This window comes from Paracoccus tegillarcae (genome assembly GCF_002847305.1).
GTDB lineage: Bacteria > Pseudomonadota > Alphaproteobacteria > Rhodobacterales > Rhodobacteraceae > Paracoccus > Paracoccus tegillarcae.
Window position 1 is genome coordinate 1782562 of record NZ_CP025408.1, and the last position, 456697, is coordinate 2239258.

The 456697-nt window shown below is 62.7% G+C and carries 437 protein-coding genes, 6 tRNA genes, 2 pseudogenes and 1 riboswitch (2 of these 446 running past the window's edge); of the genes and pseudogenes, 278 read left to right on the top strand and 167 right to left on the bottom strand.

The window, feature by feature from the left end:
• Both CUV01_RS08760 and CUV01_RS08765 read right to left on the bottom strand, forming a co-directional pair.
• Positions 1-1276: the 5' portion of an amidase gene (locus CUV01_RS08760; protein WP_101460138.1), read on the bottom strand. It extends 50 nt beyond the left edge of the window; only the first 1276 of its 1326 coding nucleotides appear in the window; its start codon is at positions 1274-1276; its stop codon lies off the left edge, out of view.
• Positions 1276-1452, bottom strand: coding sequence for a DUF1674 domain-containing protein (locus tag CUV01_RS08765; protein ID WP_101460139.1), 177 nt, complete (start codon positions 1450-1452; stop codon positions 1276-1278). Before CUV01_RS08765 ends, CUV01_RS08760 begins: the two co-directional genes overlap by 1 nt.
• Positions 1453-1550: 98 nt before the next feature.
• Here CUV01_RS08765 and CUV01_RS08770 point away from each other — a divergent pair, with 98 nt between their 5' ends.
• The 4 genes from CUV01_RS08770 to CUV01_RS08785 are packed head-to-tail and all read left to right on the top strand — an operon-like array spanning position 1551 to position 5583.
• Entirely contained in the window at positions 1551-2759 is a 1209-nt protein-coding gene (locus CUV01_RS08770; RefSeq protein ID WP_101461971.1) for an RsmB/NOP family class I SAM-dependent RNA methyltransferase, read from the top strand.
• Positions 2760-2819: 60 nt separating this feature from the next.
• Positions 2820-4409: a bifunctional phosphoribosylaminoimidazolecarboxamide formyltransferase/IMP cyclohydrolase gene (purH, locus tag CUV01_RS08775; protein WP_101460140.1), complete on the top strand. Its 1590-nt coding sequence runs from the start codon at positions 2820-2822 to the stop codon at positions 4407-4409.
• Between the two features lie 3 nt (positions 4410-4412).
• Entirely contained in the window at positions 4413-5030 is a 618-nt protein-coding gene (gene lspA, locus CUV01_RS08780) for a signal peptidase II (RefSeq protein ID WP_338418344.1), read from the top strand.
• A gap of 31 nt (positions 5031-5061) precedes the next feature.
• Positions 5062-5583 carry a DUF3035 domain-containing protein gene (locus CUV01_RS08785; RefSeq protein ID WP_101460141.1) on the top strand — a complete coding sequence of 174 codons (522 nt, stop codon included), beginning with the start codon at positions 5062-5064 and terminating at the stop codon, positions 5581-5583.
• 21 nt (positions 5584-5604) lie between these two features.
• Here the strand turns inward: CUV01_RS08785 and CUV01_RS08790 are convergent, their stop codons facing one another.
• Entirely contained in the window at positions 5605-6576 is a 972-nt protein-coding gene (locus CUV01_RS08790; RefSeq protein WP_101460142.1) for a YVTN family beta-propeller repeat protein, read from the bottom strand.
• Positions 6577-6592: 16 nt separating this feature from the next.
• Positions 6593-7795, bottom strand: coding sequence for an ABC transporter substrate-binding protein (locus CUV01_RS08795; RefSeq protein ID WP_338418345.1), 1203 nt, complete (start codon positions 7793-7795; stop codon positions 6593-6595).
• Between the two features lie 168 nt (positions 7796-7963).
• On the opposite strand from CUV01_RS08795, the gene pedF reads away from it, so the two are divergent.
• Together pedF and CUV01_RS08805 are read left to right on the top strand one after the other, a co-directional pair.
• Positions 7964-8677 (top strand): cytochrome c-550 PedF, encoded by a 714-nt coding sequence (pedF, locus tag CUV01_RS08800; RefSeq protein ID WP_101460143.1) that lies wholly within the window; start codon positions 7964-7966, stop codon positions 8675-8677.
• On the top strand, positions 8677-9705 hold the full coding sequence (locus CUV01_RS08805) for a substrate-binding periplasmic protein (protein WP_101460144.1): 1029 nt from the start codon (positions 8677-8679) through the stop codon (positions 9703-9705). The genes pedF and CUV01_RS08805 overlap by 1 nt, the downstream gene beginning before the upstream one ends.
• 5 nt (positions 9706-9710) lie before the next feature.
• Here the strand turns inward: CUV01_RS08805 and CUV01_RS08810 are convergent, their stop codons facing one another.
• The 5 genes from CUV01_RS08810 to CUV01_RS08830 are packed head-to-tail and all read right to left on the bottom strand — an operon-like array spanning position 9711 to position 16831.
• On the bottom strand, positions 9711-11927 hold the full coding sequence (locus CUV01_RS08810) for a hybrid sensor histidine kinase/response regulator (RefSeq protein WP_101460145.1): 2217 nt from the start codon (positions 11925-11927) through the stop codon (positions 9711-9713).
• Complete coding sequence (locus tag CUV01_RS08815) at positions 11924-13069, bottom strand: FIST N-terminal domain-containing protein (protein WP_232962652.1); 1146 nt, start codon at positions 13067-13069, stop codon at positions 11924-11926. The genes CUV01_RS08810 and CUV01_RS08815 overlap by 4 nt, the downstream gene beginning before the upstream one ends.
• Complete coding sequence (locus tag CUV01_RS08820) at positions 13066-13842, bottom strand: response regulator transcription factor (protein ID WP_338418346.1); 777 nt, start codon at positions 13840-13842, stop codon at positions 13066-13068. Before CUV01_RS08820 ends, CUV01_RS08815 begins: the two co-directional genes overlap by 4 nt.
• Positions 13839-14735, bottom strand: a complete 897-nt coding sequence (locus CUV01_RS08825) for an FAD:protein FMN transferase (protein ID WP_101460146.1) — start codon at positions 14733-14735, stop codon at positions 13839-13841. Before CUV01_RS08825 ends, CUV01_RS08820 begins: the two co-directional genes overlap by 4 nt.
• Positions 14732-16831 carry a 4Fe-4S binding protein gene (locus CUV01_RS08830; RefSeq protein WP_101460147.1) on the bottom strand — a complete coding sequence of 700 codons (2100 nt, stop codon included), beginning with the start codon at positions 16829-16831 and terminating at the stop codon, positions 14732-14734. The genes CUV01_RS08825 and CUV01_RS08830 overlap by 4 nt, the downstream gene beginning before the upstream one ends.
• A 126-nt stretch (positions 16832-16957) precedes the next feature.
• Here CUV01_RS08830 and CUV01_RS08835 point away from each other — a divergent pair, with 126 nt between their 5' ends.
• From CUV01_RS08835 to dnaJ, 6 genes are all read left to right on the top strand, one after another.
• Positions 16958-17512, top strand: coding sequence for a tetratricopeptide repeat protein (locus CUV01_RS08835; protein ID WP_232962654.1), 555 nt, complete (start codon positions 16958-16960; stop codon positions 17510-17512).
• 210 nt (positions 17513-17722) lie between these two features.
• The gene (locus tag CUV01_RS08840; protein ID WP_101460148.1) at positions 17723-19534 is read left to right on the top strand and encodes a PQQ-dependent methanol/ethanol family dehydrogenase; all 1812 of its coding nucleotides are present in this window, start codon (positions 17723-17725) and stop codon (positions 19532-19534) included.
• A gap of 596 nt (positions 19535-20130) precedes the next feature.
• Positions 20131-22479: a calcium-binding protein gene (locus CUV01_RS08850; RefSeq protein ID WP_157994823.1), complete on the top strand. Its 2349-nt coding sequence runs from the start codon at positions 20131-20133 to the stop codon at positions 22477-22479.
• 63 nt (positions 22480-22542) lie between these two features.
• Positions 22543-23130, top strand: a complete 588-nt coding sequence (locus CUV01_RS08855; protein ID WP_101460150.1) for a histidine phosphatase family protein — start codon at positions 22543-22545, stop codon at positions 23128-23130.
• A gap of 454 nt (positions 23131-23584) precedes the next feature.
• On the top strand, positions 23585-25504 hold the full coding sequence (dnaK, locus tag CUV01_RS08860) for a molecular chaperone DnaK (protein WP_101460151.1): 1920 nt from the start codon (positions 23585-23587) through the stop codon (positions 25502-25504).
• Positions 25505-25580: 76 nt separating this feature from the next.
• Positions 25581-26738 carry a molecular chaperone DnaJ gene (gene dnaJ / locus CUV01_RS08865; protein ID WP_101460152.1) on the top strand — a complete coding sequence of 386 codons (1158 nt, stop codon included), beginning with the start codon at positions 25581-25583 and terminating at the stop codon, positions 26736-26738.
• Positions 26739-26756: 18 nt separating this feature from the next.
• Here dnaJ and yiaK read toward each other — a convergent pair whose 3' ends face one another.
• Complete coding sequence (gene yiaK / locus CUV01_RS08870) at positions 26757-27788, bottom strand: 3-dehydro-L-gulonate 2-dehydrogenase (protein WP_101460153.1); 1032 nt, start codon at positions 27786-27788, stop codon at positions 26757-26759.
• A 99-nt stretch (positions 27789-27887) separates the two neighbouring features.
• Here yiaK and radC point away from each other — a divergent pair, with 99 nt between their 5' ends.
• The 6 genes and pseudogenes from radC (at position 27888) to CUV01_RS08900 (ending at position 33997) form a co-directional block, all read left to right on the top strand.
• Positions 27888-28685 (top strand): RadC family protein, encoded by a 798-nt coding sequence (gene radC, locus CUV01_RS08875; RefSeq protein WP_101460154.1) that lies wholly within the window; start codon positions 27888-27890, stop codon positions 28683-28685.
• 294 nt (positions 28686-28979) lie between these two features.
• On the top strand, positions 28980-29540 hold the full coding sequence (petA, locus tag CUV01_RS08880; protein ID WP_101461977.1) for a ubiquinol-cytochrome c reductase iron-sulfur subunit: 561 nt from the start codon (positions 28980-28982) through the stop codon (positions 29538-29540).
• Between the two features lie 12 nt (positions 29541-29552).
• Positions 29553-30875, top strand: a complete 1323-nt coding sequence (petB, locus tag CUV01_RS08885; RefSeq protein WP_101460155.1) for a cytochrome b — start codon at positions 29553-29555, stop codon at positions 30873-30875.
• A 750-nt stretch (positions 30876-31625) separates the two neighbouring features.
• Positions 31626-32342, top strand: a pseudogene (locus CUV01_RS20310) (cytochrome c1); the annotation flags it as partial.
• A 129-nt stretch (positions 32343-32471) separates the two neighbouring features.
• Entirely contained in the window at positions 32472-33347 is an 876-nt protein-coding gene (locus tag CUV01_RS08895) for a ribokinase (protein ID WP_101460157.1), read from the top strand.
• Positions 33344-33997, top strand: coding sequence for a fumarylacetoacetate hydrolase family protein (locus CUV01_RS08900; RefSeq protein WP_101460158.1), 654 nt, complete (start codon positions 33344-33346; stop codon positions 33995-33997). Before CUV01_RS08895 ends, CUV01_RS08900 begins: the two co-directional genes overlap by 4 nt.
• On the opposite strand, the gene aroC is transcribed toward CUV01_RS08900, so the two are convergent.
• Together aroC and mutS are read right to left on the bottom strand one after the other, a co-directional pair.
• Positions 33994-35094 (bottom strand): chorismate synthase, encoded by a 1101-nt coding sequence (gene aroC, locus CUV01_RS08905; RefSeq protein ID WP_101460159.1) that lies wholly within the window; start codon positions 35092-35094, stop codon positions 33994-33996. The two genes, CUV01_RS08900 and aroC, sit on opposite strands and share 4 nt — an antisense overlap.
• Positions 35091-37727: a DNA mismatch repair protein MutS gene (gene mutS / locus CUV01_RS08910; protein WP_101460160.1), complete on the bottom strand. Its 2637-nt coding sequence runs from the start codon at positions 37725-37727 to the stop codon at positions 35091-35093. Before mutS ends, aroC begins: the two co-directional genes overlap by 4 nt.
• A gap of 67 nt (positions 37728-37794) precedes the next feature.
• A riboswitch (TPP riboswitch) is annotated at positions 37795-37896 on the top strand.
• Positions 37897-37928: 32 nt separating this feature from the next.
• Here mutS and CUV01_RS08915 point away from each other — a divergent pair.
• The 8 genes from CUV01_RS08915 to CUV01_RS08950 all read left to right on the top strand — a co-directional run bounded on the left by CUV01_RS08915 (position 37929) and on the right by CUV01_RS08950 (position 47295).
• Positions 37929-38912, top strand: a complete 984-nt coding sequence (locus CUV01_RS08915; protein WP_101460161.1) for a thiamine ABC transporter substrate-binding protein — start codon at positions 37929-37931, stop codon at positions 38910-38912.
• Complete coding sequence (locus CUV01_RS08920) at positions 38888-40432, top strand: thiamine/thiamine pyrophosphate ABC transporter permease ThiP (protein ID WP_101460162.1); 1545 nt, start codon at positions 38888-38890, stop codon at positions 40430-40432. Before CUV01_RS08915 ends, CUV01_RS08920 begins: the two co-directional genes overlap by 25 nt.
• Positions 40425-41120: a thiamine ABC transporter ATP-binding protein gene (locus CUV01_RS08925; protein ID WP_101460163.1), complete on the top strand. Its 696-nt coding sequence runs from the start codon at positions 40425-40427 to the stop codon at positions 41118-41120. Before CUV01_RS08920 ends, CUV01_RS08925 begins: the two co-directional genes overlap by 8 nt.
• Positions 41121-41391: 271 nt before the next feature.
• Complete coding sequence (locus tag CUV01_RS08930) at positions 41392-42402, top strand: TRAP transporter substrate-binding protein (RefSeq protein WP_101460164.1); 1011 nt, start codon at positions 41392-41394, stop codon at positions 42400-42402.
• 68 nt (positions 42403-42470) lie between these two features.
• Positions 42471-43271, top strand: coding sequence for a TRAP transporter small permease subunit (locus CUV01_RS08935; RefSeq protein WP_101460165.1), 801 nt, complete (start codon positions 42471-42473; stop codon positions 43269-43271).
• Between the two features lie 3 nt (positions 43272-43274).
• Complete coding sequence (locus CUV01_RS08940) at positions 43275-44867, top strand: TRAP transporter large permease (RefSeq protein ID WP_101460166.1); 1593 nt, start codon at positions 43275-43277, stop codon at positions 44865-44867.
• A 10-nt stretch (positions 44868-44877) separates the two neighbouring features.
• Entirely contained in the window at positions 44878-46371 is a 1494-nt protein-coding gene (locus CUV01_RS08945; protein ID WP_101460167.1) for a UxaA family hydrolase, read from the top strand.
• Positions 46372-46374: 3 nt separating this feature from the next.
• Positions 46375-47295, top strand: a complete 921-nt coding sequence (locus CUV01_RS08950) for a DMT family transporter (protein WP_101460168.1) — start codon at positions 46375-46377, stop codon at positions 47293-47295.
• Between the two features lie 8 nt (positions 47296-47303).
• On the opposite strand, the gene CUV01_RS08955 is transcribed toward CUV01_RS08950, so the two are convergent.
• The 3 genes from CUV01_RS08955 to CUV01_RS08965 all read right to left on the bottom strand — a co-directional run bounded on the left by CUV01_RS08955 (position 47304) and on the right by CUV01_RS08965 (position 50839).
• Positions 47304-48524 (bottom strand): PQQ-dependent sugar dehydrogenase, encoded by a 1221-nt coding sequence (locus CUV01_RS08955; RefSeq protein ID WP_101460169.1) that lies wholly within the window; start codon positions 48522-48524, stop codon positions 47304-47306.
• 97 nt (positions 48525-48621) lie between these two features.
• Positions 48622-49782, bottom strand: coding sequence for a saccharopine dehydrogenase family protein (locus tag CUV01_RS08960; protein ID WP_101460170.1), 1161 nt, complete (start codon positions 49780-49782; stop codon positions 48622-48624).
• 1 nt (position 49783) lies between these two features.
• On the bottom strand, positions 49784-50839 hold the full coding sequence (locus CUV01_RS08965) for a saccharopine dehydrogenase (protein ID WP_101460171.1): 1056 nt from the start codon (positions 50837-50839) through the stop codon (positions 49784-49786).
• Between the two features lie 132 nt (positions 50840-50971).
• On the opposite strand from CUV01_RS08965, the gene CUV01_RS08970 reads away from it, so the two are divergent.
• The 3 genes from CUV01_RS08970 (at position 50972) to CUV01_RS08980 (ending at position 52912) form a co-directional block, all read left to right on the top strand.
• On the top strand, positions 50972-51739 hold the full coding sequence (locus tag CUV01_RS08970) for an MBL fold metallo-hydrolase (RefSeq protein WP_101460172.1): 768 nt from the start codon (positions 50972-50974) through the stop codon (positions 51737-51739).
• Between the two features lie 109 nt (positions 51740-51848).
• Positions 51849-52292, top strand: coding sequence for a MarR family winged helix-turn-helix transcriptional regulator (locus CUV01_RS08975; protein WP_232962656.1), 444 nt, complete (start codon positions 51849-51851; stop codon positions 52290-52292).
• Positions 52289-52912, top strand: a complete 624-nt coding sequence (locus CUV01_RS08980; RefSeq protein WP_101460174.1) for a cysteine hydrolase family protein — start codon at positions 52289-52291, stop codon at positions 52910-52912. The genes CUV01_RS08975 and CUV01_RS08980 overlap by 4 nt, the downstream gene beginning before the upstream one ends.
• A gap of 239 nt (positions 52913-53151) precedes the next feature.
• On the opposite strand, the gene CUV01_RS08985 is transcribed toward CUV01_RS08980, so the two are convergent.
• The 7 genes from CUV01_RS08985 to CUV01_RS09015 are packed head-to-tail and all read right to left on the bottom strand — an operon-like array spanning position 53152 to position 58244.
• A complete protein-coding gene (locus tag CUV01_RS08985) occupies positions 53152-53799 on the bottom strand; it encodes an RluA family pseudouridine synthase (protein WP_101460175.1) in 648 nt (215 codons plus the stop codon).
• Positions 53796-54422, bottom strand: a complete 627-nt coding sequence (locus CUV01_RS08990; RefSeq protein WP_101460176.1) for a LysE family translocator — start codon at positions 54420-54422, stop codon at positions 53796-53798. Before CUV01_RS08990 ends, CUV01_RS08985 begins: the two co-directional genes overlap by 4 nt.
• Positions 54423-54468: 46 nt before the next feature.
• Complete coding sequence (locus tag CUV01_RS08995) at positions 54469-54858, bottom strand: GFA family protein (protein WP_232962658.1); 390 nt, start codon at positions 54856-54858, stop codon at positions 54469-54471.
• Positions 54836-55288 (bottom strand): GAF domain-containing protein, encoded by a 453-nt coding sequence (locus tag CUV01_RS09000; RefSeq protein WP_101460178.1) that lies wholly within the window; start codon positions 55286-55288, stop codon positions 54836-54838. Before CUV01_RS09000 ends, CUV01_RS08995 begins: the two co-directional genes overlap by 23 nt.
• Before the next feature lie 39 nt (positions 55289-55327).
• Positions 55328-56074, bottom strand: coding sequence for a GntR family transcriptional regulator (locus tag CUV01_RS09005; protein WP_198731900.1), 747 nt, complete (start codon positions 56072-56074; stop codon positions 55328-55330).
• Positions 56061-57038: a D-erythronate dehydrogenase gene (gene denD / locus CUV01_RS09010; protein WP_101460179.1), complete on the bottom strand. Its 978-nt coding sequence runs from the start codon at positions 57036-57038 to the stop codon at positions 56061-56063. The genes CUV01_RS09005 and denD overlap by 14 nt, the downstream gene beginning before the upstream one ends.
• A 57-nt stretch (positions 57039-57095) precedes the next feature.
• The gene (locus tag CUV01_RS09015) at positions 57096-58244 is read right to left on the bottom strand and encodes a fumarylacetoacetate hydrolase family protein (RefSeq protein WP_101460180.1); all 1149 of its coding nucleotides are present in this window, start codon (positions 58242-58244) and stop codon (positions 57096-57098) included.
• Between the two features lie 70 nt (positions 58245-58314).
• Between CUV01_RS09015 and CUV01_RS09020 the strand changes: the two genes are divergently transcribed.
• Positions 58315-59238, top strand: coding sequence for an NAD(P)-dependent oxidoreductase (locus tag CUV01_RS09020; RefSeq protein ID WP_101461979.1), 924 nt, complete (start codon positions 58315-58317; stop codon positions 59236-59238).
• A 24-nt stretch (positions 59239-59262) separates the two neighbouring features.
• Here CUV01_RS09020 and CUV01_RS09025 read toward each other — a convergent pair whose 3' ends face one another.
• A complete protein-coding gene (locus tag CUV01_RS09025) occupies positions 59263-60477 on the bottom strand; it encodes an SMP-30/gluconolactonase/LRE family protein (RefSeq protein WP_101460181.1) in 1215 nt (404 codons plus the stop codon).
• 120 nt (positions 60478-60597) lie between these two features.
• Between CUV01_RS09025 and CUV01_RS09030 the strand changes: the two genes are divergently transcribed.
• From CUV01_RS09030 to CUV01_RS09050, 5 genes are read left to right on the top strand one after another with little or no spacing between them, the layout of a single operon-like run.
• Positions 60598-62379: an IlvD/Edd family dehydratase gene (locus CUV01_RS09030; RefSeq protein ID WP_101461980.1), complete on the top strand. Its 1782-nt coding sequence runs from the start codon at positions 60598-60600 to the stop codon at positions 62377-62379.
• 15 nt (positions 62380-62394) lie between these two features.
• Complete coding sequence (locus CUV01_RS09035) at positions 62395-63138, top strand: SDR family oxidoreductase (protein ID WP_101460182.1); 744 nt, start codon at positions 62395-62397, stop codon at positions 63136-63138.
• Between the two features lies 1 nt (position 63139).
• Positions 63140-63907, top strand: a complete 768-nt coding sequence (locus CUV01_RS09040; protein ID WP_101460183.1) for an SDR family oxidoreductase — start codon at positions 63140-63142, stop codon at positions 63905-63907.
• Positions 63908-63917: 10 nt separating this feature from the next.
• Positions 63918-64856, top strand: a complete 939-nt coding sequence (locus CUV01_RS09045) for a 2-hydroxyacid dehydrogenase (protein WP_101460184.1) — start codon at positions 63918-63920, stop codon at positions 64854-64856.
• 22 nt (positions 64857-64878) lie between these two features.
• Entirely contained in the window at positions 64879-65571 is a 693-nt protein-coding gene (locus tag CUV01_RS09050; protein ID WP_101460185.1) for a GntR family transcriptional regulator, read from the top strand.
• 13 nt (positions 65572-65584) lie between these two features.
• On the opposite strand, the gene CUV01_RS09055 is transcribed toward CUV01_RS09050, so the two are convergent.
• The 4 genes from CUV01_RS09055 to CUV01_RS09070 all read right to left on the bottom strand — a co-directional run bounded on the left by CUV01_RS09055 (position 65585) and on the right by CUV01_RS09070 (position 70940).
• Complete coding sequence (locus CUV01_RS09055; protein WP_101460186.1) at positions 65585-65956, bottom strand: DUF3775 domain-containing protein; 372 nt, start codon at positions 65954-65956, stop codon at positions 65585-65587.
• 32 nt (positions 65957-65988) lie between these two features.
• Positions 65989-67818: a DNA mismatch repair endonuclease MutL gene (gene mutL, locus CUV01_RS09060; protein ID WP_101461981.1), complete on the bottom strand. Its 1830-nt coding sequence runs from the start codon at positions 67816-67818 to the stop codon at positions 65989-65991.
• Positions 67819-68238: 420 nt separating this feature from the next.
• Complete coding sequence (locus tag CUV01_RS09065) at positions 68239-69582, bottom strand: M16 family metallopeptidase (protein WP_198731901.1); 1344 nt, start codon at positions 69580-69582, stop codon at positions 68239-68241.
• Positions 69579-70940, bottom strand: coding sequence for a M16 family metallopeptidase (locus CUV01_RS09070; RefSeq protein WP_101461983.1), 1362 nt, complete (start codon positions 70938-70940; stop codon positions 69579-69581). The genes CUV01_RS09065 and CUV01_RS09070 overlap by 4 nt, the downstream gene beginning before the upstream one ends.
• A gap of 276 nt (positions 70941-71216) precedes the next feature.
• Between CUV01_RS09070 and CUV01_RS09075 the strand changes: the two genes are divergently transcribed.
• From CUV01_RS09075 to otnC, 13 genes are all read left to right on the top strand, one after another.
• The gene (locus tag CUV01_RS09075; protein ID WP_101460187.1) at positions 71217-78089 is read left to right on the top strand and encodes a hypothetical protein; all 6873 of its coding nucleotides are present in this window, start codon (positions 71217-71219) and stop codon (positions 78087-78089) included.
• A gap of 87 nt (positions 78090-78176) precedes the next feature.
• Positions 78177-79511: a type VI secretion system baseplate subunit TssK gene (gene tssK, locus CUV01_RS09080; protein ID WP_101460188.1), complete on the top strand. Its 1335-nt coding sequence runs from the start codon at positions 78177-78179 to the stop codon at positions 79509-79511.
• Entirely contained in the window at positions 79511-81325 is a 1815-nt protein-coding gene (icmH, locus tag CUV01_RS09085; RefSeq protein ID WP_101460189.1) for a type IVB secretion system protein IcmH/DotU, read from the top strand. The genes tssK and icmH overlap by 1 nt, the downstream gene beginning before the upstream one ends.
• A gap of 17 nt (positions 81326-81342) precedes the next feature.
• On the top strand, positions 81343-84942 hold the full coding sequence (gene tssM, locus CUV01_RS09090; protein WP_101460190.1) for a type VI secretion system membrane subunit TssM: 3600 nt from the start codon (positions 81343-81345) through the stop codon (positions 84940-84942).
• Positions 84943-84963: 21 nt separating this feature from the next.
• A complete protein-coding gene (gene tagF, locus CUV01_RS09095) occupies positions 84964-85689 on the top strand; it encodes a type VI secretion system-associated protein TagF (protein ID WP_101460191.1) in 726 nt (241 codons plus the stop codon).
• Complete coding sequence (locus tag CUV01_RS09100) at positions 85676-86440, top strand: PP2C family protein-serine/threonine phosphatase (protein WP_101460192.1); 765 nt, start codon at positions 85676-85678, stop codon at positions 86438-86440. The genes tagF and CUV01_RS09100 overlap by 14 nt, the downstream gene beginning before the upstream one ends.
• Positions 86437-88461: a serine/threonine-protein kinase gene (locus CUV01_RS09105; RefSeq protein ID WP_101460193.1), complete on the top strand. Its 2025-nt coding sequence runs from the start codon at positions 86437-86439 to the stop codon at positions 88459-88461. Before CUV01_RS09100 ends, CUV01_RS09105 begins: the two co-directional genes overlap by 4 nt.
• A 68-nt stretch (positions 88462-88529) precedes the next feature.
• Positions 88530-89474: a TAXI family TRAP transporter solute-binding subunit gene (locus CUV01_RS09110; RefSeq protein ID WP_101460194.1), complete on the top strand. Its 945-nt coding sequence runs from the start codon at positions 88530-88532 to the stop codon at positions 89472-89474.
• Between the two features lie 135 nt (positions 89475-89609).
• Positions 89610-91400 carry a TRAP transporter permease gene (locus CUV01_RS09115; protein ID WP_101460195.1) on the top strand — a complete coding sequence of 597 codons (1791 nt, stop codon included), beginning with the start codon at positions 89610-89612 and terminating at the stop codon, positions 91398-91400.
• A gap of 172 nt (positions 91401-91572) precedes the next feature.
• On the top strand, positions 91573-92310 hold the full coding sequence (locus CUV01_RS09120; protein WP_101461984.1) for an OB-fold-containig protein: 738 nt from the start codon (positions 91573-91575) through the stop codon (positions 92308-92310).
• A 25-nt stretch (positions 92311-92335) separates the two neighbouring features.
• On the top strand, positions 92336-94009 hold the full coding sequence (locus CUV01_RS09125) for a flotillin domain-containing protein (protein ID WP_101460196.1): 1674 nt from the start codon (positions 92336-92338) through the stop codon (positions 94007-94009).
• A gap of 52 nt (positions 94010-94061) precedes the next feature.
• Positions 94062-95444: a 3-oxo-tetronate kinase gene (gene otnK / locus CUV01_RS09130; protein ID WP_338418348.1), complete on the top strand. Its 1383-nt coding sequence runs from the start codon at positions 94062-94064 to the stop codon at positions 95442-95444.
• Positions 95441-96082 (top strand): 3-oxo-tetronate 4-phosphate decarboxylase, encoded by a 642-nt coding sequence (otnC, locus tag CUV01_RS09135; protein ID WP_101460197.1) that lies wholly within the window; start codon positions 95441-95443, stop codon positions 96080-96082. The genes otnK and otnC overlap by 4 nt, the downstream gene beginning before the upstream one ends.
• Before the next feature lie 9 nt (positions 96083-96091).
• Here the strand turns inward: otnC and CUV01_RS09140 are convergent, their stop codons facing one another.
• Positions 96092-97120, bottom strand: a complete 1029-nt coding sequence (locus CUV01_RS09140; protein ID WP_101460198.1) for a LacI family DNA-binding transcriptional regulator — start codon at positions 97118-97120, stop codon at positions 96092-96094.
• Between the two features lie 63 nt (positions 97121-97183).
• Here CUV01_RS09140 and bglB point away from each other — a divergent pair, with 63 nt between their 5' ends.
• The 7 genes from bglB to CUV01_RS09175 are packed head-to-tail and all read left to right on the top strand — an operon-like array spanning position 97184 to position 105861.
• Positions 97184-98266: a beta-galactosidase BglB gene (gene bglB, locus CUV01_RS09145; protein WP_101460199.1), complete on the top strand. Its 1083-nt coding sequence runs from the start codon at positions 97184-97186 to the stop codon at positions 98264-98266.
• Positions 98263-99096: a 5-dehydro-4-deoxy-D-glucuronate isomerase gene (gene kduI, locus CUV01_RS09150; protein WP_198731795.1), complete on the top strand. Its 834-nt coding sequence runs from the start codon at positions 98263-98265 to the stop codon at positions 99094-99096. The genes bglB and kduI overlap by 4 nt, the downstream gene beginning before the upstream one ends.
• The gene (locus CUV01_RS09155) at positions 99093-101528 is read left to right on the top strand and encodes a hypothetical protein (protein ID WP_101460200.1); all 2436 of its coding nucleotides are present in this window, start codon (positions 99093-99095) and stop codon (positions 101526-101528) included. The genes kduI and CUV01_RS09155 overlap by 4 nt, the downstream gene beginning before the upstream one ends.
• Before the next feature lie 40 nt (positions 101529-101568).
• On the top strand, positions 101569-102843 hold the full coding sequence (locus tag CUV01_RS09160) for an ABC transporter substrate-binding protein (RefSeq protein ID WP_101460201.1): 1275 nt from the start codon (positions 101569-101571) through the stop codon (positions 102841-102843).
• Positions 102843-103835: a carbohydrate ABC transporter permease gene (locus tag CUV01_RS09165; RefSeq protein WP_101460202.1), complete on the top strand. Its 993-nt coding sequence runs from the start codon at positions 102843-102845 to the stop codon at positions 103833-103835. The genes CUV01_RS09160 and CUV01_RS09165 overlap by 1 nt, the downstream gene beginning before the upstream one ends.
• Positions 103805-104884, top strand: a complete 1080-nt coding sequence (locus CUV01_RS09170; RefSeq protein WP_232962175.1) for a carbohydrate ABC transporter permease — start codon at positions 103805-103807, stop codon at positions 104882-104884. The genes CUV01_RS09165 and CUV01_RS09170 overlap by 31 nt, the downstream gene beginning before the upstream one ends.
• Positions 104884-105861 (top strand): ABC transporter ATP-binding protein, encoded by a 978-nt coding sequence (locus CUV01_RS09175; protein WP_101460203.1) that lies wholly within the window; start codon positions 104884-104886, stop codon positions 105859-105861. The genes CUV01_RS09170 and CUV01_RS09175 overlap by 1 nt, the downstream gene beginning before the upstream one ends.
• A 3-nt stretch (positions 105862-105864) precedes the next feature.
• Here CUV01_RS09175 and CUV01_RS09180 read toward each other — a convergent pair whose 3' ends face one another.
• On the bottom strand, positions 105865-106758 hold the full coding sequence (locus CUV01_RS09180; RefSeq protein ID WP_101460204.1) for an aldo/keto reductase: 894 nt from the start codon (positions 106756-106758) through the stop codon (positions 105865-105867).
• A complete protein-coding gene (locus CUV01_RS09185) occupies positions 106758-107915 on the bottom strand; it encodes an LLM class flavin-dependent oxidoreductase (RefSeq protein WP_101460205.1) in 1158 nt (385 codons plus the stop codon). Before CUV01_RS09185 ends, CUV01_RS09180 begins: the two co-directional genes overlap by 1 nt.
• A 75-nt stretch (positions 107916-107990) precedes the next feature.
• On the opposite strand from CUV01_RS09185, the gene CUV01_RS09190 reads away from it, so the two are divergent.
• Complete coding sequence (locus CUV01_RS09190; RefSeq protein WP_101460206.1) at positions 107991-108692, top strand: GntR family transcriptional regulator; 702 nt, start codon at positions 107991-107993, stop codon at positions 108690-108692.
• A complete protein-coding gene (locus tag CUV01_RS09195) occupies positions 108689-109816 on the top strand; it encodes a Gfo/Idh/MocA family protein (RefSeq protein WP_101460207.1) in 1128 nt (375 codons plus the stop codon). Before CUV01_RS09190 ends, CUV01_RS09195 begins: the two co-directional genes overlap by 4 nt.
• Positions 109817-109823: 7 nt before the next feature.
• Here the strand turns inward: CUV01_RS09195 and copM are convergent, their stop codons facing one another.
• Both copM and rsmD read right to left on the bottom strand, forming a co-directional pair.
• Positions 109824-110201 (bottom strand): CopM family metallochaperone, encoded by a 378-nt coding sequence (copM, locus tag CUV01_RS09200; RefSeq protein ID WP_101460208.1) that lies wholly within the window; start codon positions 110199-110201, stop codon positions 109824-109826.
• 90 nt (positions 110202-110291) lie between these two features.
• Complete coding sequence (rsmD, locus tag CUV01_RS09205; RefSeq protein WP_101461988.1) at positions 110292-110858, bottom strand: 16S rRNA (guanine(966)-N(2))-methyltransferase RsmD; 567 nt, start codon at positions 110856-110858, stop codon at positions 110292-110294.
• 224 nt (positions 110859-111082) lie between these two features.
• Here rsmD and CUV01_RS09210 point away from each other — a divergent pair, with 224 nt between their 5' ends.
• The 3 genes from CUV01_RS09210 to CUV01_RS09220 are packed head-to-tail and all read left to right on the top strand — an operon-like array spanning position 111083 to position 112716.
• The gene (locus CUV01_RS09210; protein ID WP_101460209.1) at positions 111083-111568 is read left to right on the top strand and encodes a peroxiredoxin; all 486 of its coding nucleotides are present in this window, start codon (positions 111083-111085) and stop codon (positions 111566-111568) included.
• 9 nt (positions 111569-111577) lie between these two features.
• Positions 111578-112174: a class I SAM-dependent methyltransferase gene (locus tag CUV01_RS09215; RefSeq protein ID WP_101460210.1), complete on the top strand. Its 597-nt coding sequence runs from the start codon at positions 111578-111580 to the stop codon at positions 112172-112174.
• On the top strand, positions 112171-112716 hold the full coding sequence (locus CUV01_RS09220) for a gamma-glutamylcyclotransferase family protein (RefSeq protein ID WP_101460211.1): 546 nt from the start codon (positions 112171-112173) through the stop codon (positions 112714-112716). The genes CUV01_RS09215 and CUV01_RS09220 overlap by 4 nt, the downstream gene beginning before the upstream one ends.
• On the opposite strand, the gene CUV01_RS09225 is transcribed toward CUV01_RS09220, so the two are convergent.
• The gene (locus tag CUV01_RS09225) at positions 112704-113639 is read right to left on the bottom strand and encodes a LysR family transcriptional regulator (RefSeq protein WP_101460212.1); all 936 of its coding nucleotides are present in this window, start codon (positions 113637-113639) and stop codon (positions 112704-112706) included. The genes CUV01_RS09220 and CUV01_RS09225 overlap by 13 nt on opposite strands.
• Positions 113640-113745: 106 nt before the next feature.
• Here CUV01_RS09225 and CUV01_RS09230 point away from each other — a divergent pair, with 106 nt between their 5' ends.
• Complete coding sequence (locus CUV01_RS09230; RefSeq protein ID WP_101460213.1) at positions 113746-114102, top strand: hypothetical protein; 357 nt, start codon at positions 113746-113748, stop codon at positions 114100-114102.
• Positions 114103-114176: 74 nt separating this feature from the next.
• On the opposite strand, the gene CUV01_RS09235 is transcribed toward CUV01_RS09230, so the two are convergent.
• Positions 114177-115142, bottom strand: coding sequence for an NAD(P)H-dependent flavin oxidoreductase (locus tag CUV01_RS09235; protein ID WP_101460214.1), 966 nt, complete (start codon positions 115140-115142; stop codon positions 114177-114179).
• Between the two features lie 611 nt (positions 115143-115753).
• Between CUV01_RS09235 and CUV01_RS09240 the strand changes: the two genes are divergently transcribed.
• Complete coding sequence (locus CUV01_RS09240) at positions 115754-116917, top strand: ATP-binding protein (protein WP_101460215.1); 1164 nt, start codon at positions 115754-115756, stop codon at positions 116915-116917.
• A 181-nt stretch (positions 116918-117098) separates the two neighbouring features.
• Here the strand turns inward: CUV01_RS09240 and clpB are convergent, their stop codons facing one another.
• Positions 117099-119738, bottom strand: coding sequence for an ATP-dependent chaperone ClpB (clpB, locus tag CUV01_RS09245; protein WP_101460216.1), 2640 nt, complete (start codon positions 119736-119738; stop codon positions 117099-117101).
• A 158-nt stretch (positions 119739-119896) separates the two neighbouring features.
• Between clpB and pyrF the strand changes: the two genes are divergently transcribed.
• The gene (gene pyrF, locus CUV01_RS09250; protein WP_101460217.1) at positions 119897-120604 is read left to right on the top strand and encodes an orotidine-5'-phosphate decarboxylase; all 708 of its coding nucleotides are present in this window, start codon (positions 119897-119899) and stop codon (positions 120602-120604) included.
• 87 nt (positions 120605-120691) lie between these two features.
• Positions 120692-121441 carry a hypothetical protein gene (locus CUV01_RS09255; RefSeq protein ID WP_101460218.1) on the top strand — a complete coding sequence of 250 codons (750 nt, stop codon included), beginning with the start codon at positions 120692-120694 and terminating at the stop codon, positions 121439-121441.
• A 21-nt stretch (positions 121442-121462) separates the two neighbouring features.
• Here CUV01_RS09255 and CUV01_RS09260 read toward each other — a convergent pair whose 3' ends face one another.
• From CUV01_RS09260 to CUV01_RS09280, 5 genes are read right to left on the bottom strand one after another with little or no spacing between them, the layout of a single operon-like run.
• Positions 121463-121933: a YciE/YciF ferroxidase family protein gene (locus CUV01_RS09260; RefSeq protein WP_101460219.1), complete on the bottom strand. Its 471-nt coding sequence runs from the start codon at positions 121931-121933 to the stop codon at positions 121463-121465.
• A gap of 59 nt (positions 121934-121992) precedes the next feature.
• A complete protein-coding gene (locus CUV01_RS09265) occupies positions 121993-122445 on the bottom strand; it encodes an NUDIX hydrolase (protein WP_101460220.1) in 453 nt (150 codons plus the stop codon).
• Positions 122438-122713: a hypothetical protein gene (locus tag CUV01_RS09270; protein WP_101460221.1), complete on the bottom strand. Its 276-nt coding sequence runs from the start codon at positions 122711-122713 to the stop codon at positions 122438-122440. Before CUV01_RS09270 ends, CUV01_RS09265 begins: the two co-directional genes overlap by 8 nt.
• Positions 122710-123600 (bottom strand): SPFH domain-containing protein, encoded by an 891-nt coding sequence (locus CUV01_RS09275; RefSeq protein WP_101460222.1) that lies wholly within the window; start codon positions 123598-123600, stop codon positions 122710-122712. Before CUV01_RS09275 ends, CUV01_RS09270 begins: the two co-directional genes overlap by 4 nt.
• A 38-nt stretch (positions 123601-123638) precedes the next feature.
• Entirely contained in the window at positions 123639-124505 is an 867-nt protein-coding gene (locus CUV01_RS09280; RefSeq protein WP_101460223.1) for an N-formylglutamate amidohydrolase, read from the bottom strand.
• Positions 124506-124668: 163 nt separating this feature from the next.
• Here CUV01_RS09280 and CUV01_RS09285 point away from each other — a divergent pair.
• The 6 genes from CUV01_RS09285 to rpsO all read left to right on the top strand — a co-directional run bounded on the left by CUV01_RS09285 (position 124669) and on the right by rpsO (position 127977).
• Positions 124669-124743, top strand: a tRNA-Val gene (locus CUV01_RS09285).
• A gap of 75 nt (positions 124744-124818) precedes the next feature.
• The gene (gene ykgO / locus CUV01_RS09290; RefSeq protein WP_101460224.1) at positions 124819-124944 is read left to right on the top strand and encodes a type B 50S ribosomal protein L36; all 126 of its coding nucleotides are present in this window, start codon (positions 124819-124821) and stop codon (positions 124942-124944) included.
• 69 nt (positions 124945-125013) lie between these two features.
• Positions 125014-125535, top strand: a complete 522-nt coding sequence (locus CUV01_RS09295; RefSeq protein WP_101460225.1) for a DUF1643 domain-containing protein — start codon at positions 125014-125016, stop codon at positions 125533-125535.
• An 88-nt stretch (positions 125536-125623) separates the two neighbouring features.
• Positions 125624-126691: a calcium-binding protein gene (locus CUV01_RS20230; protein WP_101460226.1), complete on the top strand. Its 1068-nt coding sequence runs from the start codon at positions 125624-125626 to the stop codon at positions 126689-126691.
• 72 nt (positions 126692-126763) lie between these two features.
• Positions 126764-127564 (top strand): hypothetical protein, encoded by an 801-nt coding sequence (locus CUV01_RS09305; protein ID WP_101460227.1) that lies wholly within the window; start codon positions 126764-126766, stop codon positions 127562-127564.
• A gap of 143 nt (positions 127565-127707) precedes the next feature.
• On the top strand, positions 127708-127977 hold the full coding sequence (gene rpsO / locus CUV01_RS09310; protein ID WP_101460228.1) for a 30S ribosomal protein S15: 270 nt from the start codon (positions 127708-127710) through the stop codon (positions 127975-127977).
• Between the two features lie 60 nt (positions 127978-128037).
• On the opposite strand, the gene CUV01_RS09315 is transcribed toward rpsO, so the two are convergent.
• Positions 128038-129315: a DUF2254 domain-containing protein gene (locus CUV01_RS09315; protein WP_198731796.1), complete on the bottom strand. Its 1278-nt coding sequence runs from the start codon at positions 129313-129315 to the stop codon at positions 128038-128040.
• 312 nt (positions 129316-129627) lie between these two features.
• Here CUV01_RS09315 and pnp point away from each other — a divergent pair, with 312 nt between their 5' ends.
• Positions 129628-131772 carry a polyribonucleotide nucleotidyltransferase gene (gene pnp, locus CUV01_RS09320; RefSeq protein ID WP_101460230.1) on the top strand — a complete coding sequence of 715 codons (2145 nt, stop codon included), beginning with the start codon at positions 129628-129630 and terminating at the stop codon, positions 131770-131772.
• Positions 131773-132176: 404 nt separating this feature from the next.
• Complete coding sequence (locus CUV01_RS09330) at positions 132177-134033, top strand: glucose/sorbosone family PQQ-dependent dehydrogenase (protein WP_101460232.1); 1857 nt, start codon at positions 132177-132179, stop codon at positions 134031-134033.
• Positions 134034-134088: 55 nt separating this feature from the next.
• On the opposite strand, the gene CUV01_RS09335 is transcribed toward CUV01_RS09330, so the two are convergent.
• From CUV01_RS09335 to CUV01_RS09350, 4 genes are all read right to left on the bottom strand, one after another.
• Complete coding sequence (locus tag CUV01_RS09335) at positions 134089-134745, bottom strand: peroxiredoxin (protein ID WP_101460233.1); 657 nt, start codon at positions 134743-134745, stop codon at positions 134089-134091.
• 91 nt (positions 134746-134836) lie between these two features.
• Positions 134837-136150 (bottom strand): short-chain fatty acid transporter, encoded by a 1314-nt coding sequence (locus CUV01_RS09340; RefSeq protein WP_101460234.1) that lies wholly within the window; start codon positions 136148-136150, stop codon positions 134837-134839.
• A 72-nt stretch (positions 136151-136222) separates the two neighbouring features.
• A complete protein-coding gene (locus tag CUV01_RS09345; protein ID WP_101460235.1) occupies positions 136223-137665 on the bottom strand; it encodes an HlyD family type I secretion periplasmic adaptor subunit in 1443 nt (480 codons plus the stop codon).
• The gene (locus tag CUV01_RS09350) at positions 137662-139410 is read right to left on the bottom strand and encodes a type I secretion system permease/ATPase (protein ID WP_101460236.1); all 1749 of its coding nucleotides are present in this window, start codon (positions 139408-139410) and stop codon (positions 137662-137664) included. The genes CUV01_RS09345 and CUV01_RS09350 overlap by 4 nt, the downstream gene beginning before the upstream one ends.
• 197 nt (positions 139411-139607) lie before the next feature.
• On the opposite strand from CUV01_RS09350, the gene CUV01_RS09355 reads away from it, so the two are divergent.
• Together CUV01_RS09355 and CUV01_RS09360 are read left to right on the top strand one after the other, a co-directional pair.
• Entirely contained in the window at positions 139608-140405 is a 798-nt protein-coding gene (locus CUV01_RS09355) for an MlaA family lipoprotein (RefSeq protein WP_232962176.1), read from the top strand.
• Complete coding sequence (locus CUV01_RS09360; protein WP_101460237.1) at positions 140395-140997, top strand: ABC transporter substrate-binding protein; 603 nt, start codon at positions 140395-140397, stop codon at positions 140995-140997. The genes CUV01_RS09355 and CUV01_RS09360 overlap by 11 nt, the downstream gene beginning before the upstream one ends.
• A 93-nt stretch (positions 140998-141090) precedes the next feature.
• Here the strand turns inward: CUV01_RS09360 and CUV01_RS09365 are convergent, their stop codons facing one another.
• Positions 141091-143364 carry a transglycosylase domain-containing protein gene (locus CUV01_RS09365; protein WP_101460238.1) on the bottom strand — a complete coding sequence of 758 codons (2274 nt, stop codon included), beginning with the start codon at positions 143362-143364 and terminating at the stop codon, positions 141091-141093.
• 268 nt (positions 143365-143632) lie between these two features.
• On the opposite strand from CUV01_RS09365, the gene CUV01_RS09370 reads away from it, so the two are divergent.
• The gene (locus CUV01_RS09370; RefSeq protein WP_101460239.1) at positions 143633-144967 is read left to right on the top strand and encodes an ammonium transporter; all 1335 of its coding nucleotides are present in this window, start codon (positions 143633-143635) and stop codon (positions 144965-144967) included.
• Between the two features lie 77 nt (positions 144968-145044).
• Here the strand turns inward: CUV01_RS09370 and CUV01_RS09375 are convergent, their stop codons facing one another.
• On the bottom strand, positions 145045-146046 hold the full coding sequence (locus CUV01_RS09375) for a polyprenyl synthetase family protein (RefSeq protein ID WP_101461990.1): 1002 nt from the start codon (positions 146044-146046) through the stop codon (positions 145045-145047).
• Between CUV01_RS09375 and CUV01_RS09380 the strand changes: the two genes are divergently transcribed.
• The 3 genes from CUV01_RS09380 to CUV01_RS09390 all read left to right on the top strand — a co-directional run bounded on the left by CUV01_RS09380 (position 146039) and on the right by CUV01_RS09390 (position 147305).
• Positions 146039-146332: a putative signal transducing protein gene (locus tag CUV01_RS09380; protein ID WP_338418313.1), complete on the top strand. Its 294-nt coding sequence runs from the start codon at positions 146039-146041 to the stop codon at positions 146330-146332. The two genes, CUV01_RS09375 and CUV01_RS09380, sit on opposite strands and share 8 nt — an antisense overlap.
• Positions 146325-147068 carry a tRNA1(Val) (adenine(37)-N6)-methyltransferase gene (locus tag CUV01_RS09385; RefSeq protein ID WP_101460241.1) on the top strand — a complete coding sequence of 248 codons (744 nt, stop codon included), beginning with the start codon at positions 146325-146327 and terminating at the stop codon, positions 147066-147068. The genes CUV01_RS09380 and CUV01_RS09385 overlap by 8 nt, the downstream gene beginning before the upstream one ends.
• A 75-nt stretch (positions 147069-147143) precedes the next feature.
• On the top strand, positions 147144-147305 hold the full coding sequence (locus CUV01_RS09390) for a YdcH family protein (protein ID WP_101461991.1): 162 nt from the start codon (positions 147144-147146) through the stop codon (positions 147303-147305).
• 96 nt (positions 147306-147401) lie between these two features.
• Here the strand turns inward: CUV01_RS09390 and phbB are convergent, their stop codons facing one another.
• The 3 genes from phbB to CUV01_RS09405 all read right to left on the bottom strand — a co-directional run bounded on the left by phbB (position 147402) and on the right by CUV01_RS09405 (position 150508).
• Positions 147402-148127: an acetoacetyl-CoA reductase gene (phbB, locus tag CUV01_RS09395; RefSeq protein ID WP_101460242.1), complete on the bottom strand. Its 726-nt coding sequence runs from the start codon at positions 148125-148127 to the stop codon at positions 147402-147404.
• A gap of 95 nt (positions 148128-148222) precedes the next feature.
• The gene (locus CUV01_RS09400) at positions 148223-149398 is read right to left on the bottom strand and encodes an acetyl-CoA C-acetyltransferase (RefSeq protein WP_101460243.1); all 1176 of its coding nucleotides are present in this window, start codon (positions 149396-149398) and stop codon (positions 148223-148225) included.
• Positions 149399-149689: 291 nt separating this feature from the next.
• Positions 149690-150508 carry an EAL domain-containing protein gene (locus CUV01_RS09405; protein WP_101460244.1) on the bottom strand — a complete coding sequence of 273 codons (819 nt, stop codon included), beginning with the start codon at positions 150506-150508 and terminating at the stop codon, positions 149690-149692.
• Positions 150509-150604: 96 nt separating this feature from the next.
• Between CUV01_RS09405 and CUV01_RS09410 the strand changes: the two genes are divergently transcribed.
• A complete protein-coding gene (locus CUV01_RS09410; RefSeq protein WP_101460245.1) occupies positions 150605-151171 on the top strand; it encodes a DNA-3-methyladenine glycosylase I in 567 nt (188 codons plus the stop codon).
• Here CUV01_RS09410 and CUV01_RS09415 read toward each other — a convergent pair.
• Positions 151158-151703 carry a TlpA disulfide reductase family protein gene (locus CUV01_RS09415; RefSeq protein WP_101460246.1) on the bottom strand — a complete coding sequence of 182 codons (546 nt, stop codon included), beginning with the start codon at positions 151701-151703 and terminating at the stop codon, positions 151158-151160. The genes CUV01_RS09410 and CUV01_RS09415 overlap by 14 nt on opposite strands.
• A gap of 21 nt (positions 151704-151724) precedes the next feature.
• Here CUV01_RS09415 and argH point away from each other — a divergent pair, with 21 nt between their 5' ends.
• The 4 genes from argH to CUV01_RS09430 are packed head-to-tail and all read left to right on the top strand — an operon-like array spanning position 151725 to position 157074.
• Positions 151725-153137: an argininosuccinate lyase gene (gene argH / locus CUV01_RS09420; RefSeq protein WP_101460247.1), complete on the top strand. Its 1413-nt coding sequence runs from the start codon at positions 151725-151727 to the stop codon at positions 153135-153137.
• Positions 153134-153280: a hypothetical protein gene (locus CUV01_RS19905; protein ID WP_198731797.1), complete on the top strand. Its 147-nt coding sequence runs from the start codon at positions 153134-153136 to the stop codon at positions 153278-153280. The genes argH and CUV01_RS19905 overlap by 4 nt, the downstream gene beginning before the upstream one ends.
• Positions 153281-154546, top strand: coding sequence for a diaminopimelate decarboxylase (gene lysA / locus CUV01_RS09425; RefSeq protein WP_101460248.1), 1266 nt, complete (start codon positions 153281-153283; stop codon positions 154544-154546). It abuts the gene before it with no gap.
• Positions 154537-157074 carry a DUF4175 domain-containing protein gene (locus CUV01_RS09430; RefSeq protein WP_232962177.1) on the top strand — a complete coding sequence of 846 codons (2538 nt, stop codon included), beginning with the start codon at positions 154537-154539 and terminating at the stop codon, positions 157072-157074. Before lysA ends, CUV01_RS09430 begins: the two co-directional genes overlap by 10 nt.
• A gap of 2 nt (positions 157075-157076) precedes the next feature.
• Here the strand turns inward: CUV01_RS09430 and CUV01_RS09435 are convergent, their stop codons facing one another.
• Positions 157077-157883, bottom strand: a complete 807-nt coding sequence (locus CUV01_RS09435; protein ID WP_157994824.1) for a zinc-ribbon domain-containing protein — start codon at positions 157881-157883, stop codon at positions 157077-157079.
• 84 nt (positions 157884-157967) lie between these two features.
• Between CUV01_RS09435 and CUV01_RS09440 the strand changes: the two genes are divergently transcribed.
• From CUV01_RS09440 to CUV01_RS20345, 11 genes are all read left to right on the top strand, one after another.
• Positions 157968-158642, top strand: a complete 675-nt coding sequence (locus CUV01_RS09440) for a cell division ATP-binding protein FtsE (protein WP_101460250.1) — start codon at positions 157968-157970, stop codon at positions 158640-158642.
• A 41-nt stretch (positions 158643-158683) separates the two neighbouring features.
• Positions 158684-159589 (top strand): cell division protein FtsX, encoded by a 906-nt coding sequence (locus CUV01_RS09445; protein WP_101461993.1) that lies wholly within the window; start codon positions 158684-158686, stop codon positions 159587-159589.
• Positions 159586-160353 carry a lysophospholipid acyltransferase family protein gene (locus CUV01_RS09450; RefSeq protein ID WP_101460251.1) on the top strand — a complete coding sequence of 256 codons (768 nt, stop codon included), beginning with the start codon at positions 159586-159588 and terminating at the stop codon, positions 160351-160353. Before CUV01_RS09445 ends, CUV01_RS09450 begins: the two co-directional genes overlap by 4 nt.
• Positions 160350-160952 (top strand): pyridoxamine 5'-phosphate oxidase family protein, encoded by a 603-nt coding sequence (locus tag CUV01_RS09455; RefSeq protein ID WP_101460252.1) that lies wholly within the window; start codon positions 160350-160352, stop codon positions 160950-160952. Before CUV01_RS09450 ends, CUV01_RS09455 begins: the two co-directional genes overlap by 4 nt.
• 356 nt (positions 160953-161308) lie before the next feature.
• Complete coding sequence (locus CUV01_RS09460) at positions 161309-162607, top strand: tyrosine-type recombinase/integrase (RefSeq protein ID WP_101460253.1); 1299 nt, start codon at positions 161309-161311, stop codon at positions 162605-162607.
• Positions 162604-163521, top strand: coding sequence for a hypothetical protein (locus CUV01_RS09465; RefSeq protein ID WP_101460254.1), 918 nt, complete (start codon positions 162604-162606; stop codon positions 163519-163521). Before CUV01_RS09460 ends, CUV01_RS09465 begins: the two co-directional genes overlap by 4 nt.
• 77 nt (positions 163522-163598) lie before the next feature.
• Positions 163599-163784, top strand: a complete 186-nt coding sequence (locus CUV01_RS09470) for a helix-turn-helix transcriptional regulator (RefSeq protein ID WP_101460255.1) — start codon at positions 163599-163601, stop codon at positions 163782-163784.
• A 180-nt stretch (positions 163785-163964) separates the two neighbouring features.
• Complete coding sequence (locus tag CUV01_RS09475) at positions 163965-164411, top strand: helix-turn-helix domain-containing protein (RefSeq protein WP_157994825.1); 447 nt, start codon at positions 163965-163967, stop codon at positions 164409-164411.
• The gene (locus CUV01_RS09480) at positions 164404-165885 is read left to right on the top strand and encodes a DEAD/DEAH box helicase (RefSeq protein ID WP_101460257.1); all 1482 of its coding nucleotides are present in this window, start codon (positions 164404-164406) and stop codon (positions 165883-165885) included. Before CUV01_RS09475 ends, CUV01_RS09480 begins: the two co-directional genes overlap by 8 nt.
• Before the next feature lie 2 nt (positions 165886-165887).
• On the top strand, positions 165888-166871 hold the full coding sequence (locus CUV01_RS09485; RefSeq protein ID WP_101460258.1) for a DUF7146 domain-containing protein: 984 nt from the start codon (positions 165888-165890) through the stop codon (positions 166869-166871).
• On the top strand, positions 166868-167365 hold the full coding sequence (locus CUV01_RS20345; protein WP_198731798.1) for an HGGxSTG domain-containing protein: 498 nt from the start codon (positions 166868-166870) through the stop codon (positions 167363-167365). The genes CUV01_RS09485 and CUV01_RS20345 overlap by 4 nt, the downstream gene beginning before the upstream one ends.
• A gap of 233 nt (positions 167366-167598) precedes the next feature.
• Here CUV01_RS20345 and CUV01_RS19640 read toward each other — a convergent pair whose 3' ends face one another.
• Positions 167599-167964: a hypothetical protein gene (locus tag CUV01_RS19640; protein ID WP_157994826.1), complete on the bottom strand. Its 366-nt coding sequence runs from the start codon at positions 167962-167964 to the stop codon at positions 167599-167601.
• 258 nt (positions 167965-168222) lie between these two features.
• Here CUV01_RS19640 and tnpA point away from each other — a divergent pair, with 258 nt between their 5' ends.
• From tnpA to CUV01_RS09555, 11 genes and pseudogenes are all read left to right on the top strand, one after another.
• Positions 168223-168630, top strand: a complete 408-nt coding sequence (gene tnpA / locus CUV01_RS09505) for an IS66-like element accessory protein TnpA (RefSeq protein ID WP_232962178.1) — start codon at positions 168223-168225, stop codon at positions 168628-168630.
• Entirely contained in the window at positions 168627-168974 is a 348-nt protein-coding gene (gene tnpB / locus CUV01_RS09510; protein WP_101460260.1) for an IS66 family insertion sequence element accessory protein TnpB, read from the top strand. Before tnpA ends, tnpB begins: the two co-directional genes overlap by 4 nt.
• Positions 168975-169045: 71 nt before the next feature.
• A pseudogene (tnpC, locus tag CUV01_RS09515) lies at positions 169046-170572 on the top strand (IS66 family transposase).
• 52 nt (positions 170573-170624) lie between these two features.
• Positions 170625-170993 carry a BglII/BstYI family type II restriction endonuclease gene (locus CUV01_RS09520; RefSeq protein ID WP_157994827.1) on the top strand — a complete coding sequence of 123 codons (369 nt, stop codon included), beginning with the start codon at positions 170625-170627 and terminating at the stop codon, positions 170991-170993.
• Positions 170994-171142: 149 nt separating this feature from the next.
• Entirely contained in the window at positions 171143-173539 is a 2397-nt protein-coding gene (locus CUV01_RS09525; protein WP_101460262.1) for a type VI secretion system Vgr family protein, read from the top strand.
• Positions 173540-173542: 3 nt separating this feature from the next.
• Positions 173543-174562, top strand: coding sequence for a DUF4123 domain-containing protein (locus CUV01_RS09530; RefSeq protein WP_101460263.1), 1020 nt, complete (start codon positions 173543-173545; stop codon positions 174560-174562).
• A 2-nt stretch (positions 174563-174564) separates the two neighbouring features.
• Positions 174565-175320, top strand: coding sequence for a hypothetical protein (locus CUV01_RS09535; RefSeq protein WP_157994828.1), 756 nt, complete (start codon positions 174565-174567; stop codon positions 175318-175320).
• A gap of 3 nt (positions 175321-175323) precedes the next feature.
• On the top strand, positions 175324-176370 hold the full coding sequence (locus tag CUV01_RS09540; RefSeq protein ID WP_101460265.1) for a type VI immunity family protein: 1047 nt from the start codon (positions 175324-175326) through the stop codon (positions 176368-176370).
• Entirely contained in the window at positions 176370-177179 is an 810-nt protein-coding gene (locus tag CUV01_RS09545) for a hypothetical protein (RefSeq protein ID WP_101460266.1), read from the top strand. The genes CUV01_RS09540 and CUV01_RS09545 overlap by 1 nt, the downstream gene beginning before the upstream one ends.
• Position 177180: 1 nt before the next feature.
• Positions 177181-177462: a PAAR domain-containing protein gene (locus CUV01_RS09550; RefSeq protein ID WP_101460267.1), complete on the top strand. Its 282-nt coding sequence runs from the start codon at positions 177181-177183 to the stop codon at positions 177460-177462.
• Positions 177463-177958: 496 nt separating this feature from the next.
• Positions 177959-179088 (top strand): IS3 family transposase gene (locus tag CUV01_RS09555; RefSeq protein WP_101460268.1). Its coding sequence is split into 2 segments (ribosomal slippage): positions 177959-178193 and positions 178193-179088, totalling 1131 coding nucleotides; the frame shifts between segments, so codons are not numbered across the junction.
• Between the two features lie 391 nt (positions 179089-179479).
• Here CUV01_RS09555 and CUV01_RS09560 read toward each other — a convergent pair.
• From CUV01_RS09560 to ubiA, 4 genes are all read right to left on the bottom strand, one after another.
• Positions 179480-179556: transfer RNA gene (locus tag CUV01_RS09560), tRNA-Met, on the bottom strand.
• A gap of 80 nt (positions 179557-179636) precedes the next feature.
• A complete protein-coding gene (locus CUV01_RS09565) occupies positions 179637-179984 on the bottom strand; it encodes a cation:proton antiporter (RefSeq protein ID WP_101460269.1) in 348 nt (115 codons plus the stop codon).
• Between the two features lie 9 nt (positions 179985-179993).
• Positions 179994-182231, bottom strand: a complete 2238-nt coding sequence (locus CUV01_RS09570; RefSeq protein WP_101460270.1) for an OmpA family protein — start codon at positions 182229-182231, stop codon at positions 179994-179996.
• Positions 182232-182293: 62 nt separating this feature from the next.
• Positions 182294-183232 carry a 4-hydroxybenzoate octaprenyltransferase gene (gene ubiA / locus CUV01_RS09575; RefSeq protein WP_101460271.1) on the bottom strand — a complete coding sequence of 313 codons (939 nt, stop codon included), beginning with the start codon at positions 183230-183232 and terminating at the stop codon, positions 182294-182296.
• Positions 183233-183246: 14 nt separating this feature from the next.
• Here ubiA and CUV01_RS09580 point away from each other — a divergent pair, with 14 nt between their 5' ends.
• The 7 genes from CUV01_RS09580 (at position 183247) to rfbA (ending at position 189580) form a co-directional block, all read left to right on the top strand.
• Complete coding sequence (locus tag CUV01_RS09580) at positions 183247-183969, top strand: 16S rRNA (uracil(1498)-N(3))-methyltransferase (RefSeq protein WP_101460272.1); 723 nt, start codon at positions 183247-183249, stop codon at positions 183967-183969.
• 204 nt (positions 183970-184173) lie between these two features.
• The gene (locus tag CUV01_RS09585) at positions 184174-184359 is read left to right on the top strand and encodes a DUF1127 domain-containing protein (protein ID WP_101460273.1); all 186 of its coding nucleotides are present in this window, start codon (positions 184174-184176) and stop codon (positions 184357-184359) included.
• Between the two features lie 301 nt (positions 184360-184660).
• Positions 184661-186166 carry an inorganic phosphate transporter gene (locus CUV01_RS09590; RefSeq protein ID WP_101461996.1) on the top strand — a complete coding sequence of 502 codons (1506 nt, stop codon included), beginning with the start codon at positions 184661-184663 and terminating at the stop codon, positions 186164-186166.
• Positions 186167-186235: 69 nt separating this feature from the next.
• Positions 186236-186793, top strand: a complete 558-nt coding sequence (gene rfbC / locus CUV01_RS09595) for a dTDP-4-dehydrorhamnose 3,5-epimerase (protein ID WP_101460274.1) — start codon at positions 186236-186238, stop codon at positions 186791-186793.
• On the top strand, positions 186793-187830 hold the full coding sequence (gene rfbB / locus CUV01_RS09600) for a dTDP-glucose 4,6-dehydratase (RefSeq protein WP_101460275.1): 1038 nt from the start codon (positions 186793-186795) through the stop codon (positions 187828-187830). Before rfbC ends, rfbB begins: the two co-directional genes overlap by 1 nt.
• Positions 187830-188687 (top strand): dTDP-4-dehydrorhamnose reductase, encoded by an 858-nt coding sequence (gene rfbD, locus CUV01_RS09605; protein ID WP_101460276.1) that lies wholly within the window; start codon positions 187830-187832, stop codon positions 188685-188687. Before rfbB ends, rfbD begins: the two co-directional genes overlap by 1 nt.
• The gene (gene rfbA / locus CUV01_RS09610; protein WP_101460277.1) at positions 188684-189580 is read left to right on the top strand and encodes a glucose-1-phosphate thymidylyltransferase RfbA; all 897 of its coding nucleotides are present in this window, start codon (positions 188684-188686) and stop codon (positions 189578-189580) included. Before rfbD ends, rfbA begins: the two co-directional genes overlap by 4 nt.
• A 4-nt stretch (positions 189581-189584) precedes the next feature.
• On the opposite strand, the gene CUV01_RS09615 is transcribed toward rfbA, so the two are convergent.
• The 10 genes from CUV01_RS09615 to CUV01_RS09660 form a co-directional block, all read right to left on the bottom strand.
• Positions 189585-190532 (bottom strand): glycosyltransferase, encoded by a 948-nt coding sequence (locus tag CUV01_RS09615; protein ID WP_101460278.1) that lies wholly within the window; start codon positions 190530-190532, stop codon positions 189585-189587.
• A gap of 190 nt (positions 190533-190722) precedes the next feature.
• Positions 190723-191250: a flagellar basal body-associated FliL family protein gene (locus CUV01_RS09620; protein ID WP_157994829.1), complete on the bottom strand. Its 528-nt coding sequence runs from the start codon at positions 191248-191250 to the stop codon at positions 190723-190725.
• A gap of 12 nt (positions 191251-191262) precedes the next feature.
• Complete coding sequence (gene flgH / locus CUV01_RS09625; protein ID WP_101460280.1) at positions 191263-191988, bottom strand: flagellar basal body L-ring protein FlgH; 726 nt, start codon at positions 191986-191988, stop codon at positions 191263-191265.
• 13 nt (positions 191989-192001) lie between these two features.
• Positions 192002-192418: a flagellar basal body P-ring formation chaperone FlgA gene (gene flgA, locus CUV01_RS09630; RefSeq protein WP_101460281.1), complete on the bottom strand. Its 417-nt coding sequence runs from the start codon at positions 192416-192418 to the stop codon at positions 192002-192004.
• On the bottom strand, positions 192418-193203 hold the full coding sequence (gene flgG / locus CUV01_RS09635) for a flagellar basal-body rod protein FlgG (protein WP_101460282.1): 786 nt from the start codon (positions 193201-193203) through the stop codon (positions 192418-192420). The genes flgA and flgG overlap by 1 nt, the downstream gene beginning before the upstream one ends.
• A gap of 11 nt (positions 193204-193214) precedes the next feature.
• The gene (locus tag CUV01_RS09640) at positions 193215-193931 is read right to left on the bottom strand and encodes a flagellar hook-basal body complex protein (RefSeq protein ID WP_101460283.1); all 717 of its coding nucleotides are present in this window, start codon (positions 193929-193931) and stop codon (positions 193215-193217) included.
• A 4-nt stretch (positions 193932-193935) separates the two neighbouring features.
• A complete protein-coding gene (locus tag CUV01_RS09645) occupies positions 193936-194202 on the bottom strand; it encodes a flagellar biosynthetic protein FliQ (RefSeq protein ID WP_101460284.1) in 267 nt (88 codons plus the stop codon).
• A gap of 9 nt (positions 194203-194211) precedes the next feature.
• Positions 194212-194508 (bottom strand): flagellar hook-basal body complex protein FliE, encoded by a 297-nt coding sequence (gene fliE, locus CUV01_RS09650; RefSeq protein ID WP_101460285.1) that lies wholly within the window; start codon positions 194506-194508, stop codon positions 194212-194214.
• Positions 194509-194519: 11 nt separating this feature from the next.
• Complete coding sequence (gene flgC, locus CUV01_RS09655) at positions 194520-194912, bottom strand: flagellar basal body rod protein FlgC (RefSeq protein ID WP_101460286.1); 393 nt, start codon at positions 194910-194912, stop codon at positions 194520-194522.
• A 9-nt stretch (positions 194913-194921) separates the two neighbouring features.
• Positions 194922-195314, bottom strand: coding sequence for a FlgB family protein (locus CUV01_RS09660; RefSeq protein WP_101460287.1), 393 nt, complete (start codon positions 195312-195314; stop codon positions 194922-194924).
• A 128-nt stretch (positions 195315-195442) separates the two neighbouring features.
• Here CUV01_RS09660 and CUV01_RS09665 point away from each other — a divergent pair, with 128 nt between their 5' ends.
• Positions 195443-196744, top strand: a complete 1302-nt coding sequence (locus tag CUV01_RS09665) for a FliI/YscN family ATPase (protein WP_232962719.1) — start codon at positions 195443-195445, stop codon at positions 196742-196744.
• Between the two features lie 118 nt (positions 196745-196862).
• Positions 196863-197594, top strand: a complete 732-nt coding sequence (locus CUV01_RS09670; protein ID WP_101460288.1) for a Crp/Fnr family transcriptional regulator — start codon at positions 196863-196865, stop codon at positions 197592-197594.
• A gap of 15 nt (positions 197595-197609) precedes the next feature.
• Here the strand turns inward: CUV01_RS09670 and CUV01_RS09675 are convergent, their stop codons facing one another.
• The 3 genes from CUV01_RS09675 to CUV01_RS09685 all read right to left on the bottom strand — a co-directional run bounded on the left by CUV01_RS09675 (position 197610) and on the right by CUV01_RS09685 (position 200850).
• The gene (locus CUV01_RS09675; protein WP_232962181.1) at positions 197610-198515 is read right to left on the bottom strand and encodes an extensin-like domain-containing protein; all 906 of its coding nucleotides are present in this window, start codon (positions 198513-198515) and stop codon (positions 197610-197612) included.
• Positions 198512-199924 (bottom strand): L,D-transpeptidase family protein, encoded by a 1413-nt coding sequence (locus tag CUV01_RS09680; RefSeq protein WP_101460289.1) that lies wholly within the window; start codon positions 199922-199924, stop codon positions 198512-198514. The genes CUV01_RS09675 and CUV01_RS09680 overlap by 4 nt, the downstream gene beginning before the upstream one ends.
• A gap of 143 nt (positions 199925-200067) precedes the next feature.
• Entirely contained in the window at positions 200068-200850 is a 783-nt protein-coding gene (locus tag CUV01_RS09685) for a GntR family transcriptional regulator (RefSeq protein ID WP_101460290.1), read from the bottom strand.
• A 190-nt stretch (positions 200851-201040) separates the two neighbouring features.
• On the opposite strand from CUV01_RS09685, the gene CUV01_RS09690 reads away from it, so the two are divergent.
• From CUV01_RS09690 to CUV01_RS09720, 7 genes are all read left to right on the top strand, one after another.
• Positions 201041-202246 carry an MFS transporter gene (locus tag CUV01_RS09690; RefSeq protein ID WP_101460291.1) on the top strand — a complete coding sequence of 402 codons (1206 nt, stop codon included), beginning with the start codon at positions 201041-201043 and terminating at the stop codon, positions 202244-202246.
• Positions 202243-203985, top strand: a complete 1743-nt coding sequence (locus tag CUV01_RS09695; protein ID WP_101460292.1) for a glycosyl transferase family 90 — start codon at positions 202243-202245, stop codon at positions 203983-203985. Before CUV01_RS09690 ends, CUV01_RS09695 begins: the two co-directional genes overlap by 4 nt.
• 1 nt (position 203986) lies before the next feature.
• Positions 203987-204466 carry an ureidoglycolate lyase gene (locus tag CUV01_RS09700; protein WP_101460293.1) on the top strand — a complete coding sequence of 160 codons (480 nt, stop codon included), beginning with the start codon at positions 203987-203989 and terminating at the stop codon, positions 204464-204466.
• On the top strand, positions 204463-205095 hold the full coding sequence (locus tag CUV01_RS09705) for a ribonuclease HII (protein ID WP_101460294.1): 633 nt from the start codon (positions 204463-204465) through the stop codon (positions 205093-205095). Before CUV01_RS09700 ends, CUV01_RS09705 begins: the two co-directional genes overlap by 4 nt.
• Positions 205096-205184: 89 nt before the next feature.
• The gene (locus CUV01_RS09710) at positions 205185-206312 is read left to right on the top strand and encodes a site-specific DNA-methyltransferase (protein WP_101460295.1); all 1128 of its coding nucleotides are present in this window, start codon (positions 205185-205187) and stop codon (positions 206310-206312) included.
• 122 nt (positions 206313-206434) lie between these two features.
• Entirely contained in the window at positions 206435-207472 is a 1038-nt protein-coding gene (locus tag CUV01_RS09715; RefSeq protein WP_101460296.1) for a GSCFA domain-containing protein, read from the top strand.
• On the top strand, positions 207469-208263 hold the full coding sequence (locus tag CUV01_RS09720; RefSeq protein ID WP_101460297.1) for a hypothetical protein: 795 nt from the start codon (positions 207469-207471) through the stop codon (positions 208261-208263). The genes CUV01_RS09715 and CUV01_RS09720 overlap by 4 nt, the downstream gene beginning before the upstream one ends.
• Before the next feature lie 3 nt (positions 208264-208266).
• Here the strand turns inward: CUV01_RS09720 and CUV01_RS09725 are convergent, their stop codons facing one another.
• Together CUV01_RS09725 and mutY are read right to left on the bottom strand one after the other, a co-directional pair.
• Complete coding sequence (locus tag CUV01_RS09725) at positions 208267-209406, bottom strand: alkane 1-monooxygenase (RefSeq protein ID WP_101460298.1); 1140 nt, start codon at positions 209404-209406, stop codon at positions 208267-208269.
• Between the two features lie 10 nt (positions 209407-209416).
• Entirely contained in the window at positions 209417-210442 is a 1026-nt protein-coding gene (gene mutY / locus CUV01_RS09730) for an A/G-specific adenine glycosylase (protein WP_101460299.1), read from the bottom strand.
• Positions 210443-210527: 85 nt separating this feature from the next.
• Here mutY and CUV01_RS09735 point away from each other — a divergent pair, with 85 nt between their 5' ends.
• From CUV01_RS09735 to CUV01_RS20240, 6 genes are all read left to right on the top strand, one after another.
• Positions 210528-211058: a DUF721 domain-containing protein gene (locus CUV01_RS09735; RefSeq protein ID WP_101461999.1), complete on the top strand. Its 531-nt coding sequence runs from the start codon at positions 210528-210530 to the stop codon at positions 211056-211058.
• An 11-nt stretch (positions 211059-211069) separates the two neighbouring features.
• Complete coding sequence (locus tag CUV01_RS09740) at positions 211070-211726, top strand: DsbA family protein (RefSeq protein ID WP_101460300.1); 657 nt, start codon at positions 211070-211072, stop codon at positions 211724-211726.
• Complete coding sequence (locus CUV01_RS09745) at positions 211723-212832, top strand: CaiB/BaiF CoA transferase family protein (protein WP_101460301.1); 1110 nt, start codon at positions 211723-211725, stop codon at positions 212830-212832. Before CUV01_RS09740 ends, CUV01_RS09745 begins: the two co-directional genes overlap by 4 nt.
• A 184-nt stretch (positions 212833-213016) precedes the next feature.
• Positions 213017-213451 (top strand): large conductance mechanosensitive channel protein MscL, encoded by a 435-nt coding sequence (gene mscL / locus CUV01_RS09750; RefSeq protein WP_101460302.1) that lies wholly within the window; start codon positions 213017-213019, stop codon positions 213449-213451.
• Positions 213452-213697: 246 nt separating this feature from the next.
• The gene (locus tag CUV01_RS09755; RefSeq protein ID WP_101460303.1) at positions 213698-214204 is read left to right on the top strand and encodes a hypothetical protein; all 507 of its coding nucleotides are present in this window, start codon (positions 213698-213700) and stop codon (positions 214202-214204) included.
• Positions 214205-214213: 9 nt separating this feature from the next.
• Positions 214214-214816, top strand: coding sequence for an OmpA family protein (locus CUV01_RS20240; protein ID WP_101460304.1), 603 nt, complete (start codon positions 214214-214216; stop codon positions 214814-214816).
• 94 nt (positions 214817-214910) lie between these two features.
• On the opposite strand, the gene ald is transcribed toward CUV01_RS20240, so the two are convergent.
• On the bottom strand, positions 214911-216029 hold the full coding sequence (gene ald, locus CUV01_RS09765) for an alanine dehydrogenase (RefSeq protein WP_101460305.1): 1119 nt from the start codon (positions 216027-216029) through the stop codon (positions 214911-214913).
• A gap of 137 nt (positions 216030-216166) precedes the next feature.
• Here ald and CUV01_RS09770 point away from each other — a divergent pair, with 137 nt between their 5' ends.
• Positions 216167-216628 carry an Lrp/AsnC family transcriptional regulator gene (locus CUV01_RS09770; RefSeq protein WP_101460306.1) on the top strand — a complete coding sequence of 154 codons (462 nt, stop codon included), beginning with the start codon at positions 216167-216169 and terminating at the stop codon, positions 216626-216628.
• Positions 216629-216781: 153 nt separating this feature from the next.
• A complete protein-coding gene (locus CUV01_RS09775; RefSeq protein WP_338418314.1) occupies positions 216782-217234 on the top strand; it encodes a DUF2267 domain-containing protein in 453 nt (150 codons plus the stop codon).
• 110 nt (positions 217235-217344) lie between these two features.
• Here the strand turns inward: CUV01_RS09775 and CUV01_RS09780 are convergent, their stop codons facing one another.
• Positions 217345-218394 (bottom strand): 3-carboxy-cis,cis-muconate cycloisomerase, encoded by a 1050-nt coding sequence (locus CUV01_RS09780; RefSeq protein ID WP_232962182.1) that lies wholly within the window; start codon positions 218392-218394, stop codon positions 217345-217347.
• Between the two features lie 119 nt (positions 218395-218513).
• On the opposite strand from CUV01_RS09780, the gene pobA reads away from it, so the two are divergent.
• On the top strand, positions 218514-219683 hold the full coding sequence (pobA, locus tag CUV01_RS09785) for a 4-hydroxybenzoate 3-monooxygenase (protein WP_101460308.1): 1170 nt from the start codon (positions 218514-218516) through the stop codon (positions 219681-219683).
• A complete protein-coding gene (gene pcaD / locus CUV01_RS09790) occupies positions 219683-220471 on the top strand; it encodes a 3-oxoadipate enol-lactonase (RefSeq protein WP_101460309.1) in 789 nt (262 codons plus the stop codon). Before pobA ends, pcaD begins: the two co-directional genes overlap by 1 nt.
• Positions 220472-220594: 123 nt before the next feature.
• Here the strand turns inward: pcaD and secA are convergent, their stop codons facing one another.
• Positions 220595-223306 (bottom strand): preprotein translocase subunit SecA, encoded by a 2712-nt coding sequence (gene secA, locus CUV01_RS09795; RefSeq protein WP_101460310.1) that lies wholly within the window; start codon positions 223304-223306, stop codon positions 220595-220597.
• 200 nt (positions 223307-223506) lie between these two features.
• Between secA and CUV01_RS09800 the strand changes: the two genes are divergently transcribed.
• The 4 genes from CUV01_RS09800 to CUV01_RS19915 all read left to right on the top strand — a co-directional run bounded on the left by CUV01_RS09800 (position 223507) and on the right by CUV01_RS19915 (position 226446).
• Entirely contained in the window at positions 223507-224346 is an 840-nt protein-coding gene (locus CUV01_RS09800) for a peptidylprolyl isomerase (protein WP_101460311.1), read from the top strand.
• Positions 224347-224457: 111 nt separating this feature from the next.
• Entirely contained in the window at positions 224458-225750 is a 1293-nt protein-coding gene (argJ, locus tag CUV01_RS09805) for a bifunctional glutamate N-acetyltransferase/amino-acid acetyltransferase ArgJ (protein ID WP_422385876.1), read from the top strand.
• A gap of 22 nt (positions 225751-225772) precedes the next feature.
• Complete coding sequence (gene mutT / locus CUV01_RS09810; RefSeq protein ID WP_101460313.1) at positions 225773-226171, top strand: 8-oxo-dGTP diphosphatase MutT; 399 nt, start codon at positions 225773-225775, stop codon at positions 226169-226171.
• Positions 226172-226296: 125 nt separating this feature from the next.
• Positions 226297-226446, top strand: a complete 150-nt coding sequence (locus tag CUV01_RS19915) for a hypothetical protein (RefSeq protein WP_198731799.1) — start codon at positions 226297-226299, stop codon at positions 226444-226446.
• 86 nt (positions 226447-226532) lie between these two features.
• Here the strand turns inward: CUV01_RS19915 and infB are convergent, their stop codons facing one another.
• From infB to pip, 6 genes are all read right to left on the bottom strand, one after another.
• Positions 226533-229076, bottom strand: a complete 2544-nt coding sequence (infB, locus tag CUV01_RS09815; RefSeq protein WP_101460314.1) for a translation initiation factor IF-2 — start codon at positions 229074-229076, stop codon at positions 226533-226535.
• Entirely contained in the window at positions 229073-229705 is a 633-nt protein-coding gene (locus tag CUV01_RS09820; RefSeq protein ID WP_101460315.1) for an RNA-binding protein, read from the bottom strand. The genes infB and CUV01_RS09820 overlap by 4 nt, the downstream gene beginning before the upstream one ends.
• A gap of 18 nt (positions 229706-229723) precedes the next feature.
• Positions 229724-231409 (bottom strand): transcription termination factor NusA, encoded by a 1686-nt coding sequence (gene nusA, locus CUV01_RS09825; RefSeq protein ID WP_101460316.1) that lies wholly within the window; start codon positions 231407-231409, stop codon positions 229724-229726.
• A gap of 3 nt (positions 231410-231412) precedes the next feature.
• Positions 231413-232018, bottom strand: a complete 606-nt coding sequence (gene rimP / locus CUV01_RS09830) for a ribosome maturation factor RimP (RefSeq protein ID WP_101460317.1) — start codon at positions 232016-232018, stop codon at positions 231413-231415.
• 93 nt (positions 232019-232111) lie between these two features.
• The gene (gene tspO / locus CUV01_RS09835) at positions 232112-232597 is read right to left on the bottom strand and encodes a tryptophan-rich sensory protein TspO (RefSeq protein WP_101460318.1); all 486 of its coding nucleotides are present in this window, start codon (positions 232595-232597) and stop codon (positions 232112-232114) included.
• Positions 232594-233586: a prolyl aminopeptidase gene (pip, locus tag CUV01_RS09840; protein ID WP_101460319.1), complete on the bottom strand. Its 993-nt coding sequence runs from the start codon at positions 233584-233586 to the stop codon at positions 232594-232596. The genes tspO and pip overlap by 4 nt, the downstream gene beginning before the upstream one ends.
• A gap of 50 nt (positions 233587-233636) precedes the next feature.
• On the opposite strand from pip, the gene ubiG reads away from it, so the two are divergent.
• Complete coding sequence (gene ubiG, locus CUV01_RS09845) at positions 233637-234413, top strand: bifunctional 2-polyprenyl-6-hydroxyphenol methylase/3-demethylubiquinol 3-O-methyltransferase UbiG (protein WP_101460320.1); 777 nt, start codon at positions 233637-233639, stop codon at positions 234411-234413.
• Here ubiG and CUV01_RS09850 read toward each other — a convergent pair whose 3' ends face one another.
• The 4 genes from CUV01_RS09850 to CUV01_RS09865 are packed head-to-tail and all read right to left on the bottom strand — an operon-like array spanning position 234414 to position 236902.
• Positions 234414-234908 carry a MarR family winged helix-turn-helix transcriptional regulator gene (locus tag CUV01_RS09850; RefSeq protein WP_101460321.1) on the bottom strand — a complete coding sequence of 165 codons (495 nt, stop codon included), beginning with the start codon at positions 234906-234908 and terminating at the stop codon, positions 234414-234416. It abuts the gene before it with no gap.
• Entirely contained in the window at positions 234905-235747 is an 843-nt protein-coding gene (locus CUV01_RS09855; protein ID WP_101462001.1) for a carbon-nitrogen hydrolase family protein, read from the bottom strand. Before CUV01_RS09855 ends, CUV01_RS09850 begins: the two co-directional genes overlap by 4 nt.
• Positions 235748-235795: 48 nt before the next feature.
• Positions 235796-236083 carry a glutaredoxin 3 gene (grxC, locus tag CUV01_RS09860; protein WP_101460322.1) on the bottom strand — a complete coding sequence of 96 codons (288 nt, stop codon included), beginning with the start codon at positions 236081-236083 and terminating at the stop codon, positions 235796-235798.
• Between the two features lie 48 nt (positions 236084-236131).
• On the bottom strand, positions 236132-236902 hold the full coding sequence (locus CUV01_RS09865) for a ComF family protein (RefSeq protein ID WP_232962183.1): 771 nt from the start codon (positions 236900-236902) through the stop codon (positions 236132-236134).
• On the opposite strand from CUV01_RS09865, the gene CUV01_RS09870 reads away from it, so the two are divergent.
• The 3 genes from CUV01_RS09870 to CUV01_RS09880 all read left to right on the top strand — a co-directional run bounded on the left by CUV01_RS09870 (position 236901) and on the right by CUV01_RS09880 (position 239317).
• Positions 236901-237749, top strand: a complete 849-nt coding sequence (locus tag CUV01_RS09870; RefSeq protein ID WP_101460323.1) for a class I SAM-dependent methyltransferase — start codon at positions 236901-236903, stop codon at positions 237747-237749. The genes CUV01_RS09865 and CUV01_RS09870 overlap by 2 nt on opposite strands.
• On the top strand, positions 237750-238787 hold the full coding sequence (hemH, locus tag CUV01_RS09875; protein WP_101460324.1) for a ferrochelatase: 1038 nt from the start codon (positions 237750-237752) through the stop codon (positions 238785-238787). It begins immediately after the preceding gene.
• 134 nt (positions 238788-238921) lie between these two features.
• Positions 238922-239317: a PepSY domain-containing protein gene (locus tag CUV01_RS09880; RefSeq protein ID WP_101460325.1), complete on the top strand. Its 396-nt coding sequence runs from the start codon at positions 238922-238924 to the stop codon at positions 239315-239317.
• A gap of 180 nt (positions 239318-239497) precedes the next feature.
• On the opposite strand, the gene CUV01_RS09885 is transcribed toward CUV01_RS09880, so the two are convergent.
• From CUV01_RS09885 to rsgA, 3 genes are all read right to left on the bottom strand, one after another.
• On the bottom strand, positions 239498-240388 hold the full coding sequence (locus CUV01_RS09885; protein ID WP_232962184.1) for an extracellular catalytic domain type 1 short-chain-length polyhydroxyalkanoate depolymerase: 891 nt from the start codon (positions 240386-240388) through the stop codon (positions 239498-239500).
• Positions 240389-240517: 129 nt separating this feature from the next.
• Positions 240518-240934, bottom strand: coding sequence for a CopG family transcriptional regulator (locus tag CUV01_RS09890; RefSeq protein ID WP_101460326.1), 417 nt, complete (start codon positions 240932-240934; stop codon positions 240518-240520).
• Positions 240935-241523: 589 nt separating this feature from the next.
• Positions 241524-242456, bottom strand: coding sequence for a ribosome small subunit-dependent GTPase A (gene rsgA / locus CUV01_RS09900; RefSeq protein ID WP_101462004.1), 933 nt, complete (start codon positions 242454-242456; stop codon positions 241524-241526).
• Between the two features lie 654 nt (positions 242457-243110).
• Here rsgA and CUV01_RS09905 point away from each other — a divergent pair.
• Positions 243111-243941, top strand: a complete 831-nt coding sequence (locus tag CUV01_RS09905; RefSeq protein WP_101460328.1) for an alpha/beta fold hydrolase — start codon at positions 243111-243113, stop codon at positions 243939-243941.
• Positions 243942-243999: 58 nt separating this feature from the next.
• Here the strand turns inward: CUV01_RS09905 and CUV01_RS09910 are convergent, their stop codons facing one another.
• Together CUV01_RS09910 and CUV01_RS09915 are read right to left on the bottom strand one after the other, a co-directional pair.
• Positions 244000-245022, bottom strand: a complete 1023-nt coding sequence (locus CUV01_RS09910; RefSeq protein ID WP_101460329.1) for an NAD(P)H-quinone oxidoreductase — start codon at positions 245020-245022, stop codon at positions 244000-244002.
• Positions 245023-245055: 33 nt separating this feature from the next.
• Complete coding sequence (locus tag CUV01_RS09915) at positions 245056-245754, bottom strand: TetR/AcrR family transcriptional regulator (protein ID WP_232962185.1); 699 nt, start codon at positions 245752-245754, stop codon at positions 245056-245058.
• 163 nt (positions 245755-245917) lie between these two features.
• On the opposite strand from CUV01_RS09915, the gene CUV01_RS09920 reads away from it, so the two are divergent.
• From CUV01_RS09920 to CUV01_RS09950, 7 genes are read left to right on the top strand one after another with little or no spacing between them, the layout of a single operon-like run.
• Positions 245918-246691 (top strand): SDR family NAD(P)-dependent oxidoreductase, encoded by a 774-nt coding sequence (locus CUV01_RS09920; RefSeq protein WP_101462006.1) that lies wholly within the window; start codon positions 245918-245920, stop codon positions 246689-246691.
• Positions 246692-246703: 12 nt separating this feature from the next.
• Positions 246704-247912, top strand: coding sequence for an acyl-CoA dehydrogenase family protein (locus CUV01_RS09925; protein WP_101460330.1), 1209 nt, complete (start codon positions 246704-246706; stop codon positions 247910-247912).
• Between the two features lie 39 nt (positions 247913-247951).
• Positions 247952-249529 carry an AMP-binding protein gene (locus tag CUV01_RS09930; protein WP_101460331.1) on the top strand — a complete coding sequence of 526 codons (1578 nt, stop codon included), beginning with the start codon at positions 247952-247954 and terminating at the stop codon, positions 249527-249529.
• Positions 249519-250547, top strand: a complete 1029-nt coding sequence (locus CUV01_RS09935) for a phosphotransferase family protein (RefSeq protein ID WP_101460332.1) — start codon at positions 249519-249521, stop codon at positions 250545-250547. Before CUV01_RS09930 ends, CUV01_RS09935 begins: the two co-directional genes overlap by 11 nt.
• Positions 250544-251074 carry a TRAP transporter small permease subunit gene (locus CUV01_RS09940; protein ID WP_101460333.1) on the top strand — a complete coding sequence of 177 codons (531 nt, stop codon included), beginning with the start codon at positions 250544-250546 and terminating at the stop codon, positions 251072-251074. The genes CUV01_RS09935 and CUV01_RS09940 overlap by 4 nt, the downstream gene beginning before the upstream one ends.
• On the top strand, positions 251064-252359 hold the full coding sequence (locus CUV01_RS09945) for a TRAP transporter large permease (RefSeq protein WP_101460334.1): 1296 nt from the start codon (positions 251064-251066) through the stop codon (positions 252357-252359). The genes CUV01_RS09940 and CUV01_RS09945 overlap by 11 nt, the downstream gene beginning before the upstream one ends.
• 30 nt (positions 252360-252389) lie before the next feature.
• Complete coding sequence (locus tag CUV01_RS09950) at positions 252390-253442, top strand: TRAP transporter substrate-binding protein (protein WP_101462007.1); 1053 nt, start codon at positions 252390-252392, stop codon at positions 253440-253442.
• Between the two features lie 58 nt (positions 253443-253500).
• Here CUV01_RS09950 and msrA read toward each other — a convergent pair whose 3' ends face one another.
• From msrA to CUV01_RS09965, 3 genes are all read right to left on the bottom strand, one after another.
• Positions 253501-254004, bottom strand: a complete 504-nt coding sequence (gene msrA / locus CUV01_RS09955; RefSeq protein ID WP_101460335.1) for a peptide-methionine (S)-S-oxide reductase MsrA — start codon at positions 254002-254004, stop codon at positions 253501-253503.
• A 3-nt stretch (positions 254005-254007) separates the two neighbouring features.
• On the bottom strand, positions 254008-254448 hold the full coding sequence (msrB, locus tag CUV01_RS09960; RefSeq protein WP_101460336.1) for a peptide-methionine (R)-S-oxide reductase MsrB: 441 nt from the start codon (positions 254446-254448) through the stop codon (positions 254008-254010).
• Between the two features lie 105 nt (positions 254449-254553).
• Positions 254554-254928: a MerR family transcriptional regulator gene (locus tag CUV01_RS09965; RefSeq protein WP_101460337.1), complete on the bottom strand. Its 375-nt coding sequence runs from the start codon at positions 254926-254928 to the stop codon at positions 254554-254556.
• 73 nt (positions 254929-255001) lie between these two features.
• On the opposite strand from CUV01_RS09965, the gene CUV01_RS09970 reads away from it, so the two are divergent.
• From CUV01_RS09970 to CUV01_RS09980, 3 genes are read left to right on the top strand one after another with little or no spacing between them, the layout of a single operon-like run.
• Positions 255002-256279 carry an NADH:flavin oxidoreductase/NADH oxidase family protein gene (locus CUV01_RS09970; RefSeq protein WP_101460338.1) on the top strand — a complete coding sequence of 426 codons (1278 nt, stop codon included), beginning with the start codon at positions 255002-255004 and terminating at the stop codon, positions 256277-256279.
• Positions 256280-256290: 11 nt separating this feature from the next.
• A complete protein-coding gene (locus CUV01_RS09975; RefSeq protein ID WP_101460339.1) occupies positions 256291-256980 on the top strand; it encodes a type 1 glutamine amidotransferase domain-containing protein in 690 nt (229 codons plus the stop codon).
• A gap of 21 nt (positions 256981-257001) precedes the next feature.
• On the top strand, positions 257002-257919 hold the full coding sequence (locus tag CUV01_RS09980) for an acetoacetate decarboxylase family protein (RefSeq protein ID WP_101460340.1): 918 nt from the start codon (positions 257002-257004) through the stop codon (positions 257917-257919).
• 50 nt (positions 257920-257969) lie between these two features.
• On the opposite strand, the gene CUV01_RS09985 is transcribed toward CUV01_RS09980, so the two are convergent.
• The 6 genes from CUV01_RS09985 to CUV01_RS10010 form a co-directional block, all read right to left on the bottom strand.
• The gene (locus CUV01_RS09985) at positions 257970-258908 is read right to left on the bottom strand and encodes an NAD-dependent epimerase/dehydratase family protein (protein WP_101460341.1); all 939 of its coding nucleotides are present in this window, start codon (positions 258906-258908) and stop codon (positions 257970-257972) included.
• A gap of 469 nt (positions 258909-259377) precedes the next feature.
• Positions 259378-259659: an SH3 domain-containing protein gene (locus CUV01_RS20445; RefSeq protein WP_101460342.1), complete on the bottom strand. Its 282-nt coding sequence runs from the start codon at positions 259657-259659 to the stop codon at positions 259378-259380.
• Positions 259660-259902: 243 nt separating this feature from the next.
• Positions 259903-259978: transfer RNA gene (locus CUV01_RS09995), tRNA-Thr, on the bottom strand.
• Between the two features lie 82 nt (positions 259979-260060).
• On the bottom strand, positions 260061-261896 hold the full coding sequence (locus CUV01_RS10000) for a heme biosynthesis protein HemY (protein WP_101460343.1): 1836 nt from the start codon (positions 261894-261896) through the stop codon (positions 260061-260063).
• A gap of 10 nt (positions 261897-261906) precedes the next feature.
• Positions 261907-263421 (bottom strand): hypothetical protein, encoded by a 1515-nt coding sequence (locus CUV01_RS10005; protein WP_101460344.1) that lies wholly within the window; start codon positions 263419-263421, stop codon positions 261907-261909.
• Positions 263422-263524: 103 nt separating this feature from the next.
• Positions 263525-264193 (bottom strand): uroporphyrinogen-III synthase, encoded by a 669-nt coding sequence (locus CUV01_RS10010; protein WP_101460345.1) that lies wholly within the window; start codon positions 264191-264193, stop codon positions 263525-263527.
• 65 nt (positions 264194-264258) lie between these two features.
• Here CUV01_RS10010 and tsaD point away from each other — a divergent pair, with 65 nt between their 5' ends.
• From tsaD to CUV01_RS10030, 4 genes are read left to right on the top strand one after another with little or no spacing between them, the layout of a single operon-like run.
• Complete coding sequence (tsaD, locus tag CUV01_RS10015; protein ID WP_101460346.1) at positions 264259-265326, top strand: tRNA (adenosine(37)-N6)-threonylcarbamoyltransferase complex transferase subunit TsaD; 1068 nt, start codon at positions 264259-264261, stop codon at positions 265324-265326.
• The gene (locus CUV01_RS10020; protein ID WP_101460347.1) at positions 265323-266264 is read left to right on the top strand and encodes an NAD(P)H-dependent glycerol-3-phosphate dehydrogenase; all 942 of its coding nucleotides are present in this window, start codon (positions 265323-265325) and stop codon (positions 266262-266264) included. Before tsaD ends, CUV01_RS10020 begins: the two co-directional genes overlap by 4 nt.
• Positions 266264-266536 carry a YciI family protein gene (locus CUV01_RS10025; RefSeq protein ID WP_101460348.1) on the top strand — a complete coding sequence of 91 codons (273 nt, stop codon included), beginning with the start codon at positions 266264-266266 and terminating at the stop codon, positions 266534-266536. Before CUV01_RS10020 ends, CUV01_RS10025 begins: the two co-directional genes overlap by 1 nt.
• Positions 266536-266952 carry an EVE domain-containing protein gene (locus tag CUV01_RS10030; protein WP_101460349.1) on the top strand — a complete coding sequence of 139 codons (417 nt, stop codon included), beginning with the start codon at positions 266536-266538 and terminating at the stop codon, positions 266950-266952. The genes CUV01_RS10025 and CUV01_RS10030 overlap by 1 nt, the downstream gene beginning before the upstream one ends.
• Positions 266953-267027: 75 nt before the next feature.
• Here the strand turns inward: CUV01_RS10030 and CUV01_RS10035 are convergent, their stop codons facing one another.
• Both CUV01_RS10035 and phhA read right to left on the bottom strand, forming a co-directional pair.
• Positions 267028-267381 (bottom strand): 4a-hydroxytetrahydrobiopterin dehydratase, encoded by a 354-nt coding sequence (locus CUV01_RS10035; RefSeq protein ID WP_232962186.1) that lies wholly within the window; start codon positions 267379-267381, stop codon positions 267028-267030.
• Complete coding sequence (gene phhA, locus CUV01_RS10040) at positions 267378-268169, bottom strand: phenylalanine 4-monooxygenase (protein ID WP_101460350.1); 792 nt, start codon at positions 268167-268169, stop codon at positions 267378-267380. Before phhA ends, CUV01_RS10035 begins: the two co-directional genes overlap by 4 nt.
• Positions 268170-268286: 117 nt before the next feature.
• Here phhA and CUV01_RS10045 point away from each other — a divergent pair, with 117 nt between their 5' ends.
• Entirely contained in the window at positions 268287-268748 is a 462-nt protein-coding gene (locus CUV01_RS10045; RefSeq protein ID WP_101460351.1) for an Lrp/AsnC family transcriptional regulator, read from the top strand.
• A 4-nt stretch (positions 268749-268752) separates the two neighbouring features.
• Here CUV01_RS10045 and CUV01_RS10050 read toward each other — a convergent pair whose 3' ends face one another.
• Positions 268753-269106: a DCC1-like thiol-disulfide oxidoreductase family protein gene (locus CUV01_RS10050; protein WP_198731801.1), complete on the bottom strand. Its 354-nt coding sequence runs from the start codon at positions 269104-269106 to the stop codon at positions 268753-268755.
• A 99-nt stretch (positions 269107-269205) separates the two neighbouring features.
• Between CUV01_RS10050 and CUV01_RS10055 the strand changes: the two genes are divergently transcribed.
• The 22 genes from CUV01_RS10055 to tuf all read left to right on the top strand — a co-directional run bounded on the left by CUV01_RS10055 (position 269206) and on the right by tuf (position 294832).
• A complete protein-coding gene (locus CUV01_RS10055; RefSeq protein ID WP_101460353.1) occupies positions 269206-270594 on the top strand; it encodes an HTTM domain-containing protein in 1389 nt (462 codons plus the stop codon).
• A 90-nt stretch (positions 270595-270684) separates the two neighbouring features.
• Entirely contained in the window at positions 270685-271077 is a 393-nt protein-coding gene (locus CUV01_RS10060; protein WP_101460354.1) for a VOC family protein, read from the top strand.
• On the top strand, positions 271074-271487 hold the full coding sequence (locus CUV01_RS10065; RefSeq protein WP_198731802.1) for a GFA family protein: 414 nt from the start codon (positions 271074-271076) through the stop codon (positions 271485-271487). Before CUV01_RS10060 ends, CUV01_RS10065 begins: the two co-directional genes overlap by 4 nt.
• 113 nt (positions 271488-271600) lie before the next feature.
• On the top strand, positions 271601-272257 hold the full coding sequence (locus CUV01_RS10070) for a CatB-related O-acetyltransferase (protein ID WP_101460356.1): 657 nt from the start codon (positions 271601-271603) through the stop codon (positions 272255-272257).
• 92 nt (positions 272258-272349) lie between these two features.
• Positions 272350-274215 carry an ABC transporter ATP-binding protein gene (locus CUV01_RS10075; protein ID WP_101460357.1) on the top strand — a complete coding sequence of 622 codons (1866 nt, stop codon included), beginning with the start codon at positions 272350-272352 and terminating at the stop codon, positions 274213-274215.
• A 131-nt stretch (positions 274216-274346) separates the two neighbouring features.
• Positions 274347-274422: transfer RNA gene (locus tag CUV01_RS10080), tRNA-Trp, on the top strand.
• A gap of 297 nt (positions 274423-274719) precedes the next feature.
• Positions 274720-275604 (top strand): hypothetical protein, encoded by an 885-nt coding sequence (locus CUV01_RS10085; RefSeq protein ID WP_101460358.1) that lies wholly within the window; start codon positions 274720-274722, stop codon positions 275602-275604.
• A gap of 52 nt (positions 275605-275656) precedes the next feature.
• On the top strand, positions 275657-275851 hold the full coding sequence (secE, locus tag CUV01_RS10090; protein ID WP_101460359.1) for a preprotein translocase subunit SecE: 195 nt from the start codon (positions 275657-275659) through the stop codon (positions 275849-275851).
• Positions 275852-276023: 172 nt separating this feature from the next.
• Positions 276024-276560, top strand: coding sequence for a transcription termination/antitermination protein NusG (nusG, locus tag CUV01_RS10095; RefSeq protein ID WP_101460360.1), 537 nt, complete (start codon positions 276024-276026; stop codon positions 276558-276560).
• Positions 276561-276643: 83 nt separating this feature from the next.
• The gene (rplK, locus tag CUV01_RS10100) at positions 276644-277096 is read left to right on the top strand and encodes a 50S ribosomal protein L11 (RefSeq protein WP_101460361.1); all 453 of its coding nucleotides are present in this window, start codon (positions 276644-276646) and stop codon (positions 277094-277096) included.
• 3 nt (positions 277097-277099) lie between these two features.
• Positions 277100-277798: a 50S ribosomal protein L1 gene (gene rplA / locus CUV01_RS10105; RefSeq protein ID WP_101460362.1), complete on the top strand. Its 699-nt coding sequence runs from the start codon at positions 277100-277102 to the stop codon at positions 277796-277798.
• A gap of 249 nt (positions 277799-278047) precedes the next feature.
• A complete protein-coding gene (rplJ, locus tag CUV01_RS10110; RefSeq protein WP_101462009.1) occupies positions 278048-278563 on the top strand; it encodes a 50S ribosomal protein L10 in 516 nt (171 codons plus the stop codon).
• A 65-nt stretch (positions 278564-278628) separates the two neighbouring features.
• Positions 278629-279000 (top strand): 50S ribosomal protein L7/L12, encoded by a 372-nt coding sequence (gene rplL, locus CUV01_RS10115; RefSeq protein WP_101460363.1) that lies wholly within the window; start codon positions 278629-278631, stop codon positions 278998-279000.
• A gap of 239 nt (positions 279001-279239) precedes the next feature.
• A complete protein-coding gene (gene rpoB / locus CUV01_RS10120; RefSeq protein WP_101460364.1) occupies positions 279240-283376 on the top strand; it encodes a DNA-directed RNA polymerase subunit beta in 4137 nt (1378 codons plus the stop codon).
• A gap of 70 nt (positions 283377-283446) precedes the next feature.
• A complete protein-coding gene (gene rpoC / locus CUV01_RS10125) occupies positions 283447-287673 on the top strand; it encodes a DNA-directed RNA polymerase subunit beta' (protein ID WP_101460365.1) in 4227 nt (1408 codons plus the stop codon).
• A 200-nt stretch (positions 287674-287873) separates the two neighbouring features.
• Entirely contained in the window at positions 287874-288479 is a 606-nt protein-coding gene (locus CUV01_RS10130; RefSeq protein WP_101460366.1) for a methyltransferase family protein, read from the top strand.
• Positions 288480-288561: 82 nt separating this feature from the next.
• On the top strand, positions 288562-289506 hold the full coding sequence (locus tag CUV01_RS10135) for a DMT family transporter (RefSeq protein WP_101460367.1): 945 nt from the start codon (positions 288562-288564) through the stop codon (positions 289504-289506).
• Positions 289503-290318 (top strand): glycosyltransferase, encoded by an 816-nt coding sequence (locus CUV01_RS10140; RefSeq protein ID WP_101460368.1) that lies wholly within the window; start codon positions 289503-289505, stop codon positions 290316-290318. Before CUV01_RS10135 ends, CUV01_RS10140 begins: the two co-directional genes overlap by 4 nt.
• Before the next feature lie 288 nt (positions 290319-290606).
• Entirely contained in the window at positions 290607-290978 is a 372-nt protein-coding gene (gene rpsL / locus CUV01_RS10145; protein WP_022705687.1) for a 30S ribosomal protein S12, read from the top strand.
• Between the two features lie 12 nt (positions 290979-290990).
• Entirely contained in the window at positions 290991-291461 is a 471-nt protein-coding gene (gene rpsG / locus CUV01_RS10150) for a 30S ribosomal protein S7 (RefSeq protein WP_101460369.1), read from the top strand.
• Positions 291462-291479: 18 nt separating this feature from the next.
• Positions 291480-293597 carry an elongation factor G gene (fusA, locus tag CUV01_RS10155; protein WP_101460370.1) on the top strand — a complete coding sequence of 706 codons (2118 nt, stop codon included), beginning with the start codon at positions 291480-291482 and terminating at the stop codon, positions 293595-293597.
• A 59-nt stretch (positions 293598-293656) separates the two neighbouring features.
• A complete protein-coding gene (gene tuf / locus CUV01_RS10160; RefSeq protein ID WP_101459508.1) occupies positions 293657-294832 on the top strand; it encodes an elongation factor Tu in 1176 nt (391 codons plus the stop codon).
• Between the two features lie 99 nt (positions 294833-294931).
• On the opposite strand, the gene CUV01_RS10165 is transcribed toward tuf, so the two are convergent.
• From CUV01_RS10165 to CUV01_RS10190, 6 genes are all read right to left on the bottom strand, one after another.
• A complete protein-coding gene (locus tag CUV01_RS10165) occupies positions 294932-295717 on the bottom strand; it encodes a hypothetical protein (protein ID WP_101460371.1) in 786 nt (261 codons plus the stop codon).
• Positions 295714-300297 carry an RHS repeat-associated core domain-containing protein gene (locus CUV01_RS10170; RefSeq protein WP_101460372.1) on the bottom strand — a complete coding sequence of 1528 codons (4584 nt, stop codon included), beginning with the start codon at positions 300295-300297 and terminating at the stop codon, positions 295714-295716. Before CUV01_RS10170 ends, CUV01_RS10165 begins: the two co-directional genes overlap by 4 nt.
• Positions 300298-300323: 26 nt before the next feature.
• Positions 300324-300743 carry a DcrB-related protein gene (locus CUV01_RS10175; RefSeq protein ID WP_101460373.1) on the bottom strand — a complete coding sequence of 140 codons (420 nt, stop codon included), beginning with the start codon at positions 300741-300743 and terminating at the stop codon, positions 300324-300326.
• The gene (locus CUV01_RS10180) at positions 300743-302740 is read right to left on the bottom strand and encodes a type VI secretion system Vgr family protein (protein ID WP_101460374.1); all 1998 of its coding nucleotides are present in this window, start codon (positions 302738-302740) and stop codon (positions 300743-300745) included. The genes CUV01_RS10175 and CUV01_RS10180 overlap by 1 nt, the downstream gene beginning before the upstream one ends.
• Before the next feature lie 225 nt (positions 302741-302965).
• Positions 302966-303685 carry an LrgB family protein gene (locus tag CUV01_RS10185; RefSeq protein ID WP_101460375.1) on the bottom strand — a complete coding sequence of 240 codons (720 nt, stop codon included), beginning with the start codon at positions 303683-303685 and terminating at the stop codon, positions 302966-302968.
• Positions 303678-304052 carry a CidA/LrgA family protein gene (locus CUV01_RS10190; protein ID WP_101462010.1) on the bottom strand — a complete coding sequence of 125 codons (375 nt, stop codon included), beginning with the start codon at positions 304050-304052 and terminating at the stop codon, positions 303678-303680. Before CUV01_RS10190 ends, CUV01_RS10185 begins: the two co-directional genes overlap by 8 nt.
• Positions 304053-304204: 152 nt before the next feature.
• Here CUV01_RS10190 and CUV01_RS10195 point away from each other — a divergent pair, with 152 nt between their 5' ends.
• From CUV01_RS10195 to CUV01_RS10215, 5 genes are all read left to right on the top strand, one after another.
• Positions 304205-307657: an AAA family ATPase gene (locus tag CUV01_RS10195; RefSeq protein WP_101460376.1), complete on the top strand. Its 3453-nt coding sequence runs from the start codon at positions 304205-304207 to the stop codon at positions 307655-307657.
• A 72-nt stretch (positions 307658-307729) separates the two neighbouring features.
• Positions 307730-308290 carry an NADPH-dependent FMN reductase gene (locus CUV01_RS10200; RefSeq protein WP_101460377.1) on the top strand — a complete coding sequence of 187 codons (561 nt, stop codon included), beginning with the start codon at positions 307730-307732 and terminating at the stop codon, positions 308288-308290.
• 76 nt (positions 308291-308366) lie between these two features.
• Entirely contained in the window at positions 308367-308822 is a 456-nt protein-coding gene (locus CUV01_RS10205; RefSeq protein WP_101460378.1) for a RidA family protein, read from the top strand.
• A 9-nt stretch (positions 308823-308831) separates the two neighbouring features.
• The gene (locus CUV01_RS10210; RefSeq protein WP_101460379.1) at positions 308832-309590 is read left to right on the top strand and encodes a glycerophosphodiester phosphodiesterase family protein; all 759 of its coding nucleotides are present in this window, start codon (positions 308832-308834) and stop codon (positions 309588-309590) included.
• Positions 309587-310339 carry an SDR family oxidoreductase gene (locus CUV01_RS10215; RefSeq protein WP_101460380.1) on the top strand — a complete coding sequence of 251 codons (753 nt, stop codon included), beginning with the start codon at positions 309587-309589 and terminating at the stop codon, positions 310337-310339. The genes CUV01_RS10210 and CUV01_RS10215 overlap by 4 nt, the downstream gene beginning before the upstream one ends.
• 20 nt (positions 310340-310359) lie before the next feature.
• Here CUV01_RS10215 and CUV01_RS10220 read toward each other — a convergent pair whose 3' ends face one another.
• The 3 genes from CUV01_RS10220 to ccmI form a co-directional block, all read right to left on the bottom strand.
• Positions 310360-311616, bottom strand: a complete 1257-nt coding sequence (locus CUV01_RS10220; protein WP_422385877.1) for a DEAD/DEAH box helicase — start codon at positions 311614-311616, stop codon at positions 310360-310362.
• A gap of 390 nt (positions 311617-312006) precedes the next feature.
• Complete coding sequence (gene ruvX, locus CUV01_RS10230; RefSeq protein WP_101460383.1) at positions 312007-312474, bottom strand: Holliday junction resolvase RuvX; 468 nt, start codon at positions 312472-312474, stop codon at positions 312007-312009.
• Positions 312471-313718, bottom strand: coding sequence for a c-type cytochrome biogenesis protein CcmI (gene ccmI, locus CUV01_RS10235; protein WP_198731803.1), 1248 nt, complete (start codon positions 313716-313718; stop codon positions 312471-312473). Before ccmI ends, ruvX begins: the two co-directional genes overlap by 4 nt.
• Before the next feature lie 176 nt (positions 313719-313894).
• On the opposite strand from ccmI, the gene CUV01_RS10240 reads away from it, so the two are divergent.
• The 13 genes from CUV01_RS10240 to der all read left to right on the top strand — a co-directional run bounded on the left by CUV01_RS10240 (position 313895) and on the right by der (position 327388).
• Positions 313895-315160, top strand: a complete 1266-nt coding sequence (locus tag CUV01_RS10240; protein WP_101460384.1) for a sarcosine oxidase subunit beta family protein — start codon at positions 313895-313897, stop codon at positions 315158-315160.
• 95 nt (positions 315161-315255) lie between these two features.
• Complete coding sequence (locus tag CUV01_RS10245) at positions 315256-315546, top strand: flagellar basal body-associated FliL family protein (RefSeq protein WP_101460385.1); 291 nt, start codon at positions 315256-315258, stop codon at positions 315544-315546.
• A 105-nt stretch (positions 315547-315651) separates the two neighbouring features.
• Positions 315652-315987 carry a TfoX/Sxy family protein gene (locus CUV01_RS10250; RefSeq protein WP_101462012.1) on the top strand — a complete coding sequence of 112 codons (336 nt, stop codon included), beginning with the start codon at positions 315652-315654 and terminating at the stop codon, positions 315985-315987.
• A 3-nt stretch (positions 315988-315990) separates the two neighbouring features.
• Positions 315991-316314, top strand: coding sequence for a sarcosine oxidase subunit delta (locus CUV01_RS10255; protein WP_101460386.1), 324 nt, complete (start codon positions 315991-315993; stop codon positions 316312-316314).
• Positions 316311-319241 (top strand): sarcosine oxidase subunit alpha family protein, encoded by a 2931-nt coding sequence (locus tag CUV01_RS10260; protein WP_101460387.1) that lies wholly within the window; start codon positions 316311-316313, stop codon positions 319239-319241. Before CUV01_RS10255 ends, CUV01_RS10260 begins: the two co-directional genes overlap by 4 nt.
• Entirely contained in the window at positions 319234-319752 is a 519-nt protein-coding gene (locus CUV01_RS10265) for a sarcosine oxidase subunit gamma (RefSeq protein ID WP_101460388.1), read from the top strand. Before CUV01_RS10260 ends, CUV01_RS10265 begins: the two co-directional genes overlap by 8 nt.
• Positions 319753-319906: 154 nt before the next feature.
• Complete coding sequence (locus CUV01_RS10270; RefSeq protein WP_101460389.1) at positions 319907-321061, top strand: WD40/YVTN/BNR-like repeat-containing protein; 1155 nt, start codon at positions 319907-319909, stop codon at positions 321059-321061.
• Positions 321062-321234: 173 nt separating this feature from the next.
• Complete coding sequence (locus tag CUV01_RS10275) at positions 321235-321834, top strand: superoxide dismutase (protein ID WP_101460390.1); 600 nt, start codon at positions 321235-321237, stop codon at positions 321832-321834.
• Positions 321835-322722, top strand: a complete 888-nt coding sequence (locus CUV01_RS10280; protein WP_101460391.1) for a metallophosphoesterase — start codon at positions 321835-321837, stop codon at positions 322720-322722.
• Complete coding sequence (locus CUV01_RS10285) at positions 322719-323714, top strand: metallophosphoesterase (RefSeq protein ID WP_101460392.1); 996 nt, start codon at positions 322719-322721, stop codon at positions 323712-323714. Before CUV01_RS10280 ends, CUV01_RS10285 begins: the two co-directional genes overlap by 4 nt.
• Before the next feature lie 87 nt (positions 323715-323801).
• Positions 323802-324476 carry a tetratricopeptide repeat protein gene (locus CUV01_RS10290; RefSeq protein ID WP_101460393.1) on the top strand — a complete coding sequence of 225 codons (675 nt, stop codon included), beginning with the start codon at positions 323802-323804 and terminating at the stop codon, positions 324474-324476.
• Between the two features lie 87 nt (positions 324477-324563).
• Entirely contained in the window at positions 324564-325907 is a 1344-nt protein-coding gene (locus tag CUV01_RS10295; protein WP_101460394.1) for an outer membrane protein assembly factor BamB family protein, read from the top strand.
• On the top strand, positions 325904-327388 hold the full coding sequence (der, locus tag CUV01_RS10300) for a ribosome biogenesis GTPase Der (RefSeq protein WP_101460395.1): 1485 nt from the start codon (positions 325904-325906) through the stop codon (positions 327386-327388). The genes CUV01_RS10295 and der overlap by 4 nt, the downstream gene beginning before the upstream one ends.
• Here der and CUV01_RS10305 read toward each other — a convergent pair.
• The 4 genes from CUV01_RS10305 to CUV01_RS10320 form a co-directional block, all read right to left on the bottom strand.
• Positions 327385-328275: a hypothetical protein gene (locus CUV01_RS10305; protein WP_157994830.1), complete on the bottom strand. Its 891-nt coding sequence runs from the start codon at positions 328273-328275 to the stop codon at positions 327385-327387. The two genes, der and CUV01_RS10305, sit on opposite strands and share 4 nt — an antisense overlap.
• Before the next feature lie 72 nt (positions 328276-328347).
• Positions 328348-329640 carry a serine--tRNA ligase gene (serS, locus tag CUV01_RS10310; protein WP_101460397.1) on the bottom strand — a complete coding sequence of 431 codons (1293 nt, stop codon included), beginning with the start codon at positions 329638-329640 and terminating at the stop codon, positions 328348-328350.
• 135 nt (positions 329641-329775) lie between these two features.
• Positions 329776-330126, bottom strand: coding sequence for an ArsR/SmtB family transcription factor (locus tag CUV01_RS10315; RefSeq protein ID WP_101460398.1), 351 nt, complete (start codon positions 330124-330126; stop codon positions 329776-329778).
• Entirely contained in the window at positions 330123-330521 is a 399-nt protein-coding gene (locus tag CUV01_RS10320) for a thioredoxin domain-containing protein (protein ID WP_232962187.1), read from the bottom strand. The genes CUV01_RS10315 and CUV01_RS10320 overlap by 4 nt, the downstream gene beginning before the upstream one ends.
• A gap of 350 nt (positions 330522-330871) precedes the next feature.
• Here CUV01_RS10320 and meaB point away from each other — a divergent pair, with 350 nt between their 5' ends.
• The 6 genes from meaB to CUV01_RS10350 all read left to right on the top strand — a co-directional run bounded on the left by meaB (position 330872) and on the right by CUV01_RS10350 (position 335247).
• Positions 330872-331834: a methylmalonyl Co-A mutase-associated GTPase MeaB gene (gene meaB, locus CUV01_RS10325; protein WP_101460399.1), complete on the top strand. Its 963-nt coding sequence runs from the start codon at positions 330872-330874 to the stop codon at positions 331832-331834.
• 147 nt (positions 331835-331981) lie between these two features.
• A complete protein-coding gene (locus CUV01_RS10330; protein ID WP_232962188.1) occupies positions 331982-333055 on the top strand; it encodes a bifunctional transcriptional activator/DNA repair enzyme AdaA in 1074 nt (357 codons plus the stop codon).
• A complete protein-coding gene (locus tag CUV01_RS10335; protein WP_101460400.1) occupies positions 333052-333786 on the top strand; it encodes an isocitrate lyase/PEP mutase family protein in 735 nt (244 codons plus the stop codon). Before CUV01_RS10330 ends, CUV01_RS10335 begins: the two co-directional genes overlap by 4 nt.
• A gap of 123 nt (positions 333787-333909) precedes the next feature.
• Positions 333910-334209 (top strand): 50S ribosomal protein L28, encoded by a 300-nt coding sequence (gene rpmB, locus CUV01_RS10340; RefSeq protein ID WP_101460401.1) that lies wholly within the window; start codon positions 333910-333912, stop codon positions 334207-334209.
• Positions 334210-334334: 125 nt separating this feature from the next.
• Positions 334335-334673: a hypothetical protein gene (locus CUV01_RS10345; protein ID WP_157994831.1), complete on the top strand. Its 339-nt coding sequence runs from the start codon at positions 334335-334337 to the stop codon at positions 334671-334673.
• 34 nt (positions 334674-334707) lie between these two features.
• A complete protein-coding gene (locus tag CUV01_RS10350; RefSeq protein WP_101460403.1) occupies positions 334708-335247 on the top strand; it encodes a copper chaperone PCu(A)C in 540 nt (179 codons plus the stop codon).
• Positions 335248-335259: 12 nt separating this feature from the next.
• On the opposite strand, the gene CUV01_RS10355 is transcribed toward CUV01_RS10350, so the two are convergent.
• Positions 335260-335907, bottom strand: coding sequence for an arylesterase (locus CUV01_RS10355; RefSeq protein ID WP_101460404.1), 648 nt, complete (start codon positions 335905-335907; stop codon positions 335260-335262).
• Positions 335904-338360, bottom strand: coding sequence for a heavy metal translocating P-type ATPase (locus CUV01_RS10360; RefSeq protein WP_101460405.1), 2457 nt, complete (start codon positions 338358-338360; stop codon positions 335904-335906). Before CUV01_RS10360 ends, CUV01_RS10355 begins: the two co-directional genes overlap by 4 nt.
• A 410-nt stretch (positions 338361-338770) precedes the next feature.
• Here CUV01_RS10360 and CUV01_RS10365 point away from each other — a divergent pair, with 410 nt between their 5' ends.
• The 7 genes from CUV01_RS10365 (at position 338771) to CUV01_RS10390 (ending at position 345127) form a co-directional block, all read left to right on the top strand.
• On the top strand, positions 338771-339349 hold the full coding sequence (locus CUV01_RS10365) for a L,D-transpeptidase (protein ID WP_101460406.1): 579 nt from the start codon (positions 338771-338773) through the stop codon (positions 339347-339349).
• Positions 339309-340403, top strand: coding sequence for a tRNA 2-selenouridine(34) synthase MnmH (gene mnmH / locus CUV01_RS10370; RefSeq protein WP_101460407.1), 1095 nt, complete (start codon positions 339309-339311; stop codon positions 340401-340403). Before CUV01_RS10365 ends, mnmH begins: the two co-directional genes overlap by 41 nt.
• Positions 340404-340535: 132 nt before the next feature.
• Positions 340536-341423 carry a YghX family hydrolase gene (gene yghX, locus CUV01_RS10375; protein WP_101460408.1) on the top strand — a complete coding sequence of 296 codons (888 nt, stop codon included), beginning with the start codon at positions 340536-340538 and terminating at the stop codon, positions 341421-341423.
• Positions 341424-341688: 265 nt separating this feature from the next.
• Positions 341689-342036: a contractile injection system protein, VgrG/Pvc8 family gene (locus tag CUV01_RS20245; RefSeq protein ID WP_277869366.1), complete on the top strand. Its 348-nt coding sequence runs from the start codon at positions 341689-341691 to the stop codon at positions 342034-342036.
• A 7-nt stretch (positions 342037-342043) separates the two neighbouring features.
• On the top strand, positions 342044-343747 hold the full coding sequence (locus tag CUV01_RS10380; protein ID WP_277869367.1) for a type VI secretion system Vgr family protein: 1704 nt from the start codon (positions 342044-342046) through the stop codon (positions 343745-343747).
• Positions 343747-344052, top strand: coding sequence for a PAAR domain-containing protein (locus CUV01_RS20350; protein ID WP_101460409.1), 306 nt, complete (start codon positions 343747-343749; stop codon positions 344050-344052). Before CUV01_RS10380 ends, CUV01_RS20350 begins: the two co-directional genes overlap by 1 nt.
• Positions 343998-345127, top strand: a protein-coding gene (locus CUV01_RS10390) for an IS3 family transposase (RefSeq protein ID WP_101458713.1) whose coding sequence is annotated in 2 segments (ribosomal slippage) — positions 343998-344232 and positions 344232-345127 — 1131 coding nt in all. Because the reading frame shifts where the segments join, the coding sequence is not laid out codon by codon here. The genes CUV01_RS20350 and CUV01_RS10390 overlap by 55 nt, the downstream gene beginning before the upstream one ends.
• Positions 345128-345254: 127 nt before the next feature.
• On the opposite strand, the gene CUV01_RS20355 is transcribed toward CUV01_RS10390, so the two are convergent.
• The 6 genes from CUV01_RS20355 to CUV01_RS10420 all read right to left on the bottom strand — a co-directional run bounded on the left by CUV01_RS20355 (position 345255) and on the right by CUV01_RS10420 (position 348563).
• Complete coding sequence (locus CUV01_RS20355) at positions 345255-345653, bottom strand: GFA family protein (RefSeq protein WP_101460410.1); 399 nt, start codon at positions 345651-345653, stop codon at positions 345255-345257.
• 307 nt (positions 345654-345960) lie between these two features.
• Positions 345961-346794, bottom strand: a complete 834-nt coding sequence (locus tag CUV01_RS10400) for an EamA family transporter (protein ID WP_198731804.1) — start codon at positions 346792-346794, stop codon at positions 345961-345963.
• Between the two features lie 55 nt (positions 346795-346849).
• Positions 346850-347083, bottom strand: a complete 234-nt coding sequence (locus CUV01_RS10405; RefSeq protein WP_101460412.1) for a cyclase — start codon at positions 347081-347083, stop codon at positions 346850-346852.
• Positions 347080-347652, bottom strand: coding sequence for a CGNR zinc finger domain-containing protein (locus tag CUV01_RS19920; RefSeq protein ID WP_198731805.1), 573 nt, complete (start codon positions 347650-347652; stop codon positions 347080-347082). Before CUV01_RS19920 ends, CUV01_RS10405 begins: the two co-directional genes overlap by 4 nt.
• 353 nt (positions 347653-348005) lie before the next feature.
• Entirely contained in the window at positions 348006-348236 is a 231-nt protein-coding gene (locus tag CUV01_RS10415; RefSeq protein ID WP_101462016.1) for a type II toxin-antitoxin system VapB family antitoxin, read from the bottom strand.
• A 251-nt stretch (positions 348237-348487) separates the two neighbouring features.
• Positions 348488-348563: transfer RNA gene (locus CUV01_RS10420), tRNA-Lys, on the bottom strand.
• Positions 348564-348659: 96 nt separating this feature from the next.
• Here CUV01_RS10420 and dapF point away from each other — a divergent pair.
• From dapF to CUV01_RS10460, 8 genes are read left to right on the top strand one after another with little or no spacing between them, the layout of a single operon-like run.
• Complete coding sequence (gene dapF, locus CUV01_RS10425; protein ID WP_422385830.1) at positions 348660-349490, top strand: diaminopimelate epimerase; 831 nt, start codon at positions 348660-348662, stop codon at positions 349488-349490.
• A complete protein-coding gene (gene mtaB / locus CUV01_RS10430) occupies positions 349487-350749 on the top strand; it encodes a tRNA (N(6)-L-threonylcarbamoyladenosine(37)-C(2))-methylthiotransferase MtaB (protein WP_101460414.1) in 1263 nt (420 codons plus the stop codon). Before dapF ends, mtaB begins: the two co-directional genes overlap by 4 nt.
• A 25-nt stretch (positions 350750-350774) precedes the next feature.
• Entirely contained in the window at positions 350775-351608 is an 834-nt protein-coding gene (gene panB / locus CUV01_RS10435; RefSeq protein ID WP_101460415.1) for a 3-methyl-2-oxobutanoate hydroxymethyltransferase, read from the top strand.
• Between the two features lie 60 nt (positions 351609-351668).
• The gene (locus CUV01_RS10440) at positions 351669-352589 is read left to right on the top strand and encodes a histone deacetylase family protein (protein ID WP_101460416.1); all 921 of its coding nucleotides are present in this window, start codon (positions 351669-351671) and stop codon (positions 352587-352589) included.
• Positions 352586-352825: an exodeoxyribonuclease VII small subunit gene (locus tag CUV01_RS10445; protein ID WP_101460417.1), complete on the top strand. Its 240-nt coding sequence runs from the start codon at positions 352586-352588 to the stop codon at positions 352823-352825. The genes CUV01_RS10440 and CUV01_RS10445 overlap by 4 nt, the downstream gene beginning before the upstream one ends.
• Positions 352825-353688 (top strand): polyprenyl synthetase family protein, encoded by an 864-nt coding sequence (locus tag CUV01_RS10450; RefSeq protein WP_101460418.1) that lies wholly within the window; start codon positions 352825-352827, stop codon positions 353686-353688. Before CUV01_RS10445 ends, CUV01_RS10450 begins: the two co-directional genes overlap by 1 nt.
• A gap of 25 nt (positions 353689-353713) precedes the next feature.
• The gene (gene dxs / locus CUV01_RS10455; protein WP_101460419.1) at positions 353714-355645 is read left to right on the top strand and encodes a 1-deoxy-D-xylulose-5-phosphate synthase; all 1932 of its coding nucleotides are present in this window, start codon (positions 353714-353716) and stop codon (positions 355643-355645) included.
• On the top strand, positions 355642-356358 hold the full coding sequence (locus tag CUV01_RS10460; protein WP_101460420.1) for a VIT1/CCC1 transporter family protein: 717 nt from the start codon (positions 355642-355644) through the stop codon (positions 356356-356358). Before dxs ends, CUV01_RS10460 begins: the two co-directional genes overlap by 4 nt.
• Before the next feature lie 65 nt (positions 356359-356423).
• Here the strand turns inward: CUV01_RS10460 and fliP are convergent, their stop codons facing one another.
• The 4 genes from fliP to fliF are packed head-to-tail and all read right to left on the bottom strand — an operon-like array spanning position 356424 to position 359597.
• Positions 356424-357140, bottom strand: a complete 717-nt coding sequence (gene fliP / locus CUV01_RS10465; protein WP_422385831.1) for a flagellar type III secretion system pore protein FliP — start codon at positions 357138-357140, stop codon at positions 356424-356426.
• A complete protein-coding gene (locus tag CUV01_RS10470; protein WP_101460421.1) occupies positions 357137-357394 on the bottom strand; it encodes a FliM/FliN family flagellar motor switch protein in 258 nt (85 codons plus the stop codon). The genes fliP and CUV01_RS10470 overlap by 4 nt, the downstream gene beginning before the upstream one ends.
• Entirely contained in the window at positions 357394-357954 is a 561-nt protein-coding gene (locus CUV01_RS10475) for a hypothetical protein (RefSeq protein ID WP_101460422.1), read from the bottom strand. Before CUV01_RS10475 ends, CUV01_RS10470 begins: the two co-directional genes overlap by 1 nt.
• Positions 357951-359597 carry a flagellar basal-body MS-ring/collar protein FliF gene (gene fliF, locus CUV01_RS10480; protein WP_101460423.1) on the bottom strand — a complete coding sequence of 549 codons (1647 nt, stop codon included), beginning with the start codon at positions 359595-359597 and terminating at the stop codon, positions 357951-357953. The genes CUV01_RS10475 and fliF overlap by 4 nt, the downstream gene beginning before the upstream one ends.
• A gap of 70 nt (positions 359598-359667) precedes the next feature.
• Between fliF and CUV01_RS10485 the strand changes: the two genes are divergently transcribed.
• From CUV01_RS10485 to CUV01_RS10545, 13 genes are all read left to right on the top strand, one after another.
• On the top strand, positions 359668-360144 hold the full coding sequence (locus tag CUV01_RS10485) for a flagellar basal body-associated FliL family protein (protein WP_101460424.1): 477 nt from the start codon (positions 359668-359670) through the stop codon (positions 360142-360144).
• Positions 360145-360152: 8 nt separating this feature from the next.
• The gene (locus CUV01_RS10490) at positions 360153-360491 is read left to right on the top strand and encodes a hypothetical protein (protein ID WP_157994832.1); all 339 of its coding nucleotides are present in this window, start codon (positions 360153-360155) and stop codon (positions 360489-360491) included.
• The gene (locus CUV01_RS10495; RefSeq protein ID WP_101460426.1) at positions 360484-361026 is read left to right on the top strand and encodes a MotE family protein; all 543 of its coding nucleotides are present in this window, start codon (positions 360484-360486) and stop codon (positions 361024-361026) included. The genes CUV01_RS10490 and CUV01_RS10495 overlap by 8 nt, the downstream gene beginning before the upstream one ends.
• Before the next feature lie 10 nt (positions 361027-361036).
• Positions 361037-361903: a flagellar motor stator protein MotA gene (motA, locus tag CUV01_RS10500; protein WP_101460427.1), complete on the top strand. Its 867-nt coding sequence runs from the start codon at positions 361037-361039 to the stop codon at positions 361901-361903.
• Complete coding sequence (locus CUV01_RS10505) at positions 361903-362169, top strand: hypothetical protein (protein WP_101460428.1); 267 nt, start codon at positions 361903-361905, stop codon at positions 362167-362169. The genes motA and CUV01_RS10505 overlap by 1 nt, the downstream gene beginning before the upstream one ends.
• Positions 362166-364265 (top strand): flagellar biosynthesis protein FlhA, encoded by a 2100-nt coding sequence (locus tag CUV01_RS10510; RefSeq protein ID WP_101460429.1) that lies wholly within the window; start codon positions 362166-362168, stop codon positions 364263-364265. Before CUV01_RS10505 ends, CUV01_RS10510 begins: the two co-directional genes overlap by 4 nt.
• Positions 364265-365032: a flagellar biosynthetic protein FliR gene (locus CUV01_RS10515; protein WP_101460430.1), complete on the top strand. Its 768-nt coding sequence runs from the start codon at positions 364265-364267 to the stop codon at positions 365030-365032. The genes CUV01_RS10510 and CUV01_RS10515 overlap by 1 nt, the downstream gene beginning before the upstream one ends.
• Positions 365029-366099, top strand: a complete 1071-nt coding sequence (gene flhB, locus CUV01_RS10520; protein ID WP_101460431.1) for a flagellar type III secretion system protein FlhB — start codon at positions 365029-365031, stop codon at positions 366097-366099. The genes CUV01_RS10515 and flhB overlap by 4 nt, the downstream gene beginning before the upstream one ends.
• Positions 366093-366443 carry a hypothetical protein gene (locus tag CUV01_RS10525; RefSeq protein ID WP_101460432.1) on the top strand — a complete coding sequence of 117 codons (351 nt, stop codon included), beginning with the start codon at positions 366093-366095 and terminating at the stop codon, positions 366441-366443. Before flhB ends, CUV01_RS10525 begins: the two co-directional genes overlap by 7 nt.
• 50 nt (positions 366444-366493) lie before the next feature.
• Positions 366494-367594, top strand: a complete 1101-nt coding sequence (gene bioB, locus CUV01_RS10530) for a biotin synthase BioB (RefSeq protein WP_422385832.1) — start codon at positions 366494-366496, stop codon at positions 367592-367594.
• Positions 367595-367659: 65 nt separating this feature from the next.
• Positions 367660-368805 carry an 8-amino-7-oxononanoate synthase gene (locus CUV01_RS10535; protein ID WP_101460433.1) on the top strand — a complete coding sequence of 382 codons (1146 nt, stop codon included), beginning with the start codon at positions 367660-367662 and terminating at the stop codon, positions 368803-368805.
• Entirely contained in the window at positions 368790-369479 is a 690-nt protein-coding gene (gene bioD / locus CUV01_RS10540) for a dethiobiotin synthase (protein ID WP_101460434.1), read from the top strand. Before CUV01_RS10535 ends, bioD begins: the two co-directional genes overlap by 16 nt.
• A gap of 12 nt (positions 369480-369491) precedes the next feature.
• Positions 369492-370736 (top strand): adenosylmethionine--8-amino-7-oxononanoate transaminase, encoded by a 1245-nt coding sequence (locus tag CUV01_RS10545; RefSeq protein WP_101460435.1) that lies wholly within the window; start codon positions 369492-369494, stop codon positions 370734-370736.
• 84 nt (positions 370737-370820) lie between these two features.
• On the opposite strand, the gene CUV01_RS10550 is transcribed toward CUV01_RS10545, so the two are convergent.
• Positions 370821-372254 (bottom strand): Glu/Leu/Phe/Val family dehydrogenase, encoded by a 1434-nt coding sequence (locus tag CUV01_RS10550; RefSeq protein ID WP_101460436.1) that lies wholly within the window; start codon positions 372252-372254, stop codon positions 370821-370823.
• A 341-nt stretch (positions 372255-372595) separates the two neighbouring features.
• On the opposite strand from CUV01_RS10550, the gene CUV01_RS10555 reads away from it, so the two are divergent.
• From CUV01_RS10555 to CUV01_RS10570, 4 genes are all read left to right on the top strand, one after another.
• On the top strand, positions 372596-373297 hold the full coding sequence (locus CUV01_RS10555) for a TetR/AcrR family transcriptional regulator (protein ID WP_101460437.1): 702 nt from the start codon (positions 372596-372598) through the stop codon (positions 373295-373297).
• Between the two features lie 143 nt (positions 373298-373440).
• Positions 373441-373788: a hypothetical protein gene (locus CUV01_RS10560; protein WP_101460438.1), complete on the top strand. Its 348-nt coding sequence runs from the start codon at positions 373441-373443 to the stop codon at positions 373786-373788.
• On the top strand, positions 373788-374090 hold the full coding sequence (locus CUV01_RS10565; protein WP_232962189.1) for an I78 family peptidase inhibitor: 303 nt from the start codon (positions 373788-373790) through the stop codon (positions 374088-374090). Before CUV01_RS10560 ends, CUV01_RS10565 begins: the two co-directional genes overlap by 1 nt.
• 92 nt (positions 374091-374182) lie before the next feature.
• The gene (locus CUV01_RS10570) at positions 374183-374515 is read left to right on the top strand and encodes a DUF2794 domain-containing protein (RefSeq protein WP_101462020.1); all 333 of its coding nucleotides are present in this window, start codon (positions 374183-374185) and stop codon (positions 374513-374515) included.
• 23 nt (positions 374516-374538) lie between these two features.
• Here CUV01_RS10570 and CUV01_RS10575 read toward each other — a convergent pair whose 3' ends face one another.
• A complete protein-coding gene (locus CUV01_RS10575; protein ID WP_101460439.1) occupies positions 374539-375582 on the bottom strand; it encodes an endonuclease/exonuclease/phosphatase family protein in 1044 nt (347 codons plus the stop codon).
• On the bottom strand, positions 375573-376178 hold the full coding sequence (gene leuD, locus CUV01_RS10580; RefSeq protein ID WP_101460440.1) for a 3-isopropylmalate dehydratase small subunit: 606 nt from the start codon (positions 376176-376178) through the stop codon (positions 375573-375575). The genes CUV01_RS10575 and leuD overlap by 10 nt, the downstream gene beginning before the upstream one ends.
• 119 nt (positions 376179-376297) lie before the next feature.
• Here leuD and CUV01_RS10585 point away from each other — a divergent pair, with 119 nt between their 5' ends.
• On the top strand, positions 376298-377038 hold the full coding sequence (locus CUV01_RS10585) for a hypothetical protein (RefSeq protein WP_101460441.1): 741 nt from the start codon (positions 376298-376300) through the stop codon (positions 377036-377038).
• Between the two features lie 76 nt (positions 377039-377114).
• Here CUV01_RS10585 and leuC read toward each other — a convergent pair whose 3' ends face one another.
• Complete coding sequence (gene leuC, locus CUV01_RS10590) at positions 377115-378551, bottom strand: 3-isopropylmalate dehydratase large subunit (RefSeq protein WP_101462021.1); 1437 nt, start codon at positions 378549-378551, stop codon at positions 377115-377117.
• A 279-nt stretch (positions 378552-378830) separates the two neighbouring features.
• Between leuC and CUV01_RS10595 the strand changes: the two genes are divergently transcribed.
• The 3 genes from CUV01_RS10595 to rlmH all read left to right on the top strand — a co-directional run bounded on the left by CUV01_RS10595 (position 378831) and on the right by rlmH (position 381166).
• On the top strand, positions 378831-380186 hold the full coding sequence (locus CUV01_RS10595; RefSeq protein WP_101460442.1) for a mechanosensitive ion channel family protein: 1356 nt from the start codon (positions 378831-378833) through the stop codon (positions 380184-380186).
• A 149-nt stretch (positions 380187-380335) separates the two neighbouring features.
• Positions 380336-380689 (top strand): ribosome silencing factor, encoded by a 354-nt coding sequence (rsfS, locus tag CUV01_RS10600; RefSeq protein ID WP_422385833.1) that lies wholly within the window; start codon positions 380336-380338, stop codon positions 380687-380689.
• A gap of 9 nt (positions 380690-380698) precedes the next feature.
• Complete coding sequence (rlmH, locus tag CUV01_RS10605; RefSeq protein WP_101460444.1) at positions 380699-381166, top strand: 23S rRNA (pseudouridine(1915)-N(3))-methyltransferase RlmH; 468 nt, start codon at positions 380699-380701, stop codon at positions 381164-381166.
• Positions 381167-381231: 65 nt separating this feature from the next.
• On the opposite strand, the gene CUV01_RS10610 is transcribed toward rlmH, so the two are convergent.
• Positions 381232-382494, bottom strand: a complete 1263-nt coding sequence (locus CUV01_RS10610) for a lytic murein transglycosylase (RefSeq protein WP_101460445.1) — start codon at positions 382492-382494, stop codon at positions 381232-381234.
• Positions 382495-382586: 92 nt separating this feature from the next.
• Positions 382587-382937, bottom strand: coding sequence for a hypothetical protein (locus CUV01_RS10615; RefSeq protein WP_101460446.1), 351 nt, complete (start codon positions 382935-382937; stop codon positions 382587-382589).
• Between the two features lie 45 nt (positions 382938-382982).
• Here CUV01_RS10615 and CUV01_RS10620 point away from each other — a divergent pair, with 45 nt between their 5' ends.
• A complete protein-coding gene (locus tag CUV01_RS10620) occupies positions 382983-383453 on the top strand; it encodes a YbaK/EbsC family protein (protein WP_101460447.1) in 471 nt (156 codons plus the stop codon).
• A 116-nt stretch (positions 383454-383569) separates the two neighbouring features.
• Complete coding sequence (locus CUV01_RS10625) at positions 383570-384355, top strand: aldo/keto reductase (RefSeq protein ID WP_232962190.1); 786 nt, start codon at positions 383570-383572, stop codon at positions 384353-384355.
• Positions 384356-384361: 6 nt separating this feature from the next.
• Here the strand turns inward: CUV01_RS10625 and CUV01_RS10630 are convergent, their stop codons facing one another.
• Positions 384362-385150: an alpha/beta hydrolase gene (locus CUV01_RS10630; protein WP_101460449.1), complete on the bottom strand. Its 789-nt coding sequence runs from the start codon at positions 385148-385150 to the stop codon at positions 384362-384364.
• Positions 385151-385213: 63 nt separating this feature from the next.
• On the opposite strand from CUV01_RS10630, the gene kynU reads away from it, so the two are divergent.
• The 4 genes from kynU to CUV01_RS10650 all read left to right on the top strand — a co-directional run bounded on the left by kynU (position 385214) and on the right by CUV01_RS10650 (position 391738).
• A complete protein-coding gene (gene kynU / locus CUV01_RS10635) occupies positions 385214-386401 on the top strand; it encodes a kynureninase (RefSeq protein WP_101460450.1) in 1188 nt (395 codons plus the stop codon).
• Positions 386402-386481: 80 nt separating this feature from the next.
• On the top strand, positions 386482-387552 hold the full coding sequence (locus tag CUV01_RS10640) for an efflux RND transporter periplasmic adaptor subunit (RefSeq protein WP_232962191.1): 1071 nt from the start codon (positions 386482-386484) through the stop codon (positions 387550-387552).
• Entirely contained in the window at positions 387549-388661 is a 1113-nt protein-coding gene (locus tag CUV01_RS10645) for an efflux RND transporter periplasmic adaptor subunit (RefSeq protein ID WP_101460452.1), read from the top strand. The genes CUV01_RS10640 and CUV01_RS10645 overlap by 4 nt, the downstream gene beginning before the upstream one ends.
• The gene (locus tag CUV01_RS10650) at positions 388658-391738 is read left to right on the top strand and encodes an efflux RND transporter permease subunit (protein ID WP_101460453.1); all 3081 of its coding nucleotides are present in this window, start codon (positions 388658-388660) and stop codon (positions 391736-391738) included. Before CUV01_RS10645 ends, CUV01_RS10650 begins: the two co-directional genes overlap by 4 nt.
• Before the next feature lie 54 nt (positions 391739-391792).
• Here the strand turns inward: CUV01_RS10650 and CUV01_RS10655 are convergent, their stop codons facing one another.
• Together CUV01_RS10655 and map are read right to left on the bottom strand one after the other, a co-directional pair.
• A complete protein-coding gene (locus tag CUV01_RS10655) occupies positions 391793-392833 on the bottom strand; it encodes a TRAP transporter substrate-binding protein (RefSeq protein ID WP_232962192.1) in 1041 nt (346 codons plus the stop codon).
• 259 nt (positions 392834-393092) lie between these two features.
• A complete protein-coding gene (gene map / locus CUV01_RS10665) occupies positions 393093-393896 on the bottom strand; it encodes a type I methionyl aminopeptidase (RefSeq protein ID WP_101460455.1) in 804 nt (267 codons plus the stop codon).
• Between the two features lie 104 nt (positions 393897-394000).
• On the opposite strand from map, the gene CUV01_RS10670 reads away from it, so the two are divergent.
• Genes CUV01_RS10670 through CUV01_RS10680 form a run of 3 tightly spaced genes read left to right on the top strand, consistent with a single transcriptional unit; the run spans position 394001 to position 396298 of the window.
• Positions 394001-394741, top strand: a complete 741-nt coding sequence (locus CUV01_RS10670) for a competence/damage-inducible protein A (protein WP_101460456.1) — start codon at positions 394001-394003, stop codon at positions 394739-394741.
• Positions 394741-395448 (top strand): GNAT family N-acetyltransferase, encoded by a 708-nt coding sequence (locus CUV01_RS10675; RefSeq protein WP_101460457.1) that lies wholly within the window; start codon positions 394741-394743, stop codon positions 395446-395448. The genes CUV01_RS10670 and CUV01_RS10675 overlap by 1 nt, the downstream gene beginning before the upstream one ends.
• Positions 395429-396298 (top strand): glucosamine kinase nucleotide-binding domain-containing protein, encoded by an 870-nt coding sequence (locus CUV01_RS10680; RefSeq protein ID WP_101460458.1) that lies wholly within the window; start codon positions 395429-395431, stop codon positions 396296-396298. Before CUV01_RS10675 ends, CUV01_RS10680 begins: the two co-directional genes overlap by 20 nt.
• On the opposite strand, the gene CUV01_RS10685 is transcribed toward CUV01_RS10680, so the two are convergent.
• From CUV01_RS10685 to CUV01_RS10730, 10 genes are all read right to left on the bottom strand, one after another.
• Positions 396299-397789: a flavin-containing monooxygenase gene (locus CUV01_RS10685; RefSeq protein ID WP_101460459.1), complete on the bottom strand. Its 1491-nt coding sequence runs from the start codon at positions 397787-397789 to the stop codon at positions 396299-396301.
• Between the two features lie 3 nt (positions 397790-397792).
• On the bottom strand, positions 397793-398242 hold the full coding sequence (locus CUV01_RS10690; RefSeq protein WP_101460460.1) for a cupin domain-containing protein: 450 nt from the start codon (positions 398240-398242) through the stop codon (positions 397793-397795).
• Between the two features lie 24 nt (positions 398243-398266).
• Positions 398267-399106, bottom strand: coding sequence for a tryptophan 2,3-dioxygenase (gene kynA, locus CUV01_RS10695; RefSeq protein ID WP_101460461.1), 840 nt, complete (start codon positions 399104-399106; stop codon positions 398267-398269).
• Complete coding sequence (locus tag CUV01_RS10700; RefSeq protein ID WP_101460462.1) at positions 399103-399558, bottom strand: hypothetical protein; 456 nt, start codon at positions 399556-399558, stop codon at positions 399103-399105. The genes kynA and CUV01_RS10700 overlap by 4 nt, the downstream gene beginning before the upstream one ends.
• On the bottom strand, positions 399555-401180 hold the full coding sequence (locus tag CUV01_RS10705) for an AMP-binding protein (RefSeq protein WP_101460463.1): 1626 nt from the start codon (positions 401178-401180) through the stop codon (positions 399555-399557). Before CUV01_RS10705 ends, CUV01_RS10700 begins: the two co-directional genes overlap by 4 nt.
• Before the next feature lie 9 nt (positions 401181-401189).
• On the bottom strand, positions 401190-401609 hold the full coding sequence (locus CUV01_RS10710) for an acyl-CoA thioesterase (RefSeq protein WP_101460464.1): 420 nt from the start codon (positions 401607-401609) through the stop codon (positions 401190-401192).
• On the bottom strand, positions 401606-402040 hold the full coding sequence (locus CUV01_RS10715) for a MarR family winged helix-turn-helix transcriptional regulator (protein ID WP_101460465.1): 435 nt from the start codon (positions 402038-402040) through the stop codon (positions 401606-401608). Before CUV01_RS10715 ends, CUV01_RS10710 begins: the two co-directional genes overlap by 4 nt.
• 40 nt (positions 402041-402080) lie before the next feature.
• Positions 402081-402773 carry a sirohydrochlorin chelatase gene (locus CUV01_RS10720; protein ID WP_101460466.1) on the bottom strand — a complete coding sequence of 231 codons (693 nt, stop codon included), beginning with the start codon at positions 402771-402773 and terminating at the stop codon, positions 402081-402083.
• Entirely contained in the window at positions 402770-403330 is a 561-nt protein-coding gene (locus CUV01_RS10725) for a DUF4202 domain-containing protein (protein WP_101462023.1), read from the bottom strand. The genes CUV01_RS10720 and CUV01_RS10725 overlap by 4 nt, the downstream gene beginning before the upstream one ends.
• A gap of 139 nt (positions 403331-403469) precedes the next feature.
• A complete protein-coding gene (locus CUV01_RS10730) occupies positions 403470-404507 on the bottom strand; it encodes an NAD(P)/FAD-dependent oxidoreductase (RefSeq protein WP_422385834.1) in 1038 nt (345 codons plus the stop codon).
• On the opposite strand from CUV01_RS10730, the gene mnmC2 reads away from it, so the two are divergent.
• Both mnmC2 and CUV01_RS10740 read left to right on the top strand, forming a co-directional pair.
• Complete coding sequence (mnmC2, locus tag CUV01_RS10735; RefSeq protein WP_198731808.1) at positions 404506-405180, top strand: tRNA (5-methylaminomethyl-2-thiouridine)(34)-methyltransferase MnmC2; 675 nt, start codon at positions 404506-404508, stop codon at positions 405178-405180. The two genes, CUV01_RS10730 and mnmC2, sit on opposite strands and share 2 nt — an antisense overlap.
• A gap of 3 nt (positions 405181-405183) precedes the next feature.
• Positions 405184-406161: an alpha/beta fold hydrolase gene (locus tag CUV01_RS10740; RefSeq protein ID WP_101460469.1), complete on the top strand. Its 978-nt coding sequence runs from the start codon at positions 405184-405186 to the stop codon at positions 406159-406161.
• On the opposite strand, the gene CUV01_RS10745 is transcribed toward CUV01_RS10740, so the two are convergent.
• Positions 406158-406883 carry a rhomboid family intramembrane serine protease gene (locus CUV01_RS10745; RefSeq protein ID WP_101462024.1) on the bottom strand — a complete coding sequence of 242 codons (726 nt, stop codon included), beginning with the start codon at positions 406881-406883 and terminating at the stop codon, positions 406158-406160. The genes CUV01_RS10740 and CUV01_RS10745 overlap by 4 nt on opposite strands.
• Before the next feature lie 277 nt (positions 406884-407160).
• Here CUV01_RS10745 and CUV01_RS10750 point away from each other — a divergent pair, with 277 nt between their 5' ends.
• The 5 genes from CUV01_RS10750 to CUV01_RS10770 all read left to right on the top strand — a co-directional run bounded on the left by CUV01_RS10750 (position 407161) and on the right by CUV01_RS10770 (position 412112).
• On the top strand, positions 407161-408429 hold the full coding sequence (locus CUV01_RS10750; protein ID WP_101460470.1) for a 4-aminobutyrate--2-oxoglutarate transaminase: 1269 nt from the start codon (positions 407161-407163) through the stop codon (positions 408427-408429).
• Positions 408430-408543: 114 nt separating this feature from the next.
• The gene (locus CUV01_RS10755; protein WP_101460471.1) at positions 408544-409800 is read left to right on the top strand and encodes an MFS transporter; all 1257 of its coding nucleotides are present in this window, start codon (positions 408544-408546) and stop codon (positions 409798-409800) included.
• A gap of 30 nt (positions 409801-409830) precedes the next feature.
• Positions 409831-410760, top strand: coding sequence for an ABC transporter ATP-binding protein (locus tag CUV01_RS10760; protein ID WP_101460472.1), 930 nt, complete (start codon positions 409831-409833; stop codon positions 410758-410760).
• Positions 410757-411518 (top strand): ABC transporter permease, encoded by a 762-nt coding sequence (locus tag CUV01_RS10765; protein WP_101460473.1) that lies wholly within the window; start codon positions 410757-410759, stop codon positions 411516-411518. The genes CUV01_RS10760 and CUV01_RS10765 overlap by 4 nt, the downstream gene beginning before the upstream one ends.
• A gap of 84 nt (positions 411519-411602) precedes the next feature.
• Positions 411603-412112 (top strand): HdeD family acid-resistance protein, encoded by a 510-nt coding sequence (locus CUV01_RS10770; protein ID WP_101460474.1) that lies wholly within the window; start codon positions 411603-411605, stop codon positions 412110-412112.
• Between the two features lie 13 nt (positions 412113-412125).
• Here CUV01_RS10770 and CUV01_RS10775 read toward each other — a convergent pair whose 3' ends face one another.
• Positions 412126-412575 (bottom strand): hypothetical protein, encoded by a 450-nt coding sequence (locus tag CUV01_RS10775; protein ID WP_101460475.1) that lies wholly within the window; start codon positions 412573-412575, stop codon positions 412126-412128.
• Positions 412576-412737: 162 nt separating this feature from the next.
• On the opposite strand from CUV01_RS10775, the gene rimO reads away from it, so the two are divergent.
• Positions 412738-414102, top strand: coding sequence for a 30S ribosomal protein S12 methylthiotransferase RimO (gene rimO, locus CUV01_RS10780; RefSeq protein WP_101460476.1), 1365 nt, complete (start codon positions 412738-412740; stop codon positions 414100-414102).
• Positions 414103-414361: 259 nt separating this feature from the next.
• Here rimO and CUV01_RS10785 read toward each other — a convergent pair whose 3' ends face one another.
• The gene (locus CUV01_RS10785) at positions 414362-415438 is read right to left on the bottom strand and encodes a hypothetical protein (protein ID WP_101460477.1); all 1077 of its coding nucleotides are present in this window, start codon (positions 415436-415438) and stop codon (positions 414362-414364) included.
• The gene (locus CUV01_RS10790) at positions 415425-415985 is read right to left on the bottom strand and encodes an ImmA/IrrE family metallo-endopeptidase (protein ID WP_101460478.1); all 561 of its coding nucleotides are present in this window, start codon (positions 415983-415985) and stop codon (positions 415425-415427) included. Before CUV01_RS10790 ends, CUV01_RS10785 begins: the two co-directional genes overlap by 14 nt.
• 532 nt (positions 415986-416517) lie before the next feature.
• Between CUV01_RS10790 and CUV01_RS10795 the strand changes: the two genes are divergently transcribed.
• The 14 genes from CUV01_RS10795 to CUV01_RS10860 all read left to right on the top strand — a co-directional run bounded on the left by CUV01_RS10795 (position 416518) and on the right by CUV01_RS10860 (position 430485).
• Positions 416518-417399, top strand: a complete 882-nt coding sequence (locus CUV01_RS10795) for a formate dehydrogenase accessory sulfurtransferase FdhD (protein WP_101462026.1) — start codon at positions 416518-416520, stop codon at positions 417397-417399.
• Complete coding sequence (mobA, locus tag CUV01_RS10800) at positions 417392-418000, top strand: molybdenum cofactor guanylyltransferase MobA (RefSeq protein WP_101462025.1); 609 nt, start codon at positions 417392-417394, stop codon at positions 417998-418000. Before CUV01_RS10795 ends, mobA begins: the two co-directional genes overlap by 8 nt.
• Positions 417997-418491, top strand: coding sequence for a molybdopterin-guanine dinucleotide biosynthesis protein B (gene mobB, locus CUV01_RS10805; protein ID WP_101460479.1), 495 nt, complete (start codon positions 417997-417999; stop codon positions 418489-418491). The genes mobA and mobB overlap by 4 nt, the downstream gene beginning before the upstream one ends.
• Positions 418488-419720 carry a molybdopterin-binding protein gene (locus CUV01_RS10810; protein ID WP_101460480.1) on the top strand — a complete coding sequence of 411 codons (1233 nt, stop codon included), beginning with the start codon at positions 418488-418490 and terminating at the stop codon, positions 419718-419720. The genes mobB and CUV01_RS10810 overlap by 4 nt, the downstream gene beginning before the upstream one ends.
• 25 nt (positions 419721-419745) lie before the next feature.
• Positions 419746-420312: an invasion associated locus B family protein gene (locus CUV01_RS10815; protein ID WP_101460481.1), complete on the top strand. Its 567-nt coding sequence runs from the start codon at positions 419746-419748 to the stop codon at positions 420310-420312.
• Between the two features lie 99 nt (positions 420313-420411).
• The gene (locus CUV01_RS10820; RefSeq protein ID WP_101460482.1) at positions 420412-422010 is read left to right on the top strand and encodes an ABC transporter substrate-binding protein; all 1599 of its coding nucleotides are present in this window, start codon (positions 420412-420414) and stop codon (positions 422008-422010) included.
• Between the two features lie 111 nt (positions 422011-422121).
• Entirely contained in the window at positions 422122-423114 is a 993-nt protein-coding gene (locus CUV01_RS10825; RefSeq protein WP_101462027.1) for an ABC transporter permease, read from the top strand.
• Positions 423111-424031 (top strand): nickel transporter permease, encoded by a 921-nt coding sequence (nikC, locus tag CUV01_RS10830; protein WP_101460483.1) that lies wholly within the window; start codon positions 423111-423113, stop codon positions 424029-424031. Before CUV01_RS10825 ends, nikC begins: the two co-directional genes overlap by 4 nt.
• A complete protein-coding gene (locus tag CUV01_RS10835) occupies positions 424028-424912 on the top strand; it encodes an ABC transporter ATP-binding protein (protein ID WP_101460484.1) in 885 nt (294 codons plus the stop codon). Before nikC ends, CUV01_RS10835 begins: the two co-directional genes overlap by 4 nt.
• Before the next feature lie 80 nt (positions 424913-424992).
• On the top strand, positions 424993-425745 hold the full coding sequence (locus tag CUV01_RS10840; protein WP_101460485.1) for an ABC transporter ATP-binding protein: 753 nt from the start codon (positions 424993-424995) through the stop codon (positions 425743-425745).
• Positions 425746-425770: 25 nt separating this feature from the next.
• Entirely contained in the window at positions 425771-426829 is a 1059-nt protein-coding gene (locus CUV01_RS10845; protein ID WP_101460486.1) for an aldo/keto reductase, read from the top strand.
• A gap of 102 nt (positions 426830-426931) precedes the next feature.
• Entirely contained in the window at positions 426932-427873 is a 942-nt protein-coding gene (locus CUV01_RS10850; protein WP_101460487.1) for a DnaJ C-terminal domain-containing protein, read from the top strand.
• Position 427874: 1 nt separating this feature from the next.
• Positions 427875-428213 (top strand): MerR family transcriptional regulator, encoded by a 339-nt coding sequence (locus CUV01_RS10855; RefSeq protein ID WP_101460488.1) that lies wholly within the window; start codon positions 427875-427877, stop codon positions 428211-428213.
• A gap of 130 nt (positions 428214-428343) precedes the next feature.
• A complete protein-coding gene (locus CUV01_RS10860) occupies positions 428344-430485 on the top strand; it encodes an esterase-like activity of phytase family protein (RefSeq protein ID WP_101460489.1) in 2142 nt (713 codons plus the stop codon).
• Positions 430486-430495: 10 nt separating this feature from the next.
• Here CUV01_RS10860 and CUV01_RS10865 read toward each other — a convergent pair whose 3' ends face one another.
• Together CUV01_RS10865 and CUV01_RS10870 are read right to left on the bottom strand one after the other, a co-directional pair.
• Positions 430496-430729 carry a DUF1289 domain-containing protein gene (locus CUV01_RS10865; RefSeq protein ID WP_101462028.1) on the bottom strand — a complete coding sequence of 78 codons (234 nt, stop codon included), beginning with the start codon at positions 430727-430729 and terminating at the stop codon, positions 430496-430498.
• A 214-nt stretch (positions 430730-430943) separates the two neighbouring features.
• Complete coding sequence (locus tag CUV01_RS10870; protein WP_101460490.1) at positions 430944-431900, bottom strand: L-malyl-CoA/beta-methylmalyl-CoA lyase; 957 nt, start codon at positions 431898-431900, stop codon at positions 430944-430946.
• A 105-nt stretch (positions 431901-432005) separates the two neighbouring features.
• Here CUV01_RS10870 and dgcA point away from each other — a divergent pair, with 105 nt between their 5' ends.
• The 4 genes from dgcA to ettA all read left to right on the top strand — a co-directional run bounded on the left by dgcA (position 432006) and on the right by ettA (position 436584).
• Positions 432006-432989, top strand: coding sequence for an N-acetyl-D-Glu racemase DgcA (dgcA, locus tag CUV01_RS10875; protein WP_101460491.1), 984 nt, complete (start codon positions 432006-432008; stop codon positions 432987-432989).
• A 62-nt stretch (positions 432990-433051) separates the two neighbouring features.
• Positions 433052-433912: a D-amino-acid transaminase gene (locus CUV01_RS10880; protein ID WP_101460492.1), complete on the top strand. Its 861-nt coding sequence runs from the start codon at positions 433052-433054 to the stop codon at positions 433910-433912.
• Between the two features lie 11 nt (positions 433913-433923).
• Positions 433924-434799, top strand: coding sequence for a sulfotransferase family protein (locus tag CUV01_RS10885; protein WP_101460493.1), 876 nt, complete (start codon positions 433924-433926; stop codon positions 434797-434799).
• A 129-nt stretch (positions 434800-434928) separates the two neighbouring features.
• Positions 434929-436584 carry an energy-dependent translational throttle protein EttA gene (ettA, locus tag CUV01_RS10890; RefSeq protein ID WP_101460494.1) on the top strand — a complete coding sequence of 552 codons (1656 nt, stop codon included), beginning with the start codon at positions 434929-434931 and terminating at the stop codon, positions 436582-436584.
• Between the two features lie 76 nt (positions 436585-436660).
• Here ettA and CUV01_RS10895 read toward each other — a convergent pair whose 3' ends face one another.
• From CUV01_RS10895 to CUV01_RS10905, 3 genes are all read right to left on the bottom strand, one after another.
• Positions 436661-437212: a hypothetical protein gene (locus CUV01_RS10895; protein ID WP_101460495.1), complete on the bottom strand. Its 552-nt coding sequence runs from the start codon at positions 437210-437212 to the stop codon at positions 436661-436663.
• A gap of 394 nt (positions 437213-437606) precedes the next feature.
• Entirely contained in the window at positions 437607-438203 is a 597-nt protein-coding gene (locus CUV01_RS10900) for an outer membrane protein (protein ID WP_101460496.1), read from the bottom strand.
• Between the two features lie 226 nt (positions 438204-438429).
• Entirely contained in the window at positions 438430-438633 is a 204-nt protein-coding gene (locus tag CUV01_RS10905) for a hypothetical protein (RefSeq protein WP_101460497.1), read from the bottom strand.
• Between the two features lie 173 nt (positions 438634-438806).
• Here CUV01_RS10905 and CUV01_RS10910 point away from each other — a divergent pair, with 173 nt between their 5' ends.
• Positions 438807-439433 carry a DsbA family protein gene (locus tag CUV01_RS10910; protein ID WP_101460498.1) on the top strand — a complete coding sequence of 209 codons (627 nt, stop codon included), beginning with the start codon at positions 438807-438809 and terminating at the stop codon, positions 439431-439433.
• Positions 439434-439609: 176 nt separating this feature from the next.
• Here CUV01_RS10910 and CUV01_RS10915 read toward each other — a convergent pair whose 3' ends face one another.
• A complete protein-coding gene (locus CUV01_RS10915) occupies positions 439610-441496 on the bottom strand; it encodes an acyl-CoA synthetase (protein ID WP_101460499.1) in 1887 nt (628 codons plus the stop codon).
• Between the two features lie 152 nt (positions 441497-441648).
• Positions 441649-442164, bottom strand: coding sequence for a peptidoglycan-binding protein LysM (gene lysM / locus CUV01_RS10920; RefSeq protein WP_101462029.1), 516 nt, complete (start codon positions 442162-442164; stop codon positions 441649-441651).
• 158 nt (positions 442165-442322) lie between these two features.
• On the opposite strand from lysM, the gene CUV01_RS10925 reads away from it, so the two are divergent.
• Entirely contained in the window at positions 442323-442865 is a 543-nt protein-coding gene (locus tag CUV01_RS10925; RefSeq protein WP_232962193.1) for a CAP domain-containing protein, read from the top strand.
• On the opposite strand, the gene CUV01_RS10930 is transcribed toward CUV01_RS10925, so the two are convergent.
• From CUV01_RS10930 to metG, 6 genes are all read right to left on the bottom strand, one after another.
• Positions 442841-444649, bottom strand: a complete 1809-nt coding sequence (locus tag CUV01_RS10930) for an ABC transporter transmembrane domain-containing protein (protein ID WP_101460500.1) — start codon at positions 444647-444649, stop codon at positions 442841-442843. The genes CUV01_RS10925 and CUV01_RS10930 overlap by 25 nt on opposite strands.
• 61 nt (positions 444650-444710) lie before the next feature.
• Positions 444711-445343: a 5'-methylthioadenosine/S-adenosylhomocysteine nucleosidase gene (locus CUV01_RS10935; protein ID WP_101462031.1), complete on the bottom strand. Its 633-nt coding sequence runs from the start codon at positions 445341-445343 to the stop codon at positions 444711-444713.
• Positions 445331-446518, bottom strand: coding sequence for a winged helix-turn-helix domain-containing protein (locus CUV01_RS10940; protein ID WP_232962194.1), 1188 nt, complete (start codon positions 446516-446518; stop codon positions 445331-445333). The genes CUV01_RS10935 and CUV01_RS10940 overlap by 13 nt, the downstream gene beginning before the upstream one ends.
• Positions 446519-446528: 10 nt before the next feature.
• Positions 446529-446614: transfer RNA gene (locus CUV01_RS10945), tRNA-Leu, on the bottom strand.
• A 120-nt stretch (positions 446615-446734) separates the two neighbouring features.
• Entirely contained in the window at positions 446735-447655 is a 921-nt protein-coding gene (gene rocF, locus CUV01_RS10950; protein WP_101460502.1) for an arginase, read from the bottom strand.
• 10 nt (positions 447656-447665) lie between these two features.
• Positions 447666-449372 (bottom strand): methionine--tRNA ligase, encoded by a 1707-nt coding sequence (metG, locus tag CUV01_RS10955; protein WP_101460503.1) that lies wholly within the window; start codon positions 449370-449372, stop codon positions 447666-447668.
• Between the two features lie 212 nt (positions 449373-449584).
• Between metG and CUV01_RS10960 the strand changes: the two genes are divergently transcribed.
• Entirely contained in the window at positions 449585-450514 is a 930-nt protein-coding gene (locus tag CUV01_RS10960) for a cation diffusion facilitator family transporter (RefSeq protein WP_101460504.1), read from the top strand.
• Between the two features lie 27 nt (positions 450515-450541).
• Here CUV01_RS10960 and CUV01_RS10965 read toward each other — a convergent pair whose 3' ends face one another.
• Positions 450542-451249, bottom strand: a complete 708-nt coding sequence (locus tag CUV01_RS10965) for a class I SAM-dependent methyltransferase (RefSeq protein WP_101460505.1) — start codon at positions 451247-451249, stop codon at positions 450542-450544.
• A gap of 183 nt (positions 451250-451432) precedes the next feature.
• Between CUV01_RS10965 and CUV01_RS10970 the strand changes: the two genes are divergently transcribed.
• From CUV01_RS10970 to nudC, 3 genes are read left to right on the top strand one after another with little or no spacing between them, the layout of a single operon-like run.
• Positions 451433-452479, top strand: coding sequence for a YjgN family protein (locus CUV01_RS10970; RefSeq protein WP_101460506.1), 1047 nt, complete (start codon positions 451433-451435; stop codon positions 452477-452479).
• Complete coding sequence (locus CUV01_RS10975) at positions 452463-453497, top strand: M48 family metallopeptidase (RefSeq protein WP_101460507.1); 1035 nt, start codon at positions 452463-452465, stop codon at positions 453495-453497. The genes CUV01_RS10970 and CUV01_RS10975 overlap by 17 nt, the downstream gene beginning before the upstream one ends.
• 54 nt (positions 453498-453551) lie before the next feature.
• The gene (nudC, locus tag CUV01_RS10980) at positions 453552-454517 is read left to right on the top strand and encodes an NAD(+) diphosphatase (protein WP_101460508.1); all 966 of its coding nucleotides are present in this window, start codon (positions 453552-453554) and stop codon (positions 454515-454517) included.
• Between the two features lie 13 nt (positions 454518-454530).
• Here nudC and CUV01_RS10985 read toward each other — a convergent pair whose 3' ends face one another.
• From CUV01_RS10985 to aroQ, 3 genes are all read right to left on the bottom strand, one after another.
• Positions 454531-455292: an HpcH/HpaI aldolase family protein gene (locus CUV01_RS10985; protein WP_101460509.1), complete on the bottom strand. Its 762-nt coding sequence runs from the start codon at positions 455290-455292 to the stop codon at positions 454531-454533.
• Positions 455293-455392: 100 nt separating this feature from the next.
• Positions 455393-456436: a Gfo/Idh/MocA family protein gene (locus CUV01_RS10990; protein WP_232962195.1), complete on the bottom strand. Its 1044-nt coding sequence runs from the start codon at positions 456434-456436 to the stop codon at positions 455393-455395.
• A gap of 4 nt (positions 456437-456440) precedes the next feature.
• A protein-coding gene (gene aroQ, locus CUV01_RS10995; RefSeq protein WP_101460510.1) for a type II 3-dehydroquinate dehydratase crosses the window boundary here: on the bottom strand, positions 456441-456697 show its 3' portion. It continues 178 nt past the right edge of the window; 257 of the gene's 435 nt are visible here — the last part of the coding sequence; its start codon lies beyond the right edge, outside the window; the stop codon is at positions 456441-456443.

Here is a 456697-nt window from a genome sequence, read left to right on the forward strand (position 1 = left end):
CATCGCCTGTCGCGCCCATCGCCATAAAGCCGCAGCCCGGTTGTCCGGTCGGAATGGTCGCCGAAGGCAGGTCCAGCAGATTGCCGATGCGGGTATTGCGCAGGGTCAGCAGGTTCGAGGTCACGAAGTAGTCGTGATCGCTGTTCAGCCGTTCCACATCCGGCGGCAGGATCGCGACCGTTGGCAGGATCACGGCGTCATAGCCCGCGACAAGCGCGTGCCATTCCTGACGCAACCGCACCAGGGCCTCCCAAGCCGAAACATAATCGGGGGCGCTGACCTCGGCCCCGCCGCGGAACCGCTCCAGGATCGGCGGGTGCATGACCTCTGGCGCAGCTTCGATCTGATCGCGCCAGATGCCGTAAGCCTCGGGCGCAAAGAGCAGGGGCGACAGCGCCATGGCGCGCGCCACGCAATCAGGCGATGCCCGCGAAATGACCGCGCCTGCGGCAGCCAAACGGGTCACGGCATCTTCAAACGCGCTGACCGGGCCTTCTTGTGCGTCGTCGAAGGGTACGCCCTCCAGCACCATCAGCCGCAGACCGTTTGCGGACACCTCGGTCAGATCGACGGGCCGGTCGCCACGCAGGGCAGCGAACAGCAGCGCGCAATCCTCGACCGTGCGGGCAAGCGGTCCAACGACGTCGAACTTGCGGCACAGCGGCACAACCCCGGTGCCGCTGGTCGCGCCATGGCTTGGCTTGAAGCCCACCAGCCCGTTCCAGGCCGAAGGCACGCGGATCGAGCCGCCGGTATCCGACCCGATCGTCGCCGCTGCCAGACCCAATGCAACCGACACCGCACTGCCGCTGCTGGACCCGCCGGGGGCAAGTCCTGCATCCAGCGCATTGGGTGGGGTCGCGGTCATGGGGTTCAGGCCCAGCCCGGAAAATGCCAGTTCGGTCAGATGTGTCTTGCCCAGACAGACAGTGCCGGTCGCGGTGGCATTGGCCAGCGTCACTGCGTCATGCGCAGGCTTGCGGCCCTTGAGCAGGCGCGATCCGCCCTCGGTCGCGATGCGGGCGCTGTCGATATTGTCCTTCCAGCTGATCGCCACGCCGTCCAGCAGACTGCGCCGCATCTCGGCCTTGGCGCGGTCATGGGCGGCAATTGCCTCGGCCTTGGCGCGGTCGGGTGTGACCCGGGCAAAGATCCGTTTGGCGTAGGGATTGGCCTCGATGGCCGCCAGATAGGCCTGCGTCTGATCGACCGGGTCAAGCAGGCCTGCCATGATCGCGCGACCCTGCTCTGCCGCTGACGCGGTCAGCCAATCCATCAGAAGTCCACCGCGAGGCCGTTCTTTTCGTAATCGCCATAGCGCACCGCCTCGGCCCCGTCGCGGCCGCCATATTCCTTGGGCAGCGGCGGCTGGCTTGCCGATTTGCGGCGGCGTTCGTCTGCTTCGGCCAGCGCGCGTTGCGCGGCATCGGGGATGTCTTGCTTTTCGGTCATGGTCTTGGACCTTCATTGCGCCTATGTGTCTGACTTTGGTTTAGGCGAAGGAAGTCGATTTGGCAAAGGTTCAGGATGGCGCGCGCAAGGGGGCGCTGATGCTGCTGGCAGAGATGCGCGAAGGGCGGTCGCTTTCGGATCAGGCCGCGCGGCTGGGACATCTGGCGCAGGCAGATCGCGCAAGGGCCGGTCGACTGGCTCTGGTGACGCTGCGCCATCGCAACCGGGCCGATGCGGTCCTGCGCCGGTTCATGCAGCGCCGTCCGCGTCCTGATATCGAGGATCTGCTGCGTCTATCGACCGTCGAACTGCTGGAACTGGGCGAGGCGCCGCATGGCGTCGTCAATGCCGCCGTCGATCTGGTGCGTGGGATGGGCAAGAAGGCGCAGGCCTCGGCCGGGCTGGTGAACGCGGTGCTGCGCAAGGTCTCAACGGTTACGGATTGGTCCGAACTGCCCGTGCAGCGCCTGCCGAAATGGCTGCGCTCGCCGCTGGTCTCGACCTATGGCGCCGACACCGTCGCGGCCATCGAGGCCGCGCATCAGGCGGGCGCGCCGCTGGATCTGACGTTGAAATCCGGCGCAGCGGTCGAGGGTGAACTGCTGCCGACCGGATCGGTGCGACTGGCGGGGACGCCGCAGCTGTCGGCGCTGCCGGGCTATGAGGCCGGCGCTTGGTGGGTGCAGGATGCCGCCGCCGCGCTGGCGGCGCGTCTGCTGGACGCGCAGCCGGGTGAGCGGGTTGTGGATCTGTGTGCCGCGCCCGGTGGCAAGACGCTGCAACTTGCGGCGGCTGGCGCGCAGGTCACGGCGGTGGATATCAGCGAGCAGCGGATGGCGCGGGTGGCCGAGAACCTTGCGCGCTGCGGGCTGAGCGCGGATCTGGTGGTGGCCGATGTACTGGAGTGGCAACCCGCCACGCCGCCCGATGCGGTGCTGCTGGATGCGCCCTGCACGGCCACCGGCACCATTCGCCGCCATCCCGACCTGCCGCTGGTTCGTGACGGGCGCGGGGTGGGCGAATTGACGTCATTGCAGGCCGAGATGATCGACCGCACCGTCCAGATGCTGCCGGTTGGCGGGCGGCTGGTCTATGCGACTTGTTCGCTGTTGCCCTCTGAGGGTGAGGATCAACTGACCGCTGCCCTGACGCGGCACCCGGGCATGACGGTGATCCGGCCCGATTTTCCGGGGATCGAACCCGATTGGATCACCCCGCAGGGCGGCTTGCGGTTGCGGCCTGATTACTGGGCGGATCGCGGCGGCATGGACGGGTTCTTCATCGCGGCATTGCGGAAAACGGCCTAGGCGCTGGACCTTGGCCTGCAGGGGCGGTAACTGACCGCCAAACCACGTCCGAGGACCCACATGACCGACCTGATCCCGATGCGACGCGCGCTGATTTCCGTTTCTGACAAGACCGGGTTGATTGATTTCGCCCGCAAGCTGGAAAGCCGGGGGATCGAGATCCTGTCCACCGGTGGATCGGCCCGCGCCATGCGCGAGGCAGGGCTGACGGTTGTGGATGTCGCCGACGTGACCGGTTTTCCCGAAATGATGGACGGTCGCGTGAAAACCCTGCACCCGGCGGTGCATGGCGGCCTGCTGGCGCTGCGCGACAATGAAGAGCATCTGGCCGCGATGGAGGCCCATGGCATTGGCCCGATCGACCTGCTGGTGGTGAACCTTTATCCCTTTGAGGAAACGGTGGCCAAGGGCGGCGACTATGCCGAATGCATCGAGAATATCGACATCGGCGGGCCTGCGATGATCCGGGCGGCGGCCAAGAACCACGGCTTTGTCAATGTGATCGTCGATGTGCAGGATTACGACGCGCTGCTGGCCGAGTTGAATGAGCATGACGACCGCACCGGCCTGCCGTTCCGGCAACGGCTGGCGCAGACCGCCTATGCCCGCACGGCGGCTTATGATGCGGCGGTGTCGAACTGGATGGCAGGCGCCATTGGCGAGGAAACCCCGCGTCGCCGCGCCTTTGCCGGCACGCTGGCGCAAGGGCTGCGCTATGGCGAAAACCCGCATCAGGCCGCGGCCTTCTATACCACGGGCGAGGCGCGTCCGGGTGTGTCCACCGCGCGCCAGTGGCAGGGCAAGGAGCTGTCTTACAACAACATCAACGATACCGATGCTGCGTTTGAACTGGTCGCCGAATTCGACCCGGCAAGCGGCCCTGCCTGCGCGATCATCAAACATGCCAACCCCTGCGGCGTGGCGCGCGGCGAGACGGCCATCGAGGCCTATCGACGCGCTTTCGACTGTGACCGCACATCGGCCTTTGGCGGCATTGTGGCGCTGAACCAGCCGCTGGATGGCGCGACGGCCGAGGAAATCGTCAAGATCTTTACCGAGGTGGTCATCGCGCCCGATGCGGATGAGGATGCCAAACGCGTCTTTGCCACCAAGAAGAACCTGCGCCTGCTGACCACCGGCGGCTTGCCCGATCCGTTGTCCATCGGCATGACCTTCCGGCAAGTGGCGGGCGGCTTTCTGGCGCAGGGTCGCGATAATGGCCATGTCGGCGCGGATGCGCTGAAGGTGGTCAGCCAGCGTCAGCCCTCGGACGGTGAAATGGCCGATCTGATGTTTGCCTGGACGGTCGCCAAACATGTGAAATCCAACGCCATCGTTTATGCCAAGGATCTGGCCACGGTGGGTATTGGCGCGGGTCAGATGAGCCGCGTGGACAGCACCCGGATCGGGCGTCGCAAATCCGAGGACATGGCTGAGGCGCTGCAACTGCCACTGCCGCTGACCGTCGGCTCGGCGGTCGCGTCGGATGCGTTCTTTCCCTTTGCTGACGGGATCGAGGCCTTGGCCGATGCCGGCGCCAAGGCGGTGATCCAGCCCGGCGGCTCGATGCGCGACGCCGAGGTGATCGAGGCCGCCGACCGTCTGGGTCTGGCCATGGTCTTTACCGGCCAACGTCATTTCCGGCACTGAACCATGGCAGATCGCAAAGCCCCCCCTCCGGTGCGCAAAGAGGCCAAACCCAAGCCGCAGCCCAAGCCCCGTGTGTCCAAGGTCGAGCCGCGCAGCACGACGGGCCGCGAACCATCGGCGATGCGGCTGACGGCCTGGGTCGCGCTGGCCATCATCCTTGTCGATCAGGTGCTGAAATACTGGGTCGTGCATGTCCTGGAGCTGGACCGCGTGCGCGCCATCGACGTGCTGCCGCCCTGGCTGAACCTGCGCATGGCGTGGAATCAAGGCGTGAACTTCGGCCTGATGTCCAGCGAGCAGGACTTCATGCGCTGGCTGCTGATCGGTGTGGCCGTCGCCGTCTGTCTGTGGGTCTGGATCTGGCTGGCCCGTTCGGGTGCAGGTCGGATGGCGCGGATCTCGGGCGGGCTGCTGATCGGCGGCGCCATCGGCAATGTGATCGACCGGATCTATTATGGCGCGGTGGCGGATTTTCTGAACATGTCGCTGCCGAACTGGCAGAATCCCTACAGCTTCAACGTGGCCGATATCGCGATCTTTGCAGCAGCGATCGGGCTGATCTTTGCGCCTGCGGACAACAAGGTCGACAAGACCCGTGACGAGCCTCGGAATTCACGCTAGAACGGGCCGAACGAAAAGGGGGCAGGCCGGAATGCGGGCATTTGCGCTGACAACAATGATCGCGGTCGGGCTGGCAGTTGCTGGCTGCAGCAACAATCCGCAATTGATGAATATCCAGTCCGGGCAGGATGGCCCTGACGAATTCGCGATTCTGCCGACCAAGCCATTGTCGATGCCGGCTGATCTGAACGTGCTGCCGGCGCCGTCGCCGGGTGGTGCCAACATCACCGACCCGACGCCCTTTGGCGATGCGGTTGGTGCTTTGGGCGGCAATCCGCAGCGGCTGGCCGATAATGGCATTGCGGCTGCAGATGGCGGTTTGGTCAACTATTCGTCGCGCTACGGCGTGCAGCCGGGGATCCGCAGCGAACTGGCCGTGGCTGACCGGGCCTGGCGCTCTGCCAATTCGCGCAGGTTGCTAGAGACGCTTGCACAGACCAGCGTTTACATGCGGGCCTATCGTCCGATGATGCTTGACCCGACGGCAGAACTGCTGCGCTGGCGTCGTGCCGGGGCGCAAACGCCAAGCGCACCGCCGCGTATCGAAGAGTGAACCAGGCAGAGGCGGCCGTTATCAGGGCCGCATTGCCGCGCCCCAGGGAAAGCGGCCGACCTTGATCGTCTTGATCGGGTTGCGCGCGGCCACGTCGATTACCGTCACGTCGCCCGATACGCCATTGGTCGTGAACAGCTGCGAATTGTCGGGCGAAAAGGCCATGTGCCAGACGCGGCGGCCAACCAGAATGTAATCCTCGACCTCCAACGTGGCCATATTCACCACAGCGACATGATTCGCCGGACCAAGCGCGACCCATGCGAATTCGTTGGCTTCGTCGAACTTGAAGCCGACGGGCTGGATCTTGTCGGGGTGGATATTGGGCATATCAAAACGCACCTTGCCCAGTTCGGCCTGCGTTTCGGTGTCAAATATCGTGATCGTGCCACCGATTTCCGAACTGACCCAAAGCTGGCTGCCATCGCTGGTGAACTCGGCATGGCGCGGGCGGCTGTCGACCAGTGTATTGGCGAACAGCTGCTGCGTTTCCGTGTCGATCCAATGCGCCATATTCGTGGTTTCACTGGTCGTGATCGCGATCTTGCCATCGGGGCTGACAGCCATGCCTTCGGGCTCGATCCCGACATTGATCTGGGCCACGACTTCGTGGGTTTCGGTGTCGACGACAGTTGTGATCGCGTCGTCCTCGTTGGCGATATAGAGGTGCCGGTTATCGGGATGCAGCACGAATTGTTCGGGATCCTCGCCCGAGGGCAGGTCGTGCAGAATCTCACCTGTGTCGGGGTCCATCACCTGCACGGTGTCGCTGTCGGAGGCGCAGATATAGACGACGCTGTGATCGTGACTGAAAATGATGCCGCGAGGGCGCTCGCCGGTGGGGATGGTGCGGGTGACCTCCATGCTGTCGACGTCGATCACGCTGATGGTGTTGTCCTTTTCATTCGTCACCCAGATTTCGGCGGCCATCGGGGCGGTGGCCGCCAGAAGGGTCAGGCAGGTCGAGGCAAGGGTAAGGCGATAAAGCGACATCGGATTTCCTGTCAGATCAATTGGCAAAGGCAGTGCAGGTCGTTTCGGGGCGATCGGCGCCCATCGTGTCCAGTTCGGTCTGCTGATGCATGAAGCCCTCTAACGGGGCTTGTGCGACGACCGCGCGATCATGAACCAGGGGGATGGGCTGGCGCATTTGTCCGTCCCAGTCCCGAAAGCTTTGCTGCCGGCCTTTGAAGCCTGCCAGTTCGAAATCGTCCGATAGCAGGAAATCGCGCAGGGCGGACGGATCGGCCACGCCGCTACGGGTCACGGCCTCGCCAATGCTGCGCACGGCGGCCCATGCCGCGTAATCCTGCGCCTGCATGTCGCGACCGGCCAATTCGTCGAAGCGGCCTTGCAACTGTGCCGCGCCCCATTGCTCGACCACCGGGGACCATGCGGTCGCCACGATGCCCTCGGTTCCGGCGGTCGGGCGGGGCAGCCATGTATTATAGGGGATATAGCGGTCGAAATCGTCCAGCGTATCAGCCAGCAGCAACAGGTCATACTCACCCAGATCCTGCGTGAACAGCGGCACCTCGGCGCTGGCATTTCGGCGCATGTCGGCGTCGAATTCCCAGGTTTTTCGCGCCTCGATCTTTTGCCCGAACTTCGTGGCCGAGGCGTCCAGCGCCGCCGCGAATTCCGCGTCGCCGGGATGACCGCCCTGTATCAATGCCAGTCGCGACCAGCGCCGCGCCGAGATGAACTGCATCAGCGCATCGCTGAGCATCGCGTCCGATGGCGCGGTATGCAGCAGGTTGGCGCGGCAATCCTGCTGGCGCAAGCGATCCTCACCCCGCGCTGTGTTGAACAGAACCGCGCTCCGGGCTTCGGGCAGATCCGCGATCTGCACGATGATATCGGCGGGGGCATCGATCAGCAGCAGGGGTGTATCGGCCAAGGCGGCCCGCGCGGCGGCCAGGGGATCTTCGCCCTCGGGGACCAGCGTTTCGGTCAGCTTATAGTCATGGCCCATGAAACTGCCGGTGGTGGCGTTGTCGGCAAGCCCCAAGCGCGCGCCGGCCACGCCCAGATCGTCGGCCTTTGTCGCCAGATTGGACAGCACCGGCGGGGCGGGTTGTTCCACCTTCAGCCAGCCGATCGGAACGGGCAGCGTCTCCGCCCAAAGCGGCCCCGTCATTGCCGAACCGATCACCGCGGCAGCCGAAAGACGACGCAGTGATGTTTGTACCTTGGATTGCAATGCCTGCATCGAACTCTCCCTTATGGCCCAGCTTAGAACCGCCAAGGGTGCGCCCCAATTCGACCATGGTCCAATGCCGCAGGGCCGCCTTGCCGGTCGTCGCGACCAATGTCGAATAGCCGTGTTCGCCCACGGATCGTTAGATCAGGGCAACGACATCCTGAGGAGGAGTGTGTCATGTCCGGATTTGTGAAGACGAGCGACCGCGTGGCGCTGGCTGCGGCTGTTTGTGCCGCGCTGATGGTGCCGACGGTTGCGCTGGCCCATGGTGATGTGGCTCCGCAGGCAGTGGATGTTTCGGGCCTGCCCGAACTGGCCGAAGGCGAGGTGCTGACAGAAAACCCCTACCGGGCCGAGACTGCGGGCGAAGAGGCCTGGGCCAAGGCCGTAGAGATCGGCGCATCGGGCTATGTCCAGAACTGCGCGCGCTGTCATGGGCTGGAGGCGATTTCAGGCGGGCTCGCGCCTGACCTGCGCTTTCTCGAGGCCGAGGAATACGGCGATGAATGGTATATCGAGCGTTTTATTCAGGGTTACACGCAGGGCGGCGTGACCAAGATGCCCGCCTTTGGCGAGGTTCTGGGCCAAGAGGCAGGCTGGGCGATTCGCACCTATGTCGAGACCCGGCCTGACGGCGACCAGCTGGGTGAGGTCTCGTCCGAACTGGGTGAGATCCGCGACACCTTGCAGGCGGCGGCCGATGGCGGATCGGCCGATAGTGCCGCGATTGCCAGCCGGCTGACCGAGATCGGCGGCCAGATCGAGACCATGTCGGGCGCCCCGGTTTCCGACAATATCGCCACCCATGCGGGCCGGGTGCTTGCGGCAAAGCCCGAGGCCTACGATCAGGCCGCCGAGATCCTGACCGTCGGGCTGTCGGTCGCCCACTGATGCGATCAACAGCCGGAATCTGGGCAAAAGGGGGGGCGCTTTGCGCCCTTCTGGCCGTTCTGGGGGCCGGTGCCGCTGACCCTGTAAAGGCACAGCAGCCGGCGGATGCTGCAAGTGATGGCGGGCTGTCGCCCTTTGCCGTGACCAACGCCCCGGCGGGCGCGCCGAGCACCGCCAAACAAGACCCTTGCGCCGATTATATTCCGCAGCCCAAGCCGCAGAATGCCAGCCGCGATATCGTCGGACAGGATCTTGATACGATTGTCGAGCGCGGCTTTATGACCTTTGCCGTCTACGACGATTTTCCGCCCTATTCCTGGCAAGACGGCGACACGCCGACGGGTGTCGATGTCGAGATCGCCCGCCTGATCGCCGACAGCATCGGCGTCGATGCGCGTTTTACCTTTGTGATGGCCGGCGAGAATCTGGAAACGGACCTGCGGCTGAACATCTGGCAAGGCTCGGCGCTGAACGCGCCCGTCGTCAATGTGATGATGCGCGTCCCCTATGACAGCCATTTTGCCTGCCGGGTCGAGCAGGTGGTCTTTAACGGCCAGTATGCCGAAGAAAGCATCGCCATCGCTTATGCCGATAGCGACTATCCCGATGGCGGTCCGGTGCCCGCCTATTTCCGTTTCGACACGGTCGCGGTCGAGAACGATTCGATCTCTGATTTCTACCTCAGCGGCTTTGCGGGCGGCCAGACGGCTGCCGGGGTGCGGCGCTATCCAACCATGGCCGAGGCGATGCAGGCGCTGGCGGATGGCGAGGTAATGGCGGCGATGGGGCCGCGCGCGCAACTGGAATACGGCATCGCTCAGGCGGGCCCGGATGCCGGTATTTCGCTGCACCAGCCGCCCTTGCCCGGTCTGGCAAAGTCGCGCTGGACCTTGGGAACGGGCGAGCATTTCGCCTATCGTCCGCTGGCCTATACGGTGGATGATGCCATCGCCGCCGGGCTGCAAGACGGACGCATCGCCGCGATTTTTGAAAGCTATGGCCTGACCCATCAACCGCCTGACAGATAGCGGGCCTAACCGCCTGACGGGACGACGGCGGCCAGAAATCCGCGCAGTTGCGCCATATCCAACGGTTTTTGCAGCAATGCCAGCCCCTCGGCCAGACAGGCCTCGACCAGAGCGGGTGAGCGGTCGGCCGAAATGATGCGACCGGGACGGCGGCCATAGCGGGCCTCGATCTCGCGCGCGAGGTCCAGACCGGTTTCACCCTCGCCAAGCTGATAATCCAGCAGCAACGCATCGGGCACGATCCCGGCCTCGTCCAGCAGGGTCAGCGCCTCTGCGTAAGACCCGGCCTGCAGCACGCTGACGCCCCAGCCATCCAGCAGCGCAACCAATGCTTCGCGCAACTGGTCGTCATCATCGACCAGCAACACGATCAGCCCGTCATCAGGCAGGATCAGCTCTTCGCCATCCGCAATGGGGTGGGGGGTGGTACTGGCATAACCCGCCGGCTGTGAGCCGGCCAGAGGGACGGTCACCTTGAAGACACTGCCGCGCCCCTGAACAGATTGCAGTTCCAGCGGATGGTCCAGCCGCGCGCAGGCGCGCTCTACGATGGCCAGTCCCAGCCCCATGCCTTCGCTGGCGCTGGCACGGCGGTTCAGACGGCGGAATTCCTCGAAGATCACGCGCTGGTCTGCCTCTCGGATGCCGGGGCCGGTATCCCAGACTTCCAGCCGGACGGTGCTGCCACGCCGGCGCGTGCCGATCAGCACCCGGCCGGTTTCGGTATAGCGGATCGCATTCGAGATCAGGTTCTGCAGGATCCGCCGCAGGAAGGCCGCATCGCTGACGACGTGGACATTGCTGGGCAGGATGCGCAGATCCAGCCCCTTGGCCTCGGCCAGGGGGGCCAAGGCGCTGGCAACCGGGCGCAGGATGTCGATAAGCGGGAAAGGATAGCGATCCAGCGGCTCTTCCTCGCTGTCCAGACGAGAGATATCCAGCAGCGCCTCGATGATGTCCTCGACATTCTGCAGGGCCTGTTCGGCCTTGGCGATTGTGTCGCCATGCGGCCCCTCCTTGGCGCCGGTCAGATAAAGCTTGGCGGCGGACAGGGGCTGCAGCAGGTCATGGCTGGCGGCGGCGACAAACCTGTTCTTGGCGGCATTCGCACGCTCGGCCCCGCGCAGTGCCTGCTGCAGTTCCGCCGTGCGAATGCGCACGCGCTGTTCCAGCGACTGATTGACCCGTTCCAGATCGGCAAGGCTTTCGCGCTCGCGGGTGATGTCGGTCATACTGATGATAAAACCGTCATCGGGCAGGTTCTGCATAAAGGTTTCCAGCGTGCCACCCTGCCTGCCCGGCAGTTCCAGAAACACCGGCGCGGTCCGCAGGCGCTGGTCGCGAACCCAATCGCTGATGCGGTTGCGTGTTGCTGTATCCGGCATCACGAACAACTGCTGCAACTGCTCCACCACGCGTTCGAAATCCGAGCCGATGCGAAACGCCGAGGGCGGCAGGCGGGTCAGGATGCGAAACTGCGAGTTCCACAGAACCAACCGCGCGTCGCGGTCAAAGACGGCCACCCCCTGCGCCAGATGATCCAGCGCGGCGCTGATCACCTGTGACTGGTTGTCCAGCAGGTTTTCGCGCGCCGCACGCTCGGCCCGGATCAGATCGGTCACGTCGGTCTGGATGATCGCGGTGCCGCCATTGGCGGTGCGGTGCTCGCTGATCTGCAACCAGTGATCGCCGGTCAGGCCAATGGTCAGGTTGGCATGGGGCTGGCCGTGGCTGCCCATCCGCGCCCTGCGCCAATCGTCGCGCGAGGTGCCCTCGGACAGCCGCAGATGGGCGCTTTCGCTGGCCAGCCTGATGTAATCGGCAAAGCCCATGCCCAGTTGCAACCGCTCGCGAATGTCGCGCAGACCCCAGCAGAACCGCGTATTGAACAGCTTGAGCTGGTCGTCCTGATCAAAAAGGGCAAAGCCTTCTTGCACCGTTTCCAGCGCGCTTTCCACATCGCGGCGCTCGCGCTCGATCTGGGTGTTGGCATCCGACAGCCGCTCGTTGCTTTCGTTCAGCAGGCGCAGGGCGGTTTCCAGTTCCGAGGTCCGCCGGCGGACCTCTTCTTCCAGCACCACGGCTCGTTCGAACTGCGCATAGGCGGCACCATCGGCATCTGTCTGTGCCTCGACCCGGTTCATCAGCGCCTTGCAGATCGCGCCCAGCTTGGTCAGTTGCCGTTCAGGCGGGTCGGCGGGGTCCAGCAGGTGATTGGTCATCGCGCGCCGGATCGATGCGGGTGATAAAAAGCGACGCCGGTCATGGTCATGTTCACATGCATCGCGCCATATTGTTCACCATAGGTCGAGAAGCCGACGACATCATGGCGGCGCAGGCTGTCGGACATCTGGCGGGTCAACTGGGTCTGTTCGGCCTCTTGCCGGCGCAAGATGCAATCGCACATCAGGATGCGGTCCAGATCGCCTGCACCCGCAATCGCCTGCAGATCCTGTTCCAGCGTCTGGGCAATGTCGCGGTTCTGGGCCACCGTCAGCACCACGCCTTCGTCGATGGCCGAATAAAAGACCAGATCGCCATCCTCGGTGATCCGCTGGATCGAACGCACATAGAATGCCCCGCCGACGCGCACGACCAGCGGATGCGCCGAGAAACTGAGCGTCGTCAGCTGATCGGGGTCCTTGCCCAGAATGCGGGCATATTCGCGCGCGGCAGGTTCATCATTGATGCGCTGGACGATCCGGCGGTCGCGGTCTGCGCGCGTCACGACCATGCGGCGGTCGCCTGCCTCAAGGTGATCAAAGCTAAACACCTTGATCGGGCAGTCGGTGCGCACAAAGGCGATGACGGCGGCATTGGTCATCACATGCCCGCCGCGCCCGATCAGGCAGCGCTCGAACCGCAAGCCGTCCGCAGCGGAACCGCCGAACAGCGGCACCGGCCCAAGGCCCTGCGCCACCATGCGCATCAGGGCGTCTTCGCGCATGGTCAACCCGTCAACCATGAGAAAGGCGAACTCGTGCCGGAAATCGGGTCCGTCCTCGGCGGTCATCTGGCGCGCCAGGATCATTTCGCGGACCTGCAGGCTGGGGTCCATCGCGCCCAGATCGGGAATGGTCACGACAGAGGTGCGGAAATGCGTATAGGGCAGACCGATCGCAACGATCTGATCCTCGACATAGCCGCCGGCGATCTCGCCCGCGGTGGTACATGCGATGACCTCGGCATCCGGAACCGCCTGACTGGCCGCGGCGCAAACCGCCGCAAAATCGGCACGTGGCGTGACGAACAGCGCCAGCAGGGCCAGATCGTCGCCCATTGCCTGGCGCAACGCCCCGCCGATATCAGCGCAATGCGCGTCCAGTCTTGCGACGCGCGTCAACCGCTCGGGGCGGTCGGTCACGGCTCGAACGAACCAAGGCTGCCGATGCGCGCCTCTTGCGCGACCAGCACGGCCTGAGTGCGGCTGTGAACGCCCAGCTTGCGCATGATCGAGGTGACATGCGCCTTGACCGTGGTTTCCGCAATCGACAGCTCATGCGCGATCTGCTTGTTGAACTTGCCTTCGCAGATCAGCGCCAGAATGCGGGCCTGCTGCGCGGTCAGGCTGTTCACCCGGTCGCTTGCGGAATTGCCCGGCGTGCTGTCCGTGGCGCGCGGCAGAATTGTGCCCTCGGGCAGAAAGGTCTGACCCCGCGAGATGGCGTCAAAGGCCGACTGATAGACATGGCGCTGGCTGTGCTTGGGGACAAACCCCGCCGCACCTGCATTGATCGCCGCCGCAATGATGCGCGGATCGGTGACCGAGGACACGATCAGCACCAAAGCGGTGGGCGCTGCCCGGCGCACGCGGATCAACCCATCAAGACCGTCTACATCGGGCAGGTTCAGATCCAGCAGGATGATGTCGGGCGGCGATCCGTTTTCCAGCCGCTCGACGGCCTCGTTCAGCGTTTCGGTGGCGGTGACATCGGTAATGCCCTGCACCATCCGCAAGGTGATCGAGATGGCGTCGCTGAACAGAGGGTGATCCTCGACGATCAGGGCGGTTTCGATCCGGCGTCGCTCGCCGTCACTTTTCGAATCGGGGTATGTGGCTTTTGGCTGCATGAAGCCAGCATAGCGCGATTGCGAGGCGCCGCGCCACGGTTGCGTGTCATGCGGGGGGCGGGTCATGGCAGCTCCGTGACGATATCGCCATTCGGGGCGATGGCGGTGATGCGCGTAGCCGCAGGTCGGGCGCGGCGCAATATGTCAGCAAACGCGCTGCGATCTGCAAAACACAGCGCGGTGGACAGCCCATCGGCCAGCGCCGCGCGGTCGGCCTCGACACTGATCGTCGACCATTGGGGCGGGGCTGCATCCAGCGGGTTCAGGATATGGCCCGCCGGCCCAAGCGCCATGGCGCCGGGCGACGAGGTGGCGACCGCGTTGCCCGACAACGCCCGCGTCAGCACGACGCCCAGATCCGGGTCGCCGACGCCCACGCGCCACGGTCCGCCAAGTGCCGCGAATTCGCCCATATCGACCAGCGCCTGCGTCAGCCCGTGCTGGGCCAGCGTGTCGCGCACCGCATCCGCCGCAAAGCCCTGCGCGATGCCGTTCAGTGTCAGCGCCTGGCCGCGGCCTAGCCGGATTGCCCTGGGTCCGATCACCACCCGGTCCCAGCCAATCGCTGCGCGCGCAGGTGCCGGATCCGTGCCGCTTGCCAGCGCCTGCCAAAGCGGCTGAACCGTCGGATCGAACCGCCCGCCCGTGAGGGTGTGGACCTGCGAGCAAAGGCGCAAAAGCGCGGTGAAATCCGCATCGGGCCGTTCAAGAACGCCATCCCTGTTCAGCCGCGACAGGGCTGAGTCGGCGCGATAGAGGCTGAACAGCGCCTCAATCCGGCGCAACTGTTGCAAGGCTGCGCGCAGTGCCGGTTCTGTTTCAGCCGGGTTGCCGCGCAGGGTGATGCGCGCATCGGCGCCCATGACAATGCCCTGCCAACTGGCTGCCTGCGCCGGGCTTGCGGCGACGGCGCAGGCACTGATAGCCAGAAAGCGGCGGCGGGTCAGACGGACGCTCATTGTGCTGCCTCGGGCAGGCGCAGGGCGCGACGATTGCTCAGCACCAGCGGCACGCATTGCTTTGGATCGTCATGGATGGTCACGCAGTCCAGACATTGGAAACATTCAGAATAGTCGATCTGCCCGGTCTTTTTGATGGCCGAATAGTTGCAGCGCACCCGGCACAGCTGACAGGGCGTGCCACATTCCGCCCGCCGCGCGATCCAGTCGCGCCCGCGCAGCAAGCCGCCGATTGCCATGAACGCGCCTAGCGGGCACAGGTAGCGACAGAACCCCTTGAAGGTCACCAGCCCCAGCACCAGCCAGAACGCGGCATAGGCGACATAATACCAGTCGCGGATAAAGAAGGTGGTGATCGCGGTCTTGAAGGGCTCTATCTCGACGGCCTTGTCCAGATGACCGGGCGAAATCAGCATGGTCGCCACCAGCCCGGCCAGCGCTACGTATTTCACCCTCTTGAGCCGGGCATCCCACCGGGCCGAAGGTTCGATCCGGGGCAGCCGCAGCGCGCGGCCGATATGGTGGGCAAATTCCTGCAGCGCGCCGAACGGGCATAGCCAGCCGCAAAACAAGCCGCGCCCCCACAGCACAAAACCCAGAATCGCCGCCGCCCAGATCAGCAGCGAGAACGGATCATACAGCAGAAAGCTGAGACTGCGCCCGTCGATCAGCGCACGTCCCACGCCAAGCGGTGTGACGATGGACAATTGCCCCTGTCCCCACCAGCCGATGAAACCCACCACGATGGCCAGAATGGTCAGCCGGATCGGTGTAAAGGCGGCCAATCCTGCCAGCCAGCTTTGCCGCAGCAGCAACAGGGGCAGCAGGACGCCCAAACCCACGGCCAGCAGGATCATGTCGGTCTGGCGGTTCTGCAGCGCCTCGCGCCACGGCGGCAGGGTCTGGATAACCTCTGGCGTCAGAAAGAAGCGCGGGTCAGAGGCATAGTCGACTGCGATATGCTGGCTGCCCAGTTCCGGCTGGAACATCCCGTGTTCGCGCACCACCTGCACCTGCAATGCCCATTCCTGAACGGGGTTAAAGCCAAGCCGCCGGTCGGTGCGCAGGATCATCGCGGCACCGTCATGCAGCGCGGCGGGCACCTGATCCGACAGGCCGACCAGCAGATCAGCGTCGCGCAACGCAACCGGCAACCCGCCCTGCTCGGCGGTCAGACGATCCGGCGCGGTATTGCGTACGAAATCCTCCGAGACCAACCCATGGCGGCCGGTATCAATGACCAGAAACGGCTCATCATCCGGAGAGATCTGTTGAAACGCCTGCAGCTCGCGCAGGGTGGCGTCGTTCAGCAGGGCGCGGGCAATCGCGGGCGGGCCGATATCGACCAGCCAGAGGTCAAGATAGGGCGCGTCGGGTTCGGCGGCGGCCTCCGGGTCATCATCCGCCCAGATCGTGCCGGCAAACAGCTGATCGACCTCGGCATTGCTGACGCGCTGATGCGCCACCAGCCCCTGCGCGACCAGATCATCCCAGGAAAGCGCTTCGTCATGGTCGGGATCGGGTGCGGCGGGCGGGCCGCTGGCCACGCCCTGCATCCGTTCCCGCGCAACTTGCAGAGCGGCGGCCAGCACGCTTTCATGTGCGATCCGCACGCTGGCCGTGGCCTTGGTCACCCCGTCCAGATAGACCAGATCACTGCCCGCCCCGCCGCGGCCATAGGCATTGCCCACGACCATAGGGTCCGCGATCGAAAGGCCGGGATATTGTTCGAAAAACGCATGGAACGGTGCCTGACCCAGCCCCGAGACGAAAATCGGCTCGTTATGGTCCAGCAGTTTCACATCCAGAAACCGTCCGTTCAGATCCAGCGTGACCAGCGCATTGATCGGCGCGCCGGAAAAGCCGGGCAGCGGCGCCAGAGGCCCGGTCTCGAACACGTACCCGGCCAGTGCGCCGCCCGAATTCAACAGTTGGTAAACGCCGGTTTCGGTCAGTGCCTTGCCCAGTTCCATCGGTGGGCTGATCAGTGCCTCGATCCGTTCGCGCGGGCTGGGCGCAAGATCTTCTGCAGCCGCCTTGTGGGCGGGCAGGGCCATCAGCCCAAGAGCGAAGATCAGGACCAGCAGCATGCGCATGACGGTCAGCCTAGCCGTGTGACATGGCCTGCCGGAATTCGACTTAGGTCTAGGGGGGATGTTACGACCATGGTCCGGATGGGCAGACCGCGCCGCACGGCCTAGCCTGACCGGCAGGAGGAGGACATGCTGAACCGCATCATCAGGGCCGCCACCTGCATCGCCATCCTACTGGCGCTGCCCGTCTATGGGCAAGCGATCGAGGATGACGGCGGCACGCTCAATCCCGACGAACTGAGCCTGGATCGGATGGCCAACAACGCCCGCGAGGGCAGGCTGGACATGATGACCTGCGCCTCGGGCTATCTGATGACCAAGAGGGGCGATCATGGCAGCGCGCGCGATACCTTTGGTGCCTGTGCCGATGCCGGCTACACCGCCGCGATGACCTGGATGAGCCAGTTGGACAATAATGGTCTTGCCGGCCCCTATGATCCCGATTCCGCCGCAGAATGGAGCCGCCGCGCCGCCGAGGCGGGCGATCCTGTCGGCAAGTTCAACTATGGGCTGGATCTGATCCGAGGCTATGGCGTCGCGCGCGACGAGGCTGCGGGCCGCGCGCTGGTTGATGAGGCTGCCACAGCAGGCGTAGAGCCAGCAATCCGGCTGCGCAACGCAGGCTATGACCCCGACGAGGTGACCCCGGATGCCGATAACTGGCGTTACGGGCCGATGTTCTGATCACCCCCAAGCCGACTGCAAATCGTGATGGCTGAACGGCGCCCCAAGCGGCGTCCGCAGGTTTGATCACGCATGGGGCGTACTGCGAATCACGACCGGATTGTATCTCATACCTAAGTCTTACTACGATACGAGAATTGATCGGTTTTCCGCCGGGTCGTTAACTCGGAGTTGCGTGCGCGTTAAGCGCCCACCCTGAGGGAGGAACCGATGAAGTTACTTGGCGCGACCGCAATTGCGGCGATCATGATGACACTGCCCGCCGTGGCACAGGTCACAGAAGAGGATCTGGCAAGCGATCAGACTGTCACCCAGACGGTGCTGACCAATGGCATGGGGCGCGATCTGCAGCGCTTTAGCCCATTGGATCAGATCAACAAGGAAAACGTCAGCCAACTGGTGCCCGCATGGGCCTTTTCGATGGGCGGCGAAAAGCAGCGCGGACAAGAAGCGCAACCGCTGATCTATGACGGCATCATGTATGTCACCGGCTCTTACTCGCGGCTTTACGCCATCGACGTGAACACCGGCGACGAGTTGTGGCAATATGACGCCCGCCTGCCCGAAGGCATCCTGCCCTGCTGCGATGTGGTCAACCGCGGTGCGGCGATCTATGGCGACAAGATCTTTTTCGGCACTCTGGACGCGCGCATCGTCGCGCTGGACCTGAAAACCGGCGACGTGGTCTGGCGTGACCAGATCGCGGATTACAAGGCGGGCTACAGCTATACCGCCGCGCCGCTGATCGTGGACGGCATGGTCATCACCGGCAATTCCGGCGGCGAATTTGGCGTCGTTGGCGAAGTGCAGGCCCGCAATGCCGACACCGGCGAGATGGTCTGGACCCGCCCGGTGATCGAAGGTCACATGGGCACGCTGAACGGCGAAGACAGCACCATGACCGGCACGCTGAACGCGACCTGGCCGGGCGATATGTGGAAAACCGGCGGCGGGGCGACCTGGTTGGGCGGCTCTTATGACGCTGACACCGATACGCTGGTCTTTGGCACCGGCAACCCGGCGCCGTGGAACAGCCATCTGCGCGATGCAGGGGCGCCGACCGAAGGCAATACCGGCGACAACCTCTATGCCGCCTCGCGCCTTGGCATCGACCCGAAAACCGGCGAGATCAAGTGGCACTTTCAGTCGACGCCGCGCGAAGGCTGGGATTATGACGGCGTGAACGAAGTCGTTGCCTTCACCGATTCCGAAGGCGCCAAGAAATTCGCCACCGCTGACCGGAACGGCTTTTTCTATGTGCTGAACCGCGAAGATGGCGCGTTCATGAATGCATGGCCCTTCGTCAAGGACATCACCTGGGCCAGCGGTATCGACGAGACCGGACGCCCGATCTTCAACGAGGACAACCGTCCCGGCGATCCTTCCGCTGCGACCGAGGGTCAAAAAGGCGAAACCGTGTTCTCGGCACCCGGCTTCCTGGGTGGCAAGAACTGGATGCCCATGGCCTATAGCCAGAATACCGGGCTGTTCTATGTGCCGTCGAACGAATGGGGTATGGATATCTGGAACGAGCCTGTCGCCTACAAGCAGGGCGCGGCCTATCTGGGTTCGGGCTTTACCATCAAGCCGATGTACGAGGACCATATCGGCTCGCTGAAGGCCGTCGATCCGATGACCGGCGAATGGAAGTGGGAATACAAGAACGAAGCCCCTCTGTGGAGCGGCGTGATGACCACCGCCGGCGGTCTGGTCTTCTTCGGCACACCCGAAGGCAAGTTCCTGGCGCTGGATGACGAAACCGGCGAAGAGCTGTGGTCGTTCCAGACCGGCTCGGGCATCGTCGGTCAGCCTGTGACCTGGGACATGGACGGGCAGCAATATGTCTCGATCGTCTCGGGCTGGGGTGGCGCCGTGCCTCTGTGGGGCGGCGAAGTTGCCAGCAAGGTCAACTATCTGAACCAGGGCGGCATGGTCTGGACGTTCCGGATCCCGACTGCGGCAAGTTCGGCCGCGGCTGATCCCGCCGAAGAGGCCCCGGCAGATGAGGCCTCCAGCGGCTGAGACCGCAAGGCATACGCTCACTGCCAAAGTGGCATGACTGCTCCGCCAGCCTTGAGTTGGCGGGGCTTTTTCTTTGGTCGGAGGGTGGCTTTTCGCTAGCCAAGGCAGCAGTTTGCGTGGTCGCGCCGATACCTTTCCGCCGCATGTCGAAGGAAAAGGGAACCACGGCCATCACCTGATTTGTGCAACAGAGCGCCACCGCCCTCTAAACGGGTCGCTATTTCTCAAAGGGATGCCGCCGAATGGACCTGACCCAAATCCTGACATTTACCGGCGTCGCGGCAATGTTGGTCATGTCGCCCGGTCCAAACGGTCTGCTGATCGCCAAAACCGTTCCCACCTTGGGGCGCGCAGTTCGGGCTTTCAACGCGGTTTTCAGGCCTTCACCGGGGCCGTGTCCATCGGCTTCGGGTTGAAATTGTCTGCATTCAGTCAAGGCTGAAAGATATTAATATTACATTATATTTATTTAATTAATTTGATATTAAATTAAAATAATGTTATTTTAATTAAAATAAGTAAATCAAATATTAAATTAACGCCGCTCGCATGACCACGGCAATTGGGCGCAGCGGCGTCTGTGGCGGAGTGCCGATATGCGTTTCATGTCCCAAGGGCTAATGGCTGCGGCAGTGCTGGTCGGTACGCTGATCCCGACCGCAGCCCCGGCGCTGAATATCGAGTTGGTTTACGACCCGAATATCCCCGGCGCGATTGATCCTTGTGTTCCCGCCTCAGATCCGTTGTTGCACTGTGGTCGCGACGCCGATCTTGCGCGGATCATGCGGGCGGCGGCAGATCACTGGTCCTCGATCATTCGCGACGATCAGGACATTCTGATCCGCTATGGCTGGCTATCACCCGAGGTAAGCAGCCTGCCGGACGCCAATGCCCTATCCTTGGACGCTCAGGGTCTTCCGACCGAAGGCCGGATCCGAATCCCCGCCGATGAAAGCTATTTCTTCGACCCCACGCCCGATCTGGACGAGGAATATCCGATGCGCCCCAAACTACTGCGCACCATGCGCGAGGACGAGAATCTGGACGCCATTGTCGGTGACCCGATAGAGATATTCGAGGTCGCCTATAACGGCATGAATACCGACATCAGATCTGACCTCCTTACCGCAGCGTTGCACGAGATCGGCCATATTCTTGGCTTTGACCGCGACATCATCTCGGCAGAGCCTGACCCGGTCTGTACCTCCGATGACCTGCAAATCGCGGTGCCGGGCTATGTCGCGGGTGCGGCAGGGGTAGCGCTGCTCGGTTTCAGCAATGCCGGCCGCGCGCAGGATTGTCAGCACCTCGCGTTGGGCGGGATCGCCAGTTGTCGCCTTCCCACACCGGCTGGCCAAGACCCCGAGGACAACAACAGCACCGGGCCCAGCACCTCTCCCGGCATTCGCCTGCATGAATGTGTCGAGCATCAGGCACTGATGTGGACGGGAATCTTGCCATGGCGGCGCGTGCGACCCGGTCTGGCCGAAATCGGCGCTCTGGCAACGGCCGCGGGCTGGCAGGATATCCGGCTGCCACGCAGCTATCTGCGGCGCCAGGGCTTTCTGGATCAGCCGCAAACCTGGTTGGGGGGCCGTGTGCCCGGACCCGATGATCCGGTCTTTGTGGTCCGGCAGGCCGCGAATTCGCAGATCACCCGGTTGCGGGTGCGTCAGGATGCGGGGATCGACAGCCTCTATATCGCCGATAGCGACCGGGTCGTGGTCGAACAGGGGCGGCTGGCCGTGCGCGGCCTGACGACCATCGCCGGCGCATTCAGCGAAACCGGCCCCTTGCGCCCGCGACCGCAGCCACCCCAGCAGGGCGACGTGGTGGTCCCGATGCAGGATACCAGCCTGCGCGTTCGACCTGACGCTTGGGCGGTCAGCGCCGAGATGATGATCGAACGCGGGGGGCGGTTGCAGATGCGCGGCGGATCAGCCCGCGTCGCGCGCCTGGAAAACGAAGGCGGCATCGACGGGCATGGCCGGGTTGAAATCGCCGACAGGCTGGATTCCGAGGCGATGATCATCGCCCGTGGCGGGACGCTGCGGATCGTCACCGACAATCCGGCGCCGGGTTCGGTCACGACCTCGCCGCCGGTGGTGGATCTTGACGGGCAGGATTTCCTGCACATGCCCGATGCCTTGCTGCGTGCCGTAGAGGGCGATCTGGTCATCGACGCTATTCTGGCCGACCGGCTCAGCGCGCGGATCGAGGTCGGGCCCGGCCGCTCGATCACATTCGCGGATGGCTGGCAGCAAAGCTTTACCCAGAACGCCGCGCATCTGCTGCATCTCAGGGGCACCGCACCAGTGGCCGAAGTCCATGGTCACACCCGATTGGGCGGGCGTCTGGTTGTTGATGGGCTGGGCCGCTTTACAGGTGATCTGGTGCTGGAGCTGTCTGCCCAGTTGGAACTGGATGCCACCGGCCAGCCGGGGCAGGGCGATCTGGTGATCGTCGATGGCACCGCAACCCTGGGCGGCGATCTGACCCTGCGGCTTGCGCCGGGCTATGTGCCGGCGGCGGGCGATGAAATCCCGCTGGTGACCTATGCGGCGCATAGCGGTCAGTTCAACACCATCACATGGCCGGAACTGTCGCCGGGGCTGGTCTTTGGCATCGACTATCGTGATGACGGCGCTTTTGCGGTGGTCCGGATCGGGTGCAGTGGCGCGCCCACGATCCTGGGCACAGAGAGTGCCGATATCCTGACCGGCACCGCCGGCGACGATACGATCTTCGGGCTGGGCGGGGACGATGTGATTCTGGGCGCTGGCGGCAATGACTGTATCGATGGCGGCGCCGGCAACGACGTCATCACTGCCGGACCCGGCGACGACACGGTTGATGCAGGCGCGGGGCAAAACATCGTTTCGGGCGGCGCCGGCACCGACCAATGCGTCGGCGGAGGGCTGATCCAGGGCTGTGAAGGTCCCTGAGGCTGCACGGCTGTCGCGGTTGGCCTATTGAAATCAGGGTGATTTTTCCTGATAAGCCGATTTATGAGCGACAGCACCCAACCCTCAAAAGAGTTTCTCTTTCTGCGCCACGGACAAACGGACTGGAACGCGCTTGGCTTGCTTCAAGGGCGTTCGGACAGGCCGCTTGACGCAACAGGAATGAAGCAAGCCCACGCGAGCGCCGGGCTTCTTTCGGCAGAGAATATCGGCTTCATTGTCAGCAGCCCTTTGTTGCGAGCACGCCAGACCGCAGATGTCGTGTCAGAGGCACTTGGTGTGCCGGTAACGAATGACCAAAATCTCATTGAACGTGGCTTTGGCAGCCTTGAAGGGCGTCCGGTCAATGACATTGTATCGGATGCAAAAACCGGCCTGAACATAGCCTCAAGCAAAAACCTCGCGCCCGACGCCGAGCCATGGGAGGACGTGTGCAAACGTACAATGGACGCAGTCACCCACTGGCTAACCAGCCAGCCAGACGAGCGGATTTTGTTCGTAGGGCATTTTGGTGTGATGAGCGCAATTTGCGAGCAACTCGTCGGAGTGGTCAAACCGGCAAAGAACGCCACGCCCTATCGTTTCGTCAAAGGTCTCAGCAATTGGGAATTGATGGAAGTGAGAGAGCGCTAGAAACAGGCTGCATTGATCGTCTCGCAAGCCTTTTGCGGCTGCGGCGGTCGGCCCGGCCAGATCGAAGATCGACAAATCAGCTCATCCGATTTTCGAGTGTCCTGTGGCTCAAGGTCCGGATTCGAGGCGGATGTGCTTGACGGTCGGGTCAAGATTGCCTGACGCGATCTGAGGGCGTTCGACACCGGCCAGCGGTTTACCCGACCTCTGTATTGGCCTGACACGCCCGCGCTGCCGTTGGCAAAGGACCGACGGCTGACCCCAGAATGGGCGCAATTCGATATTTTTCCCCCAAATTGCCTTGCGGCGCCCGCTTGCGGGCCGGAAATGGCTTCCTATATAGACCATCGAAGGCCGGCCCAAGGACAAGAGGGGTCGGGCATCTTTGGGATCGGGCCTTGGGGGCCATAACGGACCTGAGGCCCAGAATATCGCCGCAAGAAAGGTAGAATGTATGTCTAAAGTCATCGGGATTGACCTCGGCACCACCAACAGCTGCATCGCGATCATGGATGGCAGTCAGCCTAAGGTCGTTGAAAACAGCGAAGGTACGCGCACGACGCCCTCGATTGTTGCCTTTACCGAAGGTGAACGCCTCGTTGGCCAGCCCGCCAAACGCCAGGCCGTGACCAACCCCACCAACACCATCTTTGCCGTCAAGCGCCTGATCGGCCGCCGCCTGACCGACCCCGAGGTCGAGAAGGACAAGAAACTGGTCCCCTATGACATTGTCGATGGCGGCAATGGCGATGCCTGGGTCGAGGCGCGCGGCGAGAAATATTCGCCTTCGCAGATCAGCGCGATGATCCTCGGCAAGATGAAGGAAACCGCCGAGAGCTATCTTGGCGAAGAGGTGACGCAAGCCGTCATCACCGTCCCCGCCTATTTCAACGACGCACAGCGTCAGGCCACCAAGGATGCCGGCAAGATCGCTGGCCTCGAAGTGCTGCGCATCATCAACGAGCCGACTGCCGCTGCGCTGGCCTATGGTCTGGACAAGAAAGAATCGAAAACCATCGCGGTCTATGACCTTGGCGGCGGTACGTTCGACATCACCATTCTGGAAATCGACGACGGTCTGTTCGAGGTGAAATCCACGAACGGCGACACCTTCCTGGGTGGCGAAGATTTCGACATGCGCATCGTCAACTATCTGGCTGACGAATTCAAAAAAGAGCATGGCGTCGACCTGACCAAGGACAAGATGGCCCTGCAGCGCCTGAAAGAGGCGGCTGAAAAGGCCAAGATCGAACTGTCATCCTCGACCCAGACCGAAATCAACCAGCCGTTCATCTCGATGGACAAGGAAAGCGGCGTGCCGCTGCACATGGTTGTCAAACTGACCCGCGCCAAGCTGGACAGCCTGGTCGGCGATCTGGTCAAGAAGACGATGAAGCCCTGTCAGGACGCGCTGAAAGATGCCGGCGTCAGCAAGGCCGAGATCGACGAAGTGATCCTGGTCGGTGGTCAGACGCGTATGCCGATGGTGATGGAAGAGGTCACCAAATTCTTCGGCAAGGAACCCCATAAGGGCGTGAACCCTGACGAGGTCGTGGCACTTGGCGCAGCCGTTCAGGGCGGCGTTCTGCAAGGCGACGTGAAAGACGTGGTTCTGCTGGACGTGACCCCGCTGTCGCTGGGCATCGAAACGCTGGGTGGCGTGTTCACCCGTCTGATCGACCGCAACACGACCATTCCGACCAAGAAGGGCCAGATCTTCTCGACCGCCGAGGATAACCAGAACGCTGTGACGATCCGGGTTTTCCAGGGCGAGCGTGAAATGGCTGCCGACAATAAGATGCTGGGTCAGTTCAACCTCGAGGACATTCCGCCCGCTCCGCGCGGTCTGCCGCAGATCGAGGTGACCTTTGACATCGATGCCAACGGCATCGTGTCGGTATCCGCCAAGGACAAGGGCACCGGCAAGGAACAGAACATCACCATCCAGGCCTCGGGCGGCTTGTCCGACGAGGATATCGAGCGGATGGTCAAGGATGCCGAAGACAACGCCGATGCCGACAAGGATCGTCGCGAACTGATCGAAGCCAAGAACCAGGCCGAAAGCCTGATCCACACGACCAAGAAGTCGCTGGAAGAGCACGGCGACAAGGTCGACGGCTCGACCGTCGAGGCGATCGAACTGGCCATCGGCGCGCTGGAGGAATCGATCAAGTCCGAGGATGCCGGCAAGATCAAGGGCGGGATCCAGAACGTCATGGACGCGTCCATGAAGCTGGGCGAGGCGATCTACAAGGCGCAGGCAGACGAGGGTGGCTCGGCCGAGGCCGAGGCCGATCCGGATGGCCCGCGCGACGTCGATGACGACATCGTCGACGCCGATTTCGAAGATCTTGACGACAGCAAGCGCAAGTAAGCAAGACACACCCCACCGGCCGGTCCGCCACTGCGCGGGCCGGCCTTTTCCGTGAGGGTCCCGAACTGGAAACTACATGGCAAAACGCGATTATTACGAAGTTCTGGGTGTGGCTCGCGGCGCTTCGGGCGACGAGATCAAGAAAGCCTACCGCCAAAAGGCGAAAGAACTGCACCCCGACCGCAATCAGGACGACAACACCTGCGAGGCCCGCTTCAAGGAAGTGAACGAGGCCTATGACTGCCTCAAGGATGGCCAGCGCAAGGCCGCCTATGACCGCTTTGGCCATGCCGCCTTCGAGAATGGCGGCTTTGGTGGCGGGCGCGGGCAGCAATCGGGCGATTTCGGCTCGGCATTCGCAGATGTGTTCGACGATCTCTTTGGCGACATGATGGGCCGCCGTGGCGGCGGCGGTGGCCGCAGCCGCGCGCAACGCGGGCAGGACCTGCGCTATAACCTGCGCGTCACGCTGGAAGAGGCCTATGAGGGCCTGCTGAAAAAGATCTCGGTGCCCGGATCGGTCGCCTGCGAGGAATGCAACGGCACCGGCGCCGAGGGCGCGACCGAACCGGCGACCTGTCCGACCTGTTCGGGCATGGGCAAGGTCCGTGCGCAGCAAGGCTTTTTCACGGTCGAGCGGACCTGCCCGACCTGTGGCGGTCAGGGTCAGATCGTCAAGAACCCCTGTAAATCCTGCGCGGGGGCTGGCCGGATCGAACGCGAACGCGCGCTTTCCGTGAATATCCCTGCGGGCGTCGAAACCGGCACCCGCATCCGCCTGGCTGGCGAGGGCGAGGCCGGGATGCGCGGCGGGCCGGCGGGTGATCTCTACATCTTCATCGAGGTGCAGGAACACGCGATCTTTCTGCGCGACGGCAAGGTGCTGGCCTGTCAGGTGCCGGTCAGCATGACCACCGCCACCCTCGGCGGCGAGGTCGAGGTGCCGACAATCGACGGCGGCCGTTCACGCGTCAAGGTTCCAGCGGGCAGTCAGTCGGGGCGTCAGATGCGCCTGCGCAGCAAGGGCATGCCGCCGCTGCGTCACGGCGCTGGCGCTCATGGCGAACCGGGCGACATGCTGATCGAACTGGTCGTCGAGACGCCGGTCAACCTGACCGCGCGGCAAAAGGAACTGCTGCGCGAATTCGATAGCGTAAAGGCCGACAACAGCCCGCAATCGGATAACTTCTTCAAGAAGGTCAAGGGCTTCTGGGACGACATGACGCGGCAATGATGCGCCGCCTGCGGGCGGTCATCCCTGTGCCTTGACCCCCGCCAGCGCCTGAACCTCGGCCCAGACCCCGTCATCCACCGGCACCCCGTCCAGCAGGTTCTCCCCGCGCGTGCGCATCGTATTCTGCCCCGGATAGGTGACGCCACGCCCGGCCTCTGCCGGGGTTGAACTGGCCAGATGCGCGCTCATCCCGGCGATCACCTCTTGCAGATGCGCGGCGCTGCCCAATCGCTCGGGATCGAAGGCGATGAAGATCTGCGAACAGCCGGTGCAGCTGCCTGCACCCACCTTGTCGATGCCATCGGTGGCCAGCCCTTCGGACAGGATCGCCGCCAGCACATCCAGCAGAATCGCCAGGCCCGAGCCCTTCCACATACCGGTGGGCAGGATACGTCGGGTCGCCTCGATGGCGGCGGGGTCGCTGGTCAACTCGCCCGTCTCGTCAAAGCCGCCGGGATAGGGCAATTGCCGCCCCGCCTGCCGCGTTACCTCAAGCTTGCCATAGGAATATTGCGACATCGCCATATCCAGCACCACCGGGGTGCCGCCGGCGCCCGGCACCGCGATGACCAGAGGATTGTTGCCCACCCTCGCATCGGTGCCGCCCCAGGCTGGCATGACCGATTCCGTGTTGGTCCAGGCGATCAGCGCCCGCCCGGCCTCGGCTGCGCGCCAGCCATAGGCGCCGCCGCGCATCCAATGCGTCGTGTTGCGCAGGGCGACGATGCCGCAACCCTGATCGGCGGCGATTTCGATGGCGCGGTCGGTCGCGGACAGCGCGTTCAGAACGCCCGGCCCCCGCTGCCCGTCCCAGATCTCGATCGGCCCGACACTGCGGACCAGCGCAGGTTCGGCCTCTGCGTCGATCCAGCCCGTGTTCAGATATTCGACAAAGCGCGAAACCCGGTTCAGCCCATGCGAGGGCACCCCATCGCGGCTTGATTCGGCGTGCACGCGGGCACAGAGGCGCGCCTTTTCAGGTGACAGGCCCGCCCCAAGGAAGGCCTGCTCTATGCAGCCGGCCAGCGTCTCGAAATCCACTCGTGCCATGTCAAACCTCCTACATATCGGCGGCATTGAACGTCTTTTCCTGGACAGAGGGAACCGCGATTAACCGAATTTTGACGCGTCTGGTGCAAATATTCCGGCATGGACCTGACACACGCCTTTGCCGAAGCACCCTTGCCGCTTTTTGCGCTGGCGCCTGATGATGTCGGGCCGGTTCAGGGCCAGGAACCTGATCGGGCGCAAGCACCGAACCGCGACAAATCGTCGCCCTCTTGCCCGGCTGATCATCGTTTCCGCCTGCGAAATCGCCTTTTGCAATGTGGTGCTGCGGCAGTATCGGATGACGAACTTCTGGAACTGATCCTGTTTCGCGCCATGCCCCGTCTGGACCCGCAACCGCTGGCGCAGCGGTTGCTGGACATGTTTGGGGATTTCAACCGCGTCATCTCGGCCTCTACCGCGCGGTTGGGGCAGGTTCCGGGCGTTGGTCCGGCCGTGATCACCGAATTGAAGATTGTCGAGGCATCGGCGCAGCGGCTGGCGCGCGCACGCGTTCTGAACCGCCCGGTTATGTCGGGATGGCAGGCGCTTTTGGATTATTGCCACACCACCATGGCCCATGCCGAGACGGAACAGTTCCACGTGCTGTTCCTTGACCGCAAAAACTGCCTGATCACCGATGAAAAGCAGGCGCAGGGCACGGTCGATCATGTGCCGGTCTATCCCCGCGAGATCATGCGCCGGGCGTTGGAACTGAACGCCTCGGCCATCATCCTTGTGCACAATCACCCCTCGGGCGATCCGACCCCGTCCGAGGCAGACATTGCGATGACCCACCAGATCGCGCGCGCCGCCGACAGCCTGTCGATCACGCTGCACGATCACATCGTCATCGGCAAATCATGTGAAATCAGCTTTCGCAGCGAAGGCCTGATCTGACGGCGCGCGGCGGCGATTCGCGCGGCCCGCATGCCACCCATTTGACCCACATCACAATTTCATTGAATGCGCGGGCAGGGCCTCTGGCTTTGTCTCATTGGGCTTGCAGGGTTGGGGCAGTTCACAGCGGGCGCGACAAATTTCCAACGGTGCCCGACTTTTGCCACGCAGGACGCAGGCGAACCCGCTGGACTGACGCGGATTTGATCGCTACAACGCCCCGGCAAATGGCTGCAAACTATGCGGCCGGATTGTCGCACCGCCAAGCATAAGGCCCGAACTGGAGAAAAACCCGTGTCCAACGTAGATGATCACGCAGGCACCCGGAGGGACTTCCTCTATTATGCCACGGCCGGGACCGGTGTGGTGGCCGCAGGGGCCGCTGGCTGGACCCTCGTCAACCAGATGAACCCGTCTGCAGACGTTCAGGCGCTGTCGTCGATCCAGGTCGATGTAAGCACCCTTTCTGTCGGCACGCAGCTGACGGTGAAATGGTTGGGCAAGCCCGTGTTCATCCGCCGCCGCACACCCGAAGAGATCGAGGCAGGCCGCGCCGTCGATCTGGGCGATCTGATCGACCAGAACGCCGAGAACGCCAACCTGCCGGGCGAACCCGCGACAGACGAGAATCGCACCCTGGACGAAGCCGGCGAATGGCTGGTCCAGATCGGTGTCTGCACCCATCTGGGCTGCGTGCCCATCGGCGAGGGCGCTGGCGACTTCGGTGGCTGGTTTTGCCCCTGTCACGGTAGCCACTACGACACTGCCGGACGTATCCGCCGCGGCCCCGCGCCGCAGAACATGCATATCCCGGTGGCGGTGTTCCTGAACGAAACCACCATTCAACTGGGCTGAGGAGGGCACGCTATGGCCGGAATTCCGCACGACCACTACGAGCCCAAGTCAGGCTTTGAAAAGTGGCTCAACCGCCGTTTGCCGGTGGTGGGCATCCTTTACGACACGCTGATGATCCCCACTCCCAAGAACCTGAACTGGATGTGGATCTGGGGCATCGTTCTTGCCTTCTGCCTGGTGCTGCAGATCGCGACCGGCATCGTGCTGGCGATGCATTACACGCCGCAGGTCGACATGGCCTTCGCCAGCGTCGAACATATCATGCGCAACGTGAATGGCGGCTATATGCTGCGTTACCTGCACGCAAATGGCGCCTCGCTGTTCTTCCTTGCCGTCTACATGCACATTTTCCGCGGCCTCTATTACGGCAGCTACAAGGCCCCGCGCGAGGTCACCTGGATCATCGGCATGCTGATCTATCTGGCGATGATGGCCACTGCGTTCATGGGCTATGTGCTGCCCTGGGGCCAGATGTCGTTCTGGGGCGCCACGGTGATCACCGGCCTGTTCGGCGCGATCCCCGGCATCGGCGAACCGATCCAGACCTGGCTGCTGGGCGGCCCGGCTGTGGACAACGCCACGCTGAACCGCTTTTTCTCGCTGCACTACCTGCTGCCCTTCGTGATCGCCGGGCTGGTGATCGTCCATATCTGGGCCTTCCACACCACCGGCAACAACAACCCGACCGGCATCGAGGTGCGCCGCACCAGCAAGGAAGAAGCCGAGAAAGACACGCTGCCCTTCTGGCCCTATTTCGTCATAAAGGACGTCTTTGCGCTGGCCGTCATTCTGGTGGTGTTCTTCGCGGTCGTGGGCTTCATGCCGAACTATCTGGGCCACCCCGATAACTATATCGAGGCGAACCCGCTGGCGACGCCCGCACATATTGTGCCGGAATGGTACTTCTTGCCCTTCTACGCGATCCTGCGCGCCTTTACCGCCGATGTCTGGGTGGTGATGCTGGTCGAATGGCTCAGCTTTGGCATCATCGACGCCAAGTTCTTCGGCGTGCTGGCCATGTTCGGCGCCATCATCGTGATGGTGCTGGTGCCCTGGCTGGATACCAGCCGCGTGCGCTCGGGCCGTTACCGCCCGCAATTCAAGTGGTGGTTCTGGCTTCTGGCCGTCGATTTCGTCGTGCTGATGTGGGTGGGCGCCATGCCTGCCGAGGGGATCTATCCCTACATCGCGCTGGCTGGATCGGCCTATTGGTTTGGCTATTTCCTGATCATCCTGCCGCTGCTGGGTGTGACCGAAAAGCCCGAGCCGATGCCACAGACCATCGAGCAGGACTTCAACGAACACTACCGGGCTGATGCCCACCCCGCCGAGTAAGGAGAGCCGAGAATGACTCTGAGAACCAAGACGCTCTCGGCCGTTTCGGCCCTGCTGATCGGCACCGCCGGCTTTGCGTTGGCGCAGGATGCGCAGACGACCGAGCAGCCCGAAGTGCCCGTCGTGGTGCCGGAAGGCACAGGCGAGGCCGACGCACCTGCCGCCGATGCGGCACCTGAAGCCGATGCCGCAGAGCCTGCGACAGACGCCACCGAGGCCGTTACCGCAGAACCGGCGGCTGACGCCGTAGAAGTGGAAGCCGCGGAACCCGAGGCCGAGGCCGCAGAACCTGCCGCGGATGCCGCAGAGCCTGAGGCCGAAGCAGCGGAACCTGCGACCGAAGAACCTGCAGCCGAAGATGCGGCGGCGGAAGAACCTGCCGCAGAGCCCGCAGCCGAGGCCGAAGAGGAACCCGCAGCCGAAGACACGGCCGCAGATGTTGCGCCTGAGGAAACGGTTGCCGGTGAAGAAGCTGCCGCAGAAGTGCCGGCAGACGAATCCGCTGATCAGACCGAGGCCGAAGAAACCGCGCAGGACGAGGCTGCACCGGCCGCTGATGAGGCGGCTGTCGAGACCACCGACGCCGAACAGGACGCGGCTGCGGGCGACGAAGCCGCCGCGGATACGGCCGAGGCACCCGAGGCTGACGCCGCAGAAGGCGAAACCACAGCCGAGGCTGATGGGGCCGACGAACACGCCGCCGACGAAGAGCACGCCGAAGACGGCGATCACGAAGCCGCTGCTGATCACGGCGCCGGTCATATCGAAGACATCGCCTTCAGTTTCGAAGGCCCGTTCGGCACCTTTGATCAGTTCCAGCTTCAGCGTGGCCTGCAGGTCTATACCGAGGTCTGCGCCGCCTGCCACGGCATGAAGCAGGTGCCGATTCGCACCCTGTCCAATGAAGGCGGCCCTGCGCTGCCCGAGGATCAGGTTCGCGCCTATGCGGTCGATCTGACCCAAATCTTCGACCCCGAACTGGGCGAAGATCGCGACCGTCTGCCCACCGACCATTTCCCCACCGTGACCGGCGACGGCATGGGGCCGGATCTGTCGCTCATGGCCAAGGCGCGCGCGGGCTTCCATGGCCCCTACGGCACCGGGATTAGCCAGCTGATCAACGGCATCGGCGGACCGGAATATATCCACGCCGTTCTTGCAGGCTATACCGGCGAAGATATGGAACAGGCCGGGACGGTGCTTTACGAAAACACCGCCTTCCCCGGCGGCTATATCGGGATGCCGCCGCCCCTGTCGGACGATCTGGTCACCTATGAGGACGGAACCCCCGCGACCGTCGATCAGATGTCGCGCGACGTGTCGGCCTTTCTGATGTGGACCGCCGAGCCCAAGATGATGGCGCGCAAGCAGGTCGGACTGGTTTCGGTCCTGTTCCTGATCGTGCTGTCGGCTCTGCTGTTCTACACCAACAAGCGGCTTTGGGCGCCCCACAAGGGCAAGCACTAAGGCGCGGATCATAGCGTGTTGCGCTCAGGCTTGACGTGACACCGGGAACGCGCCCCTCGCAGGGCGCGTTTCGTTTTTCTGGCCTGGCTTCTTCCCTGTGCCAGATTGTCGAAACGGAGGCAGGATCACATGACCATCTGGAACCTGGGCTCGATCAATATCGACAAGGCTTACCGTCTGCGCCATATGCCAAGGCCGGGCGAGACGCTGGCGGCAACCGGGTTTCACAAGGGTTTGGGCGGCAAGGGCGCCAACCAGTCGCTGGCGGCTGCCCGCGCCGGCGCGTCGGTGGTGCATCTGGGTGCAGCCGCCCGCGCCGATGACTGGGTTGTCGGCCGCCTGACCGCCTCTGGTGTCGATACCACGCATATCGTTCGGCACCACGATCAGGCCACCGGCCATGCGATCATTCTGCTGGATGACGAGGGCGAGAATTCGATCGTCATCCATGGCGGCGCCAACCGCACCTTGCAGCTGGACCAGTTCAAATCGGCCATCGCCCGCATGAAGGGCGGCGATTTCCTGTTGATGCAGAACGAGACCAACCTGCAGGTCGAACTGGCACAGATCGCGGCCAAGCGCTCGGTTCGCGTCGTCTATTCGGCGGCGCCCTTCGACATCGACGCCCTGCGCGCCGTTCTGCCCCATATCTCGATCATCGCCGTGAACGAGGGCGAGGCCGCGCAGCTGACCGATCTTCTGGGCGGTGATCCGGATGTCGAGGGCATGCTGATCACGCGCGGCGCCGAAGGGGCCGAATATCGCGATTTGCGCGATGACCGGCATTTTCAGGTGCCCGCCTTTGCGGTTGATGTGGTCGATACGACGGGCGCCGGCGATTGCTTTGCCGGCTATTTCGTTGCCAGCCTGGACCGGGACGAGGATATCCCCTCGGCGCTGCGTCTGGCGGCGGCTGCGGCGGCGCTGAAGGTGACGCGACGCGGTGCGGGCGATGCGATCCCCAAGCTGGCCGAAGTGGAACAATTTCTGGCGGAACAATCATGACCCATGCGATCTCTCAACCCGCGCTGACCCTTGATGGTGCCGATTTTCCGGTGCGCCGCATTTTCTGCATCGGGCGGAACTATGCCGACCACGCCGCCGAGATGGGCAATGAGGTCGACCGGGAAAAGCCGTTCTTCTTCACCAAATCCGCCCATGCGCTGACAGCACCGGGCGATGTTCCTTATCCGCCCGGCACCGAGGATTTGCATCACGAGGTTGAACTGGTGCTGGCCATCGGCACCGAGCTTGACGATGCGTCGCCCGAACAGGCCGCCGCCGCCATTGTCGGGCGCGCCGTCGGTCTGGACATGACCCGCCGTGATCTGCAGGGCGAGGCCAAGGACAAGCGCCGTCCTTGGGATGCCGCCAAGGATTTCGACCATTCGGCAATCATCGCGCCCCTGTCCAGCGCCGCCGCCGGGCCGGGCATTCGCCTGTCGGTCAATGGCGCGGTCCGTCAGGACGGCGCGCTGGAACAGATGATCTTTTCCGAGGCCGAGATCGTGGCCTTTCTGTCCAGCCTTTATACGCTGATGCCCGGCGATCTGATCATGACCGGCACACCGGCGGGCGTCGGTGCGGTAACACGCGGCGACAGCCTGCATGCGGAAATCGACGGGTTGCCGGTGCTGGACGCGCGGATCGTCTAGCCGATCTGGCCGCGCACGCCGCCGGTCTGCGCGCGATCCATCAGCAGGTGATCCAGAATCACACATGCCGCCATCGCCTCGGCCACCGGCACCGCACGGATGCCCACGCAGGGGTCGTGGCGGCCCTTGGTGATCAACTCGATCTCTTCGCCCTTGTCGTTGATCGCGCGGCGTGGGGTGGTGATCGAACTGGTCGGCTTGATCGAAAACCGCACCACGATATCCTGCCCGCTGCTGATCCCGCCCAATATGCCGCCGGCATGGTTTGACAGGAAATACGGCCCCTGATTGCCCATGCGGATCTCGTCGGCGTTATCGGTGCCGGTCATTGCGGCGGCCCCCATGCCTTCGCCAATCTCGACGCCCTTGACGGCATTGATCGACATCATCGCAGCCGCCAGATCGGTGTCCAGCTTGGCATAGACCGGCGCGCCCAGACCCGCAGGGCAGCCCTGCACCAGAACCTCGATGGCAGCGCCGACGCTGTTCTGATCCTTGCGGATGCCGTCCAGATAATCGGACCAGTCCTGCACCGCCGTCGCATCGGGCAGAAAGAACGGATTGTCGTTGATCGCGCCCGCGTCAAACGCCTCGCGGTTCAGATGCAGCGCGCCCATCTGCACCATGTAACCGGTGATCTTCAGGTCAGGCAGCAACTGCGCCAGCACCGCCTGCGCCACACCGCCTGCGGCAACCCGCGCCGCCGTTTCCCGCGCAGATGATCGCCCGCCCCCGCGATAATCGCGATGGCCGTATTTCATCTGATAGGTGATATCGGCATGGCCGGGGCGAAACGCACGCGCAATATCGCCGTAATCCTTGCTGCGCTGATCGGTGTTTTCGATCATCAACTGGATGGGTGTGCCGGTCGTCAGCCCCTCGAATACGCCCGACAGAATGCGCACCGCGTCTGCTTCCTTGCGCTGCGTGGTGTGCTTGCTGGTGCCGGGGCGGCGGCGGTCCATGAACTGCTGGATATAGGCCTCGTCCAGCTTTACGCCGGGCGGCACGCCATCGACGGTCGCGCCGAGGGCAGGGCCGTGGCTTTCGCCCCAGGTGGTGAACCGGAATTCGCGGCCAAAGGTGTTATAGCTCATGCGGTGTCTCCGGTCAGGGATTTGAGTTCATAGATCAGGTCCAGCGCCTCGCGCGGGCTCAGCGTATCGGGGTGGATATCCTTCATCCGCAGGTCCACAGGGTTGTCTTTGGGCGTGGCGGCAGCGGGCGCCGGGGGAATCGCGCGGAACAAGGGCAGGTCATCGATCAGGGCGGCGGGACGTGTGGCCCCCTCGCGCTCGCCCGATTCCAGCGCGTCCAGCACCTCGCGCGCGCGCTCGACGACAGATGCAGGCAGGCCGGCCAACCGCGCCACCTGCACCCCATAGCTGCGATCGGCGGCACCCTTGCGGACCTCGTGCAGAAAGATCACCTCGCCTTCCCATTCGCGCACCGTGACGGTGGCGTTTTCGACGCCGTCCAGCTTGGCGGTCAGGGCCGTCATTTCGTGGTAGTGCGTGGCAAACAGAGCGCGACAACGGTTGGCCGCGTGCAGATGCTCCATCACCGCCCAGGCGATGCTGAGGCCATCCCAGGTCGCGGTGCCACGTCCGATTTCGTCCAGAATCACCAGCGCGTGGTCATCGGCCTGGTTGAGGATCGCGGCGGTCTCGACCATCTCGACCATAAAGGTCGACCGGCCCCGCGCCAGATCGTCAGCCGCACCGACGCGGCTGAAAAGCTGGCTGACCATGCCGATATGGGCGCGGCGGGCCGGCACGAACGCACCGGCTTGCGCCAGCACCGCGATAAGGGCGTTCTGGCGCAGAAACGTCGATTTACCGGCCATGTTCGGCCCGGTCAGCAGCCAGATCGCAGGCGTGTCGCCGCTGGTCAGGTCACAATCATTGGCGACAAACGCCTCGGCCTTGCGTTTCAGCGCGCGTTCGACGACCGGATGCCGGCCGCCCTCGATGACGAAGGCGCGGCTGTCATCGACGCGGGGCCGGGTCCAGCTTTCGCCCGACGCGATATCGGCGAAACCGGCGGCAAGGTCGATCTCAGCCAGCGCGCGGGCGGCCTGTCCGATCTGCGGCGCGCGTTCCAGCACAGCCTCGCGCAGCCGCTCAAAGACCGCACGCTCGATCTGCAAGGCGCGGTCGCGTGCGTTCAGGATGCGGGTTTCCAGCTCTGACAGCTCGACGGTGGTAAAGCGGATCTGGTTGGCCGTGGTCTGCCGGTGAATAAAGGTCTCGCTCAGCGGTGGCGCCATCATCTTTTCGGCATGCGTGGTCGTGGTCTCGATGAAATAGCCCAGCACATTGTTGTGCTTGATCTTGAGGCTTTGCACGCCGGCCAGCGCCGCATAATCCGATTGCATCCTGGCGATGACGCCCCGGCCCTCGTCGCGCAGGCGACGGGTCTCGTCCAGATCCTCGTCATAGTCCGGCGCGACAAAGCCGCCGTCGCGGGTCAGCAGGGGCGGCTCGGCCACCAAGGCATCGTCCAGCAACTGGATCAGCGCGTCATGACCCGTCAGATCCCGCACGGCCTGACGCAGCACCTGCGCCGCATCCGCCGGGAACCGCGTGGCGATCTCTGCGCCCTGGCTCAGCCCCGCCCGGATCGCTGCCAGATCGCGCGGCCCGCCCCGGTCCAGCGCCAGACGCGACAGCGCGCGATCCATGTCGGGCGCAAGTGCCAGTGCCGCCCGCAGATCGGCGGACAGACGGGCGTCCTCGACCAGTTGCGCGACGGCCTCTTGCCGCGCATGGATCAGCGCCAGATCACGCGACGGCGCGCTGATGCGACGTTCTAGCAACCGCGCGCCCGCCGCCGTCACCGTGCGGTCGATGGCCGTCAGCAGGCTGCCTTCGCGCCCGCCCGACAGCGCCTGCGTCAGTTCCAGATTGCGCCGCGTTGCCGCGTCGATCTGCATTGCGCCGCTGGCCCGCTCGCGAACCGGCGGGCGCAGCAGGGGCAGGTTCCCCTTTTGCGTCAGTTCCAGATAATCGACGATCGCGCCCATGGCCGACAGTTCAGCCCGGCTGAAAGCGCCAAAGCCGTCCAGCGTCTCGACCTTGAACAAGGCACATAGCCGCCGCGTGCCCGATGCGCTGTCAAAGGCGCCGGGCGGCAGTCCGGTCAGCGCGGCACCCGCATCACCTGCCAGATCGTCCAGCCCCGATCCGTCAACCGCCAGCAATTCGCGCGGCGCAAGACGGGCCAGTTCGGGTGCCAGACGCGACATCGGGCAGTCCATCACCTGAAACGCGCCGGTCGAGATATCGACCCAGGCCAGCGCCGCCTGATCGCGAACCTGCGCGAAAGCGGCCAGAAAGTTGTGGCGCCGCGCCTCCAGCAGCGCCTCTTCGGTCAGGGTGCCGGGCGTGACCAGCCGCACCACATCGCGGGCAACAACGGATTTGGAACCGCGCTTCTTGGCCTCGGCCGGGTCCTCCATCTGCTCGGCGATGGCCACGCGAAACCCCTTGCGGATCAGCGTCAGCAGATAGCTTTCGGCCGCATGAAACGGCACGCCGCACATCGGAATCGGCTGCCCCTCATGCGTGCCGCGTTTGGTCAGCGCAATGTCCAGCGCGGCGGCGGCAGCGACGGCATCGTCAAAGAACATCTCGTAGAAATCACCCATGCGATAGAACAGCAGCGCGCCGGGATTGGCCTCCCGGATCGCCAGATATTGCGCCATCATTGGTGTGGGCTGATCGGACATGCGTACCCTTGCCTGTGCTTCGGGCTGTTTCTAGCGACTTGCGTACGGCTGGGGAACCACTACATTCAAGCCTACCTCGGGGTGCCCGTTCAGGGCTGAGACGCAATAGCGGACCCGTTGAACCTGATCCGGCCTAAAAACCGGCGGAGGGAAGGTTGTCGTGATCCTTTCTTTCGGAACCTGAACCAAAGGAGGACACGGATGAACACCCGTATTCTGGCCGCCGCATTGCTGGCTGCAAGCCCCGCCATCGCACAGGACCAGCCGGTGCTGACCGTCTATGCCGGCGATTATATCGTCAGCGAATGGGGCCCGGGCCCAAAGATCGAAGAGGGGTTCGAGGCCTTTTGCGACTGCGATCTGCAATTCGTGACCGGCGATATCCTGCCGCGCATCCTGATCGAGGGCGAGGCGACCGAGGCCGATATCGTCTTTGGCCTCAACACCGATGTGACCGCACGGGCGCGGGCCTCTGGCCTCTTTGCGCCGCATGGTCAGCTGACCGATGATCTGTCGCTGCCGGTCGAATGGACCGATGACACCTTCCTGCCCTATAACTGGGGCGAGACCGCATTCGTCTATGACGACACGCGGCTGGAAAATCCGCCCGCCAGTTTCGCTGAATTGCTGGACGCGCCCGATGATCTCAAAATCGTCATCCAGGACCCGCGCTCGTCGATTTCGGGGCTGGCCTTGCTGCTCTGGGTGCAGGGGATCTATGGCGACGACGCGCCCGAGGCCTGGGCAAAGCTGGCGCCCAAGGTGCTGACCGTGACCAAGGGCTGGTCTGAATCCTACGGCATGTTCACCGATGGAGAGGCCGATATGGTGCTGTCCTACACCACCTCGCCCGCCTACCATATCGCCGCCGAGGATGACCTGACCAAACACGCCGCCATCTTTCCCGAGGGGCATTATTTCATGGCCGAGCTGACGGCGCAGCTAAAGGGCACCGATCAGCCGGGACTGGCGCAGTCCTTCATGGACTGGGTGCTGACGCCCGAATTCCAGTCGACGATCCCGCTGGCCAACTGGTCGCTGCCGGCCAAACTGGCCGAGGCCGACTGGCCCGAGGTCATGCGCGATCTGCCGCGGCCCGAAAAGACACTGTTCTACAGTGAAGACGAGGCGGAAAGCCTGCGCAAACCGGCGCTGGATGAATGGCTGACGGCGTTTTCCCGTTAAGATCCGGCATCGGCGGGGCGGTCACGGCTGCCCTGCTGGCTGCGCTGATCCTTGGCACGCTGACCGCCGTTGCCGTCTATGCGGGCGGGCTGTCGGGGCTGGGGCGTTGGGATTGGCAGGCGGTGTGGTTCACCGTCTGGCAGGCGGTCGTTTCCGCCAGCCTGTCGGCGCTGCTGGCGGTGCCCGTCGCCCGCGCGCTGGCGCGGCGCGATTTTCCGGGCCGCGCGGTGCTGGTCACGCTGTTGGGCGCGCCGTTCATCCTGCCGGTGATCGTGGCGATCATGGGGCTGATCTCGGTTTTCGGGCGCAACGGCTTTCTGAACGACGGGCTCAGGGCCTTTGGCCTGCCCGAGATCAGCATCTATGGCTGGCAGGGCGTCATTCTGGCGCATGTGTTCTTTAACCTGCCGCTGTCGGTGCGCCTGATCCTGCAAGGCTGGCAGGCGATCCCGTCCGAGCGGTTTCGGCTGGCGGCCAGTCTGGGTTTTGCACCCGGCGACATCGCGCGGCATCTGGAACGCCCGATGCTGCGCGCGGTGCTGCCCGGTGTGTGGCTGGCGGTGTTTCTGGTCTGCCTGACCTCGTTTACCGTCGCGCTGGCTTTGGGTGGCGGGCCAAAGGCCGCCACGGTCGAACTGGCGATCTATCAGGCTTTCCGCTTTGATTTCGATATGGGCCGCGCGGCGACACTGGGGCTGGTGCAGGTGGCGCTGTGTCTTTGCGCGATGGCGCTGGCCAGCCGCGTGACGATCCCTTCGGCCTTTGGTGCAGGCATGGACGCGGCTGCGTCGTGGCGCGGGCCGCGCGGCTGGGGCCGCGTCGTGGATGTGCTGGCGATCGGGCTGGCGACGGTGTTTCTGCTTTGGCCGATGCTCAGCGTCATGGCCGACGGCATCCCGCGCATTGCGGCGCTCGATGCGTCGGTCTGGGCGGCGGCCCTGCGCTCGGTCATCATGGCGTTGATCTCGGCGGCGCTGGCGCTGGCGCTTGGGCTGACGCTGGCGCTGACGATTGCGCGCGGGGCGGGCCGTTGGGTCGAGGTCGCGGGCATGCTGCCGATCATTGCCTCGCCTCTGGTGCTGGGCACCGGGCTTTACCTCATCTTGCGCGCATGGGTCACGCCGCAGCAGATCGCGTTGCCGGTGACGGTGGCGATCAATGCGGTGATGGCGCTGCCATTCGTGTTGCGCGCGCTGATCCCGGCGGCGCGCAGCCTGCAGGCGGATTACGGTCGGCTGGCGGCCTCTCTGGATCTGCAAGGCTGGGCGCGGCTGCGATTGCTGACGCTGCCGCGTCTGGCGCGACCGCTTGGCTTTTCCGGCGGTCTGGCGGCGGCGCTGGCGATGGGCGATCTGGGCGTCATCACCCTTTTCGCCAGCGACCAGCCGACCTTGCCGCTAAAGCTGTACCAGTTGATGAATTCCTACCGCATCGCCGATGCCTCGGCTTGCGCGGTGCTGCTGATGGTGATCAGCTTTGCCCTGTTCTGGCTGTTCGACCGAGGGGGCCGCCTTGCTTGAGTTTCGCGATCTTTCCGTCACCCTGGGCGATTTCAGCCTGTCCGCTGACCTGAGCGTCGATCAGGGCGCCCGCGTGGCGGTGATCGGCGCGTCCGGTTCGGGCAAATCTACGCTGCTGTCGCTGGTCTCCGGCTTCCTGCCGCCTGACCGGGGTCAGGTGCTGTGGGAAGGCCGCGATCTGAGGCCGCTTGCGCCCGGCCAGCGGCCTGTCTCGGTGCTGTTTCAGGACCAGAACTTGTTTCCGCATCTGACCGTGGCGCAGAATATCGGGCTGGGGCTCAGGCCGGACCTGCGGCTCAGCGGCGATCAGCACCGGCAGGTCGCGCAGGCGCTGGAACGCGTGGGCCTGACCGGCATGGCGGATCGCAAACCGGCCCGTCTGTCGGGCGGCCAGCAAAGCCGCGTCGCGCTGGCCCGCGTGTTGCTGCGCGCCCGCCCGATCCTGTTGCTGGACGAGGCGTTCAGCGCGCTTGGTCCGGCCCTCAAGGACGAGATGCTCGACCTGCTGGCCCAGATCGCGGGCCAGACCGGGGCCACGGTCCTGATGGTGACCCACGATCCCGACGACGCGCGCCGCTTTGCGCCGCAGACCATCGTCATCGAAAACGGCCGCGCCAACCCGCCGGTGGCCACCGGCCCCTTGCTGGACAATCCGCCGCCCGGTCTGCGCCGCTATCTGGGCGCCTGAACACAGCACCATTGCCCCAACAGAAGTTTTGCGCCTATCCTTAAGGTTGAGCGGGGGAGGGCGAATGAAGCTTTGCCAATCAAGACTGCGGCCATTTGGGCCCGATTTCCTCGTTCCGTCGTCGAAAACGCAGCGCGCTGCCCAATTTTTGGCCTGCAATTTGCTGCTCGCGCGCTGCCGGGGCTGTTTTTGCCGATGCCTGCAAGAAAATGGTATACCAAAATGACATAATGACTTAATAGTCCCGGACTACAGAGGAGGAGGAATCTGAATGAAACTGAAAACAACCCTGTTCTGCGGTGCTGCCGCAATGGCGCTGGCACTGCCGGCTGCCGCCGAAAGTCTGCGTATTCAAACCCATTACGCGCCTGAAACCACCTCGGGCAAACTGGCCCAGGAATTCGTCGAACAAGTGGCCGCCGATTCGAATGGCGACCTGACCATCGAGATGTTTTATTCGTCCTCGGTCGTGAAAACGGTCGAAACCTTCGACGCCGCTGCCAACGGCATCGTCGATTGCGACATGACCGGCGGCGCCTATCAGATCGGCAAGAACCCCGCGTTCCAGTTCGTCGGCGACATCATGGGCGGCTACGACAACCCGCAGCAGCAGTTTGACTGGCTGGCGCAGCCCGGCAATCTGGAACTGGTGCAAAACCTCTATAACACCTATGGCATACAGTTCATCGGCTGGTGGATGTATGGCCCGGAATCGCTGGCTTCGACCACGCCGCTCAATGGCATCGACGATCTCGCGGATTTCAAATTCCGTTCGCCTCCGGGCATGGAAACCGAAATCTTCGCCAAGCTGGGCTCCAGCCCCGTGGTGATGGACTTTACCGAGGTGTTTACCGCCCTTGAAACCGGCATCATCGACGGCGCGGATGCGTCCAGCCTGGCCAACAATGCCGGCATGGGTCTCTATGACATCGCCAAGAACGCCACCTATCCGGGCTTTCACTCGATGCCGGCTGACCACCTGGCCTGCAACAAGGCCAAATGGGACAGCCTGACCGACGAACAGCGGGCCGTTGTGCAAAAAGCCATGGACGATCTGGGTGCCAAATCGGCAGAGGTCAGCCAGGCCGCCAACGAAGAGGCGCTGCCCAAGCTGCAAGAGGAAGGCGTGACCATCGCTGACTGGTCCGAAGAGGACCGCAACTCCTTCCGTCAGGCCGCGCAAGAGGTCTGGCAGGAATGGGCGGCCCGGACGCCGGAAACCAAGGCACTGGTCGACAGCCACATCGCCTACATGAAGGAAATCGACCTGATTTCCGAATAAGACGACAGTCCAGCGCGGCCCCGTTCATGCGGGGCCGCGCGTTCCTTGCCCAGTGAGAGGACGTGCCGATGCAACCCCCGATCCGATTTGCAAAAGACATGCTGTGGCCGCTGATCTTCACGGGGGCCATGATCTGGGTGATCTGGTACTTCCCGCGATTCATCGTCGCGATGGGCAAGGCCAATGACAACCTGAACTCGAAATACCAGACGGCGGGGCTGATCGACTACCTCTTCGCGCTGGTTGCCATCGTGGCGCTGGTCATGGGCGTCGCCTCTGCGCGCTCGACCAAGGGCGAGATCGAACTGCGCAGCAAGTTCGACAAATTCGCTCTGTTCCTCTGCCGCGTGACCATGCTGCTGCTGCTGGGCGTTGTGGGCGTCATGTTCTTCGAGGTCGTCGCGCGCTATGTCTTTGAAAAGCCAACGCTTTGGGCCAATGAAATGTCGCTCTGGCTGGCCGGCTTCATCTATCTGCTGGCCGGCGTCTATGCGATGCAGCAACGCAGCCACATCTCGATCTTTCTGGTTTACGACCAGATGCCACGCTGGTTGCAGCGCGGCTGCGATGTGCTGTCCACGACGCTGATTTTCCTTTTTGCCTTTTTCATTTTCTGGGGCGGCTGGACCGAGGCGTCCGAGAAATTCATGCGGTGGGAGACATTCGGCACCGCCTTTGACCCGCCCTTGCCGGCCACGATGAAAATCATGGTGATCTTTACCGCGTTCATGGTCGCGGTGCAGGCGATTGCGAACCTGATCGTTGACTGGTCGCGTGGCCCTGAAAGCCACGGCGTCGTCGATGAAAGCGAGATCGAAGAGATGATCGAATCCGCTCAACACCAGTTCGATCAGTCGAAAAGGAGCTGATCCATGGATATTTCAACGATTTCGATGATCCTGCTCGCAGCACTGTTCTTCTTGCTGATTATCGGGATGCCGCTTGGCCTTGCATCGGGAGTGCTGGGCGTCGCCGTCCTGTTCATGAAGTTCGGGCCCGAATTGCTGCTGTCGGATTTCGGCAGCGGCCCGCTGAACATCATCGGGCAGCGAATCTATGGCATCCTCACCGACTACGTCCTGATATCCGTGCCGTTATTCATCTTCATGGCGAACCTGCTCGAACGCTCGGGCATCGCCGCCGAGATGTACAACTCGCTGAACATCTGGCTCAACCGGACCCGTGGCGGCATTGCGGTGGTGACCTCGATCATGGCCGTGATCATGGCCGCCATGTCGGGCATCATCGGCGGCGAGGTCGTGCTGCTGGGCCTGATCGCGCTGCCCCAGATGCTGAGGCTGGGCTATAACCGCAACCTGGCCATCGGTACGATCTGTGCGTCCGGTTCGCTGGGGACGATGATCCCGCCCTCCATCGTGCTGATCATGTATGGCATGATCACCGAGACGTCCATCAAGGCACTGTTCACCGCCAGCTTTGTGCCGGGCTTTATTCTGGCCAGCTTCTACATTCTCTACATCATCATCCGCGTGCGCATGCATCCCGAGGACGCACCCCTGCCGCCCCCGACACCCGGAGAGCCGGAAGGCTCGGAAAAGACCCTGTTGTTCGGCACCTTCCTGCTGACGCTGCTGGCGGGTGCCACGGGCGCGCTGGCGCTGCGTGCGGGGTTCTTTACCCTCACCGGCCGCAATTCCGAGGTCGCCGGCGTCGATCCCATCGCACTGGGCACGCCATCGCATCTGCTCTGGCTGGGCGGCATTTCCATCGCGGCGATCGCCTTTATCCTGCTGGTCTGCGGACGCGAGCGGCTGCGCGTGTCCTGGAGCATGGGCAAGGGCATGGTCGCACCGCTGATCGTGATCGGCGTTGTGCTGGGCTCGATCTATGGCGGCGTGACCGGCATCACCGAGGCCGCCGGCATGGGCGCCATCGCGGTTGCCGTCATTGCCACGATCCGCGGCGAAATGACGGTCGATCTGCTGTCTGAATCGCTCAAGCGCACGCTCAAGGCCACCGGCACCATCCTGTGGGTGACCATCGGCGCTACGGCGCTGGCCGGGGCCTATACGATCATCGGCGGTCCGAACTATATCGCCAGCACCATCATCGGCGCTGAAATGCACCCGATGTTCGTGATCCTGATCATGATGCTGATCTTTCTGATCCTCGGCATGTTCATGGACTGGGTTGGCATCGTGTTGCTGGTGATCCCGGTCTTTCTGCCGATCATCAACCAGCTGCCCATCGAACAGATCGGCTTTTTCGGGAACATCGCACCCGAGCATCTGGCGATCTGGTTCGGCGTCGTGTTCTGTATGAACATGCAGGTCAGCTTCCTGTCGCCGCCCTTCGGCCCGGCTGCGTTCTACCTGAAATCGGTGGCTCCGCCCGACATCTCGCTGACCGACATCTTCAAGGGCTTCCTGCCCTTCATCATGCTGCAGCTTCTGGCGCTGTCCATCCCGCTGCTCTGGCCCAATATCGTATCCCTGCTTTTGTGAGCTGACTGAAATGACCCGGATCGTGATCCTCGACCCCACCGACAATGTGGGAACTGTAACTGGTGCCCTGGCCAAGGGGGAACAGGGGGCTAATGCCGCCATCCCGCGCGGCCACAAGATCGCACTGGCCGATATTTCCAGGGGGGCCGAGGTCGCGAAATACGCCCAGATCATCGGCTGGGCGTCAGTGGATATCGCCAAGGGCGACCATGTGCACGATCATAACGTCGAGTTTCGCAATCTCAGCCACGACCATGAATTCGGCGCCAACCTGCGCCCGGCGGCGGTGCCGGCCAGGCTGGACACCTTCATGGGCTATCGCCGCGCCACCGGCGGGGTGGGGACGCGCAACTACATCGCGATCCTGACCTCGGTGAACTGTTCGGCCACGGCGGCGCGCAAGATCGCGGCGCATTTCACCGATGACAAGCTGGTCGATTATCCCAATGTCGATGGCGTCACCGCCTTCGTGCACGGCACCGGCTGCGGTATGGCCGGCGACGGCGAGGGCTTCGAGGCCCTGCAGCGCGTCATGTGGGGCTATGCCCGCAACCCCAATGTGGGCGCGGTGCTGATGGCCGGTCTGGGCTGCGAGATGAACCAGATCGACTGGCTGATCGAGGCCTATGGCCTGACCCCCGGCCCGCTGTTCCAGTCGATGAACATTCAGGACGTGGGCGGCCTGCGCAAGACCGTCGAACTGGGCATCAAGAAGGTCGAGGCAATGCTGCCGCTGGTCAATGCCGCCACGCGCGAGGAATGCCCCGCATCCGATCTGATGGTGGCCTTGCAATGCGGCGGCTCGGATGCCTGGTCGGGGATCACCGCCAACCCGGCGCTTGGCTATGCCTGCGATCTGCTGGCCGGGCAGGGGGCAACCGGCGTGCTGGCCGAAACGCCCGAGATCTACGGCGCCGAACACCTGCTGACCCGCCGCGCAGCCAGCCCCGAGGTGGGCGAAAAGCTGTTGGGCCTGATCAGCTGGTGGGAGGATTACACCGCCCGCAACAAGGGCAGCCTCGACAACAATCCCAGCCCCGGCAACAAAAAGGGCGGCCTGACCACGATCCTGGAAAAATCCCTGGGCGCGCAGGCCAAGGGCGGCACCACGCCGCTGAACGGCGTCTATAAATACGCCGAGCCGGTGACCGCCAAGGGCTTCACCTTCATGGACAGCCCCGGCTATGATCCGGCCTCGGTCACCGGCCAGATCGCCTCTGGCTGCAATCTGGTAGCCTTTACCACCGGGCGCGGCTCGGCCTTTGGCGCCAAGCCCTCACCCTCGATCAAGATCGCGACCAACAGCGAAATGTACGGCCGCATGACCGAGGATATGGACGTGAATGCGGGCCGCATCCTCAGCGGCGAGGCAACCGTCGAAGAGGTCGGCCGCGAGATCTATGAACTGCTGCTGCGCATCGCGTCGGGCGAAAAGTCCAAATCCGAGGTGCAGGGGCTGGGCGACTATGAATTCGTGCCCTGGCAGATCGGCGCGGTGATGTAATTCATGCCCACCAGCGCAGAGATCCTTGCCCGGCGCTTTCGGGGCGCGGGTGAGCAATCGGATCACGTTTCGGGGCTGCTGACATTCACCTGCGCGGTTGCGCTGTTTGCGGTTGTCGATACCTCGGCCAAATGGCTGATCCTTGCCGGGCTGCCCGCGCTGATGGTCGCCTTTGTGCGCTATTTCGGCGCGCTGGTGATGATCGTTGCGGTTGCCCTGCCGCGCGATGGGCTTGGCGCATTCCGCTCGGTAAATCCCAAACTGCAGCTCTTGCGCTCGATCTGTCTGATGTTCTCGACGGTGCTGAACTTCATCGCACTGACCTATCTGCCGCTGTCGACGGTGGTGTCGATCATGTTCGCGGGGCCGGTCATGACGACGCTGCTGGCCGTGCCGCTCCTGGGCGAAAAGATCACCGCCAGGCGGATGGCCGCGGTGTTGCTGGGCTTTTCCGGCGTGCTGGTGGTGATGCAGCCATGGGGCGACGGGTTCCAGCCGGCGATGCTGATTTCCGTCTGCGCGATGACGGCGACCTCGCTTTATTTCATCCTGACGCGCCGGCTTGCGAACGAGGCGCAGGTCACACAACAACTCTGGAGCACATCCGTCGCCTCACTGGTGCTGCTGCCCGTGGCGCTGACCCAGTGGTCCTGGCCGCACGACGCCGTGGAATGGAGCGTCCTTCTGTTCATCGGCCCGGTCGCGCTGGCGGCGCATACGCTGGTGGTCAGGGCGCATCGTCTGGCGGCGGCATCCGTGCTGGCGCCGGTGATCTATCTGCAACTGATCTTCGTCAGCATCACCGGCTATCTGATCTTTGGCGCGGTGCCGGGGCTTTCGGTCATCGTGGGCGGCGGCATCATCATCGCCGCCGGCCTGTGGTTGCGCCAGATCGACCGCGCGGCCGTCTCGCGCCGGGTCTGACGCGCGGGCTATTCGCCGCGCGTCACCCGCAGCAACTGCCCCTCGGGGTCATCGGTCAGCAGCATGATCGCGCCGTCGCTGGCCACCTCGACGTCGCGGATGCGGGCCATATCCTGCAGATAGCGCGCCTCGCCGGTCACCTGTCCGTCGGTCAGGTGCAGGCGTACCAGCGTCATCGCGGCCAACCCGCCGATCAGCGCATCGCCCTGCCATTCGGGGAACATCTCGCCGTCATAGAACGCCATCCCGCTCGGCGCGATCACCGGGTCCCAGTAATAGACCGGCTGCTCCATCCCGTCCTGCTCGGTGCCGGCCCCCGCAAGCGGTTCGCCGCTGTAATTGATCCCATAGCTGATGACGGGCCAGCCGTAATTCTTGCCGGCCTCGGGGCGGTTCAACTCGTCCCCGCCTCGCGGCCCGTGCTCGACCGTCCACAGCGCGCCATCGGGTCCAAGTGCGGCTGATTGCAGGTTGCGATGCCCGATCGACCAGATTTCAGGCAGCCCGCCCTCGATCACGGGATTGCCCTCGGCCGGGCCGCCATCCAGCGCGATGCGCACCACCTTGCCGATATGATTGTCGACCAGTTGCACCATGGCCTCTGTTTCCGGCGAGGCACGGTCGCCGGTGGTCACGAACAGCGCGCCCTGCCCATCCAGCACCAGCCGAGATCCGAAATGCGATTGGCTGTGGATAAAGGGTTCCTGCTCAAAGATCACCCGCATGTCTTCGATGCTGGTGCCGTCCTCGGACAGGATGCCCGTGCCGACGGCGGTGCGGTTGGCGCGGTCGCGGCGCTGGTCCTGCACGATGCTGCGCCATAGCGGGCGGTCCTGCGAAAAGCTGAACCAAAGCTGCCGGGTTTCGGCAAAATCATCGCCCACAACCACATCCAGCAGCCCGCCCTGGCCACGGCCATCCACATCAGGCAGCCCCTCGATCGGCTCGGACAGCCCGCTACCTGGCCGCCAGAGCCGCATCCGCCCGGGCCGTTCGGTCACCAGCCAGCTGCCATCGGGCAATTCCGCCATGCCCCAGGGATGCTCCAGCCCCTCGGCCACTGCCGTGGTCTCCAGCGAAAACCCGTCCTCCAGGATCGGCGCGCGGGTTTGCTGTTCGAATGCCGGGGTCTGATCGGTGGCATTGGGCGGGGTGGCGTTGAAATCCTGCGCGCTGGCAGGCCCGCCGAGGCAGATGATTGCGGCAAAGACAGAGGCGCGACGGTACATGAGTAATCCCTTCCTGGCGTGTTGGCAGCCGTTATGCCACGACGCGCAGAGGCCTCCAACCAAACTGCGCGTGTGCTGTGCGTCAGGCCGGCCCGCGTCAGAGGCTGATCTTGCTTTTCGCGGTTTTCAGATGGTTCAACTTGGACAGATGCTGCGCGATCTGCCCGATCTCGACCAGCCAGCCCGCGACCAGTTCGGGATCATCGGGGGCCGCATGGACGCCGGGGCCGATCTGACCGGCCTCGACCGCCTCGACGGCTAGCGCGACCGGGATCGACACCAGCTTGGCCATGGCCGAACCCGCACGGTCGCCATGCGCATCCATGACCCATTCCTTGTGCCAGACCGTCTTGTCGCCACGCTCGGCCCGCAGCGCCACGAACAAGACCACGCGGTCGGCCTCGTTCTTGGTATAGGAATTGTTGCGCCATAGCTGATCGGCGATCTCACGCAGCCGCTCTTCGCCGGCCTCGCCTTCCAGCGCGTTGATCTCTTCAAAGGTTGGCGTCCAGGCGTCCTTCCACCCTTTCAGCCGGATCGTGCCGCGCACGAATTCATCGACCTTCCAATCCGGGTCCAGCCCGTATTGCGCCACGAAGGGCAGCGAATCGCGGTTGGGATAGATCTCGAACCGCTCGGGCGTGGGCAGGGGCGCGTCATAGGTTTCGATGGCGTGCCAGGGGCGCTCGACATCGCGGACCTCGCCGTCGCGAATGGATTTCGACGGTGACCGCAGCGCCCTGAGCACACCAAGCGGCGACCAACTGAACTTGTAGCGGAAGGTGTTGATATGTTTCGGAACGCCGCCGCAATAAGAGGTAAAGCTGATCACATCGCCGGCCTTGGCCTTCTGCCGGTAGTCGCCCACCAGATCATGCGCCATCAGGTGATCGATGCCGGGGTCCAGACCGACCTCATTGACCAGCGCCACTCCAGCCGACCGCGCGGCCTCGTCCAGCGCCGCCATCTCGGGCGAGATATAGCTGGAACTGATGAAATGCGCGCCCTTCGAGATGGCCATCTGCGCCAGCGCCGGATGCTGATCGGCGGGCAGCATGGATACCACCACATCGCCCTTGGCCAGCACGGCGGCCAGCGCATCGGGGCTATAGGCGCGGATGTCATTGCTCAGATCGCCCACTGCCTCTTGCGCCTTGGCCAAGGTGCGGTTCCAGACGGTGACAGGGCGGCCATCGCGGATCAGCCGACGCAATCCGGGGATCGATGACAGTCCAGTGCCAATCCAGTGTATCGTCATCTCACAACCCTCGAATATGTTCGTCAAACAGCACATGCGCCCGACCCCAGGGGCCGTGCTCGATCTGGTCAAGCTGGTGCAGGACCGGCAGCAGTTGCCCCGCGTAATCGGCGCTGCTTTCGCGTGGCAGCATCGAGGGCAGGTTGTCGATGGCCATCACGTCCAGCGCCGGATTCTCGGCCACGCGCAGAACCGGCTCGGCCCAGGTGGTGGTCCGGTCATAGACCTTGATCGGGGAAAACGCGCTGGTCGGATCGCAGGCCACATCGCCGATCACCGTCAGATAGCGGCCCGGATTGGTCGCATCGGCGGGGATAAAGACCGGGCAGCCTTCATTGGCCAGGATCGCGTTGATAAAGACGCCGTGCATCAGCAATTCGGGAAACGGCCCGCCGCTCGCTGTCTCGGCCATGTCCCATCTGGTCACCGCGCAGCCCATCTGCGACAGCAGATCGCAGGCGCCGGTGCCGACGCGCCCGGCCGCGCCGATCACGATAGAGGCGGGGCGGGGATGCCCGGTCCCGTCCAGCGCGGCGCGCAGATCGTCGGTCATGGCCTGCTTGTCCGGCCAGGCATGGACCGCGCCGCAGATGCCGCCGCGCTGCTGCGCCGCCCAGGCCTTCAGCGATACCGCAGCACCTGCAAAACCCGCCCAATAACCAAAGGCCGCCAGCCGCCGGCCGTTGTCGTCCAGCAGATATTCCAGATCATACAGCGCCCCGCCGCCCGCCTTGAAGCGCTTCAGCAGCAGCTTGCCCGCCGCCTGACCCTTGAAGGCATGACCGAACATGATGTGGCGATGGCGCAGCGGCGTGCCATCGTCGGGCAGCTCTTTCAGGCCAAAGATGATCGCCTCATCGGGGGCATCGACCCAACTGCCCGCCGGCGCGATCGTCGCGCCCGCCTTGCGGTAATCCTCGGTCGGAATGACGCGATTCGCGCTGTCCTCGACGGTCACCTCCATCCCGTCCCCGATCAGCGCGGCCACACCCTCAGGCGTGATGCCAACCCGGTCTTCATTGGCGCGGCTTTCCGCCCGGACCCATAGCTGCGTCATGCGTTTTTCCTCTCAGACACCCGCGATATTTAGGCCAGCACGCGCCCTGCCACAAGACAGAGGCGTCGGAACCTGCCTGCCGGCCCCGCGTTGAGCCCGCAATGAACAGATGACCAGACAGGAGAAAAGACGATGCAACTGAACCGCCGTTCCAGCCTGAAACTGGGTGCCGCCGCCATGACCGTCTTTGCCCTGCCTCGGCTCAGCCTCGCGCAGGATGCCAACAGCTACGCCGTCGAGGGCGGTGATGTGGTCATTCATCCCGTTGACCACGCCTCGATGGTGATCCAGACGCCCGCACAGGTGATCTATGTCGATCCCGTCGGCGGTGCCGGGAAATACGCAAACCTGCCCGCGCCGGGCCTGATCATGATCACCCATGAGCATGGCGACCACTATGACGCGGCCACGCTGGAGGGCATCGGGACCGAGGTGCCGATCATCACCAACCCCGCCGTGCACGCCATGCTGCCCGAGGCATTGATGGCGCGTGCCACCGCCATGGAAAACGGCGGTCAGGCGATGCAGGGCGATATCGGGATCGAGGCGATCCCCGCCTACAACCTCACCGAAGACCGGCTGCAATATCACCCCGAAGGGCGCGACAACGGCTATGTCCTGACCATCGGCGGCAAACGCATCTATATCGCCGGCGATACCGAAAACACGCCGGAATTGGCCGCGCTGACCGATATCGAGGTCGCCTTCCTGCCGATGAACCTGCCCTTTACCATGACGGTCGAACAGGCCGCCCAAGGGGTCGCCGCGTTCAAACCCGCGAACGTCTACCCCTACCACCACAAGGGCAGCGATATCGAGGAATTCAAACGCCTGGTCGAGGCCGGCGATTCCGGCAGCAACGTGATCATCGCCAACTGGTATCCGAACGGCGAAGGCTGATCACGCCTCCCTTCCCAGGCCCCGGCTGGCCTGTCTGGCCGGGGTGCGCCTTCCCTGAAAAATCTCTAATTGACAACATAGATGTCATAATGGCATCCATGTTGTCATCATGAAGACTCACAATCTCTACAAGCTTGTCTGGATGTCCCGCCCGCTGATGCAGGCCGCCGAGGCATGCGTAGAAGACGGCCTGACCGGAACGGACCTGACCGTCCGGATGCGCGCGGTCCTCGAGATCCTGCGCGCCGAGGGTGATCTGTCCGTGCCGGATATCGCCGCCAAACTCGAAATCAATCGTCAATATGTGCAGCTGATGGTCAACGAGACGCTGGCATCGGGTTTCACCGAACAGCGCCCGAACCCCCGGCACAAGCGATCGCCCCTGCTGACCCTGACGGAAACCGGCGGCCAGCTGATCGACGACGCCATCACGCGCGAAATGGCCATCATGCAGACCATCGGTGCAGAGCTGTCAGAACAAGAGGTCGCGACGGCGTTGAACGTGGTTCTGTCGGTGACTTCAAAGCTGAAGGAAAAGGGCCGCAAACCATGACAGCATTTCTCTTTGTGCTCGGGGTCGCAGCGCTCGTCTTTATCCTTTGGCTGATGGCGGGCATCAGGCGCATCGGCGCGATCAGCACCGGGCAACCAATCGGTGACCGCACCGGAACAGCCCTCATCCTCATCGACCTGCAACAGGTGTTCTGGGATCACGGCCCGTATGCCGAAGCCGCGAAAACGGCCGCCAGAACCGTTATCCTCGATGAGGTCGAAACCGCAAAAACGAAAGGTTTTCCCATCATCGCATTGCGTCAGGAATGGTCCATCCCTGCCACCAGAATGGTCGCCAGATTGTTCATGAAAGGCCAGGCCATCGCAGGCACCGCAGGCACAGAGCTTGCAGCGCCGTTTGCCGGGCTGGCCGACCATGTCCTGATAAAGCGGGTGCAGGATGCGTTCGACACAGCCGAACTGGACGCCCTTTTGCGCGAGTTCGGCGTCGGCCAAATCCGGATCGTCGGGCTGGATTTCAACCATTGCGTCCAGAAAACCGCGCTTGCCGCCCGCAACCGCGGCGTTGACGTCACCATCGTCCAGCACGGCACCCTCGCAGCGGCCCCGATAAAGGACGCAACCAACCGCCTGACCGCCCGCGACGTGGTGTTGCAATAGCCGGGCTGGGGATGGGCCAGAGTAAGCGCGATGCCGCCACTTGTGCAGCGCGATGGGGCTTGCCTAACTCTATCCATCCTGTCTGGGCGTCAGGGTTGGGTTGGCAGATATGCAATCGTCTATTCTCAAGCCACGCAACGCGCGCAACCTGTGTACGCCCTGTGTACAGCCTGTGCCCGCGCTGTGCACTGATTGTGCGACGAAAATCCCAGCAATTGCTGGCGCAAAACGGATCGCCCCTAAAACGGTGCCGTTGCGCTGAAATTAACCGCCACGCCGCTGTCAGGATGTTTCACCCGCAAGCTTTCGGCATGCAGCATCAGCCGCGGATGATCCGCCGCCGCGCCCGTCGCATATAACGGATCGCCAAGGATCGCGTGCCCGATCTCGGCCATATGCACCCGCAACTGATGCGTGCGCCCGGTCAGTGGAAACAGCCGCACGCGGCTTTCCTGATCATTGGCTTTCATCACCCGCCAATCGGTCTGCGCGGGCTTGCCCTGCTGGTGATCGACCATCTGGCGCGGGCGGTTGGGCCAGTCCACGATCAGCGGCAGATCGACCGTTCCGGTCTTGGGTTCCAGCCGTCCGGCGACGCGGGCGACATAGATTTTCCTGGTCTTTCGATCCTCGAACTGCTTGGACAGCTTGCGCTGCGCATGGGGCGTCAGGCCAAAGATCATCACGCCGGACGTGTCCTGATCCAGCCGATGCACCAGCAGGATCGTCGGAAAGGCTCCGCGCAGGCGCTCGATCAGGCAATCGGCCTTGTCCGGGCCTTTTCCGGGCACCGACAGCAGACCAGCGGGCTTGTTCACCACCAGAATTTCATGGTCGGCATGGATCACATCAAGCGGGTCGGTGGGCGGATCGTAGCTCTGGTTCACTTGACCACCAGACGCACCGCCAGCGCGGCAAACATCACAGCCGCGATCTTGTTGACCAGCCCGAGCCGGCGTCCCAGCATCTGCCCGGCATAGCCCGCAACGATGCCGTAACCCATGGTGACCAGCGTGCCCGTGAAGGCAAAGATCAGGCCCAGCCCCAGGATCTGCTGCCAGATCGGGCCATAGGCCGGGCTGGTGAATTGCGGCAGGAACGCCAGCAAAAACAGCACCGGCTTTGGGTTCAGGATGTTCGACAAGGCGCCGCGCCGGATGATGTTCCAAGGCCTGCGCGAGCCGCGCGCCTCGGGCTCGACCGGCCCCGCGGCCCAGCTTTTCCATGCCAGCCACAGCAGATAGGCCGCGCCGATATATTTGATCGCACGCAAAGCCTCGGGATGGGCGGCGACGATGGCGCCCAGCCCGACAGTTGCCAGCGTCAGATGAAACAGCACGCCCAGCCCGACACCAAATCCCGCCAGTGCACCCGCGCGCGGTCCACCCTGTATGCCGCAGGCGCTGGAAAAGAACACGTCTTGCCCCGGCGCGAAATTCAGCACCAGGCCGCCGGCGATAAAGGCCATCAACTGCGGCAGCGGGATATTGGCGATCGTGTCCCAGATCATGGTTTGTCGCACTTGTCCTTGGTTTCAGGATCGTATGGCGGGCATCTTATTGCGGGCGTTGCGGCAGTCCATCCGCGATCTGATAATAGTCGCCCTTGTCGGCGACAAAGATATGGCCGGTCAGCGCCAGCCCGGTCGGATTGTCCAGCGCACCGGGCGAGAACGAGACGGTATCGCGGCCAAGCGGCCGCCAGAACAGAACCGATCCACAATTGCTGCAAAAACCGCGCTCAGCCTCGGATGAAGAGGCGAACCAGCGCACCGGGCCGGCGATCCTGGGCTGTTCGAGGTGAAACGAGGCCCAGACATGGCCCGACCACTTTCGGCACTGGCCGCAGTGGCAGGCGGTCACATCGGAACTGCCGGGTTGCCCGGAAAACCGAACCTCACCGCACAGGCAGGCGCCCCGGACCTCAGATTTCGCCGAATGTGTCACCCAGAATGCCCCCCAGCCTGTCCGCATCTTCTGTGGTGAAAGCGTCGGGCAGATTGCTGTCGATGTCCAGCACACCGATCAGCCGCCCATCCTTGCCCCGGACCGGCAGCACGATTTCCGACCGGGTGCTGCTGGCACAGGCGATGTGGCCCGGAAAGGCATCGACATCCGCGACCATTTGCACCGCACCGGTGCGTGCGGCGGCACCGCAGACCCCGCGAGAGAACGGAATGACCAGACAGCCGTGACCGCCTTGATAGGGTCCGATCTTCAGCAATTCGGGCGCGACAACGCGGTAAAATCCGGTCCAGTCGAAACGGTCATCGGATTGGTGGATTTCGCAGGCCAGCGTGGCCATCAGCGCGACCTCGTCGGTCTCGCCCTCGGTCAGGGCCCTGATGCGGGCCGCTAATGCGTCATAATCGATCATCTGGCCTATCTAGGCGGGGCGGGCGCGATGGAAAAGAGCCTATGCGCCCAGACCGCTATCGGCCATGCGGCCCCGCAACAGATCAAGCTGCTGGCGGTCGGCGCGGGCACGGTGCTTTTGCTGCGCCTCTCGCGCGGCCTCGGCGTCGCGATCTGCGAGGGCCTGAACGATGCGCCGGTGTTCGATATTCGATTGTGTGGGCTTGGGGCGCAGCGGCACGATCATCATGCGGGGGCGATATTGCTGACCCCAATATTCGTCCAGCGTACGCAGCAGGCGGGCATTGCCGCACAGGGCCGCGATCGAGGAATGAAAATCGTCATCCAGATTGGACCATTGCGCGATATCGCCCGCCTCGGTCAGGCGCTCCATCCGGTCCAGCAGTTGCAGCAGGCCGTCATGTTCCGCGTCAGACAGACCGCGTAAAGCGACCAGTTCGACCGCGCGAATTTCCAATGCCGAAAGCACATCGAGAATATCGCGCACGTCGCTGAGCGTCAGGTTGAGCACGGTGATGCCATGGCGGGGCCGGATCGAGATCAGGCCCTCTTCGGCCAGCCGGATCGTGGCCTCGCGAACCGGAGTGCGAGACAGCGACAGCAGCGCCGCCAGTTCGGTTTCCAGCAGGGTGGTGCCCGGCGCCAGCCGCCCCGTCAGAATGCGATAGCGCAGGTCGTGATAGGCCCGGTCGCGCGCCGGCATGGCGGCGATACCCGACAGGCTGGGTCTGGGTCGCGCAGGCCGGACGGCTGCGGTCGGTGGTGGGGCGATCCTAGGCCGCGCCATGGCCGGTGTCGCGGATATGGGCGCGGATGATGTCCTGGAAACTCGCGTCGGTGGTAAAGCCCAGCTCGGTTGCGCGCGCGGCGTTGAAATCGCGCGGCCAGCCAGCAACGATGGCGCGGATGGTGGCGTCGGGTTCGCGCTTGACCAGTGCTGCGGTTTCCGGTCCCGCCACCTCTTCCAGCGCGGCCAGCATATCGGCGATGGTTACCGACAGGCCCGGCATGGTCAGGCAGCGGCGCGGGCCGACCGGGGCCAGATCCATCGTTGCCGCATGCAGCAGATAGCCAAGTGCGGAATCGGGGCTGGCGACCCAGTGGCGCACATCGTCATCGACCGGCAGCACGGCGGGTATGCCTGCCAGCGGTTCACGGATGATGCCCGAGAAAAAGCCCGAGGCCGCCTTGTTCGGTTTGCCCGGCCGCACGACGATGGTGGGCAAGCGGATGCCGATGCCGTCAAAGATGCCGCGGCGGGAATAGTCGTTCAACAGCAATTCCCCGATCATCTTCTGTGCGCCATAACTGGTCAGCGGCGCGGTGATGAATGTGTCGGTGATGGGCTCTTCGAATGGTGTGCCAAAGACGGCGATGGATGAGGTATAGACCACGCGCGGGTGATAATCGGGCAGGGCGCGGATGGCTTCGAACAGATGGCGCGTGCCATCCATATTGATGCTGTAGCCCTTGTCGAAATCCGCCTCGGCCTCGCCCGAGACGATAGCCGCGAGGTGAAAGATCACGTCGGGCCGTTCAGCGACCTGCGCCTCTACCGTGGCGCGATCTGCAATGTCGCCCGCGCGGATATCCAGCGACGGACCGTCAGCGGTGGCTTGCAAATCAGCGGGAATCACGTCAAAGGCCGTGATCTGATCCACGGCCTCGTTGCCCAGCTTGCCGGTCGTCAGCAGATGCTGCGCCAGTTTGCGGCCGACCATGCCGGCCGCTCCGATAATCAGGATATTCACTGAGACTCCCCCCGGTCTTGCGCTCTTATGTATACATTATCGGCGCGACTGGGGAAATCAAGGCATGTGCAGCATCCCGCGCGTCGCAAGGTTTCGCATCAGCGCAGCGGTGCCAAAGCGCCATTCGGGGCATTCGGTCGACAGGGCCACCGTATTGACCAGACTGCCAAGTTTGGGCTCGCTGATGCTGACGCTGTCGCCGGGATGATGGGTAAAGCCCTGGCCCGGCGCGTCCCGGTCCTGTGTCGGTGCAAACAGCGTGCCCAGATACAGCATGAAGCCGTCGGGGTATTGGTGGTGGCGACCAAGCGTCTGACCGACAAGATCACTGGGGTCACGGCTGATCTTTGACATCGACGAGCGCCCGTCCAGCACGAAGCCGTCCGTGCCCTCGACCTTCAGTGTCAGTTCCGCCTGCCGCACGTCATCCAGCGTATAGCCGTCATCGAACAGCCGGATGAACGGGCCGATCGCGGCGCTGGCATTGTTGTCCTTGGCCTTGCCCAGCAGCAGCGCCGAGCGCCCCTCGATATCGCGCAGGTTCACGTCGTTGCCAAGCGTTGCGCCCTTGATGCGGCCCTGACTGTCGACGGCCAGCACGATCTCGGGTTCGGGATTGTTCCAGCGGCTGATCGGATGCAGGCCAACGCGCGCGCCCCAGCCAACCGAGGCCATCGGCTGACATTTGGTGAACACCTCGGCATCCGGGCCGATCCCGACCTCCAGATATTGCGACCACAGCCCTTCCTCTTGCAGGATCCGCTTGACCTCTGCCGCGCGTTCGGACCCCGGCACGATGCCCTTGAGATTATCGCCCACCCTTGCGCCGATCCGGCTGCGGATCTCGGCGGCGGCGTCGGGGTCGCCGGCGGCCTGTTCCTCGATCACCCGCTCGACCATCGATTCGGCAAAGGTCACGCCGCTGGCCTTGATCGCCTGCAGGTCGGCCGGCGATAACAGGCGCAGCGCGTCCGCATCATCCGTGGGCTGTTCCAGCGCGGCCAGATCGCAGACAGGTTCGCCCGTGACTGTGGCCAGCCATCCGGCGGGGTCGTCCAGTTCCAGCAGGTCGCGCATTGTCGGCACCTTGGGCGTGGTCACGTCGATGACCTTGCCGTCGCGCACCAGGACCAGCGCCGGTCCGATCTCTGGCCGCCAGATGCGCCCCACAAACAGCCCGTCCTGAGGCAAATTCAGTTTCGCCATGATATCCCCCACTTGTCTGGCGGCGATTATGGTATACCATTTTTCCGACAGCAAGTCCGGGAGGAAGATGATGGCAGAGAAAGCAAGGATCGGTTTTATCGGCGTGGGCTATATGGGCCACGGCATGGCCAGGAACCTGATCAAGCAGGGCCACCCGATGCAGGTCATCGGCAACCGCAATCGCCAGCCGGTCGAGGATCTGCTGGGCCAGGGCGCGACCGAGGCCGCCTCGCCAAAGCAGATGGCGTCCGAGGTGGACATCATCCATCTGTGCCTGCCCAATTCGGTCAGCGTCGAGGGCGTTATGCGTGGCCCGGACGGCATTCTGGCTGGCGCGCATGAGGGGCTGATCGTGATCGACGCGACGACGGCCGATCCGAACTCGACCATTGCGCTGGCCGAAGAACTGTCCGCCAAGGGTGCGAAGATGGTCGATGCGCCTTTGGGTCGTACACCGAAAGAGGCGGAAGAAGGCACGCTGGACGCCATGGTCGGCTGTGATGAGGAGACATTTCAGCAGGTGCTGCCGGTGATCGATTGCTGGGCGGGCAACATCAACCATATCGGGCCGGTCGGATCGGCCCATAAGATGAAGCTGATCATGAACTTCATTTCGATGGGCTATGCCGCGCTGTTCGCCGAGGCGCTGGTGACGGCGGGTGCTGCGGGGATCAGCCCGCAAACCGTCCAAAAGGTCATCGGCTCCAGCCGCATGTCGAACGGCTTTTTCGATACCTTCATGTCGGCAGCGGTGGGCCGGGACCGCGAGGCGCACAAGTTCACCATCACCAATGCCGCCAAGGATCTGCGCTATTGCGCGGCGATGGCGATGCAGTCCGGGATCGCCAATCCCATGGGTGCGGCGATGCGCAACAGCTTTGCCACGGCCGAGGCAACAGGGCATGGCGGCGATTACGTGCCGCAGCTTGCCGATATCATGGCGCAGTTGAACGGGCTGGACATGGAAGAACTGGTCACGGCGGGCAAGGGCTGATCAACAGCCCCGCCCGCCCATGGGTCAGGCGGGGCCGGCGCCTTGCGTGGCGGTCGGCACCGCATACAGCGACTGGCTGGCCGCCATGAACAGGATGTTCCGCTTGGGCCCGCCGAAACAGACATTGCCGCAGACCTCGGGCAGGCGAATGCGGCCCAGCAAGGCGCCTTCGGGCGACCAGCAGGTCACGCCGCTATATCCGACGGCCCGGCCCGCATTGCTGGAGGCCCACAGGTTGCCATAGACATCGCAGCGCAGCCCGTCGGGCCCGCATTTCACCCCGTCAACCATGCAGTCGGTAAACACCGTGCCGTTCGAGGCGGTGCCGTCAGCGGCGATGTCAAAGGCAAAGACCTCGCCCTGTCCACCCTCTCCGGTGTCGCCGGGTCCTTTGCCGGTGCTGGCCACGTAAAGCCGGCTGCCATCGGGCGACAAACACAGTCCGTTCGGGTTCTGCACCTGCGCCTCTTCGATCATTCGGGTAACGGTGCCGTCGGTGCCGATCCGGTAAACGCCGTGGCCCATCTCGCGGACCGCCTCGCCGATTTCGGGGGGCTGGCCCAGGGTGTTGTCGATCAGCCCGTCCGGGTTCGATGGCCCGCCGGCGGCGTCCGGTGCACCTTCGTACAACTGCCCGCCATAGGGCGGATCCGTGAACCAGATGCTGCCATCTTCGTGTTCCACCACATCATTGGGCGAATTAAACCGCTGGCCTTCGAAACGGTCGGCAAGGATGGTGACCGATCCGTCAAGTTCATAGCGCACGACCCGGCGGGTCAGGTGTTCGCAGGTCAATTGCCGGCCCTGCCTGTCAAAGCTGTTGCCGTTCGAGTTGTTGGACGGCGCGCGAAACACGCTGACATGGCCATCATCTTCCAGCCAGCGCAGTTGGTGGTTGCTGGGAATATCGGACCAGACAAGGAATTTGCCGACGCTGTTCCAGGCCGGTCCCTCGGCCCATAGCGCGCCGGTCCATAGCCGCTTGATCGGGGCGTTGGGCTGGGCAAGCCCGTTGAAAGCGTCATCGACGGCAATGACATCAGGGTCCCAGAAATAGACGTTGGGTTCTGCATCCGGGCCAAAGCTTCGGCGTGGATCGGTCACGGTCGAATAGGGCTCGGCCGGTGCTGCGACATCCTGCGCATGGGCGGCGCCGACGACCAGCGCCGCGCTGCCAAGGCCGATGGCAGATAGGGATTGGCGGCGGGTCAGACCCCGCCCGAAAGACGATTGACTCATGATTTCTCTCCCTAGGTGACTGCGGTTCTGCTATAGCGCGGGCTTGCGCTTTACAGACCCCGCAGAGATGGTATACCAAAATTCAGGGTCACGGTAAATCGCCGTATGGTGGAGGGAAGCATGTCGGACACACGCGCCAATAAACGTTTCCGTAGTCAGGAGTGGTTCGACAATCCGAACAATCCGGGCATGACTGCGCTGTATCTGGAACGCTATCAAAACCAGGAATACACGCGCGAGGAATTGCAGGGCGAGCGCCCTGTGATCGGCATCGCCCAAACCGGCAGCGATATCGCGCCCTGCAACAAGATCCACGTCTTTCTGATGGACCGCATCAAGGCCGGCATCCGCGACGGTGGCGGCATTCCGATGGAATTCCCGGTGCACCCGATCCAGGAAACCGGCAAGCGTCCCACCGCCGCGCTGGACCGCAACCTTGCCTATCTGTCGCTGGTCGAGGTGCTGCACGGCTATCCGCTGGACGGTGTCGTGCTGACCACCGGCTGCGACAAGACCACGCCCGCCATGCTGATGGGCGCGGCCACGGTCGATATACCGGCGATTGCGCTGAATGGCGGCCCGATGCTGGACGGCTGGTGGAAGGGCAAGCGGGCGGGCTCGGGCACGATTGTCTGGGAAAGCCGCCGGCTGCTGGTCGAGGGCAAGATCGATTATGACGAATTCATCAGCCGGGTCTGTGCCTCGGCGCCCAGCCTTGGCCATTGCAACACCATGGGCACGGCCAGCACGATGAACGCAATGGCAGAGGCGCTTGGCATGTCGCTGACCGGCAATTCGGCCATTCCCGCGCCCTTCCGCGAACGCATGGGCATGGCCTATGAGACCGGCAGGCGCATCGTGCAGATGGTGCTGGACGATCTGAAACCATCTGACATCCTGACGCGCGAGGCCTTCGAGAACGCCATTGTCGTCAACGCGGCCATTGGCGGATCAACCAACGCCCCGCCGCATTTGCAGGCCGTTGCCCGCCATGCCGGTGTGGAACTGAATGTGAAGGACTGGGAAACCGTCGGCTTCGAAGTGCCACTGCTTTTGAACATGCAGCCGGCGGGCGAATATCTGGGGGAAAGCTTTTTCCGCGCCGGCGGCGTGCCTGCCGTGATGGGCGAGTTGAAGAACGCAGGGCTGATCCGCGAGGACGCGATGACCGCCACCGGCAAAACCATGGGTGAGAACCTGAATGGCTGGGACAGCCGCGACCCGGACGTGATCCGCACCGTCGCTGACCCGATGCGTCAGAATGCGGGCTTCCTCGTGCTGTCGGGCAACCTGTTCGATTCGGCGTTGATGAAGACCAGCGTGATCTCGCCCGATTTCCGTCAGCGCTTCCTGTCACATCCGGGCGCTGAAAACGTCCACGAGGCCCGCGCCATCGTCTTTGAGGGCCCCGAGGATTACCACGACCGGATCAACGACCCGGCCCTGAACATCGACGAGAACTGCATCCTGTTCATCCGCAATGTCGGCTGCGTCGGCTATCCCGGCAGCGCCGAGGTGGTGAACATGCAGCCGCCTGACGCGCTGATCAGACAGGGCATCAACCACATGCCAACCGTGGGCGACGGACGGCAATCGGGAACGTCCGAAAGTCCGTCGATCCTGAATGCCAGCCCCGAATCCGTGGTGGGTGGCGGTCTGGCGCTGCTGGAAACCGGCGATATGGTGCGGCTTGACCTGAACGCGCGGACCATGAATGCGCTGGTCGATGAGGCCGACTGGCAAGCCCGTCGCGACGCATGGACGCCGCCAGAGCTGGTCAACCAGACGCCCTGGCAGGAGATCTATCGCAAGAATGTCGGCCAGCTTGCCGATGGCGGCTGTCTTGAGCTGGCGACCGCTTATCACCGCGTGGTCAAGGATCTGCCGCGCGACAACCACTAACCCAAGAGGGCGACCATGGCCGATCAGCAGACGATCATCATCACCGGTGCCAGCAGCGGCATTGGCCGCGTCACGGCGCAGCATTTCCTGAAACAGGGTTGGCGCGTGGGCCTGATCGGCCGGCGCGAGGATCAGTTGAACGAAACGGCAGGCGGCGATGCCAATGCGCTGTCACTGCCCTGCGACGTGACTCAGGCCGATGCGGTGGATGCCGCCTTTGACATGTTCATCGGCAAGTGGGGCCGGGTGGACGCATTGTTCAACAATGCCGGCACCAATATCCCCGCCGCCACACCGGACGAGATTGCGCCGGATGATTTCAAGCTGGTCATCGACGTGAACCTTAACGGCATGTTCAACTGCGCCCGCGCCGCCTTCCGGGTGATGCGGTCGCAAGACCCGCAAGGCGGGCGGATCATCAATAACGGCTCGATCTCGGCGCATGTGCCGCGCCCGGGCTCAATCGCATATACCGCCAGCAAGCATGCGGTCACGGGAATGACGCGCTGCCTTTCGCTGGATGGGCGGCCCTTCGATATCGCCTGCGGTCAGGTCGATATCGGCAACGCGCTGACCTCGATGGCCGAACGCATGACGCGCGGCGTGCCGCAGGCGGATGGCTCGAACAAGGTCGAACCGGTGATGGACGCCCAACAGGTCGCGGACGCGGTCTGGTATATGGCGAACCAGCCGGATGGGACGAATATCCAGTTCCTGACCGTCATGGCGACCAAGATGCCCTTTATCGGGCGGGGCTAGGATGAGCCTCTCACTGTTCGACCTGACCGGACGCTGCGCGCTGATCACCGGATCTTCGCAAGGCATCGGATTGGCGCTGGCACAGGGGTTGGGGGCCGCTGGTGCGCGCATCGTTCTGAACGGGCGCAACCCAGATAAGCTGGACGAAACCGCCGACCTGCTGCGTCAGGATGGGCTGGAGGTCGAGACCCTGTCCTTTGACGTGACCGATCACGATGCGGTTCGCGCGGCGGTGGATGGATTCGAGGTCGATCACGGCGCCATCGACATCCTGATCAACAATGCCGGGATGCAGCACCGCGCACCGCTGGAGGAATTCCCGGCAGATGCCTTTGAAAAACTGTTGCAGACCAATATCGCCAGCGTGTTTCACGTCAGCCAGGCGGTTGCGCTGCACATGATCCCGCGCAAGGCCGGCAAGATCATCAACATTGCCAGCGTGCAGACCGCGCTGGCCCGGCCCGGCATCGCGCCCTACACGGCGACCAAGGGTGCGGTGGCCAACCTGACCAAGGGCATGGCGACCGATTGGGCGAAACACGGGCTGAACTGCAACGCCATTGCGCCGGGCTATTTCGACACGCCACTGAACGCCGCGCTAAAGGCAGATGAGGCGTTCAATGACTGGCTGTGCAAGCGCGCGCCGGCGGGGCGGTGGGGCGATTTGCCCGAACTGGTGGGCGCGGCGATCTTTCTGTCGTCGGATGCCTGCAGCTATGTGAACGGAACGACAATTTTTGTGGACGGGGGCATCACGGCCTCGGTGTAAAGGAAAAAGCATGACCGATACGCTGGCAATTGGCGGATATACAGGCGCGGATGCGCAGGCTTTGGAACAGGATTTCAGCGCAAAGATCGTGTCTGGTCTGGATGCGCTGGACGAGTTGTCGCCCGAGGCGCGCGAACAGGTGCGCGGCGTCGCCTATCAAGGCCATGCGCCCTTTGATGGTGAGCAAATGGATAAGCTGCCGAACCTCAAGGTGATCGCCAATTTCGGCGTGGGATATGATGCGATCGACGTGGCGGCCGCCAGTCAGCGCGGCATCACCGTCACGAACACGCCCAATGTGCTGAATGATGACGTGGCCGATCTGGCTGTGGGCATGCTGATCGCGCAGGTGCGCGACTTTGAGGCCGGCGCAAAGGCCGTGCGCAGCGGCGATTGGGCGGCCAAGGGGGCACTGCCCTTGGCGCGCAAGATGTCGGGTCGCAAGATCGGCGTGCTGGGCATGGGCCGGATCGGTCGCGAGATCGCCGACCGCCTTGCGGCCTTCAAAACCGAGATTCACTATCAGTCGCGCAGCCAGAAGGACACGCCGGGCTGGACCTATCACGCCGATCCGGTTGATCTGGCGCGGGCGGTCGATGACATCGTCATCGCCATCGTCGGTGGCCCCGAGACCGAAGGCTTTGTCAGCGCCGAGGTTCTGGCCGCTTTGGGGTCGGACGGGGTAGTCGTGAACATCGCCCGCGGCAGCGTCATCGATGAAGAGGCGCTGATCGAGGCGCTGAGCGACGGCACCATCCGCGCCGCAGCACTGGACGTGTTCCGGGGCGAGCCCAAGGTCGACCCGAGATTATCCAAGCTGGACAATATGTTCCCCCTGCCGCATATCGGCTCGGCGACGGTCGAGACACGCGCCGCGATGGGGGCTTTGCAAAGGCAAAACCTGCGCGCAGGGCTGGATGGGCAGACGCCGCCTACGCCGGTAAACTGACCGCCCAGACAAGGAATGACAGATGAGTGCGGACGACCAGGACGACCAGGATCTTAGCCAGATCGACCGCACCATTCCCGTCACCATCGCCGACCAGTTGCGACGAGAGATCCTGAACGGCGATCTGCCCCCCGGCACGACGATCAAGGAACGCGACAACGCCGACAGGTTGGGCATCAGCCGAACGCCGCTGCGTGAAGCCGTTCGTATCCTGGCAAAAGAGGGGCTGGTGACATTGCGTCCGCTGCGCAGTCCGATCGTCGCGGCACCCACGATGGACGAGGTGCGCGACGAGATTGCCGTCATGCGGATGCTGGAACTGATGTCGGGTGAACTGGCATGTCGCAACGCCACTGACGCGGAAATCAGCCATATCCGGGATATGGCCCAGCAGGTCGAGCAACTATATTTCAGCGCGGACAAGGTCGATGTCTTTGGTCTGGATATGGCGATGCATTCGGCCATCGTTGCTGCCAGCCATAACGCGGCGCTGGCCCGGACCCACAGCGAATACCTGCGCCGGCTTTGGCGGATCCGATTTATGTCGGCGCGGCGGCGGGATGATGCGAACCGGACGCTTGGCGATCATGCTGGCATTATCGATGCGTTGTCGCGGCGCGACGAGGCCGATATTCGACGTCATCTGGACAATCACATGAACGGTATGCTCGGCAATATCGAGGCGCATTTCCGCGCGGCGACCCTGCCCGACTGACACGGCGCGAGGGTCAGACGGGCTTTTGCAGATCATCCTCGGCATCCACGGGCGACAGACCTAGCGCCTCCATCCCGGCCTCGAGAAGATCACCCAGACGGGGCTCCCCCATCAGGTAATCTTCGGTGGGCGTGGTTTTTTCTTCGCGCGCCGTGGCGATGGCCTCGGCCCGATCATCGGCGTCAAAGCTGTCGCGACCGATCCACATCACGGCGACAAGGCTGGCCTGTTCGTCCTCATTCAGACCTTCGATGAACTCATGCAGTTCGGTCCTTGCGCCATATTGCCGGCGCTGACCGCTACCGACCCAGGCATCGATATTGCTGTCATATTCGCGGGCGCGGATGATGACATAGGCGATCTTGTCGGACGTGATTTCCAGCATGGCGGCCTCTGAGGTTCGACCCCATGATGCCGTCAATCCTTGCGCCCGAACAAGCGCTCGATATCCGACAGTGGCAATTTGACCCATGTGGGGCGGCCGTGGTTGCACTGGCCGGATTTCGGCGTGCGTTCCATTTCGCGCAGCAGGGCGTTCATTTCCTCGGCGGTCATGCGGCGACCGGACCGGACAGAACCATGACACGCCATCGACGACAGCACCGCGTCGATCCTTGCGCGCAGGCGGTCCGATGTACCCTGATCGGCCAGATCGTCCAGAATGTCGCGGATCAGCGCGGCGGCATTCAGTTTGGTCAGCATCGCCGGGGCCTCTCGCACGGCAATGCTGCCGCCGCCAAAGGGTTCGATCACCAGGCCCAGGCTGGCCAGATCATCGGCAATCGACAGGATGCTTGCGGCGTCGGCCTCGGACAGGTCGACGATCTCGGGGATCAGCAGGGCCTGGCTGGTGATGCCGTTGGCCTCGGCCTGCGCCTTTAGCCGCTCATAGACCAGCCGTTCATGCGCGGCGTGCTGGTCGACGATGACCAGTCCGTCGTCGGTCTGCGCGACGATGTAGTTTTCGTGGATCTGCGCGCGCGCGGCACCAAGCGGTGCGCTGGTGGGCCCGGCCAGTTCTGCCATGGGCGCGGGCATCTCCATCCGGGCCGATGGCGTCTCTGCAAAGCCGGGGCTGTCAAAGACCGGCGCTTGCGCCTCATAGTTGGCACGCATTGCCCCGGCACTGGGCCGATAATCCATCTGATAGACGTGCGGCGTGGCGGTGCTTTCTGGCTGAAACGCACCAAGCGTCGCCGCGCCAACCGTGGACGAGGCGCGATGCCCGGCACCCGCCAGCGCATGGCGCAGCGCGCTGACGACCAGGCCGCGCGCAATGCCCGGATCGCGGAACCGGACCTCGGATTTGGCGGGATGAACGTTCACGTCGACCAGTTGAGGATCGCAGGTCAGAAACAGGACGGCGGCGGGGTGGCGGCCACTGGCAAGCACGTCCATATATCCCGCCCGCAATGCCCCGGTCAGCAGCTTGTCGCGCACCGGGCGACCATTGACAAAGATATGCTGCGCGACCGCCGCGCCGCGCGAATAGGTCGGCAGGGCGGCAAAACCGGTCAGGGTGATCTCGTCCCGCGTGGCGTCCAGCGGCACCGAATTGTCGATGAAGTCACGTCCCATGATGCGCGCCAGCCGGGCTTGCATGGCGCCGAACAACTCACCCTGTTCCGCATCGGCGCGAAAGACCGTGCGATCGCCGTCCGACAGGCTGAAGCCGACATAGGGCTCGGCCATTGCCAGTCGCTTGACCACATCGGCGATGGCCTGCGCCTCGGCCCTGTCGGTGCGCATGAATTTCAGTCGCGCAGGGGTGGCAAAGAACAGATCGCGCAGTTCGACCACGGTGCCGTGATTGCCCGCTGCCGGTCGGACCGGGTCAATTCGCCCGCCGGCAACCGAAATCGCCGCGCCGTCGCCACCAGCGACACGCGATGTGATGGTTAGCCGTCCCACCGCGCCAAGGCTGGGCAGCGCCTCGCCGCGAAAGCCAAAGCTGCGAATGTTCAGCAGGTCACTGCCATCGATCTTGCTGGTGGCGTGGCGTGCCAGCGCCAGAGGCAGGTCATCGGCCGTCATGCCGCAGCCGTCATCTGACACGCGGATCAGGCTCTTGCCGCCATCTGCAACGGTGATGTCAATGCGGGCGGCGCCCGCGTCCAGAGCGTTTTCGATCAGTTCCTTCACCGCCGAGGCCGGCCGCTCGACCACTTCACCCGCTGCAATGCGATTCGCAGCGGTTTCGTCCAACTGTCGGATAACAGGGCGGATATTGGGGGCATGGCTATTCATGCCCCCAGATATAGCATTGCCGCCAGAGGCCGGAAAGAAATTCATGCTGTTTTGCCATCAATTGGAAACCAGAAGGCTGACTCGACTGTTGGTTGAAGAAGGCAAACAGATTTAGGGGGAATTGATATGACCGGGAAATTGACCATTTTGATCTTGAGCGGAACTCTGGCCCTTGCGGCTTGCGGTCCCAACACTGCCACCCGTGCAACGACCGGCGCGGCGACCGGCGCTGTTGTCGGGGGCCCTGTGGGCGCCGTCGCTGGTGCTGCCCTGGGCGGCTCGGGGGCTGTTCGCGTCGAATAAGCACTCACCGCAGGCGATAGCTTTTCGAAGATTGAAAAAAGCAGACGACGGGCCGGGGTTTATCCCCGGCCCATTTTCTTAGGCAATGCTGCCAGTGACCGACGGTCGTGCGCCGGTTTAGTTGCTCTGAACCGCGGCATCCTCGGCGGCATCGGCGCCTTCACCCTCGACACCCTCGGGCCGCCCGACCAGCACAAAGCGCAGATTGTCGGTGTCCAACAGGCGTTGCGCGACACGTTGCACATGTTCGGCAGTGACGGCCTCGACCTGATCGTTGCGGGTGTTGACGTAATCGGCGGGCAGGCCGATCAGTTGCATACCCGCAAGAATGCTGGCGATCGCCCTGTTGCCGTCGAAGCGCAGAGAATATTCTCCGGTCAGGTAGGTCTTGGCGTCGTTCAGTTCCTGCTCGGTCACGCCCTCGGCCATGCGCGCCCATTCCTGCCGGATCAGGTCCACGCCCTCTGCCACCTTGTCATTGGCGCTGGCCATGCCGCCGGTCCAGGTCTGTCCGTAAAGCCCGGTCGCCAACCCTGTGCGCACACCATAGGTCAGGCCACGCTTTTCACGGATCTCGTCCATCATGCGCGAGGAAAACCCGCCACCACCCATAATGTGGTTGGTGACGGTCGCGGCGAAGTAATCGGGATCTTCCAGCGGCAAACCGGGACCAGCAAAGGCAATGATCGTCTGCGGGCTGTCCCAATCGACCACGGTCAGACCGCCGGTCAGTTGCAGATCAACCGCTTCGGGCAGAGGTGCCGTGCCGGTTTCCGGCAGGCCACCGAGGATCTTGTCCAGCAGCGGCTCCAGCTCTTCGGGGGTGATGTCGCCGGCGACGCCGATATGGACGCGGTCGCGGGCCAGGACGCGGTTCTTGGCGCTCACCAGATCCTGGCGCGTCAGTTTGCCGACCGATTGAGCCGTCCCGTTGAGCGAACTGCCATAGGGGTGGTCGCCCCATGCCTGACGAGCCAGTTCCTTGGCGGCAATCGTCTGAGGATCGGAATCCCCCGACCTGATCACAGCCTGCACCTGCGCGCGCACACGTTCGATTGCATCGTCGTCAAAACGCGGCTGCGCTAATGCCATGGCCAGCAGATCGGCCGAAGCATCCAGGTTTTCGCTTAGCGCGCGAAAGCTGATCGTGACTTCGTCATTGCCCGCGTTGAAGCTGGTCGAAGCGCCAAGGGTCTCTAGCGTCGCGGCGAATTCCTCGGCCCGCATCTTGCCCGCGCCCTCTTCGATGGTCGAGGTCATCAGATTGACGGCGCCGCGCTTGTCGGGTGCATCCAGCGAGGCGCCGCCTTCGAATTCGAGGGTCATGGCGATGAAGGGGATCGAATGATCTTCGACCAGCCAGGCCTCGATCCCACCGGGCGAGGTGACCTGCTGAATATCGACGGCATGGGCCGGCACCGCCAATAACGTCAGCATCAGTGCGAAAGTGGCGCGGATCATTCCTGCGACTCCTTTTGGCGGTTTTCGGGTGCGGGCTGTTCTGGCAGCAGCCACCCGGTGACGCTGGCATCGCTGTCCAGCACGTCGCGGGCTGCGGCCATCACATCCTCGGCGGTCACATCAGCCAGAATATCGGGCCAGTCATTCACGTCCTCGATGCTCAGCCCGGTCGACAGGCCCTGACCATAGTCATAGGCCCGGCCATGCGCGGAATCCTGTGCATAGATTCTGGAGGCGCGAATGCCGGTCTTGACGCGTTCCAGATCGTCGGGATCGGGGCCTTCTTCAAGGAAATCTGCCAGAACCTGATCCAGCAGGGCCTCGGCCTCTTCGGGTAACAGATCGTCCGCGGGCGCCATCGACAGCACGAAGGTCGTCGGATCGACGGCCAGACCGTCATAGCCGGCACCGACCCACAGCGCCTTGCCGGGCAATGCCAGTTTGCGGCCCAGAACCGAGGTCTGCATCGACCCGCCCAGCAACTCGGCCAGAACGGTCAGCGCGGCTGCGCTTTTCTGGTCGCCGCGATTGCGCTCGGTCGCGATGGCGGTGCGCACCATGATCGGTTGCGGCACACGCGCATCGACCCGCTGCATCCTGCGGGGCGAGGCCTGTTCGGGCTCCTGCGGGCGGCTGCGTTCGGCAAGGTCTTCCTTGGCCGGGATCGGGCCATAGAATTCATCGGCCAGTTCGCGGGCACGTTCGGGTGTCACATCGCCCGCGAGAATCAGGATCGCGTTGTTGGGCGCGTAGTGGCTGTCATACCAGTCAATCGCATCCTCGCGCGTCAGGCCCATCATCTCTGCCCGCCAGCCGATAACAGGTCGACCGTAAGGGTGGTTATAGAACTGCACGGCATTGCGTTCCTCGGCGAAGAGGGCGCTAGGCTCGCTGTCGGTGCGTTGCGCGCGCTCTTCCAGGACGACCTCGCGTTCGGCCTGCCAGTCATCGGGGCCAATCTTGAGATTGGCCATCCGGTCTGCCTCCATCTCCATGATCAGGGGCAGCCGGTCGGCGGCGATGCGCTGGAAATAGGCGGTGTAATCGTAAGAGGTGAAGGCATTGTCCTTGCCGCCATTGGCAATCACCGTCTTTGACAACTCACCGGGCGCCAGCTTGTCGGTGCCCTTGAACATCAGATGCTCGAGATAGTGCGCGATGCCGGACTTGCCCGGCTGCTCATCCGCCGCGCCGATCCGATACCAGACCATCTGCACCACGACCGGCGCGCGATGATCTTCGATTACCACGGTTTCCAGCCCGTTGGGCAGGGTGAAGTGCGAGATGCCATCGGGCATATCGGCCAGCGACATGGCTGGCAGGACGGCAAGGGCAGCGGTCAGGGTCAGGGCGCGCATCAAGAGCTCCGGAAAGGATGCGCGGAAACTGCCTTCTGCAGAGCCGCGGCGCAAGCGGGCCTCGCGCGTTTGTGTCGTGAACCGAAAATTCATCGCGCACCGCATGGATCGCCACGGCTTTTTGCGGCGCAAAGCACAGGTTGCGAAAAATCATGGCGGAATGCGCATATTTCATGGCTCTTCAGCCTGTTTTGGGCTGGCCAAGACAGATTTGATTTGCTTTTTATGTAGCTGTGATTAGCAAGCTTCATGCCCCCGAAGCCAAGGACGAGTAGTATGAGTTTCAGTGTTTCCGATCGGAACAGCTTGCCGGCTGTCCAGTTGCCCGGTGTTTCGCGCTTCAAGCAGACCACCGCGCTGATTGGCGCGACGCTGCTGTTCTGTATGCCCCTCGCGCAGGCATACGCTGACACCGTATATTACAACTACGAAGGGCCGGAGGATTCGCCCGAACCGCAGACCGGCGGTGTTTGGGCAGATTCGAACTCACACGATAACTGGATCGAACGGGATGAAGACACCGGCGAGTTCATTCCGGGCAATGATCGCTTTCGCAGCGGTGACGACGTCCATTTCCTTTCGACCACTGACACGCTTATCGAAATCGGGATTATTGACACCGTCGATCCGAATGACATCGTCATCGAAGACGGCACCTTCGAGTTTAACGCGATTGACGGCGACTCAGCGGTTGAAGCCTCTACGCTGACTGTCCTTTCCGGTTCGCGGCTCAATCTGGACGTCGATACCGTCATCGATCCCGGTGCGTCGGGTTCGGAAGCGGCTGTCAGCGTTGCTGGCACGCTGCTTGTTCGGGTCGATCGTGAACTGGAGGTTCTGGAGGATAGCATTGACGTGGTGTCCAGCGGCGATCTGATCGTGGGCGGCACTATCAGAGGTGACGTTTCGATCAACGACACCGGCACGATCTCATTTGGCACGTCGGGGTCGATCATAGGTCGACTGGACATCAATAGAACGGATGCAGTCGTCAACGGCAACGTGCGCGAGCTGTGGGTGAATGAGGGTGGAAGTGCGACCTTTGGCGGCGCTCAGTCACGGGCGCTCTGGGCGATAAACAACTATGGGACGCTGTCGCTGCGCGCCGGGACCTATTCGGGCGCGCTCTACAACGGCGGCGACCTTAATCTCGCCGAGAATGTCGGTATCGCCACGACGTCTGCCTCTGCGATTGTTGCATATAACTATGCCGATGGTACGATTCTGGCCGATGGTGGCGACCGCACACTGACGGTCAATGGCACGCTGGATAACCACGGGACGCTGGCCGGCGATGCTGCCGACAGCACACTGACAGTCGAGGCAACACGGATCGTCGTTCGTGATGGCTCGGTCTTTACTGGCAATGTTGTGCTGTCGGGGGCGATTGACAACGAAGCCGAGTTTGACCTTGCATATGCGCCTCAACTGGGTGGCACATTTACCAATCGCGCCGGCGCGACGGCGTCTGTCACGAATGCATCAGATGCAGTCGACGGCAACCAGCAAGACTTTATCAATACCGAAGATGCGGGTGTTGCGGCGAGTCTGAATATTGACGCAGGCAGTCTGACCAACCTGGCGGAACTGCAGAACAACGGCGGCTCGGTGCGGGTTTCCGAAGGCGCGGAACTGGGCGCTACGACGATCACGCATAACGCTGGCATCTTTACCAGCGCCGGCACACTGATCGGCGCGGTTACAGCAAATGCAGATGCCCAGATCGAGGACACGGTCAATGGGTCCTTTACAGTTGCCGACGGAACAACGACGGTCACAGGCGCGCTTGATTTCGGGGCCACGTCCGGCGGCGGGCTGCTTGCCGTAGGCACCGATGGCGAACTGGTTCTGAGCGATGGCATCACCGTTACAACGGCCAACCTGACCAGCACAGGTGCGGTCAATCTGGGAACGGGCGGGGTGGTCGATGGTGACCTTTCCTCTGGTGGCACACTGATCGGGACCGGCGAAGTCACCGGCGATCTGATCTTCACCGGAAATGGTACATTTTACGGCGGCACGAGCCTGACCGTCGATGGCGCGGTTGTGAACGATCGCAGCGGTTCTGTGCTGGTTTCGCAAATTACAGGGATCACGTTCGATCATTTGATCAACAGAAGTACGGCTGGCGCGTTGCTCATCAACCAGGCCAGAACCGTGGATATCACCAACGAAGCGGGCGCTTTGCTTGAGGTGAATCAGGCGGTCACCGGTACTGTGACAACGTTTGGCGCGACCAACCTGAGACATAACATTGTCGGCGCTTTGGTGGTCGCGGATGGGCTGACACGGATCGGCGTGCCGACACTGGGACTGGACACGCCGGTGAGGGTAGGTGGCCCTGATGGACTGACCCTTAGAATTGAAGAGGGCGGTGAACTGCGCGTAATCGAGGGTGATCTGACCTCGACGGGCGATGTTCGGGCCTTGGGCAAGCTGGACCTGCGTCCAGGTCGGGTCTTGACTGCTGCGAACGTGTATATTTCCGGTTCGGATGGCGCTACCGGGCTTAATGCCAGCTATCTGAGCGGGCAAATCGACGGAGCCCTGACCGTGACGCCCGATGGCACGGCGACTCTGGATGGCGTGACGGTCACCGGCACGGTGGTCAACAACAATATCATTCTTGGCAACGACGATAGTGGCGGTTCCGTTGTCATGCAAAATCGCTTTGTAAACCGCGGTACCGCCAGTTTCGGCAGCGAGACCAACGTGGCCGAGATTCGGGGCCAATTGGTCAACCAAGAGGGTGCTTACGCTGATATTATCGGCAATGTGACGGCAAGCACAGATCATCCCGGGGTGGTCATCAATTCCGGCGAGCTGCATCTGACGGGCAATGTCGCGGGAACGGTCAACAACTCTGGCGGTATTCTTGAGCTGACCGGCGATATGGGCAGGCTTATCAATGACGAAGACGGCAACGCCACGATCACCGGGGATGTGGGAACTGCCGGAGCATTGGCGTACTGGGACGTCGTCAACCGCGGCGATCTGATCCTGACCGGAAACGTGGCCAACAGCTTGCGGAACTTTGGCACTGCGAGGGTGACGGGTGCGATTGGAGGCAACGCGGTCTCGAACGAAGCTGGCCAATTGTATTTGTCCGGCAGTGTCGGTCAGGACATCCAAACCAATGGCGCCGATGCCGTTGTGCATATTGCCGGAGATACAACTGCCGCAGACCTGATCAATCAGGGCACGACAAATATTCAGACATCGGCGACGCTTGGTCTTGCGGCAGCAACCGTGAACAATGGCAGCGGCGCAAGACTGACCGTGAACGGGACGCTTGAGAATACCGACCCGGCGGCTGCGTTCGGCGTGCAGAACGACCAGGGCGGCGTCGTGGCGGTCACGTCGACCGGCACCCTGGATGGCGATCTGACCAATAACGGCGTCGCCAACATTGGCGGTAACATCACTGGCGATATCGTGAATAACGACAATAGCCCCGCGCCCGCTGATGCGGGTGTGCTGAACCTCTGGACCGTTGCCAATGTCGACGGCGCCGTGACCAATTCCGGGGTCGTCAACGTTACGGGTGGCGATCCTTCGTCGGACGGCACTGACTATGTTGTCGTGGCGGGTGGCGTAACGAACGCAACTGGCGGGACGGTAAATGTGACCGGCGCGCTGGATGCGGATATGCTGAACCAGGCGGGCGCGGACCTGAATCTGGATGGCGGCAAGATCGCGGGTGTTGTCACGAACGAAGCGGGCGCTGATATCCTGAGCACGAGCGGCTATATTGTCGGTGAGGTCAACAACTACGGCACATTCACGGTCGACCTTGATACCTTCGTTGAAGGCGACTTCAACAACTTTGAGGATGCGCTGGTCACGCAGACCGGCGGCATTTCTACGCTGACTGTCGATGGTGTCTTTACCAATGACGGAATCATCAGCGCCGGTGATTTCAGTGAGATCCGGATCGCCACCGAGAACTTCGTCAACGACGGCACGCTAGAAGGCAGCGTCGTCATTCTAGGCGACGTCAGCAATAACGGCCGCATCATCTATAGCAGCGACACCACTCTCACCGACGATCTGGAAAGCGCGGGCACCGTGCGGGTCTGGGCAACGGTGACCGGCGACGGCGACAATGCGATTGTGAACAACGGGCTGTTTGACGTCTCGCGGGGCGGAGAGCTGCTGAACGTCGCGACGGTCGAGAACAACGATGTCTTCGTCATCGAAGAGGGCAGCCGCGTCCAGACTGGCAGCTTTACCAACAATGCGGGCACGCTGGCCAATGCCGGCACGATCGAGGGCGACGTCAGCAATATGGCCGGGGCAGAACTGACCTCGACCGGCGTGATCGACGGTAATCTTTACAACGAAGGCATTGCCGAACTGTCGGGCACCATCACGGGCGACCTTGAAACGGCGGATGCACCCGGCACGACGACTGATATTGCCAATGTCGTAGGTGATCTGGCAATCGGCGGAAATCTGGACAACGGCGGCAGCCTGCTGACAGCCGCTGGCACAGAGCTTGCCGTGGCGGGTTCGTTCACCAACCAGAGCGGCGGCGATGTGGTCGCCAACGGCACGGTTGTCGCGGCCAATGTCGTCAACGGCGGCACCATGGCGCTGCGCAGCGGTTTGCAGGGCAACTTGCAGAACAATGGCAGCGCTCAGGTGAGTGGCACGGTGACCGGCGATGTAGCCAATAGCGGGACAGCCGGGCTTTCGGGCCGGATCCTCGGCATGCTGACCAATGACGGCGACACGAGTGTGGCCAGCGACCGGATTGATCTTACCGGCAACCTTCGCGTTGGTGCTGTCGTCAATAGCGGCGGGGCGCTGGTTGTGGCGAATGACCGCACCCTGCGTGTGGACAACAACCTGCGCAACACAGGCGATGGTCGGCTTGCCATTGATGGCAATGTGGTGGTCGGCGGGACGCTGCTGAACGATTCCAGCGAGCAATTGGTCATGGCGTCAGGCTCGAGGCTGACGGGTAACCTGCAAAATGAAACCAGCGCGCGTTTGAACGGAACCATTGACGGATCGGTGCTGAACCGCGGTCCGGCTGGCATGTCAGGTCGCATTACCGGCACGCTGATCAATGAAGGCGCCCGGCTGGAAACGACCGGCGATCTGGTGGTCGTCGGCGCCGTGGTGAACCGGCCGCAGCCTCTGACCCCGGGCACCCCTGCGCCGGGTTCGATGCAGCAGGCGCCAGGCGCCCCGACGACCTTGATTGTCAACGCGGCGACGACGATGACCGCCGGCGGCGGGCTGACCAACGAAGCAGGCGCAACCGTCCGCGTCGCCGGGCAGCTGAACGGCGACGTTGTGAACCGGGGCCTCTTCAGGCTGGAAAACCGCCTGCAAGGCGATCTGAACAATCAGGGCACCGCGTTCCTCGTGGGCGAGATCGACGGCAACCTGACTTATGCCGAGGGCAGCACGCTTGAGATTTCTCATGCAAGCAGGCCCCATGAACTGGTCGTCACGGGTATTTTCGACTCATTCAACGATTTCGCGGTGCAGGAAGAAGATACCCTGCAAGTCGGTCGCTATATCAACCGCGCCGAGAACGAATTGACGGTCGCTGGTAATATGAGCGGCCTGATCGAAAACGATGGCAGCCTTGTTGGTATTGATGGCGGGCAGATCGGAAGCCTGACGAACCAAGGCAGCTTTGATGTTGGCGGTAGTTTCGCGTTGAACGGGTCGATGACCAATGATGGCACCGTCAATATGGCCGATAACGGCGTTGCGACGGACGTGCTGACGATCAATGGTTCGGTCAGCGGTGCGGGGACCTATGCCCTGAACCTCGATATGAATGCCAATGGTGGTGCTGGCGCATCCGATCTGGTCGTTGTGCGCGGCGGTGCGGTCACCGGGTCGATCCTGCTCAGCTTTGATGACGAAACTGTCGCGGGTGGCGCAACCGACGCGTCCAAGCGCATTCTTGTCTTTGATGTCGATGGCAGCCAGGGCAGTGCCAACAGCTTTACCTATTCAGCCGAAGGCCTACCGGCCGCCAGCGAACGGGTCATCTACTCGGTCATTCAGGACGGCGCTTCGGGCGACCTTTATATGACCGACGCGATCAACCCTGCCCTGGGTGCTCTGTCGGGCAACCTGGCGCTGACACAAAGCCTGATCGGCTCGGTCGTCAACCGGCCTTCCAGCCCCTTTGTTCCGGGGCTTGCCGGCGGCGCGGGCGAAAAGCCTTGTGGCGCCGGGGCCTGGGCGCGGGCGCTAGCAGGTCGCGCCAGTGCGACGGGTCAGACCTCGTCTGGTGACTTCTCGATCGCAAGTTCGATCGAAGCCAGCTATCGCGGTCTGCAATTCGGCGGCGATCTGGCCTGTTTCGAGGGCAGCGTCAGCGGATGGAACGTCGCCATGGGTGTGATGGGCGGCGTCAACGACGGAACCACCACGCAGCCGGTCTATGTCAACGACCCGACCGATCCTTCGCAACTGACCGACGTTCTGGGCAGCATCAATAACGGTGATTTCCGCCAGCTCTACGGCGGCGTCTATGCGACGGCCAGCCGTGATCGCTGGTTCCTTGACCTGCAGATGCGGCGCGAACGGACCAGCTTTACCATCGACAACCAGCCGGTCGGGGCCGACAATCTGGGTCTGCAACTGCGCGACTCTGGCTTTGACAGCAACGCGACCACGATCAGCGGTGCCGTCAGCTATGCCTATACGCTGCCGCGCGAGGGCTGGCTGCTGGTTCCGACTGCCGGTTTCGCCTTCTCGAACCTGTCGGTTGACCCGATCTACTTCGAGGACGGGTCCGAGTTGCGGATCGAGGACAGCAAGAACCGTGTCGGCTTTATCGGCGGCACCGTGTCCAAGACCTTTGTCAACCAAGAGCGCAAGTCGATCATCAACACCTATGGCACCGCGACGATCTATAAGGACTTTGCGCCCGAAACGGCCTCGGTGTTCGTCATGCGCGACAGTGACGGCACGACCGAGCGGGAAGACGGCCTGACCTCCAGCAACCTCGGCACCTATGGTGAACTCAGCTTTGGTGTGAACTATTCCAAGGTGCTCGAAGCCGGCAGCGCTGGCAAACCACGGCAGTTCAACGCCTCGGTCAGGGTCGATGGGCGGACGGGCGACGTGCTGGACAGCTATGGTGTGACAGCGCAGATCCGCCTTCAGTTCTAAGCAGGGCGTGGTTTGGGGTCTTGACCACGCAGGCCGGGTCGCGGATTGTCTGCCGCGCCCGGCGCTATAACGAAAACGGGGAAATCCATGTCCTGGTTCAGCAAGGTCGCCTGGAAAGAGGGGTTGTTTCTACAGCCCCAGCATCTGCAGCAGGCCGACCGCTATCTCGAAAACCTGGTCCGTTCGCGGACCTCGGTCATCACGCCCTATCCTTGGGGCTTGTCCGAGATGCAGATCGACCGCGACATGGCCCAGCAGGGGCGGATCGGGCTCAGGGCTGCGACTGGCATCATGCCCGACGGCACCCCGTTTGACGCACCCGGCACCGGCCCTTTGCCGACGGCAATCGAGGTTCCGGACGATGCGGCGGGCAGCTTTGTCTGGCTGACCCTGCCTGACGTTTCGCCCAATACCCGTGACGCCTCGCCCTTGGACGAAGGCAGTGCGACGACGCGTTGGGGCGTGGTCGCCGAGACGGTGGGCGACAGCGCCAGCAGCGCCCGGATCGAGCAGGTGCTGGAACTGGCCGTGCCGCGCTTGGAACTGGTTGTGCGCAAAACCGCCCGTCCGGGATATCAGAACCTGCGTCTGGCGCGGATCACCGAAGTGCGCGACGGGGTGGTCACCTTTGACGATACGATCCCGCCACCCTCGCTGATCCTGTCGGCGCATCCGCAGGTTGCCGGCTGGCTGACACGCGTGATCGGCTGGATCGAGGCGCGACTGGAAACCTTGGCGCGCTATGCCAGCGATCCCTCGGCTGGCGGCGGGATGCAGGCCTCGGATTACCTGATGCTGATGTGCCTCAACCGCCAGATTGGTGTGCTGCGTCACCTCAATTCGATGCACGCCGTCCACCCCGAGCGCTTGTATGAACAACTGGTCGGGCTGGCCTGCGAATTGGCGACCTTTGACAACGCCACCCGTCTGGCCCCGCAATACGAAGCCTATGATCATGCCGATCCCAAGGTCAGTTTCGGTCCGGTCGTGCAGGACATCCAACGCCTGCTGAGCCGCGACATTGGTCGTGCGATCCGGCTGAAGCTGCGTCAGGTGCGCCAGAACAGCTATATCGCGCAGGTCGACGACCGCAATCTGTTCCGCGAGGCGACCTTTGTCGTCGAAGTCGAAAGCGCCAAACCGCAGGGGCAGGTCCAGACCCAGTTCCCGGAACTGTGCAAGGTTGGCCCGAACACCCGCATGAACGACATCGTCAACAACAACCTGCCCGGCATTCCGTTGCAGCATCTGCCCAACCCGCCGCGGCAGATCCGCGTGTTGTCCTCGAATGTCTATTTCCGGCTGGAAAAGAACGTGCCCCTGTGGCGTGAATTCTCAACTGCCCCGGCCATCGGCATGCATTTCGCCGGTGACTGGCCCGAGCTTAAGCTGGAGCTGTGGGCCATTCCGGAGAAAGCGTAATGGCAGGCGGGCGCGATGACGACGAAAAGACGGTCTTTGGCGGGCCGCTGCCCGGTGCGGGGCAGGGCAAGCCGCAGGGTGGCAAGGATCAGACCCGCGCGCCGGCCTCGGACAGCCCGTTCGTCCAGGGCAACCCGCCCCGGGGCGCTGCCTCCGGCGACGAGGATCGCACGGTAATTGGCGGGTCAACGCCTGTGCCCCCGCCGGGACGGCAGGGACATGGTGGCGGTCACCCTGAATCGGGCTCTCCGTTTGGACAGCGACCTGCCGACCAGCAGGGCTGGGATTATAGCCGCAACTCGCCCCCTGCCGCGCCGCCGCAGCAAGGCTGGACGCCGCAACGACCGGAAAGCGGAAACACCTGGATCGGCGGGCCGCAGCAGCCCTATCAGCCCGGTCAGCAGCAACAGCCCTATCAACATGGCCAGCAACCCTATCAACACGGCGGCCAGCAGCCGCCGCAGCAGGGATGGCCCGGTCAGGCGCCGGCTTACGGCAATATCGGCAGCGCGGCAGGCGGCGGCGATCGCGGCTTTTTCCCCGATATCCCGCGTGACCGGCCCGCCGCCGCGCCGATGCAGGGACCAAAGATCCCCTTGCAGCAGGCATTGCAGGTCAAGGGTCTGGGCAAAGGCGCCTCTACCAATCCGATCCTTGCAGCCTCCGCGCCGCTTTTGATCCTGCTGGGGCGGCTGCGCACCGGCCTGGTCGAGATGCAGGCCGCGCCGCTGATGGATCACGTCACCCGCGAGATCGACCAGTTCGAACGCAACATGCTGTCCTCGGGCGTGAACCCGCATGAGGCGGCGGTGTCGAAATACGTGCTGTCGGGTACAGCGGACGATATCGTGCAGAACCTGCCCGGCGCTGATCGCGGCGACTGGCTGCAATATTCGATGGTCGCGCGGTTCTTTGGCAAGCGCGATTCGGGTGTCGGGTTCTTTCAGGAAACCGAAAAGGCGATGCAGGCCCCGGGGCAGTATTACAACCTGTTGGGCCTTATCCTGACCTGCCTCAATCTTGGCTTCGAGGGCCAGTATCGCACCATGCCCAATGGCGGGGTCGAGTTGTCCCGCATCCGCAATGCGATCTATGAAACCCTGCGCCGCGTCACGCCGCGCCCGGACGAGGATATATCTGTCACCTGGGCGCCTGTGGTGCAGGGCAAGGGGCGCCGCTTTGCCGCCATATCGGTTCCGGCAATCCTGGGCGGCGCTGCCATTTTGCTGCTGGGCGCTTATGCCACGTTTTCCACGCTGATCAACCGCGATGGCGCGCAGGCCGCCGAAGCGCTGCGGGCGCTGCATCCGGGCAACGCGACCATCGCCATCGAACGGACACCCGGACCGGTCTATGTCGCCAGTCAGGAACAGCTGGATCGTATCCGCGAAGCCTTTGGTCCCGAAATCGCCGAGGGCACGGTCAGTGTGGGCGAAAAGGGCGATTATATCTATGTCCGCGTCGGCAATCAGTTGCTGTTCGACAGCGGCGCATTTGACGTGATCGAGGCGTTCCAGCCGATGGCCGAACGCATCGCAACGATCCTGAACGAAGAAGGCGGGCCGGTGCTGATCCAGGGCTATACCGACAACGTTCCGATGTCGGGGCGCGGTCGCTTCAAGACCAACGAAGAACTGTCGCTGGCCCGTGCGGAATCGGTGCGTGACATGCTGGCGACCAATATCGATGACGCCACGCGGGTCACCGTCGAGGGACGCGGCGAGGCCGATCCGGTTGCGGACAACACCACCCCGGACGGACAGGCGCAGAACCGCCGGGTCGAGGTGATGCTGGCACAGGAGGGCACGTATTGAGGATCCTTGGCATCCCCATGCCCCGCCTTCGCGTTCGCAACCAGCCATGGCTGCGGATACCGCTGACCATTCTGGGTCTGATCCTGTTTGCCGTGGCCGTCTGGATCGGTCTGCCGATGACGGGTTGGGGCATGGGCAGCACGGTCTGGTTCCGCCTGACGGTGATCGGCATTGTCTGGGGCATCTTTTTCCTGGTCTGGTTCATCCGTTGGCGCAGGCGGGTCCGCGCCGCCCGTGAGATCGAGGCCGCACTGGTCCCCGAACTGCCCAAGGGTGACGGCAAGGAACTGGCCGAGCGGATGGAAACCGCCCTGGCCACGCTCAAGAAATCGGGCGGCGCGTCCTATCTTTACGACCTGCCCTGGTATGTGATCATCGGCCCGCCCGGCGCGGGCAAGACAACGGCGCTGGCCAATTCGGGGATCGAGTTCCCGCTGTCTCAGTCAGAGGCGGTGTCAGGGTTCGGCGGCACGCGCTACGCGGATTTCTGGTTCGCCGAAGACGCGGTTCTGATCGACACTGCCGGGCGCTATACGACGCAGGACAGCGACGCCGAGGGCGACAAGGCCAGTTGGGATGCGTTCCTTGAACTGTTGAAGAAATCGCGGCCCAACCAGCCGATCAACGGCGTGATCCTGTCCTTCTCGGTCGAGGACATGATGACCGAGGACCCGGCCACGCTGGCCCAGCACGCCGAAACGGTGCGCGCCCGTCTGGCCGAGGTGCATCAGGTGCTCAAGGTCGATTTCCCGGTCTATGTGATGTTCACCAAGGCCGACCTGATTGCGGGTTTCCGCGAGTATTTCGCCAGCTTCAGCCTGAGCCGGCGCAAGCTGGTCTGGGGCGTGACCTTCCCGACCGAGGACCGCAAGGCGATCACGGTCGAGGCGGTCCCGGCCGAATTCGACAAGCTGGTGTCGCGCCTGTCCGATGAGGTCATCGACCGCCTCAGTGAGGAACCTGACGGCATTTCGCGCATCGCCATCTTTGGCCTGCCCGGCCAGATGGCGCTGCTGCGTGACAATGTCAGTGATTTCATGCGCCGTGTGTTCGAGCCGACGCGGTATAAGACCAACGCCATTCTGCGCGGCTTTTATTTCACCTCGGGCACGCAAGAGGGCACACCCATCGATCAGGTGCTGGGTGCCATGAACAAGGCCGGCGGTGACGTGACCTTCCAGCCCGATTTCATGTCGGGCAAGGGCAAAAGCTATTTCATCCACGACCTGATGCGTCGGGTGATCTTTGCCGAACAGGGCTGGGTCAGTCTGGATGAAAAGGCCGTGCGCAGGTCGATGATCCTGCGCGGACTGGCGTTTGGCGCGATCGCGGCGGTGACGCTGGCCGGGCTGACGGCATTCGGCGTCAGCTATTGGCGCAACAACCGGCTGGTGAACACGGCTGAGGCGGAAACGGTGGCCTATGCAAACGCCGTGTCGCAGGAATTGCAGCGACAGGTCATCAGCGATCCTGACCTGACCCCTGTTCTGCCGCTGCTGAACGATCTGCGCGGCATCCCCGCCGGTCTGGGCCCAAGCGGCTATACGGAACGCTTCGGCCTGTCGCAGCGTGACCGGGTGGATGCCGCAGCCGAGGACGCCTATTCAGATGCGTTGGAGCGGATGCTGCGGCCGCGCATGGTGCTGGATCTGGAACAGCGGATACCGCAGATCATCCGCGACGGTGAAACCACCGAAATCTATCGTGCGCTCAAGGTCTATCTGTTGCTGGGCGGGCAGGGCGAAAAGAGTGATGACGACGCCATCAAGACCTGGTTCGATCAGCGCTGGCGCGAGCTTTATACCGACCTCGCCGGGATCGACATGCGCGAACAACTGGGCCAGCATCTGGCCTCGATGCTGGTGCTGGACAATGACCGAGAGTTGCTGGTCGACATTGATCAGACCACGGTTGATTCAGCGCGTCAGGCGATTGCGCAATTGCCGGTCGACGAACAGGCCTATGCGATCCTGCAGGACGGTGTCGCGGCCTCGGGGTTGCCGGAATGGACCCTGATCGGGGCAACCGACCCCAATGGCGATATCGTCTTTGCCACCCGCGATGGCACGGAACTGTCGCAGATGGTCGTGCCGGCGATGTACACTTATGAGGGCTTCTGGTCGTATTTCTTCCCCGGCCTGGAAGAGGTCGGCCAAAAGCTGCGCGACGATCAGTGGGTGTTGGGCGATATGGCTCAGGTGGCCGAGATAGAAGAACGCCTGAACCGCTTGGATCGGGATCTGATGGAACGGTATCGCCGCGACTTCAAGTCAGCCTGGGATGGCGTCCTTAACAATCTGTCGTTGACCAACCTGTCGGCTGACAAGCCGCGCTATCAGGTGCTGGAGGCCGCCGTGTCGGCCAGCGCCTCGCCGATCCTGGCACTGGTCAAGTCGGTCGACAGAGAAACCCGGCTGACCATGGAATTCGAAGGCATGGACGACGAGTCCGCCGCTGCGATCGGTGGTGAGGGTGGCGAGGATGCGGCAGCCGATGTGGGCGGCCAGGTCGGCGGCGCCTTTGCCAACAGGATCCGCAGCCGGTCCACGGGCGTTCAGCGTATCTTGCTGGATGCGGCCGCCAATAATGCCAAAGAGCAGGCCAATATCGGTGGCGGCGGTGGCAGCGGCCAGACAGAAAGCGCGATCCGCCCCATCGAACTGATTGCCGAGGATTTCGAGAATTGGCACGAATTGCTGCGGGGCGAGGTCGGAAAACGCCCGGTCGACACCCTGCTGGGCAATTTGGGTGCCGTCTGGCAGAACCTGCGCCTGGCCGAGCAAAGCCCCGATCAGTCAGCGGCGGTGCTGCCGTCGCTTCTGAACAGTCTGACGCAATATAACAGCCAGTTGCCCGATCAGCTTGCAGGTCTGGTCAATGAGGCCGAGGCCGATTTCCAGGAGGATGCAACCGATGCCAGCCTGGAGCAGATGAACCGTGCGCTGTCTGACCGGATCACCTTTTTCTGCCGCGAGAATATCACCTCGGCCTATCCCTTCGGAAACTCGGCGCGCAGCCTGTCCATCGACAACTTCGCCCGCTTCTTCGGTCCGGGCGGCGATATGGAAAAATATTTCACCGAGTATCTCGAACCCTATGTCGAGCGCAGCTCTGATGGTCTGCGCTATCGTCAGGACAAGCCTTTGGCCGGTCGCATGTCGACCGCCGCGCTGGCCCAGTTCCAGCGTGCCGAGGTCATCCGTCAGGCATTTTTCGCCGGCGGCGGCACAGCGCCAAGCGTCGATATCACCGTGGCTCAGGTCGATGCCCATCCGACGGTGGAAAGCGCGATGCTGTCGATCAATGACGCGATCGTTCCCACGGTGGTCGGGTCATTGCCGCAGACGATCACCTGGCCCGGCACCGGCAAGGCCACCGTGCTGCAGCTCAGCCCCGCGCTGAACGGGCAGTCGCAGTTGCGCTTTGAGGGCAGTGCCTGGACGATCATGCAGTTTCTGGATGCCGCCAGTTCGGCCAGCCAGAGCGGCGATACCCTGCGCGCGACTTTTGTGGTGGGCGGGCGTTCGATCACCTATGATTTCACCATCAACGCGGTGAAGAACCCCTTTACCATGAGCGAGTTGCGGCAGTTCGAATGCCCGCAAAGCCTGGAATAGAGAGCGGCGACAGGAAAGGCGATGGCATCACCCGGCATCTATGGCAAGCATCCCGGTTTCGGCGATTTCATATCCGCCGGACTGCCCGCTCTGGCGGAAAGCCACATGGTGCCCTGGTGGACCGAATTGCTGTCGGCCACGCGCGACTGGATGGGCGATGGATGGGACGCTGCCTGGGATACGGCGCTGCCGATCCGGTTCTGGATTGGGGGCGCGATCTGGGGCGGCGCGCATCTGCGCGGTGTTGCGCGGGCCAGCCACGACAAGGTGGGTCGGCGGTTCCCGCTGATCGCCGTTGCCGAGACGGCAGGCTCGCCACCGATGCTGGAATCCGATCAGGGCTTTTATCGCGCGGTCGAAATGGAACTGGCCGCGGATCTGCCATCGGCCGAGGATTTGCGCGGGCGACTGGCCGCGCGTACTGGACAAGCCAATGCTGCGGGGCCGGTCGATGCCGCCGTATCGGCGACATTCTGGGCGGCCAATCCGGCGCTGGATGTTGCCGAGCTGCTGACCCAGCTTGACGTGACGGATCGCGTTCGCGCTGTCGGCGCGCGCAGCTATTGGTGGGTTGCCGCGGGCGAGAATCGGGCAAGTGCGGTGCTGGCCTGTGACGGCTTGCCGCAACCGGGTGAAATGGCATGGCTGCTTGCGGGGGTGCAGGCCGATATGCTGACAGCAACGAAAGCACGGGCAGAAAGCCCTGGAATAAATGCGGATAGTGAGGGTGGGGATGCCGGGCGATAACGATCTGTTCTTGTTCGAGACGGGGGCCGACAGCGATACCGGCCGGCTGCGCGAACATAATGAGGACAGCTATCTGACGCTGCCATTGGCCGGCGTCTGGGTTGTTGCCGACGGCATGGGCGGGCATCAGGCCGGCGACGTGGCCAGCGCCATCATCACCGACGAAATCGAAAGCGTCGGCGTGCCGGTCTCGTCGCAGGACCAGCGTGCGCGCGTGTCCGAACGGCTGGATCGGGCGCATAATCGCATTCTCGCGCATTCGGCGGAAATGGGTCATGTGACCATCGGCGCGACCGTCGTGACGTTGCTGATCTATGAGGCGGGCTTTGTCTGCATGTGGGCCGGCGACAGCCGCATCTATCTGATGCGCAATGGGCGCCTGTCACGCCTGACCATCGACCACAGCGAGGCGCAAGAGTTGCTGGCCGCTGGCGCGATCACCGAGGAAGAGGCGCGAAACTGGCCGCGCAAGAACGTCATCACCCGCGCAATCGGCATCCATGACGGCCCGAATTACGAGGCTGTCACCGGCAGTGTGCGCGATGGCGACGTGTTCCTTTTGTGCAGCGACGGGCTGACCGAACATATGCTGGATGAGGAACTGGCAGCGGTTCTGGCCGATACGAGCATGGGCTCGCAACAGATGGTCGACAGGTTGGTTGACGAGACGCTGAACCGGGGTGCGCGCGACAATGTCACGGCCATCGTGGTACGATGCCTGCCGCGCAGCGATGAGGTGGACAAGGGTTGAGCAGCGAGCGCGACAACACCGGCGATAAGAAGGATCAGACGGCAATCAAGCCGGCCGGTCTGACGGCTGATGATCGCACGCAATTGTCCGACCGCCCGACGCCAACTCCTACACCGCTGCCATCCTCTTCGTCACCGCCGCAGCCCCGTGGCGCGCCGGTGCGCCGAGGCGATGCGTCGATTCCCGATAATGCCGCGCCGACGCAGGGCGTTCTGGCGGATCGCGTTGTCGAACCGGGCGTTCTGATCAACAACAATTACCGCATCCAGCGGATGTTATCCGCGGGCGGTATGGGCGAGGTCTACAAGGCCGAGAACGTCTTTACCGGCGATCCTGTGGCGCTGAAGATCGTGCTGCCCAGCCTGGCCAGCGATGACGGCATCATCCAACTGTTCAAGCGCGAGGCCCGGATTCTCGGGCAGCTGAACGACAGCGCCATCGTCAGATACCATAACTTTGTGCTGGATCAGGGCCTTGGTCGATATTGCCTGATCATGGAATATATCGACGGCAATACGCTGTGGGATCAGGTCGACAGCTTTGGCCCGATCACGCCCGACCCGGCGCTGCATCTGATCCAGCGGCTCGCGCATGGGCTGGGCAAGGCGCATTCGCGCGGGGTGACGCACCGCGACCTGTCGCCTGACAATGTGATGCTGCGCGCCAATCGGATCGAGGATGCGGTGCTGATCGACTTTGGCATTGCCCGTGCCGTCGACTTTGGCGAAGGCACCCTGGCCGGGCGCTTTGCCGGCAAGTTCAAATATGTGTCGCCCGAGCAGTTGGGTCACTACGGCGGCGAGATCGGTCCGGCGGCGGATATCTATGGCATGGCGCTGATGATGGCCGCCATTCTGCGCGGCAAGGCGCTGGATATGGGCTCGTCCGCGGTCGAGGCTGTTGATGCCCGGCGCGACATACCCGATCTGTCTGGCCTGCCGCACGAGATCTATCCTCTGCTGCAATATATGCTTGAGCCTGACCCGAAGGCCCGGCCAGCCTCGATGAACGAAGTGGCCGAAATGGCGGCGGACCCGACCCGCATTCCGGTGCGCTATCGGATGCCGCTTTGGGGTCAGAAGGATGAGAAGACCGGGCGGCTGGTGACCGGGTCGCTGTCTGGTGCGGTGTCTGCCCATGGGATCGAGCTTACGTCGGACAGCCCTTTCGGTCCGGTCGTGGCGCCAGCAGAGGCCGAAGTCGCGACGCCGCAACGACCGACGCGCGCGAAATGGCTGCCCTATTATGCCGGCGGCGCGGCGCTTGCGCTGCTGCTGGCGGTGGGTGTCTGGGCGATGCTGCGCGGTGATGATGCCGCGCCGCCGGAAACCCCGGTCGAGACGGCCGCTCAGGTGGCAGAGGGCGACGGTCGGGTCTTGCCGCCCCGAGATCTGGGCACGCGCGAGGGGTTTCTGGCGAATTTCGATCTGGGCGCCTGCGCTCAGGTTCAGCGCGTTTCCTCGGGTATGGATTCCGGCAAGCTGATGGCGTTGTCGGACCGGCAGATCGACTTTGATCCGCTGTTGAACGCCTATCAGTCCCGCTTTGACGCGCGGCCTGCGGTGATCACGCGCCGCATTGCAGCAGGGCAATGCCCGGCGGTCGACTTTGTTCGTGCCCTTCAGGGCCGGTCCGAAGCCCCCCCGGTCTTGTCATTGGATTCCGAAAGATTGCCCGAGGGGGGTACGGTCGTGGGGCGTCTGCGCGAGGCGCAGGGGCGCACGATCTGGTTGTTTCTGGTCGCGGCCGATGGCGGGGTTCATGATCTGTCGTCGCGACTGCAGCCGCAGGCCGATGGCAGCTTCACCTTTGGTTTTGGCCTTGCCCTGCAGGATCTGACCGAGGCTGCGCCGCAATTGATCGTGGCGCTGGTCAGCCGGGGCTCGCTGGTCGGCCCCACCGCTGCCGCTGCCGGTGCGGCAAGCGCTACGATCTTGCCCGATGTCCGCGACGAGATCACCGAAGGCGGTGGCTTCGCCGCCGCCGACATTGCCTATTTCGAGCTGACGCCGGACGGCTGAGAGGTTGCGCAGCCCGTCCTGTGCGGCGACAGTGGCATCAACCCAGAAAGACCAACCCGGAGGATATCATGACTTTCCGACCTCGCCTGGCCGCCGCCGCTCTGGCCCTTGCCGCGACCGCGCTACCTGCGCAGGCAGAGACGCAGCTGACCTTCAAATCAGCCAAGACCGGCACCTCGTATTATCAGATGGGGGTCGAGTTGGCCGAAGCCGTGAAAGCTGCATCCGACGGGGAGTTGATCCTGACCGTCGAGGAAAGCCAGGGCTCGGTTCAGAATGTGATGGAGGTACGGGCACGTGGCGGTGATTACATCTTTACCTCGCCGCCCTCGCTGGTGGGTAGCGCACAAGAGGGCGCCGGACCCTTTGACGGCAAGGGCGATCCCAAATTTGCCGAGATCCGGGCGCTGTTTCCAATCCCTTCGCTGACCATGCATTTCGTCGTTGCTGGCACCGAGGGCGGGCGCGAGATGTCCGAGCTGGAAGGCAAGAGCGTGCTTTTGGGCAAAGGCACCTTCAGCGCGACCGAGGGTGAGAAATATCTGGATCTGTTCGGTCTGATGGACAAGGTGACGATTGCAGATGCGGAACTGTCGAATGCCGGCGATGCCCTGAAGAATGGCCAGATCGACGCCTTTGTCTCGGCCAGCAGCTGGCCCGCACCCAATATCATCGAGGCCGCAGCCGGCACCGGCGTTCGTATCTTGTCGCTGAGCGATGAGCAGGTCGAACAGACCGGTCAGGCGCGGGTCGAGATCCCGGCAGAGACCTATCCGGGCCAGACCGAGGATATCGTGACCACGGGCCTGCCGGTCGTGGCCTTTACCACCACCGCGATGGACGAAGAAACCGCCTATCAACTGACCCAGGACTTCTGGGAAACCCGGGAAAAGCTGGCCGAAACCGCCGCATGGTGGGCAGGCGTCAGCCCCGATCAGGTGGCCGAAATCGGTGCGCTGCATCCAGGTGCCAGGCGCTACTACGACGAAGCCGGCATTGCGACGGGCGGATAAGGTGCAAGACGGGGCAAGGGACCTGCCAGGGATGATGGCAGTTGATCATTCTGGCGGGTGGCTTGCCCTGGCTGCGTCCACCCGCGCAACCGCGCCGGGCGGGTGTGGTTATTATCCCTCGATTGTCTCCGCCACATGACCGAGGCGGGCCGACCCACGATCCTGGCGCTTATCGCCGCAGCACTGCTGGTCGCCTTTCATCTGGGGCTGATCTTTTACGGCCTGACGCCGAACCTGATCGCCCGGCCACTGCATATGGCGCTGATCCTGCCCTGGATCTTTTTCTTCACCGGCCCGCAGCCCGCCGTTCAACGCTTCACCGGTTGGCTGTTGGGCGGGCTTGGGATTGCCGCCGCCTGCTGGATCGCCTGGAACGCCGATATGCTGGCCGATCAGTATGGGTTTGTCGAAACGCCGTTCCAGTACGGCGTCGGCATAGTGTTGTTGCTGACCGTGTTAGAGGCGGCACGCCGTGCGATCGGCTGGCCCTTGCCCATCGTGGCCGCGCTGGCCCTGGCCTATGCGTTCTGGGGTCAGCATATTCCGGGCGAATTTGGCCATGCACCGTTGCCCTTGCCCAGCCTGATGGGCACGCTGACGCTGGCCGAAGGCGGCATCTGGGGCACGCTGACCGGCGTGTCGGTGGGGGTGGTGGCGATCTTTGTCATCTTTGGCGCGGTACTGAATGCGGGTGAGGCCGGGCAGGGCTTCATGAACCTGGCCGCCGCTGCTGCAGGCCGTTTGCGGGGCGGGGCGGCCAAGGTGAGTGTGCTGGCCTCGGCCCTGTTCGGGTCGATCTCGGGCTCGGCCTCTGCCAATGTGGCCTCGACCGGGGCGGTGACGATGCCGGCGATGGTCAAGCTGGGCTACCCCAAGCGGATCGCGGGCGCGGTCGAGGCCGTTGCGTCGTCCGGTGGGCAGATCATGCCACCGCTGATGGGGGCGGGGGCCTTTGTCATGGTCGAGTTGACCGGCGTACCCTATACCGGCATCGTTCTGGCCGCCACGCTGCCCGCCATTCTGTATTTTCTGGTCGTCTGGATCGGCATCGACGCCTATGCCCGACGGTTTGACCTGCGCGGCATCGCGTCCGATGACCGGCCCGAGGCTCGCACTGTGATGATCACCTCGGGCTTCTTTCTGGTTCCCTTCACCATCTTGATGGTGGCCATGTTCGGTCTTGGCTACACCCCGCAATTCGCCGCCTGCCTTGCGATCATTGCGGCGACCGTCTTGTTGCTGTTCGGCGCAGATTTCCGCTTTGACGCGCGCCGCGCCGCCGGGCGGATGCAAGACGCGCTTATCTCATCGGCCCGTCAGGTCGCGATGATCGCGGCGATCATTCTGTGCGCCTCGATCATCATCGGTGTGCTGGCGGTGACGGGGCTGGGGGTCAAGATCACCTCGCTGATCCTGTCGGCCTCGGGCGGCATGCTGTGGCCATCCCTGCTGCTGACGGCGCTGGCCTGTCTGGTTCTGGGGATGGAGGTGCCGACCACCGCTGCCTATGTCATCTGCGTCTCGGTCGCGGGCCCGGCGCTGGTGCAATTGGGGCTAGAGCCGCTGCAGGCGCATCTGTTTGTGTTCTGGTTCGCGCTGTTGTCCACGATCACACCGCCGGTCGCCGGCGCTGTCTTTATTGCCGCCGGAATGGTGGGTGAAAACTGGGTCAAGGTGGCGCTGACGGCCATGGCCTTGGGGGTCGGGTTGTATCTGATCCCTCTGGGCATGATCGCCAATCCCGAGGTGATCGCACTTGCCACCACGCCGGTCCGGGCGCTGCTGGCAGCAGCCGAGATCGCGGTCGGGGCCGCGTTGATTTCGCATGCCTTGATCGCTGAACGACGGCCGCTGCGCACGGCGCTGTTTGCGCTGGCTGGCTTTGGGGTTCTGTTCGCAAGGCCGCTTTGGGCCGCATTTGGGTAGCGGGGCCCGGGATCAGCGTGCAAACTTGTCACGAGATGGCGATAAATGGCGTTTTGTGGTTTCCCTGAGGCCTCGGAACGCTATTTTCGCGGCGAAAAGTCGCGGCCAATTATTGTAAAATTCCCGCGAGCACCTAAGTGTTGTATACAATAGTATACAGGTGAAGATGGCCATGTTTGATACGTTTTTGACCTCCCCATACCTGCCCTTTACGATCGCATTCGCGATGTTGTTCGGCCTGTTGCTGCTGGAACTGGTCTTTGCCTTTGTGGGTGGCAGTTTGCTGGGCGCAGGTGGCGAGGGGATCGAAGGTCCGGACATTGGCGCGCCCGATATAGATGTCGCCGATCTGGAAATCGATTTCGACGGGCTTGATATCGACGCCGCCGATCTGGAGGTCGCCGAATTTGACAGCCCCGATGGCGCAACGCCGGATGGCGCGGCCAGTGCGGGTGGCATTGCGGGCTGGCTGGGCTTTGGCAAGATGCCGGCGCTGATCTGGCTGGCGGCGGTTTTGCTGGGATTTGGTGCCTCGGGCTATCTGATCCAAAGCGTGGCACAGGGCGTCCTTGATCGGCCCTTGCCGGCGGTGATCGTCGTCGTTCCCGCGGCTGTTCTGGCATTGGTGTTCGCGGGCCGTTTCGGCGCGGGGTTCGCCCGCATCCTGCCCAAGACCGAGACCCAATCGCTGTCCGAACGCCATCTGGGCCGCCGCATCGGCTTGATCACACAGGGCACAGCGGCGCGTGGCCGGCCGGCAGAGGTGCGCGTCACGGACAGATACGGCAACAATCACTACCTGCGTGCGGAACCGCTGCAGGATGACGAAACACTGCCGCAGGGGACCGAGGTGCTGGTCCTGCGTTTGCGGCGGGAAACCGGATACCTGCTGGTATCGCTTTCACAATAATCGCTTTGAGTTGAGGAACTGATTAATGGATATTGTCACACTATCTGTCATTGTCGGCGGTTTTATCGCCTTTCTGGTGCTGACCGGCTTGGTCCTGGCACGACTGTATCGCCGCGCCACGCGCGAGGTCAGCCTGGTGCGGACCGGTGCCGGCGGCAAGAAGGTCATCATGGATGGCGGCACGATCGTTGTGCCTTTGCTGCACGAGGTCAGCCCCGTCAACATGAAGACCCTGCGCCTCGAGGTGCAGCGCAGTGACGAGGCCGCGCTGATCACCAAGGACCGGATGCGGGTCGATGTGGGGGTCGAGTTCTATGTCTCGGTCCAGCCCACCGACGAAGGCATTGCACGGGCAGCGCAAACGCTTGGCGCGCGCACTTTTGACATCGACCAGCTGCGCGAGATGATCGAGGGCAAGCTGATCGACGGTCTGCGCGCCGTGGCTGCGCAGATGACCATGGACGAGTTGCACGAAAACCGTGCGGACTTTGTGCAAGAGGTGCAAAACACGGTTTCCGAGGATCTGCTGAAGAACGGTCTGTCGCTGGAAGCCGTTTCGCTGACCGCGCTGGATCAGACGCCCTTCGAGGCGCTGGACGAAAACAACGCCTTTAACGCGGTGGGTATGCGGCGACTGGCCGAGGTCATCGCCGTGTCCAAGAAAGAGCGCGCCAATATCGACGCCGAAGCCGAGGTCGAGGTGCGTCGTGCGGCCATGACCGCGCAACGTCAAAAGCTGCTGATTGAACGGGACGAGGAACAGGCCCGTATCGAACAGTCACAACAGATCGAGACGCTGAAGGCCGCACAGCAATCCGAGGTCGCCGCCCGTCGCGAGGATTCGATGCGCGAGACAGAGCGCTCGCGGATCGCCCGCGAAGAGTCCATCCGTTCCGCCGAAATCGACCGCGAACGCAAACTGCGCGAGGCCGAGATCAACAAGGAACGCGAACTGGAGGTCGCCGATCAGGATCGCCAGATCATCATCGCGCAGAAATCCGAAGAGGAAAGCCGCGCCCGCGCCTCGGCCGATCTGGCCCGCGCCGAGGCGACCAAGGCGACCGAAGCGGTTGTGACCGCCAAGCAGGTGGCCGAGGCCGAGCGACAGAAGCAGATCGTTCTGATCCACGCCGCGCAAGAGGCGGAACGCGAGGCGACGCGCATTCGTCTGTCCGCACAGGCCGAAAAGGACGCGGCACAGGACCGCGCCGAGGCGCGCCGCGAAGAAGCGCAGGCCGATGCCGATGCGATCACCATTCGCGCCGAGGCCAAAAAGAAAGACATGCTGGCCGAGGCCGAGGGTAAGCGCGCCATCACCGACGCAGAAAACACGCTGAGCGAGAGCATCATCGCAATGAAGATCGCGATGGCCAAGCTGGAGGCAATGCCCGAGATCCTGTCCCATGCGATGAAGCCAGTGGAAAAGATCGATTCGATCCGCATTCATCAGGTCACCGGTCTGGGCGGCGGCATCGGTGGCGGTGCGGCGGCCAATGGCGACAAGCCGCCGGTCAATCAGGCGCTGGATTCGATCATGGGCATGGCCGTCCAATTGCCGGCACTGAAAAAGCTGGGCGAAGATCTGGGCATTTCGATGGAAAATGGCATCGAGGGCATCATGGGCGACGTCCCGCAAGCTGCGGCATCGGACCAGGCCCCGCCTTTGGCCGGCCAGCAGAAAACGCCTCCGGCAGCCTGATCCCTGACAACTGAGACAAGGCCCCTTCCGATGTCGGAGGGGGCCTTTTCATTTGGGCCCGGCCCCGCCAAGTGGCGGCGCCGGGCTTTACAGTGACGCCTCGTCGGTCGAAGCTGACGATAGGCGCGACGAGCAGTGGGGGCAGGCCATGTTGATCGGGGTGATTGCCGACGATTTCACCGGCGGCAGCGATATCGCCAATACGCTTGCCAAGGGCGTGCCGCCAGCGGGCGGGCTGCGTACGGCGCAATATCCGGGCGTGCCCACCACACCGGCAGATCCGGCGATCGAGGCCGGTGTGATCTCATTGAAAAGCCGATCCGCCCAAGCGGCCGAGGCGGTGGCGGATTCTCTGGTGGCGCTGAACTGGTTGCTGGCGCAGGGATGCGAGCAGATCATCTTTAAATATTGCTCGACCTTCGATTCGACCGATGAAGGCAATATCGGCCCCGTGGCGGACGCGCTGGCCGCTGCGCTGGACGTCGCTGGCGTAGTCGTCTGCCCGGCTTTTCCCACCGCGGGCCGAACGGTTTATCAGGGGCACCTGTTCGTCTTTGACCGGCTGCTCAGCGAAAGCGGCATGCAGAACCACCCACTGACCCCGATGACCGACCCGGACCTGCGCCGTGTTCTGGCGCGGCAAAGTGCGGGTGAAATCGGTCTGGTCGCCTGGCCGACGGTTGCGGCTGGTTCTGTCGCGATCCGTGACGCGCTGGACCGGATCGCCGCCGAGGGTCAGACATTCGCCGTCGTCGATGCGATCTCGGACGCGGATCTGATGCAGATCGGCCTGGCTCTGGACGGCGTTCCGCTGCTGACGGGCGGCTCGGGCATAGCCCTTGGGCTGCCGGGCAATTTCATTCGGGCAGGCAAGGCCAAAGGCGGCGCGGGGCCGGTTCAACCTGTCAGTGGTCCGGGCGCGATCCTTGCGGGGTCATGCTCGGGTGCCACGCGCGGTCAGGTCGATCAGCATCTGGCGGATCATCCCGGCCTTGCCATTGATGTGCCTGCGGTGATGGAGGGTCGCGTGACCGCCGCCGATCTGGTCGCCTTTATCACCGCCAATGCGGCGCGCGCGCCGCTGGTCTATTCGTCCGGCGCACCGGAGCAGGTGACCGAAATGCAGCGCCGCTTTGGGCGCGAACAGGTGGCCGCATCGCTGGACGCGCTGTTTGCCGATACCGCGCGTGAACTGATTGCGCAGGGCTATCGGCGGATCGTGGTGGCAGGGGGCGAGACCTCGGGCGCGGTGGCGCAGGCCGTCACGCAGGCGCTGCGTGTCGACGCCATGCGGATCGGCCCGGAAATCGACCCTGGCGTCCCGATCCTGAGCCTGAACAAGGACCAGCCGGTGCTGCTGGCGCTGAAATCCGGCAATTTCGGTGCGCCCGATTTCTTTGCCAAGGCGCTGCGCATGATGGAGGGGCCGCTATGACCGATAACGAGCGCGCCGCACGCGATCAGATGGTCGACCTGTGCCGGTCGCTGTTCGAGCGGGGTTTTTCGGTTGGCACTGCCGGGAATGTCTCGGTCCGGCTGCCCGATGGCATGCTGATGACGCCGACCAATGTGCGTCTGGGTGATCTGCAGGCAGACCGCATCGCCAAGATTGATCAGGAGGGCCAGCATGTCAGGGGCGACAAGCCCACCAAGGAAGTGTTCCTGCATCAGGCCTTTTACGCCACCCGGCCGCAGGCGGGCGCTGTGGTGCATCTGCATTCGACATGGGCCACGGCGCTGTCTTGCCTGACCGATACCGATCCCGATGACTGCATCCCGCCGCTGACGCCCTATGTGGTCATGCGCGTGGGGCGGGTGGTGATGCTGCCCTATGTCCGGCCCGGTGATCCCAGGACCGGCGATATGATCCGCGCACTGAACGGCGAACACGCCGCCGTGCTGCTGGCCAATCATGGGCCGGTGGTCAGCGGCAAAGACCTGATGTCAGCCGTCGCCGCCGCCGAAGAGTTGGAGGAAACGGCCAAGCTGCTGGTCGCGTTGCGCGGCATGAATATGCGTCTGCTATCCCCGGCAGCGGTCGATGAGCTCAAGACCAGTTTCGGCACGCTCTAAATGACTGTGTCATCGTCGTGCCGGTGCCGCATCAGAGCCCCGGCCGATCAGATCGCAAGCCAGTTCGACCCGGCGGCGCGGCGCTGCGGGGTTGGCGGCAGCGCCCGACAGCAGGTCCAGCGCGACCGCACCGATGTCGCGCATGGGAATGGCCATTACCGTCAGCGCGGGGCTAAGCAGCGCGGTCTGAGGCAGCCCGTCGATCGAGATCACCGAAACGTCGCCCGGCACGGACAGCCCGGCATTGGCCAGCGCCTGATAGGCCCCGATGGCAAGCGCGTCGCCCGTCGCCAGGATGGCGGTAAAGTCGGGCTGATGGGTCAGGCGGGTGGCCACGGCGTCGGTGGCCAGATCGGCGCGCCAGTCGGTGACCTCGATCACCAGCGCCGCATCTGCATCCTCGCCCATCGCGTCGCGCCAGCCCTCTTGTCTGCGGGCAATCGTGCGTCGGCCGGAACAGGTCAGCAGCGCAATGCGCCTGTGCCCCAACTCGCGCAGGTGCTGCGTTGCCAGCGCGGCGGCGGATCTGTTGCAGGGCGTGACCGAGGACAGCCGCATATCGGGGTCGTCGCCGTTGACCAACACGACCGGCTTTTCAAACTCGCGCGCCAGCGCCAGCATGGCGTCATCGTCGATGGTCAGCATCAGCACGCCGGCGATGCTGTCATCCTGCGCCTCGGCCAGCAATGCGGCCTCATCGGCCAGCGAGGAAACCGGGCGCGTTTCGACTTGCATGCCCAGGGTCTGGCAGCGTTCGCCTATCCCCTCCAGCACATGCAGGGTGAACTGACTGCGGGCGAAATCCAGCAGGGCAGGCCCGGATGCCGCCAATAGAACCCGTCGCCCGGCCTGCGATGACGGCAGGGGATAGTTCAGGCGCACGGCCATCTTGCGGATCGTGTCCGTCAGCGCGGCATCGACATAACCGCGTCCCGACAGCGCCCGTGACACGGTGGCGGTCGAGACGCCGCAGCGCTCCGCGATGTCCTTCAGCCGCACCCTGCGAGAGATTTGCACACGCTTGCCATCGGGTCTCATAGGGTCAGGCTGCAAAAAATTTTCATATTGTGCAATCGTATTTCCAGCGGACATGCTGATTCGATGGGGGCGAGGTCTGATATCGAAAGCGCGTTGACGCGGCTGGTGGCGGGGTTTGAAAACCTGCGCCATGATGGCAGCTATGACGAGCCGAACCTGGACGGTACGCCGGGCGATTACATCAGTTTTGACGGTTGGGAATGGCCGCAAGGTGTCGGGCTGTATGGGCTGACGCAGCTATGGCTGGCGCGGGGGCAGGACAACGAGTTGGGCCAGACCTTGACCGGCTGGTATGACCGCGCGCTGACGCGGGGCCTGCCCGAAATGAACGTCAATACCACCGCACCGATGCTGGCCCTGTCGATCCTGTGGCGCGAAACCCGTGATCCGCGTTACGGCGAGGTGCTGCAGGATTGGGCTGCACGGGTGATGACCGACGCGCCGCGCACGCCGTTTGGTGGTATCCAGCATGACGTCTCGGACAAGGTGAACACGGGCGAGTTGTGGGACGATACGCTGTTCATGGTGGCTCTGTTCCTGGCCTCCTACGGCCAAAGTGCCGGTCGCAAGGATCTGGTGGACGAGGCCGTGCGGCAGTTTCTGGTCCACGCGCAGTTCCTGTCGGATCGCGAAACCGGCCTATGGTTTCATGGCTGGACATTCGAGGGTCGGCACAACTTTGCCCGTGCGCGGTGGGCGCGCGGCAATGCCTGGATCACCGCCTGCCTGCTGGACCTGTTCGATCTGGCCGACGTGCCGGCTGCATCAGCCGCGCTGCTGCGCGACCTGTTGCGCGATCAGGTGGCCGCGCTGCTTCCGCTGCAAACCGCCGATGGCGCCTGGCGCACGCTGCTGGACGATCCGGACAGCTACCCCGAAACCAGCGCCACGGCGGGCATCGCCTATGGTCTGATGAAGGGTGCACGCTTGGGCCTGCTGGGCGAAGAGGCACGGCAGGCGGGCCATCGCGCGGTGGATTATGTGTTGGGCCAGATCGGGCCGGATGGGGTGGTCAGTGGCGTCAGCTACGGCACGCGGATGGGCCACGACTTGCAGTTTTACCGCGACATTCCGATCCAGCCGACAGGTTATGGCCAGTCTTTGGCCATTCTGGCGCTGGTCGAGGCGTTGAAAGAGGGCGAATGATGGATATGCGTTACGGGGCTTCGCCTGGCGATATCGACGGCATGAAAACCGACCGGCTGCGGGCCGAATTCATGGTCGAGGGGCTGTTTCAACCCGGCCAGTTGCGCATGACCTATACCCATCTGGACCGAATGATCGTCGGTGCCGCCATGCCCACCGATACGCCGCTGGAATTCGGTGATGGCGCCGATGTCGGCACGCCGCATTTCTTCGACGCGCGAGAGGGCGGCACTGCCAATCTGGGCGGTTCTGGCTGGGTCGAGGTGGACGGCACCCGCTTTGCGCTGGCCAACCGTGATTGCCTGTATATCGGGCGCGGTGCCAAGGCCGTCCGGTTGGGCAGCGATGATCCGCGGCAGCCTGCGCGCCTCTATCTGAACTCGGTTCCTGCCGGGGCCGATCATCCGACCCGTGCGATCACCCGTGCGGAATCGAAGCCGATAGAGTTCGGCCAGCGTGAGCGCGGCAATTTCCGGCAGTTGCGCATGTATATCCATCCGCAGGTCGCCCCGTCTTGTCTGCTGCTGATGGGGATCACTGATTTGCCGGAAGGACAGGTCTGGAATACCCAGCCCCCGCATCTGCATGAACGGCGGATGGAGGCCTATTGCTATTTTGATCTGGCGCCCGAAGATCGTGTCTTTCACTTCATGGGCCGGCCCGACAACACCCGCCATCTGGTTGTGCAGAACGGCGATGTGGTGCTGTCGCCCGCCTGGTCGATCCATATGGGCGCGGGCACCGGGCGTTATGGCTTTGTCTGGGGGATGACCGGCGAAAATCAGGCCTATGAAGACGTTGACCCTCTGCCTGTGAGTGCGCTGCGATGACACTCAACCCCGGCGATGCGCTGCGATATTGGCAGGTCTCGGACGTGGTCGTGGACCGCTATGATGTGGCCGACGCGCCCCTGCTTGGCGAAATGGATCCGTTCTTTTTCCTGACCAAGGACAAGAACTTCATCCCGCATGAATATCCCTGCCGCACCGAATTCGCGGCGCAGTACCGCGACAAGCGGCCCGATCAGCGTGGTGTGGCGAAATGGGCCGTAAACGCGCTGCCCTTTGGTCAGGACATGCTGGATCTGTCGGGCTTCTGGTTTCGGCCCACGCGGCTGGCGGCCTGGGCGCGGACGGTGATCCTCGCGGATGATGCCGGTCCCGCGCGGTTGCGGCTTACGACCTGCGGTGGCGCGATCCTGTTTGTGAACGGGACAGAGGCCGGCTGGATGGCGCCCTATCTGCGCAACTACAACGGCGGTGCCGAGTTCGAGGTCGATCTGCGCGCAGGCCAGAACGAGATCACTGTCTTCTTTGACGATCTGGCCGAGCGTGACACGCGGTTCCTGTTCCGGCTGGACTGGCTGGATGGCCCAACCGCCACGGCCGGTCTGCCGTTTGACGCACCCGATGCGACGGTTCGTTCGGTCGAGACGCTACTGGAACAGATGCATTTCGACCGCCCCGCCTATGATGATGGCGAGGTGGTGCTGGTCCTGCCCTCGCCCTTGGGCGCAGAGGGCTCTGCCGCCGTGGTGATCGAGGGCGACTTTATGTCGCACGAACGAATGGACCGACGCTATCCTATAACGGCGGATCAAACGCGGCTGGTGCTGGGTCATGTCACCGACTTCCCCGCCGACTTCCGCCATTTCCGTATCACGCTGACCCGCGACGGCTTTGCCGCCACCCGCACCCTGGGCGTCGAGATCGCACATCCCGATGGTCCGGCACCTGCGGCGCAGGCCGACCGCGTGGCCGAGGCGCTGGAGGCTGTTGCTGACAAGGCCGAGCCCGATACGGTCTGCGCACTGGCACGACTGGCGACGGGGCGTCCGGCTGATGACATGATCCTGCGCGTCCTGCCGACCATCAAGGATTGCTGGGATTGCGCCGATTTCGCGCTGGTGCCGCTGCTGTGGTCGCGGATGCGCTTTGCTGACCGGGTGCAGCCCGAAACGCTGGCCCAGATCGACGACACGATCCTTGCCTATCGCTATTGGATGGATGAGCCGGGCAATGATGTGCAGTGGTATTTCAGCGAAAACCACGCGCTGCTGTTTCATACCGCCGCCTATCTGGCCGGTCATATCCTGCCTGACGCGACCTTCCGTCGGTCCGGGCGTGATGGTCATGCGCAATCCGCCGTCGGTGCCGAACGGGTGCGCGCCTGGCTGGATCATTTCGAGGCCTGCGAGATGGCCGAGTTCAACAGCGCGCCCTATTTTCCCATCGACCTCAAGGGGCTGTGCGCCTTGTTCGCGCTGGCATCCGATGCCGATATCCGGGACCGGGCAGGCAAGGCGGTGGCGCGGCTGATCGAACTGGTGGCCAATAGCGCGCATCAGGGCGTGCTGACCGCCGCGCAGGGGCGCAGCTATGAACATACGCTGCGCGCCGGGGCGACGCTGGAACTGTCGGCCATCGGGCGGATGCTTTGGGGGCAGGGCCATTTCGGCGCGCGTTTCCATTGCCTGCCGCAACTGGCGTTGTGCCTGCGCGATCACAGTCTGGAACTGCCGGATCTGAGTGACCGCGCGCTGTGGGATCGGGACGGCGGGCAGGAATGGTGCTTTAGCCAGGGCGAGGGGCGTTTTGCGCAGCTTTATCACTGGAAAACGCGCGATACGGCGATGGGATCGGCCGCGCATTACCGTTGGGGTGACTGGGGTTATCAGGAAACGCTGATCCATGCCCGCATCGGTCGCAACCCGCAGGCGCAGGTCTGGATCAACCAGCCGGGCGAGTTGATCCAGTCGGGCTATGGCAGGCCGTCCTATTGGGGCGGCTCGGCCAGCGTCCCGCGCGTGCAGCAATATCGTGGGCTGGCAGTCGTGCTGTTCGACGGCGTGGCGCCGCAGCCCGATCTGACCCATGCGTGGTTTCCAGAAAGCATGTTCGACGCCGCGCGGGTCGAAGACAACGTCGCGATGGCTACGGCGCAGGGCGCAGGGCTGTTGCTGGTCGCCTCGGGTCCTCTGTCGCGCGTGAGCGAAGGGCCAAGTGCGGGCAATGAATTGCGGCTGGAGGGTCGCGATGGCCGCTGGATCGTCCGCCTGACCGAAGGGGCAGACGATCTGGACGGGTTGCGCGATCGTTTTGGCAAGCTGTCATTGATCGAAAAGCCGGATGGCCGCATTCTGGTGACGGATCCGGATTACGGCAGCGTCATCTTCTGCCCCGACGGAACGGTGGAGGCAGAAGGACGCAAACTTGACCCGTCCCAATGGACTGTGGAGGGTCAAAGAACGATCACCTCGTAGCCGTTGAGCCGCGGGGGAAACCAGGGAGGAGAGACGACAAATGCAAAAGATACTCAGCATCGCGGCGACTGCGTCCGCGCTGGCCATTGCGGCTTCGGCGCAGGCGGGCGACGTGCGCATCATGTGGTATTCCGACGGGATCGAGGGCGAGGTCATGCAGGATCTGCTTGACCGTTTCTCAGAGCAGAACCCCGATATTAACGTGACACTGGACAATGTGGCCTATCAGGTCATTCAGGAACAGTTGCCGATCCAGCTGGCCGCTGGCGAGGGCCCCGATATCGCGCGGGTCACCAACCTCAAGGAACAGGCCGATCATTGGCTGGACCTGACGCCCTATATCGAAGATCCGGCCTATTGGAACGAGAATTTCGGTGACCAGTTCGACTGGATGCGCCCCGATGACACCGAGATCATTCCGGGTTTCATGACCCAGCTGACGCTGGTCGGCGGCTTTGCCAACAAGACGCTGTTTGAACAGGCCGGTGTCGAGATGCCGGGCGAGGGCGCGACCTGGGAGGACTGGGTCAATGCCTCGACCGAGGTGCAGGAAAGCCAGCAATTGCCGGCGGCCTTTGTCATCGACCGTTCGGGCCACCGGATCACCGGGCCGATGATTTCCTATGGTGCGCAATTGAAGGGCGAAGATGGCAAGCCCGCCCCGCTGGATGCGGCGGCGCAGGAGTTCATCACCCAACTGGTCGGCTGGACGGAAAGCGGCCAGCACATGAAGGATGTCTGGGTCAGTGCGGCCGGTACGACCTATCGCGCTGGTGCGGATGAGTTCATCAACGCCAATATCGCCTTTTACTATTCGGGCTCGTGGCAGGTGGCGAACCTGACAACCAAGATCGGCGACGGGTTTGATTGGGTCGCGACCGGATCGCCTTGCGGTGCGGCGGGATGTTCGGGTCTGCCGGGTGGCGCGGCGTTGGTCGCCAACAAGAACACCCAGAACCCCGAGGATGTTGGCAAAGTCATGGATTACCTGGCCAGCACCGAGGTGGTGAAGGAATTTACCGAACGCACGCTGTTCCTGCCCGCGCATCAGGGCGTGATCAAAGCCGGCGATCTGGATTTCCAGACCGATGACGCGAACGCCAAGGCGGCCCTGGAGGTGTTTGTCGCGGCAACCGGCGATCTGCTGCCCGAAGCCAATGCGATCCCGGCATGGCGCTATGCCAATGCCGTTTATGGCGGGATGGTCAGCCGGATCAGCCAGGCCATGGCTGGCGAAATGCCGGTGGCCGATATCTTTGCCCGCATCGATAACGACATAGCCGAGCAAGTCGCCGCGGCGGACGCAGGTCAGTGATGCAGCGGGGCGTCTCATACTGGGTGATGGCGCCCCTTCGCTGGCTGGCGCGGATGGCCGATGTGCCGCTGCGCGCCTGGCAACGCTTGACCGGACAGGGCGGCATGATCGCCCTGTTCCTGCTGCCCAATATGGCGATCTTCACCGTTTTCGTCCTTGTCCCGCTGGTCATGAACGCGCTTTATTCGACCACCGGCGGGGTCGAGTTCTTTCTGGCGGACCGCCCCTATATCGGGTCCGACCACTATCAGCGCTTGCTGGATTGCGGCAGCTATCTGGACCCGCTGAGCTGCCGCGACGACATGTTCTGGACCGCCGTCTGGAACACCGCGCGCTTTGTCATCTTTCAGGTCGGCTCGATCATTCTGGTGGCGATGATCACCGCACTGATCCTGAACCGCGCCATCCCCGCCAAGGCATTCTGGCGCGCCGTTTTCTTCTTTCCGGTTCTGCTGAGCCCGGTTGTTGTCGGCCTGATCTGGAAATGGATCCTGCAACGTCAGGGCCTGGCCAATCTGGGCATGGTCGAACTGGGGCTAGAGCCGGTCAACTGGCTCACCGAACGATTCTGGGCCTTCGTCGCCGCAGTGGGCGTCAGTGTCTGGGCGCATATGGGGTTCTATACGCTGATCCTGCTGGCCGGTTTGCAGGCGATCCCGCGCGATCTTTATGAGGCGGCCGAAATGGACGGCACCCCGCCGTTTCGCGTCTTTTACCGCATCACCCTGCCGCTGCTGATGCCCAATCTGCTGGTCGTTCTGGTGCTGGCGCTGATCCGTGCCGTTCAGATCTTTGACGAGGCCTATGTGTTGACAGGCGGCGGGCCGGGCACCTCGACCATGTTTATCACGCAATATATTTACGAGGTCGGTTTCGCCAATCTGCTGCGCAATCCGGGGCTTGCGGCTGCGGCCTCTATCCTGATGGCGGGGGTTCTGGTCGTGCTGACGCTGATCCAGCTATGGCTGAGCCAACGGGCGGGGAAACGCTGATGCGCTGGCTGGTCGCGAGACGCGGGAAAACCGGTGATGGCCGCGGTTGGCACTGGACCGATATCGCCACCTGGATCTGGTTGATCGGCGGCACGATCCTGATGTTCGGCCCGGCGCTGTGGCTGGTTCTGTCCAGCTTCAAGACACCCGCCGGACTGGCCGAGTTTCCGCCCACCCTGTTGCCCTATACGCAGCAGACCGTTCAGGTGGATGGTGCCGAAAAACCACTGTTCACCGTGACGCTGGAAGATGGCAGCGAAAAGACCATGGCGGAACTGCGCCGCGTGGGCATCGTTGCGCAGATGGTCGATCCCGACGCGCCCGAGGACGAGGTGCTCCGCGTCAATATCTCAGAGCGCACGCCCATTCGCGAGGTTCGCTTTGCGCTGGAAAACTATACCCAGCCTTTCCTGCAATTCGACTTTCTGCTCTATCTGCGCAACTCGGTCTTTGTGACCCTCATGGCCACGCTGATCACGCTGCTGACCAACTCGATGGCGGCGTTTGCCCTGTCGAAATATGATTTCCGTGGCCGAAATGCGGTGATGCTGCTGATCATCGCCACGCTGATGGTGCCGCTGTCGGTGATCCTTGTGCCGCTCTATTCGGTGGTCTCGGCGACCGGGCTGCTGAACAGCCTCTGGGGGGTGATCCTGCCCACGGTTGCCACGCCGACAGGGGTGTTCCTGCTGCGCCAATACATGCTGACCATCCCCGACGAGTTACTGGACGCGGCGCGGATGGATCACGCAAGCGAGTGGCAGATCTATTGGCGCATAGTCCTGCCGCTGGCTGCGCCGGCCTTGGCGGTGCTGGCGATCTTTTCGGTCGTGTGGCGGTGGAATGATTTTCTGTGGCCGCTTGTCGTGCTGTCGCGCAAGGAACTTTACACATTGCAGATCGGGCTGAACACCTATGCGGGCGAGCTGAACGTCCAGTGGCACTTTATCCTTGCGATGACCGTGGTTGCGATGATTCCGGTCGTGCTGGTCTTCGTCTTTCTTCAGCGCTTTATCACCGCAGGCATTGCCGGAACGGGACTGAAATAATGGGTCAGATCGAGCTGCAGAACATCGTCAAATCATTCGGCACGGTCGAGGTGATCAAGGACATCTCGCTGACCATTCCCGAGGGTGAACTGGTCGTTTTCGTTGGCCCCTCAGGTTGCGGGAAATCGACCTTGCTGCGGCTGATCTCGGGGCTGGACCAACCGACATCGGGCAGCGTGATGATCGACGGGCAGGATGTGACGCGGCGGTCGGCTGCGGATCGTGGGCTGGCAATGGTGTTTCAATCCTACGCCCTTTATCCGCATATGTCGGTGCGCCAGAACATGGCGTTCGGGCTGGAAAACACCAGCATGCCAAAGCCCGAGATTACCGCCCGCATCGAGGACTCGGCCCGCATGCTGGAAATCGAGGCGCTGCTGGATCGCCGCCCCGGCCAACTGTCCGGCGGTCAGCGCCAGCGGGTCGCCATTGGCCGTGCAATTGTCCGCGAACCAACGGCGTTCCTGCTGGATGAGCCGCTGTCCAATCTGGACGCGGAATTGCGGGGCACCATGCGGGCCGAGCTGGCCGCGCTGCATGGCCGCTTGGGCAAGACGATGATCTATGTCACCCATGACCAGATCGAGGCCATGACGCTGGCCGACCGCATCGTCGTGCTGCGCGGCGGTGTGGTGGAGCAGGTCGACACGCCGCTGAACCTGTTCAACGCGCCTGCCAACCGCTTTGTCGCGGGCTTTATCGGTGCGCCCAGGATGAACTTTCTGACGGCGCCCGATGGCCGCACCATGGGCATCCGCCCCCAGCATCTGCGCCTTGGTGAAGGCGGCATGACGGTCACGGTCGAGATGGCTGAAAATCTGGGCGCGGAAACGCTGATCCACGCCCGCACCGACAAGGGCGAGCAGATACTGGCAATGCTGCCGGGTCAGATACAGCCTGAACGCGGCGAGACACTATCGCTGACCCATGATGCCGCTGATGCGCATTGGTTCGGAGAAGACGGCCTCAGGCAGTAACCTTCAGGGAACCTCGTGGCCCAGTGCGGCCTCGTAAAGCCAGAACCAATCCTTGCGGTCCAGCGTGATCCGCAGCGCGTCTGACAGGCGTGCGATCCGTTCGATCCGATTGGTGCCCATGACCGGGATGATCCCCGCCGGATGCGCCAACAGCCATGCCACGGCAATGGCCGCCGGATCGACGCCATGACGCTCGGCCAGTTCGCGCAGCCGCTCGGTCAGGCGCGGTTGTGCGGCGGCCATCAGGCTGCCACCACCAAGGGGGGACCAGGCCATCACGGTCATTCGCTGGCGCTGCAGATAAGCCAGATCGCCATTGGCAAAGGCGTCGTGCGCGGACAGGTTCAACTCTATCTGATTGACGGCCAGGCGTTGCGTCATCCGGCTTTGCAGCAGATCGACATCCCAGGGCCGAAAATTCGACACGCCGACAGATCGCACCTTGCCGCTGTCCACCAACCCGTCCAGGGCCGCGCCGGTCGCATCGGCATCCATCAACGGATCGGGGCGATGCAGCAGAAGCAGGTCGATCCGGTCGGTTGCCAGATCGCCAAGGCTGCGTTCGACGGCGGCGGTGATATAGGCGGGCGAGGTGTCGTAGTGTTTGACCCCGGCATCCGCGTTACGCCCGATCGGGGCGACGATGTCGCATTTCGTCACCACTTCGCAGCGATCGCGCAATCCCGGCGATGCGCGAAAGGCCGCTCCCAGCAGCGCCTCGCCTGCATAGTCGCCGTAGATATCTGCGTGGTCCAGCGTGGTGATGCCCTGTTCCTGACAGGTTTCGATCTTGCGCTGTACATGTGCGGGCGAGGTGTCGGCATCGTCGCCCAAGCGCCACATGCCATAAACGATGCGGCTGACATCCAGCCCATCCGCGATCTTGACCCGTTCCATCAGCGGCGTTCTCCGGTTCCCAGTGGCGTGGCGGGCATGCCTGCCGGCACGCGGCCATATGCATGGGGCAGTGAGCAGGTTTTCAGATGTGGCATGACCAGCCGGCCGAAATGTTCAGCCTCGTCCATATGCGGATAGCCCGAGAAGATGAAGGCACGGATGCCCATGCGGCGGTATTCCTCGATCTCGGACAGGATCTGATCGGCTGATCCGACCAGCGCCGCCCCGCAGCCAGATCGCGCCCGCCCGATGCCCGTCCACAGATGCGGCTCGACATAGCCGAACTGATCGGCCAGTTCCCGCGCGCGGGCCTGATGCGAAACGCCAAGGCTGCTGGCATCATGGGCGCGTTCGCGGATCAACCGGCCATATTCGTCATCAAGCTTGGCCACCAGATGGTCTGCATATTCCCGCGCTTCGGCCTCGGTGTCGCGCACGATCATATGGACGCGCAGCCCGTAATCCAGCGTTCGGCCATGTGCGGCGGCGCGCGCATTCACCGCGCGCATCCGTTCGGCGATCTGGTCCTTGGGTTCTGGCCACATCAGATAGACGTCGCATTGCGCCCCGCACAGTTCCAGCGCGTCGGGCGAGTAGCCGCCGAAATACAGCAGTGGCCCGCCGTTTTGCTGATAGGGCCGGGCAGGCTCCGTGGGGACATTCTGGAACTGATAGATCTCGCCCTGATGGTTGATCTCGTCCTGTGTCCAGGCCTGACGCAGGATCTGCACGACCTCGTGGCTGCGGCGATAGCGATAGGCGCTGTCTTCCTTTTGGCCGGCGAAATCACTGCTGATGACGTTCAGCGTCAATCGCCCCTCCAGCATATGGTCCAGCGTGGCGATGGCGCGGGCCAGCATGATCGGCTGCACCTCGCCCATGCGGATCGCGGCCAGCAGATTGATCCGCTCGGTGATCGGCGCGCAGCCGGCGACGAAGCTCAGCGTGTCCTGCCCGACCTGATAGGATGAGGGGCACAGCACATTGCGGAACCCCAGATCCTCGGCGCGCTGGACAATGCTTGAGCAGTGTTTCCACGAGGAACGCAGATCGCCGTCGGGCACCCCCAATTGGCGGTAATCATCAGAACAAAGTGCGGCGAACCAAGAGACTTCGCTGGCATCCAGATCTGCCGAGGTGACGGGAACGATGGTCATCGGCGCCCTCCTGCGCTTTTTCCTTGCTTACCTTCGGTGATCGGGTAAATCAATAATATATCAATTCGAGAGATCATGCCGCAATCCGCCCCGCTTCCTGCCTATCTGCGACTGGCCGAGACCTTCGGGCGCGATATCGCGTCGGGCCGGCTGAAGGATGGTCACAGACTGCCGCCGGAACGCGAGATGGCGGCGGATCAGGGTGTTGCCGTTGGCACGCTGCGCAAGGCGCTGGCCGAGCTGGAAACGCGCGGGCTGCTGATCCGCAAACATGGGTCCGGCAACTATGTCCGGGCCCATGGCCGCGCGGTCGGCGTTTATGCGCTGTTCCGGCTGGAACTGATCGAGGGCGGCGGATTGCCGACGGCCGAACTGCTGTCACTGGAACGATGCGCCAAGCCGGCGGATCTGCCAGCATTCGGCGACGGACCCGACGCCCATCGCATTCGCAGGTTGCGTCGGCTTTCGGGACAGCCGGCCAGCGTCGAGGAAATCTGGCTGTGTGCATCCTACGCGGATCGGCTGGATCGGGGCACCTTGTCGGAATCGCTGTATCTGCACTATCGGCGGCATCTGGGCCTGAACATCATCCGCGCCGAGGATCGGGTCGGGCAGGAGGTCCTTCCTGACTGGACGCCGGCAACATTCGGGATGTCGGCCGGCGCGCCGGCCCCGCAGGTGCTGCGCCTGTCCATCGCCGATGACGGGCGTGTGGCCGAGATCTCGCGCAATTGGTTCGATCCGGGCATCGCCCGCTATGTGGCGAGGTTGGCATGATCAGATACGGCATCATCGGGTGCGGCATGATGGGGCAAGAGCATATTCGCAACATCGCCCTGTTGCCCGGCGCTATGGTGGCCGCTTATGTCGAACCCGATGCGGCGATGGCGGCCAGGGCCGCAAACCTGTTGCCCGATGCGCGTCGCTGTGCGTCGGTATCGGATTTGCTGGATCAGCCCATTGATGCGCTGCTGATCGCCAGTCCGAACGACCTGCACCTGCCACAGATAGAGGTGATCGCGACCCGGCGCCCGCTGCCGTTGCTGGTGGAAAAGCCATTGTTCACGGCGCCCGATCAGGCCGCACGGCTGGCGGCACTGGCCGATTATCCCGCGCCGGTCTGGGTGGCGATGGAATATCGCTATATGCCGCCCATTGCCCGGCTGATCGCCGAGGCAGATGCGGTGACGGGTGGCATCAGGATGCTCACCATCCGCGAACACCGTTTTCCATTTCTGGACAAGGTCGGCAACTGGAACCGGTTCAACACCCGCAGCGGTGGCACAATGGTCGAGAAATGCTGCCATTTCTTTGACCTGATGCGACTGATCCTGCGCGATGATCCGGTGCGGGTGATGGCCAGCGCCGGGCAGGCCGTGAACCATCTGGACGAGCGTATCAACGGGCGTCCGCCCGATATCTGGGACAATGGTTATGTGATCGTCGATTTCGCGCGTGGCGCCCGCGCCATGCTGGAATTGTGCATGTTCGCCGAGGGCGCGCGCTATCAGGAACAGGTGTCGGTGATCGGCGCGGATGGCATGATAGAGGCCCATGTGCCCGGCCCCTCACGGTTCTGGCCCGCCGATCTGGGGCCGCCGCCGGTGGCGCAGGTCATCGCCAGCCCGCGCCATCCCAAAGGCCCGCAACTGATCGAGATCCCCGTCGATCCGGCCTTGCTGGCGGCGGGTGATCATAATGGTGCGACCTATTGGCAGCATCGGCGCTTTGTCCAGGCGCTGCAGGGTCAGGCCCCGGTCGAGGTGACCCTGCAGGATGGCTGGTGGGCGGCCGCGATGGGCATGGCCGCGCAACTGTCGGCGCGAACGGGGCAGGCGGTTGATATTGCCGGACTGGATTTCGTTCCCAGGACCAGCCAGTTCGCCGCATCGGTCGCGTGACGGGCGCTTACTCGGTCGCGTGGCCGTTATCGACCAGCCATTGTTTCATCATCGCGATTTCGGCTTCTTGTGCCGCGATCACCTCTTCGGCCAGCGCGCGGATCTCGGGGTCTTTACCGTGCTCAAGAACGATTTGGGCCATGGCGACGGCACCCTCGTGATGGGGGATCATGCCAAGGACGAAATCGGCATCTGCATCGCCGGTCGGCTCGATCATCATGTCTTCGTGCATCTGGGTCATCGCCTCGGCATAGGCTGCCGATGAATCGCCCTGCATCGTGGCCATGTCATGGCCCTCATGGTTGCTGTCCTGCGCATAGGCACCAAAGGCCAGCGCGAAGAGAATCGGGCTGAGTGCGGCGACGCGAATGGTCTTGCGGGTCATGTTTTCCCTCGTGCTTTTATCGTGCTGTTATTGCGGGCTCATGACAACAAAATTGCCTGTCAAAGCAAGCGGATCAGCGATCAAGCCTCGTCACGATGACGGCATTCGGGCCAGCGTGACGATGCTGTCGCCATAGCGGCGCTGGTCGATCTGGGTCAGCGGGGCGGGGATGACGGGTGCCCGTGATTCCTCGCAGACGATCATGGCGTCTGGCGCGATCCAGCCGCCCTCGAGCGCCGATGCAAGGGCGCGTTCGGCCAGGCCCTGCGCATAGGGTGGGTCGAGGAAGATCAGCCCATATGGCGCGCTGCGGTTCGGGCCGAGCCTGGTCGCATCGCGCCGCCAGATATCGGTGACACCCATGGCGCGGGCCTTTTCGATATTGGTGCGGATCAGCCCACGGGCCGCACCGCCGTCATCGACAAAGGCCACGCGCGCGGCGCCCCGCGACAGCGCCTCGAGACCAAGCGCGCCGGTGCCGGCAAACAGGTCCAGCACACGCGCATCCGGGATCGGATTGCCATGGGTGCCGTTGATCAGCAGGTTGAAGATCGCCTCGCGCACCCGATCCGTGGTTGGGCGCAGATGGGCTGCCGTGTCGCCCTCACCGACATCAGCCAGTTTCAGCCCGCGCAGGCTGCCGCCGACGATCCTCATGGCCACCGCCGTGTTTGCGTCCCGCGACGGGCGGGGGGCTGTCTGCCCCCCGCACCCCCCGAGGATATTTCTACACCGAAGATGATCATGATGCCCGTGGCGTGCCGCGGGCGGTGATCTGACCTGTTTTGGCGGTGGGGATGGGCATGTTTCTCTCTGGCTGGCGTGTGTCCGGGGCGCACCCTATAGTCGCGGCGAATCCGTTGCAATTCGTGGAGGACGCGATGACGATCAAAGCTGGTGACAAGCTGCCCGATGGTAAATTGCTGCATCTGGGCGAGGGTGGCCCCGCAGCCGTGGACATGGCCGATCTGGCCAAGGGCCGGGTGGTGATTTTTGGTTTGCCCGGTGCCTATACCGGCACCTGTACAACCGCGCATATGCCCAGTTTTATCCGCACCGCTGATCAGTTTCGTGCCAAGGGCGTGGACCGGATTGTTTGCCTGACCGTGAATGATCCTTTTGTCGCAACAGCCTGGGCCAGGGAAACCGGCGCTGACAAAGCGGGGATCGAGGTGCTGGCCGATGCGGATGGCAGCGTGACTGCCGCGATGGGGTTGAATTTCGATGCGCCGCCCGCCGGTTTTTATGGCCGGTGTCAGCGCTGCGCGATGATCGTCAGTGACGGTGCCGTCGAGGTGATCCAGATCGAGGATTCGCCCGGTGTCTGCACCGTGTCGGGTGGCGAGGCGCTGCTGGACCACGCGTGACGGCCCGTGATGCCGGTTGAACGGGATCGGCAGACGCTGCGCTTTTATGATCAGAATGCGCCGGAATACGTGGCGGGCGGGTTGCAAGGCCCGTCGCGCCATTTGATCGGCTTTGTTGCGCGCCTGGCTGAGGGTGCCCGGGTTCTGGAATTGGGGTGCGGCGGCGGGCGCGATGCAATCGAGATGATTGCGGCAGGGCTGCAGGTCACGCTGGTCGACGCAAGTCCGGCTATGGCCAAGCAGGCCGAGGCGCGGACAGGCCTGCCCGTCCGGGTGATGGGTTTTGATGAGATCGACGCGCGGTCGGCCTATGACGGCATCTTTGCCAATGCCAGCCTGCTGCATGTCCCACGCGAGGCCTTGTCCGGTATTCTGACGCGGATCCATACGGCGTTGCGGCCCGGAGGATGGCATTTCGCCAGCTATAAGGCCGGCCTTGCCGAGGGGCGCGATGAATTCGGTCGTTTCTTCAATTATCCCGACGTGGATTGGCTGCGTGCAACCTATGGCGCGGCGGGGCTGCGGGTCGATACGGTTCAGGAATATCCCGGTGGCAGCTATCGCGGCGTGCTGCAGCCCTGGATCGGGATCACGGTGCAGAGGTGAGCTTTTACTACTTTGCCTATGGATCGAACATGCTGCCTGCCCGGCTGGTGGCACGTTGTCCCTCGGCGCAGGTGTTCGGCAGGGCGGCGGCACCCGGCTGGCGGGTCGAGTTCTGGAAGCATGGACGGGATGGATCGGGCAAGGCCACGCTGATCGAGGATACGGCAACGCAGGTGCCGGGGGTGCTGTATCGGATCGAGGATGGCGATCTGGCGGCCCTTGACCGGGCCGAGGGTGCCGGCTTCGGGTATGATCGCCTCGATGATCTTGCGATCGACGCAGCAGGGACGGCGCTGCGTGTCGCCAGCTATGTCGCCTCGCATCCCGAGCCCGATCTGCTGCCGTTCGATTGGTATCTCGCATTGGTCGTTGCCGGGGCGGAACAGGCCGGGTTAGGCGCTGACCATATCGCTGCATTGCGCCGCCATGACTGGCAGGTTGACGCGTTTCTTGCGCGGGCAGGGCGGCAAGAGGGGCTGCGGGCCTTGACGGCGCATGGTTGGGCAGACGCGGCGGCGGTTCTGCAGGGTCAGGCAGGCTGATCCAGTCCGGCCTGTCGTTCGAGGTTGCGGCATGTGTCGATGATGATGTCGCGCAGCCAGCGATGCGCCCGGTCGTTGCGATATCGTGGATGCCAGCCGATATTGATGACCGGCGGCACCTGTTCGAACGGCAGGGCGGCCCAGGTCAAACCCTTGCCATCCAGATGCAGGCTGATTTCCGGCACGACGGCGATGAAGTTGGATGACCGCAGCAGCGCGGGTGCCAGGCCATAGCTTGTGATCGAGGCGTTGACCTGTCGCCGCCGGTTCAGCCGCGCCAACAACTGATCGACCGGACCGTGCAGGCTGCCTTCGACCGGCGAGACGATCAGTTGCGGCAGGCGGCAGAAATCGTCCAGCGTGATCTGTCCGTCGGTCAGATCCGGATGCCCCTGCCGCCAGGCGACGCAGTTTGGGCCCTGAAGCAGCCGTGTGGTCTGGAACGACGACGGCATTCTGGGCGCCGCGGTGATCGCGATATCCAGCGTTCCGGCCTCGGAATCGTCCGTCATCGTGTCGTGGTTCAGGGCGCCAGTGGTCAGCCGCAGGTTCGGTGCAAGTTCAGACATGGCGTGCAGGATCGGGGGCAGGACAACAGCAAGAGACAGATCCGTGGTTGCGAGGTGGAAATGACGATTGCTGGCTGCCGGATCAAAGGCCACTTCGGAAAAGATCAGCTCGGACATGTCCTGCAACAGCGCATGCAGCGGGGCCTGCACCGCCTGCGCGCGGGGCGTCGCCACCATGCCATGCGCGTTGCCGACCAGAATATCGTCGCCCATCAGGTCGCGCAGCCGTGCCAGTTGCGCAGATAGCGCCGGCTGGCTGATCCCCAGACGTCGCGCGGCGGCGGTGACGCTGCGTTCGGCCAACAGCGCGTCCAGCGACACCAGCAATCCCAGATCGGCGCGACGTATATCCATACAGGTTATCCTGACTATATCGTCAATCGATTTTTATTATTCACGCCAAGAGCCCATTGTCTAGTCATCAAGACACACAGCAACACACATCTAAGGGAGAACCGAAATGTCCGTCAAACTTGCAACCGCCGCCCTGCTGACCGCCCTCGCACCCGCAGCCGTCATGGCAGAAACCGCAACCCTGACCGTTCCGCTGGCCGGCGCGACCATTCAGAACGAAGAGGCCGATATGAGCGTCTATTTCGTTGATGGCGAGGACGGCGCGGTGACGGTTTATGCCGCCTATGTCACGGATGATGCGCCTTACGCACCCAACCGCCTGACCATGTCGCTGCAAAACGGCGATGATGTCACCTTTTCGCTGCCGGGCCTGCCGGAAACGAATTACAGCTTTGCCCGCACCGGCGGCATCGTGACCGTTACGGGCGAACCCGTTGAGCCGGCAATCGCCGCCAACAGCTAAGCTGTCGCCACCCGCAAACGAAAAGCCCGCCAGATCGTCTGGCGGGCTTTCGCATGTCTGCAATGGCGTGCTGGTTAAAGCGCCAAACGCTGCCGAGCGGCGGCGTATTCGTTGGCCAGACGGTCCACCAGTTCGGCCGCTGGCAAGACCTCGCTCACCGCGCCGATGCCTTGTCCGCAGCCCCAGATCGTGCTCCAGGCTTTGGGCTTGGACGCGCCTTGGCCGAAATCCATGCTGCTGGCATCGGCGCGTTCCAGCGCCTCTGGGTCCAGCCCTGCATTGCGGATCGACGGAGCGAGGTAGTTGCCCGAAACGCCAGTGAACAGCGATGATGTGACGATATCCATCGCCCCGGACTCGACGATCATCTGCTTGTATTCGGGCTGGGCGTTTGCCTCGGTCGTGGCGATGAACGGGCTGCCGATATAGGCCAGATCGGCCCCCATCGCCTGCGCCGCCAGCACCGCATCGCCGGTGGCAATCGCGCCTGACAGCAGCAGCGGGCCGTCGAACCATTCGCGGATCTCCTGGATCAATGCAAAGGGCGATTGCGGGCCGGCATGGCCGCCAGCGCCGGCAGCCACGGCGATCAGGCCGTTGGCGCCTTTCTCGATGGCCTTTCGGGCGAACTTGTTGTTGATGATGTCGTGCAGCGAGATGCCGCCGCAGTCATGGGCCGCGTCGTTTACTTCCTTGCGTGCGCCAAGCGAGGTGATCCAGATCGGTACCTTGTAGCGGTGGCAAATCTCGATATCGCGTTCGAGCCGCGCGTTGCTGCGATGGACGATCTGGTTGACGGCGAAGGGCGCGGCGGGCTGGTCGGGATTGGCCTGATTGTGGCGGTCCAGCTCTTCGGTGATGCGGGTCAGCCATGCCTCGAGCATGATCGGTTCGCCATCCTTTTCGCGGGCGTTCAGCGCCGGAAAACTGCCGACGATGCCGGCCTTGCATTGCGCGATCACCAGATCAGGGTTCGAGACGATGAACATGGGCGATCCCACGACCGGGATACGCAGGTTTTGCAGGATGGGTGGCAGCATGGCGGTCTCTCCCTTGACGTTCGCGGCAACTATGCGGTGGCAGATGCCGGCCCGCAAGAGTGACGTCGCGCCCGCTGCGCAGAGCATTGGCGTGCCGTTAAGCTTTGAGCGGCGCACCAAGCGTGCGGTGGGGGCGCAACAGTGCAACACCCTGGCCCGCGAAAATGCCAGCGTTTACTGGGTTTCATGCCGCACAGCACGTACACCGCGCGTGCACAGGGCGTACACAACCTGTACACAGGCTGCGCACCTGCGGTTAGGGATGTGTTAGCGAATGGGGGCGGATTGCGCAGGGAGGCGTTGCGCCGCTCTGCCAGCTGTGCTTGCCGCATCTGACGCGCGCCTGCTCTGAGCCCACCTTGACCGATGTGACGCACGGATGACTGCTATCACGAGAGTGCCGAAAACCTTCAACAACCATACAGGTTTTGAATGGCGTTCGTGGCACGGTCAATCGGAGCGACTTGCCCCTGTTCAAAAAAGGAGCGTTTTTAGATCGTGCGGACCCGTTCCCTGTCAACCTAGTGTCTAAGAATGTATAGGCAAGTATAGATTTTAAAGTTATATACGGTTATATCTAGTTAGAGTTGCCTATAATTTGGAGTATTAGGATGGACCCCTACCGCAATCCATTCGCCCCCGGAGCAGGAAGCAGGCCTCCTGAGTTGGCAGGGCGTGATGACATCTTGGAAGACGCTAAGATCGCATGTGGCCGCGCCTTGCTGGGGCGCAATCCGAGATCCATGATGCTTCTTGGATTGCGAGGAACAGGCAAGACAGTCTTACTGAATGAGATTGGTCGCATTGCAGAAAAGCAGGGCTATTTCATCTCAAAAATCGAGGCCCCTGAACACCAAAGCCTCGCGCGACTTCTCTATCCAGAAATGCGTAAGGTTTTACGCGCACTATCATCAATCGAAGCTACAAAGCAACTTGCACATCGTGGCCTCAGAGCCCTTCGCGGCTTCGCGTCGATATTCAAGATCGAGGTGGCTGGCGCGGAAATTGGCGTCGAACCCCAACCTGGGCTTGCCGATAGTGGCGACATTCAGTTCGATCTCCCAGACCTTTTCACAGCTATCGGGAAAGCAGCAAAAGCTGGGGGCAGGGGTTGGGTGCTACTGATCGACGAGGTGCAATATCTTTCTGAAGCAGACCTATCCGCTCTCATCGTATCAATTCATCGAATGTCACAAGAAGGTCTGCCCGTGATTATGGTTGGCGGAGGTCTTCCACAGATTGCCCGCCTTGCCGGTGAGGCCAAATCCTACTCTGAAAGACTCTTCCTATATCCAGGTGTTGGTGCGCTCGACCCAGCATCCGCAAGACAAGCGGTGGAAAAGCCTATCGTCGAGGAAAATGCCGCTATCTCACCTGATGCCCTCACACAGATAGTGACCAAAACACAAGGCTATCCTTTTTTTCTGCAGGAGTGGTCATCTAAGGCCTGGGACAATGCCGAAGGTTCGGAAATCACTAAACATGATGTAGACAATGCCTATACCGAAACCCTCACATCACTCGACGACGGCTTCTTCCGAGTGCGCCTAGATAGACTGACGCCAAAGGAAACAGAGTTTGTAACGGTCATGGCCTCACTTGGGAATGGCCCTTATGCCATGAGCGATATCGCGAAGGCTTTGGGTAAAAAACTGTCTTCGCTTGGCCCAGTGCGTGCAAAAACCATCTCCAAAGGGATGATTTATAGTACTGAGCACGGTTTTCTTGACTTTTCAGTTCCGCTTTTTGCAGAATTCATGCGCCGTCAAGCGTAGGCTTTCCACGCCAGTAGTGATCAGCTTGAAGCTGCCAAAAACCACCGTTTTTGAACGGCCCCAGGAACTGATGATGCCACAGTCGCTGCGAAAGCGTGCTTTGTCCCGTGCAGTTGCAATGACCACGGTTACTGTCCAATCACCAGAAAGCCCCGCCATTGCTGGCGGGGCTGTCTGTTTCTTAGTGCAGCTGCTCGGGCTTTGGCCCTTCGCCGACCGCGCCCAGCTTGGGACCGGCGGTGCCGATGTGGTCGCCCACGATCAGCCCGTCATCGCCTGCGCTGACGGATACGGTCTGGCCGTCCAGCACCTCGCCTGCCAGCAGCATTTCGGCCAGCGGGTCCTGCAAGGCGCGCTGGATCACGCGTTTCAGCGGGCGGGCGCCGTAGACCGGGTCATAGCCTTCGTTGCCCAGCCACTCCATCGCCTTGTCGTCCAGTTCCAGCGTGATCTTGCGTTGTGCAAGGCGCTGTTCCAGCAGCCAAAGCTGGATCCTGACGATGCCGTCCATGTTTTCGCGTGTCAGGCGGCGGAAGATGATGATCTCGTCCAGGCGGTTCAGGAATTCCGGGCGGAAATGGGCCCGCACGGCCTCCATCACGTTGTGGCGCGCGTCGCCGCTATCGGCCCCATCGGGCAGGGTGGACAGTGCTTGCGAGCCTAGGTTCGAGGTCAGAACGATCAGCGTGTTCTTGAAATCGACCTTGCGGCCCTGTCCGTCGGTCAACTGACCGTCATCCAGCACCTGCAACAGCACGTTGAAGACATCCGGGTGCGCCTTTTCGACCTCATCGAACAGGATCACCGAATAGGGCCTGCGACGCACGGCTTCGGTCAGGGCACCGCCTTCGTCATAGCCGACATAGCCCGGAGGCGCGCCGATCAGGCGGGCGACCGAGTGTTTTTCCATGTATTCCGACATGTCGATGCGGATCATCGCGCCTTCGTCGTCGAACATGTATTCGGCGATGGCCTTGGTCAGTTCGGTCTTGCCGACCCCGGTGGGGCCGAGGAACAGAAAGCTGCCAAGCGGGCGGTTTTCGTCGTTCAGTCCGGCGCGTGCGCGGCGTACCGATTTCGAGATCGCGGTGACGGCCTCGCTTTGGCCGATGACGCGCTGGCCGAGGATTTCCTCCATCTTCAGCAGCTTGTCACGTTCGCCTTCCAGCATCTTGCTGGTCGGGATGCCGGTCCAGCGTTCCACGACCTCTGCGATCTGTTCGGGGCGCACGGCCTCTTCGACCATGACGCCATCGGTGGTGTCATCGCTTTCGGTTTCCGCGATCTGCTTTTCGAGAGCAGGGATGATGCCATAGGACAGCTCGCCCGCGCGGCCCAGATTGCCTTCGCGCTTGGCCTGATCCAGTTCGGCGCGGGCGCGGTCAAGCTGTTCCTTGAAGCCCCGCGCGCCTTCCAGCTTGTCGCGTTCGGCCTGCCAGCGGGCGGTCATCTCGTGGCTGCGTTCCTGCAGGTCGGACAGGTCTTTTTCCAGCCGTTCCAGCCGGTCTTTCGAGGCCGCGTCGTCTTCTTTCTTCAACGCCTCGGCTTCGATCTGCATTTGCAGGATCTGGCGGTCGAGCTGGTCCAGTTCCTCGGGTTTGCTGTCGACCTCCATCCGCAAGCGGCTGGCGGCTTCGTCCACGAGGTCGATGGCCTTGTCGGGCAGGAAACGGTCGGTGATATAGCGGTTCGACAGTTCTGCCGCCGCCACCAGAGCCGCATCGGAAATGCGCACGCCGTGGTGCAGTTCGTATTTTTCCTTGATGCCGCGCAGGATGCTGATCGTATCCTCGACGGTCGGTTCCTCGATCATCACCGGCTGGAAACGACGGGCGAGGGCCGCGTCCTTTTCGATATACTTGCGGTATTCGTCCAGCGTGGTGGCGCCGACGCAGTGCAACTCTCCGCGGGCAAGCGCGGGCTTGATCAGGTTGGCGGCGTCCATCGCGCCATCGGTCTTGCCCGCGCCGACCAGCACGTGCAATTCGTCGATGAACAGGATGATTTCGCCAGCGGCGGCCTCGATTTCCTTGAGGATGGATTTCAGCCGCTCCTCGAACTCGCCGCGATATTTCGCGCCGGCGATCAGCGCGCCCATGTCCAGCGACATCAGCTTTTTGTTGCGCAGGGATTCGGGCACGTCGCCGTCGATGATGCGCAGCGCCAGACCTTCGGCGATGGCGGTCTTGCCGACGCCGGGTTCACCGATCAGCACCGGGTTGTTCTTGGTGCGGCGCGACAGAACCTGCATGGCGCGGCGGATTTCCTCATCGCGGCCGATGATCGGGTCGATCTTGCCTTCTTCGGCAGCCGCGGTCAGGTCGCGGGCGTATTTCGACAGCGCCTCATAGCCGTCCTCGGCGCCTGCCGTATCGGCGGTGCGGCCCTTGCGGATATCGTTGATCGCGGCGTTCAGCGCCTGTGCGTTGACCTTGCCGGCCGTCAGCGCGTCCTTGGCGTTGGTATTGGCGATGGCCAGCGCGGTCAGGATGCGTTCGGCGGGCACAAAGCTGTCGCCGGCCTTCTTGGCCAGTTGCTCGGCCTCGTCCAGCACGCGCACCATCGAGGGATCGACATAGACCTGCCCCTGACCGCCCGAGACTCTGGGCAGCTTGGCCACGGCCTGATCGACGGCCTGGCGCACGGCCTTGGCGTCGCCGCCGGATTTGTTGATCAGATTGGTTGCAAATCCCTGATCGTCATCCATCAGGGCCTTTAGCAAATGCTCTGGCATAACCCGCTGATTTTCTTCGCGGATCGCGATAGTCTGGGCCGCCTGCAGAAAGCCACGCGACCGTTCCGTGAACTTTTCCATGTCCATCGGTCATTCTCCTTATGGTTAGCCCCCGTTGATGAGCCGCCCTGTCGGCACGGCTCGGTTCGGGTCCTTATGTGGCAAAATGGGCACGGACTTTCGGGCTTTCAAGACAGTCGAACGGGTGTATAACGCCTCGGTTCAACGAAAGTTCGGAGGCTTCAATGGATGACCGGCTGATCGTGGCACTGGATGTGCCTGATGCGATTTCTGGGTTGGAGCTGGCGGGCAAGCTGGGCGATGCCGTCAGCTTTTACAAGATCGGGCTGGGCATGCTGACCGGCGGCGGGCTGGCGCTGGCAAATGAGCTGAAGGCAGAGCACGGAAAACGCATTTTCCTGGATATGAAGCTGTTCGATATCGGTGCGACGGTCGAGGCGGCGGTGCGCGGTCTGACGCAGTTCGATCTGGATTTTCTGACGGTGCACGGCGATCCGCATGTGGTGCGTGCCGCAAAAGAGGGGGCGGCGGGGACCGGCCTCAGGATTCTGGGCGTCACCATTCTGACCTCTCTGGATCGCGCCGATCTGGATGCGGGGATGATCCAACCCGGCGATATTCACGACATTACGGTCGAACGCGCCGCGCGTGCCTTTGACGCGGGCGCGGACGGGATCATCTGTTCCCCGCGCGAGGCCAGCGCGATCCGCGCCTTGCCGAATGCAGGCCTGATCGTGACCCCCGGAGTGCGGCCAGCGGGCGCCGATCCGGGCGATCAGAAGCGGGTCGAAACCCCTGCCAGCGCCATCGCGGCGGGGGCCGATCATATCGTCGTGGGCCGCCCGGTCTGGCAGGCCCAAAGCCCCCGCGCGGCTGCCGAATCCATTCTGGCCGAGATGGCCTCGCCGCAGGCAACCACGCCCAACGGCTGACCGCAGCAACACCGGCGGGCGCTGTGGTCATCTGTTGTTGACGGTAAGAGATGCAGGCTGCAACTCTTGCAAAAAAGAGGGGCGGCGATGGAACAGGACATCTCGGGGGTGCGGCAAAAGGCCAACAACGATCTGGTCGTTTCCTTTCGCTCGGTCCGGCGCGCTATCGGGGTGTTGGGATTGTTCCTGCCGTTTTCGCTGGTCGCATATGGGCTATTCAGCGCCGATGGCATTCTGGGCAGCATGTCGGCCTATTACTATTCCCCCATGCGAGAGATTTTCGTCGGCACGCTTTGCGCGCTGGCGGTGTTTCTGTGGACCTATGAGGGCTATCGCGCCAATCCGGGCGAGATGCTCAGCGACCGGCTGCTGTCGCGCATCGCCTCGCTGGGCGCGGCAGGGGTGGCGCTGATGCCGACCGCATCGGCGGCGGTCTTTGCGGAAGCGGGCGCGCCGGTGACCGAGGCGCTGCCGGTTACCTGCACGCTGACCCAGTGCATCTTTGGCGAGGGCATCATCAGCGTCGTGCATTTTCTGGCGGCAGCGGTGTTTTTCATCGCCATGGCGGTGATCGCGCTGGTGCTGTTCACGCGGGGCGATGCAAGCGATCCGGCCAAGCAGGCGGCCAACCGTATCTATCGCATCTGCGGCTGGACCATCCTGACGGCGGTGATCGTGATCGGGCTTTTGCAATTCACCGGGCTGCGCCAGCAATTGCAGGGGATACGCCCGGTCTTTTGGCTGGAGGTGGTGGCCAGCATCGCGATTGCCGTCAGCTGGATGACAAAGGGCGATGCGATGCAGCCCTTGCAGCGGATGATGGTGCCGCAGCGCTAGGCCGCGGCACCGACACCAGGATCAGGTGTTCACGTCAGTCACGGCAAGGCCGGTCAGCTTGTTGTTCGCCGCCTTTTCCATGTCCAGGATACGGCCCAGAATGTCGGCAGCGTCCTTGTGGCCCAGTTCCTTGGCCCATTCGCGCAGCGTGCCATAGCGGGCGATCTCGTAATGCTCGATCGCCTGCAGGCAGCCCACGACCGCGGCCTCCAGTGCCACGCCTTCGGCTTCGTCGATGACGCCTTCGCATTCCTTGATCAGGCCCTCGATGGCATCGCATTTCTCGCCCTCGGGCTTTTCCCCGATGACCTTGAACACGTCCTTGAGCAGGTCAACCTGCTGCCTGGTCTCGTCCATATGGCCTTCGATGGCCTTTTTCAGCTCTGCCGTTTTCACCGCCTTGGCGACCTTTGGGCCGGCCTTCAGAATGGCGTTCTCGGCGTAATAGATGTCTTTCAGCGTGTGGCTGAAGGCGTCAGCTAGGGTTTTCACGGGTGATCCTCCTGTTGGACCTGTTGGGATATCGTGGCGGGACAACAAGCGGCGCGAGGTCAGGGTTGCGTGTCGCCGATTTGATAATTGTTAGAGAGAACCGCGTTGATCCAGTTCTTGAAATGCGGCACCGCGCGGGGATGGGCCAGAAAGCCGGCAACCGGCATCATCCGCCATTCCTGACCCTCGTCGCCAAACCGGATCGCGGCGATTTCCTGTGCGAGAATAGTGCCGTGCAGCAGCCATGCGGTGCGACCGGGAGATTGTGCCGAGGGAAAGGCGCGCGCCGTCAGCCGTTCGGGCGGCAGTTCGATGCCGAATTCCTCGGCCAGTTCGCGCAGCCCGCATTGCATCGGGGTTTCACCGGCCTCGCGCCCGCCGCCCGGCAGATCCCAATGCGCCGGAAAGGGGATGTGGTCGAAATCGTCGCGCAGGCAGGTCAAAAGCGCGCCGTCATGGGTCAGCAGCAGCTTGGTCCCGATGAAATCGAGGCCAGGTGCGGCGTCATTCATCGTCGTTGATGTCGCGGTCCCAGATGCGCACCTGCCCCTCGCGCACGCCCACGGCGCGGCGAAGGATCAGCCAGATCACGCCCGACAAGAGCGCGGTGACGACCAGTGCCAGCGGCAGCCCCGCCGACCAGAGGTCAGCAAGGATGACGACGCCCATGATCGCGGTGGCCAGCGCGATGCCCATGAAGATCCAGCCGGGCAGCAGCAATTCCAGCAGGGCCAGCAGCAGCGCGGCGATGAGCCAGATCCAGCCGTTGTCCCAGATCATTTGCGCGACCCCGTCAGCAGGCGGAACGCATCGCCGAAGGCGTCAACCGCCGCCGCCGGGACGATCACGGTCTGACTGCCCTCGCTATTGCCGACGGCGGTCAGGGCCTCGACCTGTTTGAGGGCCACCTGATATTGCGCGGCCTCGAGCCCGCCCTTGGCGATGGCTTCGGCAATGGCCGATGTGGCATATGCCTCGGCCTCGGCCAGAATGCGGCGGGCCTTGGCCTGCTGTTCGGCGGCGTAAAGGTCGCCATCGGCGGCCAGTTCGACGGCGCGGCGCCTGCCCTCGGCCTCGGTCACCTGTGCGCGCCGCGCACGTTCGGCGTTGAGCTGTTGCAGCATTGCGGCGCGGGTGGCCTCGTCCAGATTGACGTCGAGGATCTCGGCGCGCGTGACCTCGATGCCCCAGTCATCGACGATATTGGCCAGCGAATCGCGGATCCGTTCGATCAGGCTGGCACGGTTGGACTGGACCTGATCCAGTTCCATGGTGCCGATCTCGGAGCGGACGATGCCGGCGACGGTGGTGGCGATGGCGGCATCGACATCGCGGATGCGGTAGACGGTTTTTTCGGGTTCGATGATCCGGTAAAAGACGCTGCTTTCGACCTGCACCAGCACGTTGTCGGCGGTAATCGCGTCCTGGCTGTTGGTCGGCAACTGGCGTTCCAGCACCGAGATCTTATGCGCCACCCGGTCGATGAACGGGGTGATGATGTTGATCCCCGGTCCCAGCACCGAACGCAGGCGGCCGAAGCGTTCGACCACGTATTTTTCCGATTGCGGCACGATGCGGATGGCCGAGGTGATCGCCAGAAAGATGACGACCGCAAGGATGATGTAGAAGATGTTCTGGCCCAGAAGGTCGAGAAGCGTGTCTTGCATGGGTGTTTCCTGAAAACTGATTACGGGTGACGCGAAGCCTATTCGGCGGCGACCGAACGGGGTGGGCGGCCGGCGCAATCCAGCACCGAAAGTCTGCGGACAATGCGGCTGATCCGCGCGGCGACATCGTCGAATTCCGGCAGCGGGGTCAGGGTCGCCTCGTCCATGTAGAGGCTGCGGTCGATTTCCAGCTGCACGACATGGATATTGCGCGCGGGCGCACCGTAGGTCGAGGCGATATAGGCGCCTGAAAAGGGCGAGTTGCGACGGAGCTGCCAGCCCTCGTCCTCGCAGGCGCTGGTGACGGCGTCGCTGACATGGGCCGAGGCCGATTTTCCGTGCCGGTTGCCCAGCACGATATCCGGGCGTGGCCGGGACAGGTTGCCGAGCGCGTCACGGGGCATCGAGTGCATGTCGATCAGCACCGCCTGGCCAAAGCGGCGATGCGCCTCGGTGATCAGCGACGACAGGGCGTCGTGATAGGGGTGCCAATAGGCGGCAAGGCGGCGGTCGGCCTCGGACCGGGTGATCGGCTTTTTGTGGATCGTGCGGCCCTGCGACACGACGCGGGGAATGACGCCCAGCCCGGCCATGGTGCGCTGGTTTTGCGGCGCGCGCGGGGCGCCGGTGACGACCAGCGGGTCAATCTCTTCGGTGCCGCGATTGAGGTCGACCAGCGCGCGCGGATAACAGGCGCTGAGTGCGACGGCACCGAAATCGGGCGCGCAGGCGATCAGCCGGTCGATGAACGCATCCTCGGACGAGCGCAGCAGATTCAGGGGCAGGCGCGACGATGCGAGGAACCAGTCAGGATAGATGCAGCCCGAATGCGGCGATGCAAAGATCACCCCATTGGCCCAGTGTCGGGGCCGGGTCAGAATGAATGCCGGGGCAGTGTCGGTCATTCCCGTAAGATCCGCTTTCTTGCCTGTCTGTGACTTCTTTATAAGGCTTTCCCAATCTGTTCCAATAGCACTTGAACCCTTTGGATAGTCGCTATATAGACACGCGGACCGGCGGGATTTCGGCCTGTTTTCTCAACAGGGACAGGCAGAATCACGAGGGTAAGGGCGGTTAGCTCAGCGGTAGAGCACTACGTTGACATCGTAGTGGCCACTGGTTCGATCCCAGTACCGCCCACCATTGTTCGCGCCCCCGGAAGGCCGGGGGCATTTCGTTTTCAGGCGCCGTCGCGGCGCTGACAGCAGGAGAAGACCTATGAAGGTTGTCAATTCGCTCCGGTCGCTGAAGAACCGGCACCGCGACTGCCAAGTGGTGCGTCGCAAGGGCCGGATCTACGTGATCAACAAGACCAACCGTCGCTTCAAGGCCCGTCAGGGCTGAGGCGCGGAGCACCCGCAAGACGAAATGACCCGCCCTCGCCGGCGGGTTTTTTCATGGCAGAGGGCAGACATGACCTCGGATAGTTTTGAGATCCGCCGACACCGTGCTGACGGCAAGCGATCCTGGGCGGCCTATTCGCCCTGCGGTCAGTATCGCTATGGCCTGTCTCGGCGCTGGGGCAGCGGGCCGGCGCTGCTATATGTGATGCTGAACCCCTCGACTGCCACGGAAATGGCCAATGACCCGACCATCGAGCGCTGTGAACGCCGGGCGCGGGCATTGGGCTTTGACGGCTTGGGCGTGGTCAACCTGTTCGCCTATCGCGCGACGCGCCCTGAGGATCTTCGGCGGGCCGCTGATCCGGTCGGACCGCTGAACGACGATGCGATTCGCGCAGCGGCGTTGCGTGCGGATCGGGTGCTATGTGCCTGGGGCGTTCACGGCGATCATCTGGGGCGCGCCGAACAGGTGCGGGCGGCATTGCGGGGGCTGCGGCGACCGATGCTGCATCTGGGTCTGACCAAGGCGGGGCATCCGCGCCACCCCTTGTATGTTTCTTATGCCAGATCGCCAGCGGATTGGTATTGTTAACCTTTTATTAATCAAGTGCTTTGAGAAGCTGCACTGGCTGGCATATTGTTGAGCAGGTACCAGTTTGCCTGTTCCAAGAGGTGTTGAGATGTTGATGATAGCAGGGCTGATGAGCCTGCTCATGGTCGGTGTTGCCGTCGATATGAGCATCGCGGGCGCGACGTCACATGATGACGATGATGACCTGCCTGTCGGCGGTCCGGACGAGCAGCCCGGCGAGGATCAGGACATGGGCGATCATGAGCCTGACGAGCCGGAGGCGGGTGTCGCCGATGAGGCCGGGCCCGACCTGCCCGTTGATCCCGCCGTGCCAGATGAATCCGCCGTGCCAGATGAAACAGATGATGTGATTGACGAGAACGCCGAGCCGGTCATCGATGAGGCGACGACCACCGATGCATCCGATCTGGATCAGGTGTTGGTCGGCACTGACGGCTTTGATGCGCTGATGGGTTATGACGGCGATGATCTGCTGCAGGGCTTTCGCGGCGACGATGATCTGCGCGGCGGTCAGGGCGACGATACGCTGGAGGGCGGCGACGGCGATGACTGGCTGCAGGGCGAATCGGATTACGGTCCCGGCGGCAATGATCTGCTGGATGGCGGCGCGGGCAATGACTCGCTGGCCGGTCAGGGTGGCGACGATACCATTCTGGGCGGCGACGGCGACGACACCATGCAGGGCGGCGATGGCAATGACAGCATGATGGGCGGCGCCGGGCGCGACTGGATCGACGGCAATGCCGGTGACGACACGCTGATCGCCGGTGACGGCGACGACGATTTGAGCGGCGGTGAGGGCGACGATCTGCTGATTGGCAATGACGGTTCCGAAACGGCCTGGCTGCATGGCGGCGAGGGCGATGACACGCTGATGCCGGGCGCGGGCGACTTTGCCGAGGGGCAGGAGGGGGCGGATCTGTATGTCTTGCGTGAGGGCGAGGGCGCGCTGCCTGTCATCTCGGGCTTTGATGGCGCAGAGGATCAACTGGAAATATCCTTGTCAGCGGATCGCGCTGAAGATGCGCAGATCGAATTGATCGAGGATGATGACGGCAGCCTGCTGCTGCAGGTTGACGGGCAGCCCGTTGCACGACTGGTCGGGGCCGTGAACGCCGACGGGGTGAATGTGCTGGTCAACCATCCCCAAGTCTGAACCCAGATCGTATGAATTGATTAAAATCGGGCCTGCTATTATTAATAAGAGAGGGAAGATCAGGCGGAATAGATGAGCGATATCGATTTAGGTTTGGATGGCTTGACGGTCTGCTGCCTCAGCAACGATCGCGAGATTCTGGATCTGAATCTGAGGGCCTCGCCAGTCATTGCATCTGGTCGTTTGCAGTTGGATGTCGAGATGGACGCGCCGTCGGCCACCATCGGCTATAACAGACTGCTTGAGCGGCATCCGACGGATATCTGTATCCTTGTCCATCACGATGTCTATTTGCCTGACGGCTGGGACCGGCTGCTGATGCGCCGTATCGCCGAGGTCGAGGCCCATGACCCGGACTGGGCCGTGATCGCCGCGTCCGGAATCGGGCCGGATGGGCGGCATTGGGGCCCCGTCTGGTCATCCGCCTTTTCGCGCGTGCTGGGCGGCGTCACAGCCGCGCCCCAGCCTATTCAGGCCGCGGATGAGTTGCTGATTGTTTTCCGGGCCGATACCGGGCTGCGCTTTGATGAAGAACTGCCGCATTTCCATTTTCACGGGCTGGATATCGTTCAAACCGTGCTGGCGGCAGGGAAGGGCGCCTATAATGTGCCCTTGCCGCTGATCCATAACGACCGTTTCGCAAAGATGCTGGGCGATGATTATCGGGATGGATATCGCCATATGCAGCGGAAATGGCGCGATGTACTGCCGCTGATGTCCACGACAGTCAAGATTTCCTGGCACGGATTGCACCTGCGTCGTGCGCTGCGCCGGATGAAGAACTATAGTGCGGTGGGCAGCGAGCGCGCTTCGCGCAACGACACGCCGCCGCAGGTTTATGCCGAACGCTGCTGCTGGTCGTCTGTCGGATAGTCGCGTCGCGCCTCTTTCCTTTTCGCGCAATTCCCCCTATACGCGCCCATCCGCCAGAGCGATTCTGGCGGGTGCTCCATGGGCCTGTGCTGGACGACATCCCGGCCTGCGCCATAACCCTTTGATCTGAAAAGGAGACCCCGATGTCGATTACGGTTGAAGAAAAGAACAAGGTCATGAAGGACTTTGCGACGAAAGAAGGCGACACCGGCTCGCCCGAAGTTCAGGTCGCGATCCTGACCTCGCGTATTTCCACGCTGACCGAGCATTTCAAGACGCACAAGAAAGACAACCACAGCCGCCGTGGGTTGCTGATGATGGTCGCGCAGCGTCGTAAGCTGCTGGACTATCTCAAGCGCAATGATGAGGCCCGTTACCAGGACCTGATCAAGCGTCTGGGCATCCGCCGCTAAGCGCCCGTCTTTCGGGAAAGAATACGCCCGTGCCGCAAGGCGCGGGCGTTTGTGTCTGGTTCAGGCCGCAGCATCCTCGATGGCGCGCTTATAAATGCTTTTCAGCCGCCCCTTTTCCGCCTCGGTCGACAGCGCTTCGAGCGACCGCTCATAGGCCAGATCAAGCTGATGCTGCGCCGCCCGCCGTGAGGCCATCGGCCCGATCCGCGTCAGCGCGGTCAGCGATTTCAGCAGGCGCGACATCACGTCGATCTGCGCCGCGCCGTCGCGGGCGATCAGGTTGAACGCGTCCTCGTACATGTCCTCATAGATCAGCGGCAGCACGCTGACATTGGGGTATTCGGGCTCTTTCTTCTCGGCCTCGGCCCAGGCCTCGCCCCAATAGCTGAGCAGCCGCGTCTGCCGTCCGATCACGTCAATCGCGGTGCCCGGGTCATTCACCGCGGGCGAGAGGGCGCGCAGCGCCACCTCGGTCAGGGCGATCAACCCAAATCGGGGGTCCTGATCAAAGCTGCGATTGGGGCCGAATTCAAACGCATTATGGACCAGATGTTCGATCCCCTCGGGCAACACGTCGCCCTGGCTGTGGATATGGGCCAGCAGAGAATCCTCGTAGACAAAGCTGCCCGGCAGAACCAGAACATCGATCTGCAGCGATTCCTGTTCGCAAATATCGGCAAGCAGCTTGATCGTGATGAACTGGACATAGCCGACGGTGCTGGCGCGAACAGGCAGACCCCTGCGGGCCTGATGGGCGACATCGGGCAGGGATTTGCCGCCGAGGAACGGGTATTGCAGGCGATTTTCCATGGCCTCTTTCGCGGTGTTCTCGATCCGCGAGATGGTATCGGCAACGCGGCCCAACTTGGTCAGCTGGTTGATCAGGCGCAGCAGTGCGACGACGATCATCGCAATGACGACCAGCGTCACGATGAACAACAGCGCGCGTCCCTGCGGTCCGTAGAAGCTGACCTTGAGCGCGATCAGCCCCACGATGCTGAAGAGGAAAGACCCGACAAAGGTGGCCAGCGATGACTGGACGATCTCGTCCTCGGTCAGCAGGCCGGTGGCCCGCGCCGTGCCGTTCGAGGTGGCCGAACTATAGGCCGAGGTCAGCGCGCCGAGGGAAAAGGTGGTGATGGTCAGCATGCTGGTGGCGATGATCGTCAGCAGGCTGTCGATGGCATCGGTGCTGATCTCGAAAGGCAGCGCCCAAGGCAGATAGTTCGTCGCCAGTGACGCCAGCGCCGCCACGATCAGCCCCATCACCGCATAGGAGGCCACATGCACCATAAGGGTCCGCCGCAGCCGGTTCAGTATCCATCTGATTTTGGTCATCGCGCTATCTTTTCGGGTCAATCATCTTGCAGTGTCTGTTTGCCGCAAAATTGGGGCAAAGGGAAATGCCCCTTTCGTGGGTTCTGCTGCGCCCTGCCGATTGGTCTGAAATGTCTGGATGGCCCAGAGGCGGGGCTGGCTGGCGACCTTTTTACGCCCACTTCCCAACACCTTCCATTTCCTGTAAACGCCCCCAATCTGAGACGTATCGTTCGGCCCCGGGGCGACGCATAAGGATCGGGGTACGGCGGCAATGGGGCCGCCATTTGAACGGCGCGGCCAGAGGGCTGGCCCGCGCCAAGAGGAAACAAGATGTTTGAAGAAGTAAGAAAATCAATCCAGTGGGGCGAAGAAACGCTGACACTGGAAACGGGCAAGGTTGCCCGCCAGGCTGATGGCAGCGTCATTGCCACGCTTGGCGAGACCAGCGTCATGGCCAACGTGACCTATGCGCGCGAGCCCAAGCCCGGTCAGGATTTCTTTCCGCTGACCGTGCATTACAACGAAAAAACCTATGCCGCCGGCAAGATCCCCGGTGGCTTCTTCAAGCGCGAAGGCCGTCCGACCGAAAAAGAGACGCTGACCTCGCGCCTGATCGACCGTCCGATCCGCCCGCTGTTCGTCAAGGGCTTCAAGAACGAAGTTCTGGTGATCTGCACCGTGCTGTCGCACGATCTGGTCAATGACCCCGACATCGTGGCGATGATCGCCGCGTCGGCTGCGCTGACCATTTCGGGCGTTCCGTTCATGGGCCCGATTGCTGCGGCGCGTGTCGGCTTTGCCGATGGCGACTATGTGCTGAACCCCGAAGTTGCGGATATGGACCAGCTGCGCAACAACCCCGAGCAGCGCCTGGATCTGATCGTCGCCGGCACCAAGGACGCCGTGATGATGGTGGAATCGGAAGCATACGAGCTGTCCGAGGCTGAAATGCTGGGTGCCGTCAAATTCGGCCACGAGCAGATGCAGCCGGTGATCGACCTGATCATCGACTTTGCCGAAGACGCCGCAAAAGAACCGTTTGATTACCAGCCGCCGGAATACGGTGCGCTGTATGACAAGGTGAAATCGCTGGGCGAGGCCGATATGCGCGCCGCCTATGCGATCAAGGACAAGAGCGACCGTCAGGACGCTGTTGCCGCGACCAAGACCAAGATCAAGGATGGCCTGTCGGAAGACGAACTGGCCGACGCAAATCTGGGTTCGGCGCTGAAAAAGCTGGAATCGGGCATCCTGCGCGGTGACATCATCAATGGTGGCGCACGCATCGACGGCCGCGACACCAAGACCGTTCGCGCGATCGACTGCGAAGTGGGCTTCTTGCCGCGCACGCACGGTTCGGCGCTGTTCACCCGTGGTGAAACGCAGGGTCTGGTTGTGACCACGCTGGGCACCGGTGACGATGAGCAGATCATCGACGCGCTGCATGGCAATTTCCGTTCCAACTTTCTGCTGCACTATAACTTCCCGCCGTATTCGGTCGGCGAGGTTGGCCGCTTTGGCCCTCCGGGTCGTCGTGAAATCGGTCATGGCAAGCTGGCATGGCGTGCGTTGCAGGCCGTTCTGCCTGCTGCGACCGACTTTCCCTATACCATCCGCGTCGTGTCCGAGATCACGGAATCGAACGGTTCGTCCAGCATGGCTTCGGTCTGCGGCGGTTCGCTGTCGATGATGGATGCGGGTGTGCCGCTGAAGGCGCCGGTTGCCGGTGTCGCCATGGGTCTGATCCTTGAAGATGACGGCAAATACGCCGTTCTGACCGACATTCTGGGTGACGAAGATCACCTGGGTGACATGGACTTCAAGGTGGCTGGTACCGAAAACGGCATCACCAGCCTGCAGATGGACATCAAGGTTGCCGGCATCACGCCGGAAATCATGGAGCAGGCGCTTGCGCAGGCGAAAGATGGCCGGCTGCACATTCTGGAAGAGATGGGCAAGGCACTGACCGAAGGTCGCCGTGAATTCAGCGCCCATGCGCCGCGCATCGAGACCATGCAGATCCCGACCGACAAGATCCGTGAAGTGATCGGTTCGGGCGGCAAGGTCATCCGCGAGATCGTGGAAGTCTCGGGTGCCAAGGTCGATATCAATGACGATGGCATCATCAAGATCGCCAGCGCCAACGGCGATTCGATCAAGAAGGCATACGAGATGATCCACTCGATCGTCGCCGAGCCGGAAGAAGGCCAGATCTACACCGGCAAGGTGGTGAAGCTGGTTGATTTCGGTGCCTTTGTGAACTTCTTCGGCAAGCGTGACGGGCTGGTCCATGTCAGCCAGATCGCCAACAAGCGGTTGGGTCACCCCTCCGAGGCGCTGAAAGAGGGCCAGGAGGTCAAGGTTAAGCTGCTGGGCTTTGACGACCGTGGCAAGGTGCGCCTTGGCATGAAGATGGTCGATCAGGAAACCGGTGAAGAAGTCACCGAAGCCAAGGAAGAGGCTGGCTCGGAATAAATCCGTTCGGTCTTTGGTATTCAGGGAAGGCCGCGACATGTTCGCGGCCTTTCTTTTTGCAAGGTCGCGGCGGCGGGGATAGCTGCCGGGCAGGTTTCCCTTTTTAACAGCGCGCTGAATGGTTGAACGCTCGTTTGCGACGATGGGCCAGGTCCTGTGCACGATCAGCCGATAACGCATCGTATCGCAATGTTCAGACGCCCTATGTCTTTCACAACGTAGATGACTGGCAATTCGAGCGGACCGATTTTCTGGCGCAGGCGGTCACGTTGCCTGAGGCCGATCCGATGATCTCGGTCGTTTGTCTGCGTGACACGGCGGATATGCCGATCCCGCCTCGCGAGGCAGGAACTTTTCCGTGATCTGCAGCCTTGAGTTGAGTGATCCGTGAGGAGGGACCAGCCATGACATTTCGACTGATGACAACCGCCGCCCTTGTTTGCGCCGCAGGACCCGCGTTCGCGCAGCAGACCCCCGCCAATGTCCAGACCGCGCCCGAGATCTTTGAGATGCGCGAGATTGTGTCGGGACTGGACAATCCATGGGAAATCGCGCTGGCCCCCGATGGCTGGCTGTGGGTGACAGAGCGCAGCGGGCTGAAAATCAACCGCATCAACCCCGAGGATGGCACGCTCGAGACCGTCGCCGAACTGACCAATGCCGCCGTTCCGGGCGGACAGGACGGGCTGATGGGTCTGGCGCTGCATCCCGATTTCGGCAATGGCACCGATCAGATTTTCACCGCCTATACCTATGACGACCCCGATTACAGCAACCCGCTGGTGACCGATCCGGAAAGCCCCTATCTGCATCTGCGCACCAAGATCGTGCGGTTCGACTGGAACGCCGAAAGCGGCCAGTTGGAGAATGAGACCGATGTGATCACCGGGCTGCCGGCCTCGAACGACCACAACTCGGGGCGCATCAAGATCGGGCCCGACGGGATGCTGTATTACACCATCGGTGACGGCGGGAATAACCAGTTGGCGAACTGGTGCCGCCCGATTCTGGCGCAGCGTCTGCCCACCGCCGATGAGGTCGGGGCAGAGGACTGGATCGCCTATCAGGGCAAATCGCTGCGGATGGCGCTGGACGGCACGATCCCCGAGGACAACCCCGAGATCGACGGCGTGCGCAGCCATGTCTACACCTATGGCCACCGCAATATGCAGGGCATTGATTTCGGCCCCGATGGCACGCTTTACGCCAGCGAGCATGGCCCCAAGACCGATGATGAGGTCAATATCCTGGAGGCCGGCGGCAATTATGGCTGGCCGAATATCGCGGGCTATATCGACGACAAGGCCTATGTCGAGGCGCGCTGGTCAGAGGCGCCGGATTGCGCGGATCTGACATTCTCGGATCTGGAGATCGCGCCGAGCGTGCCGACCACGCCCGAAAGCGAATGGCCGGTGCCGGAAAACTATCACGCGCCGGCGGCAACCATGTTCACCGTGCCCAGTGACTGGAACTTTGCCGAGACGGAATGCGCCGGCATCGACTATGTGTGCTGGCCCACCGTCGCGCCTTCGAACATTGAATACTATGCCAGCGACGCGATTCCGGGCTGGCAGGATTCGGTGCTGATAGCGACGCTGAAACGCGGTTCGGTCTACCGTGCGGCTGTCAGCAAGGATGGCCGGATGGTGCAGCAGCCGTTCGAGCGTCTGTTCGACGGTGAAAACCGCATTCGTGATACCGAAGTGTCCGATGACGGGCTGACGATCTATGTCGCCGTGGACAGCGGCGGAGTGATCGAGGGTAATGAGGGCGGCGTCGTTACCGAGATGACCAATCCCGGCGCGATTCTGGCCTATACCTATACCGGCGAAAATGCCGATGTTCCCGCGGATGGCGGCGCATCGGATGGTGCGGCGGATGGCAGCGATCAGGCAGCGGCTGCGCCGGTTGAACTGGGCGAACTCGAAGGGCCGGCTGTCAGCTATACCGCCGAACAGGCAGAGGCCGGCAAGCAGGTCGCCATGACCTATTGCGCGGCCTGCCACGGTGCCGATTTTGCCTCGGCGAACTATGGCCCGCCGGTAAACGGGCAGGTGTTTCAGCGTAACTGGCATAACAAGGAGGCGGTTGAATTGCTGACCAAGTCCATGACCATGCCGCCGTCGCAGGCAGGGACTCTGTCGCCTGAACAATATGCCGATGTGACGGCCTATATTCTGTCGATGAACGGGATGCAGCCGGGGGATGAGCCGCTGACGATGGACAGCGCCGGCTATGTTGACGCGCGCGCATCAGAATAAACACTAGCAAGATCCCGGCCCGGTGTTGTTCCGGGCCGGGGTGATCTGGCCCGGCTCAGGCCGGGTCTTTTGCAAAGCGCAGATAGGGCAGTTTCTTGTCCAATGCGCCGTATTTTTCTTCGGCTGCGGCGTCATCCAGAGACAGCGCGACGATCACGTCCTGACCGGGCACCCAGTTGGCGGGGGTTGCCAGCGGCGCACCATCGGTCTTGATGACCGCGTCCAGCGCCCGGACGATTTCGGCAAAGTTGCGGCCGATCGACATCGGGTAGGTCATGGTCAGCCGGACCTTTTTGTCCGGTCCGATGATAAAGACGCTGCGCACGGTGGCCGAATCGGCGGGCGTGCGGCCTTCGGAGGGCAGATAGTGCTCGGCGGGCAGCATGTCATAGGCCTTGGCGACGGCCAGATCGCTGTCGTCGATGATCGCGAAATTCGCAGGCGCGCCGGCGAACTGGGCGATGTCATTCTTCCATTTCAGGTGATCGTCGACACTGTCGACCGAGACACCCAGAACCTTGGTGTTGCGGGCCTCGAATTCAGAGGCAAGCTGTGCCACGGCACCGAATTCGGTGGTGCAGACCGGGGTAAAGTCGCGCGGATGGCTGAAGATGATGGCATAGCCGTCGCCTACCCAGTCGTGAAAGCTGATCTCGCCTTCGGTCGATTTCGCGGTGAAATCGGGGGCGGTATCGTTGATGCGCAGGGACATGATCTGTCCTTTCCGTTGGTTGCGTCGAGGTGAACATATGCACCCGGAACAGGATTGCCAGAGCTTACCTGTTCCGGATTGGTCCGCCGGGTCAGAGCAGCAAGAGCAGGCTGCCGACCAGGACGCCGATGATCACCAGCAGAACCACGCAGAAGCCCATGATGTCGCGCGGCTTGAGGCCCGCGATGCCCAGCATCGGCAATGCCCAGAAGGGCTGCAACAGGTTGGTCCAGGCATCGCCCCAGGCCACGCCCATGACAACGCGCGGGATGTCCGCGCCCAGGGCCTCGGCTGCGGGCAGCATCACCGGGGCCTGCACCGCCCATTGGCCGCCGCCCGAGGGGACAAAGACGTTGACGATGCCGGCGCTGATAAAGCTCCAGAATGGCAGGGTCTGTGCGGTCGAGATCGAGACGAAGAATTCCGACATGCTGGCTGCCAGCCCGCTGCCGGTCATGATCGCCATGATGCCGGCATAGAACGGGAACTGGATCACGATGCCTGCGCCGCCGCGAACGGCCTCGTCCAGCGACGCCAGCAGGCTGCGGGGGGTGCCGTGGCAGAGGATGCCCAGAAACAGGAACAGGAAGTTCACGACGTTCAGGTTGATGCCGCCGCCGCCGATGAAATACTGGGCCAGCCAGATCAGGCCCGGAATGCCAACCGCCCACATCAGGATGGGGCTGTTTTCCAGCCGCTCGGCCGGGGTGGCGTCGGGGCCAAGCGGGGGCAGGGCGTTGCTGTCGCCCAGTTTCGCCGGATCGACCAGCACCTGTTCGGATTCCAGCGGCAGCATGGCGCGGTTGACCAGTGGCAGGACCACAAAGACCGCCGCGACGATGATCAGGTTCCAGACCGAAAAGATCGTCTCGGATGTCGGGATGACGCCGATCTGATCGGCGGTAAAGTGGTCAGGCGTGGCGATGGTCAGCGGGATAGAGCCCGAGAGCCCGCCGTGCCAGATGACAAAGCCCGAATAGGCCGAGGCGACCAGCAGCCGGTAATCGACCTTGATCTGCCGGGCCAGTTCCTTGGCGAAGATCGCGCCCACGACCAGACCAAAGCCCCAGTTGATCCAGCTTGCCGCCAGCGACACGACGGTCACCAGAATGATGGCGGACCCGCGAGAGCTGGCCAGCCCGGCCATCTTTTCCAAAAGCGCCCGCACCGGCGGGGAAGAGGCCAGAATAAAGCCGGTCACCAGCACCAGCAGCATCTGCATGGCGAATTGCAGCAGCGACCAGAAGCCGTCGCCCCACATCTGGACCAGTGCGATGGGGTTGGTGCCTTGTGTCAGGATGGCAGCCAGAGCGGCGACCAGGGTCAGGACAATGACAAAGATGAATGCATCGGGCAGCCACCGTTCCATCAGGCGGGTGGCGGGGCGTGCAAGGGCTCTTAACATGGGGGCCTCCTCAAATTTTCGGCAGGTTGCGTGATCGCGCGGGCGATGGCAAGCCGAACAGGAGGGCCCGGATCAGCTTTCGCGGAAGGCGCGGTTAAAGTAATCCGCCAGCGGTTTCATGAGATAGGCCATCGGGCTGCGTTCGCCGGTCTGGATATAGACCTCGACCGGCATTCCGGGGATCAGCGCCAGGCCCTGCAGCTTTTCCAGCTGATCGGGCGGGATCGTGACCTCGGCGCGGTAATAGGGTGCCTGGGTCGCCTCGTCGATCAGCGCATCGGCCGACACGCGCAGCAACTCGCCGTCGATCTCGGGCGTGGTGCGCGACGAGAACGAGGAAAACCGCAGCATGACGTCCTGTCCTGCCTGAACCTCATCGACATTGATCGTGGCAATGCGCGCGCCGATGATCAGCGGGCGATCCTGCGGGATGATGTACATCACCGGATCTGCGGCTCTGATGACCGAACGTGGCGTGGTGAACTGCAACTGGTGAACGATGCCCGACACGGGCGAGCGAATGTCCAGACGGTTGATCTGTTCGCTCAGCGCGCGGCGGCGTTCGGCCAGTTCCAATTCGCGATAGCCAAGGTCGCGCAACTCTGTCTCGGCGCTTTCGCGGCGCTCGGCACTCAGGCGCAACTGTTCGATGCCGATCTCGGTCTGGCGCGTTTCGGCCTGCGCGCGCGAGGCCTGCATCTCGCCCAACTGGCCGTCAAGGCGTGCGGCCTCGCGTTCCAGCGCCAGAACGCGGGTCGCCTGCGCCAGCCCCTTTTCCAGCAGGGAGCGCTGATCGCCCAGTTCTTCCTGAATGAACTCTCGTTGTTTGCCCAGGGCATCGAACTGCGCGTCGATCCCGGCGATCTGCTGGCCCATCTGTTCGGATTGCTTGCTGAGCTGATCCAGAGACTGGCGGATGGTGTCGCGGCGGGCGGTGAACAGGCTGCGCTGACCGTCCATCAGTTGCGTCAGATCGGCATGCTGGCTGGTCTGTTCGACCAACTCGGCGGGAAAGATGATTTCCTCGACATCGGCGCGTTCGGCCTCCAGCCGACCGCGGCGGGCGAGGATTTCGAAATACTGACCCTCGACGATGGTCAGTTCGGTCATCAACAGTGAGCCGTCCAGCCGGACCAGGGTATCTCCGGCCTCGACGCTATCGCCCTCGGCCACCATGATTTCCTCGATCACACCGCCGTCGGGGTGCTGGACGACCTGACGATGCTGTTCGACCTCGACCTGACCGGGGGCGACAACGGCACCGGCGATGCGGGTCAGCATGGCCCAGCTGCCAAAGCCGCCAAACAGCAGCAGGATACCGGCAAGCCCAAGTATCACCGCGCCGCGCACCGGCCAGCGCCGTGCCAGTTCGGTCCTGTCGGGCGCGGTCGCCTTGGGCGGCGGCGGGGCGGGGCCGGGATCGTCGGCAGGCGGAACAGCCTGCGGGACGGATTGTTGCACCGGCTGGATACGCGCCAGCGGCTTGCCGATATTGCCCTGATCTTCGTCGCTCATGTGATGCCCCCGCTTTTGCCGGCGCTTTGCGACTGGCGGATGTTTTCGGCGTTCTTGACCATGGATTTCAGTACGTCGTCGCGCGGGCCGAAGGCGCGGCGCGAGCCCTGATCCAACACCAGCAGCAATTCGCATTCGCTGATGGCAGCGGGTCGGTGCGCCATTATCATGACCGAGCCACCGCGCGCCTTGATGCTGCGGATGGCCTGGTTCAGCGCCTCAGAGCCCTGATTGTCCAGATTGGAATTCGGCTCATCCAGAACGAACAGGGCCGGCTGCGGATACAGCGCGCGGGCCAGTCCGACGCGCTGGATCTGGCCGCCCGACAGGCGCCCGCCGGCCTGACTGATCGGTGTGTCATAGCCCTGCGGCAGATCCAGAATCATCTGATGCGCGGCGGCGGCCTTGGCGGCGGCGACGACGCGCTGCGGATCGGGATTGGGGTTCATCCGGGCAATATTGTCGGCGATGGTGCCGTCAAACAGCGTCACCTGCTGGGGCAGATAGCCGATCAGGTTGCCCAGCACATCGGGGTCATACTGGTCCAGCGTCGCGCCGCCCAACCGGATCGAGCCTGCCCCAAGCGGCCATGCACCGATGATCGCGCGGGCCAGTGTGGTCTTGCCCGCGCCCGAAGGCCCGATGACACCAAGCGCCTTGCCGGGCGGCAGCGAAAAGCTGATGCCGCGCAAGGTCGGCTGGTTCTGCCCGGGTGGAATGACCGACAGGTTGCGCACGTCAAGCTGCGCGCGCGGGCGCGGCAGCGGCGTCCGATCGGGCACGGGCGGCTGGCGCGACAGCAATTCGGCCAGCCGTGCCCAACCGTCCTGTGCGCGCTGCACGATGGGCCAGCCGCCGACCACCTGATCGATGGGCGCCAGCGCGCGGCCCATCAGGATCGAACTGGCGATCATGGCGCCGGGCGTCAGTTGCTGTTGCAGCACCAGCCACGCACCGGCAGCCAGCATCGCGCTTTGCAAGAACAGGCGGAAGGTCCGCGAAAACACGGTAAAGGTCGAGGCGCGGTCGGCACCCTGCACGCCGTGTTGCGTCGCCTCGGCACGCGCCTTTTGCCAGCGGTCAAAGGCTGCGCCGCGCATCCCGAGCGAGCCGATCAATTCGCCCTCGTCGCGGTAAAGCTCGTTCATTCGGTCGGCTTTTTGCGTCGCGACGGCGGATTGCTGCAGCGGTGCGCGGCTGAACCAGCGGTTCAACAGCGTCGCCAGCACCAGCAACGCGCCACCGGCCGTGGCAACGACGCCCAAAAGCGGGTGGAAGATGAAGACCGCGCCCAGAAAGATCGGCGCCCATGGCAGATCGAACAGCGCCAGAACGACGGGCGAGGACAGGAACCGGTGCACGGCCTCCAGATCGCGCATCCCGCCGCGCATGGCGATGTCGTTGCCCGAGGCGTTGCCCTCGGTCAGGGCGGCGGTAAAGACGCGCGGCTCGAGCCGGTTCTGGAACCGCGCGGCGACGCGGGTCATCACCCGGTTGCGCGCGACATCCAGCACACCCATCAGCAGGAACAGGAACGTGACCAGCACGAACAGCGCCGTCAGCGTCTCGTAGGAACGCGAGGCCAGGACGCGGTCATAGACCTGCAGCATGAACAGCGGGCCGGTCAGCATCAGGATGTTGACCACCGCCGAAAACAGACCCACCGCGATAAACAGTCGCCAGCCTTCCGACCGCGCCGATCGAAGCTCTGCCTTGCCGCGTTGCGTATCGGGCGCTCGTGCCATACTGCCGTCCGTCCTGTTTAACCGGGGCCTCCTAAGCGCCTGTCAAGACATCGGCGGACCTTGACCGATCCGCCTTGCCTGCGCTTGCCCTGCCACAGGAACGGTTTTATGCGAGTTAAGACAAATAGAACAGGCTGTTTCGCCTTGGTGCTGCGTATCGCAGACGAGGTATTGCAGGCGCATCGCGAGGAACCGAATTGTCACGACGCATCCATGTGCCGCTTGTCCTTTTGCTGCTGGGGGCCTGCACTGCGCAAGGCGACCGTCCCGCGCAGACCGTCAACGACCCGTTCGAAAGCACGAACCGACAGATCCACGCCTTCAACAAGGGGTTGGACACCAATCTTGTCCGTCCGTTGACGCGGGCGATGGACGGTGGCGATCAGCCCGATGCTGGCGCAGAGACGGGCGGGCCGCTGGATATCGTGGCCAATATCGGCGGCAACCTGTCGCTGCCGGGCAAGGTGCTGAACCATATCCTGCAGGGCCGCCCTGAACCGGCCATGCGCAACGGGCTGCGCTTTGTCGTAAATTCCACGCTTGGCCTTGGCGGGATGCACGATCCGGCGGGGGCAGAGTTTGCGCTGACCGAGATCGATACCGATTTCGGAGAGACGCTGTATGTCTGGGGCCTGCCCGAGGGACCCTATCTGGAGCTGCCGGTTCTGGGGCCATCGACCAGCCGCAGGGCGGTCGGGCGTGTGGTCGATATGGCGATTGATCCACTGGACAATTGGCTCAACCGCGATCAGCGGAACGGTGCGACGGCGATCCGGCTGATCTCAAAAGCCGGTGAACGCTCGCGTTTTGGCGACACTGTGGATAGCGTTCTGTATGAAAGTGCCGATAGTTACGCGCAGGCGCGGTTGATCTATCTGATGCACCGCCATCATGAACTTGGACAAGAGGGGGGAACGGATGATCCCTATGTCATCGACCCATATGAAGACAGCGCGGCCAGCGACGACGGTATCATCGACCCCTATGAGGATTGATAGGCGCGGCTTTATCGCGCTGGCCGGGGGTGGGGTGCTGGCGCTGGCCTTGCGGCCGGTCGCGGCGTTCGCGCTGGATACCAATCAGGCCAGTGCGCTGATCGAAAAATCGCTGGCCGAGGTCTATGCGGTCATCAATTCCGGCCAGGCGCCGGCGCAGATGTACCAGCAATTCGAGGCCATCTTTGCGCGTTATGCCGATGTCGATATCATCGCGCGCTCGGCCCTGGGCCCGGCCGCCCGCCAGGTCAGCGCGGCTGAATTCGGCGCATACCGGCAGGCGTTTCAGGGCTATATCGGGCGCAAATATGGCAAGCGGTTTCATGAATTCATCGGCTCGAAGATCGAAGTTACCGGGGCCCGCCCGCTGAAAAGCTTTGTCGCGGTGACCTCTGTTGCCTATCTGAACGGCCGCGCGCCGATGCAGGTGGAATGGCATGTCTCGGACAAATCGGGTCGCGACCTTTACTTCAATATCATCATCGAGGGCGTGAACATGCTCGCGACCGAGCGGACCGAGATCGGTGCGATGCTGGCCCGGCGCAATGGTGATGTCGCTGCGTTGATCGCCGACCTGAAACAGTCCGGCTGATACTGCGGCGGCGTCGCCCGCCGGGAGAGATCATCTTTTCAATGAGGCCGCAGCAGCGCGGCAAAGGGGGGCCGGGTCAGCCCCCCTTTTTCGTCAGTTGCCGCCCAGAATGCCGTTCAAAGCCTGGCTGAGCGCATCGTCACCCTGGCCCTGCGCGGGGGTCGGTGCGGGGTCGCCCGCGCTGACGCTGTTGCCGGGCGTGCGGGGCGCAGTGCCCTGCGGCGCCGGCTGGCGGGGCTGGGTTTCACCCATCGCCTCTGCCAGTGCTGCTGCCAGCGGATCATTGGTCGCAGCGCCGCTGAGCAGGCTTTGCCCGGCCGCCCCGCCACCTGCGTCAGGCGCAACAGTGGGCAGCGGCAGTGCCGGCAGCCCGTCATGGATCTGCACCATCACCTCTTGCCAGATCTCGGCGGGCAATCCGCCGCCCGTAACCCCGGTCAGCGGTGTGTTGTCGTCATAACCCATCCAGACGCCGGTCACGTATTGCTCGGTAAAGCCGATGAACCAGGCATCGCGATAGGACGAGGTGGTGCCGGTCTTGCCCGCGGCCTCGCGCCCGGGCAATTGTGCACGCTTGCCGGTGCCATTCGTGATGACGTTTTCCATCATGTAGATCAGCTGACCTGCCGCGCGCTGGCTGATCACACGTTCACCCATGCCGCCGGCCTGACCCATCAGCGCCTGATCATCGCCGGCGATGCGCAACTCGACCAGGCCATAGGGATGCACCGCGGTGCCGCCGTTGCGAATGCCGGCATAAGCGCCGGTCATTTCCAGCAAGGTGCTTTCCGAGGCACCCAGCCCCAGAGACGGGCCGTTGGTCATGTTGCTGGCAAAGCCGAAATCTTCGGCGACCTGGCGCACCAGATCGCGGCCAGCCGATTCCTGCAGGCGGATGGTTGCTGTGTTCAGCGAACTGGACAGCGCCTGCGTCAGCGTCACATTGCCGCGATAGTTGCGGGTATAGTTCTTGGGCGTCCAGGGGCCAGAGCCGCGAATATTGATGGTCAGCGGACCGTCCAGCACGACATCGTCGGGGCGATAGCCCAGTTCCAAGGCTGCCGCAAAGACGAAGGGCTTGAAGGACGAACCCGGCTGGCGTTTCGCCTGCGTGGCGCGGTTGAACACGCCGTTCACGACGCTGTCGCGCCCGCCGATCATGGCCCGCACTGCGCCATCGGCGCTCATGACGACGATGGCGGCTTCGGCCTTGCTGCCCGCCTTGACCTTTTCGTCGATCACCGAGGCCATGGCCCGTTCGGCGGCGCGCTGGATGCGCTGATCGAAGGTGGTCTTGATGGTGACGTCTTCGGTCGTCTCGGAGGTCAGGAAGCCGGGACCCGATTCCATCACCCAATCGGCGAAGTAACCGCCAGCCCGCGCGGCTGCCGCACGGCTCAGCGCTGCCGGGTTGGCCTTGGCATCGGCAAATTGAGCGTCATCGATAAAGCCCTGCTCGTGCATCAGGCCCAGAATCACCCCGGCCCGATCCTGCGAGCGTTCAAGGTTCGAGGTCGGCGCGTAATAGCTGGGGGCCTTGAGCAGACCGGCCAGCATGGCAGCCTCGGCTGCGTTCACATCGCTGGCGGGCTTGTTGAAGTAACGCTGGCTGGCGGCCTCAAAGCCGCGCGCGCCACCGCCCAGATACGAGCGGTTCATATAGATGTTGAGAACGTCATTCTTGGAATATTTGGCCTCCAGTGCCAGCGAGAAGGGCACCTCTTTGACCTTGCGCCACAGGCTGCCAACGCGGCAATCGGCCTCGTATGCGGCTTCGTCTTCCCACCGGATCGGGTCGAACGTGTCGCCCAGACAAAGCAGTTTGGCGACCTGCTGCGTGATGGTCGAGCCGCCATGCCCTTCAAGCGGGCCACGGCCTTCGGACATGTTGATTCGGATGGCGCTGGCGATGCCGCGCGGGTCGACGCCCAGATGGCTGTAAAAGCGCTTGTCCTCGGTCGCGATCACGGCCTCTTTCAGGACCGGTGCGATCTTGTCTGCGCTGACGGTGCCAAAGGTTTCGCCGCGCCAGGCAAAGACGCGTCCATCGCGGTCCAGCATGGTGACCGATCCGCGCGCGCGCGCATCAAACAGTGCCGAGGCCTCGGGCAAACCGCTGTAATAATAAAAGGTTGCAGCGCCCACGATCAGGGCCATGACAAAGGCAAGGCGCCATGTCGTGCCCCAGATCACCCGCCAGACAAGGCTGACAAAGCCGGTGATGCCGCGGGTTACGACATTGCCACGCTTTTTCGGCGCAGGCTTGCGCCGCGCCGCTTTCTTGGGCGGTGTCGGGTCCGAAAAGCTGCGCTTTTCAGCAACGGGGCTGCTGCCCGTGCGTTTGGGTGTGCCGGTCGGTTTTTTCATGCCTGCGTTCCTGCCCGGCCGATTTGTCCGGCCTGATTGCGATGCAGCATACAACAAGAATCGCGCCGAGGGAATTGACCCCACCAATGCGTGATCTGCCCGCGAATTGGGCAATCAACCTGAGGGTCGCCTGTTTTTTGATCGCTGCCGGGTTCTGCGCTGCGGCATGGCGCCCTGCGCTTGTGCAATGCCGCGCCAGATGTCGATCAAGGCAGGGTAAGCGGCCCTCGCTCACGGGGCTGCGGCGGACGAAACAGGTGACAGACACATGAGAAAATTCTCCCTTCCCCTAATCGCAGCATTGCTTGCGCTGGCTGGCCCGGCGCTGGCGCAAGATGCCGCCGGGGCCGAAGCGGCAGCCGCCGCCATCAGCCCCGACGTGGTCTATATCTTCAACACGCTGCTGTTCCTGATCGGCGGCTTTCTGGTCATGTGGATGGCAGCGGGCTTTGCCATGCTGGAGGCCGGGCTGGTCCGGTCCAAGAACGTGACCACGCAGCTGTTCAAGAACATCTCGCTGTTTTCGATTGCCGGCCTGATGTACTGGCTGGTCGGCTATAACCTGATGTATCCGGTCGATGGCTGGACCATTCCCGGCGTCGTCGGCCAGTTGTTCTCGCCCAAAGCCATCGACCCTGCAGGCGCGGGAAATGCAGCCGACGGCTATTCCGCGGGTTCGGATTTCTTCTTTCAGCTGATGTTCTGCGCCACCACCGCCTCGATCGTGTCGGGTACGCTTGCCGAGCGGATCAAGCTGTGGCCGTTCATGATCTTCACCGTCATCCTGACCGGATTTATCTATCCCATCGAAGCCAGCTGGGAATGGGGCGCAGGCTGGCTGGATGCGCGCGGGTTCTCCGATTTCGCAGGCTCGACGCTGGTGCATGCGACGGGCGGTTTTGCCGCGCTGGCCGGTGCCATCGTTCTGGGTGCACGTCACGGCAAGTACCGGGCCGATGGGCGGATGCAGCCGATGCCGGGTTCGAACCTTGCACTGGCGACCCTGGGCACGTTCATCCTGTGGTTGGGCTGGTTCGGGTTTAACGGCGCATCGCAACTGGCATTGGGCAGCGTGAATGACGCAGCCGATGTGGGCCGCATCTTCGTCAACACCAATATGGCGGCATCCGCCGGTGCAATCGCCGCGATCATCACGACGCAGCTGATGTACGGCAAGATCGACCTGACCATGGTGCTGAACGGCGCCTTGGCCGGTCTGGTTGCGATCACCGCCGAACCGCTGATGCCCTCGATCCTGGGCGCGGTTCTGATCGGCGGCGTTGGTGGTGCCATCGCCGTGCTGGTCGTGCCGATGCTGGACCGCTGGAAGATCGACGATGTGGTCGGCGCCATTCCGGTGCATCTGGTCGCGGGTGTCTGGGGCACGATGATCGTGCCGGCCTCGAACCCCGATGCCAGCTACAGCGTGCAGGCCCTGGGCGTGATCGCCATTGGTGGTTTCGTCTTTATCGTCAGCTACGCCTTGTGGCTGGTTCTGAAGGCGACGATGGGCATTCGCGTCAGTCAGGAGGCAGAGATCACCGGGCTGGATATCAGCGAAATGGGGATGGAGGCCTATCCGGACTTCGTCATCGCCAAATAACGCGCAACACAGGCAGAAACCAACGCGGCGGGGCGTCCGATGGGGCGCCCCGTCCTTTTAATGAGTTTGGGGATGGCTCAGGCGACGCGGGCGACGACGAAATCGGCCAATTCGTCCAGCAAATCGCGGATCGGATTGGCTGGCAGCGTGGCAAGTGCGGCCTTGGCCCGGCCGACCCAGTCCAGCGCATCGGCGCGGGCGGCCTGCATCGCGCCATGACGGGCCATGATGGCCAGCGCCTGTTCCAGATCGCCGTCGCGCTGATCACCCGCTTCGATGGTGCGGGTCCAGAAGGCGCGTTCGGTCGCATCGCCTGCCGCTATCGCCTTGATCACCGGCAGGGTCAGCTTGCGTTCGCGGAAATCATCTCCGGTATTCTTGCCGATGGTCGCGGTGACGCCGCCGTAATCCAGCAGATCGTCGACAATCTGAAAGGCGATGCCAAGCGCGTCGCCATAATCGAACAGCGCGCGGACCTGATCCTCGGGCGCGCCGGCGATGACGCCGCCAACCTCGGTCGCGGCGGAAAACAGCGCCGCCGTCTTGCCGCGGACCACCTGCAGATAGATGTCTTCATCCGTGCGCAGATCCTGCGCTGCGGTTAGTTGCAGCACCTCGCCCTCGGCGATGGTGGCGCTGGCATTGGCCAGAATGTCCAGCACCCTCAGGCTGCCGGTTTCGGTCATCAACTGAAAGCTGCGGGCGAACAGATAATCGCCGACCAGAACGCTGGATTTGTTGTCCCAAAGCAGGTTGGCGGTGGGCCGGCCGCGTCTCTGGCGGCTTTCATCGACCACATCATCATGCAGCAGCGTTGCCGTGTGAATGAACTCGACCGTCGCCGCCAGCTTGACGTGATCGTCGCCCTGATAGCCCAGCATCCGCGCCGCAGACAGCGTCAGCATTGGCCGCAGCCGTTTGCCGCCCGCCTCGACCAGATGTGCCGTTACCTCTGGGATGCGGGGCGCGTGGCGGCTGGCCATGCGCTGCCGGATCAGGGTGCTGACCTGTTCCAACTCGGGCGCGATTTGCACCGCCAGGCGGTCCAGTGGGGTGGATGCGCTATTGGTCATGTTCATCGACAGTCCCTTTTTCGTGACATGCAATTGCCACGCCATCGACATCTGCGCAACCGCTGCATATCGTCGCGCCACCATGAAAGAACTGTTCCGCACCACCGATCCGCTGCGCATGACACGCGCCATCGACCTGTTGGATGATCAGGGCGTGCGCGCCTTTGCCTTTGATCAGCACATGAGTGTGCTCGAGGGATCCATCGGGATTTTGCCGCAGCGGCTGATGGTCGCTGACCGTGATCATTTCATTGCCACTGCCATTCTGCGCGATGCCGGGCTGGATGAGTGATCTGACGCAGGACGGTTTTCTGGATGGCCGGCTTCTGATTGCGCAGCCCGTGCGTGGCTATCGCTCGGGCGCCGATGCGGTGATGCTGGCGGCGGCCTGTTCGGCAGAGCGCGGGCAATCGGTGCTGGAACTGGGATGCGGCGCGGGTGTTGCGAGCCTGTGTCTGGGCTGGCGGGTGCCGGATCTGCGTCTGACCGGACTGGAGCGGCAGGCGAATTATGCCGATCTTGCGCGGCAGAACGCACAAGCCAACGGCATCGCGATGCGGGTGATCACGGGCGATCTGGCGGCGATGCCGGCCGAGTTGCGGGCGGAAAGCTATGACCATGTCATCGCCAATCCGCCCTATTTCCTGAACGGCACCTGTGCATCCGATGACGGGCGGACCGAGGCGCGGCACGAACAGACCGCGCTGAGCCTGTGGGTCGATGCGGCGTTGCGGCGGTTGCGTCCTGACGGGCGGGTGACGCTGATCCATCGCGCCGACCGGCTGGATGCAATCCTGGCCGGTTTGGGCGCGCGGGCGGGTGCAATCGTGGTGCTGCCGATCGCCGCGCGTCCCGGTCGCGAGGCCGGGCGGGTCATTGTCACCGCACGCAAGGGCGCGCGGACGCCGTTGCGGCTGCTGGCGCCGCTGATCACGCATCAGGCGCCGTCACATCTGCGCGATGGCGAGGACCTGTCGCAGCAATCCGCCGACATTCTGCGCGCTGGCCGGCGAATCAACCTTGGGTAGTGCGAAAGTTTGATGACAGAATCGGAAATCTGTGCTGCACTAAACCTGTTTCGCGAGACAAATAGGGAGAACGAAATGTCGGTTGCTTCTCACGTCGAGGAATTGCGCAAAAAACACAACGTATTGTCCGAGGCGGTTGAAAAAGCTCAGAGAAGTCCCGGAACGGACGATCTGGATATCGCCACAATGAAGCGCGAGAAGCTTCGCCTGAAAGAAGAAATCACCCGTCTGTCCTGACGATCTGTAACACGTTTCAAATGCAGAACGGCCCGCGATCACCGCGGGCCGTTTTCTTGAGTATCAGGCATTTTAGCGATCTGTGCCGACGAGTGCCTAGCTAAAGAACTGTGCGCCGTTGGCCGAGATCGTCGAGCCGGTGACAAAGCCTGCATCATCCGCGGCCAGGAATACGACGGCCCGCGCGATCTCTTCGGGTTCGCCAAGGCGGCCGACCGGGATTTGCGGGATGATCCGTTCGTTCAGGACCTTTTCGTCGATCGCGCGAACCATTTCGGTGCCAATATAACCCGGCGCAATGGCGTTGACGGTGATGCCTGCGCGCGCGCCCTCTTGTGCCAGCGCGCGGGTAAAGCCGATATCGCCCGCCTTGGCGGCGGAATAGTTGGCCTGACCGGCTTGGCCCTTTTGACCATTGACAGAACTGATATTGACCACGCGGCCGAATTTACGATCGCGCATCCCGCCCCAAACCGAATGGGTCATGTTGAACAATCCGGTCAGATTGGTGTCGATGACCTCTTTCCACTGCTGGGGCGTCATCTTGTGGAACATCGCATCGCGGGTGATGCCGGCATTGTTGACCAGCACGGCGACGGGCCCCAGTTCCTCTTCGACCTGTTTCACGCCAGCGGCGCAGCCGTCATAATCCGCCACCGACCACTTATAGGTCTTGATGCCGGTCTCTTCGGTAAAGGCGGTGGCCGCCTCGTCATTGCCGGCGTAGTTCGCGGCAACGGTATAGCCCGCATCTTTCAGCGCCTTGGAAATTGCGGCGCCAATTCCGCGCGAGCCTCCGGTAACCAGTGCAACTTTCGACATGTCTCCCCCTCGCTTGTCGATTGCGTCGAAATCTTGTTATCCAAGCGGCGCCCTGTGCGCAAGATCATTGCGCACAGGATTTTCCGGCCGGTCGGTCAGTCGCGTTCCAGGCACAAGGCGACGCCCATGCCTCCGCCGATGCACAGCGTCGCCAGGCCTTTCTTGGCGTCGCGGCGGCCCATCTCGAACAAAAGCGTGTTCAGGATGCGCGCGCCCGAGGCACCGATCGGATGGCCGATGGCAATCGCACCGCCGTTGACGTTCACGATTTCGGGGTTCCAGCCCATTTCCTTGTTCACCGCCAGCGCCTGCGCGGCGAAGGCTTCGTTTGCCTCGATCAGATCAAGATCGTCGGCGGTCCAGCCGGCTTTTTCCAGCGCCTTGCGGCTGGCATAGATCGGGCCAACGCCCATGATCGCCGGGTCCAGCCCCGCCGTGGCGTAAGAGGCGATCCGCGCCAGCGGCTTCAGCCCGCGCTTGTTTGCCTCTTCCTCGGACATCACCATCACGGCGGCGGCGCCGTCGTTCAGGCCCGATGCATTGGCGGCCGTCACCGTGCCATCGCGGGTAAAGGCAGGGCGCAGCTTTTGCATCGCCTCCATCGTCGCGCCGTGGCGGATATATTCATCCTTGTCGACGACAGTGTCGCCTTTACGGGTCTTGACGGTATAGGCGACGATCTCGTCGTCGAACTTGCCGGCCTTTTGCGCAGCCTCGGCCTTGTTCTGGCTTGAGACGGCGAATTCGTCCTGCGCCTCGCGGCTGATTTGCCATTTTTCGGCGACGTTCTCGGCCGTCTGGCCCATGTGGTAATTGTTGAAGGCATCCCACAGGCCGTCACGGATCATCGTGTCGATGGACTGCATGTCGCCCATCTTCTGGCCGGCGCGCAGATAGCTGGCATGCGGCGACAGCGACATGCTTTCCTGACCGCCTGCGATGACGATATCCGCATCGCCCATACCGATCTGCTGTGCGGCCAGCGCGATGGCCCGCAGTCCCGAGCCGCAGACCTGGTTCAGACCCCAGGCGGCGGCTTCCTTGGGCAATCCGGCGTTGATATGCGCCTGACGCGCCGGGTTCTGGCCCTGAGCGGCGGTCAAGACCTGGCCCAGGATCGTCTCGCTGACCTCTGCCGGGTCAACGCCCGCGCGCTCGACCACCGCCTTCAGAACGGCCGTGCCCAGATCATGTGCCGGAACATTGGCAAAGGACCCCATGAAGCTGCCCACGGGGGTGCGGGCAGCGGAAACGATGACAGCTTTCGACATGTGAGGTTCCTTGTTCTATCCATTCGTGCCAGCCCCCGGCTGGCATTCGTGCATAGGATGCGGGTTCGCGACGTGGCGTCAAGAGCAGCAGGGTTCCTGATTTCAGCGGACAGGTCGAATATCGTGCGGCGGTTGGCCAATAATGGCCGGGTGCCGCCCACGAAGCCGCGACAAATGATCCCGGTTCGGCGGCTTGCGGCGGCGTCTTTGGGCGCTGCGGGCGTCCGGCGCCTACGCCCCCGTCATCACGCCCGGTTGGCGAGGGTCATTCAGCAGGCCATTCTGTTAACGTTACTGCTGCGCCTTTGCCGGAGGGCTTTTCCACGGCGGCGCGATGGTCGGCGCGCCGAAATAATAGCCCTGAAGGCAGTCGATGCCGATGTCGATCAGGAAGGCTGCGTCGTCAGCGGTCTCGACCTGCTCTGCCACGGTGAACATGTCGAAATGCGTGGCGATTGATTGCAGCGCACGCGTAAGGACCTGATTGTCGGGATGGCTGGATATTTCGCGGACGAACTGGCCGTCGATCTTGATCATGTCAAAGCAGAAATCGCGCAGATAGCGGAACGAGGTGTAACCCGCACCAAAATCGTCCAATGCCAGGCTGACGCCCATGTTCTGCACTTCGCGCATGAAATGGCTGACGTCGTCTGGCAACTCCATCGCCGAACTTTCGGTGATCTCCAATATCAGGCGTTCGGCAACGTCGGGCGCGTCGGACAGGCCCGCGCGGAGAATATGGATCCAGTTCGGATAGCCGATCGAGCGCGCCGACATATTGATCGACAGGCGCAGGGACGGATCTTCGGTCAGTGCCGTCAGGCCCAGTTGCAACGACAAACAGTCGATCTGCCGCCCCAGTTCGGTGGTTTCGGCAATCGGCATGAAGTCCTCGAGCGGTACGATCCGCCCCGAATCATCGACGATTCGGATCAGCCCTTCGTAAAAGGCAGGTTTGCCCGTTCGTTTCGATTGCACCACCGGCTGATAGGCCAGAAGGGCGTTGCCCTTGGCCACGGCTGCCTGCACAGCCGGAATGGTGATCCGGCTTTGTCGATTGATGGCGAAATCCAGCGGCGAACCGGATTTCGACGAATTGCCCCCGCTCACGTCTTGGCCTCCTGTGTCTGCGTCGTTGCACTATTCGCATATTGTTCTAATTTCCGGTGAATCACTCATGCTTTGTCGAAAACAGGTTAATCCGTGATGAACGAGCGCTGCCCCTGGTGCGGGACCGATCCGACCTATGTTGCCTATCACGACACCGAATGGGGCGTGCCCGAACGCGATCCGCGTGCGCTGTGGGAAAAGCTGGTGCTGGACGGATTTCAGGCCGGCCTGAGCTGGATCACGATCCTGCGCAAACGCGACAATTTCCGCGAAGAATTTGAGGGTTTCGACCCCGAGCGCGTGGCCGCCTGGGATGACGCGCGCATCGAAAAGGCGCTGCAAAACCCCGGTATCATCCGTCACCGCGGCAAGATCACATCGACCGTCAAAGGCGCGCAGCGGTTCCTTGAGATCGAGCAGTCAGAAGGGTTCACGCCCTATATCTGGTCCTTCACCGGCGGTGAGGTGATCCAGAATGCGCCCGGCTCGATGGGTGACGTGCCGGTATCAACAGCCGAATCGACGGCCATGTCTAAATCGCTGAAAAAGCGGGGCTTCAATTTCTGCGGGCCGGTGATCGCCTATGCCTTCATGCAGGCCTGCGGGCTGGTGAACGATCACATGACCACCTGCCCGCGCCATGCAGAGGTCAAGGGGCTGTAAGTTCGCGCACGACCTGCTTGGCCGCATCTGACGCCCAGTCGGCATCGCCCAGAAGCCGCGCGACCTCTTTTCCCTCGGGTGAAATCAGCACGGTGACCGGCAGGCCCATCACGCCCATATCGCGCGACAGTTTCTGCTTGGCATCGGTCAGCACCGGCAGGTTTTCGATGCCGGTTTCGTCGTAGAACTTGTCGATCGCCTCGCGTGAATTGCGACCCGTCGCAACGGTCAGGACCTGAAAGTCATCGCCGCCCAGTTCGGCCTGCAATTCATCCAGCGCCGGCATTTCCTCGCGGCAGGGGGCGCACCATGTGGCCCAGAAATTCACCAGCAAGGCGGTGCCTTCGTAATCGGCCAGCGTCACCTCGTTGTCGTCCGCATCCAGGAAAACCGTATCGGGCAGATCGGTCGCCTCGGTCTCTATCAGCTTGGGCAGCCCGTTCGCCTGAGCGGCCTCAAAGTCGATCTGACCGGCGAAACCCGCATTTGCACCGAAAACCAGCGCCGTATAAAGCAGAAGCGAACGCAGCATATGACCTCCACAGGATCGCAAATGACCGACCAGACCAAGACCGCCAACAGCATGTGGGGCGGGCGCTTTGCCGCCGGTCCAGACGCGATCATGGAACAGATCAACGCCTCGATCGGCTATGACAAGCGGCTCTATGCCCAGGACATCCGGGGCAGCCGGGCCCACGCTGCCATGTTGGCCGCGCAAGGCATCATCAGCGATAACGATGCGACAGCGATCCGGGAAGGCCTTCTCACGGTCTTGTCAGAGATCGAGGGCGGAAATTTCCCGTTTTCACCGGCACTTGAAGACATTCACATGAATGTCGAGGCGCGGCTGAAAGAGATCATCGGCGAACCGGCGGGCCGCCTGCACACCGGCCGGTCGCGCAACGATCAGGTGGCCACCGATTTCCGGCTGTGGGTGCGCGATCAATGCGATGCGGCGATCGGCGGGCTGCGTGCGCTGATCGGGGCTGCTTTGACGCAGGCAGAGGCAGGCGCTGATTGGGTGATGCCGGGCTTTACCCACCTGCAAACCGCGCAGCCGGTGACCTGGGGGCATCACATGATGGCCTATGTCGAGATGTTTGGCCGCGATCTGTCGCGCTTTCAGGATGCGCGGCGGCGGATGAACGAATCGCCCCTGGGTGCTGCTGCGCTGGCTGGCACCGGTTATCCGCTGGACCGCGAGGCGACGGCGAAGGCGCTGGATTTCGACCGGCCCATGGCCAATTCGCTGGATGCCGTCAGCGACCGTGATTTTGCGCTGGAGTTCCTGTCGGCCTCGTCAATCTGCGCCGTTCACCTGTCGCGGCTGGCCGAGGAACTGGTGATCTGGTCGTCGGCGCAGTTTCGGTTCGTGTCGATGTCGGACAAATGGTCAACCGGGTCGTCGATTATGCCGCAAAAGCGCAACCCGGACGCCGCCGAATTGATCCGCGCCAAGATCGGTCGGATTCTGGGCGCGAATGTGGCGCTGTTCACGGTAATGAAGGGGCTGCCGCTGGCCTATTCCAAGGACATGCAGGAAGACAAGGAGCAGGTCTTTGACGCCGCCGATCACCTGATGCTGGCCCTGGCCGCGATGACCGGGATGCTGTCGGATCTGACCGCCAACCGTGCCAATCTGCAGGCTGCGGCCTCGTCCGGCTTCTCGACCGCGACCGATCTGGCCGATTGGCTGGTGCGCGAGGCAGGTCTGCCGTTCCGCGACGCCCATCACGCCACCGGTGCGCTGGTCGCAATGGCGGAAAAGAAGGGCTGCGATCTGGACGAATTGTCGCTGGCCGAGATGCAATCGGTCAATTCGGCGATCAACCAGTCGGTCTATTCGGTGCTGGGTGTTCACAATTCGGTCGCGTCGCGGCAAAGCTATGGCGGAACTGCACCGGATCAGGTGCGTGCGCAGATTGCGCGTTGGAATGACGTATTGGGGAAAGAGGCGCTGGCATGAAGGTAATCGCGATTATTGCAGCGCTGTTGGTCACGGCTTGCGGCGTTGATGGCCCGCCCGAACGGCCCTCGCCCCGGCTTGAGCAGCAGGTAGGGGTCAGTGTCACCGGCGACGCGCGTTTCGGTGTGCAGGCCTCGCTGTAGATGGATCATTTCAACTATCAGCAGGGTCATCTGCATGCCGAAGAGGTGGCTCTGTCGCGGATCGCGGCGGCGGCAGGCACGCCGGTCTATATCTATTCGGCCGCCACGTTGCGCCGGCATTTCGGGCTGTTCCAGCAGGCGCTGGACTGGACCGATCATATGATCTGCTATGCGGTGAAGGCCAATTCCAATCTGGCGATCCTGCGGTTGATGGCGGATATGGGCGCGGGCATGGATGTCGTCTCGGGCGGGGAATATGCGCGTGCCAAGGCGGCAGGCGTGCCGGGCGAGCGGATCGTGTTTTCCGGCGTCGGAAAGACAGTGGCCGAGATGCGGCAGGCGCTGGAAGGCGGTATCCGGCAATTCAATGTCGAATCCGAGCCCGAGTTGCGGGCCTTGTCACAACTGGCCGACAGCATGGGGGCCGAGGCGCCGATTGCGATCAGGGTGAACCCCGATGTCGACGCCAAGACGCATGAAAAGATCGCAACCGGCAAGTCCGAGAATAAATTCGGCATTCCGATCGCGCGGGCGCGCGAGGTTTACGCCGAGGCGGCAAAGCTGCCCGGGATCCGTGTGACCGGCATCGACATGCATATCGGCAGCCAGTTGACCGATCTGGACCCATATGCCCAAGCCTATGCCAAGATGGCCGATCTGACCCGCGCGCTGCGCGCCGATGGCCATGAAATCACCCGTTTGGATATGGGCGGAGGATTGGGCATTCCCTATCGCCGCGACAATAGCGCGCCGCCCTTGCCCATCGAATACGGGCAGGTGATCCGTGATGCCGTGGGTGATCTGGGCTGTGAAATCGAAATCGAACCGGGCCGCAACATCGTCGGCAATGCCGGTGTGCTGCTGGCCTCGGTCATTTATGTGAAACAGGGCGAGGGGCGGGATTTCCTGATCCTCGATGCCGCGATGAACGACCTGCTGCGGCCTGCGATGTATGGCGCGCATCACGACATCGTGCCGGTGAACGAGCCTGCCGTGGGGGTCGATGTCCTGCCCTATGACGTGGTCGGGCCGGTCTGCGAGACAGGCGATACCTTTCAGAAGGGGACCCAACTGCCGGCGATGCTGGCCGGTGATCTGGTCGCGTTCCGATCGGCGGGGGCCTACGGCGCGGTGATGGCGTCCGAGTACAACACACGGCCTCTGGTGCCCGAAGTTCTGGTCGACGGCGATCAATTTGCCGTCATTCGGGCAAGGCCAAGCATTGAGGAAATCCTGTCGCGCGATACCATACCGGAATGGTTCTAACGCGGTTCAGCCGGGGCGAGGCAGAACCGGGGGCTTCGCGCCCCCGGACCCCCGCGGGATATTTTCATGAAGAAGAACGGGCGATCCGCCTGACCCATGCCGGTATGGTGTGGGAGCAGGTGGCCCGCGCCTTTTGGCCGCTGGCGGCGCTGCTGGCGGTGATCTTTGCGTGTTTCTGGCTGGGGCTGGTGGCGGCGCTGCCGAATATGGTGCTGCCCTGGGCCGTCGGCGCATCTTTGTTGGTGGTGATCGCGGCGGCGGTCTGGGGCGGTTTGCGGTTTTCGCGTGTCGGTTCGGGCGCCGCACTGACGCGCGTTGACGAGAAACTGCCGGGGCGTCCGTTGTCGGCGCTGCGTGATCACGCGGCGCTGGGAGATGAGGGCGCGCTGTGGCAGGCGCATCAGGCACAGATGCGTTCGCGGGCTGCGGCGGCGCGGGCGGTGGCGCCCGATGCCGGGCTGACCCGGCGCGATCCCTTTGCGCTGCGTCTGGCGGCGATGGTGGCGCTGGCCATGGCCTTGATCTTTGGCGGCGCGGGAAATCTGGGTGATGGGCTGTCGGCGGTGGCCGCGACCTTGCGTCCTCAGATCGAGCGCGGTGATGCCGTGGCGACCGGCCCGAGCTGGGAAGGCTGGGCCGAGCCGCCGGCCTATACGCGACGCCCGACGATTTATCTGAATGCTCTGCCCGAGGGCGAGGTGCTTGAACTGCCCAAGGGCAGCGCCGTCAGTTTTCGCCTTTATGGCGAAGATGCAACGGTCACGCAGACGGTTGGGACGGATCCAGGCGAGGACCCGCAGGCGCCCGCCTTTACCGCGATGCAATCAGGCGCGGTCGAGGTGATGGGGCGGCACTTTGACATCATCGTTCTGCCGGATGCCGCGCCGCTCATTCGCCCTGGCGATGCGCCGACGCGGCGTGCCGATGGCCGCTTGGTGCAGGATTTCTTTGCCGAGGACGATCATGGTGTGGTGTCGGCAGAGGCCGGGATTGCGCTGGATCTGCAGGCGGTCGACCGCCGTTTCGGTCTGGCCGTGGCGCCCGAGCCGCGAGAGGCCGTGGCGCTGGAACTGCCGCTGCCCGGTGGCGCACGGCAAGAGGTTCAGGGGCAGCTTGTGCAGGATCTGGCGCGGCACCCCTGGGCCAATCTGCCGGTCACGGTGACCTTGAGTGCGCTGGACGGGATCGATCAGCAGGGGCAATCGGCCCCGATGCAGACCGTTCTGCCGGGGCGGCGTTTCTTTGACCCGCTGGCTGCCGCGTTGATCGAAATGCGGCGCGATCTGCTGTGGTCGCGCGAGAATGCCGGCCGCAGCGCCGAGATCCTGCGCGCGGTGACCTGGCAGCCCGACGGGTTCGTCGATGAAATCCTGTATCTGCAATTGCGCGCCAGCGTCGGCGTGCTGGAAACGACGACCCTGTCGCCCGAGGATCGCGACAAGCTGGCCGAGGCGCTTTGGCTGGCTGCGATCGAGTTGGAAGATGGCGGGCTGGCCGACGCATTGGAGCGGATGAAGCAGGCGCAGGAAAAACTGTCCGAAGCGATCCGCAACGGCGCCAGCCCTGATGAGATCCAACGCCTGATGGATGAGCTGAAATCCGCGACCGATGAATATATGCGCATGCTGGCCGAGCAGGGCCAACCCGACCCGGCAGATCGCTTTACCGACAATCAACAGCAGGGCCAGGTCATCACCGGCGATCAGATCCAGCAGATGATGGATGAGATCCAGCGCCTGATGAACGAGGGCCGGATGGCCGAGGCCCAGCAATTGCTGGAACAGTTCAACCGCATGATGGAAAACATGCAGGTCACCCAGTCACAGGGTCAGGGGCAAGGTCAGGGTCAGTCGGGCGAGCAGGGTAACCAGTCGATGAACCGGCTGGCCGATACGCTGCGCGAGCAGCAAGGCCTGTCGGACGAGGCGTTCCGCGAGATGCAGGAACAATTCAGTCAGGGCGGCCAGCAGGGCAACGAAGAACTGGCGCAGCGTCAGCAGGAATTGCGCGAACAATTGGGTCAGCAGCAGGGCCTGATGCCCGGTCAGGGATCTGAACGCGGCGACGCGGCCCGTCGCAATCTGGATGAGGCCGGGCGCGCCATGGAACAGGCTGAACAGGCTCTGCGCGATGGCGATATGCCCGGCGCGATGGATCGTCAGGCCGATGCGATCCAGTCGATGCGCGAGGGGATGCGTGCGCTGGGCGATATGCTGGGCGAGGGCGAGCGTCGCGCAGAGGGCCAGCAGCAGGGACAAGAGGGTCAGCAGGGCGATCAGCCGGGCGGGGCAATGCGCGATGGTCAGCAACAAGGGCTGCCCTATGACCGCCGCGCTGACCGCGACCCGCTGGGCCGGCAATTGTCAGGCAATGGCAACACCATCACCGATGGCGACCCGCTGGCCGAGGGCGTCGATCCGGCCGCGCGCGCGCGCGACCTGCAGGATGAGATCCGGCGGCGCAGCGGCGAGCGGACCCGGCCCGAGGACGAGCGCGATTATCTGGGGCGCTTGCTGGACCGGTTCTGAGGTCAGTCAGTCTCGGTTTGCGGTGCAAAAAGGCGCTGATGCAGCCAGTTTCGGCCATCATCAACCGCGATGCGCCACTCCATCAGTTTGGCGCCGGGCGCGCCTTGATCGGCAAGGCGTGGCGCGGCCAGATAGACCAGCAGCAATGCCGCCGCGATGGCGATCGACCAGCGCAGGCCACGCCGATAAGCCGAAGAACCGTGATCATCGATGGGCCGGGCGATCGACGAAAGATCGGCGGCCTCCTTCTGTGGCTCGGGGGGCGGATCGGCGCGGTGCGGTGTGGTGCGCGTGACGGTTTCTTCCATCGTCTGATGGGCGGGCGCGGCCTGAGCCGGGCGGCTTGGTTTGGCGTTTATGTGGCGTGACGGCGCCGGACCGGTTTGTGGCCTGTCCGTAGCCAGCGGCAGCGTCATGCTGGCACCGACAGAGGCCCCGTCGGTGACGGTGGTGGCGGGCCAGTCCTCGGCGGGCTCGCCGGGCGGCTGTTTCGGCGGTGCGGCAGGTGGCGCCACCTCGCCGCCACGTTGCCGGCGGGACAGTTCGGCCTCTTCCTGCAGCACCGACAGGACCGAGGCTGGTAGCGGGCGGTTCAGCTGCGGTTGCGGCTGCGAAGCTGCCGGCGTTTTTGGTGCCGATTCCGGTGTTGCTTGCGGCGCTTTGGTGGCCGGCGCAGGTGCATTTCCCGGCTGCAACCACACGTGACCACAGGACGAGCACTCGACATTCCGCCCTGCCGCCGGGATCGCGCCCTCGGCCAGCCGGTATTCGGTGCCACATTCCGGGCATTTCAGCCGTAATTCGCCCATCCCAACCCCTCGCATTCGGCGCTACGCTGTTCTATCAAGCCACAGCCCGGCTTCCAAGCCGCCGGGCGCAGAAGGGGGTGCCTTGTGATCGAGATGCAGGATACCGGCTTTGGCTATCAGGGAGGCGCGCCGCTGTTATCGGGCATGACGCTAAGCCTGCAGCCGGGGTCGTTCCATTTCCTGACCGGGCCGTCGGGCGCCGGTAAGACCACCTTCATGCGGCTTTGCTATGCCGATCTCTTGCCGACAGAGGGGCAAATGTCCGCCCTGGGCAAGGATATGCGCGGCCTGAGCCGTGACGGTATCGCGGCGCTGCGGCGCAAGGTCGGGGTGGTCCATCAGGACCCGCAATTTCTGGACCATCTGCCGGTGGCCGAGAACGTCGCCCTGCCGATGACCATTTCCGGCGAGCCGGTGAACATGGCGGCGATGCGCGACCTGTTGGGTTGGGTCGGGCTGGCGCAGCAGGCGCGTGCGATGCCGGCTTCGCTGTCGGGTGGCGAACGTCAGCGCGTTGCGCTGGCGCGTGCGGTGATTCTGTCGCCCGATCTTGTGCTGGCGGATGAGCCGACGGGAAATCTGGACTGGGATATGTCGATGCGGCTGATGCAATTGCTGATCGAGCTGAACAAATCGGGCAAGACCGTGCTGGTCGCGACCCATGACCTGAACCTGATCCGGGCCACCAAGGCGCAGGTTGCGGCGCGTGTCTTGCGGATTGCCAATGGCGGGCTGCATTTGGCGGGGGCGGATCTGTGAAACTGCCGAAACTGAACAGCCGCTCTGTACGCGGCGTCGATTTGCGCAGCCTTTTGACCAGTCTGGCCAAGGCTGGCGAGGGCGCGTCTGGCGACCGGATCGTGCCGCCTACAGGCTTTACCGCGCATCTGACGCTGTTTGCCGCGGGCGCGATGGCCTTTCTGGCGGTTTTCGCCTTGGCCCTGTCCTTGGCCACCGGACGGCTGGCCGATCGCTGGTCCGATTCGCTGGCCCAGACCGTGACCGTCCGCGTTTCGGCGCCGTCGGCCGAAATCGACGCACAGGCCGATGCCGTGATGCAGATCCTGCGCGCCACGCCCGGTGTGGGCGATCCGCATCTGTTGGAGGCTGATGAGGTTGCGGATCTGCTGACCCCCTGGTTCGGCCCGGATGTGCCGGTCGACGCCTTGCCGGTGCCGCGATTGATCGAGCTGCCCATCGCCGATGCACGTGATTTCGACGCTGACGGCTTGCGCCTGCGCCTTGAAGGCGAGGTGCCGGGTGCCGTTCTGGACGATCATACCGAGTGGCGCCGCCCGCTGGTGTCTGCTGCCAGCCGGTTGCAGGCCATGGGGGTGTTTTCCCTGCTGCTGATCGCGGCGGCCTCGGCGGCGATGATCACGCTGGCGGCCAAGGCGGCGCTGGCGGCCAATGGGCAGGTGATCCGGGTCCTGCGGCTGATCGGCGCGCGCGACATCACCATCGCCACGGCCTTTGTTCGGCGCTTTACCCGGCGGGCGGCGATTGGCGCATCGGTGGGCACGTTGCTGGGGCTGTTGGCCATCATTGCGCTGCCGAACATGGATGACAGCGGCCAGTTTTTGACCGGCCTTGGCTTTCAGGGGTGGCACTGGCTCTGGGCGCTGCTGATCCCGCTGGTTGCCGCAGGGGTCGGTTTCCTGGCGACGCGTTGGGCGGCGCTGAGCATGTTGGGGCAGATCAGATGAGCCGGGCGGACAGCCCCGTACCCGGCAAGCTGACCCTCTGGCAATATGTCCAGAATGTGCTGTTTTATGTGCATATCGCACTGGCCACGCTGGTTTATGGCGCCTGGGGGATTTTCGTGGTGCTGCGTCGGGGCAGGGATGGCGCCAAGCATGTGGCGACAGTCTGGCTGCGCTATCTGATCTGGGCGGCGCGGTTTCATCTGGGCATCGTGACCGAGGTTCGCGGCACCCCGCCCACGGGCGATTGTATCGTCGCCTCCAAGCATCAGTGTTTCTGGGATATCCTGTCGCTGGCTTATGCTTTGCCCGACCGCGCATTTATCATGAAACGCGAGGTCATGCGCGTGCCGATCATGGGCTGGTACGCCTACAAGGTTGGCTGCATTCCCATCGACCGTTCGCGCGGCAAGGACGCGATGAAGGCGATTTCGGCGCAGATCAAGGAACGCATGCAGCGCAATGCGCTTGGCCAGTTGATCATTTATCCCGAGGGCACGCGTACCCGGCCCGGGCAGAAAAAACCCTACAAACATGGTGTCGCAACGATCCGCGCAGCCACTGGTTTGCCGGTGATTCCGGTGGCCGTGAATACCGGCCTCTTCTGGCCCCGCAAGGGCTGGGGCATCCGCCCTGGTCGTGCGGTGATCGAATTCCTGCCTGCCGTGCCCGCCGATCTGCCGAGCAACCGACTGATCCCTCATCTACAAGAGGTGATCGAGACCAATTCTGACAGGCTGATGGCCGAAGCGGGGTTCACGGGATGAAATGGCTGGGCGAAGACGATCTGGCGGCGATCTACGGCACACCGCAACCGGCTGCGATGCGGAAAGTGGCGGATCGGCTGACTGCGGATTACGCCGGTTTCCTCAGGGCGTCGCGCTTTTGCGTGCTGACCACGGTTGGCCCCGAGGGCACCGATGGCAGCCCGCGCGGCGACGACGGCCCTGTGGTGCAGATCATCGACGATGCGCACCTTGCGATGCCCGATTGGCAGGGCAACGAACGGATCGATTCCCTTCGCAATATAGCCCGCGACCCGCGCGTCAGCCTGATGTTTCTGGTCCGGGGATCGAACACGGTGATCCGCGTGAACGGCTCGGCCCGGCTGACCGACGACACCGATTTGCGACAGGGTTTCGCGCGGCAGGGCAAACTGCCCCGCACCGTAATCGTGGTGCAGATCAGCGAGGTCTATTTTCAATGCGCCCGCGCCGTGTTGCGTGCAGGTCTGTGGTCGGGGGCAGATGATAGTCAGGGCCTGGCCAAGCCCGGGCAGATCTTGTCGGGCATGACCGACGGCGAGGTCGGCGGCGCAGATTACGACGCCACCTGGCCCGCGCGCGCCGCCAAGAGCATGTGGTAGCCTGCCGGGCGGGCTCGTGGCGCGTGTGAGCGTTCGGCCATGCGCGGACCGGCTTGAGGCCGCGCGCGCTGCGTGGACAGCCGGCTCTTTCCCCAATGTGCCGCAGACATGATGATCGACAGCGCAACAAGGCGGATCGCATGCCTGCGATTCATGGGACCGGATGCGACAAATCGGGAAAACTTGGTAGCGGAGGAGACTGCCGCAGTAGCGTTGCGAGAAGTCGCACCCCTTCATATTAATCATCTAAATATCAGTTCGTTGTGGCGATGTTCTACGGAATCAACCCGCAATCTGTTGCATCTTGTCGCACGAAATGTGATGACTTATGGGCGGGTAGGTATGAGGATACAAAAATGCCGCGAGTTGCGAAGGAATTGTCTGCGCTGGAAGTGAAGCGCCTAAAGCATCCTGGCGGTGTAGCGCGGCCTGTATCGTTCGCCGTCGGCGGCGTGGCCGGTCTGTTGTTGCAGCTCACGACGAACGGCGGGCGAACTTGGGTGCTGCGGACGCGTATCGGAGCCAAGCGCCGCGAGATTGGCTTGGGCGGCGCATCCATCACCCTCGCCGGAGCGCGTGAGCGGGCGCGCAACACCCTTGATCAGATCAGGCAGGGAATTGATCCCGTCGAGGATCGAAAAGCCAAGCAAGCTGCGCTGGCGACGGCCCAACGACGCAGCCTGACATTTGCCGATGCGCTGGATCGATATTGCGCCGCGCGGATGGAAGAATTCGGCAGCGAGCGTCACCGTCAGATATGGCGATCGAGTGTCGAGATGTACGCAATCCCGGCAATCGGCGAAATACTGGTGTCGGACATTGAGCGCCAAGACATTCTTCGGGTTCTGTCGCCGATCTGGACCACAAAGACTGAGACGGCGCGGCGTTTGCGCGGCCGGGTGGAAAACATCCTTTCATGGGCGACCGTTAACGGCCACAGGACCGGCGATAATCCTGCGACATGGAAGGGCAACTTGAAGGAAGACCTGCCCAAGCCGGAGAAAGTGGCAAAGCGCGGAAATCATCCCGCCGTGTCTCTGGATGATGCGGCGGCGTGGATGGCTGACGTGCGTTCGCGGTCGGGCATCGGGACACGCGCGCTGGAATTTGCTGTGCTGTGTGCAAGCCGCTCGGCAGAAGTTCGTGGCGCGGTTTGGTTCGAAATCGATCTCGACAAGGGTCTCTGGGTCATCCCCGCCGACCGCATGAAGATGGATCGGGAACATCGGGTGCCGTTGACCGCTCAAGCGGTTGCATTGCTGAAGGCGCTGCCTCGGCTGGAGGGCAACCCGCTCGTCTTCCCTGCCGCCCGTGGCGGGATGCTGTCTGATGCGGCGATCAGCGCAACGATGAAACGCATCCACGAAGCAAAGGCGAAAGAGGACGGCATCGGGTATGTCGACGCCCGCTCGAAGCGCCCTGCTGTCCCACATGGCACCGCCCGCAGCATGTTCAGGGATTGGGGAGCCGAGTGCACTGACTATCCACGCGAGCTGCTGGAAATCGCCCTAGCGCACCAGGTCGGCGACGAGACCGAACGAGCGTACAGGCGTGGAGACATGATCGAAAAGAGGCGTGCCATGATGACGGCATGGGCAGATTTTCTGACCGGAAAAGACCGGCCCTGCGTAAAGGTGGTTAGGATTTCTGGATGACCCACAAAGCTCATTGGCTGAGCATCTATGATGAGGCTGTCGATGCAGCTCTTGCCGCCAGAGAGGCCGAGTGGAGGGCGAAGCAATCGGCCGACTTGGATAGATGCAAACGAGAGTGCAGACGTGCAATAGGCGAGTTCGACACTTTCTGGCGTCATTTTGCCGATGAAAGCGATCTTCGCTCAATTCGCGATAAGGTGCTGAACGATCTGCCGAAGGTGACTTTGGAAAATGGCACCGAATGCCGAGAGGAAACTTTGCGCCCGCCCGGGTCTAAAGATCCGGACGCACCGGCGTTTCAGGAAAAATGGGAGGATGCCGATGAGTTTCGACAGTACTTGGCGACGACCCTGCCGGAAATCGAATGCCGCGTGGACGGCGACCCTCCAGAGGCATCGGTCGATTGGGCCGAAACCGATCGTCAAGTGAGGGTCCTTCTTGAGCCCCTGACGGACGCCTCGGAGGTTACAACGGGCACCGCAAGTATGTCTCGGCGCTCCTATGCAGCCGAGGCGCTTCGGTTGCTGGCTGAGGTTCGCAACTTGTCCCAGATGATGGCAACCGCGCCGGCTGAAGACGCGACATCAGAAGAGGAACAGAGGTGGCTGCTGGAGTGTTTCGCCGAAATAGCCGCTAGGGCATTTAACGCTGGGGTATTGGGGCGAGCTGCGGCAGGAAAGGCAATCGAGAAGGACGCTAAACGCGGTGCGGCGACCCTGCGTGCTTCGAATATGGGTGGAGACATGACGCGGGGCACAACGACCCCGGAGACCGACGCGAAGCTGGAGTTCATGTACGAGAAACTTAGCCAAAGGCTGAACCCAAGTGCAGCCGCGCGATCCGCTTTTAAAGCTGGTTTCGGTACCAGTTTCGAAGCAAATCGCCGACTTTTGTACCGCCACCACCGAAAATAGTTGTGACATGGCCCGCCCGTGTCTCAACTAGGGCGCGCCAAGATGAACCCTAACGCAACCCGTTGGAGTTCATCGCAATGGCCGAGACTTATTATTCCGATTACCAGCTTTCTGTCCGGTATAGCGTCCACCGCTCGACGCTGTGGCGCTGGGCGAAGATCGATCCGACCTTCCCCCAGCCGGTAAAACTTTCGCCCGGCTGCACCCGCTGGAAGTTGTCGGAAATCGAGGCGTGGGACGCTTCGAAATCCCAAGCTGCCTAAGAAAAACCCCGCCGAGGCGGGGTTTCACGCTGTCTGGCATGATGACTGCCCTAACGATAGCGCGTCCCGTCTCGTGGCACAATGCCGAGAGCATAAGATGAAAACGTTCACGAACCGCCATGAAGGTGCGTCCCTCTTCTCCTTCACCGGCCGTCATGCGCAGTCCGGCGGAGGCTCCGAATGAGCATTCGCGCGATGAATTGGGCAATGACTGCGGCCCAGACGGTAGATATTTCCGCTGTCCAGCGCTGCGCCCTGTTCGTTCTGGCCTACCACCACAACGACAAGACCGGGCTGTGCTGTCCGTCCATGCTGACTATCGGCAACAAGTGCGGCGTGAGCGACCGATCCGCCCGCAATGCTATCCGTGCGCTTGAACATGTCGGGCTTGTGACGGCCAATGAACGGTTCTGTGCAACGGGTCAGGCAGCGAACCAATATAGCCTGTTTGGGGAACCCAAGAACAAAAGTGGGCGGAACCTGCGTTCCGGCACCGGGCGGAACCACACTACCGGCACTGAAAACGAGACCGGGCGGAAGCAACGTTCCGACGAAAGGGTTATTTACACTACAGGGGAAAAGACGGTCCCGGCACTGCGCATTGTGAAAGGTGCCCGTCATGCGTGACCTACTTTTCGAAGAAGCCTGTGCCAAGAGGAAGGAACTTCGTTCACATCAGGTCAAAGCGGTGCAGATGATCCGCCAATCTCTCGCACAGGGACACCAGAGCGTCGTCTGCCAGATGCCTACCGGTGCCGGTAAGACAGTTATCGCATCGAATATCATCGAGAAGGCCCAAGCCAAGAGCAATTCGGTGATCTTCACGGCCCCTTCTGTCTCGCTGATTGATCAGACCGTTGAGGCGTTTGAAGGACAGGGCATCACCGACATCGGCGTGATGCAGGCGAACCATCCCCGGACTGACCGTCTGGCTAAGGTCCAGGTCGCATCTGTCCAGACCCTCGCCCGTCGCGACATTCCGCAGGCTGCCATGGTCATCGTGGATGAATGCCACCTTAGGGCAAAGGTGATCGAGGAATTGATGGTCGATCGACCGGACGTGTTCTTCGTCGGGCTGTCGGCAACGCCATGGTCGAAGGGCATGGGGCTGCTGTGGCAGGACATGGTGACGCCCTGCACCATCAGCGACCTGATCGACCAAGGGTATCTTTCGCAGTTCCGGGTTTTCGCGCCGGACATTCCCGATCTGTCGGCGGTCAAGACCGTCGCCGGGGATTACAACGAAGCCCAGACGGCAGAGGTCATGGAAGGCAAGGCGCTGATGGCGTCGGTTGTCGAGACGTGGCTGGCTAAGGGTGAGAACCGCCCAACGCTGCTGTTCGGGGTCAACTGCGCCCACGCAAAGCAACTGGCTGAGGCATTCCAGTGCGCTGGAGTGGCGACGGCATATTGCGATGCCTACACGGACAGCGTGGAACGGGAATTGATCAAGCGTCGGTTCGTGGCCGGTGATGTGAAGATTGCCTGTTCTGTGCGGACGCTGACCACCGGCGTTGACTGGCCCGTGTCGTGCATCATCGACGCCGCGCCAACTAAGAGCATCATGCTGCACGTCCAGAAGATCGGCAGGGGCCTGCGCGTCAATGAGGGGACCGAGGATCTGCTTGTTCTGGATCACGCGGGCAATTCGCTGCGCCTTGGCCTTGTAACCGATATCCGTCGCGACGAATTGGACAAGACCCCGCCGGGACAAAAGCAGGTGAGCGAACGCAAAGAGAAACTGCCGAAGGAATGCGCCAACTGCGCCGCTCTGCATAAGGGCCTGAAATGTCCCTACTGTGGACACAAGCGCAAGCCGATTGCAGGCGTCGAGACGGTTGACGGCGAACTGATCGAACTGACTTCAGCGAAGGCGAAGAACGAACAGGCTACCAAAGCCGAGAAGCAGCTCTTCTACAGCATGGCGCTGTGGATGGCCGGTCAGCGTGGCTACAAGCAGGGATGGGCTGCGAACCTGTATCGCGGCAAGTTCCAGGTGTGGCCGCGCGGGCTGTCCGACATAGCCACGCCCGCAGACCAAGCGTTCCTCAACTACGAAAAAAGCAGGCGCATCGCCTACGCGAAGCGGAAGGGGGCGTGAGCATGTTCCACGAAAAGACATCGAACGCAGCGAAGGGCAAGTGGCGGGGCATCCTCATGGCTTTGGGGATGGCTGAGACATTCCTCAAGGATCAGCATGGCCCATGCCCTATCTGCGGCGGAAATGATCGGTTCCGCTGGGACAATCAAGACGGCAGAGGCACGTATATCTGCGGCCAGTGCGGTGCCGGTGACGGCATGAAGCTGGCGATGGAATACACCGGCATGTCGTTTTCGGAGATCGCCCCGAAGATCGACGGGCTGCTTGGGAACCTGAAGCCGGAAAGCGGATCCCAGCGCCGGGAAATGACCGGCGACGAACGCCGCAACATGCTGCGCGCTACCTATTCATCAACGCAGCCGATCGCCAAGGGTGACGCGGCAGACAAATACCTGACAACCCGCCGATTGGATCAGCCGACATATCCCGCCGCGCTTCGGTTTTCCGATGCGATGAAGGACGGTGAAGGGGGCGTAAGGCCGTGCATGGTGGCGCTTGTCGGCATCCATGGTATCACGGACCCGAAGGGGCGGCAGCGGTATTGCAGCATGCACCGGACGTTCCTCAAGCCTGACGGCAGCGGCAAAGCCGAGATGGCCAGCCCGCGCAAGATGATGCCGGGCAGCCTGCCGGACGGCGCGTGCGTGATGCTGTCGGAGTGGCCCGGTCACGGTGCAATCGGTGTTGCCGAGGGTATCGAGACGGCCATGAGCGCTTCGGCTATGTTTGACATGCCTGTCTGGGCGGCTCTCAACGCCACGATGATGGAAAAGTGGTTCCCCCCTGCTGGCGCTGATGAGGTTGCAATTTTCGTCGACAGTGACGCCAATTTCCGCGGCCTGCGCGCCGGGGCGATTCTGGCGAATAAGCTGCGTACTAATCCCAAATATGTCGGGCTGGAGGTAAATATCCAAACACCGCGCATCATTGGCACTGATTGGGCCGATGAGTGGACCGCGCGCGTAAGAGCTGGATCTGAAGCATGACCGGAACAGAACTCACTGCCCTTCGCCGAAGAGTGGGGCTGTCGCAGGCAGCGCTTGCGCGGCGGATCGGAGTTTCGCGCCAGACCATCAGCTACTGGGAAGGGAAGCCCGCTTTGGACGGGCGTTCGACCATCCTTGAGAGGATCTCTGAATATCTCAATTCAGAAGATGCGCACCGCCTTCGCTCTTCGCGCCCCGGTCTGGGGTTCGTCCGTCTGCACTTTCTCGGAAGCGTCTCGCGACACCAAATGAAGATCGTCTCCGATGCAATGGCGATCCGCAGAATAACCTTGGCTAGTATAGCGCAGCGACCGTGCAAAGCAATGACACGAGCCGGCACGCCTTGTCGCCTACAGAGCGAACCCGGCAAGCAGCGATGTCGGCTTCATGGCGGCCTCTCAACAGGACCGAGAACGGCCGAAGGCAAAGCGCGTATTGCGGCCGCCCAACGGCGGCGGTGGCAAAAGAGGAGGGATAAGGAACGAGTTCTGTAGCCTGGGATCAAAGCCCGCTGTTGGGCTGAACTTGACGATCTACTTGAGACGTCGTTGCGGAAAACTGAACAGCCGGAATAAGTGGATTCTCCGCGCAACAGCGGCTCATGATGCTGCGAGCGAGGAGAAGATCATGGGAAGGCATATCACAAGATCGCCGCCCGGGTGGTGTTGGATGGCAGGCGCAAGCATGCGGTTGTTACCGTTCGCGAAATGCACCACGGCAAATTCCACTATGATCTGTCTCGGGACAACAGCGAAGGCGCGTTGTTCCAAAGGATGGGCGACCAATCTGAAATGAACGTTGCCGGGTCGCGGCCCAGCTCTCCGATATTGGAAGTCGGTGCGAGGGCCGCGAGCCCGTCCAGAATCAATATAGAGATCTCCGAGACCGAGAGCAACGTCGACCGGGACCTGACACCGACGCGCGCCCGCGAAATCAACGCGGCCACGCGTGCCGAATTGGAGAAGGTCGGGAGCGCGGGGTGCGAGCGCGCCGAGGCGGCGGCACAGGCACTATTGGTGGCACATATCAGCGCGGCGTCACTTGCATCATCCCCGAGCACGGCGACGGTCTGAGCCGCGCCAAGTTTGCTCAAGGCTGCTTCCGGTCGACGTGCTGCCTTAACTTGCTGTCCACGAAACCGGCAGAATCACACCTCGCCAAGTTTCGATACGTTGGCAACGAGAGCGCGAAAAATAGGGCCAAAAGCATAATCCTGGCTAGGCTTGCACGCGCCACGATTTGTCTTCATGGGGTCTTACAATAGGTGTTCCTTTTAGTCGGGAGCAGCGTGAGCGTCCGCTGAACCTGCTCTGACGATGTGTGGTGCGCGCTGATAATGTCCATTTTGGTAATGGACATTCTGAGGCGCATTATGGGGACGAAGAAGGGGAGCAAGAAGCGGTTCTGGTCGGACGACGAGAAGCGGTCGATCTGTTTGCAGACCAAAGCAGGGGGTGTTTCGGTGGCGCAGGTTGCGCGTCGCTATGCGATGAACGCGAACCTGATCCACAACTGGCTGCGCGACCCCCGGTTCGCACCCGATCAGGATATGGGCGAGATCGAGGCATCGGGCTTCCTTCCGGTTGCGATTGAAGACGCGCCGTTCGCACCGGGTCCCCAGATTGCAGCCCTTGCCCCGGACGCGCCGCTGTCTGCTCATCGGGTGGATATTACGCTGTCGGATGGGCGGCGGATATTGGTGGAAGGTACGACGGCGCTGTCGTCAGTGCTGGCGCTGGTGGAAGGTCTGATGCCGTGATCCCTGTGCCGAGCAACACGCGGGTGTGGTTGGCCGCCGGAGTGACGGACATGCGCCGGGGCTTCAATACGCTGGCGGCACAAGCCGAGAAAGTTCTGGAGCTTGAGCCCTATTCCGGCCACCTTTTTGTGTTCCGGGGGCGGCGCGGCGATTTGCTCAAGATTATCTGGTGGGACAGCCAAGGGGCCTGCCTATTCAGCAAGCGTCTGGAGAAAGGTCGGTTTGTCTGGCCTGCTGCAAAGGACGGCAAAGTCAGCGTGACAGCGGCGCAATTATCGATGCTGCTGGAAGGGATCGACTGGCGCATGCCGCAGAAGACATGGCAGCCTCTGAGCGTCGGATAGGTCAACAATTATTGATGTTTGCGCGCTTTACGGGATTCACCTTGCGCTCTTGATCGGGTATACAGTTTGGGATGCTGACGGACCTCGATATCACCCCGGAAGACCCTGCCGAGTTGAGGGCTGTGAACCGCCTTTTAGCCGATGAGGTCAAGGCTCTGAGCCTCAAGGTCGAACAGCTTCAGCACCAGCTGCACGGGGCCAACCGCCATCGCTTCGGCTCCAAGTCGGAAGTTCTGGATCAGCTCAACTTCGACCTGCACGAAGATGCCGAGATCGTTGAAGCGGCTGAGGCGCAGGCCAAAGAGCCCACGTCGCCGCAGGAGGAGGCTGATTGCAAGCCGAAGCGCAAGCACAGCCGCAAGCCATTGCCGGATCATCTGGACAGGGAAGACGAGGAGCTGTCGCCCGGCGATGATTGCGGTCAGTGTGGGGGCGCTCTGCGCACCTTGGGCGAGGACGTGACTGAAGAGTTGGAGTATGTGCCCGGTCGCTTCAAGGTGAAGCGGATTATTCGGCCACGCAAGGCCTGCTCGTGTTGCGAGGCGATTGTGCGGGCCCCACTGCCCTCGCGACCCATTGAGCGCGGACGGCCGGGGCCTGGCTTGTTGGCCCATGTTCTGGTCAGCAAATACGGCGACCATCTTCCACTGTACCGGCTGAGCCAGATCTTTGCCCGTGAGGGCGTTGATCTGGATCGCTCCACCATGGCCGACTGGGTTGGCCGGTCCACGGCTCTGCTTGAGCCCCTTGCCGACGCGATTGGTCGGACCGTGCGTCAGGGCGCAGCCCTCTTTGCAGACGATACGCCCGTGAAGATGCTTGCTCCTGGCAACAAAAAAACCAAGACCGCGCGGATCTGGACCTATGTCCGGGATGAGCGTGCCTGGTCCGGGCAATCGCCGCCTTGCGCGTGGTACCAGTTCACGGTGGACCGCAAAGGGGAACATCCCGTCTTCCATCTCTCGGGCTACAAGGGCTGGGTCCATGCGGACGGCTATTCCGGCTTCAACGGCGTGTTTGGCGAGGACAAGGCGGATGAGATGGCCTGTATGGCCCATGTCAGGCGTAAGTTCGTGGATGTCTTCGCGTCACAGGGTAGCGCCACTGCCGAGCAGGCCATCCTGCGGATTGCCCAACTTTATGCCATCGAGAAGGAGATCAGGGGCATGGCCCCCGAAGACCGCGCCGCCGTGCGCCATGCCAGGGCAAAGCCGATCTTTGACGAACTGGAAAACTGGCTCCACGCGCAATTGCCCAAAATTTCGGGCAAGTCGCCCCTGGCAAAGGCGATCCGCCACGCCTTGGGACGAATGCCAAAGGCGCGCCCCTATCTGAGCAACGGCCACTTGGAATTGGATAACAACACCACTGAGCGGGCCGTGAAGCCAGTGGCCATCGGGCGCAAAAACTGAATGTTCTCTGGATCCGAGGGCGGCGGCAAAGCCATGGCCATCGCCTTTACCCTCATCGAGACCTCCAAGCTCAACAAGGTGGACCCCCAAGCCTGGCTCACATGGGTCCTCGCCAAGATCGCCGACCACAAGATCACACGACTGGACGAGCTGATGCCCTGGCGTTACGCTGCTCAGGCAGCGTAACTGACTGAACCGAAACAGCGCCAGAGCGCCTTCACCGGACGGTCACGAACGATTGCTGGGGGGCAGTAAGGGGCCAATCGCCAAATACGTCGACACGCTGTTCGATGACAACTGGCAGGAAACCCGTATTTCTGCCGATCTTCACGTTCAACTACACCACGCCAAACGCGATGAGCTTCTCGATGAATACGTTCGAGAGGGCTATCTCGACGGCCACCGGATCGACTTTCTGAACGGCAAGGTTGCCTTGGATCTTGAGTGGAACAGCAAAGACCAAACCTATGATCGCGATCTCTACGGAAAGCGCGGGTTGTCGGCGGTGATGATCGCTGAACGCGATGTTGCCGGATTGATCGAAGAGGCGAGAGCGATGCGAAGCGCAACGGCTCAACTCGCCAATAGCTTAAAGCAGATAAGGTAATGAAACCGACAGCATGGCCAATCTCTGTGGCGGCACGCCTATATTCTTATCGGTACTGGCTCATCAGCCAGCTGTCACTGGCCGTTGTTTTGGCGATATGCTATCAGCGAGCGATTGATGAGTAGTGTATTGAATTTGGAGGCTGATCGTTGAACGCTCCTTTCAAACAGGCCGAGCGTCTGGGTCGGTTGACCACGGAGCTCGGGCCGGACGTTCTGGTGCTGCTGCGTTTCGATGGCAGCGACCACCTGAATGACCTCTTCGAATACCGCGTCGAAGCTCTGGCCACGCGCGACGATCTGGATTTCGATGCGCTTGTCGGCACTCATGCCACGGTCGAGATTGAAGCCCATGACCAGATGCGGCCCTTTGACGGGATCGTCACTTCGGCCAGATGGGCCGGCGTGGGCGAGAACGGGCATCGCTATGACCTGACGCTGCGGCCGTGGTTCTGGCTGGCCGGGCGGCGGCGGAACCAGCGGATTTTCCATAACAAAACCGTCGTGCAAATCATTCAGGAACTGCTGTCCGATTACGCGTCCCTGGGCGATCCGGCGCTGGAGATCAGCCTGTCGAAGGATTATCCGACCCTTGAATACACGGTGCAATACCGCGAATCCGATCTGGACTTCGCGCGCCGACAGATGGAGCGGCACGGGATCAGCTTCCATTTCCGTCACGCCATGGGCAGCCATACGCTGGTGCTGACCGATGACGTTCTGGCGCATGAGGCCATCGGCCCGCGCCCGTTCAAGCGCTATGACGGCCATCACCAGTATGAACAGGAGCATTTCTGGGACTGGGCGCCGGAACGCAATATCGCCACCGGCGCGGTGCGGTTGGTCGACTATAACTTCAAGAAACCGACCCAGTCGATGGAAGTCGACCGTCTGGGTGACGCCCAGCACGCGCAGGGTCAGATCGAAAGTTTCGACTATCCGGGCGATTATCTGGCGCAGGATGTGGGCCGGCTGGTGGTGGGTCTGCGGACAGAACAGGAACGCGGCGCCGATCGGCGCAACCGGGCGGTGGGCGATTGTGTCAGCCTTGGCGCGGGCATGCGGATGGTGCTGTCGGGCGACAAGGTGCCGGGTCACGGCGAAAGTTTCCTGTGCCTCTCGGCCAGCCACCATTTCGTCAGTGAGGCCTACGGTTCAGGCGGGCAAGGCAGCGACGGATACAGCTTCACCGGCAGCTACACGCTGATGCCCGACACCGCGCCGATGGCGCCGCCGAAGCGCACGCCGCTGGCCATCGTGCAGGGCCCACAGACGGCCACGGTCGTCGGCGAGGGCGAGATCGACTGCGACGAATACGGTCGCATCCTGGTGCGGTTCCACTGGGACCTGGCGAACGCCTATTCGATGCGCTGCAGGGTCAGCCAGAACTGGGCCGGCGCCGGCTGGGGTGGCATGGTCATTCCCCGCATCGGCATGGAGGTGCTGGTCGAGTTCCTGGAAGGCGATCCCGACAAGCCGGTCGTGGTGGGTAATGTCTTCAACGGCAAGAACGATGCGCCATACCCGCTGCCCGCGCATAAGACCAAGGCCGTGTGGCGATCCAAGACCCACAAGGGCGAAGGCTTCAACGAGTTGAGCTTTGAGGACGAGGTCGGGCAGGAGAATATCGCGCTGCACGCGCAGAAGGACCAGACGCTGAAGGTCCTGAACAACCGCATGAAGCGGGTCGACAATGATCAGATCGAAAGCGTCGGCAGCAACAAATCCATCGAGATCGGCAGCAATCATCAGGAGCGTATCGGCGGCTCGATGAACCTGACCGTCGGCGGCGGCAAGATGGGGCTGTTCGCGGCGCTGGCGGGGATTGCCGGTCAGGCAACCAAGGACGCACTGAATGTGGCCGAAGAGGCTGGTGATCCGTCGATCCCGGCCTTTCTGGGCGGCGTCGTGGCCGCGACCGTGGGCGGCGAGATGGCATCGAGCCCGCTGATTTCGGCCTTTGACGGGGCGGGGCAGAACCGCGCGGTTGCGGGGGCCCAGCAGGTCGGCACCGGCACGGCGCTCGGGTCCGTGCTGTCGGCGATCATGCCGGTGTCGGGTGTGATGAACACGCTGGTCGAGAAATTCCAGGCCGACACGATCGGCCTGGCGCGGACCGAGCAGATCGGGCTGTTCAAGAACACCATGGTCGGCGCGGTGCGCAATACCATGGTCGGGCAGAAGGAGTTCACCAAGGTCGGCGTCGAGCAGCGCCTGCAGGTCGGCAAGACCAAGACCGTCGATGTCGGCGAGGAATATACCACCCATACCGGCCAGCGCGCGTCGCATTCCTCGGGCAAGCTCTATCAGATCTCGTCCGAGGAAAAGTTCGAAGGCAGCTCGAAGGTCTGGGAGATCAAGGCCGACGACACGCTGCTGCTGTCCGCCCCCGGCGGCTATGTCGAGATCAACAAATCCGGCGTCCGCATCCGCGGCCTGAAAGTGCTGATCGAGGGCAACGCCATCGACTTCAAATCCGGCGGCCCCGGCGAAGGCAGCAAATGCCTGCGCGCCATGGCCAAATCCGCAACGCCCTTCGTGAGGTAGGGGATGCAGCAGGACGATCCCTGGTCGCTGGATGCGACGAGCCAACCCGTACGTACAGAGCCGAAAGTGGAACCTCAGGTCCCCACTTCTCTTGAAGAGGCTCTGCTGGCCCTTGATCAAAAATCCGCGCCGGTCTTCGCGGTGCTCGACGGCGCACAATTCGACAACCTGCCGCAGGAATTGCTGTTGGGCGATTTCGTCAGCCGCCCTCTTTACCTGGACCGCGGCGAGAACAACCCCGAACAGATCATCACCGCCCCGCACATGGTCTGGCTGGACGAACGCCCGGAGAAAGTCGCCGGCCGCGCGCCAAAGGACACTATCCCCGCCCTCATGGCACTTATCGCCGGCCGCCCCGCAGCCGTGTTCTGGCAGTGCCCAGACGGAGCGGTGGCGCTCTATAGGCACCTCCGGCGAATTAACCTGGTCTATCTGCCACGAGCTGCACTGGCGGAAGCTGACCGGCTGGCGACAGCCAATGATTTCGAGCCTGCGCTCCTGCGTCATGCCGATGCAAATGTCGTTGCGCAGTTCATGCCCTCAGCCTGCCTGCAGGATGTGGCTCGGATGTTTGGGCCAGCGAGCGCCATCGTTGCTGCGGCAGATCATGTTTGGTCCTGTTCCCACGCTTATCTCATGGCGCCTCGCCCCGAGCGCCTGCCACGTGCCATCGATGGGATCTGGCGTATATCGCCAGAGACTATGGAAGCTATTGAGCACTACAGGGAAGGCTGCCTTCGGAGAAAGGCGGTCGAGGATTTTTCTGGAAAGTCAGTTGACGTAGGAACTTCCAAGGAAAGGCGGCGTCAGGTTCTGGCGGCATTTGATCGTGCCCTGTTTTATGGCCTCGAAGAGATGAAAGACATTTGGGACCTAATTTCGCTTGATCTCAAGTACGGACAGGTATTTGAAAAGCGGCCGGAATTCGCAGAAGCACTATACGAGTTAATGAACAGAAACCAAGCACCGGCCTCGCGCATTCACTATGCGAGGCTTGCTTGTGAAAATGTTAAGGTTTGGTAGGTATGGGAACAACGGCTTGTGCGACCTGTGACGCGAAATGCGGCAATGGGAATGCGAACGTCCGGGGTGACAATCGAAGCGATCCTATTTACGTCGCCATGTGCAAGATCTTGTGTGAAACACGCAAGGAAATGTGCGAAGGTAAACATAAGGGAAAGACCGCGAGCAGCGTAGCGGAGGGGAAGGCCAAGAATTCGCCCGATCTCCAGCGGGCTGTGAACAAGCGCTACCCAAAATCGACGGCGGCTGTGAACAAGCATCGCTATGTTCGCTATGATAATGCACTGAAAAGCTGGAACCGCGCCAAGGTTGCGAAGGAAACGATCGAGCGACATCTGGACAATGTGATCCGCCAGATCGAAAAGCAGGCCGCCAAGGCCGTTGCGACCAAAGTCGGCAAGGCCGCCGCTCGTTCATGGCTGAAACTCGTTCCGGTATTGAACGTTATTTCAACCGCTTACGACGTATACGATCTGGCCTCAACCGGAGTAGACATCTACCAGCAGATCAAGCAGGCTAGGGCGCAGTTCAGCGGCGATGTTTACTCAATCCGCCCCGACGTTGCGGTGATGGGAGAGAATGGACAGCTGCAGGATATCTATGATTTCAAGTTTGATGGAGATGACTGGCAACCGGGACAGCAAGAAATGTACAATAAGAATCTCGATGATTCTGGTGCGCGTGCGCGCGCAAAGGCCATAAACTCAAACGCTTGCGGCTGTAACGGCCCATCCTTTGTTCCGCGCACCGGAGTTTAACCGATGGGCAAATGGTATAAAGACAACGTCTTTAATGGTGACCCGTCCGATGGGCATTTTCAACTAAATAGATTTTCAACGCCAGCATTCCGGCTGAGCCTGAAATCATTCTGGCGGCAAGGGCATCCGTTCCAGTATCTGAATGAATACCAGAAGCTTTTTTCTGTTTTCGAGCCGATCTTGCGACGCGATGCCGAGCGTCTGCTGATGGTCGAAACGGCGGGTGTGAAGCCTCGCCGCAGGAAAAGCATCAAGGACGGGGATTGGCAGCCCTTTCATCACCTCAGATCAAAGGTTCTGTCGGTGGATGATCCCGCCGATGAAATCAGCGAATGGCGCTTTGTGGGATTTGATTTTCAGCACGGTTTCAATGGCGAGGATCGTTATGACATCGGACCTACAAAGTTTTTTCTAAATGTCACGGACGCCGTTCAACTGGACGCCTATATCCCGGTGCCGGATTTCGAGGCTGGGCATCTGGATATCGAAGCGCTGAAACAGGCACTGCTGGCCCTGCCCATCGTTACAGCAATCGCAGGATATGGTATGTGCATATCCGATACGCTCGACTGGCCCTATGAAGGGGATTGGACCCTAAAACCCGTTGCGAAAAAGTTTCCTGTACTAGACATCTGCCTTCCAGGAAATCGAGTTTGGCGAGGAGCAGAAGACCATGAGTTTAAAGAGTTCTGGCTAAACGGTATCAACTGGCTAACTCTTGTTGGGGAGCCAGTTCTGAGCGCGCTAGGTGGCGTAGACAAGATCACGAAGGGCCTTAGCCCCGAAATCACATGGCAAGTCGGCAATGAGAATGTTATCTTTCAGCTTGGCCCCCGCCCAATCACGGGCGAAAAGGGCGTGGATGATGAACTGCTTCCACTCTATTTTGAGTTGGGTGAGCGATTACGCCCTCATGACGGGAACTACCCTTCTTCTACTTGGCGCACACAGGACGTTTTTGGACACGTTGGCGACGAGGCGCTTAATGAACTCAACAACGATTGGGCACGACGGTTCTATGACCGGCGTTGGTTTGAGAGGTTTTCCTGATGCGTGATCTTGGTACCCCCGTAGACCTGAAGGGCTCGAGAAAGCGAGATAGCCTGCTAGTCATAACGACAGCCCGCGATTACACAGCGGATGAACTGATCCGCGATAATATCATTCGGGAACTGCCCGAGGCCTTTTTGCGGCTTCTTTCTGCTGCTACCGGATTGGAGCGCGCATTCTCTATCGAGGCCAGCGCCAAAAACCAGATATCAATTCGTCTGTCTGCCGACCTGATGACTGGACAATGGCAGTTTGCATCGCTTCTTAATCTGATCGATTCTTCAACCTTTGTCGGAAGAATGGACGATGACCCATTTATCACCACGATCGAGATCCAGTCGCATTTGGTAGCCGGCGCATCGCTGGCCGGTCTCTATGAAGACCTTGAGAAGACTAATGCGATAGCACGCGATGTGATGACCGAGCTACTCGCACCAGATTTCGATCTCTCGGCGGGACTTGGGCGTGTTTGGCCACAGGTGCCGTCAGATTATTTTTTCGATGTCGATATGGCGCCCCTGAAGCCGCTTGACACGAAAAATCGTGAATTTGCTGAGGCGATGCTGCTCGATTTTGATCGGAGCTTGGCGGGTTCCGCATTTGAGCCGGAAGTATCGCCGGAAGCTTGGTTCGAGGATTCTCTTGTCCCCTATGGCGTCGAAATCCACGCGGACCAAAACCTCATCAAGTATCGGGTAGATTTTCCACCCAGTGATATTTCGACGGGCCTTCTTCTTGTCAGGCAAGCGCTTGAGGCTCGCTTCATCCAAATCAAGAGCTGGTCTTTTGATATTAGGGAAGGTTGGTAACATGGCCCGCCCCATCGCACTTGTCGGCCATGCACACACCTGTCCGATCCACGGCGGTGGGCCGGTGATGAACCCCGGTCAATCCCTCGTCCGGTTCAACGGCATCCCACTTGCCGTCGAGGGTGGGCAGTGCGGCTGTCCTGGGTCGCCTCCATTGCCCGATCCGATGGTGAAGGGCTCCAGTTTGGTGAAGATCAACGGGCGCGGCGTCATGCGCATTGGTGACAAAACCGCCCATGGTGGCAAGATCGCGATGGGCTTGCCGACGCTGAAATCCGACTGATCGTCCTCGGGTCAGTTGTGTAATATGCTGTTTAAAGCGCGCGACTTGGCTCTTCACTGAACGCAAAGTTCTTGAACCCGTGGCTTGATCGATAATGAAAACGCCTCGTGCGGAGGGACGCACGGTTCGTGCCTCTGCCGAAGGAATCCGGCCCTGACTATGACTATCTAGTCGATTTGCTCTGGGACACAAACCAGCTTTTGCGCCGCGCGGTAGAGGCGGTGGTGAGCGCGCATCACTCACCAAGTCTGCGCGGCGTTGTGTGAAACAAGAAGCAATCGTCAAAAAATCGCTGGCGCGAAACCCAGCAATCGTTCGTGACCGTCCGGTGAAGGCGCTCTGGCGCTGTTTCGGTTCAGTCAGTTACGCTGCCTGAGCAGCGTAACGCCAGGGCATCAGCTCGTCCAGTCGTGTGATCTTGTGGTCGGCGATCTGGACCTGTCGCGGTTTGGTGCCGCTCCTTTGACCACGTAATGTGCAGCAAAGGAGATGAACCATGGGCACAGTCAGGACGGATGAATTTCGCAAGGATGCAGTGCGGATTGCGCTGACCAGCGGGCTTTCGCGGCGTCAAGTTGCGGATGATCTTGGGGTCGGCTTGTCGACCCTCAATAAGTGGGTGAACGCACACCGGGACACGGACGTAGTCTCAGCCGAAGATCGCGAGCTGGCGCGTGAGAACGAACGGCTTCGGCGCGAGAACCGTATCCTCAAGGAGGAGAGGGACATCCTAAAAAAAGCCACCCAGTTCTTCGCGGGCCAAAAGCCGTGAGGTTCAGGTTCATCGAAGAACAGCGCGGGGCCTTCCCGATCGACCGGCTTTGCCAGGTGATGAATGTCAGCCCGCGTGGATTACGGGCCTTCCGCAGCCGCCCAGCCAGCCACAGGCAGCGCATGGACATGGTCGTTCTGGCGCATATCAAGGAACAGTCGCGTCTGAGCTTGGGCAGCTATGGTCGGCCGAGGATGACAGAGGAGCTGAAAGAGGTTGGTGTCGATGTCGGGCATCGACGCGTCGGTCGCCTGATGCGCGAAAACAGGATCATCGTTGAAAGAACGCGTAAGTTCAAAGCCACGACCGACAGCGCCCATACGTTCAACATCGCCCCGAACCTGCTGGATCGCGACTTTAGTGCAGCCGGGCCCAACCAGAAATGGGCGGGCGACATCAGCTACATCTGGACCCGCGAGGGCTGGCTATATCTGGCAGTCATCCTGGACCTGCACTCCCGCCGCGTGATCGGCTGGGCTGTCAGCAACCGGATGAAGCGCGATCTGGCGATCCGGGCCTTGAAGATGGCGATTGCCTTCAGGTCGCCACCCAAAGGCTGCATCTTCCACAGCGACAGGGGCAGCCAATACTGTTCGCATGACTACCAGAAGATCCTGCGCCAGCATGGCTTCAAAGTCTCGATGAGCGGCAAAGGTAATTGTTATGACAATGCGGCCGTCGAGACATTCTTCAAAACCATCAAGGCCGAGCTGATCTGGCGGCGGTCATGGGTAACCCGGCGGCACGCTGAGATGGCGATCTTCGAATACATCAATGGGTTCTACAATCCGCGTCGACGGCACTCAGCACTGGGCTGGAAAAGCCCGGTCGCTTTTGAACGGAAGGTGGCTTAAACGAGCACTCGGAGCGGCACAAATACGTGACAGGTCCACGGCATCCCTGTCTCTTCGGAGAATCTCAGCGAGCAGGCGCGTGCGCGCCTGCATTCTGATCGGCCTGTCGATCTGACCGGCAAGCATCGGGTCTTCTTGGAATGGCACCGGACGAAGGTATTCGACGTCAAGGCGCCTGACGTCTCGCCTGCGGTTGGAGCACATAAGCAGACTTAGACATCTTGCTAGAGGCGAAATCGCCTAAGTCTCGTCGGACTGCGCGGACTGATCAATCCCTGTGAGGCTGTCGCAAACCATCGCAACCAAGCGCCTAAAATGTTGGCGGATCGGTAGGCGGGTATAGGAGTGAAGCCAACAAAAAGTCAGCGTAATAAACAATAAATTGGATAAATGGTAGCGGAGGAGGGACTTGAACCCCCGACACGCGGATTATGATTCCGCTGCTCTAACCAGCTGAGCTACTCCGCCACAAGTCCGGGGGATTTAGGACGACCGCCGCGTGGGGTCAAGCGGTTTTCTTGTGCTTTTCCCGAGCATGCAGTCTTCAATCAGCGGCTGGGTTGCACGCGGTTTCGGGCCAGTTTCAACTCTATATATTCGCGCAGTTCTTCGATCTCTGCGCGGCTGTCGCGCAGGCCGTCCATGGCTGCGCGCAGTTCCGCCTCGGTGCCGACCAGTTTGGACCGCAATTCTGCCTCGCGCTCTTCCAGCCGGGCAATGGCTTCGTCGCGTTGTTCCTCGGCTTCGTGCAATTGCTGGGCCATGCGGTCAAGCTCGCCCATATCGCCGCGGGTGGGGCGGGTCAGGCGATGGATCAACCAACTGGCGAACCAGCCCAGAACGAAGGCGGTGAACAGGATGATGGCCGTGACGGTTATGAATTCGGTGCGGTTCATCGCTAGGTTCTACTCTGCGCCTTCGTCAGCCCCGGCGGGTCGCGGTTCGGGGCGGGGCGTATCCTCGTCCGGGGTCATCACCGGCAGCCTAACGTTTTCCTCATCGGCGTCCAGCCCGGTCTGAGACTGGCTCACCACCGCCTCGGCAACGCCAACCACGGCGGGGGAATGCACGTACGGACCGGCAGGCATCGTGATATCAGGCCCGCCGATGCCCGTTGCTTCATTACCGTCCGCAGCACCGTCTGTTTGGCTGTCAGCCTCTGCAATGGCTGCGTCGGACGCGGGGTCGCTATCGTCAACGGCCACCTGCTGTGGTGCTTCGTCTGGGTTTTCGCCCTCGGCCTCGTGGTCCACGTGGGTTGTCGCCTGTTCCTCCTCTGTCACGCCAGAGACGACGACGGGCTCGGGCAGCGCCTCGCGGCGCACCGGCGCGTCCGACAGCAGGCGGAATTCGATGCGGCGATTTGCCTCTCGGCCCTCTTCGGTCTCGTTCGAGGCAACAGGCTGGCTTTCGCCATAGCCGCGCGCGGTCAGGTTGGTGCCGTCAATGTCGGCCTCGACCATGGCGGTCAGCACGGCTTGGGCGCGGGCCCGCGACAGGTCGGCGTTGAAGCCTTCCGAGCCTTGCGAATCGGTGTGCCCGCTCAGCTCGATCTGGAAAACGGTGCAGTTGTCCATGGCTTCGGACAGGCGCCCCAGGGTTTCAGCCGGGTCGCCGGCGATGACCGATTTGTTCGGCTCGAATCCGATGGCCGATTCGGACATGATCGTGTTCAACTGCGCCACGCATTCGTCGCCACTCGGCAGGCCCAGCAGTGGGTCCAGCCGTTCATCATAGCGGATCGCCAGTTCATATTGCGCGCCGGCGCCAAGCCGCTGCGACAGCGTCGATGCCGCCTGTTCCGAGGCGTTGCGATTGCCCGATGTGCCGGTGATCCGAACCAGTTCAGGCGTTACCGTGACCGCCCCGTTGCGCAGTGTCGCCACAGCCTCCAGCGCCGCGATGACGCGAACGGTCCAGCCGCCGGGGACGCTGTCATCGGTGCGCAATGTGCTTTCGACCTGATCAAAGCGCGAGCCCGCGAAACTGTCGACAGCTTCGCGCATGCGTTGGTCAGTGATCCGTCCGCGCATGTACAGCGTTTGATCCGGCGCCACGCTGGCGATGAATTCGACCGGCCCCGCATCGGCATCGGCGGGTTGTTCCAACTCGGCCTGCAGGGAAAATACAGCCGGCAGGTCCTGTTCCAACTGACCGACAGCTGCGTCAAAGATGTCGCGCTCGACGCTGGCCGGGGCGAAGAGGGCGATATCGGCATCCGACAGAGTGACCGCGCCGGCGCCCAGACCTGCCACAGTCGAGATCGCCTGGACCGCCGCGTTGGACCAATCCGGCGACGGCGAGCCAAGGCCGATGGTGCAGCCGGTCGGCCCTTGCAGGCCGGCAGTGCGGGCAGCCGCCAGAATGCGGTCGCGGCCCACGTCGGTATCGGCAGCACAGGCGTCGAAACGCACGCCTTCCTCGTCGATCACAAAGCGCAGCGTAAAGGGGGCGATTACCGGGCGCGGGGCCGAGATTTCGCTGACCAGCACCAGATCGGCAGGCTTGGTCCGGCGCAGCGCCGTTTCCAGCCGTGCCTTTTCGGCGGCGCTGTCGGTGATGGCGTTGATCGTTATCAGGCCCGGCGCGACGGAAATCTTGGCGTGTCGCGCAATCTGTGCTGCGCGCAGGCCGAATTCCAGCGCCTCGGACCAGCCGTCGGGGGTCGGGAAATCGGCGGCCTCCAGCAGATCGACGACCTGCGGGGCTGCGGTTTCGCTTTGCAGGTTGCGCACCACGGCCAGTCGGTCGGTCTCTGCCGGGACCAGCCCGATCAGCGAAATTCCTTCGTCATTGCGCAGCAATTCAACGCTGAAATCCGGCGGCGTGATCGCATCGGGCGTGGCCACCTGCATCTCGTCGATGATCCGGCTTGGATCGACGACAGCAGCCACCTGCGTCATGGCGCGGAACCGCTGGACCTCGCTTGGTGCGGTGCCGGACAGCTGCACTTGCAGGCCGTTGGTTGCCACATCGGCCCATTCATACCCGCCGGTATCCAGCGCGACGCTGACATCCTGCAATGAGCGTTCCTCGATAAAGCGCGCGGTCGCGGTCGCCGCCATCCAGCAAAGACCGCCCGCACCAGCCAGAACCACAATGGTAGCAAATGCGGTCGAGCGCTTGTGCGGATCATCGGTCATATAATGGGCTTCAGTCTGCTATCGGGTCCACTTGATCTAGCGGGCGGATTGGCCTTTCGCAATCAGACCAGTCCGGCGACGGCAAGAAACAGCGCAAGAATCAGCCCCGCATCCCGGTTCGATCGGAACAGCGTGAGGCAGCCGGAACTGTCTTTTGGATCAAGGCGCCACCATTGCCACAGCAAATGCGCTGTAAAACCGGCCAGACCGATCAGCCCCATGACCAGGCCGTCACCCGTCAGCACGATTGCGAGAGCCAGCATCACCACGGCCAGTCCGCCAAACCAAAGCAGCACTAGTGGGCTGTGATCGCCAAAAAGCCGCGCGGTGGATTTCACGCCGATCAGGGCGTCATCCTCGACATCCTGATGGGCATAGATGGTGTCGTAAAAGATCGTCCAGGCAATGCCGCCCAGATAAGCTGCGATGGGGGCGGCATCGACGCGGCCGGTATGGGCCGCATAGGCCAGAAGGACGCCCCAGTTGAACGCCAGACCCAAAAAGATCTGCGGCCACCAGGTAAAGCGTTTGGCAAAGGGATAGATGGCGACCAGCACGATAGAGGCGATGCCCAACAGAATCGCCACCCAGCCCAGGGTCAGCAGGATCAGAAAGCTGATCCCCGCCTGCACGCCCATCCAGATCAGCGCGCCCCTGACGGTTACTTGCCCCGACGGAATGGGCCGCGACCGCGTGCGCGCCACGCTGCCGTCAATGTCGCGGTCGGTGATGTCATTCCAGGTGCAGCCCGCCCCGCGCATCAGAAACGCGCCGAGGGTGCTGGCGACCGCGATCCACAGATCGAACCAGCGCGGCCCGTCGGCCATCATCGCCAGCCCGATCCCCCACCAGCAGGGCAGCAACAGCAGCCATGTTCCGATAGGCCGGTCGGCGCGGGACAGGCGCAGCCAGGGCCGCCAGGCCGAAGGTGCGTAAAGGTCGACCCAATTTCCCGCCGGCGCATCGGCGACAGAGGCTGGCGTTTCCGTTTGGCTTTGCATAGCGTCGGCCCGTTATGGCGAAGGTTCGACTGTTCATAGATCACCCGTTGGCTGCGGGACAACCCGTCCCGCTAGCGGCGGCGCAGGCGCATTACCTGTCTGGCGTCATGCGGATGCGTCAGGGCGATGAGATCGCCGTTTTCAACGGTCATGATGGTGAATGGGCGGCCCGGATCGTTCAGGCTGGCAAGCGCGGCGGCGAATTGCTGGCGCTGGATCAGACCGCGCCGCAGCGCAATCCGCCGGATCTGTGGCTGCTGTTCGCGCCGATCAAGAAGGCACGGACCGACTTTATCGTCGAAAAAGCCGCCGAAATGGGCGTATCGCGCATCTTGCCGGTGCAGACCGATTTCACCAATTCCGAACGTATCCGTCAGGACCGTTTGCAAGCGCATGCCGTCGAGGCCGCCGAACAATGCGGCGGTACCTTTGTCCCGACGGTCGATGATCTGGCACCATTGGCCCGCCTGCTGGATGGCTGGGATGCCTCGCGCCGCATCCTTTGGGCAGACGAGGCCGCGGCCGGGCCATTCGACTCGATGGCCGGCTTGCCGCAGGGCCCCTGGGCGGTGTTGATCGGGCCGGAAGGCGGGTTTTCGCAGGCCGAACGTGACCGGCTACGGGCCTGCCCATACGTCAATTCCATCAGCTTAGGCCCGCGCATCCTGCGCGCAGATACGGCAGCCGTGGCCGCCTTGACCCTATGGCAGGCATCTTTGGGTGACTGGAAAGCATAGCGAAAACAGGCGTTTTGTATAGAACGACCGTTTGCGGTAACGCTGCAACGCAGTATTTTAAAATATATATTTGCCATATGGTTATGCGTCTGGTGCAGGGCGGCATTGCCTCTTCCGCCTCTGGTTTGCTGCGGGTGCAGCATCTATCTTTGCTGCATGGGAGCGGCCCGGACCAGCCGGGCATCACCTGGAAGGAATGACAAGATGACTGCTATTGCCACGAATAACGGCGTCGCCCTTGATGGCCTCTTTGCCGAACTGCGGACCCGCTTTCAGGCATGGAGCGTTCGCCGCGAGACTCGCAAGGCGCTGAACCAACTGTCCGAGCGTCAGCTGGAAGACATCGGCATGTGCCGCGCCGATATCGATACGGTCGTGGGCACGCTGTAAGATGCGACCAAACGACCAGGCGACCCAAACAGACCGAACCCCCGCTGACCGATAAGGCAGCGGGGGTTTTTCTTTGCCCGCTGCGTCCTGACGGGCCAGCCAACCGGCCTGCGCGTGGCACAGGGCAGGCTTTACCCCCGACATTCGATGAACCTCCCGGTGCCGCTGCTAGACATTCGTCACGAAAATGTCGCAAAAGGCACAGCGCGCAAACGCATGGAAAAGATGGCACCGCGCCGAGGCGCGGGAACAATGGAATAAGGTGACGCGTGCGGCGTTTGCGTTGAAACAGGAGAGTGACATGACCCGCACGGATACGAACGAAGCGAACCGCAGCGACGAAGACGCGCGGCACCTTGACACGCTGGACCGCGACCTCGGGCGCTTTTCCACGCTGGAACGATCGACCGCCTATGCCGGGCGTTCGATCATTGCGCCGGGCATTGCCTTTGTCTTTATCGTTCTGGCCGGTTTGCTGGCGGCTGTGTTTTTTGGACAGACCGGCAATGGCCTGATCGTCGTCATGGCAGCGGCCTTTGGCGCCTATATGGCCATCAATATCGGCGCGAATGATGTCGCCAACAATATGGGACCGGCGGTTGGCGCGAATGCGCTGACCATGGGCGGTGCCATCACCATCGCCATCGTGTTCGAAAGCGCGGGCGCGCTGATCGCTGGCGGCGATGTGGTCTCGACGATCGCCAAGGGCATCGTTGCCCCCGAAGCGATGGCGTCGAATGCAACATTCATGTGGGCGATGATGGCGGCGCTGTTGTCCTCGGCTTTGTGGGTCAATCTGGCGACCTGGGTCGGTGCACCGGTCTCGACCACGCATTCGGTTGTCGGTGGCGTGATGGGTGCGGGGATCGCGGCGGCGGGCTTTGCGGTCGTGAACTGGCCCACGATGGGCGCGATTGCGGCAAGCTGGGTGATTTCGCCGCTGCTGGGCGGTCTGATCGCGGCAGGTTTTCTGTGGTTCATCAAGGCACGCATCATCTACCGCGACGACAAGATTGCCGCCGCCCGCGTCTGGGTGCCGGTCTTGGTCGGCATCATGGGCGGCGTGTTCTCGACCTATCTGGCGCTGAAGGGGCTGAAGCAACTGGTCAATCTGTCCATGGGGCAGGCGCTGATGATCGGTGCCCTGATCGGTTTGCTTGTCTGGGCGATCATGATCCCGGTCGTGCGTCGCCAATCAAAGGGCCTGAGCAACCGCAACAAGTCGCTCAAGGTGCTGTTTGGCATTCCGCTGATCGTATCGGCTGCGCTGCTTAGCTTTGCCCATGGTGCCAATGACGTTGCCAATGCGGTCGGACCGCTTGCCGCCATCGTCCATGCCGCGCAGTCGGGCAGTCATGAGGGTGCGGTGGGCATTCCGTTCTGGGTGATGCTGATCGGCGCCTTCGGCATTTCCTTCGGCCTGTTCCTGTTTGGACCCAAGCTGATCCGTATGGTGGGCAACCAGATTACCAAGCTGAACCCGATGCGCGCCTATTGCGTGGCGCTGTCGGCGGCGATGACGGTCATCGTGGCAAGCTGGCTGGGGCTGCCGGTCAGCTCGACCCATATTGCGGTCGGTGGTGTCTTTGGTGTCGGCTTTTTCCGCGAATGGGACAGTGCGCGGCGGATGCGCAAGGCCCGTCAGTCCATCGACAAGCCCGAGATTGCCCCTGATGAGCGCCGCCGCCGCAAGCTGGTGCGCCGGTCGCATTTCATGACGATCATTGCGGCCTGGATCGTGACGGTGCCCGCCGCGGCCATCCTGTCGGCGGTAATCTTTCTGATCCTTAACGCTGTTGCGGGCTAGACCGCTGCTCTGGGGTGACAGCACCCGCCGCCCGCCGTATATCTGGGGCGAAATTATCGGGTGAACTTGATGCAGATCGAACAGACCGGCCTTTCCGGCGCATTGATCGTGACCCCGGCTCGCCATGGCGATGACCGGGGTTTCTTTTCGGAAAGCTGGAATCGCAAAACCCTGAGAGAGGCAGGCGTTGATCTGCCGGAATTCGTGCAGGATAACCATTCCCTGTCGCGCAAACAGTGCACGCTGCGCGGTCTGCATTACCAAGCGCCGCCCCACGCGCAGGGCAAGCTGGTGCGCTGCGGCAGGGGCAGTCTGTTCGACGTGGCCGTGGACGCACGGCGTGGCAGCCCGACCTTTGGCCGCTGGTTCGGCACGGAACTGTCCTTTGAAAACGGCCGCCAACTCTGGGTGCCTGCCGGATTCCTGCATGGTTTTGTCACGCTGGAGCCGGATACCGAGGTCGTCTATAAATGCACCGATCACTATGACCGGGACAGTGACAGCGGTGTCCACTGGGATTCGGTTGGGGTCGAATGGGCGGTAAGTGATCCGGTCCTGTCTGACAAGGACCGCAGCGCACCCGCCTTTGCCGATTGGCAATCGCCCTTTGAATTCGGGGAATACTGATGAAGATCCTGATCACCGGCGGGGCCGGGTTTATCGGCTCTGCGGTAGTGCGGCTGGCTGTGGAACGTGGGCACGAGGTCGTCAATCTGGACGCGCTGACCTATGCCGCCAATCTGGCCAATGTGGCCGCTGTGTCAGACAGCAATCTCTACAGCTTTGAACAGGCCGATATCCGCGACCGCGAGCAGTTGGACCGGGTGCTGGCGACACATAACCCCGACGTGGTCATGCATCTGGCCGCCGAAAGCCACGTGGATCGTTCAATTGACGGGCCCGGAGCCTTTATCGAGACGAACATTCTGGGTACCTACAACCTGTTAGAGGCCGCGCGCGCGAACTGGATTGCCCGTGGCAAGCCAGAGGGATTTCGTTTCCATCATATCTCGACCGACGAGGTCTTTGGTTCGCTGGGTGACACCGGGCAATTCACCGAAGACACGCCCTATGATCCGCGCAGCCCCTATTCGGCCAGCAAGGCGGGCTCTGATCATCTGGTCCGCGCATGGCACGAAACCTACGGTCTGCCGGTGGTGCTGACCAATTGCTCGAACAATTATGGCCCCTACCACTTTCCCGAAAAGCTGGTGCCCGTGGTCATCCTCAAGGCGCTCGCGGGCGAGCAGATCCCGGTTTACGGCGACGGCGGCAATGTCCGCGACTGGCTTTATGTAGAAGATCACGCCGACGCGCTTTTGCTGGTTGCGCAGAAGGGCGAAACCGGACGCAGCTATAATATCGGGGGCGAGAACGAGGCCACGAATATCGATCTTGTACGGCTGATCTGCGCCCATATGGACGAGTTAAACCCCGCTGGCGCACCCCATGACCGGCTGATCACCTTCGTCACCGATCGCCCCGGCCATGACCGCCGATACGCCATCGACCCGACGCGGATCCGCGATGAGTTGGGCTGGCGGCCCTCGGTCACGGTCGAAGAGGGGCTGCGCCGCACGGTCGAATGGTATCTGGCCAACCGGGACTGGTGGCAGCCGCTGTTGTCGCGTGACGGCGTTGGCACGCGGCTGGGGGGCGGCTGATGGATGGGTTGCTGGTCTTTGGCCGGACGGGCCAGGTCGCACAGGAACTGGCGCGGCTTGCGCCGGGTGCGATCTTCATGGGCCGCGATCAGGCAGATCTGACCGATCCGGCAGCCTGTGGCCGGATCATCGCGCAGACCGACTGCCGCGCGGTGATCAACGCCGCAGCCTACACTGCAGTCGACAAGGCCGAAACAGATGCCGACACCGCCCGGCTGGTCAATGCCGAGGCACCCGCCGCAATGGCCCAGGCTGCCGCGACCAAGGGCGTGCCCTTCCTGCATGTCTCGACCGATTATGTCTTTGACGGATCTGGCGATCTGCCCCGCGATACCGACGCGCCAACCGCGCCGCTTGGCGTCTACGGCGCGACCAAGCTGGCCGGCGAACAAGGCGTCGAAGCTGCCGGTGGGCAATGGGCGATCATGCGCACATCCTGGGTGTTTTCGTCGCATGGCGCGAATTTCGTAAAAACGATGCTGCGGCTCGGCGCCGAGCGTGACCACCTGACCATCGTTGCCGACCAGATCGGCGGGCCGACGCCTGCGCGCGATATCGCCGCGGCTTTGCTGGTTATGGCCGGTCAGATGATCGCTGATCCGGCCAAGGGCGGGCTCTATCACTTTGCCGGCGCACCGGATGCAAGCTGGGCCGATTTCGCGCGTGAGATATTTGATCAGCGCGGGCTGAACTGCGAGGTCGTCGATATTCCCAGCAGCGACTATCCGACCCCGGCCAGACGACCACTGAATTCACGGCTGGATTGCAGCCGGATCAGCAAGGACTTTGGCATCGCGCGCCCCGATTGGCGCGCCGGGCTGGCACAGGTTCTGACCAATGTGAAGGAAAGTTCATGACCAAGCGCAAGGGCATCATTCTGGCAGGCGGCTCTGGCACGCGGCTGTATCCGATCACCATGGGCGTGTCGAAACAACTGCTGCCCATCTATGACAAACCGATGATCTTTTATCCGATCTCGGTTCTGATGCTGGCCGGCATCCGCGAGATTGCCATCATCACCACGCCCGACGATCAGGCCCAGTTCCAGCGTCTGCTGGGGGACGGATCGCAATGGGGGCTGCAGTTCGAATGGATCATCCAGCCCAGCCCCGACGGTCTGGCGCAGGCATATCTGCTGACGCGCGACTTTCTGGACGGCGCACCCTCGGCCATGGTGCTGGGCGACAATATCTTTTTCGGTCATGGCCTCAGCGAAGCGCTGGTCAATGCGGACGCCAACACGGTGGGCGGCACGGTCTTTGGCTATCGCGTCGTCGATCCTGAACGCTACGGTGTTGTCGATTTCGGTCCGGATGGGCAGGTCAGGTCGATCATTGAAAAGCCAAGCGTTCCTGCGTCGAACTACGCGGTGACGGGGCTGTATTTCCTGGATGGGACAGCGCCGGACCGGGCCGCGTCGATTACACCGTCGGACCGGGGTGAACTGGAAATCACGACGCTGCTGGAAAGCTATCTGGCCGATGGGCAATTGGTGGTCGAGCGGATGGGCCGCGGTTATGCGTGGCTGGATACCGGCACCCATGGCAGCCTTCTGGACGCGGGTAATCTGGTGCGCACGCTGGAACGCCGTCAGGGTTTGCAGACCGGCTGCCCCGAGGAAATCGCCTTTGACAAGGGGTGGATCGACGCGCAGCAGCTTGCCCTCCGCGCCGAGATGTTCGCCAAGAACGAATATGGGGCCTATCTGCAGCGGTTGCTAGCCGAACACGCCGATACCAGCCGCAACTGACCCCTCAGGACGGGCGTCGCAGCCGCCCCGTCAACGCCGCCGCCTTAAGGGCCAGATCCCCGTCCCGCGTTTGCCGGTAAAGGCCAAGCCTGTGCAACTTGCGCAGCGCCGCCGGCCCTGAATCCTGCAGCATCGCCGCAAACCGTTGCAGGATCGCGCGGTTCTCGGATGTCAGCAGATGTGACAGCGCCGCGAGCGCATCGGCATGTGTCGCCAGCCAGCCGCCATATTCGCCCTGCATCAGCATCGTCATGCGACGCAATCTGCCGCGCGGGGTATCATTTCGGCCCATGACATTATGGTCGTGCTGGCGATACAGCAGGCCCGGCTCGGCATCAAAGAGGATCGTCCCGCCGGCGCCGGTGACCAACTGATAGCTCCACCAGTCATGGGCTGGCAGATCACGCGCCAAAGCCTCTGTCAGCCCTTGCTTGAGCAATGTCGCAGCTTGTGGGTTCAGAACGCTGGTATTGCCAGGCGTACAAGCCTGCACCAGCGCATTTCGCCAACCATGCGGGCGGGCAAACAGTCGCGATGGCTTGCGGTTTTCCAGCTCCGCATCGCAGATCAATGTCCGTGCGCAATAAAGCGTCGGTGACACTTGGCCTGACAGGTGCGACATCGCCCGCGACATCTTGTGCGGCAGCCAGACATCGTCCTGATCCGAAAACGCGATTGCTGCGCCCGCGGGTGCAGCCCCGATCAGATGCAGGAAATTTTGCGTGGCCCCGCGACCGGGCCCGTCGATCAGCCTGACCCGATCCGACCCCATTCGATCACGAAAGGCGCTGCAGATTACCCGGCTGTCATCAACAGAGCCATCATCGGATATGATCAACCGCCAGTCGGTCAGGTCCTGCGCGACAATACTGTCCAACTGGGCGGCGAGGTGCTTGCCGCCGTTGAAACTGGCCAGAAGGATGGTAACGGGCGGATGATCGGGCATGGCCATGACGTCAGGAATGATGCCGTCCCTAGCCTGTTTCCGCCATGATTGGCAATCAGTCCGGGACGGGATCGCGTTGATGCGTTTTCACAGCCCCGATAGCACGTCTCCCTGTCGCCGCCCGTGATTTGCCGTCCGATTGGCGTCTGCCAACTGCCGATTGACTGGACTGTGCAGTGATGGTGCAGAACTGCGATCATCCATCGGTCAGGGCCAGATCCTCGATCAGAACATCATGCGCATCTGCCCCCGCCACCCTGACGGCTGCCGCCTTCAGCGATGCGCGCAACTTTTCCAGCTTTGCATCGGCGGTATAGTTTCCACTAAAGCCACCTGTGTTTGCATGCACGATCAGACTGCGCAGCAATGCGTCACGCAGCCTGTGTTCCTGCGCCTCGATGCCGGGCTTTGCGGCCTCACTGGTTTCGATGGTCAGGGTCAGTACCATGATCCGATCAACCTCTCCGCGCCGAACGATGGGCACGAAGAACTGGTTGGGAAAGCTGAACCATGCGGCTGTCCCGTCATGCGCACTGGCGTTATCGCCGCCGTGGTCGTCCTTTTCAGCCTCTGCAAGACCCGCCACTTTGCCGCCCTCGGCGTCGGAGTGGCTTTCGGTATCGCTCTCGGCGGCGGGCTTCTCTGGGGCCATGAGGCTGCCGGTGGCCGTCCCCGCGACCAATGCGATCAGCGGGATCATCCAGATCAGGAGTTTCTTGATCACGATCATGTCTCCTTAGTAGGGCAGAATGATATCGGCGATTTGCTGGCCATAACGGGGCTGCTGCACATCGGTGATCTGGCCACGTCCGCCATATGACACGCGCGCGCCTGCGATGCGGTCATACGCGATCTCGTTGCGGGCGCTGACATCCGAGGGGCGCACAAAGCCGCTGACCGTCAGTTCGCGCAACTCGAAATTCACCCGGACTTCCTGGCTGCCCTCGATATGGAGAACGCCGTTTGGCAGGGTATCAAGAACGGTTGCTGCGACACGCAGAGTCAGTTTGTCGCGACGCGAAATGTTGCCCTCGCCAGAATAGTTCGTACTGGACTTGGCATCGACCAGATCGGCCATGCTGGCGCCTTCGGGCAAGCGCGGATCGATCCGCTGCGGCAGCCCGGCAAAGGACGGAATGCCGACCTTGTCGCCGGCGCGGCGCGAGCGTTCGGAACTGTTCGAGATCTCGGCGCGGTCGTCGATCTCGATCACCACTGTCAGAATGTCGCCGCGTGCCGTTGCCCGCCGATCAGCCACCAACGAGGCCGCCTGCCCTGACCAAAGCGACGCGGCTGCCTCGGGCCGGCCCGACGTGACAGGCATGACCAGCGGCGGTTCGGTCATGGCGACGAATTCTGCACTTTGTCGCACGGGGGTGATTTCGGGAGCGCGCCCGACATTTGCCGCGCGGCTACATGCCGACAGAGCCAGCAGAAGAAGAAGGATTGAAGCGGTTTTCATGGAAGTTCTTTCCTTAGCGCGAGATTCGCAAAGTGCCGTCGGCGTTGATCAAGGCGCTGACGGTCTGACGTGAGCCGAGATTCATCACAGGGATCACATCGCCCGCCGCACCTTCGGCCAAGGCGCGGCCGCTGGTCTCGATGCTCAGCGTGCCCTGGCTGAAGATCAGGGGAACGACCTGATTGCGCGATATCAGCCGATGCGCCCGCAGTTGCACGGTGTTGATCGGTCGACCGGAATAGATCGTGATGCGGGTCTGCAGGCCAATCAGCGCTTCGGCCTGAGCCACATCGCTGTCGGGTGCCAGGACCAGATCGCCGGGTGTGATCACCGTGCCCGCGGGCAGGGTGCGGCTGGCACTGATCGGGGCCGCATGGGCGACAAGCGGCCCGGCGATCAGCGCGAAAATCAGAAATAACTGGCGCATCATCAGCGCACCTGCGCCGTAGCGCTCATCATCTGGTCGGCGGCGGTGATGACCTTGGCGTTCAACTCATAGCCGCGCTGCGCCTTGATCAGATCGGTGATTTCGCGAACGGCATCGACAGAGCTTTCTTCCAGATAGCCTTGGCGCAATGTACCCAGCCCGTCCTGGCCCGGCGTCGCGATGGCCGGCGCGCCGGACGCAACGGTTTCGAGGAACAGGTTAGAGCCGATCGCCTCCAGCCCCTTGTCATTGGTGAAATTCGCCAGCGTGAACTGACCCAGAATTTCCGGTTCTGTCTGTCCGGTGAAATAGCCATAGACCTCGCCTGCCGCATTGATGCTGATCGAATGGGCGTCGTCGGGGATGACGACCTCGGGGGCGACGGCATGGCCGTCCGAGGTGACGATCAGACCGTCTGCCGACCGCTTCAGCCCGCCATCGCGGGTATAGGCAGAGATGCCCGACGGCAGCACGATCTCTAGATATCCATCGCCTTCGATGGCGACGTCCAGATCGCCGCCCGTCGCCGTCAGCGATCCCTGTTGCAGGGTGACCGAGACTGCGGTTGGCCGAACGCCAAGGCCCAGTTGCACACCTGCAGGGATGACCGTGCCATCCGAGGCGGTGACGCTGCCGGGGCGCGTGGCCTGCTGATAATGAAGATCGGCGAATTCCGCGCGGCGCGCGTTGTAGCCGGTGGTCGACATGTTGGCGAGGTTGTTCGAGATCACCTCGACGCGGGTCTGTTGCGCGCTCATGCCGGTGGCGGCGATTTGCAAAGCTCTCATGGTGTGGCCTTTCAGCGGGTCATGGCGGTGATGGTTGATCGGATGCGCTGATCTTCGCGGTCCAGAAAGGACTGGCCCATTTCATAGGCGCGTTGGACCTCGATCATGCGGCTGATTTCGAAAACCGGATCGACATTGGATTCTTCCAGAAATCCTTGTCGGACGCTGGGTTGTTCGGCAGGCTGAATTTCGCCCTGATAGGCAAAGACGGTGCCTCCTTCATGGGTCAGGTCGGCGTCTTCGGGCGCCACGAACACGCCGACGCGGGCGAACGGTGTGCCATTGGCGGACATGGTGCCATCGGCGCCGATTGCCAGATTGCTGGCCCCGGCGGGAACCAGGATAGGGGCCTCGCCCTCATCCAGCACACGGTGGCCATCGGCGGTCATCAATTCGCCCTCTGCCGAGGGGATAAAGGCGCCAGCGCGCGTCAATCGGTTGCCCTCGGGTGTCTCGACCATAAAGAAACCTTCGCCTTCGATGGCCATATCAAAGGTGCCGTTTGTCTGCGTCAGAACGGCCTGGCGCAAATCGAGCAAACGGCCGCGCGCATCGGCCATCGACAATCCCTCGCCCTGACGATTCAGCCGGGTCAGATGCTCGGCAAAGATCACGCCTTCACGGCGAAAACCTGTGGTATTGGCGTTGGCGATGTTGTTGGCGACGACGCGCATTTCGCGCATCAGCCCGGATTGCCGCGTCAGGGCCGCGTAGATGCCGTTATCCATCGGCTCAGCCTCCGGCAATCAGGGGGATGATCTGTCCGACATAGAAATCGGAAAGCGCGGTGGTCATGAAGCTCATCGTGACCCAGAAAACGGCCAGCATCAGCCCGACCTTGGGCACAAAGGTGATGGTCATTTCCTGAACCGAGGTCAGGGCCTGAAACAGCCCGATTACCACCCCCGCAACCAGTGCGACAGCCAGCATCGGGGCCGAGATGCGTACCGCGACCAGCAGGGCCTGACGCATCATATCGAAAAGGATCAGTTCGTTCATGATATGGCCTCAGACAGGCATCCGCAGGATTTCCTGATAGGCCTCGACCACCTTGTCGCGGATGGCGACCACGGTTTGCAGCGCCAGTTCCGTCTCGGCCAGCGATTGCACCAGTTGATGCGTCTCGACCTGCCCGGTCATGGCGCCGGTCCCAACGGTGTCCGCCTGTTCCATGACGCCGCGAAAATCATGCACCATGCCGGCGAAATCGGGGCCGTTGGTCGGCGCCTGCGTGGCGCCGTCAAGCGGGGCGATGGCGTTGCGGGCTGCGGTATAGGCCTGACTGGCCTGAGTGGGGGTAATCATCTGAAATCCTTTCAGCGGCGAAGAATATCGAGCAGCGTCGACGTCATCTGACGGCTCTGCTCGAACATGCGAAGATTGGCCTCATAGCTGCGGCTGGCTTCGCGCGAATCGGCCATCTCGATGACCAGATCCACGTTCGAGCCCTCGTAATAGCCATTCTGGTCGGCCATCGGATGCGCGGGGTCGAAGATCTGCGGCAGCTTGGTGCGATCCAGGATCGCCCGCGAGGCCGCGACCTCGCCGGTCGGGCGCCCGAAATCAGCGACCTGTTCAAAGCTGACCAGTTTGCGCCGATAGCCCGGCGTATCGACATTGGCGATATTTTCCGAAACATGGCGCAGCCGGTCGGCCTGTGCCTTCATCCCGGATGCGGCCAGGCGCAGAGCAGAGATCGTTTCTGTCATGAGATCACCTTAGGCCCGCCGGCCAATGCTGGTCCGCATGATGTCGAGCGCCGAGCGATAGATGCCGACGGACAGCTCATGCTGGCCCCGCAGCTCTGCCGTCTTGATCATCTCAGCCTCGATCGAGACGCTGTTGCCGTTTGGCGAGGGCTGTGCGTCATCGACAGTGACGCGCGCGGTGCCAGAGGACCAGAACGGCGTCGTCAGGTGCCGGGGATTGGTGCCGCGCAGCCCGTTGTCACCCTGGCCGCCGCGATAGGATTCGCCGAACGGCGTCACATCGCGTGCCGCGAAGCCCGGCGTATCTGCATTGGCGATATTGCGCGCGACAACCTTTTGCCGCTGCGCTGCGTGATCGGTCATGGCGCGAGCCATCTGGACCAGTTCTATTCGTTCAAACACCGAGGTTTCTCCTCTGTTCCGATAACCCGGTCTTAACCCCAATAGGTTTAGAAACCGTTTCAGCGAGGCCAGACGGCGCCAACCTGGAGAAAGTCGAAGTGAATAAAATTGAATCGATTGTCGCGCGGATGGGGCAGGGCAGCTTTGTCACCCACTATGGCCGCGTCTCTGCCATTCGCGCGGGCGTGGTGGGGCTGTCGGGGTTGGGTGGCCGGGCCTCGGTCGGTGACCGCATCTCGTTGAAGCTGGATCAGCGGCAGATCGCGGGCGAGGTCGTTGCGCTGTCGCAGCGCCAGACTACAGTCCTGGCAGAGGGCAGTATCGAAGGGCTTTCCATCGGTGCCGAGGCGCAGTTGATTGGTGCGCCGGCGATTGCGCCCTGTGACGCCTGGATCGGGCGGATCGTGGATCCGCTGGGGCAACCGCTGGACGGGCGGCCCCTGCCGCGAGGGTCAGAGCCGCGCAGCTATCGTGCCACCGCGCCGTCTGCGGCCGGGCGCAAGCGGCTGGGCGCGAGGCTGAAGACCGGGCTGGCGGTGCTGGACACGATGTTGCCGCTGGTGCGCGGGCAGCGGATGGGGCTGTTCGCGGGTTCGGGTGTGGGCAAGTCGACCCTGCTGTCGTCACTGGCGCGCGGGATCGAGGCGGATGTCGTTGTCATCGCCATGATCGGCGAGCGAGGGCGCGAATTGCGCGAGTTCGTCGAAGAAACCCTGGGTCCCGACGGAATGAAGCGCGCGATCATCGTAACGGCCACCTCTGATCAATCGCCCCTGATGCGCCGACGCTGTGCCTGGGCCGCCATGTCGGTGGCCGAGCATTTTCGCGATCAGGGTCGCCATGTGCTGTTCCTTGCGGACTCGATCACCCGTTTTGCCGAGGCGCATCGCGAGATCGCGCTATCTGCTGGCGAAAGCGCCAGTGATCGCGGCTTTCCGCCATCGACCGCCAATATGATCATGGCGCTGGCGGAACGTGCGGGGCCCGGTCCTGACGGTGCGGGCGACATCACGGGTATTTTCAGCGTACTGGTCGCGGGTTCCGATATGGAGGAACCCATCGCGGATATCCTGCGCGGCGTTCTGGACGGGCATGTCGTGCTGGACCGCGCGATTGCCGAACGTGGACGATTTCCAGCCATCGACGTGGTGCGATCCGTTTCGCGTTCCCTGCCGGCGGCTGCCAGCGTCAAGGAGAACCGGCAGATTGCGCATGCACGGGCAGCCTTGGGGGCATATGCCGAGTCCGAATTGATGATCCGTGCCGGCCTCTATTCGCCCGGCACCGACCCAAAGCTGGACGAAGCGGTAAAGCTTTATCCACGTCTGGACGATTTCATTACGCTACGTCGCGATAGCGTCGCGGACAGCTTTTCGGCTTTGGGCGAGGCATTGACAGTTGCGGGGCGGGGCGGGTTGGCGCGTTCGTGAGCATGTCTGTGCAACTCTCTGGCGCGATAGCGGTTAATCATTGTTAGCCCCGTCGGGCTGACCATTGCGGCGGGTGACGAGAATTGCAACTGTCCGCCGGTTTCAAAAGGGAAGGCGCATGGCGATAACCGAATATTTCATCCGCTATCTGCAGCGGCGTGATGAGATTGGCGAAGAAGATCTTTCGCGACTTAGGTCCATCAAGACCGACCATGTCAGTTTTGCGCCCGGAGAGGTGATCGTGCCCGCAGAGCGGATTGCGCGCCGCAGTTGCATGATGCTGCAAGGCATGTCAGCGCGCTCGCATCGACTGGTCGGACGCCCCGACGAACGCGTGATCACCGCCGTGCATGTGCCCGGCGATTTTGTCGACCTGCACGGCTTTGTTCTGGCCGGGCTGGAGCATTCTGTCGTGTCGCTTGGTCCGACCGAGATCGAGTTTATCGATCATGACGAACTGATCGACATCACGGAAAGCTTTCCGCATCTGACCCGGCTCTTGTGGATGGCCACGCTGATCGACGCGGCGATCCACCGGCAGTGGCTGGTCGCTGCCGCCTCGCTGCGGTCGAGTGCGCATCTGGCGCATCTGATTTGCGAGATTTATGTCAGGCTGAACGCGGTAGGGGCGGCCCAATCGCATCGCTTCTACTTGCCGCTGCTGCAACGCGAACTGGCTGAAATTCTTGGCTATTCGCCGATCCATATCAACCGTGCGGTCCGCGATCTGCGCGATCGGGGCTATTTGCGCTGGACCGGCAGCGAGGTCGAAATTCTGGATTGGCCCGGGCTTAGCCGGTTGGCGCGCTTTGATCCCACCTATCTGGATATGGAAAAGCACCGGCGCTGAGGCGCAGCACCGGGATCACTGACACAGGCGCCAGCCGCCATTGCGGGCGGCCACGTCCAGATGCAGGTGGTCGTCATGGGCGGCATTGCTGCCGGGGCCCAGAACCGTCGAGAAATACAGGCAAGCGGCGCCGCGCACCGCGCGCTGAAAGGACTCGATCAGATCGCCACTATCCTCGCGCGGCGCCACCGGGATCGGCTCGGCGTCGCGGAACGTGAAACTGGCGATGTCGATGGCGTTTCCATAGGCATGTTCGGAAAGTTTGGCCTCGCCGCCAGTGCCGATCCGGCCACGGCAATCATAGGTGGTTCCCATCTGCAGGCCCGACAGCGATGGCGCGCCGGGCATGCGACCGGCTGCAGGGCGAACGAAATCGCGCAGCCAGAAACCAAGCGCACGTGCCGTGTCGCAGCGCATGTTTGCGCCGCCGGCCAGTGTCACGCCGGGCAGGATATGTGTCACCCGGAGTGGGCGGGAGATGCCGCAATCGCGCTGGTCTGTGTCGGTGATCGCGGGCAATTCCTCATAGACCGTGCCCAGATCATGTAGTGCCAACAGACAGGCCGAATAGTCGAAATCGCTTTCGCGCAGCGTCTGGTGAACTGGCGGCCCCGCAGGTTCTTCGGGTTCTTCGGGTTCAGCCGGGTCAGGGTTTGAGGGGGCTGCAACGGGACCGCCATCGTCAGGCAGGCCATCGGAGGCCGCCTGGGCAGGCGCGGTGTCGTCCTGTTCCTGCAGGCTGGGTCGATCCGCCGGGCGCTCGCCGCCGAGCGGTTCGCTGTCATCCGCCACGGGCGGGCGCTTGCCCTCGGTTACTGCCGGCTTTTCGGGCGGGCGCGTCGCCTCTGCCGTTTCAGATTGCGCCCATGCGCCGCCCATGGGCAGCATCAGTGCGGCAACCAGCGCGGCGAGGCGGATCATTCCTGACCGGCCTCGGGCAAGGGCAGCGGCGCGCTGTCCGACAGGGCATTCGACAAGGCATCGGACAACGCATCCGAGATCGCCTGATCCTCTTCTGGGGTGCTCAGGGTCCGGGCCTCTGATTCAGTCGTGTCTTCGTGAACCGCATCGGGCAGTGGCGCGGTCGCCGCCGCTGGCAAGTCAGAGGTCGCCGGGGCGGGCAGCGTCGTGGTCGTCACTGCGGGCGTCGTTGCGTCATTGGCGGGCAGAGGCTCTGCCACCGTGGCTGCCGTATCCGTCGCCGGCGAGGTGGTCGGCGTTGCTGTCGTCGCGGGTTCAGCCGTGACCGCCGTGGCAGCAGCCGTGCTGGCGACGGCCTCTGGTGTTTCGGGTGATGTCGCGCCGGTCACTTCGGCGATGGTTGTTCCGGGTTGCAGAAACTCGACCGTGGTGACGCCGGGCTTGACCATGTTCGCCAATTCGCGCGCGTCCCAATTGGTCAACCTGACGCAGCCATTGGACTGATTGACGAACAGCCGCGATGGCGTCGGGGTGCCGTGAATGCCATAGGTCGGCTTGGACAGATCGATCCAGACGTTGCCCACGGGACCATTCGGTCCCGGCGGGATCGTCAACACCTTGTCGTTCTCGCCCTGCTTGAAATTGACCTTGGGGTTATAGGTGTAGTTCGGATCAAAGGCGATGGTCACGACCGTGTGGTTGCCCGACGGCGATGGCGTCGCATCCGAGCCGACCGTCGCGGGATAATCGACAACCATATCGCCGTTGGCGTCATATCCGGCAACGCGGCGGGTTGCCTTGTCGATGATGATGCGCGTGACCTCGGCCTTGATCGGCTTGGATGGGGCGGTGACCTTGATCGTTGAACCGGGCACAAGTGCAACGCCGGGGTTCAGAAAGGCGATGAACTTGTCATCCATGTGAAACCGTTCGCCCAGTTTTTCGGCGACGCTGGTATAGGCCAGCGTGCTCATCTGGGCCTTTTCCGCGTAGTCGACCGGGATCGCGTCGACCAGACCCTCGGCATCGGCCTGCGTGATCGTATAGTCCTGCGTGACGGGGGTCGCTGCATAGGGTTGCAGCAAGTTCCAGACACTCGGATCCATGATGCCGTCCACGGGCAGACCGGCACGCCGTTCAAAGGCCCTGATGGCGCTTTCGCTCATCCCGCCCTTGTAGCCGTCAATCACCCCCGGTGAGGTCCCCGAGCGGTCCAGCAGAATCTGGATTTTGGCAGTCAGCGCTGATCGCCCGGACGCGAGATCGCCTGCCGTATAGGTTGCGCCGTCTATCTGGGCTGCCGAAAAGCTGTCGGCGGCCTGTTGTTGCGCAATGGCGGTGCTGGCAAGCAGGGCGGGCAGAAGGCTGAGGCAAAGAGTCGCGAAAATGGGGGCGCGGCGCAGGGGCATGTAAATCTCCGGTCTTGGCGAAAAATCAACATCCGCCTTTCCGCACCGTTGCGCCAGTGGTCATGTTATAAATTTTTGGTCAACGGGCCGTTCTTCGCGCTCGTCCCCCGTTTCCGGGCCGCAATTAAGCTAATGCGCCCCGGTCAGTTCTGTTCGTCATAGACCATGCGATGACCCACGGGGAAATATTGGCGCGAAAAGGCCAGCGGAATGGCGTCGGCCCATTCTGTCCGCTCGATCGTCAGTAGCACTGTGCCGGGCGTGACACCCATCGCCTCGGCGCAAGGGGCGCTGACGCACGCCGCCAGAATCGCCACCCGAAAGCGAGTCGCTTGGGCGTTATGGGCAAGAAATTCGCCAGCCGAGCTTTTGACCAGATCCGAGTCCTTCAGCCCGGTCATCCGCTCGCGGTTCAGCCAGGTCTCTTCGGCGCAGTAGACCGCCCTATCGGCCAGATACAGCGCGCTGACATGGCTGACCGGGTCGCCATCGCGCAGTTTCAGGATCCGTGCGGTTTCATGGTCGGCGCCCTCGTGATCAAGCTGCAGCAACTTGTAGCCATATTCGGCGCCGGTAGCGCGGATTTCGCTGCGCAGCGGCGAAATTTCGCGGCTGGCGCCGAGACTCAGCCTTTGGTTGACCCGCGTGCCAAGCCGGCGGCGGCGTTCGACGATACCGCTTTCGGCAAGGTCGCGCATGGCGCGGTTGACCGTCGCCCTTGCGCAGCCCCAGTCGACCGCCAATTGCATTTCGGCAGGCACCAGGCTGCCAGGCGGCCATTCACCCGAACGGATACGTCCAAGGATCTGGTCGCGAATGGCCTGCCAGGTGTTGCCACGGTGCCCCGAAGGCGGGGCTTGGGTGCCGCGCAGGCGCGCGGCGGCGCTTTCGGGTAAGCGACTTATGGTTGAAAGTTCTCTCGTCATATCCGCGCTTTATTAGTGTCACGTGGGTGCCTTCTGCACGGAAACGGACCGCGCGGCTACGCGGATCGAACCAATTTGTTTAGTTATTGTAAATATGTACCTATGGACAGGCGCAGCCAAAACGCGATTTCCATGCAGAAGCACTGCTGGTAGAGAATCCCCGACTATACGCAGTTTTGGCGGATCTTCGATGAGTGTCACACAAGGGCAACAAGGCCGGAAGGCCAGTGGGACCGCTTGGCTGGTGCTGTGTTCGATCAGTCTGTGTCACCTGATCAACGACGTGATGCAGTCGACGCTGGCATCGATCTATCCGCTGCTGCAGGCAGAGTTTTCGCTAAGCTACGCGCAGATCGGGCTGCTGACCGCAGGCTTTCAGATTACCGCGTCGCTTTTGCAGCCCGTCGTGGGTGCGGTAACGGACCGTCATCCCCAGCCGCGTTCATTGCCGCTGGGAATGGCCTCGACCATGGTCGGGGTCGTGTTGCTGGGTACGGCGCAGCAATATGGAATGTTGCTGGCAGGGGCCATGCTGATCGGGATCGGTTCGGCCGTGTTCCATCCCGAAAGCTCGCGCGTTGCGCGGATTGCATCCGGCGGGCGCTTTGGCACTGCGCAGTCACTGTTTCAGCTGGGCGGCAATTTCGGGCAGTCGATGGGCCCGCTGCTGGCTGCCTTTGTGGTGGTGCCGCTTGGCCGGCCCGCGGTGGCCTGGTTTGCGGTTGCCGCGGCCCTTGGTTTGGCAATGCTGTGGCGCATCGGTGACTGGGCCGAGGGCCGGCGCCGCGCGAATACGACCATTGCCGATAAGAAGCTGCGTCTGCCGCGACCGGTCGTCACGCGCGCGATCATCGTGCTGGCCATTCTGGTCTTCACCAAGAATATCTATGGTGCCAGCATGAACAGCTATCTTACCTTCTTTGTCATCGATCGCTTTGGCCTCGGTGCGCAGGGTGCACAGATGATCCTGTTTCTTTTTCTGGCCGGGATGGCCGCCGGGGTGATGCTGGGCGGCATCGTTGGGGATCGCATTGGCACATTGCGGGTGATCTGGTTTTCGATCCTCGGCGTGCTGCCCTTTACCCTGCTTCTGCCGCATGTGGGTTTGGTGGCCACCGGTGTGCTGTGTGTTGTCATCGGATTGATCCTGGCCTCGGCCTTCCCCGCCATTATCGTCTTTGCGCAGGAACTGGTGCCGGGGCGCACCGGAACGATTGCCGGGCTGTTCTTTGGCTTTGCCTTCGGGATGGGCGGCATCGCGGCTGCGGTGCTGGGCGTTCTGGCCGATGCGACCAGCATCCGCTTTGTCTTTCTGCTGTGTTCGGCGCTGCCGGTTCTGGGCTGCCTGACCATCCTGCTGCCACGCATCCCACAGCTTGAACCCGGCGCCACATGATCGCAGCCGGGCAGTTCTTTCACATCAGTCCCGACTGGTGCGGCGAGGAGCGGCTGGCCCAGATCTTTCGCCAGAACGGTTATCAGGTGCTGGGTCACGAAAAGGGGGCGCTGGCCGCAGATATCCTGATGGCGCATGCGCAGGGCAGTCGTCCCCTGCAGGACCATTCCGGCATAACCTTGTTCACGGGGTTGCACCGCGTCGACAGTTTCTGGCGTCCGCCACTCGAGGCTTGGCGCGCATTCGCCTTTCTTGATCAGCAGTTTCCGCAGGCCAGGTTCATTCTGACCACGCGTGATCCCGATGGCTGGATGCTGGATCGCATGACCCGCGATGGTGGCGTGATTGCGCGCTGCTATGCCCACCATCTTGACCAACCCGAAGAGGCGCTGCTGCGCATCTGGCGGCGCGACTGGCTGGACCATCTGGCGGCGGTCGAGGCGTATTTTGGCAGTGATCCCCGCCTGATCCGCGTGGATATCGACCGCGAGACCCCCGCCCAGTTTTGCCAGCGGCTGGACCAGGTGCTGCCTACCCCGCTGGATCAGCGACCCAAGGCGCAGGGCTGGGTGCCAGGGCTCAAACAGTCCCTTGAGCAACAACTGGCCGCGACAATGGACCGGCCCCGCGCAATGCCGCCATCGGACGATCCAGAACTTGCCGAGGATATCGCCGCCTATTGCCTCAAGGGTGTCGCGCCCGAAGGTGGGACGCTGAACGGCGTTTCGGGGCTGTACTGCGTCTGGGATGGTGATGAAAGCGTCGTGAACCGCGACGGCCGGGCGCTGCCCTATGCCATCGGGACACCGCCTGGCGGCGGCGGTCTGGTTGCGATGCTTCAACCCAATCCCGATTTCAAACGCGCCCGCGCAGAAGGTGTCATCAACGATATCCTGCGCCTTGGCCGCAGCGATCCGGTGCGGATCGACATGCAGGATGCCCGCCGGATGGGACTGCCAGACGGTCCGTCGCTAGGTGTGCCGGTGCTTTGTTATAACCGCCGCGAAGCTGCGCGAAACGTGGTGCTGTGGCCCTTGCCAGGACTGCATGAGATCGGCGCGCCGGGCCAGCCGCAGGCGGAATGCGGCGATCATATCCCCTTTGACGCCAAGCAGGACCGGCTGGTCTGGCGCGGCCATATCTCTGGCTCGGCGGTGCCCCACGACCAGTTCGGACGGCAGCCCTCGCATCAGATATTGGACCAGTTGCGCGATGCGGGTGATGATCATGCGGCGCAGATGGCGGCGTTCGAGCGGCTGTGCGATGTGCCACGCTTTGCCTTTATACGGCGCTGGATGGATCACCCGGATTTTGACATCGGTCTGGTCATCGCCTGGCGCTATCGCGATCTGGCCAGCCATCCACTGCTGGCGCCGTTCACAAGGCCGCGCGTCGGGGCGGACTATTTCCAGCGTTTCCGTTATCAATTGACGCTGGCCGGCTATGACCACGGCTCGAATTTCATCGGCGCGATCAACAGCCAGTCGGTGCTGCTGAAAGAGGAGGACGGATGGGAGGTATATTATCTGGGCCGCTTCAAGCCGTGGCAGCACTATATTCCCGTGCAGTTGCATTGCCTCGATCTAGAGGACAAGCTGGCCTGGGCCCGCGCCAACCCCGAACGTTGCAAGCAGATGTCGGCGGCTGCGCGGGCCGAAGTTGTGCGTCTGGCCAATCCCGCCGCGCGGCGCGCCTTTTTGGGCCATATCCTGGACGGGTTGGCCACAGCAGGAAGATAAGATGACCACGATCACCGCGACCCCCATCACCGCCGAAGCCTTTGCCCCGTTTGGCGAGTTGCTGACACCGCGCGAGCGGGCAGACAAGATGATCAATGCCGGCCGCTGCGGTCGCCATCATGCGCTGGCCACGGTCGAACGCGGCGGCGGCGAGGCGATCATCTCGATCTTTCGGTCAGAGCCCGTCAGCCTGCCATATGACTGCGCGCTGCTGGAGCGCCATCCGCTTGGCTCGCAGGCGTTCATGCCGCTTGGCCCCGACCCCTGGCTGTCGGTCGTCGCAACGGACGACGGGGGCAAGCCCGGCGAACCGCTGGCCTTTCTCGTGCCGGCGGGGATGGGCGTGAACCTGCGCGCGGGCATCTGGCACGGGGTGCTGACGCCGCTGGACCGTGCAGGCGATTTTCTGGTCGTGGATCGCGAAGGGACAGGCGTCAATCTGGAAGAGGTCGCCATCGCCCCGGTGACCATCACCGCATGACCGGGCCTGATTTCAGCTTTGAGGCCGCGGCAATTGCCCGCGGTGCGCGCCACGTCGCTGGTGTGGACGAGGTCGGACGCGGCCCGTTGGCAGGGCCGGTGACGGCGGCTGCGGTGGTGCTGGATCCGGAGAATATCCCCGAAGGGCTGAACGATTCAAAGAAACTGAACGCCGCCCGGCGCGAGGCTCTGGCTGTGTGGGTGATGGCAAATTGCGACTGGTCGGTTGCCCATGTGGACGTCGACGAAATCGACCGGATGAACATCTATCACGCGTCGCATCTGGCGATGTGCCGTGCGGTGGCGGGGCTGCGCGCGGCCCCCTGTCATGTGCTGGTCGACGGCAATCGTGTGCCGCGCGATCTGGCCGTGCCGTCCGAGCCGGTGCTCAAGGGCGACGCCCGTTGTCTGACGATTGCGGCGGCCTCTATCGTCGCCAAGGTGTTGCGCGATCGCATCATGGAGGATTTGGCGCAACAATACCCCGGATATGGCTGGGAGGCGAATGCAGGCTATCCGACGCCCGCCCATAAAAAGGCGCTGCTAGATATCGGGGTCACCCCACATCATAGACGCAGCTTTAAGCCCGTCCACAATATCTTGTGTCGAGATGAAATCGCAAGTGATTGATTCAAAAAAGAAATTGACGGCGAATCCCCGCTGACTCATCATTCAACCCATACAGACCGGCACCAAGCTGGCAGATTATGGGCAGAGCGATGACGACGATCAAAGACAAACGTGCCAATGCGGCGCGACCTCTTCCGCTGAACCAGATCCTTGCAGGTGACTGCATCGAGATCATGAATTCACTGCCCGAAGGCAGCGTCGATCTGATCTTTGCCGATCCACCCTATAACCTGCAGCTCAAGGGCGATCTGCACCGTCCCGACAACTCCAAGGTTGATGCCGTTGACGATCACTGGGACCAGTTCTCGACCTTTGCCGTCTATGACGCATTCACCCGTGACTGGCTGGCCGCAGCGCGCCGCCTGCTGAAACCGCATGGCGCGATCTGGGTGATCGGCAGCTATCACAACATCTTCCGCGTCGGCGCCGAGCTGCAAAATCAGGGCTTCTGGATCATGAATGACGTGATCTGGCGCAAATCAAACCCGATGCCGAATTTCCGTGGCAAGCGTTTGACCAACGCGCACGAGACGATGATCTGGGCCAGCAAGTCCGAGTACAGCAAATATACATTCAACTATGAGGCGCTGAAATCGCTGAACGAAGGCATCCAGATGCGCAGTGATTGGGTAATCCCGATCTGCAATGGCGGCGAACGCCTCAAGGATGCGGCCGGCGACAAGGCCCACCCGACCCAAAAGCCCGAGGCGCTGTTGCACCGCGTGCTGGTCGGCACCACCAATCCGGGCGACGTCGTGCTGGACCCGTTCTTTGGCACCGGCACCACCGGCGCGGTCGCCAAGGCGCTTGGCCGCGATTTCATCGGGATCGAGCGCGAAGAGGCCTACCGCACCGTCGCCGAGAAACGCCTGTCGCGCATTCGTAAATTCGACGCCGAGGCGATTGCCACGATCAAACCCAAACGCGCCGAACCGCGCGTGCCGTTCGGTCAGGTGATCGAGCGCGGGATGCTGCGTCCGGGTGAGGAACTGTTTTCCATCGGCAACCGCCACAAGGCCAAGGTGCGCGCCGATGGCAGCCTGATCGGCAATGACGTCAAGGGCAGCATCCATCAGGTCGGTGCCGCGCTGGAGGGTGCGCCCTCTTGCAATGGCTGGACCTATTGGCATTTCCGCCGCGAGGGCAAGATGATCCCGATCGACATCCTGCGCCAGCAGATCCGCGCCGAGATGGACGAGGGCCAGCGCCCCAACTGACCATCCCACCAGTTTCGCCAGCGTTCCGCCCGGCATGCCGCCAGGGTAGGAACCGACTTGCCCCGCCATGTCCGCATGGCGGGGCCTTTTCTTTGCCGACATCTCGTGCCTAGATCTTTCGCATGACGCATCCCTATTCCAATCTTCCTGCGATGGCCTTCTGGCGCGCTGCGGTGGCCGAAACGGCGGCCGAGGCGGTGTCGGATATCTATCGCCCGAAATTCCCACTGCCCGCTGATGCCACGGTGGCGACGGCGGGCAGTTGCTTTGCACAGCATGTCGGGCAGGCGCTGCGCCGCGCCGGACTGGACGTGCTGGATGCCGAGCCCGCGCCTTTTGGGTTGGCCCCCGATATCGCGCGCAAGCACGGTTTCGATCTGTATTCCGGGCGCTACGGCAATATCTACACGGCGCGGCAGATGGTGCAGTTGCTGGACGAAATCGGTGCCGGGATCCCCGATCCGGCTCATGTCTGGACGCGCAAGAACCGCTTTCACGACGCGTTTCGGCCTGGACTGGACCCGCAGGGGCTGGACAGCATCGAAGAGGTTCTGGCGATCCGCAACAGGCATCTGGCGCGCGTGGGTGCGATGCTGCGGCAGGCGGATGTGTTCGTGTTCACGCTTGGCCTGACCGAGGCCTGGCGCTGCCGCGACACCGGGCGGGTCTATCCCAGCTGTCCCGGCGTCATTGCCGGCGAATACGATCCCGCGCGACATGAATTCGTGAACTTCCGCTATCCCGAGGTCATGCAGGATCTGGCTGAAATGCGGGCACGGTTGCAGGATCTGAACCCGCAGATGCGGTTCGTGCTGACAGTTTCGCCTGTGCCTCTGGCTGCGACGGCAACAGGGGGGCATGTGCTGCCCGCGACGCAATGGTCCAAGGCAGTTTTACGCGCGGCCGCCGGCGATTTCGCCGATGCCCATGCGGACGTCGATTACTTCCCATCCTATGAGATCGTCACCAATCCTGCGGCTCACGGCGCCTTTTTCGCACAGGGGCTGCGACAGGTAACGGCGCGGGGTGTCGCCACGGCAATGGGCGCGTTCCTGTCGGCGCATGGGCTGGTGACCAAGGACGCTCCGCCTGAAGATGCGCTATCCGATCCCGATGACGTCATCTGCGAAGAGGCCCTGCTTGAGGCCTTTGGCAAATGAATGCGTTGAAGCCGCGCCGCTTGCTGGTCATCGGCAATTCCCATGCAGCGGCACCGCGCATGGCCTATGCCGCCAGTCCCGAAAGCTGGCCCGACTACGACGTCGCGTTTCTTGCCGTGCGCGGTGGCAATATCAACCAGTTAGAGCTGCGTGGCACGGTGTTGCACCCGATGGACGCCAAGACCGCCAGGGAAATGCAGGACTTCAGCTTTGTCAGAGAGGTTGACCTGACGACCTATGACGCCCTTGCGATCGTTGGGGGCTTTGGCTGGGTGCCGCTGGCTCAGCTGTTCGACGGCCACCGTTGCATGGGTTTTCCATCGGTTTTGGCGGGCGATGACGACTGCCAGTTGATCGGGCGGTCGCTGATGCGGAAAACCCTTGAAATCCGTACCGAGCGGATCTTTTCCACCCGGTTGATGCGCAAACTCAAGCCTATGGGCAAGCCTATCGTGATGATGCCCGAGCCGCTGCCCTCGGATGAATGCGGGGCCGATCTGAAGACCTATGAAGATTATTCCATGATGGTGGCGCGCGGTGATGCGGGACACGCGCGCCGGATGTTTCAGCGCGCCGCCCGTCACGCGCTGCGCAACGACGCCATTCTGCCCTTCTGGCCCGATTCCGTGATCGTCGATGACGCCTATACCTCGGCCGCGTTCATGCGCGGTGCACCTCGGTTGTCGCCGGGGTTTGACGTGATGCACGGGTCGACCGATTTCGCCCATGGAAATGCCGATTACGGTGCGTTGCTGCTGGACAGGATCATCGGCGCATTGCCGCAGGGCTGACGGTCACAGCGCGTTGCGCGGCATCGGCAGGTCACCGCGGTTATAGGGTCCCCAATCGGTTATCTCTGGATAGAATTGTCGCCTCCAGGCGCGCACGCGCGGGTTCATGCGGCGTCGCCAAAGCGGCGGGATCATCGCAAGGAAAGTCATCGCCGGATAGCCAAGCGGCAATTGCGGGGCCTCATCCTCGGAATAGGTTTGCAGCAGGGGGTATCGCCGGTCGGGCTTGTAGTGATGGTCCGAGTGGCGCTGCAGGTTGATCAGCAGCCAATTCGTGGCCTTGTGCGCGGCATTCCACGAGTGACGGGGCCTGATATGTTCATAGCGGCCCTGGCCCAGGTATTTACGGCTCAGTCCGTAATGTTCGACATAATTGGTCAGCTCTAACTGCCAGATCGCAACGGCTGCCTGCCATAGGAACAACACCAGCCCCAGCCAGCCGCCAAGCATCAAGGCCAGAACCAGCATCGCGGTTTGCAGCGCAGCGTAGCGCCAGAACGGGTTGCGGCGGTCGGTGGTCGGGCGCCCGGCACGGGCCAGCAGGTTGCGTTCCGCGCGAAAGGCACTGGTCGGCCCGTCGCGCAGCACGCGCCAGAAAAAGCGGTGAAAGCCTTCATTATAGCGCGCCGACACAGCGTCGCGTGGGGTCGAGACCCAGCTATGATGCACCAGCAGATGCTCGGTGCGGAAATGCGAATAGAGAACCGAGGCCAGCAGCAGGTCGGCCAGCCAACGTTCGGTGGCGTCCTTTTGGTGCAGCAGCTCATGTGCATAGACCATGCCGATGGTGCCCGACAAAACCCCGATGCCAAAGAACAGCCCGGCCATCGTCCAGCCTGAATGGTCCGCGACGCGCGTGACATACCAGATCGCGCCGAAGATCACCGCCAGTTGCAGCGGCGGCCAGATCAGGGTGACGGCGCGATGCCAGAACAGCGCGGATGCCGGTGCCTCGGTGTCGGGATTGCGATCCTCATTGCCCAGAACCGCATCCAGCCCGGTCGTCAGATACCACGCATATCCGGGCAAGGTCAGCCACCACCAGCCACCGTTGACGGTTGCCAGTGCGGCCAGCGGCACCAGCCCAAGGGACAACCAAAAGGGCAGGGCGGCGGGCAGATTGGGGGTGGTATCAGGCCTCATGGGCGGCACTTTATCCCGAGGTTGCGTCCCGCGCCATATCCCAGACCTTGCGCATCAGGCCCGACAGCTCGGCGCGTTGAAAATCGCGCAAGGGCCGCAGATCGCCGCGATCCGGGGCGCTGTCCAACTGGGCCGCCCTGACCGTCAGGATCAGATTGAAATGGGTGAAGACATGGCGAACCTGACCCACATCCTGCCACGTTGCCGCTGCGGGGGGCGGCAGGTCGCTGCCATCCCATCCGGTCGAGGGAAAGGCCAATGTACCGCCCAGCAACCCTTTGTCTGGGCGCCTTTCGACCAGCAGGTGATCGCCTGCGATGCCAACCCAGGCGATGCCCGTCCGTGTGGGTTTGGGCGCTTTGGGCGCGCGGCGGGGCAGTTCCGCGGCAAGACCTTGGGCGCGCGCCGCACAATCGTCGATCAGCGGACAGATCCCGCAGGCCGGGCTGCGCGGGGTGCAAATGGTGGCACCCAGATCCATCATCGCTTGCGCGAAATCGCCGGGCCGGTGCTGGGGCGTCAGAGTCGCAGCCAGGTCGCGCAGGCGCGGCTTGGAGCCGGGCATCGGCTCGGTCACTGCAAACAGCCGCGCCACCACGCGTTCGACATTGCCGTCAACCACGGTTTCGGGGTGATCAAAAGCGATGGCCGCGATCGCCGCTGCGGTATAGGGGCCGATGCCGGGCAGAGCCTGCAGGCCGTCGCGCGTGGTGGGAAAACCGCCCGCCGCGCTGGCCTGTCGCGCGCAGGCCAGCAGATTGCGCGCGCGGGCATAATATCCCAGCCCGGCCCACTCGCCCATGACCTCGGCATCATCGGCAGCCGCCAGATCCCGTACCGTTGGCCAACGGGCGGTGAATCGCTCGAAATAAGCCTTTACCGCCGCCACTGTGGTTTGCTGCAACATGATCTCGGACAGCCAGACGCGATAGGGGTCCGCGACCCCACCACCCGGCGGCACACGCCATGGCAAGACCCGGCCGTGCCGGTCATACCAATCCAGCAGCAGCGGGGCGATCACCGCCTCGTCACGCATAATTCAGGCTTGTTTCAGTGCGTTCCGCTTTCATCCGTGACCCGGCGCCATTAAGCATAAGGCAGTGATAACCAATCGGACGCTGATGGCACAGACGAAAGACAGAGCCAGCCCACCGTCCCGCCGCAAGCGCGGGTTCGAGCCCGCTGCCAAACTGGTGGCGGCGCGGGTGCAAAGCGTCTCTGAGGGGCGCGGCTTTGCCGTGACGCGTCTGCTGACCCACTGGCCCGAGATCGTGGGCGAACAATTGGCCGCCATGACCCGGCCGGTCAAGATCAGCCATTCGCGTGGTGGCTTTGGTGCCACGCTGACGCTGCTGACCACCGGCCCGGCTGCCCCGATGATCGAGATGCAACTGCCGCAGCTGCGCGAAAAGGTGAATGTCTGCTATGGCTATAACGCCATCCAGCGCATCCTGTTGACCCAGACCGCGCCAGAGGGCTTTGCTGAAGGGCAGGCCCGTTTCGCACAAAAAACAGTTGCCAAGCCGGCGCCCGACCCTGCCGATCTGCAGCAGGCGGGCCGCGTGGGCAGCCGCTTTGACGATCCCACGCTGGCCGAGGCAATGCGCCAGCTTACCCTGAATCATACCGACAAACAGACGCGAAAACGCTGAAAGGATTTTCCATGACCTTCCGTACCACATTGACTGCGCTTGCCCTGCTGATGGCCGTGCCCGCCATGGCACAGACCACGTCCGAGGCACCTGCCGAAGAAACCGCAGAAACCGCCGCCGAGGCGCCCGCCGTCGAGGTTCTGGCAGACATCCCGCTGGGTGCCGAGGATGCGCCGCTGACCATCTATGAATATGCCAGCTTTACCTGCGGACATTGCGCGAATTTCCACGAGCAGAGCTGGTCCAAGCTCAAGACCGAATATATCGATACCGGCAAGGTCCGCTTTATCCAGCGCGATGTCTATTTCGATGCGGTCGGCCTGTGGGCAGGTGTGTTGGCGCGCTGCGGCGGTGACGACAAATACTATGCCGTCTCGGACATGCTGTTTGACGAGCAAAAGGACTGGCTGGCAGGTGATTCAGGTGACGAGATCGCCGCAAACCTGCGCAAGATCGGCCTCAAGGCCGGCATGACCGAAGATCAGATGACCGCGTGCTGGAACGATACCGCCTCGGTCGAGCAACTGGTTGCCACCTTCCAGCAGAACGCAACCGCGGATGAGATCGACGCGACGCCGACCTTCATCATCGGCGGCGAAAAGGTCTCGAACCAGCCATGGGACGATCTGAAAGCCGTCATCGACGACAAGCTGGCTGCCGCTGAATGACACCGCTTGCGGGCCTGAAAGTCGTCGAACTTGCCCGCATTCTGGCCGGCCCATGGGCCGGTCAGATCCTTGCCGATCTGGGTGCGACCGTGATCAAGGTCGAGGCACCGGAGGGCGATGATACGCGCCGTTGGGGACCGCCCTTCATTGATCGCGACGGCGAGCGCTGTGCCGCCTATTTCCACGCGACCAATCGCGGCAAATCGTCAGTCACCGCCGATTTCCGCACGCCGGAGGGCCAGCAGAAGGTCCGTGATCTGATCGCGGATGCGGATGTGGTGATCGAAAACTTCAAGGTCGGCGGCCTGGCGAAATACGGGTTGGATTACGCCCAGCTCAAGTTGCTGAACCCGCGCCTGATCTATTGCAGCGTGACCGGCTTTGGCCAGACCGGCCCCTATGCCCATCGCGCCGGCTACGATTATATCATTCAGGGCATGTCCGGACTGATGAGCGTGACCGGCCCCAGGGACGGGCAGCCGCAACGGGTCGGCGTCGCCGTCGCCGATATCTTTACCGGCATTTACGCGGCTGTCGGCGTGTTGGCCGCTCTGCATCAGCGGCAAACAACCGGACGGGGCCAGCATATCGACATGGCCTTGTTCGATGTGGCGACGTCAATCATGGCCAATCAGGCGATGAACTATCTGGCCACCGGCACAGCACCGGGGCGGACCGGAAATGAGCACCCAAACCTGGTGCCCTATGCGGTGTTTGATTGCGCCGATGGCTGGATCATCATTGCAACCGGCAATGACGCCCAGTTTCGCAGGCTTTGTGACGTTCTGGGCCTGCCTGCACTGGGCACCGCACCAGATTACGCCACGAATGCCGACCGCATTGCCAATCGCGATGCGCTGACAGCCCAGCTTTCCACGGTCACGCGTGTCTGGACACGCGACGATCTGCTGGTCGCGCTAGAGGCCAAGGGCGTGCCTGCCGGTCCGATCAACGATATGGCCGATGTCTTTGCCGATCCCCAGATCATTGCGCGCAAGATGAAGATCGAACCCGAGGGTATTCCCGGCACGCGCCTGCCGATCACCTTTTCGGATGCCGATCTGGCGCTGGATCGCGCCTCGCCCCGATTGGGTCAGGACGACTGATCCCTTTTCCCCGCCAAGGCATTTGCAGAAGTGACGCAACGGCACCTCGGCAAAGGTTGTTTTACTGCCCCGAAATCCGTCTTTGCGGCCATCAATCCACCTAATATTTGTTGTGAAACGGGATTTCTGTGCTATTTGCCGCGCTCGTGCGAACAGGTCGCTAAACGATTTACGAGGTAAACACGTGATTCAAGAATTCAAAGACTTCATCGCCAAGGGCAATGTCATGGACATGGCCGTTGGTATCATTATCGGTGCTGCATTCACCGCCATCGTCTCGTCGCTGGTTGACGACCTGATCAACCCGATCCTGGGACTGATCACCGGTGGTATCGATTTTTCAAGCAAATATATTGTTCTGTCCGGCGATGTTGCCGAAGGCACCAGCCTGGCCGCCGCGCGCGAAGCCGGGGCTGCGGTTTTTGCCTATGGCTCGTTCTTCATGGCGGTGCTGAATTTCCTGATCATCGCATGGGTGGTATTCCTGCTGGTCAAGGGCGTGAACCGCGTCAAGGATGCTGCAGCCAAGAAAGAAGAAGTCGCCGAAGAAGCCGCAGGCCCGTCGCAGGAAGAACTGCTGGCCCAGATCCGCGATCTGTTGGCTGCCAAAGCCGTCTGATCAGGCGACCCCAGTTGAAATTGCACGGCGCGTCCCGCAGGGCGCGCCGTTTTTCGTTGGCCGGTGGTTTCATCATTCCGCCTACCATGCGTCCAGCTTTGCGATCCGCACGCGACAGCTGGTACCGGGCATCGGGGTATTTCTTGTCGGCGGAAACTGGCCGTGAAGGTTGTGCGTTGGGTAGACGAGCCGGCAATGACCTCTAAGTTGAGGCAGAGCCAGAATTCGATAAAAGGTGATTTAGTGATGAGCACGACGATGACTTTGCGGGCAATTGCCCTGGGCCTGATGATACCTGCCGGATTGAGTGTGCAATATGCGCATGCGCAAGAGGCCGAACAGACCGCCGCCGACCAACCGGCAGACGGGCAGATTTACGGCTCTGGCCGCCACGAAAAGGGCGAGGTCGTTGCTGACGTCGACGGGCTAAGCGTGGATGGCGAGCGCCTGACCGTCAAGATGACGCTTCGTCCGACAAACGCAGGGCAAAAGGTAGGTTCAGCGACAATATATGCCGGCATGTCCAACAGCAATTACGAGCAGATCTATCTGGTTTCCGGCGACAAGAAATACATGCTTGTTCGGGATTCGCAGGATACCCCTCTGGCGCCGCCACGCCTGACTGCCTCAGGGTCGGGCGAAACGCTTGGGATCTGGTATGGTGTTTTTCCGAACCCGCCGGCGGGACAGGATATCACCCTGTATATGCCAGCGCTCGAGCCGATCGGACCCTTCACTGTGCCTGCGCAATAGGTTCGGGGGATGCGGTCCAATCAGTGCTTTTTAGCCTTGCTGCTTTGCCTTGGCCTGGCCGGCGGCGCGGTCGCGCAGGATGCCGATGTTGATCTGACGCAATTCAGCCGCGACCTGCAAGGCGCCGATATCCGCGATCTGATCCTGACCGTGCAGGACATGCAATCCGCAGTTAGCGACATGTCAGGCGATGTGCAGGATATGGTCGATGGCAGTGGCGGCAATATTGCCATGCGCGAGACCGACGACAGCATCGTTCTGTCCGTCACCAGTGACGTGCTGTTCGCATTCGACAGTGCCGATCTGACCGATCCGGCGCGTGACACACTGGCGCAAATCGCGACGATGCTGGTCGGAAATCCCGGCGGCACGGTGCAGGTGGTGGGTCATACCGACTCGAAGGGGTCGGATGACTACAACCAGCGCCTTTCCGAACAACGCGCCGAGGCGGTGGCTGGCTTTCTGGCGAACAGTGATGTCGCACAAAGCCGCCTTGACCCTGTCGGGCGGGGCGAAGCCGAACCCGTTGCGCCCAATGAAATCGACGGGGCAGATAACCCCGACGGGCGTGCGCAGAACCGGCGGGTAGAGTTCGTTCTGCCGAAAGAATAGAAATCGCGATAATGCAAGGCGCCCTTCACAGGCGCCGTGCGCTATCTTCTGCCGTGGCTGGCCTCATGCGGCCAGCCACGGCATTTGCCGTTCATCAGGCTGCCAGAAACTCATCCGGGGTTGTCGCCTCAAGGTTCAGCGCCTCGCCCACGGGCGGGCTGGTCAGGATGCCCTCATGCGTCGACAGGCCCGCGCGCAGATGCGGATCGTCGACGATCGCCTGACGCCATCCCTTGTCGGCCAGCGCCAACAGGAAGGGCAGCGTTGCATTGCCAAGCGCAATGGTCGAGGTGCGCGCGACCGCGCCGGGCATATTGGCGACGCAGTAATGCATGATCCCATCCACGTCGTAGATCGGATCCTGATGCGTTGTGGCGCGCGAGGTCTCGAAACAGCCGCCCTGATCGATTGCGACATCCACCAGAACCGCGGCGGGCTTCATCGTTGACAGTTGCGCCTTGGTGATCAGCTTTGGCGCAGCCGCACCGGGGATCAGAACGGCGCCCACGACCATATCGGCCTGCGCGATCTGTTCGGCGATGTTCGTACCGCTGGCGAATTGCGTCTTGAACGTGCCGCCGAAGACATCATCCAGATAGCGCATCCTGGGCAGAGAACGGTCCAGCACGGTCACATCCGCGCCCATGCCTGCCGCGACTTTTGCAGCATGCGTGCCCACAACTCCGCCGCCAATCACCACCACGCGCGCGGGCCCGACGCCGGGCACGCCGCCCATCAACACGCCGCGCCCGCCATTGGCCTTTTGCAACGTCCAGGCCCCGACCTGAGGGGCCAGCTTGCCCGCCACCTCTGACATCGGCGCCAACAAAGGCAACCCACCCGCGCGATCCGTCACCGTTTCATAGGCAATGGCGGTAACACCGCTATGCAGCAGATCGCGGGTCTGATCGGGATCGGGCGCGAGGTGCAGATAGGTGAACAGCACTTGCCCTTGCCGCAGCATCTTGCGTTCAGCCGCCTGAGGTTCCTTGACCTTTACGATCATGTCGGCGTCGTCAAAGACCGAGTCTGCATCCGGCGCGATCTGCGCGCCGATGTCTGTGTAATCGTTGTCCGGGAAACCCGAACCGATGCCGGCACCGGTCTGGACCAGCACCTTGTGACCATGGGCGATGACCTCAGCCGCGGCGGCCGGGGTCAGCCCGACGCGAAATTCCTGAGGTTTGATTTCCTTGGGGCAGCCCACAAGCATTTGTATCTCCGCTGTTTTATCATTGCGGTCAGTTTGTCACGGGCGGGGTGGAATATCCGACGAATCCGAGTTTGCTCGTTGGGCTATATTCGAAGAATACGCTTTCAATTTGTGCTCGGATCGCAGAAATCTTGCGAATGGATGATATCGACGCAATCGACCGCCGCATTCTGGACCTGCTTCAGCGGGACGGACGAATCAGCAATGCCGATCTGGCCGCCAAGGTGAACCTGTCCGCCAGCGCCTGCCATCGCCGCGTCAGGCGGCTGGAGGATGACGGCATCATTCGCGATTACGTCGCGCTGCTGGATCGCAAGCGTGTGGGCAGGCCAACCATGGTTTTCGTCGAAATCACCCTTTCAGGTCAGGCGGATGAGGTGCTCGATGCCTTTGAAAAGGCCGTGCGCGTCATCCCCGACGTGCTGGAATGCCACCTGATGTCGGGCGCGGCGGATTACCTGCTGAAAGTCGTCGCCAGCGACACCGAGGATTTCGCCCGCATCCACCGACAATACCTGGCCAAGCTGCCGGGCGTGGCGCAGATGCATTCTTCATTCGCCCTGCGCACGGTGTTCAGGACGACCGCGCTGCCGGTTTGAGTGGGGTTGGATGACAGCTTGGAGGCCAGAGTGCCGGATGCTGCGAGACGCTTGAATGTCTGCTGCTGGAGTAGGGTTCGTCTCGACGCCTCGACCGTCTTTTGGTTAAAATTGGCAACGACTGAATGTGTGGAGGCGATAACGAAAATGCCGATGCCGTGGACTTACCGCCACGCTTCAAAAGAGTGGCGCGCCTTTCTCGCTGATGTGAAAGAGCGCATGTCTCTTGAATCCGACAATATGGCCTACACCGCAGTGGATGCTGTCTTGCAGGTATTTAGACGCCGCTTGACAGCGCACCAAGGCCTAGCCTTCGCAAGCGTTCTTCCTGCTGTTCTCCGCGCGATTTTTGTGAAGGATTGGGATGTTTCTCAACCGCCAATTCCATTTGCGGACCGGCAGGCGCTTACCGACGAGGCCAAGCAAGTCCGCGTGAACCACAACCTGACGCCGGACAATGCCATCGAAGCGACAGCTTGGGCAATCCGACGCTGCACCGACAACAGGGATTTCGAAAGAGTGCTGGGGCAGCTCCCTGATGAGGCTACAGCTTTCTGGCACGTCGATGTCGAAGACCCGACAGAGCTGGATCAGCGGATAATCTAGTGGCCGAAGCAGCCATTCACGCCGCCTCAGCGAAAGCCCACTTCGTCCCCCTAAACAGCCATCTCGTGAAACGCGCGTGTGGTGACAGCTTCGGTCCGGCAATCCGATCCCTAGCCTTCACCCATTCGCTCAACCCGCCCGATCAGATCGGTGCATAGCGACAGAGACCGCGCGGTTGCCGACAGCATTCGTGGCAGGGTCAGCCATTCCAGCACCCATGCAGCGCCCGATCGTTCCTGTTCATGAAGCAGCGCCTGATGCATCAGCGCAAGCTGCCCGGCATTGTCGCGGGCCAGCGTTACCAGCGTCTCTGCCGCCACCGGGTTTTGTTTGTGCGGCATGGCCGAACTGCTGCCGCCGCCCGACAGCGTGACCTCGCTCATCTGTGCCATCAGCGCGATGTCCTGTCCGATCTTGCCGGTGGCGCCGGTGACCAGCGACAGCCAGCCTGCATATTCGGCCAACCCGTCGCGCGCGCTGTGCCAGGGCGCAGGCGCGCGGTGCAGGCCAAGCCGGTCGGCCAGCGCATCGGCGATGGCATCGCCCCCTGCACGATTGTCCGGGCCGCCACGCAGCCCGACGGCACCGCCATATTGCACCACCTCGAGGCGCGGCCGCAGTTGCGCAAGACGATCCTTGTGCCTGGGCAGGGGCGCGCCCCAGGCTGACACGCGATCTCTGACGGTGATCGGCAGCGCTGCCTGCATCCTCGTGCGGCCCATGAGCGGCTGATCGCCCTGCCGCGCGTTCAGATCGTCCAGCGCCGTTGCAAGCGCCGTCACCTCGCCGTCAAAGCGATCATTCAGCCGCGCCAGCGCCAGCAACAGCGCGGTGTCCAGTATGTCCTGACTGGTCGCGCCTGTGTGCAAGGCGGGGTGCAGCCTGGGATCGGCCGCTTCCTTCAATTGCCGCACATATTCGGGGATTGGCAGGCCGTCTTGCGGCATCCTTGCCTGCAGTGCTGCCATGTCTGGTCTGAACGCCAGGACAAAGGCCGCAGCCTCGCCGGCCAGATCCGTCGCGACCGCCCCGGCGGTGCCGGCGGCCAGTGACAGCGCGGCCTCGACCTCGGCGATACGGGCGATCCAGGCCTCGTCTGTGAACAGCGCGGTGACGCCAGCATCGCCGGTCAATGCCCCCATCAGGTCGGCTTTGGTCATGACGGCCCCCATGTTGCGTTGGCCTGTTGTGCAATCAAGGGTCGCGCGGGGTCAAGCTGCACAATCCCGTTTACGCCCGCGGGGTGCTTGGCTAACGTTGGATGCGCGGGGGGAATGCAATGCGCCATCAGATCGTGATAATCGGGGGCGGGCCATCGGGCCTGCTGCTGGGTCAGTTATTGCATCGACGCGGCATCGATGCCGTGGTGCTAGAGCGCAAGACACGCGACTATGTGCTCGGTCGTGTGCGCGCGGGCGTGCTGGAAACCGGGCTGGTCGGGTTGATGGAAGAAGCCGGCGTGGCTGACCGCCTGCATGCCGAGGGGCTGATCCATGACGGGACCCAGATCGGTTTTGACGGAGAGCTGTTTCACATCGATTTCAAGGCGCTGACCGGGACGCCGGTGATTGTCTATGGCCAGACCGAGGTGACGCGCGACCTCTATGATGCGCGCGAAGCCGCCAGTCTGCGCACTGAATTCGATGTCGATCACGTCGTCATCCATGATGCGGATGGCGACAAGCCCTGTGTCACCTACCAGCAGGACGGCGCCGAGCATCGGATCGATTGCGATTTTATCGCGGGTTGCGATGGGTTTCATGGCGTCAGCCGTCAGACCATCCCGCTTGGCGCACGGCAGGAATACGAGAAAACCTACCCCTTTGGCTGGCTGGGTGTGCTGTCGCGCACGCCGCCGGTCCATCACGAACTGATCTATGCAAATTCCCCGCGCGGCTTTGCCCTGTGTTCGATGCGAAACGAGAACCTGTCGCGCTATTACATCCAGTGTGCGTTGTCAGATCACCCCGAGGACTGGACCGACACGGCCTTTTGGGCGGAACTCAAGCGCCGCATTCCCGCCGAGGCCGCTGACAGCCTGGTGACCGGCCCGACGATCGAGAAATCCATTGCGCCGTTGCGATCCTTCGTGACCGAGCCAATGCGCTGGGGGCGGTTGTTCTTATGCGGCGACGCCGCCCATATCGTGCCGCCGACGGGCGCCAAGGGGCTGAACACTGCGGCCAGCGATGTGCATTATCTCTATAATGCGCTGCGCCAGTTCTATGAAGAGAGTGACAGCGAGGGCATCGACCGCTATTCCGAACGGGCGCTCTTGCGCGTCTGGAAAGCCGAGCGGTTCAGCTGGTGGTTCAGCAGCCTGTTGCACCGTTATCCGCATCAGGATCCGTTTGACCTCAAGATGCAGCAGGCCGATATTGCCTTCCTGCGTGACAACGATGCGCAGCAACGCGCTTTTGCCGAAAACTATGTGGGGCTGCCTTACTGATGGTTGACGTTCTTGATCTGGGCCATGTCCGGCTGCATATCGCCGATGAGGGGCCGCGCGATGCGCCTGCGGTGGTCTTTGCCAATTCACTGGGAACCGACCTGCGGCTGTGGGATGCGATGCTGCCCCATTTGCCAAAAGGGCTGCGGGTCATCAGGGCCGACAAGCGCGGTCACGGGTTGTCGCAGACGACAGGCGCGATCAGCATCGAGGATCTGGCAGACGATGTCGCGGCGATGATGGACGCGCTTGGTGTGGCGCGTCCGGTCTTTGTGGGGCTGTCCATCGGCGGGCTGATCGGTCAGTCGCTGGCCCTGCGCCATGGTGACAAGCTGGGCGGGTTGGTGCTGTCGAACACGGCGGCCAAGATCGGCGACAGCTCGATCTGGACCGACCGCATCGCGGCCATCCGCGAAGGCGGCATCGCCACCATCGCCGAACCGACCATGCAGCGCTGGTTTTCGCCGAACTTTCGCGCCTTGGCCGAATGTGAGGCATGGCGTCTGATGTTGGAACGACAGGATCAGGCGGGTTATCTGGCCTGTTGTCAGGCCATTGCCGAGGCGGATTATCGCGAGGCGCTGTCGGCGGTCGACCGCCCGGTGCTGTGCATCGGCGGCAGCCTTGACGGCTCGACCCCGCCCGATGCGATGCGGGATCTGACCGGCCGGATCAAGGGTGCCAGATTAGAGATCATCGAGGGCGCGGGCCATTTGCCCTGCGTCGAGGCGCCCGAGGAATATGCCCGGCTGCTGACAGGTTATCTGGCGGAAATCGGGCATATCTGAACCGGCGAACGGCAAGGCCGGGGCAGGGGGCGCAGCCCCCTTCGCCGCCGTTCGCGGCCGGGCGTGTCCCGGCCCGACGGCGGTGAACACGATCGCGGGACGCTAGCTCGACGGACGCTGCGCCTAAAGCACACCGTGGCAATGTTTGAATTTCTTACCAGATCCGCAGGGGCAGGAATCATTGCGGCCCGGATTGCCCCAGGTCGCGGGATCATTCTCGTCAAAGCCCTCGATCAAAGGCGTGCTTTTGGCTGCATCCTCTTCCGATTGGCTGTCGCCGCCATGCTCCATCGTCAGATGTTCCTGGCGCTCTTTTCGCTGTTCGGTCATCTGGCGCATCATGTCCTGACGCTCGTCGTCGGTCAGCGGACGGATCTGGGCCAGCCGTTGGGTGACATCCCCGCGCAGCCCGTCCAGTAGCGTTTCGAACAGCTGGAAGGCCTCGGTCTTGTATTCCGACAGCGGATCACGCTGGGCATAGCCGCGAAAGCCGACGACCGAGCGCAGATGCTCCAGTGTCACCAGATGCTCGCGCCATTTTGCGTCGATCATCTGCAACAGCACCTGCTTTTCGATCTGGCGCATGTTTTCGGGGCCAAAGGCCTCGGCCTTTTCGGTCATGTACTTGTCGGTTGCCGCTTCGATCCGTTCGGCCATGACCTCCTGGTCGACGCCTTCTTCATCCGTCCATTCGGCGATCGGCAGGCTCATGTTCAGCTTTTCGCGGGCGGCAGCGGTCAGGCCTTCGGAATCCCACTGGTCGGAATAGGTGCGCGGCGGCATGAAATCGTCAACCAGATCGTCGATCAGTTGGTGACGCATGTCGGCCGCGATTTCCTCGACCTCACCCGATTCCATGATCTCGCGGCGCTGCGAAAAGATCGCCTTGCGCTGGTCGTTCATCACATCGTCGAATTTCAGCAGCTGTTTGCGAATGTCAAAGTTGCGACCCTCGACCTTCGCCTGCGCACGTTCCAGCGACTTGTTGACCCATGGGTGAACGATGGCTTCGCCGTCCTTCATGCCCAGCTTGGACAGCACCGAATCCAGCCGCTCAGAGCCAAAGATGCGCATCAGGTCGTCTTCCAGCGACAGGAAGAACAGCGACCGCCCCGGATCGCCCTGCCGGCCCGAGCGACCGCGCAACTGGTTGTCGATGCGGCGGCTTTCATGACGTTCGGTGGCCAGAACGAACAGCCCCCCGGCGGCCAGCACCTTTTCCTTGTCGGCGGCGTGTTCGGCCTCGATCCGGGCGCGCAAATCGTCGGGATTGGCTTCGGGATCGGCGGCCAGCGCCTCCATCACCTTCATATCGACATTGCCGCCAAGCTGAATGTCGGTGCCGCGACCAGCCATGTTGGTGGCGATGGTCACGGTGCCGGGCTTGCCCGCGTCAGCCACGATCTGCGCCTCGGCTTCGTGCTGGCGTGCGTTCAGCACATTATGCGGAATTCCGGCCTCTGTCAGCATCTGCGCCAGCATTTCCGATTTCTCGATACTGGTCGTGCCGACGAGGATCGGCTGATCCTTGACATTGGCTTCGCGGATCGCCTCGATCACGGCGGCATATTTCTCGGCCGCGGTGCGATAGACGCGGTCATGCTCGTCTTCCCGCGCAATCGGACGGTTGGTCGGCATTTCGACCACGCCCAGCTTGTAGATCTCGGCGAATTCCTCGGCCTCGGTGGCGGCGGTGCCGGTCATGCCCGACAGCTTGTCATACAGGCGGAAATAGTTCTGGAAGGTGACCGAGGCCAGCGTCACGTTTTCCGGCTGGATGTCGACGCCTTCCTTGGCCTCGATGGCCTGATGCAAGCCGTCGGACAGGCGGCGGCCCTTCATCATCCGGCCGGTGAATTCGTCGATCAGCGCAACTTCGCCGTCGCGGATCATGTATTGCTGATCCTTGTGGAACAGCTTGTGCGCGCGCAGCGCCTGGTTGGCGTGGTGCACGATGGTCGTCGACTCGGGGTCATACAGCGTCTGACCCTCGGGCAGGATCCCCGCCGCCGACAAAAGCTGTTCCAGCTTTTCGTTGCCCTCTTCGGTAAAGGTGGCGTTGCGGGTCTTTTCGTCCAGCTTGAAATCTTCGTCGGCAAGCTGCGGGATGAAGGCGTCGACCGTGCGATAAAGGTCGCTGCGGTCCTGCGACGGACCCGAGATGATCAGCGGGGTCCGGGCCTCGTCGATCAGGATACTGTCGACCTCGTCCACGATGGCAAAGAAATGGCCGCGCTGGACCATCTCGGCAATGCTGCCCTTCATGTTGTCGCGCAGGTAGTCAAAGCCCAGTTCGTTATTGGTCGAATAGGTCACGTCGGCCTGATAGGCCTCGCGCTTTTCGGCCTCTGGCTGGAAGGGGTAAACCGCGCCGCTGGTCATGCCCAGTTGCGCAAAGACCTTGCCCATCCATTCGGCGTCACGCTTGGCCAGATAGTCGTTCACGGTGACCACATGCACGGGTTTGCCGGTCAGCGCGTTCAGATAGGCCGGGAAGGTCGCGACCAGGGTCTTGCCCTCGCCGGTCTTCATTTCGGCGATATTGCCCTGATGCAGGAAGATCCCGCCCATCAGCTGCACATCAAAGGCGCGCAGGCCAAGGGCCCGTCGGGCACCCTCGCGACAGTTGGCAAAGGCCTCGGGCAGCAGCGCATCCAGCGACTCGCCTGCCTGAGCACGCGCCTGAAGCGCGCGCGTCACCTCGATCAGTTGTTCGTCGCTGCGGGCCTTGGCCTCGTCTTCCAGCGCGTTGATACGCGCCACCAGGGGCCGAGCGGACTTCACTTTGCGGTCGTTGGACGTGCCAAAGACCATCTTTGCCAGATTGCCGATCATGTTACCTTCACAGCTTTGGGAAAGCGCGTGGCCGGTGGGCCACTTGCCCGCACCCTCCGCCATGCCGTATCAGGGGCCGGAACGAAAAGTGGCGGGCGCGCCTTTCTTGGTTGCGCCGGATGTATGCGCGACCCGCCTGACTGTCAACGCCGCCCGACCCTCACAAGGGCGGGAACGGCCTGTCCGACAAAGGATTTCTTATGTTGAAACGTACCATCACGACCGCATTGTTCGCGCTTGCCCTGCCGCTGGCCCCGGCCATGGCACAGGATGCCGATACCGTCGTCGCCACGGTGAACGGCACCGAGATCACACTGGGCGAGATGATCATCATGCGGCAAAGCATGGCGGCGCAGGGCCAGGCGCCCACAGCCGATGACGCGACCTGGCAGTCCATGCTGGACCAACTGGTACGCCAGAGCGCCGTGGCCTCGGTCAAGGAAGAGGCGATGACTGCAGGCGACCGTGCCAATCTGGAACTGCAAAGCCGCGCCTATCTGGCCTCTGCCGCGCTGGAAGAGGTGGCAGAACCCGAGCCCACGGACGAGGAAATTCAGGCCGCCTATGACACCTATTTCGGTGAGGTCGAGCCTGCGACGGAATATTCCGCAGCCCATATTCTGGTTGAAACCGAAGAAGCGGCCAAGGAAATCAAGACCGAACTGGATGGCGGCGCCGATTTCGGCACGCTGGCCGAGGAACGCTCGACCGGACCAAGCGGCCCGAACAAGGGTGATCTGGGCTGGTTTACCGCCGATCAGATGGTTGGCCCCTTTGCCGACGTCGTGAAGGAAATGGAAAAAGGCCAGATCTCGGATCCTGTAAAGACCGATTTCGGCTGGCATGTGATCATGCTGAACGACAGCCGTCAGGTCGAGGCCCCCGAACTGGCCGAAGTCAAAGAGCAACTGGTCACTCAGGTGCGCCGTGATCGGGTTGAGGCCCAGATCGAAAAGCTGGTCGGCGAAGCCGAGATCGAAAAGACCGAGGGGCTGGATGCGGCCCTGCTGGACGATGTCGAACTGCTTGACGCCCAGTAAATTGGGCTGATGATCTGATCGGACAGAACGCTGACGAGGTGGACCATGGCCAAGGACAAGAAGAAGAAAAAGAAGAACAAGGACAAGGACCAGAAGAAGGCGCGAAAGTCCATGAAGATCAAAAAGATCGAGGCTGAAATGGCCGAGATAAAAACTGCGGCGGCGCGGCATGTCTCGCCATTGGCGCCGGCGCGGTTTCCCGACCTTCCTGTCATCGACGGGGTGGAATTCGCCAGCACCTCTGCCGGGGTCAAATATCAGGGACGCACCGACGTCACGCTGATGCGTCTTGCACCCGGGTCGTCGCTGGCGGGCGTGTTCACGCGCTCTGCGACGCGGGCGGCCAGTGTGCTGGATTGTCAGGCCAAGCTGGCCGGCGCGCAGAATACCGAGCGTGGGGCCGCGATCGTTGTCAACTCGGGCAATGCCAATGCCTTTACCGGGGCGCTTGGCCAGCGCGCGGTGGATGATGTGACCGGTGCGGTTGCCAAGAAACTGGGTGTGCCGGCTGAACGCGTGCTGTCATCCTCGACCGGCGTGATCGGCGAGCCGCTACCGGCCGAGCGCATTACTGCGGTGATTGACCAACTGGCCGGCGCGCTGGACCCTGCAGGGGTGTCAGGTGCTGCCCATGCGATCATGACGACCGACACCTTTGCCAAGGGTGCCAGCGCCGAGATCAAGGGCGAGGGCGGCACCATTCGCATTGCCGGTTTTGCCAAGGGTTCAGGCATGGTCGCCCCGGATATGGCGACGATGCTGGTCTATATCTTTACCGACGCCAAAATTGCGCCCGAACTGTTGCAGCAGATGCTGGCCGGTCTGGTTGACAACACCTTCAATTCGATCACGGTCGACAGCGATACCTCGACGTCGGACGCGCTGATCCTGGCCGCGACGGGCCGCTCGGACGCGGCGCCGATCACCAATGCCGATTCGGCGGCGGGGCGGGTCTTTACCGAGTCGCTGGCCTCGGTCATGCTGGATCTGGCCAAGCAGGTTGTCCGCGACGGAGAAGGGGCGACCAAATTCGTCGAGGTCCGTGTCACCGGCGCCGAGACCGCGCAGGATGCGCGTCTGGTCGCCAGCGCCATCGCCAATTCGCCACTGGTCAAGACGGCCATCGCCGGCGAGGACGCCAACTGGGGTCGTATCGTCATGGCCGTGGGCAAATCGGGCGCGCGTGCTGACCGCGACAAGCTGACCATCCGTTTCGGCGATATGGTGCTGGCCCGCGACGGCTGGCGCGATCCCGATTACGATGAGACCAAGGCCAGTATCTACATGAAGCGGCAGGACCTGGTCATCAGCGTTGATCTGGGCCTGGGGCCGGTCGCGCAGACCATGTGGACCTGTGATCTGACTCACCGCTATATCGACATCAACGCGGATTATCGGTCGTGATGATGCTGCCGGAGGCGCACTGGTGAAGATCGTTCTGGTGGCGGCGGTCCTGCTGATCGACCCCGACGGGCGCGTGCTTTTGGCACAGCGCCCCGAGGGCAAGTCGATGGCCGGTCTGTGGGAGTTTCCGGGCGGCAAGATCGAGCCCGGCGAAACCCCCGAGGCCGCGTTGATACGTGAGTTGCACGAAGAGTTGGGGATCGAGACCTGGCACAGTTGTCTTGCGCCCATGGCCTTTGCCAGCCACGGTTATGACGATTTTCATCTGCTGATGCCGCTGTTTGCCTGCCGCAAATGGAATGGCATCGTGCAGCCGCGCGAGGGGCAGACGCTAAGCTGGGTCAGGGCAGAAAAGCTGACCGATTACGCCATGCCGCCGGCCGATATTCCCTTGATCGCACAGATCAGATCGTGGCTGTGAAAGCGACATTGGTATAACCCGGCGGGAAATCTGACATTTTTTTGAACGCTTGTATAAAAGTTGTTCTTTTTTTAATCGAATCGGGTCATTCTGAATCTACCGTAAATTGAACAGAACGGTTGGACATGATTCGCACGATTACCATCGGAAGCTCCATATCGGTTCAGGGGTTGTTCGAAAGCACCGGCACTGACGGCACGATTGTCGTTCGGGTTGGTGAAAAGACTTATACCGGCAAACCGGTGGGCGCGCCCATTATGCCGGTAGAGGCCTGACAACGCTTTTTTTGATAAGATGATGAAAACAGAAAGGGCGCCCGGGGGGGGGCGCCCTTTCTCTTTGGGATAAGGGGTCGTCGCGCCTATAGCTGGCGTTCGACCTCTTCGCGTTCAAAGATCTCGATCACATCGCTCGGACGGATGTCGTCATAGTTCTCGAATGCCATGCCGCATTCCTGACCGGACTGCACTTCCTTGACCTCGTCCTTGAAACGCTTGAGCGTCTTCAGCGTGCCTTCATGGATCACCACGTTGTCGCGCAGCAGGCGCACACCGGCGCTGCGGCGGGCAACGCCTTCGGTGACCAGACAACCTGCGACCTTGCCGACGCCCGTGACCTTGAAGACCTCGCGGATTTCGGCATAGCCGATAAAGGTCTCGCGCACTTCGGCGGACAGCAGACCCGACGCGGCGGCTTTGATGTCGTCCACAAGATCGTAGATGATCGAGTAGTACCGGATCTCGACGCCCTTTTGGTTCGCAGCATTGCGTGCCGGCGAGTTGGCGCGGACGTTGAAGCCGATAACCGGCGTTCTGGACGCTTCGGCCAGCGTGATGTCGGATTCGGTGATGGCACCGACGCCGTAATGCAGCACGCGAACGCGAACCTCGTCGTTGCCGACCTTTTCCAGCGCCTGAACAATCGCCTCGGCCGAGCCTTGCACGTCCGCCTTCACCACAACGGGCAATTCGGCGACGCTTTGATCAGCCTTGGCCTTGGCCAGCATCTGATCCAGCGTGATGGCAGCACCTGCGGCGGCGCGTTTGTCCTTGGCCGCCTGTTCGCGGTAATCGGCGATCTCGCGCGCCTGCGCCTCGGTCTCGACCACGTTCAGAACGTCGCCGGCCTCGGGGGTGCCGTTCAGGCCCAGCACTTCGACCGGAACCGAAGGACCAGCCTCTGCAACACGCTCGCCCGTGTCATCGATCAGGGCCCGGACCTTGCCCCACTGTTCACCGACGACGAAGATATCGCCCTGGCGCAGCGTACCGTTCTGAACCAGCACGGTGGCCACGGGACCGCGGCCAACATCCAGCTGAGCCTCGATCACGGCGCCCTGTGCGGCGCGGTCGGGGTTGGCCTTGAGTTCCAGGATCTCGGCCTGCAGCGCGATGGCTTCCAGCAATTGATCCAGGCCCTTGCCGGTAACGGCAGAGACTTCGACATCCTGCACATCGCCCGACAGCTGTTCCACGATCACCTCGTGTTGCAGCAGGTCGGTCCGCACTTTCTGCGCGTTGGCCGACGGCTTGTCGATCTTGTTGATCGCCACGATCATCGGCACCTTGGCGGCCTTGGCGTGGTTGATTGCCTCGACCGTCTGCGGCATCACTGCGTCATCGGCGGCGACAACGAGAACCACGATATCGGTCACGTTCGCACCGCGTGCGCGCATGCTGGTAAAGGCGGCGTGGCCCGGCGTATCAAGGAAGGTCAGCACAGCACCGCTGTCAGTCGTCACCTGATAGGCACCGATATGCTGGGTGATGCCACCGGCCTCGCCCGACACAACGTTAGCCTTGCGGATTGCATCCAGCAGGCTGGTCTTGCCGTGGTCGACATGGCCCATGATGGTGATGATCGGCGGACGCGACTGACGGTCTTCGTCCTTGTCCTCGACCGTCTTGATCGACTGCTCGACATCGGCGTCGCTGACACGAACGGCCTTGTGGCCGAATTCCTCGATCACCAACTCGGCGGTGTCGGCGTCGATGGGCTGGTTCATATTGACCATCATGCCCATGTTCATCAGCGACTTGACCACGTCTGCGGCGCGCTCGGCCATACGGTTGGCCAGCTCCTGCACCACGATGGTTTCGGGCAGGCGAACATCGCGAAACTGCTTTTCGGCACGAACCGACTGGCCCATGGCCTTTTGCTTGGCGCGTTCCTGTTTGCGCTTCATCGCAGCCATGCTGCGCTGACGGCCGCCTTCGCCACCGGCAAGGGCTTCGTTCAGCGACAGTTTGCCGCTACGACGGTTGTCGCGTTCGTTGCGGTTGCGCGCATCAGCGCCACGGTCCGCGCCGCGATCCGAACGGTCACGATCCGATTTGCGCGGACCCGAGGTCGACACGCCCTTGGCTTCTGCGCGCGAGGCAGCAGCCTCGATCGCGGCCTGATCGGTCGGCGCGGCGGTCTTGTCGCCGGCGGGTTTATGCGTTTCGGCTTTTTTCTGCTCGCGCAGTTGGGCTTCGCTTTTGCGGCGGGCCTCTTCGTCGGCCTTGGCTTTCAGCGCCTCTTCGCGCTCGCGATCCTCGCGTTCCTTGGCTTCGGCCTCGGCGCGGCGGCGTTCGCGATCTGCTTCGCGTGCCTTTTCCTCAGCTTCGCGTGCGGCGGCTTCTTCGACCTCGCGCGATTTCGCTGCGGCAAGAGCCTTCAGCCGGCGCTCCATCTCGGCATCCGAGATACCGGCGGGACGTTTCGAAGCGCTGGCAGCCGCCTTTGCAACGGCGGGCGAGGTGCCTGCCGATTTTTCGGGCGTACCGGGTTTGGGCACCACAACGCGCTTGCGCTTGGTTTCGACGAGCACGCTTTTCGTGCGGCCATGGCTAAAGCTTTGCTTGACCTGACCTGCACGACCCCCGCCGAGGCCCAATGTCTTCTTACCGTCTTTATCGCTCATCTCGCGTCCAAATCCTTTCCGGCGGCGGATCCGCCGTCATGCTCGCGCAGACCGGTTAGCCTGCTCGCATCAATAATAATCCTGTCGGTCAGCCCACCCGGCGCAAGCGCGCCGTGTATGACATGATCGCGACCGAAGGACAAACCCAATTCTGACGCCGTCAGGCAGCCAAACCAGCGGGCTCCCTCGGGCGTCCACAGCTTTCCTTTTCCCCGGTCAGAGCCATCGCTGGCCTGCAGCAGAACCTTGACCCTGCCCGCCGCCAGCGCGGCCTTGACCTTCTCGAAGCCGCCGACCGTATCGCCTGCCTTGCGCGACAGCGACACCAGTTCCACGACCCGTCGCGCCAGCCCGTCCTCGACCTGATCGGCCAGGTTTTCGGGTGCCTTGACCGGCGCTTTCAACCCGCGTGCAAACAGCCCCTTTTGCGCGGCCTTTTCGATGGCCGCGCGATCGGCCGAGACCCAGACCCCACGGCCCGGCAATTTCTCGGCCAAGTCGGGCACGATCACGCCGTCGGGCCCTGCAACGAAACGGACAAGACCCCGTTTGGGTTGCACCTCGCCCGTGACGATGCAGCGCCGTTCGCCTGGCGCATCGCGGTCCTTGGTACGGCCCCCGCGGGTCATAATCCGGAACCCGAGGCGTTAAGCCCCGGCCTCCTGTGCGGTTTCGCCAGCGTCTTCGGCATCTTCGGCCGGCCCTTCCAGCTCGGTCGGATCGACCCAGCCCAGCATGACGCGGGCGGTCATCACCATGGTCTGCGCTTCCTCCAGCGAGACGTCGAAGGGTTCCAGCAAGCCGTCATCCTTGACGCGCTGACCGTCGACCGTCGTCCAGCCGCCGGCCAGTTCCCAATCGGCACAGGTGGCAAAGTCGTCCAGTGTCTTCACCCCATCCTTGGCCAGTGCTTCGACCATTTGGGGGGTCAGGCCCTCGAATTCAATGAGGCTGTCCTCGGCACCCAACTCGCGCGCATTATCAAGCGCGGCCTTGGTTGCGGCCTCCAGCACATCACGGGCGCGAGCCTGCAATTCCTCTGCAGTCCCTTCGTCAACGCCGTCGATGGTCAAAAGTTCGTCCTGATCGACATAGGCGACTTCTTCGAGGTTGGTAAAGCCTTCGGCGACCAGCAACTGGGCGAAGAATTCGTCCAGATCCAGCTTGTCCATGAACAGCTGTGTGCGGGCGTTGAATTCTGCCTGACGGCGCTTGGATTCTTCTTCTTCGGTCAGGATGTCGATATCCAGACCCGTCAACTGGCTGGCCAGGCGAACGTTCTGACCGCGACGGCCAATGGCAAGCGAAAGCTGCTCGTCCGGGACCACGACCTCGATGTTGATCGAGTCCTCGTCAAAGACCACCTTGCTGACCTCGGCCGGCTGCAGCGCGTTGACCAGGAAGGTTGCCTGATCTTCGTTCCACGGAATGATGTCGATCTTTTCGCCCTGCAACTCGCCCACGACGGCCTGCACGCGGCTACCGCGCATACCAACGCAGGCACCGACCGGGTCAATCGAGTTGTCATAGGAAATCACGGCGATCTTCGCGCGCGAGCCGGGATCGCGGGCAACGGCCTTGATCTCGATCACGTTGTCATAGATTTCCGGCACTTCCATCTTGAACAGTTCCGCCATGAACTGCGGATCGGTGCGCGACAGGAAGATCTGCGGGCCACGGGTTTCGCGGCGCACATCCTTGACATAGGCCCGGATGCGGTCGTTCGGGCGATAGCTTTCGCGGCCGATCTTTTCGTTGCGGCGCAGGATTGCCTCGCCACGGCCCACATCGACGATGATGTTGCCGTATTCCTCGCGCTTGACGATACCGTTGATGATGGTGCCGGCGCGGTCCTTGAATTCTTCGTACTGGCGATCACGTTCGGCCTCGCGGACGCGCTGCAGGATCACCTGCTTGGCCGATTGCGCGGCGATCCGGCCCAGTTCGACTGGCGGAACCTGTTCCTGGAACACGTCGCCCACTTGCGGCTCACCGGCGAAATCGGTCAGCTGAGCCTCTTCGCGGGTCCAATAGCTGGTCGTGTTCCTGGGCTGCTCGAAATAGGGCTTGGCCTGCTGCGAGGTGAACTCTGCCTGATAGTTCTCGACTTCTTCTTCTTCGACCACGGTGCGAACGCGCGTGAAGGTGGCATTGCCGGTCTTGCGGTCAATGGACACACGGATGTCCATCTCCGCGCCATAGCGCGACTTGGCTGCACGGGCGAGGCTGTCTTCCATCGCTTCGATGACCAGCTCGGGCTCGATCATCTTTTCGCGGGCCACGGCCTCGGCGGTTTGCAGTAGTTCCAGCTGGTTGGCAGAGGTGATTGCCATCACTTACTCCTTCTCGGCGGGGTCGCCCGCGTCGGTTTCGATCTCGTCAAAATGGGATTCGTCGAGATTGTCTATCTCGACCCCCGCATCCTTTTTCTGGCGCAGCATTTCCTTGATCAGATCATCGGTCAGCACCAGTTTTGCGTCGCTGAGCCAGTCAAAGTTCAGCCCGATGGTCTGCACCTCGCCCGCCTCTTCGATGTTCACCAGAACCTCATCGCCCTCGGTCCCGGCGAGCACGCCCTTAAAGCGTTTGCGCCCGTCGATCGGCTGGTTTGTTTCCAGCTTGACCTCATAGCCCTCGAACGTGACAAAATCCTTCATCCGGGTCAGCGGACGGTCGATGCCGGGGCTGCTGACTTCCAGATGGTAATTGTCCTCGATCGGATCTTCCACATCCAGCGTGGCGCTGACCGCGACCGAAATATCGGCGCAATGGTCCACGTTGATCCCGCCTTCGGGTCGGTCGGCCATGATCTGCAACGTGGCGGTCTTGCCGCCCTGCAGGCGAAGGCGCACCAGTTCAAATCCCAGGTCCTCGATCACCGGCGTGATGATCTCGGCCAGGCGTCGGTCGATGGCGGTCTTTGCGATCAGGTCATTGGACATGAGTGTCCCCAGAAATGAAAAACGGGCCTTCAGCGGGCCCGGTCGTCTTGCTCGGTCGGGCAGGGGGTGGAAGCCTGCTCCGCTGTTGATCGGCTATATAGGCCTGCCGTGATCGGATTGCAAGCGGCCTCGATTGTCTTGCCAGACGCGCCAGTTCAGCGCCGCCGCCACACACAGCCATGCCATATAGGGCACGATCATCAGCCCGGCCCAGTAATCGACGCGAAAGGCTGCAATCAGCAGCGCCGCCACCGTGGCAAACAGCACCGCCATGACCGCCATGCCAGCACCCATCCGGTGTGCGCCGAAAAAGACCGGCGTCCACAGCGTGTTCAGCGAAATCTGCGCTGCCCACAGCGCCAGCGCGACACCGGCGCCCGGATGCTGCGCCAGCCGCGCCCCGGCCCAGGCGATCAGCACATAGATCGCCGTCCATGCGACAGGGAATGCCCATTTGGGCGGCGTGAAGCTGGGCTTGACCAGCCCTTCATACCACGTGCCGGGCTTGAAAATGATGCCGGTTGCCGCAGCGCCGCCGCAAGCCAGAAGAAAGATCAGAAACAGGGCAAACGTGGTCATGATGAGGCCGTCTCTTTCAGGTTGCTGTCGCGCAGCTCGTCCATCGTTCTGACCAGTTCGGCTGCGATCGGGGTTTCAGAGAGGGCGTGCCCCGCGGCGGGAACGATGGTCAGTCGGCACCGGTCCCATCCCTTTGACAGCCGCCACGCGCTGCGCGGCGGGCAGACCATGTCGTAGCGACCCTGAACGATGATCGCGGGAATATCCTCGATTCGGTGGCGGTCGCGCAGCAACTGCCCTTCGTCCAGAAAGCAGCGATTGGCGAAATAATGGTTTTCCAGCCGCGCAAAGGCGCGGGCATATTCGACCGGCGCGGTCGACGAGGGCTGCGAGTGCAGCCCGGCCAGCGCATTTTCCCAGATCAGCCAGGGTAGCGCGAATCGCGCCTGGATCGCCGGGTCGTCATCGAACAGTCGCCGGTGATAGGCGGCGATCATGTCGTCGCGCTCGGCCAGTGGAATCATCTCGCGAAAGCGCGCCCAGAGATCGGGAAAGAATCGCCCCGCGCCGCCGCCATAAAACCAGTCCAGCTCGGTCTGCATGCCCAGAAACACACCGCGCAGCACAATGGCCGTCACATGCTGGGGATGGGCCTGGGCGTAGGTCAGCGCCAGCGTGGCGCCCCAACTGCCGCCGAACAAGGTCCAGTCGTTGATCTTCAGCAGCTGCCGGATCGCCTCGATATCGCCGATCAGATGCGCGGTCGTGTTCGCCTCGACACTTGCGGTAGGGCGAGAGCGCCCGCAACCACGTTGATCAAACAGCACCACGCGGTAGTGGGCGGGATCGAAAAAGCGCCGCATGAACGGGCTGCAACCTCCGCCCGGCCCGCCATGCAGAACCAGCACCGGGCACCCATCGGGATTGCCGCATTGCTCGACATAGATCTGATGGCCGTCGCCACGATCTATCATGCGCTGGTCGAATGGCCGCGTATCGGGGTAAAGCCGCCCCGTCGTCACGCCGTTTTGTCCTGCCAATCTGTCCATTCCCGCAGTATAGATCGCAGCCAAGGATCCCGCCAGCCGAAGGAGAGACCATGACCGACGATATCACCGACCTCAGCGGTAGCAATGCCCGGGGCCGCAGCGTCGATGCGAGCGAACTGGCGAAGTTCGAGGCAATGGCAGCCGAGTGGTGGGATCCAAACGGAAAATTCAAGCCGCTGCATATGCTGAACCCGGTGCGATTGGACTACATCACCAGCCGGATCGCGGCTCAGTTCGGGCGTGATGCCCGGTCCTTGCGTCCTTTCGAGGGGTTGCGAATTCTGGATATCGGCTGCGGCGGCGGGCTTCTGACCGAGCCGATGGCGCGTCTGGGTGCCGAGGTCACCGGCGTCGATGCCGTCGAGCGCAATATAGAGGTCGCGCGGGTACATGCCGCGCAGCAGGGGCTGGACATCGATTATCGTGCGACCACGGCCGAGGCGATCGCCGAGGAAGGCGGGCAGTTCGACGTGGTGCTGGCGCTGGAGATCGTCGAACATGTCGTCGACCCCGCCGATTTCATCGCCACCTGCGCCGCGCTGACACGGGCCGATGGCGCGATGATCGTATCAACGCTGAACCGCACGGCCAAAAGCTTTGGCGCCGCGATTATCGGGGCCGAGTGGATCATGCGCTGGCTGCCGCGCGGGACGCATGAATGGAACCGTTTCATTACCCCCGATGAACTGGCCGCAATGATGGCGCAGGCAGGAAAGCCGGCGGTCGACCGGCGCGGAATGGTTTTCAACCCAATTCGCTGGGATTGGAGCCTGTCTGACCGCGACCTGTCGGTGAACTATATCATCACCGGTGTTGATGCGGGCTGATCACTGGTCAGGGCCTTCCAGCCGCAACCGCAATTCGCGCAAAACCGGCAGGGTGGCGCGCACGCGGTCCGGCCCGATATCGCGAACGACATCGCCGATCAGCGGCATGAAGGCTGCAATGGCGGCGTTGCGGGCCGCGCGGCCAGCCGGGCTGATTGCGACCAGCTTGCGCCGGGCGTCGTCCCAGTCCGGGCGGATATGCACATGCCCGGCCCATTCCAGACGTGAAAGCGTATTCGTCATGGCCCCGCGGGTCACGTGAAACGCGGCGGCCAATGCGGCCGGCGTGCGTTCCTCGTTGATATGGGCCAGCAGGTTCAGAACCGAGAAATGCGAGATGCGCATGCCGCGGGGCAGGGCCTTGCTGATCAGGTTGCGCGACAGTTGATCCGCAATCAGCACCTCGGCGAACAGGCTTGCGGCCAGCCGGTCGGGCGACTGATCCTTGGTCTGTTCGGTGGCCGTTTCGACGGCCCGGGCGGGTTGCGTGGTCATGGGGCGGTGAAATCGCGGTCATGGGTCAGAGACGGGATGCGGGACCGTGCCCTGTCGATGGCCCTCAGGTCAAGCTCGGCGGTGATCAGACCCGGCGCCGTGCCGCCATCGGCCAGCACCTTCCCCCAGGGATCGATGATGAGCGAGTGCCCATGGCTTTGCCGCGCCGTTCGGTCAGGACTGTGCGCTGCGGGATGCGTGCCGCATTGCGCGGGCGCCAGCACAAAGCAGCCTGTCTCGATGGCGCGTGCGCGCAGCAGTGTTTCCCAATGCGCCGCGCCGGTCGTCGGGTTGAACGCGGCCGGGATCGACAGAATGTGTGCACCCGCATGGGCCAAGCTGCGATACAGATGCGGAAAGCGCAGATCATAGCAAATCGTCATTCCGATCGGCTGCGGACCCTGCGCCAGAACGGCCCTGTCGCCGGGACGATAGGCGGCGCTTTCGCGGTAGCTTTCGCTCTCGGATATGTCGACATCGAACATATGGATCTTGTCGTAACGCGCGGCCACAGTGCCATCCGGCCCGATCAGAAAGCTGCGATTGACAAAGCGGTCATCGCCCGCGGCGTCATCACCCAGCAGCGCCAACGAACCGACCAGCAGCCAGATGCCCCGCTGGCGCGCCGCATCGCGCAACGCGGCCAGTGTTTCATCGTGATCCTCTGAACGCAGAACCGCTGCCAGCCGCTTGCGCGAGGGCGACAGGATATTCGTTACCTCGGGTGACGCTATCAGCTGCGCGCCCTGATCCGCTGCCTGATGCAGCAGGTCCAGCGTCTGCGACAGGTTCATGGCCGGGTCATCACCACTGGTCAATTGCAGCAAGGCGACGTGCAGCCGGTCGCTGGCAGGCATCGGTTCGGGCGGGCGCGACACAGCGCAGCCCTATCGTGCGCGGTTCAGCTGCGCATCCGATCCCTCGGCCAGCAGCGCGTCCAGCTTGCCCGCGCGTTCCAGCGCTTGCAGATCGTCATTTCCGCCGATCAAACGATCATTGACAAAGATCTGCGGCACGGTCCGCCGACCATTCGCGCGTTGGGTCATTTTCGCGCGCATTCCGGGCTGGCTGGTGACGTCGATCTCTTTGAAATCGGCGCCTTTCTCGCGCAGCAGGGCCTTGGCCATATGGCAAAACGGGCAGGTTGGTGTGGTGTAGATCTCGATCCGGGCCATGACGTCACGTGTTCCTTGATAGGGTTAAGACAGGTTCTGTCTTCCTATCTAGTGTTCCTTGACCGCCCTTGCCACTACCGCCACCGAAATCGGACCTGAACCGCCGGCGCGCAAGGCATCGGCTGCCTGTGCCAGCGTCGCACCAGAGGTCATGACATCATCAACCAGCAGGACCGAGCATCCCTCAAGCCGAGAGGCCTGACGCCGGCTGACTGCGATGCTGCCAGCGACATTGGCAAAGCGGTCGGACACGCCCTTGTGATCTTGTCCTTCGCTGTGCCGGGTGCGGTGCAGGATCTCTGGGCAATGGCTGAGATCAAAGGTCCGTGCCAGATGCGCTGACAGCAATTCGGCCTGATTATATTTGCGTTTGAGCAGCCGCCATGGATGGACCGGGACGGGAATGACGATCATGCCGGGCCGGATCAGTGGCGCCGCCGCCCGTGCCAGCCAATCGCCAAGCGTCGGGGCAAGATCGGGTCGATCCGCATGTTTCAGCGCCAGGACCAGTTGCCGTCCGGTCCCGGCATAAACCAAAGCCGCCCTGCCGTGTCGCCAGGGGCGTGCGATCTTCAGGCATTCGTCGCAAACCATCTGCGCATCGGCGGGCCGGTGGCTGTCGGCTTCGCCATCCGCCGGCAGCGGGGCGCCGCAGCGGCCGCAGCTGTGTCCGGTTATGAACTGTGCCTGAGTCCAGCAGGGGCTGCACAAACCGGCTTCGCCTGCGACCGCGCCGCTGCAGGACAAGCATTGCGGCGGATAAAGGATGCGCAATGCGCCTTTCAACATCCCGCCGAGGCCTTTATGTTGCATCATCATGCACGCCCTTTCCAATCCTGACCGACCAGTGCTGACAGACCGCATCGCGCTCGAGCGCAATCGAGTCCGTGCAGCGCGTGCCGGTGTGACCGATTTCCTGCATCGAATCGCTATCGGCGAGGTTCAGGATAGGCTGAGCGAGGTTAACAGAACCTTTCGTGACGTCGCGGTCGTGACGGGTCATCCCGAAATCTGGTCCGGCGCGTTTCCCGACGCGCTGATCCTGCCCGATAGCCCGGTTCTGGATCTGCCGCAGCCGGGTTCGCTGGATCTGGTCATTCACGCGATGGCTCTGCATTGGGCCGACGATCCGGTTGGCCAGATCATTCAATCCGCACGGGCGTTGCGGCCTGATGGCCTGTTCCTTGCGGTTTGCCCGGGCGACACCACCCTGTCCGAGGCGCGCGCGGCGTTGGCCGCAGCCGAGGCAGAGGTCAGCGGCGGTCTGTCGCCGCGCGTCCTGCCGATGGGCGAGGTCCGCGATCTGGGCGGACTGGTGGCGCGCGCAGGTCTGGCGCTGCCCGTGGCCGATCTGGTGCGGTTGCCCGCGAGTTACCGCGATCTGTTCCACCTGGCGCATGAGCTGCGCGCCATGGGCGAGGGCAACGCGCTGGCGGGTCGGTTGCGGCAGCCAACCCGCCGTGCCCTGTTCGACCGGGCGGCGCGGATCTATGCCGAACGATTTCCAGACCGCGACGATCCGTCCCGTATTCAAGCAAGCTTTGATCTGGTTTTTCTGACCGGCTGGTCGCCTGCAGAGAACCAGCAAAAACCCCTTAAGCCGGGCTCGGCGCAAATAAGCCTGGCCGATGCGTTGCAGACTGCCAGGAAAGACGAGAGACAATAGATGTTGCCCGCCAATGTGCCAGCAGACCACCCACCGATCACCGCGCCCCGCACCGGGATCCTGATTGCCAATCTGGGCACGCCAGACGGGTATGATTACTGGTCGATGCGCCGCTATCTGAACGAGTTTCTGTCGGATCGCCGGGTGATCGACTATCCTGCATGGAAATGGCAGCCCCTGTTGCAAAGCGTCATTCTGACCAAGCGCCCCTTCACATCGGGCGCGAATTACAAGTTGATCTGGAACGAGGAACAGGGCGAAAGCCCGTTGATGACCATCACCCGCGACCAGACCAAGGCGCTGCGCGCGCGCGCATCTGAGGAATGGGGCGATCAGGTCATGGTCGAGTTCTGCATGCGCTATGGCAATCCATCGACCGATCATGTGCTGGATCGCATGATCGAGGCGGGCTGCCGGCGGATCGTCTTTTTGCCGCTTTATCCGCAATATGCAGGCGCCACATCGGCAACGGCCAACGATCAGTTGTTCCGTGCGCTGATGAAGCAGAAATGGCAGCCTTCGGTCCGGACCTGCGACGCATATTTCGACCGTGCCGATTATATCGCAGCACTGGCTGCGTCGGTGAGTCGGGTTCTGGGCGATCGCAAGCCGGGACGTCTGGTCGCCAGCTATCACGGGATGCCCAAGCGATACCTGTTGGAGGGCGACCCCTATCACTGCCAGTGCCAAAAGACGTCGCGCTTGCTGCAAGAGGCACTTGGTTGGGAGGACGGTATCATCGACACGACCTTCCAGTCGGTCTTTGGCCCCGAGGAATGGCTGCGCCCCTATACGGTCGAGCATGTGGCCGAACTGGCGCAGCGGGGCGTTTCCGATATTGCCGTCATCTCGCCCGCCTTTGCCTCGGACTGCATCGAGACGCTGGAAGAGATCAACGGCGAGATCCGCGAAAGCTATGAACATGCCGGCGGTCAGAACTTCACCTATATTCCCTGCCTCAACGACGATGCGGCGCATATCGAGGTCATGCTGAACGTCATTCGCGAAAATACCGGCGGCTGGGTGAGCACTGACTAGCGAATGCGCGACCTGGCTGACGCCATCGCTGATCAGGCCTGGAGGGCGTTCCCGCTTTTCTGAATCGCCGGCGGAATAAATCGCCGCCTTTTGCCGTTTCCTCTGCACAAGCCAGTTGAGGAAAGGGAACCACCATGTTCACGAAAATTGCCATTGCCGCGGCACTGCTGACCTTTGCCGGTGCGGCCTCTGCTCAGTCAATTGATCGCCAGATCCGCGATCAGTTGCGAGGGCAGGGTTTCACCAATGTTCAGATCGAACGGGACGACGGCAAGATCGCGGTCGATGCGCGTCGCGGGAACCAGAAGATCGAGCTGGAATATGACACACGAACCGGCCGTTTGCTCAAGCAGGACAGCCAGCGCCTTTCACGCCAAGAGCGGCGCATTGGCTCGTGGCGAAGCGACGATGATGACGACGACGATGGCCGTTCCGACCGAGGCCGCGCCAGCAATGACGAAGATGACGATGATGGCCGCTCGGGCCGCGGACGCTCCGGTGGCGGCGGCGGGAACGATGACGATGACTGAGCTAGCTCAGAGCCCGTTTCGACCGATTCCGCGCGACGCATGAGGACCCGCTAGCCGTGATCAACAATTTAAGCCACCGCGCCCCTGCTAAACTCGTCATTGATCGATTTTCCGATGACATCCGCGCCTCTCACTGGTTCCAAAACTACCAGACACAGCGTCTGCGAATTTAAGGGCACCTCAAACCTCGCCAGAAATGTCCGTGAAGAAACGCAGAATTTCCGCGCTGGCGCTGGGGCCGTTTGCATCAGTATGCGATCCCGCCGGATTGCCGCCGGACCACGCATGGCCCAGACCGTCGATTTCCCAGTGCTCTGTGAGAGGCGACCCATCCGTAGCCAGAGTGGCCGTTTGGGTGAAGCTCTTGCCCTGCGCCGAGCCCGTCTGAACGATCTGTGTCTGCTGACCTTCCGCTTTGGCAAGGCTGTCCGCGATGATCTGGCCCCCGTTTGCTGCGACGACGGTTCTGTCGGCCGTGCCATGGAAAACGATTGTCGGGACGGCCGCGGTTCTTGTCTTGCCTGATCTGCGCGCCGGATTTCCCGTCATTGCCGCGAATGCTTCGTTCACGCCGCGCGCAGAGCCGTAAGGCAGGCCTGAGTGGACGGCGACACCAGAAAAGACGTCGGGATAGGTTTCTCCGAGGATGACCGCCATGGCCCCGCCGGCTGACAGGCCCGCGACAAACGTCCGATTTTTCGGCACCCCGTGCTTCATCGCGAGTTCGCGGGCAAGCCCTGCCAGGATCGCAGGTTCGCCGCGGTCTCTTTGCTGGTCGGCGCCGCTGAACCAGTTCCAGCACGATTGCGCATTGTCGCCGCGAGACTGGGCGGGAAACACCACGGCCCACCCCAGGGCAAGGGCAGAGTCGACGATATTCGTTCCTGCCGCGAAGTCCTCCGGCGTCTGCGTGCATCCGTGAAGCATCATCAGCAGACCTTGCACGGGCGCGGTCGGCACATGCAGCACATAGGCGCGCGACCCGGCGTCGCAGCTATAGGTCAGGCGCCCGGTGCGCGGCTTATGGGGCCGTTGCTGCCAGGGGGCGCTGGCCGCCGTCTGGTCCAGCAATCCATGCTGCCCAAGTGTTTTTTGTATCAGCGCGGTGGCTTCCAGCAGGTTGCCCGCACGTGTGTCATCCATCGCCTGGCGCAGCGCGCCAGCGTTCAAATTTATCATCATTTCGGTCCTTGATTGGCGTTAAGTGATCCGGTCGGCCAAGGCTTCCTTGACCGCCTTGCTGGCGTGAAGTGCGCCCAGCACGTTCATTGATCCGATTGTTTGTCTGGCAAGCTCCGGTGTGACATCCTGCGCGATACGGGCAAGGCCCACGACCTTGACGTGCAAGACCTCTCCCGCATCCCGCAGCGCCTCAAGATCCGCCGCTGAATAGTCCCGCAGTCCCAGCTCCATCGTGTGGCGTTCAATCGTGCGGACAACGTCCGCGTCATGGGTGTCGAGCTGCTTGCGGATCGCGGTGCGGATCAGATCACTCCGGTTGGAATAAAAACCTTCCTGCACAAGCAGATCAATCCGGCCGAGATCGACGAATCCCAGATTGATCGTGATCTTTTCGGTGTCAGGCTGTTTGCCGCGCAGGTTTACGACGTTTGACATAGCATCCTCCCTTCATCCGTTATCATCCATGTGGATGGTATATAGATGTCATTGGGATGTTTGCAAGTGCAGAAACCCGTCTGGGTTCATTTGCAAACGCTCCCACAGCCGCAACTCGCTGTAGGATTTGAGAAGTGCTTCGGCGTCGTCTGATCGGAACAGCCGGCTATCGCCTTTGCGCGCCAGACCTGCTGCCTTGAACTGCATGACCAACCAGAACAGAACTTCGGACCTCACCTCAAGCATGACATCGGAAACGCTGTCGCGTGCCTGTTGTTGTCATCGCGGACTTCGATCTAGATATGTGATTCCACCTTGGTCGCGGCGAACCGCTGGCATCGCTAGACCGGGAACTGCTTGCCGGGCTCAATGCCTTGATCTCCGCGGAAGGCCTGTTCGACAAGCCCAGCATGCGCTGTCCACATAAGAGCACCCCGGAATCGATGCAGGATGGGATGATCTCTTTGCGCTGCCATTCTCTGGATTGGATATTTTTTACGACAACTGGCGGCTATCGGAGGGCTGGATTGCGCCGATAGAACGCATGCGGGCGCTGTCGATCTTCCAAGGTCCCTGCTGCCTGCATCCTTCAGTATCGTCGACCGGGGGCTTTTGTCGTCTTGTTCCCGCGCGGACCCGACTGGACAGGGGTATTGCTTCGGTTCTCGTCCAGAAGTTTGCGCCACCGTTCAACACGCGCCTGGTCAAGCTTTCCGGCCGCAACGGCCGCCTGGACCGCACATCCTGGCTCATGGGCGTGGGTACAGTCCCTGAAGCGGCACCCGGGCGCAAGTTCAATGATCTCGGCGAACAGTTGATCCAGCCCGGCTGAAATGTCGCTGGCGTGCAGCGTCCGGATGCCGGGTGTGTCGATCGCCAGGCCGCCTCCGATAATTCGATGCAGCGAGCGGGATGTCGTGGTGTGACGCCCCTTGCCATCGGCTACGCGGATGCTGCCCGTCAGTTGTGCCTCCTCCGGCGACTTTCCGGCAAGCGTATTCAGCAGCGAGGATTTCCCCACCCCGGAGGAACCGACAAGGGCGACAGTCTGGCCGGCCGCGCACCAACGGGCCAGGGCCAGTGCTGCATCCGGTGCCTTTGCATTCAGCGTGACGACCTGCAGTCCGCGCTGCAGACCGGCTACCTGATCGCGCCAATGCGCGACATCCGCCACTTGATCCGCCTTGGTCAGGACAATTACCGGGGTCGTCCCGGCCTCATTGGCAAGGGCCAGATAGCGCTCCAGCCGCGCGGGGTTCAGGTCGTCATTGCAGGACGAGACGATGAAGAGCGTGTCGACGTTTGCCGCGATCAGTTGCGGCGCCCGCCCGCCTTCGGTGCGCCGTTGCAGTATCGTCTTTCGGTCCAGTCTACGCACAGGCATGCGGGTGTCGGGCTCCACCAGCATCCAGTCGCCCACGGCGTAATCTGCCGTACTGGCGCCATTGGGAAGGTTCAGCCGTACGGGACCGAACACGGACTCCGCGATCAATCTATCCCGATGGACTTTCGCGACACGCATCCGTGCAAGACCTGTCTCATCCGGTTCCAACTGGTCGTCGAAAAACGCCGACCACCCGAGGGCTGCCAACGACAGGGCTTCCTGATCAGATGAATGGGGCACAATGACCTGAATGGGCGAGATAACGGGCTGATGCAAGTCTTGCCATGCAGGGTTCTGACACTTGAAATGACCAGGCGGTTCCGATTGCGTCTTTTCCTTGCTGAGGACAAGTCGAATGGCTGCTTTTCGAAGTGACGCACGGACAGGCAGCTAACGGCCGATCACGCTAAAGAGGTGGTCGCTGGCAAGGCGCGTCTGATCGCGGTCAGAGATGCCATCGCGGTACGGCCAGAGGGCATAACCTGCGCGGACAACGAGGTAAGGATTCTATCTCTGATTGATCATGGCTGACCTTGTGTCGATCCCGATGAGTCACTTCTGGCCACAGATCGTCGGCGGATCTTCCGCGATATCCAGGTGGTATTATTACTTGTTGACCCTCAATCGGGCTTGAATGTTAGCATTCGCAGGCGATGAAGCGAATCGGCTTTGGCGTGTGTTGCTGTGCCGTACTGGTATGTGACACCGTTTCTGAGAAAAGATCGGAACGCGTCTGGCTGGGCAGGGTTCTCGTACTCTCGGGAGCGGTAAATATATCCAAGGAGCTTAACTATGGGTTATGTAACGACTGATGATGGCGTTGAAATCTACTACAAGGACTGGGGGCCAAAGGACGCACCGGTCATCTTCTTCCATCACGGTTGGCCGCTGAGCGCCGATGATTGGGATGCGCAGGTGATGTTCTTCCTGGGCGAGGGATTCCGGGTCGTTGCCTCTGACCGCCGTGGCCATGGCCGGTCGTCGCAGGTCTGGGACGGTCACGACATGGATCACTATGCCGATGATACGGCAGCTGTGGTCAAACATCTGGGAATCCAGGGTGCGACCCATGTCGGCCATTCGACCGGCGGCGGTGTTGTGGTGCGCTATATCACGCGCCACCCCGAAGATAAGGTTGCGGGCGGTGTTCTGATCAGCGCGGTTCCGCCCTTGATGGTGAAGACTGACGACAACCCGGACGGGATCGACAAATCGGTGTTCGACGATTTCCAGGCCAACACCAAGGCCAACCGCGCGCAGTTCTTCCATGATGTTCCGGCCGGTCCGTTCTACAATTACGATCAGGACGGCGTCGAGGCATCCGAGCCGATTATCGAGAACTGGTGGCGCCAGGGTATGATGGGCAGCGCCAAGGCCCATTACGACGGCATCGTTGCCTTCTCGCAGACCGATTTCCGCGACGAGATGAAAACCATCGAGGCGCCGATGCTGGTCCTTCACGGTGAGCATGATCAGGTGGTGCCGTTCGAAATCTCGGGCAAGAAATCTGCGGAAATCCTGCCGAACGCCACGCTGATTTCGTATCCGGGCTTCCCGCATGGCATGCCAACGACCGAGGCCGATACGGTCAACAAGGATCTGCTGGCCTGGCTGCGTCGCTGATCTGACAAGGGCCGGCGAATTATTCGCCGGCCTTCTTTTCCCCGGCGCTTGGCCGCTCCTATCGCAGGCTTTTGCCATAGTCTGTTTCCAGCACGATTTTGCCCGAATGCTTGCTGGATTCCATCATCTGGTGTGCGCCTGCTGCGTCTTCCAGCGGAAAGCGCTCGCTGACCACCGATCTGATGCTGCCCTCGGCAAAGAGCGGCCAGACCGTTTCGATCAGCCCCTTGCCGATTTCGGCTTTCACCTCCAACGGCTGCGGACGCAAAAGCGATCCGGTCAGGATCAGGTTCTTGACCAGCACCGGCATCATGTCGATGCCGACCTTGCTGCCTTGCAGGTAATACAGGTTTACCAGCCGCCCCTTCTGCGCAAGACAGTCGATATTGCGCTGGATGTAGTCGCCGCCGACGATATCCAGCACCAGATCGACGCCCTCGCCGCCGGTCCTCTGTTTCACGACCTCGACGAAATCCTCTTCGCGGTAATTGATCACGACAGCGGCGCCAAGGTCGCGGCAGTACGCGCGGTCCTGTTCGTTGGATACGGTTGTGAAGACCTCAATCCCAAGGGCCGAGCCAAGCTGGATCGCGGCACTCCCAATGCCGCCGCTGCCGCCATGGATCAGCAGACGCCGCGCGTTCAGCAGATCGCCCTGAATGGCAAGGTTGAACCAGATGGTGAAGTAAACCTCGGGCAGGGTGGCGGCCTCGGTCATGGTGACATTTTGGGGGATGGGCAGGCATTGCTGGGCCGGGGTGCGGCAATATTCGGCATAGCCGCCGCCCGGCGTCAGTGCGCAGACCGCGTCGCCGACTTTCAGATGCTGCACATCAGAACCCACTGCGGCGATAGTTCCCGCGACCTCCAACCCCGGCAGATCGCTGGCCCCAGGCGGCACGGCATAGCGCCCCTGCCGTTGCAGCACATCGGGATAGTTCACGCCCGCGGCCACAACCCGGATGATCACATCACCCGGGCCGGGTTCGGGCAGATCGCGCGTTTCCGGCACTAGCACCGAGGGCGGCCCGGGATCAGAGATCGCAACGCAAATCATCGTGTGGTCTTGCGGTTCGGGCATGGTCCGTTGCTCCTTGAAAGGGATGGTGAGGCGTCAGCCTTTCGATGTCTTGTCCAACTGATCCAGCGGCAGGCATGTGGCCAGCACCATGTCCTGTACAGCCGCGATATAGGTATCGACCGTCACGTCGCGGCGGCGGAATTTGGCGCGTTTGACATACCAGTCCTGCAACAGTGGCTTGATCAGCGTCGGCAGAAGCGGGGTGACGCCGGGGCGAAAGCGTTCTTCGGCAATCGCGCGGGCCGTGACCTTGGCAAAGAAGGACTCGGTCAATTCCTCGCTGTCGACGGCCATGTCGCGTTCCTTCGCCGGGAAGTTCTTTGCCTCCATGAAGGCAAAGCTGAACCAGGGCAGCATGTCCTCGGTCAGCCGGATATGGGCGTCGACTAACCATTTCAGATGGGCGATGGGGTCCTGCGTCACCTCAAGCGGCGGGTTGCCCAGCACATTATCGACCGCGTCGGTGACCTCGGTCAGGATCATGTTCAGAAGCGTCGTCTTGCTGTCGAAATAGGCGTAAAGCCCGCCCATCGACACGCCCGATTCCTTTGACAGATCGCGCAGGGACATGGCCTGAAACCCCTTGCGATTCGACAGCTTCAGCGCGGCGGCGATGATGATTTTCAGCTTCTTGACCGCGACATCGGGCTTTTGAACCGAAATCACATCGGCATGGCGTTCCAGCATCGAACGGCACAGGTCGTCGGCGGTATGTCCTTTTGTTTCCAGCATTTTTACTGCCCTTCCCATGTTTGGAGCCACCGGACAAAGCTCAGTTTACGCCGCGTCCCATTTCATCATTTGCATGTTTATAGAGCGAGCGCTCGCTTGACAATCCTCGATCGATTCGGGCATTTTCATAGAGCGAGCGCTCGATAGGAGGGGATTGAACGCGATGACCGACCAGATTGACAGCCAGACGGCATGGCCCGGCATCCGGGGTCGCCGTGTTCTTGTGACGGGCGCGTCCTCGGGGTTGGGGGCGCATTTCGCGCAGGTTCTAGCGGCGCAGGGTGCGCATGTCGTTGCGGCGGCGCGGCGGATCGACCGGGTTCAAAAGCTGTGCGACGGGCTCAGCGCCGAAGGTTATCAGGCGACGCCGCTGGCGCTGGATGTCAGTTCGGCGCAGACGGTCGGGGACGCCTTGCAGGATCATGTCTTTGATCTGGTCGTCAACAATGCCGGCGTCTCGCATTCCTGTGCCGCGCTGGATCTGGATGCCGACACGCTGGATCAGGTGATCGACACCAATGTGAAGGGCGTTTTCCACGTCGCCCGCGCGACGGCGGCCGCGATGAAGGCCGATGGGCGCCCCGGTTCCATCGTCAACATCGCGTCGATCCTTGGCTCGCGGGTGTCGGGTCATGTGGCGGCCTATGCGGCCTCGAAAGGCGCGGTGCTGCAACTGACCCGCGCGCTCGCGCTGGAATGGGCGCGGCACGGCATCCGCGTCAACGCGCTGAGCCCCGGTTATATCGAGACCGAGCTGAACCGCGATTTCTTCGCCACCGATCCGGGGCAGGCGCTGATCCGCCGCGTGCCGCAGCGCCGGCTTGGCCAGCCGCAGGATCTGGATGGGGCGCTTCTGCTTCTGCTGTCCGATCAGGGCCGTTTCATCACCGGGGCCGATATCGCCGTCGATGGCGGCCACCTGGTCTCATCGCTGTAAGGAGGGCCGATCATGGAATTCACCATTTCCCCAAAGGTTGAGGATTACCGCGCCCGCATCGCCGATTTCGTCGACGCCCATATCCTGCCGGTCGAGGCGGATCGCAGCCAATGGGACGAACACAACAATATCGGCCGGCCCGCGCTGACCGCGCTGCGCGAAAAGGCGCGCGATCAGGGCCTGTGGTGTCTGCAACTTGGCAAAGACACCGGCGGTCAGGGTCTTAACAAGGTCGGCATGGCCGTCTGTTACGAGGAAATGAACCGCTCGATCTTTGGGCCGGTGGTGTTCAATTCGGCGGCGCCGGATGACGGCAATATGATGGTGCTGGAAAAAGCCGCGACCGAGGCGCAGAAGGACCGCTGGCTGGCGCCCATCGTCTCGGGTCAGGTCAGTTCGGCCTTTGCCATGACTGAACCCGCGCCTGGCGGCGGATCCGACCCCGGCATGATGCGCACCACCGCTGAAAAGCGCGGCGATACATATACCCTGAACGGCCGGAAATGGTTCATCACCGGGGCCGAGGATGCCAGCCATTTCATCGTCATGGCCCGCACCTCGGACGATCCGAGGAAGGGGCTGACGGCCTTTTTGCATCACCGCGATGAACCCGGCTGGCGGATCGAACGCCGCATTCCCATCATGGGCCCCGAGGAACATGGCGGCCATTGCGAGATCGTCTATGACGGCATGGAACTGACCGCCGACCGCATCCTTCTGGGCGAAGGTGAGGGGCTGAAACTGACCCAGATGCGGCTTGGACCGGCGCGGCTGACCCATTGCATGCGCTGGCTGGGTCTGGCCAAGCGCTGCACCGAAATCGCGCGCGATTATGCCGATAACCGCATGGGCTTCGGCATCCGTTTGGCCGACCGCGAAAGCACCCAGATCAAGATGGGCGATCTGGCCATGGGGATCGAGATCGGCCGCCTTTTGGTCATGAAGGCCGCTTGGACGCTGGATCAGGGCGATTTCGCCCGCAAAGAGGTCTCAATGGCGAAAATTCACGTCGCCAACCTGCTGCACAAGGCAGCAGACACCGCCATCCAGATCAACGGCGCGCGCGGCTATTCCACCGATACGGTGCTGGAATGGATCTATCGCTATGCCCGGCAGGCAAGGCTGGTCGATGGCGCCGACGAGGTGCACCAGATGGTCCTGAACCGCTTGTTGTCCGCCGCGCCCGACAGCTTCTGGAAATGGCCGGTCGCAACCGACTGACACCATCCCACCGACACATCGTATCAGGGAGGAGGATCGATGTTCGAAGAACCCTATCTGGCACCCTGTGCCACGAATTATCAACAACTGACACCACTGAATTTCCTGCGCCGCGCATTGCAGGTTCATGCCGACCAGCCCGCCGTCATCTGGCGCGACCTGACCCTGACCTACACGGAATTCGGCACGCTGGTGCGCCGTATGGCCCATTGGTTGAAATCGCAGGGCATCAGTAGGGGCGATGTCGTTTCGCAGGTCCTTGGCAACCGTCCCGAACTGCTGGCCGCGCATTTCGCCGTGCCGGGCATCGGCGCCGTGCTGAACACCGTAAACACCCGGCTGAACGCCGATGAGATCGCGTATATCCTTGATCACGCGCAAAGCCGGCTGCTGATCGGCGATGCCTCCACGCAGGCGGCTGTGGACAACACTGCGACGCCGACCGTGGCGCTGTGTTCCGCGCCCGGTGCAGGCGACGGGCTGGACCTGTTCGCGGGCGGTCTGGCCGAGGCCGATCTGGACGATGCCCCCGCAACGGAAACCGCCGCCATTTCGCTGAATTATACCTCGGGCACCACCGGCAAGCCAAAGGGTGTCGTCTATACCCATCGTGGGGCCTATCTGAACGCGCTTGGCAATGTCGTGGCGCTTGGGTTCGACGACCGGACCCGGTATCTTTGGACGCTGCCGATGTTTCACTGCAACGGCTGGACGCATACATGGGCGGTCACGGCGGCGGGCGGGACGCATGTCTGTCTGGACGCGATCGTCCCGCAGACGATGGTCGATCTGATTACCGTTCACAGCATCACCCATATGTGCTGTGCGCCGGTCGTTCTGTATATGCTGCTGGAACATATGACCGATCCGGCGGGGCAGCGCGTCAAGGTCGGCACCGGCGGTGCGGCTCCAACACCCGCGCTGATCGCCCGGATGGAAGAGCTGGGTTTCGAGATCGTCCATCTTTACGGCCTGACCGAAAGCTATGGCCCGGTGACACTGAACGATCCGGTCTTTGAATCGGGCACCGATCTGCAGCAGCGCGCGAAACGTCTGGCCCGCCAGGGATTGCGGCATCAGACCACGGGCGGCGTGTTCGTTCTGGACGATGCGGGCGTCAACGTGCCTGCCGACGGCGAAACCGTGGGCGAGATCGCGCTGTGCGGCAATACCCTGATGGCCGGCTATTACCGCGACCCCGAGGCCACGGCCGAGGCACTGGGCAGCGGCGTGTTCCGCACCGGCGATCTGGCCGTTCTGCACCCAGATGGCGAGATCCAGATTCAGGACCGCGCCAAGGATATCATCATCTCGGGCGGCGAGAATTTCTCCAGCCTCGAAGTCGAGGCCGTGCTGCACCAGCATCCCGATATCCTGCTGGCCGCCGTGGTCGCCGCCCCCGATCCCAAATGGGGCGAAACGGCCTGGGCCTTTATCGAGGTCAAATCCGGCTGCGACACCGATCCGCAGGCGCTGGAACAGTTTTGCCGCGCGCAGCTGGCCGGGTTCAAACGCCCCCGCAAATTCATCCTTGGTCCCTTGCCCAAGACCGCGACCGGCAAGGTCCAGAAATTCGCATTGCGCCAAAAGGCGAAGGAGATGACCGATGAGCAGTGATCTTGATCTTGCTGCGCTGGAAGCATGGCTGACCGAAAAGCTGTCGGGGAAGTCCGGGCTGGAGGTCTCTCAAATCTCGGGCGGGCAGTCGAACCCGACCTATCAGGTGATCTTCGGCGGCGACCGTTTTGTCCTGCGCATCAAGCCGCCCGGCCCCTTGCTGCCCGGTGCCCATGCGATCGAGCGTGAATACCGCGTCATGAACGCGCTTGGTCCGACCGATGTGCCGGTGCCCAATGTGCGCTGGCTGGAAGAGGACGAAACCGTGTTGGGCCGCCCCTTTTATGTCATGGACTGGCTGGATGGCCGCGTCTTTTCGGATTGCTCGTTGGAAGGCGTCAGCCCGGCTGACCGGCGCGAGATGTATCTGGACACGGCCCGCACGCTGGCGCGACTGCATGCGGTGCGACCTGATCAGATTGGCCTTGGCGATTACGGCAAGCCCGGAAATTACTTTGAACGCCAGATCGCGCGCTGGTCGCGCCAGTGCCGGGAATCGACCGGGACGCGCATCCCCGCGCTGGACACGCTGACCGAATGGGTTGCCGACAATTGCCCGCCCGACGATGGTGCGGTGGCGATCAGCCATGGCGATTTTCGTATCGGCAACATGATGTTCCACCCGACCGAACCGCGCGTTGTCGGTGTGCTGGATTGGGAGTTGTCTACCCTTGGCCATCCGCTGGCCGATCTGGGGTTCTGTGTGATGCCATGGGCCAGCGCGCCCGATGAATATGGCGGCATTCTGGGCACCGATTGGGCCGAAGCCGGCATCCCCACGCTGGAGGAATTCGCCGCCGAATATCAGGCCTGCGCCATCAACGATATTCCGCTGACCACCTTCCACCGCGCCTTTGCCCTGTTCCGCTTTGCCGCGATCTTCGTCGGCATCGCCGACCGCGCCCGCAGCGGCAATGCCGCATCCAGCGAGGCCGCAGATCTTGCGCCGCTGGCGGGCAAATTCGCACAGCGCGCGCTGGATATCATCGACCAGTCCGCACACGGGGGTGCAAGATGATCCGCCGTTTGATCCGTGCCATCGACCGGCTGAACATCGCCATTGGGCAAGGCGTCAGCTTCCTGATCTGGATCGGCATCGCGGTCCTGTGTTTCGAGGTTGTCGCGCGCTATGTCTTTGATGCCCCCACCATCTGGGCGCATGGCTATACGCAGCGCATCTTCGGCTCTTACTTCATCCTCATCGGTGCCTACACGCTGGTGCAACGCGATCATGTCCGCGTCGACATCCTGCTGACGCCGGAACCCTCGCGCCGCAATTCCGCACTGGATCTGATCAACTATGCCTTTCTGATCCTGTGGGGCGCCGTCCTGACCATCGAAGGCTGGCGCTTTTTCCTTGATGCCTGGAAATGGGCCGAGGTCGATGACAGCGCGCTGCGTCATGCGATGTGGCCGCCGAAACTGGCGCTGTTCATTGGCAGCCTGCTGATCACCCTTCAGGGCGTGAACGAGGCGGTCAAGTCCATCCTCTACCTGATCTCTCCCAAAGATGCCGAACAGGAGGCCGCGCGCCATGACACCTGAGATCCTGACCTATGGTATGTTCGGCATGCTTTTGATCTCCATCATCTGCGGCGTGTCACTGTCGTTCGCGATGGGCGGAACGGCGGTCATATTCGGCTATCTGATCTATGGTCCGAACGGGATGTATTCCATCGTTTCGGCGGCGTTCAGCGGCATGTGGTCGATCCTGCTTTCGGCGATCCCGCTCTTCACCTTTATCGGCGTCGCCCTGGCCAAATCGCGCATCGCCAGTGACCTGTATCACGCCTTCTACCTGTGGTCAGGGCGGATGCCGGGCGGGCTGCTGTTGGGCACATCGGGCTTTGCGGCAACCCTGTCGGCGATGACGGGCAGTTGTGCCGCCTCGACCATCACCACGGGCATGGTCGGCATTCCGGCGATGGATCAGCGCGGTTATGATCGCGGGTTCGTTCTGGGCACGATCGGCGCGTCGGGTACGCTTGGTATCCTGATCCCGCCCTCGATCACGCTGATCCTGATCGGGATGCAGACGGGCCAATCCATCGGCCGGCTGTTTCTGGGCGGTATGATCGCAGGGATGATCGTGCTGGCAGCCTTCATGATCCATGTCTGGCTGCGCAGCCGCATGAACCCGGATCTCGCGCCCACCATCGGTGAGACGCCGCCCATGCGCGAACGTCTGGCCTCGCTGAAATCGGTGATCCTGCCGGTGCTGATCATCCTGTCAGTGCTGGTCTCGATCTTTCAGGGCATCGCAACCCCGACCGAGGCGGCGGCCATCGGTGCCGCCGCCGTGACCTTGTCGGTCGCGCTGCGCGGAGAGTTGAACTGGACCTATATCAAAGAGGTCAGCTTCACTACGGCATCCGTCACCGGCATGGTGATCTGGATCGTCTTCGGCGCAACCGCCTTTACCGCCATCTATGGCAGCGGCGGCGGCACTGCCTTCATGCAGCAGGTGTTAAGCAGCATCAGCTCATCGCCCTGGATCACCATCCTGCTGATGCAGTTGATCACGCTGATCCTGGGCATGTTCCTGGACCCGGTGGGGATCATTCTCTTGGTGCTGCCGATCTTTTTTCCGATCGTCGTGCAGCTTGGCTTTGACCCGATCTGGTTCTGCATCCTGTTCCAGCTGAACCTATGCATCGGCTATGTCTCGCCGCCTTTCGGCTACAACCTGTTCTATCTGAAAATGCTCAGCCCCAAGACGCCGATCACCCAGATCTATGGGGCAGTGCTGCCCTTCCTGCTGCTGATGCTGGCTGTCGGCGCGCTGCTGTTTGCCTTTCCGCAACTGATCACGGCCACAACCGGCGCGTGACGCCCCCAATCAACAGAGAGGAGATCAAGAATGACCGATAAACACACAAGGCCATCGCGCCGCCATTTCCTGACCGGAACCGCCGCCGCAGCCGCCGCAACAGCACTGGCCGCGCCGCCCGCCATCGCGCAGGGCACGACCACTTGGCGGATGCAGACCCACTGGCCGACCGGCAACTGGTATTACGAGGATGTTTTCGTCAAGTTCTGCAATCGCATAACCGAGGCGACCGGCGGCGAATTGACGGTCGAGCCGGTTCAAAACGACGGGCTTGTCCGCACGGGCGAGGCATTGGATGCCGTACGTCGCGGTTTGCTGGAAAGCGCCTTCATCTATCCGGCCTACTGGATCGGCCGCATCCCCGCCGCCGCCCATCTGAATGGCTTTATCGGGATGTGGGACAAGCACGAGGAAATGGCCGCTTTCATGTATGAAGTGGGCGCGCTGGACATCATCCGCGAGGCTTATGCCGCGCAGGGGGTCTATCAGGCCGGGCCGGTTTCCTATGCGGGACTTGCGCTTTATTCGAACCGTCCCCTGCGCACCACCGCCGATTTCGAAGGCTGGAAGGTGCGTTCGACCGGGCCTGCGGCCGATGTCTTCGTCAAGATGGGCGCGACGCCCGTGTCCATCCCCGGTGCGGAGTTGTATCAGGGCCTGCAAACCGGGGTTGTCGATGGCGCGCATTGGGGCTCGACCTCGACTGGGTGGGGGATGAACCTGCAAGAGGTGAACAAATACATCGTCCGCCCCGATCTGGTGGGCCATCTGAACGGCGAGGTGATCGTCGGGCTGGACACATGGAGCAAGATCAGCCCCGAGCTTCAGGTGATCTTCAACGAAATCGTCCGCGCGACGTCAGCCGATGCCAGCGCGCATTTCCTGTATCGCGACATGACCTATTCACAGCAATTCGTTGATGAGATGGGCGGCGAACTGACCCAGCTTGACGACGAGGCGCTGGAAAATCTGCGCCGCTATTCGCTGGAGGTCGTGGACGAATATTCCGCCAAGGACCCGGAGTATTGCGGCAAGCTGGGTCCGATGCTGCACGATTTCCAAAAACTGCGCGGTTTGGTCTGACCCATCCGCGCCATCGCGAGATGATCCGGGCACCTATTGGGGCCCGGTTTCTTTTGCGTTATTCTGCCGCGCGTTTGGGCAGAACCCAATTCGGGCGCGGGAAGTGGCAGGTATAGCCGTTGGGGATGCGTTCCAGATAGTCCTGATGCTCGGGCTCTGCCTCCCAGAAATCGCCGACGGGCTCGACCTCGGTCACGACCTTTCCTGGCCACAGGCCGGATGCATCGACATCGGCAATCGTGTCCAGTGCCGTCTGATGCTGAGCCTCGTCCACATAGTAGATGGCCGAGCGATAGCTTTCGCCCCGGTCATTGCCCTGACGGTCCTTTGTTGTCGGATCGTGGATCTGGAAGAAAAATTCCAGGACCTCGCGATAGGTGATGCGGTCGGGGTCAAAGATGATCTCGATCCCTTCGGCATGGGTTCCATGGTTGCGATAGGTCGCATTGGCCACATCGCCGCCGGTATAGCCTACGCGGGTTACCTGAACACCCGGCAAGCGCCGGATCAGATCCTGCATTCCCCAGAAACAGCCACCGGCCAGAACGGCTCGTTCGCTCATTGCTTAACCCTCCACCTGATCAAGATAATCGCCATAGCCTTCGGTCTGCATCTGATCTTTCGGCACAAAGCGCAGGCTGGCCGAGTTGATGCAGTAACGCAGCCCGCCCTGATCGCGTGGGCCGTCGGGGAAGACATGGCCCAGATGGCTGTCGCCATGGGCGGAACGCACCTCGGTCCGCACCATCCCGTGGCTGTCATCGCGCAGCTCGTTCACATGCGCATCGACGATGGGCTTCGAGAACGACGGCCAGCCGCAGCCCGAATTGAACTTGGCGCTGCTGGCGAACAGCGGCTCGCCCGAGACGATATCGACATAAAGGCCCGGCTCGAAATGACCGTCATACTCGCCGGTAAAGGGCCGCTCGGTCCCGTTTTGCTGGGTCACCCGGAACTGTTCCGGCGTCAGGCGGGAAACGGCGTCGTCAGACTTCGTGTAACTCATCTGTGGTTCCCCATATTTTCATGGTCAGGCATGTAGGCAGCCCCGGCCTGGATTCCAGAGCCCCTGCGCGGCGATCCTCCTGTGACGCCACGGAAGCGAACGGCCCTATTGCGCCACGACGGCCTGCGCCTTTCGGTTGGCTTCCAGTTCGGCCATCAGCGCCTCGATCCGGCGTTTGCGGTTCTGGGCCTCAGCGATCAGGGCGATTACCGTCTCGCGCTTGCGGGCCAGCAGCGCCAGCGCATCAGTGCAGGACACGATGTGATCGCCGCCTTGCATCTCGACATCGCCGATTTCGCGCAGGGTAAAGCCCAACCCCTGCGCCTGTTCGATGAATTGCAACAGGGTGATCAGCGTTTTGGGATAGTCGCGATAGCCGTTGGCCCCACGATCCGCGGGCGGAATGATCCCCTGACGTTCATAGAACCGGATGCGTGACGTGCTGACACCGGCGGCTTTTGCGATCTCGCCGATTTTCATGATCCGAGCCCTTGACCTTAAACCTAGGTTCAAACCCTATATAGGCTGCGAACCAAAGACAAGGATCGCAGACATGTTCGATACATCGACCCAACCGCTGCTGTTCCAGCCCCTGACGCTGCCGAACGGCCAGACCATCCCCAACCGCATCGCCAAAGCCTCGATGGAGGAGAATATGGCCGACGCCAACCACCTGCCGGGGCCCGCGCTGCTGGGTCTTTACCGGCAATGGGGCGATGGCGGCGCGGGCATGATCCTGACGGGCAATGTCATGGTCGCCGCAGACGCCGTGACCGGACCGGGCGGTGTGGTGCTGGATGCGCAGCAGCCGCTGGCCCCGTTTCGCGCATGGGCCGAGGCGGGGCGCGCGCGGGGCGCCCGGCTGTGGATGCAGATCAATCATCCGGGCCGTCAGGTCTATGCAAAGACCAATCCCGAAGCCATCGCCCCGTCGGCGTTGCCGGTCGAGATGGGCGGGTATTCCGACCTGTTCACCAAGCCCCGCGCCATGACCGAACATGACATCGACCGCGTCATCGACCAATTCGCGACGACCGCCGCGCTGGCGGAAAAGGCGGGGTTCGATGGTGTCGAGATCCACGCGGCGCATGGCTATTTGCTCAGCCAGTTCCTGTCGCCGCTGACCAACCGGCGGACGGATCAATGGGGTGGCAGTTTGGAAAACCGCGCCCGGATCGTGATCGAGATCGTCCGCGCGGTGCGGGCGCGTGTCGGCGCCGGCTTCGGTGTGGGGGTCAAGTTGAACTCGGCCGATTTCCAGAAGGGCGGCTTCGATGCCAAAGATGCGGCGGCAGTTGTGCGTCTGCTGAACCATGAGGCCGTGGATCTGGTCGAGATTTCAGGCGGCAGCTATGAAAGCCCGGCCATGCATGGTCGCCCGCAGCAGCAGGCCAAGCGTGCCAGCACCCGCAAACGTGAAGCCTATTTCCTCGATTTCGCTCGAGACATCGTGGCGGTCGCCGATATGCCGATCATGGTGACGGGCGGTATCCGCAGCCGTGCCACCGCCGAAGATGCGCTGTCGCCCGAAGATGGCCGCGCAGGCGTGGCGATGGTCGGTATCGCGCAGGCGCTTGCCTATGCGCCCGATCTGCCGAACCGCTGGAAGCGAACCGAGGATGTGATCGACGTGCCGCGGGTCGAATGGAAAAGCAGCCTTGCCAGTGTGGCGACCATGGCGCTAACCAAGCTGCAATTGCAGCGGATGGGGCGGGGCAAGAAACCCACCTTCAGCGCATGGGCGCCGTGGGTAATGGTCCGCGATCAGCTGAGGACCCGCCGGTTGAACACCGGATACCGAAACTGGCTGCGCAAACGCGGCCAGGCCTGAACGACCGATCCATGACCAAACGCATTCTGAATGTCGTCAGCAATGTCGCCCATTTCGACGACCACGATCACCCGACTGGCTTGTGGCTGTCGGAACTAACCCATGCCTGGGACGCATTCGCGGCGCAGGGGTGGGAGCAGACCCTTGTCAGCCCCAAAGGCGGAAAATCGCTGCTGGAACGGCGCGCGCTGAAATGGCCACTGCTTGATGCCAGTGCCAAGGCGTGGCTGAACGACCCGGCGAAGATGGCCCTGCTGGATAATACCGCAAGCCCCAGTCAGATCGACCCGGATGCGTTTGACGTCATCTATTTCACCGGTGGCCATGCGGCGATGTGGGATTTCCCCGACAGCGAGGGGTTGCAGCGCATCACCCGCTGGATCTGGGAAAGCGGAAGGATCGTCGGCGCGGTATGCCACGGCTATTGCGGCCTGCTGAACACGCGGCTTTCCGATGGCGAACTTTTGGTCAAGAACCGGCGCCTGACCGGTTTTTCCTGGCGCGAAGAGGTGCTGGCCGGTGTCGCGAAAGAAATGCCCTATAACGCCGAACAACAGATGAAGGATCGCGGTGCCGATTACAGCAAGGCGCTGCTGCCCTTTGTTTCTTACACCGTCACCGATGGCCGGCTGGTCACAGGCCAGAATCCGGGCTCGGCCAAGGCGACGGCCAGGGCGGTCGTGAAACTGCTGAAAGACTGATTTCCATCGAAAGGACAGGATATGGACAGCGATAACCAGTATACCGACGTCGAATTTGGCGGCCATCACGTCAAGGTGATCACGAACGGATTTTACGACCGCTTCCGTTCGAACCCCGATCTGGACGAGGTCGCCAAGGACCCGCTGGCCGGCGATATCGACTTTTTCCGTCGCTTTCCCAAGGTGCAGGTCGAAAGCCGCGTCGGCCCGATCTGGGCACCGAATTTCTATTACCGCGCCAGCACGGTTCAATTGCTGTATCTGGCGCCACTGTCACAAATCCGGCGGTTTCTGCCCGAGCCTTTGCAGGCACTCAGCCCGCTGCCCGGCAAAGGCCTGGTCGCGCTGACGTTCTTTGACTATGCGCTTTGCGACAACGATCCCTATGGCGAGGTGTCGATTGCCGTGGTTATCCGCTGCCCCGGCGCGCGCGGCTCTCACCTGCTAGAGCTGCAGCAGGCCATGGCCAGCGACCGCTATCACGCGCATGTTCTGGCCCTGCCGGTCGATACCGACATTGCGCGGGTGCGCGGGGTCTATGGCTATAACCTGCCGAAATGGCTGACCCCGATCAAGTTGCAGATCGACAAGGATGTGCAGGCGTCAATTTCCAATGCCGACGGCACCCCCGACCTGACACTGCAAGCGCCGCTGCTGCATATGCAGCAGGTGCCGTCGCAGTCGCATATCGGCACATCCGTACTCATCAACCGCGTCGATGGAGTGTGGCGGCAAAGCACGACCTTTTCGAACAAGCTGAATCTGGGCCATGAAACCCTGCCGAAAAATGTCAATCTTGAACGCCATGGCGGCCCGCTGACGCAGATGCTGAACGGGTTGGGTGCTGACAGGCTGATGCGTTTCGATGTTATTAAGGATACGCAGATCGTGCTGAACATGCCTGTTCCATTGGCGGAAACGACTGCCGCCGGGTGGTAAAGGTCAACAAAGGGGGCCGAAATGTTGGCCCGCATCGGTCCGGCCCTGACCTATCTGTGATCAGCAGCCTTTTCATCCCGAATGACCGAAAGCCCCTTCCGGAATGGGGTTGCCTCGAATGCAGGAAACCGCGATTTGAACTTGTCAGAAACAAAGATATTATCCACCCCGTAGCGAGGCAGAAGTTCAGCAGCATCCCGAACAGTGCTGCTGAACAGTCCTGCCAGTCGAAGTTGCCAGCGCTTCAGGATGCGATAGCTGGGCTTGCTGCCGAAAATGTCGGCAGCAAGTTCGATGAACTCGCGATACGTCAGGCGATTATCGTCGCCGGGCAGGTGCCAGGTCTGATCAAAGGCGTCGGGGGTATTGCCCAGCAATACCATCGACCGGCTTGCATCCGGCGTAAAAATCAGGCTGCGCAGCGTGTCGTCGCTCAGGAAAACCCGTGCCGCCTTGCCCGCCGCCAAAGGGTCGATGACGGATGAGTTTGTAATGCTTTGGGTTTTTCCCGGGCCATAGAATTCCGGGGCCCGGCAGATCATCCCTGTTACGCGATTGCGCGTTATGGCATCCAGCAGAGCGTCCGCGATCTCTGCCCGGACGCGGCCTTTGGGGCCGTTCGGTTGAAACGGAGTATCCTCGGTCTGGGGCGCGGCGGTCTGAGGGTACATATAGGTGTTGTCGAAGAACACGAGCTTGGCGTTTTCAGCCTCGCATGCGTCGATCACATTTTTCATTATGATCGGCCACTGCGTCACCCACATCTCGGTGTCCAGCGGCAAGCCAGCGGTCAGATAGACAATCTCGGATTCTTGGACCGCCTGTCGCGTTTCTGCCGGGTCAAGCAGGTTGGCGGACTGAAGATGATCGGTGTCATTCACCTTTTTCGGGTTTCGACTGACAAGCCGGATTTCGGTGTCAAAGTCGCTGTTCAAAGTCCGGGCCAGTTCTTTCCCGATTTGTCCCGAAGCACCAAGAATAGTTTGCATTTTCTGCCTTACTGTCGAACTGGGTCGCTCGCGCTGATCTTGTCGCGGCCTACGCAGGCCGCGATCTGTTGGGGCGATCAAATTTTCCAGACTGCCTCAGCAGGTAAAATCCAGCAACCGGCAATATCGCGGCAACAGACCCGCTACGACCGATGCCCGTAAACCTTCTTTTCGGCAATCGCTCTCGCCGTAACTGTCCTCTTCTGGCTATGAAACAAGAACGAGTCCTGAGCCTAACGCGGCAAGAAAAGCAACGAAAGCAGCGCGAGCGTAATTTCAGCGCCGAGGCTTACTCACGAATGCGTTTCGTGGCAGCTGATTTTGGCGCAGCCGCAGTGAAGTGGCGCATTGTCCCGCCTTGCTGCTGCCCGACACGGGAAAAATGCCGCATGGGAAGTCGAACGACCGCTTCGGGCAATGCCGCTGTACGGCATCGCGAGGCTCGACCGTCCGCAATGGGCCGATGCCGTCAGCGATGCGCCAGATAGTCCGCCGAAACGTAGCCCGAGACACTGGGCTTTTCAGTAAGGAAGACCCAGCACCAGACCTTACCGTTGTTCGTCACGCAATTCTGGCGGGTTAGGCGCGCTCCGTCTGGCAGGCCGATGATGATCTCCTGGTCGAGGCCCGGGCCTCCGCGTAGCTTCAGGAGATCATCTGACCCGGCACCTTTGACGACTGCACCAGAACCTGCCGCGCATCCGGTGGCAATCGTAAGCGCGAGAAGGGCAGAAACGTGAGCTCGCCTGATCTATCCTTATTCGTTTCGCCATCAATAGGACACCATCGCGCCGGGTAAAAAAGGGCTATCTACATCATCCGCGTCGTCAGACCTATCCGAACGAAATCGACGCTCCCACGAGGGCCATGAGCTACAAATCATGTCCCCAGCAACACGCAACTGTGCCAGATTGGCCATGTTGACAGGTGATCTGCAGCTAATTGCTCCAAATCGGCACTGTTATGGTCCAAGGACAACAACAACATTTTGGGGTGGTGCCGGTGAAGGGACTCGAACCCCCGACCCCATCATTACGAATGATGTGCTCTACCAGCTGAGCTACACCGGCATCTGGTTGTGACGCGTCGGATAGCAGGTTCCTGTCGGCTGGAAAAGGGGGCGCGGTCGATTTTCGGCCGCGCCCCCATTGTTCATGTTTTTTTACGTCCCGCCTTGGGATCGTCGTCCTCGGGCGGCTCGACATCGGGGCGAACGGGGGTCGGTTCGACGTCTTTCATTTCGGCGGATTTTGGTTCCGGCTTGGGTTTGGGCTCCGGCTTGGGGTCGGGCTTGGTGTCCGGTTTCAAAATGAAATTCGGATCTTCGGTGGTTGCAGCCGAAGAGGTGGTCTTGCCATTGGCCGGGGGGGTGGCAGGCTCGGGCGAGGTGTCGGTTGAGGATGGATCAACCTCGATGAAGTCGCCCTCGCGCGGCACCATTCCCGGGGCTACGGCGGCCACTTCCACCTTGCCTGGCTTGTCCGCCTTGGGCGCGGCCTTGCCATTCGAATTTCCGGCTGAAGCTGTTGCCGGCTCGGTGATTTCCACTGCCGTCGTTTCACCCGCCGATCCAGCGTCGTCAACCGTAGGACGCTTGTTCGCGCTGTCAGAGGCAATCAAGAGGGGCAGCATTTCGGCCCCGGATCGCATGCTGCTGGCCGTCAGCTTTTCGTCCGGTGTGCGCCAACTGAGCGTATCGAAGCCGCTGCATTTATCGCAGACCGGCGCCCAATCGACCATCACGTTCTGGCATTTGTCGCAGACCCATTGCGGCCCGCGAGAGGCCGTCAATGCCCGCGCCAACCAGCCCCGGACAACAGCGTCATCAGAGCCTTCGCCACGCTCGATCGCGGCCATGATCGACAGGCTGCGCACGGTGGGCTGGGTCTCGGCCAGATTGCCAAGCGCGCGGCGGGCGCCGGGGAAATCCTCGGCGGATAGCAACAGTTCTGCCTTGAGCAGTTGGCTTTCCGGATCATCCGGTTTCTTGCGGATCAGGGTGTCGAAACGACGCAGACGAGCCGCCGAGGTTTCGTCCGGGGCGATCTCGGCATAGGCCGCCGCGATGTCGGGATGTGGGCGGACCGACCAGGTTTTCTCGAGCACGCGGCTGGCGTGGCGCGAGTCGTCCTTGGCCATGTAACTGCGCGCGGCCAGCACGGCAGCGGGGATCAGGTCGGGCGAGGCGCGGTTCGCGGAAATCGCAGCCTCACGGGCGCTGATCGAATTGCCCTGCGCCAGAACTTCGCTGGCCTCTTGCAGGGCCAGAACGGCGTCGCGGCGGATATGCACATCCTTGGGCAGTTCGCCCTGCTTGCGCTTGTCCTTGAGCACGCCGCGGGCGCCCTTCCAGTCGTTTTGCTGGGTTTGCAACTGCAGCAGGGTGTCCTGCACTTCCTTGTGGCGCGGCTTTAACGCATAGGCTTTTTCGGCCAATTGCAGCGCGGTGGTCGTGTTTCCGGCCTCAAGCTGCTGGCGCATCAACCCGCGCACACCGACAAAGCGGGTGCGCTCGTCCTCGAGAAGTTTGCGATAGACGGTATCGGCGGTGGAGCGGTCACCCGCGACCTCGGCGGCCTGCGCGGCCAGCAGGTTGGTGACATGGGGCTTGTCCAGATACTTGGCCGCCTTGCCGGCCTTTTCCTGCGCCAGCTTGCCCTCGCCAGCTGCGACCGCAAGCATGCCTTCGCCAAGGGCCTCGTATCCGCGCCGCTCGCGTGAGCGGGCGAAATAGCGGTTGATGGCCGTTTCGTCGCCCGCAAGAAACCGGATAAAGGCCAGCAGCAGGCCCAGCAGTTTCAGCGCGATCCAGGACAGCGCGGCCAGTACCAGCAGACCGATGATGACCTGCATGGGTCCCAGCACATACTGGGTGCCGTTGAACTCTAGTCGCAGGGCCTCGCCCGTCTCGGACAGTTGCATCGCCCCCAGGGCTACGGCAAGCACGACGGCAAAGAAGAACAGGATTTTCAGCAGTGACAGAAGCATCGTGCCCCCCTTAATTTGACTGGCCGGAGAGTTCATCTAGCGCGGCGCGGGCGTCAAGAAATCCCTGCGCGCCGGTGATCCACTCAGCCATTTCGGACGTTTGGCGCGCGACGTCGGGCAGGGCCTGCACTTCGCCTAGCGCGGCGTTGATATCACCCGACTGCACAGCTGCATCGGCACGCGAGAGCACGGCGTCCGGATCGCCCCCTTCTCGTGGCTCAACGGACCGTGCGCCCGTCTGGGCGCGCAGAAAGTTCCCGATCAGGGTTCCGCTATCGGCACCAGAGGCATCATCGCGCAAGGCTGTCCGCAAGGCGGAGCGGGCGGCAGGGTCAAAGCTGTCCTGCAAGGCCGCAAGCGTCGGGACGTCCTGGGTGACGGCTTCGGGCGGGGTGACGCCGGCGTCCTGCAATTGCTGCGCCGCCGCTTCGGTCGAGGTGCCGTTGTCCAGCGCCGATTGCAGCGCGGCGACCGCCGCGACGGCCTCGGCCCGTTGCGTCGAACTTGCAGCGGCCTGCTGCATTTGCTCGGCCTCGGCCTTTACGGCATCAAGCTGCGCCTTCGCGTCCGCTGCGGCCTGCTGGATCTCATCGCGAAGTGCTGTCAGTTCTTGTTGAGTCTGCTGAGCCTGTTCGGCCTGCTGCGTGGCGGCGCCGTCGCCTTCGGATGCGGCGACTGGCGCGGCACCGGCCTGCACGGCTGAAAGCTGTTCCGTCAGGGCGGCGATCTGCTGGCTCTGGGCCTCCAGCGCGGCCTGTACCTCGGGCGTTGTATCGGCCCCGGCCGGCATTTCGGCGATGATCTGGCGGGCCGCATCGGCCCCGGCCTCACCAGCCTGCTCAGACAGGGCCTCGATATCGGCGGCCATTTCCGTTCGCGCGGCCGCGACCGTCTCATCGCGCAGGGCCGCGTTGCCTGATTGGACCTCGCTCAGAATTTCCTGCTTCAAGGCTGCGCTGTCCACTGCCGGCTCTTGCGGCATGAACAGGATTGCAGCGCCAGCGCCCAGACCAGCCGCAACCGCACCGCCCAAGGCAAGCGGCCAGAAGCCCGATCGCCTGGGTGCAGCTTGTCCGCCCGAGGCCGGTTTCTCTGAAGCATGCGTTTTTGCGGCGGGTGTCGTCGCAGAGGCCGGTTTGGCTGCGGCGGGCGTGGTTGAGGCGCTCGTGCTGCCCGCCTTGTCCGGCGTACTGCCTGGCTTGTCTTGCTTGGCGGGCTCGGTTTTCTGATCCTTGTCAGCCGATGCAATCCGATCGGTCTGCGGCGAGGACAGCTTCGTCGGTGCTGTCTCGGCATCCTTGGCTTGCGCGGTCTTTTTCGCAGCAGCCGCTTGCGGTGCCTTGCTGTCGCCCAGGATAGACGAGTCGGCGGGTTTCACATTTCCGCCCGTGGCCGCTGCCTTGGCAGTGGAACCTGCGTCGACAGGCGTGCTTTTGACGGTCGACGATTTCGCCGCCGGCTTCTTGCCCGTCCCGCCGGGTTTTGAACTGGTCGGTGTGCTGGTTTTATTTTCCGGCTTTTTCACGTGTTATCCCCGTCAGAAGTTCGGCGCTGTCGCTTCGATGCTGGCGACCCTTGAGGGTCGATCTTAGACAGGCGGCGTCTCAGGCTCAACCCGCTAGGCAATATCATTGTTCCCATAAAAGCAGGCGCGTAACTGTCTCTTTCATACCGTCTGCATCCGGGCGCCGGGCCAGTTCTACCGCTGCCGCCTCGCGGCCCCAACCCTCCAGCGCCGATTTGCTGATCGCGGCCAGCCGCAAGGGCGCTTTGGGCCGGGCAGGCATCGCGTCCGACAGCAGGCGGGCCGAGCGGGCCGAGAACAGCGGCAGGATCACCGGCGTGCTACCCGCCAGCAATTGCAGGGCTTTGTCTGTCAGAGGCGCGGCCTCCTGGTCGTAAACCACGACATCCTCGACCGTCAGCATCTGTGCGATATGGCGGCCACGTGGATAGATGAGTGGCACCGGACTTGCCGCGATCAGGGGCAGCAGCCCCTGCGCATCGCCGGGCCCTTCGGTCACATCAAAGCCTGCATCGCGCGCCGCAGCGGCGGTCCGCGGGCCGACCGCCAGTGCCGTTCGCCCTCGACCCGGCCCCGCCGCCGCAACTGCATGAGACGAGGTAAAGACGAAACCTGCGGCCTGATCCAGACGCGTGGGATCGTGTGGCACCGGGATGATTCGCAGGATCGGAGAGATCAGCACCGGCACGTCGGGCAGCATCGCCGCAAAGCGTTGCGAATCCGCCTCGGGACGGGTCAGCAGCACGGTGGCGCGCGGTGCGGCGCTTGGCATTGGCATTCTTCCGGTCGCGGTGATACCCACAGGCCTAACCTCCTGACTGCGTTACGGCAACAGCAATGGACGATCTGGTTTTTCTCGGCATCGAAAGCAGCTGCGACGACACCGCCGCCGCGGTGGTCACGGCTGGGCGACAGATCCTGTCGTCGGTGGTTGCCGGTCAAGGCAACCTGCACGCCGATTTCGGCGGCGTCGTTCCCGAGATCGCTGCGCGTGCCCATGCCGAAAAACTGGATCTTTGCGTTGAAGAGGCGCTGACAAAGGCGGGGCTGACACTGGCCCGATTGGACGGGGTGGCCGTGACCGCCGGGCCGGGACTGATTGGTGGCGTGATGGCGGGGGTGATGCTGGCCAAGGGCATTGCCGCCGGGACCGGGCTGCCATTGGTCGGGGTCAATCACCTTGCGGGCCACGCGCTGACGCCGCAGCTGACTGACGGGATCGGCTTTCCCTATGTGATGCTGCTTGTGTCGGGCGGGCATTGCCAGTTTCTGCGTGTCGAAGGGTCTGATTACTTTACCCGGTTGGGCGGCACCATAGACGATGCGCCGGGCGAGGCTTTCGACAAGCTGGCCCGATTGCTGGGCCTGCCGCAACCTGGCGGCCCTTCGGTCGAGGCAGAGGCCGCCCAGGGCGATGCGGCCCGGTTCGATCTGCCGCGTCCGCTGCTGGACCGGCCGGGTTTCGATATGTCGTTCTCGGGCCTCAAGACGGCTGCCCTGCGGCAAAGGGATGCGCTGGTGGCGGCGCAGGGCGGTCTCTACGAACGTGATCGCGCTGATCTGTGCGCCGGTTTTCAGGCCGCGGTCAGTGACCTGCTGGCCGGCAAGGCCGCCCGCGTGCTGGCTGCGCATCCCGCCCCGGTTCTGGCGGTGGCGGGCGGCGTTGCGGCAAACCGAACGATCCGCGATGCGCTGGAAACGGTTGCGCAGCAGGCTGGTGTGCGCTTTGTGGCACCTCCGCTGGCGCTGTGTACCGACAATGCCGCCATGATCGCATGGGCCGGCATTCAGCGGTTTCGGGCGGGTCAGCAGGACGATCTTTCGCTGATCGCGCGGCCACGCTGGCCACTGGATCAAAGCGCAGCGCCCATGCTGGGCGCAGGCAAGAAGGGGGCAAAGGCATGAGCATCGCGGTCATTGGTGCGGGCGCGTTCGGGACCGCATTGGCCGTGTCGCTGGCCGCAAACGGACCTGTCACGCTGTGGGGGCGTGATGCGGCGCGGATCAGGAATAACCCGCGACTGCCCGGCGTGACCCTGCCGCCGCAAGTTACCCCAACCACTGATCTGGCGCAGGCCGCGCGTGCCGAAACGCTGGTGCTGGCGCTGCCCGCGCAGGTTCTGGGCGGCTTTCTGGCCGAGAATGCGGCGCTGTTGGACGGCAAGGCGCTGGTCAGCGCCGCCAAGGGCATTGACCTGACCACGCTGACTGGCCCCTCTCAATTGATCGCCAGGGCATGCCCCGCCGCCACCGCCGCTGTGCTGACCGGCCCATCCTTTGCCGCCGATATCGCGCGCGGGCTGCCCACCGCGCTGACGCTTGCCTGCACCGATCCCGAACGCGGCGAGGCGCTACAGCACTGCCTGTCAACGCCGGTCTTGCGGCTTTATCTCAGCAGCGATGTGACGGGCGCCGAACTGGGCGGCGCACTGAAAAACGTTATCGCCATTGCCGCAGGCGCCGCCATCGGATCGGGCCAGGGTGACAGCGCGCGCGCCGCGATCATCACGCGGGGCTTCGCCGAGATGACCCGGCTGGCCACCGATCTGGGGGCCGAGGCGCAGACGTTGACCGGACTGTCGGGGCTGGGCGATCTGACCTTGACCTGTACGTCCGACCAGTCGCGCAACTATCGCTTTGGCCACAGCCGTGGCGCTCGCGAGGATTTCGACCGCAGCACAACCGTCGAGGGCGCGGCCACGGCGCAGGCGGTTGGCGCAATCGCCGAAAAGCGCGGCATCGACATGCCCATCGTTCAGGCCGTCGCGGCCCTTGTCAGCACGCAGGTTTCCGTGGAAAAGCTGATGGACCAACTTTTGAACCGTCCGCTGAGGAAAGAATAATGCCCCTTTTTGCGATTATCTGCCGTGACAAGCCCGGCATGCTGCAAGCCCGCATCGATGCCCGTGACGCGCATCTGGGCTTTCTGCGCCAAGAGGGCATCGTCCGCCTTGCCGGTCCGCTGATCGAAGAGGGCGAGATGCGCGGATCGCTGATCGTGCTGGAGGCAGATGATCTGGAAAATGCGCAGCGTTGGGCGGATATGGACCCCTACAAGGCAGCAGGTTTGTTTGCCAGCGTCGATATTATCGAATGGAAGAAGGTGATTGGCTGATGCGTTATTGGCTGTTCAAATCCGAACCAGACGTCTTTGGCTGGGATGATCTTGTTGCCAAGGGCGACAAGGGCGAGGAATGGGACGGCGTGCGGAACTATCAGGCGCGCAACAACATGCGCGAGATGAAGCTGGGCGATCGCGGCCTGTTCTATCATTCCAACAAGGGCAAAGAGATCGTCGGCATCGTCGAGGTCGCAGCCGAGGCCCATCCCGACAGCACCACCGATGATGCGCGGTGGGAATGCGTCGACGTGAGGGCGATCGAGCCGGTCAAACGGCCGGTCACGCTGGACGAGGCCAAGGACGAACCGCGCCTCAAGGATATGATACTGGTCAATAACAGCCGGCTGTCCGTGCAGCCTGTGACCGAGGCGGAATGGGCTGTGGTGATGGAGCTGGCCGGGATGGCCTGATCCCGCCCTTTCCAAGCGGCGCGTCGGTATCAGCCGTCGCGCCGCTGGATTTTACCGGGCGGCCGCACGTGCCGTCTAGGCGACCAGCGCGTCCAGTTTCGCGGCGCAGATGAAATCATTTTCCGTCAGCCCGCCGGCCTCATGCGTGGTGAAGGTCACCTCGCAATAGCCCCAGCCAAAGCCGATATCGGGATGATGGCCCTGTTTGTTGCCCAGCCACGCGGCCAGATTGGCCATCTCGACCGCTTTGGCAAACCCCTTGAATTCAAAGCGGCGGCTGATCGCGGTGCCGTCATCCGACAGGGTCCAGCCCTCAATCTGATCCATCATCGCTTTGGCTTCTGCGGCGCTGTGCGGCGCGACACCGCCTTTGCAGGGTTCACATTCCTTGTTGGCAAGATCGCAGGTTGTCATGGCGTCCTCCATCATGCGGCTTCCTTGGGCGGATATTTCGGTTCGTGCAGCCCCAAAGCGCGGGCCTTGGCCACATCGGCCAGCAGATCGCGTTTGGCTGCAGCGAACAGGTCATCCAGATTGTCTATCACGAAATAGACCGGCTGGTGAATGTCGATCCGGTAGGGCGTGCGCAGAATGTCGATCACATCAAAGGGCCGATGTTCCGGCTGACCCGAGATCGACCAGGGCAGCTCCGTGACCGAGCTTGCAAGCCCCGACCCAAGCGCCTTGAGTTGGCCGTTCTCGCGCATCAGACCGAATTCGATGCTGAACCAATACAGCCGGATCAGCCAGCTATAGTCAGCCTTTTCACAACGGGTCCCAGCCTCGCCAATGGCCTGGCTGAACGCGGCAAAGGCCGGATCGGTCAGCAGGGGCGTATGGCCAAAGATCTCGTGGAAGATATCGGGCTCTTCGATGTAATCGAAATGCTTGCGCTTGCGGATAAAGCTGGCGGCGGGAAAGGTGCGGTCGGCCAGCATGCCGAAGAATTTGCCAAAGCCGATCAGCGCCGGCACCGGCTCGACCCGCCAGCCGGTCAGATCGCCAAGCTTGGCTGAAATATCGGGACATTGCGGCACGCGGTCGGTCGGCATGTCCAGCAGGTCCAACCCTTTCAGATAGGGCTGCGCCATGTTTTCACGCACGGCAGGCAATTGCTGGGTGATCAGATCGTGCCAAACGGCGTTTTCTTCGGCGTCATAGGTGATGAAACCCTGCGCGTCCGGCGTCTTGGCTTCGTATTCGGTTGATTTCGGCATCGGGGATCCTCCTTTCCGATATTCTACCAGAAATGCGGAAAAATTCTTGCCTGAGAGGTGTCTGATAAGCGAAAGTAAGGCATGAAATTTCCATAATTTTGGAATACAGGGAATAATATGCCGGAACTGGATGAGATTGATCGCCGGCTGCTGCACCTGCTGCAACGCGACTCTACGCTGTCGACGCAGGCACTGGCCGATCAGGCGGGGTTGTCCACCTCGCCCGCGTGGCGTCGGGTCAAACGGCTGATCGACGAGGGCTATATTTCCCGGCAGGTCGCGATCGTGCCGCCGGTCAAGGCCGGCATGCATGCGATGGCCTATGTGCAGGTGTCACTGCTGGATCACCGCGAGGAATCGCTGGAGCGTTTCGACCGTTTCGTCGCATTCGAGGATCAGATCATCGAATGCGCGACGATCACCGGCACCTCGGATTATCTGCTGAAGATCGTGGCCGCCGACCCTGAAGGACTGGAACATTTCATCATGCGGCGGATGCTGGCCCTGGGCATCGTGCGCGGGACGGTGACAAATTTCGTGCTGCGACAGACGAAATACACCACCGCGATGCCGGTCTAGCCAACTATAGCGGCTGTCGGCCCAGCACTCGCAGGACCATGCCCCGGCCCGTGCGCAAGACCGGATAGGCCAGCCTTGCGCGCGCCGGGTTGGCAAAGACCCATCGCGCGATGCCCCATGCCCCCGAAGGCTGCGACAGCATCAACAGCAGTGCCATCGCATCCGCGCCATAGTAGATGTCACCGTTCTGGCGCACGACCATGCCGCGGTTCAGGTCCAGCCCGGCGCCGAGTTCGGCAATGCGGGGGTCCGTGCCGCGTGCGTCGATCAAATCGACCTCGCCTGTTCGGCGCAGCGCCACCATGCGCGTGAAATCCGCGCAAAAGGGGCATTCGCCATCATAGACGATCTCGATCATCAGCGTTCCTTCGTTTCGCATGGAATAACGGGGCCGGATGCACCGTTATTCCATGAACCATCCGCAATCTTGGTTTAACATTCGCCAAGCGAGGTCGCCATGAACAGATTGTCCCAGCCCGTGTCGATTCAGTCGCTGGCAGCGTTTCGCATGATGTTCGGCGCGCTTCTGGTCTGGGATTGCTGGCGCTTTATCAAATATGACCGGATTTCGCGCTATTGGGTCGAGCCGGAAATCCTGTTTCCCTATCCCGGCTTCACCTGGCTCAGGCCGCTGCCCGATCCTTATATCCATTGGCTATGGCTGGGCATGGGGCTGGCGGCGGCATTGGTCATGCTGGGGCTGTTTTATCGTATCGCCAGTGTCGCGCTGCTGCTGATTTTCAGCTATTTCTTCCTGCTGGATCGGGGCGAGTATCTGAACCATTTTTATCTGGTGATCCTTTTCGCGGCACTGTTGGCAGTGATGCCGACGCATCGGGCCTATTCACTGGATGCCTGGCTAAGGCCCAATATTCGCAGCGATTTCGTCCCGTATGCCGCGCCCTTCATGCTGCGCGCGCAGATGGAGATCATGCTGATCTATGCGGGGCTGGTCAAACTGACGCCTGACTGGCTGGCGGGCCAACCTTTGGAAATCTGGCTGCGCAATGCGCCCGATCCCGGTCCCTTCGGGTTTCTGTTCCAGTATGACTGGTTCTTTCCGCTGATCAGCTGGGCCGTGGTCGCGCTGCATGTGTTGGGCGCGCCGCTGTTGTTGTGGAAGCGAACGCGGCTGGCGATGTTCTTTATCTACTGCTTTTTCCACATCTCTAACGCGTTCTATTTCAACATCGGCATCTTCCCCTGGATGACCATTGCGGCAACCACGATCTTCTTCGCACCGGATTGGCCGCAGCGGCTGGCCCATTGGACGCTGTCGCGGTTTCAGGCGGTCGGGCCAATCATTGCCCCGCCGCGTCCGGCGCCGCGCGCCATGCCCCGTGCCGTGCTAGGCGCGATGGCGCTGTGGCTTCTGGTGCAAATCTTCCTGCCGTTCCGTAGTGCCATGTTCGACAGCGAGGTCCGCTGGACGGGCGAGGGGCATCGTTTCAGTTGGCGGATGCGCATCTTTGACCGCGATGCTTTTGGCGATTTCATGGTCTCGGTACGCGGCCAGCCCGATCTGGTCTGGTTTGTGGAACCGGAAGAGTTTCTCAGCAGGCGGCAGGTCAACAAGATGATGACCCGTCCTGACCTGATTCACGCCTTTGCGATGGCTCTGCAGGATCGCTGGCAGGCAGAAGGCTATGATGACGTCGAGGTCCGCGCCAATATCCGCAAATCGCTGAACGGTCGCCCCTATCAACAGTATATCGACCCCGATCTGGATCTGACCAGTGTCCGGCTGCACCCGCTGCGCAGCAATGAATGGGTCCTGCCGATGCAGATCCCGACTTGGGGCGCCAGCGACGGTCATGACGACCGAAGCAGCGGTCTTGGGTCGTGACGAGTTTCAGAAGGGCTGCGGCCACATGCTGACGTAAAATGTCAGGGGGGCGGTGCGATCAGGGTAAAGCCAACCTGAAAGGACTTTACCATGATCGACCATATCGGCTTTGCCGTTTCAGATCTTTCCGCTTCGCGCGGCTTTTACGAGCGCGCTCTGTCCCCGCTTGGGATCTCCGTCATCATGGAGGTCACCGAGGAAATGACCGGCGGCCACGGCGCGCATCTGGGCTTTGGGCGCGACATCAATCCGTTCTTCTGGGTCGGGACCGGCGATGCCGCCTCGGCGGGCGTGCATGTGGCCTTTGCAGCGCCTGACCGGGCGACTGTGGATGCCTTTTATCAGGCCGCGCTTGACGCGGGCGGGACCGACAACGGCGCGCCGGGTCTGCGACCAGAATACCATCCCAACTATTACGGCGCCTTCGTGCGCGATCCCGATGGCAACAATATCGAGGCCGTTTTCCATGGGGCCGCATCGTGAAAACCTATCATGGCAGCTGCTTCTGCGGTGCCGTCGGCTTTGAGGCCGATGGCGACCTGGCCCTTGGCACCATGCGCTGCAATTGCCGGTTCTGCCGAAAGATGCGCTATTGGGAAATGCGGCTGCCCGACCCGAATGGGTTCCGCCTGATACAGGGGCGCGACGCGTTGGCCGAGACGCCACGGGCCGGGGGTGCTGATTTTGACATGCATCACTGGTTTTGCGCCCGATGCGGCACAAGGCTATGGACCGAAGGCGATGTCGCAGAGATGGGCGGGCGCTTTGTGCAGGTTGTCATCGCAGCACTGGACGACGCGACCGAAGCCGAATTGATCGCCGCCCCGATCCACTGGGCCGATGGCGCGCATGACGACTGGTGGAGCGCGGCCCCCGAGACGCGGCATTTGTAAGGTTTCACCCCTTGCCGTTTCGTGCTAGAAAGCCAGCGAAGTCAGAAGGAGTAAGTGTCATGGAATTCCCGTCGATCTGAAGCCCGTCGCCTCAGTTTCGAAAGGATATCCACATGCTTGCCCGTTTCTTCGACACCAATGCCGCCTATCCCATGAAGTTCGCCGATGGCCGCGAGAATCGCGGTCTGGTTCATCTGAACCGGGTCATTGATCACCCGAATATCGACATTGGCGACTACAGCTATGCCAGCAGCTTTGAGCCGCCCGATGACTGGGCGGTCCGACTGGCGCCCTATACATATGCAGGCGCGCCGGAACGGCTGCGGATCGGGCGGTTCTGCCAGATCGCGGACCGGGTTCGCATCATAACAGCCAGCGCCAATCACCCGATGGCAGGGATCTCGACCTATCCGTTCGCGATCTTTGATCACGCACGGCTGGGCGAGTATATGGATCAGCTCGACAGCCTGCCCGATACCGTCATCGGGCATGATGTCTGGCTGGGCGATGCGGCCACGGTCCTGCCGGGTGCGCGGATCGGCTGCGGGGTGATCGTCGGCGCCGGCGCGGTGGTTGGCGGGACGGTGCCAGATTATGCCGTCGTCGCCGGAAATCCTGGGCGCGTGCTCCGGATGCGCTATGCACCTGATCAGGTCGCCGTGCTGATGCGGCTGCAATGGTGGGATTGGCCGGCCGAGGCCGTCGAGGCTGCGATCCCGGCACTGGCGGCAGGCGACATCTCGGCGCTGGAGGCGCTTGCGCCGGGATAGTGCCGACCGATCTTGACGGGCTTGCCCGTTTTCGTCAAAACCCGCGCCCTTGTGCCATAGGCAGGGCGCAACTTTGTTGAACAGGTGACGCGATGTTTCGCTGGTTTGAGACCCGGCTTGATCCCTATCCGCAGGATCGGCCGCAAATGCCGCCCCGGACATTCTGGGGCTTTCTTCTGCACTATTCGCAGGGCGCCTTGCCCTGGCTGCTGCTGCTTGCCCTGGGCTCCAGCCTGATTGCCATCATCGAGGTGATGCTCTTTGGCTATCTGGGTGATCTGGTGAACCGGCTGGCCGACACGCCGCGCGAGCAGTTCTGGGCGGTCGAGGGCGGTCGCCTGGTGCTGATGGGTGCTCTGCTGCTGGTGGTGCTGCCGGTGCTGAATGCGCTGTCAAGTATGGTCATGCACCAGACATTGCTGGGCAATTTCCCGCAGCGCATCCGCTGGCAGGCGCACCGCTATCTGCTGCGCCAGTCGGTCGGCTATTTTCAGGACGAGTTCGCCGGCCGCATCGCGCAGCGGCTGATGCAGACGGCGCTGGCCGTGCGCGAAGTCGCGATGAAAATCATGGACGTCGCCTCCTATGTGCTGGTCTATTTCATTGGCGCGCTGATTCTGGCGGCCAGTCAGGACTGGCGGCTTGCATTGCCCTTTGTGGCATGGGCGGTGGCTTACGGGCTGATGCTGCGGGTGATCGTGCCGCGGTTGGGGGCGGTGGCGCAACAACAGGCCAAGGCGCGCAGCACCATGACCGGGCAGGTGGTCGACAGCTATACCAACATCGCCACGGTCAAGCTGTTTTCGCATTCCGACCGGGAAGAGCGCTGGATGAAGGATGGCATGGACGGCTTTTTGCAGACCGCCTATGCGCAGATGCGGCTGTCTGCGACGCAGGACATGCTGCTGACCCTGATCAACGTCCTGCTGGTCGCTGCGGTGACGGCCGTCGGGCTGGTTCTGTGGACCGGCGGCGCGATCACAGTGGGCGCGCTGGCTGTTGCGGTGCCTTTGGCGCTGCGGCTGAACAACATGTCGCATTGGATCATGTGGGAATTCGCGGCGCTCTTTGAAAACGTTGGTACGATGCGCGACGGTATTGCCTCGCTGGCGCTGCCGCGCACGGTGCAGGACGCCGCAGGCGCCAAGGCTTTGATGCCGGGGTCCGGCGCTGTCAGTTTCGATCACGTCACCTTTCGTTACGGCGCGGATGAGGCGGACCGCCCGCTTGCTGTCCTGGACGATCTGTCGCTGCATATCGGGCCAGGCGAACGCGTCGGGCTGATCGGCCGTTCCGGCGCGGGTAAATCGACGCTGGTCAATTTGATGCTGCGGTTTCACGACGTCGAAAGCGGTGCGATCACCATTGACGGGCAGGACGTGTCAAAGGTCACGCAGGACAGTCTGCGTGCCTCGATCGGTGTGGTGACACAGGATAGCAGCCTTCTGCACAGATCGGTTCGCGAGAACATCACTTATGGTCGGCCCGAGGCGACCGAGGCGCAGCTTGCAGAGGCGGTGCGGATGGCCGAGGCGCAGGATTTCATCCCCGATCTGGCCGATAGCAGCGGGCGGACGGGTCTGGATGCGCATGTGGGCGAGCGGGGCGTCAAACTGTCGGGCGGCCAGCGCCAGCGCATCGCCATTGCCCGCGTGGCGTTGAAGGACGCCCCGATTCTGGTGTTGGACGAGGCAACCAGTGCGCTGGATAGCGAAGCCGAAGCGGCGATCCAGTCGCGGCTGGATGTGCTGATGGCCGGCAAGACCGTCATCGCCATCGCGCATCGTCTGTCGACCATCGCTGCGATGGATCGGCTGGTGGTGATGGATGGCGGGCGCATCGTCGAGATGGGAACCCACGCCGAACTGCTGCGGCAGGACGGATTATACGCGCGCCTTTGGCAGCGTCAGTCGGGCGGGTTTCTGTTGGCCGAGGATGCTGGAGAGGCGGCCGAGTAGTGCAATGCGCGCGCGGATCGGGATCGGGGCACCCCCAGATGCCTCCGGCGGGGATATTTGAATGAAGAAGAAAGGTAGCCAGAACACCCTTGCGTCGCGCGCGGGGCTGGCGTAATCAATCCCCGGCCTGAAGGGGTTTAGCTCAGTTGGTAGAGCATCGGTCTCCAAAACCGAGGGTCGTGGGTTCGAGTCCCCCAACCCCTGCCAGGCCTTTCCGAACAATCTGTACCTGTCGTTTACCCTGCCTTGGGCGGGGCCGACCGAAAAGATCAGCCTTGCAGTTGTCTTGCGCCGCACCGATGCCGGCGGCGTCTTTCGGGCAGGGCGGTGTGATCCCGTGTCAGATCATTTCTGCTTGGCAGCCGCGCAATTGGCCGGCTATGTCCTGCGGGTCAAAATGCGTGGCAGGTTGCCCGTGATCTTTGGTGTGTTGATCCCGGTGTTGATCCAATAGGCGCCACGGTTGATCTGGCCGGGGTCTGATCGGCAGAGCAAGGGGGGCCAATGGGGCTGTTCGTTCATCTGGGAGTGCACAAGACCGCCACCACCCATTTGTCAGATTGTATCCTGGCCGCCGAAGAAGAGCTGCTGGCATCGGAGGTCGTGTTTCTTGACGCCGAGCGCCTGCGGCACCCGCCGCTAAGCCTGCGCGGTCTACTGAGTGATCCTGCTGCGAAGCCTAGGGCGCGCAAGCTTGTGCGTGACATCCTGCGCGGGCTGGCCGCAGAGCACCGCAATCTGATTCTGTCCGAGGAACAGATCGTGGGCCGATTGGGCGGCGGCCGGTTTTTGGGGGCGGCGGGTCAGGTCTATCCAGGGGCTGGCCAGCGGTTGAGCCGGCTGCTGGATCTGCTTGGCACGCGCGACGTGACGCTGCTGCTGGCGCTGCGTTCGCCCGCCGATTTTCTGACCTCGACCTTTGGCGAGGTGCTGCGCCACGACGGACCGCTGCGAATCGAGGACTTTCTGGGTGACTTTGACCCGGTTTCGCTGCGCTGGTCCGAGCTGGTCGCGCGGCTGATGGACCAAAGCGGTGCCGCGCGCATGGTGTGCTGGCGCTATGAGGATCTGGCGTCTGTCAGAGAGGATATGCTGACGATCCTGCTGGGTGCTGATCTGGCCCGTGCGGTCCCGGATCTGCCGCCAACGCGTGTAGGCCTGTCTGACGCAGGCTACCGCGCGCTGCTGCAGCAATCGTCCGGCCAACAGGCAGAGCGCCAGAAGACCGGTGCCATGCTGAGGGCGCATCCCAAACGCACCGCCTCTGATCGGCTGCGGGTGTTGCCACAGGCCGTGCATGATGCCTGCGAGCGGCTATATATCGAGGATTGCGCCCGCATTGCCGCGATGCCCGGGGTCCGGTTGCTGACCGCCAAGGGGCAGGGTTGAAAGCCGCCCGCGCTTTCGCTACATCAAGCCGGTCATTCCAAAGGAGCCGGTCGTGGCCAATCCCGTACAGTTCATCGCGCAGGTCCGCGCCGAGGCCGCCAAGATCACTTGGCCCACGCGGCGCGAAGTCGTCACGACCACCATCATGGTGCTGATCATGGCTGCACTGACCAGCCTGTTCTTTTTCCTGGTGGATCTGGTGATCCGCTTTGGTTTGACCGAAGGGCTGACCGCCATCAGCGGCTGACCGGGGCTTGCAATCATGTGCCGCGGGGGGTATGTCCCCCCGACTTGCCCGGAACGCGGCGTGCATCGATTCGGTATGCGCGCCGATTTCAATTTTGACGGGCTGTTTGAATTCAATGGGTTAGCCGTGCATCCTTGCGCTGCGCCCGCCAAGATCAAGGATCGATAGAGACATGGCAAAACGTTGGTACTCGGTCAGCGTCCTGTCGAACTTCGAGAAAAAGGTCGCCGAGGCGATCCGTCAGGCTGTGGCCGAAAAAGGTCTTGAGGATGAGATCGACGAAGTTCTGGTGCCCACCGAAGAGGTGATCGAGATTCGCCGTGGCAAGAAGGTAACCTCGGAGCGCCGCTTCATGCCGGGTTACGTTCTGGTTCACATGGAAATGCTGGATCGCACCTATCACCTGGTCAACTCGATCAATCGTGTGACGGGTTTTCTGGGCGCGCAAGGCAAGCCGATGCCGATGCGCGACGAAGAGGTGAACACCATTCTGCATCGTACCGGCGATGGCGAACCGGCCGCACCGCGCAACCTGATCCGCTTTGACGTGGGTGAGACGGTGAATGTGACCGACGGCCCGTTCGAAGGTTTTTCCGGCATGGTCGAAGAGGTCGACGAGGTTTCCTCGCGCATCAAGGTCACCGTGTCGATCTTTGGCCGGCCGACGCCGGTCGAACTGGAATTCACGCAGGTCTCGAAGACCGCGTGATTGTGCCGCGGGAGGTGGCACCCACGGGTGCGCCGTACCGCTAAATCGGCCCGTAGGGGTCTGATGATAAAGGAGAAGGCCAGATGGCCAAGAAGATTGTTGGCAGCCTGAAGCTGCAAATCAAGGCGGGTGAAGCCAACCCGTCCCCGCCCGTCGGCCCGGCACTGGGTCAGCGCGGCATCAACATCATGGAATTCTGCAAGGCGTTCAACGCCAAGACGCAGGAAATGACCAAAGGTTCGCCTGTCCCGGTGGTGATCACCTATTATCAGGACAAGTCGTTCACCTTTGAGACCAAGACGCCGCCCGCGTCCTACCTGCTCAAGCAGGCAGCAGGCCTGAAGCCCGTTGGCAAGCGTAACCGCGCCAAGGGCTCGGAAGCGCCCGGTCGTGCGACCGCTGGCAGCGTGACGGTCAAACAAATTCGCGAGATCGCCGAAGCCAAGATGGCTGACCTGTCGGCCAATGATGTCGATCAGGCGATGAAGATCATTGTGGGCTCGGCCCGCTCGATCGGTATCGAGGTGAAAGGGTAAGTCATGGCAAAGATGTCGAAAAACAAGACTGCCGCCCGCGCCGCATTCGAAGGCAAGGCGAACCTGTCGGTTGCCGAGGCCGTGAAGCTGGTCAAGGATAACGCCAGGGCGAAATTCGACGAAACGGTCGAAATCGCACTGAATCTGGGCGTCGACCCGCGCCATGCTGACCAGATGGTCCGTGGCGTTGTGACCCTGCCGGCTGGTACTGGTAAAGATGTTCGCGTCGCTGTTTTCGCCCGTGGCCCCAAGGCTGACGAAGCGAAAGAGGCTGGTGCCGATATCGTTGGTGCCGAGGACCTGATGGAAACCATCCAGGGCGGCACGATCGACTTTGATCGCTGCATCGCGACCCCCGACATGATGCCGCTGGTCGGCCGTCTGGGCAAGGTGCTGGGCCCGCGCAACCTGATGCCGAACCCCAAGGTCGGCACGGTGACCATGGATGTTGCTGATGCCGTCAAAGCCGCCAAGGGCGGTGAGGTTCAGTTCCGTGCCGAGAAGGCTGGCGTTGTCCATGCCGGTATCGGCAAGACCTCCTTTGCCGAAGACAAGCTGGCCGAAAACCTGCGCGCATTCGTCGAAGCGGTTGGCCGGGCCCGCCCGACGGGCGCGAAAGGGACCTATATGAAAAAGGTCTCGATCAGCTCGACCATGGGGCCGGGCGTGTCGATCGACGTCGCAGACGCGACCGGCAACTAAGAGATTTCGCCTTGCTCCGGTCATGCCGGGGCAGGGTGAATGGCGGGGCCAGACGATCGGCCTCGTCCTGTCCGAGACGGAGGGTGCCAAGGGCCAATCGGCCTGCAGCTTAATTTCCTTCCTGAGATGGGGAAAAGCATTTTTCCGGGCTAGCCTCGGGTGATCTTGACCCTAACGGACCCGAACCTACCCGATCCTCGGGTGGGGAAAGTGAGAGCCGGGGGGAAACCCCCAACTTGGAGTGAAACCGTGGATAGAGCACAAAAAGAACAGTTGGTCGACGAGCTCGGCCAGATCTTTGAAAGCTCTGGCGTCGTAGTGGTTGCCCATTACGAGGGGATGACGGTTGCGAACATGCAGGACCTGCGCGCGCGTATGCGTGAAGAAGGTGGGTCCGTCCGTGTTGCCAAGAACAAGCTCGCCAAGATCGCCCTGGACGGTAAGCCTTGCGCAAGCATCGCCGACTACCTGACAGGCATGACCGTGTTGGCCTATTCGGACGACCCTGTGGCAGCTGCCAAGGTCGCCGATAAGTACTCCAAGGATAACGATAAATTCGTGATCCTGGGCGGTGCTATGGGTGACACGGCGCTGGACCTGGCCGGTGTGAAAGCCGTGGCCGCTATGCCGTCGCGTGACGAGCTTATTGCTTCGATCGTTGGCTGTATTGGCGCCCCTGCTTCGAACATCGCCGGTGCGATTGGCGCGCCTGCTTCGAACATCGCGGGCATCCTCACGACTCTGGAAGAGCGTGAGGCAGCTTGACGCATCCTTGTCCCGTCGAGGGGTTGAAATCCCGACGTTGGAACACAAATTGAGAGAACGGAAAAATGGCTGATCTGAAAAAACTTGCCGAAGAAATCGTGGGCCTGACCCTGCTGGAAGCCCAGGAACTGAAAACCATCCTGAAAGACGAGTACGGCATCGAGCCCGCCGCTGGTGGCGCTGTCATGATGGCCGGCCCGGCTGACGCTGGCGAAGCTGCTGAAGAGAAAACCGAGTTTGACGTCGTTCTGACCGAAGCCGGCCCGAACAAGATCAACGTGATCAAAGAAGTTCGCGGCATCACCGGTCTTGGCCTGAAAGAAGCCAAGGACCTGGTCGAAGCTGGCGGCAAAGTCAAAGAAGGCGCTGCCAAGGCAGAAGCCGAAGAAATGAAAACCAAGCTCGAAGCGGCTGGCGCCAAGGTCGAGCTGAAGTAATCGGCCTTTTGGTCGCATGATTGAGGCAGGGTCCGGGGTTTCCCGGTCCCTGCCGAACCTGTCTTGAAGGGCGGTTTGGGCGGTCAGGCCCGGCAGACCTTCCTTCAGGGCAAGTTCGAGGTTCGGGAGCCGCGCGGTGGGACGCGTGGCACGAATGGAACCTCACCCCTGCATTCGTATGCCGCTTCACAGGGGCCCCGACCTGTGATGCGAGCGTAGACGAAAGGTGACCAGACCTCATGGCGCAAGCTTATGTTGGCCAAAAACGCATCCGGCGTTATTACGGCAATATCCGCGAAGTTCTTGAAATGCCGAACCTCATCGAGGTTCAGAAATCCAGCTACGATCTGTTCCTGCGCTCGGGCGCAGAGCCGCAGCATCAGGATGGCGAGGGAATCCAGGGGGTTTTCCAGTCAGTCTTCCCGATCAAGGATTTCAACGAAACCGCAACGCTGGAATTCGTGAAATACGAGCTGGAAAAGCCGAAATACGACGTTGACGAATGTCAGGCGCGCGACATGACCTATGCCGCGCCGCTCAAGGTGACGCTGCGTCTGATCGTGTTCGATATCGACGAAAACAGCGGCAACAAGTCCGTCAAGGACATCAAGGAACAAGACGTCTACATGGGCGACATGCCCCTGATGACGCAGAACGGTACGTTCATCGTGAACGGGACCGAACGTGTTGTGGTGTCGCAGATGCACCGGTCGCCCGGCGTGTTCTTTGACCACGACCGCGGCAAGACCCATTCTTCGGGCAAGCTGCTGTTCGCCTGCCGCATCATCCCCTATCGCGGCAGCTGGCTGGACTTTGAATTCGACGCCAAGGATCTGGTTTTCGCGCGCATCGACCGCCGCCGGAAACTGCCGGTGACGACGCTGCTCTATGCCCTGGGCATGGATCAGGACGCGATCATGGAAGCCTTCTATGACACGGTCGATTACAAGCTGAAAAAGGGCAAGGGCTGGGTCACGCGCTTCTTCCCCGAGCGTGTGCGCGGCACCCGTCCGGCTTATGATCTGGTCGATGCCGCCACTGGCGAGGTCATCACCAAGGCTGGCGAAAAGGTCACGCCGCGTCTGGTCAAGCAATTGCTGGATTCCGAAAAGCAACTGAACCTGCTGGTGCCGTTCGAGCGCATCATCGGTCGCTTTGTTGCGCGCGATATCATCAACGAGGAAACCGGCCTGATCTATGCCGAGGCCGGCGATGAGATCACCGCGGAATATGACAAAGAGGGCGAACTGAACGGCGGTTTGCTGAAAGTCCTGCTGGACAATGACGTCACCGATATTCCGGTTCTGGATATCGACCACGTCAACGTCGGCCCCTATATCCGCAATACCATGGCCGCCGACAAGAACATGGGTCGCGACGGCGCGCTGATGGATATCTACCGGGTCATGCGCCCGGGCGAGCCGCCCACCGTCGAGGCCGCAAGCACGCTGTTCAACAGCCTGTTCTTTGACAGCGAGCGTTATGACCTGTCCGCCGTTGGCCGGGTCAAGATGAACATGCGCCTCAATCTGGACGCGCCCGACACCCAACGCACCCTGCGCCCCGAAGATATCGTGGCCTGTGTGCGTGGTCTGGTGGAACTGCGCGACGGCAAGGGCGAGATCGACGATATCGACCATCTGGGCAACCGCCGCGTTCGTTCGGTGGGCGAGCTGATGGAAAACCAGTATCGCATCGGTCTGCTGCGCATGGAACGTGCGATCCGCGAACGGATGTCGGGCGTCGAGATCGACACCGTTATGCCGCAGGATCTGATCAACGCCAAGCCGGCTGCGGCTGCGGTGCGGGAATTCTTTGGTTCCTCGCAGCTGTCGCAGTTCATGGACCAGACCAACCCGCTGTCCGAAGTGACGCACAAACGCCGCCTGTCGGCGCTTGGGCCGGGCGGTCTGACCCGCGAACGTGCAGGCTTCGAGGTGCGCGACGTTCACCCGACCCACTATGGTCGGATGTGTCCCATTGAAACGCCGGAAGGTCAGAACATCGGTCTGATCAACAGCCTCGCGACCTTTGCCCGCGTGAACAAGTATGGCTTCATCGAAACCCCGTACCGCAAGGTGATCGAGGGCAAGGTGACCGACGACGTGGTCTATATGTCCGCGACCGAGGAAATGCGTCACACCGTGGCGCAGGCCAACGCGCAGCTGGACGATGATGGCAAGTTCGTGAACGAACTGGTCAGCACCCGTCAGTCGGGCGACTTCATGCTGAACCCGGTCGATGCCGTTGATCTGATCGACGTGTCGCCGAAACAGCTGGTCTCGATCGCTGCCGCGCTGATCCCGTTCCTGGAAAACGACGACGCCAACCGCGCGCTGATGGGCTCGAACATGCAGCGTCAGGCCGTGCCTCTGCTGCGTGCCGAAGCTCCGTTCGTTGGCACCGGGATGGAGGCCATCGTGGCCCGCGATTCCGGTGCTGCGATCATGGCGCGCCGCAGCGGTGTGATCGATCAGGTCGACGCGCAGCGTATCGTTGTGCGCGCGACCGAAGATCTGGGCGCGGGCGATGCCGGCGTGGACATTTACCGTCTGCGCAAGTTCAAACGCTCGAACCAGTCCTCGACCATCAACCAGCGTCCGCTGATCAAGGTGGGCGAGCGTGTGTCCAAAGGTCAGGTCATCGCTGACGGTCCTTCGACCGATCAGGGCGAACTGGCAATCGGTCGCAACGTGGTCGTCGCATTCATGCCGTGGAATGGCTACAACTACGAAGACTCGATCCTGATTTCCGAGCGGATTCACCGCGACGACGTGTTCACCTCGATCCATATCGACGAATACGAAGTGGCGGCGCGCGACACCAAGCTTGGGCCGGAAGAGATCACCCGTGACATCCCGAACGTGGGCGAAGAAGCCCTGCGTAACCTGGATGAAGCAGGTATCGTCTATATCGGTGCCGAGGTGGGTCCGGGCGACATTCTGGTCGGTAAGATCACGCCCAAGGGCGAAAGCCCGATGACGCCGGAAGAAAAGCTGCTGCGCGCCATCTTTGGTGAAAAGGCAAGCGATGTGCGCGACACCTCGCTGCGTCTGCCGCCGGGTGCTTATGGCACGATCGTCGAGGTCCGGGTGTTCAACCGCCACGGCATCGACAAGGACGAACGTGCGCTGCAGATCGAACGCGAAGAAGTCGAACGCCTGGCGCGCGACCGCGACGACGAACAGCATATTCTGGACCGCAACATCTATGCGCGTCTGAAATCGCTGATCATGGGCAAGAAGGCCGTCAAAGGCCCGAAAGGCGTCAAACCCGGTGCCGAGATCAACGAGGATCTGCTGGGCACGATGTCGCGTGGCATGTGGTGGCAGCTTGCCGTTGGCGAGGAAGACATCGCCAAGGAAGTCGAGGCGCTGAACCAGCAATATGACAACCAGAAGAAGGCCCTTGAGGCCCGCTTCGAGGACAAGGTCGAAAAGATCCGTCAGGGCGACGACCTGCCGCCGGGTGTCATGAAGATGGTCAAGGTCTTTGTCGCGGTGAAGCGCAAGCTGCAAGCCGGTGACAAGATGGCCGGTCGCCACGGCAACAAGGGTGTCGTGTCCAAGGTCGTGCCGATGGAAGACATGCCGTTCCTTGCGGACGGTACCCCGGTCGATCTGGTGCTGAACCCGCTGGGCGTGCCGTCGCGCATGAACGTCGGGCAGATCCTTGAAACCCATATGGGTTGGGCATCGCGCGGTCTTGGTATCAAGATCGACGAGGCGCTGGAGGATTACCGCCGCAATGGCGACATGGCCCCGGTCCGCGAGGCAATGAAGATCGGTTACGGCGACGATCTGTATTCCGACACCTTCGAGGGCATGGATGACGAGCGCCTGGTCGAGCACGCTGACACCGTGCGCTCTGGTGTTCCGATTGCCACGCCTGTCTTCGACGGCGCCAAAGAGGTCGATGTCGACGATGCGCTGCGTCGTGCGGGCTTTGACACCTCGGGTCAGTCGGTCGTCTTCGACGGTCGTACGGGTGAACAGTTCACCCGTCCGGTCACGGTTGGCATGAAATATGTCCTGAAGCTGCATCACCTTGTCGATGACAAGATGCACGCTCGCTCGACCGGTCCGTACAGCTTGGTCACGCAGCAGCCGCTGGGTGGTAAGGCGCAGTTCGGTGGTCAGCGTCTGGGTGAGATGGAGGTCTGGGCTCTGGAAGCCTACGGCGCCGCCTACACCTTGCAGGAAATGCTGACGGTCAAGTCGGATGACGTTGCCGGTCGGACGAAAGTGTACGAGTCCATCGTCAAGGGCGAAGACAATTTCGAAGCTGGCGTCCCGGAAAGCTTCAACGTGCTGGTCAAGGAGGTCCGGGGTCTGGGCCTCAACATGGAACTCCTGGATGCGGAGGAAGAGGAGTAACGGCAACCGCCGTGGGGTGGGGTGTTACCCCACCTCTCCTCTTTCCCGCGCCACTCATTAGGATTTGAAAATGAACCAGGAACTTGCCACCAATCCGCTGAACCCGCTGGCTCCGCCGCGGCAGTTCGACGAAATCAAGATCTCGCTGGCCTCGCCGGAAGAAATTCTGGCCTGGTCCTTTGGCGAGGTGAAGAAACCCGAAACCATCAACTACCGCACGTTCAAGCCCGAGCGTGACGGCCTGTTCTGCGCGCGTATCTTTGGCCCGATCAAGGATTACGAATGCCTCTGCGGCAAATACAAGCGCATGAAATATCGCGGCCTCGTCTGCGAGAAATGCGGCGTCGAAGTCACGCTGCAAAAGGTCCGCCGCGAACGGATGGGCCATATCGAACTGGCAGCACCCGTTGCGCATATCTGGTTTCTGAAATCGCTGCCGTCGCGCATCGGTCTGATGCTGGACATGACGCTGCGCGATCTGGAACGCATCCTCTATTTCGAGAACTACGTGGTGATCGAACCCGGTCTGACGGACCTGACCTATGGTCAGCTGATGTCGGAAGAGGAGTTCATGGACGCGCAGGACCAGTACGGCGCCGACGCCTTCAACGCCGATATCGGCGCCGAAGCGATCCGCACCATGCTGGCCAATATCGACCTTGATGCGACCGCCGAGCAGCTGCGTGAAGAGCTGAAGGAAGCCACCGGCGAACTGAAGCCGAAAAAGATCATCAAGCGTCTGAAGATCGTTGAATCCTTCCTGGAATCGGGCAACCGCCCGGAATGGATGGTGCTGACCGTGGTTCCGGTCATTCCGCCGGAACTGCGTCCGCTGGTGCCGCTGGATGGTGGCCGTTTCGCGACCTCGGATCTGAACGATCTGTATCGCCGCGTGATCAACCGGAACAACCGTCTGAAGCGCCTGATCGAACTGCGCGCGCCCGACATCATCGTCCGCAACGAAAAGCGGATGTTGCAGGAATCGGTCGATGCGCTGTTCGACAACGGTCGTCGTGGCCGCGTGATCACGGGCAACAACCGTCGCCCGCTGAAATCGCTGTCGGACATGCTGAAGGGTAAGCAGGGTCGCTTCCGTCAGAACCTTCTGGGTAAGCGCGTGGACTTTTCGGGTCGTTCGGTCATCGTGACCGGCCCGGAACTGAAACTGCACCAGTGTGGTCTGCCGAAGAAGATGGCCTTGGAACTGTTCAAGCCGTTCATCTATTCGCGTCTTGAAGCCAAGGGCCTGTCCAGCACCGTCAAACAGGCGAAAAAGCTGGTCGAAAAAGAGCGCCCCGAGGTCTGGGATATTCTGGACGAGGTCATCCGCGAGCATCCGGTTCTCTTGAACCGTGCGCCCACGCTGCACCGTCTGGGCATTCAGGCCTTCGAGCCGATACTGATCGAAGGTAAAGCCATTCAGCTGCACCCGCTGGTCTGTTCGGCCTTCAACGCCGACTTTGATGGCGACCAGATGGCCGTGCACGTTCCGCTGAGCCTTGAGGCCCAGTTGGAAGCGCGCGTCTTGATGATGTCGACGAACAACGTTCTGTCGCCCGCCAACGGCGCGCCGATCATCGTTCCGTCGCAGGATATGATCCTTGGTCTCTACTACGTGTCGATGATGCGTGAGGGGATGAAGGGCGAAGGCATGGTCTTTGCTTCGCCGGACGAGGTCGAGCACGCGCTTGCCTCGGGCGAGGTGCACCTGCACGCCAAGATCATCGCGCGGATCAAGCAGATCGACGAGAACGGCAGCGAAGTGATGCAGCGTTTTGAATCGACCCCCGGTCGGATCAAGCTGGGTCAGCTGCTGCCGCTGAACGCCAAGGCGCCCTTCGAACTGGTCAACAAGCTGCTGCGCAAGAAAGACGTGCAGTATGTCATCGACAACGTCTACCGCTATTGCGGTCAGAAAGAGGCGGTGATCTTCAGCGACAAGATCATGGGTCTGGGCTTCCGCGAGGCGTTCAAGGCTGGCATCAGCTTTGGCAAGGACGACATGGTGATCCCCGACAACAAGTGGGGCATCGTGGGCGAAGTCCAGGATCAGGTGAAAGAGTTCGAACAGCAATATCTGGACGGTCTGATCACCCAGGGCGAGAAGTACAACAAGGTCGTCGATGCCTGGTCGAAATGTAACGACCGCGTCACCGACGCCATGATGTCCACCATCTCGGCCACCAAAATCGACGAGAACGGCGCCGAAATGGAACCGAACTCGGTCTATATGATGGCGCACTCCGGTGCTCGTGGTTCGGTCAGCCAGATGAAACAGCTGGGCGGCATGCGCGGCCTGATGGCCAAACCGTCGGGTGAGATCATCGAGACGCCGATCATCTCGAACTTCAAGGAAGGTCTGACCGTTCTTGAATACTTCAACTCGACCCACGGCGCCCGGAAGGGCCTGTCGGACACCGCGTTGAAGACGGCGAACTCGGGCTATCTGACCCGTCGTCTGGTCGACGTGGCACAGGATTGCATCGTGCGCGAGCATGACTGCGGCACCGACCGCGCGATCACCGCGACGGCTGCTGTCAATGACGGTGAGGTCATCTCGCCTCTGGGCGAGCGTGTTCTGGGTCGAACTGCGGCCGAGGATGTGCTGGTTCCGGGTGGCGATGAAATCATCGTTCGCGGCGGCGACCTGATCGACGAGCGCAAGGCAGACGAGATCGAAGACGCCGGCGTCCAGTCGGTTCGCATTCGCTCGGCTCTGACCTGCGAAAGCGAAGATGGCGTTTGCGCGATGTGCTATGGTCGTGACCTTGCACGCGGTACGCTGGTCAATATCGGTGAAGCTGTCGGCATCATTGCCGCGCAGTCCATCGGTGAGCCCGGCACGCAGCTGACGATGCGGACTTTCCACATCGGCGGTATTGCGCAGGGTGGCCAGCAGTCGTTCATCGCGGCCAACCAGGAAGGTACGGTCGAATTCGAGAACCCGAACGTGCTAGAAAACGCCAATGGCGAGCCGATCGTGATGAGCCGCAACATGCAGCTGCACATCAAGAACCCGCAGGGCGAACCCGTGGCCAGCCACAAGCTGTTCTATGGCTCCAAGCTGTTCCTCAAGGATGGCGATGCGGTCATTCGTGGCCAGAAGATGTTCGAATGGGACCCCTATACCCTGCCGATCATCGCCGAAAAGGCTGGTACCGCGAAGTTTGTCGACCTGGTTTCGGGCATCTCTGTCCGCGACGAGACCGACGATGCCACCGGCATGACCCAGAAGATCGTGACCGATTGGCGTTCGGCGCCGAAAGGCAGCGATCTGAAGCCCGAGATCATCATCGTAGGCGAAGATGGCGAGCCGATCCGCAACGACAACGGCAACCCGGTGACCTATCCGATGTCGGTGGACGCGATTCTGTCGATCGAAGAAGGTCAGCAGATCAAGGCCGGTGACGTGGTGGCACGTATCCCGCGCGAAGGCGCCCGGACCAAGGACATCACCGGTGGTCTGCCGCGTGTGGCCGAACTGTTCGAAGCCCGTCGTCCCAAGGATCACGCCATCATCGCCGAAATCGACGGCTATGTGCGCTTTGGCAAGGACTACAAGAACAAGCGCCGCATCAGCATCGAGGCCGCCGAGGAAGGTCGCGATCCGGTCGAATACATGGTGCCGAAAGGCAAGCACATCCCGGTGCAGGAAGGCGACTTCGTGCAGAAGGGTGACTACATCATGGACGGCAACCCTGCGCCGCACGACATCCTGCGGATCATGGGGATCGAGGCTTTGGCCGACTATCTGATCGACGAAGTGCAAGATGTGTACCGACTGCAGGGCGTCAAGATCAACGACAAGCATATCGAGGTGATCGTGCGGCAGATGCTGCAGAAGATCGAGATCCTCGACAGCGGGGACACCACCTTGCTGAAAGGCGAAAACGTTGATCGCGACGAGTTCGACGAAGAGAACGCCAAGATCGAAGCCAAGGGCGGCAAGCCTGCCTCGGGTGAACCGGTTCTGCTGGGCATCACCAAGGCGTCGCTGCAAACCCGCAGCTTCATCTCGGCGGCGTCCTTCCAGGAAACGACCCGCGTGCTGACCGAGGCTGCCGTTCAGGGCAAGCGCGACAAGCTGGTCGGGTTGAAGGAAAACGTCATCGTTGGCCGCTTGATCCCAGCCGGTACGGGTGGCGCCACGGCTCGCGTGCGCCGCATCGCGACCGAGCGTGACCAAGAGGTGATCGACGCCCGCCGCGCCGAGGCCGAAGCCGCTGCCGCATTGGCTGCGCCCGAGGTCGAAGAAGTGGTCGACGTGTCGCTCGCAGAGACTTCGAACGAGGAATAAGCATTTCCTTCGGGATATGTTGATGGGGCCGGGCGGAAACGTCCGGCCCTTTCCATTGGGCGCGACGGGCGCGCGATCTTGACGCTCTGCCTGTTTCTAAGCTCGCGCTTATAACTGTGGGAACCAGCCTTCGCTTGCTTGACAGATTATCTGCCCAGGTCTTAGCGCTGCGCCTTCGGGCCAGTGCGAAAGGGCAAACAATGCGACAGGCAGTCAATCAACGGATACGGATCAATATTCTTCGAGTATCCTTTCTCTTGCTGGTACCGATCATCCTGTTCGTGCGGCCGCATATCGCGCTGGAGGGCATCGGCCACGAGGTCATCGAGACGGTCGGCACGCTGCTGCTGATCGCCGGCGTTCTGGGGCGGTTCTGGTCGATCCTCTATGTCGGCGGCGTCAAGAATGCCGAGGTGATGCAGGACGGCCCCTATTCGATGACACGAAACCCGCTTTATGTCGCATCGACCGTCGCGGCCTTTGGCATCGGATTGATGCTGGGCGCCTTTGGCTTTGCGCTGCTGCTGGGCGGGGTTGTCGGCGGCGTCCTTTATATCACTGCCCGTCGGGAATCGGCCTTTCTCGAGGCCCATTTCGGTGCGGTATATCGCGACTATGCAGACCGCGTGCCCTTCTTCTTTCCCGATCCGCGTCTGTTTCGCAGCAAGACCGAGGTGACATTCCGCACCAATGCGCTGCGTCGCAACCTGTTCGATGCGATGGTCTTTCTGTCCTTCATCCCGCTGGTCGAACTGATCGACAGCTTCAAACTGCATTTCGGGTGGTCGCTGCCGGGTCTGTGGTAAACTGCGTCGCTGACGGGCTTTCTTTCTGTTCGATCACGGCGTAGTCGGGCTGTATCGCACAGCGTCGAAGGCCATTGCAGCAATGCGGACACCTATCATTTCCCCGTCACGTCGCGCGCGCCCGCCCGCGATCACACCCGAGCCACTCGGCCCCGGCGACAACCTGCGCGGTGCGGGCCTGATGTGCGTAGCTATGGCCGCCTTTACCTGCAACGACACCGCGATGAAATTCGTGGCGCAGGATTTGCCACTGTACCAGTCGATCACGCTTCGTGGCGTGGTCGTTCTTGTCGGGCTGTGGCTGCTGGCGGCGCGCAAGGGCGGGCTGCGGCTGACCGTCCCGCGGGCGGATTACGGGCTGCTGAGCCTGCGCACGATCGGCGAAGTGGCCTCGACGGTGCTGTTTCTGAACGCCTTGCGCGTGATGCCCATCGCCGATCTGTCCGCGATCATGCAATCGCTGCCGCTGATGGTGATGCTGGCCGCGGCGGTGGTCTTTGGCGAAAGCCTGGGGTGGCGGCGGCTGTTGGCGGTCGGCGTGGGTCTGGTCGGTGTGCTGATGATCCTGCGGCCGGGCAGCGGGACCTTTGGCATCTGGTCGCTGGTCGCATTGGGATCGGTGGCGGGGGTTGTGCTGCGCGATCTGGCAACCCGCCGTTTCAGCCGTGCCGTGACCTCAACGACCATCGCCTTCTACGCGGCGCTGTCGGTCACCCTTAGCGCCGCGGTGATGAGCATCTGGGAGGGGTGGCAGATGCCAGAGCCGCTGCATATCCTGCTGCTGGTCCTGGCTGGTGCATTCATCACCATCGGCTATCTGGCTGCCGTGGCGACGATGCGGGTGGGCGAGATTTCCTATGTCGCCCCGTTCCGCTATACCTCGCTTATCTGGGCAATCGTGCTGGGGCTGCTGGTCTTTGGCGAGATGCCGGACCTCTGGACCTGGGCCGGATCGGCGCTGGTCGTCTCGGCTGGCATCTATTCGATCTGGCGCGAGGCCGCGCTGAAGAGAAGGCAGAGAGCATGAAAATCCAGATGCTGGGGCTGATGCGGTTTTCCTATGTCGGCCTGCGCGGATATCAAAAGGAACACGCCACCGTCGAGGAACGGCGCGCGTTTCTATACGACGCTGACAGGCTGGAACGGCGCTGGTTCTGGTTTGAAAACGTCGCCTTGCCGGCCTGGCAGGCGCAGACCGATCCGGATTTCACACTGGTCATCATGACCGGACCGGACCTGCCCGAACCCCATCTGTCGCGCCTGCGTGAGATCGTGGCAGCGACACCGCAATTCCGGCTTGAACTGGTCCCCCCGATGGAACGCCACCTCGACGCCTGCATGACGGCAATCCGGGACCATATCGACCGGGATGTGGATGTCGTCGGGCATTTCCGCCACGACGATGATGATGCGGTGGCGCTGGATTACATCGAATCTGCGCGGTCCGATTTCGCGCCCGTCTTTGATCTGTGGCAGGTCGACCGCAAGCTGTCACTGGACCATTCGCGCGGGCTGATGGTCAAGGTCACCCCGCGCGGGCTGCAGATCACACCGAGGATCTGCCACAATATGGGCGTGGCGCTGACCGTCTTTCTGGGCCCCGAACGCGATGCGACGGCGGTGCATTTCAACCATACCAAGCTGGCGCTCTGGATGCCCGGCGTCAGCGTGGCGCAACCGCTGATGTTCCTGCGGCTGATGCATGATGACGGCGACTCGGGCTCGCTTGGTGCGGGTTATCCCTGGGAGGCTGATCCCGACACCCTGCCGCAGCGAATGCGTCGCCGCTTTGGCCTGGATCACGCCCTTCTGGATGCCGCCGCGCGCCGCTTTTCTTAAGCCCGGGGCAGGGGATTTGCGAATGGGCCGCCGGTGTGCCGCCCCAAGTTGACACCCTCGGTGATTCACCCTATATGCCGCACACCCGAGGCGGCCGCCTTGGGTCGCCAGAACCTGTGTGGTCATGATCCGGGCCGATTTGCCCCGATCCTCTGGAAGGTAGTCGCGTCCTCCCCACTCAAGGGGTCGGATGCGGTTTGGCATTTTGCGATGGGCGTAAAGTGCCGTCGAGAAGTGGCGTCTTCCATCCGGAAGGCGAGTATTGACAGAAGCAAGACGGGGAACCGAATGCCGACTATTCAACAGCTGATCCGCAAGCCGCGGCAGCCCAAAGTGCAGCGCTCGAAGTCGCAGCACCTTCAAGGATGCCCGCAAAAGCGCGGCGTCTGTACGCGCGTCTATACAACGACGCCGAAAAAGCCGAACTCTGCTATGCGTAAGGTCGCCAAAGTGCGCCTGACGAATGGTTTCGAGGTCATTTCCTACATTCCGGGCGAAAAGCACAACCTGCAGGAACACAGCGTCGTGCTGATCCGTGGCGGTCGTGTAAAAGACCTTCCGGGTGTCCGTTACCACATCCTGCGCGGTGTGTTGGATACCCAGGGCGTTAAAGATCGTCGTCAGCGTCGTTCGAAATACGGCGCCAAGCGTCCGAAGTAAGGAGAGACCCAGATGTCCCGTCGTCACGCCGCTGAAAAGCGCGAAGTGCTGCCCGACGCCAAATTTGGCGATCGTGTGCTGACCAAATTCATGAACAACCTGATGGTTGACGGTAAGAAATCCGTCGCCGAGCGCATTGTCTACAACGCGCTTGATCGCGTCGAAGGCAAGCTGAAGCGCGCCCCCGTCGAGGTGTTCCACGAAGCCCTGGACAACGTGAAGCCCTCGGTCGAGGTGCGTTCGCGCCGCGTCGGTGGTGCCACCTATCAGGTGCCCGTCGAAGTGCGTCCGATCCGCCGCGAAGCGCTGGCAATCCGCTGGCTGATCGCTGCTGCCAAGGCACGCAACGAAAACACCATGGAAGAGCGTCTTGCAGGCGAGTTGTCCGATGCCGTCAATGGCCGCGGTACTGCCGTCAAGAAGCGCGAAGATACCCACAAGATGGCCGACGCCAACAAAGCGTTCAGCCACTATCGCTGGTAATCGGAAGGAAGGCCCCTAATGGCACGCGAATATCCGCTGCAGCGTTATCGTAACTTTGGCATCATGGCTCACATTGATGCCGGGAAAACGACGACGACCGAGCGTATCCTTTTCTACACCGGCAAATCCCACAAGATCGGCGAAGTCCATGACGGCGCCGCGACCATGGACTGGATGGAACAAGAGGCCGAGCGCGGCATCACCATCACGTCGGCCGCGACGACCACGTTTTGGCAGCGTCAGGAAGACCCGAGCACGGAATCGGATACCAGGTACCGCTTTAACATCATCGACACCCCCGGCCACGTTGACTTCACCATCGAAGTCGAACGTTCGCTGGCGGTTCTGGATGGTGCGATCTGTCTGCTCGACGCCAACGCTGGTGTTGAACCGCAGACCGAAACCGTCTGGCGTCAGGCTGACCGCTACAAGGTTCCGCGGATCGTGTTCGTCAACAAGATGGACAAGATCGGCGCTGATTTCTTCAACTGCGTGAAGATGATCAAGGAACGCACCGGTGGTATTCCCTGCCCGATCGCATTCCCGATCGGCGCCGAGGATCAGCTGGAAGGCATCGTCGACCTGATCAAGATGGAAGAATGGGTCTGGAAGGGCGAGGATCTTGGCGCAAGCTGGGTTCGTCAGCCGATCCGCGACGAGTTGAAAGATCTGGCCGACGAATGGCGCGCCAACATGATCGAACTCGCCGTCGACATGGACGACGATGCGATGGAAGCCTACCTCGAAGGCAATGAGCCCGACGAGGCAACGCTGCGTTCGCTGATCCGCAAGGGTACGCTGTCGCTGACGTTCTTCCCGGTCACTGCTGGTTCCGCGTTCAAGAACAAGGGCGTTCAGCCCCTGCTGAACTCGGTCATCGACTTCCTGCCGTCGCCGCTGGACGTTCCGGCCTATATGGGCTTCTCGCCCGATGACGAAACGGAAGAGCGCAACATCGCCCGTCATGCCGACGACACCGAGCCCTTCTCGGGCCTGGCGTTCAAGATCATGAACGACCCCTTCGTTGGTTCGCTGACCTTCACCCGGATCTATTCCGGCGTGATCAAGAAGGGCGACCAGATGTTGAACTCGACCAAAGGCAAGCGCGAACGCGTTGGCCGGATGATGGTTATGCACTCGATCAACCGCGAAGAGATGGACGAGGCATTTGCCGGCGACATCATCGCGCTGGCGGGTCTGAAGGAAACCACCACGGGTGACACTCTGTGTGATCCGGCCAAGCCGGTGGTTCTGGAAACCATGACTTTCCCCGAGCCGGTGATCGAGATCGCCGTCGAGCCCAAGTCGAAAGCCGACCAGGAAAAGATGGGCCTCGCCCTTCAGCGCCTGGCGGCCGAAGACCCGTCCTTCCGCGTCGAAACCGATATCGAATCGGGCCAGACGATCATGAAGGGCATGGGCGAACTTCACCTCGACATCCTGGTCGACCGCATGAAGCGCGAGTTCAAGGTCGAGGCGAATATCGGTGCGCCGCAGGTGGCATATCGTGAAACCATCTCGAACGAAGCCGAGATCGACTATACGCACAAGAAACAGTCCGGTGGTACCGGCCAGTTTGCGCGTATCAAGCTGATCATCACGCCGACCGAGCCGGGCGAAGGTTATTCGTTCGAATCCAAGATCGTCGGTGGTGCGGTGCCCAAGGAATACATTCCGGGCGTCGAAAAGGGCATCAAGTCGGTGATGGATTCCGGTCCGCTGGCTGGCTTCCCGGTGATCGACTTCAAGGTCGCGCTGATCGACGGTGCGTTCCACGACGTTGACTCGTCTGTTCTGGCCTTCGAAATCGCAGCCCGTGCCGGGATGCGTGAAGGTCTGCGCAAGGCTGGTGCGAAACTGCTGGAACCGATCATGAAAGTCGAAGTTGTGACGCCGGAAGAATATACCGGTTCGATCATCGGCGACCTGACCAGCCGTCGTGGCATGGTGCGTGGGCAAGACAGCCGCGGCAACGCGAACGTCATCGACTCATTCGTGCCGCTGGCCAATATGTTCGGCTACATCAACAACCTGCGCTCCATGTCTTCGGGCCGCGCGGTGTTCTCGATGCAGTTCGACCATTACGACGCCGTGCCGCAGAACATCTCGGACGAGATCCAAAAGAAATATGCCTGATTTTGACGGGCGGGACTGTCCCGCCCGCATCACCTGAACATCGAATTTGAGAGGCCAACATGGCAAAGGCAAAGTTTGAACGTAACAAGCCGCACGTCAACATCGGGACCATTGGTCACGTTGACCATGGCAAGACGACGCTGACGGCTGCGATCACGAAATATTTCGGCGATTTCAAGGCCTATGACCAGATCGACGGCGCGCCGGAAGAAAAGGCCCGCGGGATCACCATCTCGACGGCTCACGTCGAGTATGAATCCGACGACCGCCACTATGCGCATGTCGACTGCCCCGGCCACGCCGATTATGTGAAGAACATGATCACCGGTGCGGCGCAGATGGACGGCGCGATCCTGGTTGTGAACGCAGCTGACGGCCCGATGCCGCAGACCCGCGAGCACATCCTGCTGGGCCGCCAGGTCGGCATCCCCTACATGGTCGTCTACCTGAACAAGGTCGACCAGGTGGATGATGAAGAACTGCTGGAACTGGTCGAAATGGAAGTCCGCGAGCTGCTGTCCAGCTACGACTATCCGGGCGACGATATTCCGATCATCAAAGGCTCGGCTCTGGCCGCGCTGGAAGGCCGTGATCCGGAAATCGGCGAGAACTCGATCCGCGAACTGCTCAAGGAAGTCGACGCCTATATCCCGACGCCCGAGCGCGCCGTTGACCAGCCGTTCCTGCTGCCCATCGAGGACGTGTTCTCGATTTCGGGCCGTGGTACGGTTGTGACCGGCCGGATCGAGCGCGGCGCTGTGAACGTCGGCGACGAACTGGAAATCGTGGGCATCCGCGACACCAAGAAAACCACCTGCACGGGCGTGGAAATGTTCCGCAAACTGCTGGATCGTGGGGAAGCCGGCGACAATGTCGGCGTTCTGCTGCGCGGTATTGAACGTGACGGCGTCGAGCGTGGCCAGGTGCTGTGCAAGCCGAAATCGGTCAACCCGCACACCAAGTTCGAGGCAGAAGCCTATATCCTGACCAAGGAAGAGGGTGGCCGTCACACGCCGTTCTTCGCGAACTACCGCCCGCAGTTCTACTTCCGCACGACGGACGTGACCGGCACCGTGAACCTGCCCGAGGGCACGGAAATGGTGATGCCCGGCGACAACCTGAAGTTCGAAGTTGAACTGATCGCACCGATCGCCATGGAGCAGGGCCTGCGCTTTGCCATCCGCGAAGGCGGCCGCACCGTCGGCGCCGGCGTGGTCTCGAAGATCATCGCCTAAGGCTGGTGCCGGTGGGGCCAGCCCCCCACCACACCGCACAAGACAGAAGGGCCGCCCCAAGGGGCGGCCTTTTTTGTAATCTGCCCATCCGCCGCGCAGTTATCCGGGCAAGCGCTTTTTCTTTTTGTCGCTTGCTGTTTTCCATGAGATCAAGGCACCCGCATGACCCAGAGCAGCGTTCAATTCTGCCAACTGGCCCTCAGCGACGCTCCAGACAAACATTTCGTTTTCGAGGTCGATCACCGTCCCGCGCGAGGCGTCGGCAGCGATCCATTCAACCAGTCGCTGCCCGTCTATGTTGATCTGCATATGGTGCGAATTCAGCAGATTATGCCGATAGACCATCCTCAGCCGTGAGCCTGCATAGCTGTCAGGGCCGCCCGACCAGTCTGAAAAATCGTACGTGAACGCAAAGGGATTTTCAGTGCCGGGAAACAGGGCCGCACCGTTGGTAAGCATGTAGGAGATCGCCGTATTGACTTTGTCGGTTGTAAAAAAGAAGCCATATTTTGGCCGCAGATCTGTCGTGATTTGGCGGAAGACCGCCATGATGTTTTCGAACCCAAGTTCGGCTGCTGCGGTGATGGAAAGATCGGTGGTCGGAAACCCGACATCGGTTCCATCATCAACCCCGCCAACCAGTTCGATGGTTTGCGACTCCGCGACAAAGCGAAAATTCTGCGCATGTTGTCCCGCCGCGAACGCGTGCCAATCCATTTCCTTCAACTGCAGATTTTCACCCTGATCGTCTGGCGCTGTCCGAACATTAAACAGCGCCTCCTTTCCTTTAACATGGACGACCTCAAACAGGTTCTCGACAACCGAAATGCTGCTGTCCGCACCCTGCGGGCGCGCGCCGTAAAAGACGAAACTGCTGACAATCATGGAACTGTCCCTATCAACTCATCCAGCGCAAACTTCATGGCCCGCGCGTCATAGGGATGGTCGAGAACAATGACCAGGCCGCGCTGCGTTTTGGTCAAACCTCGCATCGCATCGTTGTTCCTGCTTCTGAGCGATCCGTAACGCTTACCGGTATCCGTCTTCGAGGCAAGCTCGATTGCATGAACCTTGCCATTCCGGTCGACTGCCATGACGTCTGGCCGGTTACGCGAGACGTTGGGTCCTTCGGCAAGATTATAGGATCGATTCATATATATCCGCTCAAACTTACCAGACATCGCCAGTTTGTTCGCGATAACTTCGGAAAACTGATTATGCCCGGGCGTCTTGTCTTTTTGGCCTGTGCCAAAAATTGTAGCCCCGTTCACCTCCCGTCTGGGACAAGGCCTCAACCCAAACGGATCGACCCATCCGTTGGGATCGGCAACATATCCCTGCGGTCGGGCACCCCCTGCAAGTCCAATCGGGTCCGGTGACAGGTATTGCGTTGCCTCTGGGTCGTAATACCGAAAGCGGTTGTAATGCAGGCCGCTTTCTTCGTCATACCATTGGCCCTGGAACCGGATCGGGCAGTCGACCGGGGGGGCGTCGTCATTGGCGGCTTTGCGTCGCAGATCGGCAATATCGCCCCATAGCGACAGTTCGGCCCGCCACGGCACCGCGCTGCCGTCTTCCGAGAACATCTCGCGCGGGGTGCCAAGGTGGTCGGTGACGATGTAATGCAGCGCCTCGTCTTCGATCTGGGCCATCGGGCGGAGGCTGCCCGGCTCGTAGACCCAGTTGCGGGCCTGATCCCAGGCCACCGTGCCATCGGCGGTCATCGGCGCCTCGGCGATCAGCAGGTCGCCTTCCCATTGATAGGCGTAGCCGGTGCCGTCGCTGGTCTGGCGCGCGATGCGGCGGCCCATCGGATCATAGCGATAGCGCCAGTGCTGGCCTTCTGGTGTTTCCAGTCCGACCAACTGGCCCTGTCCGTCCCATCGCATCCGCCAGACGCGCGGCCGAAAGCCGGGCTCTTCGACGCGCTTTTCGATGACCCGACCGCAATTGTCGTGCTCATATAGCACCTTGCCGCGGCTGCGGACGCGGCCTGCCTGGCTTGCAACGGCGTCGCGGTGACCGGCCTGGATCACCTGCATGATGTTGCGCGCCGGATCGTATTCGAACTCTGACAGGATGGTGTCGCCGGCGGCGGTGTCGCGGCGGGTGCGCGTGACCTGCCCGCGATTGTCATAGGCAAAGCCGGCGCGGCCCATGGTGCGGTCGTGCACCTCAATGGCGCGGCCAGCCAGATCCCAGTCATAGCTGCGGTGCATCTGTGCGCCGATGCGGGTCGCGATCTCGACCGGGCGGCCGCGGCCCAGCATCCCGTCATGTGCCTCTTCGGGCAGGCGCGACAGCGGTCCGGCGATCTGCTCGGCAAGGTAGCCCGCGATGTTATGGCCCTGCGCCAGCGCAAAGCCCGCCGGCGACTGGCGCATCGTTTCGAACCCGCGCGGATCGTGGCTGAACGATAGCGCCGCGTGATCGCCGATTTTCAGATCTGTCGGCAACCCCGCCTTGGTCCAGCCAGAGGTCAGATGCAGCACGTCGCCAGAGCGGGCGATCCGCTGACCCGCGACCGAATAATCCGAGGTGATCTCGCGCCCGTTCAGCCGCTCGGCCACGACGCGGCCAAGCGAGTCATAGTCATATTCGACCGTCGCATCGTCATTCTCGGCCCGGATCAAAAGCCCGCGCGGATCATAGGCAAAGCGGGTGACGGCGTCGCCGCCCTGTCGCCGGATGCGCGCTGTCAGCAGAAGGCCGGCGGCGGAATAGTCGTAATCCGTCTGCGTGCCATCTGGGGCGGTCTTGCGGATGACGCGGCCAACGGGGTCATGGCTGTAACGCGTGATCAGCCCGGAATAGTCGCGCTCGCCGACGAGGCGCCCCGCCTTGTCATAGCTGTATTCGTAGCGCTCGCCCATCTCGTTGATGACGGCGCTCAGCCGCATTTCGCGGTCATGCTCCAGCCGGATGCGGTGGCCTTTGGCGTCGACCGTCTCGGTCGGCAGGTCCAGCGCGCCAAACCGGAAATGGCGCGTATCGCCGGTAGGGCCGGTGACCGATGACAGCTGCCCCTCAATATCCCAAGTGACGGCCGAGACAGCACCGTCGGGCAATTCCACCCGGCGGATCGCGCCGCGCGGGTTTTCAGCGCCCCGGCTCACATCATAGCGCGTGGTCGCGCCGATTGCGTCGGTGAACCAATGCAGTCGCCCCTCGGTATCGTGGCTCATGCGGGTTTCATTGCCATCGGGGTCGCGCATCCGGTTCGGGCGTAGTTGCGGATCGTAGTAGATGCGCTGTTGGACATTCCCGGGCAGGTCGATGCGCAACAGCTGACCCTTGTCGCCCAGTCCAAGTGTAGTGACCTGGCCAAGCGGATCTGTCGCGCCGACGATATTGCCGCTGGCGTCGCGGCGATATGTGGTGTGGTTGCCGCCCGCGTCGGTCGTTCCCTGCAACAGCCCGTCGCGGCTGTAATGCCATTGCGTCGTCGCACCATCGGCATCGACCAGCCGCACCATATTGCCTGCGGCATCATGGTCGAACTGTACGCGCCCGCCCAGAGGGTTGGTCAGCGATGTGATATGAAAGGCGCGATCCCATTCGGTCAGCCAGACATGCCCCAGGGGATCGGTCTCGCGCCAGACGACGCCGTCCCCGGTCCAGTCATAGACCGTCACAGCGCCGTCCTGCGTGGTGGCCACCGTGCGCTGGCGTGGCAGGTCATAATCGATCTGCACGCCCATATGGCCGCTATCGGTCCAGGACTTCACGATGCGGTCGTCAGGACCGTATTCGTAATGGACATGCGTGTCCTTGGCGTCATGCCATGCAGTGATGCGGCCGGCGCCGTCATAATCATATCGCATATAGCCGGCCTGCGACGAGGTGCTCTCGCGCAGTCTGCCATCGGCGGTATAGGTCCAGAAAAAGGCGCAACCATCAGCATCGGCGGCATCCAGCAGCGCGCTCTGGATCAGCCCGCCTTCGCTGTGAATTTTCAGCGCGAACCCGTCGGAATGTTCGACCCGGCGCAAGCCGTCCAACCCATAGATCAGCCGGATCCGGTTGCCGTTGCGATCCTCGATCCGCGCCAGCCGACGCACCGTGCCGCCCTCATCGGCGAAGACGTAAAACAGTTGGGCTTGCCGATCATGGATGAACAGATCGCCTGACAGGCGGCCCAACAGCTCTAGCTGTGGGAACCGAAGGTTATAGCTGAGTACGTCATCGCCGGGGGTGTGAAAGACGATCAGACTGCCTTCGGGGGTCTGATAGGTGACCGTTTCGCCCTCGATGCGCAGATGCTGCGCCCATGTGCCCGACCAGCCCTTGCCCTGAATGCCCTGCGATGTGCGCGAATGGCAGCGATCCAGCTGCAACGGAATGGTGCCGGGGATAAGGATGTCGGTGCGCAGGTCGATGAACTGCCCGGTCGCGACGTCCACCGGGTCGCCGCAAGCCGAGCGGCAACTGTTGGGCAAATCGCCGCCACGCGCGGTCGAAGGATCGCCCTTGCGCGGCCCGCCGCCGGGCATCGGCGCGATGTCCAGAAAGATGGCGGTCGATCGAACGATCCGGTTGGCCGTGCCCACATCGATTGGCAGGCTGCGGGCGCTGGTGTCGATGTCGATGACGATGCTGTCTATGCCGTCATTGATGGTGCCGTCGCAGGTGGTCTTGTTCCCGATCCGGGCGATGGGCAGGTTATTGGCAAAGACGGTCTCTGCGCCCTCGGCAACTGCTGATTTGGAATGCTCCTGACAGTCAACCTCGTCGCCCACGCGTGCCACGGGTTCGTTCTCGAAATAGACGTTGGGCGAGCCGTCCTTGATCTTGCCCTTGTTGGTGCCGTATTGCCCGACCGCAGATGCGAAACCGCCAACGAGACCGCCGGCGGCGCCGCCGGCTACCAGGCCGCCCACGATCGCAACAGCCGCGATCCCGCCGGTCGCGACGATCAGCGCACCGGCGGCGACGGCGACCACGGCGCCAACGACGACGGCGCCAAGAATGCCGCCAAGGCTCAGCCCGCTGTTCACATGCGCGATGTCATGGTCCTTGCGTGCGGGCATTTCGCCGGGTGCAGGCAGCGGCACGTAGCCCCGACTGGCCATGAAGTCTGATTGCATGAACCAATGGCCGGCGGCCTCACCGTAAGGCGATGTGAACTTGGCGGCGCGATAGGCGCCATATGCCCCAACGGCCAGCGGCAGGCCCACGGTCAACGCCGCCATGCCAGCGCCACCAGCTGTCGCGCCTCCAATGAGCCACGCCGCACCGCCGGCCTGTGCCGCCGGCAGCAGGACCCCGCCGATTGTCAGCACTCTGCCGACATCTTCGCGTTCCATGAATTCCAGACCGGCGTCCCAGCGTTGATCGCTGGCGCTCAGGGCGTATTCTTCGGCCAGCGCATCGTAGGGATCGGTTCCCGACCTGCCGGAAGAATCGACGGGAAACGAGCCACCGCTGACGGTGCTGCCAACAGTTGCACCCTGTGAAAAACTCATGACAAACGCTTTCCCTTATGCCGGCCCTAGGCTCGGCGCGGCCTGAACGATGCGATGACTTGTTGAACCTGATCGCGCTGCTGGGCGCTGAATTCCTTGGGCATGGTGGCGGTGATCACCAGCGCCCGCTTGCCCGGCAAAAGCGTGGTGATGATCTGATGCATCGGACCCTGCTTGGCCACCCAGCGGCACTCGACCTGATGGGCAGGGAAGCCGCCGACATCGATCTTGTGCTGGGCCTCGATCTTGAAATCCTTCAGCGTTCCTTCGACCTGCTTCATCTGGTCGGCGACATATTCGTCAAAGCTCATGCCCCAGGGGATGTCGTCGCGGGTGACTGTCAGTGACAGGCCCGGTTCGCCGGAACGGCTGGCGGACAAGATATTGATCGACTGGTCTTTCCACTCGACCGGCAGCTCCAGGCTGCCTTCCTGTATGTGGTACATTAGCTGTCCTTGTTCAGGTGGATCATCCCGGCGACCTGATTCAACGTGTTGGCATCGAACGTGATCTGGGTCGCACCGAAATTCACGACGATCGAGGACGTGGTCATCTCGATCTTGCCTTCACCAACCGTCAGGGTGATGCTTTCGGTGCCGGTGATTTCGATCTTCTTGGAATTCTGCGTCATATGGTCTGTCGCAGCCAATTCCATCTTGGCCATGGATTCCGCCTTGATCAGCTCAACGGCTTTCATGGCGATCAATTTGCCGGCGTCCATCGTGATGTTGTGGTCGGCGTTGTAGATGATCTCGCCCTCACCGGCATCGCCTGCATTGGCGGTTTCGGTGATCTTGGTGGCCGTCGCGCTGCGGGTCAGTGCCACGGTTTCGGACAGGTTGCCGCTTTGCACCGCCTTGGTTTCATCGCCGGTCTGCACGGTGATCGAGCGGTCACCGCCCTCGACATAGGTGGACTGGTTGTCCTTGATATATTCTTCCATGTCCTTCTGGGCGTGCATGAAGATCTTTTCGGCGCCGTTCGCATCCTCGAAGCTCAGCTCGTTAAAGCCCGACCCCTCATGCGTCTTGGTCTTGAAGCCGCTTTTCGTCTTGCTGGCGGGCAGGCCGTAGATATTGCCGTTGCTGCCATTGACCACGCAGCCCGTCACGATGGGCTTGTCGGGGCTGCCGTCGATAAAGTCGACCACGACCTCCATCCCGACGCGCGGGATGACCACACCGCCCAGCCCGTTGCCGGCCCAGTTCTGTGCCACCCGGCAGCGCATCGACTTGGCGCCCTCAAGATCCCAGTGGAACCGGACCAGAATGCGGCCAAACTCGTCGCAGTCGATCTCTCCGTCGCCCACGACCACGGCCGTCTGCGGGCCCTCGACCACCGGCGCGGGCGTGCGCTTGGGCGAGGTCATCGGCGCGGTGTCGGGCATCAGGACGTAATTGCCGGTAAAGCTATAGCCGTCGCTGTCCTGCCCGCCCGAACCATAAGCCTCGCTGAGGAAACTGTAATCGGCCTTGAGGCACAGGAAATTCTCGCCGGTTCCGGGCGCGGGGTCACCGCTCAGCGTAAAGACCTTGCCGGCGCCCAGTGACAGACAGTCGCCCCTTGCGCGGTCGCGGCGGTCTTGTCCGCGTTCCTGGTTCATCCGCACCTTGGCAAGGATACGGCCACCTTCTTCATCCAGATAATCGCCCGGATATTCATAGCTTTCCAGCTGACCCATCGCATGCAGGGCATCGCCGACGCGGTCGACCTCCATCGCCGCGGAGGGCGATTTGAAGTTATAGTCGATCAACCGCACGGCACCGGTGGTCAGGTTGCGTTCCGGCGACCATTCCCAGAAATGCTCACCCTCGGCCTGATGATGGCCATCATAGCTTTTGTAGGGGCGCGAGCCGATGGATTCATGAGACATCACATCATCGGTCAGCACCATCGTGTGGTTGCCGGGGGTGTGGCCAAAGTGAAAGCTGATGCCGTGCCGTTCCATCTGGCGGCGCACGAAATCCAGATCGCTTTCGCGAAACTGCACCGTGTATTCAAGCACCGGATAGCTTTCGGTCAGCTTGACCTCGAAGGCCGGATCACCAAGCGAGGCATATTCGCCCAGCACCTGTTCAAGGATCTGAACCACCGTCTTGTTGTGAAAGATCTTCTGGTTCTTGCGGCGACCCGCCAGCCAAAGCCATGGCCGCAACACCAGATCATAGCGGTGCCCGTTCTCGCCAACGCCGGCCCAACGGGTCCTGGTGACGATCCCGTCAAAGACACGCGGCCCCTCGCGGCCCTCGATCTCGACGCTGGCATGGGTGCCGACCAGTTGATCGAAATCGATATCGCCGCGCGTCGCCAGCGCCTCGATGCGATACTCGAACAGATCGTTCATATAGTCCGAGCCATCAAAGCGCAGCAGCGCCAGCTCATCGGGTCCAAGAACGGTCGTCAGCCGACCCAGCCTGTCGGCTTGCTTGAACGGTGCGTTCATCGGGCCGCCCCCTCTTACAATTGAAATCGTACCAAATGCCGAGAGAATGTCATTCTTTGAGGCATCAGGCCAGACCGGGTAACCGGCATGTCGGGGATGATGCAGCGTGGGTTATGTGGCTGAAAAGTTAACGATCTCTTAACGAATTGACGTTAGGGCAATTTGCCCATGCGCGGTTTCGGCGAAATTCCGCCGACCCTGTCGCGCACTGGTTGTCCACCCGCGTTAACCGCCGAAAAGCCGCAGGGCCACCGGTGCGATGATGGCGGTCAGAACGGCGTTGAGGCCCATCCCGATGCCCGCGAATGCGCCGGCGGTTTCGTTGACCTGAAAGGCACGGACGGTCCCGATCCCATGCGCGGCGACACCAACGGAAAAGCCCCGCGCCCGCCAGTCCCGAATGCGCAGCGCGTTCAGCAGCGGGGTCACGATGATCGCGCCGAAAATGCCGGTGATCAGCACCATCGCCGCGGTCAGGGTCGGCTGGCCGCCGATCTTTTCGGCAATGCCGATGGCCACCGGCGCGGTCGTCGATTTGGGCGCCAGCGAGGCCAGGACGGACCCTTCGATCCCCATCGCACGCGCGATCATCAGCGCCGATACAACCGCCACCGTGGAACCGGCCAGCAGCCCCGCCAGCATCGGCAGCGCTGCCCGGCGAACGCGCGGCAGATTGTCATAAAGCGGCAGCCCCAGTGCGACCGTTGCCGGGCCCAGCATGAAATGCACGAATTGTGCACCTTCGAAATAGGTCTGGTAATCGGTATCCGTTCCCCACAGCAGCAGGCCCAGCAGGATCATTGCAATCAGCACGGGGTTGGCCCAGCTTTGGCGGCCGGTTGCGCGAAAACAGGCGTCGCCCAGCAGATAGGCGATCAGGGTGGCGGTCAGCCACAGCAGCGGCCCCTGTTCCAGATAGGACCAGATCAGCGCCGCGTCAGTCATTGCGCTTCTCGGCCTCGGGGTCGGTCGATCCGGTCAGCCGCGCGACGGCGACAAAGGCCAGCGCGCCAGCCGCGATCGCCAGCACGGTGGACCCGGCAATGGCCAGCGCCAGCGCCAGCCCCTGATCGCGGATCAGACCCATATGCGCGACGACGCCGACGCCCGCCGGCACAAAGAACAGCGACAGATGCTGCAGCAGGCCCTGCGATGTCGGGCGGATGCGCTCGGCCAGTGCGGGACGCACCATGCAGGCCGCGACCAGCAGCAGCAGCCCGATGACCGGGCCGGGCAAGGGCAGGCCAAGCCCGCGCGAGGCAACCTCGCCGACCAGCTGAAAGGAAAGAATGACCGCGAGCGTCCAGATCATGCCCGCCATCCTAACCTTATTTGGCGTTGTGGCGACCCCGTTCATCTTGTGGATAACCCTGTGTATCGCGCTATATCTTGCGGTTTATGTTGACTCGTCGCGATGCGCTGCGGACAATCACCGCCAATTGACCGATTCTCGGGGACAGGCATTTGCGTTTCGATCGCCTCAAGCTCAACGGCTTCAAAAGCTTCGTAGACCCTACGGATCTGCTGATCCGTGAGGGGCTGACGGGCGTGGTTGGCCCCAATGGCTGCGGCAAGTCGAACCTGCTCGAGGCGCTGCGCTGGATCATGGGCGAGAACCGCCCCACCGCGATGCGCGGCGCGGGAATGGAGGATGTGATCTTCGCCGGCACCTCGCGTCGCTCGGCGCGCGGCCATGCCGAGGTGACGCTGACCCTCGACAACCGCGATCGTCTGGCGCCGGCGGGTTTCAACGAGGAAGATCAGATCGACATCGTGCGCCGCATCACCCGCGATGCCGGCTCGGCCTACAAGATCAACGGCAAGGATGTGCGCGCCCGCGATGTGCAGATGCTGTTCGCGGATGCCTCGACCGGGGCGCATTCGCCGGCGCTGGTGCGTCAGGGCCAGATCAGCGAACTGATCAACGCCAAGCCCAAGAACCGGCGCCGCATTCTGGAAGAGGCCGCCGGCATCAGCGGCCTTTATCAGCGCCGCCACGAGGCCGAACTGAAGCTGAACGGGGCCGAACAGAACCTGACCCGCGTCGATGACACGCTGGACCAGTTGGCCACGCAGGCGGCGTCACTGGCCCGTCAGGCCCGCGCGGCGGCGAAATACCGCGAGATCGGCGCGGCGCTGCGGCAGGCAGAAGGCGTGCTGTTGTATCGGCGCTGGGCCGAGGCCGATCAGGCGCGCGAGGCCGCAGCCCAGGCGCTGGACGCGGCAGTGCGCGCGGCGGGCGAGGCCGAGATGGCGTCGCGGCAGGCAACCGCGCTGCGCGAACGCGCCGAGACGGGCCTGCCGCCGCTGCGCGAGGAAGAGCAGGTCGCCGCCGCGATCCTGTCGCGTGTCGTGGTCGAACGCGAGGCACTGGACGAGGCAGAGGCGCGCGCAGCCGAGGCGATTGACGCGCTGACGGCACGGATCGCGCAGCTTGACCGCGACATTGATCGCGAAGCCGCGCTGAACCGCGATGCGGTCGAGGTGGTCGACCGGCTGACCTGGGAAAAGACAGAGCTGGAAAAGGCCGGGCAGGGCCATGACGCCAAGCTGGAAACGGCCGCGAAAACCGCCGATGAGGCCGCCGAGGCGCTGCGCGAGGTCGAGGGGCGCCTGGCCGAACTGACCGACGAATCCGCCCGACTGGCCGCGCGGCATCAATCCGCCGAACGTCTGGCGGCTGATCTGCGCGAGATGATGACGCGCGCCGAACGCGCGGCCGCCGCAGCCGAGGAAAACGCAAGCCTCGCGACGCAAAAGGGTCAGCAGGCCGATGCAGCACTGCGCGAAGCAGAGGCGGCACAGACCACCGCGCGCGACCGTGCAGAAGCCTCGGACGCCGCCCTGGCCGCCTCCGAGACCGCACGAGGCAGGGCAGAGGCTGTGGAATCCGACGCTCGGGCGACGCGTGCCGAGGCCGAAGGCGAGGCCGGTGCTCTGGCGGCTGAAATGGCCGCATTGAAACGGCTGGTCGAACGCGGCGGCGCGGGCGGCAAGGCGATCCTTGACCGGGTGAAGGTCGCAAAGGGGTTCGAGGTCGCATTCGGCGCCGCACTTGGTGACGATCTGCGCGCAGGTCTGGCCGAGGACGGCGCCTCGGGTTGGCACCAGCTGCCCGGCTGGGATGCGCCGCAGCCCTTGCCTGCTGCGGCAGACCCGCTGGCGCCGCATGTGAACGGCCCCGACGCGCTGGCCCGCCGTCTGTCGCAGGTCGGGCTGGTTGGCGATGCAGATGCGGCGGCGCGGATGCAGGGCGATCTGGCCCCCGGACAGCGTCTGGTCACGCGCGAGGGCGATCTGTTCCGCTGGGACGGCATGCGGGTGATGGCGGGCGAGGCGTCGTCCTCGGCTGCGCTGCATCTGCAAAAGGTCAACCAACTCTCCGAGATCACCGGGCAGGCCGAAGCCGCGCAGGCCCGCGCCGATACGGCTGTTCAGGCCCATGACGCGGCCAAGGGCACACTGGCCGAGGCCGCCGGTTCCGAGAAATCCGCCCGCGATGGACGCCGTGAGGCCGAGCGCCTGCTATCCGACGCCGCCCGCGCAGCAACACGCGCCGAATCCGATCTGTCGCTGGCCACCAGCCGCGCGGAATCGGCCCGTGCAGAACTGACCCGCCATCAGGCCGACGCCACCGACGCGCGGGCGCGGCTGTCGCAGGCGGAAAAGGCGCTGGCCGATCTGCCCGATCGCGGTGCCGCGGCCGAGGCGGTCGAGAACGCCAAGACCGGGGTCGAGGCCGCGCGGATCGCAACCATGACGCGCCGTGGCGCGCTGGACGAACTGCGCCGCGAAGGCAATGCGCGGATCAAGCGGTTGCAGGAAATCGCCAAAGAGGAATCGGGCTGGCGGCTGCGTCTGGAACAGGCCGATAGCCGCGCGACCGAACTGGCCTCGCGTCGCGACGCGGCGGCGGTCGAACTGGATCAGGCGCAGGCCCAACCGGCTGTGCTGGCCCAGAAACGCGTAACCCTGAGCGACCGCGAGGGGCAGGCCGAGGCGCGTGTTGCAAAGGCGCGCGAGGCGCTGGCCGCGGCCGATCATGCGCTGCGCGAGGCGGCGCATGGCGAACGCGACGCCGAACGCCTCGCCTCGGAGGCGCGTGAACACCGCGCCGCCCGCGAGGCCCGCGCCGAGGCCGCGCGCGATACCGAAAACGCGGCCCGCGCGCGCATCCACGAGGATACCGAAGACAGCCCGCAGGCCCTGCTGGCAAGTCTGGGCTGCGCCGAAACGGACACATCCGCCGCTCAGCTGGAAGACAAGATCGCGCGGCTGCGCAGCCAGCGCGACGCGCTTGGATCGGTCAATCTGCGCGCCGATGAGGACAAGCGCGAGATCGAGGAAGAACACGCCACGCTGGCCGCCGAAAAGCACGATCTGGAAGAGGCGATCCGCAAACTGCGCGCAGGGATCGGCAGCCTGAACCGCGAGGGCCGCGAACGCCTGCTGGCCGCGTTTGACACGGTGAACGCGAATTTCAGCACCTTGTTCACCACGCTGTTCGGCGGCGGCGAGGCCAAGCTGGTGCTGGTCGAATCCGATGACCCGCTAGAGGCCGGGCTGGAAATCATGTGCCAGCCGCCGGGCAAAAAGCTGTCGACCCTGTCGCTGCTATCGGGCGGTGAGCAGACCCTGACCGCGCTGGCGCTGATCTTTGCCGTCTTTCTGGCAAACCCCGCGCCGATCTGTGTGCTGGACGAGGTCGACGCCCCGCTGGACGATGCCAACGTGTCGCGGTTCTGCGACCTGCTGGACGAGATGACCCGCCGCACCGATACACGCTTTCTGATCATCACCCACCATGCGGTGACGATGGCGCGCATGGACCGGCTGTTCGGCGTGACCATGGTCGAGCAGGGCGTCAGCCAACTGGTCAGCGTTGATCTGAAACGCGCCGAGGCGCTGGTCGCCTGAGTCTCTTCCCTGATTTGATTGCCAAGCCTGTTCAAACCGGGCATCCATTGGCCATTCAGTGAAGGACAAAGAATGAAACTGAACGTGATTATCGTGTCGACGCGGCCCGGTCGCGTGGGGAAACCGGTCGGCGATTGGTTCTTTGACCACGCCAGGAACAACCCGTCGGGTTTTGATGAGGTGGTTCTGACCGATCTGGCCCAGGTCAACCTGCCGCTATACGATGAACCCAAGCATCCGCGCCTGCAGGAATACGAACACGACCACACGAAAGCCTGGTCAAAGATTGTGGCCGATTCGGATGCCTTTGTCTTTGTGCTGCCCGAATACGACTTCAACGCGCCGCCCAGCTATTACAACGCGCTGGTCTATCTGTTCAACGAATGGAACTACAAGCCGGCGGGGTTCGTGTCCTATGGCGGCATCTCCGGCGGACTGCGCGCCACGCAATCGGCCAAGGCGATCCTGACCACGCTGAAGATGATGCCGGTGCCGGATCAGGTGGTCATGCCCATGGTGTTCGAACATCTGTCCGATGACGGGCTGAAACCGACAAAGCCGATGATCGAAAGCGCCGATGCCATGCTGCCGGAACTGGCGAAATGGGCGACGGCGCTGAAAACCATGCGCTAGCGCAGGGGGTCGAATCCGCTTTTACATCATCCGTCCGTCCGGTTTAGGATGCCACTCACACAATTCGGAGAAGCCCATGTCGATCGAATCCCGCCTTGCCGAACTTGGTATCACCCTGCCCGAAGCGATGGCCCCTGTGGCGAACTACGTGCCCTGGGTCCGCTCGGGCAACCTGATCTTTGTCTCGGGTCAGATCAGCACGGCGGATGGCAAGCCTTTGACCGGCAAGCTGGGCGATACGATGGATGTCGCGGCTGGTACCGCCGCCGCGCGGTCCTGCGGGCTGGCGCTGATCGCGCAGCTCAAATCCGCGACCGGATCGCTGGACAAGGTGGCACGGGTGGTCAAGCTGACCGCCTTTGTGAACTCCACCCCCGATTTCGGCGATCAGCCCGAGGTGGTGAACGGTTGTTCCGACCTGATGGTCGAAGTCTTTGGTGACAAGGGCCGCCATGCCCGCGCCGCCGTCAGCGCCCCGTCCTTGCCGCGCGGTGTGGCGGTCGAGGTTGATGCGATATTCGAGGTGGAATGAGGTAACGCCATGATCCTGCCTGCTGTCTTTACCCGCTTGCCGCTGGCGCACCGAGGGCTGCATGACCGCGCGCTCCCGGAAAACACGCTGGCCGCCATCGAGGCCGCTGTCGACGCCGGCTACGGCATCGAGATCGACGTTCAGCCCGCCGCCGGCAGCGTGCCGATGGTGTTTCACGACTATGACCTCACCCGCCTGGCCGGCGATGAGGGGTTCATCGCCGATATGGAGGCCGATGATCTCGAAGCCGTGGGGCTTAACAATACCGACCACGGCATCCCGACGCTGGCCGCCGCCTTGCGCGTCGTCGATGGCCGGGCCCCTCTGCTGATCGAGATGAAGGATCAGGATGGCCGGCTTGGTGACCAGATCGGAGAGCTGCACCGCCATGTGATCGATGCGCTGCAGGCCTATGACGGTCCGGTCGCGGTGATGTCGTTCAACCCGCATATGGTCTCGGCCTTTCATGCCGAGGCACCGCAGATCCCCTGCGGCCTGACCACCTGCGGCTTTGCCGAAGACAATTGGCCGATGCTGGACGAGGAAACCCGCGACAGGATGGCCGCGCTGACCGATTTCGACCAGTCCGGCGCGGTGTTTATCTCGCATGACAAGGGTGATCTCGACAATCCGCGCGTCGATGCGCTGAAAGCCCAGGGTGTGCCGGTGCTGTGCTGGACGGTGCGCTCGGAGGCCGAGGAAAGCGCCGCCCGCGAGATCGCCGAAAACATCACCTTCGAGGGTTATCGCCCGCAGATACCGGAATGACCGCGCCGCGCCGGCTGCTGATTACCGGCGGTTCGCGCGGCATTGGCCGCGCCGCAGCCCTGTTGGCGGGCGCACAGGGCTGGTCGGTCGCGGTGAATTACCGCAAGGATCAGGCAGCCGCGGATCAGGTCGTCGATCAGATCACATCGCAGGGCGGCAACGCGACAGCCTTGCAGGCCGATATCGGTGAGGCCGATCAGGTCGCGGATCTGTTCGACCGGGCCGAGGCGGCGCTGGGCGGGCTGGATGCCGTGGTGGTCAATGCGGGCATCGTCGCGCCGGTGATGAAACTGGCCGAGATGCAGGATGAGCGGTTGCAGCGGATGGTGCAGGTTAACCTGCTGGGTGCCTTGTACTGCGCCCGCGAGGCGGCCCGCCGTCTGCCACGCCCCAAGGATCAGCCGCCGGCCTCGCTGGTGCTGCTGTCATCGGCGGCGGCGCGTCTGGGCTCACCCGGTGAGTTTGTGGATTATGCGGCCACCAAGGGCGCGATCGACACGCTGACGCTGGGACTTGCGCGCGAATTGGGCCCTGACAATATCCGCGTCAACGCGATCCGTCCGGGGCTGATCGATACCGATATGCAGGCCGATAGCGGCATTGCTGACCGGGCCTTCCGGCTGGCGGGGAATATCCCGATGGGTCGGCCCGGCACCGCGGATGAAGTGGCCGAGGCCGTGATCTGGCTGGCAGGCGAGGCGTCGCGCTATGTCAGCGGATCAATTCTGGATGTCAGCGGCGGGCGCTAAGGCCCGCCGCGATCCGTTTCTCAAGCAGCGGTGTTGCTGCGGCGCTGACGGTTGTTGCGCCGGGGTTTGCCATAGGCCTGCTGGCCGCCCGGCTTGCCCGAATAGCCCGGCTTTCCGCCGCTGCGCGGGCGCTTGGCGCCGCTGCGACGACCCGGCTGGGCCTGCGCGCCATGGGCGGGCAGGGGGCTGCTGCCGCTGGCGACCGGAATGTCGGCCTTCATGATCTTCTGGATCTGGCGCAGCTGATCTGCCTCGTCGGGCGCGCAAAAGGCGATGGCTTCGCCTTCACGGCCGGCGCGGGCGGTACGACCGATCCGGTGGATATAGTTGTCCGGCGTGTCGGGCAGCTCGTAGTTGATGACATAGGAAACGCCGGGAATATCAATCCCGCGCGCCGCCACATCGGTTGCCACCAGAACGGTGACCGAGCCATCGCGGAACGCCTTGATCGCGCGGTCGCGCTGACCCTGGCTTTTGTTGCCATGGATCGAGGCCGCGTTATACCCGTCAGCCACCAGGCTTTTCATCAGCTTTTCAGCGCCATGCTTGGTGCGTGCGAAAACCAGCGTCAGCGCCGACAGATCCTGCGACAGGATCTCGCGCAGTTTGCCTGGCTTGGCGCCCTTGTCGAGGAAGTGCACCGATTGGGTAACCTTGTCGGCAGCCTTGCCCGGAGGGGCAACCTGAACCCGGCGCGGATCGGTCAGATAGGCGCTGGACAGTTCTTCCATCTGCTTGGGCATGGTGGCCGAAAACAGCATCGTGCGGCGCGGCGTGCCAAGGCGGGGTGCGATTTTGCGCAGGGCATGGATAAAGCCCATGTCCAGCATCTGATCGGCCTCGTCCAGCACCAGCTGGCGCACGGTCGACAGGTCGATCGCGCGACGCTCCATCAGGTCGATGAGGCGGCCCGGCGTGGCAACCAGAACATCGGTGCCGCGTGCAAGCAGGTTGATCTGCCGGCCAATGGACTGGCCGCCCACAACCGTGTTGATGCGCAGCTTGGTGCCAGCGGTCAGCGGGCGCAGGCTTTCGGCGATCTGGTTTACCAGTTCGCGGGTGGGCGCCAGGATCAGGGCCTTGGCGGTCTTGGGATCGGGCCGGCCGGGCTGCTGCGACAAGGCGTCGATCAGCGGCAGGCCAAAGGCCAGCGTCTTGCCGGTGCCGGTCTGGGCCAGGCCCAGAATGTCATGCCCGGCCAGCGCCAGCGGAATCGCTTGCGCCTGAATCGGCGTGGGCTCGGAAAAGCCGGCTTCGGTCAGGGTACGGGTCAGCATCGGCGACAAGCCGATCGTCTGGAAATCTTGCAATATAAGTCCTTTCGCCCGTCGCGACCGAATGGCCGGGGGCTATTGTTTTTGGCAGGCCGCATTCGGGCCTGCGCGCGGGTTATCGCGAGGTCGCATCCAATGGCGGGCATCAGCCCGGACCGGATCGGCCTGGCGTCTAGAACCCTGCGTGATGGGAACCGGGATAAGTCGTCGCTGATGCGCCCGGATGGCGAGTTGCAATCGGCGTGGCTGCCTCACGCGGCAACTCAGCGAACAGGTGCCATCTGGCGGTTGACGGCGCAGTTGTCAACCCGGCTGGCCGCTATTTCGTAAAGTTTGATATATTTGCCAGTGCCCTGCCGGCACCGATTGCCCGACCCGATGCAGTGGGCCGGATCAGGCCAGATGCCGCAATCGGTCCAGCGCGCCCTGCAGGATATAGCCGGCTGCCACCTGGTCGATCACCTCGGCGCGGCGCTTGCGCGAGGTGTCGCCCTCCAGCAGCGCGCGCTCGGCGGCCACGGTGGACAGACGTTCATCCCAATAGCCGATGGGCAACTCGGTCAGCCGGGTCAGGTTGCGGGCAAAGGCGCGGGTCGATTGAGCGCGCGGTCCTTCGCTGCCGTCCATATTGCGGGGCAGGCCCAGAACGATGCCGGTCAGGCCGCGCTCGGTCACGATGGCCAGCAGGGCCTCTGCGTCCAGCGTGAACTTCTTGCGCTTGATCACGGTCAACGGGGTCGCCACCTGCCGCAGCCCGTCACTGACCGCGATGCCGATGGTCTTGGTGCCCAGATCCAGACCGACCAGCCCGCCCACGCGCGGCAGCGCGGTGATGAAATCGACCATCTCTTCATGGATCATTCGGCCAGCCCTGCCTGCTCTGCGCCCGCCTGCACCACGGCCAGTGCCTCGGGCTGATCGGCAAAGCGCGTCTGCGCCTCGTTCCAGATATTGCGGGCGTGGTCGATATTTCCCAGCACCGCATGCGCGCCGATCAGCCGCGCCCATTCCTCGGGCGAGCCGCCCTCTTCGGCCAGCCGTCCCTCCAGCTGGGCGACCATGCCGGCGATCATCTGCTGGCGATCCTCGGGCGACATCTCCTCGGCTGCGGCCATGCCTTCGGCATCGGGGCCGGGCAGGGCGGGGGCCGCAGTGCCGCCTGCGGGTTCGGGCGGCGCGTAATCGGGATCGCCGGCCAGCCAGGCCAGATCCTGGATCGACGCGCGGATGGGCGCGATCCAGGGGGCGTCGGGCGGTCCCTCCGCCAGAAGATCGCGCCAGATCGGAAAGGCGCGGTCGGGCCGTCCGTTCTGCGCCTGCAGCAGCCCCAGCATATAGCGCACCTGCGGATGGCGCGGGTCGGTCTTCAACGCGCGGGCCAGTTCCCGCTCGGCCTCGGCGGTGATGATGCCGCCGGCGGCCTCGGCCATCAGTCCGGCCAGAAAGGCATGGTCCTGCGCCGTGGTGTCATCGCCCTTGACGGCGATCAGATGGTTTTGTGCGGCAAGCGCGGCGTCCAGATTGCCCAGCCGCGATTCGTGCATCGCCAGCAGCGCCAGCCCCTCGGGATCGTCGGGCGTCTTTTTCACGGCGCTGCGCAACTCGTCGATCAGCGCCGCATATTCGGGGTCGATCTCGCCGCGCGCCGGGGCGGGGGTGTCGGCCTGCGCCTCGGCCTGGCTGGGTCGCGCCTCATAGGTCGCCTGCGCCGCCGCGATCCGTTCGGACAAGGGCAGGTCGGGCATGCCGGGCACGCCCTCGCGCTGATACAGCCAGACCGTGCCCGCAACGACCGCCGCCACCGCCAGTGCCGCGCCGATCCGGCCGCTGCCAACGCGCCGGCCGGGCTCGGCCATGGCCAGACGTCGGTCGGCATCCAGCACCTTGCGCCCGATCTCCTGGCGCAGGCGCTCGGCATCCTCGGCGCCGATCACCCGGCGCTGCAGGTCGCGATCGACCTCGCGCAGCTGATCGCGATACACTTGCAGGTCATAGGCCGCGGCTGGCGCGGCACCCTTGCCGGCCGCGTCGCCACGCCACAGTGGCGTCAGGATTGCCACGGCGACGATGGCCGCCATCGCCCCGCAGATAAGCCAGAACAGCATCGTTACCCTCTTCTTCGCCCCGTCCGACCTATCCGCTTTGCGGCACCGGCAAAAGCCCCAAGCCGTTGACAAGGCCGCGATAGGGTGTCGCATTTTGCATGGATATGACGCATCGAGCCTTGAGCCAAAGGTCCGCGCAAGGCAAACATGTCACTGTGCCAAGCCAAGGGGGCGCCATGCCGATTCCTGCGAAATCCGGCCGTTATTCGGTCTTTGCCATCGCGCGCGAGGCCTTGCGCCAGCATCAGGGCTGGAATCGCGCCTGGGCCAGCCCCGAGCCCAAGGACCGCTATCAGGTGGTGATCGTCGGCGCGGGCGGGCACGGATTGGCCACCGCCTACTATCTTGGCAAGAATTTCGGCATCACCGACATCGCGGTGATCGAAAAGGGCTGGCTGGGCGGCGGCAATACCGGCCGCAACACCACCATCATCCGCAGCAATTACCTGCAGGACCCGTCGGCGGCGATCTATAACAAGTCGCTCAGCCTTTACGAAGGGCTGTCGCAGGATCTGAATTACAACATCATGTTCAGCCCGCGCGGCCTGATCATGCTGGCCCAGACCGAGCATGAAAAGCGCGGCTACCTGCGTACGGTCTATGCCAATCACCTGCAGGGCGTCTCGACCGAATGGATCGAACCGGCGCGGGTAAAGGATCTGGTTCCGATCATGAACATCGACGGGCCGCGCTATCCGGTGCTGGGCGGCCTTTATCAGGCGCGCGGTGGCACGGCGCGCCATGACGCGGTCGCCTGGGGCTATGCGCGGGCCTGTTCCGACATGGGCATGCACATCATCCAGAATTGCGAGGTGACCGGCGTCGAGACAGAGGCCGGGCAGGTGCGCGCCGTCAACACTTCAAAGGGCCGGATCGGCTGTGACAAGCTGGCGCTGGTGGTGGCGGGTCATTCCAGCCAACTGGCCGAGATGGCCGGCTTTCGCCTGCCCATCGAAAGCGTGGCGCTGCAGGCGCTGGTCAGCGAACCAATCAAACCCTGCATGGATGTGGTCGTCATGGCCAACACCGTGCATGGCTATCTGTCGCAATCGGACAAGGGCGAGATGGTGGTCGGCGGAGGCACCGACGGGTTCAACAATTTCACCCAGCGCGGATCGTGGCACCATGTCGAGGAAACCGTACGCGCTCTGGTTGAAACCTTTCCCATGCTCAGCCGGCTCAAGATGCTGCGCCAATGGGGCGGCATCGTGGACATGACCGGCGACCGCTCACCGATCCTGTCGACCACGCCGGTCGGCGGTATTTTCGTCAATTGCGGATGGGGCACCGGTGGCTTCAAGGCGATTCCCGGCAGCGGCTGGGCCATGGCCGAACTGATCGCAAACGGCACGCCGGGGGCATTATCGGCGGAATTCGGCCTGAATCGATTTCGGCAAGGGCGGTTTATCGACGAATCCGTGGCCGCAGGCGTGGCGCATTAAATGGGCCGGTTGATGAATGTCAGTTTTCAGGGAACCATAGAGGCGCTGGCCGAATTGAGCGGCGATAGCTTCTTAAAACCAAAAAAGGGATACCCATGGCCGATCAACCGAAAAACAATTCTCTCTGGTTCATTGTCGGCGGCATTCTGGTCGCGGTGCTGGTTCTGTTCTTCTTCATGTCGGGCGACGATGATGTCGCAACGACCGATGCAGGCGGCGACACCACCGTTACCGTTGAAACCGACGATGCAGCCGATGCAGCAGCCGACGCGGCAGATGATGCAGCCGACGCAGCCGGTGATGCGGCCGACGCAGCTGCCGATGCGGCAGGCGACGCAGCCGACGCGACGGTCGACGCGACCGAGCCGGCTCCGGCTTCCAACTGATCTTGCCCAGAGCGGTCGGCAGCTGCCGCACTCGCTCTGGTTGAGAATGTCTTGCAGGTCCGGGGGTGTCATGCCCTCGGATTTCGCATGTCAAAGGGGGGCGTGATGGCGATTGACCAGGGCGCCGCCCAGATGATGCGCGAAGATCTTGCCGCGCTGGACGGCATCTCCGAGAAAAAGATGTTCGGCGGTCTGGGCTATATGCGCGGTGGCCACATGCTGACCGGCGTGGTGTCACATGGCGCGCTGCTCTACCGTGTGGGCAAGACCCGTCAGGATGTGGCGCTGGATCTGCCCGGCGTGTCGATGATGCAGGGCAATGGCCGCACCATGGGTGGTTTCGTCATCCTGCAGGGCGATGCGCAGGCCGATGACGATCTGCGCGCAAGATTGCTGTCCATGGCGCTGGAAAATGCCGCCGAACTGCCCCCGAAGGAGTAACCGATGCTGATGCTGACCTGCCCCTATTGTGACGTTGCTGCCGAGGAAACCGAGTTGCTGCCCGGCGGCGAGGCGCATCTGACGCGCATGGGCCCCGGCAGTTCGGATGAACAGTTCGAATCCTACATGTTCGACCGCGCCAACCCCAGGGGCGTGCATTTCGAACGCTGGCGCCATGCCTATGGCTGCGGCAAATGGTTTCTGGCCGCCCGCGACACCGCGACCTTGCAGGTCTATGCGACCTACAAGGCACAGCACCCCGAAGCGCCCGCCGATGTCATCTCGGCCATTCAGGCCGCCCACCCCGACTGGACACCGAACACATGAGCCAGACCCGTCCCTTCCGATTGCCGCAGGGCGGTCGCCTGATCGACCGCGCCTATCAGGTGCCGTTCCGCTTTGATGGTCGTCACTTGCGCGGATTGCAGGGCGATACGCTGGCCTCTGCACTGCTGGCCAATGGCCAGATGATGATGGGCCGGTCGTTCAAATATCACCGCCCGCGCGGCCCCGTCGCCTCGGGCGCCGAGGAACCCAATGCCCTCTTTGGGCTGGGCCAGGGCGGTCGGTTCGAACCGAACCAGCGCGGCACCACCACGGAATTGTTGCAGGGGATGGTCCTGCGCAGCCAGAACTGCTGGCCCTCGCTGGACGCTGATATCGGCGCGGTGAACAGTTGGCTGTCGCCGATGTTCCCGGCTGGCTTCTACTACAAGACATTCATCCACCCGCGCCCGTTCTGGAAACACCTGTTCGAGCCGGTGATCCGCCACAGCGCCGGTCTGGGCCGCGCCCCCACCAAGGCCGATCCCGACAGCTACGAGCAGGCCTATGATTTCGCGGATGTGGTCGTCGTCGGTGGCGGCGTCGCCGGGCTGGAGGCCGCGTTGAAGGCCGCCAAGGGGCGCACCCGCGTGCTGGTGATGGAACAATCATCGCATTGGGGCGGTCGCACGCCGGTTGATCACACGGGCGGCGAGGCGCGGATCGCGGAATTGCTGGACCAGCTGCGCGCCAAGAAACACGTCACCCTGCGCCGCAATTGCATGGCAACAGGGCTCTACGATCATGGCTATCTGCTGGCCCGCGAGGCGCTGGCCGATCACGACCCCAATCAGGGCATCCCGCGCCAGCGCCTGTGGCGCATCCGCACGGGGCAGGTGATCGTTGCCACCGGCGCGCTGGAACGCCCGCTGGCATTCGCCGGCAATGATGTGCCCGGCGTGATGCTGGCCTCGGCCATGCGCGACTTTATCGTCGATTACGGCGTCGCACCGGGGCAGCGCATCGTCGTGGTCACCAATAATGACGACGCCTACCGCACCGCCCTGATCGCCGCCGAGGCGGGGCTCGAGGTGGCAGCCATCATCGACGCGCGCCCAGATGCCGATGGCGAATTGCCGCAGGCCGCGCGGGCGCAGAACATCCCCGTGCTGACCGGCACCGGCATTGCCAAGATCAAGGGCGGGCGTCAGGTCGAGGGCGTGACCATCTGCGACCAGTCCGGCGAAGGAAAATCGACCGGCGGGCTTGATTGCGACGCAGTGGCCATGTCGGGCGGCTGGTCGCCGGTCGTGCATCTTTACAGCCATTGCGGCGGCAAGCTGCTCTGGGACGAGGATCACGCCATGTTCCGCCCCGATGCCAGCCGCCCGCCGCTGGGCGCGGACGGGCAGGGCAATGTCACCGCAACCGGCGCCGCGAATGGCGATCTGCGCTCCGCCGGCGATCTGGAACGCACCGAGGCGCCGACCATGCCCGTCTGGGTCATGCCCGCTGCGGCGCCCTACCGGATGCGCGCGAAAATGTGGCTGGATTATCAGAACGATGTGAAAGTCACCGATGTCGAGCTGGCCGCGCGCGAAGGCTACGCCTCGGTCGAGCACACCAAACGCTACACCACGCTGGGCATGGCGACCGATCAGGGCAAGATCAGCAACATCAACGGCCTCGCGGTGCTGTCCAATGCGCTGAACCAGCCGATTCCGCAGACCGGCACCACCACCTTCCGCCCGCCCTATACGCCGCTGACCCTGGCCACCATCGCCGCCGATGCACGCGGCGAGGCGTTCCAACCGCTGCGCAAGACGCCGATGCACGCCTGGCATCAGGGCAAGGGCGCCTCTTGGGAACCCGTTGGCCAGTGGCGCCGGCCCTATTGCTACCCGCGCGCGGGCGAAGACCGCCACGCTGCCGTCACGCGCGAGATAAAGGCCGTGCGCAAGGGCGTTGGCACGCTGGATGCCAGCACGCTGGGCAAGATCCTCGTCAAGGGTCCGGATGCGGGCCGCTTCATGGACATGATGTACACCAACATGATGTCCACGCTGCCGGTCGGCAAATGCCGCTATGGGCTGATGTGCAGCGAGAACGGCTTTCTGATGGATGACGGCGTCGTCGCGCGGCTGTCGGATGACACCTGGCTCTGCCACACCACCACCGGCGGGGCCGAGCGTATCCACGGCCATATGGAAGACTGGCTGCAATGCGAATGGTGGGACTGGCAGGTCTATACCGCCAATGTCACCGAACAATATGCCCAGATCGCCGTCGCCGGCCCCAAGGCGCGTGAATTGCTGGGCCGTCTGGGCGGCGATATCGACCTGTCACAAGAGGCGCTGCCCTTCATGCAATGGGCCGAGGGCGAATTGGCCGGCATGCCCGTCCGCGTCTTTCGCATCAGCTTCTCGGGCGAGCTCAGTTTCGAGATCGCCGCACCCGCCGGGCGCGGGCTGGAACTGTGGGAAAAACTGCACGAGGTCGGCACCGATCTGGGCGTGACCCCCTACGGCACCGAGGCGATGCACATCATGCGCGCCGAAAAGGGCTATATCATGATCGGCGACGAAACCGATGGCACGGTGATCCCGCAGGATCTGGGCCTTGGCTGGGCGATCAGCAAGAAAAAGACCGACTATATCGGCAAGCGCGCGCAAACGCGCAGCCACATGACCGACGGTCGCCGCTGGCAATTGGTCGGGCTGGAAAGCGTCGATGGGCAGATGATCCCCGATGGCGCCTATGCGGTCGATGAGGGCGAGAACGACAACGGTCAGCGCAACGTGCAGGGGCGCGTGACCTCGACCTATCATTCGCCGACGCTGGACCAGCCGATTGCCATGGGTCTGGTGCGTCATGGCCGCGACCGGATGGGGCAGGTGATCGAGTTCGCGACCCCGGCGGGGCAAAGCATCCGTGCGCGCATCACCGACCCGGTCTTCTACGACAAAGACGGAGGCCGGTTGAATGGCTGAACCCCTCGCCACCATCACCGCAGCCGAAGGGCTGGGCATGATCACGATCCGCGCCGATCTGGACCGCGCTGGCGATGCCATCGCCGCGGCCGCAGGTCTGGCGATCCCTGAGGCCACGCGCATCACCACCGATGGCAGCCGCAGTCTGGGCTGGATGTCACCGGATGAACTGCTGCTGATCCTGCCCACAGGCGAGACCGCGCAGGCCATCGCCGATCTGGAACAGGCACTGACCGGCGTACACGCGCTGATCGCCGATGTGTCCGAGATGCGGGCGGTCTTTGACGTGACCGGCGCCAAGCCCGAACAGGCACTGGCCAAGCTGTGCCCCGTCGAATTCGCATCCATGCCCAAGGACGGCCTGCGCCGCACCCGCGCCGCGCAAACGGCCGTGGCGTTCTGGCGGCAGAACAAGGGTTTTCGCATCATCGGCTTTCGCTCGACCGGCGATTACCTGCGCCTGATCCTGGAAAACGCGGCCATCGCGGGCAGTGATCTGGACCCGCGCTAGGCGGGCAGGACCGGTTCAGCCCGGCTGCCTGATGGTGGCCGCGCGCCCGGTTGCGCCTGCTGATTGATGCGGATGCGACGCCCACCCCGCCGCAAGCAGGCTAGGTCGCCGCCGCACAAAATGCTACGCTGCCCCGACCGAAAAGGGGTAGGACATGGCTGAACTGAGCATCCTCGTGGGAACGACCAAGGGCGCGTTTCTGGTCTCGGGCGACGCGGATCGCAGCGATTGGCGCGTCAGCGGACCCTATTGCGATGGCTGGCCCATCAATCACATCATCGGCGATCCGGCCAGCGGCACGATCTGGGCCGGCGGCGGCGGCGATTGGCATGGCGCGGGCATCTGGCGATCCGATGACGGCGGCAAAAGCTGGGCGCTGACCCGGCTCAGCAAAGGCATGATGGACGATTGGGCGGCGGATGACGCCGATTTCGCGCAGATGATCGGCTGGACCGATGAACCCCTGCCGTTCACGGACGAGTTCCAGCAGATCTGGTCACTGGGCCTTGTGGATGGGCGGCTTTATGCCGGCACGAAACCGGCACGATTGCTGGTCAGCCAGGATCGCGGCGACAGCTTTGAACGCCTCGACGGCCTGACCGATCACCCCTCATTCGATAGCTGGAACCCCGGTGCCGCCGGGCTGGTCCTGCACACCATCGTCGGCGATCCGACCGATCCGGCGCGCCTGTGGATCGGCATTTCCGCCGCCGGCGTGTTCCAGACCGACGATAGCGGCCAGACCTGGACGCGCCGCAACCGCCTCTCCAACGCGGAAAGCTGCGGTCACCATCACCACCCCGCCGCCCCCCGCGACGGAGAGGTCGGCCATTGCGTGCACAACCTGGTGCGCGCGCCGGGCGATGGGCAGTTGCTCTATCAGCAAAATCACCACGGCGTCTGGCGATCCCCCGATGGCGGCCGCAGTTGGGAGGACATCACCGAGGGTCTGCCCTCGACCTTCGGCTTTCCCATCCATGTCCACCCGCGTGACCCGCAAACGCTCTGGACCCTGCCGCTGAACGGCGACAGCATCGGCCGCTTTCCACCGGATGCCGCCGCTGCCGTCTGGCGCTCGTCCGACGGCGGGCAAAGCTGGCAGGCGCAGCGTGACGGGCTGCCCCAGGCCGCATGCTACTTTACCGTGCTGCGACAGGCGATGGCCGGTGACCGCCGCGATCCGGCAGGCGTCTATTTCGGCACCAATAGCGGCTCTGTCTTTGCCACGCGCGATGAAGGCAACCACTGGTCCGAGATCGCCCGCCACCTGCCCACGATCCTGTCCGTCGAGGTGCTCGACCGCGCCTGAGCCTGCTCTGTCGGCCAAAAACCCCGCAGGCAGCGCGCGCCGGCATCGTCCAAAGGGTGCAGACGGCCATTTCTGCAGCCCCCAAATGGAACCGCGCTTCGGCCCTTGCGTTGATCTGCCGAATGCGGGACTTTGCGCCCGACACTGCGAAATCCCACTGAAAGGACAGGAAAATGGCTTTTAAGCTTCCCGATCTTCCCTATGCCCACGACGCACTTGCCTCGGCTGGCATGTCCAAGGAAACGCTGGAATATCATCACGATATTCACCACAAGGCCTATGTAGACAACCTCAACAAGGCGATTGACGGCACCGAATGGGCCGATAAATCGCTCGAGGAAATCGTCACCGGCAATTTCAAGGACGGTGCGGTTGCGCAGAATGGCATCTTCAACAATGCCAGCCAGCATTGGAACCACAGCCAGTTCTGGGAAATGATGTCCGGTGAGGCCAATGCAATGCCGGGCGAGGTGGAAAAAGCCCTGAACGACGCCTTTGGCTCGGTCGCCAAATTCAAGGAAGAATTCAGCGCCGCCGGCGGCGGTCAGTTCGGTTCGGGCTGGGCCTGGCTGGTGAAGGACAAGGATGGCAGCCTCAAGGTCACCAAGACCGAAAACGGCGTCAACCCGCTGTGCTACGGCCAGACCGCGCTGCTGGGCTGCGATGTGTGGGAACACAGCTATTACATCGACTTCCGCAACAAGCGTCCGGCCTATCTGACCAACTTCCTCGACAAGCTGGTCAATTGGGAAAACGTCGCCTCGCGCATGTAAATGCCGACCAGACGCACTGTTCTGCGGGGCCTGCTGGGACTGTTCCTGGCAGGCCTTTTCGTATCGGCCTGGGCGTTCTTCATCGAACCGGCCCTGCGCCTGCGGGTCAAACGTCACCGCATCACCCGCGACGACTGGACGGCGGCGCCCCTGCGCATCGCGGTCATCGCCGATCTGCATGTGGGCGAGCCCTTCGTGACCCTGCGGCGCGTGGAAAAGATCGTCGCCCGCACCAATGCGCTGAAACCCGACCTGATCGTCCTCTTGGGCGATTACGCGGCGGGGCATCGCTTCATCACCAAGCCGCTGGCGATTGCCGATGTCGCACCGCGCCTTGCTCGGCTGACCGCGCCGCAGGGCGTTTTCGCGATTCTCGGCAATCATGACTGGTGGGACGACCGGGCCGCCCAAAAGCGCGGCGGCGGACCTAATCTCTATGCCACCGCGCTAGAGGAAAACGGCATCCCGGTCCTGTCCAACCGCGCAATCCGGCTGGATCAGATCTGGCTGGCCGGGCTTGAGGATCAACTGGCGATTCTCGGCGGCGCGCGCGGGCTGATCGGGCTGGACGATCTGGCGGGCACCATGGCCCAGATCGGCGCGGATGGCGCGCCCGCCATCCTGCTGGCGCATGAGCCTGACATCTTTCCGCAGGTGCCAGACCGCATCGCGCTGACGCTCTCGGGTCATACTCATGGCGGACAGGTGCGATTATTCGGCTGGTCGCCGGTGGTCCCGTCGCGCTATGGGAACCGATACGCCTATGGCCATGTTAAAGAACAGGGGCGCGATCTGGTCGTATCGGGGGGCATCGGTTGTTCGATAGCGCCCGTGCGGCTGGGGGTCACGCCCGAGATAACCTTGATCGAGATTACGGGGACAGCATGAAACCACCATCAAGACGCAAAAGCATTCTGCCCAGCCTGGGTCTGGCTGGTTTGGCCGGGTTGGCTGCCTATGCGCTGTGGTGGGAACCCGCGATGATGCTGCGCGTCGTGCGCTGGCGGGTCGAACTGCCCGAATGGCGCGGCCGTCGCCCGCAACGTCTTGTGATCATCAGCGATCTTCATGCCGGCTGGCCGCATATCAGCCTGAACCGGGTCAGCCGAATCGTCGACCGGGCCAATTCGCTGCAACCCGATGTGGGCATCCTGCTGGGCGATTTCAGCGCCGCGCATCCCTTTACCCTTGGTGGCACCGGCAAGCGTGAGATCATCGCACGTCTGACCGCCCTGGACGCGCCGGGCGGGAACTGGGCTGTGGTCGGCAATCATGACTGGTGGCAGGACAAAGAGGCGCAGGCACGCCGTCAGGGCCCGATCGAGGCCGAGCTTGAACTGGAACGCGCCGGCATCCCCGTTCTCGACAACAAATCCGTGCGCATTGGCGGTCAGGACGGTTTCTGGCTGGCCGGCGTGGGCGAACAGCGCCCCTTTGACGAGGGGCCGGACAGTGTCGGCATGGACGATCTGGACCTGGCGCTGGATGATGTGACCGATGACGCGCCGGTGGTGCTGCTGGCCCATGAGCCCGATCTTTTCGACCATCTGGGCAAGGCCCGGCGCCGCGTGTCGCTGACCCTGTCGGGGCATACGCATGGCGGGCAGGTCCGCATCGGGGGCGGTGCGCCGCTGATCATGGCCTCGGATAACGAGAAATGGTCCTGGGGCCGCTATGACGACGACGATGGCCGGGTGCTGGTCGTCTCGGGCGGGATCGGCTGCTCGGTCCTGCCGATGCGGCTTGGTGTGCCGCCCGAAATCACCGTGGTCGATCTGGCGCCGCCTTCGCCCGGTGCCGACGAAGAGGCCGCCGAAGCCCGAGAGCGCTTTGACGATCTGCGCGATCAGGGCAAGATGGAGACCGGCCCCGAAAACTGACACGCCGCTCACGACAGCTTGCCATTGGCAAAACCGGCCATCACCGTGTAAGAGCATTTCCGCTAGGCAAATGACGGAAATGCGGCGATGGCCAATGAAAATGACAGCTTTATCGACGAAGTGACCGAGGATCTTCGCCGCGACCGGCTCTTTGGCCTGTTCCGCCGCTATGGCTGGATCGCGATTGCGCTGATTCTGGCCATCGTGATCGGCGCGGCATGGCGCGAATACAGCATCGCACAAGCCAACAGCGCCGCGCAGGAGTTCGGTGATTCCATCGTCGCCGCCGAAGCGGCAGGCGATCCTGCTGCGGCTCTGGGCCAGATCGAGGGATCAACCGCCAGCCAGGACGCGCTGGCGAGCCTGTTGCAGGCCAATGCGCTGGCCGCCGCCGATCAGGGCGATCAGGCGGGCGAACAGCTGGACGTGGCGGCAGCGGCACTTGGCGATGACGATACCGTCCTGCGCGACCTTGCACGGCTCAAGCAGGTGATGGTGCTGGGCCCCGATATGGACCCGATGCAGCGCGACCAGATCCTGACACCGCTGGCCCAACCGGGCGCGCCGTTCGAGCTGCTGGCACTGGAACAACAGGCCGTGGCGCTGGTCGGCGCGGGCCGCAACGAGGACGCCGTGGCGCTGATCCGGCAGATCCAGCAAAAGGATGGGCTGAGCGAAGGCTTGCGTCGCCGCCTGTCCGAGATGATGATCGCCATGGGTGTCGAGCCCGAACCGACAGACACGACCCCCGCCACCAACTGATCGCAAGACAGGGCGGGCCGGGGGTCCAATAGAATAGCCAGACCGGCACTGATGATCCGGCTGATCAGGGAAAGAGGGAAGTCCAGGATGACCACCACGACGCGCAAACCCAAGGTCGGCGTTCTTACCCTGTCACTGGCCGCGACGCTGCTGCTCTCTGCCTGCATCGAGCGGGAATATATCCTGCCCGGTCAGCGGCTGGACCCGATGGCCGTAAATTCCCCCGATGGTCCCGCCGTGGTCACGCCCGCGCGCGTGGCGGCCACCGCCATCGCCTTGCCGCCCATGCGCGGCAATGCCGATTGGACGCACCGCGCCGGCAATGCCGAACAGATGCCCGGCCATGTCGCCCTGGGCGCCGGCACCAGCCGCATCTGGAGCGCGGATATCGGCCAGGGCGATGATCGCCGGCACCGGATCACCGCAGACCCGATCGTCGCCGCAGGCATGGTCTTTACGCTGGACAGCCGCGCCCGCGTCACCGCGACCTCGGTCGCCGGTGGCCGCGTCTGGTCAACCGATGTCAAACCCACGACCGAAACCGGCGACAGCGCCTCGGGCGGTGGCGTCTCGTACGAGGCCGGGCGCGTCTTTATCACCACCGGCTACGGCGAACTGGTCGCGCTGGACGCACGCACCGGCGGGCTGCTGTGGCGTCAGCGGGTGAATGCCTCTATCGGCGGCGGACCTGCCGTGCAGAACGGCGTGGTCTATGTGGCCGCCCGCAATTCGACCGGCTATGCCGTGCGCGCCGAGGATGGCAGGGTGCTGTGGGAAACCTCGGGCAACACCTCGTCATCCAGCGTCATGGGCGTGGCCTCGCCCGCCGTTTCCGGCAATACCGTCGTCTTTCCGTTCCCCTCGGGGCAATTGCTGGCGGCTGACACCCAAAGCGGCCTCAGCAACTGGACCGCACAGGTCGCAGGCATCCGCGTGGGCCGCGCCATCGCCAATGTGCGCGACGTGACCGGCGATCCGGTGATCGCCGGCGGCACGGTCTATGCCGGCACCTCGTCTGGCCGGATCAGCGCCATCGACACGGCAACGGGCATAGAAAACTGGTCCGCACGCGAGGGCGCCAATTCGCCGGTCGTGCCAGTCGGCGGTTCGGTATTTGCGGTGAATGACGCCTCCAGTCTGGTCCGCATCGACGCGGCGACTGGCGGCGAGATCTGGAAGGTCGATCTGCCCTATTACACCGACAGCCGCGTCAAGCGTCAGGAAACCGTGCACGCCCATTACGGGCCGATCCTTGCGGGCGGACGTCTGGTGGTGGCCTCGTCCGATGGCCTGCTGCGCATGTTCAACCCCTCGACCGGCGCGCTGGTCGGTCAGGCCCAGATCCCCGGCGGTGCGGCTGCCGCGCCGGTCGTCGCGGGTCAAACGCTGTATGTCGTGTCGCGCAGCGGCCAATTGCACGCCTTCAGATGAGCTTTACCCTCGCCATCGTAGGCCGTCCGAATGTCGGCAAATCGACCCTGTTCAACCGGCTGGTTGGCAAGCGTCTGGCGCTGGTCGATGACCAGCCCGGCGTCACCCGCGACCTGCGCGAAGGCGCGGGCCGTCTTGGCGATCTGCGTTTCATCGTGATCGATAGTGCCGGCCTGGAAATGGCCGAGGATGACAGCCTGCAGGGCCGCATGCGCCGCCTGACCGAACGCGCCGTGGACGAGGCCGATATCTGCCTGTTTGTCGTCGATGCCCGCGCCGGGGTGACGGCAGCGGATGAATATTTCGCCGATATCCTGCGCAAACGCGCCAAACATGTCATCGTCGCCGCCAACAAGGCCGAAGGCCGCGCGGGCGAATCGGGCGCACTCGAGGCCTATGCCCTGGGTCTGGGCGAGCCATTGCGCATTTCGGCCGAGCACGGCGAAGGCATGGACGACCTCTACCGCGTGCTGATGCCCCTGGCCGATCAGGTCGAGGCCGAACGCCCCGCCCCGATAGAGCCGGAATTCGACGTCAATCTGTCCGAAGAGGATGCCGAATCGGGCGAGGGCGCCGAGGAATGGCGCCCCTCCGAGGCGCGTCCGCTGCAACTGGCCGTCATCGGTCGCCCGAATGCGGGCAAATCCACGCTGATCAACAAGATCATCGGCCAGGACCGCCTGCTGACCGGCCCCGAGGCCGGCATCACCCGCGATTCGATTTCGGTGACGACCGAGTTCATGGGCACGCCCATGCGCATCTTCGACACCGCCGGAATGCGCAAACGCGCCAAGGTCACGGACAAGGTGGAAAAACTTTCCGTCGCCGATGGCCTGCGCGCGGTGAAATTCGCCGAGGTCGTCGTGGTCTTGCTGGACGTGGCCATTCCGTTCGAGCAACAGGACCTGCGCATCGCCGATTTCGCGGAAACCGAGGGCCGCGCCGTGGTCGTCGCCGCGAACAAATGGGATCTGGAAGAAGAAAAGCCCGAAAAGCTGAAAGAACTGCGCGAAAGCTTTGAACGCCTGCTGCCGCAGCTCAAGGGTGCGCCGCTGGTCACCGTTTCGGCGCGCACGGGCAAGGGGCTGGACCGGCTGCACAACGCCGTGGTGAAGGCGCATGAGGTGTGGAACCGCCGCGTCTCGACCGCGCATCTGAACCGCTGGCTGTCGGCCATGACCGAGGCTCACCCGCCCCCCGCGCCCGGTGGGCGTCGGATCAAGCTGCGCTACATGACCCAGGTCAGGACGCGGCCGCCGGCCTTTATCGTCAAGGCCACCCATACCGACAAGCTGCCCACCAGCTATCAGCGTTATCTGGTGAACGGGCTGCGGACCGATTTCGACATGCCCGGCACGCCGATTCGCCTGATGTTCCGCGATCAGGGCGATCAGAACCCCTATCGCTTCAAGGCGCAGAAGATTAATCAGTCGGGCGCGCTCAGCAAGCACAAGCACCGGCAAAAACCCAAAAGCAGCTAGCTGGCGGCACGGACCAGAACAATGGCCATCGCCGAGATGCCGATGATCGCCACCATGGCAATGGTGGCGTCCGCCGACATCGTGACCAGCGCCAGCCCGACCAGCGACCAGATGACCGCGACCGAATAGCTGAAGACACCGCCCAGCCTGAGCTGGGTGATCACGCCGGCCGAGGCGCAAAGCAGCATCGCCGTGACCGTCGCCGCAATCGCCGGAATGCCCAGATAATTGTTCAGCAAACTGGCAAAGGCGGCATAGGTGACAGCCGTTGCCCAGCCGCCGAAAAAGCCGACCGTCTGTCTGCGCCGGATCGCTGGCCCATCGCGCTGCCCCCGGATCGCGGCGGCCAGCGCCAGCGACAGCATCGCCAGCGCCATCACAAAACCCACCGCCTGATGCTGATGAATGATCCAGGGCCAGATCGCCCCCAACACCAGCGCCAGCGCCAGCGGGGCATGCTCTGAGGGACGGTTGTCATGGCGGTGGCGCGCGGCGATCTCTTGGGCTGTGGGCGGCCCTGTATCGGGCATCCCCGGCAAGGCGTTGACCACAGCGACAGCACCGGCCCGCTCGAACCGATGCTGCTGGCGCAGCACGGTGACCGCATGCAGGATCAGCGCGAACCAGACCGCGATCAGCAACGACCAGAGCATCAGATTATCAGGTCGCAGGAACGGGTTATACAGATCCAGCCGGCCAGCCACCGGCACCATCGCGGCACTGGGCAGGCCCGGCACCGCCAGCTGTGTCATCGCCGCCAATTGCGACTCCGAGGCCACCAGGGGCAGAGGAACCGCACGGGGTCCGGCGCTGATGGCATAGAACAGGCTGCTGGAGACAAAGATCCCCACCGCGCCCACCATCAAGATCGCTCCACTGCGTACCATGTAACAAAACGCATATCGGCGCGGCTGGGTTGCGAGCCCTTGGTCAAGAAAACGATACAAGGCGATCTTGCCTCAGGCCAGAACGCCCTCCGAGGTCAATCTTGTCTTGCCGCGCAGATAGGGATGCAGCGCCGCTGGCAGCTCGACCGAACCATCGGCCTGCTGGCCATTTTCCAGCACCGCGATCAATGCCCGCCCCACGGCCAGCCCCGATCCGTTCAGCGCATGCACGAATTCCGGCTTGCCGCCGCCTTCCGGGCGATAACGCGCATTCATCCGGCGCGCCTGAAAATCACCGCAATAGCTGACACTGCTGATCTCGCGGTACTTGTCCTGACCGGGCAGCCAGACCTCCAGATCATGGGTGATCCGTGCGCCAAACCCCATATCGCCCGCGCATAGCACCACCGTGCGGTAAGGCAGCTCCAGCGCCTCCAGCACGGCCTCTGCGCAGCGCGTCATCCGGGCGTGTTCGTCCAATCCCGTCACGGCATCGGTGATCGACACCATCTCGACCTTCTCGAACTGGTGCTGGCGCAGCATCCCCGACGTATCGCGACCCGCACTGCCGGCTTCCGAGCGGAAACACTGGCTATGCGCTGTCATCCGGCGGGGCAGGGTGGCATGGTCAACCAGATCGCCATGGACGGTGTTGGTCAACGTCACCTCCGAGGTCGGGATCAGCCACCAGCCCTCGCGGGTCTGATAGCTGTCCTCACCGAATTTCGGCAATTGGCTTGTACCGACCATCATCTCCTCGACGACCAGCACCGGGCACCAGGTTTCCTGCAAGCCATGCTCTTCGACATGCAGATCCAGCATGAACTGCGCCAGCGCGCGATGGATGCGCGCGACGCCGCCCTTCAGCACCACAAAGCGGCTGCCCGACAGCTTGGCGGCGGTTTCGAAATCCATGCCGGGTATGACGCCGGCGATCTCGAAATGCTCGGCCGGGGCGAAATCAAAGCCGCGTGGCTCGCCCCACCGGCGGATTTCGACATTGTCATCCTCATCCGCGCCATCGGGAACGCTGTCCAGCGGCAGGTTCGGGATGCCCATCAGCAGATCGCGCAGCTGCTGGTCCAACTCGCCCGCCTCGGTCTGCTTTTGCGCAATCGCGCCCTTTTTCTCGGCAACCAGCGCGCGCAGACGCTCGAATTCGGCGTCGTCGCCGCGCGCCTTGGCCGCGCCCACCTCTTTGCTGGCGCTGTTCTGCTCGGCCTGCGCCGCCTCGGCTTCGGCAATGCGCGACCGGCGTTCGGCATCCAGCGCAAGGATCTGCGGCGACATTGCATCCAGTCCACGCCGCGCAAGCGCCGCGTCAAAGGCTTCGGGGTTCTCGCGAATGGCGCGAATATCATGCATGGGTCCGGCCCTCGTATCGGTTGCCGCCCGGACATAGCCTAAGCCGCCGGGTGACAAAAGCCCGGCCCTGTCATCGGCGCGAAAATATCCCGCCACCGCAGCGCCAGACGACCGCCAGCACCCGCTGACAGCGGTTCAGCTGGCGCAGAACTGCCGGTCGATCAGCCCCAGCATCTCCATCGCGCGCGGATCGGCCACCCGATAACAACGCACCGGGCCGTCGCTGCGGCAGGTGACCAGCCCGGCGGCGCGCAATCTGGCCAATTGCTGGCTGACCGCAGCCTGAGGCCGGCCCAGCAGGCCTTCCAGCTCGCCGACCGTGCGTTCGCCGCTGACCAGATGGAACAGGATCATCATGCGGCCTTCATGGGCCAGCGCCCTGAGAAAACCGGCAGCCTCGGCGACGCCCGCGGTCACCGACCGGTCCGGACCGGATGCCGCCATGTCGCCGGGGTCAGCGGCCGCGCCACAGTGCAGATCCTTCATTTGCCCGGCCCCGTTGTCAGACCCGCGTTCATCATCATCTCGGCCAGAACCGGATAGAAATACGCCGCGCCCACATAGCCTTCGATCCGGTCCAGCTCGACGCCCTTGTCCAGCAGGATAAAGGTGGGTGTCAGAACCGGCCGCGATGCCAAAACGATCCCGTCAGGCCAGGGGCCGTCGATATCCACCCGCATCAATGGCGCCGTCCGCCCCTCGGCGCTGCCGGCAAAGCCCGGCCCGATCTCGGCATCCCATCTGGCGCAATAGATGCAACCTCGCTCTTCGACCATCATCAGCCGCAGTGGCTGTGCCTGCCAGTCAGGGGCGGTCCCAGCCGATTGCTGGGCCTGCGCGGGCCTGCCCGACTGCGCGCCAGACGCAGCGGCGAGGACCATCAAACAGAACATGCGCCGTGCAGGCCGCATCCGCAATTCTCCGCATTGGCAGGCTCAGTGCCGCGTTTCGTATATGGCTGCAGCATCCGCGCCGCAAGCAGTGCTGGGCCGCCGCGCCGCCTGCGCATGGCCAGCTGTCCCGCACAGCCGCGCGAACAGGCCCAAGCCGTTGAATATGCCCGTTCTTATCCCACGTCGTGGGCCAGCATGATGTGGCGGAAGGTCGCGCGTCGCGATCGCGCATATCCATCAAATTCCCGGGCCCGCGCCAGCCCCGTCTTGGCTTTTCTTCTTTACCCAAATATCCACGGGGGTGTGGGGCAGTCAGCCCCCGCTTGTGACGGGGCCGTATGGACGAACTGCTGACACCCTTGACCCAAGGCAGCCGCCGCGCCCTGTCGCGTGCGATCACCCTGATCGAATCCACCCGCGCAGACCACCGCGAACGCGCTGTGGCATTGCTGGCCAGCCTGCCGGACGGCCACGCCCTGCGCATCGGCATGTCAGGCACGCCCGGTGTCGGCAAATCGACCTTTATCGAGACCTTCGGAACGATGCTGACCGAACAGGGCCTCAAGGTCGCGGTGCTGGCGGTCGATCCCTCATCCACACGCTCCGGCGGCTCGATCCTGGGCGACAAGACCCGGATGGAAACGCTGTCGCGCAATCCCAAAGCCTTTATCCGCCCCTCGCCCTCGCGCGCCGAACTGGGCGGCGTCGCCCGCCGCACCCGCGAGGCCATCCGGCTCTGCGAAGCAGCGGGCTTTGACCTGATCCTGATCGAGACGGTCGGCGTCGGCCAATCCGAAACGCTGGTGGCCGAGATGGCGGATCTGTTCGTCCTGCTGCTGGCCCCGGCGGGTGGCGACGAATTGCAGGGGGTCAAGCGCGGCATCATGGAAATGGCGGACATCATTCTGGTCAACAAGGCCGACGGCGATCTGCTGCCCACCGCACGCCGCACCGTGGCCGATTACGCCGGCGCCCTGCGCCTGCTGCGCAAGCGCCCGCAAGATCCCGACGGGTTTCCCAAGGCCCTGCCGGTCTCGGCGGTTGCCGGCACTGGCCTGCAAGAGGCCTGGGATGACATGCAGGCCCTGACCGCATGGCGCCGCGAGTACGGCCATTTCGAGGCAACCCGCGCGCGGCAGGCGCAGCACTGGTTTCTGGCCGAAGTGCGCACGGGGCTATTGGCGCGCCTCGAGACCCCCGAGGCGCGGGACCGTCTGGAACAGCTTGGGCGTGACGTGGCCGCAGGGGATACCGTGCCCGGCGCGGCGGCAAAACAGATGCTGGATTGGCTCAAGACCTGACGCGCAACGACCGTGCGCTGCCTGTGTACAGCCTGTGCACCCGCTGTGCACGCCTTGTGTCCGGGCAGTGCATGGGGTGTGATAGCCGAAATAAACGCCCGATCCTGCGGCCCTGCATCCAGACGAATCACCTAGACATAAAGGCAGATGACCAAGGACCAAGCCATGTTTGACCTGCCCGAACCCGGCGCGCTCTATGACGCTCTGACCGCCCGCGATCCGGCCTATGATGGCCGCGCCTATGTCGGCGTCACCACCACCGGCATCTTCTGCCGCCTGACCTGCCCGGCCCGCAAACCGCGCCCCGAAAACTGCCGCTGGTTCGCCAGCCCCGCCGATGCCGCCGCCGCCGGTTTCCGCCCCTGTCGCCGGTGCCACCCGACCGGACCCGAGGCCGAGGGCCACGCCGCGATCGCGGCCCTGATCGGCGCGTTGAACGCCGACCCGGAACGCCGGTGGAGCGAGGCTGATCTGGTGGCTCTGGGCCATGACCCTTCGACCATCCGTCGCGCCTTCAAGCGCCATTTCGGCCAGACATTCCTGGAAATCGCTCGCGTCGCGCGGCTGCGCAGCGGCTTGAAATCCATGACGAAAGGAACCGCCATGATCGACGCACAACTTGATGCGGGCTTTGTTTCGGCCTCTGGTTTCCGGTCCGCCTTTGCCCGCCTGTTCGGCCACCCGCCGCACGCGATGCGCGGTGCCTCGGACCTGCGCGCCGACTGGATCGAAACCCCGCTTGGCGGCATGATCGCCATCACCGATGACAGCGCGTTGCACCTGCTGGAATTCACCGATCGCAAGGCCCTGCCGCAGGGTCTGCAGCGGTTGTCCGGCCTTGTCGGCGGGCGGATCGGGCTGGGCCGCACCGCCCTGACCGACCGCGTCGAATCGCAACTGACCGAGTTTTTCGCCGGTCACCGCGCCCGCTTCGATCTGGACCTGCACCTGCATGGCACCGATTTCCAGCAGCGTGTCTGGCAGGGTTTGCGCGCCATTCCGGCAGGCGAAACCCGCAGCTATGCGGCGCTGGCCGACCAGATCGGCAAGCCCGCCGCCACCCGCGCCGTGGCCAACGCCAATGCCGGCAACCGCATCGCCATCGTCATTCCCTGCCACCGCGTCATCGGCGCCGACGGGACCTTGACCGGCTATGCCGGCGGCTTGTGGCGCAAGCAGCGACTGATAGAAATCGAACGCAGCTACGGGGCAGCAGCATGAGTTTTTCATCCCTTCATCAGTCTGGCAACCCGTTGATCCTGTTCAACATATGGGACGCCGGTTCGGCGCGCGCCGTGGCCGGGGCAGGGGCGGTTGCGCTGGCCACAGGCAGCGCCTCGGTCGCCGGTGCGCTTGGCTATGACGACGGGCAACAGATGCCTTTCGACCAACTGCTCAGCGTGGTCGAACGTATCCGCGCCGTCTCGGATCTGCCGCTATCGGTCGATTTCGAGGCAGGCTTTGCCGACAGCCCCGAGGGCGTCGCCGCGAATGCCAAACGCCTGGCCGCGTTGGGGGTCGCGGGGATCAATCTGGAAGATGGCATCCCGCCCGAAAACGGCATTCGCTCTGCCCCGGAGCATGCAGCCCTGGTGACGGCGGTGCGGCAGGCGACCGACCTGTTCATCAATGCGCGAACCGATCTGTTCCTGCAAAACCCGGCCGACGCGCATGAGGGGTTGCTGGCCGAAGCACTGGACCGCGCGGGCATCTATGCCGCAGCCGGTGCGGACGGATTCTTTGCGCCCGGCCTGTCCGATCCGGCGCTGATCAAGGCCTTGTGCCGTGATTGCACGCTGCCGGTGAACATCATGCACCTGCCCGCAGGTCCCGATATCGCCACTCTGGCCGGGCTTGGCGTGGCCCGTATCAGCTATGGTCCGTTTCCCTGGCGCGACGCGATGGCAGGAGTGGCCAGCGCCTACAGCGATCTGGTGCCAAACGGGGCTTGACGCCCTCTGTCCGAGGCAGTAATCACCCGCAAACGAATTTCCGGGCGCTGCCTCGCGGCGCCCCTTCACATTGGGGCGGCCCGCCGATCGTGTCGCCCGACAGCTGCAACGAAGGATGATACCATGTCGCGCGTCTGCGAACTGACCGGCAAAGGCCCGATGACCGGCAACAATGTCAGCCACGCCAATAACCGCACCCGGCGTCGGTTTCTGCCAAACCTGAACGATGTCTCGCTGACCTCGGAAAAGATGGGCAAGACCTATTCGCTGCGGATCTCGGCAGCGGCTTTGCGCTCGGTCGATCACCGTGGCGGTCTGGACGAGTTTCTGGCCAAGGCGAAGGACGACGAACTGTCGACCCGCGCGCTGAAGATCAAGCGCGAGATCGCCAAGAAAGACGGCCCGGCTGAACTGCAGGCCTGATTGGCCGCATTCGCTGACGGCACTGCGCCCCGCCGGGATCTGGCGGGGCTTTTGCGTTTGTGATTCATCATGTGACAGATTGGCAGATGCAGAGCCGGTGATCTGCGGCTAGGGTCGCGGGCAATATGCGATTGATTCGAGTATTCCTGATCTTGTGCCTTGTGCTGACCGGCTTTTCGCTGGCCTCGGCGCGCGGGCTGACGCAGATCGGGGATCAGGTTGTCCTGTGTTCGGGCGAGATGGTCGTTCTGACCTACGGCCCGGATGGCGAACCTTCGGAAAGTCCGCATTACTGCCCTGATATGGCTATCGGATTGCTGGCCGCCGTGGCCGCGCCGGTGCCGCAAATCGGTCTTGTTCCACGCGTTCTGTCGGTCGTTTATGGACAGGCGGCGCGCCTTTGCATGGCTGCCCCGCCGGTCACGGCGCAAGCGCGCGATCCGCCCGTTGTCAGCCTTGCCTGACACATAAACGGATCGAACAAAGGACAAGATACAGATGAAAACCCTATTCTGCGCCGCTGCTGCGGTGCTGCTGCCGATGGCCGCTTTCGCTCATGATGCCGTTGCGGTCGAAGACGGCTATGCCCGTGCCTCGAACCCAAAGGCCGGGGCTGCCTTCATGGTGCTGGACAATCACCGAGAGGTTGCCTGCAAGCTTGAGGGCGTCAGCTCTGATGTGGCCGAAAAGGTCGAGCTGCACACCCATAAGGAAACCGATGGCATCATGAAGATGGTCCAGATCGAGGGCGGGATCGACCTGCCCGCAGGTCAGCAGCACGCGCTGCAACGCGGTGGCGATCACGTCATGCTGATGGGGCTGCACGAGCCGCTGGAGAATGGCGACATCGTGGCCCTGACGCTGGATTTCGGCGATTGCGGCACGCTGGATGTCGAGGTGCCGGTGGACAATGATCGCCAGCCCGGTGAGTCCGCAGCCGGACAGGCGAGCATGGACCATGGCGACATGGAGGACGTCGATATGGACCATGGCGATATGGACCATGAGGGCATGGACCACGACGATCAGGGCAACTGATCGGCAGAGGCCCTAGCGCATCCGGGTTCGGCGGATCAGTTCCTGAACCTGCGGGCCCAGATGCTGCACCAACAGCCCCACCCCTTTGGCCGAGGGGTGGACGCCGTCCCGTTGCATATAGGACGCGCGGTTTTCGCGGGGAATGGCCGCCAAAGGCGCATAAAGGTCAGGCAGCAGCAAGGTTCCGTGCCGCTGCGCCAGACGAGGCCAGATCTCGGCCCACCGCCTGCGCCAGTCCTGCCGCCGTCCGGGCGCGTGAATGCCCACCAGCAGCACCGGTCGATTGTTGCGGGTCGCCACGTCCAGAATGTTGTTCAGGTTTTCTTCGGCCTGCTCGGGCGACCAGCCCAGCAGCATGTCATTGCCGCCAAGCTCGACGATGACGGCATCGGCTGGCCTGCGCAGCGCCCACCTGATGCGGACACGCCCGCCCCAGGTGGTGTCGCCCGAAAGCCCGTGATTGACGATCTGCGCAGGCGTGGCCCGCGCTGCCAGCCAGCCTTGCAGCACCGGCACCATTCCCTGGCTGGCGGGCAGGCCGAACCCTTCGGTCAGGCTGTCGCCCAGCATGACGATGCGCGGCCCCGTATTGGCCAGCACCGCTCTCGGCGCCAGCGCGGCGGCGGTGAGGCCGGCCAGCAGGCTTCGCCGCCCGATCATGGCGCGCGCCTTAACCGAAGGGCGTTGCCGACCACAAAGACCGACGAAAACGCCATCGCGCCCGCGCCCAGCATGGGCGACAGCTGCGGCCCGCCAAAGGGCACCAGCACCCCCATCGCCACCGGGATCAGCGCGGCGTTATAGGCGAATGCCCAGAACAGGTTCTGCCGGATATTGCGCATCACCGCGCGGCTGAGCCGGATCGCCGTTACCACGCCCTTCGGATCACCGCCCACCAGCACCGCATCGGCGGACTCGATGGCCACATCCGTGCCAGTGCCAATGGCGATGCCGGTATCGGCTGCGGCCAATGCGGGGGCGTCGTTGATGCCGTCGCCCACAAAAACGCTGCCCGCGCCCATGTCGCGGATCGCGTCCAGCTTGCCATCGGGCAGCATGCCGCCCAGCACATGGTCGATCCCCAACTGCCGGCCCACGGCATCCGCGGTGGACTGCGTGTCGCCCGAGATCATCGTGGTTTCGAGGCCCAGATCATGCAGCGCGCTGATCGTGCCCGCACTGCCCTCGCGCACTGGATCGGCCAGCGCAAAGCCTGCGACATGGCGACCGTCGATCGCCAGATGGACCGGCGTCGCACCCTCGGCTGACCATGCGCTTGCCTGATCGATCAGCGCAGGTGCCGGATCGATCCCGGTATCCTGAAGGCCGCGAAGATTGCCGATCAGCAGGCGTTTGCCGTCGACGGTGGCCGTCAGCCCACGCCCGACGCTTGCCTGAACCTCTTGCGCATCGGGCAGTGTCAGCCCCTGCTCTCGCGCAGCATTGACCAGCGCGGCAGCCAGCGGATGTTCCGACCGTGCCTCGGCGGCGGCGGTCAGGCGCAGGGCCTCGTCGTTGGTGATGCCGTCGGTTGTTGCGATGGCGGTCAGCGCGGGCGCGCCCTGGGTCAGCGTGCCGGTCTTGTCAAAGGCAACCACGCGCGCCTCGGCCAGTCGTTGCAACGCATCGCCGCGCCGGAAAAGCACACCCAGTTCGGCGCCACGCCCGGTGCCCACCATGATCGACACGGGCACGGCCAGGCCCATGGCACAGGGGCAGGCGATGATCAGCACCGCGACCGCCGCGACAAAGGCAGGCGCGAGGCCGGGGCCAAAGATCAGCCAAAGGGCAAAAGTCAGCAGCGACAGCGCGATCACCAGCGGCACAAAGACCCGCGTGATCCGGTCAACCATGGCCTGTACCGGCAGCTTGGCCGCCTGCGCGTCCTCGACCATGCGCACGATCCGCGCCAGTGCCGTATCGGACCCGGTCGCGGTCACGCGATAGGTCAGCGCGGCGGTGCCGTTCACGGTGCCCCCGGTGACGGCATCGCCTGGCGACTTCCGGGCCGGAACCGGCTCGCCCGTCAGCATGGATTCGTCGATCAGCCCCTGACCTTCGGTGATCTCGCCGTCCACCGCGACACGGTCGCCCGGCGCAAGGCGGACCAGATCGCCCGGTTTCAGATCGGCGACCGCCACGCGGGCCTCGGCGCCGTCACGAATGACGATGGCATGATCTGGTGCCAATTCCACCAGTTTGCGGATCGCCGCGCCGGCCTGACCCTTGGCCCGTGCCTCCAGCCAGCGGCCCAGCAGGATCAGGGTGACAATGACGGCGGCGGCCTCGAAATAGACAAAGCGGGCATCGGGCGGCAACAGCCCCGGCGCCAGCGTGACAACGGCGGAATACAGAAACGCCGCCCCCGCGCCCAAAGCGACCAGGCTGTTCATCTCGGGCGCGCGCCGCAGCAAGGCGGGAATGCCGATGCGAAAGAAGACGCGGCCCGGAAAGGCCAGCACCAGCGCCGTCAGGACCATCTCGGCGATCCACAGGGTTTGCGTGCCGATGGTGGCGTGCAGCCAGTGGTGAAAGGCCGGAAAGGCGTGGCCGCCCATTTCCGCGACAAAAACCGGCAATGTCAGCGCCAGCGCGATCAGGAAGTTGCGCCGCAGCACGGCTGCATCCTCGTCGTGATGCATGTGGCCAGAGTGATCCATCCCCGCATCGGCCTGCCGCGGGTGGCTGGGATAGCCCTTGGTCGTGACCGCCTCGGCCAGCGCGTCCGCACTGATTGCGGGGCTGTGGGTCACATCAGCGCGGCCCGTGGCCAGGTTGACCGAGGCCGCCGTCACGCCGGGAAGGGCCGTCAGGGTGCGCTCGACCCGCCCCACACAGGAGGCGCAGGTCATCCCGTCGACCTCAAGGACCGTGTTGACGGGTTCTGCCGGATATCCGGCACGCTGCAAGGCCTCGGTGGCGCGCGGCAGGGCGTCGGCTTCGGTCAGTTCGAAATGGGCGCGATGCGTGGCCAGATTGACGCGGGGATTGGCAATGCCGGGTGTGGCGGCCAATGCGCGTTCGGCCCGGCCCACGCAAGAGGCGCAGGTCAGGCCGGTCAGGCTGAGTTCGACGTCATGGCGCCGGTGGGTGTGTTCAGATGATGAGGACATGTCTGGTTCCTTGGCTGAATCCGTAAGAAAGGGTTTCAGTCAGGGAACGGGGCGGTGCCTGCGGTCGTCTGGGTGTCCGGCCCGGCATATCGTTCAGCGGTTGGGCACCTGGCAGCCGTTGCGGCGGCAGCGCGGCGGTGCCGGAACGCGGCAAGGCCGGGCGCATCACCACACGTCGCGTGGCCATATGACAGCGGCAGCCACGCAGCCCGCTGCCCCGGCACAGATATGCGGGGCGGGTCGCGGCTTTGCGCCGTGGCTGGCGGGTGCAGTGGCTCATGTCCTATCAGATGTGGCCTCGGGGTCGCGTGGTCAAGGCAAACTGATCAAATGACGCCAGATTGAGTTGTCTGCCGATTATGACATATATAGGTAATAACCAACCCGAGCAGTTACAGGATGAATAAGTCATGAACCGCCGTCAGATGATTTCGCTGGCCTTGCCGTTGATCGCCGCACCGTCGTTGTTGTGGGCACAGGCGGCCCCGCCTGCACCACAAACCGCCGCCGTGGCTGCGCGCGATCCCTATGCCCCGACCGAGGTCGCCATTCGCGACGGGTTCGAGGTGGGCAGTATCGTTGTGGTCAGCAAGGATTTCTTTCTCTACCACGTCGTCGCGCCGGGCAAGGCGATCCGGTACGGCGTTGCCGTCGGTACGGCCGAGCTGGTCTGGAAAGGCCGCGCTCATGTCGGCCGCAAGACCGAATGGCCCAGCTGGACGCCCACGCAGGACATGATCAAGCGCAATCCCACCGCCTACAAGAAATACGAAGACGGCATGCCCGGCGGTCCGACCAACCCCTTGGGCGCACGGGCGCTGTATCTTTATAACGACCGTGGTCAGGACACTGCCATTCGCATCCACGGCACCACCGAGCCGGGCAGCATCGGCCGCGCGGTCAGCAATGGCTGCTTGCGGATGCGCAACGAGGCAGTGATGAGCCTCTATGATCAGATCCCTGTCGGCACACCCGTCTACGTCTACTGATGTGCCGCTGAAACTGACCGATCTGTCGCATCCCGCCCGGGCGGGGTTCGACGACATCATCGACGTGCGCGCCCCTGCGGAATTCGCCGAGGATCATCTGCCCGGCGCGATCAACCTGCCGGTGCTGGATGACGCAGAGCGCGCGCAGGTCGGCACCATCTACAAGCAGGTTTCCCCCTTTGATGCGCGCAAGATCGGTGCCGCGCTGGTTGCCGCCAATGCGGCGCGCCATATCGCGGGGCCGCTGGTTGACAGGCCGGGCGGATGGCGCCCGCTGATTCACTGCTGGCGCGGCGGGCAACGCTCGGGGGCATTCGCCTCGATCCTTGCGCAGATCGGCTGGCGGGTGGAACTTGTCGAGGGCGGCTATAAAAGCTGGCGGCGCCTTGTGGTCGATCGGGTGCAGCACCAACCGGTCGCCGCGCCGGTGATCGTGCTGGACGGCAATACGGGCAGCGCCAAGACCGCCATCCTTGGCCATCTCGCGACGCGCGGCTGGCAGGTCATAGACCTCGAAGGGCTGGCCTGCCATCGCGGCAGCCTGTTCGGTGCGATGCCGGGCGGCCAGCCCAGTCAGAAGATGTTCGAGGGCCGCTTGGCAATGGCTCTGGAGGGGCTGGACCCCGCGCGGCCGGTTCTGGTCGAGGCTGAAAGCAGCCGCATCGGTGAGTTGACCCTGCCCAAAGCCATCTGGCAGGCGATCTGCGGCGCCCCGCGTCTCAGGCTAGAGGTGCCGGTGGCAGAGCGGGCAGCCTATGCGGCGCGGGATTACACCGATATCGTTACCGATCCGGCCCGGCTGTCGTCGGTTATCACTGCGCTTGAACCCCTGCATCCGGCGGATCGCATCGAGAACTGGCGAGAGCAGGCGGGCCTGGGTGATTGGGCTGCACTGGCCGAAGGCCTTATGCGCGACCATTACGACCCGCGATACCTCAAGCACCGCAATCGTTATTCATCGCAGGAAAAAGCCGTGATCACGCTGGATCGGCTGGACGATCTCGAGGCCGCTGCCGGGCGCGTCGAGACGGCACTGGCCCGGCTGACGGCCTGATCCCGCGCCGCTGCTGCGGCGGGTGTTGCCGGCAATGCCAAGCCCGTGAAAATGCACTCTCGCCATATTGTGAAGGGGCGAGCCCGGCTTCCGGCCTACACTTCCCGCGATAGCAACGCGGAGGGTGTAGATATGAGCCGGATGAGGGCCAAGGATTTCGATCAGGAACTGCTGGAGCTTTATGATTATTACGCCCATGGCAGGATCACCAAACGCGAGTTCCTGGACCGGGCGGGCAAGTTTGCCGTCGGTGGTGTGACCGCATTGGGATTGCTGCAGATGCTCAGCCCGAATTACGCGCTGGCGCAGCAGGTGAACTTCAATGACGAAACCATCCTGCCCGAATACATCACCTACGATTCGCCCGACGGGAACGGTGAGGTGCGCGGCTATCTGGTGCGGCCCGCAGGTGTCGAGGGGCGGCTACCCGCCGTTCTGGTCGTACACGAGAACCGTGGCCTGAATCCCTATATCGAGGATGTTGCCCGGCGTGTGGCCAAGGCCGGTTTCATGGCGCTGGCGCCCGACGGGCTGACCTCGGTTGGCGGCTATCCGGGCAACGACGTGGAGGGCCGTGAATTGCAGCAGACGGTCGATCCCGAGAAGCTGATGAACGATTTCTTCGCCGGCGCCGAGCATCTGATGGCACGCGAGGATTCAGCCGGCCGTGTGGGTTGCGTGGGCTTTTGCTATGGCGGCGGGGTCTGCAATGCGTTGGCGGTCGCCTATCCTGAACTGGGTGCATCGGTTCCCTTCTACGGCAGGCAGGCGGCGGCAGAGGACGTGCCCAAGATCGAGGCGCCGCTGTTGCTGCAATATGCCGAGTTGGACGAACGGATCAACGAGGGCTGGCCCGCCTATGAAGAGGCGCTGAAGGCTGCGGGCAAGACCTATGAGGCGTATATCTATCCGGGCGTGAACCACGGCTTTCACAACGATTCCACCCCGCGATATGACAAAAAGGCCGCCGATCTGGCCTGGCAGCGGACGATTGACTGGTTCAACCAATACCTGACCTGATCCCGTTGCCGACATTCGCCCTGGCGTGATCTGCTGGGCACGGTAAGACGCCCTCGGACCGTGCATTCTGGCCATGAATAGCGTCGTTAAAATGCGAAAAAATCTGGCTGAAAGGCCAGTTCCCGGCCAAGACTGCTTTGCAGCAAGCGCCATAACCGCTACACAACCGCAGAGGTGGTGAAAACTTGCCGACGTCTTGGCCTGCGTGAACGCGTCGCGCATTGTCGCCCCGGTTTTTTGATTATTGTTGCCGAGGTTCTGTTTTATGAACGCCCCTTTCAAACAAGCCGAGCGCCTCGGGCGTCTGACGACCAACCTCGGTGCTGACGTCCTGTCCTTGCTGCGGTTTGACGGCAGCGATCATCTGAACGACCTTTTCGAATACCGTGTCGAGGCATTGGCCATTCGTGAAGATCTTGATTTCGATGGTCTGATCGGCACGCATGCAACAGTGGAAATCGAAGCCCACGATCAGATGCGGTCTTTTGATGGCATCGTCACCAGCGCAAGTTGGGCCGGTGTGGGCGAAAACGGGCATCGTTATGATCTGACGCTGCGGCCCTGGTTCTGGCTTGCCGGACGGCGCAGAAATCAGCGGATTATTCCACAATAAGACCGTTGTGCAGATATTGAATGAATTGCTGGGCGAATATGCGGGGCTGGGTGATCCGGCTTTGCAGGTCAAATTAACCCGCGATTATCCGATCCTCGAATATACCGTGCAATATCGCGAATCCGATCTGGATTTCGCCCGCCGGCAGATGGAACGTCACGGCATCACCTTCCATTTCACGTATGAAATGGGCAGCCATACGCTTGTGCTGACCGACGATGCGCTCAGCCACGATTCCATCGGCGATCGGCCCTTCAAACGTTACGACGGGCATCACCACTATGAGCAGGAACATTTCTGGGATTGGGCGCCCCAACGGAACCTGACAACGGGTGCCATCCGGCTGACGGATTACAACTTCAAGACCCCGTCCGCCGCGATGGAGGCCGACCGCACCGGCGATGCCAGCCACGAGCAGGGCCAGATCGAAAGCTTTGATTATCCGGGCGACTATCCGGCGCAGGGCGTGGGCAAGCTGGTTGCGGATCTGCGGACCCAGCAGGAACGCGGGGCCGACCGGCGCAACCGTACAGTGGGCGATTGCGTGTCACTGATGTCAGGTCAGCGCTTGACCCTGTCGGGCGACAAGGTGCCGGGACACGGCGAGACTTATCTGTGCCTGTCGGCCAGCCACCACTTCGTCAGCGAGTCCTATGGCTCGGGCGGGCAGGATAGTGACGGCTATGCCTTCACCGGCCGCTATGTGCTGATGCCCGACACAGCACCCATGGCACCCCCGCGCCGCACCCCGGTTGCAATCGTGCAAGGGCCGCAAACCGCTGAGGTCGTCGGCGAAGGCGAGATCGACTGCGACGAGTTCGGCCGCATTCTGGTGCGCTTTCACTGGGACCTTGAGGGTGCCTATTCCATGCGCTGCCGGGTCAGCCAGAACTGGGCGGGCAATGGCTGGGGCGGCATGATCATCCCCCGCATCGGGATGGAAGTCGTCGTCGAATTCCTTGAGGGCGACCCCGACAAGCCGCTGGTTACCGGGTGCGTCTATAACGGCAAGAACGACGTTCCCTATTCGCTGCCCGCGAACAAGACCGTCAGCACCTTCAAATCCGATACCCATCAGGGCAGCGGCTATAACGAATTCCGTTTCGAGGATGAGAAGGATCGCGAAGAGGTCTTTATGCATGCGGAAAAGGGCCACAACACGATCATCGAAAACGACGAGAGCCACTCTATCGGCCATGACAGGTCCAAGACCGTCGGCAACGACCAGTCGGAATCGATCGGTCAAGACAAGACCATCGCTGTCGGCAACGATCATGTCGAAACGATCGGCAATGACATGCGCTACGACGTGGATCGCAACCAGCAGGAAAACTACGACAAGGATCATATCCATCTCGTCGGCAACACCCACAAGCAGGCGATCTATGCCGATCACCTCTATGAGGCGGGGCGCAATTTCGAGGGCGAGGTGTTTGGTCGCTATACGCTGGATGTCGGCGACTCGATCACGAACAACACCAAGACCCATACGCTGATGGCCTATCAGAAGATGCAGATCAAAGGCCCGGGCGGAAAGATCACCATCGACGCGTCGGGCATTACGCTAGAGGCACCGACCATCCGGCTGAAGGGCAATGTCATCATGGGCGGCTCTGGCGGATCACAGGTTCCGACGCTGCAAATGGCGGCGCGCGAAGGGCTGCCGCTTTGCGAAGAATGCGCCAAGTTCGATGACGAGGAGGGCGCCTGATGCAAATCGCTTGTGTTGGTGACACGCATCTGTGCCCGGCCCATGGCAAGAATGTCGTGATTGAGGGCGGGTCGTCAGTGGTCAATGGCAGGGCCGTGGCTCGTGTGGGTGACAAATGTGCCTGCGGTTGCACCATTGTGGACGGCTCGGCCATCGCGCTGTGCGACGGTCGCCCGGTTGCCAGACTTGGACCTGTCGCGGTTTGGTGCCGCTCCTTTGACCACGTAATGTGCAGCAAAGGAGATGAACCATGGGCACAGTCAGGACGGATGAATTTCGCAAGGATGCAGTGCGGATTGCGCTGACCAGCGGGCTTTCGCGGCGTCAAGTTGCGGATGATCTTGGGGTCGGCTTGTCGACCCTCAATAAGTGGGTGAACGCACACCGGGACACGGACGTAGTCTCAGCCGAGGATCGCGAGTTGGCGCGTGAGAACGAACGGCTTCGGCGCGAGAACCGTATCCTCAAGGAGGAGAGGGACATCCTAAAAAAAGCCACCCAGTTCTTCGCGGGCCAAAAGCCGTGAGGTTCAGGTTCATCGAAGAACAGCGCGGGGCCTTCCCGATCGACCGGCTTTGCCAGGTGATGAATGTCAGCCCGCGTGGATTACGGGCCTTCCGCAGCCTCCCAGCCAGCCACAGGCAGCGCATGGACATGGTCGTTCTGGCGCATATCAAGGAACAGTCGCGTCTGAGCTTGGGCAGCTATGGTCGGCCGAGGATGACAGAGGAGCTGAAAGAGGTTGGTGTCGATGTCGGGCATCGACGCGTCGGTCGCCTGATGCGCGAAAACAGGATCATCGTTGAAAGAACGCGTAAGTTCAAAGCCACGACCGACAGCGCCCATACGTTCAACATCGCCCCGAACCTGCTGGATCGCGACTTTAGTGCAGCCGGGCCCAACCAGAAATGGGCGGGCGACATCAGCTACATCTGGACCCGCGAGGGCTGGCTATATCTGGCAGTCATCCTGGACCTGCACTCCCGCCGCGTGATCGGCTGGGCTGTCAGCAACCGGATGAAGCGCGATCTGGCGATCCGGGCCTTGAAGATGGCGATTGCCTTCAGGTCGCCACCCAAAGGCTGCATCTTCCACAGCGACAGGGGCAGCCAATACTGTTCGCATGACTACCAGAAGATCCTGCGCCAGCATGGCTTCAAAGTCTCGATGAGCGGCAAAGGTAATTGTTATGACAATGCGGCCGTCGAGACATTCTTCAAAACCATCAAGGCCGAGCTGATCTGGCGGCGGTCATGGGTAACCCGGCGGCACGCTGAGATGGCGATCTTCGAATACATCAATGGGTTCTACAATCCGCGTCGACGGCACTCAGCACTGGGCTGGAAAAGCCCGGTCGCTTTTGAACGGAAGGTGGCTTAAACGAGCACTCGGAGCGGCACAAATACGTGACAGGTCCAGAGGCCGTGAGTGGCTGCTTCGAGCTAATTTCGATGCTATCCGACCACCTTGTCGTCCTGAGCGATCGACCACCTCGGCCAGTTAATCGTCAGGTCGGCACTGAACATGAGTGGGTCGGTAGTCCGTCATCAAAATGAAGCCACGACTGTTTCTCGGATATCCAGATGTGTTCCTCGGGCGCGAATTCGTTTGGCCTATCGAGGCTGCCAAAGCTTAGGCCAATTGCGTTGCGAGACGCTCGTTTCGAGAACAAGGCGCTCCCGCAATCGGCACAGAATCCTCGGCTGACCTCGGGTGATGAATTGTGCCATTGCACTGGCCCCGCGATATTCAATTCGTCGAGAGGAACGAGAACGCGAGCAAAAAACGGCGCTCCTGTAGCCTTCTGACAAAGCTTGCAGTGACAGACTCGAATGTTGATTGGTTTGGATTCGGTACGATAGCTTGATGCGCCGCACAGACACCTGCCAGTAATCGCCTTTGACATGAAAACGCCCTTCTGTGACTGTCAGAATATAGACAAGGATCCTGCCCGCTGTGGATCAAGTCAAGGTCCGGCTTGCCGCTTAGCTGACCTTCAGTGCGCGCCAAAACAGTCGTTTTCGCCTCATATTGATTGGAACCGGTCGTGCGCTGCGCAGTGCATGTACTCACAGTCTGCGGGACCTTTCAGACCTTCACTGCAAGTGCGCCAATGTCCGGTTCAGCGAACCGTTCAACAAAGGGTGGATATCGGTCGTTTTTGAAGGGGCGATACCGTAAGCAGAGCCACCATAGTATCTAGAACGCATCGTTTATCGATTTTCTGTTTTTCTCACAGAGCGTGGGCGTAAAGAAACAATATTAAATGCGACACCAGAAATGACCAATGCCGAGGCAACCAATTTCCATGTTGGCATAGGCTCACTCAAAATCACTGCGGAAAAGAAAATCCCAAACACTGGCACAAGCAGTGAAAATGGTGCCACCATGTTTGTAGAATAGAGGTTCAGCAATTTGCTCCAAATGGAAAACCCATAGAACGTTGTAGGATAAACGATGTATCCAAGTGCGATAATGCCGACCCAAGAAACCGAAGACAGCGCACCCATCATCACCTGTCTGCCTTCAAAATAGAAAGATGCAAGCAGCAGTGGAAGTGGAGCAACGAGACTTCCCCATACAACCAGCGCCAGCACGCTACTTGCGCCGATCTTTTTTGAGACGATATTTGCTACGCCCCAGCAGATCGCAGCGCATAGGACGAGTACAAAGCCAACGGTTTCTGCATTTCCTGCTGAATGCCAAGCAACTATCGCCAGACCGCAGAGGGCAACCGCTATGCCTACCAGCCTTTGAAAAGGAATGACTTCTCTTAGAAGTACCGTTGACAGGACCACCGTCGCGATGACCTGAAACTGCAAGACCAGTGAAGCGAGACCAGCAGGCATTCCCAGATACATTCCTGCAAACAAAAATGCGAACTGGAGCGCAAACATGAAAATCCCATAAAGGAAAACCATCGCAATCGGCCCTTTCGGCCTTTGCGCGAAGAAAACCGCAGGAAATGCGACAAGAATAAAGCGCATCGCCGTCAGGAACAGCGGCGGAAACTCCCTTAGCCCAATCTCGATTACAACGAAATTCAAGCCCCAGATCGCTACGACAGACAGGGCCAGTAGGAGGTCACGAAAGACCATCCTGTTAAATCGACGCCGAGTTGTCAGCTCGACGTTTATGCTTTTCTGCAATAATGCGTTTGTTTAGAATTCGGACCTCGCCAACCATTAGCAGGCGCATATCCGCGACGATATGCTTGGCCAGCTCGGCATCGCTGATATCGTCACCATTGATATCCAAGCGAAACCCTTGCCCCTGAATGCCGCCTTCATTGCTGAAATCTACTTCGAAATCGAAAACCACACGGTATTCTGTCATGTGCCTGCCTTACTGTTGATTACATTTGTTTGGCGCTGCCTATGCTTGCGTATCTTCTGACGGTTTCCGCATCCGGCGGTTGAAGAACACCATTTTCGTCGACCCGGCGGTGAGCCGTCAAAGAAAAGCATGTTGCATCCGGGGCAGCGGCGCAGTCGATCTTTGCGCGTTGTACCGAGCAGACTGATCGCATCTGTTGCGACGTCCACCATCAAGGCATCAAGAGGTCTATCGGCAAGAACCTTCATACCGTCAACTGTAAGAATGGCGCGAGACGTCTCTAATGAAGCGGCATTGTTCAGTTCCGCGATGTCTTGCTCTGTGGGAACAGATCCACTCAAGACGTCGCCTGCCGCTCGAAAAACCACCTCACGCAAGCGCGTGAGGCGCAAGTGGTCGTCTCTACTTGGTTTAAAACCTGCGATGTAGGTCAGGCCCCCGGACGCGTTAGCCCAACGAACGATATCTTTTGGAGCGACAAGTAGATCAACTTCCTCGGATCCTCGTGCGGACACAGTGTCCACGAGGTCGAGGCAAATACAGCCAGCTTTGAATTCAAAATCTCTCATGCTGACACTAGTAGTACCAGTGTCGCGACTTCGCAACTATTTAGTTTTCTGGATTGTCCGCAAGGGCACCATTCGGAACGTCCCTAAAAACCTCCTTTTTGAAACGCCTGAAAATGGGCCAGTTTACCCCTGCCAAAAACCCCGTTCAAAACCCAAGCACTTGTTAAAGGTTTTTGACTGCGTAACGATAGCAGACATTCAAACGCCTTGCAGCATCGGTCAAATTGGGCTCTTTCAGGACGTTTGCCACACATTGCTGGAACGGCCGGTTTAGCGTTGCTGGTCCTCGCCAATCCACTGGTCACATCTCGCCATACACATTCATGGCAGCTGCTGTCGGCGCTGTCTTCCGCTCACAGTTCATCGGTGAAAGATCTCATGTCGAAGTTTGGATCGATAGGACCAAGCTTTGCTATACGAGCTTGCAGCGGCTTGATCTTCTCAGCAAGAGGTCTTCGGTCGCGATAGTTTAAAGCGTCTTGGAGCGCCTGTCGCACCGCTTCCGTCTTTGTTCTATTTTCGGTGACGCGCATGTACTGTTCTACCAGTACATCGACTGTATCATCCCTGATGTAGAGTGGCATCTTAAGTTCCTCGCCAATGTTCACCGACCATCGGTAAATAATCTAAACCATCAGGTTCGCCAACGTCGTGACGGCGGCAGGCGAGCAGAGCGGATAGTGGCCCGATGCTCTCTGAGACAGGGATAGTTCCTGTAGAAAAAGCAACTCTTGCATCTCAGATTGACCGCGCTTGTGATCGCGCCTCTCCCATCGGAGACCAGCTGGAGTGGCCAAAGATCGGAAATTATCTGGCACGTATCACAGTGATTCAGTGGTGAGCCCGACAGGATTCGAACCTGTGACCCACTGATTAAAAGTCAGTTGCTCTACCAACTGAGCTACGGGCCCACGACAGGGCGCTTAACTAGGTGGGGGTATGGTTAGCGTCAAGCAGAAAAATCGAGGCTCTGGAAGAATCTTTTGCCTCCGCCTATATGCGCCTTCATGGACAGTCCTTCGCCTCAAGGCCGGCCCTTCATGAAGATGCATGGGCTGGGCAATGATTTCGTCGTTATCGATCTGCGCGATGGCGGGCCTGCGCCTGCGCCAGCGGTGATTGCGCGGATCGCGGATCGCAATCGCGGTGTCGGGTTTGATCAGCTGGCCGCGATTCTGCCCGACGATGAGGCTGATCTGCGGCTGCGTTTCTGGAATGCCGATGGGTCGCTTAGTGCGGCCTGTGGGAATGCGACGCGATGCATTGCCAGATACATCATGGACGAGACGGGGCAGGATCGCCTGACCCTGCGAACCGATCACGCGCTATTGCGGGCAGAGGATGCCGGCAATGGTGAGACGCGGGTGAATATGGGCCAGCCGGTTCTGGACTGGCGCGAGATACCGCTGGCCGAGGATGTCGATATCGATCACCTGCCGATCGAGGGCGACCCCGTTGCGACCGGCATGGGCAATCCGCATCTGACATTCTTTGTGCACGATGCCATGGCAATTGATCTGGCCGAATTCGGGGCCCGTTATGAGCATCATCCGCTATACCCCGAGCGCACCAACGTAGAGATCGTGCAGGTCGTCTCATCGCATGAGATCAACCTGCGCATATGGGAACGCGGCACCGGGCCGACATTGGCCTCAGGGTCCTGTTCTTGCGCGGCTGTTGTGGCTGCGGCGCGACGCGGGCTGACCGGGCGAAAGGTCACCGTGAATGTGCCGGGGGGCGTGCTGCGGATCGACTGGCGCGAGGATGGCGTCTGGATGCAGGGACCGACATCGCATGTTTTCTCTGGCGTGCTGACCCCGGACTGGCTGACGGAATGAGTGCGCCTGTCTTTTCCACATTGGGCTGCCGCCTGAACGCCTATGAAACCGAGGCGATGCGCGAAATGGCCGAGGCCGCCGGGCTGCAGGGCGCGGTCGTGGTCAACACCTGCGCCGTCACCGCCGAGGCCGTGCGCAAGGCGCGTCAGGAAATCCGCCGGCTTGCACGCGAAAACCCCGGCGCGCCCGTCATCGTGACCGGATGCGCCGCCCAGACCGAGCCGCAGACCTTTTCGGCGATGCCCGAAGTGACGAAAGTCATTGGCAACCACGAAAAGATGCAGCCCCAGACCTGGGCTACGCTGCGTGCGCCTGATCTGATCGGCGAGACCGAGAAGGTCCAGGTCGATGACATCATGTCGGTCAAGGAAACCGCGGGCCATCTGATCGACGGTTTCGGACGCCATCGGGCCTATGTGCAGGTGCAGAATGGCTGCGATCATCGCTGTACCTTCTGCATCATCCCCTATGGCCGGGGCAATTCACGCAGCGTGCCGGCGGGTGTCGTCGTTGAACAGATCAAGCGGCTGCGTGATCGCGGTTTCAACGAGATCGTCCTGACCGGCGTCGATCTGACCTCATGGGGTGCCGATCTGCCGGCGCAACCGCGCCTGGGTGATCTGGTGATGCGGATCTTGCGGCTGGTACCTGATCTGCCGCGCCTTCGGATCAGCAGCATCGACAGCATCGAGGCTGATGACAACCTGATGCTGGCCATCGCGACCGAGCCGCGTCTGATGCCGCATCTGCATCTCAGCCTGCAGGCGGGCGACGACATGATCCTGAAACGGATGAAGCGCCGCCATTTGCGCGACGATGCCATCCAATTTTGCCAAGAGGCGCGGCGGCTGCGGCCTGATATCGTCTTTGGTGCCGATATCATCGCGGGCTTTCCGACCGAAACCGAGGCGATGTTCGCGAACTCGGTCCGCTTGGTTGAGGATTGCGACCTGACCTTTCTGCATGTCTTTCCATTCAGCGCGCGTCAGGGAACGCCGGCCGCAAAGATGCCTGCGGTAAAAGGGCCGCTGATCCGCGAACGCGCGGCCCGGCTGCGCGCGGCGGGCGATCAGGCGCTGCGGCGGCATCTGGACCAGCAGGTCGGGCGCAGGCACCGGGTTCTGACCGAGATGCCCGGAACAGGCCGGACAGAGCAGTTTACCGAGGTCGCCTTGCCCGATAACCTGCCCGAGGGCGCGCTGGTCGAGGTTGCAATCAGCGGGCATGACGGGCTGCGGCTGTCAGGGCAGCCGGTCTGACCCTCGCACGAGGAAGGAAAACAGCATGAGTGTTACCGGAAAGATCAAGCGGCAGACCGCCGTCGAGATCAGGAACCGCAAGGGCAGCGATCCGCTGGTCTGCCTGACCGCCTATACCACGCCTGTCGCGCGTCTGACCGATGCCCATTGCGACGTGCTGCTGGTCGGCGATTCACTGGGTATGGTGGTCTATGGGTTCGACTCCACCTTGCCTGTTACCCTCGACATGATGATCCGCCACGGGCAGGCCGTGATGCGTGGCAGCCAGCAGGCGCTGGTTGTGGTCGATTTGCCTTTCGGCAGCTATGAGGCCGGGCCTCAGGCAGCGTTTGATGCGGCGGCACAGGTCATGTCCGAAACCGGGGCAGGGGCCGTCAAGCTGGAAGGTGGTGTCGCCATGGCGCGAACCATCGAATTTCTGACCGCTCGCGGCATTCCGGTCATGGCCCATGTCGGGCTGACGCCGCAGGCGGTGAATGCCTTTGGCGGTTATTCGGTGCAGGGACGCGGTGCTGCGGCGCAAAAGGTCATGGACGATGCTGTCGCCACGGCCAGGGCGGGTGCCTTTGCGGTTGTGCTGGAAAAGATCCCGGCTGTTCTGGCTGACCGGATCACCGAGGAAATCAACGTGCCGACGATTGGTATCGGTGCCTCGGCCGGATGCGACGGGCAGATATTGGTGGTTGATGACATGCTGGGCCTGTTTACCGATTTTCGCCCGAAATTCGTTCAGCGCTACGGCGAACTTGGCGAGGCTGCGGATAAGGCGATTGCAGACTACGCAGCCGACGTGCGCGCCCGCCGGTTTCCGGGGCCCGAACATGTTTTTGGCGACGAAGCGCCCAAGCCCAAGGGCTAGGGCCGGGTGCGGTCGATTGCCATTGCCCTGCCTGCCAGCCCGACCTAGCCTGCCCGCATCATGACCCTGCGCCTCTATACCCACCCCGCCGCCAGCCAGCATCTGACCCCGCCCGGGCACCCCGAACAGGTCGCCCGTCACAAGGCCGTGCTGGAGGCCCTGGCCGATCTGCCGCTGGATCGGCAGGATGCCCCTCTGGCCGATGATGCCGAACTGCTGCGATGCCATCCACAGGCCTATGTTGATCGCATCCGCGCCGCGATCCCCGATCAGGGACTGGCGATGCTGGACGGCGACACCCATGTTTCGCCGGGCAGTCTGGATGCCGCCTTGCGCGCCGTTGGCGGTGCCTGTGCGTCGGTGGACGCGGTGCTGGCGGGGCAAGCGCGCAGCGCCTTTGTTGCGATGCGCCCGCCCGGCCATCATGCAGAGCGCGAAACCGCGATGGGCTTTTGCCTGTTTGGAACCGTTGCCATCGCAGCCAAGCGTGCGCTGGATCATCACGGGCTGGACCGCGTGGCCGTTCTGGATTTCGACGTTCACCACGGCAATGGCACACAGGACCTGCTATGGGCCGAGAAACGCGCCTTTTTCGCCTCGTCCCATCAGATGCCGCTTTATCCCGGATCAGGCGCGGCAGGCGAGACGGGCCTTTATGGACAGGTGATGAACTTGCCGCTGCGCCCCGGATCGGACGGGGCGGTTGCGCGGGCGGCCTGGGGGCGGATCCTCGACCGGATGATCGAATGGCAGCCGCAATTGGTGATCGTTTCCGCGGGATTTGACGCCCATGCCGATGATCCGCTGGCTCAGCTTGACTGGCAGGATCAGGATTTCGCGGCGATTACCCGTGCCATTTGCGACGCGGCGGCGCATAGCGCCGCGCCGGTGGTCAGTTGCCTCGAAGGTGGCTATGATCTCGCGGCCTTGGGACGCAGCGCGCGCGCCCATGTTGAAGAACTGATGGAGCACGCCGGATGAGCGACGATGTCAAAGCGATGTCCTTTGAGGACGCGATGAAGGAACTTGAGGCCACGGTCGGCAAGCTGGAAACCGGCGAGGCCACGTTGGAGGAATCCATCGCGCTATACGAACGCGGTGCCAAGCTGCGCGCCCATTGCGAACAGCGCCTGCGCGAGGCGGAAGAACGGGTCGAAAAGATCACCCTGGCCGCTGATGGCAGCCCCGCCGGCACAACACCTGCCGAGGGCCTGTAATGCAGGCGCGATTCGATGACGTGAAGGCGATGGTCGCCAAGTCGTTGGAAGGCGCGATGGCGCATCTGCCCAAGGGCGAGCTGACGGATGCGATGCGCTATGCGACCTTGGGTGGCAAGCGGGTGCGTGCCTTTCTGGTCATGGAATCGGCCCGGCTGAACGGCGCCGAGGACAGCGCCGCCCTGCCCGTGGCGGCCGCGGTCGAGGCGCTGCATGCCTATAGCCTTGTGCATGACGACCTGCCTGCAATGGATGATGACGATCTGCGCCGCGGGATGCCCACCTGTCATGTGCAATGGTCCGAGGCCACGGCAATTCTGGCGGGCGATGCCTTGCAGACGCTGGCCTTTCAACTGCTGACCGACGAAGCGATTGGCGATGCCGAGGTCCGGCTGGCGCTGATCGCGGCTTTCTCAAAGGCTGTGGGGGCGCAGGGAATGGTGCGCGGGCAGGCCCTTGATATTCAGGCCGAGACTGCAGCCGAGCCGCTGGACGAAAAGGCCGTTATCCGCATTCAAGAGGCCAAGACCGGCGCGCTCTTCGAATTTTCGGCGGTGGCAGGCGCGATCATGGCCAAGGCCGATCCGGAACCACTGCGCGACTATGCCCGCAATCTGGGGCTGGCTTTCCAGATCGCCGATGACATCCTCGATGTGACCGGCGATGAGGCCGCGACCGGCAAGCGTGTTGGCAAGGACGATGCCGCCGGCAAGGCCACCTTTGTATCGCTGCTTGGGTTGGATGCTGCGCGGGCCAAGGCCGAGCGGCTGGTCGACAAGGCCGAAGCCGCGCTGGAACCATATGGCGATGCGGCTGGAAACTTGCGCGAGCTTGCGCGTTTCGTTATCGAACGCGACACCTGACAGCCGCCCCGAGGAGGGGCAAGCCATGACCTCGAAGCCCGAAAACGACAGGCCGCTGACGCCGGTTCTTGACCGCGTCAAGCTGCCCTCGGACCTGAAATCGCTTAGCGATGCGCAACTGTGCCAACTGGCCGACGAGTTGCGCTCCGAGACGATCAGCGCGGTCAGCGTGACGGGCGGCCATCTGGGCGCGGGTCTGGGCGTGGTCGAACTGACCGTGGCGCTGCATGCGGTATTCGACACGCCGCGCGACAAGATCATCTGGGATGTCGGGCATCAGTGCTATCCGCACAAGATCCTGACGGGCCGCCGCGACCGCATCCGGACGCTGCGCACCGGTGGTGGTCTTTCAGGGTTCACCAAGCGCACGGAAAGCCCCTACGATCCGTTTGGCGCAGGGCATTCCTCGACCTCGATTTCCGCCGCGCTTGGCTTTGCCCTGGCGCGCGAACTGGGCGGCGATCCGGGCGATGCGATCGCGGTGATCGGCGACGGCGCCATGAGCGCGGGCATGGCCTATGAGGCGCTGAACAACGCCGGCGATCTGGGCAAACGGCTGTTCGTGGTGCTCAACGACAACGAAATGTCCATCGCGCCGCCGGTTGGCGCGATGTCGTCCTATCTGACGCGCCTTTATACCGAGGGGCCGTTTCAGGATCTCAAGGCCGTGGCACGGGGTGCGGTCGGCTTTTTGCCGCCGCCCTTTCAGGAAGGCGCGCGCCGGGCCAAGGACCTGCTCAAGGGCATGACCATCGGCGGCACGCTGTTCGAAAATCTGGGGTTTTCCTATATCGGTCCGGTCGATGGGCATGATCTGGAACAGTTGCTGCCGCTGCTGCGAACGGTAAAGGCGCGGGCGACCGGCCCGGTTCTGATCCACGCGGTCACGACCAAGGGCAAGGGTTACGGGCCAGCTGAGACGGCTGCTGACAAGGGCCATGCCACCGGCAAGTTCGATGTCATCACCGGCGTTCAGGCCAAGGCCAAATCGAATGCGCCCGGCTATACCTCGGTCTTTGCCGAGGCGCTGATGGATCAGGCCAGCCGCGATGACAAGATCGTCGCCATTACCGCCGCCATGCCGGATGGGACCGGGCTCAAGAAATTCGCGGAACGCTATCCGCGCCGTTGCTTTGACGTCGGCATCGCCGAACAGCACGCCGTCACCTTTTCGGCGGGGCTGGCGGCAGGTGGGATCAAGCCTTTCTGTGCAATTTACTCGACCTTTCTGCAGCGCGGTTACGATCAGATTGTCCATGACGTTGCCGTTCAGGGTCTGCCGGTGCGCTTTGCGATCGACCGCGCCGGGTTGGTCGGACAGGACGGACCGACCCATGCCGGCGCCTATGACATCGCCTTTCTGGCAAACCTTCCCGGCATGGTCGTGATGGCCGCCGCCGATGAGGCCGAACTGATCCATATGGTTGCCACGGCGGCCGCACATGACAGCGGCCCGATTGCGTTCCGTTTTCCGCGCGGCGAAGGCGCGGGCGTCGATTTGCCCGAACTCGGCGAGGTGCTGGAAATCGGCAAAGGCCGGATCGTCGCGCCGGGCCGCGGCGTCGCGATCCTGTCATTCGGGACGCGGCTGGCCGCATCGCTGGAGGCACGCGAGGTCTTGTCCGCGCGCGGCGTCACGCCGACCATCGCTGACGCGCGCTTTGCCAAGCCGCTTGATCGCGATCTGATCCTTCGCCTCGCGGCTGAACATGACGCGCTGATCACGATTGAAGAGGGCGCCGTCGGTGGCTTTGGCAGCCATGTGGCGCAATTGCTGGCCGATGAAGGGGTATTTGATCGCGGGTTGTGCTTTCGCTCGATGGTCTTGCCTGACAGCTTTGTCGACCACGATGCGCCGGTCGCAATGTATGACACCTCGGCGTTGAACGCGCCTCATATCGTCGCAAAGGTGATGGAGGTGTTGGGAATTGTCGAGTTGCAGGGCAAGCAGGCATGAGCCGCCACACCCATCCAGAGGCGCATCCCGATGACCCCCATTTTATCAGCCGCAGCGGCTGGTTGCGGGCGGCGGTGCTGGGTGCCAATGACGGGATCGTCTCGACCAGTTCTCTGATCGTGGGCGTCTCGGCGGCGGGCACCGATCAGCATGGCGTTCTGCTGGCCGGGCTGGCCGGTCTGACCGCCGGCGCGATGTCGATGGCGGCCGGTGAATATGTCTCGGTCAGTTCGCAATCCGATACCGAGCGCGCCGACATCCGTCGCGAGGCGGCTGCGCTGCGCAATAACCCGCATATCGAGTTGCAAGAGCTGGCATCCATCTATGAAGGCCGGGGTCTTGCACCCGAAACCGCGCTGCTGGTCGCGCGGGAACTGACTGATCACGACGCATTGGGCGCGCATATTCGTGACGAGTTGGGTCTGAGCGAGGTGCATGTGACAAACCCGCTGCAGGCGGCCTTTGCCTCGGCTGCAACCTTCAGTGTGGCCGGCGCATTGCCGCTGCTGCCTGCGCTGGTTGCGCCATCTGACCAGATTGTGCCCGTTGTCCTGATCGCCACTTTGGTTGCCCTGACTGTGCTGGGTGCGACCGGCGCGGCGGCAGGTGGGGCACCGATCGGCCGGGCGGTGCTGCGCGTCGTCACCTGGGGCGCGTTTGCGATGGCGGTCACCGCCGTGATTGGTCGCCTCTTTGGTGTGATGATCGGATAGTTTTCTGAGCTTGTGGCGCTGCGCAGGGTGAGACGGGTGTCGTCTTGCGACCGGCGGCTCGGAGGCTATTGGTAGCCCCGCACCAAGGCCTCGGCGATCAGGGACCATCCATCGACCACGACAAAGAACGCCAGCTTGAAAGGCAGCGCAACCATCGCTGGCGGCACCATCATCATGCCCATCGACATCAGGACGGCCGATACCACCAGGTCGATGATCAGGAAGGGCAGGGCAACGAGAAAGCCGATCTCGAACGCCCGGGTGATTTCCGACAGCATGAAAGACGGCACCAGCACGGACAGACGGTCGGGTTGTCCCGACCCGGCCGGGGCAATGTCGGCCATCGCGGCCAATGTGTCTGGATTGGTGCGCATCTGCATGAAGGCACTGAACGGCTGGATGCCGCGAGAAAAAGCCTCTTCCAGCGTGATCTGACCGTCGCTCAGGGGACGGCCAGCGACCTGCCATGCCTCGGTCAGGACCGGGTCCATGATGAACCAGGTAAGAAAGATCGCCAGGCTGACGATCAGCATGTTCGGCGGCGATTGCTGCAAACCGATGGATTGCCGCAAAATCGACAGAACCGTCACAACGAATGGAAAGCAGGTGACCATGATGGCGATGCCCGGGGCCAGGGACAGGGTCGTCAGCGCCAGCACAAGCAGCACGGCATTCTGCCCCAGCCCGCCGCCGAGATCGCCCAGACCGGGTGCCTGCTGGGCGACCGAAGGGGTCGCCAGCAACGACAGGAAAAGCAGGATGTAGGGGAAAAAGCGCGTCACGGTGCCTCTGCCGAACCGATGATGCGAACGCAAAGCCGCTGATCGGGGCCGCCGTCGCCCGTCAATTCGCCCCGCGCGACAACCTTGTCGCCGACGCAGATTTCGACGCCGTCTGCGATTGGCTGGTCCAGCGTCAGCACGTCGCTGCCACGCAGCGCAGACAGTTGCGCCACGGTCAACCGGGTCCGGCCGATACGGATCGTCACCTCGACCTGGATGTCGTTCGTATCGATCAACTGTGAAAGGTCATCCATCAACGATAGCTCTCCTGAAGTTCGGCAATGAGGTCACGGAAATGCTGTACGATTCCGTCATTCGCAAAGGCGCTGTGACCGTCTTCCATGACGATGACCGCCTGTTGTGCCTCTGGTAGGACACGAATATCGGCGTCAGAAATACCCGCAGCCTCGGTGCAGCGGAGGATCATCGGCTCGGTTTCAGCCGGACAGGTGATGTGCCAACTCGGCGCGGTGAAATCGCCTGCCAGGCGCAGCAATTCGTGCTGCAAGGCCGTCTGAAGACCTGCGGACTGCCCATTTTCGGCCAGGCATTCCACGATTTCGTTCAGAACGGGCGCAAGGTCCGATACGGTCTGCAAACTGGACTTGGATAGCAGTGAGGCTTGCGCCTGCAGGCTGTTTTGCAATTCGGTCAGTGCTGCGGTCAGGGAACTGATCTGATCCGCTGCACGCAAGGCGCGACCCTCGGCCAGACCCTTGCGATATGCATCGTCAACGTGGTCAGGGTGGACCATCTGCGCGGCTGCTTGAAAGGCATCGGAAAAAGATTCCAGTCTGAAGGTGGCCTGGTTCACTGCGCCTTCTCCTTTTCATCAATCCAGCCAGAAAGGATCTTCATGCTCTCCTGCTGTCGATCCTTCATCATGCCCCGCAGCCGCGCGACCGGATCAGCCGGTGGCAGCGACAATTGCGCCTTGCCGGGTACCTGCGACCCGATAAGCGTGGCGTCATAGCCGGCCGCCGAATTCGGCGGCTCGATCACCGCATTATCGCTTGCGCCGCGCTGCTCGAGGGCCGTTCCCGCCGGCGCGCTATTGTCCAGCAGTGCCGTGTCCTCACGTTCGTTCTGGCGATTGCGCAGTATCGGACGCAGGATCAGCGCGGCAATGGCCACCGCGAACAGACCGATCAGCGCAAGTTTGATCAGCGCGTTCAACTCGATCCGTTCCAGCCATCCGCCTCGTTCTGCCAATGTCCCATCCGTGCCCAATTGCGCGAAGGGCAGCGACTTGACGGTGAGCTGATCGCCGCGCGCAGGATCGAAACCCACGGCGGAGGCGACCAGTTCGCGCAAGACTTCGAGTTCCGGTGCCGTACGGGGGATCAGTTCCGCTTCCCCGCTCGTGTTCTCGCTGACGACACCGTTGACCAGTACCGCCACAGACAACCGCTTGACCGCCCCAGGTTGCCGGGACACCTCGCGAACCGATTTGCTGACTTCGTAGTTTGACTGTTGCCGGTTTTCCGAGCGTGAAGACTGACTTTGATCACCCGACGCGTTGTTTCCATCCGGCAGATTAGAGGCCGCCGTTACCGTCTCGGCGCCGCCCGCCGTGCTTTGGTCTGACGTTTCCTCCACCAGTTGCGAAATCATCGCGCGTTCTTGTGGATCGAAGCGCTGTTCGGTCAGCAATTCGGTTTCTGTCACCAGATCCAGATTCAATTCGACGATCGCATTTCCCGGGCCGACATGTGGCTCCAGGATCCGTTCGACATTGCGCTTCATCTCTGTTGCGCGTTCCAGACCGCTTGCGTCCTCTTCTGCGGCGACGACGCCGCGTTCTGTGTCGATGACCGTGACAGAATCGTGCGCCAGGCCGGGAACCGCCGAGGACAGCATGTATTTCAGCGACTGCGCCTGAGCACGGCTGATCGACCCGTTGGTGGTGGTCAGCGTTACCGACGCCGTCGCCGGCTGGTCGCGACGCAGGCCTCTGTTCTGGCTGACAGCCAGGTGAACCCTTGCCGATTTGACGTTCGGCAGCGCCAGGATGGTTCGCGCCAGTTCACCCTCTTTTGCGCGCCAATAGGCCGCGTCGAACATTTGCGAGGTCGTGCCAAAGCCCGACATGCCATCCAGCAGCTCGTATCCGGCAGCGCCGGTCGCAGGCAGCCCCTCACCCGCCAGTTCCATTCGCAGCCTGTCGCGCTGCGAGGCATCGACATAGATAGAGCCGCCGCGAACCTCATGGGCGACGCCTGCACGTTCGATGCCCGCGATCACCTCACCTGCCGTGCTTGGATCCAGCCCCGAATACAGCATGGCCATGCTTGGTCGACTGACCATCCAAGAGAAGGCCGACACCGCCAGAAACGCCGCGAGAAAGGCCCCCACGAGGATTGATTTCTGTCTTGAGCTTCGCTCATTCCAATAGTCCTGCAGTTTTTGCAAAACCGACCCTTTCGAATCAGAAAACTTTATCTTGGAGCCAGTCATGGCATTGACGCCGTTAATATTCGGTTAGTGCCGCAGTGATATTCGATTGGTAATCAGTCGGAGAATCGCAATGGCAGCCGAGACGGCGACCAATATCGAAGAAGAGGCCCGATCCAGGCCGCTATTGTTGCCCCTGATCGCGGCGGCGACCCTTGGAATTCTGGGTTTTGGGGCGACATTCACAGGTCTGCTGACGCCGCTCGACTGGCTGCAAGGATCGCCCTCGCACAGGCCCTTGCCGGTGGATGAAACGATCACGTTTGTGGCCTTGCCGCCGATCGAGATCAGCCTGGCAGGGGGGCGGCATCGCAGCCTGGCACTGTCGGCGACGATCGAAACCAGCAAGCAGGCCGAGGAACAGATCAAGACGCTCATGCCCAGAATTACCGACAGTTTTAATGGTTTTCTGGCGGGCGTCGATCCTTACGCCTTCGACAAGAGAGGCGTCCTTGAAATCATCAAATACGAACTGACGGTGCGGGCAAAAGAGGCTTTGCCCGACCTGCCCGTGAATGACCTGCTGATTACGGAGTTCAGACTCAAATGACGATTGAAATGATTATTCAGGGCGGGATCATCGTCGGCTCGGTTACCTTGATGGTATTCTGCGTTGTACTGGCGCGTCGGTTGCGTCGCCTGAACGATCTCGAGGACGGTCTGGGCGGCGCCATCGCTGTCATGGCTGCCGAGATCGACAGGTTGGAAAAGTCGATCCACTCTGCCCGGCGTGAGGCGACGACTGCCAGCGAGGCGCTTGCCAATCAACTGCAGCAGGCAAAGGCGGAAAGAGACCGCTGGAGCCTGCATCTCAAGATGCGGGACGTGGTGCCGCAAAGCCCCGAGGGCGCCACCACTGTCCGACTGCGCAAGCGTCGGGAGCCTGTCGATGCGTAAGCGCGTTTTGACGTTCCTGGGACTGGTGTTCTCGGTGCCAGCCGGCGCTGTGATCGTGCAGCATCATGACGCCGTTTTCGGTTCCCTTGCATTCGCGGAACCGCCCGGTCTGATGGAGGGCTGCGGCGATGTACCAGAGGCCGTTGCTCTGGCCACCGAACTGCGTGATCGCGGTTTGCGCGTCGAGCGATATCTGGAAACGCTGGCTGATCGGGAGCGTGAGTTGCAAGTGGCAGAGGCCAGCCTGCGGGCGCGGCTGACCGAATTGAAGGCGGCCAAGGCCAGCGTTCGCTCGGGGTCTACGCACAGCCAGACCCGGCTGCAAAGCGATATCGACCGGCTGGTCGCAGTTTATGATCAGATGAAACCCGTAGATGCGGCGGCCGTGCTGACCAGTCTGCCGGCAGACTTCGCGGCCGAGATCCTGATGCGGGTCGACCCCGGAGCAGGTGCAAAAATTATCGCCGCCGTCGAGCCGAAACAGGCCGCGTTGCTGACCACCCACATGGGTGCCCGCAGCATCAACCGCAAATAGGAGAAACAGCATGTTCGGCTTTGTCGGAATCATGATGACGATGCTGATGGTGTTCGGCGGCTTTGTGTTGGCCGGCGGTCATATGGCGGTCATCATGCATTCGCTTCCTTTCGAAATGATGATGATCGGCGGGGCCGCGATCGGATCATATCTGTTGTCCAATGACAGCACCGTTCTAAAGGCGACGCTCGGCGGGGTGGTGCGATCCTTCAAGGGGCCGCGCTGGAACGAAAGTGATCACCAGGATGTCCTGTGCCTCCTGTATCACCTGCTGCGGGTGGCGCGGGAAAATCCGGTGGCACTCGAAGAGCATATCGAAAAGCCGCATGACTCCCCGATATTTGCGGCATACCCGCGGCTGCTGACGGACGAGAACCTTGTGTCTTTGATCGCGGACACGATGCGTTCGGCAAGCCTGAACTACGACGATCCCTACCAGGTCGAGGAAATGTTGTCGCGCCGGATCGCCACGCTCAGCGAAGAGGCACTGGAGGTGCCCCATGCGCTGCAAACAATGGCCGATGCGTTACCCGCTTTGGGTATCGTTGCCGCCGTGCTGGGGGTGATCAAGACGATGAGCTCAATCGACCAGCCCCCTGCAGTACTGGGCAAGATGATCGGTGGCGCCTTGGTCGGGACGTTTCTTGGTGTGTTTCTGGCTTACGGTTTTGTTGCGCCATTGTCGCACAGGCTAGAGGCTGTGACGCGTAAGGACCTCGCGTTTTACGATGTCGTCAAGTCGGTTCTGGTCGCCGGACTGCACCAGCATGCGACCAATTTGTGTGTCGAGGTTGGCCGCCAGGCTGTGCCCGAGCATGTCAGACCCGACTACGACACGCTCGAGGCGGCGCTGCGCGAATTGCGAAAGGCGGCCTGATGCTTCTTTCAGCCCTTCTGCTGTCCTGGCCGCTGCAGCAAGCGTCCATGCCCGAACTGGCGCAGTTTCAACGCCAGGCCGAAGAGACGCTGCTGGCAGGCGAGACGCTGGCTCCGGATTATCGGCTGCAATTGCTGGGGATGCCGCCGGCGGAGCGGATCGAGGCACTGATCTTTCTGCGCCGCATCGGGCTGCTGACGGGCAAAAGCTGGCGCGTAGGCGACATGTTGCAATCTGCGAGTGATGACGAGGACGATAGACCATGACGCAGATATCTGCTGTTGCGCGACGCCAGGATACGGAACGCGCATCGACCCCGCTGATCGTGACGGGCGCGATGGTCTTGATCGTGATCTCACTGGTTGTGCCCTTGCCGCCCGGACTGCTGGATTTCGGGATCGCGCTGTCCATCGCGACCGCCACGCTGGTCCTGGTCATGGCGGCCCTGGTCGAGCGGCCAACCGATTTTCAGGCATTTCCAGTGCTGTTGCTGGTTTCGCTGATCATTCGTTTGTCACTGAACGTATCCTCGACGCGGTTGATCCTTGCCGAGGGGCACACCGGGACGGACGCAGCAGGTCAGGTGATCAGTGGCTTTGCCGATTTCGTGGCCGGTGGCTCTCTGCTGGTAGGGCTTACGGTGTTTGCGGTAATTTCAGTCGTGAATTTCATGGTGATTACCAAAGGGTCTGGCCGAATGGCCGAGGTGTCGGCGCGGTTTGCCCTAGATTCGCTGCCGGGCAAGCAGCTGGCAATCGACGGCGATCTCAGTTCCGGCGCGATCAGCCACGAAGAGGCCAAGCAGCGTCGGATCGCTGAACAACGCGAGATCAGCTTTTTCGGCTCGCTGGATGGCGCCTCCAAATTCGTGAAAGGCGACGCTGTTGCAGGCATCGTCATCACGCTGATCAACCTTCTGGTCGGTCTGAGCGTTGGCATTCTGGTACACGGCATGCCCGTTAGCGCGGCCCTGTCGACCTATTCGCATCTGACAATCGGCGACGGATTGGTCAGCCAGATTCCGTCCCTGATCACCTCGATGGCGGCTGCGCTGTTGTTGTCTCGGGGTGGGGCAACCGAGACGACTGCAAAACTCATCTCGCACGAATTCATGGCGCGCTGGCACGGTCCTGCCGTCGTCGCAGGGGCGATGACGCTGATGTCTTTTGTGCCGGGTATGCCGCGTCTGCTGTTCCTATCGATTGCCGCTGCCCTGGCCTTGCTGGCATTGCACATCGCGCGCCGAGATCCGGCACTGGCAAACGACCTTCCCGAGGTTGCCGGTCCGGATGAGGCCGAGACGCAGGCGCGGATCGGTGACTTGCTGGATACGGACGAAATCAGCGTCGAAATCGGAACTGAGTTGGTGCTGACCGCGCTGGACCAATCGCGCGGTCTGGGCACCCGGATCGGCAATCTACGCATCCATATTGCCCGTCACTACGGCTTGATTCTGCCCGATGTGCGGATCACCGATAACCCGGAACTGGCAGGTGGAGAGTATCAGATACGGGTTCAGGGTGTCATTCGCGGGCGCGGCAGCCTGCGATCTGACCAGGTACTTGCACTGGGGCCGGACGAGGTGCTGTCCAACCTGCCCGGCGCGGTGGTTCGTGAACCCGTTTATGGCAGCCCGGCCCGCTGGCTGCCGACCGATCAGCAAGAGGAAGCGTCGATGGCTGGCGCGACGGTTGTCAGTCCGATGGAAATCATCTCGACTCACCTGATGGAGGTTGTTCGTTCCAATCTCGCCGCTCTGATGACAATGGCGGCGATGCAGCGCCAGATCGAAGAGCTGAAATCTCTGTCTGATCCGTCGCGGGCGGAACGGCACCGTCTGTATTTCGATAGCATGCTACCTGAAAAGGTTGCGCCCGATATGTTGCTGGCGGTCCTGCGTGCCCTGCTGACGGAATCCATCTCTATCCGGAACCTGCCGCTGATCGTCGATGCGCTGTATGAATATCGCGGCGTCGATAATCCCGAGATGATATACGAACTGGTCCGCAAACGCCTGCGCGATCAGATCACGCAGCAGTTGCGCGATGGCAGTGGCGTCCTTTCCGTCATTCAGCTGCATCCGGGATGGGAAAGTGAATTCGTTCAGGTTGAGACCGAGAATGCGCGTGGCGGAGGCGGGGCGCTGACACCGGCTTTGGCACAAAAATTTGCTGCAGCAGCAAAGCAGACCATCGCGTCCGTGAACACCCGTGGTGATGCGGTTGTCGCGGCCCCTGATCATCGCCGGCGTGCGGTCAGGAATATTCTGAATGCCAATGGCGTTCCGATCCCGGTTCTGAGCCTGGATGAGATTGATCCCGGTACAGAGCTGCGCCTGATCGGAACCATCGAGGCAGCCTGATGGAACGCGATCTGCTGAACGCGCTGTCCTGGCTGGATTGGTCCTTGGTCCTGACCTATCTGCGTATTCAGGCCTGCATTCTGCTGATGCCGGGGTTCGGCGAGCGCGCAGTGCCGGGGCGGGTAAAGGTCGCTGTGGCCATGGCGCTTGCGCCGTTGCTGTCGGACATATCGGGCAGCAGTTGGGCAGGTTCGGTCGGCGAGGTGGCCCTTAACGCCATGCTGGGGCTGGCGATTGCAGAACTGCTTATCGGATTTGCGATTGGTGCCATGGTGAGAATGATGGCATTCGCCATCAATGTCGCGGCCACGGTGATTGCCTCGACCGCGTCGCTTTCGCAGATCATCGGCGCACCCAACGAGGCCTCGCCGCATCCGGTGGGCAATCTGTTCCATCTTGGGGGTGTGGCCTTGCTGCTGGCGCTTGGCCTGCCGCTGTTGCTGATCGGGTTATTGGCCGACAGCTTTGTGCTGTGGCCGGTTGCGCAGTTGCCCGAGATCGACGGGTTGGTCCAGGAATTCATTGGCATCATCGCGCGCAGTTTCGAATTGGCGATGCTGCTGTCGGCGCCGTTCATCCTGGGCGGCTTTCTGTTTCAGGCGCTGTCGGGCGTCATCAACCGCGTGATGCCTGCCTTGCCGGTCGTCTTCATCGGCGCGCCCGCCGCGATCGGGCTGGCCCTGATAGCACTGGTCATGCTGAGCCCGATGATCCTGTCGATCTGGGCTGACGCCGTTCTTTCCAGCCGCCTGCCAGTGTCGCCATGAGTGGTGATCAGGATCAGGGTGAAAAGCAGTTCGAGCCCACCGAACAGCGGTTGCAGCGGGCGCGCGAGCAGGGCGATGTTCCGCGCTCGACCGAGTTGAACGTGGCTGCCATGTATGCCGGCGCCTGGCTGGCCTTTGGCATTGGCGCGGTGTTTGCGGTCAAATCCTGGCTAGGTATGGCGACCCGGATCATGGGCTCTGATGGCTGGCCGATCGGGTCGGTTTTCGCCATGGCGACGACATTGGGTCAGTTCGCGTCATTTGCGATCACCCTTTTGGCCGCTGTGCCGATGGTCTTTATCATCGTGGCCTTGCTGGCGCAGCGCGGGCTGACCTTTGCCACGAAGAAGCTGGCCCCGGACATCAAGCGGATCAATCCGATCAAGAATGCGGGGCAGAAATTCGGCAGCTCGGGGCTGGTTACCTTTGGCATATCGGTCGGCAAAGCCGCGCTGGTCTGCGTGGGCGGCGTCTACCTGTTCCGATCACTGTTCGGGCTGTTGGAAAACGCGGCGATGGCGGGGGGAACGGCGTGGGTCGCGGGCTTGGGGGTGATCCTGCAGCGTGCCTTTCTGCTGGCGATTGCCGTTTCCGCCGCGTTTGCGGTGCTGGATATTGCCTGGAAGCGGTTCGATCATCTGCGAAAGAACCGGATGACCCGCAAAGAGATGCAGGACGAACACAAGGATTCCGAAGGCGACCCCCATATGAAGGCCGCCAGACGCCAGCGGGCGGTTGATATCGCCATGTCGCAGATGCTGCAGGATGTCGAAACAGCGGATGTGATCATCGTGAACCCGACGCATTATGCCGTTGCGTTGAAATGGCATCGGGGCAGTGGTCGCGCGCCGATTTGTGTTGCCAAGGGCATCGACGAGGTTGCCGCGCGCATTCGCGAGCGAGCCTCGGCGCACGGTGTACCAATCTGGTCGGACCCGCCGTCTGCACGGGCGATCCACGCAACGGTCAAACTGGGGGAAGAGATCGTGCAGGATCACTTTGCGCCGGTCGCAGCAGCCATCCGTTTCGCAGAAAAAATGCGCGAGAAGGCGCGGGCAGGATGGTAACACGGCGCGCAAAGCTGGCCGAACTGGCGCGGCTGGCCCAGTTGAAATCGGATCTGGAGCTAAAGCGGTTCGCCGCCTTCAGCAGCAATGTCGACGCGACCCGAAAGCGGATCACGCAGCAGGACGCTGCGATCGCGTGGTATCGTTCAAGTCAGGCCCCGGATTCACTGGACGAATCAAATCTGGCAAGCCTTCGCCTGGGCGACGCGACCCGCGAGGCTGCCCGCGCAAGGCAGGAACTCTCGCATATGTTGCCCCGGTTTGATCAGGCGCGTCAGCGTGCAGCGGGGGAATTCGGGCGCGCCGCTGTCTTGCGCCGCCTGTCGGAACGCGATGATCAATGACGGGCGGCCAGCCTTGGGTGTTGGACACCGCGCCGGCGAGTTGTTAAGGCATGTTCGATATAGGTGCCGAGGTGACTGCCATGTTGCAAACTGATCTGAGCTCTGAAACCGCGACCAGCCGAAAGCTGTGGAGCGCCGAGGACGCGAGGGCGCTGTTCGAACTGCCCTTCATGGATCTGCTGTTTCAGGCGCAGACTGTGCACCGGCAGAATTTCGACCCAAATCGAGTGCAGATGAGCCGGTTGTTGTCGATCAAGACCGGCGGCTGCCCTGAGGATTGCGGCTATTGCAGCCAGTCGGCGCGCTACGATTCCGGCCTGTCGGCATCCAAGCTGCTGGAGGTTGAACGCGTCATCGCCGAGGCCCGCCGCGCCCGAGATGCAGGGGCGACGCGTTATTGCATGGGTGCCGCCTGGCGCAGCCCGAAAGGGCGTGACATGGCGCAGGTCTTGGCCATGGTCGAGGGGGTCAAGGCCCTGGGCATGGAAACCTGCATGACCCTTGGGATGCTGGACGGCGATCAGGCGCAGCGACTGAAATCTGCCGGGCTCGATTACTATAATCACAACATCGACACCTCCGAGGCGCATTACGACAACGTCGTGACCACCCGCAGCTTTGCTGACCGGCTGGCGACGTTGCAGAACGTGCGCGATAGCGGGATCAAGGTGTGTTCGGGCGGTATTCTGGGCCTGGGCGAGGGAAATCAGGATCGCGTCGATATGTTGGCGACGCTGGCCAATCTGCCCGAGCCGCCCGAAAGCGTGCCGATCAACATGCTCATTCCGGTCGAGGGCACACCGCTTGCCGGTGCGGCGCCTGTCGATCCGATCGAATTTGTGCGCACGATTGCAACCGCGCGTATCATGATGCCGAAAAGCCATGTCAGGCTTTCGGCGGGGCGCACCGACATGAGCGATGAAATGCAGGCGCTGTGTTTCTTTGCCGGGGCCAACTCCATCTTTGTGGGCGATACGCTGTTGACCAAGGCCAATCCGGCCGAAGACAGCGATATGCGCTTGCTTGCACGGCTTGGACTGCAGCCGATGCAGGCGCACGAGCATTTCGCCGACGACGCCGAAACCGATCCGGCAGAGGCACGGCGTCAGGCTGTTCGGGCCGTTGACCCTGCGATTCCGGTGCTGCGGTAAAAATTCAGGGGCCTTGCCCCGCGGGCTGGCGGCCCGCCCCGCCAGGATATTTGGACAGGGCTGACATGGCAAAAGCTGCGGACCGCCTGGCGGTGTTTCGCGATCACCTTGGCGATCTGGCCGCGCAGACGCGCCTGCGCCGTCTGAGCCCGCGTGAGGGGATCGACTTTTCTTCGAATGACTATCTGGGCCTCGCGGGCTCTGAACGGCTGGCCGGTGCCGCGCGGCGCGCGCTGGATCGGGGCGTGCCTGTGGGTGCGGCGGGGTCTCGTCTGTTGCGCGGGAATGTCGACCTGCAAGAGCAATTCGAATCCGAGGCCGCGCAATTTTTCCGGGCCGATGCCGTGTTGGGCTTTGGTGGCGGTTATATGGCGAATTTCGCCATGCTCGCGACCTTGCCACAGCGGGGCGATCTGCTGCTGATGGATGAGCTGTCTCATGCCAGCACCCATGAAGGCGCGCGGGCAGGGCGGGCCGAGATTGCGACGTTCAGGCATGGCGATGTGGGGCACGCGAAGGACGTGATCACGTCATGGCGGTCAGCGGGCCAGACGGGTGCGGTCTGGATCGCGGTTGAGAGCCTTTACAGCATGGACGGCGACCGCGCGCCCCTGGACGCGTTGGCGGCGCTGGCCGATGAGCATGGTTTTCTGATCGTGGACGAGGCCCATGCAACCGGCGTCTACGGTCCGGATGGGCGCGGGCTGGCGCATCATCTGGAGGGGCGCTCGAACGTTTTGACCCTGCATACGCTGGGTAAAGCGCTGGGAGGGTCGGGGGCGTTGATTTGTGGGGCGCGGGCTTTGATTGATTTCATGATCAATCGCAGCCGGCCGTTTATTTTCGCGACCGCGCCCTCACCTTTAATGGCAGCGGTTGGGTGCGAGGCGCTGGCGATCCTGCGCGACGAGCCCGAGCGTCGAGATGCCCTGCACAGCCACATCGCGCTGTTTGGGGCAGAGATGGGGCGGCGTTTGCCGCAGCTTGCAATCAGTGGCAGCCAGATCGCGCCATTGATCGTCGGCGGTGACGCCCCGACCATGGCGCTTGCCGGGCGCTTGCAGGAAATGGGATTTGATATCAGAGGGATAAGGCCGCCAACCGTGCCCGAGGGCACGTCCCGTCTGCGGGTGGCGCTGACCCTGAATGTGACCGAAGAGGATATTCGGCGGCTTGCCGAAGCATTGGAAGAGCTATGGCCAGATATGTGATCACGGGGACCGGAACGGATGTCGGCAAGACGGTTTTTGCCGCCGGCCTGTGCGGGCTGATTGGTGCGACGTATTGGAAGCCCGTGCAATCGGGGCTGGTCGGAAACCTGCCGAATGCAGATGGCACCGGGCGTGCACAGCCTGTGCACAGCGCGTACACAGCGCGTACACAGGCGGCGCAATCGGCCACCGACGCGGCGGATATCGTCCGGCTTGCCGGCGCGCAGGTGGTGCCCGAAGGCTACCGGCTGACCCAACCGCTGTCGCCGCATCGCGCCGCCGAACTGGATGGCGTCTCAATCGATCCGGCGGCGTTGACCCCGCCCGACTTTGATCCGCTGGTAATCGAGGGGGCCGGTGGCGTTCTGGTGCCCGTCACCCGGCAGATCCTTTTCGCGGATCTGTTTGCAGAGTGGCAAATTCCGGTGATCCTGGTGGCGACGACCGGGCTGGGGACGATCAGTCACAGCCTGACGGCGCTGGAGGCCCTGCGGTCGCGGAACGTGCCGGTGCATGGGGTGGTCTTTGTGGGTGAGGATAATCCCGACAATATGGCAAGTATTGGTCAGATCGGCGCGGTCCCTGTTCTGGGTCGGTTGCCGCTGCTGGACCCACTGAACCGCGAAACGCTGTCAGATGCGATGGCGGCGAATTTCCGGAGCGATGATTTCTGAAAGGAGCGCAGCATGACAGACAGCGCCGTCTGGCATCCCTTTACGCAACACGCGACCGAGCCGGAACCGCCCGTGGTCCTGCGCACCGAAGGCGCGTGGATCGAGACCGACAAAGGCAAGCTGCTGGACGGGATCAGCAGTTGGTGGGTCACCACCCACGGTCATCGGCAGCCCCGGATTGTTGCGGCGATCCGTGAGGCGACCGAAAGTCTGGATCAGGTGATCTTTGCCGGGCTGACGCATGAACCGGCGGAACGGTTGGCCACGGCTTTGGCCGGCATGGCGCCTGAGGGTCTGGACCGGGTGTTCTATTCCGACAGCGGCTCGACGGCGGTCGAGGTGGCGCTGAAGATGGCGCTTGGATACTGGCGGCATGACGGCGACGGGCGTCACCGGATCGTGGTGATGGAAAACAGCTATCACGGCGATACGATCGGCACGATGAGCGTGGGCGAACGGGGCGTCTTCAACGCCGCTTATGAGCCGATCATGTTCGCCGTTGATACGATCCCCTTCCCGCAGGGCGATGGTCAGGCGACGCTGGACCGCTTTGAGGCGCTGGCCCGCAATGGCGATATCGCGGCGCTGATCATAGAGCCGCTGGTGCTGGGGGCCGGGGGGATGCTGATGTATTCGGCTGACGTCCTGCGCGGATTGCGTGAGATCTGCGATCGCCACGATGTTCTGCTGATCGCTGATGAGGTGATGACAGGCTGGGGACGCACCGGGCGGCTATGGGCCTGCGATCATGCGCAGATTTCACCCGATATCCTGTGCACCAGCAAAGGGCTGACCGGGGGCGTGATACCGCTGGCGGCGACGCTGGCGAATGACAAGATTTTCCAGGCGCATTATTCCTCGGACCGGACGCGGACCTTTTATCATTCCAGCAGCTACACCGCGAACCCGATTGCCTGTGCGGCGGCTTTGGCCAATCTGGGGATCTGGCAAGACGGCGGGATGCAGGACCGTCTGGATCGGCTAAGCGCAATGCAGGCCGAGCGGTTGTCGCGTTTCGCCGGGGATGGGCGGTTCGAGAATATCCGCCAATGCGGCACGATTGCGGCGATGGATCTGAGGGTCAGTCAGGGCGGCTATCTGGCCGAGGACGGTCCGCGCATGCGGGCCCATTTCATCGAAAACGGCGTCCTGCTGCGCCCGCTTGGCAATACAGTCTACCTGATGCCGCCCTATTGCGTGACGGGCGAAGATCTGGACCTGGCTTACGCGGCGATCGACAGCTATCGCAGTGCCTGACCGGTGAGGTTCCCGCAGCGGATGCGCGCGGGAACCGCCGGTGGCAAGGTCGGCCCGATGGGATCGGGCCGACCGGGTGACCTGCTACAGACCCATGGCCTGATAGCTTTCGGCAATGCGGCGGATCGAGACGACATAGGCGGCCGTGCGCAAATCCGCGACCTTGTCGTCGCTGTACCAGACTTCGGCCATGCTCTGGAACGCGCCGCGCATGGTGTCATCAAGACCCGAACGCACCAGTTCCAACTCGCTGGCGCCCTTGAGATAGCGGTCCTTGAAGTCCTTGGTCAGCGACCAGCCAAGGCTCTTGTCACTCGACAGGCGCTCTAGCTCGCTGACCAGCAGCTGGGTCCGGGCCTCTTGCTCACGCCGTTCCATCCGGCCAAAGCGGATATGCGTCAGGTTCTTGACCCATTCGAAATAAGAGACGGTCACACCGCCGGCATTGGCATACATATCCGGGATGATGACGATCCCGCGCTTGCGCAGGATTTCGTCCGCCTCGGCGGTGACGGGGCCGTTAGCGGCCTCGACGACCAGCTTGGTGTTGATGTTCTCGGCGTTTTCGAGGTTGATCACACCTTCAACGGCGGCGGGGATCAGGATGTCGCATTCCAGTTCCAGTGCGGCAAGGCTGTTCTGGGTGTAATCCTTGGCGCCGTCGAATCCGGCCACACCGCCGGTCTCTTTGATGTGTTTGTGCAGCTCTGCGATGTTCAGCCCGTCGGGGTTCATCACGGCGCCGTCGCGTTCGGCCACGGCGATGATCTTGGCGCCGTCGCTATCCGACAGGAACTGGGCTGCGTGAAAGCCCACATTGCCGAGGCCCTGCACGATCACGCGCTTGCCATCGAGGGTGCCTTCCAGCCCGGCGGCCTTCATCGCCTCGGGGTGACGGAAGAATTCGTGGATGGCGTATTGCACACCGCGGCCCGTCGCCTCGACCCGGCCCTGAATGCCGCCGAACGAGACGGGCTTGCCGGTCACGCAGCCCCGTGCGTCGATATCGTCGGGGTGCAGGCGTTTATAAGCATCGGCCATCCAGGCCATCTCGCGTTCGCCGGTGCCCATGTCGGGGGCCGGCACGTTCTGGCTGGGCGAGATCAGGCTGCGGCGCGACAATTCATAGGTAAAGCGGCGGGTGATCCGTTCCAGCTCTTCCTCGGAATACTGGCGCGGATCGATGCACAGCCCGCCTTTCGAGCCGCCAAAGGGAACCTCGACCAGCGCGCATTTATAGGTCATCAGTGCCGCCAGCGCCTCGACCTCGTTCTGGTTCACGGTGTCGGCGTAGCGAATGCCGCCCTTGACCGGTTCCATATGTTCTGAGTGCACCGAGCGATAGCCGACAAAGGTGTGGATGCTGCCGCGCATCCGAACGCCGAAGCGCACCGTATAGGTCGAGTTGCAAACCCGGATTTTCTCTTCCAGCCCGTCGGGCAGATCCAACAAGCTGGCCGCATGGGTGAACATGCGATCCACCGAGTCGCGAAACGAAGTGTGTGACTGTCCCAAAATCTAGTCCCTTCCGTGATTATACTGCACATCATGCAGCTATCGGCTCGTGGTGTCGTTGCCACAACGACACTTTTTTTGCCCGATGCGTCCAGATTGGGAAACTCTGGGGCTCTGCGTCAAGTTTAGTGATTGTGCATACCCCACCTACAGGCGCGGATTTCTGCTTGGGGTGGCTACGTATGCATTTAGGGCTTATGCAAGCCCGACAGGAGTTAAGTGGTTGGTTGTTCACAGTCTTTCAGCGCAGCATTTGCGTAAAACAAACTTGAATTTGATCGTCGGCCGGGCCCTCTCCGGTTCGGTGGCGACGACTTTCATAGAATGAAATTTCGGAGGGGTAGATGGTTGAGAAAAAAGATTCGGTCGTCACGAAGGGGCGAAAATTCAAACAAGTCCTCGACGGCGCGCGCGCTGTTTTTCTGAAAGAGGGGTTCGCCGGCGCCAGCGTCGACGATATTGCCAGCGAGGCCAGGGTGTCCAAGGCCACGCTCTATAGCTATTTTCCGGACAAGGAACTGATGTTCAGCGAGGTTTTCCGCGCTGAACTGGCATCTGGCAGCGAAGAGCCGGTGGCCGCACTGGCTGCGGATCGTCCGGCGGTCGAGGCGTTGCCGCTGATCATTCATGCGCTGGCGACACGGTCGGTTTCGGGCGCGGGTGTGCAGTCGTACCGGATGCGTGTGGCTGAATCGGATCGCTTTCCGTCGCTTGCACGGGAATATCTGGATACCGTCCATCGCCGTCAGCGCCGCGATATCCGCACCTTTCTGGAACGCTGGACGCTGCGCGGCGAGCTTGAGATCTCGGATTTCGAGCTGGCGACCGAGCAACTGATCGCGCTGGCCACTGCTTTGATCGGGGATCGGGCCGTGTTTCTGGGGGCCGACAGCGTGACGGAAACCCAGATGCACCGCGCGACGATGGGGGCCGCGCAGGTGTTTCTGGCCGCCTATGGGATGCGCTATGTCGATACCTCGCGGGCGGCGCGTGACGCCTCGATGCGGCGTGCGGACCGTGCCAAGACGGTGCCACCGATGGAATGACATTCCGGCAACAGGGGCGGCGTCGCTGTTCGTGCTGATGGGAACGTGATAAACGCGCCAGCTTAACAAGCTGTTATCTGTTTCCTATAACGACTGTATCTAAAAACCGGCCCGCGAACCGGGCCGACAAGCACGGACGAGACATGAACAGATCAGTGATCCTGCCCCTTATTGCGTCGGCTGCCATTTTGTCAGCCTGTATGCCCGCCCCGGCGCCTCAGCCGGCCCCGGCCCCTGTCGTGCCGATGGTCCAGCCCGTGGCCTCTGTCGATGGTGTTGCCGGACTGGAATCGCGCGAACCCGACCTGTGCGGCGCCAAGACCTATGCGACCTATCTGTCGCAGCCCGGCTCGGTCATTCCGCAGCTGGGAATTACCAAGGAATACCGCATCGTCGAGTATCGCGGCATCGAGCCGCAAGAATACGATCCGAATCGCATCGTGTTCCGTCTGGATGCCGGCGGCAATATCTACAACGTGGATTGCGGCTGATGCGGCAGGGTGGTTTGATCGCGCCGGCGCTGGCCGGTGCTGCGATGCTGGTACTGGCAGCCTGCGAGCCCATTGCGCAAACCGACACGCCCGCGCGGCCTCCGCAGGCTGCGGATTTGTGCGGGGCATCGGGCTATCAGGGGCTGGTGGGCCAGCCCCGCGATGTGCTGAGCGCGATGAAGTTTCCCATCGGAACGCGCGTGATCGGGCCTGATGACGCCGTGACCGCCGATTACAACCGCGAGCGGCTGAACATCGAATATGGTCGTGGCGGGCTGATCGAGAAGGTCGGCTGTTACTGAGGCCGGCCTGACATCGCGAAATCCATGGGGGCGGCGCTGACCGCCCCTTTTTCATTGATTTGGCGGCGGGCCGGTGTCACCATTCTGCCATGATGAACGCCTTTTCGCCGTCTTCGGCCGATCCGGATCGCGTGGTTTTCGACCGAACAGAGTTGGGCATAATCCTGTCCGTCTATGGTCGATTTGTTGCCGCAGGCGAGTGGCGCGATTACGGCATGTCCTTTCTGCGCGAGGTCGCTGTGTTCAGCGTCTTTCGCCGCGCCGCCGAAAACCCGCTATATCGCATCGAAAAGCGGCCCAAGCTGCGCGACGCCCAAGGGCTGTATGCGGTGATCGGCATGGACGGGCGTATCCTGAAACGCGGACATGATCTGCCGACCGTGTTGCGGGTGCTGGAGAAAAAGCTGATCCGCAGCGTCGACTGAGGGCGGATCACGCGGCAATCCCCTCAGGGAAAGCGAATATCCACCCAGACCAGCCGATGCCGCGAGGCCGTCTGGACCGTCCGGCCCAGTTCTGTTTCCGGGTCTGGCCACAGGACGCCCGCATCCAGCACGGTCAGGTCTTTGGCAGGCAGAACGTAATCGGCGCGCAGATTGCCGGGGCCGTCAGCGTCGGCCCAATCGGCGGTATCCAGCGCCGGATCGCCATTTTGCACGGCATTCGCGCCATCCTGCGGGGGCTGCCATGCGCCGCGTGGTTTCGGGTCATGGGCCACGGTCATCAACGCCTGATAGCCCTCGGGGCGGCCATCGCCATCGACCGGGTCGACGTTCAGATTTCCCAGCAGGACAAAGGGCGCCTTGGGCAGGTGCGCAGGCCAGAACGCGGCCTCGTCATGGTTGCGGCGGCCATTGCGATCCTCGGGACCATCAAAGACCGGCGGCGTCGCGGACCAGGCCAGCAGATGCAGCGGTTCGCCGTCGATCAGCAGCGCCACATCCCAATGCGCGGTCGAGGACAGGCGCTGGATCGCGGCCGCATCGGCCGGGGTGTCGGATGGCATCAGGTTGCCTGGCAGGTCGCGCCACAGAAAGGCGCTGTGATCTCTCACCTCAGCCAAGGGCAGCCGCGACAATAGCGCCATGCCCGATGCGCCGGTAAAAAAGCCAAAGCCCTGCGCGTCATCCGCCGTGCCGCTGCGTCCGTCGCCATCCAGATCGACGCCAGTGGCCATGCCGCTATTGGGTTGACCGGCAAAGCGGTGCGGCAGGTCCAGCCCGGCCTCGGATATCAGGGCGGCGAAACCGTCCAGCGCCAGCCCGTCATGGTCCCAGTCAAAGCCGGTCAGCAGGATGGCATCGGGTTCGGCATGGGCGATGACCGCCGCCGCCGCCAGCACTTGCGGATCGCGCTTTTCGATATCGGCCAGCAACAGACCCGGCCCCTTGCGCGACAGGTCGGGGCCGTAGGTGGCGATACGAACCGTGTCCGCGACAGCCGCCGCCGGCAGGGCCAGCAGCAGCGCCGTCGCGGCTGTTCTCAGACCCACGGGCGCGCCTGCGCCATCTGATCCTCGAACGTGTCGATGGCCGCGGCCTTTTCCATGGTCAGCCCGATATCGTCCAACCCGTTCATCAGGCAGTGCTTGCTATGGGGGTCGACGTCGAAGGCAAAGACCTGACCGTCCGAACTGCTGACCGTCTGTGCATCAAGATCGACGGTGATCCGGGCGTTCGCGCCTTTCTTGGCGTCCTCCATCAGGGCAGCCACGGCCTCTTGCGGCAGGATGACCGGCAGGATGCCGTTCTTGAAGCAGTTATTATAGAAGATGTCGGCAAAGCTGGTCGAGATGACGCAGCGAATGCCGAAATCCAGCAGCGCCCACGGCGCGTGTTCGCGCGATGAACCGCAGCCGAAATTGTCACCGGCAACGATAATCTGCGAATCGCGGTAGGCGGGCTGGTTCAGGACGAAGTCGGCGACCTCGTTGCCATCCGAATCATACCGCATCTCATCGAAAAGATTTTTCCCCAGACCTGACCGTTTGATGGTCTTAAGGAACTGTTTGGGGATAATCATATCTGTATCGATATTGACCAAAGGCATAGGGGCTGCAATGCCGGTAAGTGTGATAAACTTGTCCATATCTGACCTTTGCTTCAGGCTGGGAAAGACGCGACCTTTATGGCGCGTCCACGGGTTGGGTGAGGTGTCGCCAATCGCGCAAGAGACGCGGGCATGGCGGCGGAGCAAGAGGAGCGGTCATGCTTAACTGCGTTGGCGCCAACTGGCGCCCGATAATCGGCGACCCAACCATCTTTGGCTGGATCACGGTCGTGGCCTATCTGATCTGCGCGATCCTTGCCGTGATCGTCTGGAACAGCCGACCAGAGCCTGCCTTGCGTCGATTCTGGGCCTTCAGCGCGATCGTTCTGGCGTTTCTGGCGCTGAACAAGCAGCTTGACCTGCAGACCGCGATGACCAGCACCGGGCGCTGCCTGTTTCACTACCTGGACATCTATGAGCAGCGCAGTTTTGTGCAGCTGATCTTTGTGATCGTGCTGATCGCCGTGGTTTTCCTGCTGTATCTGCGCGGCATGAGCGCGATGCGGCGTTACCGGCGGTCGCATGGTCTGGCGATGCTGGGTCTGGGCTTTGTCGCGCTGTATGTGCTGATCCGGGCGACCAGTTTTCACGTGGTCGACCTGCTGGGCAGCCAGCAGGTATTTGGCATCAGCGCGAACTTTCTGCTGGAAAATGCAGGTCTGGTCATGATCGCGATCAATGCGATCGGGTTGTTGACCGGGTGGATTGTCCCCGAACGCCAGCCCAAGCGTCCCCGCAACATGCGGGCCCGGCCACGGCAGGCCTCGGCTGCGTCCCAGGGGCGAGGGCCGGTATTCGCGAGCGGCGGGATCGGGGCGAGCGGACCAAACAGGCCGGGCAAGGGCAAGCAAGGCAAGCCCGCCGGCCCCCGTTTCCCGGTCGAGCCGCTGGATCACTGACGGCGACCCGGTGGGACCGGGTTGCCTGTCTGCATCATGATTTATCGACACCATCGGGCAGCCTCTGCCGGGCCCGTCAGGCCGGTTCCGCCTGATCGGTGAGTTCCCGAACGTCGGTCAGCCGGCCTGTCACGCCTGCTGCCGCCGCCATGGCGGGTGACATCAGATGGGTGCGGCCCTTATAGCCTTGACGTCCCTCGAAATTGCGGTTCGAGGTCGCGGCGCAGCGTTCGCCGGGGGCCAATTGGTCGGGGTTCATGGCCAGGCACATGGAACAGCCTGCCAGACGCCATTCGAAGCCTGCATCCAGAAAGACCTGATGCAGCCCTTCCTCCTCGGCCTGCGCGCGCACGAGGCCCGAGCCGGGAACGACCATGCCGCGAACGCCATCGGCCAGCTTGCGACCGCGGAGGATTTCGGCCGCGGCGCGCAGATCCTCGATCCGGCCATTGGTGCAAGAGCCGATGAACACGGCGTCGATCCTGACATCCTGCAACGGCGTCCCGGGCGTGAGGTCCATATAGTCCAGCGAGCGCCGCGCGGCCTCGACCTTGCCGCCGGTGAAATCCTCGGGCGCGGGAACGGTGCCGGTGATCGGCAGCACATCCTCGGGCGAGGTGCCCCAGGTCACGACCGGGGCAATGTCTTCGCCGCGGATGGTGATCACCTTGTCGAAATGCGCGCCTTCGTCGGATTGCAGGGTTTTCCACCAGTTGATGGCGGCTTCCCATGCGGCGCCTTTCGGGGCATGGGGGCGACCGTTCACATAGTCAAAGGTCTTTTCGTCGGGCGCGATCAGGCCGGCGCGGGCGCCGCCTTCGATGGCCATGTTGCAGACCGTCATCCGGCCTTCCATCGACAATGCGCGGATCGCCTCGCCGCAATATTCGATCACATGGCCGGTGCCGCCGGCGGTGCCGGTCTTGCCGATCACCGACAAGGTGATGTCCTTGGCGGTCACACCGGGCAGCAGCGAGCCGGTGATCTCGACCTTCATGTTCTTGGATTTCTTCTGGATCAGCGTCTGCGTGGCCAGCACATGTTCGACCTCGGAGGTGCCGATCCCGTGGGCCAGTGCGCCGAACGCGCCATGCGTGGCGGTGTGGCTGTCACCGCAGACCACGGTCATGCCGGGCAGGGTCCAGCCCTGTTCCGGGCCGACGATATGCACGATGCCCTGCCGGATGTCGTCGACGGGGTAATAATTCAGCCCGAAATCGCGGGCGTTCTTGTCCAGCGCATCGACCTGGATGCGGCTTTCCTCGTTCTCGATGCCGTTTTCACGGCCCGCCGTGGTCGGGACGTTATGGTCGGGCACGGCGATGGTCTTATCCGGCGCACGCACTTTGCGACCGGTCGTGCGCAGCCCCTCGAAGGCCTGCGGGCTGGTCACTTCGTGGACCAGATGGCGGTCGATATACAAAAGGCAGGTGCCGTCGGCAGACTGATCGACCACATGGGCGTCCCAGATCTTGTCATAAAGCGTGCGCGGCTTGGCGTGATTGTCGGTCATGGCGGTCTCGTTCAAAAGATGGCTGTGCAGGGGCGAAGGGCGGACAGGCCGTTATACCCGCGCGGTTACGCCCAGGATCTCGCCATAGAAACGGCCCGGCAGGCGGGCGCGGTCATGGATGTTGAAGTAGATGAAGCCATTCATGCGTAGCAATCTAAGGCCGTTGAGGCGCGGGGGCAAGCGGGCGATGCGTGCAGGGCTTTCGTTTGCGTGATCTTGTGATCAGCCGCTTGCCCGAAACCCGCGCTCCGGTGTTAATGGGCGCATGGAGGGTGCCGGATGGATCAGTTGACCCCTGAAGTTGTTGACGCCGCCGAAGGGCTGTGGTCGCACTTGCAGGCCTTTTTTCAGAACCTGCTGGTGCCGTGGCGCCTGTATCAGCTGGTCGGTATCGTTGCCCTGATCCTGTTGGCATGGCTGGCCGCGCGTCTGGCATCGCCGCTGTTGACCAGGTTCCTGCGCTCGCGCCAGGGCTGGGCCAAATGGCGGTTGCGGCTTGGGCTGATGATCAATCGCCGCCTGCGGCTGATCTTTTTCGCGCTGTTTGCATGGATCACCGTGCTGATCATGGGCGAGCTCACATTGCCCTCGCGCAGCCAGCTGATTGCGCTGGCAGCGGTGGTGTCGACCGCCTGGCTGGCGATCAGCTTTCTGGTGCGTGTCATCGCCAACCCGTTCCTGCGCAAAATCGTCACCTGGGGCGCCTGGATCTGGGCGACGCTGTATTTTCTGGGCTTCATCGAGCCGACATCGAACATGCTGGACAGCATCGCCATCAGCTTTGGCGAATTCCGGCTGTCGGCGCTGACGGTCATCAAGGCACTGGTCATCACCGGGCTGATGATCGCAGGTGCCCGATTCCTGTCGCGTGTGGTCAGCGGGCGGCTGGCCACCAACAAGGATATTTCGCCCTCGATGCGGGTGCTGACCAGCAAGCTGCTGCAGATCACCCTGTTTACGCTGGCCGTTATCGTCGGCCTGCGCGCGGCCGGTTTCGACCTGACCGGGCTTGCGGTTTTTTCTGGCGCGGTCGGTCTGGGTCTGGGCTTTGGTCTGCAAAAGGTGGTGTCGAACCTTGTCTCGGGCGTCATCATCCTGCTGGATAAATCGATCAAGCCCGGCGATGTGATCAGCCTTGGCGATACCTTCGGCTGGATCGAGGAACTGGGCGCCCGCTATGTCAGTGTGGTGACGCGCGACGGCAAGGAATACCTGATCCCGAACGAGGATCTGGTGACCGGGCAGGTGGTGAACTGGTCGCATACCAACAATTTCGTGCGCCTGGATCTGCATTTCGGCACCGCCTATGAGGATGACCCCCATGAGGTCAGCAAGATCGCCATCAACGCCGCCATGTCGGTCAAGCGCGTGATGCCGCAGCGCACGCCCGTCTGCTGGATCACCGGCTTTGGCGACAGTTCCGTCGATTATGTGCTGCGTTTCTGGATCACCGATTCCGAGGGCGGGCTGACCAATGTGCGCGGGCAGGTGTTTCTGGCGCTGTGGGATGCGTTCAAGAAAAAGGGCATCTCGATCCCGTTCCCGCAGCGCGAAGTGCGTGTGCTGAACGACAAGATTGCCGTCTCGGATGGAAATTCCGTGCCGCCACGTCCCGAATTCGTGACCAGCGATTGAGAATGGCCAAAAAAATGCTATCTTTAATGTATCCCCTGCGCCGGGGGCGATCGGCGCGTAGACCGGAGGGCTAAACCCTGTCTCACCACGTCACGCCGGCCGAAACGTCGGCAGCGACCGCCGCGGCAACAGACCTGAGCAGCGATCAGGTGCTGGACCGCATCCTATCCTCGCTTGAGGACGACAAGGCCGAGGACATCGTGCAGATTGATCTGCGCGGACGTTCCGCCATGGCCGATCATATGGTGATCGCCTCGGGGCGCAATGCGCGTCAGGTGGCCACGATCGCCGAAAAACTGGCCGAGCGCTACAAGAAGGCAACCGGACGCACCGCCCGGATCGAAGGCAAGGATGCCGGCGATTGGGTGCTGATCGACACCGATGATGTCGTCGTGCATGTGTTTCGGCCCGAAGTGCGCGACTTTTATCAGTTGGAAAAGATGTGGATGCCGGCCGATGCGCTGGCCCGTTCGCGTCCGACGCAACCGCCAGCAGGTCACTGAACCGGCGGTATGAAGATCGTGATCGCCGCCGTCGGGCGGCTGCGCAAGGGGCCGGAATCGGCGCTGATTGCCGATTATCTGGACCGCTTTGCCAAAACCGGCCGGGGGTTGGGTCTGCCCCCGGTGCAAATCCTTGAAATCGAAGACAAGCGCGGCGGCGGTATGGCCGCCGAGGCTGAACTGCTGGCCCGCGCCCTGCCGGATGGCGCGGCGGTGGTGGCGCTGGATGAGCGCGGCCAGCAGCCGACCTCGCCCGAATTCGCCGCCAGGCTGGCCAGCTATCGCGATCAGGCGCGGGATCTGTGCTTTGTGATTGGCGGTGCCGACGGCATTGACGCCGCGCTGCGCGAGCGCGCCGACTGGCAGATCAGCTTTAGCCGGATGGTCTGGCCGCATATGCTGGCCCGCGTCATGCTTGCCGAGCAGCTTTACCGTGCCTCGACCATTCTGGCCGGTGGGCCCTATCACCGCGAATAGGGGCCGCTGATCCGTGGCCCCGAGGGGCGGCGGCAATGGGGCCGGCGCGCGGCCCCACCTTTTCCTTAGCCCCGCAGCATCGCCAGCAACTGCGCATCGGCATAGCCATCCGCCGTTGCGCCAACCGATTGCTGGAAGGCCCGGATGGCCAGCGTCGATTTGCTGCCCAGCTTGCCGTCGATCTCATCGCGATAGAAGCCGCGCGCGGCCAGCAGGCGCTGGATCTCGGCCTTTTCGGCATTGGACAGTGTGCGCTCGCCGCGCGGCCATGAACCCTGCACGCCGGACCGCCCCGCGATGCGGTCGCACAGAATGCTGACCCCAAGCGCATAGCTGTCAGAGGTGTTGTAATCCAGGATTGCGCGGAAGTTCGGCGAGATCAGGAAGGCCGGCCCGCCCGAGCCCGCAGGCACCAGGATCGAGCCCGACCAGCCCGGCATCGCGGTGCCGTTGGCCGTGCGCACGCCCATGCCGGCCCAGCTGCCGCCCGCGCGCTGCTGTTCCTTGCCCGACAGCGCATAGTTGAAGTTCGAGGGCAGCACGACCTCGACCCCCCAGGGCATGCCCTGACGCCAGCCCGCCTGCCGCAGATAGGCCGCCGTCGATGCCAGCGAATCCGTCGGGTCGTTCGACCAGATGTCGCGCCGTCCGTCGCCGTTGAAATCGACCGCATGGGCCAGATAGGACGAGGGCATGAACTGCGTATGGCCCATGGCGCCGGCCCAGCTGCCGACCAGCCCCTCGGGTCCGGTATCGCCCGACTGGATGATCCGCAGGGCGGCGATCAGCTCGTTGCCAAAGAACTGCCCGCGCCGCCCGTCATAGGCCAGCGTGGACAGCGCCGGAACGATTCTGGTCGAGCCGCGATTGCCGCCGAAGTTCGATTCCATCCCCCAGACGGCCAGAACGATTTCGCGCGGCACGCCATAGCGGCCCTCGATCGCGGTAAGCGTGCTGCCAAGCTGCGAGGCCTTGCTGCGTCCGGTGCTGACGCGATTGCCCGAGGCGGCATCGTCGATATAGGCCCAGATCGGGCGCGAAAATTCGCTTTGCCGCCGGTCCAGTGCAATGATGTCGGATTGATAGCTGGCCAGCGCCATGGACCGGTCAAAGGTCGCGGGCGAGATCCCCTGCGACAGCGCGACGGGCCGGAATTGCTGTACCCATTGCTGCAGACCCGCCTGGCTGGCCGGCGCGCCCGCCGGGCGTTGCGGGATGGTGACCTGCGCCCCGGCTGAACCGGGGCTGCGGCTCAGCGGCGCGCCGCAGGCCGCCACGCTGAGCGCAAGGGTTGTCGCCAAAAGGATGCGAAGCGTCGAAATCTTCATGAAAATCGCCTGTCGGTTAACTGCTGTTTTATGCTCTTTGGCGAACAGTCTAACCCAAGCGAATCGGCTTGAATAGGGTAAGTGGCGCTGGCTTAGCCCCTGTCTTCGGCGTTGCCTTTGGCGGCGTCTTTGGCATCCTCGAAGAACGGTTCCACCTGTGCGATGATGACAGCGTTTTCGGCCAGCGCGCGCGCCATCAGGTCGCGTTCGTCATCGCCGATCTCGTGACCCTCGGCCAGCCGCTCGTCCAGGGTGCCGTAGCCGGTCACGTCCAGCGGCGCCATCTCGGCCTGTTTCAGGATCGCCACCGCCTCGCGCACGGCCTCGGCCTCGTCCTTGCCCGAGGCATAGCAGACAAGGCCTGCGCCCGTCGCGCCTTTGGGCAGCCCGTCGCCCTTGCTGCGCCCGACCTCGATCAGCAGGGTATAGACCTGTTGCGCCATGGCTTGATCCTCTGTCTATTGCCCGTGCAATGAAGGGGATGCGACATGAGCAAGAGCTTGGCAAGGGTCAAGGCAGCACTGGAGGCCGCGGGCGAGCAGGCCCAGGTGCTGGAAATGACCGAGACGACGCGCACGGCGCAGGATGCCGCGCAGGCCGCCGGCTGCGAGGTCGATCAGATCGCCAAGTCGATCATCTTTCGCGGCGAGGAAAGCGGCCATGTCCTGCTGTTCCTGACCGCCGGGGGCAACCGCGTCGATCCGGATCTGGCCTCACAGGTGGCCGGTCAGCCACTGGGCAAGGCCGATGCAGCCCTGATCCGCGCGGAAACCGGTTTTGCCATCGGCGGCGTTGCCCCGATCGGACATCTGAACCCGATCACCGCCTTTTTCGACCCGCGCCTGTCCGATTTCGCGCAGGTCTGGGCCGCAGCGGGCACCCCGCGCCACATTTTTGCCATCGCACCAGACCGTTTATTGGAAATTACGGGGTCGAAACCTACCGTTTTCGTCAAGTAGGCGCTTTTGGGTGTATTCGTTAGTCACCCTCTCCAAATGCTTGTGTTAACCTTTTGCGGTATGCAGTGGAGCGAGTGATGATTCAGCCAAGATTGACCCTTAATGATGGAAACATCATGCCCCAGTTGGGGGTAGGTGTCTGGCAGGTGCCAAACGAAGACACTGCGACAGTCGTGACCGAGTCGATCAAGATCGGCTATCGACTGATCGACGGCGCGGCCGCCTATGGAAACGAAGAGGGCCTCGGTCAGGGGTTGCGAGAGTCAGGGCAGTTGCGCGAGCAGTTGTTCGTGACCTCGAAGCTCTGGAATGGTGATCAGGGCCATGATGCGGCGCTGAAGGCCTTTGACAAGACGATGGAACGGCTTGGTCTGGATTATCTGGATCTGTATCTGATCCATTGGCCGATGCCGTCGGTTGATCTGTATGTCGACAGCTGGAAGGCCCTGATCCGCCTGCGCCAAGAGGGGCGTGTGCGCTCTATCGGGGTGGCGAATTTCCAGGAGCCGCATCTGCGCCGGCTGATCGACGAAACCGGCGAAGTGCCGGCGCTGAACCAGATCGAAGTGCATCCGACGCTGACCCAGACCGAGATGCGTCAGGCCGATCGCAAGCTGGGGATCGTGACCCAAAGCTGGACGCCGTTGGGCCGCGGCGATTTTTCGCTGCCCCAGGTCGCCAGCATTGCCGAGCGTCTGGATTGCACGCCTGCACAGGTCGTCTTGCGCTGGCATTTGCAGCACGGGTTGTCGGTCATCCCGAAATCCGAGCGCCCCGAACGGTTGAACGAGAATTTCCACTGCCTCGATATCGAGTTGTCCATGGCCGATATGGAGGCGCTGGATGCGCTGGATCAGGGCAATCGCACGGGTCCGGACCCCGACACGTTCGACAAGCGCTGAGGCGGTTTATGCCAGCAATTGCCTGATCAGCGCGCTGTCGGGGTCGCACAGCCCCTCGACCACGTCGAAATGATGGCGCCCCGGATCGACAATCAGATCTGTGGGCGCGCCCAACCCGGCCCAGATATCGGCCAGCAGCCGCGACTGGCGGATGAATTCCGGCCGCTCCATCCCGCCGACCCAGGCGGTGACCGGAATTTTCTGGCGTGGCGACAGCAGGGCCGGGCTTTCTGCGGCGGCCTCTTGCGGGTCCAGATGCAGGGTGTCGTTGATCGCGGTGCGCAGCAGCGGCCGCAGATCGCCAAGGCCCGATATCGGCACGCAGGCCGTGACCCGCGTTGCGACCTCATCGGGCAAGGTGCCGTCGTCGCAAATCATTCGCGCGGCCAGATGCCCGCCCGCCGAATGCCCGGTCAGGGCAATCGGGCCGCTGATCCGGCCTGCCGCCTCGGTCACGCCCTGGGCCACCTGCCGGGTGATCTGCGAGATGCTGGCATCGGGCGCCAGCCGGTACGCGGGCATCGCCACCGCCCAGCCCCGCGCCACCGCACCTGCCGCCAGATGCGAGAAATCCGCCGGCGAGAATTTCATCCAATAGCCGCCATGGATGAACACCATCAGCCCGGCGGCCTCGCCATCGGGCCGGAACAGGTGGCCCTCGCCCAATGCTTCATGCCGGGTTGCCGCGCGAAACGCCGCAGCCTCTGCCTGCCAGCGGGGCGGATAGGCCTCGGCGCCCGGTATATGCGGCCCGTTGGCATAGGCATCGTCCCAATCGGTGACCTGATACAGCATCGCGCTCCCCCTCTTTCGCGCAGCAGACCCGGCTGGTAGCCTCGGGTCAAGAGGGAGCCTGCGATGACCGATTTTACCCGCACACGCGCCGCCTTTCACCTGCCCGAAGGCGTCACTTATCTGGACGGCAATTCGCTGGGGCCGATGCCGGTTGCCGCCACCGCGCGCGTGGCCGACATGATGCGCGATGAATGGGCGGAACAGTTGATCCGCGGCTGGAATTCGGCGGGCTGGTACGCGCAGCCTCGCCGCGTGGGCGACCGTATCGCGCGGCTGATCGGTGCGGGCGAAGGGCAGGTCGTGATGGGTGACACGCTGTCGATCAAGGTGTTCCAGGCGGTCAGCGCCGCGCGCGCCTTGCGACCCGATCGGCGGGTGATTCTGTCCGATAGCGGCAATTTCCCCTCGGATCTTTACGTCGCCGAAGGGCTGGCCGGCGCGGTCGATGCCGAGTTGCGGGTGGTGCGACCCGAAGAGGTCGCCGATGCGATCACCGATGATCTGGCCGTGCTGATGCTGACCGAGGTGGATTATCGCACCGGTCGCCGTCACGACATGGCCGCATTGACGGCCCGCGCCCATCAGGCCGGTGCGCTGGCGGTGTGGGATCTGGCGCATTCCGCCGGTGCCGTCGATGTGGATCTGCTGGGCGTTGATGCCGATTTCGCCGTGGGTTGTACCTATAAATACATCAATGGCGGACCCGGCGCGCCCGCCTTTATCTGGACCCATCCGCGTCATTCCGACGCAGCCGCGCCCATCCTGCAGGGCTGGATGGGCCATGCAGCGCCCTTTGCCTTTGATCTGGATTATCGCCCCGCCGCCGGGATCGAGCGGATGCGCGTCGGCACGCCGCCGGTGATCGCGATGACCGCGCTGGATGCGGCGCTGGATGTCTGGGACGGCGTTGAACTGGCCGATCTGAGGGCGCGATCCATTGAACTGAGCGAGGCATTCATCACGGGGGTGCAGGAAAATTGCCCCGATCTGGTGCTGAATTCGCCGCGCCATCCGGCGCAGCGCGGCTCTCAGGTCAGTTTTTTGCATCCGCAGGGCTATGCGGTCATGCAGGCTCTGATCGCCGAGGGTGTCATCGGTGATTTCCGTGCGCCGGACGTGCTGCGTTTTGGATTTGCGCCTTTGTATAACGACGTTTCGGACATTGAGCGTGCGGTGGATACACTGGCCCGTATCCTGCGCGATGGCAGTTGGGATGACCCGCGTTTTCACCAGCGCGCAAAGGTGACCTAGCGTAAGCTGACCTTTTCATTCCCGCCCGAATCCAGCAATAAATCGGGATTCGGTACAAGGGGCCAGCGATGAGACGCTGCTTGCTGTTTATTTTTTTCGCGATCGGCCTGCCAAATCCGGGCAGTGTCATGGCCGAAACGCCGCTTGCCGTAGAGTTTGTTCCCGTTCAACTGGCGGATCTCAGCGATGAGGCGGCGCTGACCGGCACGCTGGAGGCGCGAGATTCGGTCGAACTGGGCTTTCGCCAAGGCGGACGCGTGGTCGAGGTGATGGTCGAAGAGGGCGATCAGGTCACCGCCGGTCAGGCGCTGGCCCGGACCGACCCGGTGCAGCAGGATCAGGCGCTGTTGGTGGCCGAGGCCAGCCTGGCATCAGCCGAGGCGACGCGGGCGCAGGCGCAGCAGGCCTTTGACCGGTCGCGCGCCATGCTGGAACGCGGCGTCGGCACCCGTGCGGCGCGCGATCAGGCACAGCAGGCGCTGTCGCAGGCCGAGGGCGCGGTGCGCAGTGCCAATTCTCAGGTGGATCAGGCGCGGCGCGCGGTCGATGATACGGTCCTGCGCGCGCGTGCCGCCTCGGTCGTGACGGGGCGCAATGCCGATCCGGGGCAGATCGTGGGCGCGGCGCAGCCGGTCGTGTCACTGGCGGCCTTTGGCGGCTTTGAGGCGGTGTTTCAGACGCCCGACCTTCCCAATCTGGATGATGCCATGGGCGCGCGCGTCGAATTGCATCCCATCGACATCGACGCCCCAGACATGGTCGGCAAGGTCAGCGAGATCGCGCCTCTGGTCGATCCGCAATACGGCACGGTCACGCTGCGCGCAGAGGTCGAAGGCGTGCCGACCAATACGCGGCTGCTGGGCACCGCCGTGCGCGGCACGGTTCGTTTCCCGGTAAAATCGGCGATCTCCGTTCCCTGGACGACGCTGACACGCAGCGGCGCTGATCCTGCGGTCTGGCTGGTGGGTGAGGATGGCACCGTCAGTCTGGCGCCGGTGGTGATCGAACGGTTTTCCAATGGCGCCGTCTTTGTGGGCAGTGGTCTGGAAGAGGGGCAGGTGGTCGTCGGCGCGGGATCGCAGATGTTGTACCCCGGCCGCGCGGTCGTCGATGCGGCCCTGAATGCCGAAACGCCGGAGACAAATCCATGAACTCGCGCCAGCATATCACCAGGCTGGCGGGCGCGCTTTGTCTGGCCGCCGCGATGGCACTGCCCGCCGCTGCGTTTCAGTTGCCCTGGCAAAAGGACGAGGCACCGGCGCCGGCTGGACCGCCCCGACCGGTTGTCACCGAGGTGGTGTCCGACAGCGATATCAAGGCCCGCTCGGTTCCCGGACTGGTGGTGGCGCGACAGCAGGTGACGCTGGGGTTCCAGACGCTTGGGCGACTGGTGGCGCGGCATGTCGAACTGGGCGATGATGTCGTGACCGGCGATGTGCTGGCCGAACTGGACCCCGACGATCTGGCCGATAACGTCCGTGCCGCCAGCGCCTCGCTGGATGCGGCAGAGGTGCAACTGTCGACCAGTCAGGCGACCGCGGAACGGACCCGCGCGCTGGCACGTCGCAACGTGGCCTCGACCGCGCAGCTGGAACAGGCCGAACAGGCGCTGGCCACCGCCGAGGCCTCGGTCGGGCAGGCGCGCTCGGAACTGATCCGGGCCGAGGATGCCGAGGGATTTGCGCGCATGGCCGCGCCATTCGACGGCGTTGTCAGTGCCGTCTACGCCAATCCGGGTGCGGTTCTGACCGCCGGCGAACAGGTCCTGCAACTGTCGGCCCGCGAGGCGCGCGAGGCGGTCATCGACCTGCCCGACGCCGCCCTGTCAGAACTGGGCGACGGCGCGGTCTTCACCGTCTGGCAGGACGACGATCCCGCCACCGAAACCCGCGCCACAGTTGACCGGATCGACCCGCTGGCCGATAGCGCGACCCGAACGCGGCGGGTGCATCTGTCGCTGGATGACGGGGCGCATCTGCGGCTGGGATCGCTGATCCGCGCGCGCGTGGCGGGCGAAACCGAGATCGCGATGACGCTGCCCTTGCAGGCGGTCTTTGATCGCGACGGCCTTGACCACGTCTGGCGCGTGCAGCGGCAGGGCGATCAGGCCGTGGTTGAACTGGTGCATGTGGTGCTGGGCGCGTCGCTGTTGGGGCGCGCCTTTGTCAATTCCGGTCTGCAGCAAGGCGATGAGGTGGTCATTCGCGGCGTCAATTCGCTGAGCGAGGGGCAGGCCGTCGGCGAAAGGGTCGCGCCATGAAGGGTTTCAACCTCTCGGACTGGGCGCTCAGCCATCGCAGCTTTGTCTGGTTCCTGCTGATCATCTCGATGATTGCGGGGGCGATCAGCTATGGAAATCTGGGCCGCGAGGAAGACCCGAATTTCACCATCAAGACGATGATCATCGGCGCGGCCCTGCCCGGTGCGACCATCGACGAGACATTGCAGCAGGTCACCACCCGCATCGAGACCAAGCTGGAAGAGCTGGACGAGCTGAAATTCACCCGCTCGGTCACCATGCCCGGCCAATCGGTTGTTTATGTGGAATTGCTCGACACGATCCGCGGCCCCGGTGTGCCAGAGGTGTGGAAGCGTGTCCGCCAGATGATGTCGGACATCCGGCCCGAATTCCCGCAGGAATTCGCGGGTTTCCAGTTCAACGACAATTTCGGCGATGTCTACGGCAATATCTTTGCCTTTACCTCGGATGGGTTCAGCCAGCGCGAGCTGCGCGACCGGGTCGAGACGATCCGCAAGCAGGTCGCCGCCCTGCCTGCCGCCGGCAAGACCGAGTTGCTGGGCGAGCAGAAAGAGGAAATCTATCTCGAATTCTCGACCACGCGGCTGGCCGCATTGGGGCTGAACCAGCAAGAGGTGATGAACACGCTGGCCGTCCAGAACGCCATCGCGCCATCGGGTGTGATCCAGGCTGGCGATGAACGTGTGCTGGTGCGTGTGGGCGGGCAGTTCGACGATGCCGCCGCCATTTCCGCGGTCAACCTGCGGGTCGGTGACCGGTTCTTCAATCTGGCCGATGTGGCCACCGTCCGGCGTGGCTATCAGGACCCGCCCGAGACGCTGTTTCGCTATAACGGGCAGCCGGCCATCGGATTGCAGATCGGCATGCGCGAGGGCGAGAACATCCTGACCTTCGGCGAAGAGCTGGACGTGCTGATGGACGGGATCGCGGCCGAGCTGCCGATCGGCATCGAGATGGCCAAATTCGCCGACCAGCCGCATGTGGTCGAAGAGGCGGTCGGCCATTTCATCACCGCACTGGCCGAGGCGGTGGGGATCGTGCTGATCGTCAGTTTCATCAGTCTGGGCCTGCGTGCGGGTCTGGTGGTCACGCTGACCATCCCGCTGGTTCTGGCGATCACCTTTCTGGTCATGGACCTTTACGGCATCACCTTGCAGCGGATCTCGCTTGGTGCACTGATCATCGCGCTTGGGCTGCTGGTCGATGATGCGATGATCGCCATCGAGACGATGATCTCGCGGCTGGAACTGGGTGAAAACCGGCGTCAGGCGGCCAGCTATGCCTGGACCTCGATCGCGTTTCCGATGCTGTCGGGGACGCTGGTCACGGTGGCGGGCTTTATCCCCATCGGACTGAACAGTTCGGCTGCGGGCGAGTTCACCTTTTCGCTGTTCGTGGTGATCGCGGTGTCGCTGGTGGTGTCATGGATCGTTGCGGTGCTGTTCGCGCCGATCCTGGGGGTGACCTTTCTGCCAAAGACAATGCATCACGACCACGCCAATCCCGGCATCCTGCGCCGCGTCTTTCGCCGGCTGCTGCTGGGCGCGATGCGGCTGAAATGGCTGACGATCGTGATCACCTTCGCGATCTTCGCGGTGTCGGTCTGGAGCATGCGCTTTGTCGAGCAGCAGTTCTTTCCCACCTCGGACCGCACCGAGGTCATCATCGACGTCGGCGAGCGGCAGAATGCCTCGATCGCCAAGACCCGCGCCGATATGGACCTGATCGAGGCGCAGTTGCAGGGCGATGACGACGTGCTGTTCTGGACCTCTTATGTCGGGCGTGGCGCGCCCCGCTTTGTGCTGTCGATGGATGTGCCGACCGCCGGTCCGCATATGGGCCAGATCGTCATCCAGACGCCGGATCTCGAGGCGCGCGACCGGCTCAAGATCAAGCTGGGCGATTTCGCCAAGCGCGAGATGATCGGCACGGATGTCTATATCAAGAACCTCGAAATCGGCCCGCCGGTCGGCAAGCCGGTGCAGTATCGCGTCAGTGCGCCCGATATCGATGAGGCGCGCGATGCGGCGCGCGGCTTGGCCTCGGTCATGTCCAGCGAACCGCGTTTGCGCGAGATCGCATTGGACTGGAACGAGCCCGCGCGCGTTGTGCGGCTGGTCGTCAATCAGGACAAGGCGCGCCAGATCGGCGTCACCAGTCAGGATATCGCGGGGGCGCTGTCGGCGCTGTTTTCGGGCACCACGATCACGCAGTTGCGCGACGATATCTTTCTGATCGACGTGGTGGCGCGCGGCGATGACGAGGATCGCGGCTCGCTGGATTCGATCCGTAACCTGCAACTGACCACGGGCAGCGGCGGGCATGTGCCGCTGGCCACGCTGGCGACGCTGGAATTCGGCACCGAGCAACCCCTGATCATGCAGCGCGACGGTCTGCCCACCGTCACCGTCATGGCCGCCATCGCCACCAGGGATCAGCCGGCGACGCTGGTGCAGGCGCTGGCCGGCAGCGTTGCCGAGTATCAGGAAACCCTGCCGCAGCGGGTGCGCGTGGTCGTGGGCGGCACGGTCGAGACCTCCAGCGAAAGCCAGGAACCCATCGCGGCTGTGGTGCCGGTGATGATCCTGATCATGGCCCTGCTGGTCATGGCGCAGATGCAAAGCTTTCGGTTGTCGCTGATCGTCTTTGCCGCCGCACCGCTGGGCTTGATCGGCGTCGTTGCGGTGCTGGTGCCCTTTGGCGTGCCGATGGGCTTTGTGGCGATTCTGGGGATTCTGGCGCTGATCGGGATCCTGATCCGAAACTCGATCATCCTTGTCCACGAGGTCGAGGCGCTGCGCGAAAAAGGTTACTCGCGCTGGCAGGCGGTCTATGAAGGTGCCGATAGCCGGGCAAGGCCGATCCTGCTGACGGCGGCGGCGGCATCGCTGGCGCTGATCCCGATCTCGCGGCAGGTGTTCTGGGGGCCGATGGCGTTTTCCATGATGGGCGGCATCATCGCCGGCACGCTGATCACGCTGGTCTTTGTGCCGGCGCTCTATTGTGCGGTCTTTGGCGTGCGCCCACCCAAGGACGAGCCCGCGCCCCAGCCCGTCAACGCCGCGCCCGCCACATAGCAGAACGCCCGCCCTGTCATGGGGCGGGCGCTGCCGATCTGTCTGGCCGTCGGATCAATAATCGCGCGTGCCTTCGATATCGCGGGTGACCTGCACGGCGGCGCGTGCATCCGAAAGCAGCGCCTCGGCGTTCAGGCCCTTGCCGTTCATCTCGACCACCCATTCGGCGATCACCTCATCGCCAAGCGCGTGAATCTCTGATGTGGCCTCATCGCTCATCTGGGTGATCAGATTGCCGGCCTCTTCCATCTTGGCCTTGCCCTCGGCATCACCGATGTCATGCGCGCGGCCCGACCAGGCGCTGGTGTAAAAGCCGGAATTTGCGTCGATCACAGCCTTCAGGTCATCGGGCAATGCGTCGTATTTCGACTGGTTCATGCCCCAGACCAGAAACAGGTTATAAAGCGACTTTTCACCCGCCACATCGGTATGGGTCGGTGCCAGCTCGTTCAGTTTCAGCGATGGCGCCAGTTCCCATGTGATCACGCCACCATCCAGCACGCCCTTGGACAGCGCCTCGGGAAAGGCCATGACCGGCATGCCGACCGGTGCTGCGCCCAGTTTTTCCAGCAGCAGCGTTGCGGGGCGCGAGGGGCCGCGCAGTTTCAAGCCGCGAAAATCGGCCGCCGTTTCGACGGGATCGCCCTTTTTGTGGATCAGACCGCGCCCGTGCATATGCATGGCGACAACCTTGACGCCCTCGAAATCGTCCAGCAGGTGCTTTTGCCCGTAGACCCAGGCGGCACGGCTGGCCTCTTCCGCCGATTTGGTGACCATGAAGGGCAGTTCCAGCGCCTCGGCCTCGGGGAAACGTCCGGGCTGATAGCTGGGGGCGATCCAGCCGCCATCGACGACGCCGTCGCGCACCATGTCGAACATTTCCTGCGCCGTGCCGCCCAGTTGCATGGCGGGATACAGCTCGATCTTGATGCGACCGCCGCTATCGGCTTCGATCTTTTCGGCCCAGGGCTGCATGAAATGCGTCGGATTGGCCGACATCGGCGAAACGAAATGCTGAAAGCGCAAGGTGACCTCTTGCGCGTTGGCGGGCAGGGCGGCCAGCAGGGCGAGGGCTGCGACGGGGGCGAATTTCACGGGCGGACTCCATCCTGTTGCAGCGAAAAATGCGCTGCGGCGCGGCGAACCATAGGGACCGGTCTGCTGATGTCAAAGAAAATGAACCGAAACAGGCATTCTTGCCGCGCAGGCGCGAAGTGTTGCGCGAAACGGTCAGGAACCTCGCGGATCACGGCCTGCAAGCGACGCAACAGCGCGGTCTTGGATGGGGTCATCCGGGCGCTGCGGGAAATCGCCGGAAAAGCCCTGATTTGCACCGCAAGCGCGACGGCGCGCCTTAGCCCAGATCGGGAAAGAACGTGTCGCCGGGCGAGAGGGTAAAGATCTCGGCCCCGTCTGCGGTCACGCCAATGGAATGCTCGAACTGCGCCGACAGCGATTTGTCGCGGGTGACGGCGGTCCAGTCATCGGCCAGGATCTTGGTTTCCGGGCGACCGAGGTTCAGCATCGGCTCGATGGTGAAGAACATGCCCTCTTCCAGCGTCGGCCCTTTGCCCGAACGTCCGAAATGCAGCACATTGGGCGGGGCGTGGAACACCCGGCCCAGCCCGTGGCCGCAGAAATCGCGCACCACAGACATGCGGTGGCCTTCGGCGTGACGCTGGATCGCCTCGCCGATATCGCCAAAGGTATTGCCGGGTTTCACTGCCTCGATGCCGAACATCAGCGCGTCATGGGTGACCTGGATCAGCCGCTGCGCCTTGATCGGCGCGCGGCCGGCCACATACATGCGGCTTGTGTCGCCGTACCAGCCATCGACGATGACCGTCACGTCAATGTTCAGGATATCGCCGTTGGACAGCACCTTGTCGCCGGGAATGCCGTGGCAGACGACGTGATTGACGCTGATGCAACTGGCATGCTGATAGCCGCGATAGCCGATGGTGGCGCTGGTTGCGCCCTCTTCCTCGACCCGCCGGGTGATGAAATCGTTCAGCGCGCCGGTGGTCACGCCCGGCTCTACCAGATCTGCGACCTCGTCAAGGATCAGCGCCGCCAAAGCGCCTGCCTTGGCCATGCCGGCGGAATCCTCGGCTGCGTGGATGCGGATGCCCTCGCGGGTGATGCGGCCTTCGTTCATCGTCTCAACCTTTCGCTTGAGCCCTAGATAGCGATGGAAGGCGGCTTGTTCCAGCCCTGCGCCCCGGCGTAAAAGAACCGCATGCCACCGGAAGGAGCCGATTGATGCAGTCCGACAACCCCACCGCCGCGATTCTGGTCATCGGTGACGAGATTCTGTCAGGCCGCACCCGAGAGGGCAACGCCCACCATCTGGCACAGGTGCTGAACGCCACCGGCTTTGATCTGCGCGAGATCCGGGTGGTGTCGGATGATCAGGATCAGATCGTCGCCGCCGTTCGCGCGCTGGATGGCAGCCTTGGCGGGGCGTTTGATCTGCTGTTCACCAGCGGCGGCATCGGTCCGACCCATGACGACATCACCGCCGATGCCGTGGCCGCCGCGCATGGCACTACGGTCGTGGTCGATGCCGGCGCGCGGGCGCTGCTGCAGGCCCGTTGCGACCGGATGGGGTTGGAACTGACCCCGAATCGCCTGCGCATGGCCCGCATTCCCGTCGGCGCGACGCTGATCGACAATGCGGTGTCCGCCGCGCCGGGCTTTTCCATCGGTCAGACCCATGTGATGGCCGGCGTGCCCGAGGTGTTTCGCGGCATGGTCGATTGGCTGATCCCCAAACTGCCCGGCGGACGGCCCGTGCAATCGCTGTCGGTCGAGGTGCGGCGCGGCGAAAGCGATGTGGCCGAGCCGCTGGCAGAACTGGCCAGGGAATTCAGCGATCTGTCGCTTGGCTCTTATCCGTTTCACGACGAACGCGGCTGGGGCACCAATCTGGTCGTGCGCGGGCTGGACGCCGCCCGCGTGGCCGAGGCCATGCATGCGGTGAAACAGCGGCTGGCCCTGTGATGGATGCCACGCTGGCCCTGGCGTTCGAGGCCACATGGCCCGCCGCCGAATATGCCGATGCCGGCGGGTTTCGCCTTGGGCACACGCCGGGTGCGGGCGGTCGGGTGAATTCGGCCCGCGCGACAGGGCCCTGGTCGCAGGGCGATATCGACGCGGCGATCGACCTCTTTCGCGGCTGGAATCAGCCGGCGGTATTTCGCGTGATGGACGACAATACCGATCTGCGCGCGGCGCTGGAGGCGCGGGGGTTTGCGCCCTCGACGCCGACCGCGATCATGACCTGCGCCGCCGACCGCCTGACGGACCAGCCGATCCCGACGATCACCACCTTCGCCGTCTGGCCGCCGCTGGCGATCCAGCGCGATATCTGGGCTGCGGGCAGTATCAATCCGGCGCGTCAGGCGGTGATGGACGCCGTGCCCGCGCCGCGCGCCTCGGTTCTGGGCCGGATCAAGGACCGCGCGGCGGGCGCGGCCTTCGTGGCGATCCACGGCGATGTGGCGATGGTGCATGCCGTCGAGATCCTGCCCGACTGGCGCAGGCTGGGTCTGGCCGGCTGGATGATGCGGCAGGCGGCCTTTTGGGCGGTGGATCAGGGGGCTGCGCGCATCGGTCTTGCCGTCAGCCGTCAAAATGATGCGGCGATGGCGCTCTACCAGCATCTGGGTTTCAGCGAGGTGGCTGGTTATGGCTATTACCAACAGTAAAGACGCAGGCTTTGCGCTGGCGCTGGATGGCGGCGGCACGGGCTGCCGCGCCGTGCTGGTTGATCCCGACGGGCAAGAGATCGGTCGCGGGCAGGGCGGTCCGGCCAACGTCAACAGCGACCGCGACGGCGCGCTGGCTGCCATTCTGGATGCCTGTCAGCAGGCGCTGGGGGGCCGCGTTGGCGCGGACCGGGTGACCGCCGTGATGGGTCTGGCCGGGGCCGAGGTGTCGCAGGCGCATGACTGGCTGGTCCCGCAGCTTCCCTTTGCAAATGCGCGCGTGGTTCAGGATGCGGTCACGGCGATGGTCGGTGCGCTGGACGGCGAAGACGGGATTGTCGCCGCGCTGGGCACCGGCTCGGTCTATTCGCGCAGGCTGGATGGCAAGGATATCGTTGTCGGCGGTCGCGGCCCGATCATTGGCGATCAGGGCGGCGGCAACTGGCTGGGCCGGCAGCTGCTGGCGCGCGCGCTGGAAACGGCGGACGGCTTGCACGACCGCAGCCCGCTGATGGCCGAGGTGCTGGACAAGATGGGCGGCGTCAGCGGCATCATCACCTTCGCCGCCACCGCCCGCGCCGCCGATTTCGCGGCCCATGCCCCGCTGGTGATCCAGCAGGCCGATGACCCCGCCGCCCGCGTGATCCTGGCCGAGGCAGAACGCAGCATTGCCGCCTATATCGACCGCCTGCAACCGGCGGACGCGGCGCTGCCCGTGGCCTTCAATGGCGGGCTGGGGCGCATCTTTGCCGGGCGTCTGGCCGGGCGCTGGCCGATGACCGAGGCCAAGGGCAGCCCGCTGGATGGCGCGCTGCTGATGGCGCGCGAACTGGTCCGGCAGACTGCCTGATCAGACCGCCTGGCCGGCCCGGTATTGCGGTGCGCTGGCCAGATAACGGCCATAGGCGCTGGCATCGGGCGGGGTGAAGGTCTCGGCGATGAAACCGCGCCGCCGCTCGCGTGCCCCGATATCATCGACCAATTCGTCGAAATGGCGAAAATGAAAGGGCGCGGAACACAGCCCGCCATAGACCTGTGCGGCTGGCCGCTGGGTTCGTCGCCAGTCCAGATTGGCGTCGATATCGTCGCGCATCTGGTCCTCATCCGGCTGGCGGGCAAGCTGCCCGTCCATATAGCGGACCAGCCAATTGGCGACCATTTCGGCCGACAAGACCGTGCAAAAGCTGGAGTTGAAACCGACAAATCCCATATCCGGCAGGTCCGGGTTCACCGACAGCCGATAGACGCGGTACTGCCCGTCAGCCTCGATCAGTTTGTCGCGGTGTTCCTGCGCCAGATAGGGGATGCCCAGTTTCCACCCCACGGCAAGGGCGGCCACATCGCACGGGATGCGGTCGCCGGTGGTCAGGATCGCGTGTCCCGGCTCGAACCGTTCGATGGTGCCGCGAATGGGTTTGACGCTGCCGTCCCGAAAGGCCTCGAACAGGCCCGGCGTGACGATGGGCACCGAACAGGAAATGTCCTTCTCGATCGGCACGCTTGGCACCATGTCCCATTTCTTCAGCCCAAGCTGCAGCTTCAGCAGCGTTTCAAGGCCGCGAAAATTGGCCCAGATAAAGGGCCTGGCCAGTGCTGCCAACTTGCTGCGGCGGCCCCATCCGTTGAACTGCATTTCCTGCGCGCGGATATACAGCAGGCGTTTGAAATTGATGCCACCGATGAAATAGGGGATGCGCCAGACCGGCTCTCGATAGACCATCGTCACCGATGTCGCGCCGCTCTTTGCGGCGTTCACGACCAGATCGGTCGCCGATTTCGACCCGCCCAGCACCAGCACATGCTTGCCCTCGGCAATCGCCGGATCGGTATATTCGGCGGAATGCATGACCTGCCCACCGGCTGCGACAAACTCGTCCTGCCCTGGAAAGCTGAGGATGTTCTTGTCCGAGAACTGCCCCGTCGCTACGGCCACGAAATCGACATCCTCGGTCCATTCGTGATCGCCTGACTGCAAGCTCAGCCGCCATCCGGGCTGGCCATCGGGCCGCCGGTCCATCGAGGCCACATTGGTATTCAGCCGGAACAGCCGGTGCAGATCATGCTTGCCGGCATAGGCATGCAGATAGCCATGCACCTGCGGCCCCCTGGGCCATTCGGGATAGTCATCGGGCATCGCCAGATCGGTAAAGCGATACAGCTCCTTGGGCGATTGCGTCTGGACACCGGGATAACTGCGCGACGGCTCCCACACGCCGCCCAGATCATGGCTGCGCTCAAAGCCCAGCACCCGATGCCCGCGCTCGTCAAAGGCTTTGGCCGCGGCAATCCCGCTGACGCCGCCGCCGATCACGGCGACGGTCTTGCGTCTCGGCTGATCCATGGCTCAGCCCTCGGACGGGGGCGGCAGGAAATCGACCTCGTGCTCGGCCGAGATGCGCACCAGCTCTGCCGGGTCGGTCACACCGTCCAGCTTGCCGAACAGGGCAAACAGCTTGCGCGAGGGCGCGACGCCAAAGACGCAGGTGGCCGTGGCCCCCGAACGGTTAAAGATCCCATGCGCGATACCGCGCGGCATGCGGATCGTATCGCCGGGGCCTGCCTTGTGCAGATCATCGCCGAATTCGATTTCCAGATTGCCGTCCAGCATGACGATCCATTCGTCCTGCGTGGGGTGGATATGCGGCGGCACAAAGGTGCCATCAGGCACAACCGCATGCCAGATCATCGCGTTCTCGGTGTGCAGCTTGGGCGTATAGGTGTGGCCAACCACATTCCACGCCTTGCCTTCATAGGCCTCATCCGCGCCGGTTATCCCGGTATCGCCTTGTGTCATTTTCGGTCCCTCCCTCTTGGTGAATTACAGTTCCGTGCGCAGCTCCCACAGATCGGGAAACAGCACGACCTCCAGCATCTTGCGCAAATACGCCACGCCCGATGTCCCGCCCGAGCCGCGCTTGAAGCCGATGATCCGTTCCACCGTGGTGACGTGGTTAAAGCGCCAGCGGCGAAAGTAATCCTCGAAATCGACCAGCTTTTCGGCCAGTTCATACAATTCCCAGTACCGCGCCGGATCGCGGTAAACGGCCAGCCATGCCGCTCGCGCAGCCGCATCGGGCTGATGCGCCACGTCCAGCCGGTCGCGCGCGGGCACGTCAAAGCCCTCAGCCGCCAGCCGGGCCAGAACCGTGTCATATAGCGAGGGCTTGGCCACCTCATCGCGCAGCGCGCGCGCATGATCGGGCCGATGTTCATGCGGGCCGATCATCGCCATATTGCGGTTGCCCGCGACGAATTCGATCATCCGGTATTGATGCGACTGAAAGCCGCTGCTTTCGCCCAGAATATCGCGGAACTGCGTGTATTCACTGGGCGTCATCGTACGCAGCACGTCCCATGCGTCGTTCAACTGCTCCATGATGCGGGCCACGCGCGACAGCATCTTGAAGGCCGGTTGCAGATCCCCCTCCGCGATGGCCCTGCGCGCCGCAGCCATCTCGTGCAGCGCCAGTTTCATCCATAATTCGCTGGTCTGGTGCTGGATGATGAACAGCATCTCGTCATGCGCATCCGACAGGGGATGCTGCGCGTTCAGCAGATCGCCCAGTCCCAGATAATCGCCGTAGGCCATGCGGCCCTGAAACGACATGCGCGCGCCTTCGGTAGCGGGATCATAGGGCTTGGGTTCGTTGTCGTTCATGCCGCTTTCCTTAATGCCCGGCCAAGGGCTTGCTGCAGCCGGGGGACCGGGTTTTCCAAATGGCAATCGCCATGAGCAAGGATCACACGCGCCGGATCAGGCGCGACCATCTGCTGTGCAACGAAACCGACAGCCAGTTTGTCGGGGATCACTGCGCGATCGTCGCGGGGTGTGCTGCCCGTGGGGCCAGGGTTTCCCGCCACGGCCATGATCCAGCGCCAGACCGTGCCGACACGCGCGGGTGCGACGTTTTCGATCAGGTCGGTCAGGCTGATCGGCGAATGCACCCGGATGCCATCGGGCAACTGCAAGACGGTCATTCGGATGGGAAAGGGCACATTCAGCGGCCCCATCGCCATCTTGACGACAGGGCCATCGACGATCCGGACGCCATCCGCCACCGACCTGGGCACGCCAGGCGGGTCGTGGGCAAAGGGTTTGCGATCAGTCAAGGGGCATCCTTCAACCTGAACCGTTGGATCTTGCCGGTCGCCGTTTTCGGCAGCGCGTCGGTGAATACGACCCGGCGGGGGTATTTGTAGGGGGCGATGATCGCCTTGCAATGCGCCTGCAAACGCAGGATCGCCGCGTCATCGGCGGCGGTGCCTTCGACCAGCACCACATGGGCCACGACGATCTGGCCACGCTCGGGATCGGCCTCTCCGATCACCGCGCATTCCAGCACATCGTCATGGGCCAAGAGCGCTGCCTCGACATCGGGACCGGCGATATTATAGCCGCCCGACAGGATGATATCGTCAGACCGCGCGGCAAAGTGGAACCGCCCGTCCTCATCCTGCCAGAACGTGTCGCCGGTGATGTTCCAGCCGTCCGACACATAATCCGCCTGCCGCCGGTCCTTGAGATACCGGCATCCGGTCGGGCCGATCACCGCCAACTGCCCCGGCTCGCCCCGTGGCAGGTCGCGGCCCGCGTCATCGACGATCTTGGCGCGATAGCCGCTGACAGGCCGTCCGGTGCAGCCGGGATGGCTGTCATCGAAACGGTTGGTGATAAAGATATGCAGCATCTCGGTCGCGCCGATCCCGTCCAGCATCGGCTTGCCGGTCTTGTCACGCCATTCCTGCCAGACAGGCGCGGGCAGCGTCTCGCCCGCGCTGACGGCGGCGCGCAGGGATGACAGATCCGCGCCTTCCTCCATCGCGCGCAGCATCACGCGGTATGCGGTCGGCGCGGTAAAGCAGATGGTTGCGCGGTGGGCCTGGATGATCTCGATCATATTGGGCGGAGATGCGTTTTCCAGCAGCACCGCACTGGCCCCGAACCGCAGCGGAAACACCGCCAGCCCGCCCAGCCCAAAGGTAAAGGCCAGGGGCGGCGAGCCGATAAAGACATCATCCGGCGTCACGCCCAGCACCTCTTTGGCATAGCCATCCGCGATGATCAGCAGATCGCGGTGGAAATGCATCGTGGCCTTGGGCTCGCCGGTCGAGCCGCTGGTAAAACCCAACAGCGCCACATCGTCGCGCCCGGTCCGCACCACCTCGAAATGCACCGGCTTGGTCAGGGCGGCGCGGTCCAGTTCGGCGTCATGGTTCGCGGTGCCGTCAAAGCCGATCACGGTGCGCAGCGTGGCCGAGCCCTTGGCCGCCGAGACCAGTTCGTCCATCAGCCGCGTGTCGCACAGCGCATGGGTGATCTCGGCATTGTCTATCACCTTGGTCAACTCGCCCGCGCGCAGCATCGGCATGGTGTTCACCACCACCGCGCCAACCTTGGTCGCGGCCAGCCAGCAGGCGACCATGGCGGGATTGTTGGCCGAGCGGACCAGCACCCGATTGCCGGGTTTGACCCCGTAATCCTCGACCAGCGCATGGGCCAGCCGGTTGGTCCAGTCGGTCAGTTCCTTATAAGTCCGCGCCCGCCCGTTCCCGATCAGCGCGGTGCGGTCGCCAAAGCCGCGCTCGACCATGTGATCGGTCAGTTCTGCGCCGACATTCAGCCAATCGGGATAGTCAAAGCCGGAGAGAACGATCTCGGGCCACTGATCGGCAGGCGGCAGGTTGTCGCGTGTAAAGCTGTCCTGATGTCCGCTCGGTCCCAAGTGCTGCATCCTTGCCCCCTATCTGCCATCGCCCGGCGCTGTGGCGCCCTGGACATGATGTGCCTGCAACCGCTTGCGGACCGGATCTGGAAGGGGCGCGGGGACAAAGCCCTCGCCGATCCAGACCACGGTGATGCGCGCCTCCAGCCGGTCCTCGGCGTTCAGCAGAAAACGGATGCTGCTGCGGCCGATATGTTCGACCTGCAAGACCCATTCCAACCGATCGCCAAGGCGCGACGGCTTGCGGAAATCGAATTCAAGCCGGGCGGCGGGCACGCCCTGACCTGCGGCGACCATCTGGCTGAACGGCGTTTCCAGCACTTCGGTAAAATAATTTTCCACGACATGCTGGGCCATCTCGACATAGCGCGGGTAAAAGACGATGCCCGCCGGGTCGCAATGGCAGAATTCGATGGGCAGGATGCGGCGATAACTCATTCTGCCCTCGCGGCGCGGGACAGGATATCGCGCATGCTGTCCAGATCGTCATCGCTGATCCGGGCAAAGATCGCATCGACCTCGGCTTCGTGTCCGTCGGCCATGGTTTCAAAGCGCGACAAGCCCTCGGGCGTCAGGCGCACACGGATGCGGCGGCGGTCGCCATCCTCGGCCTCGCGGCGCACCAGCCCGTCGGTTTCCAGCCGGTCGACCACGGCGGTCGCGTTGCCGTTCGAGACCAGCAGCATCCGCGACAATTCGGTCATTGTGACCCCGTCGCGCCGCCGCCACAATGCGGCCATCACGTCAAAGCGCGGCAGGGTGGTGGCATGTTCGCGGCGCAGATAGTCGCGCAGGTGGTTTTCCGCCCCGCGCGTGACGCCCAGAAGTCTGATCCACAATTTCAGCCGGCGCTTGGACAGATCGCTCATTCGGCCACCTCCTGCGGGAAAGGCTGGCATAGGGCTGTAATTATTTCAAGCTTGAAATTTCTTGGCGAAGCGCGGCTGCGATCAGCGCCGGCACCTCGGGGGCCAACCCGATCGGGTCGAGGCGCGGGCCGGAAAAGCCTGCCTGATCCAGTGCTTGCGGCAGATCGTCGGTCACATGCTCTGCGCGCAAGGCGAAAAAGGGCAGGCTGACCGCCTTGGTCAGCCCGGCTGCAGCATCGGCCAGAAACGGCTCTTGTTCGACAAAGCCGGTGACGACGCGGGCGAATTGCGCGGCGATCTGACCGGCGACCTGATTGGTGATGGTAAAGCTGGCCTGACTGACCTGCGAGCCATGGGCCGACAGCAAGACCGTGGTCTCATCCGCGCGCCACCCCTGCGCCGCCGCCGCCTCATGTGCCCTGGCTGTGAGCAGCGCGGGCAGTGCGGGATCGGTGCCAAAGGGCCGCAGGATGCGCGCGCCCGGCGCGCCGGCCTGCGCCAGTTTTTTGGGCAATTGCTGGCGCGTGAACCAGCCCTCGGCCATGAACATCGGATAGATCAGGCTGTCATTCTGTGCGGCAGCGGCCAGCGCGCCGGGCATGGCCAGCGTGGCGCCCAGAACCTCGCAGCCCGGATCATGGCCCGCAACCATTGCGGCAAGCGCGCGGATGGCCCGTTCCTGCGGTTCGGGATCGCCCGGCTGACCGTGAGAGACGATGACGGCCCGCATCATTCGCGGAAATAATGGGCGAAATGCTCGGGCATCTGGAATTCCTCCAGCACCCTGGCGCGGCCTTCGGGTGACATCTTGCCGGCGGTCCGTTCGATGATGCGGGGCATTTTATCGTCGGGTTGCTCGGCCATGAAATCGCCCAGATACCAGCGGATAAAGGTAAAGCAGATCACATCCTCCAGCGCCTGCACCTCGGGATCGCGCTTGATCCCCTGCTTGGTCAGCATCTTTTGCACCCGGTCGATATCCTCGCCGGAATACTGGGCCTCTTCCATGATCTGGGCCACGCGCCTGGCGTGCCGGCGGCCCTGTTCCTGCCGCCATTGCAGATAGCCGGCCCGGTCCATCGGGTAATCCTCGCGCGGCAGCGTCCAGCGCTCGATATGCTGGCCCCGGCAGGCAATCCTGAGCGGTTCCGAGGCATCGGGAAACAGCCGCTGCTGTTCGGCCGTCATGCGTTGGCCGTAAAGCAGCGCGGCGGGCTGGCCATCCTCTGGCGTCGGATCCTTGGCATTGGCTGCGTCGATGGCGGCGAAGGCGGTGTCAAGCTGGGTCATGATGTCCTCGGGCGTTTGAGGCATTGTCGCGCGAGGCCGGGGTCGGGCGCAAGCGGTGAGGTGGCCGATTGCGTCCCGCGACGGTGGGGGGCTGTCTGCCCCCCACACCCCCCGAGGATATTTCAACGCCAAAGACGGGTCAGCTCAGGCGGAAGTCCTGCGGGATGGTGTCTTTGCCATCGAGGATCAGATCAGCGATGATCGCGGCGATTTTCGGGGCCATGCCAAAGCCGATCTTGAAGCCGCCATTCGCGACATATTGGTCCGTGCGGCCGGGCCAGGCGCCCAGCAGCGGTGCGCGCGAGCGGGCGCGGGGGCGGATGCCGGCCCATCTGTCGATGACCGGCGCATCGGCCAGCGCCGGGCAGAGGCCGCGGGCCCGGGCGATCAGGTCGGTCAGCTGATCGTCGGGGCGGTCATGGGTGAACTCGTTTTCACTGGTCGAGCCGATGGCAGTCGTGCCGTCGTCATGCGGCACGATATAGAGCCCATCGGTGAAGATTTGCGGGCTGTCGGGCAGGGCGAAATCCAGAAGCGCCGACTGGCCTTTGACGCCTTTGCCGATGCTGCGCCCGGCGCTGTCGTTCAGGGCATCCAGCCCGTCTATGCCGGTCGCCCAGAGGGTCGGTCCGGTTGGCGTGGCGGTCTGGCCCTCGATCACCTCGCCGCCTCTGGCGCGGATTGCGCCGGCCAGTGCGGTCAGCGCGGATTTTGGGTTCAGCCGCGCCGTCAGGTCGTCTTGCAGCCAGCAGCCCGGACGCGCCAGCGGGGATTGCGGATCACCGAGCAGGCGCATGCCGATCGGTTCGGGCCATCGGCTGGTCGCCGCGTCGATCCGCGTTTGCAGCGCGGGGGCGTTGGTCACGGGTTGCAGCCGGCCCGTGCGGCGGTAGCCGCTGGGCAGGCCGGATGCCTGTTCGACCTCTGCCCAGAAATCGGGCGCCATCAGCAGGCTGTCCAGCTGGAACGCCTTTTTGTCATTCCAGTTGTCGGGCGCATGGGGGGCCAGCGCGCCGACATGGCCGCCAGAGGCGCCGGCGCCGATATGGCGGGCCTCGATCACGCGCACATGCGCGCCGCGCCGCGTCATCTCCCATGCGCAGGCCAGTCCGAAGATGCCGCCGCCCATCACTGTCACGCTTGCCAAATCGCCTGCCTTTCCCCTAGCTGCGGGCATGAGCGATGTAACCGATACTGTGGCGGGCGGCCAGCCGGTGCTGGAATGGCGCGAGGGCGGCGTTCCGGTCTCGGCGCGCTTCGATGACCCCTATTTCAGTCTGGCGGGCGGGCTGGCCGAAACCGGCCATGTGTTTCTGGCAGGCAACGATCTGCCCGCGCGTCTGCGCCCCGGCTTTCATGTGGCCGAGCTGGGCTTTGGCACCGGGCTGAACCTGATGGCGCTGGCGCGGATCGCTGTGGTGCCGGTGCGGTTCACCAGCTTTGAGGGCTTTCCGATGAGCCTTGAGCAGATGGAACAGGCCCATGCCGGCTTTCCCGAACTGGCCGATCTGTCGGCGCAGTTGCGCGACGGTTGGTCCACACGCCAGATGCAGGTCGGGCTGATCAACGCGCGGGTGATCACAGGCGATGCGCGCCAGACGCTGGCCGAGTGGGGCGGGCAGGCCGATGCCTGGTTTCTGGACGGGTTCTCGCCGGCCAAGAACCCCGAGATGTGGGGCGAGGCGCTGATGGCCGAGGTCGCGGCGCATACCGCGCCGGGGGGCAGTTTCGCCACTTATACCGCCGCGGGCCATGTGCGCCGGGCCTTGGCCGCCGCCGGGTTTGCGGTGGAACGCCGCCCCGGTTTCGCGGGCAAGCGGCACATGTCTGTCGGGCGATACGAAGGGTAGGGCATGCGCAAACTGCTGTTGTTCCTGCTGGGGCTGGTTCTGGGTGCCCTGCTGCTGGTCGGCGGCTTACGCATCGCTGCTGCCCTGCGAGAGGCCCAGCCTCTGGCGGCGGTTCTGCCCGCCGAGGGGCAATTGATCGAAACAGAGGCCGGATCGCTTTTCGTGCAGGATCTGGGGCCGCGCGACGGACCGGTGCTGCTGTTCCTGCACGGCACGGCGGCGTGGTCGGGCCTGTGGCGGCCGACGCTGGAGGCAATGGCAGGGCAGGGCTATCGCGCCATTGCGCTGGACATGCCGCCCTTTGGCTTTTCGCAGCGTGACCCGGCGGGCCGCTATGACCGCGCCCATCAGGCGCAGGTCGTCCACGCGCTGATCCGTGCCTTGCAGATCAGGCCGGTTCTGGTCGCGCATTCCTTTGGCGCCGGGCCGGGGGTCGAGGCGGTGATGCAGACGCCGGGCGCCTTTGCCGGGCTGGTCGTGGTTGACGGTGCGCTGGCCATCGGCGCGCAGCCCTCGCAACTGCCCCTGCCTTTGCGCAGCGATTGGATGCGGCAGGCGGGCATTGCCGTCACCGCGACCAATCCGATGATGACGCGGCGGTTGCTGGCCTCGTTCCTGCATGTGAAATCGGCGGCAACCGATGAGGTGGTGGACATATTGCAGCGCCCGATGACGCGGCAGGGCAGCACTGCGGCCTTTGCCGATTGGCTGCCTTCACTGCTGACAGTGCCCTCGGATGCGCTGAGCATCAGACCCGACAGCTATCGCGATCTATGCCTGCCGACGGTGTTCCTGTGGGGACAAGAGGATACGGTCACACCGCTGGAACAGGGGCGGCAGGCGGCCGGGCTGGTGCCGGGTGCCGCGCTGCTGGTGATGCCCAATACCGGCCACATCCCACAGATCGAGACGCCAGCGCCATTTCTGGACGCGCTGCAACAGGGCCTGCGCCGGATCAAAGCTGCCGATCCGCCCTGTTAACGCCGCACCTGCGGGATGCGGCTTTGCGGATATTTCACCGCCGGATGTGGCGGGTGGCCATCGGTGAACTGCCAATAGGCGGTGCCACCACGTCGCAGAAACAGCGGCAGCGCCAGAACCGCGCCGGCCACAAATCCGCCCGCATGGGCCCAATAGGCGACGCCCTCTTCGGCGCCGAGCGTGGTGAACCCGCCAAAGATCTGCAGCCCGAACCAAAGACCCAGCATGACCCATGCCGGGATGGTAAAGATGCGGATGATGATGATGATGATGACCAGAATATCGACGCGTGCGCGCGGAAACAGCAGCAGATAGGCCCCCATCACCCCGGCAATCGCGCCCGATGCGCCCACCATCGGCACGCCCGACTGCGCGTCGGGCAGGATCTGGGCAAAGGCCGCCAGCAGACCGCAGGCCAGATAGAACAGCAAAAAGCCGACATGCCCCATCTGGTCTTCCAGATTGTCGCCGAAAATCCACAGAAACAGCATATTTCCCAGAATATGCAGGAACCCGGCATGCAGGAACATATGGGTGACCAGCCCCCAGGTCATATCGCCGTGGATCACCGCCAGCGGATAAAGCGCCAGCCGCGCCCATAATTCATTGAACTGATCGCTCCAGCCCTGGGTCAGCACGAACATCAGCACGTTCAGCGCAAGCAATGTGTAGGTCACATAGGGCGTGCGCTCGGACGGGTTGTGGTCGCGGATTGGAAACATGCACCTGGCTTTCGTCCGTTTGGCAGCGGCCGGCCGCCGATCATTGTGGATATCGTCGCAGCCCATGGCCTGCCTTGCATCTACCTTTGCGGCAGGGGGCATGTCCAGCGCCACGCCGTCCGGGGGCGTCGTCCGCACCCGGCAGGCCCCGGTTTTCAGCGGCGCGGGCGGCTGCTTTTCGCCATGAGGCGCGGGGGCGGCGGGCGGATCGCTTTTCCGGGACTGGACAGTTGCAAAACGCCGGCTATCCTCGCGCCAGCCTGATGGGGGACCTTTCATGACAACGATGACCGACCGCAAGAATGCCGCCATCTCGCGCGGCGTTGGGATGACCACGCAGATCTATGCCGACCGCGCCGAGAATGCCGAGATCTGGGACAAGGAGGGCAACCGCTATATCGACTTTGCCGCCGGCATCGCGGTGGTGAATACCGGCCATCGCCATCCTCGGGTGATCGCGGCGGTCAAGGATCAGCTGGATCGCTTTACCCATACCTGCCATCAGGTTGTGCCTTATGAAAACTACGTCGAACTGGCGGAACGCCTGAACGACCTGACCCCCGGCGATTTCGCGAAAAAGACGATCTTTGCCACCACCGGGGCCGAGGCGGTCGAGAACGCGGTCAAGATTGCGCGTCACCATACGGGTCGTCCGGGCATCGTGGCCTTTGCGGGCGGGTTCCACGGGCGCACCTTCATGGGCATGGCGCTGACCGGCAAGGTCCAGCCCTACAAGGCGGGCTTTGGTCCGATGATGAACGATGTCTGGCACCTGCCGTTTCCCAATCCGCTGCATGGCGTGACCGAGGCCGATGCTCTGGCCGCGCTGGATCGCCTGTTCAAGGCCGATCTGGAGCCGGCTCGCGTCGCCGCCTTCATCATCGAGCCGGTTCAGGGCGAGGGGGGCTTTTACGAGGCCTCGGCCAGCTTTATCGGCAAACTGCGCGAGATCGCGGATCAGCACGGCATCCTGCTGATCGCCGACGAGGTGCAGACCGGCTTTGCCCGCACCGGCAAGCTGTTCGCGATGGAACATGCGGGCGTGGCCGCCGATCTGACCACCATGGCCAAGGGGCTGGGCGGCGGCTTTCCGATCAGCGCCGTAACCGGGCGCGCCGAGGTGATGGACAGCCCCAATCCCGGCGGTCTGGGCGGCACCTATGCGGGCAACCCGCTGGGCGTCGCGGCAGCCCATGCGGTGCTGGACGTGATCGAGGAAGAGGGCCTGAACGAACGCGCAACCCGGCTGGGCCAGCGGCTCAAGCAGCGCCTGGCGGGCCTGCGCGACGAGGTGCCCGAAATCGTCGATATCCGCGGCCCCGGCTTCATGAACGCGGTCGAATTCAACATGGCCGGCAGCGACAAGCCCAATCCCGACTTTGCCAATCGCGTCCGCGAACAGGCCCTGCAGCGCAATCTGATCCTGCTGACCTGCGGCGTTTACGGCAATGTCATCCGCTTTCTCGCACCGCTGACCATTCAGGATGCGGTTTTCGAAGAGGCGCTAGACATCGTCGAGGAAAGCATCCGCGCCGCCCGGATGTGACCGCGCGCAGAACCGCGGTGCATTTTTGCACCGAAGTTTTTCGGGGGCCGCAGCTTGCGGGTGCCCTGCGCCATCCATATATTGCACGATCTGCAAATTCGTAAGGTTTGAGCCATGTCCGTGCAAGACGATACCGGCGCACTTCACTCTGTTGGTGCGACAGGCGGTCCGCCGCGTGATCGCTTGCTTGCTGACCCGCGCGCCTGGGGGCTGATGCTGGCGGCGATGCTGACCATCATGTCAAACGCCACCATCACCCCGGCGCTGCCGGGACTGCAGGCGATGTTTGGCGACAATCCCAATGCCGAGCTGCTGACCCGGTTGCTGATCACCGCGCCCTCGCTGTTGGTGGCCATCGTCGCACCCTTTGCGGGCGTGGTGGTCGACCGTCTGGGACGGCGGCCGCCCTTGTTCACCGGCTTGATCGTCTACGCCATCGCCGGGACGGCGGGGCTGTATCTGGCCTCGCTCGAGGCGATCCTGGCCAGCCGTCTGGCGCTGGGTCTGGGCGTCGCCGCGATCATGACCGCGCAGGCGGCGCTGATCGGCGATTATTTCGACGGTCCCGCACGCGGGCGGCTGATGGGCTATCAGATCGCCGCGACAAATCTGGGCGGGCTGGTCTTTGTGATGACGGCGGGCGTGCTGGCCGCGCATGATCCGCGTCTGCCCTTTGCCATCTATGCGCTGTCTCTGGTGATGATCCCGTTCCTGTGGCGCGTCCTGCCCGAACCCGTGGCCCTGTCTGCGGGCGACCGTGCCGCCGTCGCCGATCCCGGCGAGCCGGGCTGGCCGATGACGGTGGCGATCATGGCGGCCGCGCCGGGGCTGACCTTTGTCATCTTCTACGCCGTGCCGACGCAATTGCCCTATCACCTGGCCGAGATTGGCCTGGCCGATCCGCGCCAGACCGGCGAGGTCATGGGCACGATGATGATGGCGGCGGCGGTGATGGCGGTGGCCTCGGGCTATCTGCGCCCGATCCTGGGCCGGATCGGCATGCCGGTCATCGGTTATCTGTCGCTGACAACCGGCTTTATCCTGCTGGCAATGGCGCAGGGTCTGGGGATGGCGATGGCCGGAACCGCGCTGACCGGCGCCGGGCTGGGGCTGGTCATCCCGACCTTTATCACCACGGCGCTCAATGCCGCGCCCGCGCATCGGCGGGGTCTGGTCTCGGGTCTGGTCACTTCGGCCTTCTTTCTGGGCCAGTTTCTGTCGCCGCTTGCCATGCAGCCGCTGATCGTTCACTGGGGCTATGCAACGGCCTTTGGCATCGGTGCTGCCGGCTTTGCGCTGCTGGCGCTGCTGCTGATCCTGGCGCTACGCAACCGCGCGGCGCCAGTGGACAACCCCGCGGGGGCGCACTAGCGTCACCGCGCAATAACGAGGAGTCGCGACATGACCAACGCGATCATCGAAATCGATCACATTTCGAAAGAATATGACAGCGGCACCAAGGCGCTGAACGAAGTCAGCCTGACCATCGAACAGGGCGAGATCCTGGCGCTGCTGGGCCCGAACGGCGCCGGCAAGACGACGCTGATCTCGATCATCTGCGGGCTGGTTGTGCCAACCGGCGGCAGGATTCTGGTCGGCGGACACGATATCCGCACCGACTGGCGCCCGGCCCGTGAACTGATCGGGCTGGTGCCACAGGAAATCGCGCTCGATCTGTTCGAGACGGTCGAGAATTGCGTGAAATTCTCGCGCGGGCTTTACGGCAAGGGGCCCGATCCCGCCTATGTCGAACAGTTGCTGCGCAGCCTGACGCTGTGGGAAAAGAAAGACGCCCAGATCCGCGAATTGTCGGGCGGCATGAAACGCCGGGTGCTGATCGCCAAGGCGCTGGCGCATCAGCCGCGCGTGCTGTTTCTGGACGAACCGACCGCCGGTGTCGACGTCACCCTGCGGCGCGAGATGTGGCAGGTCGTGCGCAAGCTGCGCGAAAGCGGCGTGACCATCATCCTGACGACGCATTATCTGGAAGAGGCCGAAGAGATGGCCGACCGGATCGGCGTCATCAGCAAGGGCGAATTGCTGCTGGTGCGGCCCAAGGCCGAGCTGATGCAGGAATTCTCGCGCAAGACGCTGGTGATCGAACTGGATCAGCCGCTGCAAAGCCTGCCCGCGGGGCTTGAGGGCCGCGAGTTGACGCTGGCCGATGACGGGCAAAGCATCGTTTTCGAATATTCGACCGCCAGTGGCCGCAGCGGCATCGGCCGCCTGCTGGCCGATCTGTCCGGCGCCGGCATCGCCGTGCGCGACGTGTCGACCAAGCAATCCAATCTGGAGGATATCTTTCTGGATCTGGTGGAGGAAAAAGCATGAACTGGCAATCCGTCCAGGCGATCTTCAACAAAGAGATGATGCGCTTTTTCCGGACCCTGACACAGTCGATCGCCTCGCCGGTGATTTCGACAACGCTCTATTTCGTCGTCTTCGGCGCGGCCATCGGCAGCCGCATCCAGGCCGTCGAGGGCATCCAGTACGGCGCCTTCATCGTGCCCGGCCTGATGATGCTGACGGTGTTGCAGCAATCGGTCTCCAATGCCAGTTTCGGGATCTATTTTCCGAAATTCTCGGGCACGATCTACGAGATACTCGTCGCGCCGACCGGCTGGATCGAGGTTGTTCTGGGCTTTGTCGGTGCGGCGGCGGTCAAGGCGATCTTCGTGGCCCTGCTGATCCTCGCGACCAGCTTTTTCTTTGTCGACATGACCATCATGCACCCGTTCTGGATGCTGGCATTTCTGGTCTTTACCGCCGTGGCATTTTCGCTGCTGGGCTTTATCATCGGGCTTTGGGCCAAGAATTTCGAGCAGTTGCAGATCATCCCGATGATGGTCATCACGCCGCTCGTCTTTCTGGGCGGCGCCTTCTACTCGGCCAGCATGTTGCCGCCCTTCTGGGAGGCGGTGGCGAAACTGAACCCGGTGCTCTACCTGATCTCGGGCTTCCGCTGGGCGTTTTTCGGGCTGGCCGATGTGCCGGTGGGCGTGTCGCTGGTGGCGGTGGCGATCATGATCATCGCGCTTCTGGTGGCCATCCGCCTGATCTTCCTGACCGGCTGGCGTTTGCGCGAATAGGTGCGCGCCGCCACACCTTAGGGTGGACAAGGTCACGGGACCGTGAGAACCTTGATTGATAAAAATCAAAGTGAGGGACTAACCATGGGCTCAAAAGTTCTTTGGATTATCATCGGGGTGCTGTCGATCATCGCGGGTATCTTCGCCTTGGCGAACCCGCTGGCGGCAACCCTGACAGCCACGCTGATTGCGGGCTGGGGCTTCCTGATCGTCGGCGTTCTGCAGATTGTCGCCGTTTTCCAGGCCGAGGGCTGGGGCGGGCGCATCTGGGCCGGCGTGCTGGCCGCTGCGTTCATTCTGGTCGGTATCCAGCTACTCGGTAACCCGCTGGAAGGCACGATTTCCCTGACCGTTGCCGTCGGCATCCTGTTCATGATCACCGGCATCGCCCGGATCATCATGTCCTTCTCGCTTCAGCGCGGAGGCGGGTTCTGGCTGGTTCTGCTCAGCGGCGTCCTGGCGGTTATCCTGTCGCTCATGATCTTCTCGAACTTCCCGCAATCGGCAGCAGTGATGCTGGGCGTCATGCTGGCGGTCGAACTGATCTCGAACGGCGTCGCGATGATCGTCCTCGGCTCGACCGCGAGGAAATAACGGCCGCTCGACGTCAACCATCGTTGGACCAGCAGAACTTGATCTGCGGGTCCAACTTCTTGTACTGCGCCGCCGACATGGTGTGCATCTGCAGCGAATATTGCCATTCCGCATACCAGCGCCGGCGTATCTCACCCCGATAATGCTGCCCCATCAGATCGCCGACAATCGGTGGGATGAAACTGGTCCCCTTGACGCGCGGCGCGTGAAACCCGACCCGCGCCTGCGGACCGATGCAGGCATTCGGCAGGGTCAGGTACAGGGTGCAGGCCGACCGGCAGTACCCCCTGATCCGCACCAGCTTGCCAGAGCTTTGCAACTGGTTCCGCCGCGCGATGGCCTGCAACACATTGCCGCCGGAATCGTTGACGATATCAATGACCTCGCGCGCCGCGGCAGGGCCGGGCGGCAGGCTGAACAACGACAGGCCAAGGACAATCGGGATAAGCGCATGTCTGATCATGGCCCCACATTGCGACAGCCACCCCGCAAGGAAAACCCACATTGCCGCGAGATGAGCGAGAGCAGATCACCCGCCCGCGCGCCCGATCACGACTGCGTAGCCCTGCCGCGACTGGCAAAAAAGCGGTTCCCACTTTTTCACGCAATGCTCTATAGGGCAGGGATGATCCAGAATCCGCCCAATCTGCGCCCCGATCTTGCCCGCGCCCATATCCCCGAAACGCGGCGCGACGGCCAGCCGACCATCGGCATGGTCAGCCTTGGCTGTCCCAAGGCGCTGGTCGACAGCGAACGCATCCTGACCCGCCTGCGCGCCGAGGGCTACGCGATCAGCCCCGACTATTCCGGCGCCGATGCGGTGATCGTGAACACCTGCGGCTTTCTGGACAGCGCCAAGGCGGAATCGCTGCAGGCCATCGGCGAGGCCCTGCAGGAAAACGGCAAGGTGATCGTGACCGGCTGCCTTGGCGCCGAGCCCGACTATATCACCGGCGCCCATCCCAAGGTGCTGGCGGTGACGGGCCCGCACCAATACGAACAGGTGCTCGACGCCGTGCACGGTGCCGTGCCGCCCAGCCCCGATCCCTTCATCGACCTGCTGCCCGCATCCGGCGTCACCCTGACGCCCCGGCATTACAGCTATCTCAAGATCTCCGAGGGCTGTAACCACAAATGCAAATTCTGCATCATCCCCGATATGCGCGGCCGCCTGGTCAGCCGCCCCGCCCATGCGGTGATCCGAGAGGCCGAAAAGCTGGTCGAGGCCGGGGTCAGGGAACTGCTGGTCATCTCGCAGGACACCTCGGCCTACGGGCTTGACCGCAAGTTCGAAACCGAACGCGGCCACCGCTCGCATATCGTCGATCTCGCCCGCGATCTGGGCGGTCTGGGCGCATGGGTGCGGCTGCACTATGTCTACCCCTATCCCTATGTGCGCGACCTGATCCCGCTGATGGCCGATGGGCTGGTGCTGCCCTATCTGGACATCCCGTTCCAGCACGCCCACCCCGACACGCTGAAACGCATGGCGCGCCCCGCCGCAGGGGCCAAAACGCTGGACGAGATCGCCGCATGGCGCGCGGTCTGCCCCGACATCACCCTGCGCTCGACCTTCATCGTCGGCTATCCCGGCGAGACCGAGGCAGAGTTCCAGACCCTGCTCGACTGGATGGACGAGGCGCAACTGGACCGCGTCGGCGCCTTCCAATACGAAAACGTCGCCGGCGCGCGCGCCAACGCGCTGCCCGACCATGTGCCGGCTGACGTCAAACAGGACCGCTTTGACCGCTTCATGCAAAAGGCGCAGGCAATCTCCGAGGCCAGACTGGCCGCCAGGGTCGGACGCCGCATCGAGGTGATCGTGGACGAGGTCGACGCCGACGGCGCCACCTGCCGCACCAAGGCCGACGCCCCCGAAATCGACGGCAACCTGTTCATCGACGAAGGCTTCGAGGCCCTGACCCCCGGCGACATCGTCGAGGTCACGGTAGACGAGGCCGGCGAATACGACCTCTGGGGCCGCCTCTAGCCCGCCCCATGACATCGGCGATCACCACGAACGACCCAACGCCCCGGCCGCGATCAACGCCCGCCTTCCCAAGTCTGCTTTTGAGGGCTTGGTGCCCAACACGGCGCCCGCGCATTCGCAAGTGCAGCAGCACGACGCCGAGCAATGACGGCCCTCTGCAGACGCTGGCGCGTAGCAACTCCGCTGCAACGCAGCACATCGGTGGAGGCCATTTTCTGCTAAGCTGAAACCAGGGTGAAGATAGAAACTGCGGTTTGTGTCATTCCGCACTTGTTTCTTCTTCCCCTTCTAAAGGTCTAAGCGAGGCATCCTCGAAGTCCAGACATTCTGGGGATAATGTGTCTTCATCGCCATTATTGCCTCCGTCGATTTCCGTTTTCTTCTCACCTTCAAGGTGTTTGGAAATAATCTCTCTGTGCTCGGAATAGCTTTCGGGAAAACCAACTTCGTTGGCGTTGCTATCAGCTTTTAACATTATTTCGTCTGTCCCAACCACTTTACAATAAGCGGCTAGGTATGATGAAACCTTGGCTGGGTTGGGGGACTCATCTTCTCGAAGCACTTCCCGCTCAAGCTGCTTTGCATCCCGTGTCGGAAGGAGGTCCATCGTGTCTATGAACAATAACGGATAGGGCTCATTCTTGTTTACGCCCTTTAAAACCATGGGGCGCTCCATGCGAACTTGGTATCCGAAGCTCAGATCTGGACCATCAGTTGCGAGGAGGCGCGCCAATTGAACGCTTAGCACAAACCTGTCCGGCTGCGCCTTATCTGCCACTCGAAATCCTGTATCTATCGCCTTGCCAAGGAAATCGAATTCGAATGGTTTCTCATCTGCCGAACGCTCTAGCGCCTCAGATGCAGGTAGTAGTTCTGGGCCGCCATGGCCTGTCCTTAGTTGTACAGTGCGATTAGGTTCAGGAAAGGCCGCCAGCCAGCCTGCACCTTTAACGTTCAATTCAACGTCTTGATCTTTAAGAGCTTTGCGATAATGGTATAAGGTTTTCACGAATGCATGGAGCGCGACAGCACATGACTTTTTATTCGTAACGCGTCCGCAGAAAACAAGCTCGTCACCGACGGCCTTCCAAAGCTGCGGACACGTATCCGCACCTACGCTAGCATTCTTTTGCTGCTGAAACTCATGTGCAAATAAGCTTGGGAAATCGGAGTAGAAACTCTGGAATACAGTCACCCAACTTGGCGTTGCCCCAGCCTTTCTGGCCTCACCCTCTTTAGAATTCTTGAACGCAGTAGACCCGCTAAGGTCTACGGACAAAAACAAGCGTATGCGGTAGTCTGCAGCTTCGAATCTTAGCGTTTCAAGTTCGGGCATGTATTCCCAACGTCTTTGCCCTCACCTCAACCGCTGCCTGTGTGACACCAAACGTCTCGCTGGCGACGCCGTTATGATACGCATTAAAAAAATCTTCCTTTGGCATGAGGAAGGCAGATGCAAACCAGTTTGCCTCCCATTCACACCTAACCAGAGTTCTGTCGCTCTCATCAACCCAGCGTGTGGCGCGCATACCATTCCCTGCGTGAGCCTTTTTCACCCTTGGCCAGTGCAGCAAAAGATGTCCTAGTTCATGCGCAACTGTGAAATTATCGCGAAGCGCTCCTGTTTCAGACGAAAGATGAATGACAAAGGACCCATCAGGCTCCACTAAGATGGCATCGGTCTGATCATCGTCGAACATCCCAATGTATTCGATTTTGCCACGATTCCGGGACACAAGCTTGGGTAAGTCGAAACCGCTGGTGAGACCGACTTTCGCTCTTAGATTTTCTGCAAAAGCCCAAACATTAGATTTGCTTGCTTGTGAAGGGATGGGGGGCAGATGCTCATACTCATGTGTTTTGCTCTGCGCACCAGGCATCATGTAGGCTGCTCCTGTACAACGCGGAAAACGTTCATACTATGTTCTTGCGTGTCTGTCAATCCATCTGGAAAATCTCACACCTTCTACCTGATATGGCAAGCAGTTCTTTGCAAATTTGGTTCTTCATTTGCAGTCAGGGTGGCCGAGACCCAAATGCGCGTTTTTGCTAATGAATGCCTTCGGTTCCTACCTGCAGCGAAGTTCCGCTTCCGCCCTGCTGTCCTGATGCTGCGCTGACAAGATCAGGGCTGCGCTGACAAGATCAGGAATGATGCACTCACCGCGAACGCTGGCTCCGTCCCGATAACCGCCCCGCGCTGCAACACCACCGTTCTCAGCCTGTGTACAGCCTGTGTACGCGCTGTGCGCATCCGGTGCACGCTCTGTGAGGCCTGAAACCCGGCGTTTTATGGCTTTCCCGGCGCACCCGCCAAACACCGCCCCGCCGCGCACCGAACCGCCGCTGTTGCGCAACACCCCGGCCCGTGAACGCCCCTTGCAGCCCCCTCGTGCAAAGGTCAGACTGCGGCCCATGATCCGTCCTCTGCCGCCCCTTCCGATCCTGCCCGACCCCGACGCGCCGAGCCTGACGCGCGCCGTCGCCGGCATCGACCAGACGGGTGCGGCCGTCGATCTGCGCGTGGTCGAGGAACGCCCCCTGACCATCTGGCTGAACGGGCGCGAGATCGTCACCGCCATGACCATCGGCGACCATCCCGACTATCTGGCGCTGGGCTTTTTGCGCAATCAGGGCATGCTGCGCGATGGGGAAACCGTCACCGGCGTCGACTATGATGAGGAAACCGAAGCCGTCATCATTCGCACCGCCAACCCCACCGATTACGAGGACAAGCTGGCGCGCAAGACGCGCACCTCGGGCTGCGCCGTGGGCACCGTCTTTGGCGACATGATGGAGGGCATCGCCGGTCTGCAATTGCCGCCGGCAGAGGTTCGCACCAGCTGGCTTTACGCCCTTGCGCGGCAGATCAACACGCTGCCCTCGCTGTATCTGGCCGCCGGCGCGATCCACGGCACGGTGCTGTGCGAACAGGACCGCGCGCTGGTCTATATGGAGGATGTCGGCCGCCACAACGCCGTCGACAAGATCGCAGGTTTCATGTTCAGCCACGGCGTCAGCGGCGCCGACAAGATCCTCTACACAACGGGCCGGCTGACCAGCGAAATGGTCATCAAATGCGCGCAAATGGGCATTCCTGTGCTGGCCTCGCGCTCGGGCTTTACCGGCTGGGGCGTAGAGATCGCGCAGCAGGTCGGGCTGACCCTGATCGGGCGGATGCGCGGGCAGCGGTTCACCTGTCTCTCGGGCGCCGAACGGCTGCTTTTCGATGCGGATCCGGGCGCCGTCGCTGATGAGGATCGCCGCCACCGCCGCAAGGGCGCGGGCGATGACTGATCTGCCGGGCGTGATCCTTGCGGGTGGCCGTGCGACCCGGATGGGCGGCGGCGACAAGGGGCTGCGGATGATCGGCGGCCAGAGCCTGCTGACCCGCGTGATAGCCCGGATGTCGGCACAATGCGCCCCACTGGCACTGAACGCCAATGGCGATCCGGCACGATTTGCCGCGCTGGATTTGCCGGTGCTGCCCGACAGCATCGACGGCTATGCCGGACCGCTGGCCGGTGTTCTGGCGGGGCTCGATTGGGCGGCGGGGCAAGGCGCTGCGGCCATCGTCACCGCCGCCGCCGACACGCCTTTCTTTCCCGATGACCTTGCAACGCGGCTGAAGGACGCCGCCGGGCCGTCGGGTCTGGCGCTGGCCGCCAGCCCCGATGCCGAGGGCGTGGTCCGGCGTCACCCGACCTTTGGTCTGTGGCCCGTCGCGCTGCGTGACGATCTGCGCAGCGCCTTGCAGGGCGGTTTGCGCAAGATCGTGATCTGGACCGAGGCGCATGGCGCAGGCCAGGCCGTCTGGCCCTCCGATCCGTTCGATCCGTTCTTCAACGTCAACACGCCCGAGGATATCACCACGGCGGAAGGTCTGACCACGGCATGAAGGTATTCGGCGTCACCGGGCAGAAGAATTCCGGCAAGACCGGCCTGACAGGTCGCCTTATCCACGAATTCCGTGCCCGCGGCCTGTCCGTCAGCGCCATCAAGCATGCCCATTGCCACGCCGATATCGACCACGAGGGCACCGACAGTTTTCACCTGCGCGCGCAGGGGGCGGGGCAGGTGATCCTGTCGACCCCGGCGCGTTGGGCGCTGATGACCGAACTGCACGCGGCGGCAGAGCCGATGCTGGGTGATCTGATCGCGCAACTGACCCCTTGCGATCTGGTGCTGATCGAAGGCTACAAGACCGCGCCACATCCCAAGATCGAATGCCACCGCCCAGAAACCGGCCGTCCCTTGCTGGGCGCGGGCTTTCATATCGTCGCGGTTGCCTCGACCGGGCAGCCGCAAACCGATCTGCCGCTGCTGGATCATGACAACACCAGCGCGGTCGCCGATTTTGTCTGGACCCACGCAGCGGAGGTCGCATGAGCGAAACCAGAAAATCCTCGATGCCGCCGGGTGTCGACTGGCTGCCCGTCGATGAGGCGCAGGCAAGGCTGCGCGCCGCGCTGACGCCGCTGACGGCGGTGCAGACCGTGGCGCCTGCGGATGCCGTAGGGCGGGTGCTGGCGGCAGATGCGGTGTCGCGGCGTGCCAATCCCCCGCGCGCCAATTCGGCGGTGGACGGGTTCGGGTTTGCCCATGCAGATGCCGCAGCCGAGATGCCTCTGGCGCAGGGCCGCGCGGCCGCCGGGCAGCCCTTTGACGGCGCGCTGCCACAGGGTCATGCGGTGCGCATCCTGACCGGCGCCATCCTGCCCGAGGGTGTCGACACGGTCGTCTTGCAAGAGGAAAGCCATGTCACCGGCGATCGCGTGCGCTTTGACCGGATGCCAAAGCCCGGCGCGAACACGCGCGAGGCTGGCGAGGATCTGCCAGAGGGTGCCGTGGCGCTGCAGGCTGCCCGGCGGCTGACGTCTGCGGATATCGCGCTGGCCTCGGCGCTTGGGATTGCCGAATTGATGGTACGGCCCCGCTTGCGTGTGGGGGTGCTGTCGACCGGGGATGAGATCATCGCCAGCCCCGATCAGCCTGCCAAGCCGCATCAGATCTGGGACGCCAACCGCCCCATGCTGCTGGCTTTGGCGCGTGGCTGGGCCGCCGAGGCGGTCGATCTGGGCCATGCGCCCGACGATCCGGCCGCCATCGCGGCTGCATTGGACCGGGGCGCGGCGGGCTGCGATCTGATCCTGACCTCGGGCGGAGCCTCCGCCGGCGATGAGGATCACGTCAGCCGCTTGCTTGGCGAACGCGGCGATCTGACCGCCTGGCGCATCGCGATGAAGCCGGGTCGTCCGCTGGCGCTGGCCTTTTGGAATGGAACCCCGGTGATCGGTCTGCCCGGTAATCCGGTCGCCGCACTCGTCTGTGCGTTGATCTTTGCCCGGCCCGCCGCCGGCCTGATCGCGGGCGAGGGCTGGCGCGCGCCGCTGGCCTTTACCGTGCCGGCGGGCTTTGCGAAATCCAAGCGCCCCGGCAGGCGCGAATATCTGCGCGCACGTCTGAACGCAGACGGCGCAGCCGAGGTGTTCGAATCCGAAGGGTCTGGCCGGATCAGCGGCCTGTCCTGGGCCGATGGCCTGGTCGAACTGCCCGACGGCGCGCTAGAGGTCGCACCCGGGACGCCGCTGCGCTATCTTCCGTTTCAAAGCTTTTGACGATCGCAACCTATAGGATCAAACCATGCGACATGTTCTGATTTCTGCGCTTTTCGCCGTCACGCTGCCATTGGCCGTTTCTGCGCAAGAGGCGCCCGATACCAGCACGCCCAGCCTGACCGCCTCGACCACCGCGACCGAAGTCACCAATGGGCAGGCCTTTGGCGACTGGACTGTCCGCTGCGAGGCCCTGGGCGTGAACCGCACCCGCTGCATGCTGAGCCAGACCATCACCGTCCGCGACAGCGGCGCGCTGCTGGCCGATCTGCTGGCCTTCTGGACCGAGGACGAACGCCAGATCATGATCGCGCAGGCGCCGGTCGGGGTGCACCTGCCCTCGGGTTTCGTTCTGCAGGCAGAGGGCGCGCCCGAGGAAGAGCGGATGGAATTCGTCTGGCAGGCCTGCAACGGCCAGATCTGCGAGGCGGCTGCCCTGCCCGAACAGGCTGACATTGATCGCCTGACAGCGGCCGAGCGTGTGCTGGCTGGATATCGTCCTTCTGCGGGCAGCGAACCGACGGTCTTTCCGATCTCGACTGATGGGCTGGTCGAGGGGCTGGCGGCGCTGAAACCGGCGGCGGCTGCCGAATAGGGTTTGATGGGGGTTGCCAAACGCCCCCATCTTCCACAACCTGCACGATATGAAGCCGGGCGGCGACCCGGACGTTCCAACCAAACAGGGAGCTTTAAGATGAACAAGGTGCTGAACACGCGCGCGATTTTGCTGGCCTCGGCGCTGGCGATTGCGCCGGCTGCTTATGCGGAAACGCCTGCCGATGCGCTGGTCGTGGCCGCGACCATCGACGACATCATTTCACTGGACCCGGCGCAGGCCTTTGAATTTTCGGGAAATGACGTCAACAACAACACCTATGACCGCCTGGTCGATTTTGACCCGACCGATCTGGATGCGGGCTTTCAGCCCAGCCTGGCCGAAAGCTGGGAAGTCAGCGAAGACGGCATGTCGATCACCTTCACCATGCGCGAAGGCGTGACCTTCCACTCCGGCAACCCGGTCCGCGCCGAGGACGCCGCATGGTCGCTGCAACGTGCGGTCAAGCTGGACAAGACACCGTCCTTTATCCTGACCCAGTTCGGCTTTACCCCCGATAACGTCGAAGAAAAGATCGTGGCCGACGGCAATATGCTGACGCTGCATCTGGACGCGCCCTATGCGCAATCCTTCGTGCTGAACTGCCTGACCGCAAACATCGCCAGCGTTGTCGACAAAGAACTGGTCATGCAGAACGTGGACGGCGAAGATCTGGGCAACGCCTGGCTGTCGACCAATGACGCCGGCTCGGGCGCTTATGTGCTGGCTGCCTGGCGCGCCAATGAGGTGGTGCAACTGACCGCCTATGAAGATTACTTTCAGGGCGCACCGGCGATGAAACGGGTCATCATCCAGAACGTGTCGGAATCCAGCGCGCAGCGTTTGCAGCTGGAACAGGGTGATATCGACGTTGCCCGCGCATTGTCGCCCACCGATGCCGAGGCGATCTCGGGCGGTGAGGGCGTCCATATCGAGGATCAGCCGCGCGGTCGTATTCTGTATATGGGCCTGAACCAGAAGGACGAACTTCTGTCGAACCCCGCCGTGATCGAGGCGATGAAATATCTGGTCAACTATGACGGCATTGCAGACAGCTTCCTCAAGGGGCAATTCGTGCCGCATCAGTCGTTCCTGCCCAAAGGCTATCTGGGTGCGCTGGACGAGATGCCGTGGACCTATGACGTAGAAAAAGCCAAGCAGATCCTTGCTGATGGCGGCGTCGAAGGCGGCGAGATCACCACCCGTGTCCGCGATCTGCGCGAATATACCGACGTGGCACAGGCGCTGCAGGCTTCGATGGCCGAGGCTGGCCTGACGCTGAACATCGAACAGATGACCGGCGCGCAGGTTCTGGACGCATATCGCGCCCGTGAAGTGCCGATCTTCCTGGGTGAATGGGGCCCGGATTATTCCGACCCGAACACCAATGCCGCGACCTTCGCCTATAACCCGGACAATGCCGACGAGGCGAATGCCACCGGTCTGCTGGCATGGCGCAACGCCTACGAGGTCCCGGCCGAGATGAACGAGGCCACGCTGGCTGCGACCCAGGAACAGGACAGCGATGCTCGTGCGACGATGTATCAGGATATCCAGCGCCAGTATCAGGCCGAGGCTCCGATCATCCCGCTGTTCCAGCGGATCGAGCCCACGGGCCTGCGCGATGGCGTGAACAACTGGCAATCGGGCGGTTCGGTCACTTCGGTGATCTACCGCGCTGTCACCAAGGGCGAGTAAACCTTGGCCACGACCGATCTTGAAACGGACGGGGGGCGGGGCAACACGCCGCCCCCCGATCCGACGCCCGCAGATCACCGAAACGCTGCCCGCCGCCGGCGCGCCAAGCGGATCGGCGGCGTCTTTCTGTCTTTGGCTCTGACCCTGCTGGGGCTGTTGCTGGTCACCTTCCTGATCGGACGGGTCATGCCCATCGACCCGGTGCTGAAGGTTGTGGGCGACCGCGCCACTCAGGCCCAATATGACGCGGCTTATCAGGCCATGGGCCTTGATCAACCGCTCTACATTCAGTTCATCGGCTATATCGGTGACGTTCTGACCGGTAATTTCGGCCGGTCGATTTCCACCGGGCAGTTGGTGATCGACGACATCAAGCGCGTCTTTCCCGCGACGTTCGAGCTGGCGACGCTTGGCACCCTGATCGGGGTGCTGATCGGCGTGCCTCTGGGCGTGATCGCCGCCGCCAATCGCGGGGGGATCATTGATCAGGTCGCCCGCGTGGTGGCGCTGGTCGGCTATTCGATGCCGATCTTCTGGCTGGGCCTGATGGGCCTGCTGATCTTTTACGGCATGCTTGGCTGGGTCGGCGGACCCGGGCGACAAGGCATCATGTATGACGGCATGGTCCCCGAAGTGACCAGTCTCTTGCTCATCGACAGCCTGATCGCGGGCGATTGGGCCGCGTTCAAGGACGCGTTCAGTCACATCATCCTGCCGGCGAGCCTGTTGGGTTATTTCAGCCTCGCCTATATCAGCCGCATGACCCGCAGCTTCATGCTGGAACAGCTTTCGGCGGAATATATCACCACGGCCCGCGTCAAGGGCATGTCCGAACGTGCGGTCATCTGGCGCCATGCCTTCCGAAATATCTCGATCCCTCTGGTCACGGTCATCGCGCTCAGCTTTGGCTCGCTGCTGGAAGGGTCGGTCCTGACCGAGATCATCTTCTCCTGGCCCGGCCTTGGCCAATACGTCACCAAGGCGCTGCTGGCGGGTGACATGAACGCCGTTCTTGGCGGCACCGTTGTCATCGGCGTCTGCTTCATCGGCCTGAACCTTCTCAGCGATCTTCTGTATCGCGTGCTTGATCCGAGGTCGAAATGAGTGATGCGACCCCGCAAATGACCCGCCGTGAATGGCTGCTGTCGGATGCCCCGCAAACCCGGCGTCAGGCGCGTCTTGGCGCGTTCTATCAAGGCTGGCTGACCTTTCGGTCGAACAAACTGGCGATGTTTGGACTGGTGATCCTGATCCTGCTGCTGGGCATGGCGCTGTTTGCACCCTGGCTGCCGCTGCAAAGCCCGTTCAGCCAGGACCTTGCCAGCCGGCTGCAACCGCCATCCTCAGAGCATTGGCTGGGCACGGATCATCTGGGTCGCGATATCATGTCGCGGATCGTACACGGCTCGCGCATCACGCTGTTCATCGTTGGCACCGTGGCCCTGATCGCACCGATCATCGGATTGTTCATCGGCACGGTCGCAGGCTTTGCCGGTGGCTGGGTCGATCAGGTGCTGATGCGCATCACCGACATCTTTCTGGCCTTCCCCAAGCTGATCCTGGCGCTGGCCTTTGTCGCGGCTCTGGGCGCAAGCATCGGCAACGCCGTGCTGGCACTGGCACTGACGGCCTGGCCGCCCTATGCCCGCCTGGCGCGTGCCGAAACGCTGACCATCCGACATGCAGATTTCATCGCCGCTGCCCGGCTGCAGGGCGCGGGACCGCTGCGCCTGCTGATCGGGCATGTCTGGCCGCTCTGCATCAGCTCGATGATCGTGCGGGTCGCGCTGGATATGGCGGGGATCATCCTCTCGGCCGCCGGCCTTGGCTTTCTGGGCCTCGGCGCGCAGCCGCCCATGCCCGAATGGGGCGCGATGATTTCCGACGGACGTACCTATATCCTCGATTTCTGGTGGGTCGCTGCCATGCCCGGCCTTGCGATCTTTATCGTGTCGCTGGCCTTCAACCTGCTGGGCGACGGTCTGCGCGATGTGCTGGACCCGAAAGGGGCCAAGGAATGACCGAACCCCTGCTCTCTGTCAAAGACCTGCGCGTCGCCTTTCCCACCCGTCAGGGCGTGTTCGAGGCCGTGCGCGGCGTCAGTTTCGACCTTGGCCGCGAACGACTGGGCGTTGTCGGCGAATCCGGCAGCGGCAAATCCATGACCGGCCGCGCCATTCTTGGCCTTGTCCGCCCGCCGGGCAAGGTGACGGCCGAGCGTATGACATTGCACGGTCAGTCGATCCTGAACCTGCCCGAACGCCCGATGCGCAAGATCCGCGGCAGCAAGATCAGCATGGTCATGCAGGACCCCAAGTTCAGCCTCAATCCGGTGATGACCATCGGCGACCAGATCGTCGAATCCTATCGGCTACATGCTGGTGGTCCCAAGGATCAGAGCCGCGAGAAGGCACTGGAAATGCTGCATGCGGTCCAGATCCGCGATCCGGAACGCGTGATGAATGCCTATCCGCACGAGGTCTCGGGCGGCATGGGTCAGCGCATCATGATCGCCATGATGCTCGCGCCGGATCCGGAAATCCTGATCGCGGATGAACCGACCAGCGCGCTGGACGTCTCGGTGCGCACCGAGGTTCTCAACATCATGGACCGGCTGGTGAAAGATCGCGGCATGGGCCTGATCTTCATCAGCCACGACCTGAACCTGGTCGCGCAATTCTGCGACCGCGTGCTGATCATGTATGCCGGTCGCATTGTCGAAACGCTGGCCGCCAAGGATCTGCACGACGCGCGCCATCCCTATACCCGCGGCCTGCTCAACAGCCTGCCGCGCCTCGATCACCCGGTCGAGCGTCTGTCGGTCCTGAAACGTCAGGATGAATGGCGCGAGGGGTCGCTGGTGGACGAGAGCATGGAAACCGAATTTCCGGGGGGCCTCTGACCCGTGGCGTTTCTTCTTCATACAAATATCCTCCGGGGGGTGCGGGGGGAAGAATTCCCCCCGTTTGCAAGGATGCGCTTATGCTGAACATCGACGATCTGAACGTCTGGTTCGGCTTTCCCCCCGACCGCGTCGATGCGGTACAAAACGCGACATTCAGCGTGGCAGCAGGCGAGAGCTTTGGCCTTGTCGGCGAATCCGGCAGTGGCAAATCCACCATCCTGCGCGCCATCGCAGGCCTGATCGACACGTGGTCTGGCAAGGTCGAGGTCGCCGACCAGCGTGTCGAGGGCCGCAAGCGCGACCGCGCCTTTCACAAGACCGTCCAGATGGTCTTTCAGGATCCCTATGCCAGCCTGCATCCGCGTCATTCCGTCGACCGGGTGCTGTCGGAAACGCTGAAACTGCAGGGCATGGACGATATCGACAACCGCATCTCTCGCCTTCTCGAGGATGTCGGTCTGGGCCGGGGCTTTCGGTTCCGCTATCCCCACCAGCTGTCGGGTGGGCAGCGCCAGCGAGTTGCAATCGCGCGTGCCCTTGCTGCCGAACCGCGGTTGCTGCTGCTGGACGAGCCCACCAGTGCGCTGGATGTCAGCGTGCAGGCCGAGATCCTGAACCTCTTGACCGATTTGCGGGCAGAGCACGGGTTGACCTATGTGATGGTCAGCCACGATCTGGCGGTCGTCGGCCATATGTGTGACCGTTTGGCGGTGATGCGCGGCGGCCGGATCGAAGAGGTCATGACCGTCGGTCAGCTGCGCGATGGCGGCGCCACGCAGGACTATACCCGCCACCTGATCGCGGCCAGCGCCGGGTATGAGCGGGCCTGATTGAAATCCAAGACAAAGGAATAGCATGCAGCGAGTGAAACTGGGCGGCAGCGATGTCGAGGTCAGCGAAATCTGCCTTGGCACCATGACCTTCGGCCGCCAGACCGAGGAAGCCGATGCCCATGCCCAGATGGACGCGGCATTGGGGGCCGGCATCACCTTTCTTGATTGCGCCGAGATGTACCCGGTGAACCCGATCCGGCGCGAGACCATCGGCGATTCCGAACGTGTCATCGGCAGTTGGCTGGCCCGCACCGGCAATCGCGATCAGGTCGAGATCGCAACCAAGATCACCGGACCCAGCCAGGTCGCAAATAATATGACACCCTTCGACAGTGCCGCGATCACGCGTTGTATCGATGCCTCACTGCAGCGCCTCCAGACCGACCGCATAGACCTGTATCAACTGCACTGGCCGGTGCGCGGATCCTATGCGTTCCGGCAGAACTGGACCTATGACCCTTCGGGACAGAACCGCCAGCAGACGCTGGATCACATGCACGATGTGCTGGACGGGCTGGCGGCGGCGGTCAAGGCGGGCAAGATCCGTTCGGCCGGCCTGTCGAATGAAAGCGCCTGGGGTCTGACCCGCTGGATCGACATTGCGGATGACACCGCCGCGCCGCGCATGGCTGCAATCCAGAACGAATATTCGCTGCTCTACCGTCTCTATGACACCGATCTGGCCGAGGTCGCGGTGAACGAGGATGTCACGCTGCTGGCCTATTCGCCGCTGGCGGCGGGGCTGCTGACCGGGAAATATCAGGATGGTGCGGTGCCCGAGGACAGCCGGGCCGCAATCGACAAGGCTACGGGCGGCGTGGGCAATCTGGGCGGACGCAAGACCGAGCGTGCCCTCGATGCGGTTGCGGCCTATCTGAAACTGGCCCGGGAACATGGCTGGGACCCGGTTCACATGGCCGTCGCATGGCAGCTGACCCGGCCCTTTAAGGTGGTCCCCATCATCGGTGCGACCAGCACCGCGCAACTTGAGCATCTGCTGCCCGGTCTGGATCGGCGGCTGGACAAGGATCTGGCCAAGGCGATCGACCGGCTGCACAAGGCCCATCCCTTGCCCTATTGACGCGCAGCCACCGCCCTGCCGGGCGGCTCGGGTGGTGGCTATTGATGTCACCCGACAGACGACTATCTTGTAGAGGTCGAAAGATAGACAGGGGGCCATCGCATGGCAGGTGATCCATACGCAGCACTGGGTGTGGCCAAGACGGCCAGCGATGCCGACATCAAGAAGGCCTATCGCAAGATCGCCAAGACCGATCATCCGGACCTGAACCCCGATCCCGCTGCCGCCGACCGTTTCAAGGCCGCCGCTGCCGCCTATGATCTGCTGAAAGATCCCGAACAGCGCCGCCGCTTTGACGCGGGCGAGATCGACGAGGGCGGCCAGGAACGCCCGCAGCACCGCTATTACCGCGAACATGCCGAGGCGGCCGGCAACCCCTATCAGCAGGATTACGGCTTTCAGGGCGACCCAGACCTGTCCAGTGTCTTCGAGGACCTGTTCGGCCACCGCGCTCAGGGGCAGGGCGGCTACCGCGCCCGTCGGCCCGGCGGTGGTGGCGGCGAGGCTGATTTCAGCATGCGCGGACAGGATCACCGCTTTCAGCTCGAAGTGGATTTCATGACCGCCGCCACGGGTGGCAAGACCCGCATCACCTTGCCCGACGGCGGTGATCTTGAGGTCTCGATCCCCAGGGGTGCGCATGATGGGCAGACCATCCGGCTCAAGGGCAAGGGTGGCCCCGGCTATGGCAAGGGCGGGCCGGGCGATGCCTATCTGACGCTCGGCATCGGTCAGCACCCGGACTTTCAACGCGACGGAAACGATATTTTCGTCACCCTGCCGATTTCCATCGACGAGGCCGTGTTGGGCGGCAAGGTCGCGGTGCCGACCATCGACGGGACGGTAAACCTGACCATCCCGAAGGGCGCAACCACGGGGCAAAAGCTGCGTCTGCGCGGGCGCGGCGTGGATGGTGGCGACCAGCAGGTCGAGTTGAAGGTGGTCATGCCGCCCAGACCCGATGACGAGTTGACGGCCTTTATGGAAAGCTGGCGCAAGACGCATGGCTATGACCCGCGCGCCAAGATGAAAACAGGAGCGTAAGATGAGATTTCGCACCTATACCGAAGCCGAAACGATCGACGCCATCGATGAGTTGACGGGCGAGCGACTGGTGACCTTTATCCGCGCCCGCATCGTCCAGCCCGTCGAAAGCGAAGCCGGCCACATCTACCGAGAGGCCGATCTGGCACGGCTGCAATTGCTGTGTGATCTGTGCGAGACCTATGAACTGCCCGAAGACTCGCTGAGCATGGTCATGTCGCTGGTTGACCAGTTGAACAGCATGCGCGGCGACATGCGCGCGCTGATGCAGGCGGTTGCCACCGAACCCGACGAGGTGCGCACCCGCATCCACACGGTGATCCGGCAAACGCGGCTCTGACCGGGCGCGTATGGCGGCGCGCCAGCGGTATTCCGCCACCTACGTCGATGTCATTCGCCAACTGTTTTCCTACTGCGTTTTATAGGCGGCATTGCCGTCTAAAAAAATTCAGATGAAAAGGAATTCAGCCATGCGTTTGCCCCTCCCTTCAGCCTGCACCTTGTCCATTGTGGCATCCTGTGTCTGTGCGCAGGCTTGGGCAGACCCTGTGTTCAATCGCCTTGCCAGCTTTCCAACCGATCAGAATCTTGGTGAGGGTGCTGACGGCGATCAGCCGGCCAGCCCCGACAGCATGGCCCGCACCGATGACGGCGCCACTTTGGTCTATTCCGACAGCCGCCGCGACCTGGTTGGTTTGATCGATATTGCCAACCCTGCCGCCCCGCGCCCGGCAGGCCAGATCGCGACCGAGGGTGCGCCCGTCGCGGTGACGGTGATCGGCAGCACAGGGTATGTCGCCGCTGACCTGACGCAGGACGATGAGCCTGCCGCAGGCGTGCTGCACAGCGTCGATCTGGCTGGACAGACCGTGATCGATAGCTGCGATCTGGCCGGTCAGCCCGCATCGCTGGCCAGCCGCGCGGACGGCGGGCAGTTGGCCGTGGCGCTGGCGGGCTATGGCGGTGATACGGGCGGCGCTGTGGTGGCCATTCCGCTGACCGGTGACAGGCTTGATTGCGGCGGGCTGACCCGGATCGAACTGGCCGATCTGAACGCCGATTTCGGTGTGCCCAGCCATATCGCCTATGGCCCCGAGGGAGAGCTGGCCGTTTCATTGCAAGCTGAAAACCACGTCGTGATCCTGGGCGCCGATGGCGCGGTCGAGACGCATTTTTCGGCAGGAACGGTTGATCTGGCCGGCGTGGATATTGTCGAGGACGATGTCATCGACCCCACCGGCAGCCTTGACGCCGTTCAGCGAGAACCGGATGCAATCGCGTGGCTGGACGCCAGCCATCTGGTGACCGCCAATGGCGGCAGTCGCGGGTTCACCATCTGGGGACGCGATGGGAGGATTGTGTATGACAGTGGCAACCTGCTTGAACAGGAATTGATCAAGATCGGGCACTATCCCGAGCGGCGCAGCGAAAACAGCGGTGGCCAGCCCGAGACGGTGCTGACGGCCAGCTTTGACGGCGTGCCGACGATCTTTATCGCCGCCGAGCGCGGCAATGCGGTCTTCGTCTTTGACGCGTCGGACCCAAGCGCGCCCAAGCTGCTGCAGACATTGCCCTCGGGGATCGAGCCCGAGGCGCTGGTTGCGATCCCGGAGCGCGGGCTGCTGGCCAGCGTAAATTCCGGTGACATGGTCGAGGATGGCGGCGCACGAACGCATGTGATGCTGTATGCCCGGCAAGAGGGCACGCCGATCTATCCCACCATCACATCCGCCGGCAGTGACCCCTTGATCCCCTGGGGTACGCTGTCGGCGCTGACCCCGGACCCGGCTGATCCGACCGTGCTTTACTCTGTCAGCGACGGCTTTTACGGGGCAGCACCGGCGATCTTTACAATTGACGCCGCGCAGTCACCGGCGCGCATCACTGCTCGACATATCGTCACCCGCGACGGCAAAGCCGCCGAAATGCTGGATCTGGAGGGGATTGTGTCGGACGGGCAGGGCGGGTTCTGGCTGGTCTCTGAGGGCGCGCGGGGGGACGATATGCCCCACGCCATTCTGCAGGTGGATGGTGACGGGGCCATTATTCGCGAGATCTCGTTGCCGGCCGAACTTGAGGACAATGACAAGCGCTTTGGGCTGGAAGGGATCGAACTGTTGGACGGCAGGCTATGGTTGGCGATTCAGCGTGAATGGGATGACGATCCCGACGGGCTGGTCAAGCTGGTGCAACTGGACCCCGAGACGGAAAGCTGGGCGGTTGTCCATTATCCTATCGAAGCCAGCGAAGGCTGGGTGGGTCTGTCCGATCTGGCCGTGCATGACGGCGCGCTTTACGTGCTGGAACGCGATAACCTGCTTGGCGATGCAGCCACTGTTAAGCAGATCACCCGCGTCGATCTGGAGGGCGTGGAGCCTGCCGCGCCGGGTGCTGAATTGCCGGTGGTTGGCAAGACGGTGGTCCGCGATCTGATCCCGGATCTGCGCGCGCAGGGTGGATATATTCTGGACAAGGTAGAAGGGCTGGCGATCGTGCCTGAGGGGCAAGTCTGGATGGTTACCGACAATGACGGGGTCAATAACAGCTCGGGCGAGACGATCTTCTGGTCCAGCAATCTGGCCGATGACGCGCCCCGAACTGCTGCCCCTTAGGGTTTGGGTCTCAGCCTTGTCGCCCCGCGCGGCCGCCGCGGCGCTTTTTCAGGCGCGGCTTGCGCTCGGGCAGTTCGTCCAGCACAGCCTGCCGCGCCGCTGCTGTCATGCCCGCCCATCCGGCGATCTCTGACAACGTGCGATAGCAACCCACGCAGATCCCCTCTTGCGGATGCATGACGCAGATATTCACGCAGGGGCTTTGCGGTTCCATGCGGGTCCAGACAGGGATGGCCTCGTTCATATCCGGCACTTTATGCACCAGAACTTGCGATGCAAGGCGGCTGGCGCGCTTTGTGTGAAATCCGCGCTCTGGTCTGATCGCTTGCCGGAAATCCCAGAATGCCGGCGGCTTCGCCCACAAGAAATGGACAGGCCCTGTGGTTTCCCACAGGGCCTGTCGCTCCTCCCTCGATTGGGCGCTGCACCTCCCCGTGTCGCGCCCCGAGGTATTCTTTTCAGCCGTCGATCAGTTCGGCCTGACGCACGATCACTTCGGCCTGCTTGATCGAGGCGATATCGACCAGACGGCCCTTGTAGACCGTCGCGCCAGCGCCGGATTTCCTGGCCTCTTCCATCGCCGCCAGAATTTCGCGCGCCTCTGTGACCGCCGCGTCACTGGGGGAAAAGACTTCGTTGGCCAATGCGATCTGGCTGGGATGGATGGCCCATTTGCCGACCATGCCAAGCGTTGCCGAGCGCATCGCCTGTGCGCGATAGCCATCGGGATCACTGAAATCACCAAAGGGGCCATCGACCGGCAGCACGCCATGGGTGCGACATGCCGCGACGATCTTGGCATGCGCCCAGTGCCACGGGTCGGGCCAGTATTTCTGGCCTTCGCGAATCATGTAATAGTTTTCCTGCGTGCCACCGATGCCGGTCGTAGCCATGCCCATCGAGGCGGCAAAGTCGGCTGCGCCCAGACTGATGGCCTGCATCCGGGGCGATGCGGCGGCGATTTCCTCGACATGACAGATGCCGGCGGCGGTTTCGATGATCGCCTCGAAGGCAATGGGTTTCGCGCGCCCCTTGGCCTTTTCAATGGCCGTCACGACAGCATCGACGGCATAAATATCCGAGGCATTGCCGGCCTTGGGGATCATGATCTGGTCCAGCCGATCGGACGCCTGCTCCAGCAGATCAACGACATCGCGCACCCAGAACGGCGTGTCCAATCCGTTGATGCGGACCGAAAGGGTCTTGTCGCCCCAATCCACATCGCGAATCGCCTGAATGGTCTGACGCCGCGCGGCTTCCTTGTCGTCGGGCGCCACGGAATCTTCGAGGTCGATATTGATGACATCGGCATCCGACTTGGCCATCTTCTCGAACAGCGCGGTGCGGGATCCGGGCCCGAACAGCTGACAACGGTTCAGGCGGGCTACGGGCAACGGCTGGGTACGAAAGCTCACGTGTGGTCGATCCTGCAAAAGCTGTTAATGTCGAAGTTGTTATTGGATTGCTGGGAATGCATCAAGTCAGTAATGGTTAAATGAATTTCCGGCGAAGGATCAAGGATGGCGCCAACAGGTCCGCTGATTGTCAATATTCACCGGCGACGGTTTTCGTTCGGCCGGGATTTCAAACTGGGCAAGCTGACGCGGCTGCATGTCGACGCCATTGAGGTGACACTGACACGCAAGGGTCTGACGGGACGGGGCGAATGTGTTCCCAATCCCCGCTATGGCGAGTCGCTGGACAGCGTCACCAATCAGATCGAACAACTGCCCATGGAATTCGACCGCGAGCGGTTGCCGGCGCTGTTGCGCCCCGGTCCCGCGCGCAACGCGGTTGACTGCGCCTTGTGGGATCTGGAGGCAAAGCAGCAAGGGATGCGCGTCTGGCAATTGGCCGGTCTGCCGCAGCCCAAGCCGCTGGAGACGATCATCACCCTGTCGATCGATAACCGCGCGCGTCTGGTGGAAGACATTCGCCGCTTCAGCAATCATCGGGTGATGAAGTTCCGGATATCGTCATCGGATGATCTGGCATTGGTCCCTCTGGTGCGCGAGATCGCGCCAAATTCCCGCATCATTCTGGATGTAGGCGAGTGCTGGACGGTTGACGAATACATCCGCTACACGCCCAAGTTGCGGCAGCAGGGCGTCGTCATGATCGAGCAGCCGGTCCCCGTCATTCAGGATGCGGCCCTGGCCGAAATCGAGCATCCGATCCCGATCTGCGCCGATGAAAGCTGCCATGACATGGCGGTGCTGCCGCGCCTCAAGGGGCGCTATGATGCCATCAATATCAAGCTGGACAAGGCCGGCGGGCTGACCCACGCGCTGGCATTGCGCGACGCGGCGCAGGGGGCCGGCATGAAGGTGATGGTCGGCAGCATGATCTCGTCTTCGCTGGCGATGGCACCTGCGATGCTGGTGGCGCAGGGGGTCAATTACGTTGATCTCGATGGCCCGCTTTTGCTGGCCGAGGATCGTCCCGGTGGTCTGCATTACGACGGCAGTTGGGTGCATCCATCGCGGAACGAATTCTGGGGTTAGCCGTCGCGCTTGACGTTTTCCGCGTCGAACGCGAAACACCCATCAAAGCATCGGAGAACGCCATGAGCCGCATCGTCTATGTCAACGAAGATTACCTGCCCGAGGAAGAGGCCAGGGTTTCCGTCTTTGACCGCGGTTTCGTGATGGCCGATGGCGTCTACGAGGTGGTCAGCGTGCTGGACGGCAAGCTGATTGATTTCGATGGCCATCAGGCACGGCTCAAGCGCTCGTTAGAGGCGTTGCAGATACGCAATCCACTTTCGGATGAGGACTATCTGGCCGCCATGCGCAAGCTGGTCGAGGACAACGACATCACCGATGGCACGATCTATCTGCAGGTCACGCGCGGCAATCCCGGCGATCGCGATTTCGCCTTCCCGCCCGAGGATACGCAGCCGACCGTGGTGATGTTCACCCAATCCAAGCCGGGCATGGCAGACAGCCCCGCGGCGAAAACCGGCTGGAAGATCATCACCACCGAGGATCAGCGGTGGGCGCGGCGTGACATCAAGACCGTGCAGCTTCTGTTTCCCAGCCTCGCCAAGATGGAGGCCAAGGCCAAGGGTGCCGACGATGCCTGGTTGGTCGAGGATGGCAAGGTGACCGAAGGCACCAGCAACAACGCCTATATCGTCAAGAACGGCACGATCATCACGCGAGAGTTGTCCAGCGACATTCTGCACGGGATTACCCGCGCTGCCGTTCTGCGCTTTGCCCGCGAAGCCCAGATGAAGGTCGAGGAACGCAGCTTTACCGTGGCCGAGGCGCAGGACGCGGACGAGGCCTTCGTGACCTCGGCCTCGGCCTTTGTCATGCCGATCGTGGCCATCGACGGCGCGCAGATCGGCGATGGAAAGGTTGGATCGGTCGCACGACGCCTGCGCGAGATCTATCTGGACGAAAGCCGCAAGGCCGCGATCTAGGTGCGGGTCGAATGACAACCGAACGCGAAACCGACTGGAACGCGCCGGGCAAGCCGCGCAAGCCGACGATCCTCGGGATCGGCGCGCAAAAGGCCGGCACCACATGGTTGTCGCAGATGCTGTCCCAGCATCCCAAGGTCTGGACGCCGCCCTTCAAAGAGGTGCAGTTGTTCAGTCACCGCTTTGTCGAAGAGCATCGCCAATGGCTGCCCTGGCATTTCCGCAGGGCTCGCCAGAACATCGAAAAGCGTTGGGCCGCGCGTGGCGAGCCGATGCCGCAGGGTCTGACCGACTATCTTGACGATATCACGGCCGAGCCGATGTTCACCGATGATTGGTACAAGCGCATCTTTGCCCCCGCCCCGCGCGGAAATGAGACGCTGGATATCAGCCCCGAATACTCCACCATTCCAGACGAAGGCGTCGATTTCGTACGCGATTTCCTGCCGCGCACGCGCTTTATCTATCTGATCCGACAGCCGGTTGACCGGGTCATTTCGCAGATGAAGATGCATATGACGCGCAAGAAGCAGAACCCGCGCACCGCACAGCCGTGGCTGGATCTGCTGGATGACCCGGCGCTGTATAATCGCGGCAACTACGCAGAATATGTGCCGCGCTGGCAGTCCCGCTTTGGCCCCGACCGGCTGCTGATCCTGCCTTTTGGTCGCATAGCCACCGATCCGGCAGGGTTGCTGGCCGAGATCGAGACGTTTCTGGATTTGCCGCCGTTTGAGTATGTGGGGCTGCACCGCAAGGTCTTTGCTGCGCCTGAGGAATTGAGTGCTCCCGGTGAAGTCCGCGACATTCTGCGCGAGCGTCTGAAATCGCAATTCGATTTCCTCGAAGCCAACTTGCCGGCCGAGTTCTGCAAGCAGCTGCGCTGACGGCGCCAGGATCGCCATAATCGACGCCAGCCTGCCGCTATCCGCCTGCCGCAGGGAATCTCGGCAACGCGGCTTCAACTTGCTCGCCTGATCCCCTAAATAGCCAGCAGCTTATGCAGGAGATTCCCGATGGCGTCCTATCAGTTCGTTTACCACATGGACGGCGTGTCCAAGACCTATCCCGGCGGCAAGAAGGTGTTCGAGAACATCCGCCTCAACTTCCTGCCCGGGGTCAAGATCGGTGTAGTCGGCGTCAACGGCGCGGGTAAATCGACCCTGCTGAAGGTGATGGCCGGTCTGGACAAGGATTTCTCGGGCGAGGCATGGGCCGCCAAGGGCGCGACCGTCGGCTATCTGCCGCAGGAACCGAAACTGGACGAAACGCTGAACGTCCGTGACAACGTGATGCTGGGTGTCGCCGCGAAAAAGGCCAAACTGGATCGCTATAACGAACTGGCGATGAACTATTCGGATGAGACCGCCGAAGAAATGGCCGCCCTGCAGGACGAAATCGACGCCGAAAACCTGTGGGATCTGGACAGCCAGATCGACGTCGCGATGGAGGCCCTGCGCTGCCCGCCCGATGAGGCCGATGTCAGCACCCTGTCCGGCGGTGAACGCCGCCGCGTCGCGCTGTGCAAGCTGCTGTTGGAAGCGCCCGACATGCTGCTGCTGGACGAACCGACCAACCACCTTGACGCGGAAACCATCGCCTGGCTGCAAAAGCACCTGATCGAATATCCGGGCACCATTCTGATCGTGACCCACGACCGTTATTTCCTGGACGATATCACCAGTTGGATCCTCGAACTGGATCGCGGCCGGGGTATTCCCTACGAGGGCAATTATTCCGCATGGCTGGAACAAAAGGCCAAGCGGATATCGCAAGAGGCGCGCGAGGATAAATCCAAACAGAAAACGCTGGAACGCGAACTGGAATGGATCCGCGCCGGTGCCAAGGCCCGGCAGGCCAAGCAAAAGGCCCGGATCAACGCCTATAACGAACTGGCCGGCCAGTCCGAACGCGAAAAACTGTCCCGCGCACAGATCATCATCCCCAATGGCGAACGCCTCGGAAACAAGGTGATCGAGGTCGACGGGTTGAAGAAAGCCATGGGTGACAAGCTGCTGATCGAAGGGCTTGATTTCAGCCTGCCGCCGGGCGGAATTGTCGGTGTCATCGGCCCGAACGGCGCCGGTAAATCCACCCTTTTCCGAATGCTGACCGGGCAGGAACAGCCTGATGCCGGCGATGTCAGCTATGGCGACACGGTGCAGTTATCCTATGTCGACCAGTCCCGTGATGCGCTTGAGGGCGACAAGACGGTCTGGGAGGAAATCTCGGGCGGGGCGGAACAGATCGTGCTGGGCGACGCAACGATGAACAGCCGCGCCTACGCGTCGGCGTTCAACTTCAAGGGCGGCGATCAGCAGAAGAAGGTCGGCCAGCTGTCAGGCGGTGAACGGAACCGCGTCCATCTGGCCAAACTGCTGAAATCCGGCGGCAACGTGCTGCTGCTGGACGAACCGACCAACGATCTGGACGTTGAAACCCTGCAGGCGCTGGAAGCCGCGCTGGAGGACTTTGCCGGCTGCGCGGTCATCATCAGCCACGACCGCTTTTTCCTCGACCGCCTCTGCACCCATATCCTGGCGTTCGAGGGTGATGCCCATGTCGAATGGTTCGAAGGCAACTTTGAAGCGTATGAAGAGGACAAGGTTCGTCGCCTGGGGCCAGACAGCATCGAACCGAAGCGGGTGAAGTACAAGAAGTTCACGCGGTAACGCGGACCTTCTGCGCTATAGCGGGCGGGGCGGGCGTTCTGCCCGTCCCGCACCGAAGTTTCGTCGACGTGACGCCTTACGAATTGCGGTTCACGTGGTTCAGGTAAAAGTTCTCTTTTTCACGATTGTTGTCGCGACGAGCAGCGTCGATCTGGTTCAGTTCCACCAGCGTATAGCGGCCGGCATCCAGACCCAGCTTGGCGGCAACCTGCGCCTCTGCAGGGGTGACGGCTGCGGCGGTCGACGCGCTTTGGCGGTTCTCGTGGTTCAGGTAGAACGCTTCTTTTTCACGGTCATTGTCACGACGAGCGATGTCGATCAGGTCCAGTTCGGCCTGAGTATAGCGGCTGGCATCCAGGCCCAGTTTCGCGGCCAGTAGCGTCTCGGCAGGCGTGACGGCGGCGGCGCTTTGGACGCCGGTGCGATTTTCGCGGGTCACATAGTAGTTCACGGCTTCACGGTCATTGTCCCGTTTTGCGTCACGCAACAGCGCAAGCTCGGCCAGCGAATAATCGGCAGCATTGACGCCAACGCCGGCGGCGAATTGTGCCTTGCCCGGGGTGACATCGGCAAGAGCGGCAGTGGCGGATGCGGCGAATGCGGCAGCGATAAGAATAGCACTTTTCATAATTTGTCTCTTTCTTGGTTGGCAGGGCGACGTGCCCCGTCCTGCCGATCGAATTGGTACGACCAGCCCATAGCCGCCACTGCGGCGCGGTCGCACGCTGTGTTCGGTTTTTTGGAACGTAACGAATCCCGAAATGGCACCCGGTCAGAAGAACGGGGTTTCCGGCCTGCAATTGCTGACTGCCGGGAAGGCGCAAGTTTGGCCGATATCTGCGCATCGCAGACGGAAGGTGGCCTTCCTACTTTATTGTGAAGGCCAACTCATGTTGCGCCAAGGGCTGGAAGGGGCGGCGGAATTTGCATTGATCAAGCCTGACAAGCGCTTCAGCGTTCCCCTGGAACGCACAAAGCGGCCCCGCAGGACCGCTTTGCTGTTTGTTGCGATGACCGTTCGATCAGAAGTGGAACGAACCGCGCAGTTGCACCAGATCGCCTTCCAGATCTTGGCCGTCGACACCATCGACGTCGTCGAAATCTGCGCGCGAGTATTCGGCGCCCAGTGAGAAACGATCGGTGACCTTGAAATCGGCGCCGATGCCGTAGGTGATGCCGGTCTCCGAGAAATCGCCCGCATCATCATCGGTCGAGATATGCGCCGCGCCCAGGGTGACATAAGGCAGGAAACGACCCATGTCGTAACCGGCGCGGCCACGCAGGCGGGTCAGGTCGGCCTTGCCGCCAATATCCAGATCGACCTTGTTATAATCGATTTCGCCACCCAGGACGAACTTGCCGAAGTCACGGTTGTAGCCGCCATGCAGGCCCCAGGCATCCAGATCGGTTTCCAGATCGGGTCCGCTGTCACTAACCTCGTCGATACCACCCTGGCCATATTGCAGACCCGCATAGAAACCCGTCCAATCCGAAGGGTCGGCGACGATCACGGGCGGGGCGACGGTGACAGGTTGCTCGACCACCGGCGCGACATAGCCACCGGCAAATGCCGTGCCAGCAAAAAGGCTTGCCGCGACGCTTGCAAATACGAACTTCATTGAAATGCTCCATTATTGACTTGCTGCAAGAACCTAGGCAGCGGTTGCGCGGCTGGACAGGGGGCACGAGGCCAGACCCGCGCGGCCAGTGTCCCGGATGCAACCAGCCAGTCGTGAAATGTCGTGAAGTCGCGCGCAGCAGGGCTCGGTGTGGCGTCAAAGCAGACGCGTCGAAACGCAATCAGCGATCCGGTTCATCGGAAAAAATTAGCCTATCATACCGATATTACGAGGTCACAGCCTTGGAGCTTGAACAGCCCGAGCCGCGGACCGGCCTCACGGTTTCGGGTGTGGTCGGGGCATCAGCGTCCGTTGCCTCGGGCACCGGCAGTATAATCGTGGGTTCGGTGGTGGTAGTTTCAGCCTCTTGCGCGAATGCGGGCATGGCCAACAGCAGCGCGGCAAAGACGGCGGAAATGCGGCGTGGCATGGCAGTCTCCTTGAGTTGCAGTGCGTGGCCATCATGCGGCAGAATCGGCGAATCGCCAAATCACGCTTGGGTCGGTTGCTGAACCTCGCAGGCCTCAGCCCACCCGATCGTGACTGTCCCTGTTGCGCTTGGACCCTTAGACTTGCCTGAAATCCAATCTCAAAAGGATCGCCATGCCCACCCGTCGCATTGTTCTCGCCGGCACTGCCGCCTTTGCCGCAACATCCGCATTCGGTCAGTCTGCCGACCGTCCCAACCCGATGCCCGACGAATTGCGCAAAGCGTTGGAGCGTGACGCAAACGCGCCCGTTCTGGGCAATCCGGCGGGCAATATCACCCTGACCGAGTTCTTCGACTATAACTGCCAGTTCTGTCGCGTCATGATCGGAACGGTGCAGAAACTGATCTCATCGGATCCCGATCTGCGCGTGGTCTATCGCGAATGGCCGGTCTTTGGAGAGGGCTCTGAATTTGCAGCGCGTGCCTCTCTGGCGTCGCTGCGGCAGGAAAAATACTGGCAGTTTCATGCCGGTCTGATGGGGATGAAGGATCGCGCGGTCGAGGCCAGTGTCCTGCGTGTCGCGCGTCAGGTCGGGCTGGACATGGCCCGGCTGCGCACCGATATGGACCGCGCCGAGACCACCGATCATATCGCTCAGTCCAACCAGTTGGCAGAGCATATGGGGCTGATGGGAACCCCCAGTTTCATCGCCGGCGACGAGGGCGTCTTTGGCCGGATGTCGCTGCAAGAGATGCAGGATCTGGTCGCCCGCGCACGTCGTACCATGGGCGTGACCTAGTCTGCAGTGGCCAGAGGTTGGGTAAGACCGCTCCATCGGCTGGCCACCGCGATCTACCGGACGCCGATGGGGCGGTCAGGGCCTTGGCAATTCGCTGAAGAGCCAAGGCCTTTTATGGCGCGGGTATCGTTCGGTCAGGTCCGAGAGGCGGACATCCGGCGAGACCTGGGAATGATCTAGGCGACCCACTCCCAAGGGCGGGTGAACTCGCCCAGCTTGGCCTTTACGCTTGCCTCATCCACCTCGCCCTTACGCGCAAGGCGTGCGACCAGACCACGCTTTTTATCTTCGACGACCTCCGCGACAGAGGCGCCGGTCCCTTCAAGCGCCTGATCATAGACGCGCTTGATCGCCATGCGGCGCAGGTCGGGCTTGAAGATCTTGCCCACCGCTGTCTTTGGCAGTTCATCAAGAATTTCGATATATTTCGGCATGGCCGCGCGTTCGTGGACATGGGACTTGGCATGTTCCATCAACTCATCAACCGTCACCGTCGCGCCTTCGGTCAGTTCGACATAGGCGCAGGGCAGTTCGCCCGCGAAGGCGTCGGGCTGGCCGATGGCACCGGCAAAGGACACTTGCGGATGGGACAGCAGCCCGTCCTCGATCTCGGCGGGGTCGATATTATGACCGCCACGAATGATCAGATCCTTGGCGCGGCCAGTAATCCACAGATAGCCATCGGGGTCGATCCGGCCCAGATCGCCCGTACGCAGATAGTTGTCCTCGGCAAAGAGCTTATGGTTCTTGTCGGCCTCGGTATAGGTCGATCCGGGAAAGACGCCGGGATTGGCTACGCAGATCTCGCCGACCTCATCGGTGCCGCATTCATGCATATTGCCGGTGTCGTCATGATTGAGGATGCGGATGTGGGTATAGGGCAGCGGTATCCCGACCGATCCCACCTTTTTCATGCCGTCGACCGGGTTGCACGACACAAGGCAGGTGCATTCCGTCAGGCCATAGCCTTCGGCGATCTCGACGCCGGTGGCTTGCTTGAAGCGGTTATACAACTCGATCGGCAGCGGTGCAGATCCCGAAATCGCGGTCCGCAGGGTCGAGACATCCGCGTTGACCGGGCGTTGCATCAGCGCCGCGATGGCGGTGGGCACGGTGATCAGGAAAGTCACCTGCCAGCGTTCGATCAGCTTCCAGAAATTGTCAAAGACCCCATCGCCCCGATACCCGGCAGGCGTCGGCATCACGACATGCGCCCCTGAGGCGACGCAGGACATCAGGATCGGATAGGCAGCGAAGACGTGGAACATTGGCAGCGGGCAGATCAGCACGTCCGTTTCATCGAACAGCAGCTTGCCGCCCAGCCAGCCGTTATAGATCATGCCGGAATATTTGTGCTGCGCGACCTTGGGTGTGCCGGTGGTGCCGCCGGTATGGAAATAGGCGGCGACGCGATCCTGCTGGGGGTCGTCGAAATCCAGATGGTCGTGGTTCTTGGCGCTGGTTGCGGCCTCGAAATCCAGGACCTTTGCGTGGTGCTTGGTAGTGACCTTGGGGCGCAGCAGCGGTACAATGAATTTCTTCAGGCCGGTCAGATGACGGTTCAGGTCGACCTCGATCACATGCGTGACGCCGGGCGCCATCGCCACTGCCTCGGCGGCCTTTTGTGCGACGTCGGTCTTGGGAAAGGCTTTCAGCGTCACCAGAACCTTGGCCCCGGTTTCGCGCAGAATGCCTGCGATCTGCTCGGCGTCCAGAAGGGGGTTGATCGGGTTCACGATGCCAGCGGTGGCACCGGCCAGCAGAACGACAGGGGTTTCGATGCTGTTGGGCAGCAGATAGGCGACCGTATCGCTCGGCCCGATGCCGATGCTGCGAAACAGGTTGGCGGTTTCGGTCACGCGCTTATGCAGTTCGGTCCAGCTGAGCGTGGTGGCATGATCGCGTTCGCCGGCCAGCAACTGAAAGGACAGAGCGGGCCGGTTCGGGAACCGCTCGGCCGTCTGAGTCAATAGTTTGTAAATCGTCTGCGGCAGATCACGACTGGCGTAATCCATCTCGGCTTCGACCCGGTTGCGATCCTCTATGCTGCCAAAACGGCCCATGCATGCCCCCTCCCTTCATGCTTGTTGATCCCGGCTGTCTCCTGCCATGCCGAGTTTGGCAAAGAATGGTTCATAATGCATGAAGAGGGCAAGGGTGCAGCCCCCGCCCTCCATCGTGCAACGCTGCGTCAGTGACGCAAAGTCAAGCAGGCTCAGGCCTGCTGCGGGATGCGCAGAACCTGACCGGGATAGATCTTGTCAGGGTCGCTGAGCATCGGGCGATTTGCCTCGAAGATGGCGTGATAGTCATTGGCATTGCCAAGATATTTCTTGGCGATGGCCGACAGGTTTTCGCCCTGCGCCACGGTGTGAAAGACGGGTTTCGCCCCGGATTTCGCCTGCGCCTCGCCTGCGGGCGCCGCGTCTTCGGGCAGATCGGCTTCGACATGGGCGATGCCTTTGATGTTGCCGACGGCCAGGATCAGTTTTTCCATGGTTTCGCGGTCGGCGCCCTTGGATTCGACGATCACCGTGTCGCCGCGCAGGCGCAGATGTACCTGGCTGCCGTCCAGACCAAGGCGCTTGACCTCGGCTTGCAGCGCCTCGACCTTGCGGTTGGTTTCCGCGTCATGCTTTTGCTCATCAGGCTGCGGCTGCGCCTCGGAGGCCTCGGCCTCTGAACCCAAGAGCGACTTGCCAGCGTCCTTAACGAAATCCCACAATGCCATGAATTGTCCTTTCATATTCATGTTCAAACGCGAAACGCCTCGCTTGGCAGCGAAGTTCCGCCGGAAAGGCTGATCATTAAATTGCTTGGCAAATCCAGCTTGGTAAGCCCGCGAAACTGAACTAGTCATTTCAGGCTAGAAAGAGGGGCGAGGTATACATGCAAAAGCTGGGCTTGATCGGTGTTGCGATGATCATGGCGGGGTGCGCCGGCGGTCAGGATGATGTCGTCCGTTCGGGCAGCAGCAGCAAATATCCCGATGTTCAGGCGACAGCCCCGGGTGCGGCGCAATGCGTCGGCACCAGTGCGGCTGAGAACGCGGCAGCGGCAAGGGCCACCAACGCGGCACGGCGGACGGCAGGGCTGGCCAGTGTTTCGCCCAATCCGACGCTTGCCGAGGCGGCTGCGGCACATGCCTGCGACATGGCGCGGCGTGGGTTGATGGCGCATCACGGCAGCAAGACCTCGGGGCCGGCGCAGCGCGTGAAATCGCTTGGCTATGCGCCGATGCTGACGGCAGAGAATATCGCGGCGGGGCCCTTCAGCCTGAACCGTGTCCTGAACGAATGGAACGCCTCCAGCGGGCATCGGGACAACATCCATATCCCACAGGTCAGCGAGGTCGGGATTGGCCGGGCCATCGGTTCGGACGGCAAGACAGCGTTCTGGGCTGCGGTCTATTCTGCACCCAAGGCGCGCTGAGCAACCTCTGGCGCGGCGGTGAATTGCATCCGGGCCAAACGGGCATAAAGCCCATCCTGCGCGATCAGTTCGTCATGCCGTCCTTGTGCAACGATACGGCCGTGATCGAAAACCACCGTGCGGTCGGCATTCTTCACCGTGGCCAATCGATGCGCGATGACGATCGTCGTCCGACCCTGGGACAATGTCTCGATGGCCTTTTGCACTGCCGCCTCGGATTCGGCGTCCAGCGCACTCGTCGCCTCGTCCAGCAGCAGGATCGGTGCGTCGCGCAGGATGGCGCGGGCGATGGCGATCCTCTGGCGCTGGCCGCCTGACAACATCACGCCGCGTTCGCCCAACTGGCTGTCAAAGCCATCGGGCAAAGCGGCGATGAAATCATGGGCATTGGCGGCGCGCGCGGCGGCCTCGACCTGAGCATCGCTGGCATCGGCGCGACCAAAGCGGATATTGTCACGGGCCGAGGCTGCAAAAATGACCGGGTCTTGCGGGACAAGGGCGATGGCCTGACGGAAATCAGTGCGCGCCATGTCACGCAGGTCAATGCCGTCCAGCGTGACCCGTCCCTGATCAGGGTCCCAGAACCGTTGGATCAACTGGATCACAGTGGTCTTGCCGGCACCCGAGGGGCCAACCAGCGCCACGGTCTCTCCGGGTGTGATGGTCAGGCTGATATCCTCAAGCGCGGAAACATCGGGCCGCGAGGGATAGCGGAATGTCACATGGTCAAAGTCGATCTGGCCCTGAACTGGGCGCGGCAGCGGGACAGGCTGGGCAGGGTCGCGGATATTGTCCTCGGCTGTCAGCAGTTCGGTCAGACGTTCGGTCGCACCGGCTGCGCGCTGCAACTCGCCCCAGATTTCCGACAAAGCGCCCGTCGAACTGGCAACCAGGATCGCGTAGATCACGAATTGCACCAGCTCGCCCGCCGTCATGATGTCCATGCGCACATCACGCGCACCGACCCAGAGCACCCCCAGAACGCCGGTAAAGATCAGAAAGATCACAATTGTTGTCATCACTGCACGCGTGCGAACACGCGCCAGCGCCGTGCCATAGGACCGTTCGGTCACATGGTCGAATTCAAAGATGCTTCGGGCCTCGTTGGTATAGGCCTGCACGGTTTGCGCGGCCAACAGGTTCTCGGACGCCGCGGCAGAGGAGGCCGCGATCCAGTCCTGATTTTCGCGCGACAGTTTGCGCAGCCGGCGTCCCAACACGACGATGGGCACGATGATGGCCGGCACGATCAGCAGCACAAGCCCGGTCAGTTTGACGGATGTCACCGCCAGCATGATCAGGCCGCCGGCGAGAATCATCATGTTGCGCAAGGCGATCGAGACGGACGAGCCGACGACCGACTGGATCAGCGTGGTGTCGGTGGTGATGCGCGACAAAACCTCGCCGGTCATCAGACGTTCGAAAAAGCGCGGGCTGAGCGTGATGACACGGGCAAAGACGGCCACGCGGATATCCGCGACGACGCGCTCGCCCAGACGTGTGACCAGAAAATAGCGTAGACCGGTGCCCAGGGCCAACAGCGCGACGATCAGGATAGCGGCGCCGAAATACTGATCCAGCAACGCCGCGCCTTCGCCAAAGCCGTCCACCACACGCCGCGCCGCCAGGGGCATGATCAGGCTGATGCCGGCGGTCAGAACCAGCGCAGCCATCGCAAGCCCGACCTGAATGCGATAGGGGCGCAAAAAGGGCCACAAGGCGTTCAGGGCGCCGACCCGCTTGGTCACAGGTCGGTCTTCGATGATCCGTGTCGCGCGTGCCATTCGGCCCCTTTCTGGATGCTGTGATGGCTTTAGGCGGCGATGCGCAGAGGGGCAAGCGGTCCTATGGCCGCAGTTGCCCATTGCTAAGCGCCTGTTCCAGCAAATCGACCGCATTGGCGAGCTTTTCGTCGATGATATGCAGGTACTGCGTCCAGTCGCGTAAATCGCTGAGCGCCCGATCGCCGTCCGAGACACCCCGCAGCCCGATCAGCGGGATGCCGGCACGCATGGCCGCGCGCAGATGGGCATAGGTCTCCATATCGACCATGTCTTCGGCGATCGTCTGGTAGGCATTGCCGTGAACGATATTGCCGCCGGTCGACAGGGATGCCTGGGGCATGCCGTCGATCTGATGCGGCAGGTCGATCCGGGCGGGCAGGTCCAGAAACGGGGTGAGGCCGCGCTCAAACCCCAGTGGGCTTGCATCCATGTCACGATAGGCGACGCTGGCAATCTGATAGACCTCGGCCTGTTTCAGCCGGTCCGATCCGGCAGAGCCAAGCGACACGATCAGATCGGGCCTCTCAGTCATGCGCGCCAGGGCCATGGCCAGCGAGACCGCACCCTCGACCGGGCCGACGCCGGTGATCAGTGGCGTAAAACGCTGGCGCAGATGAGGGCCGTATTCGGCGTCGGCAGCCATGACGAACAACACCCTGTGGCCCGCCATTTGTTCGCACTCTAGTCGTTCCATCGCTGCCATCCGGTTTCATAATCCACACGGTCACACTGGGCAAATCTGGCCAGCCGCGCCAGTTGCGCCTCGATCCGGGCCAGCCGGTGTTTTGCCGGGCGGATGCCGGGCTCTAGCCACAGCGCGCTGACGACCAGGGTGCCCTCGGCCCGTTTGGCGCGGGCGTCAACCCTGCCGATCAGCCGGTCATCTTCGAGAATGGGAAAGACGTAATAGCCGAACTTGCGCTTCGCCTCGGGAACAAAGACCTCGATGCGATAGTGAAAACCGAACAGCCGCTCGGTTCGCTTGCGATCGCGCAGCGCCGGATCAAAGGGCGACAGAATGCGGATCCCGCGCGTCGCTGCATCGGCGCGAGGCTCAAGCCCCGGCCGGGCCAGAGAACGGCGGGTCGTGCCATCGGCGGATGCGATCTGGATCGGTTCCAGTTCGCCGCGGGCAAGCGCTGCCTTGACCCATGCCGCAGCCTCGTCAGGCTTGATGCGGCCCCAGAATGCGGCCAACTCGCTATGGGTGGCAAAGCCTAGCCGGTCCAGTGCCGCATTCGTGGCCCAGTCCATCGCGCGGGCATCAGTCATCGTGTCGCATGGGGGCAAGACGCGGTGCGTCAGGTCGTATAGCTTGGCAAAGCCATCGCGCCGGGTCACGGCAAGCTGCCCGGTCTGCCACAGGAATTCCAGCGCGGCCTTGGAGGGGTTCCAGTCCCACCAGCCGCCACTGCTGCGCTGTTCGTCCGGTCCGACATCGGTGCTGCCGGCGGGGCCGTGTTCGCGGATATGGGCAATGACCTGATCCAGCCGCGCTTCGAATTCCGGCCCATGCCAGGCCAGATATCGGGCGCGCAGCGAGGGCGCGTGGCGGTCGATTCTCCAGCGCCAATGCGGCAGAAACTCGGTCGGAATGACGGCGGCGTCATGGGTCCAGTGTTCAAAGAGGCTGCGGTCACGGTCGACCATCCGGCGCATCACCTGCGGGCGATAGGAGCGACGGCGCGACCACAGGATCATGTCATGGGCGCGGGCGACGGTGTTGATGCTGTCGACCTGAACGAAACCGAGGCGATTGATCAGCGCCAGCAGATCTGCGCGCGTGGACGGGCCGGTTGGCGGCTCTGCCAGCGCATGCCGATCAAGGAAAATCTGGCGCGCCGTGGGGTTGTCAATCAGCCGTTGCATCGCGTCCATCTGGTGCGGGCCGCGGGACTCGAACCCGCACGGGCTTGCGCCCCAGGGATTTTAAGTCCCATGCGTCTACCATTCCGCCACGCCCGCGTCGGGGTTTGGCTAGCCCGTGACGCCGCCGGTGGCAAGGTCAAGGCTGTAGATTTTGCGTCCCGCGACGGGCGGGGGGCCAGCCCCCCGCACCCCCCGGGATATTTGCATGAAGAAGAATCAGTAGCTGCGGGTTGGGCGGTCAAAGACCTTGCGGCCCATGAGGCTGCCGACGAGGTCGACCATCAGCTTGGCCGTGCGCCCGCGTTCGTCGAGGAAGGGGTTCAGCTCGACGAGATCGAGCGATGTGACGAGGCCGGATTCGTGCAGCAGCTCCATTACCAGATGTGCTTCGCGGAAGGTGGCGCCGCCGGGAACCGTGGTGCCGACTGCGGGGGCGATGGCCGGGTCGAGGAAATCGACATCGAGGCTGACATGCAGCAGGCCATTTGCGGCGCTGACGCGGTCGAGAAAGTCGCGCAGCGGTGCGACGATGCCCTGTTCGTCCAGCACGCGCATGTCATTCACGGTGATCTCGGTTTCCTGCATTGCCGCGTGCTCGGCCGGGTCGACGCTGCGGATGCCGAACATGCAGATGTTCTCGCCGGGGATCGGGGCGGGGAAGGGCGGGAACGGATCAAAGCCCGGGCGACCGGCGGCATAGGCCATTGGCGTGCCGTGGAGATTGCCGGAGGTGGTGGTCGCCACCGTGTGGAAATCGCTATGGGCGTCAAGCCAGATGACGAATTGAGGCCGCCCGACGCGGGTTGCGTGGGACGCGACGCCGGCCACTGTGCCTAGGGCAAGCGAGTGATCGCCACCCATGAAGATCGGCATGCCATCGGGCAGGGCGTCCTGGGCTGCCTGCGACAGTGCCTTGGTCCAGGCGATGGTTTCGGGCAGGTGATGGACCGCCGGATTGTCACAGGTGTCGTCCGCCAAGGGCAGAAGGGTGACGTCGCCGCGATCTTCGGCGGTGTGACCGAGCGCTGTCAGCGTTCCAGCGAGGCCCGCCGTGCGGTAGGCCGCGGGGCCCATCAGGCAGCCGGGGCGTCTTTGGCCTTCGTCGACGGGCGCGCCGATCAGGATGCAATGGGTCATCGGGTCCTCGTTAGCTGCGCGTGCCGTTGAAGCGTTCTTCCCATTCGGCGCGCTGGTCGTCGGTGATCTTGGCGAAGAGATTGTCGGGTGTGGTAAAGGCATGACCCGGCGGCAAGGTGGTCAGCGCCTGTTGGACGTCGTCGGGCCACGTATCGTCGGCGTTCATTGCGTTGGCCATGGCCTTGGCGCTGAAGGGGATGAAAGGGGACGACAGCACGGCGTAGAGGCGGATCAGGTTCAACCCCAGCCGCACCTGCATCGCGGCCTTTTCCGGTTCGGTCTTGAACGTGGCCCAGGGCGCCGCGTTTTGCAGATATTCGTTGCCCAGCACCCAGATTGCGCGCAGTTCGGCGGCGGATTTGCGCACCTCCATCGCCTGCATATGGCCCTCATAGGCGCGGATGCGGGCCGTCATTGCGCCGATCAGCGCCGTTTCTGCCGGTCCGTATTCGCCGCCCTCGGGCACCGTTTCACCGAATTTGGATCGGCAGAACTTGGTGATGCGGCTGACGAAATTGCCCAGCACATCGGCCAGATCCTTGTTCACGGATTGCTGGAAGTTATCCCATGTGAATTCGCTGTCGCCGGATTCGGGGGCGTGGCTGAGCAACCACCAGCGCCAGTAATCCGCCGGCAGGATTTCCAACGCGTCATCCATGAACACGCCGCGACCCTGGCTGGTGCTGAACTGCCCGCCATCATAGGTCAGGTAGTTGAAGGATTTGATGTAATCGACCAGCTTCCAGGGTTCGTCCGAGCCGATGATCGTGGCCGGGAAAGACAGGGTGTGGAAGGGCACGTTATCCTTGCCCATGAACTGGGTATAGGTCACGTCGCCCGCGCCCTTGTCGGTCCGCCACCAGCTTTCCCAGTCACCGCCATTGCTGTCAGCCCATTCGGCGGTAGCGCCGATATATTCGATGGGCGCGTCGAACCAGACATAGAAGACCTTGCCCTCCATCCCCGGCCAGTCCTGATCGCCGCGCTTGACCGGCACGCCCCAGTCGAGATCGCGGGTGATGCCACGGTCCTGCAGGCCATCACCGTCGTTCAGCCATTTTTTCGCGATCGAGGTGGTCAGGATCGGCCAGTCGTTCTTGCCGTCGATCCACGTGGCGATGTCACCCTTTAGCGTGGACTGGCGCAGGTACAGGTGTTTTGTCTCGCGCACTTCGAGGTTGGTGCTGCCGCTGATGGCGCTGCGCGGGTCGATCAGATCGGTTGGATCCAACTGCTTGGTGCAGTTCTCGCATTGATCGCCACGGGCGCGGTCATAACCGCAATTCGGGCAGGTGCCCTCGATATAGCGGTCGGGCAGAAAGCGGCCATCGTCGATGGAATAGACCTGCCGCTCGCTGACTTCGCGGATCAGGTCATTATCGGCAAGGCGGCCTGCGAAATGCTGCGTCAGAGCGCGGTTCTGATCGCTGGACGACCGCCCGTAGTGATCGAATGACAGACCAAAGCCGCGCGCCAGTTCCGACTGGACGCCGTGCATGCGTGCACAATATTCGGCCACTGGCTCTCCCGTCCTGGCGGCGGCAAGCTCGGCCGGGGTGCCATGTTCGTCGGTGGCGCAGATGAACATCACCTCGTGGCCGCGTGCGCGCAGGTAGCGCGCAAACAGATCCGCCGGCAATTGCGAGCCGACGAGATTGCCCAGATGCTTGATGCCGTTGATGTAGGGCAGGGCAGAGGTAATGAGGTGGCGGGCCATTTGCGTGCGTCCTTTGTGTCCGCGCCTGTCTAGCCGCGATGTGGGGCGAATTAAAGGCTGCCGGTGAGGCTTTGTCCTGCGATCCCGAAGGCGGCACAAACACGAGGCGTCGCCCCGAGTTTTGACATCCGGATTTGCGCTGGCCTTGTGCAGCGGTGAGGCGTCGTTATCATCGGCCGTACACGGGTGAACGGTAGGATTGGGGTGAAGCCATGGCAAATCATGGAGGGTCGTCCAAGGTCGTTTATACTGCGCTTGCAGGCAATCTTGCCATTGCGGTCACCAAATATGCGGCGGCCTTTTATTCCGGTTCTTCCTCGATGTTGTCCGAGGCCATCCATTCGACGGTGGACACCGGCAACGAGCTTTTGCTGCTCTACGGGATGAAGCGATCCAAGAGGCCGGACGATCCGCGCTATCCTCTGGGCAACGGGCGCGAGATCTATTTCTGGTCCTTCATCGTGGCGCTGATGATCTTTGCGATGGGGGCGGCTGTTTCGACCTATCAGGGCGTGCTGCATATCCTGACCCCGGAAGAGGCCACGAACCACACGATCACCTATATCGTTCTGGGTCTGTCCTTTGTGTTCGAGTTCATCACCTGGCGTGTGGCGCTGCGCAACCTGCGGGCCGACAATCCCGGCCTGCCTGCCCTCAAGGCGGCCAGACGGTCCAAGGACCCCGCGACGTTCACGGTCTTGCTGGAGGATTCAGCGGCGCTTGTGGGGCTGATCCTGGCCTTCGTCTTTATCCTTATTGCTCAGGCAACCGGAGATGCGCGGTGGGATGGCGTCGGGTCGATCTGTATCGGGCTGGTGCTGGCGGCGACGTCTTTCTTTCTCGCACGGGAATCGAAATCCCTGCTGATGGGCGAAAGGGCGCTGCCCGAAACGGAACAGGAGCTACGCAATCTGATCGGTGCCGTGGACAAGGTCGAGGGCGTTCAGGGGATCCAGACCCTGCAACTTGGTCCCGAAGAGGTGCTGCTGTTCGCCCGGGTCGATTTTCAGGACCAGTTGGACACCGTCCAGATCGCAGAGGCCATCGACCGCATCGAGCGGCTGGTGAAAGAAAATGATCCGCAGGTCAGCAAAGTCGTGATCGAGCCGGCCTCTGCTTTGCCGCATTCCGCAACAGGCTGAGGCGCCGTTTGCGGGACAACTGCCCGCTCAGGGCTTTTGCCATTCCATCAGGTGAAAAAATGGCACCCGCTTACACCGCTCGACCTTGTCCGGATCGCCGCCTGTGGGGGCCGGTTCCTCGAAATGCGTCAGCCGCAGGCCAGCATTCAGCAGCAATTCCATATAGCGGCCAAAGGGGCGGTGCCAGTTGCGGATGTGGATCTCGCCCCAACTGACCCATTCGGCGCGCTCATCGAGATAGTTGTCCAGCGCGAAATACTTTGACCCATCCTCGCGCCTGCGCCAGCCGCCGGCGGTGTTGAAGCTGTTCAGATTGGCGACCAGCAGCGTGCCGCCCGGGCGCAGGACGCGCGCGATTTCGGTGGTCGCGGCGTCGATGCCGTCAATGTCGATCAGCGTCAGATAGGCGACCGCCAGATCAAAGCTGTCGGCGTCAAAGGGCAGCGCCTCGGCACTGGCGTCCAGATACAGCCCGGCAGGATCGCGCGCCTCGGCGGTCTGGCGCAGTTCCTTCGTGGGTTCGATCCCGGTGACCTTGATGTCCTCGGCTGCCAGCATCCGGCAAAAGCGCCCCTCGCCGCAGCCGATATCCAGCGCGTTCTGAAACCCGCGTCCGCGGATGCGGGCCATCATCGGATCGTCCAGCACGTGCAGGCGTGAGAAATCGCCATGCTCGCCCATATCGGCAATCCAGCCGCGAGCAGAGGCCTCCCATCCGTTATCGGGGTTGTTCATCTGGCACCTCGTCGGCCCGATCGGGGCATACAATCTGGTGGCTTATAGGGCTTTCGATGCAGATATGACAGCGCTGCTGTCGCAATCGCGGGCTGATCGGGCAGGGCGCGGCACTGCGTGCTTTACCTTGGCCGGTTTCACCACTAACGGGTCGGCTGTAGTTTTCATCAGGGCAGTTTCACCATGCAATCGCGCGTTACCCATCAGGTCCGTTTCACGGGCGATGCCAGGACCTATTTCGGCATCTGGATCGTCAACCTTCTGCTGTCGATCGTCACGCTCGGGATCTATTCGGCCTGGGCCAAGGTGCGCACCGCGCGCTATTTTTCGCAGAACACGCTGATAGACGAGCGCCGCTTTGATTATCATGCGACGGGCCGGCAAATCCTGATCGGGCGGATCATCGTGATCCTGGGGATCATTGTTCTCTCCATTCCGCTGCTCAACTTTGTGGCAATCCTTGCGCTGTTGTTCGCGCTGCCCTGGCTGTTGAACCGCTCGCTTGCGTTCAATGCGCGGATGACCAGCTTTTCCGGACTGCGTTTCGGCTTTGACGGTCGCTACGGCCGGTCTTTTCTGGTGTTCATGCTGTATCCGTTCCTGGCGGCCCTGACGCTGTTTCTGGCCTATCCGTTCGCGGTACGGGCCAAGCATCGCTATGTCGTCGGCGCCCATCGCTTTGGGACCGCACGTTTCGGTTTCGATGGCCCGATCGGGCCGTTCTACAAGGCGATGCTGTACGCCATTCTCTGGTCGGTAGGGATCATCATCGTGGGCTTCTTTGCCCTTGGCGGGATGACGCTGTTGCAAGATTTGTTCCTGACGGTGCAATACGGTGTCGAACCGCCGTCTTCCATGTTTATCCGCATGATGCTGATGTATGTGCTGCTGATCGTTGCCATCCTGCCCGGCGCCTTCATCTATCAGGCCTACCTGCGCAATACCGTCTATTCGAACATGTCGCTGGAAGGCGGTCATCGCTTTGTCTCGACCGTCTCGCCGATGCAGTTGATGTGGATCGCCCTGTCCAATGCGGTTGTCACCGTGCTGACGCTGGCGCTGATGTATCCATGGGCCCGAATTCGGATGGCGCGCTATATGGCCGCCTCGACCAAGATGATCGCGGCCGGTCCGCTGGACGACTTTATCGGTCGCGAAGAAAGCCGGGTAACTGCAATCGGTGACGCCTATACCGATATCGAAGGCATCGATCTTGGCCTGGCGATCTGAGACCGAAGGCCGCGCCGCAGGCTCTGCCTTTGCGGCGCGCAGCTCTTGTAAGATCCCTGCGCAATTGGTCTGGCAGGGGCGCATCGCGCGCTTGCTGGATGCGCAAGGGGTGACGCTGATTCTGGGCGAGGTTGGCCAGATAGATCATATGCCCGGCGGTCCGGCGCAGGTGCATCTGCCCGATGGCTGGCAGTTCGAGGCCACGCGCGCCGCCGATCTGGACAGCCTGACCGCGCCGCGTCCCGGCGCAGGGCTGAGCAGGCTGGAGGCGTTTCATCCACGTCTGGTCGCCTTCATCAGCGCCTGTCTGATTGCGGCTTTCGTGGTCTGGCGTTGGGGGCTGGATCTGATCGTTGCAATCGCGATGGCGGTGACCCCAGAGCCGCCGGTGCGGGCGATGGACAGCAGCAATATGGTGCTGATCAATCGCCTGATGGCCGATGAGAGCCAGATACCCGCGGACCGTCAGGCCCAGGTGCAGGCGATCTTCGAGGGGCTGATCGCCGAGGCCCCGGCGGCGCCCTGGGGCGAATACCGCCTGTTGTTTCGCGACATGCCAGAGGTCGGGCCGAACGCCTTTGCCATGCCGGCGGGCACGATCCTGGTGACCGATCAACTGTTGCAGGATTTTCCGGATGACGACGTCATCGCCGGCGTGCTGGGGCATGAACTGGCCCATGTCCATGGACGCCATGTGCTGCGCCAACTTTATCGTGCTGGCAGCAGCTATCTGCTGATCACCCTGATCGTTGGTGATCCGGGTCCGTTCCTGCAGGACATGCTGCGAGAGGGCAACGCGCTGATGTCGCTGTCCTATTCACGCGATCAGGAAGGTCAGGCCGACCGGCTTGGCATCGCGACGGCAGAGGCTGCGGGTTATGATGGCGCCGCGCTGGCCACCTTTTTCGAGACGCTGCAACAGGGCGAAGGCGATGGCGGCCCCGAATGGTTCTCGACCCATCCCGGCATGGAGGATCGCGTGCGCCAGATCCGCGAGGTGGCAGGGCCTCGCGATTGAGACCGTGGCGCATGGGGGCTTGCTGTTGTTCCGGCCTGCGGGCAGCCTGCCAGCATGATACCCGAATCCCTTGTGACATTTGCTGGCAGCTTTCTGGATCGCGCCGACCGGTTGCGCAGTGACGCCGGTTGGATCGCGGCGGCGCTGGCGGACCCGGCCAGCCGCGTCTCACCCTTCTGGCGCGGCAAGCCGCTGTTCGATCTGACCGAGGGCGGGCCTCGCCTGGCCTGGTTGTCCACCACCGAACCACTGATCGCGGATTGCCCCGAGCCGATGGTGTTCATGGGGCTGGACGATGACGGCACGGCGCATTTCGCAGCCGATGTGTCCTATATTGCGCCGCCCGATGAAAGCCCGGCGGAATTCGTCGACCGCCGCACGCTGGATCTGTCGCAGACCCGCAAGTTCATCGACCTGCGCGCCAGCATGGGCGACATCGACCACCGTGATGCGGGCATTGCGGCGGCGGCCAAGGGCATCTTTGAATGGCGGCTGACGCATGGGTTCTGCGCCAATTGCGGCGCGCAGAACGTCGTGACCCATGCCGGCTGGCGGTTTGACTGTCCGTCCTGCGGGCGTCAGCATTTCCCGCGCACCGATCCGGTTGTCATCATGCTTGTGCTGGATGGCGACCGTGTGCTGATGGGGCGCAATGCCAACTGGGACCCAAAGATGTATTCGCTGCTGGCCGGCTTTATGGAGCCGGGCGAAACCATCGAAGAGGCCGTGCGCCGCGAGGTTGTCGAAGAGGCGGGATTGATCGTGGGCGAAGTGCGCTATGTCACCTCGCAGCCCTGGCCCTTTCCCGCATCGCTGATGATCGGCTGCTCGGGACGGGCTGAGACGACCGAGATCACCATCGACCCGGCAGAGTTGGAGAATGCAATCTGGGTCCCCAAATCCGAGATCGCCGAGGCGCTGGAGGGACGGCATGACCACATCGCGCCCGCGCGCAAGGGCGCGGTGGCACAGGTGATCCTGCGGGCCTGGGTTGACGGTCTGGTCGCCGGTTTCGACTAAGCGTCCGCGCGGCCTAGCGCCATTCCTCGCGTCGCGCGACCGCGTTGCGGCGCAGCATGGCGGTGTCCAGATCGACCGCGATAAAGACCGCGCCTGCCTCGGCTGCCTCGCGCAAGAATTCCTGATCGGCGGACAGGATGCCGGCGGGCATGCCCAGATCAGTCAGCCGACGGATCGCGTCGAGGATCGTGGCCTTGACCTCTGGGTGGCTGGCATTGCCCAGATGTCCCATCGACGCCGCCATGTCCGCCGGACCGATGAACACGCCATCCAGCCCCTCGATTTTCGCGATCTCGTCCAGATGCTCGGTCGCCTCGACCGTTTCGACCTGCACCAGCACGCAGATTTCCTCATGCGCGCGGACGGTATAGTCCTTGACCGCACCAAAGCCACTGGCACGCGACAGGCCCGAAACACCCCGAATGCCATGCGGCGGATAGCGCGTGGCGGCGACCGCGGCGCGGGCTTCGTCCGCGTTCTGAACAAAGGGGATCAGCAGCGTTTGCGCGCCGCCATCCAGCAGGCGCTTGATATCGACCACATCATTCCAGCCGGGGCGCACAATGGCCGTGACCGGATAGGGGGCAGCCGCACGCAGCAGCGGAATGACCTCGGTCGAATCCATCGGGGTGTGTTCCGCATCCAACAAGATCCAGTCATAGCCGCAATTCGACAGCAACTCGACATTGGCCGGATCGGGGATCGAAACCCAGATACCGATCTGGCGCTGCCGGGCGTTCAGCGCGGCTTTGAAGGCGTTCTTGGGCAGGTCCATGATGCTGTCCTTGGCTGAGCGAAAGAATGCAGGCGCATTTGGTATACAATATGTGCCCGGATCGTCAGATAGTGCAAGGCGTCTGACGGCGGGCTGCGCGTTAAGTCGCGAGGCTGACCCGTTCACCGGTTGCAGCAGCGCGCTTGATCGCATCGACCAGTATCATCGCGGCCAGCCCGTCTTCGCCGCTGACCAGAGGGGCCTGTTCGCCTCGGACGACCCGACCAAATTGGGCCAACTGACGCGGCAGCGGGTCGCCGTGCTCGACGGGCAGGTGGGTGGCGCTGATCGGTTCCCACCAGCCGCGCTGGTCGGGATTGGCCCACAGCGTCAGGCTGGGCAGGGCCAGCGATGCCTGCGTGCCTGCAATCCAGTAACAATCCTGTCCGGTGACGGGATAGGCCGGGTTTTCGCCGGCGGTCAATTCCCAACTCAAGGGGGCGGTGACGGTGTCACTCACCGCCATCGTTCCAAGTGCGCCACAGGCAAATTGCAACAGCACGTTTGCCGTATCCTCGACCTCGTTGCCGCGATTGGCGTTCGATTCCATCGCTTGGACTTGCGTAACCGGCCCTGCCAGATGCAGCATCAGGTCGATATCGTGGATCAGGTTCAGATAAACCGGACCCGCACCTTTGCGCCGCCGCCAGTCGACGTCGAAATATGTGTCGGGCTTTGACAGCCAGGCGCTGACATGGACCGAGACGATACGCCCCAGCCTGCCATCCGTGATCAGTTGCTTTGCCTGTTCGACCAGCGGGTTGTGGCGGCGGTGGTGGCCTGTCGCCAGAGCGACCCCTGCGCGCTGTGCGGCCACGACCATGCGGCGCGCGGCTGCCAGATCGCTGGCCAGTGGCTTTTCGACCAACACCGGCAGGCCGGCCGCGATCGCGGCCAGTGCGCCCTCTTCGTGCAACTGATTGGGCGTGGCGAGGATGATACCGTCGATCCCGCCCGCTGCAATCATGTCGTCGAGGCCCGCATGCCATGGCACATCGAAATCCGCGGCAATCTGGGCGGAATTGGGATCGGGGTCTGCAATGCCGGCCAGCACGACACCGGGCGCGGACAACATCGCCTGGCCGTGGCGGCGACCGATCAGCCCTGCACCGACCACGGCCAGCCGGCTTGTCTTGCCCGCCACGGCCCTAGCCTTGGGTCAGTTGAACGATCCGACGGGTGGCGGCGGCATAGCCTTCGATCCCAAGCCCCGCGATCACGCCATCGGCGCGCAGCGAGACATAGGAGTGGTGGCGAAAGGCCTCGCGTTTGTGAACCTGACTGATATGGACCTCGATCACGGGGCCTTCGAATGTGTTCAGCGCATCAAGCACCGCAACCGAAGTATGGGTCAGCGCGGCGGGGTTGATGACGATGCCTGCGGCCTCTTCGCGCGCCTCGTGGA

Coding starts and splice junctions, on each gene's coding strand:
- CUV01_RS08765 (WP_101460139.1), bottom strand. CDS start 1,452: ATGACCGAAAAGCAAGACATCCCCGATGCCGCGCAACGCGCGCTGGCC.
- CUV01_RS08770 (WP_101461971.1), top strand. CDS start 1,551: ATGCTGCTGGCAGAGATGCGCGAAGGGCGGTCGCTTTCGGATCAGGCC.
- purH (WP_101460140.1), top strand. CDS start 2,820: ATGACCGACCTGATCCCGATGCGACGCGCGCTGATTTCCGTTTCTGAC.
- lspA (WP_338418344.1), top strand. CDS start 4,413: ATGGCAGATCGCAAAGCCCCCCCTCCGGTGCGCAAAGAGGCCAAACCC.
- CUV01_RS08785 (WP_101460141.1), top strand. CDS start 5,062: ATGCGGGCATTTGCGCTGACAACAATGATCGCGGTCGGGCTGGCAGTT.
- CUV01_RS08790 (WP_101460142.1), bottom strand. CDS start 6,576: ATGTCGCTTTATCGCCTTACCCTTGCCTCGACCTGCCTGACCCTTCTG.
- CUV01_RS08795 (WP_338418345.1), bottom strand. CDS start 7,795: ATGCAGGCATTGCAATCCAAGGTACAAACATCACTGCGTCGTCTTTCG.
- pedF (WP_101460143.1), top strand. CDS start 7,964: ATGTCCGGATTTGTGAAGACGAGCGACCGCGTGGCGCTGGCTGCGGCT.
- CUV01_RS08805 (WP_101460144.1), top strand. CDS start 8,677: ATGCGATCAACAGCCGGAATCTGGGCAAAAGGGGGGGCGCTTTGCGCC.
- CUV01_RS08810 (WP_101460145.1), bottom strand. CDS start 11,927: ATGACCAATCACCTGCTGGACCCCGCCGACCCGCCTGAACGGCAACTG.
- CUV01_RS08820 (WP_338418346.1), bottom strand. CDS start 13,842: ATGACCCGCCCCCCGCATGACACGCAACCGTGGCGCGGCGCCTCGCAA.
- CUV01_RS08825 (WP_101460146.1), bottom strand. CDS start 14,735: ATGAGCGTCCGTCTGACCCGCCGCCGCTTTCTGGCTATCAGTGCCTGC.
- CUV01_RS08830 (WP_101460147.1), bottom strand. CDS start 16,831: ATGCGCATGCTGCTGGTCCTGATCTTCGCTCTTGGGCTGATGGCCCTG.
- CUV01_RS08835 (WP_232962654.1), top strand. CDS start 16,958: ATGCTGAACCGCATCATCAGGGCCGCCACCTGCATCGCCATCCTACTG.
- CUV01_RS08840 (WP_101460148.1), top strand. CDS start 17,723: ATGAAGTTACTTGGCGCGACCGCAATTGCGGCGATCATGATGACACTG.
- CUV01_RS08850 (WP_157994823.1), top strand. CDS start 20,131: ATGCGTTTCATGTCCCAAGGGCTAATGGCTGCGGCAGTGCTGGTCGGT.
- CUV01_RS08855 (WP_101460150.1), top strand. CDS start 22,543: ATGAGCGACAGCACCCAACCCTCAAAAGAGTTTCTCTTTCTGCGCCAC.
- dnaK (WP_101460151.1), top strand. CDS start 23,585: ATGTCTAAAGTCATCGGGATTGACCTCGGCACCACCAACAGCTGCATC.
- dnaJ (WP_101460152.1), top strand. CDS start 25,581: ATGGCAAAACGCGATTATTACGAAGTTCTGGGTGTGGCTCGCGGCGCT.
- yiaK (WP_101460153.1), bottom strand. CDS start 27,788: ATGGCACGAGTGGATTTCGAGACGCTGGCCGGCTGCATAGAGCAGGCC.
- radC (WP_101460154.1), top strand. CDS start 27,888: ATGGACCTGACACACGCCTTTGCCGAAGCACCCTTGCCGCTTTTTGCG.
- petB (WP_101460155.1), top strand. CDS start 29,553: ATGGCCGGAATTCCGCACGACCACTACGAGCCCAAGTCAGGCTTTGAA.
- CUV01_RS08895 (WP_101460157.1), top strand. CDS start 32,472: ATGACCATCTGGAACCTGGGCTCGATCAATATCGACAAGGCTTACCGT.
- CUV01_RS08900 (WP_101460158.1), top strand. CDS start 33,344: ATGACCCATGCGATCTCTCAACCCGCGCTGACCCTTGATGGTGCCGAT.
- aroC (WP_101460159.1), bottom strand. CDS start 35,094: ATGAGCTATAACACCTTTGGCCGCGAATTCCGGTTCACCACCTGGGGC.
- mutS (WP_101460160.1), bottom strand. CDS start 37,727: ATGTCCGATCAGCCCACACCAATGATGGCGCAATATCTGGCGATCCGG.
- CUV01_RS08915 (WP_101460161.1), top strand. CDS start 37,929: ATGAACACCCGTATTCTGGCCGCCGCATTGCTGGCTGCAAGCCCCGCC.
- CUV01_RS08920 (WP_101460162.1), top strand. CDS start 38,888: ATGGCTGACGGCGTTTTCCCGTTAAGATCCGGCATCGGCGGGGCGGTC.
- CUV01_RS08930 (WP_101460164.1), top strand. CDS start 41,392: ATGAAACTGAAAACAACCCTGTTCTGCGGTGCTGCCGCAATGGCGCTG.
- CUV01_RS08935 (WP_101460165.1), top strand. CDS start 42,471: ATGCAACCCCCGATCCGATTTGCAAAAGACATGCTGTGGCCGCTGATC.
- CUV01_RS08940 (WP_101460166.1), top strand. CDS start 43,275: ATGGATATTTCAACGATTTCGATGATCCTGCTCGCAGCACTGTTCTTC.
- CUV01_RS08945 (WP_101460167.1), top strand. CDS start 44,878: ATGACCCGGATCGTGATCCTCGACCCCACCGACAATGTGGGAACTGTA.
- CUV01_RS08950 (WP_101460168.1), top strand. CDS start 46,375: ATGCCCACCAGCGCAGAGATCCTTGCCCGGCGCTTTCGGGGCGCGGGT.
- CUV01_RS08955 (WP_101460169.1), bottom strand. CDS start 48,524: ATGTACCGTCGCGCCTCTGTCTTTGCCGCAATCATCTGCCTCGGCGGG.
- CUV01_RS08960 (WP_101460170.1), bottom strand. CDS start 49,782: ATGACGATACACTGGATTGGCACTGGACTGTCATCGATCCCCGGATTG.
- CUV01_RS08965 (WP_101460171.1), bottom strand. CDS start 50,839: ATGACGCAGCTATGGGTCCGGGCGGAAAGCCGCGCCAATGAAGACCGG.
- CUV01_RS08970 (WP_101460172.1), top strand. CDS start 50,972: ATGCAACTGAACCGCCGTTCCAGCCTGAAACTGGGTGCCGCCGCCATG.
- CUV01_RS08975 (WP_232962656.1), top strand. CDS start 51,849: ATGAAGACTCACAATCTCTACAAGCTTGTCTGGATGTCCCGCCCGCTG.
- CUV01_RS08980 (WP_101460174.1), top strand. CDS start 52,289: ATGACAGCATTTCTCTTTGTGCTCGGGGTCGCAGCGCTCGTCTTTATC.
- CUV01_RS08990 (WP_101460176.1), bottom strand. CDS start 54,422: ATGATCTGGGACACGATCGCCAATATCCCGCTGCCGCAGTTGATGGCC.
- CUV01_RS09000 (WP_101460178.1), bottom strand. CDS start 55,288: ATGATCGATTATGACGCATTAGCGGCCCGCATCAGGGCCCTGACCGAG.
- CUV01_RS09005 (WP_198731900.1), bottom strand. CDS start 56,074: ATGGCGCGGCCTAGGATCGCCCCACCACCGACCGCAGCCGTCCGGCCT.
- CUV01_RS09015 (WP_101460180.1), bottom strand. CDS start 58,244: ATGGCGAAACTGAATTTGCCTCAGGACGGGCTGTTTGTGGGGCGCATC.
- CUV01_RS09020 (WP_101461979.1), top strand. CDS start 58,315: ATGGCAGAGAAAGCAAGGATCGGTTTTATCGGCGTGGGCTATATGGGC.
- CUV01_RS09025 (WP_101460181.1), bottom strand. CDS start 60,477: ATGAGTCAATCGTCTTTCGGGCGGGGTCTGACCCGCCGCCAATCCCTA.
- CUV01_RS09030 (WP_101461980.1), top strand. CDS start 60,598: ATGTCGGACACACGCGCCAATAAACGTTTCCGTAGTCAGGAGTGGTTC.
- CUV01_RS09035 (WP_101460182.1), top strand. CDS start 62,395: ATGGCCGATCAGCAGACGATCATCATCACCGGTGCCAGCAGCGGCATT.
- CUV01_RS09040 (WP_101460183.1), top strand. CDS start 63,140: ATGAGCCTCTCACTGTTCGACCTGACCGGACGCTGCGCGCTGATCACC.
- CUV01_RS09045 (WP_101460184.1), top strand. CDS start 63,918: ATGACCGATACGCTGGCAATTGGCGGATATACAGGCGCGGATGCGCAG.
- CUV01_RS09050 (WP_101460185.1), top strand. CDS start 64,879: ATGAGTGCGGACGACCAGGACGACCAGGATCTTAGCCAGATCGACCGC.
- CUV01_RS09055 (WP_101460186.1), bottom strand. CDS start 65,956: ATGCTGGAAATCACGTCCGACAAGATCGCCTATGTCATCATCCGCGCC.
- mutL (WP_101461981.1), bottom strand. CDS start 67,818: ATGAATAGCCATGCCCCCAATATCCGCCCTGTTATCCGACAGTTGGAC.
- CUV01_RS09065 (WP_198731901.1), bottom strand. CDS start 69,582: ATGATCCGCGCCACTTTCGCACTGATGCTGACGTTATTGGCGGTGCCG.
- CUV01_RS09070 (WP_101461983.1), bottom strand. CDS start 70,940: ATGCGCGCCCTGACCCTGACCGCTGCCCTTGCCGTCCTGCCAGCCATG.
- CUV01_RS09075 (WP_101460187.1), top strand. CDS start 71,217: ATGAGTTTCAGTGTTTCCGATCGGAACAGCTTGCCGGCTGTCCAGTTG.
- tssK (WP_101460188.1), top strand. CDS start 78,177: ATGTCCTGGTTCAGCAAGGTCGCCTGGAAAGAGGGGTTGTTTCTACAG.
- icmH (WP_101460189.1), top strand. CDS start 79,511: ATGGCAGGCGGGCGCGATGACGACGAAAAGACGGTCTTTGGCGGGCCG.
- tssM (WP_101460190.1), top strand. CDS start 81,343: ATGCCCCGCCTTCGCGTTCGCAACCAGCCATGGCTGCGGATACCGCTG.
- tagF (WP_101460191.1), top strand. CDS start 84,964: ATGGCATCACCCGGCATCTATGGCAAGCATCCCGGTTTCGGCGATTTC.
- CUV01_RS09100 (WP_101460192.1), top strand. CDS start 85,676: ATGCCGGGCGATAACGATCTGTTCTTGTTCGAGACGGGGGCCGACAGC.
- CUV01_RS09110 (WP_101460194.1), top strand. CDS start 88,530: ATGACTTTCCGACCTCGCCTGGCCGCCGCCGCTCTGGCCCTTGCCGCG.
- CUV01_RS09115 (WP_101460195.1), top strand. CDS start 89,610: ATGACCGAGGCGGGCCGACCCACGATCCTGGCGCTTATCGCCGCAGCA.
- CUV01_RS09120 (WP_101461984.1), top strand. CDS start 91,573: ATGTTTGATACGTTTTTGACCTCCCCATACCTGCCCTTTACGATCGCA.
- CUV01_RS09125 (WP_101460196.1), top strand. CDS start 92,336: ATGGATATTGTCACACTATCTGTCATTGTCGGCGGTTTTATCGCCTTT.
- otnC (WP_101460197.1), top strand. CDS start 95,441: ATGACCGATAACGAGCGCGCCGCACGCGATCAGATGGTCGACCTGTGC.
- CUV01_RS09140 (WP_101460198.1), bottom strand. CDS start 97,120: ATGAGACCCGATGGCAAGCGTGTGCAAATCTCTCGCAGGGTGCGGCTG.
- bglB (WP_101460199.1), top strand. CDS start 97,184: ATGGGGGCGAGGTCTGATATCGAAAGCGCGTTGACGCGGCTGGTGGCG.
- kduI (WP_198731795.1), top strand. CDS start 98,263: ATGATGGATATGCGTTACGGGGCTTCGCCTGGCGATATCGACGGCATG.
- CUV01_RS09155 (WP_101460200.1), top strand. CDS start 99,093: ATGACACTCAACCCCGGCGATGCGCTGCGATATTGGCAGGTCTCGGAC.
- CUV01_RS09160 (WP_101460201.1), top strand. CDS start 101,569: ATGCAAAAGATACTCAGCATCGCGGCGACTGCGTCCGCGCTGGCCATT.
- CUV01_RS09165 (WP_101460202.1), top strand. CDS start 102,843: ATGCAGCGGGGCGTCTCATACTGGGTGATGGCGCCCCTTCGCTGGCTG.
- CUV01_RS09170 (WP_232962175.1), top strand. CDS start 103,805: ATGGCTGAGCCAACGGGCGGGGAAACGCTGATGCGCTGGCTGGTCGCG.
- CUV01_RS09175 (WP_101460203.1), top strand. CDS start 104,884: ATGGGTCAGATCGAGCTGCAGAACATCGTCAAATCATTCGGCACGGTC.
- CUV01_RS09180 (WP_101460204.1), bottom strand. CDS start 106,758: ATGGAACGGGTCAAGATCGCGGATGGGCTGGATGTCAGCCGCATCGTT.
- CUV01_RS09185 (WP_101460205.1), bottom strand. CDS start 107,915: ATGACCATCGTTCCCGTCACCTCGGCAGATCTGGATGCCAGCGAAGTC.
- CUV01_RS09190 (WP_101460206.1), top strand. CDS start 107,991: ATGCCGCAATCCGCCCCGCTTCCTGCCTATCTGCGACTGGCCGAGACC.
- CUV01_RS09195 (WP_101460207.1), top strand. CDS start 108,689: ATGATCAGATACGGCATCATCGGGTGCGGCATGATGGGGCAAGAGCAT.
- copM (WP_101460208.1), bottom strand. CDS start 110,201: ATGACCCGCAAGACCATTCGCGTCGCCGCACTCAGCCCGATTCTCTTC.
- rsmD (WP_101461988.1), bottom strand. CDS start 110,858: ATGAGGATCGTCGGCGGCAGCCTGCGCGGGCTGAAACTGGCTGATGTC.
- CUV01_RS09210 (WP_101460209.1), top strand. CDS start 111,083: ATGACGATCAAAGCTGGTGACAAGCTGCCCGATGGTAAATTGCTGCAT.
- CUV01_RS09215 (WP_101460210.1), top strand. CDS start 111,578: ATGCCGGTTGAACGGGATCGGCAGACGCTGCGCTTTTATGATCAGAAT.
- CUV01_RS09225 (WP_101460212.1), bottom strand. CDS start 113,639: ATGGATATACGTCGCGCCGATCTGGGATTGCTGGTGTCGCTGGACGCG.
- CUV01_RS09230 (WP_101460213.1), top strand. CDS start 113,746: ATGTCCGTCAAACTTGCAACCGCCGCCCTGCTGACCGCCCTCGCACCC.
- CUV01_RS09235 (WP_101460214.1), bottom strand. CDS start 115,142: ATGCTGCCACCCATCCTGCAAAACCTGCGTATCCCGGTCGTGGGATCG.
- CUV01_RS09240 (WP_101460215.1), top strand. CDS start 115,754: ATGGACCCCTACCGCAATCCATTCGCCCCCGGAGCAGGAAGCAGGCCT.
- clpB (WP_101460216.1), bottom strand. CDS start 119,738: ATGGACATGGAAAAGTTCACGGAACGGTCGCGTGGCTTTCTGCAGGCG.
- pyrF (WP_101460217.1), top strand. CDS start 119,897: ATGGATGACCGGCTGATCGTGGCACTGGATGTGCCTGATGCGATTTCT.
- CUV01_RS09255 (WP_101460218.1), top strand. CDS start 120,692: ATGGAACAGGACATCTCGGGGGTGCGGCAAAAGGCCAACAACGATCTG.
- CUV01_RS09265 (WP_101460220.1), bottom strand. CDS start 122,445: ATGAATGACGCCGCACCTGGCCTCGATTTCATCGGGACCAAGCTGCTG.
- CUV01_RS09270 (WP_101460221.1), bottom strand. CDS start 122,713: ATGATCTGGGACAACGGCTGGATCTGGCTCATCGCCGCGCTGCTGCTG.
- CUV01_RS09275 (WP_101460222.1), bottom strand. CDS start 123,600: ATGCAAGACACGCTTCTCGACCTTCTGGGCCAGAACATCTTCTACATC.
- CUV01_RS09280 (WP_101460223.1), bottom strand. CDS start 124,505: ATGACCGACACTGCCCCGGCATTCATTCTGACCCGGCCCCGACACTGG.
- ykgO (WP_101460224.1), top strand. CDS start 124,819: ATGAAGGTTGTCAATTCGCTCCGGTCGCTGAAGAACCGGCACCGCGAC.
- CUV01_RS09295 (WP_101460225.1), top strand. CDS start 125,014: ATGACCTCGGATAGTTTTGAGATCCGCCGACACCGTGCTGACGGCAAG.
- CUV01_RS20230 (WP_101460226.1), top strand. CDS start 125,624: ATGTTGATGATAGCAGGGCTGATGAGCCTGCTCATGGTCGGTGTTGCC.
- CUV01_RS09305 (WP_101460227.1), top strand. CDS start 126,764: ATGAGCGATATCGATTTAGGTTTGGATGGCTTGACGGTCTGCTGCCTC.
- rpsO (WP_101460228.1), top strand. CDS start 127,708: ATGTCGATTACGGTTGAAGAAAAGAACAAGGTCATGAAGGACTTTGCG.
- CUV01_RS09315 (WP_198731796.1), bottom strand. CDS start 129,315: ATGACCAAAATCAGATGGATACTGAACCGGCTGCGGCGGACCCTTATG.
- pnp (WP_101460230.1), top strand. CDS start 129,628: ATGTTTGAAGAAGTAAGAAAATCAATCCAGTGGGGCGAAGAAACGCTG.
- CUV01_RS09330 (WP_101460232.1), top strand. CDS start 132,177: ATGACATTTCGACTGATGACAACCGCCGCCCTTGTTTGCGCCGCAGGA.
- CUV01_RS09335 (WP_101460233.1), bottom strand. CDS start 134,745: ATGTCCCTGCGCATCAACGATACCGCCCCCGATTTCACCGCGAAATCG.
- CUV01_RS09340 (WP_101460234.1), bottom strand. CDS start 136,150: ATGTTAAGAGCCCTTGCACGCCCCGCCACCCGCCTGATGGAACGGTGG.
- CUV01_RS09345 (WP_101460235.1), bottom strand. CDS start 137,665: ATGAGCGACGAAGATCAGGGCAATATCGGCAAGCCGCTGGCGCGTATC.
- CUV01_RS09350 (WP_101460236.1), bottom strand. CDS start 139,410: ATGGCACGAGCGCCCGATACGCAACGCGGCAAGGCAGAGCTTCGATCG.
- CUV01_RS09360 (WP_101460237.1), top strand. CDS start 140,395: ATGAGGATTGATAGGCGCGGCTTTATCGCGCTGGCCGGGGGTGGGGTG.
- CUV01_RS09365 (WP_101460238.1), bottom strand. CDS start 143,364: ATGAAAAAACCGACCGGCACACCCAAACGCACGGGCAGCAGCCCCGTT.
- CUV01_RS09370 (WP_101460239.1), top strand. CDS start 143,633: ATGAGAAAATTCTCCCTTCCCCTAATCGCAGCATTGCTTGCGCTGGCT.
- CUV01_RS09380 (WP_338418313.1), top strand. CDS start 146,039: ATGTTCATCGACAGTCCCTTTTTCGTGACATGCAATTGCCACGCCATC.
- CUV01_RS09375 (WP_101461990.1), bottom strand. CDS start 146,046: ATGAACATGACCAATAGCGCATCCACCCCACTGGACCGCCTGGCGGTG.
- CUV01_RS09385 (WP_101460241.1), top strand. CDS start 146,325: ATGAGTGATCTGACGCAGGACGGTTTTCTGGATGGCCGGCTTCTGATT.
- CUV01_RS09390 (WP_101461991.1), top strand. CDS start 147,144: ATGTCGGTTGCTTCTCACGTCGAGGAATTGCGCAAAAAACACAACGTA.
- phbB (WP_101460242.1), bottom strand. CDS start 148,127: ATGTCGAAAGTTGCACTGGTTACCGGAGGCTCGCGCGGAATTGGCGCC.
- CUV01_RS09400 (WP_101460243.1), bottom strand. CDS start 149,398: ATGTCGAAAGCTGTCATCGTTTCCGCTGCCCGCACCCCCGTGGGCAGC.
- CUV01_RS09410 (WP_101460245.1), top strand. CDS start 150,605: ATGAACGAGCGCTGCCCCTGGTGCGGGACCGATCCGACCTATGTTGCC.
- CUV01_RS09415 (WP_101460246.1), bottom strand. CDS start 151,703: ATGCTGCGTTCGCTTCTGCTTTATACGGCGCTGGTTTTCGGTGCAAAT.
- argH (WP_101460247.1), top strand. CDS start 151,725: ATGACCGACCAGACCAAGACCGCCAACAGCATGTGGGGCGGGCGCTTT.
- CUV01_RS19905 (WP_198731797.1), top strand. CDS start 153,134: ATGAAGGTAATCGCGATTATTGCAGCGCTGTTGGTCACGGCTTGCGGC.
- lysA (WP_101460248.1), top strand. CDS start 153,281: ATGGATCATTTCAACTATCAGCAGGGTCATCTGCATGCCGAAGAGGTG.
- CUV01_RS09430 (WP_232962177.1), top strand. CDS start 154,537: ATGGTTCTAACGCGGTTCAGCCGGGGCGAGGCAGAACCGGGGGCTTCG.
- CUV01_RS09435 (WP_157994824.1), bottom strand. CDS start 157,883: ATGGGCGAATTACGGCTGAAATGCCCGGAATGTGGCACCGAATACCGG.
- CUV01_RS09450 (WP_101460251.1), top strand. CDS start 159,586: ATGAGCCGGGCGGACAGCCCCGTACCCGGCAAGCTGACCCTCTGGCAA.
- CUV01_RS09455 (WP_101460252.1), top strand. CDS start 160,350: ATGAAATGGCTGGGCGAAGACGATCTGGCGGCGATCTACGGCACACCG.
- CUV01_RS09460 (WP_101460253.1), top strand. CDS start 161,309: ATGCCGCGAGTTGCGAAGGAATTGTCTGCGCTGGAAGTGAAGCGCCTA.
- CUV01_RS09465 (WP_101460254.1), top strand. CDS start 162,604: ATGACCCACAAAGCTCATTGGCTGAGCATCTATGATGAGGCTGTCGAT.
- CUV01_RS09470 (WP_101460255.1), top strand. CDS start 163,599: ATGGCCGAGACTTATTATTCCGATTACCAGCTTTCTGTCCGGTATAGC.
- CUV01_RS09475 (WP_157994825.1), top strand. CDS start 163,965: ATGAGCATTCGCGCGATGAATTGGGCAATGACTGCGGCCCAGACGGTA.
- CUV01_RS09480 (WP_101460257.1), top strand. CDS start 164,404: ATGCGTGACCTACTTTTCGAAGAAGCCTGTGCCAAGAGGAAGGAACTT.
- CUV01_RS09485 (WP_101460258.1), top strand. CDS start 165,888: ATGTTCCACGAAAAGACATCGAACGCAGCGAAGGGCAAGTGGCGGGGC.
- CUV01_RS20345 (WP_198731798.1), top strand. CDS start 166,868: ATGACCGGAACAGAACTCACTGCCCTTCGCCGAAGAGTGGGGCTGTCG.
- tnpA (WP_232962178.1), top strand. CDS start 168,223: ATGGACATTCTGAGGCGCATTATGGGGACGAAGAAGGGGAGCAAGAAG.
- CUV01_RS09530 (WP_101460263.1), top strand. CDS start 173,543: ATGCAGCAGGACGATCCCTGGTCGCTGGATGCGACGAGCCAACCCGTA.
- CUV01_RS09535 (WP_157994828.1), top strand. CDS start 174,565: ATGGGAACAACGGCTTGTGCGACCTGTGACGCGAAATGCGGCAATGGG.
- CUV01_RS09540 (WP_101460265.1), top strand. CDS start 175,324: ATGGGCAAATGGTATAAAGACAACGTCTTTAATGGTGACCCGTCCGAT.
- CUV01_RS09545 (WP_101460266.1), top strand. CDS start 176,370: ATGCGTGATCTTGGTACCCCCGTAGACCTGAAGGGCTCGAGAAAGCGA.
- CUV01_RS09550 (WP_101460267.1), top strand. CDS start 177,181: ATGGCCCGCCCCATCGCACTTGTCGGCCATGCACACACCTGTCCGATC.
- CUV01_RS09565 (WP_101460269.1), bottom strand. CDS start 179,984: ATGAACCGCACCGAATTCATAACCGTCACGGCCATCATCCTGTTCACC.
- CUV01_RS09570 (WP_101460270.1), bottom strand. CDS start 182,231: ATGACCGATGATCCGCACAAGCGCTCGACCGCATTTGCTACCATTGTG.
- ubiA (WP_101460271.1), bottom strand. CDS start 183,232: ATGCAAAGCCAAACGGAAACGCCAGCCTCTGTCGCCGATGCGCCGGCG.
- CUV01_RS09580 (WP_101460272.1), top strand. CDS start 183,247: ATGGCGAAGGTTCGACTGTTCATAGATCACCCGTTGGCTGCGGGACAA.
- CUV01_RS09585 (WP_101460273.1), top strand. CDS start 184,174: ATGACTGCTATTGCCACGAATAACGGCGTCGCCCTTGATGGCCTCTTT.
- CUV01_RS09590 (WP_101461996.1), top strand. CDS start 184,661: ATGACCCGCACGGATACGAACGAAGCGAACCGCAGCGACGAAGACGCG.
- rfbC (WP_101460274.1), top strand. CDS start 186,236: ATGCAGATCGAACAGACCGGCCTTTCCGGCGCATTGATCGTGACCCCG.
- rfbB (WP_101460275.1), top strand. CDS start 186,793: ATGAAGATCCTGATCACCGGCGGGGCCGGGTTTATCGGCTCTGCGGTA.
- rfbD (WP_101460276.1), top strand. CDS start 187,830: ATGGATGGGTTGCTGGTCTTTGGCCGGACGGGCCAGGTCGCACAGGAA.
- rfbA (WP_101460277.1), top strand. CDS start 188,684: ATGACCAAGCGCAAGGGCATCATTCTGGCAGGCGGCTCTGGCACGCGG.
- CUV01_RS09615 (WP_101460278.1), bottom strand. CDS start 190,532: ATGGCCATGCCCGATCATCCGCCCGTTACCATCCTTCTGGCCAGTTTC.
- flgH (WP_101460280.1), bottom strand. CDS start 191,988: ATGAAAACCGCTTCAATCCTTCTTCTTCTGCTGGCTCTGTCGGCATGT.
- flgA (WP_101460281.1), bottom strand. CDS start 192,418: ATGATGCGCCAGTTATTTCTGATTTTCGCGCTGATCGCCGGGCCGCTT.
- flgG (WP_101460282.1), bottom strand. CDS start 193,203: ATGAGAGCTTTGCAAATCGCCGCCACCGGCATGAGCGCGCAACAGACC.
- CUV01_RS09640 (WP_101460283.1), bottom strand. CDS start 193,931: ATGGATAACGGCATCTACGCGGCCCTGACGCGGCAATCCGGGCTGATG.
- CUV01_RS09645 (WP_101460284.1), bottom strand. CDS start 194,202: ATGAACGAACTGATCCTTTTCGATATGATGCGTCAGGCCCTGCTGGTC.
- fliE (WP_101460285.1), bottom strand. CDS start 194,508: ATGATTACCCCCACTCAGGCCAGTCAGGCCTATACCGCAGCCCGCAAC.
- flgC (WP_101460286.1), bottom strand. CDS start 194,912: ATGACAGAAACGATCTCTGCTCTGCGCCTGGCCGCATCCGGGATGAAG.
- CUV01_RS09665 (WP_232962719.1), top strand. CDS start 195,443: ATGGGGCAGGGCAGCTTTGTCACCCACTATGGCCGCGTCTCTGCCATT.
- CUV01_RS09670 (WP_101460288.1), top strand. CDS start 196,863: ATGGCGATAACCGAATATTTCATCCGCTATCTGCAGCGGCGTGATGAG.
- CUV01_RS09675 (WP_232962181.1), bottom strand. CDS start 198,515: ATGATCCGCCTCGCCGCGCTGGTTGCCGCACTGATGCTGCCCATGGGC.
- CUV01_RS09680 (WP_101460289.1), bottom strand. CDS start 199,924: ATGCCCCTGCGCCGCGCCCCCATTTTCGCGACTCTTTGCCTCAGCCTT.
- CUV01_RS09685 (WP_101460290.1), bottom strand. CDS start 200,850: ATGACGAGAGAACTTTCAACCATAAGTCGCTTACCCGAAAGCGCCGCC.
- CUV01_RS09690 (WP_101460291.1), top strand. CDS start 201,041: ATGAGTGTCACACAAGGGCAACAAGGCCGGAAGGCCAGTGGGACCGCT.
- CUV01_RS09695 (WP_101460292.1), top strand. CDS start 202,243: ATGATCGCAGCCGGGCAGTTCTTTCACATCAGTCCCGACTGGTGCGGC.
- CUV01_RS09700 (WP_101460293.1), top strand. CDS start 203,987: ATGACCACGATCACCGCGACCCCCATCACCGCCGAAGCCTTTGCCCCG.
- CUV01_RS09705 (WP_101460294.1), top strand. CDS start 204,463: ATGACCGGGCCTGATTTCAGCTTTGAGGCCGCGGCAATTGCCCGCGGT.
- CUV01_RS09710 (WP_101460295.1), top strand. CDS start 205,185: ATGACGACGATCAAAGACAAACGTGCCAATGCGGCGCGACCTCTTCCG.
- CUV01_RS09715 (WP_101460296.1), top strand. CDS start 206,435: ATGACGCATCCCTATTCCAATCTTCCTGCGATGGCCTTCTGGCGCGCT.
- CUV01_RS09720 (WP_101460297.1), top strand. CDS start 207,469: ATGAATGCGTTGAAGCCGCGCCGCTTGCTGGTCATCGGCAATTCCCAT.
- CUV01_RS09725 (WP_101460298.1), bottom strand. CDS start 209,406: ATGAGGCCTGATACCACCCCCAATCTGCCCGCCGCCCTGCCCTTTTGG.
- mutY (WP_101460299.1), bottom strand. CDS start 210,442: ATGCGTGACGAGGCGGTGATCGCCCCGCTGCTGCTGGATTGGTATGAC.
- CUV01_RS09735 (WP_101461999.1), top strand. CDS start 210,528: ATGGCACAGACGAAAGACAGAGCCAGCCCACCGTCCCGCCGCAAGCGC.
- CUV01_RS09740 (WP_101460300.1), top strand. CDS start 211,070: ATGACCTTCCGTACCACATTGACTGCGCTTGCCCTGCTGATGGCCGTG.
- CUV01_RS09745 (WP_101460301.1), top strand. CDS start 211,723: ATGACACCGCTTGCGGGCCTGAAAGTCGTCGAACTTGCCCGCATTCTG.
- CUV01_RS09755 (WP_101460303.1), top strand. CDS start 213,698: ATGAGCACGACGATGACTTTGCGGGCAATTGCCCTGGGCCTGATGATA.
- CUV01_RS20240 (WP_101460304.1), top strand. CDS start 214,214: ATGCGGTCCAATCAGTGCTTTTTAGCCTTGCTGCTTTGCCTTGGCCTG.
- ald (WP_101460305.1), bottom strand. CDS start 216,029: ATGCTTGTGGGCTGCCCCAAGGAAATCAAACCTCAGGAATTTCGCGTC.
- CUV01_RS09770 (WP_101460306.1), top strand. CDS start 216,167: ATGGATGATATCGACGCAATCGACCGCCGCATTCTGGACCTGCTTCAG.
- CUV01_RS09775 (WP_338418314.1), top strand. CDS start 216,782: ATGCCGTGGACTTACCGCCACGCTTCAAAAGAGTGGCGCGCCTTTCTC.
- CUV01_RS09780 (WP_232962182.1), bottom strand. CDS start 218,394: ATGACCAAAGCCGACCTGATGGGGGCATTGACCGGCGATGCTGGCGTC.
- pobA (WP_101460308.1), top strand. CDS start 218,514: ATGCGCCATCAGATCGTGATAATCGGGGGCGGGCCATCGGGCCTGCTG.
- pcaD (WP_101460309.1), top strand. CDS start 219,683: ATGGTTGACGTTCTTGATCTGGGCCATGTCCGGCTGCATATCGCCGAT.
- secA (WP_101460310.1), bottom strand. CDS start 223,306: ATGATCGGCAATCTGGCAAAGATGGTCTTTGGCACGTCCAACGACCGC.
- CUV01_RS09800 (WP_101460311.1), top strand. CDS start 223,507: ATGTTGAAACGTACCATCACGACCGCATTGTTCGCGCTTGCCCTGCCG.
- argJ (WP_422385876.1), top strand. CDS start 224,458: ATGAAGATCAAAAAGATCGAGGCTGAAATGGCCGAGATAAAAACTGCG.
- CUV01_RS19915 (WP_198731799.1), top strand. CDS start 226,297: ATGATTCGCACGATTACCATCGGAAGCTCCATATCGGTTCAGGGGTTG.
- infB (WP_101460314.1), bottom strand. CDS start 229,076: ATGAGCGATAAAGACGGTAAGAAGACATTGGGCCTCGGCGGGGGTCGT.
- CUV01_RS09820 (WP_101460315.1), bottom strand. CDS start 229,705: ATGACCCGCGGGGGCCGTACCAAGGACCGCGATGCGCCAGGCGAACGG.
- nusA (WP_101460316.1), bottom strand. CDS start 231,409: ATGGCAATCACCTCTGCCAACCAGCTGGAACTACTGCAAACCGCCGAG.
- rimP (WP_101460317.1), bottom strand. CDS start 232,018: ATGTCCAATGACCTGATCGCAAAGACCGCCATCGACCGACGCCTGGCC.
- tspO (WP_101460318.1), bottom strand. CDS start 232,597: ATGACCACGTTTGCCCTGTTTCTGATCTTTCTTCTGGCTTGCGGCGGC.
- pip (WP_101460319.1), bottom strand. CDS start 233,586: ATGGACAGATTGGCAGGACAAAACGGCGTGACGACGGGGCGGCTTTAC.
- ubiG (WP_101460320.1), top strand. CDS start 233,637: ATGACCGACGATATCACCGACCTCAGCGGTAGCAATGCCCGGGGCCGC.
- CUV01_RS09850 (WP_101460321.1), bottom strand. CDS start 234,908: ATGACCACGCAACCCGCCCGGGCCGTCGAAACGGCCACCGAACAGACC.
- grxC (WP_101460322.1), bottom strand. CDS start 236,083: ATGGCCCGGATCGAGATCTACACCACACCAACCTGCCCGTTTTGCCAT.
- CUV01_RS09870 (WP_101460323.1), top strand. CDS start 236,901: ATGCACGCCCTTTCCAATCCTGACCGACCAGTGCTGACAGACCGCATC.
- CUV01_RS09865 (WP_232962183.1), bottom strand. CDS start 236,902: ATGATGATGCAACATAAAGGCCTCGGCGGGATGTTGAAAGGCGCATTG.
- hemH (WP_101460324.1), top strand. CDS start 237,750: ATGTTGCCCGCCAATGTGCCAGCAGACCACCCACCGATCACCGCGCCC.
- CUV01_RS09880 (WP_101460325.1), top strand. CDS start 238,922: ATGTTCACGAAAATTGCCATTGCCGCGGCACTGCTGACCTTTGCCGGT.
- CUV01_RS09890 (WP_101460326.1), bottom strand. CDS start 240,934: ATGTCAAACGTCGTAAACCTGCGCGGCAAACAGCCTGACACCGAAAAG.
- rsgA (WP_101462004.1), bottom strand. CDS start 242,456: ATGCGTGTCGCGAAAGTCCATCGGGATAGATTGATCGCGGAGTCCGTG.
- CUV01_RS09905 (WP_101460328.1), top strand. CDS start 243,111: ATGGGTTATGTAACGACTGATGATGGCGTTGAAATCTACTACAAGGAC.
- CUV01_RS09910 (WP_101460329.1), bottom strand. CDS start 245,022: ATGCCCGAACCGCAAGACCACACGATGATTTGCGTTGCGATCTCTGAT.
- CUV01_RS09915 (WP_232962185.1), bottom strand. CDS start 245,754: ATGCTGGAAACAAAAGGACATACCGCCGACGACCTGTGCCGTTCGATG.
- CUV01_RS09920 (WP_101462006.1), top strand. CDS start 245,918: ATGACCGACCAGATTGACAGCCAGACGGCATGGCCCGGCATCCGGGGT.
- CUV01_RS09925 (WP_101460330.1), top strand. CDS start 246,704: ATGGAATTCACCATTTCCCCAAAGGTTGAGGATTACCGCGCCCGCATC.
- CUV01_RS09930 (WP_101460331.1), top strand. CDS start 247,952: ATGTTCGAAGAACCCTATCTGGCACCCTGTGCCACGAATTATCAACAA.
- CUV01_RS09935 (WP_101460332.1), top strand. CDS start 249,519: ATGAGCAGTGATCTTGATCTTGCTGCGCTGGAAGCATGGCTGACCGAA.
- CUV01_RS09940 (WP_101460333.1), top strand. CDS start 250,544: ATGATCCGCCGTTTGATCCGTGCCATCGACCGGCTGAACATCGCCATT.
- CUV01_RS09945 (WP_101460334.1), top strand. CDS start 251,064: ATGACACCTGAGATCCTGACCTATGGTATGTTCGGCATGCTTTTGATC.
- CUV01_RS09950 (WP_101462007.1), top strand. CDS start 252,390: ATGACCGATAAACACACAAGGCCATCGCGCCGCCATTTCCTGACCGGA.
- msrA (WP_101460335.1), bottom strand. CDS start 254,004: ATGAGCGAACGAGCCGTTCTGGCCGGTGGCTGTTTCTGGGGAATGCAG.
- msrB (WP_101460336.1), bottom strand. CDS start 254,448: ATGAGTTACACGAAGTCTGACGACGCCGTTTCCCGCCTGACGCCGGAA.
- CUV01_RS09965 (WP_101460337.1), bottom strand. CDS start 254,928: ATGAAAATCGGCGAGATCGCAAAAGCCGCCGGTGTCAGCACGTCACGC.
- CUV01_RS09970 (WP_101460338.1), top strand. CDS start 255,002: ATGTTCGATACATCGACCCAACCGCTGCTGTTCCAGCCCCTGACGCTG.
- CUV01_RS09975 (WP_101460339.1), top strand. CDS start 256,291: ATGACCAAACGCATTCTGAATGTCGTCAGCAATGTCGCCCATTTCGAC.
- CUV01_RS09980 (WP_101460340.1), top strand. CDS start 257,002: ATGGACAGCGATAACCAGTATACCGACGTCGAATTTGGCGGCCATCAC.
- CUV01_RS09985 (WP_101460341.1), bottom strand. CDS start 258,908: ATGCAAACTATTCTTGGTGCTTCGGGACAAATCGGGAAAGAACTGGCC.
- CUV01_RS10000 (WP_101460343.1), bottom strand. CDS start 261,896: ATGCTTCTGTCACTGCTGAAAATCCTGTTCTTCTTTGCCGTCGTGCTT.
- CUV01_RS10010 (WP_101460345.1), bottom strand. CDS start 264,193: ATGCCAAGCGCCGCACCGCGCGCCACCGTGCTGCTGACCCGTCCCGAG.
- tsaD (WP_101460346.1), top strand. CDS start 264,259: ATGGACGATCTGGTTTTTCTCGGCATCGAAAGCAGCTGCGACGACACC.
- CUV01_RS10020 (WP_101460347.1), top strand. CDS start 265,323: ATGAGCATCGCGGTCATTGGTGCGGGCGCGTTCGGGACCGCATTGGCC.
- CUV01_RS10025 (WP_101460348.1), top strand. CDS start 266,264: ATGCCCCTTTTTGCGATTATCTGCCGTGACAAGCCCGGCATGCTGCAA.
- CUV01_RS10030 (WP_101460349.1), top strand. CDS start 266,536: ATGCGTTATTGGCTGTTCAAATCCGAACCAGACGTCTTTGGCTGGGAT.
- CUV01_RS10035 (WP_232962186.1), bottom strand. CDS start 267,381: ATGATGGAGGACGCCATGACAACCTGCGATCTTGCCAACAAGGAATGT.
- phhA (WP_101460350.1), bottom strand. CDS start 268,169: ATGCCGAAATCAACCGAATACGAAGCCAAGACGCCGGACGCGCAGGGT.
- CUV01_RS10045 (WP_101460351.1), top strand. CDS start 268,287: ATGCCGGAACTGGATGAGATTGATCGCCGGCTGCTGCACCTGCTGCAA.
- CUV01_RS10050 (WP_198731801.1), bottom strand. CDS start 269,106: ATGATCGAGATCGTCTATGATGGCGAATGCCCCTTTTGCGCGGATTTC.
- CUV01_RS10055 (WP_101460353.1), top strand. CDS start 269,206: ATGAACAGATTGTCCCAGCCCGTGTCGATTCAGTCGCTGGCAGCGTTT.
- CUV01_RS10060 (WP_101460354.1), top strand. CDS start 270,685: ATGATCGACCATATCGGCTTTGCCGTTTCAGATCTTTCCGCTTCGCGC.
- CUV01_RS10070 (WP_101460356.1), top strand. CDS start 271,601: ATGCTTGCCCGTTTCTTCGACACCAATGCCGCCTATCCCATGAAGTTC.
- CUV01_RS10075 (WP_101460357.1), top strand. CDS start 272,350: ATGTTTCGCTGGTTTGAGACCCGGCTTGATCCCTATCCGCAGGATCGG.
- CUV01_RS10085 (WP_101460358.1), top strand. CDS start 274,720: ATGGGGCTGTTCGTTCATCTGGGAGTGCACAAGACCGCCACCACCCAT.
- nusG (WP_101460360.1), top strand. CDS start 276,024: ATGGCAAAACGTTGGTACTCGGTCAGCGTCCTGTCGAACTTCGAGAAA.
- rplK (WP_101460361.1), top strand. CDS start 276,644: ATGGCCAAGAAGATTGTTGGCAGCCTGAAGCTGCAAATCAAGGCGGGT.
- rplA (WP_101460362.1), top strand. CDS start 277,100: ATGGCAAAGATGTCGAAAAACAAGACTGCCGCCCGCGCCGCATTCGAA.
- rplL (WP_101460363.1), top strand. CDS start 278,629: ATGGCTGATCTGAAAAAACTTGCCGAAGAAATCGTGGGCCTGACCCTG.
- rpoB (WP_101460364.1), top strand. CDS start 279,240: ATGGCGCAAGCTTATGTTGGCCAAAAACGCATCCGGCGTTATTACGGC.
- rpoC (WP_101460365.1), top strand. CDS start 283,447: ATGAACCAGGAACTTGCCACCAATCCGCTGAACCCGCTGGCTCCGCCG.
- CUV01_RS10130 (WP_101460366.1), top strand. CDS start 287,874: ATGCGACAGGCAGTCAATCAACGGATACGGATCAATATTCTTCGAGTA.
- CUV01_RS10135 (WP_101460367.1), top strand. CDS start 288,562: ATGCGGACACCTATCATTTCCCCGTCACGTCGCGCGCGCCCGCCCGCG.
- CUV01_RS10140 (WP_101460368.1), top strand. CDS start 289,503: ATGAAAATCCAGATGCTGGGGCTGATGCGGTTTTCCTATGTCGGCCTG.
- rpsL (WP_022705687.1), top strand. CDS start 290,607: ATGCCGACTATTCAACAGCTGATCCGCAAGCCGCGGCAGCCCAAAGTG.
- rpsG (WP_101460369.1), top strand. CDS start 290,991: ATGTCCCGTCGTCACGCCGCTGAAAAGCGCGAAGTGCTGCCCGACGCC.
- fusA (WP_101460370.1), top strand. CDS start 291,480: ATGGCACGCGAATATCCGCTGCAGCGTTATCGTAACTTTGGCATCATG.
- tuf (WP_101459508.1), top strand. CDS start 293,657: ATGGCAAAGGCAAAGTTTGAACGTAACAAGCCGCACGTCAACATCGGG.
- CUV01_RS10165 (WP_101460371.1), bottom strand. CDS start 295,717: ATGATTGTCAGCAGTTTCGTCTTTTACGGCGCGCGCCCGCAGGGTGCG.
- CUV01_RS10170 (WP_101460372.1), bottom strand. CDS start 300,297: ATGAGTTTTTCACAGGGTGCAACTGTTGGCAGCACCGTCAGCGGTGGC.
- CUV01_RS10175 (WP_101460373.1), bottom strand. CDS start 300,743: ATGTACCACATACAGGAAGGCAGCCTGGAGCTGCCGGTCGAGTGGAAA.
- CUV01_RS10180 (WP_101460374.1), bottom strand. CDS start 302,740: ATGAACGCACCGTTCAAGCAAGCCGACAGGCTGGGTCGGCTGACGACC.
- CUV01_RS10185 (WP_101460375.1), bottom strand. CDS start 303,685: ATGACTGACGCGGCGCTGATCTGGTCCTATCTGGAACAGGGGCCGCTG.
- CUV01_RS10190 (WP_101462010.1), bottom strand. CDS start 304,052: ATGATCTGGACGCTCGCGGTCATTCTTTCCTTTCAGCTGGTCGGCGAG.
- CUV01_RS10200 (WP_101460377.1), top strand. CDS start 307,730: ATGAAACTGAACGTGATTATCGTGTCGACGCGGCCCGGTCGCGTGGGG.
- CUV01_RS10205 (WP_101460378.1), top strand. CDS start 308,367: ATGTCGATCGAATCCCGCCTTGCCGAACTTGGTATCACCCTGCCCGAA.
- CUV01_RS10210 (WP_101460379.1), top strand. CDS start 308,832: ATGATCCTGCCTGCTGTCTTTACCCGCTTGCCGCTGGCGCACCGAGGG.
- CUV01_RS10215 (WP_101460380.1), top strand. CDS start 309,587: ATGACCGCGCCGCGCCGGCTGCTGATTACCGGCGGTTCGCGCGGCATT.
- CUV01_RS10220 (WP_422385877.1), bottom strand. CDS start 311,616: ATGCTGACCCGTACCCTGACCGAAGCCGGCTTTTCCGAGCCCACGCCG.
- ruvX (WP_101460383.1), bottom strand. CDS start 312,474: ATGATCCATGAAGAGATGGTCGATTTCATCACCGCGCTGCCGCGCGTG.
- ccmI (WP_198731803.1), bottom strand. CDS start 313,718: ATGCTGTTCTGGCTTATCTGCGGGGCGATGGCGGCCATCGTCGCCGTG.
- CUV01_RS10240 (WP_101460384.1), top strand. CDS start 313,895: ATGCCGATTCCTGCGAAATCCGGCCGTTATTCGGTCTTTGCCATCGCG.
- CUV01_RS10245 (WP_101460385.1), top strand. CDS start 315,256: ATGGCCGATCAACCGAAAAACAATTCTCTCTGGTTCATTGTCGGCGGC.
- CUV01_RS10250 (WP_101462012.1), top strand. CDS start 315,652: ATGGCGATTGACCAGGGCGCCGCCCAGATGATGCGCGAAGATCTTGCC.
- CUV01_RS10255 (WP_101460386.1), top strand. CDS start 315,991: ATGCTGATGCTGACCTGCCCCTATTGTGACGTTGCTGCCGAGGAAACC.
- CUV01_RS10260 (WP_101460387.1), top strand. CDS start 316,311: ATGAGCCAGACCCGTCCCTTCCGATTGCCGCAGGGCGGTCGCCTGATC.
- CUV01_RS10265 (WP_101460388.1), top strand. CDS start 319,234: ATGGCTGAACCCCTCGCCACCATCACCGCAGCCGAAGGGCTGGGCATG.
- CUV01_RS10270 (WP_101460389.1), top strand. CDS start 319,907: ATGGCTGAACTGAGCATCCTCGTGGGAACGACCAAGGGCGCGTTTCTG.
- CUV01_RS10275 (WP_101460390.1), top strand. CDS start 321,235: ATGGCTTTTAAGCTTCCCGATCTTCCCTATGCCCACGACGCACTTGCC.
- CUV01_RS10280 (WP_101460391.1), top strand. CDS start 321,835: ATGCCGACCAGACGCACTGTTCTGCGGGGCCTGCTGGGACTGTTCCTG.
- CUV01_RS10285 (WP_101460392.1), top strand. CDS start 322,719: ATGAAACCACCATCAAGACGCAAAAGCATTCTGCCCAGCCTGGGTCTG.
- CUV01_RS10290 (WP_101460393.1), top strand. CDS start 323,802: ATGGCCAATGAAAATGACAGCTTTATCGACGAAGTGACCGAGGATCTT.
- CUV01_RS10295 (WP_101460394.1), top strand. CDS start 324,564: ATGACCACCACGACGCGCAAACCCAAGGTCGGCGTTCTTACCCTGTCA.
- der (WP_101460395.1), top strand. CDS start 325,904: ATGAGCTTTACCCTCGCCATCGTAGGCCGTCCGAATGTCGGCAAATCG.
- CUV01_RS10305 (WP_157994830.1), bottom strand. CDS start 328,275: ATGGTACGCAGTGGAGCGATCTTGATGGTGGGCGCGGTGGGGATCTTT.
- serS (WP_101460397.1), bottom strand. CDS start 329,640: ATGCATGATATTCGCGCCATTCGCGAGAACCCCGAAGCCTTTGACGCG.
- CUV01_RS10315 (WP_101460398.1), bottom strand. CDS start 330,126: ATGAAGGATCTGCACTGTGGCGCGGCCGCTGACCCCGGCGACATGGCG.
- CUV01_RS10320 (WP_232962187.1), bottom strand. CDS start 330,521: ATGGTCCTCGCCGCTGCGTCTGGCGCGCAGTCGGGCAGGCCCGCGCAG.
- meaB (WP_101460399.1), top strand. CDS start 330,872: ATGGACGAACTGCTGACACCCTTGACCCAAGGCAGCCGCCGCGCCCTG.
- CUV01_RS10330 (WP_232962188.1), top strand. CDS start 331,982: ATGACCAAGGACCAAGCCATGTTTGACCTGCCCGAACCCGGCGCGCTC.
- CUV01_RS10335 (WP_101460400.1), top strand. CDS start 333,052: ATGAGTTTTTCATCCCTTCATCAGTCTGGCAACCCGTTGATCCTGTTC.
- rpmB (WP_101460401.1), top strand. CDS start 333,910: ATGTCGCGCGTCTGCGAACTGACCGGCAAAGGCCCGATGACCGGCAAC.
- CUV01_RS10345 (WP_157994831.1), top strand. CDS start 334,335: ATGCGATTGATTCGAGTATTCCTGATCTTGTGCCTTGTGCTGACCGGC.
- CUV01_RS10350 (WP_101460403.1), top strand. CDS start 334,708: ATGAAAACCCTATTCTGCGCCGCTGCTGCGGTGCTGCTGCCGATGGCC.
- CUV01_RS10355 (WP_101460404.1), bottom strand. CDS start 335,907: ATGATCGGGCGGCGAAGCCTGCTGGCCGGCCTCACCGCCGCCGCGCTG.
- CUV01_RS10360 (WP_101460405.1), bottom strand. CDS start 338,360: ATGTCCTCATCATCTGAACACACCCACCGGCGCCATGACGTCGAACTC.
- CUV01_RS10365 (WP_101460406.1), top strand. CDS start 338,771: ATGAACCGCCGTCAGATGATTTCGCTGGCCTTGCCGTTGATCGCCGCA.
- mnmH (WP_101460407.1), top strand. CDS start 339,309: ATGATCAGATCCCTGTCGGCACACCCGTCTACGTCTACTGATGTGCCG.
- yghX (WP_101460408.1), top strand. CDS start 340,536: ATGAGCCGGATGAGGGCCAAGGATTTCGATCAGGAACTGCTGGAGCTT.
- CUV01_RS20245 (WP_277869366.1), top strand. CDS start 341,689: ATGAACGCCCCTTTCAAACAAGCCGAGCGCCTCGGGCGTCTGACGACC.
- CUV01_RS20350 (WP_101460409.1), top strand. CDS start 343,747: ATGCAAATCGCTTGTGTTGGTGACACGCATCTGTGCCCGGCCCATGGC.
- CUV01_RS20355 (WP_101460410.1), bottom strand. CDS start 345,653: ATGTCAAAGGCGATTACTGGCAGGTGTCTGTGCGGCGCATCAAGCTAT.
- CUV01_RS10405 (WP_101460412.1), bottom strand. CDS start 347,083: ATGACAGAATACCGTGTGGTTTTCGATTTCGAAGTAGATTTCAGCAAT.
- CUV01_RS19920 (WP_198731805.1), bottom strand. CDS start 347,652: ATGAGAGATTTTGAATTCAAAGCTGGCTGTATTTGCCTCGACCTCGTG.
- CUV01_RS10415 (WP_101462016.1), bottom strand. CDS start 348,236: ATGCCACTCTACATCAGGGATGATACAGTCGATGTACTGGTAGAACAG.
- dapF (WP_422385830.1), top strand. CDS start 348,660: ATGGACAGTCCTTCGCCTCAAGGCCGGCCCTTCATGAAGATGCATGGG.
- mtaB (WP_101460414.1), top strand. CDS start 349,487: ATGAGTGCGCCTGTCTTTTCCACATTGGGCTGCCGCCTGAACGCCTAT.
- panB (WP_101460415.1), top strand. CDS start 350,775: ATGAGTGTTACCGGAAAGATCAAGCGGCAGACCGCCGTCGAGATCAGG.
- CUV01_RS10440 (WP_101460416.1), top strand. CDS start 351,669: ATGACCCTGCGCCTCTATACCCACCCCGCCGCCAGCCAGCATCTGACC.
- CUV01_RS10445 (WP_101460417.1), top strand. CDS start 352,586: ATGAGCGACGATGTCAAAGCGATGTCCTTTGAGGACGCGATGAAGGAA.
- CUV01_RS10450 (WP_101460418.1), top strand. CDS start 352,825: ATGCAGGCGCGATTCGATGACGTGAAGGCGATGGTCGCCAAGTCGTTG.
- dxs (WP_101460419.1), top strand. CDS start 353,714: ATGACCTCGAAGCCCGAAAACGACAGGCCGCTGACGCCGGTTCTTGAC.
- CUV01_RS10460 (WP_101460420.1), top strand. CDS start 355,642: ATGAGCCGCCACACCCATCCAGAGGCGCATCCCGATGACCCCCATTTT.
- CUV01_RS10470 (WP_101460421.1), bottom strand. CDS start 357,394: ATGGATGACCTTTCACAGTTGATCGATACGAACGACATCCAGGTCGAG.
- fliF (WP_101460423.1), bottom strand. CDS start 359,597: ATGACTGGCTCCAAGATAAAGTTTTCTGATTCGAAAGGGTCGGTTTTG.
- CUV01_RS10485 (WP_101460424.1), top strand. CDS start 359,668: ATGGCAGCCGAGACGGCGACCAATATCGAAGAAGAGGCCCGATCCAGG.
- CUV01_RS10490 (WP_157994832.1), top strand. CDS start 360,153: ATGATTATTCAGGGCGGGATCATCGTCGGCTCGGTTACCTTGATGGTA.
- CUV01_RS10495 (WP_101460426.1), top strand. CDS start 360,484: ATGCGTAAGCGCGTTTTGACGTTCCTGGGACTGGTGTTCTCGGTGCCA.
- motA (WP_101460427.1), top strand. CDS start 361,037: ATGTTCGGCTTTGTCGGAATCATGATGACGATGCTGATGGTGTTCGGC.
- CUV01_RS10505 (WP_101460428.1), top strand. CDS start 361,903: ATGCTTCTTTCAGCCCTTCTGCTGTCCTGGCCGCTGCAGCAAGCGTCC.
- CUV01_RS10510 (WP_101460429.1), top strand. CDS start 362,166: ATGACGCAGATATCTGCTGTTGCGCGACGCCAGGATACGGAACGCGCA.
- CUV01_RS10515 (WP_101460430.1), top strand. CDS start 364,265: ATGGAACGCGATCTGCTGAACGCGCTGTCCTGGCTGGATTGGTCCTTG.
- flhB (WP_101460431.1), top strand. CDS start 365,029: ATGAGTGGTGATCAGGATCAGGGTGAAAAGCAGTTCGAGCCCACCGAA.
- CUV01_RS10525 (WP_101460432.1), top strand. CDS start 366,093: ATGGTAACACGGCGCGCAAAGCTGGCCGAACTGGCGCGGCTGGCCCAG.
- bioB (WP_422385832.1), top strand. CDS start 366,494: ATGTTCGATATAGGTGCCGAGGTGACTGCCATGTTGCAAACTGATCTG.
- CUV01_RS10535 (WP_101460433.1), top strand. CDS start 367,660: ATGGCAAAAGCTGCGGACCGCCTGGCGGTGTTTCGCGATCACCTTGGC.
- bioD (WP_101460434.1), top strand. CDS start 368,790: ATGGCCAGATATGTGATCACGGGGACCGGAACGGATGTCGGCAAGACG.
- CUV01_RS10545 (WP_101460435.1), top strand. CDS start 369,492: ATGACAGACAGCGCCGTCTGGCATCCCTTTACGCAACACGCGACCGAG.
- CUV01_RS10555 (WP_101460437.1), top strand. CDS start 372,596: ATGGTTGAGAAAAAAGATTCGGTCGTCACGAAGGGGCGAAAATTCAAA.
- CUV01_RS10560 (WP_101460438.1), top strand. CDS start 373,441: ATGAACAGATCAGTGATCCTGCCCCTTATTGCGTCGGCTGCCATTTTG.
- CUV01_RS10565 (WP_232962189.1), top strand. CDS start 373,788: ATGCGGCAGGGTGGTTTGATCGCGCCGGCGCTGGCCGGTGCTGCGATG.
- CUV01_RS10570 (WP_101462020.1), top strand. CDS start 374,183: ATGAACGCCTTTTCGCCGTCTTCGGCCGATCCGGATCGCGTGGTTTTC.
- leuD (WP_101460440.1), bottom strand. CDS start 376,178: ATGGACAAGTTTATCACACTTACCGGCATTGCAGCCCCTATGCCTTTG.
- CUV01_RS10585 (WP_101460441.1), top strand. CDS start 376,298: ATGCTTAACTGCGTTGGCGCCAACTGGCGCCCGATAATCGGCGACCCA.
- leuC (WP_101462021.1), bottom strand. CDS start 378,551: ATGACCGACAATCACGCCAAGCCGCGCACGCTTTATGACAAGATCTGG.
- CUV01_RS10595 (WP_101460442.1), top strand. CDS start 378,831: ATGGATCAGTTGACCCCTGAAGTTGTTGACGCCGCCGAAGGGCTGTGG.
- rlmH (WP_101460444.1), top strand. CDS start 380,699: ATGAAGATCGTGATCGCCGCCGTCGGGCGGCTGCGCAAGGGGCCGGAA.
- CUV01_RS10610 (WP_101460445.1), bottom strand. CDS start 382,494: ATGAAGATTTCGACGCTTCGCATCCTTTTGGCGACAACCCTTGCGCTC.
- CUV01_RS10615 (WP_101460446.1), bottom strand. CDS start 382,937: ATGGCGCAACAGGTCTATACCCTGCTGATCGAGGTCGGGCGCAGCAAG.
- CUV01_RS10620 (WP_101460447.1), top strand. CDS start 382,983: ATGAGCAAGAGCTTGGCAAGGGTCAAGGCAGCACTGGAGGCCGCGGGC.
- CUV01_RS10625 (WP_232962190.1), top strand. CDS start 383,570: ATGCCCCAGTTGGGGGTAGGTGTCTGGCAGGTGCCAAACGAAGACACT.
- CUV01_RS10630 (WP_101460449.1), bottom strand. CDS start 385,150: ATGCTGTATCAGGTCACCGATTGGGACGATGCCTATGCCAACGGGCCG.
- kynU (WP_101460450.1), top strand. CDS start 385,214: ATGACCGATTTTACCCGCACACGCGCCGCCTTTCACCTGCCCGAAGGC.
- CUV01_RS10645 (WP_101460452.1), top strand. CDS start 387,549: ATGAACTCGCGCCAGCATATCACCAGGCTGGCGGGCGCGCTTTGTCTG.
- CUV01_RS10650 (WP_101460453.1), top strand. CDS start 388,658: ATGAAGGGTTTCAACCTCTCGGACTGGGCGCTCAGCCATCGCAGCTTT.
- map (WP_101460455.1), bottom strand. CDS start 393,896: ATGAACGAAGGCCGCATCACCCGCGAGGGCATCCGCATCCACGCAGCC.
- CUV01_RS10670 (WP_101460456.1), top strand. CDS start 394,001: ATGCAGTCCGACAACCCCACCGCCGCGATTCTGGTCATCGGTGACGAG.
- CUV01_RS10675 (WP_101460457.1), top strand. CDS start 394,741: ATGGATGCCACGCTGGCCCTGGCGTTCGAGGCCACATGGCCCGCCGCC.
- CUV01_RS10680 (WP_101460458.1), top strand. CDS start 395,429: ATGGCTATTACCAACAGTAAAGACGCAGGCTTTGCGCTGGCGCTGGAT.
- CUV01_RS10685 (WP_101460459.1), bottom strand. CDS start 397,789: ATGGATCAGCCGAGACGCAAGACCGTCGCCGTGATCGGCGGCGGCGTC.
- CUV01_RS10690 (WP_101460460.1), bottom strand. CDS start 398,242: ATGACACAAGGCGATACCGGGATAACCGGCGCGGATGAGGCCTATGAA.
- kynA (WP_101460461.1), bottom strand. CDS start 399,106: ATGAACGACAACGAACCCAAGCCCTATGATCCCGCTACCGAAGGCGCG.
- CUV01_RS10705 (WP_101460463.1), bottom strand. CDS start 401,180: ATGCAGCACTTGGGACCGAGCGGACATCAGGACAGCTTTACACGCGAC.
- CUV01_RS10710 (WP_101460464.1), bottom strand. CDS start 401,609: ATGAGTTATCGCCGCATCCTGCCCATCGAATTCTGCCATTGCGACCCG.
- CUV01_RS10715 (WP_101460465.1), bottom strand. CDS start 402,040: ATGAGCGATCTGTCCAAGCGCCGGCTGAAATTGTGGATCAGACTTCTG.
- CUV01_RS10720 (WP_101460466.1), bottom strand. CDS start 402,773: ATGATGCGGGCCGTCATCGTCTCTCACGGTCAGCCGGGCGATCCCGAA.
- CUV01_RS10725 (WP_101462023.1), bottom strand. CDS start 403,330: ATGACCCAGCTTGACACCGCCTTCGCCGCCATCGACGCAGCCAATGCC.
- mnmC2 (WP_198731808.1), top strand. CDS start 404,506: ATGAGCGATGTAACCGATACTGTGGCGGGCGGCCAGCCGGTGCTGGAA.
- CUV01_RS10730 (WP_422385834.1), bottom strand. CDS start 404,507: ATGCCCGCAGCTAGGGGAAAGGCAGGCGATTTGGCAAGCGTGACAGTG.
- CUV01_RS10740 (WP_101460469.1), top strand. CDS start 405,184: ATGCGCAAACTGCTGTTGTTCCTGCTGGGGCTGGTTCTGGGTGCCCTG.
- CUV01_RS10745 (WP_101462024.1), bottom strand. CDS start 406,883: ATGTTTCCAATCCGCGACCACAACCCGTCCGAGCGCACGCCCTATGTG.
- CUV01_RS10750 (WP_101460470.1), top strand. CDS start 407,161: ATGACAACGATGACCGACCGCAAGAATGCCGCCATCTCGCGCGGCGTT.
- CUV01_RS10755 (WP_101460471.1), top strand. CDS start 408,544: ATGTCCGTGCAAGACGATACCGGCGCACTTCACTCTGTTGGTGCGACA.
- CUV01_RS10760 (WP_101460472.1), top strand. CDS start 409,831: ATGACCAACGCGATCATCGAAATCGATCACATTTCGAAAGAATATGAC.
- CUV01_RS10765 (WP_101460473.1), top strand. CDS start 410,757: ATGAACTGGCAATCCGTCCAGGCGATCTTCAACAAAGAGATGATGCGC.
- CUV01_RS10770 (WP_101460474.1), top strand. CDS start 411,603: ATGGGCTCAAAAGTTCTTTGGATTATCATCGGGGTGCTGTCGATCATC.
- CUV01_RS10775 (WP_101460475.1), bottom strand. CDS start 412,575: ATGATCAGACATGCGCTTATCCCGATTGTCCTTGGCCTGTCGTTGTTC.
- rimO (WP_101460476.1), top strand. CDS start 412,738: ATGATCCAGAATCCGCCCAATCTGCGCCCCGATCTTGCCCGCGCCCAT.
- CUV01_RS10785 (WP_101460477.1), bottom strand. CDS start 415,438: ATGCCCGAACTTGAAACGCTAAGATTCGAAGCTGCAGACTACCGCATA.
- CUV01_RS10790 (WP_101460478.1), bottom strand. CDS start 415,985: ATGATGCCTGGTGCGCAGAGCAAAACACATGAGTATGAGCATCTGCCC.
- CUV01_RS10795 (WP_101462026.1), top strand. CDS start 416,518: ATGATCCGTCCTCTGCCGCCCCTTCCGATCCTGCCCGACCCCGACGCG.
- mobA (WP_101462025.1), top strand. CDS start 417,392: ATGACTGATCTGCCGGGCGTGATCCTTGCGGGTGGCCGTGCGACCCGG.
- mobB (WP_101460479.1), top strand. CDS start 417,997: ATGAAGGTATTCGGCGTCACCGGGCAGAAGAATTCCGGCAAGACCGGC.
- CUV01_RS10810 (WP_101460480.1), top strand. CDS start 418,488: ATGAGCGAAACCAGAAAATCCTCGATGCCGCCGGGTGTCGACTGGCTG.
- CUV01_RS10815 (WP_101460481.1), top strand. CDS start 419,746: ATGCGACATGTTCTGATTTCTGCGCTTTTCGCCGTCACGCTGCCATTG.
- CUV01_RS10820 (WP_101460482.1), top strand. CDS start 420,412: ATGAACAAGGTGCTGAACACGCGCGCGATTTTGCTGGCCTCGGCGCTG.
- nikC (WP_101460483.1), top strand. CDS start 423,111: ATGAGTGATGCGACCCCGCAAATGACCCGCCGTGAATGGCTGCTGTCG.
- CUV01_RS10835 (WP_101460484.1), top strand. CDS start 424,028: ATGACCGAACCCCTGCTCTCTGTCAAAGACCTGCGCGTCGCCTTTCCC.
- CUV01_RS10840 (WP_101460485.1), top strand. CDS start 424,993: ATGCTGAACATCGACGATCTGAACGTCTGGTTCGGCTTTCCCCCCGAC.
- CUV01_RS10845 (WP_101460486.1), top strand. CDS start 425,771: ATGCAGCGAGTGAAACTGGGCGGCAGCGATGTCGAGGTCAGCGAAATC.
- CUV01_RS10850 (WP_101460487.1), top strand. CDS start 426,932: ATGGCAGGTGATCCATACGCAGCACTGGGTGTGGCCAAGACGGCCAGC.
- CUV01_RS10855 (WP_101460488.1), top strand. CDS start 427,875: ATGAGATTTCGCACCTATACCGAAGCCGAAACGATCGACGCCATCGAT.
- CUV01_RS10860 (WP_101460489.1), top strand. CDS start 428,344: ATGCGTTTGCCCCTCCCTTCAGCCTGCACCTTGTCCATTGTGGCATCC.
- CUV01_RS10865 (WP_101462028.1), bottom strand. CDS start 430,729: ATGAACGAGGCCATCCCTGTCTGGACCCGCATGGAACCGCAAAGCCCC.
- dgcA (WP_101460491.1), top strand. CDS start 432,006: ATGGCGCCAACAGGTCCGCTGATTGTCAATATTCACCGGCGACGGTTT.
- CUV01_RS10880 (WP_101460492.1), top strand. CDS start 433,052: ATGAGCCGCATCGTCTATGTCAACGAAGATTACCTGCCCGAGGAAGAG.
- CUV01_RS10885 (WP_101460493.1), top strand. CDS start 433,924: ATGACAACCGAACGCGAAACCGACTGGAACGCGCCGGGCAAGCCGCGC.
- ettA (WP_101460494.1), top strand. CDS start 434,929: ATGGCGTCCTATCAGTTCGTTTACCACATGGACGGCGTGTCCAAGACC.
- CUV01_RS10895 (WP_101460495.1), bottom strand. CDS start 437,212: ATGAAAAGTGCTATTCTTATCGCTGCCGCATTCGCCGCATCCGCCACT.
- CUV01_RS10900 (WP_101460496.1), bottom strand. CDS start 438,203: ATGAAGTTCGTATTTGCAAGCGTCGCGGCAAGCCTTTTTGCTGGCACG.
- CUV01_RS10905 (WP_101460497.1), bottom strand. CDS start 438,633: ATGCCACGCCGCATTTCCGCCGTCTTTGCCGCGCTGCTGTTGGCCATG.
- CUV01_RS10910 (WP_101460498.1), top strand. CDS start 438,807: ATGCCCACCCGTCGCATTGTTCTCGCCGGCACTGCCGCCTTTGCCGCA.
- CUV01_RS10915 (WP_101460499.1), bottom strand. CDS start 441,496: ATGGGCCGTTTTGGCAGCATAGAGGATCGCAACCGGGTCGAAGCCGAG.
- lysM (WP_101462029.1), bottom strand. CDS start 442,164: ATGGCATTGTGGGATTTCGTTAAGGACGCTGGCAAGTCGCTCTTGGGT.
- CUV01_RS10925 (WP_232962193.1), top strand. CDS start 442,323: ATGCAAAAGCTGGGCTTGATCGGTGTTGCGATGATCATGGCGGGGTGC.
- CUV01_RS10930 (WP_101460500.1), bottom strand. CDS start 444,649: ATGGCACGCGCGACACGGATCATCGAAGACCGACCTGTGACCAAGCGG.
- CUV01_RS10935 (WP_101462031.1), bottom strand. CDS start 445,343: ATGGAACGACTAGAGTGCGAACAAATGGCGGGCCACAGGGTGTTGTTC.
- CUV01_RS10940 (WP_232962194.1), bottom strand. CDS start 446,518: ATGCAACGGCTGATTGACAACCCCACGGCGCGCCAGATTTTCCTTGAT.
- rocF (WP_101460502.1), bottom strand. CDS start 447,655: ATGACCCATTGCATCCTGATCGGCGCGCCCGTCGACGAAGGCCAAAGA.
- metG (WP_101460503.1), bottom strand. CDS start 449,372: ATGGCCCGCCACCTCATTACCTCTGCCCTGCCCTACATCAACGGCATC.
- CUV01_RS10960 (WP_101460504.1), top strand. CDS start 449,585: ATGGCAAATCATGGAGGGTCGTCCAAGGTCGTTTATACTGCGCTTGCA.
- CUV01_RS10965 (WP_101460505.1), bottom strand. CDS start 451,249: ATGAACAACCCCGATAACGGATGGGAGGCCTCTGCTCGCGGCTGGATT.
- CUV01_RS10970 (WP_101460506.1), top strand. CDS start 451,433: ATGCAATCGCGCGTTACCCATCAGGTCCGTTTCACGGGCGATGCCAGG.
- nudC (WP_101460508.1), top strand. CDS start 453,552: ATGATACCCGAATCCCTTGTGACATTTGCTGGCAGCTTTCTGGATCGC.
- CUV01_RS10985 (WP_101460509.1), bottom strand. CDS start 455,292: ATGGACCTGCCCAAGAACGCCTTCAAAGCCGCGCTGAACGCCCGGCAG.